This is a genomic window from Micrococcaceae bacterium Sec5.7 (assembly GCA_039636785.1).
Classification (GTDB): domain Bacteria; phylum Actinomycetota; class Actinomycetes; order Actinomycetales; family Micrococcaceae; genus Arthrobacter.
Genome location: CP144169.1, coordinates 1,897,923 through 2,359,295, shown reverse-complemented (window position 1 = coordinate 2,359,295; position 461,373 = coordinate 1,897,923). Strand labels below are relative to the sequence as shown.

The following is a 461,373-nucleotide window of genomic DNA, read 5'->3' as shown; positions in this document are numbered from 1 at the left end:
GAGGACAAGATCGTCGTGTCGCGTGCACGACGTCTCCAGCAGTTCCTTTCCCAGAACACCTACACCGCCAAGCAGTTCACCGGCGTCGAAGGCTCCACCGTTTCCATCAAGGACACGGTTGAAGGCTTCACTTCCATCTGCGATGGCGAGCTGGACCACGTTGCTGAGCAGGCGTTCTTCAACGTCGGCGGCCTGGACGATGTCGAGCGCCAGTGGGCCAAGATCCAGGAACAGACCAAGTAGTATGGCTGAGCTTGAGGTTGAGATTGTCGCAGCGGATCACTTCGTGTGGTCCGGAGCGGCCAAGATGGTCAAGGCCCGCACCAGCGATGGTGAAATCGGAATCCTGCCCGGCCACTCGCCCCTGCTGGCGATCCTGGCCGAAGGTGAACTGGCGATCATGCCGGTGACCGGGGACCGCATTGATGTAGTTGTTGACGGCGGATTCTTCTCCGTCGACAACAACCGGGTGGTTATTGTTGCTGACAACGCCCAGCTGGGCGACGCGGCTACTGCTGGGATCCGCTAGCACGATCTTGATGGACGTTCCAGGTTTTCCGTTCATCGCCATAGCAACCGTCTTCGCGTTGCTGATTTTTACACTGTGCCTTTTCGGGGTGCGCCGGTTCAATCTGCGGCGAGCCCTGGGCACAGTGGACGCCTCCATTTGCACGGCTGGAAACAGCTGGCAGATGGGGGTTTGTCGTTACCAGGACAATGACCTGGAATGGTTCAGGCTGCTCTCGCTCAGCGTGCGTCCGAAACACCGGTACAAGCGCAGTTCACTTGAGCTGCTGGACCGCCGTGAAGCGACCGAAGCGGAGCTGGTCCGGGTTCAGCCGGACGTTGTTGTGGTGGAGCTCCGTTATGAAGGCCACGAAATTTTGCTGGCCATGAACTTTGACGCCTACACAGGACTGTCCTCCTGGCTCGAAGCCGGACCGGTCATCGGAGTAGGTACCTGGCGCTGATGGGTGCTGAAGGCGTCGCCTGGAAGTCCGTTGGGCGGCCCGCATGGCAGAGGGTGCTGCGGCATTTCAGAGCCACACCATTCACCCTGACTGTTCTGGTCTTGTTTCTGTGCACCGGTGCAGCGACCGGCAGGATCCCCACCGGTCCTCCTGGATCGCTGCAGGATGTTGCGGGCGTAAGCGCCGCCGCCCTCAGGGCCGGGAACGGTTGGTCCCTCTTCACTTCACTGTTCTTTGCCACCAACCCCCTGGCCTATCTGACAGGGGCCTTAATGATCCTGCTCCTTATGGGCCTGGCTGAACGGCAGCTCGGCACCGTCAGGACAGCGGTGTTTTACGGTGCGGGCCAATTCGCGTCTGTCACATTGTTTTTGCTCCTCACCCAGCTGGCCCGCTATGCGGGGGACGGCTGGCTCGGCATGATGCCCGAGGACCGGCTCAGCGGACCCTACGCTGCCGTTCTGGCAGTTGCCCTGGCTGCCAGCGGGGGCCTGCCTGCACTCTGGCAACGCCGCCTTCGCACTGCGTTGCTGTCCGGTTCCCTGCTGCTGGTGCTGTATGTGGGGCACGCAGAAAGCGTGGTAGGTCTGCTCGGAGCCCTGGTTGGCCTGGCAGGGGGGCTGTGGATCCAAAGCGATAACGGAAGCCTCCGCCGGCACCGCTCCACAGGCCGCGAGACACGAAACCTGTTGTCCCTTACGGTCGGTATTTTTGCCGTTGGTCCCATTCTCACGGCGGCGGTAAGCAGCCCCACTGGCCCGCTGGCTCTGCTGCGCGATGTTGTCCTGAATCCTTTGCCCACGTTGAGCCAGCTGGAAGAAAACTGCGGTGGAACCGTCGAGTCCAGCTGCCTGGACGCAGGCGGACAAGGCTTTGCCGGACCGCTGGGACTGGCGCTGGCCGTGGTGCCTGTGGTCCTGCTGCTCATTTGCGCAGACGGAATGCGGCGGGGCCGGAGACTGGCGCTCCGCATCGCTGTTGCGGTCCAGCTGGCTGTAACGGCGTTGTCCGGAGTCTACCTGGCATTCTTCGCGCTCATTCCGCATTATCCATCCAGGCCGCATACCGCGGTGCTGGGCTCCGGCTTCGCCCATGTGCTGCCACTGGTAGCGGTGCCGCTGCTCCTGTCGTTGCTGCTCTTGGCCAACCGCCGGCAGTTCAGGGTTGAATCCGCGCCCGGGGTCCGCCGCGCGCTGGCTATCGTCGTTGGCGCCGTCTGGCTGGGGCTGGCGGGGAGCTACGCGGTGGCGTGGCTCGCTGCCGGGGGAATGGATCGGGACGGGGGAGTCCTGGGGCTGGTTGTCGAATTGTCGCGCCAATACCTTCCCGTGCCGATTCCCCATCTGTATTACCGTGGTTTTTCCAGCCGTGACGGCATTGAAGCCCTCCTGTTTGCATTCTCCGGCATCGTCTTCTGGGCCGTCGCCCTGGCTGCGGTATGGATCGTCCTGCTTCGGCGCGACCACAGCACTGACGCCGGCAGGGAAGGCAGAGCCCATGCCCGGGCACTGATCCGGAAAGGTGGAGACTCACTGTCGTGGATGGCGTTATGGGAACCCAACAGCTACTGGTTCACTCAGACGCGCGCGGGTGGAGTGGCCTACCAGCAACATGGAAGCGTGGCCCTCACACTGGCAGGGCCGTTCGGTGCTTCGGGCGGCCACCCGGATACCGCGGAAGGCTTCCTGGACTTCTGCACAGGACGCGCCCTGATCCCGTGTTTCTATTCGTGCAGCAGCCGGCTGTGGCCTCTCCTGCAGGACCGGGGATTCCGACGGGTGGCAGTCGCGCAGGAGACCAGGCTGGCTGTGCAGGAACTGGAATTCAAAGGCAAGGAGTGGCAGAACGTGCGGACGGCCTTGAACCGGGCGGCCAAGATGGACGTCAAGGCCGTATGGGGCAGCTACGCCGGGCTGCCGGCGGCCCTGCGGGCGCAGCTGAGTGAGGTATCAGAAGAATGGGCCGCGCAGAAGAAGGTTCCGGAAATGGGCTTTACCCTTGGCGGAATTGATGAGCTGATGGACGATGACGTGCTGTGCTGCCTGGCTGTTGATGCCGAGGGCACTGTGCACGGCGTCACCAGCTGGCTTCCGGTCTTCGAGGACGGGCAGCTGGTGAGCAGGACTCTTGATTTCATGCGGCGGCGCGGCAACGGATTTCCTGGTGTTATGGAGTTCCTGATTGCCTCGGCGGTGCTGGAGCTGCGGACGTCCGTGGAAGTGGTCTCTCTCTCCGGTTCGGCACTTGCGAAGGAGCCGGAAGACCGGGACGAGGATACGGACAGGCCGGACAGGCACGCAGAAGGACTTATTCGAATTCTCGACGTCGTGGGCGATGCGCTGGAACCTGCGTACGGGTTCCGTTCGCTCGCAGCCTTCAAATCACGATTCCAGCCGGAGTATCGCACGCTCTATTTGTACTACCAGGACCCCCTGCATCTGCCAGCGATCGGAAGGGCCCTCACCCGGGCCTATCTACCCGGGATGTCAGTACGGCAAAGTGCGCGGCTGCTGCGGAAACTCGTAAGCTAATTCCCGCCGGAGTGAATGTTTCAGTATCGGAAACATTTGTGACAATGATTTCCAAAAAAATGATCCCCGGCACAAATGCCGGGGATCATTGATTCGTGGATTTCGCCCAACGGGAGGAATCCAACGAGGGACTAGACCAGCGTTACACCGGTAGCCTGGGGACCCTTGGCACCCTGACCGATTTCGAACTGAACGCGCTGGTTCTCGTCGAGGGTCTTGAAGCCACCGGTCTGGATCTCGGAGTAGTGAACGAAGACATCGCCATCGGAGTCATCCGGGGTGATGAAGCCGAAGCCCTTTTCAGCGTTGAACCACTTGACGGTTCCCTGTGCCATTTATTTCTCCTCATTGTGGAACTCTATTTAAGGCCAGCACACTTCGTGCTGGTCTTGGTCACTCCGCGAGAAGAATCCTGGCTTGCCCGTCCGGTGGGACCGGACGTGCGCTGCAGGAGCTTCGCGCTCGCAACATGTCTTGCGAGCATGAATAACACCTACACAAAGACTCATATAAGAATTTCATGACAGCTGCGTCAGGTCAACGGGCAAATCGCTGAATCCGATAAATTTTGCGTTAAAACCGGGTAACCGGTTCCGGCCTGACAAAGCCCGAACGGCCGTGACTAGGAAACCGGAGTCAGCCATTCACCTTGCCGGAGGACACCGGACAACTCAAGGTCCCCGTTGACCACTACGGCGTCGGCGCGGAGACCCCGGCGGAGCCCGCCCACCTCGTCGGCGAGCCCCAGCACACCGGCGGGAACTGCGGTGGCGGAGTAGACAGCATCCGCCAGCGCCACACCGGCGCCCACTGTACGGCGGACGACGTCGAGAAGCGTGGCCGTCCCGCCGGCAATCGAGCCGGTTGCGTCAAGGGTGGCCACACCGTCTGTGACCGTGACGGGGGATGGCCCCAACATGTACTGGCCATCGGTCAGCCCGGCGGCAGCCATGGAATCTGTCACCAGCAGGATATTTGCAGAGCCCACGAGCTGGAATACCGTGGCGACGGTCCGCGGGTCCAGATGTGTGTTGTCCGCGATGAGTTCAACGATCGCCTTGCCGTCCTGCGCGGCCCGGAGGCACGCGGCCACAGGGCCGGGGGCCCGGTGATGCAGGGGAGGCATGCCATTAAAAAGGTGCGTCACGGTGGGAAGGGCGCTGATGCCATCGAAACCGGCCGATTCGAGGCCTTCCCTTGCGGTGGCGAGCGATGCCGCCGCTGTGGCGTCATCGCTGTCGGTGTGGCCCAGGGACGGGGTCACGCCGTGGGAGGTCATGAAATCCACCAGCGCCGCGGCTCCGGGCAATTCGGGGGCATACGTCATGGTGACGAGCTTGCCGCCTGCCGCATCTATGAGTTCACGCAAAAAATCCAGGTCCGGTTCCAGCAGGAAGGCCGGGTTCTGGGCCCCGCAGCGCGCGTGCGAGAGGAAGGGGCCCTCCAGATGGATGCCCGCTACCAGCCCTTCATCCGTGAGCCGGACGAAGAGGGCAATGCCTTTGAGGAGGTCCTCCCTGGACGCTGTGACCATGCTCGCCAGCAGCGTGGTTGTTCCTGAGCGGTGCAGAAATTCGATGGCCCGGCGGGCGGATGACTCCTCGCCGCCCGGAAAGTCCCCGCCGTTTCCGCCGTGGCAGTGCACGTCGACCAGACCGGGCAGAATGTAGGAACCTTCGGGAACCCTGGTTTCCGCAGCGCCGGCGAATTGAGCAGGATCGAAGTCAACGGCAGGGCCCGCATGGACTATGCGGTCGTTTTCAACGGCGAGCACGGCCCCTTCCACCATCAGGCCGTCGCTGACGATGGTTCCGGAGATGAGCCGGCGCCGTGCCGACGGCGCTGTGCAAGACGGTTCAGGGGCTGTCATTGAACGATTCTAGAACGAGGCCGGCACCTGGCTCTCAGAACAGCCGGGATTCACTGTCATCTACTCCGCGCATGGCGTCATAGTCAAGGGTGATGCAGTCGATGCCGCGGTCATTCGCCAGGACCTTTGCCTGCGGCTTTATCTGCTGCGCGGCGAATACCCCGCGGACGGGAGCCAGCAGGGGATCCCGGTTCAGGAGTTCCAGGTAGCGGGTCAGCTGTTCGACGCCGTCGATGTCGCCCCGCCGCTTCAGCTCGATGGCCACCGTGGCGCCGTCGGCATCCCTGGCAAGGATGTCCACCGGCCCGATTGCGGTGAAGTACTCCCGGCGGATCAGCGAGAAGCCCGAGCCCAGGGTTTCAATCTGTTCAGCCAGGAGGCGCTGCAGGTCAGCTTCCACGCCGTCCTTGATCAGGCCGGGGTCCAGGCCCAGCTCGTGCGAGGTGTCGTGCAGCTGCTCATGGATGCTGATGATGAGGCGGTCGTCCGTTTTGGCTGACTGGACGGTCCATTGCTCCGTGACGCCCAGCTCGAGGTCAACATCATCGGGAGTGGACACACGGAGCCTGGCCGGAGGGCTCATCCAGTTCAACGGTTTATAGGAACCGCCATCTGAATGAACCAGGACGGAGCCGTCAGCCTTGACCAGCAGGAGCCTGGTGGCAAGCGGAAGATGGGCTTTTAGGCGGCCAACGTAATCAACAGAACAACGGGCTATAACAAGACGCACGCCGTAAACACTACCGCTTTGCTACCCGTCCGGGCAGCGGAACGTCACGGCCGGTGCTCAAACGGGGCCCTGCCTGGGGCAGAATGGTGGTATGCCCCGTTCCAACCGTCCCCGCCGTGGATCCTCCGGAAAACCGGCATCCAACGGCGGGAAACGGAGTCCGGATCAGGTTCCTGAACTGGATCTGGAACGCGCCCGGGCAGGGATTGCGCGCCGCGAAAGTGCCCCCGACGGCGATTGGATGGTGCGGTCCATTACGGCCAAGAAGGCCGAAAAAACCTATACCTGCCCGGCGTGTGCCAGGGCGGTGCCGCCCGGCGTGGCCCACCTCGTGGTGTGGAAGGATGACCATCTTTTCGGTGCCGCCGCCGGTCTGGCTGAGCGCCGTCACTGGCACTCGAACTGCTGGACATCACGCAGCTACCGCTACCGCTGAGCGTTCGGTGCCTCTGAAACGAACCGCGCTCGATCAGTCAGGCGAACTGTCGCTAAGCTGATAGCCATGACTTTTGACCCGGCGTCGTACGTCTACAGCCAGCCTTCCGCGGCTTCCTCCATCCGCGCCTCCACCGTGCTTCCCGCCCGCCGTGAAAATGTGGAGATCCATACGGAGGACGGCCATGTCCTGTTGGGCGAGCTCGCCCTGCCGGAATCCGGCCGGATCAGCGCCACGCTGATCACGCTGCATCCGCTGCCCACGCACGGGGGATTTATGGATTCGCACGTGTACCGCAAAGCCTCTTACCGCCTGCCGGCGCTCGCGGGTGTGGCGGTGCTGCGGTTCAACACCCGTGGCACGTCCTCTCCCCGTGGCACGAGCCAGGGCGCCTTCGAAGACGGGATCGGTGAACGGTATGACGTCGAGGCCGCCGTACGCTTCGCGGTGGAGCGGGGACTGCCCAACCGGTGGCTGGTGGGCTGGTCCTTCGGCACCGAACTTGCCCTGATGTACGGCGCACTGGAGCCGGTGGCCTCCCAGGTGGAAGGCGCTGTGTTGCTGTCCCCGCCACTGCATCGGGCAACTGACGCACATCTCCGGCAGTGGGCGGTTTCCGGCAAGCCGATGACGGTCCTGGTGCCGGAACACGACGATTATCTGCAGCCGGCGGCCGCCGCCGAACGGTTCAGCCTGGTGCCGCAGGCGCGCATGGTGGGGGTCGACGGCGCCAAGCACCTTTGGGTGGGGGAGAAGTACGCCGCGCGGGTACTCAACGAAATCGTTGACGACGTCACGGAGGCGGGTTCAGGACCGGCAGGTCTTCCCCAGGAGTGGAACGGCCCGGTGGCCGCGGCAGCTGCCTAGTGCTGGTCCTGCCGCACAATGTAGATTTCCTTGAGCAGCAGCAGGATCGCCGCGGCGGTGGGGATGGCAATGAGGGCTCCCAGGACGCCCAGCAGGCTGCCGCCGGCGATCACCGAGATCACGGCCACTGCACCAGGAACGGCCACCGCCTTCTGCATGATGCGTGGCGAGATGAAGTACGCCTCGAACTGCAGGTAGGCAAAGTAGCAGATCGCGTAGATCACGGCCGTCTGCCAGCCCTGTGTCAGCGCAACCACAATCACCACCACAGCGGCGATCAGGCCACCCACCAGCGGAATGAAGGCGAGCAGGGTCACCACAAACGCCAACAGCACGGCGAACGGAATGCCCAGGATCGACATGACAATGAACGCGAACAGCGCGTTCAACACTGCGACGCAGGCCTGGCCGATGACGTAGTTGCCTACCGAGCGGGTGATCTCCTCGGAAAGCGCTTCGACCCTCTCGCGGCGGGACCGTGGAGCCAGCCGGTAGGCCCACTTCTTCATGGCGGGGAGCGCCGCGAGGAAATAGAGGCTGAGCACCAGAACGATCAGTGTGCCGAAAAGCCCGTTGGCCACTGTGGAGCCGAAACCCAGGACGCCGCCGAAGATGCCGCCCATCGCGTCAGGATTGTTGACGAACTTATCCAGTTCCTCATTAATCCGGTCGCGGACTCCGAACTGGTCATCGATACTGCGGAATAATTCGGAATCGATGAAGTCCCGCACCCAGACCGGGGCCTGGACAACGAGCTGGCTCACCTGTTCCACAATGGTGGGAATGAGCGTGGCGAAGAATCCGGCCACGCCCGATGCCAGCACCGCTACGGCAACCAGGATTCCGGCGGGCCGCGGAATTTTGCGGCCCTCCAGCCAGCGGACCACGGGATCGAGGCCCAGCGCTATGAACAGGGCTGCCACGATCCAGAGCAGGAGTTGAGTAGTGTGGGATCCGATCCAGTACACCAGCAGCGCCACGCCAACGCCGACTGTCCCCATAAAGCCCAGATAGAGGGGATGCTTTGACGACATCCGCGGTCCGGGATCGCCGAACCGGGTGGTGACCTCGTTTGGTCCGGTCACCTCCACATCGATGCTCCCTGAGCGCTCAGGCGGCATTTCGAAACGGAGCCTGGGCTGCGCTCCGGGCAGCGGCCGGCGCAGCTTGCGCAGGATCGATCCGATCGCTGCAGAAGAGGCAGCAGCCCGCCCGGATTTCAGCTTGTCCGGGCCGATCTCCGGGGAGCCTGTTCCGATCGGGTCTTCCTGTCCTGCGGAGGACGCATCCGTGTGTTCAGTCACTGCGTTCTGATGCCTTTTCCGTCCGTGGCGCCACTGCTGCGGGCCCGATGTGATGATCATCGCAAACACTATCAGCAGCCTTGCTGCTGCCCCGAAGAGGGGCTGCCGTGCCGCCGGTTCAGCCGGCGTCACGTACCCCCGAACTGACTGATTGGTAACAAAACGGTTACTATTGAAAGTAAACCCCGCTGATGATAGGTGTTCCTTTGCGTTTCAAGACTGCAGTCGCACTCGTGCTGCTCGGCCTCCTGACACTGCTGGCCGGAATTGGCCAGAAGACAATCTGGGCCCCCTCCGAGACCTTCACGGCATCGGCACCCGCCGACGCTGCTGCCGCCCCCCTGACCGTTATTGACCAGAAGCTGCGCACTCTGCACGGAGGCACAGTGGAGATCGATATCAAGGGCGAAGGTAACTTCCTGCTGGCAGCAGGCCGCCCAGACGACGTGGCCGCGTGGGTGGGCAAAACGGCCCACAACAGCGTCACCGGCGTGTCCGAGGACAACAAGTCGCTGCAGGTGGAACGGACCGACGGCGAGGCCACGGCACCGTCGCCGGCCGGATCTGATCTCTGGGTCTCCACCGAGAATGCGAGCGGAGAACTGAAATACAACTGGACGCCTCCTGCCGACGGTGACTGGTCCCTGCTGCTGGCCAGCGACGGAACCAAGCCGGCGCCGTCGTCTATTTCCATGACCTTCCCGAATGACACGGCAACCCCGTGGGCCATTCCGCTGATGGTGATCGGCGGCCTGCTTATGCTGGCCGGAATTGCGTTGCTCGTTCTGAAGAACGGCCACCGCAACGGAAAGGCCGGCGGCGGGATGGGCAGCCTGTTCGCCCGGCGTGCACGCGCAAAGGCCGCCGCCAAAGCCGGGTCATCTGCGCGCCTCAGCATGATCGTTGCCGCCGCGACTGCTGCCGTCGTGGCCGGAACAGGTGCCGCAGCCCATGCCGCCACGTCACCGGCCCCGGCTCCTTCCACGGGCACCTCCTCAACCGCTTCGCCGTCCGGCTCCTCCACGGCAACCGCGAAAACCGCCGCCGATTCGCCGGTGTTGCTGGATGCACAGTTCCGGCGGATCCTGGAACAGGTCTCCAGCGCCACGGATTCCGGAGATGCCGCGAAGGATGCCGGAAAACTGTCGGCCCGCGTGGGCGGTACCGAGCTCGAAGTCCGCACCAAGAACTACAAAATCCGATCGCAGGTGGGCTCCTACGAGGCGCGGATGCCTGTCCGGTCCACCAAGCTGCTCACCACCGTTGTCACCAGCAAGCGCGCCTTTCCCCGTTCAGTGCTCGCCGTTACCCAGGGCGAGGGCAACGTTGTTCCCCAGTTGCTTACCCTGGTGCAGGCCTCTCCCCGCGCTAACTACAAGCTGGTCGAGACCACACCGCTCCAGCCCGGCACCACGTTCCCTGCCATCGGCCGCGACGGCACGGAAACGTTGGCCGCGGACGACAAATCAGGTCTGCTCTACAGCGGCACTGAAGCACTGGCAGGGCTTGCCGACCGTCTCACCAAAGCGGACTCCAGCTTTAAGGACAAGCTCGTGGAGGGTGACTCCTCGCCCTACATCGCCGACACCCTTTCCTACCAGGCAGATGTGGTCAAGTCAGGGGTCAATGGCAACTTCGCCTTCACCCACAAGGTGGTTCCCGGGAGCTCGGTGGTGTTCCGCACTGCCGACGGCGGGGCACTGGTCCTCGGCCGGCTCACCTTCGGCTTCGACGGAACGCCGAAAGCCGACGGCGACAAACTGGCGATTGGGAACGACGCTGCCGTTCTTGCCGGCGGCAAGGAAACCACCACCGGCATGGTGCTCAGCTTTGCCGAGTCGATGGCCGTTTACATCCCTCCGGCCGGCTCCAAGGACCCGATGAAGCTGGTCGCCGCAACACGGGGACTGGTCGGAGCAAGCTTCAAGTAACGCCGGCTTGCATAACGCCGGCAGCGGCCGGAGTGGCTAGAGTGGAAAGCATGACTTCGTCAGCTTCCCGTCCAGTCCCTCCGGCCGTTGCCAGCCAGCTTAACCTGCGCGGCGCCGTCGACCTTTCAGCCCTGAAACAGAGGCCCGCGCCGCCTGCCGGTCCGGCAAACATTCCCGTAAGCGGACCCGGACCGGCGGGTCCGGACCGGACCGACGGTGCTGAAGCCGGTGCCGAGGACTATCCCGACGCCGGCGGTCGGCATTTGCGGGTGGAGGTAACCGAAGGAAACTTCCAGGAGCTGGTAGAGCTTTCTGCCCAGGTTCCGGTCGTCATCGCACTGTGGGCCGGGTATTCCCCGGAATCCGCCGGGATGCTGGACAGCCTGGAACGGATCGTCGAGAGCTATGCGGGCCGGCTGGTGCTCGGCGCCGCGGACATCGAGGCGTTCCCCCAACTGACCCAGGCTTTCCAGGTCCAGGCCGTTCCCACGGCGGTGGCCATACTGAAAGGGCAGCCCGTGCCGCTGTTCCAGGGTGGCGCAGACGAAGCGCAGGTGCGCAGCCTTCTGGACGAACTCCTGAAAGTAGCCGCTGCCAACGGAGTGACCGGGAGCGTGGGCGGATCCGCCCCGGCCGATGAGGAACCGGCTTCGCTGCCACCGCTGCACCAGGCCGCCTTCGATGCCATCGAGGCCGGCGACTACGCGTCCGCTGCGGACTCATACCGCCAGGCGCTGACGGAGATGCCGGCTGATTCGGACGCCAAGGCTGGCCTCGCCCAAGTGGAACTCATGGGCAGGCTCCAGCCGCTGTCGGCTGCGGACACAGAGGCCCTTCGCCAGCTCGCTGCCGACGAACCGGACAACCTCGATGCCCAGCTTGGCGTTGCCGATCTGGACGTCGCAGGAGGACATGTCGAGGACGCCCTCAGCCGGATTGTTGTCTTCATCGGCCGGAACTTCGGACCGGAGCGTGAAACGGCCCGTGTGCGGCTGCTGGAACTGTTCGATGTGGTGGGCACCGCTGACGACCGCGTGGCCAAAGCCCGCCAAGGACTGGCACGGGTGCTGTTCTAATGCCCGTGCCGGCCCTCTTCAGTCCCCTGAAGCTGCGCTCGCTGGAATTGCACCACCGTGGCTGGGTTTCGCCCATGTGCCAGTACAGCTGCGATCCCGACGCCGGCGCCGGAGTCCCGAACGACTGGCACCTGATGCATCTGGGCTCCTTCGCCGCAGGCGGTGCAGCGCTCATTCTCACCGAGGCCGCTGCCGTGAATGCCGAGGGGCGGATCAGTCCGCGCGATGCCGGTCTCTGGAACGATGACCAGGCCGCGGGCTGGGAACGCATCACCTCGTTTGTGCACCGGAACGGCGCAGCGGATGCCAAGATCGGCGCGCAGCTGGCTCATGCCGGCAGGAAGGCCTCCGCTTACTGGCCGTTCTCCGGCCGGCGGGGGAGCGTGCCCGAATCCGACGGCGGCTGGAACACCGTGGGTCCTTCGGCGGTGGCCTTCGACGGCTATGCCGCACCGGCCGCGATGACCGAAGACCAGATCCGCGGTGTTGTTGCCGACTTTGCCGCGGCGGCTGTGCGGGCCGTGGACGCCGGGTTTGACACTTTGGAACTCCATGGTGCGCATGGGTACCTGCTGCACCAGTTCCAAAGCCCGTTGATTAATCAGCGGACGGACGAGTGGGGCGGCGATGAAGCCGGCCGGAACCGGCTGATGCTGGCAGTGATCGATGCCGTGCGGGACGTCATCCCGGATTCGATGCCGCTGCTGTTGAGGATCTCGGCAAGTGACTGGGCCGACGGCGGGATCGACATCGAGGCTTCCGTCAGGCTCGCCGGCCTCGCTGCGGAGCACGGGGTCGACCTTGTGGACGTCTCCAGCGGCGGGGCAGTTGCGCACCAGCAGATCCAGGCCGGACCCGGGTACCAGACCGGCTTTGCCGCCCGGATCCGCCGCGAAACCGGTATCCCCACTGGAACGGTGGGGCTTCTGACCTCTTCCGGTCAGGCGGAGCATGCGGTGGCGACAGGCCAGGCCGACGGCGTCTTTATCGCCCGTGCGGCGCTCCGGGATCCTCACTGGTGGCTGAGGGCCGCGTTTGAACTCGGCCATCAGCTTCAGTGGGTACCTCAGTACGAGCGGGCGGTTCCGCGCCACGCGTTCTAGTCGAAGGCCCCCGCTGTCACTCCGGATTCCCATCCCCTACTCCTTCAGGAGGATCCGCTCCGCGATGTGCGGCGGCTAGGGTGGCTGTATGGAAAAATCGCGGTGGACGGCATCAGCCTGGACGTGCCTGCAGGTTCCTTCTTTGGAATCGTGGGGCCCAATGGTGCAGGTAAAACCACCACGCTTTCCATGGCCACAGGCCTGCTGCGGCCGGATTTCGGCACCGCAGCGGTCCACGGTGTGGATGTCTGGTCCCGGCCGCTCGAAGCGAACAAGCTCATGGGCATCCTGCCGGACGGCGTGCGGCTCTTTGACCGGCTGACCGGCTGACCGGCGAGCAGCTGGTGAGCTATGCCGGCCTGCTGCGTGGCATGGACAAGGACGTTGTGTCATCGCGGGTGGGAGAGCTCCTGGCCGCGCTGGACCTCAGCCAGGACGCCGGAACGCTGGTGGTGGACTATTCCGCCGGCATGACCAAAAAAGTCGCCCTTGCCTCCGCACTGATCCATGCGCCCCGGCTGCTGGTTCCGGATGAGCCGTTCGAATCTGTTGATCCGGTGTCCGCCGCCAATATCCGGGACATTCTGGACCGCTATGTGTTGGGTCCGGCGGAACAGTTATTGTGTCCAGCCATGTGATGGATCTGGTACAGCGGATGTGTGACCACGTGGCAGTTGTGGCCGCGGGGAGGCTGCTGGCGGCCGGCACCGTGGACGAGGTCCGCGCCGGGGAGAGCCTCGAGGACCGGTTTGTCCAGCTGGTTGGCGGACGCAGCCAAACGGAAGGCCTGGAGTGGTTGCGCACCTTCTAAGACTCAAACTGACCCTCCTCCGCAACGGTCTGCGGCGCAGCCCCTGGCAGCTGCTTGGCCTGGCCATCGGGAGCATCTACGCCCTGGGGGTGGTGGCCACCCTGGTTGTTGCGCTGTTCCTGCTGCGCCAGGAGGACGCGGGCATGGCCCAGACGGTTGTGGTCCTTGGGGGATCCGCGGCCTTCCTGGGCTGGGGCCTCATCCCCGTGGTTGCCTCAGCCGCGGACATGACCCTGGACCCCGCACGCTTTACCACCTCGGCCATCCCCAGCCCCCAATTGCTGACCGGGTTGGCTCTGGGCGGGCTGATTGGCATTCCGGGTGTTGCCACCACCATCGTGGCGCTGGCGACGGTGGGGACCTGGTCGCGTGGGGTCGTTCCCGCAGCGGCGGCCTTGATTGGCGCAGCGTTGGGGGTGCTCAGCTGCATAGTCCTGTCCAAGGTGTCCACCACGGCCACCGCAAGCCTTGCCGCCTCCCGCCGCTTCAAGGATGCCAGTGCCATCGCCTTTCTGGCCCCGCTTGTCCTGATGGGACCCATGGCGGCGGGTGTATCCCAGGGAATCGCGGGCTCCGCCGGCTTTCTGCCCGACTTCGCGCAATCGCTCTCCTGGACGCCCGTGGGGGCCGCCTGGTCCGTGGGCGGGGACTTCGCCGCCGGAAATACCGGTCCGGGGACGCTGAAGCTGCTCATCGCCGCGGCCACCCTCACCGGCCTCACCTGGTGCTGGAAAGTCCTGCTGGACCGCGCCCTTGTCACGCCTCACTATGCAGGCAGCAGCCGGAAGCGCGGCGGAAGGATGGGCCTGTTCGGTATCCTGCCGGCCACACCCACTGGGGCCATCACGGCCAGGTCGCTGACCTATTGGCTCCGTGACCCGCGCTATGCCGGGTCCTTGGTGGTCATTCCGCTGCTTGCCATTCTTTTCCTGTTCCAAGGCAGCCAGTCCGGAGACTTCCACACCTTGGCCGTCACCGGCCCCTTGACGGCCTTTCTGCTGGCATGGTCCATTTCAGCTGACGTTTCCTATGACAGCACCGCATTTGCCCTTCACCTTGCCACCGGGGTGCGGGGCATATACGACAGGACGGGACGAGCGCTGGCCTGCCTGGTATTCGCCTTGCCGATCGTCCTGCTCTTTACGATCGGGCAGTTCGTCTTTACCGGAGGGTGGCAGGGCCTGCCCGGCCAGCTGGGATTGTCCCTGGGCATCCTGTTCACGGGGCTTGGCCTGTCGTCAGTGGTCTCGGCCCGCTACACCGTGGCCGTTCCGTGCCGGGCGACAGCCCGTTTAAGAAGCCGCCGGGCAATGTCGCGCAGACTATGGCGGTCCAGTTCGGCGGCATGGGTGTGCTTGGCCTGCTGATCCTGCCGGAAGCTGCATTGCCCATCGCGCAGAGTGTTACGGCCAATGTGCTCTTCGGATGGCTCAATCTGCTGGTGGGCACGATACTTGGACTGGTGTTCTTTGTGGCCGGGGTCCGGCTGGGCTGCCGTTGGCTTGATGCCCGCGGGCCGGAGCTGCTGGCGCAACTGACCGTCAACCGGTGAGCGACGAGGCGGCCGGGAAGCCATGTCCGACGACATAGTCATCGGACATGGGATAACCTCTATTCATCAGTGACTTTGTTACCCAGCACACAGAAAGGTCGTGGACCATGGAAGTTGTCATTCTTCCGGGCAGCAAGCAGATCGGCTCGTTGGCAGCAGACACAATCGAGGCCCTGCTGCGCCGCAAGCCCAACGCAGTCCTGGGACTGGCAACAGGTTCATCTCCACTGCCCATTTATGATGAACTGGCCCTCCGCCATCAGCGCGACGGGCTCGATTTCAGCCAGGCGCACGGGTTTGCACTCGACGAATACGTGGGGCTTGCGGCCGGCCACCGGGAATCCTACCGGGAGGTCATCCGCCGCGAGTTCACCAATCGGGTGAACATCGCCCCGGAGAACGTCCACGGCCCGGACGGCGCCGCAGCAGACCTGCCTGCCGCCTGCCAGGCCTACGAAGATGCCATGAGGGAACTGGGCGGCGTTGACCTTCAGATCCTGGGCGTTGGCACTGACGGGCACATCGGGTTTAACGAGCCCGGTTCGTCGCTGGCATCCCGCACCCGGATCAAAACGCTGATTGAGCAGACACGCCGGGACAATGCCCGGTTCTTCAACAGCATTGATGAGGTGCCCCACCATGTGGTGACCCAGGGCCTGGGCACCATCATGGACGCGCGGCACGTGGTGCTCGTGGCCACCGGCGCCCAGAAGGCGCAGGCCGTCCGCGACTTCGTGGAGGGCCCCGTTTCCGCCATCTGTGCGGCCTCCATTCTGCAGCTGCATCCGCATGTGACCGTCCTCGTGGACGAAGCAGCGGCGTCATCGCTGAAGCTGGCTGACTACTACCGCCACACCTTTGACAACAAGCCGGACTGGCAGGGCCTGTAGCCCTGCGCTGTCATGCGGTTGAACGACGCCGGCCGGTTCCCTGCCAGCGCAAGGGGCCGGGCGCCGTCGTCCGTCTTCCGTCCGGAAAGGCTAAGATGGATGGCATGACTAGCATGGCGGATCCTCTCGAAAACGACCCGATGCGTGAGCTTTCCGGAGCCGGAACGTCCACGGCCACTATCGAGCGCGAGGAACTGCGCCAGGAAGTGGAGCCCGGGGACCGCGAACGCTTCTCGCACTACGTCCGCAAGGAAAAGATCATGGAGTCCGCGTTGTCGGGTGAACCCGTGATCGCGCTCTGCGGGAAAGTCTGGACCCCTGGGCGGGATCCGCAGAAGTTCCCGGTCTGCCCCATGTGCAAAGAAGTCTACGAGGGCCTGCGGCAGGGTAACGACGGCGGCAAGGGGCCCGGCGGGGACCCGGGCAATAACAAATAGTGACCGAAACGCTCTTTGGCGGCCCCACCCTGCCTCCGGCATACCCGGAACGTGCAGCCTGGGGAACCGCCCAAAAACTCCGTGCCTGGCAGCAGGAAGCACTGGACCGCTATTTCAGCTCCACGCCCAGGGATTTCCTGGCCGTGGCAACGCCGGGCGCCGGCAAGACGACGTTTGCCCTGCGGGTTGCGTCCATGCTGATCGAATCAGGTGTGGTGAACCGGGTGACCATTGTGGCGCCCACCGATCATCTCAAGCGCCAGTGGGCTGACGCGGCTGCCAGGGTGGGGATCGCCATTGATCCGAACTTCAAGAATGCCGACGGCCAGCACGGCCGCGGCTTCATCGGCGTCGCGGTGACATACGCGCAGGTGGCCAGCAAACCCATGCTGCACCGTGCCAAGACCGAGGCTGCCCGCACACTGGTGATCCTGGACGAGATCCACCATGGCGGCGAAGCGCTTTCCTGGGGTGACGGGCTCCGCGAGGCGTTCGAGCCCGCAGCCCGCCGCCTTTCGCTGACCGGAACCCCGTTCCGCTCCGATACCTCGCCGATTCCCTTTGTGGAGTATGCCCAGGACAAGGACGGCATCAGGCGCTCGAAAGCCGACTACACCTACGGCTATGGAAACGCCCTGCGCGACCATGTGGTCCGTCCCGTGATGTTTATGGCGTACTCCGGACAGATGCGCTGGCGTACCAGCGGCGGCGAGGAAATGGCAGCATCGCTGGGCGAATCCGCGGTGACGAAAGACGTCACGTCGCAGGCCTGGCGGACTGCGCTGAACCCTGCCGGGGCATGGATTCCGGCTGTCCTGGCCGGTGCCGACAAGAGGCTCAGCGAGGTACGCCGCACTGTTCCCGACGCAGGCGGCCTGGTCATTGCCACAGACCATGAGGACGCGAGGGCGTACGCCGGGCAGCTGAAAAAGATCACCGGCGAATCACCCACGGTGATCCTTTCCGATGACACCAAGGCCTCGAGCAAGATCGAGGAGTTCACTTCCAGCGGCAAGCGCTGGATGGTAGCCGTGCGCATGGTGTCCGAAGGGGTCGATGTGCCCAGGCTGTCCGTGGGGGTTTATGCCACCTCAACGTCCACGCCCCTCTTCTTTGCACAGGCCGTGGGGCGATTTGTCCGTGCGCGGAAACGCGGAGAGACGGCCTCGGTCTTCCTGCCGTCCGTACCGCAGCTGATGGCCCTTGCTAACTCGATGGAAGCCGAGCGCGACCACGCCCTTGACCGCCCTGACAGCGGCGACGGCGACGGCCTCGTCAACCCTGAAGATTCCCTGATGGACGAGGCCAACCGGGAGGAAAAGGCATCCGACAGCCTCACAAAAGGCAAGTTCGAGGCCCTGGATTCCCAGGCATCCTTTGACCGGGTGCTGTTCGACGGCGGCGAGTTCGGTACCGGTGGCGAAGTGGGCTCCGAAGAGGAACTGGATTTTCTGGGTATCCCGGGTCTGCTCGACGCCGAACAGGTGGGGGCGCTGCTTCGGCAGCGGCAGCACGAGCAGCAGAGCCGCAAGAAGCTGAGGTCACCGGAAGCTGCTGCCGTGTCACCGGCAATGCCTGACCATCGGATGCTGATGGACCTGCGGAACGAACTCGCGAAGAATGTGGCCGCCTGGTCAGCCAGGACAGGAACGCCGCATGGCGTCGTCCACACCAAGTTGAGGACAGTCTGCGGGGGCCCACCGGTGGCCCAGGCGGATGAGCAACAGCTTCAGACCAGGCTCCGGAAGCTCCAGGACTGGTTCATCGGCAGGAAATAGGCCGGAGCCGGTGGCGGAGGGACTCCTACCCGGGATCCGCCGCTACCCTAAATCCACTCCGCCGAGCTCCATTTCGGCAAAGGCGTCATCGAGGTTCTCTGCGATTCCCGCCGTCAGCCCGCGGATGACCGTGACCGAATAGCCTGCCTGCACCGCATCAAGGGAGGTGGCCATCACGCAGTAGTCCGTCGCGATCCCCACCACCACAACCTCTTCGACGTCGTGGCTCTGCAGCCAGTCGTCCAGGCCGATTGCATCCTCTTCAGCGGCGTATGCCGCGGCGGCGTCGCCCGGCATCGCGCCCTGCTTCCGGTCGCCGGCAGGCACGGCGTCCTCGGGAGCCAGCAGTCCTTCAAAGCCGGAATAGGCTGCCGTGAACTGGCCCTTGTGGAAGTAGGCCTGGATGTATTCGGTGTCCAGGTCAGGGTGCAGTTCGGCGCCGCGTGTCCCTGCCACGCAGTGCGCGGGCCAGCTTTCGGTGAAGTCCGGCGATTCCGAAAAATGTGCGCCGGGATCGATGTGCCAGTCCTGGGTGGCAATGATGTGGTCGAACTGGCCATGGTGCGCATCCACGTACTCACTGATGGCACCTGCTACCCCCGCGCCACCTGCGACGGCAAGGGATCCGCCTTCGCAGAAGTCGTTTTGTACGTCAACAATAATCAGGGCACGGGACATTCAGTCCTCCTCGTAGATGGTGGGAATGGCGGCTTCGCCTCGCTGCAGCCGGTTGACTACCGAAGGCAGTTCCGCCATGGAGTCAGCGTGCCGCTGGCGCGCACGGACAACTGCTTCATGCCCTGTCCAGCCCGGCAGCAGCTCCCCGTTCTTCATGAACTGCTGCAGCAGCTGGCGGTCGTTGCCGTCGTCGTCAGGGCGGTGGCCGATTCCGACGATCTCCTGTGTGGCGATGCCCCGTTCGTTGAGTCTCCTCAGCGCGTACTTCCGCCCGCCCATGCTGGTTTTGTTCTTCGCCGTTTTGGCCACGGAGATGAACTCACCGGAATCGTCGGCGCGGCTGACCAGCTTGTAGACCATGCTCGCAGTGGGGGCGCCGGAGCCAGTGACAAGCGAAGTGCCCACGCCATAGGAGTCAACGGGCGCGGACTGAAGGGCCGCGATGGCATATTCGTCCAGGTCCGAGGTGACCACGATCTTGGTGCTCTCACTGCCGAGCTGGTCGAGCAGCTGCCGGACCCACTGGGCCTGTGCCACCAGATCGCCCGAGTCCAGCCGGACAGCCCCGAGTTTGTGCCCCGCAAGTTCAACGGCCGTACGGACGGCTGCCTCGACGTCGTACGTGTCCACCAGGAGCGTGGTGCCCGCGCCCATGGAGGCGATCTGCGCCTCAAAGGCGTCCCGTTCGGTGTCGTGGAGCAGCGTGAAGGAGTGCGCGGCGGTTCCCACGGTCTTTATTCCGTAGCGGAGCCCGGCCTCGAGGTTCGAGGTGCTGTCGAAACCGGCGATGACAGCCGCGCGGGCTGCCGCTGACGCTGATTCCTCGTGCGTCCGCCTCGAGCCCATTTCGATGCAGGGCCGGTTGCCCGCGGCCGTGATCATGCGGGAGGCAGCGGAGGCAATGGCGCTGTCATGGTTGAGCACCGAAAGGACATAGGTCTCCAGGATGCAGGCTTCGGCGAAGGTGGACTCCACCATGAGGATAGGGGAGTCGGGGAAGTAGGCCTCGCCCTCCGGGTAGCCCCAGATGTCCCCGGAGAATCTGAAGCCGGCAAGATAGTCCAGGGTTTCCCGGTTGACCACCGCCGTGCGGGCCAGGAAATCCAGCTCTGCCTCGCCGAAACGGAAGGCGGCAATGCCTTCGAGCAGGCGCCCGGTGCCCGCCACGATGCCGTATCTGCGGCCGTCCGGCAGCCTCCGGGCGAATGCCTCGAAGACAGACTTGCGGTGGGCGGCGCCGGAATGAAGCGCCGCCTGCAGCATGGTCAGCTCATAGTGATCGGTATACAGGGACGTGCGGGGAAGATCCCAGCCGGCGGAAGTACTCACAAATTCACTCTAGTGCGCATCCCCATAGAATGGACAGATGACCCTAAGCGTTGCGCTCGGACCTGATACCCAGGAGAGCACCCAGACCGGAACAGCGACGTCCACCGACGCCCTGACCGCCCCGGACATCCCCTGGAACCTGGTGATCTGGAATGATCCCGTCAACCTCATGAGCTACGTGAGCTACGTGTTCCAGAGCTACTTCGGCTATTCGGAGACCAAAGCGGACAAACTCATGCTGGAAGTCCACAAGAAGGGCCGGTCCATTGTTGCCCACGGCAGCAAGGAACAGGTGGAGCAGCACGCCGTGGCCATGCACGGTTTCGGGCTCTGGGCCACCGTTGAAAAAGCCACCGGCGGGCACGGCGGCAACCCGGGCAAAAACGGCGGGTCCGGCAAAGGCAAGGGAAAACGTGGCTAAGGCATTCAAATACGGGCTCAAGGGCATCACCGGTTTCCTGGAACCGACCGAACGCGGGCTGCTGCGCAGCCTCATCGACGACGTCATCTCCATGCTCCAGCCGGAGGAACGCGCCAACCAGGATCCGCTGGCAGCCCTGATCGGCCTGGACATGGACGTCCGGGAACCCTCGGACCGTGCACTTCACCGGCTGCTGCCGAATGTCATGAAGAACGACGACGCCGCGTCCCTGGAGTTCCGCCAGCTCACCGAACGCTCACTGCGCGAAAGCAAGATCGGCGCACTGCGGGCGGCCGCCCTGGACCTGGACAAGGACGAACTCGTCCTGAGTCCCACTGATGCGAGGCACTGGTCCATGGCGCTCAACGACGTCCGCCTGGTCCTGGCCGAGCGCCTTGACATCCGGGATGATGCGGACGCCGAACACGTACACCTGATGCAGGACTGGTCACAGGCAGAGGACGTGGAAAGCTACCTGGCGCTGGTATACAACTTCACCACCTGGCTTCAGGAATCACTGGTCCAGGCCATGCTGCAGTCCATGGATTCGCGGTCCTGAAGAGTTGCTGCTGGGCGCGGTGCCCTTGCAGAGTACGTCCGGGGGCCGCTGCCGGTTCCGCAGTGTGACAAATCAGACATGAGGCGGACGCCACAATGTGATGGCCCCACCAACATGGAAGACCTATCCTCGAATAATCATGACTTCAGCATCGAGCATGGATCCGTCAGCGGGAGCTGCACCGGAGTCCCCAGCCAGCAGCACCGCCAGCGGCACCATGGGATCGCGGCCGATCGGCGTCTTCGATTCGGGCGTGGGCGGGCTGACTGTGGCACGGTCCATCATCGACCAGTTGCCCAATGAGTGCATTCTCTATGTCGGGGACACCGCCCACGGGCCGTACGGTCCGCTGCCTATCGCCGAGGTGCGAGCCAACGCCCTGGGCGTGATGGACGAGCTGGTGGACTCCGGCGTCAAACTGCTCACCATAGCCTGCAACTCGGCGTCGGCCGCTGTCCTCCGTGACGCGCGCGAGCGGTACACTGCCCGCTACGGGATCCCCGTCATTGAAGTGATCCAGCCTGCCGTGAGGCGGGCCGTTGCGGCAACCCGCTCCGGCCGGGTAGGGGTCATAGGGACATCGGCCACGGTGGGTTCACGCGCCTATGAGGACACCTTTGCCGCCGCGCCTGACCTGGAGATCACTTCGGTGGCCTGCCCGGAGTTCGTCAGCTATGTGGAGGCCGGCATCACCACCGGGCCCGAACTCCTGGCCCGGGCGGAGGAGTATCTGGCACCGTTGAAGGCTGCCGGAGTGGATACCCTGGTTCTCGGCTGCACGCACTACCCGCTGCTTACGGGCGTCATTTCCTTCGTGATGGGCGATGCCGTGACCCTGGTTTCCAGTGCGGAGGAGACGGCAAAGGACGTCTACCGCGCCCTGGCCACCGGCAATCTGCAACGGACCTCGGCTTCCGCACCCGAGCACCATTTCATCGCCACGGGCGATGCCGGCCAGTTCGAAGCACTTGCAAGGCGGTTCCTTGGCCCGGAAGTCCTCAGCGTCCGCCACGTGGACCACGTGGCCGCGCAGTACCCCACCGGAAGCCTCGCGCGGATTACGCCGGAGATGATCGCCGCAGCCCAGGCGGCATCGGACCGGCCGCGGATTTCCAATTTTGTGGCCGGAATCCCCGCGGGAGGTTCTGGCCTGTGAAGCTGACGATTGTAGGTTGCACCGGATCCTTCCCGGGCCCCGGATCACCGGCGTCGTGCTATCTCCTGACCGCCCATGACGGTGAACGCACCTGGAAAATTGTGATGGACCTGGGCAGCGGTGCCCTCGGCGCCATCCAGCGCTATACGGACCTGGAAGACATCGACGCCATATTCCTGACCCACCTTCACCCCGACCACTGCATGGACCTGTGCGGCCTTCATGTTGCCGTGCGCTGGAAGCCGGGCGGCTGGGGACGCGGCCGGATCCCCGTGTGGGGCCCTGCTGCCACTGCGGACCGGATGGCCACGGCGTACGGGCTGGAGCTCGACCCCGGCATGCACGAGGAATTCGACTTCACCAACTGGGCAGAGCGCCAGTCCGTCACCATGGGCCCGTTCACCCTGACGCCGTTCGCCGTGAACCATCCGGTGGAGGAGGCCTACGCCCTGCGGGTGGAGGTCACCGAGCCGGACAAGAACGGCGCAGCCGTCAGACGGATCCTGACGTACTCCGGGGACACCGATTCCTGCGCCGGCCTGGAAGAGGCAGCCAAGGACGCTGACCTGTTCCTGTGTGAAGCCGCGTTCGAGGAGGGCCGCGACGACGACATCAAGGATGTCCACCTCACCGGCAAGAGGGCGGGGGAGGCCGCTGCTGCTGCAGGTGCCCGCCGGCTCCTCCTGACCCACATCCCGGTGTGGACCTCGCAGACCAAAGTCATGGCCGAGGCCCGGCCTGTGTTTGGCGGCGACGTTGCCGTTGCCGTGGCGGGTGTGCACTACACCGTCTGACTGACCGGGGAGGCCGGGCCCGTTCCGGCAGGCGGGGCTGCGGCAACGGTGCGGCCCGCCGCCTGCATCTGACGGCGGTGTGGCCTGCCGCTTCTCGATAAGCTAAAGGCATGACTTCTGAAACAACCGCAGCCCCCGTCATCCGTGCCGACGGACGCACCCCCGATCAGCTCCGCCCCATCAGCATCACCCGCGGCTGGTCCAAGCAGGCTGAAGGTTCCGCCCTCATAGAGTTCGGAAACACCCGGGTCCTGTGCACGGCCTCTCTGACTGCCGGCGTGCCGCGCTGGCTCAAGGGCGAAGGCCGCGGCTGGGTCACCGCAGAGTACGCCATGCTGCCCCGGGCCACCAACACCCGCTCCGACCGTGAGTCCGTCAAGGGCAAGATCGGCGGCCGCACCCATGAGATCTCCCGCCTGATCGGCCGCTCACTGCGGTCCATCATCGACACCAAGGCGCTCGGCGAGAACACGATTGTGCTGGACTGCGACGTCCTCCAGGCCGACGGCGGCACCCGCACCGCTGCGATCACCGGCGCCTACGTGGCGCTCGCCGAGGCCATCCGCTTCGCTCGCGAGAACAAACTGATTTCCAAGAACGCGCAGCCGCTGATCGATACGATCGCCGCCGTTTCCGTGGGCATCATCGACGGCATTCCCATGCTCGACCTGCCCTATGTCGAGGACGTCCGGGCGGAAACCGACATGAACGTCGTGGTGACCGGCTCCGGTAAGTTTGTGGAGGTACAGGGCACCGCGGAAGGCGCCCCCTTTGATCGAGACGAGCTGAACAAGCTGCTGGACCTGGCTCTGCTGGGGACGGGCCTGCTTGCGGTCATCCAGCGCGAAACCCTGGCGGAAGCCCCGTGACAGCAGCCAGCCCGGTGCCGCGGCTGGTTCTTGCGACCCACAACCAGGGCAAGTTGCGGGAACTGCGCGAGCTCCTGCGTGGCCAGGTTCCCGGGCTCGACGTCGATACCCAGGTGGTTGACGCCGCCGCAGCAGGGGCACCGGATGTCGCCGAGACCGGAGTGACGTTCGCCGAGAACTCACTGCTTAAGGCACGCGCCGTGGCGGAAGCCACCGGTCTGGTGGCGATCGCCGATGATTCCGGCTTGTCGGTGGATGTGCTTGGCGGTGCACCGGGAATCTTTTCGGCCCGCTGGTCCGGCCGGCACGGAGACGACGCCGCCAATCTGCAGCTTCTGCTCGCTCAGCTTTCCGACGTCCCGGACGGGCACCGCGGAGCCGCGTTTGTATGCGCGGCAGCGCTCGCTGTTCCGGGCTCCACGGATGCTGCGGATTCCACGGATGCCGGGGATCCCGCGGGTGCTGCGGATTCCGCGGGGGCCATCGCGGGCCGTGAGGTGGTGGAGTACGGCCAGCTGGAAGGCACCCTGCTGCGTGAACCCCGCGGCGCCGGGGGATTCGGCTACGATCCGGTGCTGCAGCCTCTGGGCCTGAACCGAAGCTGCGCGGAACTGAGCTCCGGGGAGAAGAATGCCATCAGCCACCGCGGCAAGGCGTTTCGCGCGCTGCTGCCGGCAATTGTCGAGGCGCTTGCACAGCGCTGACTGAAAACTGCGCATACGAGTGAAGGCGCCCCACATGGTGGAGCGCCTTCACTCGTTGCGCTTTATCCGGTGGTGATCAGCGCTCGGGATTCGTTTTACGTTCGGTTTCAGCGGCGGGCTCTGCGATGAACTCGTCCACGGGATCCGTCCCGCTGGCGGCAGCCTGGCGCTTGGCCGCGAACCCGCGGATGACTTCAATGCCGATCGGAATGACGGATAGCAGCACAATGAGAATGAAAATGATGTCCAGGTTGTCCCGGACCCACGGCACTTTGTCGCCCAGCAGGTATCCGAGCAGGGTGACGCCGCCGCCCCAGAGCACGGCGCCGATCGCGTTGTAGAGGAAGAACTTCCGCTTATCCATCTGGGCCACGCCCACGATAACGGGGACAAACGTCCTGATGATGGGGACAAAGCGGGCCAGGATCAGGGCTTTGCCGCCGTGCTTTTCGAAGAACGCGTGGGCGTTATCCACATTCTCGCGCTTGAAGAGGCGGGAATTGGGCTTGTTGAAGATGGCCGGCCCGGCCTTCGATCCAATGAGGTAACCGGCCTGGTTGCCCACAATGGCGGCCACGATGATCAGGATCGCGAAGAGCCAGATATTGAACTTGATGGTGTCCGTGGCCACGAGGAGCCCGGCCGTAAACAGCATGGAATCCCCTGGCAGGAAGAAGCCCACCAGCAAGCCCGTTTCGGCAAAGATGATGCCGCAGACCAACAGGACCACCCAGGGCGCGAGTGCCGGGTCGGCGAGGAAGATCTGTGGGTTCAGCCAGTCGGGCAGGAACGAGGCCAGCTGTGGCTGCACCGGTCCGGCGCCGCCGAGCATGGTCACGGCAAGGTTGTTCATCGCAGAAAAGTTCACCTTTCAAGGGTACTTGACTGCTCACCGATGCTTGCTTGAGCATCTGGCAGGCATCCGGAGGTTCCACTCATTGACGACGGCAATCCGCTGTGCTCTGTGCCCCTCACCGGGGGCTCGTACCTGACGGTGTCACGGGGGCGGCCCTTTCGGGCGCTAAAGTTGAGGCGTGGGTTTGGACTTTACGGCTATCGACTTCGAGACAGCCAATGGCTTCCGTGGTTCACCCTGCGCTGTTGGCCTCACCAAAGTCCGTGGCGGTGCGGTGGTGGAGGAAGCATCCTGGCTCATGCGTCCGCCGGAAAACCACGACCGCTTTGACCACCACAACGTCCGGATCCATGGCATCACGCCGGAGGATGTGGCAGGACTTCCGCGCTTCGGGGAGTTGTTTCCCGAAATCGGAGCCTTTATCGGCGGCGACGTCCTGGCGGCGCACAACGCTGCCTTTGACCTGGGGGTCATCCGTTCCGGACTGGAAGTCTCCGGATTGCCCGGTCCGGCCTATGACTACGTCTGCACCGTGATGCTTTCCCGGCGCTGCTACTCCCTGGTGTCCAACTCGCTTCCGTTCGCTGCGGAGGAAGCCGGCGTTCCGCTGCTCAACCACCACGACGCCGCCGAAGATGCACGAGCGTGCGCCGGGATCCTGATCGACATCGCGGCCAGGAACGGCGCCAACAGCATTGTCGAACTGTTTTTGTCATTGGGCCTGGCCATCCCGCACCAGCACGCTTTTGATCCTTTGTATGACGCGCTCTCCAAAGCCACGCTGACGGCCGTGGCTGCTTTGACCGGGAACAGCGCCGACCTCGTCAGTCCCTTCCAGAGCGGCTGGCCGGAGGAAGGCGCCAACCCCACTTCCAATTCCGACGCCGAGCCAGGACATCCGCTGTTCGGCCAGACAGTGGTTTTCACCGGCCAACTGGCAATGCCGCGCCCCGAAGCCAAGATCCGCTCGGCAGAGCTTGGTGCAAGGCCGGAAAGCCGCGTGACTGCCCGTACCAGTGTGCTGGTGGTGGGCGACGGCTTTGTTGCTGCCGATCTCCGTTCCGGCCGGCTGACGGGCAAGGCCAGGCGTGTACTGGAACTTCATGAGCGCGGACAGCTGATCGAGGTCATTTCCGAAGGCGAGTTCCTGCAGATGGTGGGCGGTGCGTCCGGTCACGCCGCAGTTGCGCAGGGCGCCAAAATTCACATGGCGCAATAATTCTTCCCTGGAGAGAGCTGCGCTCCTAGCCTTGCACCATGAGCAAACCGCGCGGACTTCAGAGCCCCGAAGCACTGGCCAGTGCACGGCCCGACGGTGCATCGGCGAGCACAGCGCCCGGCACAGCGCCCGGCACTGCGTCGGCAAGCGCACGTCCCGGGGCCGGCGTGGATTGGCGTGCGGTTTTTGCTTTCCCCAACCCTGTTAACGAATACGCGGCCAGGATCACCGCCGGCCTCGTGGTGCTGGTGGCTCTCGCCACACTGCTGACGGGTTCCGGTTGGGGCCTTGCCGTGATCGCCGTGGGCTTCTGGCTGCGTGTGCTGTTCGGCCCCAGAATCTCGCCGCTGGCGTTGCTTTCCGTCAAGGTACTGGCGCCCCGGCTGGGACGTGCCAAGCTGGTGCCCGGCCCGCCCAAGCGCTTTGCCCAGGGAATAGGTGCCGTACTCTCCACCGCGGCCACCATGCTCCTCGCAGCCGGTATTGCGCCGGCAGCCTGGATCCTGCTTGCCGTGCTGATCGTTGCCGCCTCGCTGGAGTCCTTCGCCGGATTCTGCCTGGGCTGCAAGGTATTCGGTGTACTTCAGAGCCGCGGCCTGATTCCGGAAGGTGTCTGCGAAGCCTGCAACAACGTTACGCTCAGGCAGTCGTAACGCCCACAAGCTGGTCTGCCATTCCGCGGATTACATCCGGTGCCTCGAGGGCTTCCAGCCAGGCTGCGGGCAGGCATTCCTCGCCGTAGTAAGCCCCCAGGACGTTGCCCGCAATGGACCCGGTGGAATCGCTGTCCCCGCTGTGGTTGACTGCCAGTGCAATGGCAGCCTTGAAGTGATGCGCCGGGTCCCCGTCTCCCGAGGCGCCCTGTGCCGTGGCCAGTACTGCGTAGAGAGCGACGGCGAACGCCTCCTCTGCTACCCATCCCTCCCCCAGTTCCTGCACCAGCTCCTCGGGGCTGAGCACGCCGTTGGCCCCGGCCGCGGCTCCCGCCCCATCAGCGAGGCGAACCGCCGACTCGAGCCGTTCGATGAGCTCCGGTACAGCCTGCGGGTCCCTCTGGACGTGCGCCAGAACGGACCCGGCAGCTTCCCGGAGCGTTGCACCGGCAACCAGATGGTGGATCAGCAGGGTGAACGCACCGGCGCTTTGCCTGGCTGAAGGGTGGCCGTGAGTCAGTGACGCCGCGTCGGAGCTCAGTTTGTACAGTGTGTCGGCGCCGAGATGGGGAATGAGGCCGAATGGGGCCGAGCGCATCACTGTTCCGCAGCCCTTCGAATCCGGATTGACAGGGCGGTACACCGTCCCCATTTCACCGGTGGCGAGCCCTGTGAGGCAGGCATTTCCAGGTGCACGGCGATGCCGCAGCACCTCCTGGGCATCGATCCACCGCGGCTGGGGGACCGGGGCGGAAGACGGTACCGGAACCCCCTGCGTGCCGAGCCAGCGCAGATACGCGAGCCAGAGGCAGGCATTCGCATCCGCGCCTACACCTGAATTCGCCCACTCGAGTGCCTCCACCAGTCCGTCAACGGTGTACAGCGTCATCTGGGTGTCGTCAGAGAAGTGGCTGCCGCCGTCGAGCGCTGAAAAATCCTGAAGTCCTGCGGGGCCGAACCGTGCGCGGATCGTGGCGATGGAATCAAACTCCACGGCATAACCAAGGGAATCGCCCAGGGCACCGCCCAGCAGGCAGCCGTGGATGCGGGACTCCGGTGATGGAACGGCGGCAGGGCCGGTGTTAATGCTCATGACTGTAAATTTACCGGGCCGGACCGCCTGGCCCGAACAGACGCAGCGCCGGTCCGGACGCCAGCCAAACTGGAAGTACAGTGCTGTAGGAGAGACTCTCCATCAAGGATGGATACCAGACCGGAGGAACTTCATGCGGGAACCTGCGTGGCGAAAAACCGGCAAGACGCCGGACTACAGGTTCTCGCTGGCCAATGAGCGCACGTTCCTGGCCTGGATCCGGACGTCGCTGGCGCTGCTGGCAGGCGCTGTGGCAATCGACCAGTTCGCCCCGAACATCGCACCCGCTCCGGTCCGCATTGCGCTGTGTGTTTTCCTGGCACTGATCGGCGCCGGCCTCGCTGCGCTTACCTATCGGCGCTGGGGCCGCATGGAAGCCGCCATGCGCCAGGACCGGGAGCTGCCTTTCTCCTGGCTCATGTTGGTCATGACCATCGTCGTGGCGCTCGCCGCGTTCACGTTCGGCGTGCTCATCCTGGTGGCCCGTTGACGGAGAACGCCGCGCGGGACAGCGGACTCCAGCCGGAGCGTACGGTGCTGGCCTGGCGGCGCACAGTGCTGGCACTTCTCGCGGTGGACCTGTTCATCTGGCGGAGCTGGCTTGTCTCCGGGCCGCTGCCGGCGCCGGACTTCCGGGGCATCTGCGCGCTGACGGCGGCGGCTGCCACAGTGGTGCTCAGCGGCTGCCTGTTGGCGAGGTCCAGGCAGCTCCGGGCAGGTACCGGTGCGCCGCCGTCGTTTCTCCTGAATCTGGCGGCGGCAGCCGTTGTTACGCTTGGCCTGACTACGGTCGCAGCCAGCACCCTGGGCCGCTAAGCTCGGATCCAGCGAGTGTCCAGACTGTGCTGGCAGAATGCAAAGGCTGCACCCGAACAAGCACCGGAGTCACCGGCGCGTACCAAAGTAGAGGATTCCTTGAACATGACCACGCCTGAGTCCGCATACCACGCCAACGAGCCGCACGCCAACGAGCCGCACGCCGTTGAGCCGCACGCCGTTGAGCCGCACGCCGGCGGCGATGCCGCCTTCCGGCCCGGCCTTGTATCCAGGCTGTCGGCCGAAGCATTCGGGGCCCTGTTCCTGGTGATCGCGGGTCTGGGCGTGCCGCTGTTCACCATCCCGCAGTCCAACCCGCTTTCCGCGTCGCTTGCTGCGGGACTCGCCGTGACAGCGGCCATGCTGGCGTTTGCCTACATCTCCGGCGGTCACTTTAATCCCGCGATCACAGTGGGTAACGCCATCGCAGGACGCATCCGGCTTTCCGAGGCTGCCGCCTACATCGGCGCCCAGCTGGTGGGCGCGGCGGTCGGTGCGCTGACCCTGTTCGGCATCCTGCGGACAGTCCCCAAGATCGAGGACACCCGGGCCGCCTTTGACACCGTCACCGCCGGGTTCGGCGAACACTCCATCATCCAGGCCCCGCTGGCCGGTGTGCTGCTCGTGGAAGTCATCGGAGCCGCGCTCCTGGTTGCCGTATTCCTTGGCACCACCGCCCGCCGTAACGTCCACAAGGCCGCTGCCCCGTTCGCCGTGGGTCTCACGTTCGCCGTGCTGCTTCAGCTCGGCCAGGCCATCGGCAACACCCCGTTCAACCCGGCCCGGGCAACGGCCTCGGCGCTGTTCAGCAATATCTGGTCGCTTCAGGAGCTGTGGCTGTTCTGGGTGGCTCCGCTGGTGGGCGCCGCCATCGCAGGTCTGGTTTTCCGCGGTTTCTCCGAGAGCCCGGCCGTTGCACCTCTCGGTACTGAGCCCACCGACGACAACGACTTTGACGCGCCCGACGACGACGCCCCCGCCGCGGCAGCCTCCGACGCCGGTGATCGCGCGGATGTTGCCGATGACCATGAGTTCAGCAACGATGCCGTCAGCCATGACGGGGCCAGCCATGACGGGGCCAGCCGTGAAGGGGTCAGCGGTGGCGGGGTCACTCGCGACGAGGCACGGGACTTCTTCGACGAAAAACGCGGCCAGTAGTTTGCAAGAGGGCCGGAAACCGGCCCGCTTGCCGTCCTGGTCGCCGGCTGTCCAACAGCCGGTCCACCTGTCTTCCAACAGTGGGTCGGACGGCCGGTGCGCAGAACTGTCGGTGGCAGCGGATAGCGTATGGATATGAGGTTATTGCACACATCGGACTGGCATTTGGGACGCTCGTTCCACGGCATCGGCATGCTGGAGGCCCAGCGGTCATTTGTTGATCAGTTGGTCGCCTATGTTGGCGAAAAGAGGGTGGACGTCGTCCTCATCTCGGGAGACGTCTACGACCGCGCCCTGCCCGGGGTTGACGTTGTGGGTCTGCTGGATGATGCGTTGGTGCGCCTTGCCGGTGCGGGCGCGCAGGTGGTCCTGACCAGTGGCAACCATGATTCCGCCATCAGGCTGGGGTTTGCCTCACGGCTGCTGGAACGCGGCGGTGTCCACCTGCGCACCCGGCTCGCCGAACTCGACCAGCCGTTGGTCCTGCCACTGGGCGATGCGGGCTCAGATGATGCGCCGGTGCTGGCAATCTACGGGATTCCCTGGCTGGAACCGCGGCTGGTCGCTGAACAGCTCGGAGTGGAAACGGCAAGCCATTTCGAGGTGACCAGAGCCGCCACGGAACGGATCAGGGCGGACCTGCTGCGGCGGGGCGAAACCCGGACCGTGCATTCTGTGGTGCTTGCCCACACTTTTGCCAGCGGAGGCCTCAGCTCCGACAGCGAACGCGATCTGAGCATCGGGGGAGTCGGTGCCGTGCCCCTGGACCTTTTCGACGGCTTCAGCTATACCGCGCTGGGGCACCTCCACAGGCGGCAATCGTTGTCTCACGAAGTCCGTTACTCCGGCTCGCCGCTGGCATACTCGTTTTCGGAGGCAAAACACCACAAAGGCAGCTGGCTGATCGACGTCGATGCTTCAGGCGTCACCGCGGTGGCAGAAGTGTTGTGGAATGCACCACGGAAGCTCGCGGTGCTCCGGGGCAGGCTGCAGGAACTGCTGGAGTCCGAGGAACATGCCTGGGCGGAGTCTGCCTATTGCCAGATCACGCTGACGGACGAACAGCGCCCGGCGCAGGCCATGGAAAAGCTGCGCACACGCTTCGCGGACACGCTGGTTCTGGGCTTTGACCCGGAAGGTGCCACTGCTGCTGCCAAAACGAGCTACAGCAGCCGGCTGGCCGAGGCGGAAGATGACCTGTCCGTCTGCTGCGGGTTCCTTGAGCATGTCCGCGGACGTCTGCCGGATGAGCCCGAACGCATGGCGCTGGCCGCGGCTCTGGACAACGTCCGCCTGCAAGGGGTGTCACTGTGAGAATCCATCGCCTGGAAATTTCCGCCTTCGGACCGTTCGCGGGCACTGAGGAAGTCAACTTTGACCGCCTGAGCGCCCACGGGCTCTTCCTCCTGAACGGGGCCACCGGCGCCGGCAAAACCAGCGTCCTTGATGCCATCTGCTTTGCCCTCTATGGCTCCGTGCCGGGGGCACGCAATGATGGCAAGAGGCTCCGCAGCGACCATGCCGACCCAACTCTCGAACCCAGGGTCAGCTGTGAGTTTTCGGCCAGGGGACGGCACTTCGAAGTGTCGCGGTCCCCGGCCTGGGACAAACCAAGCGCCCGCGGGAAGAACGGATTCACCACCCAGCAGGCCAACACACTGCTGCGCGAACGCGTTGACGGCGTCTGGATTGAAAAGTCCGGCCGGAATGACGAGGCCGGAGCCGAAATCACCGCCATTCTGGGTATGGACCGGGAGCAATTCACCAGGGTGGTGATGCTGCCGCAGGGCGACTTCGCGGCCTTCCTGCGGTCCAAGGCCGCCGACCGCCTCGAACTGCTGCAGAAGCTGTTCGGCACCCAGCGCTTTGAGTCGGTGGAGCAGGAGCTGGCGCGGCAGGCACAGTCGGCCCGCGCAGACGTTTCCACCCTCAACGACCGGCTGTCGCTGACGGTCTCACGTGCCGAAGCCGAGGCCGCGCCCCTCGGACTGGACACTTCCGGGGCTCCGGCAACGGAAGACGCGGCGGCATTGCTGGCCTGGTTTGAAAGGGCAGTATCGGCACGCACGTCCGAACTCGTTTCAGGGGCGGCTGCAGCAGAATCCGTGTGGCGCGAACGCGCCGGGCAGCTCGAGGCAGAAACAGCCCGTGCCAGCCGGCGGCTGAAGCTGACGGACGCCATGCGCCGGAAGGCAGCGGCCGAGGCAGCTGCTCCGGCTGCGGAGCTCAGCGTTGCCCGTCTGGAGCGTCACCGGAAAGCGGAAGTCCTCGGCGGCCAGCTGCAGGCGGTGGACGCCGCCGGAACTGTTTTGCGCCAGGCAGCCGACGCCATGGAGCTGTCGGCCGGGGCGCTACGGGCGGCGGCGGAAACTGATGCCGAACTCGCACACCTTGAAGTGCACGCCATCAACGTTGCTCCTGAGCTGGGCAGGCTCAGATCGCTTCTGGCCGTGGTGGAAGAACGCCTGGCTGATGAAAAGAGACTTGCAGGCCTGGAGACCCGGACCGCCGAGCTGGAGAAATCACGGCAGGCGCTGATTGCGGCCAGCCGGGCCCACACCCAGGCGTTGCATTCCCTGCGGGCTGAGTCGGCCGTGTTGTCCGCCGGAATCGAGCCGCTGGAAGCTATGGCAGCCGAGGCTGTCCTGCACACCAAGGAGGCTGTGGCCGCTGACGAACTGGTGGACGTCGTGCGGCGCTACGGCGCTTCAGTTTCGGCGTGCGCTGCGTCAACTGAGCGCCGCCGTGCGGCAAGGGACGAGCACCTGGGCCTCCGGCAGAAATGGCTGGACCTGCGTGAGGAACGGCTGGCCAACGCGGCAGCCGAACTCGCAGCCCAGCTGGCAGACGGAGAACCCTGTCCGGTGTGCGGAAGCCCTGAGCATCCGGCCCCGGCACCGGCAGCTGCTTCAGCGCTGACGGTGGCCCAGGCGGAGCAATCCGCCCGGGACCGGTGCGACGCGGCGGAGCAAGCGCTGGCCGCGCTCGATCAGGAACTGTCGGCGGCCCGGCAGCGCGTGGCCGTACTGGCCAGTCAGGGCGGTGATACAGCGGCCGGGGAAGCCAAACTGGCGGCCGTCGCCGCGCACGAGGCAGCAGTGCGGGGAGAGCGGGCGGTGGCTGAGCTGGCTGTCAGCAGGCTTCGGCAAGACGAGCTGGGGGACCAGATCGCAGCCACCGGGGAGGCCAGGGCAACAACAGAATCCGCCCTTGCCCAGACTGGATCCACCCTTGCGGAAGTGAAGGAACAGTCCGCCTCGCTGGAGTCGGCGCTTTCCGCGCTTCGAGCCGGACACCCCGGCCTGGCGCAGCGGATAAATGCCATCAGGAACACCGCGGGCACCCTCGAGCGGGCGGAGGCGGCACAGATCCAGCTCGAAAGTGCCGAGGCACTTGCCGCAGAGGCGCGCCAGCAGCTGGATCATGCCCTTCCGGGTGCGGGCTTCGAGACGGCCGCCGCGGCGAAAGCAGGGCTGTTGCGTGCCAGCGAGGCAACCTCGTTGCAGGCGGAGGTCCGGGCCGGTCAGGACGAGCACGCACGCATCACAGAGCTGTTTGCCAGTGAAGACCTTAAACTGGCCGCGCAGGAACAACAGGCAGGACAGCCGATCGACCACGCTGACCTTGAGCTCTTGCGGGCAGCTGCGGCCAGTGCCGAACAGGAAACCAGAGCGGCAGAGCTGGCGTCCGTTCTCGCCTCCAGATCTTTGGAAACTGTTGGCCGGATCGGCCGTGAATTTGCAGACGCTGCCGCCGCAGCAAGCGAGCCGCGGCAACGGGCAGAGCTGCTGACAGCCCTGGCCGAATCAGCGGGCGGGCGGGGTGATAACAGCTACCGGATGAGCCTGAACAGCTACGTCCTCGCAGCCAGGCTTGAACAGGTGGCAGTTGCGGCCTCTGACCGCCTCGTAGCCATGAGCGACGGCCGCTACACCCTCCAGCACACGGATGCCAAAGCGGCCCGCGGAGCCAAGTCAGGCCTCGGACTTGAAGTAGTTGACCAGTGGACCGGCCATCGCCGGGACACCTCCACGCTTTCCGGAGGCGAGTCGTTCATGGCATCGCTGTCCCTCGCCCTCGGACTGGCCGATGTGGTGCAGCAGGAGTCCGGCGGCGTGGACATTGAAACCCTGTTTGTGGACGAAGGGTTCGGCAGCCTCGATGAGCAGGCCCTGGAACAGGTCATGGACGCACTCGAGGGCCTGCGCGATGGCGGTCGCGTGGTGGGCCTGGTGAGCCACGTGGGCGAAATGAAACAACGGATCGGCACCCAGCTCCAGGTGGTCAAGGGACGCAGCGGCTCCACCCTGCACATTTCGGACGGCGTGCCGGCGGCCTAGGAAGCCAACGGCCCGGTCGGCTATGCTTGGACAGTTACCGGGTTGCGCGCATCGGGAGGAGGGACGATGCGCACTAGTGAACGAGCCCGGATTCTTGACTACTTCAACGGCGCCCTTGCATTCCAGCGATCAGCGCCCCACGGACCCCGCCCCTTCAACCCAGCAGGCCGAAGCCGATCCTGCGGTGTCCGCTGCGACACCTTGTGCCGGCGCCCCTGCGGTTTCCAGCCAGCGCGGCCGTTTCGGCAGGCTTCCGCTCCTGGCCGGCACGGGGTTCATCCCACTCGGCCTGTTTGCCAGGCTGCCGTTGGCCATGCTCACGGTGGGCGCGCTGACGCTCATCACCTCGGCCAGCGGTTCATACGCGATCGGTGGTACCGCTGCCGGCGCCGTCGGCATCGGCTCCGCCTTAGGCGCGCCGGTGCTGGGTGCACTCGCCGACCGGCTCGGCCAGCGTTCCGTCCTGTTGGTGGCCGCGGTCCTCAACTCCATCGCGGTTCTTGCCCTTATCTTGGCGGCCTATTCGATACCCGGTGTGGTTCAGTTCGGAACTGCCGCCCCCGTGTTCGCGGCTTCCTTAATCGCCGGAGCCAGCTGCCCCCAGGTGGGTCCGCTGGCCCGCGTGCGGTGGATGGCGCTGACCTCCAAGGGCAGCCGGGCAGAGAACGCCACTGATCTCGATACCGCTTTGTCCTACGAAGGCACAGCCGACGAACTCACGTTTGTCCTTGGCCCCGCGCTGGTGGGAATCCTTGCCAGCCTCGTGGCGCCGTGGCTTCCACTGGCTCTCGCGGCGGCATTAACCATCACTCTGGTCCCGGCTTTTGCTGTCCACCGCACCCAGCTGGCCGTTCCGCGACGCGCGGCCCGCAGTTCATCCGTCAGAGCTAATCTGGGGGACGGGCCCGGTACCCGGCTGCGGCGGCGGGCAAGGTTGTCGGCAGCGGTTGCGCTGCCAGTCCTGGCGATGGTCTGCATGGGAACATTCTTCGGTTCCACGCAGACGGCCCTCAGCTCCTTCTCCGCCGGCTTTACCGGCTCCGAAATTGCGGGCCTGCTGTATGCGGTGATGGGCCTGAGCTCCGCCGGGGCCGCATTGTCCGTGGCGTATTGGCCGCAGACGTTCGCCGTGACGTCCCGCTGGCTGGTGAGTGCGGGGCTGATGACGGGGTTGTCGATCCTGTTGCTCCTGCCCTCATCGGAGTGGACCATGGTGCTGGTGCTGCTTGTCCTGGGGTTGCCGGTTGGGCCCGTAATGGTGACGGTCTTTGCGATCGGCGGCCTCGTTGCGCCTGCCGGACGGCTCGGAACGGTGATGACAGCGCTGGCCAGTGGCATCGTCGCAGGCACGGCCATCGGTTCGTCCATCGCGGGACAACTGGCCCAAAGCCAGGGCTATTCGGCCGCTTTTGTCGTTCCCGTTTGCTCAGCAGCGGCACTGTTCCTGCTCGGTGCGGCTGCCGCCGTCGTCGTCCGTCAGAAAAAGCGAATCCCTGTGGTTGAAAGCCCAACTGAGTAGCAGATAACGCTGTTTTGGGCGCTCAAAACAGCGTGTGCTGCTACCCAGTTGGGGACTGAACCTCTAGAGCACCTTCGAGAGGAATGCCCGGGTCCGTTCATGCTGCGGGTCGGTGAGCACCTGACGCGGATCGCCGGACTCCACCACCACGCCGTCGTCCATAAAGACCAGGGAATCGGCCACTTCGCGCGCGAATCCCATCTCATGCGTCACAACGATCATGGTCATGCCGCTGGCGGCCAGTTCCTTCATCACATCCAGGACCTCGCCCACCAGCTCCGGGTCCAGCGCGCTGGTGGGCTCGTCGAACAGCATCAGCTTCGGGTCCATGGCCAATGCGCGGGCAATCGCAACACGCTGTTGCTGGCCGCCGGAGAGATGGGCCGGGTAGTAGTCGCCCTTGTCGCCCAGGCCCACACGTTTCAGAAGGTCCATGGCGCGTGCCGTGGCCGCGGACTTGGAGATGCCTTTGACGTTCATCGGCGCCTGGATGATGTTTTCCACCGCTGTGAGGTGCGGAAACAGGTTAAAACGCTGGAAGACCATGCCGATCTCGCGGCGCTGGAACGCCGCCTCCTTCGGCTTGAGTTCGTAGAGCTTGTCTCCCTTCTGCCGGTACCCCACCAGCTGGCCCTCCACTGAGAGCCTGCCGGCGTCCACCCGTTCCAGGTGATTGATACAGCGCAGGAACGTTGATTTGCCGGAGCCGCTGGGACCCACGATGCACAGCACCTCGCCGGCATTGACCGTCAGGCTGATGCTGCGCAGCACCTTGTTGGTTCCGAAACTCTTTGACACACGGTCCGCGTGCACCATCGGCATGCCTGTCATCCCTTGCCTCCTGCGTCGTTGCCGGGCCGGGCGCTGCCGGGAACAGCCGCGGCGGGTGTGGCCGTCGCCGGATCGCCAGCCGCTGTCGGCCGGTCTGTCTTGCGACGCCCGGTTCCGCGGGAGAAGCGCTTTTCGATGAAGTGCTGGCCCACCATCAGCACCGAGGTAAAGAGCAGGTACCAGATGGAGGCCACTATCAGGAGCGGCACCGGGGTGAAGGTCACCGCGGAGATGCCCCGTGACACGCCGTACAAGTCGATGCTCAGGGGGATCGCGGCCACGAGGGACGTGGTTTTCAGCATCGAGATGACCTCGTTGCCGGTGGGCGGGATGATGATCTTCATGGCCTGCGGGACCACAACAACACGCATGGTCTGGCCCCAGGACATGGCCAGTGCCCGGGAGGCCTCCTCCTGGCCCTCGTCCACGGAGAGGAGCCCGGCGCGCACAATCTCTGACATGTAAGCCGCTTCATTGAGTGCCAGCCCCACCACTGCGGTGATGAAGAGGTTGGTGAAGATGCCGTTGGGTACGGTCAGCCACGGTTCCATAAAGGGAATTCCCACGGTGAACACTGGGTAAATCAGGGAGACAATCCCCCAGAACACCAGCTGCACGTAGACCGGGGTACCTCGGAAGATCCAAAGGTAGAGCCACGCGACGCTCTTTACCACGGGGTTCGGAGACAGCCGCATCAGGGCGAGCAGGAGTCCCAGGACAATGGCGATCACCATTGAATAGACTGTCAGCTGCAGGGTGACAAGCGCCGCCTCGCTGATCCGGCGGTCAAAGATGTACTTGCCCACGTCCGCCCAGCCGTAGTCCTCGCGCTGGGCGGCATCGAGAATAAAGATTGCCAGGGCGAGCACCAGAAACACGGCCGTCAGCGACCGCCAGGGGTGTCGCAGCGGGATGGCCTTGATGGCCTCCCCTTCGTGATCACCGCCGAGCTGCCCGGATCTCGTTGCTGCTGCGGTGCCGCCGTCAGAAGGGTTCATGGCCGGCTACCCTTTGGCGGCGACGTTGAGGGCGGCTGTTTTGACGCCGCCGCTCTGGACGCCCCACTTGGTGAGGATTTTGGTGTAGCTGCCGTCGTCGATCAGTGCCTGCAATGCCTGCTGAAGCACGGGCGCGAATTCGCTGTCCTTGGCCACAGGTATTCCGTATGGCGCCACTTCAAAAGCATCCCCGGCTGTCTGCAGCTTGTCCTTGGTCTGCGAGATCGCATACAGGGTCACCGGCGAGTCGGCGCTCATCGCCTCCACCTGTCCCACGGCCAGGGCGTTGGTGGCCTGGTCCTGGGCGTCGTACTTGAAGATGGTGATGGCCGGCTTTCCGGCATCGGTGCAGGCCTTTGACTTGGCCGGAACCTCATGGGTGTCCTCGTAGGTGGTGGCCTGCACCGCAACCTTGAGCCCGCAGGCGTTGTCCGGATCAACGGTCTTGCCCTTGGCGGAGGCCCATTGGATGCCTGCGGAGAAGTAGTTGATGAAGTCTGTCTGCTTCTCGCGCTCCGGGGTGTCGGTGAAGGAGGACATACCCATGTGGTCCTTGCCGGCCTTGATGGCGGGCAGGATGTTGTCGAAGGTGCCGATGTCGAAGTTGACCTTCAGCCCCAGCTTCTGCCCGAGGGCGTTGGTGAGATCCACCGACCAGCCGGCCGGCTTGCCATCGCCATCCTTGAATTCGTTGGGAGGGTAGTTGTTGGCCATGCCCACGTTGAGGACGCCGGCGGATTTCATCTTCTCCGGCAGCAGGGCAGCGATCGCTTCGTCCTTCTGCACCGTCACGGTGTCCGCCGGATTGGCGGCGCCGCTGGCGGCCGGAGGGGCGCTGTTGTCCACACACCCGGTGAGCATCAGTGCAGCGGCTGCGGTGAGGGCGGGAAGTGCGTAGCGGGCGCGCATGGTTTTCCTTCGTGTTGTCGGAGGTGCTGCTTCGTCAGTGAAACCCATGAACTGGAACCACATGGTTGGACCGGCGGCCGCGGCAGAGTGCCACGGCCGGGTCCCGGAAAATGGCGGCGGATGACCTCCGGTCCTCTGGCCTTGAGCCCGGCGCTGGTTGTGACGCCCGCCACCGCCATCGTACGCCGGGGCCGGGCGGCAAAGGCGCCACGACGCCGTCGGCCCTCCCGCGTCGTTGCTAGAGCTGCGTGCCCACCTTGAAGCCGCGTTCCTCGCCAGGGCCCTTCGTGTAGGAGAAACCGTCGGCGCCCACTGTCACAGCCATTTCGCTGCTCTCCGTGCGCGCGGTGACCGGCTGCGGGTTCCCATCCAGGTCCAGGACCAGGGACGCATCGGTGTACCAGCTCGGCACAACGGGGTTGCCCCACCAGTCGCGGCGCTGGTTGTCGTGCACGTCCCAGGTCACGGTGGGGTTGTCCGGGTCGCCTGTGTAGTAGTCCTGCGTGTAGATCTCGATCCGGTGCCCGTCGGGGTCCAGAATGTAAAGGTAGAAGGCGTTGGACACACCGTGGCGGCCGGGACCGCGTTCGATCCGGTCCGAGATGCGCAGGGCGCCCATCTTGTCGCAGATCTGGATGATGTTGTGCTTCTCGTGGGTCGAGAAGGCAATGTGGTGCATCCGCGGCCCGTCCCCACCGGTCAGCGCGGTGTCATGCACCGTCTGCTTGCGGTGCATCCATGCCGCGTACGTCACACCGTCGGAATCCTTGATGTCCTCAGAGACACGGAAGCCCAGATCCTCCAAGTACTTCCGGCCGCGTGGAACGTCGGGCGTGACCTGGTTGAAGTGGTCCAGCCGGACCAGTTCACCGGCACTGTAGAGGTCATAGCGCTGCGTGAGGCGTTCCACATGCTCCACCTCGTAGAAGAACTCGTAGGGGAAGCCCAGCGGATCCTCCACCCGGACGGAATCCCCGATGCCCCGGGCGAAACCGTCTTTGCGGCGCTCCGTGCGGCAGCCGAGTTCCTGGTAGTAGGTCTCCGCCTTGTCCACGTCCTCGGGAGTGCGGACCCGGTAGGCGAAGGCCGCAGCAGCCGCCACCGGGCCCTTTCGCAGCACCAGGTTGTGGTGGATGAACTCCTCGAAAGACCGCAAATAGATTGCGGTCCCGTCCTCATGCGTGACGTGCAGCCCCAACAGGTTAACGTAGAAGGCGCGCGACTTTGCCAGATCGGTGACCACCAGGTCCATGTATGCGCAGCGGACAATGTCCGGCGCCGGTGCGGTGGGGGTGGGTACTTCGTTGCTCATGGCTGGTTCCTCGTTAAGCGGCTGGGTTTACTTGGCGGTTGCGCCGAATTTGGGTGTATGGACTGCGCCCAGGGTGATGTGGACGGCCTGCTGGTCCGTATAGAAATCGATGGAGCGGTAACCGCCTTCGTGGCCCAGGCCCGAGGCTTTAACACCGCCGAACGGTGTGCGCAGGTCACGGACGTTGTGGCTGTTGAGCCACACCATGCCGGCCTCGATGCTCTGGGCGAAGTTGTGGGCGCCTTGGAGATCATTGGTCCACAGGTAGGCGGCCAGGCCGTATCTGGTGTTGTTGGCCAGCGCGAGGGCTTCCTGCCAGGTGTCGAACGGGGTGATGGCCACCACCGGCCCGAAGATCTCCTCCTGAAAGATCCGGGCGTCCGGCTTCACATCCGCGAAAACAGTGGGCGCGATGTAGTTTCCCGTTTCGAGGCCCGCCGGCCGCCCGCCGCCAGCCAGCAGGCGCCCCTCGCCCTTGCCGATCTCCACGTAGGAGGCCACCTTCGCGAAGTGTTCCGGGTGCACCAATGCGCCGACTTCGGTAGCCGGATCATGGGGGTCGCCCACCACAATGTTCGTGGCCCGGGCAGCATACTTTTCGCAGAATTCGTCATACACACCGCGCTGGACCAGGATGCGGGAGCCCGCGGTGCAGCGCTCGCCGTTGAGGGAAAAGACCCCGAACAGGGTGGAGTCGATCGCCGCGTCAAGATCGGCGTCATCAAAGATGATGGCCGGGCTTTTACCACCGAGTTCCATGGAGAGTCCCTTGAGGTGCTCCGCGGCGTTCCGGAAGATCGTCTTGCCGGTGGTGGTTTCACCCGTGAAGGAGATCAGCGGCACGTCCGGGTGCTTGACCAGTGCGTCGCCGGCTTCCTCGCCGAGGCCGTTGACCAGGTTGAAGACGCCGTCGGGCAGCCCGGCGTCCTTGAAGATGGTGGCCCAAAGTGATGCGGACAGGGGAGTGAATTCGGCAGGCTTGAGCACGACGCAGTTGCCGGTGGCCAGGGCCGGTGCCAGCTTCCAGGACTCGAGCATGAACGGCGTGTTCCACGGCGTGATCAGGCCGGCGACGCCGATCGGCTTGCGGTTCACATAGTTGATCTGTGCGCCCGGGACCTTCATGGCGTCGTCGAACTGGGCAACGATAAGGTCGGCGAAGAAGCGGAAGTTCTCTGCGGCACGGAGCGCCTGGCCTTTGGCCTGGGTGATGGGCAGGCCGGTGTCGAACGTCTCGAGTTCGGCGAGCCGCTCCTCCTGTGCCTCCACGGCGTCGGCAATCCGGTTAAGGATCCGGGCGCGCTCACGGGGTTTCATCCGGGGCCAGGGCCCGTTGGCGAAAGCCTCGCGGGCGGCGGCGACGGCACGGTCGATATCGGCCTTCTGGCCGGCTGCGGCAGTGGCATAGTTTTCATTCGACACCGGGTCAAGGACGTCAAATGTCTGACCGCCGACGGAGTCAACGAACTCGCCGTTGATGTAGTGCTGGATGTGGGTGGGAAGGTCCTGGGGGACGTAGTGCTCAGCCATGTGGATGGTCCTTAAAGTTCTGCGGCCTGGTTTGCGGGCTCGTCTGCGGCCTGATCGGCTTAGAGCGGCGGGGCGGTCATGTGCTGAGGCGGAAGCCGTCCACCGGCGTGAGGTACTTCCGGCCGGCGTAGCTGAGTTCCCTGATCTTCGCCAGCCCGGCGTCGGTGGGCGTGATCAGCGGCGGGCGCACGTGGTCCGAAGCAATCAGACCTGCCTGCGCCATCAGCCATTTGCCGGGTGCCGGGTTGGTCTCAACGAACAGGAGGTCCACCAGCGGGTGTACGCCGTAGTGGATTTCCCGGGCGGTTTCGAAGTCGCCGGCCATCCAGGCGTTATACATGTCCGCGGAGGCCCTCGGCGCAATATTGGCCAGCGCTGAGATGAATCCGACGCCGCCGATCGCCATCAGGGGCAGGCACAGCAGCTCGATGCCGGACCACACCAGCAGCTCCTTGCCCGACAGGTGCATCACGCGGGAGAAGTGCTCGAAGTCCTTGGTGGTCTCCTTGATGCCCACGATGTTTTCGAAATCGTGGAAGAGCCGTGCCACAGTCTCCGGGGCCATGTCCACGGCCGTGCGGGAGGGCACGTTGTAGATGACGAACGGCATGTCCGGGAATTCTCTCGCGATGGTGGCATACCACTGGTAGAGGGCTTCCTGGGTGGGCCGGGAGTAGTACGGCGTGATGATCATGGAGGCGTCCGCGCCGGCGTCGACGGCGGCCTGCGTCAGTTCCAACGTTTCGCCGAGTTTGGCGGTGCCGGTGCCCGCCATGAACGGCACGCGGTCGCCGATTGCCTCGGCCGCCACCTTGATGGCCGCGGCCCGCTCCTCCACTGACTGGGCGCTCGGTTCGCCGGTGGAGCCACCGATAGTGATGCCCGCGGAGCCGCTGGCGATCTGCCACTCCACCATGTTGCGGAGGCTGGTGTGGTCCACGTCGCCGCTATCCGTGAACGGTGTGAACATGGCGGCCAGCGAGCCCTTGAGGTGCTGCTGCGGATCGGAACGGAACTTCATTGTTTTTCCTTATCGCTCGGGGTGGTCCGGGAGTGGGCAAGATAGGCGTCAAGGGTGGCGGTACGGTGGGCCCGTGCGGCGCGTTCGACTTCCTCGGCCGGGGTCCTGCTTTCCAGCAGTAGCAGCAGCGCCTCATGTTCCGCCACTGACTCACGGGCACGGCCCGGAACGTAGCTGAAAGTTGAGGACCGCAGCGCCTGCAGCCGGTTCCAGCCGCGGTGCACCAGATCGAGGATGTGCGGGTTCGGGCAGTTTTCAAACAAGATGCTGTGGAAGTCCAGGTTCAGTCTGGTGAACGTCACGGGATCGAAGTTGTCCAGGCTCTCGCGCATCAGGGCATTGACGGCACGGGCGCGGGCGATGTCAGCCGGCGAGATCAGGGGCGCCGACAGGGCCGTGGCTGCACCCTCCACGATGCTCAGGGTCTGCATCGTATGCAGGTATTCTGTGGGCTCAATGCCGGCAACGGTGGCGCCGACATTGCGCTCAAACACCACAAACCGTTCGGCCTCCAGACGGCGGATGGCCTCGCGGACAGGGACCACGCTGACGCCCAGGTCTTCGGCAAGTTTCGCCAGCACCAGCCGGTAGCCGGGGGAGTACTCGCCGCTGAGAATGCTGCTCTTGATAGCGGCATATGCCTGTTCTGACTTGCTGGCCGCAGCCTGGATGGTCACGGGGCGTCCTGTTCCGCTGCCCACTTCTTGTACTTCGCCTGCCACTCGGCGTTCATGGGGTAGAGGCCGTCCACGCTGTGCCCGGCCCCCACCATTTCGGCGATGTAGGTTTCCTCCGCCTCCTGGCTGATGGCGCCGTCTGCTACTTCCTCCGCCAGAGCCGGCGGGATGACCAGGATGCCGTCGGCATCGGCAACAATGATGTCGCCGGGCTGGACGGTGGCGCCGCCGCAGGAAATGGTCAGATCCACGTCCCAGGGGATATGGCGGCGGCCAAGGACCGCCGGGTGGGCGTTGGCGAAGTACGTGGGCAGTTCGAGAGCCCCCACGGCCGTGACGTCGCGGACGCCGCCGTCGGTAATGATCGCCGCCGCCCCGTTGACCTGAGCCCGGAGCGCCAGGATGTCTCCGACCGTTCCGGTGCCTTTTTCACCGCGCGCTTCCATCACCAGGATTTCGCCTTCGTTGAGCGAATCGATGGCGCGCTTCTGTGCGTTGAAGCCCCCGCCGTGGGTTTTGAACAGGTCTTCACGGTTGGGCACGTACCGGAGCGTGCGGGCAGTGCCCACCACCTTGCGGTCCGGCCGGGTGGACTGAAGCCCGTCAATGCTGACGTTGTTGAGCCCGCGTTTGCGCAGCTGCGCACTGAGCGTTGCGGTGGCCACTGACTCCAGTTTGGTCCTGAGCCCGGGGGAGAGAGCCGGGTTTGGCGGCGTGGCGGGCGGTGGCGGCGCACCGTAGGCTTCGGCACGCTGGACGTCGTCGGTCCGCGGTTGCGCACCAAAGTCTGCAAGCGGCGCCGTACCTTCGGTGACGGTTGTGGCCAGTTTGCCGGAGGTGATGCCCGACGCCGGATCATCCACTTCGATCTCCATCAGGTCGCCCGGTTGGGCTACTGAAGCCCCTGCCGGAGTTCCGGTGAGGATGATGTCGCCTGGTTCCAGTGTGAGGAGCTGGGAAAGATCCGCCACAAGCCGGGCGAACGGGAACAGCAGCGTCCCTGTGGTGTCTTCCTGGACCAGTTCGCCGTTGAGCCAGGTCCGCACCCGGAGGCGAGCGGGGTCAGCGTCCTGTGCCGGAATGAGGCCGGGGCCCACGGGTGTAAAGCCGTCGCCGCCCTTGGACCGGAGGTTGGACCCCTTGTCTGCGTACCGGAGGTCATAGACGCCCAGATCGTTGGAAGCAGTCACAAAACCGACGTGGCTCCAGGCATCTTCCACACTGACGCGCCGGGCTGCCGTGCCGATGATCAGGGCAACTTCGCCCTCGAAGCCCAGGAGCTCGCATCCGAACGGGCGCTCAACGGTGCCGCCGGAGAGGCTTAGCGACGATGAGGGCTTGAGGAAATAGGACGGCTGCTCCGGTGTGCGGCCGCGTTGCGCTGCCCGGCTGGGGTAGTTGATGTGCACCGCGATAACCTTGCCTGTGGCGGCAATGGCCTCGCTTGAGAGCCCGTTCATCCGCATCCTCCTCATCGAGTATGAAATCGTATACGATACAAGCTGCCGGAGTCCCGCCGTTTTGTCAAGGCCTGCATGGCCGGGCCTGGCAGGCGAGGTCCGTCAGGCTGGTGACTGGAAGTCGGGCCGGAAAAGGCGAATCAGGTCAGGCAATGGACGCTACGCCAGCTGGCTTTCGATCCGGGCTGCGCTCGCCGCCAGCACCGCCCCCATTTCCTCCGGATCCTGCGCCGACCGGATGTAGACGACGGCGAGCGCCGCCGGCCGTCCGCCCGGCACCCGGACCGGTGCAGCCAGTGAGGACAATCCGGGGATGACTTCGTCGTGGCTGGCCGCAAAACCCCTGCGGCGCGCCTGGGCGGCTTCCGGCCGGTACGAGACGCCGGGAACCAGGGCGTTCCACTCGGATTCGCTCAGTGCCGACTGGATTGCGATCCCGGGCGCGCCGGCGTTGATGGGATGGCGCGTGCCGGGGTGCTGGGCCACCGTTGCCCCGGAGTGCCGAGGTTCCACCGTCACCAGCGTGATGCAGTCCTGGTGGTCCCAGACCGCCACAAATGCCGTCATGTTCAGGGTGTTGGCAAGCTGCGTCAGCTCGGGGAGGGCTGCCGTCTGGAGATTGCGGGACACTCCCCTGGCCAGCACGGCGAGGCCAGGCCCGGGCTGCACGCGTCCGGCGTCATCACGGACCAGCAGTGCATGGTCCTCCAGAGTGCGCAGGATCCGGTACGCCACCGAGCGATGGACACCCAGCGCATCGGCAAGCTCGGCAATGGTGAGCGGGTGTTGCGCCTCGGCAAGGATTTCCAGCGCCCGGATGCCACGGGAGAGCGTCTGCGACGGCGAGGCCTGGGCTGGTGCGGCTTCCGTGTTGCTTCCGGCGGTGGGGTTCATGGATCCATCCTAGGCGGGCGCCGCGGAGGAGTTCCCGGCGGGTCTTGTGTTGCGGCTCACGTTCGACTAGCGTTCTATATAAGAATTACGTATTCAACTATAGAACTCTGAATGCGAAAATACACTAGATTTCAGGGATCAATGATGATTGCTAAACCCCGGATCCAACCGGACCCCCAACAGTCCCGTAGGACGTCGACCCCCGGAGCCCACCATTTCCGCGGAAGCCTCGGCAAGTTCGCCACAGGTGTCGCGATCGTCACGTTCGACGGCGTCACCAAGCGTCACGGCATTACCGTGAACTCCTTCACTTCAGTCTCCATGGAGCCGCCGCTGGTGCTGGTCAGCATCGCGCGGAGTACCAAAGCGCATGACGAACTTGCCGGCCGTCCGTTTACGGTGAATATCCTGGGCGCCGAGCAGCAGCAGCTGGCCATGCACTTTGCCGGCAGGCCCGGGCCGGAGCCACTGTGGGTGGAAGGCGGCACGGCACCCAGGCTCTCCAACGTCCTTGCCTACTTCGAGTGCAGGCCCTGGGCTGCATATGACGGTGGGGATCACACCCTGTACCTCGGTGAGGTGGCGGATTTCAACTACCGAAACGGTGACGCCCTCGCCTTTGCCAACAGCCGCTTCACCACCATCCCCGAGAGTCTGCTGGGGATGGAAGACCTCCTCTAGCTTTAGGCCCTGCATCAGCCCTGCCACCGGCAGGCAGTGCCGGCAGACCGGAAATAACCACAGTTCAACGATGACTGGAGAATAACAATGGGTATCCGTACCGGACAGCAGTACCTTGACAAGCTCAATGGCATGAGGCCGCACGTCGTCATTGACGGCGAGGTTGTCAGCGACAAGATCGCGGAGCATCCCGCCTTCCGCAACGTGGCCCGTTCCTATGCCAAGCTCTTCGACATGCAGCACGACCCCAAATATCAGGACGCCCTGACGTACACCTCGCCGACCACCGGGGACTTGGTCAACGCCTCCTTTCTGGTGCCGAAAACCATCGGGGACCTTGAGCGCCGTCGTGCCGCGATTTCCACCTGGGCGGAGCAGTCCAATGGTTTCCTGGGCCGCTCCGGTGACTATATGAACTCCTCGCTCACCGCGCTCAGTACGGCGGAAAAATGGTTCTCCCAGGCCGATCCCAAATTCGGCGAGAACATCCGCAAGTACTACGAGTGGGCCCGCGAGAACGATGTGCTGGCAACTCACACGCTGATCCCGCCGCAGGTCAACCGCTCGGTATCCGGCTCCGAGCAGCTGGGCGGCCAGCTCTCCGCCCGCATCGTCGAGGAACGTGAGGACGGCATCGTCATCCACGGCGCGCGAATGCTGGCAACCATTGCTCCGATTGCCGACGAGCTGCTGGTGTTCCCCTCGACGGTGCTCCGCGGCACCCCGGAGGATGCCCCTTACTCCTACGCCTTCGCCATTCCCAACGATGCACCCGGCCTTCGCTACCTCTGCCGTACTTCCCTGTACAACGGGGGAGGAACCCACGACGAGCCGCTCGCCTCGCGCTATGAGGAAATGGACGCCGTCGCCATCTTCGACAACGTTTTTGTCCCGAGCGAGCGCATCTTCATGCTGGGCAACCCTCAGCTGTGCAACGGTTTCTACGCCGAGACCGGCGCCGGGGCACTGATGACGCACCAGGTGGTCACCCGCACCATCGCCAAGAGCGAATTCTTCCTGGGCCTGGCCTCGGAACTGGCTGCTTCGATCGGCATTGACGGCTTTCAGCACATCCAGGAGGACATCGCGGAGCTGATTGTCGACGTCGAAATCGGCAAGGCGCTCGTCCGGGCGTCGGAGGCGGATGCCGAACTCAACGAAGCCGGCGTCATGCTGCCCAAGTGGACCACCCTGAATGCGGCCCGCAACTGGTACCCGAAGATCGCCCAGCGGTTCCCGCAGATCATCCGCAAGTTCTCGGCCTCCGGGCTGATGGCCCTGCCCGGCGAGGCAGATGTGAACAGCGATGCCCGGGCGGACATCGAGCTGTACCTGCAGGGTAAAACGCTCACGGGACCCGAACGTGTGCGGCTGTTCAAGCTGGCCTTCGACGCCTCAATCTCCGGGTTCTCCGGCCGCCAGTCGCTCTACGAATACTTCTTCTTCGGCGACCCGGTGAGGATGGCGGGTGCGATGGTCAACAGCTATGACCGCGAGCCGGTCCGGGCGCGGGTCCGGGAATTCCTGGCCCGCGAGGACTGACACGCCAAGACTGATCCGGACCTGTTTCCGGTCACCGGGGGCACGTCTTTTTCGAAAGAACGTGTCCCTTGTCACGTTTTCGTAGTATTCTGCTAACTAACTGACCGTTCTGTCAGTAATTTAGAAGGCGCCCTTAGTGGCAGTTCCGCTGCCCAGAACAATGGAGTTTCAATGACCGCAGCTTCCTCCGTCGATTCAGAGGCGGGCCCCAGCAGCAAACATGAGGAACGGAAAGTCCTCGCCGGGACGCTGGTCGGCACCACCATCGAGTGGTACGACTTCTTCATCTTCGCCCAGCTCACGGCAACGCTGCTGTCGCCGCTGTTCCTCACTCCGCTGCAGGCGTCAAATCCGGGGCTTGCGCAGATTCTGTCCTTCGCCCTGATCGGTATCAGCTTCCTCTTCCGCCCGCTCGGCGCGATTGTTGCCGGACACCTCGGCGACAGGCTCGGACGCAAGGCCATGCTTGTGTTCACGCTCATCATGATGGGAGCCGCGACGGCACTGATCGGCATGCTGCCCACGTACAACGAAATCGGCGTACTGGCTCCCATCCTGCTGATCACCCTCCGCGTGATCCAGGGCTTCTCGGCCGGCGGCGAGTGGGGCGGGGCCGCGCTGATGGCAGTGGAGCATGCGCCCAAGAGCAAGCGTGGCCTCTTCGGCGCCTACCCGCAGATCGGTGTCCCGGTAGGCATGATCCTGGCCACGGGGCTGCTCTACTTCCTCAACACGGGAATGTCCAAGGAGGACTTCGCAAGCTGGGGCTGGCGTGTTCCGTTCCTGCTGTCCATCGTGCTGATCGTGGTGGGCTATCTGATCCGGCGGGCCGTGGCTGAGAGCCCGGTTTTCAAGGAGATGACCGCGCGCAAGGAAGAGAGCAAGGCGCCCCTGGGCGAGCTCCTCCGCCGCCACAAGAAGTCAGTGCTCTACTCCACCATGATCTTCATCGGAAACAATGCCGCCGGGTACTTGCTGATCGCGTTCTTCATCTCCTACGCCACCAAGTCACTGAAGATGCCCGTCCCGCAGATTCTGCTCGCCACCACCCTGGCATCCTTCGGCTGGCTGATCTTCACGCTTGTGGGCGGCTGGCTCTCCGACAAGATCGGCAGGGTCAAGACCTTCCTTATCGGTTATGGGATCGTCTTCGTCTGGATGATTCCGATGTTCGCGCTCATCGATACCAAGGACATCTGGCTTTATGGCGTCGCGCTGTTCGTCCTGACGATCGGCCTGGGACTGTCCTATGGCCCGATGTCCGCCATGTACGCCGAGATGTTCCCGGCGAACGTCCGGTACTCGGGCATCTCAATCGGTTATGCCTTTGGTGCAATCCTGGGCGGAGCCTTCGCGGCAACCATCGCGGAAGTGCTCCTCCAGAGCACCAAGTGGACCGGTTCGATCGGCATCTACATCATGATCCTGTGCGTCATTTCCGCAGTAGGCGTGCTGCTGGCCAAGGAAACCAAGGGCCGGCCGCTGGGTGTGAGCAAGCACTAGCTGCACACACTCAGCTAAAACGCGCGGGCGCGGACCCTTGGGGGTCCGTGCCCGCACCTTTGTTTTTCAGCCTGGGCTGTCCTGACCATGCAGGAGCCCGATGGTTTCTTCGTCGGTCAGCTGTTCGAAATGCCGGTAGAAGCTGCCCACGGCCCGGAACTTGCCGGGGAGGTGCAGGCACAGGATGGAGTCGCTGACCCTGGCGATGGACTTTTCGGCGTCCAGCGAGCCCACAGGCGCTGCGGCCACAACGGTAGCGGCCCCTCCCGCACGCACGGCCTCGACCGCTGCCCGCATGGTGGCTCCGGTGGCGAGGCCATCATCCACCAGCAATACGGTCTTGCCGCTCAGGTCGTGGCTGATGCCGGGGTAGCTTTGGGCCCGCCGAAGCAGTTCTTCGCGCTCTCGGATTTCCACCTGGTCAAGCCATTCCTGACGGACGCCGTGCTCCAGGACCCTGGCCATCAACGGCCTGTTGAGCATCCGCACAATCCTGCCATCGGACCAGGCCAGAGCACCGTAGGCCGTTTCATCGTGACCGGGAATGCCGAGCTTCCGCACCAGAACGGCGCCGAACGGCAGGTGCAGTGCGGCGGCGGCCGCAGCAGCCACGGGAACGCCGCCGCGGGCTAGGCCCAGCACAAGAGTGTCCGGCCGTTCGCGGAACTGCGGAAGTGCCGTGGCGAGCCGTCTGCCCGCGTCTCCGCGGTCGTCAAAACGCATGCTCATGGTTCCCTTTCGCGGTGTGTCCCCGTAATCCCAGCCTACCGCCCGGCCAGAGCCCGGGCAGCAGGGAACGGGCCACGAACAGGGACTTGCCGGGCCTGTTGCTCCCTGACACCATGGGCAATGTGAACAGGCCCATCGGATACTGGCTCAAGCGGCTGGACGGCGCATTGGAGAACCATCTCGATGCCACCCTTGCGCACCTGAAGCTGACCCGCCGGCAATGGCAGATCGTCAACACGCTAGCAGCCGGTTCCATTAGCCCGGACCACCTCAGCGAGGTGTTGCATCCGTTCTGGAGGGCCGACGGCGGCGATTCCCAGGAGCGTGAAATGGCTGCGCTGGTGGGCAGGGGCCTGATGATCCTGGTGGACGGACAGCTTGCCTTGAGCGATCTCGGCAGGGCCCGGCACGCCGAGGCTCAAAGCCTGGTGGACGAGAGCCGGCGGGACCTGACGGCGGGCATTGGCATGGATGAGTACGCCATGGCTGTCAGTGTCCTGGAACGCATGTGTGGCAACGCCGAGCGACTATAACGGGGCTGACTCAGCTGCCCAGGAATGCGATTGCGCCCTGTTTGAATGCCCGGCTGGTGACGGCGTTTGTATGGCTACGGGCGGGCAACACCAGCTGCTCCACCATGGAACCGGCTTTGGCGCCCAGTGCGGCAAGTTCCGGCATGGAAGCCGCACGGTCGTCGTTCTCGCCGGCCACGAGCAGCATGGGCATATGCGGGACGGCTTCGGCCGGATCGAAGGGCTCGCCCTTGATGGCCTCGATCAGGGACAGCAGCGCGAATATGTTGTTGCTGGGCAGCAGCTGGGCCATTTTGAGCAGCCCCGCCGTTGATTCGTCGGGAATCGGCGTGCCATCAGCCAAATGACGCTGGGCGGCCACCAGATCGAAGGCAGCCAGCGGATCGGCGGTGTTCGGGCCGCCGAGGACCAGCCGGTGCACCAGCTCCGGCTGCGTGGCGCCGAACTCCCAGGCGAGCCGTGAGCCCAGCGAATAGCCGATCACATCCAGCCCGCTGGAAGGGTCACCGTCGCGCACCGGCCGCACACCGGCGTCGAACGCTATCTGCAGGAGATCCGCACGGATCCGGCTGGGCGCGTAGGAGTCCAGGTCCTCCGGGGCGCCGCTCCGGCCGTGGCCGGGCAGATCCACGGTAATGACCCGGCGTCCGGCCTCGAGCAGGGCGGTCAGCCAGCCGGTCTCCTCCCAGTTCAGCCGGGTGGAAGAGGAAAATCCATGGATCAGCAGGATGGGCCGCAGGCCTGCATCGGCTGCTGGCTCATGCACCTCTACATACAGCTGGGGGTCTGTGCCTTCCACTGTATGGGAATGCTGCTCGCCGGTGTGCCTGCCGCTCATGGTGTCAGTCCTCATCAAGTACGGCGCTCAGGCGGACCCGGCGCTTCGGTGCCTCTTCCTTCGGGACCGTGCCCACAATGCCGGCAGTGTTGTCCGGCACCTCAAACACAATCAGGGGCTCGCCGACATTGATCTTGTCACCGGGCCCGCCGTGGATACGCACCACTTTACCTGCCTGCGGGCTGGGCAGTTCAACGGCCGATTTGGTGGTCTCAACTTCCACCAGCGGCTGGTTCCGTTCGACCTGGTCGCCGGGAGCAACCAGCCATTCAAGCACCGTTGCCTCGATCAGCCCTTCGCCGAGGTCAGGGAGCGGGAAGGATATTTCAGCCACGTCGGTACTCCAATACTCGCTGGATGCCAAAAAGGATCCGGTCAATGTTCGGGATGTATTCGTCTTCCAGATCGCCGGACGGGTAGGGGACGTCGAAGCCCGTGACCCGCTCCACCGGCGCCTTCAGCGTATCGAAACAGCTCTGCGTGATCAGCTGCGCCACTTCGGCACCCAGGCCGGAAGTCAAGGGAGCTTCATGCACGACGACGGCGCGCCTGGTTTTGGCGACGGAACTCGCCAGCGCCTCTGCATCGATCGGCTTGAGCCAGCGCAGGTCCAGGACCTCGACGTCAATCCCGTCCTCCGCGGCGAGTTCAGCCACCTGCAGGCAGCGTGCCACCATGGCCCCCCACGCCACGAGGGTGATGTGCCGGCCTTCGCGCATGACCTTGGCGCCGGTGTTCCTTTCTGCGTCAGGGGAGCCGCCGCCGTCGAGGTCGACGTCGCCCTTCTGCCAGTAGCGCGACTTCGGCTCCATGAAGATGACCGGATCCGGGCGGGTGGCCGCGTATTTGAGCAGGTGGTAGGCCTCGTTCGGGTTCGACGGCGAGACCACCTTGAGCCCGGGAACATGGGCGAAGAGCGCTTCAAGGCTTTCCCCATGGTGTTCAGGAGCACGGATGCCGCCGAAGCTGGGGACCCTCAGGGTGATCGGCATCGGCAGCGTGCCGCGGCTGCGGTAGTTCATGCGGGCCATCTGGCAGACGATCTGGTTGATGGCCGGGTAGGCGAAACCGTCGAACTGCACCTCCGGTATGGGATGGAAACCGGCCATGGCAAGGCCCACGGACATGCCCAGGATTCCGGACTCGGCAAGCGGCGTGTCAAAGACTCTGCCCTCGCCGTGTTTGGCCTGCAGCCCGTCAGTGATGCGGAAGACGCCGCCCAGCCTGCCACAGTCCTCACCGAAGATGACCGCCTTGGGGTTCTCGGCCAGGACTTCATCCAGCGCGCGGTTCAGGGCCTGCTGCATGGACATTTCCACGGTCCTGGTCTCCGGTGCTTGTCCCTCCGGTGATGGGGCCTTTCGAAATCCGGTCATGGTGCCTGCATTCTTAGACATGTTCGGACTCCTCGCGCCAGTTGGCGGCCTGTGCCTGCAGGGCAGGGGTGGTTTCCTGGAAGACCAGGTCGAACATTTCAGTGCCGGGGCGGGATCCAAGCGCCTGGATCCCGGTGCGGATCTGCTCTTCCTCTGCCTTCGCCGCGGCCAGTGCCTCTGCGAAGAACGACTCGTCCCCGACGCCGTCGGCCAGCAGCTGTTTCCTGAAGCGTTCCAGCGGATCCACGCCCGCATCCGTCCGTTCGGCATCGAGCGAGCGGTAGCGTCCGGGATCATCGGACGTGGAGTGCGGGCCGCGGCGGTACGTCATGGCCTCAATCGCCACGGGTCCGTTGCCTGCCCGGCAGTGCGCGAAGGCGCGCCTGGTCGCCTCAACCACCGCGACGACGTCGTTCCCGTCCACCTTGATGGCCGGGATGCCGTAACCGGCCGCGCGGGCGGCCACCGAGCCTCCGGCCACCTGCCGCTCGGTGGGGACGGAAATGGCCCAGCCGTTGTTCTGCGTGAAGAACACCACCGGAGCCTTCATGACGGCAGCGAAGTTCATGGCCTCGTGGACGTCGCCCTGGGAGGAGGCGCCGTCACCGAAGTAGGCCATGGCCACGCCGTCCTTGTTGTCCAGCGTCTGGCCGTGTGCCCAGCCCACCGCGTGAAGCACGGAACCTGCCACGACAGCCTGGATCGGGGCAAGCCTAGAAGTCAGTGGATCGTAGAGGCCGCCGTGCCAGGTGGCCTTGTGGGTGGCCATGTAGGCCACCATGTCCACGCCCATGGCGCGGGCAACTCCCATTTCCCGGTAGGTGGGGAAGACAAAATCGCGGGTGGTATCCACGGCGTAGCCGCTGCCCACCTGCGCCGCTTCCTGCCCCAGCTCCGGGGCATAGCCGGGAATGATTCCCTGCCGCTGCCAGGCGATGGTCGAGGTGTCGAGGTGGCGGACGGCCACCATCAGCGAATACAGCTCGCGGAGCTGAATGGGCGTGAGCGGAGCAGCTTCGTTGCTGGCGTCCGGCGGAGGCAGAGTGTCCATACCTGTGACCCTAGCCACCGCCGGCAGCTTGAGCAATCCGCCTACCGCGGGCTAGTCATACTGCCAAAGCCTGCCAGCTCCGTGCGCAGATCCCTTAGCAGTTTGTATAGACCTCTCATTTCTGATCCAGTCCCGCCCCGCCCAACTAGGTAGCAGCAGATGCTGTTTTGAGCGCTTAAAACGACGTCTGCTGCTACTCAGTCGGGGACTTGGCGGGCGCTGACGTGAGCCTGGCGCCGATCCGGCAGGCGGCAGCGATGCCGGCGATCAGCAATGTGGTGCTGAACAGCTGGAGGCGGCTGCTTTCGGCGCTGAAGCCGACGGCGAAGATCAGGCCCAGGAGCACCAGACCGAAGATGGTCAGCGCCGGGAACCCGGTCATGCGCAGCGGCAGGGGAGTGCCATCACGGTCTGCCCGGCGGCGCAGGATCAGCTGGGACACCAGGGCGGAGCCCCACACCACCAGGCATGTCGAACCGACCAGCTGGAACAGCGCCGGTAGGATCCGTTCCGGAAATAGCAGCTCCAGCACGGTGGCGATAAAGCCGAAGGCCACGGACACGCCCACGGCAACCATCGGGACGCGGGCGCCGCTCAGCTTTGAGAGGAAGCGCGGTGCCTCGCCGCGCTCGGAGAGTGAAAACACCATCCTGGAAGCGCCGTAGAGGTTTGCGTTCAGGGCAGAGAGAAGTGCGACGACGGCCACGAGGGTGATCGCCGCACTGGCTCCGGGGATACGCGCGGCATCGAGCACGCCGGCGAAGGGTGATGCCAGGGCTTCCGACGTCGAGGGGAGGACAGCGGCGATGACAAACACGGAGCCGATGTAGAACACCAGGATCCGCCACACCACAGTGCGGATGGCCTTGACCACGCTGCGTTCGGGATCTTCTGTTTCCGCGGCGGCCACACTGACGATTTCCGTACCACCGAACGCGAAGATCACTACGAACAGCGCGGTGGCTATTCCGCCGAGACCTGCGGGGGCAAAGTCTGTGGTGATGTTGGAGAGCCCGGGCGACGCGACATCCGGCAGCAGTCCCAGCAGGAGAGCCGCGCCGATGGCCAGGAACAGGACAATAGCGGTCACCTTGAGAATGGCGAACCAGAACTCGAACTCGCCGAAGTTCTTCACACCCGCCAGATTGATGCCGGTGAAGACCACCATGAAGATCAGGGCCAGAGCCCAGACGGGAACGACTGGCCAGACCGAGAACAGCAGGCCGGCTGCACCAAGAGCCTCGGCGGCGATGACCACCACCAGCTGTAGCCACCACAGCCAGCCCACAGTGGCACCGGCTGTCTTTCCCATCGCCCGCTCCGCGTAGACTGAAAACGCGCCGCTGTTGGGGTTGGCCGCAGCCATTTCGCCCAGCGCCCACATGACCAGAATGATCAGGGTGCCGGCAACCAGGTACGAAATCAGCACCGCCGGTCCGGCCGCCTGGATGCCCGCGCCTGAGCCGAGGAAGAGGCCTGCGCCGATGGCGCTGCCAAGCCCCATCATGGTCAGTTGGCGGGGTTTCATGCTGTGGACGAGTTGTGCAGCCGGGCGCTCTGCCGTGGACTTCATTGTCATGCCTGCATACCTTCTTGTGGTCGGTGTCTGGTGGGGTCCTCTTGGGACCATTCGAATTTACTGCCTCGGCACAGCCCTGACTTCTCCCAGGCGTGAGATCATGGAGGCAGTTTGTATAGTAAACATCCAGATTGATGGCGGTTTGTGATGTGATTGCCTGCCAGGAGGAGTACTCAGATGGATGTCGACGCTCTGGACGCCAAAATTGTCCGATTCTTCACTGATTTCCCCCGGGCCGCCGTCCTGGAAGCATCCCGGGTTCTCAAGGTGGCCAGAGCCACCGTGCAGTCGCGGCTTGACCGGATGTGCGAAACAGGGGTCATCGGCTCGTGGGTGCCGCAGCCGGATCCGTCGCACTTCGGGTTCCCGGTAGTGGCATTCTGCTCCCTGACCATCAACCAGGATCTGGGGCACGACGCCGTGGTTGAGGCTCTTGCTGAAATCCCGGAACTGATCGAGATCCACACCGTCTCCGGCAGCTCCGATCTCATGGCGCGCATCGCCGCCAGATCAAATCCCGACCTGCAACGTGTGCTGGACGCCATGATCGCCACCAAAACGGTGCTCCGGTCGTCGTCGGTGATTGTGCTCAACACCCACTTCCAGGGGCGGACACTGCCGCTCCTGGAAGCCGCCGCTGTCCCGTCATAACCGCCCTGTGTGACCTGAAACATTTTGACACCGGCAAAAGCCGCCGTAGGATTAGTTCTAGTCAAGTTGACTATAACTAGTCGAAGCGCCGCAGGCGCCCATCGAGCGGGGTGAATCATCGTGTACACCAACTCAGCCAACGTTGCCGAGCGGCAGGTGGCTCCGCCGTCGTTGGCCATCTCCACGGTGATCTTCGTGCTACGACCCAGCGAGCAGTCCGGCCGCCCCACACTGTGGATCCCGCTGGTCCGCCGGATCCGTGAGCCGTTCAAGGACCTGTGGGCTTTGCCGGGCGGCCCGCTGACCCACGCTGAGTCGCTCCAGGATGCGGCGTCACGGAACCTGCGCGAAACCACCGGTCTCGCACCCAGCTACCTCGAGCAGCTCTATGCCTTCGGCGGTCTGCACCGTTCGCCGAGCCAGCGCGTGGTATCCATTGCCTACTGGGCCCTGGTACAGCCCACTGAAGCCGCCCTCGCTGACGAATCCGAAAATGTCAGGTGGTTCCGGGCGGACAGGCTCGGCAGCCTGGCTTTCGACCACAACGCGATTGTTGAGTACGCGCTCTGGCGGCTGCGCAACAAGCTGGCCTACGGGGCAATCGCCTATCACCTGCTGGGCGAGTACTTCACGCTCGCCCAGGTCCGCGAAGTGTATGAGGCAGTCCTGGACCGCCAGCTGGACCCCGCCAACTTCCGCCGGCAGATCAAATCCGCACCGGAGATCGAAGAAACCGGTGAATACCTGCAGGGCGGAAAACACCGCCCGCCACGCCTTTACCGATTTACCGGCCGCCCAGGCCTTGACCCAGACAACAGGAGCACACCATGAGCAGCGTCAACACAGCAATCCAGCTGATCACGCGCGAACAGGCTGAGAACGGTGCCGCCGCAGCCGGCAGCACATGCAGCCCCGCCCTCGCCCGGGGACCCTGGGACTATGACCTGGCCGAGGCCCGCGCCGGCATCCCCGCGTACGGTCCGGGAGCTTCGAGCGCGAATGTGGCACCGCCCGCCACGCCCCGCCAGGGCCAGTTGCCCGAGGAATACAAACTTGCCGGCGACGCCGAACTGGATTCCCGCATCCGTGCGGCCAAGGCGACCCTCGGCGACCGCGCCGTGATCCTTGGCCACTTCTACCAGCGCGATGAAGTGGTTGAATACGCCGACTTTGTGGGTGATTCCTTCCAGCTGGCCAACGCGGCCCTGACCAGGCCCGACGCCGAGGCGATCATTTTCTGCGGCGTGCACTTCATGGCCGAAACCGCGGACATTCTCTCAAGGCCGGAACAGGCCGTCATCCTGCCCAACCTCGCGGCCGGCTGCTCCATGGCGGACATGGCGGACACCGATTCAGTGGAGGACTGCTGGGAACAGCTTGAAGAAATTTTCGGCACAGCGCCCGACGCCGAGGGCCGGGTTCCGGTTATTCCGGTCACCTACATGAACTCCTCGGCCGCGCTGAAGGCCTTCTGCGGCGAGCACGGCGGCATTGTCTGCACGTCCTCGAATGCCAAGACCGTTCTCGAGTGGGCTTTCGAGCGCGGCCAACGGGTGCTGTTTTTCCCGGACCAGCACCTGGGCCGCAATACAGCCAAGGCCATGGGCGTCCGCCTTGAGCAGATGCCCATGTGGAACCCCCGCAAGGAATTCGGCGGCAACGACGAACAGGCGCTGCTCGATTCCCGCGTGATCTTGTGGCACGGCTTCTGCTCGGTCCACAAGCGCTTCAACGTGGGCCAGATTGAAAAGGCCCGTGCCGAGTTCCCGGGCGTGCAGGTGGTGGTGCACCCCGAATGCCCCATGGAGGTGGTGGACGCCGCTGATTCCGCCGGCTCCACGGACTTCATCAAGAAGGCTATCGCGGCGGCAGCTGAGCCCACCACGTTCGCCATCGGCACCGAGGTCAACATGGTGAACCGGCTCGCGGCAGAGTACCCGCAGCACACCATCTTCTGCCTGGACCCGGTGATCTGCCCCTGCTCCACCATGTACCGGATCCACCCCGGCTATCTGGCCTGGGTGCTGGAGGAATTGGTGCAGGGCCGCGTGGTCAACCGCATCACGGTGGACGACGCCGTGAAAGAGAACGCCAGGACAGCGCTGGAGCGCATGCTGGCCTCGAAGCCCCAATGAGAAACGTCGATTCCCCGGCCCGCAAGCGGCTGATCGTCGTCGGCAGCGGGATTGCGGGCCTGTATGCGGCGCTGCGTGCCGCCGAGGCCGGCGCCGAAGTGGTGCTGCTGACCAAGGGCGCCCTCTCGGACAGCAACACATGCTACGCGCAGGGCGGTATCTCCGCCGTACTCGACGAGCCTGCCCCTGGCGACACCGTTGCGGCCCATATTGCCGACACGCTTAAGGCCGGAGCCGGGCATTGCAACGAGGAAGCGGTGCGGGTCCTCTGCACCGAAGCACGGCTGGATATCGCGGGACTTGGGCGCTTCGGTGTGCGTTTTGACATGGACGACGACGGCGATCCCGCCTTGGGGCTCGAAGCGGCCCACTCCGCGCCACGGATCCTGCACGCGGGAGGCGACGCCACCGGAGCCGGCGTTGTCTCGGCCCTTATCCGCGCTGTGCTGGCTGCCGAGGCCGAAGGGAAGGTGCAGATTCTCGCCAACGCCCTGGTGACATCCCTGACGCACAGCGAGGGTCGCGTGACCGGTGCCAACTTCATCCAGGCCGGACGCAATGAGGACCTTCAAGCCGACGCTGTGCTGCTGGCCACCGGCGGCGCCGGCCAGCTGTTCGCCCGGACCACGAACCCCTCCGTGGCAACAGCCGACGGACTGGCCCTTGCCTGGCGTGCCGGGGCCAGCGTTACGGACCTCGAATTCTTCCAGTTCCACCCCACCTGCATGGTGCTCCCCGCCGACGCCCCGGAAGCAGCGGGAACCGCCGAAACAAATACCGATCCGCTGCTGATTTCCGAGGCCGTCCGTGGCGAAGGTGCCATCCTGCTCGACGCAGCCGGTCACCGGTTCATGCCCGACTATCACGCCGACGCCGAGCTCGCCCCGCGTGACGTCGTCTCGCGCAGCATCGCCCTGCACCTGGCCAATCTGGGGGACGCCGACGGGCACGTATTCCTCGACGCCCGCGTCATCGAGGCTGCCAAGGGCCAGGGTTTCCTGGACAAACGGTTCCCCACCATCAGCAGCCGGACGCGCGCCGCAGGCGTCGACTGGACCACGGAACTGGTACCGGTTGCGCCCGCCGCGCACTACTGGATGGGCGGCGTGGCCACCGACCTGCACGGCCGCACCACCGTGCCCGGGCTGCTGGCTGCGGGCGAAGTGGCTTGCACAGGCGTCCAGGGTGCCAACCGGCTGGCCAGCAATTCATTGCTCGAAGGGTTGGTCTTCGGGCGGAGGGCGGTTCAGGCGTTTCTGGCTGGCGTGCCGTCGAACTGCGCCCCTCCGCGTGCCAGCTCGATGGATTCGCAAAACGGCATTCCTCCGCGTGCTAGCTCGGCCGCAAGCGGCCTCCCTTTGACGCACGCTGCCGGAACGCCGTTCCGCGATGAAGCGTTCTCCCGTGGTGCCCTTCGTCGTTTGATGACGGCCAAGGCCGGGGTGCTCCGTTCGGGTGGAATGTTGGCTGAGGCCGCCCAGGTGCTGGATCAATGGGACGCCGTCGAGCCTTCCGAATACGTGCAGGACTCTCTGGAGCCGCGCGAGCACGAGGACGCCAACCTGCTCCTTGCCGCGCAACTGCTGGTCCACGCTGCGCAGGAACGGCGCGGCTCGCTCGGGGCGCACTACCGCAGCGACGGTCAGCCGGCGGCAACCGCCGTCGACGATATACACAAGCGTTACACCATGAGCCGGAAAGCGAGCCTCGTCCATGACTGAACTGACTCTCCCCGCCGCCCCCGTGCGGGACATCCTCGAGCGCGCCTATGCCGAAGATGCACCGGCCGGCGACATCACGTCGCAGTTGCTCATCCCGGCCGAAGCGCGGGCCACCGCTGTCCTGAACGCGCGCGTTCCCGGCGTTTTCAGCGGGGCCACGGTCTTCCGCGACGCCATGCTGCTGATCGACCCGGAAACGGAAGTGGAGCTGCTGCTCGCCGATGGCGACGCGTTCGACGCCGGAACGCACCTGGCGCGGGTCAGCGGACGGGCGCGTTCGGTGCTGCTCGCCGAACGCGTGGCGTTGAACCTTGTCCAGCGGATGAGCGCCATCGCCACCAAGACAGCCGAATTTGTGCGGCTGGTGGATGGCACAAAGGCGCGCATCACCGACACCCGCAAAACCACTCCCGGCCTGCGGATTCTGGAGCGGTTCGCGGTCCGGTGCGGCGGGGGAGCGAACCACCGCTACAGCCTTTCCGACGCCGTTCTGGCCAAGGACAACCACCTGGCCGTGATGACCGGCGGCGATTCCGCCAAGCTGACTGGACTGCTGGCGGCAGCCAAGGCACACCTCGGCCACACCACGCATTTCGAAGTGGAGGTGGATCGGATGGAGCAGATCGAACCGGTGCTTGCTGCCGGGGTGGACACCATCATGCTGGACAACTTCGGGCTGGACGAGCTCGCCGCCGGAGTGGCGCTGGTGAACGGACGGGCCCGGGTGGAGGCCAGCGGCAACGTGAACCTGGAGACTGTGGCCGGCATCGCCGCCACCGGTGTGGACGTTATCTCCATCGGCGGTCTGACGCACAGCGTGGCCGCCCTGGATCTTGGCCTTGACATTGAACTGCTGGACGTCGGACTCACGGTCAATTGAGCTCCTCATGATTTTCCTGGATGCCGCCGCCACCACACCGGTCCGCCGCGAGGCACTCGAAGCCATGTGGCCCTACCTCACCGGCGAATTCGGGAATCCGTCGAGCCATCATTCCCTGGGCGAGGCTGCCGCCAATGGGCTCGCGGGGGCACGTGCCGCGGTGTCCAAGGTGCTGGGTTGCCGGCCGGGTGAGGTCACGTTTACCTCGGGCGGGACCGAAGCAGACAACCTGGCCGTTAAGGGCATTGCACTGGCCCGGCAGGCCGCGGACCCGGCGTTGAACCGGGTGGTGATCAGCGCCGTCGAGCATCCTGCGGTAGAGGAATCAGCGCGGTACCTGGAGCGGTTCCACGGCTTCACGGTGGACGTGGTTCCGGTGGATGCTTTTGGGCGCGTCACTCCGGCGGCTCTGGGCGCTGTCTTGCGGCCAGAGACCGCCGTGGTCAGTGTGATGTATGCGAACAACGAGGTGGGTACGGTCCAGCCGGTAGCTGAGCTGGCTGCGCTGGCGCATGCCCGGGGGATTCCGTTCCATACCGATGCCGTCCAGGCTGCAGGGTGGCTGCCCATTGACGTCAAGTGGCTCGGGGTGGATGCCCTGAGCTTGTCGGGACACAAACTCGGGGCGCCAAAGGGCTGCGGGGTGCTGTTTGTGCGAGGCCGGACCAGGGTGGAGCCGCTGGTTCACGGCGGCGGGCAGGAACGCGGGCGCCGCTCCGGGACGGAGAACGTGGCCGGTGCCGTGGCTCTGGCTACCGCGTTGACGCTGGCGCACACGGATCAGCATGGGCTGGCCGAACGGGTCACGGCACTCCGGCACGGGTTTATCGGCGCCGTGCTTGAAGGCGTCCCCGGCGCTCTTTTGACCGGCCATCCGAGCGAGCGGCTGCCATCGGTGGCGTCTTTCTGTTTCCCCGGGACGAGCGGCGAGTCCGTGCTTCTGGAGCTCGAGCGCCAAGGCGTGGTGTGCTCCAGCGGATCCGCATGTGCGGCCGGCTCGGATGCGCCATCACCGGTCCTGCGGGCACTGGGAATTGAAGCCGAGGTGGCGCAGACAGCCGTCCGGTTCAGCTTTGACTCGACGGTGACGGCGGCGGAACTGGAGACGACAGCGGTCGCCGTGAGGGCCGCCGTCGAAAACGTCCGGACGCTGGGCCGCGGCTGACCGCTCAGGACCCAACCGGGTAGCAGCAGACGCTGTTTTGAGCGCTCGAAACGACGTCTGCTGCTACCCAGCTGGGGGGATTCGGGGCAGCTAGCGGTGCCGGGCGCGCCGGAAGATCCAGTGCCGCAACAAAGTGAACCGCACGGCCGTGGCCAGGAACCCGGACAGGGTGGTGGTCCACAGTTCGTCGGCCACAGCGGCCCCGGGTCGGAGCCAGTGCAGCACACCCAGGCTGCCGCCAGTGATGACGAGCGCCACCAGTATGACAAACAGTCCGTTGAGGTGGTCACGGGCCATCCTGCGCTGGTCCGTGATCTTGAACGTCAGGCGTCGGTTAAGCGCGGTATTCATCACGGAGGTGACGGTCAGGGCCGCCGCATTCGCCAGCTGCGGACCCAGCCAAGGACGCAACAGCGCGTACAAAGAGAGGGACACTGCGGTGCAGATGACCCCTACACCCGTGAACCGGATGAGCTGCCGGACCACCGGAAAACGCAGGATTCCGCGGTAGTGCCGCGTTGCCGGAGCAAGGCGCGGAGGCCGCTGCGTCAGCTGGGCGGTCGGCGCAGCGGGGGAATCCATGGCTCAAGCCTCACACATCAGGCGGTGATTTCCTCCCACGAGGCGGCCGTGACGGGGTTGGTGAGTTCGCCGATTCCCTGGACGCGGCACGTGACGGTGTCGCCCGGCTGGATCCGGGCGCACTCGGCCGGGAAGCCGGTGAGCACCAGATCGCCCGGGTGCAGGGTCATGAAGGACGTCAGGTACACCAGGATCTCGTCCACCTTCCAGCCCAGATCTGCGGAATTGGCAGCCTTCAGCTCGCTGCCGTTGTGCACGATGCTGATGGACAGGTCCGCCTCATCCAGACCAGTCACCATCCAAGGTCCAACGGGTGTGAACGAATCCTGGCTCTTCACGCTGATCCACAGTTCATCGGATTTCTGCAGGTCCCGTGCGGACACATCGTTGCCGATGGTGAAACCAAGGATGGCGCTGCGTGCGTTCTCGAGCGTCAGTCCGCAAACTTTACGGCCGACGACGACGGTCAGTTCAGCTTCCGGGTCAACGTGCCCAGCGTCGGAGGCCAGCTCAATCGCCTCGCCCGGGCCGATCACGCTGGTTGACGCCTTGTGGAATGCCTGGGCGGGGAGATCACGGCCCGGCCGCCCGGTGTTGTGTGCCATGCCGAACACATTTGCCGGAACACTGGGCGCAAGGAACTCAAAGGTGTCCTCGGGGACGGTGGCACCCGGTTCTCAGCCCGGCCGCGGAGCGCTGCTGGCGTTTGCAGGTGAGCCCGGGAACGGCGTTTCAACGACTGTCCACACCTTGCCGGCATCGCTGCCGAACTCCGCGGCATCATTGGCCACGAAGAACTGCTCGGCTGCAGCGGCTGTACGTGCCGAAGCCGCCGAGTGCGGGCGGACGCGGGCGATTCGGCCGGAGGCTGGGGAAGTCATGAAGACATCCTATGTCCTGCCGGAGGTTGCGGGGGAGATGTCCCGCTATTTAGCGCGCACTCCGTGGCGCCGGGGTCAGCTGTGCCGATCCGAAGGCCACGCTGAAGCGGTCGCACCACAACACCACAGTGGTCAGGGCAGAGATATCCGTGCCCTCGGGCACAGTGTAGTTCTGGTTTCCATGGGTAGCCTTGATCGCGCCGAGGTCAACGTACTTGCCGGAGCGGTACTTGAACCAGTCACCGCCTGCTTCGAGGCTGCTCAGCCAGACCTTGACGTCGGGGCCGTCGCTGCTGGCCAGGTTTTCCAGCCTGATTACTTTTGTGCCGTCCGGCAGGTTCAGCAGGCTTGCCGTCCCGGTGGTGGCGTGTTCCTGCGACTGGAACGCTCCGGTTGCCAGGATCGCGGGTGCGGGTGCCGGCGCCTGTGTAACCGGGGGGCCGGACGGAACCCGTGTGACCGCCGTCGGACTTTCCACTTGGATCGACGACGGCGCCGCGGCGGCAGGCAGCGCCTCGTCCAGTTGGCTGCTGGTGAAAATGCGCCACGGCTGGAACAGGGCCGCACCCGCGATGACGGCCACCAACGCAACGGTGCCAAGCGCAGCTAGCAGTTTCCTGTGCCTGGTGAGGTTCATTCCTCAAGCCTAGGCCTGCTGAAGCCCCCTTGTCCGCGCGAAATTCTTACCATCCGATGACAGCCGCCGTGGCCTGCGGCTCAGTATAGCTCGCCGACCGGAATCTCCACGGCAAGCCTATTGGAAGGACCGGCGAGAGGGCAGGCCCAGGCCTCGTTGTAGGCGCAGGAGGGGTTGTAGGCGAAGTTGAAGTCCAGCACGTATTCGGCCCCGGGGCCGGAACCGTGCACGCCGTGGAAGGCGCCCTTGATGGTGTCCAGAAGGTACCGGCCCGCGCCGTAGCTGCCGCCCGGCTGGCCGGCTGTGGCGTCACGGACCGGTACAAAGATTCCGCCGCCATATCCATGGAGCTTCCAGACGGCGAGCTGGCCCATTTCCGGGAGGTCGAAGGTGCCCAGCCGGACAAACCTGACCACACCGTCGGTGCCGGTTTCAACGCTCATCTCCCGGCCGGCGCCCTCTTGGGTCAGCGGTACGTGGAAGCGGTAGATGGGATCGTAATCGGCAGTTCTTAGTCCGCCGAAGTTTGCCTTGGCGTCCGACGTCAGGGCCGAGGCCGGATGGGTGCCGAACATGCGGTCCCGCTCCTGGCGCCAATACGAATGCGCTTCCGCGGGGTTGTCTGCCGCAATTCTGCGGACGTTGTCATAGAGCGCAAAGGTCCGCAGACGCCAGTCTGCGATGTCGATTGCGGAAATATCCGCCGGGCTGCCTTCGGCCGCGTCAAAATGCTCATCCGCCATGACTCCACCCTAGTACTCTTTGGCACGCGGAAAACCCGGCTGCCGGATGCGGACCGGCGCGTGGACCCAACCGCCTTTCCAAGCCCACCGACGGCACTTACCTGTGGGGCCGCGGGACCTCAGGCCAGGGTGTGCGCTCCGACGAAACACTGATCCGGACGCTCTTAGCGGACGGGGACCCCGCTAGGCTGGCTGCATGACAGCGACAGCAACATCCCGCAGGGCCCGGATCGCGGCCGTCATGGTGGTGGCCGCAGCCGTGATGTCCGGTTGCAGCAGTGACGGCAAAGGGACGCCGGCCTTTACGGTGCAGCCGGGCAACAGCTCTGGGAGCACCGCATCCGGGACACCTTCCGGTACGGCGGGCGCAACGCCGGGCGAGACTTCCGGTTCCACAGCATCGGGTTCCGCGCCGGCCGCGCCCGGGGCTACGGCGTCGTCGTGGAAAGTCTTTGCGGATCCCGCCAAAAACGTAAGTTTTGACCTTCCGGACGAATGGATTGCGCAGACGGTGGCACCGGATCAGGGGACGCTGCCCGGCGCTCTCAAAATCGAAGTCAAAAAGGCCGACGGAACATACCTGGCCACCCTTCAGACGGGGCTGCCGGAAGCCTCCCCCGCAAAGTGCCCGGATTCAGCCCGCAAGCCGTATGTGGTGGTGAGCAGTGTTCCCGTGGACCTGCCCCACGTCGGCGGGGAAGGGACCATAGAGCCGCATGTGGTGTTCCGCGTGGTCCAGGGCTACAAGTTCTTCGGGTCATACGGCATCACCAACCTGGTGGGAGGTGCCGACGGAAAGTCCTGCGGACTCCGCAACGTCGTCCGCGGCCCGCAGGGTACGGGCAACTATTCGTTTGGTGATATCGGAATCCTGAAGGCGTTCGCAACAGACGAAAAAGTTGCGCCGGCAAAGACCTTTAACACCCTGGACCAGGCGGCCAAGTACGTCAACGAGGGATCGGAATTCGCCAATGTCCAGCGGATGCTACTGTCTCTGAAGATCAAGAATTAGCCCAGCTGCCTGCCGCGCACCCAGCCGCCTGTCGTGCACCCACCCTGCCCGCCGACGGGGACCGGCCTGCCGTAACCTCATACCCCGGAGATACATGGAACGCACTGTGGCCGCCCGCCTCATCTTCAAAACCATGGCCGACACAAAGGCGGCACTGGCAATTTCCGTCGCCAGAAACCCCGGCTACACATCCCTTGACGAGACGTTGTCGGTGTTGGCAGGCTCCGAGCGGGTGCCTGTGACAGAGCTGTCCGACCACCACGGCGGCAGGTTCCATTACATGGAGTTCGCGGAACCCACCGAGGTCACCGTGGACTACACAGCCAGAGTGGCCGGGTTGGCCGAGCCGGAGCCGGCTTCCCTGATGGAACTCATCCGCTATGTCCGCCCCAGCCGTTATGCCGAGTCGGACCGGCTCCTGCCCACGGCCTACGCGGAATTCGGCGGCCTTCAGGGCGAAGAGCTGCTTCATGCGGTGCGCAACTGGGTGTACAGCGAGCTCCGGTATGTCAGCGGATCCTCACGCGGTACCGACGGCGCGGTTGAGACACTCCTGAACCGGCGGGGAGTCTGCCGTGACTTCGCGCATCTGGCCATTGCCCTGCTGCGCTCCAAGGACATCCCGGCCCGGCTCGCGGCCGTTTACGCGCCCGGGCTCAGCCCCATGGATTTCCACGCCGTTGCCGAGGCCCACATCAACGGAATCTGGCAGATCATCGACCCCACGGGCCTGGCGCCGCGGGAATCCATGCTGCGGATCACCGCCGGCCGCGACTCCTCGGACACTGCGTTTCTTTCCACAGTGGGCGGGAGCCTGTCGCTGACCGAGCTCAGGGTTACCGCAGTTGTTGAGGGCACCTTGCCGGAAGAAGACCCCGCCAAGATGGTCGCCCTCCGGTAGCGCCGCCCTCCTGTATGGGGGCAGCTCCGGCAGCGCCGCCCTCCTGTATGGCGGCAGCTCTTTACCGCGTGGCCACCGAGCTGCGCAGCTTCTCCGTCAGCCGGGCAAGCTCGCGCTGTTCGGCTGCCGTCAGCGCAGGGGTGAGCAAGGCGGAGATGTCGCGGACATGGTCGCGGCCAATCTGTTTCTGAAGCTCCGTGCCCGTCTGCGTGAGTTTCAGCAGGACGCCGCGGCCGTCGTCCGGCGCTGGCATGCGCTCCACGAGGCCCCGCTTTTCCAGCCGCTCCACCAGCCGGCTCAGGCTCGACTGGCTGAGCAGCACATGGTCGTTGAGCTCATTGAGGCGCAACCAGCCCGAGGGGCAGGCGGACAGGGTAAACAGGACATCGTACTCGTTGAGCGGGAGGTTCTTGAACGCCGGCCCTGACTGGAGTTTCCGCATCACCGCCACTTGCGCGCGGAACAGTGACTCCCAGGTCTCGGCAGCCAGGCGGACCGGAGACTCGGCTGGTTTGGCTCTCATCAGACCTCCGTAGTTGCGGAACCGGCAGGCTGCACGGCTGCGGCGGTCTGCTTGGCCATCAGGGCGGCCACGCGGCCGGCGTGGGTGGGTGGTTCCGGAACATGGGCCGGCTTGAGCGCGGCGTATTCCTTGCGCAGCACCGGGAGAACCTCTTCGCCGAAAAGGTCCAGCTGTTCCAGTACCGTCTTCAGCGGAAGGCCGGCGTGGTCGATCAGGAAGAGCTGGCGCTGGTAATCGCCGAAGTACTCACGGAACGTGAGCGTCTTTTCAATGACTTCCTGCGGACTGCCTACTGTCAGCGGGGTCTGCGACGTGAAGTCCTCGAGGGAGGGTCCGTGGCCGTACACAGGCGCGTTGTCAAAGTACGGCCGGAATTCCTTCACCGCATCCTGAGAGTTCTTCCGCATGAAGAACTGCCCCCCCAGGCCGACGATTGCCTGGTCAGCCTTGCCGTGGCCGTAGTGCTCGTAGCGCTCGCGGTACAGGCTGATCAGCTGCTGGTAGTGCTCCTTGGGCCAGAAGATGTTGTTCGCAAAGAAACCGTCGCCGTAGTAAGCGGCCAGTTCCGCAATCTGCGGGCTGCGGATGGAGCCGTGCCACACAAAGGGGGCTACGCCGTCGAGCGGGCGGGGTGTGGACGTAAAGTTCTGCAGCGGCGTGCGGTACTTGCCGGACCAGCTGACGGTGTCTTCGTCCCAGAGCTTGCGAAGGAGGCTGTAGTTCTCCACGGCGAGCTCAATGCCGTCCTGTATGTTCTTGCCGAACCACGGGTAAACCGGAGCCGTGTTGCCGCGGCCCATGATGAGGTCCACACGGCCGTCAGCCAGGTGCTGGAGCATGGCGAAATCTTCCGCGATCTTGACAGGATCGTTGGTGGTGATCAGCGTGGTTGCCGTGGACAGCGTGATGCGCTCTGTCTGGGCGGCGATATACGCCAGTGTGGTGGTGGGGGACGACGAGAAGAAGGGGCGGTTGTGGTGCTCGCCGATGGCGTACACGTCCATGCCGATTTCTTCGACCTTCTTGGCGATTGCCACTGCCGCCTTGATGCGCTCATTCTCGGTGGGCGTCCGGCCTGTGGTGGGGTCGGTGGTGATGTCGCTGACGCTGAATACGCCGATCTGCATGATGTGCCTTCCGTTTTCTGAACTTCTGCGGGCTTGCTTCAACTATACCCGATTTACATGCATTTGCATCTATTAGTCAGTGTAACGTCCGGCACGGTCCTTTATTCCCTGCAGTAGACGCAGCCCCGGCCCAGGACGCAGTCACTAGGCTGACGGCTAGTGCCCGGCCCCCGCGAGGTCACAGTGCAGCGCGCAGCATTGCGTCTACGTCCCGACGTGGTCAGCCCAACTAGGTAGCAGCACATGCCGTTATGAGCGCTGAAAACGACGTCTGCTGCTACCTACCTGGGTGTCCAGCCACCGTTCAGAAGCGCCGCGCGCACCTTGGTGGCAGCGGATCGGGCGCCATTGGCCATATGCCGTTTGGATACCCGGACCAACGTCCAGCCGGCAGCGGCGAAATCCTCTTCCCGGGCGATGTCCCTCACGATCTGGGCGGCCTCGGAGTGGCCCTCGCCGTCATATTCAACCGCCACCCGGAATTCGGGGTAGGCAAGATCCGGTTGACGTACGACGGCGGCACTCAGCTCCGTGGCGACGTTCAGTTCCGGTTCGGGCAGGCCGGATCGATCGAGCGCCAGCCGAAGGCGGGTTTCCGGGGCTGAGTCTGCACCGGCGCGGGCCTGTTCGAGAGCTAGCCGTGCCTTTCGGATGCCCGGTGTTCCCTTGTGCCGGTCCAGCATGTCTGTCAGCTGTTCCGCCGTGGCGTATGGTTGTGTTCGCCCGTCGAGCCCCGGGTGCTGAATCCGCAGCAGATGATCAGCAGCCACGGTGAGCTCGTCCACGCTCATCCGGCGAGAAACATCCAGCCAGGTGCGCACCCTGCTGGTCACGAGCAGCCCGTCCAGATCTTCGATTTCATCGGGAAAGAACTGGCCCCGGTGGCCGATGACACCCCGGCGGCGGGCGATCGCCATGTGATCCGGGCGCGAAATATGGACTCCCGGCGCGTCGCTGCCGGGCAGGAAACCTGGCAAGTCCCAAAGCAGAAACGCCGTCGCGTGGGACACGGCGGAAAACTGCGTGATCAACGACACCGGGCGGGCGAGCTGCGCAAGCTGCAGCGCGCCGTCGTCGGCTGCCATCCGAATTCCGCGGCTCGGCGTCAAGAGTCGACGCTTCCTCAGACGCCCGGGGCTGACGCCGGCGTCGAGCGCTTCACCCAAGGTGAACGGGGCGGAGGCCAGTGGCTCCGGCAGCGGATGGGGAATCTTCATTTCCCCATGCTCGCAAATCCGGCGGGCCCCCGATGAGTTATGCACAGGCTGGTCTGTTTTAGCCCCATCTGGGTAGCAGCAGATGCCGCTACGGGCGCTGAAAACAGCGTCTGCTGCTACCCACTTGGGACGGGAAGGTCAGGGGACGGAAGGGAAGGTCAGGAAGGGAAGGCGAGGGAGGATGGGGACGGAAGGGAAGGCCAGGGAGGAAGGGCTACTCGGCCCCGCCCGGCGCAGCGCGGCGGCCGCTGACCTTGGGGCGCATCCCGGTGGTCCAGTCCTGGAGCCCGGAGTCCGCACCGTGTCCGGGAGCAACGTCCGGAAGCTGCTGGATGTCACGAAGCAGGGATTTCCTTTCCCGCCGGCCTTCCACCAGCCGGTACAGGACCGGGACCAGGACCAGCGTGAGCGCCGTCGAGGAAATCAGCCCGCCGATCACTACAACGGCCAACGGCTGCGAGATGAACCCGCCGCCCCCGGTCAAGCCAAGTGCCATGGGCGTCAGGGCAAATACAGTGGCCAGGGCAGTCATGAGGATGGGGCGGAGCCTCTGGCATGCGCCGTGGGTGATGGCTTCCGCCACGGTCATTCCCGGCCGGCCGTCGCGGGGCTGGCGGTACTGGTTGATGAGGTCGATCAGCACAATGGCGTTGGTCACCACAATTCCCACCAGCATCAGCATGCCGATCAGCGACGGCAGCCCCAGCGGAACACCGCTCACCAGCAGCAGGGCCACAGCACCGGTGGCCGCAAACGGAATGGAAACAAGCAGGATCAGCGGCTGGATGAGCGACTTGAACGCGGCAACCATGATCACATAGACAATTGCGATGGCCGCCAGCAGGGCGAGTCCCAGCTGCTTGAAGGACTGCGCCTGCTGCGTGGTGGCACCGCCGATTTCAGCGGTGACGCCTGGCGGCAGCTGGACCGGCCCGAGCCGGTTCTGCACTTCGGCGCTGACCGCTCCCAGGTTGGAGCCCGACGGCGTGACGGACACTCTGGCGGTCCGCTGGCCGTTGCTTGAGGTAATGGAGACGGGAACATCCACCTGTTCCACGGCGGCAATGCTTCCGAGGGAGACGGGGCCGGCGCCGGTGGGCAACTGGATGTTCCGGACTGCGTCGATGCTGGCAAAGCGGGTTCCTTCGCCGATCTGCACCGGGAAATCATTGGTTTCAATCCGCACGGTGCCGGCCGGAACGGGGCTGATGGTGGATGCCAGGACGCCTGCCACCTGCTGCTCGTTCAGCCCCGCGGCCACGGTCTTGGCGCGGTCCACCTTGACCTGGACCACAGGCTGGCTGGACGCAAGGTTGGTGGCCACTTCGGTGGTGCCGGGCACGCCGGTCATGGCCTGGACCATTGCATCGCTGGCCTTCAGCAGATCCGCCGAATTGGCGGCCTTGAGCGTGATGTCCACCGTGGAGGAAGTCCCGAACCCGCCCTGCTGGGAGCCCACCGAGATCTTGCCGGCGTCGCTGACTTTTGCCAGTTCCTCCCTGACGGTGTCCTGAAGCTCGGCCTGTTTGGCCTTTTCTTCCGTCACGACGGTAAAGCTTGAGTTGGATGCGCCCGACGACGTCAGGGCCGTAAAGCCAGTCTGCGCGTTGCCGGACGTCACCTGGACATCCTTGACGCCGTCGATGCCCCGCAGCACTCCTTCGAGCCTCACGGCAGCCGCACTGGTGTCGGCGAGGCTGGTGCCGGCAGGAAGCACCTGGCGAACCGTCATGCTGTTCTCTCCGGATCTGCCCAGGAGATCGGTGGCCAGCAGCGGGGTCATGGCGGCCGTGCCGCCCAGAACGAGGGCTGCAGCGATCAGGGTTACCACGGGGTGTTTCTGGGTTTTGGTCAGGATGGGAAGATACCCGCGCTGAAGGAGGCTGCGCTGTTCGGCCTCCTGCGCCTTGGCCCGGGCGGCCTTGCCGGCAGCCAATCCACCGGCAGCCGTAGCGGCGGCCAGTCCACCGGCGGAATCAGCCGGCGTCTTCAGGAACCAGTAGGCCAGCACCGGCACGATGGTCAGCGAAACCAGCAGCGATGACAGAAGTGCGATGGTCACCGTCAGCGCGAACGGACGGAACAGTTCGCCGGCCAGTTCGCCCACAAACGCGATGGGCAGAAAGACGGCCACGGTGGTCAGGGTGGAGGCCGTAATGGCACCTGCCACTTCGCGGATAGACGTGAGAATTGCGGTGATTTTCGTTTCGCCATAGCTCAGGTGCCGCTTGATGTTCTCAATCACCACGATGGAGTCATCCACCACCCGGCCGATCGCGATGGTAAGTGCGCCGAGGGTCAGGATGTTAAGGGAGTAGCCGGTAGCGGAAAGCCCGATGAAGGTGATCAGGAGCGAGAGCGGGATGGAAACGGCCGTGACCAGGGTGGACCGGACGGACATCAGGAACACCAGGATCACGGCGACGGCGAACCCGAGACCCAGCAGACCTTCCGTGGTGAGGTCCTTGATGGATTTCTCAATGAAGGGTGCCTGGTCGAACATGGGCGTGAACTTGGCGTTGGAGCCGAGCCCGGCCTCCAGCTGCGCAACGGAGTCCTTAACCGCGTGGGAGATTGCCACGGTGTCGCCCTCGGGCTTTTTAGTGACCGACAGGGCAAGAGTCTCTTTGCCGTTGGTCCGGGTGATTGACGTCCGGGGGTCATCCTTGATGCTGACATCGGCAACTGCGCCGATCGTGGCGGCACCCTTGGTCCCGGCAAGCGGCAACGCTTTCACGGCATCCAGGGAATCCACGGGGCTGCCGATCTGCAGCGAGAGCGTCTTGCCCTTGTCCTCGATGGTGCCCGCCGGGATCAGCGCGCCGTTGTTGCCCAGGGCGTTCCGGATGGACTGGATGGTGGCGCCCTTGGCCGCCATCGCGGCGGGACGGGGCAGGATCTGGATGTGCTGGGTGGCGCCGCCGGTCACGTCGGCGCCCCTGACGCCGTCGAGCTTCTGAAGACGCGGAACGCTGAGGCGCAGGAGATCGGCGTTCAGCTCGCTGAGAGGCTTGTCCGAGGATACCGCTAGGAAGACGATGGGAAAATCGCTGATGCTGCCGGCAACGGCCTGTGGCTGAACGTCGTCCGGGAGCCCGCGCTTCGCATTGGAGATGGCACGGTCGATCTGGTTCCGCGCACGGTCCAGATTGGAACCGTAGGTGAACACCATGGTGATCTGTGACACGCCGTTGCGGGACGTGGACGACGTGGATTCCAGGCCCTCGACGCCGTTCAGCGCGGTTTCCAGCGGGGCGCTGACCTGCTTGTCCACTACTTCCGGAGATGCCCCCGGCATCGCTGAGATGACGGTGATCTGCGGAAACTCAATGGAGGGGATGAGCTCCTGTTTGAGGGAGGACATGGTGATCACGCCGAACACCGACGCGAAGACGGTGATCAGTGCGATCAGGGCCCTGTTCGCCAGCGAAAGTTTTGCCAGCCGGAACATCGATGGGTCTCCTGGTGGGTTGACGGGCTGTTGCCTGAAGGTGGAACCGGCCCGAAACCCGGAGCCGTGTCAGCGTGCGGCGGCCGGAACGGCTTTCAGCTGAAGGGCCTTGGCCGTGCTTGCCTCAAGGTCAGCGGCCAGCTCCGGGTTGTTGTTGAGCTTCACACCGTAGCCGGGCATCATGTCCTTGAGCTTGGACTGCCAGCCCTTGAAGTTCTTGGGGAAGGACTTCTGGAGCAGTTCAATCATGATGGGCACGGCGGTGGAAGCACCCGGGGATGCACCGAGCAATGCACCGATGGAACCGTCGCGTGCGGCGATCACTTCGGTGCCGAACTGGAGGACGCCACCCTTCTTCGGATCCTTCTTGATGATCTGGACACGCTGGCCGGCGGTGATAAGTTCCCAGTCGCCGTCCTCGGCTTCCGGGTAGTACTCGCGGAGGGCATCCACCTTGGCGCTGTGGCGCTTGGCCACTTCCCTGATCAGATAGGCAGTGAGGTCCATGTTGTCCTTGGCCACGGCCAGCATGGGAATGATGTTGCCGGGCCGGATGGACAGCGGAAGGTCAAGGTAAGTGCTGTTCTTGAGGAAATTGGTGGAGAAGCCTGCGTAAGGCCCAAAGAGCAGTGACCGCTTGCCATCGACGTACCGGGTATCAAGGTGCGGCACGGACATGGGCGGGGCACCGACTGACGCCTGGCCATAGACCTTGGCGCTGTGCTTGGAGGCCAGCTTCTCGTCGGTGCAGCGGAAGAACTGCCCGGAGACGGGAAAGCCGCCATAACCCTTGCTTTCCGGAATCCCGGAGGCCTGGAGCAGGTGCAGGGCGCCGCCGCCGGCTCCCACAAACACGAACTTGGCGTGGATGGAGCCGTGTTCCCCGGAAGCCGGGTGCTTGAGCGAAAGGTCCCAGCCGCCGTCGGACGCCTTCCTGATGCCCGAAACGTCGTGGCCGTAGTTGATCTCGACGCCGTTGTTGTCCAGGTAGGTGGTCAGCTCTCGGGTCAGCGCGCCGAAGTCGACGTCGGTGCCCTCAGCCGCGCGGGTGGCCGCAATGCGCTGCCTGGAGTCGCGGCCCTTGACGATCAGGGGTGCCCATTTGGCGATCTGCGCGTGGTCCTCGGAGTACTCCATGCTGCGGAAGAGGGCATTGGGCTTGAGTGCCTCGTACCGGGTTTTCAGGAAGGCGGCGTTGTCCTGGCCGATCACAAAGCTCATGTGCGGGACGGTGTTGATGAATCCCTTGGGGGAACCGATCAGCGAGTTGGTCACCAGATGGGACCAGAACTGGCGTGACAGCTGGAACTGCTCGTTGATCAGGAGTGCCTTGGAAGGGTCAACCGAGCCGTCCTTGGCTGCAGGGGAGTAATTAAGCTCACACAGTGCGGCGTGCCCGGTGCCTGCGTTGTTCCACGGGCCGGAGCTCTCCAGGCCCACTTCATCCAGGCGCTCGAACAGGGAGATGGTCCAGTTCGGCTCGAGCTGCTTGATGAACGCCCCCAGCGTGGCGCTCATGATGCCGCCGCCAATCAGGACGACGTCGGCATGTTGGGTCTTGGAAATGAAGGTCACAATCAGTCTCCGATAGCAGCGGCTCTGGCTGTCACAGAATATCCCTGCGCGGCCCTCTTACTGAAATTGGGCCCTTCCGTCAAGGCCTTAGTTGGACCTTCGTGAAAACTTCGTTTAAGACAGGCGACGCCGGGTAGCTGACGACGCGGTCGGACAGCGCCAGCGCGGAGATGGGGAAGGCGATAGGCACTGCCGGGACTGAGACGGCGATCTGGGCGTTGATGGTCTGGTACTGCTCGTTGCGGTCCTTGCCTTCAGGAAGCCCCCGGGCGCGGTCGATCTTGGAGAATACCTGCGCGTCCTGATAGCCGAACTCGCCGTTCTTCTCGCCGAAGAGGGGGCCCAGGAAGTTGTCCGCATCCGAATAGGCACCGTTCCAGCCCAGCAGGTGGAGGGCGTGGTCTCCGGGAGACTGAACCTTTTGAAGATAGCCGTCGGACCAGTCCACGGGCATGGGACGGATGTTCAGTCCGATCTCCGTGAGCTGCCTGCTGATCTCGGCGTACACCTTTTCCGGCGTGGGGAGGTAGGGTCGCGTCGCGTTCAGGGGGTAGTAGAACTTCAGCTCTTCGCCGTTGTATCCGGCGTCGGCAAGCAGCGTCTTGGCCTTCGCAAGGTCATGGCCCAGCGCGGGTGCGTTGTTGTTGAACCCGCTGAGCTTGGGCGGAACAAACTGTGAGGCCTGGGCGGTGTTGTCGATGAAGAACCTCCGGATCAGGGTGTCCTTGTCGATCGCCATCTCGATTGCCTGGCGGACTTTGACATTCTGAAGGATCGGCACTTCCTGGTTCATGCCCAGATACATCACGGAGAACGGGTCACGCTGGATGATCTGCTTGCCGCGTTTGACCAGCTGATCGAAGTTTCCCACGGTGACGGCGTCGAAGCCGTCGATTTTGCCGTCCAGGAGAGCCTGAAGTCGGGTCTGGGGGTGGTCGTAGGTGACGAAGTTGATAGTGCCGATCTGCCCCTTGTCTCCCCAGTAGCTCCTGTTGCTGAGCAGCGTGACACTGTTCTTGTCCCATGAACCGAAGGTAAAGGGGCCGGTGCCAACCGGGTGCGTGGCATACGCAGAGATGGGCTGACCGGCGCGGGTCTGGTCCAGCGCATCGGCGGTCTGCGATGCGAGTGCCTTGGGGGACGAGATCCCGAAGGCCGGAAGCGTCAGCGCCTGGAGGAATCCCGTGAACCGCTCCGTCAGGTCGATCCGGACCGAATCGGCGGACAAAGCGGTGCAGCTCTTGAAGACTGAAAGGGCGGCCTGGTCTGAATGGGCCTTGAAAACTCCCTTGAAGGAGCTTCCCGGTGCCTTCTTGCGAAGGGCCTCGGAAAATCTGAACCAGCGGTTGAAGTTTTCACAGACCGCGGCCGCGTTGAAGGGCGTTCCGTCCTGAAAGGTCACACCGCCGCGAAGTTTGAAGTAGTGGGAGCGTCCGCCATTGGACTCGCTCCACTCGGTGGCCAGCAGGGGAGTTGGCTGCCCGGTGGTCTGGTCAACGCCCACGAGCCCTTCGAGGACCTGCCGGGTGACGCGGTAGGACTCCACGTCGTTGGAGAGCGCAGGGTCCAGGCCAAGCGGCTGGGAGGCTGTGCCGAAGGTGAATGTGGCATCGGGGCCGCGGTCCGTAGGAGCCGGGGACGCAGACGGCGATGACGGTGACGGTGGGGGAGCAGCGGTGCATGACGAGGCCGTCAGCGCCAGGAAAACTGCACCGGTTTTGATCACCGTTCGACGCGATGTACTGCTGGGCACTCGATTATCACCTCTGGACTGCGGGGTGGCACCTCTGGTCGGCGGGGCCTCCCCCAGTCTAGTTGACGGACCTTGCCGGTCCGCCTTGGAAGCCGCCGCGGCAGACGTCGCATTGGCAAAGCCGCGGACAGAGCTGAGGCCCGCACGGTGGGGTGCGGGCCTCAACTCCTCCTTAGAGGGCCGGGGGAGTCAATCCGGACCGGGCTCGGGAGTGCCTGTGGACACTTACTTGGGCATCAGAACCGAGTCGATCATGTAAACGGTGGCGTTCGCCGTCTGGACGCCGCCACAGATGACGCTGGCACCGTCAACCTTGAGCGCGTCCTTGGTGCCGGTTACCGTCACGGAACCGCCCTGGACGGTTTTGTGGGTGCCCACAATCTTGTCGGGGGTGATCTGGCCCGGAACAACGTGGTAGGTCAGGATCTTGCTCAGGAGAGCGTCGTCCGTCTTCAGGGTTGCAATGGTGGCGGCATCGATCTTGGCGAAGGCATCATCCACCGGTGCGAAGACCGTGAACTCGCTGCCATTGAGTGTGTCAACGAGGTCAACCTTGGGGTTGAGCTTGCCCGACACAGCCGCCGTGAGAGTGGTGAGGATCGGGTTGTTTGAGGCCGCGACAGCGACAGGGTCAAGGGCCATTCCGGCAACGGAGCCGGCGCCTGTAGGCACCTTTGCCGCGTAGCCCGCGCAGCCTGCACCTACGAGGTTGGCCGCAGGATCCATCGAGGCCGAGGCGCTTGCAGACGGCGAGGGCGCCTTGCTGGAATCGGACGGTGCTGCCGCGGGAGCAGACGAGCCGGGAGCCGTGGTGGTGGATCCGCCGCAAGCGGTAAGGCTGAGCAGAGCTGCAGCAGCAACACCTGCAACGGTGAAAGTAGTGCGCTTGATTGACTGCATTTCGATTCTCCTTGGTTGTGCCGATCATTGCCTGCTGCGGACAATTGTTCGTCCGTCGCCTCGTGGCCCTATTCCGACTGTTGGGCACCGACCCCTTGGCTGGTGTCTCAATGGGTATTCGGCCGCTGTGCGGAGACGGATGGGTGAACCTGGGAATTTTGTTGAGAAATCGTGGTTTCGGTGTAAAAATGCCGGGAATCCACGGTTTAAATGGCGGAATCCCGGGCGGTGGCCCGGGATTCCTCTGTTGTGGCCAGTCGGTTTGACCGCGGCCGTGACACTTTGTGCGCAAGGGGGGACTTGAACCCCCACGCCCGAAGGCACAGGATCCTAAATCCTGCGTGTCTACCAATTCCACCACTCGCGCGTGGTTGCCGGTCCGTTTCTGCCATGAACTCTCAAGAACAGGAAACGTACGACGGCGGATGCCAGCCTCCATTGTACCTTTCGCAAGGCGGGAGGCCGCCAGCTGGCGGACTTGCCTACTCGTCCAGTTTCAGATCCCGGCGCAGTTTGGCGACATGCCCGGTGGCCCGCACGTTGTACTGGGCGACAGCCACCTTGCCGTCGGGGTCCACCACAATCGTGGAGCGGATGAGGCCCTGGTAGGTCCGGCCATAGTTCTTCTTCTCGCCCCACGCGCCATAAGCTTCAGCCACGGCATGGTCTTCGTCTGACAGTAGAGGAAAAGTCAGGCCTTCCTCGGCGACGAAGGCGTGCAGTTTGCCGACCGGATCGGGTGAGATGCCCAGGACGTCAAAGCCGGCCGACTCCAAGGATGCCAGCGTGTCACGGAAGTCGCACGCCTGTTTGGCGCATGCCGGTGTGGACGCAGCGGGGTAAAAGTAGACGATTGTGCTCCGTCCGCGGTGGCTGCCGAGGGATACATCCGTCCCCTCGGAATCCTTCAACAGGAAGTCCGGCGCCTCGGCGCCCGGAATGAGTCTTTCAACCAAAGTTTCGCTCCTCGTTGGCATGCTGGACTCTCCAGCTTAGTAAGCGGGGGACAACAGGACGAATCGGCAATTGGATATACTTATTGGTATGCCTGATATGGATCGCTGGCCCACCGGGCGCCTATTGTCCACGGCGGCCCGCCTCGTCGAACACTCCTGGAATGAAAAACTGGGGGCTATCGGCCTGACACACGCCGGCGTCATTGCCATCGAAGTCCTGGCGGCCAACGGCCCCATGACACAAGCGCATCTGGCCCAGCTGGTGCGGGTCCAGGCGCAGACAATGGGTAAAACTCTCAGCAGGCTCGAGTCCCACGGCCACGTCGTGCGCGTCCGCAGCCAGTCCGACCGCCGCAGCCACGTTGTGTCCCTGACAGACCGGGGCAATGAGGCCGCATCGGCAGCCGTGGAAATGGAACGGTCGGTGCTGGCAGCAGCTTCGATCGATCCCGACGTGCTCCGGCAGGAGCTTCAGGCCGTTGTCCGTGAATTGGCTAGCCGGTTCGCCTCCCCGGCGACAAATGCCATAGTGGCCGGAGCCGTGCCCGCCCAGCCCGTGGAATCGCCGGACCGGGGCTGACCGGCTCACTTCTGTCGGGAGGCCGTATTGCAGGGACGGCAACCCTTTCTTTGGCGCCAAGTGTTGGGGCCTCGTGTCGGAGCGGTCTCCCGTAACCTGTTAGGGCAAAACGAAACAGCCCCTGACCGGCGTTTCCGCTGGCCAGAGGCTGTTCCTCGGGTGGTGCACCCCCCGGGACTTGAACCCGGAACCCATTGATTAAGAGTCAATTGCTCTGCCAATTGAGCTAGAGGTGCATCTATTGTTTTCGATCGATTGAGGGCTTTTTGTTTCCCTCAGTGACCTCCGCAACGACATGAAACTCTACACGAACTTCCGCCCGGTGTGAAATCGGAGTCAGCGGTGCCCTGACCGGCTAGTCCGGCAGGCCAAGAACCAGCACAAAGTCGGGGTTTCGGTTGTTGCTCAGCACCCACAATTCGCCGTTTGGCGCCAGTGTGACGTCCCTGATCCGCCCATACGTACCTGTGAAATAGCCCACAGGATTCCCTGCATTCTCACCGTCCAGGGGAATGGTCCACATGCGCTGGCCCCGGAGTGCTCCCAAGTACGCGGTGGCTCCTGCGATTTCCAGTCCGCTGGGTGATGACTCCGCGGTGGAGGGCCACACGACTTTCGCATCGATGAACCCGTCCCGGTGCGGAGCGCCGGTGACCTCGGGCCAGCCGTAGTTTCCACCTGGCCGGATGAGGTTGAGTTCATCGTTGACGTCCGGTCCGAACTCGCTGGACCACAGCCGCCCTGAACTGTCCCAGGCCAGCCCCTGGACGTTTCGGTGGCCCAGGCTGTAGACGGGGTTGTTGCCGAAGGGGTTTCCCGGCGCAGGGCGCCCTTCAGCCGTGAGTCTGAGGATTTTTCCGCCCAGGGCGTTTTGGTCCTGTGGCTGTTCCCGCCGCTGTGAATCGCCTGTTCCGACGTACAGGAACCCATCCGGTCCGAAGCGGATCCGCCCACCGTTGTGGGTTGACGCTTTGGGGATGCCGGTAAAGACAACTTCAGGTGCCGTGGGTTTCAGAGTGCCGTCGGCCGCGTTTCCTTCAAGCCGGAGCCGGGCTATCCGGTTGTCCTGCTCGGCCGTGAAATACAGGTAGAGGTAGCGGTCCGTGCTGAATTTGGGGGAGAGCGCCAGTCCGAGCAATCCGCCTTCCCCGGCCGGAGTCACCCCCGGCACTTTCCCGAGTGTTGTGGCCTGCCCGTCCCGGACTGATTTGAGCAGGGCCGAATCCCGCTCGGAAATGATGGCTGTCCCGTCCGGCAGGAAGACCGTGGCCCACGGCAATTGCAGCCCGATCTCGAGCTTCCGCAACACCTTTGGCGATTCCAGGGGGCTACCGCTGCTAGTGCTAGTGCTGCTGACAGTGCTGCTGTTGCCGGTAGGGACGCTGCCGCCTTCACCTGCGCCTGTGCAGGCGGACAACAGGAGCGAGACTGATAGTGCCGCGATTGCTGCCCCGGAAAACCGTCCGGGCCCGGTCCGGGACTTTTGTCTGGAAACCTGGCCGGATCGTGGGCGGGAAACCGGGCGGGAAACCGGGCGGGAAACCGGGCGGGAAACCGGGCGGGAAACCGGGCGGGAAACCGGGTGGGAAACCGGCCCGGAAACCGGGTGGCAAAGCACAGAACGGGACGGCGGACGCGTCCGGAGCCCCGCTCTGGCGGTTTTCATTCTCTTAGCCTGTCGGCTGGTGGACGGGTTTTCAACGTTGCCGGGTGCCGGCGTCGCCCGCTGTCAGGTCCTGGTCCGTCGGGGCGCCCGGAAACCGGCAGCTTCCGCATGGGCAATGGACTCAAACCAGACCTCGGCCCGCGTTTCCTCAAAGGAACCGCTGGTTTCGTCGTGATAGGTCATGGACCCGGCGTCGCCCTTGACCGTGTAGCCTTCCGGTCCAGTTCCGTCTGCAGCAGGGGAAGCAGAACCCTCGCCGTAGGGCTGATCCGTGGCCAGATGGCCCATGGGCTCGGCGCTGTGGCTTGCTGCCGTCTCGGAAGCCGCCGTGGACACGGTGCGCTCCTGCGTCTCAGCGGCAGCGTCGTCAGTGAGCGCCTCGTTTGATGCGGGCCCGTCCACGGCGGCTGCCGAGACGGCAGCCCCGCTCCAGGCGGACCCATCGGCGTCTGGCAGCGGGGCCGGCCATGCGGCAGGAGCAGACTCCGACGCGGCACCGGAGTCCTCCCCAACGTCCGGTTCGCCCAGCCCATTTTCAGCAGCTGCCGATTCTGCCCCCGGAAGGGTAGGGGAGTGGGCGCCGGTGTATTCCTGATGGTGAGCCGGGGCTGCCGCCGAAGGAGGTTTCGTCCCGGCCGCAGTGTCAGTCGACGGGCCAGCAGCGGCAGCGGATGCCGATCGGGGCGTGCCGCCCGCTTCGGACCACTGGGACTCCCACTCCGACCTGTCTTCCTCTGTCCGCAGGATCGACGCCGCGCGTTCCTGACTCGCGGCTTCCCGGTCTTCGGTATTGTCCCTGTCGCCTCGATCGAACGAATCGTCCGCGGTGAACGAACCGCCTGCACCCGCTGTGGAGGTGCCGAGCGTTTCTGCGTCGAGCAGTGACGCGTCTGATGATTCATCGTCCGCCGGAGATCCGTGGACGGATCCGTCGGCAACCGTTGTGTCCTCACTGGAGAGTCCGGAAAACGCCGGCGCGGCAGATGCAGTCGCTGCGCCGCTCTGACCGGCGGCAGCAGCAGTGGGAACGGCGTCCGGCGTCGAGTCGCCCTCCCAGTCGTCAACGTCGACGCCGGCGGTGGCGGCAGGTGCCCATGCGCCGTCAGCTGCGGGTTCGGGGGCCGGATCCGCAGCGGCGGGTTCGGCCGCCGGTGCTGCCCATGTGCCTGTGGCTGCAGCAGAAGCGGCGGCGCCGCCGGAGAGGGCTCCATCGGCGCGCACGCCGTCCGCCGACGCTGATGGAGTGACCTGGTCCGTTCTGCCCCCGGGGGCTGCATTGCCGGCGTTATTCCGGTTCAGCAGCCACCAGACAATGGCAATTATTAAGGCGATGACAATGACCCAGATAATCCACTCCATAGCAGAGCCCTTCTATCCATGAGGCAAAGTTGCCGTTGCTTGACGTTACGTCGGTGTCAATACGGCTGTCTAGGTTTGTCAATCGGCGCAGACCGTCCGGCAGCCCATGATTTAGCAGTGACAAATGGTTTTTGTACGATGAAGTAGCCTCACTACATGGATTTCAAGCGACTCCGCATCATCCGTGAACTGGCCGAGCGGGGGACTGTCGGCGCCACGGCGGCGGCATTGAACGTCACCCCCTCTGCGGTGTCGCAGCAGCTCAAGACGCTTCAGGACGAACTGGGTGTTGTCCTGGTTGAAAAATCAGGCAGGGGAGTGCGGCTCACCGAGGCGGGTTTCGCCATGGCAGCGGCTGCCGCTGAGGTCTCCACGGCAATGGCCCGGGCGGAGGCAACCATCGATACCTACCGTCAGGGCTGGCAGACCCACGTCAAGGCCGCCTTCTTTCCGAGTGCCGCTGAGATGTTCCTCCCGGGGCTGCTGCACCGGGTGAAGGCGATCGAGGGGCTGCACCTCGAAGCCCATTTCCAGGATCCGGGCGTGGCCGGATTTGCCGCTCTTGCAGCTGACTACGACGTCGTCCTGGCGCACAGCGTGGACGGGCCGGAAGTTTTCGCCCGGCGCGGCCTGGTGGTGGTTCCGTTGCTGGACGAGCCGCTGGACGTGGCGTTGCCAACGAACCACGTCCTGGCCGCCAAATCCAGGCTGACGGCACAGGACGTGGTGGGCTACCCCTGGATGGGAGTTCCGGACGGCTTCCCCTTTGATACTGTGCTGCGCCAGATCGAATCGCGGGCCGGCGCCACCGCAGTGCGTGCCCAGCTGTTTCCCGATCTGCGCGTCCTGGAGGCCCTTGTCAGCGCCGGCCACGGACTCTCACTCCTGCCGCGCTACACGGCGCTGGCAAACCAGGGGCGGGGCTTCGTCCTTCGCCCGCTGGAGGGTGTCACCGCCCGGCGCAGCATTGTGGCGCTGGCTCGTCCGGACGTGGCTGCGCGGACCACCATCCAGCAGGTGCTGGCCATGCTCAAAAGTGAAGCCCAGGCAGTCGCAGACGGATTGGAACCCCGTGATCCATGACACAAGAAGGCCGGATGGCGGGCAGTGGGTCTCATTATTTGAGACGAGAGTCCACTATTTGATCGAAATATTCCTGCTTTTGGGCTTAACGCACCGTTCCGGGTCGTTGGCTTCAGGGTCTGAGTCATAGACTTTGACCCATGAGTGAGGACACCCAGATCGCGACCGAAAACAAGCCTGACATCAAACCCCGGAGCCGGGTGGTCACTGACGGAATCCACGCGGCGCCCGCCCGCGGAATGTTCCGTGCAGTCGGCATGGGTGATGACGACTTCGCCAAGCCGCAGGTCGGCGTCGCGAGCTCCTGGAACGAAATCACTCCCTGCAACCTTTCGCTGAACCGCCTGGCCCAGGCCGCCAAGGAAGGCGTACACGCCGGCGGCGGGTTCCCCATGCAGTTCGGCACCATCTCCGTCTCTGACGGCATTTCCATGGGCCACGAAGGCATGCACTTCTCCCTCGTCTCCCGCGAGGTCATCGCCGACTCCGTGGAAACGGTGATGCAGGCCGAGCGGATCGATGGCTCGGTGCTGCTGGCCGGCTGTGACAAGTCCCTCCCGGGAATGCTTATGGCCGCGGCCCGGCTGGACCTGAGCAGCGTGTTCCTCTACGGCGGCTCCATCATGCCCGGCTGGGTCAAGCTGGAGGACGGCTCCGAAAAGGAAGTCACCCTCATTGACGCCTTCGAAGCGGTGGGCGCCTGCGCCGCCGGCAAGATGAGCCTCAAGGACCTTGATGCGATCGAGCGCGCCATCTGCCCCGGTGAAGGCGCCTGTGGCGGCATGTACACGGCCAACACCATGGCGTGCATCGGCGAGGCCCTCGGCATGTCGCTGCCGGGCTCCGCAGCCCCGCCGTCGGCAGACCGCCGTCGTGATGAATTTGCCCGTAAGTCCGGCGAGGCTGTGGTCAACCTGCTTCGACTGGGGATCACGGCCCGGGACATCATGACAAAAAAAGCGTTTGAGAACGCCATCGCCGTGACCATGGCGTTCGGCGGCTCCACCAACGCTGTGCTCCATCTCCTGGCCATCGCCCGGGAAGCCGAAGTGGACCTGACGCTGGAGGACTTCAACCGCATCGGCGACAAGATCCCGCACCTCGGCGATCTCAAGCCGTTCGGCCGTTACGTCATGACCGACGTCGACAGAATCGGCGGCGTCCCGGTCATCATGAAGGCACTGCTCGACGCCGGCCTGCTGCACGGTGACTGCCTCACCGTCACCGGCAAATCAGTCGCGGAAAACCTTGAAGCCATCAACCCGCCGGACGTGGACGGCAAGATCCTCCGTGCGCTGGACAACCCCATCCACAAGACCGGCGGCATCACCATCCTGCACGGCACCATGGCCCCTGAAGGCGCCGTGGTGAAGAGTGCCGGATTCGATGCCGACGTCTTCGAAGGGACTGCCCGCGTTTTCGAGCGCGAACAGGGTGCCCTCGACGCGCTGGACAAGGGTGCCATCCACAAGGGCGACGTTGTGGTCATCCGCTACGAGGGCCCCAAGGGCGGACCGGGCATGCGCGAGATGCTGGCCATCACCGGTGCCATCAAGGGTGCCGGGCTCGGCAAGGACGTCCTCCTGCTGACCGATGGCCGGTTCTCCGGCGGCACCACCGGATTGTGCATTGGCCACGTTGCGCCGGAAGCAGTCGACGGCGGCCCCATCGCCTTCGTCCGCGACGGCGACCGCATCAGGGTGGACATTGCAGCGCGAAGCTTTGACCTGCTGGTGGACGAAGCTGAACTCGAAGCCCGCAAGATCGGCTGGGAGCCCCTGCCGGCCAAGTTCACCAAGGGCGTTCTGGCCAAGTACGCCAAGCTGGTGCACAGCGCCTCCACCGGCGCATACTGCGGGTAGATCACGCTGGACAGCTGAACCCAACTGGCTCGCATTAGATGTCGTTATGAGCTCTCATAACGACACCTAATGCGAGTTAGTTGGGGGACAGCGTTCGGTAAATGGACAATGGAGTCCATATGGTGAGATAGCGGGTTGGGCCGTTGACACGTGTCTCACTAAGAGGGAAAACTGAACGCATGATCGCATTCGTTACCGTCGGCCTCGTCGTCGTCCTTACCAAGCGCGTGGCTCCATAGCCCGACTGGTAACGAACCGTCACGCGCAACCCCTCGAAGAGCCGCAAGGCTGAGGGGTTTTTTTATTTCCCCGCAGTTTCCGAGAACCACCGAAGATCCACAAAGGAAGAGTCCGATGAGCAAAGGATCGCCGATCAGCCCCTCGCTGATGGCTACAAAGTCCGCTGGAGCCCCCAAGGCTCCGGAACGCGTCGAACGAACGGCTAACACCGTCGTCGACACTGCTGCTGTCTCTCCTGTACTTGGGCCGAACAACGTTGTACCCCCAACGGTGATGACCGGCTCACAAGCTATTGTCCGATCGCTCGAAGAACTCGGCGTCGACGATATTTTCGGTTTGCCTGGTGGCGCGATCCTGCCTACCTACGACCCCTTGATGGCCTCCAAAATGAACCACGTTCTGGTCCGTCACGAACAGGGAGCCGGCCACGCCGCGCAAGGCTACGCCATGGTTACCGGGCGGGTCGGCGTCTGCATCGCCACCTCGGGCCCGGGAGCCACAAACCTCGTTACCGCCATCATGGATGCCCACATGGACTCCGTGCCGCTGGTGGCCATCACCGGCCAGGTGTCCAGCTCAGTGATCGGCACGGATGCCTTCCAGGAGGCAGACATCGTGGGGATCACCATGCCGATCACCAAGCACTCCTTCCTGGTCACCAACCCCCAGGATATTCCGCATGTTATGGCCGAGGCATTCCACCTCGCGTCCTCAGGCCGCCCCGGCCCGGTGCTGGTGGATATCGCCAAGGATGCTCAGCAGGGGCAGATGACGTTCTCCTGGCCGCCGAAAATCGATCTGCCGGGTTACCGGCCGGTGACACGCGGCCACAACAAGCAGGTCCGCGAAGCCGCCAAACTCATCGCCGCAGCCAGCAAACCCGTCCTGTACGTCGGCGGCGGTGTGGTCAAGGCGCACGCCTCAGCCGAGCTCCGCGAGCTGGCCGAACTGACAGGCGCGCCTGTGGTCACCACTCTGACGGCACGTGGCGCCTTCCCGGATTCCCATGACCAGCACGTTGGCATGCCCGGCATGCACGGCACGGTCTCCGCGGTGACGGCGCTTCAGCAGTCCGATCTCCTCATCACCTTGGGAGCGCGCTTTGACGACCGCGTGACCGGCATCCTGAAGTCCTTCGCCCCGCACGCCAAGGTCATCCACGCCGACATCGATCCGGCGGAAATCTCCAAGAACCGCACGGCCGACGTCCCCATTGTCGGCTCGGTCAAGGAAATCATTCCGGAACTCACCGAGGCGGTGCGGGCCCAGTTCGAAATCTCCGGTACACCGGATCTGGACAACTGGTGGGCTTTCCTGAAGAACCTGCGCGACACGTACCCGCTGGGCTGGACTGAGCCGGAAGACGGACTCAGCGCACCCCAGCGCGTCATCGAACGCATCGGTGCCCTCACGGGTCCGGAAGGAATCTACGTTGCGGGTGTGGGGCAGCACCAGATGTGGGCCGCCCAGTTCATCAAGTATGAGCGTCCTCATGCCTGGCTGAACTCCGGCGGGGCCGGCACCATGGGCTACGCCGTTCCGGCCGCCATGGGTGCCAAGGTGGGGGAACCGGACCGTGTTGTGTGGGCGATCGATGGCGACGGCTGCTTCCAGATGACCAACCAGGAACTGGCAACCTGCGCCATCAACAAGATCCCCATCAAGGTAGCCATCATCAACAACTCCTCGCTGGGCATGGTCCGCCAGTGGCAGACCCTCTTCTACGAGGGCCGCTACTCGAACACGGATCTGAACACCGGCCACGACACCGTCCGGATCCCGGACTTCGTCAAGCTGGCCGACGCCTACGGCTGTGCCTCCTTCCGCTGCGAACGCGACGAGGACATTGACGCCACAATCCAGAAGGCCCTGGAGATCAACGACCGCCCCGTGGTCATTGACTTCGTTGTCAGCCCCAACTCCATGGTGTGGCCGATGGTGCCCGCCGGAGTCAGCAACGACCAGATCCAGGTAGCCCGCAACATGACCCCGGAATGGGAAGAGGAGGACTGATCATGAGCCGCCATACACTGTCCGTTCTGGTAGAAGACAAACCCGGTGTGCTGACCCGCGTGGCGAGCCTTTTCGCCCGGCGTGCCTTCAACATCAATTCGTTGGCAGTCGGCCCGACGGAAGTTCCGGGCATGTCCCGGATGACCGTCGTCGTCGACGCCGAGGGCGACCTGATCGAACAGGTCACCAAGCAGCTCAACAAACTGGTCAACGTGATCAAGATCGTTGAGCTGACTTCCGAATCTTCCGTACAGCGAGACCACATCATGGTCAAGGTACGTGCGGATGCCGCAACACGGCTGCAGGTGACCCAGGCTGCAGACCTGTTCCGTGCTTCAGTGGTTGACGTTTCCACAGACTCCGTGGTCATTGAAGCAACCGGCCACCCGGAAAAGCTCTCGGCACTCTTGTCGGTGCTGGAGCCCTTTGGCATCCGCGAAATCGTGCAGTCCGGCACCTTGGCCGTTGCGCGGGGATCCCGCTCCATGAGCGACAGGGCGCTACGCTCTGCGTAAGGCGCAGCCTGGACGCCGGCCTGAACGCAGCCTGAACACCGCTCGTAACGGCAGTGCAGTACCGCAACACCACAGACAATCAACACCAAGAATCCACTCAAAAGGAGACACCCAAGTGACTGAAATGTTTTACGACGACGACGCCGACCTGTCGATCATCCAGGGCCGCACCGTTGCCGTCATCGGTTACGGCTCCCAGGGCCACGCCCACGCCCTCAGCCTGCGCGATTCCGGCGTTGACGTCCGCGTCGGCCTGAAGGAAGGCTCCAAGTCCCGCGCCAAGGCCGAGGCGGAGGGCCTGCGAGTCCTGAACGTGGCGGAAGCCGTTGCCGAAGCGGACCTCATCATGGTCCTCACCCCGGACCAGGTCCAGCGCCACGTCTACGCCGAGGACATCGCCCCGAACCTGCAGGCCGGCGACGCCCTGTTCTTCGGTCACGGCTTCAACATCCGTTACGGCTACATCCAGCCGCCGGCAGACGTTGACGTTGCCCTGGTTGCGCCGAAGGGTCCGGGGCACATTGTGCGCCGCGAATTCGAAGCCGGCCGCGGTGTACCGGACCTGATCGCCGTGGAGCAGAACCCGTCCGGCAAGGCCCGCGAACTGGCTCTGTCCTACGCCAAGGCAATCGGCGGCACCCGCGCCGGCGTCATCGAGACCACCTTCACCGAAGAGACCGAAACGGACCTCTTCGGCGAGCAGGCCGTCCTCTGCGGCGGCGCTTCACAGCTCGTCCAGTACGGCTTCGAGGTCCTGACCGAAGCCGGCTACAAGCCGGAGGTCGCGTACTTCGAGGTGCTGCACGAGCTCAAGCTGATCGTTGACCTGATGGTTGAGGGCGGCATCGCCAAGCAGCGCTGGAGCGTCTCCGATACGGCAGAGTACGGCGACTACGTCTCCGGCCCGCGCGTCATCACCCCGGACGTGAAGGAAAACATGAAGGCCGTCCTCGCGGATATCCAGAACGGTGCCTTCGCCAAGCGCTTCATCGATGACCAGGACGCCGGCGCTCCGGAGTTCGCGGCGCTGCGCAAGAAGGGTGAGGACCACCCGATCGAGGCCACCGGCCGCGAACTGCGCAAGCTGTTCTCCTGGATCAAGACCAACGATGACTACACCGAGGGCTCCGTGGCCCGCTAGTTCCGTCCGCGCAGGCAGGCCGGGCCCACAGCTTTCCGGGCCCGGCCTGCCTGCGCGAAACACGCGTTTTGCCCCAGAGCACGTTTCACCAAAATCCCCACCTGAATACAAGAGAGCTAAAGAGGTCACCGGTGACAAGCACCAAGCCTGTAGTACTCCTCGCTGAGGAACTTTCGCCCGCCACAATCGATGCCCTTGGCCCGGACTTTGAGATCCGCCAGACCGACGGCGCCGACCGCTCCCAGCTGCTCTCTGCCATCGCGGATGTGGACGCCATCCTGGTCCGTTCCGCCACCCAGGTTGACGCTGAAGCCATTGCCGCCGCCAAGAACCTGAAGATCATCGCCCGCGCCGGCGTCGGGCTGGACAATGTGGACATCAAGGCCGCCACCCAGGCCGGCGTGATGGTGGTCAACGCACCGACGTCGAACATCGTCTCGGCCGCCGAACTCACCGTGGGCCACATTCTGAGCCTGGCCCGCCACATCCCGCAGGCCAGCGCCGCCCTCAAGAACGGCGAGTGGAAGCGCTCCAAGTACACGGGCATTGAGCTGTACGAGAAGAAGATCGGCATCATCGGCCTTGGCCGCATCGGCGCGCTGGTGGCTGCCCGCCTGCAGGGCTTCGACACCGAAATCCTTGCCTATGATCCCTACATCACCTCGGCCCGCGCCGCGCAGCTGGGCGTCAGGCTGGTCACCCTGGACGAGCTGCTGGCCCAGGCCGACTTCGTGACCATCCACATGCCCAAGACGCCGGAGACGGTCGGCATGCTGGGCGCCGAGGCGTTCAAGAAGATGAAGCCGACGGCGTATGTCATCAACGTTGCCCGCGGCGGCCTGGTGGACGAGGAGGCCCTGTACACGGCCCTCCAGGAGGGCCAGATCGGTGGCGCCGCCGTGGACGTCTTCGTCAAGGAGCCCAGCGCCGATCTCCCGTTCTTCAAGCTGGACAACGTTGTGGTCACCCCGCACCTGGGCGCATCCACCGACGAGGCCCAGGAGAAGGCCGGCGTTTCCGTGGCCAAGTCTGTCCGTCTGGCCCTGGCCGGCGAGCTGGTCCCGGATGCCGTGAACGTGGCCGGCGGCATCATTGCACCCGACGTCCGCCCGGGCATCCCGCTGATCGAAAAGCTCGGCCGGATCTTCACCGCGCTGACCCACGCATCGCTGACCCAGATCGACGTCGAGGTTGCCGGTGAAATCGCCGCGCTGGACGTCAAGGTGCTGGAACTCGCTGCCCTCAAGGGCATCTTCGCCGATGTCGTGACCGAACAGGTCTCCTACGTCAACGCGCCTGTCATCGCTGAACAGCGCGGCATCAACACCCGCCTGATTACGACGCCGGACGCCGAGGACTACCGCAACGTCCTGACCATCCGGGGTGCTCTGAGCGACGGCAGCCAGATCTCCGTTGCCGGAACCCTGACAGGTCCCAAGCAGGTGCAGAAGCTCGTGGGAGTCAACGGCTACGACGTCGAGATCCCCATCAGCGAACACCTTGTGGTGGTCTCCTACGCGGACCGGCCGGGCGTGATCGGTACCATCGGACACATCCTGGGTATGAACAACATCAACATCGGCGGCATGCAGGTGGCCCGCCAGGCAGAGGGTGGGCAGGTGCTGGCTCTCCTCACTATCGACACCTCCGTGCCGCAGCAGGTGCTCGACGCCATCAAGGCAGGCATCGGCGCCGAAATGGTGCGCGAAGTGGACCTCGAAGACTGAAGCTCCAACGAGTCAGGGAGTCCCCGGTGACCGATTTGTAACTTCGGCCACGTATGATTGGCCGGTCTGCCTACAATGGCTTGGTCCGAATTCAGGATCGCGCCGGCAGGCCGGCCAATACTTTTTGCACACCCGGCAGGGGACGCCTTCACATCCGTCAGGAGTGGACAGCGGTGTGCGCACGCAATCCAGGTTTCAGGGAGCCCAATGAACGCCGTACAGAGGTTCATCAGAAGCAGAGTGCTGCTCTTGACCGCTGCCATTTTGATCGTCGCCATGTGCTTGTCCGTGCTTGTCCAGGGCCAGTCGCAGGCAGCCCTGAACCGGACCGTGGACCAGAATTCCAGGGGACTGTATGACATCCTGGTCCGGGCCAAGGCCGGCTCGGGTGCGCTCATGCAGCCGGAAATTGCCAACGGCCAGGGCGGCATCGGCTTTGACCAGCTGGACAGCATCCGGGAGCTGAGCGGAACGTCCATCGCAGCCCCCATCAGCCTGGTCTCCCGCGTCACCCAGAACCTCGAGGCGCCGCGCCTTGACGCCATGGACTACCTGGGATTCAACGCCGGACTCGTGGGAACAGCAACCGCCGACCAGCCCGGTGGCACTGACCCGAGCAAATGGCCGGCAGCCGAATCCGTGCTGTCGGATACGGCCAAGAGCTACCGCCTCACCGCCAGCGCCGTGAGCTCGGACGGCGTCTCCGAGCGCACACTGTTCAAGTCCACCGCTGAAGGCGCGTTGGGCAAGGCCAAGCTTGTTGAAGAGCAGGTTGCCGGCGGGAAAAACGTCCGCATCGCGGGACCCGCCGATGAGACCGGCATCAAGTTCCCTGCCCCGGCCGGCGGCTCCGAACACAACCTCTTCAACCTTTCCGTGGCGTTGCCGCTGGCGCCGGAGGTGACCGAGTCGGTCGTCGCCGTCGATCCCGTTTCCGAGCGCGCACTGCTCGGTACCGCCGGCGACTTCCTGGCCCCCCTTGAAAAAGCACCGCCCGCGGATGCCCGCAACGCCGGGGCAGTCGGCCGCCATTTCGAGAGTCTGTTCACCACCGGCATCAGCACCAAGGAGCTCGAGGAAGGACCTGATTTCCTCGGCGTCAAACTCAAGTACTGGGCGCCACTGATGACGCAGTACCAGCAGGCCAAGCGCGACGGGAAGCTGACTGATGATTCGCAGGCCATCCCGCTGATCGTCCGCTCAGGCACCTCCCTGGACCTGAAATACACGGTCAAGGTCGAGGAAATCGACGCTTCGGGCAAGGTTGTCAAGGACGTCGGGACGGTGTCCCGCTCGCTGGGCAAGGACTACCTGCCGTTTGTGTCCAAGTCACCGTTCGCGCTGTCCTGGCCGGGATCCACCGACTACTCCCAGCTGCTCGGCAACGCCGGCAACTTCAGCCAAGGGCTCTACAATCCCGCCACCTGGAGCACAGACTTCGCCTCCGCTCCCAAATATACCGACGGTTCCACTGCCGGCAACGGCGCCGTGGACAAGACCGCCACTCCGGGCGACTGGGTGACCGTTAACCGGCTGCCGGAGAAGACCGCCGGCGGAGCCCCGGTCGACCAGACCCAGCGTGAGCCCGTGGACGAACGCTCCTACCGGGAAAATCTCGAAACGGGCAAGAAGCTTGCCGCCCCGCTGGCCATGGTTTACGGAACCTTCGATCCCGCAGCCGTAAAGGAAGCGGCCGGTGACGTCAACAGGCTCCCGCTGGGCGGCTACGACCCCTCGCCGCTGACGATCACCAAGGATGCCGCCGGAAAGGACGTTCCGGCCGCGGAGCTCAAGCCGTCACTGAGCGCCACCGGGCTGGCCAGCCAGTCTGCCGGCGCCATCACTGACTACTACGGTCTGGCTGCTGCCCGCGGTTATGAGAAGAACGCCTCCGTGATCGACGCCGTCCGCGTGAAGGCCAAAGCGCCCGGCAGCTGGAAGCAGGTTCAGCCCGAGGTTGAAAAGCTGGCCGGCGAGATCCGGGACATGGGCCTGGAAGCCACCATCGTGGCCGGTTCCGCCCGCGAAGACGCCAACATCTTCGTGCCGGGATATTCCAAGGACGACGCCGGCAAGGAGTCCGCGCTGGGCACCGTCAAGCAGTCGTGGGTCCGCCAGAATGCCGCGGATGCCGTATCCGGTTCACTCACCGGCACCAACCTCACGCTGCTTTTCCTGACACTCTGCGGCGCCGCCCTGCTGACCGGCGCATCAACAGTGAGCTACATCCGGCAGCGGAAACGCGAGGCGGGCACCTTGCGTGCCATGGGCTGGACCCAGCGCCGGATCCGGTCCTGGGTGCTCGAGGAGTTCGCCGTCGGAGCAGGTTTGCTGGCAGTGGCCGGCACTGCGCTGAGCCTGCTTAGCTGGAACGTGGCCACGGTCATCGTCTCCGCCTCGGTCCTTACCCTGTACCTCGCGGCCGCTTACTTCGCCGCCCAGCAGCTGCGCCACCGCGAGATCGTGGACCAGGAACCGCAGCATGACGAACGGCTCGTCGCCGTGGATTCCCCGCTCACTTTTGCCAACCGGCAGCTCAGCACCAACAAGTTCAATACCATTTCCCTGGCCGTGGCAGTCGGTGTGTTCGGCGCAGCCGTGGGCGGCCTGATCGCCCTCCTCATCGACATACCCCGGGCGGCCGGCTCCAGTGCACTGAGCGGTCTGGCGGCAGCCAGCATCGCGCTGCCAAGCATCGTCCTGGCTCTCTCGGGTGTAGCAGTGGGGCTGGTCCTGACCCTGGTTACCGGGCGCTTTGAGCTCCGAGCCAAACGCCAGTACCTCGGCACTCTCGAGGCCATGGGCTGGAACCCGGACATGCTGGGCCAGGTCCGGCTCTTCGAAAACGCGCTGGTAGGCACGGTGGCCTTGCCGCTGGGTGTGCTTGGTGCCCTGGGCATCGGCCTGCTGCTTGCCCCCTATGCCGCACTGTGGGCCGGCCTGGCCGGCCTCCTGGCTGTACTTTGCTGGATTCCGATTGCAACGAAAGTGGTCCAATGACTAACGAGCTGAACCTTCGCCGGAGTCGCGGGAGTGAGGCCGGCGACGCTGAACTCCAGACCCGCGCCAACACCATCGTCAAGGCTGCAGACCACGAGACTCCCCTCGAGCTGAGCAACATCACCATCCGCTACGGCGGCGGCAAGGGCGGCTCCGAGGCCGTCAGCGTGGTGGACGGTTTCAACCTGACCCTCCACGCGGGCGAGATGCACTGCGTGGCCGGCCGAAGCGGTTCCGGCAAGACCAGCATCCTGACGGTGGGAGCAGGACTCACGCTGCCGACGTCGGGCCGGGTTTTCTGGGAAGGCCAGTCGCTGGAAAGCATGGCCGACGACGAAATCGCCGACCGCCGTCGTGCGTTGATCGGCTACGTGGACCAGGGCGGGGCGCTGATCGACGGCATGAGCGCGCTTGAGAACGTCCTTCTTCCGGCAGTCCCTGACGGTGAAGTGGACCAGCGCCGCGACATGGCCAAGGATCTCCTGGATCTTGTAGGCCTGGGTCGCCGCATGCGGCACCGTCCGGCGCAGCTGTCCGGCGGTGAGCGTCAGCGTGTGGCGATCGCCCGTGCCCTGATCCTGGGCACCCGCGTGCTGGTGGTGGATGAGCCCACCGCCAGCCTTGACCGCACCTCGGCCAACCGCATCATCAGCATCCTCAAGGACACAACGTCCGATGGAATTGCCGTGCTCGTGGCTTCACATGACCACGAACTGGTCCGCCAGAGCGATACCCTGACCGAACTGATCTAGATTTACCCTAGGGCTGCGCAGTTTTTCACCTGAGGCTGCGCGGGCCGGATCAGTCATCCCTCCGCACTAAAGGCAACGTTCCTCCAGTGACTTCTTCAGAAAAGCCCCCGTTCTACATCACCACGGCCATCAGCTACCCCAACGGCCTGCCGCATATCGGCCACGCGTACGAGGGGATCGCCGCTGATGCCATGGCGCGCTTCAAACGTCTCGATGGTTACGATGTGTTCTTCATGCGCGGCACCGATGAGCACGGGCTGAAGATGCAGCAGTCGGCTGAAAAGGAAGGCCTCACGGCCAAGGAACTGGCGGACCGCAATGCCGCCGAGTTCAAGCAGATGGATCAGGATCTGGGCATCTCCTTTGACCGTTTCATCCGCACCACGGATGCGGACCACTACGCAGCTTCCCAGGCCATCTGGAAGAGGATGGAAGCCAACGGCGACATCTACCTGTCAAAGTACGAGGGCTGGTACTCCGTCCGTGACGAGGCCTACTACGTCGAGGATGACACGGTGCTGAAGGAGGACGGCGTCCGGTACTCCCGCGAATCGGATACCGAGGTGACCTGGACGACGGAAGAAAGCTACTTCTTCAAGCTGTCGGCCTACCAGGACAAACTGCTGGCACTCTATGAGGCACAGCCGGAATTCGGTGCCCCGCAGTCCCGCTTCAACGAGGTCATCAGCTTCGTCAAACGCGGCCTGGAGGATCTGTCCATCAGCCGCACCACCTTCAAGTGGGGTGTTCCGGTCCCGGGCGACGAAAACCACGTGATGTACGTGTGGGTGGATGCCCTCACCAACTACCTCACCGGCACCGGCTTCCCTGACGTCGAGTCCGAGTCCTTTAAGAAGTACTGGCCTGCGGACGTCCATGTGATCGGCAAGGACATTTCCCGCTTCCACGCCATCTACTGGCCCGCCTTCCTGATGAGCGCCGGCCTGGAGCTGCCCAGGCGGGTCATGATCCACGGCTTCCTGACCAACAACGGCGTCAAGATGTCCAAGTCGCTCGGCAACGTGGTGGCGCCGGCGGACTTCGTGGCACAGTACGGCCTGGACCAGGTGCGCTTCTTCTTCCTGCGTGAAGTGCCGTTCGGCGCCGACGGCAGCTACAACCACGAGGCAATCGTGGGCCGGATGAACTCGGATCTCGCCAACAACTTCGGAAACCTGGCGCAGCGTTCACTCTCCATGGTGGCGAAGAACTGCGAGGGCCGTGTGCCTGCCCCTGGTGGGTTCACATCCGGGGACACCGCGCTGCTGGCCCAGGCAAACGGCCTGCTGGAGCTCTCACGCGCGGCGTTCGAGAAGCAGGAATTCAGCCGCGCCCTCGAAGCGATCTGGGGCGTGCTGGGGGACACCAACGCCTACTTCGCGGAGCAGGCCCCTTGGGTGCTGCGGAAGACCGACGTCGAGCGCATGAACACGGTGCTTTACGTGACCCTGGAGGTCGTGCGGATTGTCGCCATCCTGGCGCAGCCGGTGATGCCCACCGCGTCCGCCGCGCTGCTGGAGACACTCGGCCAGCCGGAAGGTGAAGCCCGTCAGTTTGCGGCAATCCCGACGCCGGTTGTTGCGGGAACGGTGCTGCCCGCACCCGCCCCCGTGTTCCCCAAGTATGAGGAACCCGCCGACGCCTGATCACCTCCTGTGAGATTCGGTGCCAGGTGAGATGTTTCGGGCCCTATCCGGTGGTGCGGCTTCCATGCAAGCATGGGGGCTCAGCGAAAATGCACCGTGAGGGGACTCGATGAAATCCAACGAACTGCTGCTGGATGCCTTCGGCCGGATCCGTGACACCGCGGCCGCCACTCTTGAAGGGGTCGACGACGAGGCTCTGGTCCGTCGGCCCGCGGGCAACGGAAACTCGATTGCGTGGCTGATCTGGCACCTCAGCCGGGTAGAGGACGCGCAGCTCGCCTCCGCCGCCGGCCTCGAACAGGTCTGGACCTCGCAGGGGTTTGCCGGCCGTTTCGACCTGCCGCTGCCCGAACGGGACACCGGCTACGGCCATTCGACCGGTAAGGTCGACGCGGTGCAGGCCCCGCCGGAGCTGCTGCTCGAATACTACGACGCCGTTCACCGGCAGACCGTGGAGTCTCTGAAAACCCTCGGCGACGAGGACTTCGACCGCATCGTGGACAACCGCTGGGACCCGCCGGTCACTCTCGGGGTGCGACTGGTCAGCACTATTGCCGATTGCCTCCAGCACGTGGGGCAGTCCGCGTACGCCAAGGGCTTGAACCCTGCGCACGCGCACGGTTAGTGGAGTATGCAAGCTTAGTTTTTACGGGTACAGACACTCCGACAGCCTTCGCAGCGCCCCGCACCGGCAACTAGGTCGGAATCTCACACCGCCGCTTCAAATGCTCCCTCGGCCTTCTCCCGAAAGCTGAGGGGGCATTTGTGTTAGCCTGCGGAAGGCCAGGCCAGGGTGCGTTCGGTCAGGCGGTGGCGAGGCCCTCCACCGGACTCCACCGCGCAGGCGCCGGGCGGGCATCACCGAGGCCAGAAGCCCCGCGATAACGGCTACACCGAAGACCCCCAGCAGCTGGAGCCAGGGCACGGCGGGGGCTACGTCGGCCAGACTTCCAAGCGCAGACTTCGCGCCGAGCCAGCCGTAGGTGATCCCCAGGACGGAGCCCAGAACGGCTGCCACGCCGGCCACCAGCACAGCCTCTATGGCCAGCATGCCCCGCAGCTGGCCCCGTGTCAGTCCCAACGCCCGCAACAGGGAGTTCTCGCGGGTGCGCTCAAGTACTGAGAGCGACAGCGTGTTGGCCACCCCGATCAGCGCAATCACCACGGCCACCCCGAGCAGACCGGTCACCACCAGCAGGAGAACGTCGATGATCTGGTTGAACGTGGCCCTTTCGATCGCAGCCCCGCTCACGGAAGCCTCCGGAACCGACAGCGCACCGGCCACGGCTTTCTGGATGCCGCGGACCTGATCGCCGGACAGGCCATCGTCCAGCTTGATCCAGAGGGCGCTGCCCTGCCGGCCCGCCTGCCGGCCCGCCTGCCGGCCCGCCTGCTGGGCCGCCGGATTCAGGGCCTCCGCCGAACTGCTTTCGATCAGCGGAGGCATGTTCCGGGTCTTGAGCACCACTGGGGCCAGCTCCTTGCTGCCCGCTGCGGAAGTGACGGTAGCCTCCGTCTCCGGTGAATCCTCGGGGAGGTAGATCTTCCCGGGCTCCGGCCGCAGGGTTTTGTCCCGCAGCACGGACGCCGCCTCGCCCGCAGCGAGCGAGTAAACGGGCGTATCCTGGCCGCCGAGGCTGACGGTTCCCGCTGCCGGCAGCAGGGCTGCGGCAGCAACGCCGTCGAGCGCCCGCACCGCATCCCGCTGGGCTGCGGTCAGGGGGGACGCGCCCGTCGCCCCGTCAGTCTTCCCGTCAGTTGTCCCGGCGGAGGCCCCGCGGGACGTCCCGCCGGATGCAGCGGAGACGGCCACGTCCACCGGGTAGTTCTGCGCGAGCAGCTGGTCGAAGGCGAGCCTGGAGGTGGCAGCTCCTGTCATCATCAGCGCCACCAGCGTGACGCCGATCAGCAGTGCCGCGGCTGTAACTGACGTGCGCGCCGGGTTGCGGATGGCATTGACGGCAGCGAGCCTGCCAGGCACTCCGGCCGGCGCCGCCAGTTTGCCGGCGAGCGCCACGAGGCGCGGCACAAACAGGGTGGCGCAGAGCAGCACCCCCACAAAGGACAGCGCCCCGCCGGCAAAGGCGAACGGCAGCTGGTTTGCCATGGCCCCGGGCACCAGCACCCCGGCACCCAGCCCCAGGGCCAGCAGGCCAAGGACCAGACGGACCCGCCCCCTGGAGTTGCCGACGGTTGCGTCGTCGGCAGGACGCAGCGCAGCGAGCGGCGCAACCGCTGTGGCTGCGCGTGCCGGAACCAGGGCGGCAACAACGGTCAGGAGGGTCCCCACAACCAGCCCGGCGATTATTGCCGACGGCGGTATGGCCACGGTGGCGAACGTCATGTCGGGATGGGCCCGGGCCCAGCCGATCAGCGCGGTCATCAGCCCCGTTCCGGCCAGCACCCCGAGTACAGAGGAAACCAGGCCCACAATAAGGGCCTCCGCCAGGACAGAGGCACGGATCTGGGACCGCCCGGCGCCCAGGCACCGGAGGAGGGCGAGCTCACGGGTGCGCTGGGCCACCAGGACAGAGAAGGTGTTGCTGACCACCAGGGCAGACACCACCAGGGCCACTGCCGCGAAGGCCAGCAGAATCAGCGTCAGCTCATCCTTGCCGGAGCCCATCTGGGCCACCTGGTGGGTGACCTGCTCGGTCGCTGTGCGCACCACGGCGTCGCTGGCACCTGCCGTGTGCAGTGTTCCGTCGAGTGCTGCCTTCGCCTGGCCCGCGTCTGTGCCCCGGGCCAGGGACACCTGGATGCTGTCGAACCCGGGGGAGCCCGGACCGGATGCCCCGGATACCGGCGGCCCGGCCACCAGCGCACCGGACGCCAGCGCACTGACGGCCGGCGTCTGCGCGAGCAGCTGCGGCAGTGCGGCGGCGAAGGGATCGTTGCTGGGCCGGAGCAGTCCGGAGACGGTCATCGCAACGGTTGTGGCGCCGTCGCCGGTGGTGAGTGTCAGCTTATTGCCGGCTGCCAGGCCGTAGCGCGTGGCTGTGTTCACGTCCACGGCCACCTCGCTGGCGGTGGCCGGGTATCGGCCGCTCGCAAGTTTGGACGGCTCCAGGGCCTCGGGCGCGAGGTTCCGCACCTGGCCGTGGATCTGCTCGCCGCGGACGGTGAAACCGGCGAAGGCGGACTGCTGGGCGTAGGCCTGGGCAACACCCTGCGACGACGACACGGCGGCGAATGCCGCCTGGCCCAGCGGGTCCGTGCCCGGCGTGGCGACGAGATCGGCCTTGCTGTATGCCTCGCCAACGCTCGCCCCGAGGGAAGCCTGGGTGCTGGCCCCCAACATCAGCGTGGTGGACAGGAAGGCAACGGAGAGCATGACCGCCAGGCCAACGGCGATGAACCGCCTGGCGTGGGTGTTGAGCTGGGACAATGCAACGCGCAGCATGCTCAGGCCCCCGGCTTGCCGAGGGCGCTGAGTACCGACTCGGTGGTAGGGTCCCGGATTTCGCCCACCAGGTTGCCGTCGCTCATCAGCACCACCCGGTCCGCATAGCTGGCGGCAACGGGGTCGTGGGTGACCATGATGATGGTCTGGCCCATTTCCTGGCTGCTGCGCCGGAGCAGCGCCAGGACTTCCCCGCCGGCCTTGGAATCGAGGTTGCCGGTGGGCTCGTCGCCGAAGATCACATCCGGCCGGGTCAGGAGGGCGCGCGCCACGGCCACCCGCTGCTGCTGGCCGCCGGACAGTTCGTGCGGGCGGTGGGAGAGCCGGTCCTGCAGCCCGAGTGTGGTCACCACATAGTCCAGCCAGGCGGTATCGGTTCTGGTGCCGGACAATGCCAGCGGAAGCGTGATGTTCTGTTCGGCCGTCAGTGTGGGAACCAGATTGAAGGCCTGGAACACAAAGCCGACGCGCTCGCGGCGCAGGATGGTGAGCTGTTTGTCGTTCAGCGCGGTGATGTCCGTTCCGCCCACCACAATCCGGCCGGAATCGGCGGTGTCCAGCCCGGCCAGGCAGTGCATCAGGGTGGATTTACCGGAGCCGGAAGGGCCCATGATGGCGGTGAAGCGGCCGGATTCGAAGCTCACGCTGACGTCCCGGAGGGCTGTCACCCGGGTTTCGGCACGGCCGTAGCCCTTGGAGAGTGAGAAGGCCTCGACGGCGGCGTCACCGGCGGGGCGGTCCTCGCCGGCGGGGTGGGGGAGTTGCACGGAAGTTGTCATGTTTCCACGCTATGGGGGCGGGGGTGCCGCCCGGATCCAGCCTGGGGCTGGTTCTCCCGGGGCTGCTCTCATACCGGGGGCTGAGAACGCTGCCACACCGGAGATCACCGTCAGAACCCGGGCGTCACCACTCCGGTCTCATAGGCGATGACCACAATCCGCACCCGGTCCCGGGCTCCCAGCTTCGCCAGAATGTGCCCCACATGCGTCTTGACCGTGGCTTCGGACAGGAACAGCCCGGCCGCAATCTCCGGATTCGACTGCCCCTGGGCAATCAGCTCAAACACTTCGCGCTCGCGGGCTGTGAGACGTTCGACGGCGGCGCTGTGCTCCGCCTGTTCCGGCCCCGGCGTGCGCAGCAGCGGTGCAACGTGTTCCAGCAGTCTCTTGGTGGTGGACGGAGCGATGACGGCATCGCCGCGGTGCACCGTCCGGATCGCCTCCAGCAGCTCTTCCGGCGGCGCGTCCTTGAGGAGGAACCCGCTGGCTCCGGCCTGGATGGCGGCGAGGGCATATTCGTCCAGATCAAACGTGGTCAGGACAACAATCTTGATGTCAGCTCGGCGCGAGCCGGCCGGGGCCGCGGCAGCCTGCTCCAGCAGCCGGCGGGTTGCCTCGATCCCGTCCATGCCGGGCATCCGGACATCCATCAGGACGACGTCGGCGGCGGTGGCGTTGAGGGACCGGATGGCCTCGATCCCGTTTCCGGCTTCAACCACCACCTCCAGGTCCGGCTGGGAGTTGATGAGCATCCCGAAGCCGGAACGGACCAGGCGCTGGTCATCAACCAGGGCCACTCGGATGGGTTCTCCGGACATTGCTCAGGCCTCCGTGTAGGGGATGAAGGCGGAGACGTGGAAGCCTCCGCCGGCGGCCGGGCCGGCCGCCAAGGAACCATCGTAGAGGCTGATCCGCTCGCGCATGCCGCGCAGCCCGTTGCCCCCGCCGGGTGAGGCATCAGCGGAGGCTCCCCGTCCGTCGTCGTGCACGTCCAGCCGGAGGCCGCGGAGCTCCCACGTCAGCGACGCCGTTGCCCGCGCTTTGGGGCCCGCGTGCTTGAGTACATTGGTGAGAGCCTCCTGGAACATCCGGTAGGCGGTGAGTTCGGCGCCGGCCGGAAGCGTCCGCCTGGCGGTGCCGGTCTGTTCGAAGCGGAGCTGGAGACCGGAGGCCCGGAAACCCAGAAAGAGCTCGTCCAGATCGTCGAGGCCCGGCAGGGGCCGCGTCGAGGCCTGGTCATCGCGCCGTAAAACGCCCAGCAGGCGCCGCATCTCGCTGAGCGAACTCCGCCCTGTGGCGGCAATGGTGGCGAGCGTTTCCGTCGCCACCGCCGGGTTGGCGGCGGCGGCGTACCGCGCGCCGTCGGCCTGGGTGATGATCACGGACAGGGAGTGCGCCACGATGTCGTGCATTTCGCGGGCAATGTGTGACCGTTCGTCGGCCGCGGCGAGCGATCTCTCCTGCTGATGTTCGACTTCCAGGCGCCGTGTCCGGTCCTCGAGTGCCTGAAGCTGCAGGCGCCGCACGCGGGTGAGGTCGCCCAGGGTCCAGCTGAAGAGCACCAGCATCCAGATCAGCACCGTATACAGGGCGCCGATGGTCAGGCCCAGCACCCCGGTTGCCGTGGTGCCGCTGTAGTTGCGGGTGGTGAGCATGATGCCGCCCACCAGGCCCAGGACCAGTACGGTGCGGCTCGCCCACGCCGGGCCGTAGGCCGCAACGGCGTAGATGACCAGGGGTACGGCAAGCTGTCCGGCAACAGGGTCCAGCGCAAACGCCCACTGGAGCAGGCACACGGCGGTGATCACTGCGGCCGCATATACCGGACGGGTGCGGCGCCAGGCCAGGGGGAGCAGGAGCCCGCAGGATACAAAAAACAACCCGGGCCGGCCGGCATACAGGTACACCGGTCCGAACAGGACCAGGAGTAAGCACATGGCCACGAGGTCCACTTTGAACGGGTTGTTCCTGAACCAGGTGTATAGCGCATGCCGTCTGTCCACGGTGAAACTCTAGTTCGTGCCCGGGTTGAAGGGCATCATGCCGTGGGCTGACTTCCAGGGCTCACGTGAAGTGTTCGGATAATGAGACAACTTGACCAGCATGTGGATTCCTTGGCTACGCTGAAAGCATGAGCGCATCCACGATTAACCTCGCCGTCATCCCCGGCGACGGCATTGGACCCGAGGTCATCGCCGAAGCCCTGAAGATCCTGGAAAAGGTGCTGGCTGACCGCGGCGTCACCCTGGAACAGACCCACTACAAGCTCGGCGCCCAGCACTGGCTTGAGACCGGCGAGACCCTTCCTGACGAGGTGCTGGCTGATCTGCGCACCCGGGACGCCATCCTGTTCGGCGCCGTCGGCGCTGCTCCCGGTGATACCCGGATCCCGTCCGGCATCATCGAGCGCGAGATGCTGCTCAAACTCCGCTTCAGCCTGGACCACTTCGTCAACCTGCGCCCGTCCCGCCTGTACGGCGGCGTGGGCAGCCCGCTGGCCAACCCCGGTGTCATTGATTTCATTGTGGTCCGCGAAGGGACCGAGGGCCCCTATGTGGGAAACGGCGGCACCCTGCGCGGCGGCACACGCCATGAAGTGGCCACGGAAGTCTCGCTCAACACAGCCCACGGGGTGGAGCGTGTGGTGCGCGATGCCTTCCGCCGCGCCAGCGAACGGCCCCGCAAACACCTCACGCTGGTGCACAAGCACAACGTCCTGGTGTTCGCCGGCCACCTGTGGAAGCGCACCGTTGAAGCCGTGGCGAAGGAGTTCCCCGAGGTCAGCCACGACTACCTGCACATCGATGCAGCCACCATCTTCATGGTCACCGACCCCTCGCGCTTCGACGTGATCGTCACGGACAACCTCTTCGGCGACATCCTCACAGACCTCGCCGCCGCCATCACCGGCGGCATCGGGCTTGCGGCATCGGGCAACATCAACATGGACCGCACGGCCCCGTCCATGTTCGAGCCTGTCCATGGTTCCGCACCGGATATCGCGGGCCAGCAGAAGGCGGATCCGACGGCGGCAATCCTGTCCGCAGCGCTGCTGCTGGACCACCTCGGCTACACCGAGGCGGCCCGGCGGATCGAAACCGCGGTGATCGCCGACGTCGAAAACCGCGACGGCGGCGCGCGCAGCACCAGCGCGGTGGGCGATGCCATTGCGGCCGCTCTTTAGGGACTGATCTCGAGGGACGTGCTTCGGGCGTAAGCTTGTTTTGAATCACCAAAATGCTGCCGTGGTCCGACGCTGAACCACGTTCACACACCAGGCAGCCGACCGTGGAGGAACCATGACTCAGACTGCCCATGGCGTCGAATTCACCCAGCAGCCCTCGGCAACCCCGAAGTCAGCTGAAGAGCGTGCAGCCATCCTGGAGAACCCGGGCTTTGGCAACTACTTCACCGACCACACCGCCATCGTCGACTTCAGTGTCGATGAGAGCGGCCAGGGCGGCTGGCATGATGCACGCGTTGAAGCGTACGGCCCCATTTCACTGGATCCCTCGGCCGCCGTGCTGCACTACGGCCAGGAGATCTTTGAGGGCCTGAAGGCCTACCGGCACGCGGACGGCTCCATCTGGACCTTCCGCCCGGAAGCCAACGCTGCCCGCATGAACAAGTCCGCCCGGCGCCTGGCGCTTCCGGAAATCCCCGCCGAGTACTTCCTCGGGGCCATCCGCGAACTGGTGTCCGCGGACAAGGACTGGGTTCCGGCCGGCGACGGTGAGGCCCTGTATCTCCGCCCGTTCATGATCGCCACGGAGGCGTTCCTGGGGGTCCGTGCCGCCCGTGAGGTGTCCTTCCGGGTGATCGCCTCGCCGGCCGGCAACTACTTCGGGGGCGAGCTCAAGCCCGTGTCCATCTGGATCTCCCGCCAATACGCCCGCGCCGGCCGCGGCGGCACCGGTGCCGCCAAGTGCGGCGGCAACTACGCTGCGTCCCTGATCGCCCAGATGGAGGCCGAGGCCAACGGCTGCAAGCAGGTGCTCTTCCTGGACCAGTTCAACGACAACGCCGTGGAAGAACTCGGCGGCATGAATGTGTTCTTTGTGATGAAGGACGGCTCGCTGGTCACCCCGTCGCTCTCCGGCACCATCCTGGAAGGCGTCACGCGCTCCTCCGTCATGCAGGTGGCCAGGGACATGGGCCGTGGGGTCACCGAGCGCAAGATCACCCTGGATGAATGGCGCGACGGCGTTGCCTCCGGCGAGATTGCGGAGGTCTTTGCCTGCGGTACCGCCGCCGTCATCACCCCCATCGGCGTCCTCAAGGACACCACGGAGTTCATCGGTTCCGAGGATGCGAAGGCCGGCGAAACCACCATGGCCATCCGTGAGCGGCTGCTCGGCATCCAGACCGGCACCGTTCCGGACACGCATGGCTGGCTGACCCGCCTGGCGTAATTCTGAATTCAGCCCGCGTTAAGCACGACGGCGGGTGGCCGGCAACTCTCATTGCCGGCCACCCGCCGTCGTACTTTAAGCTAAAGCAAAGTATCCGGCTGCGCGGAGGTTTTCTCTGAGTCACCGCGGCCTCTTGAAGACGGTCAGGTGCCTGAGTATGGTACTGACATCCGAGGAACCTGACCGCCATCTTCGCCCAAGGAGACGTCATGATGTTAATGCAGAAGTTAGCGGCCGTAATCGGGGCAAGTGCATTGAGTTTGACTTGGTCCGGCCTCGCACCTGCGACGGAAGTGGCATCAGCGGTGACCACGAGCACGGACGGCACCCAGGCTGCAACAGTCCATGGGTGGGGGCCTGTAATTGCCGGGGACGAGTTCTCCTACACTGGAGCCCCCGATCCCACGAAATGGAAGGTCTACAACGGACCCGGACACGCGGGCCATGGGATCCGCAGCCCACAGGCCTGGAACGTAGCCAACGGTGCCGCAACAGTCAGGGGCGACTCAGCAGGCACCACCGGCGGAATGTCAGCCAGATTCGCCCAGCGACAGTATGGCCGCTGGGAAACCCGTATGAGGACAAGCCCGCGGGATCCGAAATACCACCCTGTCGTGATCCTCTGGCCGAATAACAACACGTCGCCGAACTGCGCCGAAGTCGATTACGCGGAGGGCAGCGGGGATACCACAAAGATGAAATTCCACCTCCACTACGCGTGCACCGGCGCTAACTTCCAGACCACGGCGGCACGGACGATCGACGCCACGCAATGGCACAACTACGCGGTGCAATGGACGCCGGCCGGGATCACCGGCTACATCGACGGCACCACATGGTTCACGGACACGAACCCGGCACATCTTCCCCAGGTGGGGATGCACCAGACGCTGCAGCTGGACTGGTTCCCGAACGGGACCGCCACCGTACCGTCGCAGATGCAAATTGACTGGGTGCGTGTCTACAACTGACGCTCCGGCCACCACTCTTGGTCCTCAGCGCTTGGCGGCTTTGCGTGCAGCGTTCTTGAGCGCTTTCCGGGACACCGGCTTGAGCGCCTTGCGGGCCGCCTCTTCCTCGATGGCGCGGTTGCGCCGGGCATCGATCAGATCGTTCCACAGGGCCGTGGCGAAGTTTCCGCCGTCCTGGCCGTACACGTCGTAGGGGTAGTCCGAGAACACGGCAGCGGGAGTGCCGGACGGCAGCCCGGCGCCGGATTTGAGCGCGTAGGCGTCGCCCAGCGTCCAGGTGTCCGTCAGATGGCGGGTCAGTTTTTCCTGGACAAAAACGCTCGAATCCGGGGCTGCGGCTGCTGCTTCAAGCAATGCTGCCAGCCGCACGGACAGGAGCGCCGAAGCGGCATCCGCAACAGATTCACCGGAGCCTGCGGCTGCAATATCCAGCTGTGTACCGAGTTCCTTCACACCGGTATCCCACTCAACGGTTTCGCGGTTCTTGTGCCAGGTGGGGAACCAAACCACGGCACCCGTGGCGTGGTTGTGGACGTGCAGGAGACCGTTGCCTTGGTCTGCCGTGGCATGGTCGTGGCCGGCGGCGTCTGCCTCGTGCAGGAGTTGCTGCAGGGTGATGGTGTTCGGCGCTTCAGTCATGGGTGGGGTCCTGTCGTGTGGATCTGGTCGGTGGCCGTTATGTCCCATCAACCGCGCGAGGGCCGCTGCTTATTCCGCCTGCGGGGATCCGGCTGCGGGTGCGAAGATTGTCCGGTGAGTACTCCAGCCGGCCCCGCCATTCTCCGCAGCTCATCCCTGACCCGGTACCGGCTCGCCCCGAACCCCGGGCCCATGAGCCTGGACGGAACCAATTCGTACCTCATTGGTGTGCCGGACGCGGCTGGCCGGGGCCGCTGCGTCGTGGTGGATCCGGGGCCGCCGGACGAGCAGCATCTGCAGGAGCTTGCCGCTGCCGGAACCGTGGAGCTGATTCTCATCACCCACCGGCACGCGGACCACACGGCCGGGTCCGCCCGGCTCCACGAGATCACGGGCGCCCCCGTCCGGGCAGCAGACCCGCGGCACTGCCATGGCGGACCGGCGCTGGAGGGCGACGAGACCATCCACGCCGCCGGCGTGCAGATCCGCGTCATCGCCACCCCGGGCCACACCTCCGATTCGGTGTGTTTCCACCTGCCGGAGGACGGCGCTGACCGCTCCGGTACCCCGGCCGGCTCTGTCCTGACGGGGGACACAATTCTGGGCCGCGGCACCACCATGCTGGACTTCCCCGACGGGAAGCTGGGGGACTACCTTGCCTCGCTGGACCTGCTCGAACGGCTGGGCGGAGCCACCGTCCTTCCCGCGCACGGGGCCGTGCGCCCGCATCTGGACGCCGTGGCCCGCGCCTACCGGGCCCACCGCCGGGACCGGCTGGCCCAGATCCGTGCAGCGCTGCGTACTCTGGGCCGGGACGCCGGTGTGCAGGAGGTAGCGGACGCCGTGTATGCAGATGTCGATCCGGCCGTGCGGCGTGCAGCGGAAATTTCGGTGGCGGCGCAGCTGGAGTACCTGCGGACGGAATATGACCGCCGCTGACCTCCCACGGCTGCAGGCGCCACGGCCGGAGACTGTAGGCTTGGAACCATGCGTATCGCCCGGTTTGTAGTCGATTCTGATCCCCTCTATGGCATTGTTGAAGGCGAGCCAGGCAGCGAGGAAATCACTGTCATCAACGGTGACCCGTTCTTCCACGGCGTGGAGCGCACCGCCGTCCGGCACAAGCTGGAGGACGTGCGGCTGCTGGCCCCCATCATTCCGCGCAGCAAGGTGATCGGGGTGGGCCGCAACTTCGTGGAGCACGCCCACGAGCTCGGCAACGAGGTTCCGCCGCAGCCGCTGCTGTTCCTGAAGCCGAACACGTCAGTCATTGGCCCCAACGATCCGATCATCCTGCCGGAGTTCTCCGAGGAAGTCTCCTACGAAGCCGAACTGTGCGTCGTCATTGGCCGCATCTGCAAGGACGTCCCGGAGGAGCGCGTTGACGAGGTCATCTTCGGCTACACCTGCGGCAACGACCTCACGGCCCGCGACGTCCAGCAGACCGACCTCCAGTGGGCCCGTGCCAAGGGCTTTGACACCTCGGCGCCGCTCGGGCCGTGGATCGAGACCGAGCTGGACCCGGACGACCTGTACATCAAGGGCTGGCTGAACGGCGAGCTCCGCCAGGACGGCAGCACCAACCAGATGGTGCGCGGCGTCCGCGAACTCGTCTCCATCGTTTCCCGTGCCTTCACCCTCCTGCCCGGCGATGTCATCATGACGGGTACCCCGGCCGGCGTCGACGTCGTCCAGGCGGGGGACCGCTACGAGATCGAGGTCGAGGGCATCGGCCGTCTGTCCAACCCGGTAGTCCGCCGCTAGGCTGCGGTCCACGCCGCCTGCCGCACGCTGAAATCCATATGCCTTTGATTTTTCGGCGGGCGGCAGGCGGTAAAGTTGGAGCCACTATGACTATTGCTTCTGAGCCGCTTGCTGCCTCCAACGCTGCCATTCCTGCCGTCACTGCCGATACGCCGGTCCGGGTGCGTTTCTGCCCGTCGCCCACGGGTACGCCGCACGTCGGCTTGATCCGCACCGCCCTCTTCAACTGGGCGTACGCACGCCACACCGGCGGCAAGCTGATCTTCCGCATTGAGGACACGGACGCGGAACGTGACAGCGAGGAGAGCTACCACCAGCTGCTGGACGCGCTGAAGTGGCTCGGCATCGACTGGGACGAAGGCGTGGAGGTGGGCGGCCCGCACGAGCCGTACCGCCAGTCGCAGCGCGGCGAGCTTTACCAGGACGTCATCGCCAGGCTCAAGGCCGGCGGCCACGTCTACGAGTCCTACTCCAGGCCGGACGAGATCGAGGCGCGCCACAAGGCAGCAGGCAGGGACCCAAAGCTGGGTTACGACGGTTTTGACCGCCACCTCACGGAGGAGCAGCTTGCCCAGTTCAAGGCCGAAGGCCGCGCCGCGGTGCTGCGCCTGCGGATGCCGGACGAGGACCTGACCTTCAAGGATCTGGTCCGCGGCGAGATCACCTTCAAGGCAGGCTCTGTTCCGGACTTTGCCGTGGTCCGCGCAAACGGTGCCCCGCTCTACACGCTTGTGAACCCCGTGGACGACGCGCTGATGGGCATTACCCATGTGCTGCGCGGCGAGGACCTGCTCAGTTCCACGCCCCGCCAGATTGCGCTGTACCGTGCCCTCCATGCGGTGGGCGTTGCCGAGTACATGCCCGAGTTCGGCCACCTGCCGTACGTGATGGGCCAGGGAAACAAGAAGCTGTCCAAGCGCGATCCCGAGTCCAGCCTGTTCCTGCACCGGGAGCGCGGCTTCATCCCCGAAGGCCTGCTGAACTACCTGTCCCTGCTGGGCTGGTCACTGAGCGCCGACGAGGACATTTTCACGGTGGCGCAGCTCGTGGAGCACTTCGATATCCACGACGTCCTGGGCAATCCGGCACGCTTCGACATCAAGAAGGCCGAGGCCATCAACGGCACGCACGTCCGCCTGCTGGCCCCGGAGGACTTCCGCGAGCGGCTGGTGCCGTACCTGCGCGCCGCGGAGCTGGTGGGGGAGATCCTCACTGACCGCCAGGAGGAAATCCTCACGGAGGCCGCGCCGCTGGTACAGGAACGCATCACGCTGCTGGGCGAAGCACCCGAAATGCTCGCGTTCCTGTTCAAGAACGACGGCGCCATCGATGTTGCCGACGATGCCCGCAAGGGACTGCCGGAGAACCTCACTGAAGTGCTGGACGCCGCACTGGCTGCGCTGGAACCTGTTGGGGACTGGGCCCCGGAGAACATCCAGACAGCCCTGAAGCAGGCCCTCGTGGAGGACCTCGGCATCAAGCCGCGGCTCGCGTTCGGGCCGGTCCGCACGGCAATTTCCGGCCGCCGGATCTCCCCGCCGCTGTTCGAATCCATGGTGATCCTGGGCAAGGAATCCTCGCTGCACCGCCTCCGCGCTTTCCGCGGCTGATGGAACGGCCGGCAGAACCGAAGGACGTCCCGGGCAGTCGCACGGTCCGCGGTGTCCTGTTCGACATTGACGACACCCTGGTGGACCTCGAGTACGCCATGACCACGGCGCTCCGGGATGTGAGCGAACACCTCCTGCCCGGCCTTGACCCGGCCGGGTGGGAGAAGTTCGGCCGGATCTTCACGCACGAGACCACCCACTACTACGACCGCTATATTGCCGGTGAGCTGACGTTCAATGAGCAGCGGCTGCTCCGCGGACGTGCGGCGCTGGGGCATTTTGGTGTCGACCTCGGCGACGGGGAGGATGCACACGGCTGGCTGACCTCGTATGCCCGCCTGCAGCCCAGCTACGTCCGGGCGTTCGACGACGTCGCCCCGCTGCTGGATGCCCTCGACGCCGCGGGTCTTCCCTACGGCGCCGTCAGCAACAATGTCCATGACTACCAGCGGGTGAAGCTGGACAGCGCCGGTCTGGGGAGGATCAGCCGCCTTGTGGGCACGGATACCGTGGGCGTTCCCAAACCCGATCCCGCTATTTATCTGGAGGGCGTCCGGCTGCTCGGCACCAGCGCCGCGGACACGCTGTTTGTCGGCGACAATAGGATGCTTGACGCGGAAGGCTCGACGGCGGCGGGGCTGCTGGGAGTCTGGCTCAACCGTGCGGGGGAGACCGTCCCGGGCTTTGACGGGCCCGAGATCGGCTCCCTGACGCAGCTGCTTGCCTGGCTGCCGGCGTCGGCTTAGACGCCTTCTGCGGCCGGACGCTTCCGGCGCAGCGCCATGAAGGCGCCCACTGATCCGAGTCCAAGCACACCCACCAGCCCCATCGCGGCTCCGGCGTCGCTCTTGCCCAGCATATTCGCCGGGGACACTGCTGAGGCGCTGGAAAATAGCGTGTCCGTGCCGTCTGCTATCCGGGAGTTTCCGTCGGCCAGTTTGTCAGCGCCCGTGGCCAGCCGAGCCGACCCTGAAGCCAGTTTGGTGTTGCCCGCGGAGAGGTCCGATGCGCCGGCAGCCAACGTCTGTGTACCCGTGAGCAGCCCGGGATTGGCAGGATCGGAGGGATCGCCCTTGATTCCTGCGTTGAGGGTCAGCGTCCCCGCCGCCAGCCGGGAGCTTCCCTCGGTCATGCTTGCGGTGGCCGCCACCAGGCCCGGATGCTCAGGGTCTCCCGGAACGCCGTCCATCCCCACCCGGATCTTGGATGTACCGGCGGCCAGGAGCTGTGTGCCAAGGACCACGCCGGGGGTGTTCGGATCCTGGCTGTTGAGTTTTTCACCCAGAGTGGCGAATCCTGCAGTCAGTTTGGCGGTGCCGTCAGCAAGCCGGCCCGTGCCGTTCTGCAGCTGGGCGGCGCCGGTGTGCAGCTGTTCCGCACCCGTCTGAAGGCGCCCGGTACCCGCCTGCAGCTGGCCCGCACCCGCCTGGAGCTGGCCGGCCCCGGCATCAAGATCGTGTGCCCCCTTGTTCAGCGCATTGATCTTGTCCTTGAGCACGCCAAGGGGGATCAGCCCGCCCGCTCCGCTGGCCGCATCCGCGAGAGCCTGCAGGCCCTGCGCCAGTGCGGCTGTGCCGGTACCCGCCGCCGGGTCATTGTTGGCTCCCTGGTATCCCTTGAGCCTGTCTGTTCCGGATGCCAGGGCTGTGGCTCCCGTGTTCAATCGGGCGGCTCCGTTATCCAGCTGGGCAGCACCCGCATTCAGCTGGCCCGCTCCCGAGTTGAGCTGGGTGGCACCTGCATTGAGCTGTGTGGCGCCGTCGGCCAGGTTGTTCTCTGCGTTTCCGGATGCCGTGGGTGTCAGGGCTGCGGACAACTGCACGGCGCCGGCGGCAAGCTTCTGCGCGCCGTCGTCCACCTGGTAGACGCCCGGAGCGAGCTTGTTGTTGACGTCTGTCTCGATCTTGACCGCTCCGGTGGAGAGCTTGTCGGCGCCGGCCTGCAGCTTGTCCGCACCAGGGGCGAGCTTGTTGCTGATGCCAGCGAAGACCTTCTTGGCGCCCTCGGAGAGCTTTCCGGCGCCGGCGTCGGCTGCGACCGCCCCGGTGGCTAGCCTCCCTGCACCGTCCTTGAGCTGGTCCGCACCGGCGGACGCCTGGCCGGCGCCTTCGTTAAGACGGGCGGAGCCGTCGACGATCCGCCCGGTGACCAGGGTGTAAAACGCGAGCAGCGCTATGAGCAGCAGGGCCAGCACTGCGATGGCTATCTGCTGGGGCCTCGTTCTGTTCTTGATGGCTACGGCGGCACGACTCTGTGTCACAGATGGATCCTCTCGACGACCTCCCAGGCAGCGGTTCCGATGCCTGGCCCCTGGCATGTGATGCAGCTAACATCCGAAACCGGCCGTGCAGCTGCCCCTGAACCATTGGGGAATTGTTGTTACTGATTGGTAACTTACCGAGAGTAAACTTATCCGGACCGGATTGGCAAGGGTTTCCCAGGTTTTCGTGCCGTCGCCCCATCCGACCGAGGGGTACGCGCGCTGCCCGGAGCGTCACCGGTGCCGATTTGTGCCAGTCAGAACTCTCGGGTAAAGTAATTACTCGTGCTGAGGCGCTCGGAGAGCGGGTTTTGACCCGGGGATCCGGCCCGAAAGTTTCATTGGGATATGGTGTAATTGGCAACACTACGGTTTCTGGTACCGTCATTCTAGGTTCGAGTCCTGGTATCCCAGCTCTGAGAAATCCGCGGATTCCGCTGAATCTCAGGCGTTTCAGATTGGCTTTGCGAGTTTGAAACACTTGCTGAGTGTGTGAAATAATCACTTAGCTTGATCGGCAGTGATGTCGGTTGGAGAGTACGCGGCCCCATCGTATAGCGGCCTAGTACGCTGCCCTCTCACGGCGGTAACGCGGGTTCGAATCCCGCTGGGGTCACCAAAGTGCATGGGAAATACCCCGGTCTTCAGATCGGGGTATTTCTTTTGCCCATTTTTCAGGTGTCCCACCAGATGAACCGTGATCGACTCCTGCGACACCGCGTCCATTCGATGAGGGGCCCGGTCGACTCAAAGCTGTAGCTTTCGGTGAAAATTTTTGCCTGGAAGCTCCCGGCAATAGACTAAGCGGTGGGCTCGGCCTGACCGGATAGAGGTGTAACTAGGGGATATCTTGATTGGTTTTGAGTCCAGTCGAGCACGGTGCAAGTGCGCGCTTGGACTCGCATTGCAAGAAGTGCCGCCGCTCCTGGAAGATGACATGAGCCAGAAGGCGCCCCAGGCGATAAATGTGCCGAGAACGTCTCGGAAGCTTGAGCCTGGTTTGGCCTGTGACTGACTGTTTTGGATCTGGCGAAGAAACCGTCAGGCCGCAATATGGCACGCACAACTACGATTAGTGTCCGGCCGATTTTTCCGAAGCGACGGACTATCTTATTTTAAGCCTAGTTTCAGAAGGGCAGAGGGCGTTATTAAAATGAATCTTCACTCGCGCAAATTGTCGGACAAAGAGATGTTGGATCTCGCAATGGGAGAGCTTGACCGCGCCCATGCAGACATTTCTCGGCTTCTGCGGCTACACAAGTCCAACGTTTCTGCCATGTCGAGCCTTCTGGAAAATATCAATCGCGAGTCTGGGAGCGACAGGCCGCATTCCCTCGAAGGGCTCGTTGTCCAATTGACATCCCGTTTCGGCGGACTGAATTCGATCACGCACTACTTGGCGGAAAAGAAATACGACAACGCATTCGTTTGGGCCAGTGCAATCCGGAACAGACTTTCGAAGGATGTCGGTTTCGTGCGTGCCCTAAGGGACCTTCAGATCAAACGCGGTGAGGTTAGCGACGCCCTACTTCTTACACACGAGGTGGCTCGTCAGGACCCCAGGATCAACGCTGCAGGAATCAGGAAACTTGAGGGGCGTTTTCGGGAGATGTCAGGCTGGACACCCAAAATTCCTGGTCTGAAGGTTCCGATTGACAATCCGGTGCAGGGCCGTATCTTGCATCTGGTGAAAGAAAGCCGTCCCTACCTTTCAAACGGATTTACTTCGCGCAGTCAACGCAACTTCGTGGCTGAGGCGCAGTCAGGCTTGGATCCCGTCGTAGTCACGGAACCGGGATTCCCGCGAGGTCTTGTTGGGAAATCGTTTCCCCGGACCGAACAGGTGGACGGAATTCCCCACGTTCGGCTCGACGTCGGCGATATCGACTACGCCGGCATGCCAGTTGACGATTTCCTTCAAATGTTTGCTCAGCTGGCCTACGAAGAGGTTGTGAAGCATCGCCCGGCTGCCATACACGCCAGTTCAGGCCGGAGGGGCTACGAGACCGCCCTCGTGGGGTTGGCCTTGCAGGAGAAGACTGGGCTTCCGTTCGTATATGAGGTCCGGTCATTCTTTGAAGCGAACTGGACAAGTGACGTCGAGTGGGAATCCACTGGAGAGACCTTTTCCCGGAGGATGTGGGTCGAAGAGATGTGCATGAACCGCGCAGACCGGGTGCTCACCATCGGGCAGGCGATGAAAGATGAGCTCATCTCAAGGGGGATCCCGGCCGACAAGATCGGAATTATTCCCAATGCCGTGGACACTATTGCATTCACTCCACGGGATCGGTCCCAGGCGCTGGCGTCCAAACACGGCTTGCAGGATTTTCCGACTTTTGGGTATGTGTCGAATATGGATCACTATCGTGAGTCGCAGGAAACCCTGATCGAAGCCTGCAAAATTCTAAAGGACGCGGGATCGCAGGCCCGATGCGTCCTTGTTGGTAGTGGTCCGCGGAAGGACGCCCTTGTCGCGATGGCGGCTGGTCTCGGCATCTCCGACCGCGTGGTCTTCACCGGCTCAGTCGACCATAACGACATCCCGGACTATTACTCATTGATTGACATATTCGTAGTGCCACGGATTCCTGAACGGGCCGCAACCTATGTGACTCCGCTCAAGCCATTCGAAGCGATGGCTCTTCGGAAACCGATCGTGGTAAGTGACCTGCCTGCGCTTACCGAAATCGTAGCCCCGCCTGAGCGCGGCACGACGTTTCCCGCCGGCGACGCAGGCGCTCTGGCTTCGCTACTGATGCGGCTTTTCGATGACCCGGAGGAATGCATGCGGATGGCCTCGGCCGGACTTGATTGGGTCACCACATCCCGAACCTGGGGCAGTAACGGTGAACGGTATGTTGAAGAATTCGGAAAATTGTTCGAAGAGGATGCAACGAAGTGAAAATCGAGTACCGTTCCTTTAAGGCAAGCCCGCAGTCACCGGCCACGGAATTGCTGGCGGCCTACTCGGCCCTGGCCGGCGGTGAAAGCCGCCCCCATCTCCTCGGTTACACGCCTGTCGCCCGTATGAATCCGTACCAGTCGCTGCTATACCGGAGTTTTCCTGAGAGCGGCATAGCCGTGGCACCAATCTTGAAACCGGACCAGTTTCGTGGCCTCCTGGATTTTCAGAAAATGGCGGAGACCACGTCGCTCCACTTGCACTGGAACTCGTGGATGACGTTTGGTGAACCGGATGAAAGCCGCGCCCGTCTGCTGGGTATCGGCATGGCCGGACGATTGGAGCAACTGCGGAACAAGGGTGTAAACGTCGTATGGACAGTCCACAACGTATACCCGCATGATGCTGTGCATATTGACCTTGAACTTGAGATCCAGCAACTTGTCGCCGACGCAGCCAATGTTGTCCACGTGATGTCCAAGAGCACCATCGGTGCCATGGAGGGATACGTCAACCTGGACCCAAACAAAGTGGTTGTGGCGCCCCACCCGAGCTACAAGGGTGCCTACGTGGATGTCGTAACACGGGAAGAGGCCCGTGCAATGTTGGGATTGGGCCCGGACGAAGTGGTCTTCCTTCTCTTCGGAGCGCTCAAAACATATAAAGGGCTGGACCGCCTGCTGAACGCAGTAGATGCGCTGTCTCGGCAATCGCCGGACCTCCGTTTCCGAGTGCTGGTAGCTGGCGGGGCAGACGGGACCCGGGAAGTAGCGGAATTTGTGAACCGTGCTCTTGTTCACCCGCACGTACTAGTCGAAAGCAATAAAATCCCGAGCGATAAGGCGCAATACTTTCTTCGGGCCGCTGATATTGGACTCGTAAACTACGAGCGGACGCTCAACAGCGGGGCCGCTCTACTCTTTGGCACATTCGACTTGCCCGTCGTTGCCGCCGATACTCCAACATTCCGCGAGGGCCTCGACGAGAGATCGACCGCGTTCGTGGAAGACAGCTCGCCGGAAGCCTTTGCGCGGGCGATGGCTACGGCCGCTCATCTGGTGGGGGACTACTCGGTGAAGGAATCCCTAGCCGCACATATGGCGCGATTCAATCCAGACGACGTCAGCCGCGATTTCGCCGCACGCCTGCTGACCCGGCTGGAGTAGCGATGGCGTGGCGTTTTCATGCAACTCGCCTTGTTAAAGTGTCATCGACATCATTGTGAAAGTTTGGGGCTGGATTTGCCGCACCAGGTTGGGCTGATTGGATTCTTCGGCTGGGGTAACTTTGGCGACGAATTGTTCTTTCAACTATGGACGAACCAGTTGAGCCGTTGGACACCATTTCGAGCTAATGATCTTTTGGCAAAGCCCTACTTCTCCAGGCCCGCAACCGAAGTGGCGGCCAGCGCTGACGCCTTGATTATAGGAGGCGGAGATTTGATTCGGACCGAAGCGATATCTCCGCTCTACTGGAACAGGGCCTGGACTGACCGACCCCTGGTCATCTCAGGAATCGGAGTAGCGGAGGAGTCAGGACAACGCCGGCCTGATGTAGTGCCCAGACTCCGGCAATTTTTCCAGAATGCCAACATCTTGTCATTGAGCGCACGAGATGCCAGGAGCCAGGAGTGGATTGAATCCAAACTTCATCCGCCTCTGCCCGTTCGCCTCGTTCCGGATTTGGCATTTGGTATCGAGACTTCTGCACGTAGAAGACGTGACTCTGATGATGAGATATTGGTTCCTACTATCGGTCTCGTACTGAACAGGGATTGCTCAGAGACGGACGTAAAGTTAGCTGAAGAACTGACTGTTATGCATTTGGCGGGAAATATATACTTGCGAATTCTCGTGCTGGCAACGGGCCAGCAGTTGTCAACCGAACGGGCTCTTCTTCTTGCACTGAATTTAAGTGTTTCATTTGAGGTTATTGATTCGGTTGACCACATGATCGGCGCCATCGCAGACCTCGACCTGCTATATTCCGCTAAGTTTCACGGTCTGGTTGTGGCGGCCCGGCACGGAGTCCCGTCCTTTTCCCTCCGCAGGACCTCAAAGGCGATTTCCTTGGCTGAGTCATGTCATCTCGTTCAAATAGCTCCGGATTATTCGTGGAGTCTGCAAGACGCACTGCAGTCGATCAACGATTCAGAGGCAGGGCGAGCGCAGGTGGCGGGCTGGGTCTCGTCTGCGCAAGCTGAGCTACTACATGTCCAGGGGGTCATTGATGAGATCCAGCGCTGTCGATAGAGCCAGGCCGAAGCTGCACTGCGTCGTTACAAGCGAATGCATGCCATTCAGGGCATCAGGCCATTCACATCGTTCTGCAGAAACGGGTGTGACAGCTTGAGATCCTGTTGCTTCCCAGCCGCGCCAGCTCATGCCGGCCCGCGTCCATACGGGTCGTGGACATGTGTATGGTGTTGGGAGAGCCAATGCAGTTTGCGCACTGTGCCATAGATAGGAACGCCATGACTTATTCACCTCCGACGTCCAACAGCCAGCCTGTTTCACCGTATCGGGGAAATCCGGCAAAGACGTATTGGAAATCCGCCGTTCAAGGGTCGCAAATAACGGAAATTGAGAACTTGTACGTTAAGAAGTTCCCAATATCGCCAAAACAACGTATAGCGACGGCTGGCAGCTGCTTCGCTCAACACATCAGCCGGCACCTTCGCCGGAACGGATACTCTGTACTGGACGTTGAGCCGGCTCCTCCTCATCTGGATGGTGCCTCAGCAGCGGAATATGGTTACGGAATTTATTCTGCGCGGTTTGGAAACATTTATTACACAAGGCAATTGATGCAGCTCGCACGAGAAGTGCTCGAGCAGAAAACCCCCGGAGAGATCGTGTGGGAGCGCGGCGGACGCTATTTTGACGCACTTCGACCGTCAATTGTGCCGAATGGGCATGACTCGCCGGCGGCTGTGCTCGCTCATCGCGCCGCTCATCTGAAGAGCGTAAAGAAATTATTCGCCATGACCGACATTTTCGTTTTCACCATGGGACTCACTGAAGCGTGGGAGCTTATTGAGGATGGGACTATTTTTCCGACCGCCCCTGGAACAGTAGCGGGCAGTTTTGATCCAGAAAAGTATCAGTTCAAGAATTTTAATTATGACGAGATCGTTCGTGACTTTTTGGAGTTCAGAATCTTGTTGCGGCGCATCAATCCGAATGTAAAATTCATGATCACAGTCTCGCCCGTACCGCTGGCCGCCACCGCGACGTCCAACCATGTGCTGACGGCGACCACATACTCGAAGTCTGTACTCCGCGCGGCTGCGGGAGAAATTGAAAGAAGATGCGCGGACGTTGACTACTTCCCTTCTTACGAGATTGTCACAACTAATTTCCTGCCGAATCATGCGTTCGATGCCACCGGAAGGGGAGTTCTACCTCAGACAGTGAATCAGGTAATGTCGTATTTCTTCAATCAGCACCCGATAGAGAAACGTGTGAAAGAAGAATCGCTCGAGGCTGCTGCGGCCGAGGCTGTTTATTGTGAGGAAGCACTTCTTGAGGTGTTCGCAGTATGAGAATCTGTTTGATTGGTAATTCGCATCTCGGTCCGGTTGCGGCGGCTTCAGCTCAGAGAATGAGTGAAACGTCGGGACTTAGAATTGGTCATTATATTGACAGGACCTATGGAAAAGTGCCGCTGAAGCTGGTCGGTCGAGCCTCTGCGGGCGCAATGGCCTCTTTCCTGATTGAAGAAGGGGATAATATTTCCTCTATGGTTGCCGTCGAGGACTGGGACGCCTTCGTGGTGGTTGGTCTAGGATTTTCTCTAGTCCGACTGGTGGAAAAGTGGACAAGTTTCCAGCCTGACTGTCTCTCCGAGCCCGTCGGGGAACACTTGTTGGTGCCGGAGCTGGTCGATGGATATGACAACGCCGGCATGGATACTACGAAGGCTCTGGCTCTCATCAGGAAACTACGGACACTGACTGACAAGCCGATCAGCCTTGTCCCAGGGCCGCTACCCGCAGCGTGGGTGCTGAATCGTTCCGGCGGAAGATTTGATTCTTTTCAGCCATTCGCCGGGTATCGAAATAGGGCATTCCTGCTCGCCCAGTTTGAGAAGCAGGTCAATCGCGTTCGTGCGATGGGTGTTGACGTGGTCAACCCACCCGAAGAAACCGTGATTGACGATATGTGGACTCGAACCGAATTCTGTCTCGGTCAACCATCGGATCCTTCGCCTGATTCATTTTATGCGAAGGGAGACTTCTATCATATGAATCGTGAATATGGTGATTTGGTGTCCAGATCGATCATGCAAGAAAAAGTATTACAAGGTATCGGAAATAGCTTAGGCACAAAGGAGTAGATGTGGCCCGCATTGGCCTAGTAGGTTTCTTCGGCTGGGGGAACTATGGAGATGAACTGTTCCACAGGATATGGACGGATTCAGTCGGTAAGTTCCACGAAACGAAAGTGGTCCACGACAAACTGGAATCACCGTATTTTAGCCGCCCCGCGAGTGAAATCGTTAAAGATTTTGATGGATTTGTCATAGGGGGCGGTGATCTTGTGATTCCCAACAAGATTTCGCCGCTCTATTGGAACAAGGCATGGCTCAACCGGCCTGTATATATTTCCGGCGTGGGGGTACCCACGTGGATAAAGACTGAAGCCCCTGATGTTATGGAGCGGCTTCAAAACTTCTTCCAGCACAGGAATGTTCGCTACATTTCAGCTCGCGATATCGAAAGCGCAGAGTGGATTCGGAAGAAGCTGACGCCTAACGTCGAAGTGAGGTGCCATGCAGACCTGGCCTTCGGCGCCATGTATCCGCCCGCCCGTAAGTTTTCTCGGCCCACTGCTGGAATTTCTCTCCGGACGCACCGTGCCGACGCAGACCCGTCGGTACTGATCGGTGTGTGTCAGCAACTGCAGTCTGAGGGATTCGATATCCTGAATATCGTCATGGGCATAGGGAAGACGCGCGCAGCGGATCTGAAGGTGGCTCAGGACTTTCCTTTGCCTGGGCAAATAATCTTTGAGAGCGAAAGTATTGATGAGATCAGCTCAACGATCGGCGGACTGGACGTACTCATTTCCAATAAGTTCCATGGGACGGTAGTAGCCACGAGCTACGGCGTATCCTCCGTCGTTTTGTCATCGACGTCAAAGTCACGCAATTTGTACCGGCGACTCGGTCGGTCCCCCCTCCTATCAAGTGCCGTGGACGAGCAGCTTCTGGACAAGGTTCGTTTGGCCAAGATGCCGCTTTCAGATGACTCGCTCAAGTCAGTGCGGGTTGAAGCTTTTGAGGGAATCCATTCAGTGGTAAAGGCAATCAATAGCGATTTCCGGCCACAGTAGATGACGACGTTAGTGCCGGGCGCCCCCTGCCGCGGCACTGACGTCGGTATCAATCACGCCTGTGCCCCCATGCAGGTCCCAGTGATGTCCGAACCTCAAATCGCCAGTGTACTGGCATGATGATGCTGTGACCTCCCAAGACGAGCCTGTGCTGCCAGCCAACAATTCTCCGCAGGCAACACAGTCCTCCTCCGCGGCCGTAGCCCTGCTGGAAGCGGTGTACCGCGATCTGGCGGCAGCCTCGCTTCCGCTCGCGCTCCCGGATGCGGAGCAGGCCCGGCTGGTCATCAGAAACTCACTGGCACAGCTGGATGACTACATTCTGCCGCGGTACCGCAGCTTGGACGCTCCGCTGCTTGCCGTAGTCGGAGGTTCCACGGTGCCGGCAAATCCACACTCGTGAACGCCCTGGTGGGGCACCCCGTAAGTAGGGCCGGTGCCATCAGGCCCACAACGCGGCAGCCCGTACTGCTGCACAACCCCGCCGACATCCGCTGGTTAGAAGACCAGCGGGTGCTGCCGAGCCTCATTCGGATCAAGGGCACCGTGGTCTCCACCCCGGTTCCAGCCAACCAGGCCGGCGTAACGCCAGACCTCGCCTCCATCTCCTCGCTCGTGTTGGTGGGCGATCCCGCGGTGCCCGAGGGGATCGCGCTGGTGGATGCTCCCGATGTCGACTCCATCTCGGACGATAACCGGAAGCTCGCAGGCCAGCTGCTGGCCGCTGCCGACCTCTGGGTATTCGTGACATCAGCCAACCGCTATGCCGACGCCGTCCCCTGGAGGCTGCTGCTCGATGCGGCTTCCCGCGACATCATGGTGGCTGTGGTGCTGGACCGCGTGCAGCCCTCCGCGGAGGCGGAAGTCAGCATGGACCTGCGCGCCATGCTGGAACACGAAGGGCTCGGCGAAGCACGGCTGTTCATTGTTCGGGAAGTAGGGCTGGACCCGCTGGGCATGTTGCCGGCCGAAGCCGTGGAGCCCTTGCGGCTTTGGTTGAGGGAACTGGCAGCCGATGCTGCCGGCCGGGCAGTCATTGCGAGGCTGACCCTCAACGGCACCGTTAAGGCAGTCGGTGGCCGGGTCCGGTCAGTGGCGCAGGCCGCAGCGGAACAGCGTCCTGCCGCCCAAACACTGCGGCAGGACGCCCGGGACGCATATCAGGATGCAGTCACCCGGATCCTCGAAGCCACCAAAGACGGCGCGCTGCTCCGCGGCGAGGTGCTGGCACGATGGCAGGACTTCGTGGGCACGGGGGAGTTTTTCCGAGCGCTGGAGCAAAACATCGGCCGCCTGCGTGACCGGCTAGGCGCGTTCGTCCGGGGCGAACCCACCCCGGCTGTCAGGGTCGAGAGGGCCATCGAAACGGGACTTCAGGCCGTCATCATCGATGAAGCTGCCAACGCCGCCGAGGATACCGAACAGCGCTGGCGCTCCGATCCCGCAGGACGCCAGCTGTTGGGCACTGACGATCTCTCCGGGACAAGCACCGGCTTCGCCGAAAAAGCAGCGGCCGAGATCAGGGTGTGGCAGGGCAGCCTGATGGAACTGATCCGCACTGAGGGCCAGGGCAAACGCACCCAGGCCAGATGGCTGTCATTCGGCATCAACGGCCTGGGCTCCGCTCTGATGATTGTGGTGTTTTCCATGACGGCGGGACTGACCGGCCTGGAAATCGGCGTGGCGGGAGGGACCGCCGTCGTCGGCCAGAAACTGCTGGAAGCGGTATTCGGCGAGGATGCCGTCCGCCGCCTCGCGCAGACGGCGCGGGAGGATCTCCGCACGAGGTGCCAGAACCTGCTGCAGGCTGAGCAGCAACGGTTCCTGGCCAGGCTTGAGGCCGGGGAGGGTGCATCCGCGGATGTCCTGGCCCGCCATGCCAAGGCGTTGATGCGTCTGGCGGAGACAGCATGAGCCGCCACAGCGTTGCCCGCGAGGCGTCCCAGCTGCATCGCCGCCTCGAAGCGCTCCATGATGCCCGCGAACTCGCCGAAGGAGTCCTCCCCGATGAGGATCTGGACGCGGTGCTCCTGGTGCTGGAGCGTGCAAGCTCGCGGCGCTCACTGTCTGCAGACCACACGGTGGTTGGCTTCTTCGGTGCCACCGGCAGCGGTAAGTCGTCTCTTTTCAACGCGGTGAACGGTGCTGAAATTGCGACGGCGGCAGCCCGCCGGCCCACTACTTCGGAACCCTTGGCGAGCGTCTGGGGAACGGACGACAGCGAGCCGCTGCTGGACTGGCTGGAGGTCCGCAACCGGCACCATGCCGGTCCCGTGGCCGGATTCGCGGACGAAACCACCGGGCTGATCCTCCTCGACCTGCCGGATTTCGACTCAACACGCGCAGCGAACCGGGAGATCGTGCAGCGCATGGTGGGCCTCCTGGACGTGCTCGTGTGGGTGCTTGATCCGCAGAAGTACGCCGACGCCGCCGTCCACAATGACTTCCTGACCCCGCATTCATCGCACGGCGCCGTGACGCTGGTGGTGCTGAACCAGATCGACCGGCTGCCCGAGGGGGACGTGGAGCCGGTCCTGGAATCGCTGAAAGGGATCCTCGGCCGAGATGGTCTGGGCAAGGTACCGGTACTCGGTGCCTCCGCACTCGCGGGCACAGGGGTGGATAGAGTCCGCGCCGCAATCCGCCACGTGGTGGTCCAGCGCGAGGCATTGTCGCAACGGCTGGCGGCCGACGTGGCCAGGGCCTCGGCCCGGCTCCGGGATGCTTCGGGCGACGGCGAGGCAGCCGGCGTGAAATCCGGAACCACGTCCCGTCTCGCCGAAGAACTTGCCATTGCGGCCAACGTCCCGCTGGTAGTTGACGCAGTGGCCCGGTCCTACAAACATGAGTCGACCCGCCGCACGGGCTGGCCGGTTACCCGGTGGATGGTGAAGTTCCGGCCTGATCCGCTGCGCCGCCTCAATCTGCGCCGGGAGGATTCCACGGCCGAAGTGAACCGGACCTCCCTGCCTCCGGCCGGAGCCCCCGAACGGGCACGGACGGACTCGGCGGTGCGTGAGTTCGCCGATTCGGCAAGCCTCGGCGCCCCCGTGCCCTGGCGGGCAGCCATCCGCGGTGCCGCCCGAGAAGGCCGGGAGCAGCTTCCGGATGCCCTGGACCAGGCCATTGCGGGAACGGATCTCAAGGCAGGGCGGAAGTCCTGGTGGTGGGGTGTCTTCAACGTGGTCCAGTGGCTTGCCCTCCTGACAGCCGTGGGCGGGCTGGGATGGCTCGGTGTGCTGGCCGTTCTGGGCTACCTGCAGATGCCGGTTCCGGAGGTGCCCAGGGTGGAGGGCTGGCCCATCCCCACGCTCATGATTGCCGGGGGAGTGGTGCTTGGCATATTCCTGGCGATTACCGCGAAGTTCATCACGTCCGGGGGAGCCAGGCTGCGTGCTGCGGCGGCAAAGAAGCGGCTCAGATCAGCCGTGGCACAGGTTGCCGTTCAGCTCGTGGTGGAGCCGGTTGGGGTTGAAGTGATCCGGCTCGAATCGTTCAATGCTGCACTGAAGGCAGCCGGCGGCAAATAGTTTCCTCTCGCCGTACCTGCTTACAAGGCTGCCGCAGCGTCCCGGACCTTGACCATGGTCCGGAGGTTGCGCGTGGTGGTGGTTGCCTTGTACTTCGGCTTCGAGGAGAGTTTGCTGAACGGGCTGTCCAGAGTGCCGCCGGCGGGGGCGAGCCAGGCCATGGCCTCCGGGCCGAGCCGGGTCAGCTCCGTTCCGTCCAGTGCGCCGCCGGCATCGTACAGATCCGCAAGTGTGGCGGTGTCCGAGGCCAGGGTGATGTAGGTATGCGTGGCCTTGTCATCGGCAGGGTAGGGGCACGCTTCCACTAGTTCGGCAACGCGTGCCGACGTCAGCACTACCACCCAGGCGTCGTATCCGAATGACTCCCGGAGGCAGTCCTCGAATTCCTTCTTGACGGCCGCAGGGCCAAGTGCACTGTTCAGGACAACGTTGCCACTCGCCAGGAGGGTCTTCACATCCTGGAACGGGCGCGACGTCAGCGCCCCTTTGAGGTCCGCCATCTTGATGTTGATGCCGCCCACGTTAATTCCGCGGAGAAACACCGCATAGCTGCTCATGCGGACAGCCTACTGCGGCCGGTCGTTTCGACAGGCTTCCTGGAAGGTGTCAGTCGTTGTTCTTGCGGAGGGCTTCCGTGAGGACGCGGGCCGCATTGCAGACAACTTCGGCGTGAAGCCGGCCGGGCTGACGGGTCAGTCGCTCGATGGGGCCCGAAATCGAAACGGCGGCAATGACGCGGCCGGAGGGCCCGCGCACCGGTGCCGAAACGGAGGCGACCCCCGGCTCACGTTCGCCGAGGCTCTGGCCCCAGCCCCGCCGTCGTACTCCCGCCAGGACAGTGGGCGTGAAACGCGCTGCCTGGAGGCCTTCGAGCAGACGGTCGTGGTCTTCCCAGGCCAGAAGCACCTGGGCGGCCGAGCCGGCCTTCATGGAAAGCTGCGTGCCCACGGGGATGGTGTCCCGCAGGCCGATGGGGCGCTCCGCGGAGGCCACGCACACCCGCCAGTCGCCCTGGCGGCGGAAAATCTGCGCGCTCTCGCCCGTGGCATCGCGCAGCTGCATGAGCACCGGCCCGGCGGAGGCGATCAAGCGGTCTTCGCCAGCTGCGGACGCGAGCTCCACGAGCCGGCTGCCAAGCACGAACCTGCCCTGGATGTCGCGGCTGACCAGCCGGTGGTGGACCAGCGCCAGTGCAAGCCTGTGCACGGTCGGCCTTGCCAGTCCGGTCGCGGCCACCAGCTGCGCCAGAGTGGTGGGCCCGGCCTCGAGTGCGTCAAGCACATGGGCCGCTTTATCAATGACACCGACTCCACTAGAATTGTCCATGTAATGATATTGCCGTCTCATTATCTGAGATGCAAATGTTTCGACTGGCTTATTGCGGGGCTCTGCTGATTCAGTGGACGTAAACAGCCAACAGCAGTGAAGGGAGATGGCCATGGCAAAGACATTGGCCGAGAAGGTCTGGGACGCGCACGTGGTGCGCAAGGGCGATGGCGAAGGTGTCAATGCCCAGCCCGACCTTCTTTTCATTGACCTTCATCTGGTCCACGAAGTCACGTCCCCGCAGGCCTTCGAAGGGCTCCGCCTGGCCGGCCGCAAGCTGCGCCGCCCGGACCTGACCATCGCCACCGAGGACCACAACACTCCCACGCTGGACATCGACAAGCCGATTGCCGATCTCACCAGCCGCACGCAGATCCAGACGCTGCGCAACAACTGCCAGGAATTCGGTGTGCGCCTGCACTCTCTGGGCGACGCCGAACAGGGCATCGTCCACGTGGTGGGACCGCAGCTGGGCCTCACCCAGCCCGGCATGACCGTGGTCTGCGGCGATTCGCACACCTCCACGCACGGAGCCTTCGGCGCTCTGGCCATGGGCATCGGAACCTCCGAGGTGGAGCACGTCATGGCCACCCAGACGCTGTCGCTGAAGCCCTTCAAAACCATGGCCATCAACGTGGACGGCACGCTGCGCCCCGGCGTCACGGCCAAGGACATCATCCTGGCCGTCATCGCCAAGATCGGAACCGGCGGCGGTCAGGGCTACGTCCTGGAATACCGCGGATCAGCCATCCGGGCGCTGTCCATGGAAGCCCGCATGACCATCTGCAACATGTCCATCGAGGCGGGCGCCCGCGCGGGACTGGTGGCGCCGGACCAGACCACCTACGACTACATGAACGGCCGCCCGCATGCGCCCGAAGGTGCAGAGTGGGACGCCGCCGTCGAATACTGGAACACTCTCCGCACCGATGACGACGCCGTCTTCGACGTCAGTGTGGAACTCGACGCCGATACTTTGGAACCGTTCGTCACCTGGGGCACCAACCCCGGCCAGGGCGTTTCACTCTCGTCCAAGGTGCCCTCGCCGGAGGACTTCGGCGACGAAAACGCCAAGGCTGCCGCGGAGCGTGCCCTGCAGTACATGGACCTGGCGCCAGGAACTCCCATGAAGGATATCCGGGTGGACACGGTGTTCCTCGGCTCCTGCACCAATTCCCGGATTGAGGACCTGCGTGCCGCTGCGGACATCATCCGGGGCCGTGTAAAGGATCCGCAGATCCGGATGCTGGTGGTCCCGGGTTCGGCGAGGGTCCGGCTCGAGGCCGAGGCAGAAGGCCTGGACAAGGTCTTCAAGGATTTCGGCGCGGAATGGCGGTTCGCCGGCTGCTCCATGTGCCTGGGCATGAACCCGGACCAGCTGGAACCGGGGGAGCGATGCGCCTCCACGTCCAACCGAAACTTCGAAGGGCGCCAGGGCAAGGGTGGCCGCACCCACCTGGTTTCGCCGGTGGTGGCAGCTGCCACTGCCATCCGCGGAACGCTGAGCTCGCCGTCGGACCTTGATCCGGCCCCTGAACCGGCAGCCATCCACTCAGACGCCGCCTGACCGATTCACCGAGGAAGACTCCATGGAAAAGTTCACCACCCACACCGGTATCGGCGTCCCGCTGCGCCAGAGCAACGTTGATACGGACCAGATCATCCCGGCCGTATACCTCAAGCGCATCACCCGCACCGGCTTCGAGGACGCCCTGTTCTCGGCATGGCGCAAGGACCCCGCGTTCATCCTCAACCAGGAGCCCTTCAACGTGGGTTCCGTTCTGGTGGCCGGCCCGGACTTCGGCACCGGTTCATCACGCGAACACGCCGTCTGGGCCCTGAAGGACTACGGCTTCAAAACGGTACTTTCTTCACGTTTTGCCGATATTTTCCGCGGCAACTCGGGCAAGCAGGGACTGCTGGCTGCCGAACTTGCCCAGGATGACATCGAGCTCATCTGGAAGGTCCTGGAGAACGCTCCGGGAACCGAGGTCACCGTGGACCTGGTCTCCAAGACCGCCATCTGCGGCAACATAGTGGCGCCTTTTGAGATCGACGACTACACGCGCTGGCGCCTGCTGGAAGGCCTCGATGACATCGGCCTGACCCTGCAGCATGAGGAAGACATCACGGCATATGAGGCCACACAGCCGTCCTTCAAGCCGAAGACCCTGCCGGCGCGGCTTTCCCAGACGTAATTGCTCACCGAGGTTCTGCCGGTGGGGATAGACGGAACTGAACGTCCGACAACTCGTTTCTGTTAAGGTACTTGGATGCAAAAAAACGTCATGATCTACGGCAGCTGCGTGTCGCGGGATGCTTTTCAGGAAATCGGTGCCGGTTATGATTTGCTCGCCTACGTCGCGCGCCAGTCCATGATCAGCGCCCTGTCGCAGCCAACGGCGCTTTTGCCTGGCGATCCGCTCGGTTCGGCTTCTCAGAATCGATCGCTGACGGCCGACATTAAGTCGAGCCTCATGCAGCAATTGCGTCGGCATGCGGCAGACATCGATGTACTGGTAATCGACTTGACCGATGAACGGCCTGGTGTGGTTGCGCTTCCGGACGGAAGCTACGTGACTAATTCCCATGAGCTGGTCAGTTCGGGACGCCTCGAAATGGTGCCAGGCCGCAAACCAGTTATCAACGTTGCCACGGAGCGCCACTGGACGCTCTGGGAATCCGCGGCAAACAGATTTTTTAAGGCACTAACCTCCCTGGGGCTTATGGAGAAAACAATCGTCCTCAGTACGCCCTGGGCCGAGGTTACAGAAAACGGCGAACCAGTAGAGGAGTTCCAAGGCCGGCCCACAGCTGAGATGAATGCCTACTTTGGCGAGTGCTGTGCTCACATCAGGAGTCTTGGCTACACCGTCCTGAACATGCCGGAGGACGTCCGCTACGCTGCCTCGGACCATAAGTTCGGCGCCGCCACATATCATTTTGGAACTGAGGCAAATTCCTGGATCGCCGCCCAGATCCGGGGCGCGGCGAACGTGGCAGTCCAATCTCGGAAGTAGCGGTCGGTGGGACGCCGCCCCCAATCCCTCGATGAGCCCGGTATTTCGGTTCAGTAACGCTAGCTCCTATGCTTAGCTGGTGCCTTTGTAAGCATTCGGGGGCGAGTAGTCGTAAGGAAGCCGGTATATGAGTAGTGTTCTGACAATCCGCGGAGGCGTCCCGCTAACAGGCCGCGTCACCGTCCGCGGGGCCAAGAACCTTGTGCCCAAGGCCATGGTGGCCGCGTTGCTGGGCAACGAGCCGTCTGTTCTGCGGAACGTGCCGGAAATCAAGGACGTCGAGGTGGTCACCAGCCTCCTCCAGCTGCATGGCGTGACAGTGGATAAGGATCCCGTCACGGGTGATCTCACCCTGGACCCCAAGAACGCCAAAACCGCGCCCAGCACGGCCATTGACGCGCACGCCGGTGATTCGCGGATCCCCATACTGCTGTGCGGGCCCCTGATCCACGCCATCGGCGAGGCCTTCATCCCGGATCTGGGCGGCTGCAAGATCGGCGACCGCCCGATCGATTTCCACCTGAATGTCCTGCGGCAATTCGGTGCAGTGGTAGAGAAGCGCCCCGGCGGCATCCATATCTCGGCACCCAAGGGACTGCACGGGGCTAAGATTTCCCTGCCGTATCCCTCCGTTGGAGCCACGGAACAGGTCCTGCTGAGCGCAACCCGCGCCGACGGCATCACGGAACTTTCCGGCGCCGCCACCGAGCCTGAAATCGTAGATCTCATTGCCGTGCTGCAGAAGATGGGCGCCATCATCAGCGTCCAGACGGACCGCACCATCCGCATTGAGGGCGTCCGGGACCTGGGCGGCTACAACCACCGCGCTCTCTCGGACCGGAACGAGTCGGCGTCGTGGGCATCCGCGGCCCTGGTCACCCGTGGTGACATCTTTGTGGAAGGCGCATCGCAGCGGGACATGATGACGTTCCTGAACACCTACCGCAAGGTGGGCGGCGGCATGGACATCGGCGATGACGGCATCCGCTTCTACCACCGCGGCGGCAAACTCAATCCGCTGGTTCTGGAGACCGACGTGCACCCCGGCTTTATGACCGACTGGCAGCAGCCGCTGGTAGTTGCACTGACGCAGGCCGACGGCGTGTCCATCGTGCATGAGACCGTGTACGAGAACCGCTTCGGCTTTACCGATGCTCTCATCCGCATGGGCGCCAACATCCAGGTGCACCGCGAATGCCTGGGGAGTGTGCCCTGCCGGTTCGGCCAGCGCAACTTCCTGCACTCGGCAGTCATCTCCGGGCCGACGCAGCTCAAGGGCACCGACATCGACGTCCCTGACCTGCGGGGCGGCTTCAGCCACCTCATTGCCGCGCTGGCGGCCACCGGCACCTCACGTGTGACCGGAATCGACATCATCAACCGCGGCTACGAACGGTTTACCGAAAAGCTTGCCGGCCTCGGCGCCGATTTCGACATCACCCCAGCGAAGTAGCGGTGCGCACGTGAAGGAAACGGCCAAGAGCCGGATCACATTCGTGATCATTGCCGGAATTGCACGCACCTTGCTGAACGTGATGATGAACAGAAAATGGGAGGGCACAGAGAAGCTGCCTCCCGGAGGTTTCATCGCCGCACCCAACCACTGCACCGAGATTGACCCCCTGATCGTGGGGCACATGCTCTACAACCAGAAGCGGGCCCCGCACTTTCTGGCCAAGGCTGGTCTTTTCAAGGTGCCCGTCCTCGGCGCAATTCTGCGGGCCACCAAGCAGATACCCGTGGAACGCTCGACGGCGGGCGCGAACCGCTCGCTGCAGCTCGCCCAGGAAATCGTGGACGAGGGCGGTGCGATAGTCATCTATCCGGAAGGCACGCTGACGCGCGACCCGGACCTCTGGCCGATGAAAGGCCACACGGGGGCAGCACGGCTTGCGCTCGAGACCGGCATTCCCGTGGTTCCCATGGCGCACTGGGGCGCCCATGAGGTGTTCCCGCGCTACGCCAAACGGTTCTACCTGTTCCCTCGGAGGACATCCAGGATGGTGATCGGGGATCCTGTGGATCTCAGCGCGTTCGCAGGACGCCCCCTGGACAAGTCAACGCTTACGGCCGCAACAGAGGTCATCATGAGCGCTGTGACCGACCTGCTCGCCGGGCTGCGGGGCGAAGAGCCGCCCGCAGAGCGGTGGAATCCGTCAGCCCACAATCAGGCCAAACACGGCCGGTTCATGGAACGCGGCAATCACCCAGGCAGTCAGTCCGGAAAACCGGGTGCGCCCACAAGGCCCGCCACGCCGGAACCCGGCGACGAAGAAGGTGGCAAGTGACGGCAGACATGGCCCACATGGGTTCGGCGCTGTCTGTCGCCGTGCTGGGCGCAGGATCCTGGGGAACCACCTTCGCCAAGATTCTGGCCGATGCCGCCACTGCCTCCGGGGTGGACCGCGGAATCCGTCTCTGGGGCAGGCGCAGCGAAGTAGTGGAGCAGATCAACAGCCTCCACCGCAATACGCAGTACCTGAAGGACGTGGACCTTCCGCACAGCATCACCGCGTCCACCGACGTGGCTGAGGTGCTGTCCGGGGCCGATCTGGTGGTCCTCGCCGTGCCTGCGCAGTCCCTGAGGCTTCAGCTGCGTGAGTGGAAGCCCTTGCTTGAGCCCGATGCTTTTGTCGTGTCCCTTATGAAGGGCTTGGAGCTGGGCACAGATGCGCGGATGAGTGAAGTGATCAGCGAGGAGCTGGGAATCTCGCCTGACCGCATCGCAGTGGTGTCCGGGCCCAACCTGGCCATGGAGATCGCCCGTGAAGAACCTACTGCCTCTGTTGTGGCGTGCTCCGATGCTGAGGTGGCCGGCTGGATTGCCAGGAGCTGCACGGCCCCCTACTTCCGCCCGTACACGAGCCCCGATGTGGTGGGCGTGGAGATCGGCGGGATCGTCAAGAACGTCATCGCCCTGGCTGTAGGCATCTGCGAAGGAAAACAGATGGGGGACAATACCAAGGCCTCCGTCATCACCCGCGGGCTGGCCGAGACATCGAGGCTGGCACTGGCTCTTGGCGGTGAAGCGCACACCATGGCAGGCCTGGCCGGGCTTGGCGACCTGGTGGCCACGTGTTCGTCACCGTTGTCCCGGAACCACACAGCAGGAAGGCTGCTGGGCGAGGGCCTCACCCTTGACCAGGTTGCCGAGAAAATGACCCAGACAGCCGAAGGCATCAAGTCCGGGCAGGCAGTGCACGAATTGGCCGGCAAGCTCGGCGTAGAAATGCCCATCACTGCAGCCGTTGTGGCTGTATTGGCGGGAAAATTGTCCGTTGACCAACTGGGACCGCGTCTCCTGGCCCGGGATCTGAAATCCGAAGGCGACTACTGACAGTGTTGAACCAAAAATTGACCGCAGCGTCCCGGCCAGGGAAGTCCAAACCCCGGGTTGCCGTGTTGTTTGGCGGCCGTTCCAGCGAGCACGCGGTGAGCTGTGTGACCGCCGCCGGCGTGCTGGGCGCCATCAACAAGGACAAATACGAGGTCATTCCCATCGGGATCGCCAAGTCCGGCCAGTGGGTCCTGGTTGCGGCGGATACCGAGCAATGGTCGCTGTCGTCGTCGTCCCTCCCGGAGGTGCCGCCGTCGTCCTGCACCGTGGCACTGGCGGAAATCGGCGGTGAGCACCAGCTGATCGTTGCGTCACCCAATCAGGTTCCCAAGGAACTCGGAACCGTGGACGTCGTTTTCCCGCTGCTGCACGGACCATTCGGTGAAGACGGCACCATCCAGGGGCTCCTGGAGCTTTCCGACACCCGCTATGTGGGTGCCGGTGTGCTGGCTTCTGCCGTTGGCATGGACAAGCACTACATGAAGGTGGTGTTTGAGTCGGCCGGTCTGCAGGTGGGGCCGTACGTTGCCGTCACTGATCGGCAATGGCTCAATAACCCCGAATCTGTCCGCAAACAGGTGGACCTGCTGGGATTCCCGGTCTTCGTCAAGCCTGCCCGTGCCGGCTCCTCCATGGGCATTTCCAAGGTGGATTCCCTTGACGGACTGGACGCAGCCATTGAGGCGGCCCGCGAGCACGATCTCAAACTGGTGATCGAAGCCGGAATTGTTGGCCGTGAAATTGAATGCGCCGTGCTGGAAGGCCGTGGCACTGATGCTCCGAGGACGTCCATGCCGGGCGAGATTTCGGTGGCTGCAGGGGAGCACGAGTTTTATGACTTCAATGCCAAATACGTTGAGGACGATGCAGCCGCACTGAGCTGCCCGGCTGATATTCCGGACGAGGCAATTGCGCGGGTCCGCGAGCTGGCAGCGGTGGCCTTCGACGCCGTCGGAGCCGAGGGCCTGAGCCGCGTTGACTTCTTCTACACCCCCGACGGCGAGCTGATCATCAACGAGATCAACACCATGCCGGGATTCACGCCCAAGAGCATGTACCCGCAGATGTGGGCGGCCTCCGGGCTGGACTATGCCGAGCTGATCGACGAACTGATCCACCTGGCGCTGAACCGGAAAACCGGGCTGCGCTAGCCGGGGCTGGTCGAGCCTGTCGAAACCCGCTGCTTGAGAGACCCGCTGGTTGAGCCTGTCGAAACCCGGGGGTCGAACCCTACTTGCTTGTGGGCAGGTTCTGCAGGTCATCCTGACCCACGCAGTTCCGGTTTGCCTTGATCTTGGCTGCAGACGCTGAGAGGTCTGCCAGGACCGTTGCCGAACTGATCTTGTCCGGATCCATCAGGATCTCGATGGCGGGCTCCCGCCCGAACGTGGTCAGTGTCCAGACCGGATCGCCTTCCTTGATGACCCAGTCAACGCCGTTCACTGTGACGCAGCGGTCAGTAGTCGGACCCGGAACGATGACGCCGCACCGGAGAATCACCCGCGACGGGTCGCCCCAGGCGGCCGTGGCCTGGCTGTTGGTCTTGCGGAGGGCGGCGTCGCCGATCGCATCAGGAAGTGCAACCATCATGGGGGCACATGCCGGGTTGGCGGCATCCGTTGCAGCGGAAACGTCGACGGCCGGAGAACAGCCTGAGAGGGCGATTCCTGCAACCGCTGTGACGGCCACAATTCGAAGGTGACTGACGAAGCCGTGAGCTCGGTGACGGTGCATCCGTTAAGTTTATCCTTGTCCGGCTGTGGCCATTGCTTGCGAACCGCGCCGGACGACGGGACGTAGTCATGTAATGTTGAATGGGCTCAAGAGACGGCAAACCGGGCGATCCGGTAGAATGGCAATGTTGTGCCTCGCGCGGGGTGTTACGGACAGCGGGGTCTGTAGTACCGGTATGTGGGGGCAATATTAATCTCGCACCATGGGGGCACAGTTGAAACACATCAACAATGGCTTTAGGAAAACTGCATACTGGGCCGTGTGCGGCCTGTTTCTGACCTCGTGTCTCATGACGGTCAGCACGGCCGCCCTCGCAGATGAGCTGCCCCCCTCCGATCCCGGCACCGTCGTGACGGATCCGAGCCCTGTGCCCACAGAAACTGTGGATCCCGCACCGGTGGAGCCAATCCCGGTGGATCCCGCCCCGGTAGTTCCCGTACCCATTCCTGTGGTTCCGGCTCCAGAGCCAGTGATCCCGGCGCCCGCGCCAGTCCCCGTAGCTCCAGCTCCGGTGGCTCCGCGCCAGCCGGCTGCCTCGGTCCAGCCCGATGCCGCTCTCCGTAGCCCCGCGACGACTACTTTTGGCTCAGTTCTTGAGTCCCTGTTCACGGCGCCGGCCGAGCCGCCGGCCGCTGTTGCAGATGACGGCATCGAGCCGTCCGCGAAGGGCAGCACGACCACGGCACACTCGGCGCCTAAGTCACGTTCGGCTTCGTCTGCCGCAGCACCGGCCGCGTCCAATGTTGCCTCGAGTCGGGCTCCGGCCATAGCGAAATCGGAAATCCAGGCGGCTGTTGCCGTTGCCGCCGGCAGCCCCTTCGTTGTTCAATTGGGCACTGTTCTCGCGTTGCTGGTGGCCGTGATTGCCTACTTCCGCGCAATGGCGACCAGAGGTCCCCGCGCTCCAAGCAAGTCACGGTAGTAAGGACCGATGGAAGGCTTTACTCCGGGCCAACGGCCCATCGGCCAGCACCGTGTGGCATTACTGGTCCACAGCTATTGGCCGGACCAGAGTCCGCCCCAACGGCGCTGGAGCGGATTAGTGCGGGAGTTCCAGGCGGCAGGCTGGACTGTTGACGTCGTAACCCCGGTTTCTCATTTCCCCCACGGACGCCGTCAGGAGCGGCGTGTGGCTGCCGGCTACCCCTTCGGACTTCAGACAGGGCAGCACGGTGAACGAATCCGGCGCGTCCCCTACCTGCGTCACGCTGAAACACGTATCGGCCGGTTCATCGATCACATCTATACGGCGGTTATGAGTGTCCCCGCCGCTATGATGAATCGCCGGCCCGATGTGCTAGTCGTGACCGCGCCAAGCCTCCCCAACCTCGCGGCAGGCTACATCGTCTCCCGCCTCCACAGAGTCCCCTTAATTGTGGAAATGCGGGACGCCTGGCCGGACCTTGCCCGCGACGCCCGCCTTGTGCAGGGTCCGGTGAAGAGTGTGGCCGAACGTGTCGTGGACTTCGTCCAGCGCAAGGCAGACCTCGTGGTGACGGTCACCGAAGGATTTGCTAAGACGCTTTTGGAACGCGGCATAGCGCATGTTGCTACAGTCCCCAACGCGTTGGACCTAGCCAGCATTCCCCTTTTGGAGGCTCCTTCGGCCGGCAAAAGTTGCCTGGATGTCCTCTACCTTGGCAACCACGGCGAGAGCCAAAGGCTCGACGTGATGATTGAGGCAGCCGCCCTCGTTGGCAGCTCCATGCACCTGCACATGGTGGGCTATGGCGTGGTCAGGTCAGAGCTGGAGATACTTGCCAAGAGACTCCAGGCTCCCGTCACTTTTTATCCTCCGGTTAAGCGGGCAGACGTAGTGGAGCAATACCAACGAGCGGATTCCTGTATCGTGGCTTTGCGCGATGACTGGAAGTCTTTTGAGACAACAATTCCTTCCAAAACTTATGAGGTCTTGGCCGTTGGCCGACACGTCACCGCAGTAGTCAAGGGAGAGGCTGCACGAATCATCCAAGACTCCGGGGCAGGGGATCTGGTGGCCAGCAATGCAGAAGCAGTGGCGGCACTATGGCGGTCTCTTGCGAAAGACCGTAGCCGGCTGGATGTCGGATGCAGCGGCCGCGAGTGGGTCCAGCAGCATGCCGAGCTCACACTGTCCGCGAAGCACTATATGGAGCTCATAGACGAAGTGATGTACAGAACAGGCGGCCAATAGCCGCGATGATCCAACAATTCCGAAACCTGCGGGTGGCTGCTGCCACCGTCGTGGAGCGGCTCACTGACGACCCTGCGCTCCTGGCAGTTCAGGCGTCCCAGCGTCTTCCAAGGACGTTAAGCAGCGGACTTGCCTCCATGAGTGTCCGGGTTTTTCCATCGACTTCGTCATCACCCGTGCCGGTCATGGGGAGCCTGGTGCTCGGAGATATGGCCGATGTGGAGCGTCGCGTTCAACTGGCGTCCAGCCGTCTGACCCGTGCCGGACGTGCCAGGCTGCTGGCTGATATTGCCCTTGTTGGCAACAGGCCTGATCTGTCAGATCGCTTGGCGACCCAAGCCGAGGGATCGCCTCGTTATGCGGCCTTTGCGGCGCGGCGCAGGTGGTTCGACGGCGACATGGCCGGCGCCGTCGCCGTTCTTCAGGACGCCGCAAATGCCCAGGGCCAGCTCCGCCGACTTCAATCCGAGCTGGACGTGTTCCGAGGCCTCCGGCCCCACCTTCCCAGTATTGGCTTCACGCCTCGTCGCGATACGGTGCTCCACGTCCTGACAAACTCCCTCCCGCATACTGAAAGTGGCTACGCCCAGCGGACTCACTCCATCCTCATGGCCCAAGCCGCAGCTGGCTGGAACGTCAAAGCGGTTACGAGGCTCGGATATCCGGTTCACGTGGGCAAAGTCTTGGCACGGGGCCAGGACGTCGTGGATGGTATCTCCTATGGCAGGCTGCTTCCGGGCGTTCTCCGGGCAGGAATGGCAGGGCGACTCCAACAGCAGGCCGAACAGCTGCTGGATGTCGCGCTGAAAGTGCGTCCTTCGGTACTGCACACCACGACGCATTTTGCCAATGGCCTGGTGACTGCCGCAGTGGCCGAAGCCATCGGTATTCCGTGGGTCTATGAAGTGCGTGGCCAACTGGCTGATACCTGGGCGGCCACTCGATCCCCTGCGGCGCTGGGCAGTGACCTCTATCGGCTCTTCCAGGAGCGGGAAGGGGAGGTAATGCGTCGCGCGGACTTAGTAGTGACTCTGGGCGAGCAGATGAAGCAGAGCATTGTGCGTCATGGCGTGGAACCGTCGAAGGTGTTGGTCTGCCCCAATGCGGTGGGTGGCGAGTTCCTCGACGAACCAGTGTCCCCGGCTGCGGCCAGAGCCGAGCTCGGCCTCCCCATTGACGGCCAGTGGGTGGGCACCGTCAGTAGCCTGGTCCACTACGAGGGTCTGGAAACGCTTCTGGAGACCGCTGCGCTGCTGACATCGGACTATCCTGGCCTGCGCGTTCTATTGGTTGGAAGCGGCGTCGCGGCTGCCAGCTTGCAGAAACGCGCGAATGATCTGGGCCTTGGGGACAGGGTGGTTTTCACCGGGCGTGTTCCCCGCGAAAAGGCGCGCCTTTACCACCAAGCATTGGATGTGTTTGTGGTTCCGCGGGCTGATCAGCAAGTTACCCGCCATGTCACCCCGCTGAAGCCCGTTGAGGCCATGGCCTGCGCCCGCCCGGTCTTGGCTAGTCGTCTTCCTGCTCTGGCGGAGATCGTGGACGACGGCAGATCAGGGTTGTTGGCGGACGCAGGCGATGCCCGCGACTTCGCCATTAAACTGAAAAGGCTGCTCGACTCCGCAGAGCTCAGGTCCCGCTTGGGAAAGGCCGGGCGGGGGGACGTGCTGAAAAACCGAACCTGGATGGCGAACGTCAACGTATTGGCCTCCGCCTATGATCGACTGACAAAGGACCGCGAGTGAGCCCCAAGAGACCCGACACGGCCCAGGGGCCGCAGCCAACGTTGGTAAATACCTCCGTGAATTTGCGAGGTCTTCGCCGTGTGGGTGCGCGGCCCGCGTTCCTGGACTATCTCGTTTCTTTGTGGGACTACAGGCATTTTATCTATTACGATGCAAGATCACGGGTCCAAACCGGAAATGAGCAGGACCGTCTTGGCCGTGCGTGGCTTGTACTCGGACCGCTCTTGAACGGACTGATGTTCTATTTGATCATGGGCGTACTCCTTAGTTCCGGGCGAGGCATCGAAAATTTCGTTGCATTCCTGATAATAGGGGTATTTCTATTTCAAATGTCCGTCAGATCAATAACGGCGTCGTCGCGTATTATTTCTACGAACAAAAATGTAATACATGCTTTTCAGTTCCCACGAGCAAGTTTGGTCCTTGCTGTCAATTTGCGTGAATTATTGTCGAACATTCCCGTCTTAATTACCATGCTGATTCTTATCATTATCCTTCCCCCAGCGGAAGAAATATCGTGGCGCTGGCTCATGCTGATTCCGATCATTGGTTTACAGCTAATGTTCAACCTAGGCATCGGGCTGATCCTCGCGAGGGTCGTGTCGGTCTTTAACGATGCCAGCCAACTGATCTCCTACGCCATGCGTCTCTGGATGTATGCATCCTGCATGTTCTTCTCCATTGACCGTTTTAGTAACCTTCCCGTGGTCAAAGCCATCATGGAGTACAACCCCCTCTACAACGTCCTCCATCTCGCTCGTGAATGTCTGCTCTATGGACATGCCGGGGACTGGCGGGCCTGGGCAATTCTAGGATTATGGTCCGCATCAGCTCTTGTAATCGGAATGATTTTCTTTTGGAAGGGGGAGGAGACTTATGGCCGAGAGCTCTGATCTGAACTTCATCCAGGGAACGCCTTCCGTTGTCATCGATAAGGTGAGCATGACCTACCAGACCACGTCACGCACACGGGAAGTGGCGTCGGAGCCGGGCTCAGGCTGGACAGGACTTAGAAAGGCCGTCAGTCGAACAAAGGCCGTAAAGGTCAACGCTCTCAAAGAGTTGTCTATGGTTGTCGAGCACGGCGAGTCTGTCGGCATCATCGGCCGCAACGGATCAGGCAAAAGCACTCTTCTGAAACTGGTCGGCGGACAAATCCCTCCGACTTCGGGCGCAGTCTATGCAACCTCCACTCCTGTCATGCTGGGAGTCAATGCCGCCTTGCTACCGGGCTTGTCTGGTGATCAGAATATAGTGCTTGGCTGTCTTGCAATGGGATTGACACATAAACAGATCGATTCCAAGTACGATGCAATCGTGGAATTGTCTGGGCTGGAAGACGCCATTCACATGCCGATGAAGTCCTACTCTGCGGGCATGAGCTCGAGGCTGAGGTTCGCCATCGCAGCGAGCATCGACCCCGAAATTCTCATCATTGATGAGGCACTAAACACAGGGGACGCACAATTCAAGGACAGAAGCCGCAAACGCATGATCGAGTTATTGGACGAGGCGGGCACTGTTTTCCTTGTTAGCCACAGCATGGCGACGATTACTGATTTGTGCAACAGGGCAGTTTGGATTGATCAAGGCGAGCTGATTTCCGATGGCGATCCTGCCGATGTCGTCAAGTCATACCGCTTATTCGCCCAGAGACTGGCCAGCGGTGATCGGGTGGGAGCCTTGAAACTCCGCCGCCGCATGATTCATGACCTGGAAGTAGCAGACGTCGATGACCGCAATTCCAGACGACGGTCCAAGGGATGAAAACTGCAAGCGCAAGAAATCTGAGAAAATGCCTCTGGCACCTCAGAAAGGGCGGCATCAGGCAGGTTCGTACGTGGTTGGCTCGCGAAGCTTTGGAGGCCGGCCATAGAAAGCTCGAGACGGTAAGGGGCGCGGAAGGAGCATGGGTCGGCCGAGGGAAAACCCGCCGATTGCGTTTCCGTGCCTCTGCAGTGCCGTCTCACCGCAAGACAGGAGATGCTGCACCGCGCGTAGGCGTGATACTTGATGACTTTTCTGCGTTGGCCTTCGGGCTGGAATGGGAGTGCATACTCCTCTCGCCCCACACCTGGCAGCATCAGCTGGTCGAAAACCGGGTGGATTTCGTCTTCGTCGAATCGGCGTGGAGCGGCAACAAGAAACTGTGGGCCGGCAAAATCGCCCGACAGGACCATGCCGGCTCAGCGTTGGCAGAACTGACTGGCTGGTGCAGACAGAACGGCATACCCTCTGTTTTTTGGAACAAGGAAGATCCTCCTCACTACGGGGATTTCCTCAATGCCGCAAAACTTTTTGACCACGTCTTTACGAGCGATGGCAACCGACTTGAAGCCTACGCACAGGATCTGGGCCACGACCGAGTGGACGTATTGCCGTTCGCAGCCCAACCTAGGCTGCATAATCCAGTGCGTCCCAAGTTTGGCTGGCATGATCGTGACATCGCCTTTGGCGGAATGTATTTCGTGGAGAAGTATCCGGAGCGCCGCGAGCAACTGAACATGCTGCTGGGCGCTGCTGTGTCGGCGTCGGAAGCAATGGACGTTGGCCTCGAGATATTTTCGAGACAAATGGCTGGGGATCCGAAGTATCAGTTCCCGGAGCCCTTCGCCGACAGAGTGGTCGGGAGGCTCGATTACCCCGAGATGGTTACGGCATACAAGGCATACAAGACCTTTTTGAACGTTAACTCGGTAGTCGATTCGCCCACCATGTGTTCCCGACGTGTTTTTGAGATCATCGCGTCTGGCTCCAATCTGGTGACCACGCCCAGCGCCGCCATTCATACGCACTTCGCTGGTGACGAAGTCTTCACCGTAGCGAGCCAGCCGGAGGCGGAGCAGGTCCTGCGTGCCTTGCACCGGAACCCCGAGCTTGGTGACCGTCAGCTCCACCGTGGCCAGCGTCGGATCTGGCGTGATCACACGTACAGAATCCGAAGCAATCAGGTCATGGCCGCGGTTGCTCCGCACCTGGTGAGCAATGTAGGCCGACCCACTGTCTCGGCATTGGTGTCGACCATCCGACCCTGGCAGCTGGACCACATATTTCAAACGATCGGTAGTCAAGTCGATGTGGATGTACAGCTCATCCTTTTGTGCCACGGATTTGAGCTGGAGCGGGATTCTCTGAGACTATTGCAGGAGCGACACGGAGCGGCGAACGTGACTTTGCTTCATGCCGACAAGGCAGTTTCTCTTGGGGAGTGTCTTAACGCGTGCGTTGCTGCAGCCTCTGGGAGCGTGCTGACAAAGATGGATGACGACGATTATTATGCTCCAAATTACCTGAGCGATCAGCTGTATGCACTCGAGTACTCGAGTGCCGATGTCGTCGGAAAACAGGCGCACTACATGTACCTCGCTGAGAAGAACGCCACCATTCTTCGCTTCGCTGAGTGGGAGCATCGCTATACGCGGACGGTCATGGGACCAACGATCATGGCTTCGGCGGAAACTTTCCGCAGCCACCCATTCGCTCCGATTATGAGCGGAGAAGATACCCGCTTTCTCCGCGACGTAGCGGCAGAAGGCGGAATCGTTTATTCCTCTGACAGATTTAATTATTGCCAACAGCGATTCTCGACGGATCACACGTGGAAGGTTGACGACGTCGAGCTTCTGGCAAGCGGGACACTGAAGTTTTTTGGAAGCTACAGAGATGAAGTCTCTGTCTAAACTGGGGGTTCCCTGTGAATACCATCGAAAACGTAGCGGTCATTGGACTGGGCTACATCGGCCTGCCCACGGCAGCCATCCTGGCCGGCAACGGCATCGACGTCGTCGGGGTTGATGTGAATGCGAGCACGGTGCGATCGGTGAACCAAGGCGAGGTTCCCTTCGTGGAACCCGATCTGGCCTCATATGTTGCCGGAGCCGTGAGCCAGAACAAACTGAGCGCCACCACGGATACGCCAAAGGCACAGGCATACATCGTGGCTGTTCCCACACCCTTCAACCAGGACCGGACAGCGGACGTCAGCTACATTGAAGCGGCGGCACGTGGAATTGCCCCGCAGCTCGAGGGCGGCGAACTCATCATTCTCGAATCCACGTCGCCTCCCGGCACCACGCAGCACCTGGGCGAATACATCATTGGACTGCGGCCGGACCTGAGCCTCGATGGAGCCGACGGCAAACGGTCCATCCATGTGGCTCACTGCCCCGAGCGGGTTCTCCCCGGACGGATCATGATCGAATTGGTCACGAACGACCGAATCGTCGGGGGTCTGACGCCTCAGGCTGCCGAGCTGGCCAGCGCGCTCTACGCCGTCTTCTGCCAGGGCGAAATCCTCGTCACGGATGCAGCAACGGCCGAGATGGCTAAACTCGTGGAGAATTCATACCGGGATGTGAACATCGCGTTCGCCAATGAGCTTTCGGTCATAAGCGACAAGCTGGGCATCAATGTCTGGGAACTCATCAAACTGGCGAACCACCACCCGCGCGTGAACATCCTGCAGCCAGGGCCCGGAGTCGGAGGTCACTGCATCGCGGTTGATCCATGGTTCATAGTTGCCGCTGCCCCGGACGAGGCCAAGCTGATTCGTCAGGCGCGCGAAACCAACGATTCGAAGCCTGACTGGGTGATCGGGAAAGTGATGGACCTGGTGGGCGACAAAGTCTCTCCCACGATTGCCGTCCTGGGGCTCGCTTTCAAGGCCAACATTGACGACCTTCGGGAATCCCCCGCCGTTGCAATTGTCGAGACTCTAGGCCGGAAACTGGATGCTGCCGAGCTCCTGGTCGTAGAGCCGCACGTTGACATATTGCCGCGTCAGCTCTCCGGCATGGCTAATGTTGTTCTCAGGGCGCTGGATCCCTCGTTGGCGGCCGCCGATGTTGTGCTCCTGCTCGTGGACCACGATGTTTTCAAGGAAATCGACCCAATTGTCTTGGAAGGCAAAGGCCTCGTAGATACCCGGGGAATCTGGCAGTAGAAGAGCAGAATAGGGCAGGCAGAAACCAGCGCCGTGAAGTATTCAGACGAAGTCGCCGGATCGAGCACGGTCCAACTTGCCAAACGCAAGCGCTACCTGGAGGACCTTGATTCCCTTATCCGGAATTATGAAACTCTTCAGGCCCGTGAGGACAGTATCTTCCGCAAGACCCAGGTGTTGGAGAAAGACCTGCGGGCCATGCGGCGGGCACGGGATAATGCCAGGACTGAGCTGACAGCGGCGAACAAGAACCGCAACGAGCTCAAGGCGGCTTTGAAGGCTATCCGTTCGTCAAGAAGTGTCCGGATGGGACGGACCGTGGCCAAGACTGCCCGACTTATCCTGAGTCCTTTCACTGTGCCAGGGCGCCGGCTGAAGGGCAGTCTTGGGCTGCTTCGAACCGGGTTGTCATCCGGCGCTGGATCCGCCCGGTCGGCCGGTCCACAGAAGGCGTCTGCGACGGTGGATGTTTCTGCTCGCCCGGCGGCGGTCGAGAATTCGGCCATCGGTCGGGATCAACTGTTAGCAGAATTCACAGCTGAGCCGTCGAAAGGTGCGGCTATCCGGCTGATTTCGCACGACTACTTCGTCAGGGGTGCCCTTGTGGAACCTGCGGAGTTCATTCAGCGTCATGCCGCGCTGCTGAGTGAAGCGTCCGGGCCGGACCTGGCGTTGCTGCAGAACGTCCTCGGTCAAGAGGAACTGCTGACCAAGGAACAGTTCCTTTCGCCCCGACAGCCAAACGCCGGATATCTGGCGGAGCGCAACCGGATCATGTACTGCGCCCACAGCACCGGCTACTTCAACAGCAATGGTTACTCGACACGCACAGGCGGCATTGTTTCGGGGCTCAAGGCAAACGGTGAGGATGTGCTCGTCGTCGCGCGTCCGGGATACCCCTGGGACGCAAAGGTTGACGTGGAAGTTGCCGCGGAGGGACGGTTTGAGCGCGAGATCAACGGCGTGACCCATATTTACAATCCTGGGCCCAGCTGGACGACTGACAGGCTGGACTACTACCTCGCCGAATCTGTTGATGTCTATGTTCGCGAGGCGCAACGTAACCGCGTGTCCCTGATCCACTCGGCCTCGAACTTCGTGACGGCTTTGCCGGCCCTGATGGCAGCCCGCCGGCTCGGTATTCCGTTTGTCTACGAGGTCCGCGGACTGTGGGAAATCACACAGCTGTCAGCGAACCCCGAATGGGTCGAGACTGATCGCTACAAGCTCGCGGTTCGGCTTGAAACTCTTGTTGCCAAGGAATCGGATGCAGTCTTTGCCATTACGAGTCAGGTTCGCGACGAACTGGTGGAGCGCGGTGTAAGTGCTGCCGCGATATCGCTCATGCCCAACTCCGTGGATACTGACGAATTCACGCCCATGCCTCCTTTCGAGCCGTTGCGACGGAAGCTCGGCTTGATGGACGGAACAGTCGTCCTCGGGTATGCAGGCAGCCTCGTAGCCTACGAAGGCATTGAGGACCTGCTGGTTGCAACGAAAATGGTTCGCGATGGGGGTATAGACGTTCAGTTGGTGGTAGTAGGTGACGGGGCGCAGCTGCCCGAGCTGAAGAAAAAGGCATCGGAGCTGGGAATCCGTGAGCACGTCACCTTCACGGGCCGTGTCCCGGCCGGTGAAGTGCCTAGATACGTCAGCCTGTTCGACATCATGCCTTGTCCCAGACGGCGTCTGCCTGTCACCGAGATGGTGTCGCCGCTTAAACCACTGGAAGCCATGGCCAGCGCCAAGGCAATGATCCTCAGCGATCTGGCTCCTTCCCGCGATCTTGCCGGCCAGCAAGGAGAACGCGCATTGCTCTGCGAACCGGGAAATCCGGCATCGCTGGCGGACGCGATAGCCCATTTGGCGAGCAATGCGCACATTCGTGCCTCAATGGGAATGAAGGCGCGCTTGTGGACCATCAATGAACGCACCTGGAAGACCGCCGTTAGCAGCGCGGCCCTTGTGCACAGCCGCGCCAGACGCCAGGGAGTTTCGCCGACAGGCCGAGCGGTGCGAGAGCTGACCATCGGTGTCATTGCTGACCAGTTCACCCTCGAAGGACTGCAAGGAGAGGCCAGCCTGGTAGAAATCCGTCCGGATACTTGGCGCAAGCAGCTGGATGCGCAGCCGCTGGACGCGCTCTTCGTGGAATCTGCATGGGAAGGCGTGGACGGCCTGTGGAAGCAAAAGGTCGGTTACTACGATGACGAGCGGTTCTCGACGCTGAAGGATGTCCTGGCATATTGCAACACCAAGGGTGTGCCCACCATTTTTTGGAACAAGGAAGACCCGGTTCACTTCAATCGGTTCAGGCGCACATCCATGTACTTCGATCACGTGTTCACGACGGATTCGGACTGCATCCGCCAGTACAAGGCGAACGCTGGTCAGAGGCAACTGACCGTTGCGTCACTTCCGTTCTACGCTCAACCCCGGCTCCACAATATCGCCCCCTCCGCCCGTCTCTACGATCATTCCGTGGCCTACGCCGGCTCATACTATGGCGATAAATTCAAGAGCCGGTCCGGTGAGCTGGCCAACCTGCTCAACGTAGCCAAGAACCATGGTTTGTCCATTTACGACCGGCAGCATCTGAACCCGGAAAGTCCCTATCACTTCCCGGATCACCTCGCTCGTTTCGTGCGGGGAGGCCTTGAGTACGCCGAAATGGTGGAGGCGTATAAATCCCACCCCGTGCACATCAACGTCAACTCCGTCGACGGTTCTCCGACCATGTTTTCACGCCGGGTCATGGAGATCGCTGCATCCGGCGCTGCTGTCATAAGCGGCAAAGGCGTGGGCGTTGAACATGTACTAAATAACCTGGTTCCGGTTGTGGAGGAAGCGGGGGACGCGGAGCTGCTCCTGCAGGAATGGATGACCAATGAGCCAGCGCGAATCCGTGACGCATGGTTAGCGTATAGGCAAGTTCATCGGGGCCATACTGCGGCGCACAGGCTCTGCTACGTTCTCCGTACGGCGGGCCTGCAGGTCACGGCGCCCGACGCGCCGAAGTATGGAGTGTTCATTGACGTGCTCACTGCTGAAGCTGTGTCGATCCTAGAAATTCAGACGGTCAAGCCTGACCGCATCTACTGCCTTGACGTTGGGGTTGACTCAGAACTACCCATCACCCTTGTCTCCGATTTCGCAGAAGCCGCCCAGCGGGCCGCAACCGGCGGTCTCTCATTTATGGGAGATCCCGGCACGGGGCACTTCGACCGTACGGTGTTCGAAGATATGCTGACCGCAACCAGCTTCGGTAGCTGGAATTCCGTTTCCATATCCACGGCGGATATGGAGATTCCTGGACTGGGACTGGCGCAGCTGGGCTCCAGCCATCCCGGGCGCCCACAGCTGCGGACGCTTGATGCAGCCGCTGGGATGGGGGACCTTCGACTGAGGCGGGAACTGGCAGTACCCGCTCCTGACGCCGAGCCATCCGGGAATAGCAGCGAGTCCAAGAATATCTTGGTGGCCGGACATGATCTCAAATTCGCCACTGGAATGATTTCCGAGCTCAATGCCCTCGGACACATCGTCAGTATTGATAAGTGGGAGGACCACAACAAGCACGACGAAGCGGAGAGCCACCGCATGCTTGCGGAGGCCGACGTTATCTTCTGCGAATGGGCGCTCGGTAATGCGGTGTGGTACTCCCGTAATAAGCTGCCGCATCAGCGATTGGTTACGCGCGTGCACCTGCAGGAAATCTTTCGCCCGTACCTGAGGGACGTCTCGTTTGAGCAGGTTGATGAGGTCGTTTTCGTGGGGCAACACATCCTCGACTTAGCAGTCCGTGACCATGGTGTGCCTCGCCAGATCAGCCGAGTTGTTCCGAATGCCGTTGACATTGAGCTGCTGCGTCAAGACAAGGCCGCAGACGCCCGATTCAATCTGGGCTTTGTCGGAATCGTTCCCGCCAGAAAGCGACTGGATAAGGCCCTGGACGTCCTGAGGCTGCTAAGGACCCAGGATGATCGCTACCGGCTCTTCATCAAGGGGAAACGTCCGGAGGACTTCAGCTGGATGGCCAAACGTACTGAGGAAAACGCCTTCTATAGCGAGCAATATAAGAGAATAGAGTCCGACCCGTTGCTTGCAGGCGCCGTCACTTTCGATGCCCAGGGAAATGACATGGCCGAGTGGTACCGCAAGATTGGCATCGTGTTATCTGTAAGCGACTTTGAGTCTTTTCACCTCACCCTGGCAGATGGGGCCGCGTCGGGAGCCGTACCGGCCAGCCTCGCGTGGCCCGGGGCAGACCAGATCTACCCGACCGACTGGCTGCACCCGGATGCCAGCAGCTTGGCGGACTTTCTCCTCGGTTTGTCGGACGAGAACGCATGGTTCCGAGCCGCGGCTGTTGCCCAGGAGTACGTAGCATCACACTTTGATGCTCGAACCGTTATCCCCACGTTGGCCGCGGCGGTCTCGGGGGAAAACATCGCTTGAGAGCCTTCCCAATCCGTTGAACGGCAGCTTTAACAGACTCAGCGCTTTGGTCTCGCGGTGTAGTCGGTGTAACGGCTGATGTCCCTGCTAATGATGCGGGCAGGGACGCCGGCCACCACACAGTTGTCAGGGATCTCGTCCAATACGACGGAGTTGGCGCCTATTACGACGTTGCTGCCAATTTTTCCGCCGAAGCATTTGGCACCGGGTGCTATGAATACGTTGTTGCCGATGACTGGTGTCCCGTTCCCGCGGACGCGGCCCCCGAGCGTTACGTTTTGTGCTATTACGCAGTCGCGGCCGATGATTGAGTCCGGGTGGATGACCGTCCCGATTCCGCCTATGCCGAGCCGCGTTCCTTCACCGATTCTTGCCAGGAACGGAACTCGGCAGTTGAACTTGTTGAAGATGAAATTCTGGATGTAATACGCACCGTCGGTGAAGCCCTCCAGATAGGCTGACCGCGAGATTCGGTACAGATCCATCACACCGAAGCGATGGAGCTCCTTCGAGAGAACATCTACAGCACCGTTCGCAAGTGTGAAGGTATTCAGCTCGGCAATTTGTTCCGAGTAGGCTTCGTGCCCAACAAGAACCACATCGCTTGGCACGTCGCCTATTTCTACAACGGGTCGATCGAAGAATTGCGTGCCTACGTGCTCCCCGGTTGGGTCGACGAAGCAGCGTATTTCATTCTTTACCATGAAAACATGGGAAGCGAATCCGCTGGTTCTGGTAACCCCGACCACAGCTAAATCGGGCCGCGGCTGTCCTCGGGGAACGTCCCTAAGACCGTCGAAGCGGAATCGCTCTGAGAGCCCGGATGTAATCTCGCCCGAAGCGGATTTGGTGTACCACTTCACCCGGTAGGCCCCGGCTTTGTCGAGGGGAAACTTGTAAATGGCCTTGGTGGAGTAAGGCGTACGTACCAGGACGTCGTCGTTCAGATACAAGTAGAACGCATAGGAGCTGGCCTCGAGCTGCATGGCCACCGTCAGTTGGAAAAGGTTTTCAAGTTTAAGTTCTATGATCTGCATGGGTCTCTTTCCACTTAATCGGTGATGCGGCGCGGGGTGCCGAAGTAACTCGCCTCACCGATATGTTCCGGGTGGCTTCCGTCGCATTTGATAATACTGCGCAGAAACCCCCGTGCGTCTCAGCTGTCCGTCACACGCAATCATTTCCACGCTTCCGGACGTGTCAGCGACGACCGGCGGCCGTCTAATTTGACATCCCGTATAAACTAACGTAGGGGGCTAAGGGCGCAGAGCTTTACGGTTCTCTGCACATGTGAATATTCAGTCCGGTCTTGGACGGCAGTCTCACCCAACCATGACTTCTGAACTCGCCCGCCCAACGTGGAGTTGATCCAATGAAACCAACCATGAAGCTGTTCACTGCCCGTGCCGGCCGGAGCGCGCCGAGCCCACGACGGAAAGGCATGCCCCGGTGCGGCGCAGCGGGTCTGGTTTTGGCTTTGGCGACATCAGGCCTGGCGGCAAATCCGGCGGCAGCCGCAACCCTGAGCGAGCAACGAGCGGCATTGCGTCAGGTGTCCTACGCTGCGGCTCAGAACTACGTCAACGCGCGTCCGTTCATCTCTGAACTTGCGCGCACAAACGCGCTCATAGTGAAGGGTGCGATTGCCGCAGGGACGGCCTCGCTTACGGAGGTCGGAAGTGCCTTGACTGTCGCAGCAACGCAAGCGGCCATGGACGCAGTGGCACTGCGTATGGAGGCCGAGTCCGTCAAGGCCGCCACCGTTCGAAAGACTGCCGAGCAATTGACCGTGCTGGAAAATCTCCGGGCGTCGCAACAAAGCGTGGCAACGAAAGCCCTGAGCGACCTGACGGCGGCCCGGATCTCCATGGCCGCTTACTCCAGCACCAAGACGCGAACGAGTGCGTTTACCACCCAGGTGGCGGCGGATACGGTCACACAGCTTGGCGTGATAGGCAAGCCCCTCCCAGCGCCTGATCTGAAATCTTCTGCTTGGCTCTCCGTGTTGCAGAGCGGTTCCGGAACGATTCCGACAGTTGCAGGCTGGGTTGGGTTCCCGGGCGGGTGCGCACTGCCGTCTGCCAGCAGCGCATACACACCCTCGCTTCCCACCGACGGGCCCGGCGTGGCCACCACCAATAAGTTGATCGCCGGCGCTAAGGCCCGTGTAGGCGCCGATCCTGCGCTCGGAGCTGTCCACGAGCAAATGCTCCGGTCGGCTGCGTCAGAAGCGGCTACTGATTTGACCCTGTCACAACTTAGGCTGGCGTATGTTCCCCGCGTTGCCCGGCTGGGTTACGGTTGGCTCTCCGGTTCCGATGCAAAGTCGCGTGATGCACTGGCGTCAGAGGCGCGGGAAATTCTTTCGGCCGGCCCCGAAGGAATGGACACCCTGGATTCCTCCCACCTGCTATTGGCTGCTGCCACAGCCACGGACTGGGCGAAGTCGACGGGCATGGAAGAGACCGTGCTGGTGCGGTGGCTTGGTCCGCAAAGCTGTTTGCAGGCCGACAAGGAGAATTTCGTCGATGCCCCCACCAATATCGCCGCGATTCACAATTCAGCCAACTTCATTGCCGCCGCTGTCTTCCTCAAGAAGTCTCCTGCCCGGGCGGCCGCACTGGCCAAGGAGTCCCTCGAATCAATTCAGCCGGCGCTGCGCTTGATTACCGCCGACGGCGGCACCCAGGAAGGCCCCGGCTACTGGACGTATCAGAGCCGGGCGATCGCCGCACTGTATTCCACCTTGCCCAACGCGTATGCCCCCCCGCCGGTGACGATGCCTTCACTGTCAAAGGTCTCGGTGTATGCGCTCAACAGCACTGGTCCGGATAACCGCCCCACACCCTTCGCTGATGCCCAACCCGCAGAACTCAGTCCGCTGATGCCTGCGTGGGATGCGCATGTTCGCAGCGATTCCGCAGTCATGGCTTGGGTGGCTGAAAGATTCCGCCAAAAGCCAGATGCCTACCTCATGTGGTGGGCTTCGCAAGCCGGCGTGATTCCCGCTAAAAAGTCTTCGCTGTTTCCGCAAACCGGGCTTGCTGCACTGCATCTTCCCGGCAGTACGGCTACGCTCAAGGGCGGTAATAATGCTGCCAATCACGCCCACCTCGACCTGGGGTCCATTTCCTTCTACCGCCGCGGTGTGCAGTGGTCGGTAGACCCGGGGGGAACTACGAGTGCGGCACCGGGCTACTATTCCGATCCGACCCGGTGGACGTATTGGAAGCCCGGAACGTCCGCTCATTCCACGCTGATGGTGGAGAACACGAATCAGCCGACCAATGCCGTTGCACCTGTGACGTCAACCTCTGGATCTGCTGCCTCGGTTGACCTGCGCCTAGCCTTTCCCGGCTCATCATCGGCAAGCCGCTCGATTTCACATGGGACCAGCAGCTTGGTGATCAAAGACATTTTCCGTTCGACGCAGCCGTCGGATCTGGTGTGGCAGTGGGTTACTGATGCGGCCGTGAGCCTGGGGACGGACCGGGCCATATTGCGCCGCAGCGGCCAGACGCTGACCGTACGATTCGCAGGTGCCCCTGCAGGTTCTTCATTAGCTGCAGTGCCTGCTCCTGAAAAGGGTTCGGAGGGACAAGCGCTGACGATCATCAGGTTTTCCATGCCGCAGGTCAAGAGCCTGAACCTCACCACCACGGCATACTGACGTAGCGGGACAACCACAGATTTTCAGAGTCATGGTGCTGCAGGAGCTCCATGATGGTTGGGCGGCTACGCGACGGTGGACCAGTGGGTCGTGAACGGCCGGACTACGCTTGTGTCAGGATTCCTCAGGAAGATGCGGACTCTGTACCTGCCAGGACTTAGCCCCGCCCAGGCAACAGTGGTGCCATCCGAATAGGGTGTCCGTGCAACGAGCCTTGAGCCGCAGTACAGGCGGCACGCCGCCTCCCAGCCGGAGGGCCGATGGATCCGCACGGCGAGCTCTCCGGGTGCGGCCTTCGACGCCTGGAGCGAATAGGGCATTGCCTCTTCGCGGGATCCAAGGATTTCCTGGTGAATATTCGCGCTCAGGAAGCTTTTGTAGACCCCGCCAATTTCGGCATGGGGCAACCCAGGTAGGACTGTCAGCTCCAGAGCCTTGGAGTGCGTTGAGGCATGTGCCTTCAGAGGCAAGACATGGTTTCGATAGTGATGGTCGCTCTCGCCAACCAGGATGGAAAGCCGGGTTGCATCCGACTTGTTTTCGATGGCGGTAAACATGACCTGGTCCAGGCTGGTTACAGCCTCCTCCGAGGCGTCGCCCATGATGAAGCCGAGTATGTTCGGATGCGGCTTTCGGAGGAATGATCCGATCTTCACCTGAGGCGCGCCTGCAAGAATACGTCCGGCTCCTGCTGCAATGCCGTGGAGTATCGCAGCGCTGGCGCCCTTGGATGATCCGGCCATAATGAGGTCCGCGGATGTCAGTCCCAGGCGGGCAAGCTCCCTCGCAATGAGTGCCTGAACAGACTCGAAGATGGAGCGGTCGCCATGGTCAGCCAGATAGTACGAGCCCTGATCCCCAAAATCGTCCAGGATGTAAAGCGCATGCACGCCAGATCCGTCGACGGATTTCTTGTAGTTAAACGTGAAATCTCCTGGCTGATGGATGGCGGAGAAGACGACGGCGAGCTTGCCGGAGCCGGATTCCGTTCGGGCCGGGACGGAAAGATGATTGAGGCCCACTGTGCCCTTGGTCCTTTTCCAGGCCAACGATCCGTCGGTAAGTCCTCGGTCGAGATAGTTGAAATCGGCCAATCGGATGCGGGAATGGATGCTAGCCCCATTGCCCGAGAAGGAGATCTTCACAACAGGGGAGGGCACCACCTGGCCGAAGCTTGGGAACCGCCACCCGAGGTATTTGGGACGCTTTTCTCCCGTGTGCAGGGAGACATGAGTTGGGACGTCCGCGTCGAACTGGAGGTCCATGACCTTGCGGCCATTGTGGAACAACTCAAAACCCTGGCCGTGAACCACTGGCTCAACATCAGGGCCGAGGTTCCATAACAATTCGTAGGAGTGGTCCCCGTTGCTCGTGATGGCATCGACAATGTCGATTTCAGGAATACCAGATGCTTCATGGATATCAACAGTTCGGCAATGGACTGTTTCCTTCAACCGCTCTGTGCGTCCCGTGACGCGGTACCCATCCTCTCGTACGTGGTGCGATTCAAGGGTGGTGAGGTGGCTGAATTTGTCAGTGCGGGGGAGACTGATTCCGTCCACGACGAGGCAGTTGTGGGCATACGACGAGTATGCAAACTTCGTTAGGGGGTCCTTGTAGTCATATCCGTATGCCCCCGCTTCGCAAAGCAAATCCACCCCTGCGCTACGAAGGAAAAAACTCAGGTCATCGGAATGCTTGTGATAATTGGCATTGTATGCCGCTGAAAAGAATGCGAACGTGGCATGAGGATCGCCCCACGAACTCCGGTAAATAGCGTACCCGGAGTCAGGCAGGACCAATGTCTTGCTGCTGGGTCGCGTACCATGCTTGCCGGCGGAAGCCGCATAGACAAATTCGTCGCTGCCGAATATGTTTTGTCGCGCCGCACTAGTCTCAAACTGCTGGGTGGTGTCGCTAATAGGGGGATACATGCCGTTGGGCATGAGGGCGTGCGTTGCGTACTCTGCGGCGTCTTCCAACAACGCACGGTAAAAGTCCGCGTGCTCGTGGCTTATCTGGGACAGGATCTCCAAAACCGCATGCACATGCCTTGCGACCATAAGGTGATAAGTCGGGGTGTTTTCGACGTGGACACCATCGGGTGTGAAGGACGAGGAGAAGTAGGAATGCAGCCGTCGTGTCGACGTTTCGAAGAAACTCTGACGATCTTCATTCGGGATGGATTCACACAGCACGCTGAAGTAAAGGAGCGCCAGGTCTTGGAACATGCCGTGGTTATTTCCGGTCGAGTGAAACTTTTCCGAGTCCAGCAGTCGCGCTGTGTCGAGAGCGAGCTCGACCAGCCACCTGTAATCCTCTTCCGAAACCAGGACGTCAAGCTCAAGGAGAAGCGCCGTCAGCTGGATGAGGCGCTGCGCTGTAGTTTCGTCGTGGTGCGAGGCGGCAGGGAGCTGTTTCCCGTCAGCATAGGTAGCGGCCCACGTGCGTATGATACTGACAGCCGAATCTGCATATGAGGTTGCGACTTGTGCATCGCTCCATATAGTCCCATGCCAGTCAGAAAAGAAAATGAAGCCGTGAACGAACCGCGCACGTGCGCGTTGAGTCGAGTCGGCCCAAATATTTCCGCCGTCATACGGTAGGGGGCCAAACCTCGGACTGACAATAAGCCCTTCCTTCAGGAACTGCTCTGCACGGGACCGAGAAGCCTTCTTGTTGGAATTGGGTAGCTGCCGTGCTACTGCTTCTTTCATCAACTCAAAATTGATCGGCTGAACCACTGATTCTCCGGCCCTTAGTGCAGCTCAACTGAGCTAATTTCCGCCCCAATATTACCGCGCCCCGATCTAGTCACTGACCGAATTCCGCGAGCCTGGGGCCCAGGTTGAGCATGTGGGCGATGGCGGCGACCGTGCGCGCGGATGCTTCGCCGTCGCCGTAGGGGTTGACAGCGTTGGCCATGGAGTCGAAGTGGTCCTGATCGTGCAGGAGGCGATCAACTTCCTTGACGATTCGCTCTTCATCAGTGCCGATCAGCGTGACGGTTCCAGCGTGCAGGGCTTCCGGCCGTTCGGTGTTGTCGCGCATGACCAGCACGGGCTTGCCCAGGCTTGGCGCTTCTTCCTGAACGCCTCCGGAATCGGTCAGCACAATGTGGGCCAGCGAAAGCATGCGGGTGAATTCACCGTAGGGCAGCGGCTCGGTGACAACCACATTGGGCTTGCCTTCAAGAGCAGGCAGTACGGCTTCGCGTACCACGGGATTCTTGTGGGCAGGCAGGACGATGACCAGATCCGGTTCGGCATCGGCGATTCGTGCCAGCGCCCGGCCCACACCACGCATGGCGTCGCCTTGGTTCTCGCGCCGATGCGTAGTTACGAGCAGTACCTTGCGGCCGCTGGCGGCGAGCTCCTCAAGTTGCGGGTCTGAGAACGGGATTTGCTTGTCCACCGTGGTCAGGAGCGCGTCGATGACGCTGTTCCCGGTGATGACGATGTCTTCGGCGTTGACGCCTTCGGCGAGGAGGTTGGCCTTGCTGGTACTTGTCGGTGCCAGGTGCAGGCTTGCGATCTGGCTGGTGATCTTGCGGTTGGCCTCTTCTGGGAACGGGGAGAATAGGTTGCCGCTCCGGAGCCCGGCCTCAACGTGTACCACCGGAATCCCATGGTAGAAAGCGGCGATGGCACCGGCTGTGGACGTCGTGGTGTCGCCTTGGACAACGACGGCGTCCGGCTTGCTTTCCGAGAAGAGTTTGTCCAGTCCGTCGATCGTGCGGGTCATGATCGCGGACAGGGACTGGCGCTGTTGCAGGATATTGAGATCATGGTCCGGCACAATACCGAATAGTTCGTTCACCTGGTCCAGCATTTCCCGGTGCTGGCCTGTGACGGTCACGACGCACTCGAAAAGTTCGGACCGCTGAAGGGCGGCGACAATGGGGGCCATTTTGATGGCCTCCGGACGCGTGCCAAAGATCGGCATGATGCTGGGCACAGTGTTCCCCCGGAAGTTTGTGAAAGGTTTCGAACAATGCTAAGTCACGCCGCGGCTGATCAGGGAATCGTGCGATCGTAAATCGGACTACTTGACAAAGATCAGGACCAGCACCATGGCCGGTATGCTGAGCGACGCCAGGATCAGGAATCCTAGAGCCACAGCCCTCTTCCTGCGCCTGACGAGTTCACTGTGGGGGCGAACTGCTGCCTGGGGTTGCGGCTCCCGTTCCACACGGGACGTTGCTGCCGGAATGGCAGGGCGAACGCCGGAAACAAACAGGGTGTCAGGAATCTCATCCCGGAACGGTCTCTTGTGAAGATGCCTGGGTGCTGCGACCAGCGGAGGCGAGGGTGCAGCTTCATCCATTGGCTCCGCTCCTCCCAGTGATGTCCACTTGCCGTGGGGCCGCGTGTGCGGATCCGCCTTAATTCTTACATCACGCAAGGCAAGTTCAGCATTCGGGCCGGAATGAAACGTCCACCAGACCGCCGGTCTCAATCACAAAACGCCGCAGCCACTGTCCCGGGTCCAGATCCGGGTGGGAGGCAACCATCTGGACTTCCGCCGTCGTGCATTGCTCCATCAGGCGCTCCGCCCGGGTGACGTGATAAGTGGAGGTAACCACCGTGACGGACTTCCAGCCGTTGTCAGCCACAAGTTTGCCGACGGCCCGCGCTTCACCTCTCGTGTCGAAATCATCCGGCCGGAAGCACATCAGGGATGCGTTGGGAAATGTTGTGGAACTGCAGACCGTATCCGCCTCCGCGTTTCCCGGGGTATCCGTGTGGGACAGCACCAGGACCGGGATGTTCAATTCACGCTGCACTTCCTGCGCAACCGGCAGACGTTCCGAACCTGCACCCCCCAGCATGATCACCGCGTCAGTCCGGTGCAAGGACAGCGGATCCACATTGACGAACAGCTGGAACGAAAAAATCAACCATAGGAGGACTACTGTGAATACGGCGATGAACCAATTGCGGGCCGCCGGCAGCGTTCTTCTGGCACGTGGGTTCACGTTGCCAAGTCTGCCATGGCCTGCGCAGCGGGGTTCGCCGCGCCTTTCGATGTCGGACCGTAGCGGTAGCGTAGTGCCGTGCCTGAAACACCGTTGACTGTTGCCGATCTTTCCGAATCCGGACTCCTTGCCCGGATCTTTCCGCGTCTGGAACTGGGCGCCCAACACAATGCCGGGACATTGCTCGGGCCCGGGGACGACGCTGCCATAGTTGCCGTGCCGGACGGCCGGGTGGTGGTCAGCATCGACACCCAGGTGCAGGACCAGGACTTCCGGCTCCAGTGGAACAACGGCTACCGCACCACCGGCTATGACGTCGGCTGGAAAGCCGCCGCGCAGAACCTCAGCGACATCAACGCCATGGGCGCCACAGCCACGTCGCTGGTGATCAGCCTCACCATGCCGCCGGAAACCCCGGTCAGCTGGGTGGAGGATTTCGCGGACGGCCTCACCGCAGGGATCCGGGAGCTGGGGGCAGCTGGCTGTTCAGTGGCCGGCGGGGACCTGGGCCGGGGCCGCGAGCTTGCCGTCACCGCTGCTGTGCTCGGCACGCTCAACGGCGGACACGCCGTGCTGAGGTCCGGGGCCGGGCCGGGGGACACCGTTGCCCTCGCCGGGACGGTGGGCCGTGCCGCTGCCGGGCTGGCGCTCCTGGAGTCGGAGAACGCACTGGATTCACTCACCCCGGCCGAGCGCGCCCTGATGGACAGCCAGTGTAGGCCGGTGCCGCCCCTTGCCGCCGGCCCGCTGGCACAGGCCTCCGGAGCAACAGCCATGATGGATATTTCGGACGGGCTGGTCCGCGACGGCGCCCGGCTGGCCGCAGCCAGCAGCGTTGTCCTGAATCTGGACTGGCAGGAACTGAAGCGGCTCGCGGTACCGCTGCTTCCGGCGTCGGAACTTCTCGGCGCGGATCCGTTGGCCTGGGTCCTTGGCGGCGGGGAGGACCATGGCCTTTTGGCCACATTCCCCGCAGGCATTCAGCTGCCTCACGGATTCACTGGGATAGGCTCAGTGGAAGCCCTTGCAGTAAACGAAAGCACTGGCGTCAAGATTGCGGGCCGGCCCGCTGACACTGTGGGATGGGATCACTTTGCAGACTAAGGTTGCCGCCAACGCACAAGCGATGAAGCGGTGGTTGGGCAAGGCGGAAACAGCCCTTGGAAACCACAGCGACCGCCTCAATGCGATCAACATTTTCCCCGTGGCCGACGGCGACACCGGCACCAACCTCTACCTCACCGTCCGTTCGGCAGTGGTTGCCCTGCGCGACGTGGAGTCCACCGAGCACGACGTCGGTGCAGTGCTGGCGAAGGCCGGCCAGGCCGCGATGGAGCAGGCCCGCGGCAATTCCGGCACGTTGTTCTCCGTTTTCCTCTGTGCCGCCGCCGAGCCTCTCGCGGGGCACACCAGGCTGAGCTCGCCGCTGCTGGCCGCGGCCCTGAACCGTGCGCAGATCCGAGCCTGGTCCGCCCTGAGCGACCCCGTTCCCGGAACCATGCTCTCAGTGATGGAGGCGGCATCGCGTGCTGTTGCCGCCGTTGATGCCGGCCAGAACGGTGATGACAGCAACCACGCGCTGGGCCTCGCCCTGGACGCCGCCGTTGAGGGCGCGCTTGCGGCCGTCATCCGCACGGAGGCCCAGCTGGACGCACTGCAGGCCGCCCATGTGGTGGACGCCGGCGGCGTGGGCATGCTGCTGATCCTTGACTGCCTCCGGTCGGCCGTCCTGGGCGAGGAACTGCAAAGCGAGCTTCTGGACGGCCTTCACGGCTATGACCTGCAGGATCCGCACATCCACACCGCCATGCCCGACGACGACGGAGTTGAGGTCATGTGCACCATCAGCCTTTCGCCGCTGGACGCCGCCACCCTGCGGCAGCGGCTGGACGAAATAGGCGAATCCGTGATTATGAGCCAGCTGGGCGGCGCAGCCGACGCCGGGGGCAGCTACCGCTGGCGTGTCCACGTCCACGTTCTCCACTCGGAACCGGCAGTGGCACTCATCCGTTCCCTCGGGGAGCCCACCGACATCACCGTCAGCGAACTCGCCCTGCCCCGCGACCCCAATTCACCGGGAACCCAACTGGCATGAGCACTGAGCTTGACCTTGGCCTTGAACGCCGGATCGGGAAGCGCTCCGCGGCTGTCATCGAGAAACACCTCGGCATCACCACCGTGGGCGGTCTGCTCAACTATTTCCCGCGCCGCTACCTGAGCCGCGGCGAACTGACGCCCATCAGCGAGGTCCCGCTGGACGAGGAAGTCACGCTGATCGCCCGCGTGGTGTCGAACAGCACCCGGCCAATGCGTGCCCGCCGCGGTTCGCTTACCGACGTCGTGATTTCAGATGACGCCGGCGCCGGCGCCGCGCGGCTCCCCGGTGCAGCCATGCCCGGCACCCTCAAGGTCAGTTTCTTCAACGGCTACCGTGCCAAGGCTGAACTCCAGCCGGGCCGCCGTGCCATGTTCTCCGGCAAAGTGACCCGTTTCGGCGGCTCGCTGGGCCTGACCAACCCGGACTTTCTGCTGCTGGACGAGGATCCGGATGTTCCGGGGGTGGATCCGGAAAAGCTCGCGGCCATGCCCATTCCCGTTTATCCGGCCACTGCGAAGCTCACCAGCTGGTCCATCCAGAAGGTCATTTCCACCCTGCTGGACACCGTTGACCTGGACATTCTGGCGGATCCGCTGCCCGCTGGAATTTCGGCGCGTGAGAACTTCCTGCCGCCGGCCGAGGCCTACCGGCTGATCCACGTACCGCAGGCGCCCGCAGACTGGCAGCGCGCCCGGGACCGCTTCAGATACCAGGAGGCGCTGGTGCTGCAGTCCGCCCTGGCACGGCGCCGCGCCCAGCTGGCCGCAGAGGAAGCCACTGCCCGGCGTCCGGTGGCAGACGGTCTCCTGACGGCCTTCGACCGCCAGCTGCCGTTCACCCTCACGGCCGGCCAGTCCGCTGTCGGCAAGACACTCTCGGAGGAGCTGTCCCACCACGGTCCCATGAACCGGCTGCTCCAGGGCGAGGTTGGTTCCGGCAAGACCATCGTGGCGCTGCGGGCCATGCTGCAGGTGGTTGACGCCGGGGGGCAAGCAGCGCTCCTTGCCCCCACGGAGGTCCTTGCCGCCCAGCACTTCGACTCCATCCGGCGCACCCTGGGCCCGCTGTCCAAGGTCGGGCTGCTCGGCGGCTTCGGTGACAGCGCCGTTCAGGTCACGCTTCTCACCGGCTCCATGCCGACGGCCGCACGCAAACAGGCCATGCTGGACGCCGCATCGGGCACGGCAGGCATTGTGATCGGCACCCACGCCCTCCTGAGCGACAACGTTTCCTTCTACGATCTGGGCCTGATCGTGGTGGATGAACAGCACCGCTTCGGTGTAGAGCAGCGCGACGTCCTCCGCGCCAAAGCCAGCAGGCCGCCCCACCTTCTGGTCATGACCGCCACACCCATCCCCAGGACCGTGGCCATGACCGTCTTCGGCGACCTCGAAACCTCCATCCTGGACGAGCTGCCCGCCGGACGCGCGCCGATCACCACCCACGTGGTGGGCCTCGTTGAGAATCCCGGCTGGGCGGCCCGGATCTGGTCCCGCTCCAGGGAAGAGATCGACGCCGGCCACCAGGTCTATGTGGTGTGTCCCAAGATCGGAACGGACGACGACGGCGACTTCAGCCCCGGTGAAGCGGAACCCACCGCTGCGGATCTGGAGGGGGACGGCGCCTCGCGTGAACTGGCCTCGGTGACGGCCGTCGTCGAACAGCTCCTGCAGGAGCCCGCCCTGGCGGGTGTCCCGGTGGCGCCCCTGCACGGGCGGCAGGACCCCGCGCTCAAGTCGCAGACCATGGCATCCTTCACCGCCAACCAGACCAAGCTGCTGGTCTCCACCACGGTGATCGAGGTGGGCGTGGACGTGCACAATGCCACCCTGATGGTCATTCTGGACGCGGACCGGTTCGGCATTTCCCAGCTCCACCAGCTCCGGGGCCGCGTGGGCCGTGGCGGACTGCCCGGGACCTGCCTGCTGGTGACCACGCTGGAACCCGGCCACCCCAGCCGGCGCCGGCTCGAGGCCGTCGCCGCCACCACTGACGGATTTGAACTCTCGCAGGAAGACCTCAAGCTCCGGCGCGAAGGTGACATCCTGGGTGCCTCGCAGTCCGGCGGACGCTCCACGCTGAGGCTCCTGCGGGTGCTCGAGCACGAGGACATTATTGCCCGCGCCCGGAAGGATGCCCAGCAGATTGTGGGCAATGACCCCACTTTGGCCGGCCATCCCGCCCTGGCGGAGGCAATCGATGAATACCTGAACCCTGAGAAGGAGGCGTTCCTTGAACGCGGTTAGTGCAGCGTGGACCATGGAGTTTGTGGCAGGGGAGCCCCCCGTATGAGCCGCATCATTGCGGGAGTCGCCGGCAGCACCCCGCTGGTGAGTGTGCCCGGCTCCCTGACCCGGCCCACCACGGACCGCGTCAAGGAGGCCCTGTTCTCCCGGCTTGAAGCCTTCGATGCTATTGCCGGCGCCCGCGTGCTGGATCTCTACTCCGGCTCAGGATCACTCGGCGTCGAAAGCGCCAGCCGTGCCGCGGAATCCGTGGACCTCGTGGAGTTTGATGCCAAGGCCAGCGCCGTATGCCAGCGCAACGCGGACCTGGTGAACGGGGTGCTCGGCCGCAAGGCAGTGACGGTCCACCGCTCCAAGGTGGAGTCATTCCTGGAGCGGACCGCGGACGGCGTTCTGTGGGGCCTTGTGTTCCTGGACCCGCCCTACCCGCTGGACGAACCGGCTCTGTCCGCTGTGCTGGAAAAGCTGGCAGGGCATCTGGCCCCGGCCGCCGTTGTGGTGGTGGAACGGTCGGCGCGCACACCGGAGCCCGCCTGGCCAGCGGGCCTGGAACGCTTCGCTGAGAAGAAGTACGGCGAGACCAGGCTGTGGTTCGCGGAGCCGGCGGGCCCTGGGCTGGGAAGCAGCGGGCTGGGTGCCACCGAGCCCGCGGCGGCCGAATCCGCAGCTGAATCCCCGGCCGGCTGAAGTCAGCCGGAGAGCGCGTCCAGATCCACGCCGGCCAGCACCGTGGCCGGGTGGGGGCCGCGCGCGGTCAGCGCTTCGGTCCACGCGGCCGGCCAGGGCCACTGCGTGCCGGTCAGAATGATGTTGCCCGGGTAGCGGCCGGCGAACATCCCCGTTTCGGCGAACGCTGAAACGTCGGTCAGTACGCGGCGCATGGCGGCCAGCTGGCTGCGGACCAAAGTGAGGCCGGGCTCATCGCCCACATTGACCACCAGGACTCCATCGGCGCTCAGCCTGGCGGCAGCCTCCTGATAGAACTGCGTGCAGGCAATGTGCGGGGGCGCCTCGGGTCCGGAAAAGATGTCCAGGATCACGACGTCGAACCGCAGCCCGGCGGGCAGCTCCGCCAACGCGTCCCTGGCGTCACCGATCACGGTGTGCAGCTCCGTGCCGTCGGGCAGGGGCAGCTGCTGGAGCACAAAGTCCAGCAGCTCGCGTTCCAGCTCCACGGCATACTGCACAGACCCCGGGCGGGTGGCCTGGATGTACCGGGCTAGCGTCAGAGCGCCGGCACCCAGATGCAGGGCACTGATCGGCTCACCGGCAGGAGCGGCCAGATCCACCACATGGCCGATCCGGCGGAGATACTCGTAGAAAATCTCGCCGGGGTCGGCCAGATTCACGTGCGACTGTTCCGCCCCGCCGATGCTCAGCACATAGGCGCCGTCGGTGAACGCATCCGGTTCAACGGTGGCGTGCTGGCCGGTGGTCCGCAGGAACCGTGACGCCGCGGCCCCTTTGCCGGCCGCCATCAGAGCCTGTCGCGGAGGGTAGCAAGTCTGGCGGCGGCCTCTTCCAGGACCCCGGTCTTCTTGCAGAAGGCAAAGCGCAGCAGGCTGCGGGTGCGTTCGGCGCCTTCGGGGTGGCAGAAAACCGGCACCGGAATGGCTGCGACGCCCACCAGCGCCGGCAGCCTGCGAGCGAGGTCCACCGAGTCACTGATCCCCAGCGGCGAGGTGTCCACGTTGACAAAATACGTGCCCTCGGGAGTGAAAACATCAAGACCTGCTGCCCTGAGGCCCTCGCTGAGGATGTCCCGCTTCGTCCGCAGGGTGGCGGAAATGCCGGTGTAGAAGCCATCCGGGAGCGCCAGGCCGGCCGCAATCGCGCTCTGGAACGGTGTGCCCGAGCTGTAAGTCAGGAACTGCTTGACCGTGCGGATTGCCGCCACGAGCTCCTCCGGTCCGCTCAGCCAGCCGATCTTCCAGCCGGTGAAGGAAAACGTCTTGCCGGCCGAGGAAATAGTGATGGTCCGCTCAGCCGCGCCCGGCAGCGTGGCCACCGGAATGTGGCTGGCACCAAACGTGAGGTGCTCGTAAACCTCATCGGTGATGATCAGGGCATCGTATTTCCGGGCCAGTTCCACGACGCGCTGCAGCACTTCGCGTGGGAACACGGCACCGGTGGGGTTGTGCGGATTGTTCAGCAGCACCGCCTTGGTGTTGCTGCTGAATGCCGACTCCAGCGCTGCCAGGTCGGGAAGGAAATCCGGTGCCAGCAGCGGGGCGGTGGTGTGAGTGGCGCCGGACAGCCCGATGATGGCGCCGTAGGAATCGTAGAAGGGCTCGAATGTCAGCACCTCGTCGCCTGGCCCCACGAAGGCCAGGAGTGCCGCCGCAATGCCCTCGGTGGCGCCGGTGGTGACGATGATCTCCGTCTGCGGATCCGGCGTCAGGCCGTAGAACCGCTCCTGATGGGCCGAGATGGCTTCACGCAGTTCCAGGATGCCTTTGCCTGGAGCGTACTGGTTGGCGCCCGAGGCGATGGCGGCCTGCGCTGCAGCTTTGATTTCGGCCGGGCCGTCCTCGTCTGGGAAGCCCTGGCCGAGGTTGATGGCGCCCGTCTGGAGAGCCAGTGTGGTCATTTCTTCAAAGATGGTGACGCCCAGGACGCCGTCGGGGGCAAGGAGGTTGGCCCCTCTGGCCGCCCGCCGCCATGGTGCGGCAACTGCGGCCGTCACTTCTGTCCCGCCTTGGCGTTGAGCCCGGGCTTTTCGGTCCGTCCGGTGAATTTGTCCATACTCGAGTAAATCCTGAAGATCCGGCCGCCCACAACATCCCAGGCCCTGACAGGGAGGATGCCGCGCAGGGACTTGCCCAGATTGGCGGTCCACGGCGCAATCAGCAGCGGATCACCCGCAACGGTTGCCCGCCATGCCCGCCCGACGGCGTCGTCCGGCGTCATCAGCGGTGTCATCAGCGGCCCGCGGGCGCCGGCGAACATCCCGGTGGAGATGTAGCCGGGGCAGAACGTGGTGACCCGGAGGTGGGTGTGGCCCTGCTGCTCGAGTTCGAGCCGCAGGGAGTCGCTCCAGCCGATGACGGCCCACTTGGACGCCGCATAAACGCTCATCCGGGGGTTGGCCACCGTACCCGCCGCAGAGGCGACGTTGAGAATCCTCCGGGGCCTGCCGGCGTCGGCCATCATGCCCGGCAGGAAAGCCAGAGAAACGTACATGGGCGCCAGCGCGTTGACGTCCATGGTCAGCGCGATGTCCTGCTGCGGATCGTGGTCCCAGAAGAAAGCACCGCGGACGATTCCGGCATTGTTGATCAGGAGCGTCAGCGGGCCCTCCGCACGGCAGTCCTCGGCGGCTGAAGCAATGGCCGCGCGGTCCGCGAGGTTGACCTGCCGGACCACAGCCCTGGCACCAAAGGCACTGACTTCCGCCGCAACACTTTCCAGGCCATCCTGGTCCACGTCCCAGAGAATCACGGTTGCGGCGCCTTCGCGCGCGGCCCGGAGTGCGTAGAGCCGGCCCATTCCCATGGCGGCTCCGGTGACCAGCACAGCGCCGCCCGTGACTGTAAAAGGTTCCGTCTGAGGATTCATCCAGTCATGGTATCCCGGCCCGAAGATGGGGTAAGTTCGGAGAATGAGACGCGCAGTTTGTCCAGGCTCCTACGACCCCATCCACAACGGGCATCTGGAGGTCATCGCCCGGGCCGCGAGCCTTTTTGACGAGGTGATTGTGGCGGTGTCCACCAACTACTCGAAAAATTACCGGTTCGGCCTCGAGGAGCGGATCGAGATGGCGCGGGAAACCCTGGCATCCCTGCGCGGCATTGTGGTTGAACCGGTGGGGGAGGGACTCCTGGCGGAATACTGCCGGCAGCGCGGAGTTTCGGCGATCGTCAAGGGACTCCGGTCATCATCCGATTTTGACTACGAACTGCCGATGGCCACCATGAACCGGCAGCTCAGCGGAGTGGAGACTGTCTTCCTCCCGGCTGAAGCGCACTACCTGCATCTGTCTTCCACTCTCATCAAGGAAGTCTCGGCACTGGGCGGCAGCGTGTCGGAATACGTGCCCAGATCCGTGCTGAAACGCCTGCTGGCTGGCGCGTCCCCTGCGGATCAGGCGCCAAGAGGGTAAGCTAGACCGGTACTCGACGGCCTCCTGCCGCTTGTGCGGCCCATTCCCCAGGCTGGCCTGCAGTTTCGAACTGCGTGCCCGCCGCCCGGTTTGAGTCCGCCCGGGACTTCAGGCTAGGATAGTACGTCGGTCATATGTTCAACAGGAGTTCTCATTAAACGTGATGCTAGTTCGCCCTTGGCGTTCGACGTCAAGGACCTCGGACGCAGTCCGGGGAGCATGCGGACGCTGACGGAACATGTACCTGCACCAAGCGATCTTGGTGTGGCACTCATTGGCGTGAAGCAAGGCTCGGATATCGGGCTGGACCTGAGGCTCGAGGCCGTACACGAAGGAATTCTGGTATCAGGAGACGTAATCGCCAAAGTTACCGGCGAATGCGGCAGATGCCTGGATCCCCTTGCGTATGACCTTGAGGTCAATGTGCAAGAACTTTTCTTCTACGAAGGCGTTCTGCTTTCGGACGAAGAAGACGATGAAGAGCAACGTCGAGTCGAGCACGATCTGATCGATCTTGAACCGGTGTTGCGGGACGCAGTTGTAACCATGCTGCCGTTCCAGCCGGTGTGCCGGGAAGACTGCCAGGGCCTTTGTTCCGAATGCGGAGTTCGCCTGGAAGACGAGCCGGGGCACCACCACGAGGTCTTGGATCCTCGCTGGGCTGCCCTAGCCGACTTGGCTAAGCCTGACCGGCAAAATTGATTTGTAAGTGTTTGTCTAGAGAGAAATGAGTTAGCCGTGGCTGTTCCCAAGCGGAAAATGTCTCGCTCGAATACCCGCGCCCGCCGCTCCCAGTGGAAGGCAACTGCCCCCCACCTGGTGAAGACCGTTGAGAACGGCCAGGTTACGTACAGCCTGCCGCACCAGGCAAAGGTCGTCACCGACTCGGCTGGCACTGCGCTGTTCCTTGAGTACAAGGGCCGCAAGGTCGCTGACGTCTAATAAGCCATAAAGGCTGACTATGATGTCTTCAACTGAAGAGCTTCTGAAGCGTCTCGGTGTCAATATTGACGCCGGGACGCTTCGTCTTGCTCTGACACACCGTTCCTATGCCTACGAAAACGGCGGCATACCCACCAACGAACGCCTCGAGTTCCTGGGGGATTCCATACTGGGATTCTCCGTGACTGACGCGCTGTACCGTGACAACCCAACGCTGCCCGAAGGAGATTTGGCCAAGCGCCGTTCCGCCGTGGTCAGCACGCGGGCACTGGCTGGAATCGGCCGCAGCCTCGGCATCGGTGACTACATCTACCTGGGCCAGGGCGAGAAGCTCACCGAAGGAAAGAACAAGTCCTCCATTCTGGCGGACACCATGGAAGCGCTGATCGGCGCCACCTATGTCTCCAACGACATCGAGACTGCCCGCCGGCTGGTCATGCGGCTGGTCGGGCCGCTGCTCAAGGACGCAGCCGCCCTCGGCGCCGGGACCGACTGGAAGACCAGCATCCAGGAGCTTGCCGCCAGCCGACAGATGGGAACCATCAACTACGCCGTTGACGGCTCCGGCCCTGATCACGCACGTACCTTCGAGGCAGTGCTGATGATCGGCGGCACGGCCTACGGTAACGGCGCGGGGCACTCCAAAAAGGAAGCCGAACAGGAAGCTGCCTCGGACGCCTGGCGCAAGCTGACCGGCACTGCCGGCCCTGCTTCGCAGCCGGAATCCGAAGTCACCAATTAGGCTGCGCTGTGCCTGAACTCCCCGAAGTCGAGGTTGTCCGCCGCGGGCTGGTGAACTGGGTCCGCGGCCGGACAATCACTTCGGTGGACGTCCTGGATCCGCGCTCCATCAGGAGGCACGCCCTGGGCACCGAGGACTTCGCCGGCAACCTTGTAGGCGCCAGAGTCCTGGATGTTGTCCGCCGGGGGAAGTTCCTGTGGATGCCTTTGCGGGACGCTTCATCCGCGGCTGCCGTTGATAGCGGTGCCGCCGACGGCGATGCGGCTCATGACGGTGCCGCCGACGGCGATGCGGCGCCACCCGCCGTCGCGCTGATGGCGCATCTTGGCATGAGCGGCCAGCTGCTGATGCAGGACACCGCAGTCCCGGACGAGAAGCACCTCAAGGTCAGGCTGCGCCTGAGCCCCCGTGATGGCATGCCCGAACAGCTGCGGTTTGTGGACCAACGGATTTTTGGCGGACTGTTCGTCACCTCCATGGTCCCAACGGACGACGGCGGTCCCGGCGGTCTCGCGGAAACCCCCGTGCCGCTGATCGCGGAAGAAGCGTCGCACATTGCCCGGGACCCGCTGGATCCATACTTCTCATTTGACGGCTTCTACCGCCGGCTGCGCGCCCGGAAAACCGGCCTGAAGCGCGCCCTCCTGGACCAGGGTCTGATCTCCGGAATCGGCAACATCTATGCAGATGAGGCGTTGTGGCGGGCCCGGCTGCACTATGCGCGCCCCACAGACACCCTGCGCCGCGCGGAAGCAGAGCGGGTACTGGGCGCAGCCCGGGAGGTCATGCTTGATGCCCTTGCCGCCGGCGGCACGAGTTTTGACTCGCTGTACGTGAACGTCAACGGTGCCTCGGGGTACTTCGACCGGTCCCTGAACGCCTACGGCCGCGAGGGCCAGGAGTGCAGCCGTTGCGCCGCCGTCGGCCTTGTCAGCATCATCAAACGCGAACAATTCATGAACCGGTCCTCCTATACCTGCCCGGTCTGCCAGCCGCGGCCCCGGAGCGGACGCTGGTGAAAGCGGCGCTGGTGACAGCGGTGGTCGTGACAGGTTTAAGCGGCCCGAAACGGCTGAAATGGCAGCACCTGACGACTCGCCGGGTGTTGTTGCGCCGCAGGGTGCCACGCCCATTGGAAAGTCGGCGTCGAGTTTCGGGCGTTATGGGGGCGGCGGTTGGGTTGGTGGCTGCATGGTCCCGTCTCCGGGCAGGTGCAGCAGTCTTCTGTCTCCCAGCGGCTTGGCCAGGGTAATGATCCCGATGGGTACATGCAATACGGCGTCGCAGGGGGTTCCCTCGGGCCCGTTCCGGTAGATCGGGACGAGAGCGACGTCGGCGGAGGTCTGGGCCACGATGACCCCTTGGCCAACCGCGCAACCATCCTGGGAGTACTGGATCACCAGCTGTGCGCCGCCGTCATTGATCTCCAGCAGCCGCCAGTCCCCGATGTCATCGAGGCCTTCCTGGTAGGAGGTGGCCAGGGGCGCGGGCTTCGGCGCGCCCTGGCCCACGAGCCCGATCGGCTTCAGGGGGTCGGCCGCGCCCTGGTTCCAGAGGGTCGTCGGTATGCCGGCGGGCGGCTCAGCGGTACACGCGGCTGTGCCTAGCGAAAAGGCAACAATCACGAGAACCACAGGGATTGTTCTCATCCGCCTCCGACGTGGTCGGGCGGCGGAATCGCGAGCCCTGACACCCGCTGGCTCCGTACCGGCCAGCTCCCTACCTTCAGTCGGTGCAGACATGCCGTCTCCCATCCCCGGTAACAAACGTCCGATTGACTTGAAACTACTCTCGGCCGGCAAGGGTCACAACAGGCCGCGGGAGTCCCCGGTTTCACGAATGGACTTGCCACCATGACAGCGGGATCCGCGGCGCATTGGCTCCTGCCCTAACGGGCCCAAATCCGGGGAAATCCACCGGCAGGCAGTAGATTTAGGGCAGGGAACGCAGCCGCTTCAGCCACTCAGGAGACCAGAAACACCTTGCACCTCAAAAGTCTGACTGTCCGGGGATTCAAGTCGTTTGCGTCGGCCACCACCTTTGACTTTGAGCCCGGCGTCACGGCAGTGGTGGGCCCCAACGGTTCAGGCAAGTCCAACGTGGTGGATGCGCTCGCCTGGGTCATGGGTGAGCAGGGCGCCAAGACACTCCGCGGCGGCAAGATGGAGGATGTCATTTTCGCCGGTACCTCCGGGCGTCCGCCGCTGGGCCGTGCACATGTTTCCCTGACCATAGACAACACCGACGGCGCCCTGCCCATTGAGTACAGCGAAGTCACCATTTCGCGTACTCTCTTCCGGACGGGCGGTTCCGAGTATGCCATCAACGGTGCCGGCTGCCGGCTGCTGGATATCCAGGAGCTCCTCTCGGACTCCGGGCTGGGCCGGGAAATGCACGTCATTGTGGGGCAGGGCCAGCTGGACAAGGTCCTGCACGCCACACCGGAGGACCGGCGCGGGTTCATCGAAGAGGCCGCCGGCATTCTCAAGCACCGCCGCCGGAAGGAAAAGACGGTGCGCAAACTCGAGGCCATGCAGGCCAATCTGCAGCGGCTCAGCGATCTGACGGGTGAAATCAGACGGCAGCTCACACCGCTGGGCAAGCAGGCGGAAGTGGCCCGCCGGGCCCAGAGCGTCCAGTTTGAGGTCCGTGACGCCCGCGCCCGGCTGCTGGCAGATGACCTCGTGCAGCTCCAGGGATCCCTGGACCAGGATGTGGCCGATGAATCAGCGCTCAAGGCCCGCCGCGCCATTGTGGAACAGGAGCTGGAGAGCGGACGCCAGCGGCAGGCCACACTGGAGCAGCTGGCGGCCGAGGCCGCTCCCCGCCTCAGCGCCGCCAGGGACTCGTGGTACCAGCTTTCCGCCGGCCGTGAGCGCCTGCGCTCGCTGGGTTCACTGGCACTGGAACGCTCCCGCCTGCTCGGCTCAGCGGACGCAGCCCCGGATTCCGGCCGGGATCCGGAACAGCTCGAAAGGCAGGCAGTCCGGGTCAGGGGCGAACAGGCCGAACTTGAACGCCATATCCTGGACAAGCGCAGTGCGTTGGAGACCGCCACAGCGGCCCGGAACGACGCCGAGAACGCCGCAAGCGCCGAAGAGAAACGCCTCGCCGCGGTTCTCCGGGCTGCAGCCGACCGCCGCGAAGGACTGGCCAAACTCGCCGGCCAGGTGGGTGCGGCACGGTCCCGGGTGGAGTCCGCTCAGGCGGAACTCGGGCGATTGCGTGAATCCGTGGCCTTCGGTGCCGAACGCCGCCGGCTGGCACAGAGCGAGTTCACCGCCCTTGAAACCCAGGTGGCCGGCGTTGAAGACGGCGAGGAGACTCTGGACGCCGATTACGAAAACGCCAGCGCCGTCCTTGAATCAGTGCTGGCGGAAATCGATTCACTCAAAACCGCCGAACGGGAAGCCGTCCGTGAGCGTGACGCGCTGCTGGCCCGGCGCGATGCCCTGCAGCTTGGCCTGAACCGCAAGGACGGCTCCGAACACGTTCTGCACGCAGGCCTGGAGGGTGTCATTGGCACCCTGGCGGCGATGCTCACCGTTGAAGCCGGCTACGAGACTGCCGTTGCGGCCGCCCTGGGCAGCGCTTCGGATGCCGTGGTGGTCAGTGATTCCGCCGCGGCCATGGCTGCCGTACAGATCCTCAAGGACGACGACGCCGGCCGCGCCGCTCTGATGTTGGAATCACCCGCGGCTTCCCCCGCAGCAAAAGCGCCCGACGGCGGTGTCCCAGCACCCCGCGAAGCGCTGCCGGGCGGTGCCCGGTGGGCCCTGGATCTCGTCTCGGCGGCCGGCCGAGCAGCCGGAGCCGTGGCTCGGCTGCTGGCCGGCACCGCCATTGTGGAGGACCTGGATTCGGCTGCGAAGCTGATGGCCACGCGTCCGGAACTCACCTCAGTGACCAAAGCCGGGGACGTTTTTACGTCCTTTTCCGTCAACGGGGGTTCGGCGAAGGCACCATCGCTGCTGGAGGTGCAGGCCGCCGTCGACGACGCCGTGGCCAGGCTGGCCGCCGTCACCGGCGAGCTGGAGCGAAGCCGCTTTGCCCTGGCCGGTGCCGCGGCGCGGCGGTCTGACGCCCAGGACCGTGCGGACGCTGCCCTGGACAGACTGCATGACTCCGATGCCCGGCTGGCCGCGGTAGCTGAACGGCTGGGCCACCTCAACTCGGTGCTGCGCAGCGCTGTGGGCGAGAGTGACAGGCTGGCCGCATCCCTGGCGAAGGCCGAAGCCAACATCGTCACGGAGCAGGAGGCCCTCGCCGGGGTTGCCGCCCGCCTGGCGGCAGCGCAGGAATCTCCCGCGGAGGAAGAACCATCCACGGGGTACCGCGATTCGCTGGCCCTGGCGGCGTCCCTGGCCCGTTCCGCGGAAATGGACGCGCGGTTGGCGCTCCGCAGCGCAGAGGAACAGCTGACGGCCACCCGGAACCGGGCGGCCTCGCTGGAACGCGCCGCGGCCACTGAACGCCGGGCCCGGGAGGAAGCGACTGAACGGGCGCGCCGCCGCAGGATCCAGGCTCAGCGTGCGGCTGCCGTGTCCGCAGCGGTGGAGCAGGTTGTCGGCTTCATCGACGTCTCGGTGGAGCTGGCACGGCAGGAACGCGATCTCGCGGAGGAAATCCGTGAACGGCGGGACAGCGAACTGCTCGAGGTCCGGACCGGCAATGACGCTTTTGCCCGCGAACTGGCCGAGCTGACGGACTCGGTCCACCGCGACGAACTGGCCCGAGCCCAGCAGCGGCTCCGTATTGAGGCGCTGGAGACCAGATCGATCGAGGAACTCGGCCTCACTGCGGACCAGCTGGTGGCCGATTATGGCCCGGACAAGCCCGTGCCTTTGCCTGCCGGGGAGTCTGATGACAAATGGGCTGCGTTGCGGACCCGGGTGGACGACGACGGCAATCCGGTTCCGGAGGGCAGGCCGTTCGTCCGGGGGGAGCAGGAGAAGCGTCTCCGCAAGGCCGAACGCGATCTCTCGGCGTTGGGCAGGGTGAATCCGCTCGCGCTGGAGGAGTTTGCGGCGTTGGAAGAACGGCATCAGTTCCTCAGCACCCAGCTGGAGGATCTCAAATCCAGCCGCAAGGATCTGCTGGAGATCATCAAGGAGGTTGATGACCGGGTGCAGAAGGTCTTTGCGGAGGCTTTCGAAGATACCGCGGCACAGTTCGTGCGGGTCTTTGCCCGGCTGTTTCCCGGCGGCGAAGGCAGGCTCATTCTGACCGACCCCTCGGACATGCTCGCCACCGGCATCGAGGTGGAGGCGCGCCCCGCCGGCAAGAAGATCAAGCGGCTTTCGTTGCTGTCCGGGGGAGAGCGGTCGCTGACCGCCGTGGCGCTGCTGGTGGCCATCTTCAAAGCCCGCCCGTCGCCGTTCTACGTGATGGACGAGGTTGAGGCAGCCCTGGATGACACCAATCTGGGGCGGCTGATCACGATTTTCGAGGAACTCCGCGAGTCCAGCCAGCTGATTGTGATCACGCACCAGAAACGCACCATGGAAGTCGCCGACGCCCTCTACGGCGTGACCATGAGGGGCGACGGCGTGTCCACCGTGATCAGCCAGCGCCTGGGCGCCAACGTGTAGGTGCCGTCCATGTCCGGACAAGCCCCAAGGCGTTTGTGAGAAGCTAGGGGAGTGAATGACATCCTCCCTATTATTCTGTCCATTGTTGCTGCCCTGGTGGTTATTGGCGGGCTGATCCCGGTCCTGATGAAGACCCGGAAGAACATCACCCGGTACCCCGGCACCAGGGATGAGAACGATCCCGCTGCCCCGCAGGGCGGCGGCGGAACGCTTACCGAGGACCGCCCGGAGGCGGCGCCGGAGCGTAAGGCGCCTGCCGCCGTCGACCTTGAAGATCTTGAAGATCTTGAGGCAACTGAAGTCCCCGACGACGTCGCTGGGCTGGAAACCATCCCGGTGGAAACCCCGCTGCCAGTTGCGGGGCGCCTTACCCGGCTGCGTGAACGCCTGGTCAGGTCCAACAACATCCTGGGCAAGGGATTGCTGGCGCTGCTGTCCAGGGACACCATCGACGAGGACGTCTGGGACGAAGTCGAGGAAACGCTGTTGCTCGCGGATCTGGGAACCGAACCCACCATGCAGCTGGTCGATGCGCTGCGCGAGCGGGTGAAGGTGCTCGGCACCAGGACCCCGGAGCACGTCAAGGCGCTACTCCGCGAAGAACTCATCAAGCTCGTTGACCCGTCCATGGACCGCAGCCTGCGCATTGAACGCCACGCTGACAAGCCCGCGGTCATGATGGTGGTCGGTGTCAACGGCGTGGGCAAGACCACCACTGTTGGCAAGCTGGCCCGTGTACTGGTGGCCGAGGACAAGGATGTCCTGCTCGGCGCCGCTGACACCTTCCGTGCGGCAGCCGCTGAACAGCTGGCCACATGGGGCCAGCGTGTGGGAGTTCCCACCGTGAAGTCCGACGTCGACGGTGCAGACCCGGCGTCGGTGGCCTATGAGGCGGTGAAGGCGGGCATCGAGCAGGAAGTCGACGTGGTGATGATCGATACCGCCGGCCGCCTGCAGAACAAGGTTGGCCTCATGGACGAACTCAGCAAGGTCAAGCGTGTGATCGAGAAGCTGGCCGAAGTCGATGAGGTGCTGCTGGTGCTGGATGCCACCACCGGCCAGAACGGACTCAACCAGGCACGGGTGTTCTCCGAGGTGGTCAACATCACCGGCATTGTGCTTACCAAACTGGACGGAACCGCTAAAGGCGGAATCGTCGTCGCCATTCAGAAGTCACTCGGTGTCCCGGTCAAACTGATCGGACTCGGCGAGGGTGCGGACGATCTTGCACCGTTCGAAGCCGAAAGCTTTGTCGACGCCCTGCTGAACTGACGCCCCGCCCGCCCAGCTGGGTAGCAGATAACGCTGTCTTGAGCGCTCAAAACAGCGTCTGCTGCTACCCAGTTGGGCGTTGGCCGGCTAGTACTTGAAGTTCAGGACCGTCGCGGTGCCGGCCGTGAGTACGAAGTTCTGGGTATCGGAACCGTAGGTGAATCCCGGTACCGTAGCCCGCTTAGCAAGAGGGACGGGGGCAGATTGTGCGCCGTCAATCGCTGTGCTGTCCTGCGCCGCGAAGCCGGGTCCGGTCAGCTGTGTCATGGTTCCGGTCAGGGCTTTGCCCGGGAGTTTCAGAGACACCTTGGTCTGCGCTGCCTTCTCGGGGTTGTTCTCGTTGACAAGGACCACCGTTGTGCTGCCGTCGGCGTTCTTCAGGGCGTAGGAGTATGCCAGGCCGCCTCCGGAGCCTTCAAGCTTGAGGAACTTTCCGGCCTCCAGATCCGCCACCATGGCCATGCCGAAGTAATTCGCCCGCCCCGATACTTCGCCGTTCGGCTGGAGGTAGTTGCCGCCGCTGCAGATGACGGACATGGGCGGTCCGCCCTTGCAGGTCAGCATGGAGCTGTGGAAGCCCATCCGGGTGATCCCCAGCTTTGCGGCGTTGAGGGCGTAGTCAACGCTCCAAAGTGCCGATGCATGGGTCTTGGTGGTCTCGTTGGATCCCGGGCAGGCTGTCATTCCCGTTTCCGCCAGCCAGGTTTCGAGCCCGGAGGCTTTGGCGGCCTCAAGCGCATGGTTCTGGTAGCTGGCTGCACGGTCATGCATGGACGTGCTCATCAAATTAGCCAGGGAGGGGAAGCCCTCGGAGCTCTTATCGGTGCAGCTGAAGAGCGGGTAGTTGTGGAAAGACAGGATCTTTTTCTGCGGGATCTGGGCGTCGATAAATGGCTTCCACCATTTCTGGTCGTACACCCCGGGACCTGAGATGGCCACGCCGGGAGCGGCGGCATTAATCGCATTCGCGTAAGCCTTGAGCTCCGTGACGTAATCTTCAGAACCATAGTCTTTATTGCGCAAGCCAGTGTAGGCCAACCCGTTCGGCTCGTTGCCGATGGTGACGCTCAGGAGCCGAGGTCCGAAGACCTTCGAGGCGTTTTTGACCATGTCGGCTGCGCGGTCCGGGTCGTAGTGGCCCAGATCCACGGTCAGACTGATTTTCGCATCAGTGGCGTTCAGGAGTGTGGCTACGCGCTGCAGGTCGCTGGGACCAACCGCCCGTGCGGGATGCGCTTTGTCGCCCTTGTAGTCGGACGGCAGCGGTTCGTTCGAGGACGTCCAGAAGAAACGGCGATCCACGGCGTTGCCGCCGAAACGCAGAACAGGGTTGTCGGCATCTTTAAGCAATTTGACCATGGAGGCGTTGTCGACGCTGAGATTGGGGTCGGCCAGATCAGTGGCTTCCAGCGAGATTCCCACCATGCCCTTATTGAGGGAAGTACCCACCTCGTCCCCTGAAACCTTTACTTCCAACGGGTCGACGGCCTCGAGCGGTGAACCTGCGGGGGGACCGGCCTGGTTGTAGTACGTCACCGCCGGTGCCGGAGGCAGGGACTTGCTCGGCGTCGGCTTGGCCGCCGCGGTGGTGCTGGACGGCGCAGTGGCAGCCTGGGGCGTGACAAATTGTGAAACGGTCAGGAACAGAGCCACCAGCGCAATCACGGCTACAGCGGAAATTGCCGCGATGATTCGCAGCTTCTTCCGCTTCGTGCTGGCTTGGGTTTCAGCGTACGTTTCAGGGTGGTCGTCAGGTAACGGGTCAGGGTGGGTCATAGACGTGTTTCTCCAGCGCGATTGGGACGTTTCCGTCAAGCGTAGCCAATTCCGCGGCCGGAACAGACACAGTGGCGCCCACGAACGTACGCCGACACCCAAGTAGGTCGCAGGTAACGCTGTTCTGGGCGCTGAAAACGGCGTCTGCTGCCACCTAGTTGGGTGGGGCACCCGTGTCTGATGTCCGGTGCATGGGCTCCCGCACCAGCGACCAGGCCGCGGCGGATGCCAGGAGAACACCACCGGTGACGGCGAACGCCCAGCCATAGCCAAGCCGGTCCGCCAAAAGGCCGGCGAGCACCGGACCGATGATGGCACCGATGTCTGCCGTCATCTGGTAGACCGCCAGTACTCGGCCCCCGGACCTGTCACGCCCGATCACGTCGGCGATGGCGGCCTGCTGGGCAGGACTGAGCAGCCCGGAGCCGATGCCGGCGATCGCCGAAGCCACCAGGAACCAGCCGAGGTTGTGCGTCAGACCGATCGCGGCCGTGGAGATCCCGGTGACGAACAGCCCCGAAATCATCATGGGTCTGCGGCCGAGCGAATCCGCGAGCCGGCCGGAGAATGTCAGGGCCAGGGCGTTGCCGGCAGCAAAAACGGCGAGCGCCAGGCCTGCGGCTCCAGGGCCGGAGCCCAGCGCGGCGACGGCAAAGAGCGGGACCGTGGCCATCCGCACACCGAATGTTGCCCAGCCGTTGGCGAAACTCGAGAACAGCGCCGCGCGGTAGGCGCCGTCGCCCAGGGCTTCGCCGAGCTTCATATCGGGCGACGAGGAACCGGCCAGCCGCGAGGAACCCGGAACGTGGCTGAGCTGGGTCTGCACCACGATCGCCGCCAGTACAAGGGCGGCCGCATACGCCAGAAACGGTATACGCAGCCCGAATCCTGCCAGCATGCCGCCAACGATCGGCCCGCAGACATTGCCGATCAGAAACGCGGATGCATACGCCCCCGAGACCCGTCCGCGGCTTTCCGGTGGAGCAAGCCTGATGACCAGGGCCATCGAAGCCACCGTAAACATCACCGAACCGGCACCACCGAGCCCGCGGAACACCAGCAGCTGCCAGTAGTCCTGGGCGAAGGCACAAGCCGCCGTCGACGCCGCGACAATCAGCAGCCCCGCCACATACACCGGGCGCTCGCCGAGCCTCCCGATCAGCGCACCGCCAGCAGGGGCAAAGACGAGCCGCATCAGCGCAAAAATACTGACGATCACTGCCGCTGCCGTGGCACCGACATCAAAGGTGGTGGCGAACTGCGGCAAAACGGGTGCCACCAGGCCAAATCCCAGTGCGATGAGGAAGGCTGCCGCGAGCATCACCTTGATGTCACGGGGGAGCTTGGCACGGCCGGGCCCGCCGGCGGCGAAAAACCGGGCTCTGGCGGTGGCAGGGCGGGGAGGTGCCGTCATGGTGAAGGTGTCCTTGCGGATTTGGTGGGCCGGGTGGCTACTTATGCCGTGAAACATAACCGTAACAAGCCGGAGATGCACCATTTACTTCCAAGAGGTTGTTGTAACAAGCCGGCAATGTAAATCCTCCGTAGGCGAAACACAGCGAGACCAGACTCTTCTTAGAACGCAAAAGGCGTTGGGACAGGCGGACAACTCCGCACAAAAGCAAGAGAGGACGTAGACCATGGAACTCACCGCAGGTCTCGTTTGGCTCCTGGTCGCTTCAGCACTAGTGCTGTTCATGACCCCGGGCCTGGCATTCTTCTACGGCGGCATGACCCGCGCCAAGTCGGCTTTGAACATGATGATGATGAGCTTCGTCGCCATTGGAACCGTCGGCATCATGTGGGTCCTGTGGGGCGCTTCGATGGCTACGAGCAACGAAGACAACTTCTTCCAGATCTTCGCTAACCCGTTCAGCCACTTCGGGCTGCACAACTTCACCGACCCCGCGGATCTGCTCAAGGTAGGCTACGCAGCCACCTTCGCCATCATCACCGTGGCCCTGATCTCCGGAGCTGTCGCCGATCGCGCGAAATTCTCGGCATGGGTCATCTTCACTCCCATCTGGGCCACCCTCGTTTACGCGCCGCTGGCCTTCATGGTCTGGGGTGGCGGGCTCTTCTCCAAGGACGGCTGGTTCGGCCAGACGTTCGCTCCCGTGATTGACTTCGCCGGCGGCACCGTTGTCCACATCAACGCCGGCGTGGCCGGCCTGATCCTGGTTCTGATCATCGGTAACCGCAAGGGCTTCGGCAAGGACCCGAACCACCGCCCGCACAACGTCCCGTTCGTTATGCTCGGTGCCGCGATCCTCTGGTTCGGCTGGTTCGGCTTCAACGCCGGTGCCGCTGCCACGGTTGAGCAGGCTGGCCTGATCTGGATCAACACCCTCGCTGCCCCGGCGGCCGCAATGCTCGGCTGGCTCGCCGTCGAACGCTTCCGCGACGGTCACCCGACCTCCCTCGGCGCCGCATCGGGCGTCGTAGCCGGGCTCGTGGCCATCACCCCGGCCTGCGCCAACGTCTCCCCCCTCGGTGCGATTGCGCTCGGCGTCGTCGCCGGTGTCGCCTCCGCCCTGGCCGTCGGCCTGAAGTTCAAGTTCGGCTACGACGACTCGCTCGACGTCGTCGGTGTCCACCTTGTCTCGGGTGTTGTCGGCACCGTGGCGATCGGCTTCCTCGCCACCCCGACCCAGGGCACGGCAGGTCTCTTCTACGGCGGAGGCACCTCCCAGCTCGTCGCCCAGGCTCTCGCGGCGCTCCTGTCCATCATCTTCACCGCGGTGATGACCTTCATCATCGCCTTCCCGATCCACAAGACCATGGGCTTCCGGGTCTCCCAGGAGCAGGAAGTGGTTGGCGTGGACCTGAGCCTGCACGCAGAGACCGCCTACGAATTCGGTGTCGGCGGCCACGGCGGAAGCTTCCAGCCGCTGCATGAACTGATTACCGGCAAGCCGCAGGGCGAAGACGCCGGGGCCGCAGCTGGGGCCCCAGCCAACACAGCAGCCACAGCGGACGTCACCTCAAACGGCAAGAAGACCGCAGCAGCAGGTAAGGAAAGCGTGGGGGCATGAAACTGATCACAGCAATCGTCCGTCCGGAGAAACTCGATGCCATTCGGGAAGGGCTGGAGGCCTACGGTGTGCAGGGCCTGACGGTCAGTGCAGCCAGCGGCTACGGCCGGCAGCGCGGCTACACCGAGGTGTACCGCGGGGCCGAGTACAACGTGGACCTCCTGCCCAAGATCCGGGTAGAGGTACTGGCCACCGACGAACAGGCGGACGACATCCTGGATGTCATCATCGCCAGTTCAAACACCGGCAGGGCCGGCGACGGCAAGGTCTGGACGATGGATGTGTTCGAGGCTGTGAGGGTGAGGACAGGCGAACGCGGCGTAGCCGCCATCTAGCCGCAGTCCCTGGACTCCCTCCAGGGTAATAAGAAGAGCGGGCCGGGCATCTGGAAAAGGTGTCTTGCCCGCTCTTCTTATCTTTAGCCTTTAGCTACCGGCAACTACCGGTCAATACCGGCAACTACCCCCGGTTCAGCCACCCGGCGCAATGGAAGCCCGTACAGCGGAAGATGACCAGCCGCCGGGGCCTGAAGCGCCGGCGTCGTACTCTTCCAACGGAACGGTGCCCCGGGACCAGGCCTTGAGGACCGGCTCAACAATCCGCCAGCAGTCCTCGGCTGTGTCGCCTCGCACGGAAAGCAACGGGTCGCCGGTGAGTACGCCTTCCAGGACCTCGCCGTAGGGGAGCAGCTCGGAGGCGTTGAGTTCGGCATTCAGCGTGGTGCGGTCCAGCCTGAAGATGTTGCCGGGGCCGTTCACATCGACGTCGAGCTGCAGGGTGTCCGGTCCGAAACCGATCCGTAGCTGGTTGGGGGAGTCCACGCCGGAGAAGCCCCTGGGCAGGTGCGGGACCCGCCGGAAGGTGACCACGGCTTCCTTCCGCGTGGTGCCCAGCGCCTTGCCGGAACGCAGGATGAAGGGGACCCCCTTCCACCGCCAGTTGTCGATCTCCACCCGGACCTCGGCGAGGGTTTCAGTGTTCTTTGCGGCGTCCACGCCGTCTTCCCCGGCATAGTCCGGAACTTCCCTGCCGGCAATGCTTCCGGCCGCGTAGCGTGCCCGGCGGGTGGACTTCGCGTATGGCGCATTGATGCTGCTGGCGCGGAGTACGGCGGACACGGCGTCGCGGAGATCGCGCTCGCCGATGCTCGCCGGTGCTTCGATGGCCATCAGGGCCATGATCTGCAGCAGGTGGCTTTGGATCATGTCGCGGAGGGCACCGGCGCCGTCGTAGTAGCGTGCGCGTCCTTCCAGGGCCAGATCCTCATCGAAGATGATTTCCACCTTCTCGATGTGTTCGCGGTTCCACACCGGCTCCAGGAAATTGTTGGCGAAGCGCAGCCCCAGTATGTTCAGCACGGTGGCCTTGCCCAGGAAGTGGTCCACCCGGTGGATGTGGTCTTCGGGAACCAGCGATGCCAGCGTCCGGTTGAGCTCACGCGCGGATTCCTCGCTGGAACCGAAAGGCTTCTCCATCACCAGACGCGTTCCCGCCGGGACCTGGGCCGGGGTGAGCACCCCGCAGGCCAGCTGGCTGACATGCGGAGGCAGCGCAAAGTAGACCGCCACGGGGCCGTCGAGTTCCGCCAGCAAAGACGCCAGGGGGCCGTCCGCCGTGACATCGAGCCGGTGGTAGGCCGTGGTTTTTTCGATGGCTTTCAGGGCCCTTTTTCCGGCGGCATCCGAGGAACCGGCGGCATCGGCGAACGCGGTGTGTACACGGTCCTGCCACTGTTCAGGCGCCCAGGCGTCGGAGCCGGCGCCCACCAGTTTCAGCCCTGCGGCGCGTCCCTTGGCCACGAGCCTGGCCAGTCCTGGCAGCAGCAATCGGCCGGTGAGATCGCCTGAAGCTCCGAGGATGAGCAGTGTTTTCACAGTTGTTTGGCTCGTCACCATGCCAGCATGCCATCTTGAAGGCCCGTCTTGGTACCCTAGATAGTCGAGTCCCGTTGTAGAGGCAGTTGGTTCAGACGAACAACAGCCACGACACTGGCGCGCCGCACCGGCCGCCATGAGTAGATCCACTGAAAGAAGTGCACGGCGCGTGTTCAATTCACTCTCTGACCGGTTGACAGCAACCTTCAAGAATCTCCGTGGCAAGGGCCGCCTCACCGAGGCGGACGTTGATGCCACAGTCCGCGAGATCCGGCGGGCCCTCCTGGACGCTGACGTTGCCGTATCCGTGGTTCGGGAATTCACCGGCCGCGTCCGTGAGCGCGCGCTCGGCGCCGAAGTCTCCGGCGCGCTGAACCCGAGCCAGCAGATTGTCAAGATCGTCAACGAGGAACTCGTTGAAATCCTCGGCGGCGAAACACGCCGGATCCGTCTGGCCAAAACCGGGCCCACCATCATCATGCTGGCCGGCCTCCAGGGCGCCGGCAAGACCACCCTCGCCGGCAAGCTCGCCAAGTGGCTCAAGGCCCAGGGCCACAGCCCCATCCTGGTAGCGTGCGACCTCCAGCGCCCCAACGCTGTTACGCAGCTCCAGATTGTGGGCCAGCGCGCCGGTGTCCCCGTGTTCGCGCCGCACCCCGGTGCCACCTCCGAACTGGACGTCACAACCGGCGATCCGGTCGCCGTCGCCCGTTCCGGTGTGGAGGAAGCGCGCCAGAAGCTGCACGACGTCGTGATCGTGGACACCGCCGGCCGCCTCGGTGTTGACACCGAAATGATGGAACAGGCCCGCCAGATCCGTAAGGCCATTGTGCCGAACGAAGTGCTGTTCGTCATCGACGCCATGATCGGCCAGGACGCCGTGAATACGGCGGTGGCCTTCGATGAGGGCGTCAACTTCACCGGTGTTGTGCTGTCAAAGCTCGACGGCGACGCCCGCGGCGGTGCCGCGCTTTCGGTGGCGTCGGTGACCGGCAAGCCCGTGATGTTTGCGTCAACCGGCGAAGGCGTGGATGATTTTGAACTGTTCCACCCGGACAGGATGGCGTCACGCATCCTGGACATGGGCGACGTTCTTTCCCTGATCGAGCAGGCCGAGAAGTCCTGGGACAAAGACGAAGCCGCACGGATGGCGAAGAAATTCGCCGACCAGGAAGATTTCACCCTGGACGACTTCCTGTCCCAGATGCAGCAGATCCGCAACATGGGTTCCATGAAGAAGATGCTCATGATGATGCCGGGTGCGGCAAGCATGAGGCAGCAGCTGGAGCAGTTCGACGAACGCGAGATCGACCGCGTTGAGGCAATTGTCCGCTCCATGACCCCGCATGAGCGTGTTGCCCCGAAGATCATGAACGGTTCACGCCGTGCACGGATTGCGCGTGGCTCCGGTGTGCACGTCTCCGAGGTCAACGGCCTGCTGGAGCGCTTTGCCCAGGCCCAGAAGATGATGAAGAAGATGGCCCAGGGCGGCGGCATGCCGGGGATGCCAGGCATGGGCGGGCCAGGCGGCGGCCGTAAGGCGGTCAAGAGCGCGCCCAAGAAGAAGGCCCGTTCCGGAAACCCGGCCAAGGCAGCACAGGAACTCCGCGACGCGGAGGCGAAGCGTGCCAGCGGGCCGAAGCCAGTCCCCACGGGTGCCTCTTTCGGGCAGCAGTCCGCCGACTTCGATCCGTCCCAGCTCAGCCTGCCCAAGGGCTTCGACAAATTCCTCGGCGGCAAGTAGCGCCCGGCTATGTCGGCCACGCCTGTTGTCATACCGTTGCCATAGGGTTAGCAGATGCTCAAACAGCGCGTAGTTTTCGTCCACGGGACGGGTGCTGTCGGTGCCGCCGCGTGGCCCCGACAGCACGGGCTGGCATTGGACTTTGACGCGCTCTTCCTGCGCCGTGCGGGATACTCCGGGGGCGAGACGTCGGGAGCCACGGAGTTCCTCGCTGACAAGGAAATCGTGCTGGAGGCTCTCGGCTCAGGCGGACATGTAGTGGCTCATGACGGAGGTGCTCCCGCGGCCATGCTTGCCGCAGTCGAACATCCGGAACTGGTCCGGTCCCTGGTCCTGTGCGAACCAGCGTGTCTTTCGCTGACGGTGGGGCTTCCGGTGACGGACTCATATATCGCCCAGCACGGACATGACGCCGAACGTCCCTGGGAAGCCCCGCTGTCCATCGTTCCCGGGGTGCCTACGCTTGTGCTGACTGGCGGCTGGGAGCCCATGTACGAAGAGGTTGCACACTATCTGGCTGCCACGGGCGCCATCCACCGGACGGCGCCCGGAGCCCACCGCCCGCAGGATTCGGCAGAAGGAGCCGCGCTGGTGAAGCAGTTCCTTCGGCGGCGCAGCAACCCTTAGCAGTGCCACGCAACATCCGGGTGCAGATCAGGGGGACGCCGGCTCCGGCAGCCGCCCCGATCTGCACCCGGCGGGCTACTCGGGGACGCCGACGCCGATTGTTTCCGGCAGGTAGACCTTGCCGCCGGCGGCAAGGAATTCCTGGCTCTTCTCCCGCATCCCCGCCGCCATCTCGGCCAGCGCAGCCTGCGCCTCAGCTGAGCCGTACTCATCCCGGATGTCCTGGCTGATGCGCATCGAGCAGAACTTCGGCCCGCACATGGAACAGAAGTGGGCGGTCTTGGCCGGTTCCGCCGGCAGGGTTTCATCGTGGAACGCCTCGGCCGTGACCGGGTCCAGTGAAAGCGCGAACTGGTCGCGCCAGCGGAATTCGAACCGGGCCTTGGACAGGGCATCGTCGCGTTCGTGGGCACCCGGGTGGCCCTTGGCGAGATCCGCCGCGTGGGCCGCGATCTTGTAGGTGATCACACCCGTCTTCACATCGTCCTTGTTCGGCAGCCCGAGGTGTTCCTTGGGCGTTACGTAACAGAGCATCGCCGTGCCGTAGCGGGCAATTTCGGTGGCGCCGATGGCCGAGGTGATGTGGTCATAGCCCGGAGCAATATCGGTGACCAGCGGGCCCAGCGTGTAGAACGGGGCCCCCTTGCAGAGTTCCTGCTGGCGCTCCACGTTTTCCCGCACCAGGTGGAACGGGATATGGCCCGGGCCCTCCACCATGACCTGGACGTCGAATTCCCAGGCGCGCTGCGTCAGCTCGGCCAGGGTGTCCAGTTCGGCGAACTGCGCGGCGTCGTTGGCATCCGCCGTTGCGCCCGGCCGCAGTCCGTCTCCCAACGAAAAGGCGACGTCGTACTGTGCGAAGATCTCGCACAGCTCGTCAAAGTGCGTGTACAGGAAGTTCTCCTGGTGATGCGCCAGGCACCAGCCGGCCATGATGGCGCCACCGCGGGACACGATTCCGGTCACCCGGTTGGCCGTGAGCGGAACGTAGCGAAGGAGCACGCCGGCGTGGACGGTCATGTAGTCCACGCCCTGTTCGCACTGCTCGATCACCGTGTCCCGGTAGATTTCCCAGGTCAGGTCATTGGCCTCGCCGTTCACCTTCTCCAGTGCCTGGTAGATCGGCACGGTGCCGATCGGGACGGGGGCGTTGCGGATGAGCCACTCCCGTGTGGTGTGGATGTCGTCACCGGTGGACAGGTCCATCACCGTGTCAGCGCCCCACTGCGTGGCCCACTGCAGCTTGTCCACCTCTTCCGCGATGGAACTCGTCACTGCCGAATTGCCGATGTTGGCGTTGATCTTCACCAGGAATGCCTTGCCGATGATCATCGGCTCGGACTCGGGGTGGTTAATGTTGTTGGGGATGATGGCCCGGCCCGCGGCCACTTCGCTGCGGACCAGCTCCACGTCGCAGTTTTCCCGCAATGCCACGAACTGCATTTCCGGAGTGATGACGCCCTGCTTCGCGTAGCGCATCTGGGTGACCGTCTGACCTTCGACGGCGCGGCGGGGCACCGGCTGCGCGCCGCGCCACTCTGCGGAAGCTGCGCCGCGGCGGACGGCTGACTTGCCGTCGTCGAGCAGGTTCCGTTCCCGGCCGCTGTAGGGTTCCGTGTCGCCCCTTGCCGTAATCCATTCCGAACGGAAGGCCTCCAGTCCCACTACGGGATCACTTCCGGGGCCGGCCGTCCGGTAGATCCGGAACGGTGCATTCGCCTCCCCGTTGGGAGACTTTTCCAAAGCGATTTCTGTGACCGGGACGCGGATTCCTGTTGCTTCGCCTTCGATGAAGGCCAGGGAATGCGACTTCAGGGACTGGGTTTCTTCCCGGACAGTTGCACTCCGGGCTTCACTTTGGGCGGGGATCAGCTGTGTTTCTTGTGTATTCAATGAATACTCACTTCCTTCGCCGGCATTACCCGGACAGGTTCAACGGTCGCAGGCCGCGTCAGCCTGATCTCAGCCCCTGCAAGGGCACCCGTGTGGTCGTAGACGAAGCTACCACAGGCCGGCGGATGGATGGCGATAGGACTCAGTGTTACTGTGGCGGCGTGCATCAGATCAAGGGCGGGCATCAGGTTCGAATTGCAACGCCGGAAGATATTCAGTGCCTGCCGCAGCTTGAAACTGCGGCCGACCAGTTGCTTGAGAGGGAGCTGGGATCCGCGTCACTGCCGCCCGCGGCGACGGCCCCGGCCGGTGAATCACTGTTCGTGCTGGTTGCCGGAAAACCTCCGTTGGGCTTTGCCCGCGTCGACGAAGTGGACGGCCAGGCCCATCTTGAGCAGCTGTCGGTGCATCCCGGGGCGGCCCGGCGCGGGATTGGCCGCTCGTTGCTCGAAGCAGCCATACGTGAGGCCCGGCGCCTTGGATTCGGGGCGATGACGCTATGTACCTACGCCGACATCCCGTTCAACGCATCGTTCTATTCCACCTGTGGTTTCGAGGTGTTTCAGGATCCGGGTCCGGAACTCGCCGCACTCCGGATACACGAGAACAAAATGGGGCCGGACCGGTTTGGCCGCCGGGTGTCCATGCGGATTAGGCTTTAAACCATGGCCGGAATCATTGAATTCAGCGGAACGATCCTCACAGGGCCGGACCACGAACAGCGCGGTCTGTGGTCCGTGGACGGCAAACTGACCTTCAACCGGCCGGCGGCGCGTCCGGATGTACTTTTGGACGGCTGGGTAATCCCCGGGTTTGTTGATGCCCACTGTCATATCGGCCTGGGACCGGGCGGCGCAGTTGAGGACGAAGTGGCCCAGGAGCAGGCCGCAACAGACCGCAACGCCGGCACACTGCTGGTCCGCGACGCCGGAGCAGCCACCGACACCCGCTGGCTGCAACAGCGGAAGGACATGCCGCGGATCATCAGGTCCGGGCGGCACATCGCAAGATCGCGGCGCTATCTGCGGAACTTCGCGGTGGAAGTGGAACCGGACGGGCTCGTGGAGGCCGTCCGCAAGCAGGCACGTGCCGGCGATGGCTGGGTCAAACTGGTCGGGGACTGGATTGACCGGAACGCCGGTGACCTGTCAGCGTCCTTTCCGGCCAACGTCCTCAAGGACGCGGTCAGTGCCGCCCACGATGAAGGCGTCCGGGTGACCGCACATTGTTTCGCTGAAGACACGCTGGACGACATGCTCGACGCCGGCATCGACTGTATCGAACATGCCACGGGACTCCTGCCGCGCCACCTGCCGAGATTCGTGGAACAGCAGGTGCCCATCGTGCCCACTCTGATCAACATCGCCACGTTCCCGGGCATCGCGGTACAGGCTGAATCCAGGTTCCCCCGCTATGCCGCCCACATGCTGGCGCTGTGGGAGCGGCGCGGCGAACGGGTCCTGGAGGCCTTCGAAGCAGGAGTTTCGATTTTTGCTGGGACCGACGCCGGCAGCGTGATCAGCCACGGCAGGATCGCAGACGAGGTCCTGGCGCTTCACGCTGCAGGCCTGCCCGCAGCGGCGGCGCTCGACTCGGCCACGTGGAGGGCGCGGGAATGGCTGGGCGCGGAAGGCATTTCTGAGGGCGCCAACGCGGACGTGCTGCTGTGCGCTGAGGATCCAAGAAGACTCCTCGCCACCATCCGCAAACTCAAGCATGTGGTGCTGCGTGGCGAAATCATCCGTTGGAATAAATTGAAGCTTCAAGTAATTTAGGTAGGTAAGAGGTCAACGAAAGCCGGTGACCTGTGAACTCGGGAGCGTCCAATGTCTACAGAAGCCAGCAGCCAGGATCTTCTTCCTGCCGATCTCACAATGGGCACCGTGATGCTCAAGGTGGGCGACATGAAGCTGATGGCCGATTACTACCAGCGCGCGCTCGGGCTGGACATCGTGGCGGAACAGGACGGCGGCCTTTATCTGGGGCGGCGCCGGAAGCCTCTGGTCCACCTTGCTCCCGCGCCCGGCCTGAATCCCCCTGGACGCGGCGAGGCCGGACTCTTCCACACGGCGCTGCTTTTCGACGACCAGTCATCGCTGGCGGCCACCGTGGCCACCACCGCCCAGTTTGAACCGCAGTCCTTCACCGGCAGCGCCGATCACCTTGTCAGCGAGGCCTTCTACTTCAACGACCCCGAGGGCAACGGCGTCGAGCTGTACTGGGATCGGCCCCGCGAGGCGTGGTCCTGGGAAGGCAAGAACGTCGTCATGGACAGCCTTGCCCTGCCCCCGCAGCGGTACCTGCGGGAGCACCTGACCCAGAGCTCGGTGGACGGCCAGCGGGAGGCGGCCGCCGGCGTCGGGCATGTCCACCTTCAGGTGGGCGACGTCCAGTCTGCCCAGGATTTCTATGTGGATACCCTGGGCTTCGAGAAGACCGCAGGGTGGCACGGCCAGGCGCTGTTCGTCTCCGCCGGCGGCTACCACCACCACATGGCCATGAACGTCTGGAACAGCCGCGGCGCCGGCCCCCGGCGCGACACCCTGGGCCTGGGCGAGGTGCTTATCGAAGTACCTTCAGGCGACGACGTCGGCTCACTTGCCGACCGCCTGAAGGCCGCCGGAGTGGAATCGCACCACACCGGAGCCGAACTGCGCTTCGAGGATCCGTGGCGCAACAGGATCCGCGTTGCGGAGCGCTGACCTGCCAGCCCTTGTGGGTTAGGCTGATTCCGAACGGCCACAGGCAGGATTGGCGTCTGTCTGCACGGGCTGTCGCACCGTCTACGGAATGAGGATGTCTTCCATGGGATTCACCGAAATCTTTGTTTCCACGCACAATGAAGCGCTCAAGCGCGCCGGAGTTCTGGACGGCGGGGGAGCGGCATCCGGCGGTGGGCTGCGCATCCCGGGAATCAGCGACTTTGAAATCGAGCAGCTGGGCGATCTTGCCGGTGCGGCCGTCCATGCCGCAGGGGCAGACTACGAGCTGGCCATGGTGGACGTGGCCAGCGACTCCCTCCTGGGAGTGCCCGCTGCCATGGTGCGGGCCCTCGCAGAGCTGCTCAGCTACGAATCCGAAGGTGAAGGCAATGTCCTCGAGGAGGTCGCTGAAAAGTGGGCCGCGGAGGACGACATGCCCTTCGGTGCCGAGGACGCAAGAACCTACGTCCAGCAACTCGCCGAGCTGGCCAGCGGGATCGACGCAAACGACCGGACCGGGCTCTACGTCTGGTCGTCCTGATCCACAAACCGGCTCCGGGTGCGGCTAAATCCGCAAAAAGAGGGTCTCGGCGTGTGTCAAGTCGAAATCACGCCGCTGATCTGGCACAATAAACAGGTACTCGATCTGCGTGGCCCCTCTCTCCGCGTCCGGATCCTGTCCTTAGAACCCCCAAGTATGGCCCGCCCCACGGGTGCAGAACGTCGGGTTCAACCCCGTTTCAGAAACAGGAGTGACCACAAAAGTGGCCGTAAAGATTCGCCTTAAGCGCTTTGGCAAGATGCGCGCACCGTACTACCGAATTGTTGTTGCGGACTCACGCACCAAGCGTGATGGCCGTTCAATTGAAGAGATCGGCAAGTACCACCCCACCGAAGAGCCCTCATACATCGAGGTCGACTCCGAGCGTGCACAGTACTGGCTGTCCGTCGGCGCCCAGCCGTCCGAGCAGGTTGCCGCGATCCTCAAGATCACCGGTGACTGGCAGAAGTACAAGGGTCTCCCGGGCCAGGAAGGCACCTTGAAGACGAAAGCCCCCAAGGTTCCCTTCGTTGCCCCGGAAAAGGGTTCCGTGATCATTCCGGAAGCCATCACCAAGAAGGCTAAGGCAGCCGAGGCTCCCGCTGACGCTGAAGCAGAGACCACCGAGGCTGAGTAAGTTGCTGGCAGAAGCGCTCGAACACCTGGTCCGCGGGATCGTTGACAGCCCTGAGGATGTCAAGGTCAGCGCCAAGAACAACCGCCGCGGGGATACCCTCGAGGTGCGCGTTCATCAGGAAGACCTCGGTCGGGTAATCGGCCGCCAGGGCCGCACCGCACGTGCATTGCGCACCGTGGTTGCTGCACTGGCGGATGGCGAGGCGGTCAGGGTCGACGTCGTCGACACCGACCGCCGCCGCTGACGCAACTGCAACACTTGTCTTAAGTCCGGCCCCTTCACCAGCTAATGGTGGAGGGGCCGGACTGTTTTCAGCAACAGAATCCCCAGAACAACACGACACGAATCCCGGAACAGAGGAACACATGCAGCTTCAGGTGGCACGAATCGGCAAGCCCCACGGCATCCGCGGCGAAGTGACGGTCCAGGTGTTGACCGATGCACCCGCAGACCGCTTTGTTGAAGGCACCGAATTCGTGGTGGAACCGGCGTCCGCCGGGCCGCTGACTGTCATCAGTGCACGCTGGAACAAGGACATCCTGCTCCTTGCCTTTGACGGGTTCGAAACCCGCAACCAAGCCGAAACTCTGCGCGGAGCCAAGCTCTTTGTTGAAACCGAAGAACTCGAAGACAACGACGACGAAGGCTGGTACGAGCACGAGCTCCTGGGCTTCGAGGCGCGTGTGGGAACCCAGGTGGTGGGAAAGATCTCCGGGCTGAACACCCTGCCGGTCCAGGATCTCCTGGTTGTTGAAACCCCGGACGGCAAGGAGATCCTCATCCCGTTCGTGGAGCAGATTGTTCCTGAAGTCAACGTGGCCGAAGGCTACATTCTGATCACCCCGCCGCCGGGGCTTTTCGAGATCAACACCGATGACGCCGGTCCGCCCGCCGCAGCCGGGGAAGCCAATGCCGGAGAGGCCGGGCACGGCACCCCCGGGGCCGGAGACACGGCGTAAATGAGAATCGACGTCGTCAGTATTTTTCCGGAGTATCTGGCGCCCCTGAAACTCTCACTGATCGGAAAAGCACGCCAGGATGGCCTGTTGGACCTCAATGTCCACGACCTCCGTGATTTCACCACCGACAAGCACCGCTCGGTGGATGACACGCCCTACGGCGGCGGCGCCGGCATGGTGATGAAACCGGAGCCGTGGGCGCAGGCGCTGGCTTCGGTGGCGGCTGCACGCCCCGCGCGTGCCGGCAAGCCGGTACTTATCGTCCCGTCGCCGGCGGGGGAGCGCTTCACCCAGGCCTTGGCCCATGAGCTGGCCGAAGAGGACCAGCTGGTCTTCGCCTGCGGCCGCTACGAGGGCATCGACGAACGCGTCATCGAATGGGCGGAAGATCACTTCACGGTGCGGCCCGTGAGCCTGGGCGACTACGTTCTCAACGGCGGCGAGGTTGCTGTCCTGGCAATGGTGGAAGCCATCGGCCGGCTCCTGCCAGGGGTTGTGGGCAACCCCGAGTCACTCGTGGAGGAATCACACTCCGACGGTCTCCTTGAATATCCTGTCTACACCAAACCCTCCAGCTGGCGTGACCGTGAGGTTCCGCCGGTCCTCCTGAGCGGTAACCACGGCAAGATCGCCCAGTGGCGCCGGCATGAACAGTACCGCCGGACGGCGGAGCGCCGCCCCGACCTGCTTGAGACGTTCGACGCCGGAAAGCTGCCCCGCGCGGACCGCACCGCTTTCGCGGATCTGGGGTACGACGTCGTCGACGGTCGCCTTAGTGCCCGGCCCGACGCGCACGGCGATTCCTGACAGCTCCTTCCCTGGCTAGGGAAAGCTGATCAAAGTTATCTAGGAATGTTGGAGAAACCCAGGTGATGTTGGGGAAAGTTAGGGAATGTGGCAGAATTAGTCCTTGTGTCTACTGGGTCCGCACCTGCCACAGGGGGAGCGCAATCAACAGCTGGACACCCCGGTACCGTCAAGCAGTGACGGAGCCGGACCAAAAAACTTTCGACGGTAATTTCCGGCCGGTAAAACGAGTCCGGGCCTGACCGCCGTGACCCAAAGTGAATGACCCGTGGCGTTCACCAGGAGTGGATTTATGCATATCCTCGATTCCGTAGACGCAGCCTCGCTGCGCACCGATGTTCCCGTCTTCCGCGCGGGTGACACCCTCAAGGTTCACGTGAACATCATTGAAGGCAAGAACTCCCGCGTCCAGGTATTCCAGGGCTTCGTCCTGGGCCGCCACGGCGACGGCCTCCGCGAGACCTTCACGGTCCGCAAGGTCTCGTTCGGCGTCGGTGTAGAGCGTACCTTCCCGGTACACTCCCCGATCATCGACAAGATCGAGGTCGTCTCCAAGGGTGACGTCCGCCGCGCCAAGCTTTACTACATGCGCGATCTGCGCGGCAAGGCTGCCAAGATCAAGGAAAAGCGCGACTTCCTCACCACGAAGTCCGCGAAGGCTGCCAAGTAAGCCTCCCTGGTTTACACCGCGGGTCCCCGCTCCGTACCCGGCCAGCGCCGGAGTTATTCGCCGCAGTGCCACAGGATACGGATCATGGACCAGACAGAACGCCAGCCCAGGAAACTGGGCTGGCGTTTTGCGTTTCCGGCCCTTGCCTTGGCCGTGGCCATCAGCGGGCTGGTCCGGTCACTGTGGCTGGACGTCTATTACATTCCCTCCGAATCGATGGAACCGCTGTTTTGGTCCGGCGACAGGATCCTGGTATCCCGGACCGATTTCCACGCGGAGCCCATCCGGCGCGGCGACGTCGTGGTGTTTGACGGGCGGGGCACTTTTGCGCCGCTCAACAGCGGCAGGGGACCAGTCCAGGATGGGGTCGCTGCCGCGGGTCATTGGCTGGGCCTCACCGGAAGCGATACCACCTACGTCAAGCGCGTCATCGGGCTCCCGGGGGATCACGTCATCTGCTGCGACGCCGGGCGGCGGCTCACAGTGAACGGCCAGCCGCTTGCGGAACACTATCTTTACCAAGGAGATGCGCCGAGCAAGCAGAAGTTCAGCGTGATCGTGCCTGAAGGAAGACTATGGCTGCTCGGCGACCACCGTTCCAAATCCGCGGATTCCCGCAGTCTGCTCGGGGCGCCGGGTGGCGGCATGGTTCCCGTGGAACGCGTCATCGGCCGGCCGGTCCGGATCCTTTGGCCTCTTGATAGATTTACGGAAGTGCCACGGCCGCCCGCGGCCGGAACAACTACAAAGGACGGACAGTAGATGCCCGAGAACCAACCCCGGACACCTGATCCGCAGCGCGGCGAGGCTCGAGGACTCCCGGGCATTCCGGAAGACCAGGATGCCGCCGGTCACCTGAAGGCTGAGCCTTGGAAGCCTGAGCCGGCGACGGCCGGAACTCCGCGTTCTGGGCCTGCGCATTCCGTGTCGTCGGGTGCCAGGCGCAGCCCGCTGCTTCTCTGGCTGAAGGAAGTCGCCACCGTGGTGGTGATCGCCGTTGTGCTTTCCTTCCTGATCAAGACTTTCCTCTTCCGCGCTTTTTACATCCCTTCTGAATCCATGGTCAGCACACTGGACGTGAACGACCGCATCTTCGTCAATCTGCTGGTTCCGGAACCGTTCGCCTTGTCCCGCGGCGACGTGGTTGTGTTCAAGGACACCAAGGGCTGGCTGACCCCAACCCCCGAGAAGAGCGACGGCCCGTTCACCTGGGTCCAGGACAGCCTGACGTTTGTTGGCCTGCTCCCGGACAATTCCGAACAGCACCTGGTCAAGCGCGTGATCGGGCTCCCGGGAGACCATGTGATCTGTTGCGACGCGGACGGACGACTCACCATCAACGGATCGACACTCGACGAGACCTATGTAAACCCCGCCGAAACACCGGAAATCCGTAACTTCGACGTTGTCGTCCCGGCTGGCAAGGTATGGGTCATGGGTGACAACCGGAACCACTCCGCGGACTCGCGCTCCCATGCGGAATCCAACGGAGGCTTCGTCGATATGGCCGATATCGAGGGTAAGGCCGCCGTCATTGCGTGGCCGCTGAACCGGCTTTCGTCCCTCGACAACTATCCGGACGTATTCCGGAACGTACCCTCCGCGGCCGGATAGCAGTGTCCGCCGCACCCACCCTCGAGCATGAGCGTGCCTTCCTCGCCCACGGCGTGCGGTTCCTCGCGGGCGTCGACGAAGTAGGCCGCGGAGCGCTGGCCGGTCCCGTGAGCGTGGGGATCGCCGTCGTTGATCTTCAGCAGCAGGAACTGCTGGCCGACGTACGTGACAGCAAACTCCTCAAACCCGCCGACCGCGAACGTCTGGAACCCCTGGTCCGGGACTGGAGCGTGGCCTCAGCCGTGGGGCACGCCTCCGCGCAGGAGATCGATTCGCTTGGAATTGTGGGCGCTCTGAGGCTGGCAGGTACCCGGGCATGGTTCGAGGTCCTGAGCACGGGCATCACTCCGGACGTGGTGTTGCTGGACGGCAGCCACAATTGGCTGTCACCGGTCTCACAGCCCTCGCTCTTTGAAGAGCCCGCCGCGGATCCCGGCTGCGACGCCCCAGTCCACACCCGGATCAAAGCCGATATGCAGTGCCTGAGCGTGGCCGCCGCAAGCGTCCTGGCCAAAGTGGAACGGGACCACCGGATGCAGGAACTCCACGGAGAATTCCCGGACTTCGGCTGGAACGTCAACAAGGGCTACGGCACGGCATCCCACCGTGACGCCATCCGGGCGGCCGGCCCCACGCCCTACCACCGGGTCAGCTGGCGGCTCCTCTGACAGTTTAGACGGGGGCTGCTTACGCGGCTGCTTGGCGGCGGCTTTGGCGCCGCAGTGTCCGTCAGTGCGCTTCCTGCCCGCTCCATGGTGCAAGATGGAACCATGAGTGCCGAGGACCTTGAAAACTACGAGACAGACATGGAGCTGCAGCTCTACCGTGAGTACCGCGACGTTGTCAGCCTGTTCAGCTACGTTGTCGAGACCGAGCGTCGTTTCTATCTGGCCAACCACGTTGACCTGCAGGCACGCAGCGCGGACGGCGAGGTCTACTTCGATCTGACGCTCCAGGACGCGTGGGTGTGGGACGTTTACCGCTCGGCGCGGTTCGTCAAAAGCGTCCGGGTCATCACGTTCAAGGACGTTAACGTCGAAGAACTTCCGCGCAACGAAGAACTTGCGCTGCCCAAGGACGTTGACCTCGGCAACTGACCCCGTCCGCCAGGCCGCGGCACTCTTCCTCCACACGCCGCTGTATCGCAGGGTTTCCCACATAGCGAAATAACAGTCTGTCCACCGTGATCATGCCCCCTCAGGCTGGTTGCGGAGGTAGAAATGAAAGCCAAAGACTTGCTGGGCCGGCGCGGGGAAGAGCTCGCCGCCGGATATCTGGAATCGCTGGGCATGCTGATCGTGGAGCGCAACTGGCGCTGCCCCGAAGGCGAAATCGACATCGTCGCGCTCGACGGTGATGCCCTGGTAATCGCGGAAGTAAAGACCCGCAGATCGCTGGCCTATGGCCACCCGTTCGAGGCCGTGGGCCCGGACAAGCTTGCCCGACTGCACAGGCTGGGATCCGCATGGTGCCGCGACCGTGAACTCAGAATGCCGCTGCGCCGCGTGGACGTCATCGCCGTGGTGGACGACGGCGGCGGCGAACCTGTCCTGGAGCACCTCAAGGGGGTGGGGTAGTTGGCTCTCGGCCGGAGCTACTCCGTGGCTCTCGTGGGGCTCAACGGGTACATCGTCGAAGTTGAGGCGGACATCGGGCAGACGCTTCCGGCTTTTGTCATCCTCGGGCTGCCGGACGCTTCGCTGAATGAGGCCAAGGAGCGGATCCGTTCCGCCGCGCAGAACTCCGGCATCCCGCTCAGCCGCCGGAAGATCACCGCCAACCTGATTCCCGCGTCGTTGCCCAAGCGCGGTTCGGGCTTCGATCTCGCCATCGCGATGGCGGTGCTGCTGGCGGCAGAGGACATCAGGTCCACCAACCGGACTGTCTTTATTGCCGAGCTGGGCCTGGATGGCAGGCTGCGGCCTGTGCGGGGTGTCCTTCCGGCCGTTATGGCTGCGGTGCAGGCAGGCTACCCGGACGTGGTGGTTGCCCAGGCCAACGCCGCAGAAGCTGCCCTGGTGCCCGGCGCGCGGGTCACCGGATACAAGACCCTTGCCCGGCTTGCTTTCGATTTCGGAGCAGACCCGCTGGAGCTGGCCCTGGACTTTGAGCCGGAGGACCAGCCGGGCATGCCGGCAGGTGACGGCCCTCCGGGGCTGGTTCCGGACATGTGTGACGTCTCCGGCCAGGGCGATGCCCGCCGTGCCCTGGAGGTGGCCGCGGCCGGCGCCCACCACCTCTTGCTGACCGGACCTCCCGGGGCGGGAAAGACCATGCTGGCTGAGCGGCTTCCGGGACTCCTGCCTGATCTGGGCGATACGGCGGCCATGGAAGTGACGGCCATCCACTCGCTGTGCGAACTGCCATCCTCCGCTGTACAGCTGATGCGCCGGCCGCCCTTCGAGAACCCGCACCACACGGCGACTTCCGCCGCGATCATTGGGGGCGGGTCCGGGCTGCCCCGCCCCGGAGCGGCCTCGCGGGCGCATCGGGGCGTCCTGTTCCTTGACGAGGCTCCGGAGTATGAGCGCCGTGTCCTGGACGCCCTGCGCCAACCGTTGGAGAGCGGCGAGCTGGTGATCCACCGCTCAGCCGGCACCGCAGCCTATCCGGCGCGGTTCCAGCTGGTCCTTGCCGCCAATCCGTGCCCTTGCGGCAAGGCCTCCGGTAAGGGACTCGACTGCACGTGCACACCCATGATGCGGCGCCGGTACCTGGCGCGGATGTCAGGACCGCTGCTGGACCGTGTGGACATCCAGCTGCAGGTGGAGCGTGTATCCCTTGCCGATTTCGGTCAGTCCGGGGCCGAGGAGAATACGGCCGCGGTCGCGGGACGTGTGATCGCTGCCCGCGAGCTTCAGCTGCAACGGCTCCGGCCCCTTGGCATGGAAACCAACTCACAGGTGCCGGGCCGAGTCCTACGCGGCGAATTAAGGCTTGCCGCACCCACCACCCGAATTCTGGACCACTCCCTTGAACGGGGAGTTCTCACAGCCCGCGGCTACGACCGCGTATTGCGCCTGGCCTGGACGCTGGCAGATCTGGCCCGCCGTGACAAACCGGACCTCAATGACATTGGACAGGCACTCAGCCTCCGGCAGGCTGGGTCAGCCGCCGCGTGAAAGGAACAACCTGATGGAAAACGAAAGATACGCGCGCGCAGCACTGTCCCGGCTCATGGAGCCACAGGATGCCGCAGGCCTGGCACTGGTGCACGTGGCGGGGGCAGAGGACGCCCTGAGGATAGCGACCGGTCAGCTACTGGCCGGACCACGGCTGGAGCAGGACATCACCGGAGTGCTGGCCGAAAACGGCGCAGGCAGCACCTGGGCCGGTATCAGCGCTGCCCTCAAGCGGTGGGCTCCGCGGATCCCGGACCTGGCGCCTGGGAGGGACTTGGCCACCATGCAAAGACTCGGCGGCCGCATGATTATGCCGGCGGATGACCTCTGGCCCGGCCAGCTGGCCGATCTGGGGATCCATGAACCCATCTGTCTCTGGTGGCGTGGCGTTGAACAGGAGCTGCCCGCCGCCGCGCAGTCCGTGGCACTTGTGGGATCCCGCGACAGCACCAGTTACGGGGCATCGGTGACCGGGGATCTCGCGTATTCCCTGGCGCAGCGGGGATTCACTGTCATTTCGGGTGGGGCGTACGGTATCGACGCTCACGCGCACAGGGCGGCACTGGCCGGGGGATCCGGACCGTTGCCCACCATTGCCGTAATGGCTGGCGGTGTGGACCGGTTCTACCCGTCAGGCAATGACGACCTGCTCCGCGCCGTGTCCAACCAGGGGGCCGTGATCGCTGAAGTGCCGCCCGGATCGGCGCCCACCCGTTACAGATTCCTGCAACGCAACAGGCTGATTGCGGCGCTGGCGGCCGTCACAGTGGTGGTGGAGGCCAGATGGCGTTCGGGGGCGCTCAACACGGCCCATCATGCGGAAACCCTTGGCCGGGCGGTCGGAGCCGTTCCCGGGTCAGTGCACAGCGCCAATTCGGCGGGCTGCCACCGGCTGCTGCGGGAAGGCGGCGCCGTCTGCGTTACGGATGCCGGGGAAATTGCGGAACTGGCGTCTCCCAGCGGTGAATCCCTAACGGAACCCAGGGAAGGCACGCGGGCCGACCACGACGGCCTGACGCTCGAGGACCTGATCCTGCTGGACGCGCTGCCGCTGAGGTCCACGAGCTCCGTGGAGAAACTCTGCACCGTTGCCGGGCTCAGCGTTGACTCCGTCAGGGCTGGACTCGGCCGGCTTGGACTGCTGGGACTGGCCACATCGGAAAGGGGCGGCTGGAAACGGTCCAAGGAAACCGTGTAACGAAGTTGTCTGCCTGGCCGTGCCATTCCGTGAATGACCGCCGGATGCTGGGAGAGTTGGTGTGTGGATACACAGGAACTGCCTCCGGAGCTGGCCCGCGCCGTCCGCCGCTTCGGGCGCTATGTGGAGGCGGAGCGGGCAATGTCTCCCCACACGCTGCGCGCCTACCTCTCGGACATCAACAGCCTGCTGACCCATGCAGCCTCAGAAGGTATCCACGATCTGGCCGGCATTGAACTGGGCACCCTCAGACGCTGGCTCGGTGCTCAGAGCGAATTGGGGATGGCCCGGTCAACGCTGGCGCGCAGATCAGCCACGGCCCGCGCTTTCACGGCCTGGGCCGTGCGCGAGGAACTGATCGAAACTGATCCTGCGCTGAGGCTCAAGGCCCCCAGGAAGGACAAATCACTGCCGGGCGTGCTGCAGCAGCAACAGCTGGTGCGCCTGCTCCGTGAACTGGAAGAGGCAGCCGCCGACGGCGCACCACTGGCGCTGCGGAACCGCGCCATGGTGGAGCTGCTCTATGCAACCGGGGTGCGCGTAGGCGAACTGGCAGGCATGGACGTGGACGATCTCGATCCGGACCGCAGGACATTGCGCGTCATCGGCAAGGGCGATAAGGAGCGGACGGTTCCGTACGGTGTTCCGGCCGCGGTCGCCGTCGACGACTGGCTCCGCCGCGGCCGTCCGCTTGTTGCCGCGGCGGACAGCGGACCCGCCCTTTTTCTGGGGGCCAGAGGCAGGAGAGTTGACCAGCGTCAGGTCCGAAGCGTGGTCAGGGATGTCTTCGAGGCCCTCGGGGACACCGCCGCCACCGGCCCCCACGCGCTGCGGCATTCCGCGGCAACCCACCTGTTGGACGGCGGGGCGGATCTCAGGGCCGTTCAGGAAATCCTGGGACACAGCAGTCTGGCCACCACCCAGATCTACACGCATGTTTCCGTCGACCGGCTCCGGCAGAGCTACCAGCAGGCACACCCGCGGGCGTAGCTCCGGTGAATGACCTCTGCCACGGGGGACGCCATGGCCGTCACTTGGCCGGCGGCACGGCGAATTGCACTGGCGTAATTAGCCAACGTACGGCACAATAAGATTCAAGTCGGGCAACTTTCAAGTTGTGCTTGAAGCTCTATCGCTTCGAGCGCAGAGCGGAAACCGGCAGTAATTTCATAGTCTGGCAGGGACCACCGGCACCATGCGGAACCCGGCACAGCACATGTACATCCAGGCAGAGGTCGTTGGGGAAGACGTACCTACAGCTATGGAGGATGGAATGTCTGTTGCAATGACCCGCGGTGTGTTGTTCGTTCACTCGGCCCCTACCGCATTGTGCCCTCACGTTGAGTGGGCCATCGGATCAGTCGTGGATAAGCGCACGGATCTTGAGTGGACCCCGCAGCCTGCGGCGCCCGGAATGTTCCGTGCCGAGCTGTCGTGGACCGGCCCGCAGGGAACCGGCGCTCAGCTTGCCTCTTCCTTGCGCGGTTGGGCCCACCTCCGCTACGAAGTTACCGAGGAACCGAGCCAGGGCGTCGACGGCGGACGCTGGTCCCACACCCCGGAGCTGGGCATCTTCCACGCAGCGACCGACGTTCACGGCAACATCATGGTGTCCGAGGACCGCATACGTTATGCCTACGAATCCGGCGCCGGAGACCCCTCCGCCGTCTACCACGAGCTCTCCCTTGCTTTGGGAGAAGCATGGGACGAGGAACTCGAACCCTTCCGGCATGCCGCCGAAGGTGCACCGGTCCGCTGGCTGCACCAGGTGGGCTGATATCGGCCGTCGGCCAGCGCCGCGGCTGATCAGGTAATTCCGCAGCAAACACGTTTCCATAGCAAAAAAGAGGAGGCCCAGCCGCCCGGCGGAGCCTCCTCTTGCCATGCGCCCGTTGTTCGGACTAGACGCTTCGAACAGCGATAACGGCGTTGTGCCCGCCGAAACCGAAGGAGTTGCTCAGCGCCACAATGTCACCGGCGGGCAGATCGCGGACCGAGGTGACGACGTCCAGCGGGATCTCCGGATCCTGGTTTTCCAGGTTGATGGTGACGGGCGCTTTCCGCGCATACACCGCCAGAACTGTCAGGACGGCCTCCACCGCGCCGGAAGCGCCCAGCAGGTGGCCCATCTGGGACTTCGTGGCGGAGACAGCCACGCTGTCAATGTGGGACCCCAGCGCTGCACGGAGCGCCGTGTACTCGGGTTTGTCACCTACCGGAGTGGAAGTGGCGTGGGCGTTGACGTGAACAACGTCCTCTGCCTGGATGCGGCCGTCGAACATTGCAGCCTTAAGTGCGCGGGTGGCGCCCAGACCCTGCGGATCCGGTGCGGTGATGTGGTATGCGTCGGCTGTTACCGAGGTACCCGCCAGCTCAGCGTAGATGCGGGCACCACGCGCCAACGCGTGCTCCTCGGCTTCGAGGACCAGCGCACCGGCGCCTTCGCCCATCACGAAGCCGTCGCGGTCGCGGTCGTACGGCCGTGACGCGCGCTCGGGCTCGTCGTTACGGCGGGAGAGCGCCTTCATGGATGAGAATGCTGCCAAGGGCATGGGGTGAATCGCTGCTTCAGCGCCACCGCACATCACGACGTCGGCCTTGCCCGAGCGAATCAGCTCCAGACCGAGATGCAGTGCCTCGGTTCCGGAAGCGCAGGCGGAAACCGGTGTATGGGCCCCGGCGCGGGCGCCGAGGTCAAGGCTTACAGCCGCTGCGACGCCGTTGGGCATCAGCATGGGGACTGTCATGGGCAGGACACGGCGGGGACCCTTCTCCTTCAGGGTGTCCCACGCATCAAGCAGCGTCCAGACGCCGCCGATGCCGGTGGCAAATGCCACGGCCAGGCGGTCGTGGTCAACTTCGGTGATGCCGGAATCGGCCCATGCCTCGCGGGCGGCGATAACACCGAACTGCGTGGACGGGTCCATCCTCTTTGCCTCTACTCGGCTCAGGACATCCAGGGCCGGAACCGTGCAGCGGGCCGCGAAGTGGACGGGGAGCTCATACTTGGCCACCCAGTCGTCCTCAAGTGTGTGGGCACCCGAGACCCCCTTCAAAGCGTTCTTCCACATTGTGGGTACATCGCCGCCAATGGGCGTGGTAGCGCCCAGGCCGGTAATGACTACTTTGCGTGTCATGGGATCACTCTCTGTCGGTGCGCGCGCCCGGTCCGGTGATGAATGCCCAGGATCCGCGTGGGGTAAATGCGTGAAATGTCAGCAGGGGGAAACGTGTAGAACCGGACGGCCGGCCCGGTGGAGTATGGAACTCCGGGCCGGCCGTCCGTGTGAAGCCAGGTGCGGCTGGTGCCGTACTCAGGCCTGTGCGTTGGCGATGAAGCTGACGGCGTCGCCCACGGTCTTGAGGTTCTTGACCTCTTCGTCCGGAATACGTACACCGAACTTCTCTTCGGCGTTGACCACGATGGTCATCATTGAGATGGAGTCGATGTCCAGGTCCTCGGTGAAGGACTTGTCCGGCTCGACTGCTTCCGTGGCCAGGCCGGTTTCTTCGTTGACGATTTCAGCCAGGCCGGCCAGGATCTCTTCGTTGCTAGCCATTGATGGCTCCTTTTCTTGTTAGTGCCGGCAGGGCTGCCGGAAATGATGCAAACCGTGGATACGGCTTGGTTTGGGAATCCGTACTGTTCAGAACGATTCAGTTTTGGATAGGCGAGCGGCTGCCTGCGTCTGTATTGCCTATGGGAGGACGATCACCTGAGCGCCGAAAACGAGCCCGGCTCCGAAGCCTATCTGGAGCGAGAGACCTCCGCTGAGTTCAGGGTTCTCCTGGAGCAGGCGGTGCGTGGCCAACGGGATCGAGGCCGCCGAAGTGTTTCCGGCGTCGGCGATGTCCCTGGCCACAACGACCGTTTCGGGGAGTTTAAGCTTCTTGACCATTTCATCGATGATCCGCATGTTGGCCTGGTGGGGAACGAACGCCACCAGGTCTTCTGCCTGGACACCTGCAGCGTCCATGGCCTGCTGGGCCATCTTCGCCATCTCCCAGACAGCCCAGCGGAAGACCGTCTGGCCGTCCTGCCGGAGTGTGGGCCAGAGACTCTGGGCAGCCTCAAGGATCGCCTGGTCGTCCGATGCGTCGGCACTGCGCGCGGATTCGCTGAGCTTGCGCACGTCCTCGAGCGAACGGGTCATTCCGATCGCATCCCACTTGCTGCCATCGGAGCCCCAGACCGACGGACCGATACCCGGTGTTTCCGAGGGGCCGATCACCACGGCGCCGGCGCCATCGCCGAGCAGGAACGAGATGGTCCGTTCATGGTTGTCGATCACATCCGAGAGTTTCTCGGCCCCGACCACGAGCACGTACTTTGCTGCGCCGGAGCGGACCAGGGCGTCCGCCTGAGCTATGCCGTAGCAGTACCCGGCACAGGCGGCCGAAATATCAAAGGCGGGAGCCGGCGTCGCCCCTAGGCGGTGGGCCAGGCTGGCCGCGGCGGAGGGCGTTGCATATGGGTGCGTGACAGTGGAGATGATCACCGCTCCAAGCTCAGAAGCCTCGATGCCGGCCTTGGCGATGGCCTCCCGTGCTGCGCCTTCAGCCATATCGATCACGCTGACGTCCGCCGCTGCCCGGTGCCGGGTCACAATACCGGTGCGCTGTCGGATCCATTCGTCAGAGGAATCGATCCACTGGCAGACGTCATCGTTGGTGACGATCACATCCGGGCGGTATGCACCAAGGCCCAGGATCCGGGTGAATTCGTTTACGGGTGACTGCTTAAGTGTGGGGACGCTCATGCCTGTCCCTCCATTTCTGCAAATAGGGCAAGCGCTGCGGTCAGATCATCGGGGGTCTTCACAGCGACGGTCTTTACGCCGGGCATGCCACGCTTGGCTAGCCCGGCCAGGGTACCGGCCGGGGCGAGTTCAATCACGCCGGTGACCCCGCGCTGGACGAGCGTCGCCATGCACAGGTCCCAGCGGACGGGCCGGGAGACCTGGGCAATGAGGCTTTCGACGGCCACGGATCCATCGGTGACTTCCGCGCCGTCGAAGTTGGAGAGCAACGGCACCTGCGGGTTCTTCGGACGGAGCGTCGGACGCAGCGACTTCAGGGCGCTGACCGCGGGGGACATATGCGAGGTGTGAAAAGCGCCGGCCACCTTGAGCGGGATGACGCGGGCCTTTGCCGGCGGGTTCTCGGCGAGAGACTTGAGCTGTTCGAAAGTGCCTGCAGCTACGGTCTGGCCGGCGCCGTTGACGTTTGCCGGGGTGGCACCGGAGGCCTCGATGGCGGCCAGCACCTCGGCCGGATCACCACCCACCACAGCGCTCATGCCGGTGGGGGTGACTGCGGCGGCGGCGGCCATGCTGTTGGCGCGCTCCCGGACAAAGGTCATCGCCTCGTCCTCGGTGAGCACAGCTGCCAGCGCCGACGCCGTGATCTCGCCGACCGAGTGACCTGCCAGTATCACCGGCAGCGCGTTGAGTTCGACGTCGAAGAGCGACTTTGCGGCAACCAGGCCGGCGGCCACGATCAGTGGCTGCGCAATGGCCGTGTCCTTGATGGTGTCCTCATCGGAGGTGGTGCCGTGGGCAGTGAGGTCAATGCCTGCAATCTCACTGAGGGAGGCCAAATGGCCTGCTACGGAAGGCAGTTCCAGCCAAGGGGCCAGAAAACCGGGGGTCTGTGAGCCCTGTCCAGGGCAGACGATTGCAAGCACGTATCCAGCTTTCCAAAGTACCGCGTGAATTGACGGTGTATTCATACACCAAGCTCACTGGGTCAGTTTGTAGGAAGTCTACAACGGTTCAGATCTGGTTCCGCGACGGATGACGCTCCGCAGCGGCCTTTGGCGGGGTTGAAAGCCGGCCCACAACCAGCGCAGCCTGCAGCACAAACGCCTCGCGGGGGAGCAGCGGATCCCAGCCCGTGACGTCGCAGACGCGCTTGAGCCGGTAGCGGACGGTGTTGGCATGGACAAACAGTTCGCGGGCCGTCGCTTCGAGCGAATGACCCAGCTCCAGGTACGTTCCGAGGGTCTCCACCAGGCCGTTCGACGCCGCCAGCAGGGGGCGGTAGATGTTCTTGATGAGTGAGCGCCGGGCTGCGTCGTCGCCGGAAATGACGCGTTCGGGGAGCAGATCGTCAGCTGCCACAGGACGCGGGGCAGAAGGCCATGCGCGGGCTGCCGTGAGCCCGGCAAAGGCAGACTGGGCCGAGCTGCTGGCCTCAAGCAGCGAGCTGGCTTCAGCACCATAGACAACCGGCCCGGGGGCGAACATTTCGGCGAGTTTCTGATAGGCGGTTTCGCGGTCCTGGACTCCGCCCAGAATCAGGATCAGCCGGTCGCCCTGGATTCCGACCAGAGCGTCCTCCGCGTAACGGCCGGCCATCCGGCGCAGCTCGCTGACATAGCTGGCACTGGGTTCGGAGGGCGAATTGCCAACCATGACGGTGAACCGTTCCTGCGCTTTCCAGCCGAGAGCGGCGATTCTGGACCGCAGGGCGTCGGTGTTCTCGCCGCGGAGAATGGCATCGACGATGAGTGCCTCGAGCCGAGTGTCCCAGGAGCCGCGCGATTCGGCCGCACGTGCGTAGACGTCCGCGGCAGCGAATGCCACCTCACGCGAATACCGAAGGACGGCTTCACGAAGTGACGGCTGGTCGGCCTCCGGGGCAATCACGGGCACCTGGTCCTCCACCACCTCAACCACGATCCGGATGAGCTGGAGCGCCTTCTGCAGGCTGATGGACCGTGTCAGTTCGGTGGGCGCGGTGCCGAAGACGTCGGAGAGAATCCATGACGGCGAACTGGGACGCTCATACCAGGACACAAAGGCGGCGATGCCGTTCTGTGCCACGAGACCCAGCGCGGATCGTTCATCGGAACTGAGCCGGCTGTACCAGGGCAGTGATTTTTCGAGCTGCCGCATGGTGGTGGTGGACAGCTGGCCCACGCTCGCCCGGAGCTTCTTCAGGGTTTCTGACTTTTCCGGCGTTACGCTGCGCGTCGACGGTTTGCGCTTTGCGGGGGTGGTGGTTGGCTCTGCCATCCTTTGAGCATACGGTGCCCGCAGGGCAAGCTCCATTTGTGCAAAGGCTACAACTGGCTTTGTGCCGGATCACAACAGATGCACAGGGGATGGAACGACGACGGCGGCCCCACCTTTTCGGTGAGAGCCGCCGTCGTTCGTTGTTGATTTTGTGCGGAAGCCGCCTCTTGGCCGATACGGGCTAGGAGTCGCCGCCCGCGTTGCCGGTGGAGCCTGCGTTCACATTGTGCAGCCGGTACTTCTCGATGGCCTGGGCCGGAGCCTGGGCATCCACCTCGCCGCGGCGTGCCAGCATCTCAAGGGAACGCACCACGATCGAGTGGATGTCGTTCTTGAAGAAGCGGCGGGCCGCGGCGCGGGTGTCGGAGAAGCCAAAGCCGTCCGCACCGAGCGACGCGAACTCGTTCGGCAGGAACTGGCGGATCTGGTCCGGGACGGCCTTCATGTAGTCCGAGACGGCAACGATCGGCCCGGTGGCGCCGGCGAGCTGCCGGGCCACAAACGGGACCCTGGCGGGCTGCCCGGGGTTCAGGAATGCTTCCTCTTCCGCGGCCATGCCGTCCCGGCGGAGTTCGTTCCAGGACGTGACGGACCAGACATCGCCGGAGACACCCCAGTCCTCGGCCAGGATCCGCTGGGCTTCCAGGGCCCAGGGCACCGAGACACCGGACGCCAGGATCTGCGTGCGGGGGCCGTCGATCTTCGCTGGTGCCAGAAGATAGATGCCCTTGAGGACGCCCTCGACGTCGAGCTCCTCAGGTTCGGCGGGCTGGCTGATGGGCTCGTTGTACACGGTGATGTAGTACATCAGGTTCCGGTCCGCGGAGTCCGGGCCGTACATGCGTTCGATGCCGTCGCGCATGATGTGGCCCATTTCGTACCCGTAGGCGGGGTCGTAGGTGACCACTGCCGGGTTCGTGGAGGCGAGCAGGGGGGAGTGGCCGTCGGCGTGCTGGAGTCCTTCGCCGGTGAGGGTGGTCCGTCCTGCGGTGGCGCCGATGATGAAGCCGCGCGTCATCTGGTCCCCGGCGGCCCAGAAGGCGTCGCCGGTGCGCTGGAAGCCGAACATGGAGTAGAACACGTAGACCGGGATGAGCGGTACGCCGTGGGTGGCGTAGGCGGTGCCGGCGGCCGTGAAGGCTGCCACGGCGCCGGCTTCGTTGATGCCCGGGTGGATGAGCTGGCCCTGCGCGGATTCCTTGTAGGCCAGGACCAGGTCCCGGTCCACGGAGAGGTAGTTCTGGCCCTTGGGGTTGTAGATCTTCGCCGTGGGGAAGAACGCGTCCATCCCGAAGGTGCGGGCCTCATCCGGGATGATCGGCACGATCCGGTGGCCGAACTCCTTGTCCCGCATCAGGTCCTTGAGGAGCCGGACGAACGCCATGGTGGTGGCTGCCTGCTGCTTGCCGGTCCCGCGTTTGGCGACGTCGTAGGTTTTGGCCTCGGGCAAGGTGATGGGGGCGTGGTTGGAGCGGCGTTCCGGCACAGCCCCGCCCAGTGCGGCGCGGCGTTCCATCATGTACTGGATTTCCGGAGCATCCGTGCCCGGGTGGAAGTACGGCGGCTGGTACGGATCTGCCTCGAGCTGTTCATCCGTGACAGGGATGCGCAGGTGGTCCCTGAAGTCCTTGAGGTCCTCCAGGGTGAGTTTTTTCATCTGGTGGGTGGCGTTGCGGCCTTCGAAGTGGGGTCCGAGTCCGTAGCCCTTGACGGTTTTGGTGAGAATGACGGTGGGTTTGCCGGTGAATTCGGTGGCGGCCTTGTACGCGGCGTAGACCTTGCGGTAGTCGTGGCCGCCGCGTTTGAGCTGCCAGATCTCGTCATCGGAGAGGTCCGCGACCATCTCTTTGGTCTGCGGGGTCTTGCCGAAGAAGTGTTCGCGGACGAACCCGCCGGATTCGGCCTTGTACGTCTGGTAGTCGCCGTCGAGGGTTTCGTTCATGATCTGCACCAGGGACCCGTCGGGGTCTTTGGCGAGGAGCTCATCCCATTCCCGGCCCCAGACGACCTTGATGACGTTCCAGCCCGCACCGCGGAAGAACGCCTCGAGTTCCTGCATGATCTTGCCGTTGCCGCGGACGGGTCCGTCCAGGCGCTGGAGGTTGCAGTTGATGACGAAATTCAGGTTGTCCAGGTTCTCGTTCGCGGCGAGCTGGAGCAGGCCGCGGGACTCGGGCTCGTCCATTTCGCCGTCGCCCAGGAACGCCCAGACCTGCTGGTCCGCGGTGTCCTTGAGGCCGCGGTTGTGCAGGTAGCGGTTGGACTGCGCCTGGTAGATCGCGTTCATCGGGCCGATGCCCATGGAGACGGTGGGGAACTCCCAGAACTCCGGCATCAGCCGCGGGTGCGGGTACGAGGACAGCGCATGGCCCTCACGGGATTTCTCCTGCCGGAACCCGTCCAGGTCCTCCTCGCTGAGGCGCCCTTCCATGAACGCGCGGGCGTACATGCCGGGGGAAGCGTGGCCCTGGAAGAAGACCTGGTCCCCGCCGCCGGCATGGTCCTTGCCGCGGAAGAAGTGGTTGAAACCGACCTCATACAGGGTCGCGGCACCGGCATACGTGGAAATATGCCCGCCCACCCCGATGTTCGGGCGCTGGGAACGGTGCACCATCACGGCCGCGTTCCAGCGCATATACGCCCGGTAACGGCGCTCGAACTCCTCGTTGCCGGGGAATTCGGCTTCCTGGTCCGCCGGGATGGTGTTCACATAGTCCGTGGTGGTGACCATCGGGACTCCGACGCTCTGGGCGCCGGCACGCTGCAGGAGACTGCGCATGATGTATTGGGCACGCTCGGTGCCCTGTTCCTTGATCAGCGTGTCCAGGGACTCAACCCACTCGGCGGTCTCTTCCGGATCACGATCAGGCAGCTGGTTAGTCAACCCGCTGAGGATATGGGAGGTATCTTCTCCTGCAGCCACGTCCAACCTCTCTTTGCGCGCATGCATCGGCGCCCTCAGGTCGGGCAGGGTGACTGCCTGGCATGAACACGACGTGTGCGACATATCGGTTACAACAGCCCGGTCATGTGCGCCGGGCAGGGTCCTATCACGCCTATGTCTGCATGTAGAGCCAGGGCGGTCGCCCCGCAGGCATAGTTGTCACCAGCCACTCTAGCTGTGACGGCTACCCGATGCGTAGCCGCCCCCTTGGTGCCCCGGTTGTATTTCGCAGTCATACTGGTTGTGTGACAAGAAGCCGCTGTGCGGAAAGTCGCCGGTGCCCGGATGTGACGCAGAATATGGCGGATCGCGGTGCCAGCAGCTTGAAGCGCAGGCCCAAAGGGTGTTGGCTTTAGTAATGGAAATCACTATGCATAGGAGGAACACGTGAGCGAGGCCGACGCCGCCACTTCGGTAAATGTGGCGGAAAAATTGGGTTTCAAAAACGGGGATCTGATTCAGGAGTTCGGCTACGACGACGACGTCGATTTCGACTTACGTGATGATATTGAAGAACTCACGGGTTCTGAACTCCTCGATGAAGACGATCACGACGTTGCTGACGCCGTCATATTCTGGTGGCGGGAGGGCGACGGGGACCTCGTTGACACTCTTGTCGATTCGCTCACCACGCTGGCCGAAGGCGGCGTGGTGTGGGTTCTGACGCCTAAGTCGGGGAGGGACGGCTATGTTTCTCCATCCGACATTCAGGACGCCGCCCCTACCGCAGGGCTGCACTGCACCACTTCAGTAGGTGTCTCCAAGGACTGGAGCGCTACCCGGCTGGTGACCAGGAAGAACAAATGACGGGGCCGGGCTCCTTGGCCTTGGCTGACAGCGTCCACCTACCTGCGGTTGGGCAGACAGCTCCGGACTTCGAGCTGGTCAACCAGTTCGGTGAGCCGGTCAGGCTGTCTTCCTTTCGGGGCCGGAACGTGGTTGTGGTGTTCTACCCGTTCGCCTTCTCCGGCATCTGCACGGGAGAGCTGTGCGAGATCCGGGACAACCTTGCGCTGTTCGAGGACTCCAACGCGACTGTTCTGGCCGTATCCGCAGACAGCAAGTTCACGCTGCGCGCTTATGCGGAGAAGGAAGGTTACGGGTTCGACCTCCTGGCCGACTTTTGGCCGCATGGTGCCGTGGCTGCGCTATATGGCGTCTTTGATGATGAGAGCGGCATGGCCCGGCGAGGCACTTTTATTATCGATGGTGCCGGCATCATCCGCCACGTTGTGGTTAATCCGCGCGGGCAGGCACGGGATCTGGCTGAATACCGCAGTGTTCTGGCGGACTTGGGTCGGGCCTGAACCAATGGATCAGCGGCGGGACGGCACTGGCCTTACCGGCTTTGCCAGCTTGCCCGTTGTTCCCCGCGCGGAACCGTCGGCTCAGGAGCTCGCGGTGCTGCAGGAAATCCGGGATGTCCTTTCCGGTAAGCGCATTGCACTCCTGACCGGGGCCGGGCTGAGCACGGATTCGGGGATCCCGGACTACCGCGGGCCGGACGCCGCACCGCGTTCGCCAATGACGTACCAGGAGTTCGTCCTCGACGAATCAAACCGCCGGCGGTACTGGGCCCGCAACCACATTGGCTGGTCGCACCTGCGGCGTGCGGATCCCAACGGGGGTCACGCTGCGGCGGTGCTGATGGAGCGCCGCGGACTCCTGGCAGGGCTGATAACCCAGAACGTGGACCGTTTGCACGAGGATGCCGGCAGCATCAATGTGGTTGATCTGCACGGTCGTTACGACCAAGTGGTGTGCCTCAGTTGCCGCCGGACGTTCACCAGGCAACTACTCGCGGGTGTACTGGAGGAACTGAACCCCGGCTTCCTGCAGAAGGCCTTGGACTCGGGAGTTGTTGAAATGGCGCCCGACGCCGATGCCACGGTTGAGGACCCGGCGCTGATTGAGAGCTTCGTCGTGGCGAAGTGTCCGGCCTGCGGAGGCGTGCTGAAACCGGACTTCGTCTACTTCGGTGAAAACGTCCCCAAAGAGCGCGTGGAGAGGTCATACGCCATGGTGGACGACGCCGGAGCGTTGCTGGTGGCCGGGTCTTCACTGACGGTAATGAGCGGACTCAGGTTTGTCCGGCACGCGGCAAAAGCAGGCAAGCCCGTTGCTATTATCAACCGCGGTGAAACCCGCGGAGACGACCTCGCCACCATCAAACTTGCCGCCGGGGTCAGCGAATCATTGTCCTGGCTCGCAGCAGAGCTGCCGGCGCTCTGACGGGTTACCGTCAATTGGCGTTCCGGTGCTTTGATCCGGTACAGTTGCTGTTCGTTGGTTGAAGCGCTGAGACGCGGAAATCAGCAGTTTGGGTCTTTAGCTCAGCTGGTAGAGCGCCACGTTTACACCGTGGATGTCATCGGTTCGATCCCGGTAGGACCCACCAAGGAAACCCCGCAGTTGCTGGCCATACAGGCCGGGAACGGCGGGGTTTTTTCTGTGGCGTCCCATTCGGAGGCCGTCAGCTACCACACGTTGCCGGCCGGGGAGCGTGCGGTGCGGATGGTCCTGGATCACCTCAGGGAGTACGACTCTGTCTATGCCGCATTTTCTGCCATTGGCCCGAAGCTGAATATCGGCCGCGAGTCCCTGCGCCGCTGGGTTCTTCAGGCCGTGGACTCCTCTTCGCCTCGTAGGCTGCGGGACCGGGCCATCATCCTGTGCGTGGCCCGTCTGGGACTGCGGGCAGGTGAGGTCGTACAACTGCAGCTGGAGGATCTCAATTGGTCCAACGCCACTTTGCGGATCCGTGCCCGCAAGACCGGTCATGGCGCATTGCTGCCGCTGACCAACGAGGTCGGCACGGCGCTGGCCGGATACCTGCAGCACGGTCGCCCTGAGACCGGCGGCCGCGAGGTGGTTATGGCAGTTTGAGTGGGTACCACTTTGGCAGTCTGACTTGAGCCCACCTCGCGACTCGCCGGAGCATTAATCGCAGTTTCACTTGAGCCCACCCCACCGTTGATTCCGTCAGAGTGTTTTTCCGATGGTGGAAGGCAGTGATGGAGTCGAGGGTGGATGTTTTTGCTCAGATCCGGCGGGACGCACGAATGGATGGCTTGTCCATTCGGCGATCGGCAAAGAAGTATCGTGTTGCGCGACGAACGGTTCGTCAGGCGCTGACATCAGCGGAACCGCCGAGCCGAAAGACCCCGGTCCGGGTCGCCCCTAAGTTGGATCAGTTCAAGCCTGCCATTGACGAGATGCTGAAGCAGGATCTGGTTGCGCCGCGGAAGCAGCGGCATGCCGCTCAGCGGATCTTTGACCGCCTCATCGATGAACACCGGGCAGAGGTTTCGTATTCGACGGTGCGCCAGTATGTGAAGGCCCGCCGGGTCCGGATCGAGTATGAGGCAGGCAAAACATCTCTGGAGGTGTTCATTCCTCAGGAACACGCCCCGGGTGCTGAGGCTGAAGTCGATTTTGGTGAAGTGTGGGTTGATCTGGCCGGGGTCCGCACGAAGTGTTACATGTTCGCGTTCCGGCTCTCCTTCTCCGGAAAGGCTGTCCATCGGGTCTACCCGACGCAGGGCCAGGAAGCGTTTCTGGAGGGTCACCTTGACGCCTTCGCGACCATTGGCGGCATCCCCACCGGGCATATCCGCTACGACAATCTCACGGCCGCGGTGAAGACTGTCCTGGGAACCGGTCGCGGAAGGGTGGAGAACGACAGGTGGGTGCCTTTTCGTTCGCATTGCGGCTTTGACCCGTTATATTGCCAGCCAGGTCTGGCTGGGGCTCATGAGAAGGGCGGGGTTGAAGGAGAGGTTGGCAGGTTCCGCCGCAACCACCTTTCCCCGGTGCCGGCGGTCGCGTCGCTGGCTGAGTTGAATGAGCAGATCATGGTCTGGGACGAGGCTGATGACCGGCGCCGGATCAGCGGGAAACTCCGCCCGGTAGCCGATGACTACGCTGCCGAGCGGCCACTGCTCAATCCCTTGCCTGCTGAGGCCTTTGATCCCGGGCTGGTGCTGACGCCCAGGGTTGACCGGTCGTCGCTGATCCGGGTGCGGATGGTGAAGTACTCTGTGCCGGTCCGGTTCGAGCGCACCGCGTCGAACCCGACCCCGGGCAACGCCAGGGACGCGGCCATATCTTGGGCGAACAGCTCGCCCAAGGCCAGTCCCTTGCGGTAGTGCGTGGTCCCAGCCAGGGCATCGCACCTGGCCATGAGCACCTCGTTCAATGCCAGCAGGCTGGAGGCCTCAGGTTCGGGGACCATGAGGTTGCGGCGCAGGAACCCGACCGCGTTTTCCACGTTTCCCTTCTCATGACCGGAGTACGGGTTGCAGTAGCGCGATTCGGAGCGGTAATGCAGCTTGAACGCCCCGAACAGTTTCGTTTCCACGACCTTGGTGCCGACGCGTCGCCCGATGCCGGTGGCGTTGTCAAAGACCAGGTGCCTCGGTGCTGCCCCGATATGCTCGAACACCCTGCGTAGGCCGTGGCAAACGCACTCTGCGGTCTCGCCCCGGTAGGCCTGGACGAAGCGCATGTTCGAGAACGGGAAGGTAACCACCAGAATGTGCAGGATCTGGCGAATCCCGGCGATGATGGCCTCGGCCTGCCCGAAGTCGACCTGCGCCGTGCCGGCCGGCCAGACCAGCTCGGTGAAGCCCTCTCCGGTCTGGCGGTTCCGGGCAGTCCACTTCTTCACGTGCCGTTGCACCGGGGAATAGGTGCCGGTGAACCCGTGCTCGTCAACGAGCCGGTCGAACACGCGCTTGGCCGTATGCCGCTGTTTCCGCGGGCGGCGTTGGTCCTCGCCCAGCCATGCTTCGATGAAGTGCTCGAATCCGGTCAGCACCGAGGCTCCGGGCCTGGCCCGTGGTTCCGCGGGCGCCGGTGAGAAGTCCTCCTGATCGGCGTACTTGGCCACCGAGGCCCGGCTGCACTCAACCGGCGGGCGATCTCACGGCTGGGGACTCCTTGGGAGTCGAGTCTTCTGATATTTTCTTGAACGGACATGGGTACCGTCATCTGCTTTCCAGCCCTTCCGGCGCATACGCTTCGCAATGGCAGCGCCGTAAGGAACCTATCTGGGGGTGGCGGGCCCATGTCCCCAACTCATTGGACATCGGACCGGGCCACCGGGTGATCTCAATCTCTGCGCAATCCCCTAATCCATGATCTGGAGGGGCATTGCCTGGCCTGATTCTTAACGCTCTTTTGGCCTGAAACGAGCCACCACCATGGCTCAAATTCTTGGCTGAAACGGCCTACAGATAGTCGATCACACACAACGTGACGGAGTTGTCCGCGCCCACCGCCACCGCCGTCTCGGTAGTGCCCTCCGAGAGGGTGGGCCGGTCGTCGTTGATGCTGTTGTACCGCAGCGACAGGTCGATGTCCCGGTCCGTGCCTTCGAAGTGAAGGAGCTTACCGGTGACCAGGATGTTGCCGGTGGTCGGGTTCCAGGCAAGGTTCATGCTGTCCGTCAGGCTGCGGTTGACCATTCCGGCCGGGGACCGGGAACCGGACAGGTGGCCGTTCGGTCCGGCCGCCGGCGGCAGGGTGTCATTGAGCGGGATGCTCTGCGCCACCGCCAGGTTCATCGGCGCCGAGACGGCCGGCGCAAGCGTCGTGGGCGCCACGCTCCGCGGCTGCACCACGGCGGGCGTTGAAGCGGTTCCTGCCGGGGCGCTCAGGCCCGTGAGAACAACCGCGGATAGGACAAGACCTGACACAAGAGACCGTAAAGCAGCCATGCTGCGCCCCCAATATGATGTGCTCCCCAGCGAGCCGCTTTGCGCCCCCATGAGCACAGGATGATCATCAGTGATTGCCGCCGCACATTGCAATACATGTGAATGCATTTTCTCCAGATCATGGCGTAACCCTTGGGCGGCCCCGAGTCACCGCTCCATGGTCGTGTGACATCCGCAACGACCACGCTGCCACCCGCCGAGTCTCGAAGGGATAAATCCAGGAATCGGCAGGAATCCGCGCCTTTGAGCTGGACTGGAGGCATCTCTGTCGTCGAGTCGACACGTGATCCACGTTGCGGATGGCGTTGCTGGGTGCCCGCCCCGGGCGTCCTGTGACAGCAGGATTACAGGCCCGTCAGAAACTTGACTCTTATTGCAAACTCCGGACTGATCGGCTGAAGCCACATCCAGTCCTTGACCCGCCGTCTCGCACAAACCAAGAAACAGCATAACTAGCACCACAAGGTGGGCTCAAGTCAGGCTGCCAAAGTGGTACCAATTCAGATTGACATTCTCAGCTGGAAATCTAAAGTTATCGGGCGTACTTCTGGAAATCTAAAGTTATCGGGCGTACTTCTGGAAATCTAAAGTTATCGGGCGTACTTTGTGAGCATCACAAGTGAATAGATCTTGTAGAACCTCTGGGAGAAACATGAAACGAATACTAGTTGCATTTATGGGGGCGCTTACGCTTGTGGCTGCGGGGCCTCTCGCCTCCGCCCAAGCCACCGACCCTAGCGTCACGCTCACGCAGGTTCAGACCGGGTTCTCGGTCTCGGCCTATGGGTCGTACATTGTCAATGCCGACAGATCCCTCGTCTCGGGTCCGACGGCCCTCTCGGTCATCTCATGCACCTCGGCCACCGGCAAAACGTCCACCAACAACGTTGCGGCTGTGAATGTCCCAGCAGTCGGTACGGTCGGTGCCGCCGTGACAAGCGTCAAGACGCTCCTGACGACCACGGGCAAGCGGGCCGAAGCGAGTTCGACGGTAGCAGGGGCCAACCTGTTGGGTGGACGGATCACGGCCGGCGCCATTACGTCCACGAGCTCGGCCGACAAGAGCACCACGGGCGGGTTCTCGGGCGCCAACCAGACGACGATTGCCAACCTCAAGGTGTTGGGTCTGCCGATTGGCGTTAGCCCGGCCCCCAACACCATCATCGACCTCAAGGACCCGCTGCTTGGCTCGCTCGGCACGATCACGCTCAACGGTCAGGAGAAAAGACTGGTCAACGGCACGTATCAGGTGTCCACCACCGCTGTGCGGGTCCAGATCCTCAAGTCCGGCCTGCCCGGTCTCAAGATCGGCACGGATATCCGACTTGGCGTCAGCACTGCCCGGCTCATTCCACCGCAAGCCGGCTACCTCACGGGTAGTGGCTTCAGCACCAAGGCGTCGCTGCTGAACGGCCTGGTGGGATCCGGCGCAACGGCCTATGCGCCCGTAAAGTGCGCAGGCGGAACCAGTACGGCGAACGTCGCCGGGGCCACCATCCCTGGTGTCCTGACCGCGGGTGCGGCCACGACCAACACCGCAGGAACATTGACACCCACGCTCAAGGCCTCCGTGACCAACACGCTCGCGGCATTGAACGTCCTCGGTGGTCTGGTCACGGTCGACGCCATCAAGGCGGAAACCTCGGCCAGCCGGGCTCCCTCGGGCGGCACAGTGACCCTGACCGATACGTCGACCTTCACTAACCTGAAGATCACGGGGTTTGCCGCGATCAACGCCTCCGTTGCCCCCAATACGGTGGTTCAGGTGCCGGGACTCGGCCAGGTCACGCTGCACAAGGTGGTCAAGACGTCCTCGAGCGTCACGGTCACCATGATCGAGATCGTCCTGAACCAGGCTCGCGGCTCCCTGCCGACGGGCTCGAAGATTCAGATCGGTTACTCCAGATCGGGAGTGCGCGACTAGCACTTAGGCCGAAGTTACGTGGGGCCACGGCCCGGGGATCGTTGAGTTTCCGGGCCGTGGCCCTTCTTTTGCACCAGCATTTGTAGCCACTAAATTCTGGCATGTCCTTCGATGTTCCCCCTTCATGCCCTTTTAAAAGGGTGGTGTTATCTCGCAGGATATCGGTGACAGTTCTGCCTCAGGACATCGGTGACACTTCCGCCTGTTTTGGTGGTGACACTTCCCAGCGGACGTTAACGGGTTTTTGGCCGGCCCCTGATGGTGGCAAAGAATGACGGGTCAACAAGAATGAGCCTGTCAATGCCCGTATCCGCCTCGCAATCGCCCAGTGGCCCGATGACGCGCCACGCGGTTCAGTCACCACATTCTGCGACGAGCACGAGATCACCCGCAAGACGTTCTATGCGATCCGGGCCAGGGCACGTGACGAGGGCCAGGCCGTGGCCCTGGAACCACGCTCACGCCGCCCGAAAACCTCACCCACGAAACTCACCGAGGACCTCAAGCAGGAAGCGCTGAAGGTGCGTGCCGCCTTGGAGTCCTCCGGGCTGGACCACGGGCCGATTAGTGTGCACGACAAAATGGTGTCTCTGGGCCTCCAGGCCCCGTCCCCAGCATCGCTGGCGCGGATCTTTCGGGAGAAGAACGTGGCCCGGGCGGAGCCGAAGAAGAAGCCTCGGGCCGCGTACCGCAGGTTCGTCTACCCGGCCCCGAACGCGTGCTGGCAACTGGACGCGACCGAGTACGTGCTCACCGGTGGGCGCAAGTGCGTGATCTTCCAGCTCCAGGATGACCATTCACGCCGCGCGGTCGCCTCCCTCGTAGCGGCCGGCGAAACCAGCGAAGCGGCCCTGGCGGTCGTGAAGAAGGGCATCGGCGCCCACGGAGTACCACAAAGACTTTTGACCGACAACGGCATGGCGCTGAATCCCTCACGCCGCGGGTGGGAAGGCCGGCTGGTCGCCCATCTGTCCTCGCTCGGGGTCGAGGCGATCACCGGCAAACCGTACAAACCGACTACTCAGGGTAAGAATGAGCGGTTTCATCAGACCCTCTTCCGGTGGCTGGACAAGCAGCCCCTGGCCCAATCCCATGCAGAGCTCCAAGCCCAGGTGGACCGGTTCGACCTGATCTATAACACCGAGCGTCCGCACCAGGGATTGCCGGGGCGTATCACTCCGCAGCAGTCGTGGGACGCCGCGGCTGCTGCCGAAGCGCCCCGGCCGAAACCACTGCCGGTTCTTCCCGAACCGCAGGAGTCGGCGCCGGTGGCCAAGCCACCGAGCCCTGCCGAACCAGTCGCGGACGCCGATACGGAAGCGGTGGAGCAGACCACCACGGACCCTGGAACAGAAGCTTCTTTCGAGACCACTGCATCACAGAAGATCAGCGGCAGCATCGCCCACCCGGCAGCCACCGGGAGCCAGAAGCTGAAGGTCTATCCCAACGGCGTGATCAACATCGGGCGGACCCTGTACTCGGTGACCAAGCGGATGGGCGGACGAATTATCACTGCCGTCTGGGACCTTGACGGCGTGGTGTTCGCGAATACGGACGGCGAGGTCATCGCAGAATACTTCTGGCCGCCCGAAGGAACCCCATACGTCGGGATCAGCAAGGCTCGCGCCCGCTTCCGAAGGTAGGCCGCGAGGGATGGAACTGCTACCGATGTCCGGATACATCAAGTGTCACCATTGTCCTGAGGCAGAACTGTCACCGAACTCCTGAGAGATCACACTTTTAAAAGGGTGGCATGCTGGGAACACAGCAGGCGGTGCCCGTAGCCCGGACAAGCTCGCGGCGGGTGAACAAGGCCGGCGAAACAGTCGAGTACGAGTCGGGACTGCTCACGGTTTGGTTGACTCGGGGGGTTGATGGTTTCTCAGGCGGCTAGCGCCATCTTGTTGATTGTCTCAAACTCGATCGGGGTTAGTTTACCCAGGGCCCTTTGCCGTCGCCGGCGATGGTAGGTCCGTTCGATCCAGGTGATGATGGCCAGGCGCAATTCCTGCCGGGTTTCCCACCCTTTCCGGTTCAGCACGTTCTTCTGCAGCAGCGAGAAGAAGGATTCCATGGCGGCATTATCGCCGCATGCGCCGACTCTCCCCATCGAGCCTTTCAAGCCGTTGCTGCGCAGCGCGGAGACGAACTTCCGGCTGCGGAACTGGCTGCCCCGGTCCGAATGCACCACCGTCCCGGACGGGCTTCTCAGAGCGACGGCATGGGCCAGTGCGGCCACTGCCAGGGAGGCTTTCATCCGCCCGTCGATGGAATAGCCCACGATGCGGTTGGAGTGCAGGTCTTTGATGGCGCACAGGTAGAGCTTGCCCTCACCGGTGGGGTGCTCGGTAATGTCGGTGACCCATTTCTCGTTCGCGGCCTGTGCGGTGAAGTCCCGCTCAAGCAGGAAATCGTGCACAGGCGGGCCGGCCTGGCGCCCTCCGACCCGTTTGCGGTGGATGACCGAGAGGATGCCGTTCCGGGAGCACAGACGCCAGACACGCCGTTCACTGGCCACCGGGGCGTCAACGGCGTTGAGCTCGTCTGAGATGAGCCGGTACCCGAACGCCGGATCATCGGTATGGACATCGACGGCGGCATTGATCAGATGCGCTTCTTCCCAGTCCCGGGCGCAGACAGGGTTGGCCTTCCACTTGTAGAAGGTCTGTTTGGAGAAGCTCAACACCGAAGCAGGTCACCGTGACGGGAACGCCGTCAGCGGCCAGTTCAAGGACCAGCGGGTACATCATTTTGGGTTGACGTCCCGCGAGAGGTAAGCGACGGCCCGGCGCATCACTTCGGCTTCCTGTTCGAGGAGCCTGATGCGTTTTTTGGCTTCCCTCAGTTCGGCTGACTCATCCTTCGCCGCTTTGGCCTGGGGGTCGTCCTCTTCGTCGGCTTTCTTCAGCCACCGGTGCAGGGCGGCCGGGGACACCCCGAAGTCCTGCGCTATCCGGGTCAGCGGTGCTTCGCCCTTGCGGGCAACCGCGACCACATCGCGGCGGAACTCTTCAGGAAAGGCTTTGGGCATGATGAACATCCTTCCACCCGCGAGGCCAATCCTCACAGGCTAGGAGTCAACCAAACCTTCAGCAGTCCCGTTCATCTACCTGGCCACCGTCATCGACTGCTACTCGAAGAAAGTCGTGGGCTGGTCCATCGCCGATCACATGCGCACCGGACTCGTCGCCGACGCCCTCAACAACGCCGCCGCAACGACCCTGATCGAGCCTGACGCGATCTGCCACTCGGACCGTGGCGGCGTGTATACCTCGGCCGGGTTCGGGCCTTGGTGACCAGTCTGGGGATGCGCTCATCGATGGGCCGCACGGGCGTGTGCTGGGATAACAGGCCCTTCGCATTTAGGCATGGTTCGGTGATTTTCGGCGGTACGGCCGATGGCCTCCGGCGGCGAGTAAACATCTGAGCCGGTAGTTGTCGAAATTACGGAAGCCGCGGGCGATCCGGCGGGTTGTTTCGATTACTCCGTTGATTGCTTCGGTGGGGCCGTTGGAGGCCCCGTTCGTTTCGAAGTAGGCAAGGATCGCGGCCTTCCAGTTCCGCAGGGTCCGGCCGAGTCTGGCGATCTCCGGGATCGGGCAGGAAGGGAAGGACGAGAGGACCTGGGTGACCAGTTCCCGTCCCTTCTCGGCCCGGGCGTGGTAGATGGCGCGGACCTGCTGGTAGCACTGCCAGGCGAGGGTGACTTCGTGGTTCGGGTCTCCGGCCTCAAGCTTCGTATCCAGCCGCGCTACCTGTTTATCGCTCAGGTGTTCGGCGCGGATCTGCAGGGTCCTGCGGATCCGTCAAGAGCGGATCGCCGGTGCGGCCGCGGTGGCCCAGGGTGTCCTGCTGGACGCGGCGGCGGACCTCATCGACCACGGTCCCGGCGAGCTTGACGACATGGAAGGCATCCAGGACGGTAATGGCTTCCGGTAGTTCGTCACGGATGGCGTTCGCGTAGCCGCGGAACGGATCCAGGGTGGCGGTCTTGATCCCGGCGGCGAAGTCCTTGCCGCGTTCTTTGAGCCAGTCTGCGTAGGCCTTCCCTGTCCGGCCCGGGACAAGGTCCAGCAGTCTGGCGTGGACGACGCCCTTGACATCGCGGGTGTGGTCCACGATTCCGGTTACCATCCCGGTGCCGGGCCAGCCGGTATGGGCCCAGACAGGCTCATCCACACCGAGCGCGTCAACCCCGGACAGCCGCCCCGGCTCCGCGATGCGCCGTGTTGCTTCAATCTTGACGGCGTCCCAGACGGTATGCCAGGACACGCCCAGCTGGTGTGCCAGGGCCGAGACCGAGGTGTCGAAGCGCTCCAGCGCGTCGGTAGCCCAGTTCACCGCACGGCCCGTCAGTTTCGCTTTCGGCCCGGCCAGCACTGGGTCTCGGTGAACGTTGATCTCGGGCAGTCCGCGTCCGGGCACCGCCATGTCCGCTTGGCCCGGACCAGCCGAACGGGCCGGCCGAAACAGGGAATGTCATGGAGCTGAACCCGCCGGCGGCCGTGACCGATGGCAACGACCCCGCAGTCGGGGCAACCGGTGATGGTCGCATCGGACTCGACGTCCAGGAGGAGAGTATCGCCGGAGCCGGCTACGGCGGCGCTGATGTGGATGCCGTCGATATTGAACATTGCATCGGCGAGGTCGCACCGGTGCCCCTCAGGGCAGGAAGTAGAGTTAGACACGTCAGGGTTTCTTTTGGATTTGGTCGCTTGGTCGCTACCAATTCAAAGAGACCCTGACTTCTTTCCAGCACCCGCCACGCCGCAGCTTGCACGGAAACCCTGCAGCCCCGATTCCTAGGCCACCCTAACCATGCTCAAATGCGAAGGGCCGGATAACAGTATGGCGGAATCTTTCTTCTCGATGCTCAAGAACGAGCGTTTTTACCGGACCGTTTACGCGACGAAATCACAAGCACGCAGCGACGTTATCCGCTATATCGAGGGGTTTTACAATAGTCGGCGCCGGCACTCCGCGCGCGGTTACCGACGGCCTAACGAAATCCACTATGGTTATCAACAGCCAGCCCTGGCAGCGTAGAAGAATCCATTAATTCCGCTGTCCGAAATCCCCGCGGCAGCTCAAAGAAGGGCACCCACGTATTCCGCACCGTCCACCAGGTCACGCGGGACGAAGCGGGCGCCAACAGTTCCAAGCGACGCGACTTCGTTGAAGCAGCAGCACGGGTGAACCTGGGAAAAGGTGTGAGAGTCCCGGCGATTGGCGGGTGTGCGACCTCCGGCATACCGTTGCGTTCTGGGCCGTGCGGCACCCTCGTGAAGTCGGTCCGGCGGTGCTCGGACATACGACCGTGGCTATCACGCGCGACGTCCTTTCGACATTGCTGGCTTGCACCCCAGCCCGCCGTGAAGGCGTATGCCTGTGGACAGATTACCGTTGCATGACGCCCCTTACTATTGGAGAACTCCGTTGCAGCCCGCACCAATTGTCTACAGCTCCTTTGTCGCATGCCCGATGCTTCAGGACATGCATCTCTTTAGCAGCGTGTACGTACAGGGCGCAGCGGTGGTCGAGGGCGTGGATCGCGCAGTGATGGCCTCCCATGGGGTGGGCGTTGTGCGGGAAAGGTTGGTGACGCGTGCGGGAGAAGCCCAACGAGTGCTCGATACACACGCGCAAACACCCCTCTGGAGCATCGGTCAGGATATCAAAGGGTCGTTGACTCTATATGTATCGGAAAAGCGCACCAAGCGCGTGACAGTCCTTCCTGACCCGCTCGGCGGCGGCATCATTTACATGCACCGTGACGCTGACGGAACCGCTATCTCGTCCGATCTCGGCGGCCTCGTACGATTCCTTACGATGCTTGGTAAACCGCCTCGCAAATCTCTCGCATACGTGGCGAGCTACGTCGCCACAGGCAGCGGCGGGCTTATCCAGTCCAGCTACGAAGGCATCACGGCACTTGAGCAGTTCGCCTACTTAGAAGTCTCGTCGGCCGGCGTGCGGACTCGAACGTACCCAGTCGAGGCCGAAGTCTTTCAACGGCCCAGTACGTACAAGGCCGGACTCGAAGCAGTACGTGCCGATGTCGAGGAAAACATCCGGGCCATCGCTTCGGCGGGACGCCCTGTCAATATCGCGCATCTGACCGGCGGCGTAGACTCACGTGCAGTCCTCGCCGCCATATTGGCCACTGGGGTTAAGGAACAGTTCTCGTTTTATTGTTCAGGGGGCCCCCGGGAGCCGGACAGGATCGTCGCGGAGTGTTTGGCCGTCCACTATGGGCTGACTATGTCCAACTACTCAGGCTACTCTGAAACTTCGCTCGCGGAATCGTTCGATGAAACACTGCTCTCGCGCTTCCAACACACGTCAGGCATTATCAGCGGCGTCGCGTCGGCGAGGGGCAGGCCGGGCACATCTACGGTAAGCAGCGGGGGTTATGGTGAGCTCTTCCGGTCCTCCTACAACCACGGCAGACCTCACGGTAAGTCGCTGGCAGAGACCGCGGAGCGGATGTTCGGTCGCGTCGGCATGTCCGTTGATCCGGCACGGCGTCTGCTCGCAGACCCTTTGGTCCGAGAGCTTCGGTCACGTCTGGGTGCGGTTCTCGGTGCGGCAGCAGGGCATGATGTTCGAAGTGACGCCCGTCTGGACTATGTGTACCTGAACAAACGCAACAGGTACTTCATGGGGGAGATTTCTCGTTCCCTTTCGCCCTTTGCGGCTCGGATGGATCCCCTCTATTCCATTAACGGTGCCAAGCTGGCCTTGTCTATTTCAGGAGTCGAGAGGGAAGCCAATATAGTGGGTATGGATTTGATCGAGCAGCTCAGCCCTGGGCTGTCATTGTTGCCGTTCGATCGCGACCGTTTCGGTGGCGCGTTTGGGCAGCTGCGTGGCCGGCCGATGACCAAGGACTTCGAAGGCTACGGGCCGCCAGAATACGTTTCTCGGGGGGACATGAACGCCGATCGTGTTGGCTATAAGGTTGAGCGACCCACTGAGGAGCAGATAACGCGGGCCGTCGCCCTGAAAATGACGCCTCGTCTCGTGGCACAGTTTCCACACGTTCAGGCAGGGCTAGGTGAACTCATTGCGGCGATACCGAACGGCGAGTTTGGCGCTACATTCAACCATCGATCCGTAAGGCTGTTGATGCAGCGGGAACCTGGCCATCGGGTCCACTTCAGGACGGCTCGTAATCTGTATGCCGCGCTGCTCTGGTATGTCCACGGCTAGAGTACAGTCCCATGTGGACAGCTGGAAACACGTCCAGTGGAGGCAAGCCGGGGAAGAACGCGACCCTCGAAGACGAGTTTGAAGCCCACGGCCCGCCGGAGTCGAGGTAGTCCTGGACATGGCCGAGGACGTTGCTCATCGCTGCTCGCCCCCGGGCCAGGGCTGGGCCAGGGCCCGGATCCCGTCGATGTCCGCCCTGGCATAGATGGCCGGTGCTTGTGAGGCACCTGTGACGGAGCACCTGGGCGATCTCCGGGAGGGACACACCCGACTTGACCATCTCACAGGCCAGGGTGTGCCGCAGGCGGTGGGCACCGACAGGCGCAAGCCCGACCCATCGACAGGCGCGGCGCACGATCAACGAGACCCCGCCCCGGCCCAAGGCCTCCAGAGGTGCGAGGGATCTCAAGAAAACTTCCCAGGTGAGACGTCGGCGGCCGGCCCCGCTGTAGAAAGCCCGTGATCGCTTGACCCACATCAACGGGAAGCGGAAGCCGGTCATCATGGCGGCCCTTGCCGTGCACCACGATCAGCCCCGCCCGCCAATCGATGTCATCGAGGCTCAGCGCGGCGACCTCACCGGCCCGCAAGCCCAGACGGAGGAGGACGAGCAAGATGGCATAGTCCCGACGGCCATCACCCCGTCGCCGGTCACAGGAGTCCAGAAACTTGCGCGCATCAGCGGCTGTGATTCCTGCCGGTAATGTCGAGCGGCGGCGGCCGGTGATTGACAGCGCCGCCCCCGAGAGGTCGGCCGGGATCAATCTTTCGATGAAACAAAAACGCAGGAACGAGCGCACGGGCACCACGAAGAACTGGGCGGAACCGACCGAGACCATCGCCGCCTCGGCGAGCAAGGCATCAGTCACGTCCTTGGTGTTCAGATCGGACAGGGCACCCCGGGGGTGCCTGTCGGGCCAGGAAACGGCGGGCCCGCAGCACGTAAGCGGCCGCCGTGCACAGGGTCAATCCCGCTCTGCGAGCAGGAACTTCTCGAATGAGCCAAGCAGTGCATCGATCGATGATCCTGGCACCGGTGCCTTGCTCTCGACCTGCATCACACCTCGTTCGATGAGGATCTCGATCATCGTGTTGAAGGCACGGGCCGGATACGGGGAAAGGCGACCGGCGGAACGTCTGCTCGCAACGAATTGTCCGATCCGCTCGCTCGTCACATCCGCTGCTCTCGGTCCCTGTTTCTGGAGCCAGCGGCTCAAGTCGGCCACGACCTCAGCTCGCTGGCTGTCGTCAACGGCGTATAGCCCAGGTCCTTCAATTTCGATCTGAATGCCGGGGCAAACGGTGCCAGCGGCCCCGTCACGCGGACCTTGCTTACCTTGGTTGCGGGGATGCCCACTTCTTCCTCCTTCATGCGGATACTGATACATGAAGGTGGATGACGCCCTGTGACTATGCCGACAAATCCTGGCCGCCTCACCCCGCTGAGCAGGAGCTATGCAAAAGGTCGGCATAGCGCGAAGATCGGCACAGTCGGTATCGATCCCGATGCTGGGGAACGGGAACACCGCGGTGACGTGCTCCAGGGCTTCAAAGACCCATTTGGCAGCCTTGTTCCGCACGGACCGGTTCACCGTCCCTCCGGTTGAAATGTCGGGCACTGTCAGGGTGAAACAGAACTCGCAGAAGCTGTTGCCTCCCTCATGGCCGACCAGGTCGATCTCCACAACCCCGGGACGGCGTCATCCCATTCGGTCCGGGTCCGGGTCCGGGTCCGGATCCGGATCCGGATTTAAGCAGCGTGCCCGGCTTGGTATGGGACCGTCCCCGCGGGATCAGTTTCGCCCGTTCACCGGCCAGCTTGCGGTCGATGGTCGCTGCGCTCATGCGCATCAGCGGCGCGGCCTGGTCATCGGTGATCGCAAGCTCCTGATCGCGGCGCAGCAGCGGCACCAGAACGGGCAGCATCGGGGCCAGCAGCCTGCCGGCAGGGGCCCGCAGTACCGCCCAGCACCTGATCAGCGCAGGCAGCGGGTCAGGTCCGTAGACCGGCGTCCTGACGGGCCTGGGTTTGAGGATCTTCAGGACCAGGGCGTCCCGCAGGGCCGTCCGGGCATAGTCGCTGTGCCAACCGGTCAGTTCGACCAGTATCCGGGACTTCCCTGCACGATCGGCGCTCTTATAGGCGAGGGCTTTCTTCTTCGTCACAGCTTGGCGCTGGGCCATCGTGAGCTCCATGAAAACGGGCATAACCCGCATCCGCCGCCACAACCGCGAACCACGCCGCTACGCAGAGGTTTTCAAATGAGGCAACGTGTCCGGCTACGCGGAGGTTTTCTCTGAGTCACCGCGGGCGCTGTGCGGATGACACCTCGGAGATATAAACTACGGTCCTGATGTATGGGGGACAAAAAATGACTTCGACCACACATGGCATCAGCCGCCGTGAGTTCTTCCACGCCGGCGCCCTTGGCGGAGCCTTCGCGCTCGTTGCAGGGGCGGGCCTGGCCGCTCCGGCTCAGGCCTCACCGTTGGCGTCTGCTGCGTTCCCCTTCACACCCAACCAGCAGCTACTCGACGCTTTCATGGCAAGGCGCGGCGGCCCCATCGGGACAGGCGGGAAGCCAGCCATTGCCTTCCGCTGCGACCATCACTTGAACAAGTTCCAATCATTGGTCCTGCCCTTACACCAGAAGTACAGTATCCCGGTCACGATCGCAGCCATGTCGCAGATGTTCAAAATTGATATCGGGTCCAACGGCAGCAACAACCTCTCCTTCCCTGCTTTGCAGAAACTGGCCTTGGAAAACGGGCTGGAGATCGCCAATCACGGCGGCAACCATCAGGACGCGCCAACAGATCAGCGGCTCCGTGAGGAGATCGTCTACTCGCGAGCGGCCCTCTCCAAATCCCTGCCGCTCCTGCCCATCGAACTTTTCACACCCCCTGGCGTAGCAGGTACCGGCTACGGAGGCTTCGACGGCGGAAGATCGCAATACTCGTTCCAGCGATACAGTGCTGGCCGGCTGATAACGCAGCAGCACGCTATGTCCACCGGCTACGCGCCGGGGTATTGGCCCATGACTGGGAACCCGTTGCACAGCATGGGGAACGTGCACATCGGGCTCCACACTGCGGAGTACATCCGTCGTGGACCATCGTTCGTTCAGGCTGCAAAAGCCCAGGGCCGTGGGGTGTGCTTCATGTACCACCCAAGCCTCGTCGACTCCATCGACCTCGCAGCGCTCGATGATTTCTTCGCGTGGTGTGCGAACGAACGCGACGCGGGCCGGCTGGAAATCCTCACCACAACGGGCTTGATGATGTCCAGCTTCAACAGTTCGTCCCGCCACAACTTGCTTTCCCGTAATGCGAGCTTCAAGACCGGCTGGAACGGATGGAACGGTGCCGCCGCAAAGTGGGCCATCCGCAACGAATTCGGATTCAGCTATGCCCGCCGAGGCTCATCGTCAACGTCCCTGTCCAAGGACGTTCCCCTTGGTGTCCATGCCGGTTCTGTACGCCAGCTGCGGATCCCGCTACGGTCCACGACGGGGGTTCGCGTGCAAATCGAAGTCCTCAACGCTGCCTCGGGCGCTCCATTAAGAGCCGCGAAGGACCTGGTTCTTCCCAAATCAACGGTGTTCAAACCGTTGCAGCAATACCTCATCCTCCCGTTGACGGGCACGCCCACGGTACGGTTGCGCATCACGCCTCGCACTGGCGGAGAACTTCACGTTCAGGAACCACAGATGCTGGCAGCCTGATGCACAAAACCGCCGCACCACCAGAATTCGCCCCATGGGGTGAGGTGGGGCTTCTCTGTATGCGCGTAGTTTAACTGAACTGCTGGGCACCGTAGACGGCCAATATGGTCTGTGCCGACCCAGCCGGACTGACCAGGTCATGATCAGGTAGGCGTCTGCGATCGCCACGGAAACCGCGATCGGGACGGCGACCCTGGCGACCTTCGTCCAGAACTCAGACATGACCCAGGCGATGCCGAGCGAGGAAACGGAGGCCAGGACCGCCGTGGTAACTGCCACCGGGACTTCCCCGGACCAGATGACGGCGCTGGCTGACACGATCGGTAGCCGGTATCAGGGTCGCATCTCGGTATTGGCCGCTATGGGGATCCGGATGAGGAGGCCACGGAGCTGTGCGCCAAGGATCTGGATGATGTGGCGGTGCGGATGGATGCCTGGATTGGCGCCTCTGTGGCGGGCGAACCGACCCCAGACCGCACCAGCCTGACAGGGAAATCTGCCTGACGTGGGGAAACTCTTGATTCTGTCCACGTCTACACCGTGGATGTCCGGTGGGTGGGACCCATCACGGAAAACCCCGCAGTCCCAAGCCATGCAGGCCGGGAGCTGCGGGGTTTTTTGTATTCGTCACCGGCTGTTAATGTCATTGCCTGACCCTACTCTTGCGGGTATGGAACATGTACTGCTGATGACAACGGAGGACGGCAGGCCGATGGCTGTACTCCGCGGCGGCCGCGAATGGACGGTAGGCGCCGATCCCGTCAGATGGTTCGAGCGGGTGAGCTGGTGGGACGCCGAACGCCGGATGCCCAAGGGCCTCGGACGTGTGGATGTTGAGGTGTGGCAGATCCAGGCAAGGCTGGGCCGGAACCGGAACTCGGCACTGACCACAATGGAGCTGGTACGGGACGGAACCGGCGGCGGCTGGCGGCTGCGGGACGCGGTGGCGGACGCTGCGTAAGCACAGCCCGCGGGTCCGGCGCCCGGCAAAGGAAACAGCCATTGGAAAAGCCTTCCACCGCGACTATTGGGGGATGCCGCGGTGGAAGGCTTGGTATTAACATACCGTGAATATTCGGAAACACGAAAAAGCTGCTGTCTCCTGTCCGGGAAGTCATTGCCCGGCGTCAGCGGCGCTCCGCCCATCGAGGCCGGAACCATTATGATGGTTAGTGTTCAGCTGAATGAACAGAGCTATTTGGGATGCACCGGGTTACTGATTGAAGGCACCGGCATCGTACGCACACTGACTGAAGGAGAATCATGGCCGATTCCCGAAACCCCCGATCTTCCGACGTATCGGGGAGCGCATCACCTGCGCCTGCCGTCACGCGTGCAGCTGCCGTGCTTGAAGCCCTCGCAGCGTCCGCGACGGGCCGGCTCACTCTGAGCGACCTGTCCCGCGAACTGGAAATCCCGAAATCCTCGACGTCAAACCTGTTGCTCGCACTGGAAGAGGCACGCCTTATTAACCGGCAGGGCGCCGAATTCACGCTCGGCCGGAAACTGGTGGAACTCGGGGCGGCTTATCTCAGCCGGCTGGACGAGGTGCAGGAGTTCTACCGGTTCTGCGAGCAGGCCACCACCCTCTCAGGAGAAACCGTTCGCATCGCCATGCTTGACGGTGCCAATGTCATTTATCTGGCCCGCTATGAAGGCCATCCGGCCGTCCGGCTGACTTCCAACATCGGCGACAAGATGCCCGTTTCCCTCTGCGCCGTGGGCAAGGCCCTGATCGCCCGTCTCCACGACCACGACATAAACGCAATGTTTTCGGATGACCAGGTACTGCCGGTACTGACGCCCAAATCCCTCCGGACAGGCGCCGAGTTCAAGGCGCAGCTGGCAGTGATCCGGGAGCGGGGCTATGCGTTCGAGGACGAGGAATCCACCACCGGGGTGGTCTGCCTTGCGGTCTCGGTGCCCACCCGGGGCGCGCATGGACCGAGCCTTGGGCTGTCGGTTACGGCACTCAAGGCCACATATACGGATGAGCAGGGCGCCCTGATGGTCAAGGAACTCAAGGAACTGGCCAGGTCGCTGGGCAACCCCATGGGATAGCAGCACTGCTGAGGTCCGCGTCACATTTCCGCCCGGAATCTAAAATCTGCTTACTTCGTTGGCTTGTCGTTCAACTTGTTGTACGCTGTTCACCATAGTGATCGACGCCATAGGTGCCGTCGCTATCCCACCAGGCCAACGGGGGTCTGGAGTGTTCTTGAGGGAGTGCTTGTGATAACTCGTACTGATACACCGCAGGCTGAAGCGGACGGCGCCGTCGTCGATCCGGATCAGCTGCGAAGGGCAACTCTTGCCAGCTCCGTGGGCTCGGCCCTGGAGTACTACGATTTCTATATTTATGGCCTGGCTTCGGCCCTCATCTTCGGACCGCTGTTCTTCTCACCGCTGGGCGAGAGTGGCGCGGTCATCGCCTCGTTCGCAACATACGGTGTCGGGTTTGCCGCCCGACCGTTCGGTGGCATCGTCTTCGGCTACATAGGCGACCGCTTCGGCCGCAGGATGGTCCTCATCCTCACCATCGGCATGATGGGAACGGCCAGCTTTGCCATCGGGCTGCTGCCCACGTTTGAACAGGCGGGCATGCTTGGTGCAGTCCTCCTGGTGGTGCTGCGCATCGTTCAGGGCCTTGGGGCCGGTGCCGAGCAGGCCGGCGCCACCACACTGATCTCCGAAGTGGCCCCGCGGCGCCGTCGTGGTTTCTTCGCCTCGCTTCCATTTGTGGGCATCCAGCTGGGAACCCTGCTCGGTGCGGGAACCTTCGCGCTGATGGCCCTCGCCGATAAAGAAGTCCTTCAGGGCTGGCTTTGGCGCGCGCCGTTCCTGGCCAGCATCATTCTGATTGTCATTGCCGTCTTCATCCGTCTCCGCCTCAAGGAGACGCCGGTCTTCCAGGAGCTGGAGAAGCACAAGGCTGTGGTAAAGAACCCGGTGGGCCAGATCTGGAAGCACTCCAAGAATAATGTCCTGATCGGCATTGGCCTGCGCATGGGCGAGAACGGAAACTCGTCCATCTACTCGGCGCTGCTGGTTTCGTTCATCAGCCTGCCGGCCGGAGTTTTTCCGGGAGACAAATTCATCGGTCCCGCCGGTCTGCTGATCGCCGCAGGTTTCGCGGCTGTCATGGTGGTGACGTTCGGGGCCCTGTCTGACAAGTTCGGCCGTGTACCGGTTTACCGCTACGGTGCGCTATTCCAGGCAGCCATTGCCCTGCCGGCGTTCTATCTGGTCACGTTGGGCAACGTCACCCTGGTGTGGGTTGTTATGGCCGTTGGCATCGCACTGGGTGTGCAGTCAATGCTCGGCCCGCAGTGCGCAATGCTTCCAGAGCTCTTTGGCTCCCAGCACCGCTTTACCGGCGTTGCCTTGAGCCGTGAGCTCTCGGCCGTCCTGGCCGGAGGTTTCGCTCCCATGATCGGTGTTGCACTGCTGGCTGTGACGGGGCACTCCTGGCTTGTTCCCGCGATCTACTCGCTGGTCCTGGCACTGATCTCATTCATCACCACATTCTTCACGCCGGAGACCAATGGCCGTGACCTGCTGCTGACTGAGGATGCCAGCTAGGCAGTCCGCACAACACACAGGAAGGGCGGCCCCTCCGCTGGAACCCAAGGCGGAGGGGCCGCCCTTCCTGTGGGTGCCAGGGGATTTAGTAGAACTGCACCGTGTCCACGAGGTGCGGCAGTTCGCCGCCGTCGAGGAACGTGCGCAGGTTGCTGCAGAATCGCTCCGAGATGAGGCGGTTCTCCGCGGCGCTGAGCGCTGAGGTATGCGGGGACACCATAACCTTCGGGTGGTTCCACAGCGGGCTGTCCTGGGGGAGCGGCTCAACGGCGAAGACGTCCAGGCAGGCGAACGAGACCTGCCCGTTCTCAAGCGCCTCGAGCAGCGCGTCTTCGTCCACGACGGTGCCGCGGCCCACGTTGACAAATACGGTGCCAGGGTTCATCGCCGCAAAGATTTCGCGGTTGAACAGCTTCTCGGTGTAGGGCGTGCCGGGCAGCGTGTTCACCACGGCATCGGCCGAGGCCAGCAGCCCGGCGAGCCCGTCATTGCCGGCCACCTCAGCAATGCCGTGAATCGGCTCCACGGTCCGTTTGGTGCCGCTGACGTTCATGCCCAGGGCCCGCGCAATCCGGGCAGTTTCGAGGCCGATTTCGCCCAGCCCAGTGATGACCAGCGAGGAGCCGTTCACCAGCCGGGTGGGGGTGCGCAGCTCTGGCCAGACTTTCCCGGCCTGGTCCTGGGCCAGTTCGGCGCTGCGCTTAAAGCCGTTGAGAATTCCCAGGGCAGCGAATTCGGCGAGCGGCAGCGCATGCACGCCGGCGGAGGTGGTCACTTTGAACTTCTGCAGCGTTTCGGAATCCAGGCCGGACGCCTTGACGGCCCCGCCGGCACCGGCAGCCATGGCATGGATCCACTGCAGGTGGGGGTTGTCCCGGGCAATCCTGGCCAGACCGGCCGGGCTTTCGTTGGGAAAGCCGTACAGGACCTGCGCCTTGTTGAGCATGGCCCAGTAGCGTTCTTCCTGCTCCGGAGTGCGTTTGAAGTCCGGATCGCCGGAATGGTCTGCCGGGAACCGTTCCGGCGGCAGGAGCCCGGGTTCGTAGAGGACGGTAACGGAGGGTTCTACGGCGCGGATGCGCTCCACAAACTCTGATTCGAGCGGGACAGCGATCGCGACGGTGGTTTGAGACGTCATAGTGTTCATCATACTGAATGGAGGCTAGGATATTGAACAGATTTTCCTAGATGAACCACACCGATGTGAGGCGAGGCAGCGCATGAATGTACAGAGAGCCGGATTCGTCGGCCTGGGTCTTATGGGGGCGCCCATGGCGGCGAACCTCGTGAAAAAGGGCTGGGCGGTCACTGGCTGGAACCGGTCGGCCGGTGCAGTGGATGACTTTGTGCAGCTCGGCGGCGCCCCCGCTGCCGATGTGGCAGAGCTCCGCGGACTGCCCGTGATTGTCTTCATGCTCCCTGATCTGTCCTTCGTCGAGGACGCTGCGGCCGGACTTCTGGACAGCTGGGCGGCTGAGCCTCCGGCCCCCGGGACCACCGTGGTGGTCATGAGCAGCGTTTCGCCCGCCGCGGTCCAGGAATTCGGACGCAGGGTCGGCGAGGCGAGCGGCGGAAACGCGGCGGTAGTGGATGCACCCGTCAGCGGAGGAACCAATGGCGCCGTCGACGGAAGCCTGGCCATCATGGTGGGTTCAACTGACGAGGAATTCCAGCGCCTCGCCCCGCTCTTTGGAGCGATGGGGGCCACCGTCCGGCGGATGGGTCCGCTGGGCGCCGGCTCGCTGGCCAAAGCCTGCAACCAGCTGGTTGTGGGAACCACGACGGCGGCACTCGCCGAGGCGGCAGAGCTCGCCGAACGCTCCGGAATGGATGTTGCCGCACTCTATGAGGTGCTGGCGGGTGGCCTGGCAGGGAGCCGGGTGCTCGACGTCGTAGGTCCGCGGCTGGCACAGAAGGATTACACGCCCACAGGTCCGGCCAAGTTCATGCACAAGGACCTCTCCTTTGTGGTGGAGTCCGCAGGGGCAATAGGTGCCGCCGTCCCGATGGCGAGCGCCGGCGTCGAACTCTATGCGGAACTCAAGCGGCAGGGACTGGGGGATCAGGACCTCGCCGTGGTCAGACTGGCCATTTCCAATCTCAGCGATAAGGCGGCGGACACCGCGACGAAAGGGACAGCATCAGCATGAGTGCGCTATTTGACCTCACCGGGCGCATCGCTCTGGTGACAGGTTCCAGCCGGGGAATCGGGAACGCCCTGGCGCGGGCCCTGGCCGACGCCGGAGCCACCGTGGTGCTGAACGGCATCAATCCGCAGCGCCTCCTGGCGGCGGAAACGGCAATGGAAGCCGACTATCCGGACGGCCGGATCCGCAGCTGCGCCTTCGACGTCACGAGCGACACCGCCGCGGCGGAGGGGATTTCCTGGATTGAACAAAATGTGGGGCCGCTGGACATCCTGGTGAACAACGCCGGCATCCAGCACCGCGTGCCGATGCTTGAGCTTGACGTGGGCGACTGGGAACGTGTCCTCAAAACGGATCTCACGAGCGCCTTCCTGGTGGGTCGCGAGGCCGCCCGGGACATGATCCCGCGCGGCCGCGGCAAGATCATCAACATCTGCTCGGTCCAGACTGACCTGGCCCGTCCCACCATCGCGCCCTATATTGCGGCCAAGGGCGGCCTGCGCAACCTCACCCGGGCCATGACCGCCGAGTGGGCAGCCTCCGGGCTGCAGATCAACGGCATTGCGCCCGGCTACATCCGCACGGAAATGACCCAGAACCTGGTTGATGATCCCGGTTTCAACTCATGGATCCTGGGGCGCACACCGGCAAACCGGTGGGGGACAGTGCAGGACCTCGCCGGGCCCGCGGTCTGGCTTGCCTCTGACGGATCCAATTTTGTGAACGGCCAGACCATCTTCATCGACGGCGGAATGACGGTGGTGGTCTGATGCCGCCTGTAACCGAATTGCCGGCTTCCACGCCGGCAGTGGTGGCGCACGCCGCCGGTGACCTGCGGATCGAAGACGTTCCGCTGGCCGCCCCTGCCACGGATGAAGCCGTCGTTGAGGTGGCTTACGGCGGAATCTGCGGCTCGGACCTGCACTACTGGATCCACGGTGCCGTCGGCGAATCGGTCCTGAAGGCCCCCATGGTGCTTGGCCACGAGATTGTGGGTGTGGTTACACGCTCTGCAGCGGACGGCAGCGGCCCGGCCGCCGGCACCGCCGTCGCGGTCCACCCGGCCACCCCGGCCCCGGGGGCAGCGAAGCATCCCGAGGACCGGCCCAACCTGTCCCCCGGCTGCACGTATCTGGGAAGCGCCGCCCGCTTTCCGCACACAGACGGTGCGTTCAGCCGCTTCGTGAATCTGCCGTCGCGAATGCTCCGTCCCTTGCCTGGAAACCTGGACCTGCGGACAGCGGCCCTGATTGAACCGGCGAGTGTGGCATGGCATGCGGTGGGGCGCGCAGGCGGCGTGGCCGGAAAGACCGCCCTGGCCATCACCCGGGAACTTGAGCTGCTGGGATCGTTCCGGTTCAATGACGAGATCGACGACGTGATCCGGGCCCTGGCGGACGGCACCCTGCACATCGCGCCGGTCATCACCCATGAATTCACCCTGGACCGTGGCCTGGAGGCCTTCGAGGTGGCCCGGAACTCGGCGGAATCGGGGAAAGTGCTGCTGGACTTCCGGAGCGTCGATGGCTGACTGTGCTGAGCTAGCCGCGCTGAACCGGAATGAAGACCCGGGGCTGTTCGCTCCAGGACGGCTCCAGCTCCGAGATCGTCTGGCGCATGATGCTGTTGGACGCTTCGCGTGCGGCCGAGGCATCACCCGTCGAAATCGCCTCGGCAAGGTCAACATGCCATTGCAGGGCGGCGTCGCGGGGGCGGTCCGGCATCAGCCCGTGAACAGTCCGGCCCGTCAGGGTTTCGGCCACCTGGCCCACGAGATTAGCGAACATTTCGTTGCCGGATCCCGTCAGGAGCAGCGAGTGGAAGTGGATGTCCAGCTCCAGGAACCGGGGAACATCACCGGCCATGCCGGCGTCGCGCATTGCCACGGACACCTCAAGCAGTTCACGGCGGAGCTCTTCCGGCGCATTCGCGGCTGCCAGTTCCGCGGCAACGGGCTCGACGGCGGAGCGCAGCTCGGCGAGCGAGCGCAGCTGGGCGCCACGGCCGCCGCCGGCGAGCCGCCAGCGGATCACGAGGGGATCAAAAGGGTTCCAACGGCTGGCCGGCAGCACGCGGATGCCAACTCGTTTGATGGTCTCCACGAGACCCAGCGACTGAAGAACGCGCACCGCTTCACGGATTACGGAGCGGGATACCTTCAGTTCGGCTTCAAGCTGCTCGGCCAACATAACGTGTCCGGTGGGAAGGTTTCCTTCGACAATTCGGGTTCCCAGATGCTCAATGGCACGATGGTGAAGGCTGGTTGACATGTTAGTAAGCATAATCGGGCTGGCCCGGTCCCTCTTCAGCGTCGTTGCTGGTGGCTCGGAAGCCATATCGTCACACATCCTAGACTGTTTGTGACGCGCCATTTTCCACTAGGTGGGCGCTACTTTCCCGTTGCCACGGGTAATACATATGGTTTATTCACAGCCACTGGTCCTAAAAGCGTGTCCCGCAGGAAGTGCGGGACTGATTGCACACGTTGCACATGAATGAATTGGAGTTTTGATGTCAGCACACATCGGTGTCACCGGCCTTGCGGTGATGGGCGCCAACCTGGCCCGCAACCTGGCCCGGAACGGCTTCACTGTCGCCCTGCACAACAGGTCTGTGGAGAAGACTGACGCACTCCTGGAAAAGCACGGTGGAGACGGTGACTTTGTCCGCACTGAAACACTTCAGGAACTCGTTGACTCCCTGGAAAAGCCCCGCCGCGTGCTGATCATGGTGAAGGCCGGCAAGCCGGTGGACTCCGTTATCGAACAGCTGGAGCCGCTGCTGGAGGCTGGCGACATCATCATCGACGCCGGCAACTCGCACTACGAGGACACCCGCCGCCGCGAAGCAGCCCTCGCGGCAAAGGACCTGCACTTCGTGGGAATCGGCGTCTCGGGCGGCGAGGAAGGCGCACTCAACGGCCCGTCCATCATGCCCGGCGGCTCCAAGGAATCCTACGAGGCCCTGGGACCGCTGCTTGAAAAGATTGCAGCGCACGTTGACGGCAAGCCCTGCTGCGCCTGGATCGGCACCGACGGCGCCGGCCACTTCGTCAAAATGGTCCACAACGGCATCGAATACGCCGACATGCAGGTCATCGGCGAAGCCTTTGACCTCCTCCGCTCCGGCGCGGGGATCGAACCGGCGGAGCAGGCGAAGATCTTCGAAGAGTGGAACAAGGGCGACCTCGCCTCCTTCCTGATCGAAATCTCTGCAGAGGTCCTGGGCCACGTTGATACCAGGACCGGCAAGCCGTTCGTTGATGTCGTGGTGGATGCGGCCGGCCAGAAAGGCACCGGCCGCTGGACGGTCATCTCCGCGCTCGAGCTGGGATCCCCGACGTCGGGCATCGCCGAATCGGTCTTCGCACGTGCGCTGTCGTCCCAGACGGAACAGCGCAAGCTGGCCCAGGAGCTGCTCGCCGGCGAAGAACTCGACGTTCAGGTTCCCGAAACGTTCGTCGAGGACGTCCGCCAGGCCCTCTACGCCTCCAAGCTGGTCTCCTACGCCCAGGGTCTGGACATGCTGACTTCGGCAGCCAAGGAATACGGCTGGGATCTGAAGCTGGACGAGATCGCCTCGCTGTGGCGCGGCGGCTGCATCATCCGTGCGGAGCTGCTCAAGGAAATCACCAAGGCCTACGCCGCGGACCAGAAGCCGGCCAACCTGCTGTTCGCCCCGGCATTTACCAAGGCCATTGCCGAGGTCCTGCCGGCATGGCGCCGCGTGGTGTCCACCGCCGTGCAGCTGGGAATCCCGGTACCGGTCTTCTCATCCTCTCTGGCTTACTACGACGGACTGCGTCGCAAGCGCCTTCCGGCCGCCGTGATCCAGGGGCAGCGTGACCTCTTCGGCGCCCACACCTACGGCCGTGTGGATACCGAAGGAACCTTCCACACCCTCTGGGGCGAAGATAAGTCCGAGATCGAAGCCGTAGACGCGCACTAGCACTCCAGCGCGGCCCTTTTCAGTACCGGCCGGTGCCTCCCGGATATTCTGGGTGGCACCGGCCGTTGTTGCATCTGATGACCGGTTGAATGAGCAGAGTCGGTCGTACCCGCAGAACCGGTTGCATCCCGAGACCCGGTTGTAACCCCAAGAACCAGGAGTCCAGAGTGCCCCAGCCAATAGCGTTTGTCACCGGAGCGTCCACCGGAATCGGCTTCGAGGCCGCGAAGAAGCTGAGAGGGAAGGGCTTCACCGTTTACGCGGGGGCCAGGCGGGTGGACAAGATGGAGCCCCTCAAGGTGCACGGGATCCAGGTTCTGTCCCTTGACGTGACAGATGAAGCCTCGATGAGCACCGCCGTCGGCGAAATCCTTGCAGCGCACGGCAGGATAGATGTGCTGGTGAACAACGCCGGCTACGGCTCCTTCGGCTCGCTGGAAGAAGTGGAACTGGCTGAAGGCCGGCGGCAGTTCGACGTCAACGTCTTCGGGCTCGCCCGAATGACGCAGCTGGTGCTGCCCGCCATGCGTCAGGCAGGCCGCGGACGGATAATCAACGTGTCATCCATCGGGGGAAAATTCTACGAGCCCCTCGGCGCCTGGTACCACGCCACAAAGTTCGCCGTCGAGGGGCTCAGTGATTCACTGCGCCTGGAACTGAAACCGCATGGCATTAGCGTTTCGATTATCGAACCGGCCGGCACGCAGACGGAATGGGGCCGTATCTCGGGCGAAGGGCTTCTGGCCAGCTCCGGGAACGGCCCATACTCGCAGCAGGCCAAGGAGATGGCGGCGGTCCTGGCGTCGACCGAGACATCCTCCATGTCCACGCCACCGGACATCATTGCGGATGCGGTTGTGCACGCCGCTACGTCCGCGCGTCCCAAGACGCGGTATCCGGTCGGCAAAGGGGCTGCGGCCATCCTGACGCTACGGCGCATCTTGCCGGACCGGATGTTCGACGTGGTGGTTTCTGCAGTCCTCAGGCGGTTTTCACGCTAGAGACGCGCCCCGGGCCGGCGTGGTGCAGCTCTTGCCGGACGTCAGATCCGGTACTCGATGTCGTATTCGGCCGGGTCAACAGCGGGCTTTGTTTCCCGCTGGGCGTCGCGGTGGCGCCATTTGCCAGGGATCCCGGTAACGATTGATTCCGGCGGTGCGTCCTTGACCACCACTGCGTTGGCGCCCACAGCGCTGTCCCGGCCGATAGTGATGGGGCCCAGGATCTTAGCTCCCGCGCCGATGGTGACCCGGTCTCCGATGGTGGGGTGCCTCTTGACCCTGGCCAGCGAGCGGCCGCCCAGGGTCACGCCATGGTAAATCATCACGTCTTCACCGATTTCGGCCGTTTCACCGATCACCACGCCCATTCCGTGGTCAATGAAAAACCGCCGGCCGATCGTGGCGCCGGGATGGATCTCAATGCCGGTCAGGAACCGGGCCAGCTGGGAGATGAGCCGGGCCGGGAAACGCAGCGCGGGGTTCTGCCACATCCTGTGTGTCAGGCGGTGCGCCCAGATGGCGTGCAGGCCGGAATAGGCGAAAAAGTTCTCAAAAGATCCTCGAGCCGCCGGGTCGTGCGACCGGGCGGCGTCGAGGTCTTCCTTCAGTCTTGCGAAAAAGCTCACAAAGTTCTTTCTACAGGAAACAGGAGATCAGAGGCTACGGCTTAGCCCCTGATGTCGTCATAGAGAACGGTGGAGATGTAACGCTCGCCGAAGTCGGGAACGATCGCAACGATCAGCTTGCCCTTGTTGTCCGGACGCTTTGCGAGCTCCAGTGCGCCCCAGACAGCCGCGCCGGCGGAGATGCCGCCGAGAATGCCTTCCTTGGTGCCGAGTGCCCGGGCCGTGGCAACCGAATCCTCGAGCGTTGCGTCCAGGACCTCGTCGTAGACGTTCGTGTCCAGGATCTCCGGGATGAAGTTTGCGCCGAGTCCCTGGATCTTGTGCGGGCCGGGTGCCCCGCCGTTAAGGATGGCGGAGTCTTTGGGCTCAACAGCCACAATCTGGATCTCCGGCTTGCGCTCCTTCAGGACCTGCCCGACGCCGGTGATGGTGCCGCCCGTGCCGACGCCGCCGACAAAGATGTCCACCTTGCCGTCGGTGTCCGACCAGATTTCCTCGGCCGTTGTGGTGCGGTGGATTTCCGGGTTGGCCTCGTTGGCGAACTGCTGGGCCCAGATGGAATTCTCCGTGTTGGCCACGAGTTCCTGGGCCTTTTCCACGGCGCCGCGCATGCCTTCGGAGCCGGGAGTCAGGACGATCTCCGCGCCGAATGCGCGGAGCATCACACGGCGTTCCGTGGACATGGTCTCGGGCATGGTCAGGATGACCTTGTAGCCGCGGGCTGCGCCAACCATCGCCAGGGCGATTCCGGTGTTGCCGGAGGTTCCTTCCACAATCGTTCCGCCGGGCTTCAGGGCGCCGGACTTCTCGGCTGCATCAACAATGGAGACGCCGATCCGGTCCTTGACGCTGTTCGCCGGGTTGTAGAACTCGAGCTTGACGGCCACGGTGGCGTCCAGGCCCTCGGCCAGCCGGTTCAGACGGACAAGCGGGGTGCCGCCGACCAGCTGCGTTACATCGTCATAGATCCGTGCCATGTACATATGCCTATCTCTGAAGAGTGAATACTGAGGTCAGCCTAACGAGGGCGAACGGGCCCTGCTAAGCATTAAGCCATGAAGAGTAATATTTCCTCGCCTTGGCCAGCTTCGGATTGATGATCACCCGGCAGTAGCCCTGTTCGGGGTACTTGGCGTAGTAGTTCTGGTGCACTTCTTCAGCGGCATGGAACACCGGAAGCCGGCTGACCTCCGTCACCATCGGGTGCGCCCACAGCGCCTGGTTCCTTTCGATCGCCTCTTCGAAGAGGATCTTCTGCTCAGTGGTCTCGTAGAACATGGACGAGCGGTACTGCGTCCCGACGTCGTATCCCTGCCGGTTGAGCGTGGTGGGATCGTGCAGGGCAAAAAACATGTCAAGGATGACCTCGGCGGGGATGATGCTCTCATCAAACGTGACGGCCACCACCTCCGCGTGGCCCGTTGTCCCGCCGCAGACGGAGTAGTAGTCAGGGTGGGACTCGTGGCCTCCGGTGTAGCCGGACACCACCGAGCTGACGCCCTTGGTTCGCTGGTAGACGGCGTCGAGGCACCAGAAGCAGCCTCCGCCAAGCACAAAAGTTTCCATGTCCTCTTCAATGGTTGAAGCGTCCCGATGATTCCCTGTCCACCTTACGAGACTGTGACGCGTGCAGGCGAGCACCGCGCATAGGGTAAAAATAGGGGTATGGAACCTGTGAACACCGACGTTGCAGAAGCGGCCCCAGACAGTCCCGGTGCCGCGGAAGGGCCCGATGTACCCACCCTCGGACAGCTGCTGCTCGCTGTGGAGGAACTCTGGCCTGAATCCCTCGCAGAGGACTGGGACGAGGTAGGCCTCGTGGCGGGCCACCCTTCAGCGGCCGTCAGCCGGGTAATGTTCGCCGTTGATCCCACTCTCGAGGTCATCGAAGAAGCTGTGGAGTGGGGCGCGGATCTACTCATCACGCATCACCCGCTGCTGCTTAAGGGCGTCACTTCAGTGGCGGCGAATACTGCCAAGGGCAAGGCGGTCCACCGTCTGATCGAATCCGGCACCGCACTGCTGACTGTCCATACGAATGGTGATTCCGCCGTCGGGGGCGTTTCGGATGTCCTGGCCGATGCGCTGGGACTGGAGAATGTTGCTCCGCTGACGGCGGCCTCCAACGGCCTGCCGGAGGAGGGGATCGGCCGCGTAGGCGATCTGGCCGATGTGATGAGCCTGGGCGATTTCGCGGCCCGGGTGTTCAGTATTTTGCCCTCCGTGGCCGGCGGCGTCCGGGTCTCCGGGGACAAGGACGGGCTGATCCGCAGGGTTGCCGTGTGCGGCGGCGCGGGTGATTCGCTGTTCGGCGAAGTCCGGGCCAGCAGTGCGGACGTTTTTGTCACGGCGGATCTGCGCCACCACCCGGCGTCGGAAGCCCGCGAGGCAGCCGTGAACGGAAGGCCGTACCTCATTGATGTTTCGCACTTTGCCAGCGAATGGCTATGGCTGCCCGCTGCGGCCGAGGCATTGGGCAATGTGCTCACAGACCAGGGTTACAACGTGGAGATTCGCGTCAGCACCACCAACAGCGATCCCTGGGACTTCATTCTGACTCCGGGCGGGGACTAGAGTCTATACAGCGCCGGAACGGGTGCCCGGCCCAGGCCGGATGGGATCAAGCGGAGGTAATTGTGGCTAAGGCAGCACCGGCGGAACAGTTGAAGTTGCTCGAACTGCAGGGACTTGATGCCAAGCTCAAGTCCCTGACCAACCGCCGCCGCAGCATTGAGACCGATCCCCGGATCGAGGACCTTCAGGCAGCACTTGACGTGGCAAACGGCGAACTCGGCGGAGCCAAGGTGGCTGTCCACGATGCGGAGGCAGAACTGAAACGCTCCGAGGCGGACGTTGAACAGGTTGCCTCCAGGATCGAACGGGACGAAGCCCGACTCAACAGCGGAAGCGGCCTGTCGAAAGACCTCGTGGCACTGCAGAGAGACATCGCGTCCCTCAACAAGAGACGCTCGGACCTCGAAGATGTTGAACTCGAGGTGATGGAGCGGCTCGAGGGACTCCGTACGCGGCAGGCAACCCAGCAGCAGATCGTGGACGATATCCAGGCTTCCTTCGGTGTCATCCGCGCGGAACTGGACTCGGCCCTGGCCGAGATCGCCACCGGGGCGGCCGATGTGGCGGGCCGCCGTTCCGATTTTGCGGCAGGTCTGGACACAGGAATGCTTGCCGTCTACGAAAAAACCCTTGCCAAGCGCAGTATTGGCGCTGCCCGGCTGTTCCACGGAACCTCGGAGGGCTCCGGAATGCAGCTCAGCCCCGGAGACCTCGCGGAGATCAAGGCCGCAGCCGAGGACGACATCGTTTTCTGCCCGGATTCCGGCTGCATCCTGGTCCGGTCCGCAGACTGGGCATAGACCTTGGCCGCCGGAGATCGCACCGGCGCGCCGGCCGGGGCCCGCGGCCGGCTGCACCACGTCGAGCTTTGGGTGGCCGATCTCGCATCCGCCGAGGCAACGCTGGGGTGGCTGCTGGGGAAGCTCGGCTATGTGCCGGCCGACCGCTGGCCCCACGGCGTGAGCTACCAAGGCATGGGGGAGTACATTGTGCTGGAGGCCGGCACAGACATGCTGCCGGGCGGTCACGAGCGGTGCCGTCCCGGGCTCAACCACCTGGCCTTCCATGCAGGCTCCGCGTCGGATGTTGACGCGCTGGTGAGGGAAGCGGCAGACCACGGCTGGTCCGCCATGTTCGCCGATCAGTATCCGCACGCCGGAGGCAAGGGGCACTACGCGGCCTATCTGGAGAATGCCGACGGCTTCGAAGCGGAGCTCGTGGCGGACAGCGCCGCCCGGCCCAACTGAGCAGCAGCAGACGTCGTATTGCGCGCTCAAAACAGCGTGTGCTGCTACTCAGCTGGGCAGAATGATGTTCAGGGTGTGCGCCTTGCGGGTGGTGCCCTCGACCAGTTCCGCATCCCATTTCTCGCAGGCGGCTTTGAGGAGCTGCTCCGGGCTTTGAGGCGCTTTTCCGCGCCTCGTCAGCAGGTGCCGTGCGAGCTTGCCGCGCGTGTGCTTGGCAAAATGGCTCACCACCTTACGAACTCCGTTGACTTCAGCAAACACACTCACGGCGACCGTCCGGAGCGGCGGCGGTGCCCACGCCGCCGCATACGTGCTGGACCTGCAGTCAACCAGCAGCTCACAGTCCGTGGCAGCAGCGAGTGCATCCGCCAGGTGCGGTTTCCAGAATGACGCGAGGCGTCCGACGTCGGGCAGTGAAGTTGCCATCGACAGGCGGTAGGCGGGCACGCGGTCGGCGAAGCGGATGGCTCCCCAGAGGGCGGAAATGACCAGCACCGACTCATCGGCCTTGCGCCGCTGCGCCGGTGTCAGGGACCTGTAGCCCAGGGCGTCATACAGGACGCCGGAATAGAGCTGATGCGCAGGGGCAGCCGGTTCTGCGTGCAGGCGCGTATTGCGTTTGACGTCGTCTTTCAGAGACGCACCCACTCCCAGTAACGCAAGGGCGTCCACGTGTGCGCTGACGGTACCCAGCGCCTCCAGAACCTTGGCCCGGTAACTGTTCAACTCCGGAAATCCCAGTGAAGTCCAGTCGACGGCGTCTCCGGTGACTGCGGGGGTCTTGCCTTCGGAAGGGGGGAGCAGAATCAGCACCGTACGATCCTACCGGGGAGGTGACGGGCCTTTTCAACCAAGGTGCTTGCCGAGGAAAGAGATCACGTCCGGCAGGATCCCGCGCCAATACCGCTCATCGTGGCCGCCTTGCCCGAAACCGCCGCTGTGTTCTCCCGGAAGGTCCTTGGCATAGTCCCTGACGCTGTACAGCAGATTGTCGCCCGTGCCGCAGTCGATCCGCTTCGGCAGCAGCTCCAACTCCGGCCGCAAAGCGAATACGTCATTGGCCGCAAAGTCTGCGGCACTGTCGAAATTGTCCTGACGGCCGGCGTCGTACTGGCTCCAGACGGCGGGGCTCATCGCCGCTACCGCGCGGATGCCGGCAACACGGTGCTGCGACGCCAGCAGCAGGGCGCCGAAACCGCCAATGGAGAGACCGAACACTGCGGTCCGCCCGGTATCAAAGCCCATTCCGGCCAGCAGCGGAACGAATTCCTGCAGCAGCATGGATTGGGCGTCGGAGCCGTCGGCGCGGGAGTGCCACCAGGAATTTCCACCATCTACGGCTGCGATGGCGAAAGGAGCCGCCCTGGCCGACGTAGCGGGAGAGCTCCTCGTGGGCGTGCAGACCATCAAAGACCATCCCGTTGTGCCGCCCACACCGTGGAGGAACAGTGCCACGGGAAGTTCGCAAGCGCACCCGCGCCGAGCACCAGAAAGCGACGTCGGCCAGGGTCAGGTTTTTCCATAGCCCGATCATAGGCCGGTGCAGCGGCGCGCGGCCGGAACCCTCCGAGACCGTAGAATGGATGGCGGATGGGTTGACCAGGCGGCCGCGCGTCACGCAAGTGGCTCGAGGAACGTCCGGGCTCCGCAGAGCAGGGTGGTGGGTAACGCCCACTCGGGGTAACCCGCAGGCCAGTGCCACAGAGAACAGACCGCCTGCCAGCCGGCTGTGTCCGCACAGCATGCTGAGCAGGTAAGGGTGAAACGGTGGTGTAAGAGACCACCAGCTTCCCGGGCGACCGGGAAGGCTAGGTAAACCCCACCCGGAGCAAGGCCATACAGGGCATGTTTGAGGGCTGCTCGCCCGAGTGCCCGGGTAGGCCGCTGGAGGGCGTCGGCAACGGCGTCCGTAGATGGATGGCCGCTACTCCTTCGCCGGCAACGGCGTGGGATGACAGAACCCGGCGTATCGGTCAACCCATCCATCCACCGCCCCGGCCCGAACGGACTGCGTGTGAGTGAATTCACGCACGACGCGGCCATTTGAGGCCCGGGGCCGTCCTAGAATGGATAGCGAACGTAGAAGTTCTTCCGCCGGATCTGCGTTTGCAGCCGGCGGCTTTTTCTTTGAATACGTTTCAGGCATCCGGGGCGGACCGAAACCCTGCCGGTGCCGGCGCCCCTGGACAACATCCGGTGGCCAAGAGCTGCGTACGAGGACGTATGCCGCTGACCCGAGGAAGGTAGTTCTGTGAGCCAGACGTCAGATTCTTGTCTTGATACGTGGATGGGCCGGGAGGCTCTCGCCGAGGCCATGATTCCGGTGATCGGCCGGCTGTACCGCGAAAACAACGTGGTGACCAGCATTCACGGCCGCAGCCTGATCAATAAATCCACCATGAACATCCTCAAGGCACACCGGTTCGCCCGCCGGATGAGCAAGGACGAACTCCTCCTTGAGGAAACGGCGCCGCTGCTGGATGCGCTCGCCAACCTTGAGCTGGGTGCGGCCGCCATTGACATTGCCCGCCTGAACCAGAGATTCAAGGCCGAAGCCGGCGGCGCCAGCCTCGAGGATTTCCTCCGCGCCGAGCTGGCTGAGGTTGTGGGCAAGCGGGGCGGCGACGACCGCACCAGCACCGACGTCGTACTGTACGGTTTTGGCCGGATCGGCCGGCTGCTTGCCCGCCTCCTGATCGAAAAGGCCGGTGGTGGCCACGGGCTGCGGCTGCGCGCCATCGTGGTCCGCCGGGGCGCGGAAAATGACCTGGCCAAGCGTGCCAGCCTGCTCCGCCGTGACTCCGTCCATGGCTCCTTCGAGGGCACCATCAAGGTGGACCAGGAAGCCAACACCATCACCGCCAACGGCGTTCAGGTTCAGATCATCTACTCTGACAACCCCGCAGCGGTGGACTACGCGGCCTACGGCATCAAGGACGCCCTGGTGGTGGACAATACGGGACGCTGGCGCGATGCTGACGGACTGTCACAGCACCTGCAGAGCAAGGGCGTGGCCCGCGTGCTGCTGACCGCCCCGGGCAAGGGCGATCTGAAGAACATCGTCCACGGCATCAACCACGGGTCCATCTCCGACTCGGACAAGATCGTCACGGCGGCCTCCTGCACCACCAACGCCATCACGCCGGTCCTGAAGGCCATCAACGACAAATACGGCGTCATCCACGGACACGTCGAGACCGTTCACTCGTTTACGAACGACCAGAACCTGATCGACAACTTCCACAAGGGCGACCGCCGTGGCCGTTCCGCCGCGCTGAACATGGTGATCACCGAAACGGGCGCCGCCAAGGCCGTGGCCAAGGCCCTGCCGGAGCTGCTGGGCAAGCTGACCGGCAGTTCCATCCGCGTCCCCACGCCGGATGTCTCCCTGGCCATCCTGAACCTGAGCCTGGAGAACGGCACCACCAAGGACGAGGTCAACAACTACCTGCGGGAGATGTCGCTGCACTCGGACCTGCGCAAGCAGATCGACTACATCGATTCACCCGAGGTTGTCTCCACCGACTTCGTGGGTTCCAGACGCGCCGGCATTGTTGACGGTCTTGCCACGATCTCCAACGAAAAAAACCTGGTACTTTACGTCTGGTACGACAACGAGTTCGGCTACAGCTGCCAGGTTGTCCGCGTGATGGAGGAAATGGCGGGCGTCAACCCGCCGTCGTTCCCCGCCAAGGAACAGGCTTCCGTGCTGGCAGCGATCTCCGCCGTTTAGCGGGCACTGGCGGACTGCGGTCCGCAAGTTCCCGGCTGATGCTCTGGAATCAGCCGGGAAAGGGGACCAAGATGGAGTCATGGACAAAGAATCAACTCTCCAGCACGACACCTCCCTGGAACACGCCCTGGACGTGGCAAAGGCCAACCACAAGGAAGCCATCCGGCTGCTTGACGGAGCCCGCGCGGCCCACAACGCGGGAGATGTCAGCCAGGACCGGGTCAGCCAGCTCGAAGGGCTGCTGGATGTGGCCGCCGAGGACCTGAAACGGGTCACGCGGGAGCAATAGCGCAGCGGCAGGCGTCCGGGCTGGTCCCCATCGGCCCGACAGGGCACTTGCCCTCCACACTGTGGATATCGACGTGAGCGTCGGGGGTCTGACCTAAGCTCATCTGGTGCGGCATAAATCCAGTAGAGCGGGAAAACCATGACCATCAGTTGGACGGCATATCGGCGTGCCAGACGCCGGTCCCGGCAGGCCTGGGCCGTGTTGCTGGCGCTGGTACTCTCAGCCATCGCCGGCGTTACGTGGTTCTTCACGGCCGGCCAGTTTGCGGCAGCAGAACCGCCGATCACCGGGCCCAGCGAGATGCGGGTGCTTGACCGCACCTGGATGAAGGCAGTCGCGTCCGTACAGCCTGTGCCGGAGGGCGCCGCCGCAGCAGCCCTGGAGGCGCTTCCGGTCAAGGGCAGGGCGCCAAAGGACAATTACCAGCGAACGGCCTTCGGCCAGGCCTGGCTGGACGTGGACCGCAACGGCTGCGACACACGCAACGACATTCTCCGCCGCGATCTCTCCACTCCGGTCTTCACCGAGGGATCAAAATGCCGCGTGGCCTCCGGGACGTTCCACGAGCCCTACACGGGCAAGGTTGTTTCGTTCGAGCGGGGTGCCGAGAGCAGCAGGGCAGTCCAGATTGACCATGTAGTTGCCCTCGGCGATGCCTGGCAGAAAGGGGCCCAGCTGCTCTCGCCGCAGCAGCGTCAGAGCCTGGCCAACGATCCTCTCAACCTGATCGCCGCAGACGGCCCGGCCAATCAGCAGAAAAGCGCTTCGGACGCCGCGACCTGGCTGCCGAAAAACAAGGCGTTCCGCTGTCATTACGTGGCCCGCCAGATTTCGGTGAAGGCGGCCTACCGGCTCTGGGTCACCCAGGCCGAGAAGGATGCCATGAAGCGGATCCTGGATTCCTGCCCGGGGCAGCAGACCCTTATTCCGCGCTGAGCGTCAGGTGGCCGTGCCCCAGCTGCCAGGTGCCGCCGTCGTCAATCCGCTCCAGCACCACGCGCTGCAGTGACGTTTCGCGGGGGAGCGCCGACAGGCGGTCCAGGCCCCGCTGACGGAAGGTGAAGTACACGGCGTCTTCGGGTGCATCGGTGCACTTGTCCAGTTCAAACCGCCGGGCAAAAGCCGCGAGGTTGCTTTCCGGCAATGCGGACGCCAGATACGGGTCCAGCATCCAGGACGAGCACACTGCGGTGGTGACGGGCTTGTCCGGGAAATAGGCGGCGAAGAAGTCCCGGGCCATCAAGAAGCTCTCGTCCACCTGGGCAGGTGCGAGGCTTGCCTGCGGACCAGTGAGCTCCGGAATGTGCAAGCCCAACAGCCATTCCCCGGCCCGGGCCCACGGTGTTTCCGTATTCTTCCGGATCAGATGGAACTGCAGCCGGCCCAGCTGGAAGATGTTGCCGGCCATGTGCAGTGTCAGCCAGGACCAGGTGTCCAGTCCGAACGCGCCGTGAACCCGGCGGTGAATGGCCAGCTGGCGGCCAACGTCCGCGAGGATCGCTTTAGACAACTCACCGGGAATGCCCAGAGCGGCATGCCATTCGGGGACGCGCGGCGCGAAACGCAGATGGGCCTCCAGCCACGACTCCGCTGAAATGCCTTCATCCGAAGCAGGGGACGTGGCAAAACTGCCCAGGCGCAGCTCGAGGGCCGCGAGAGCACGCCGCACTTCAGCTCCGGCGGGGGAATCAAGCAGCCCGGCGCAGCCAGGTCGGTCCGCGGGCCGGATGTCCAGCAGCTCAAACAGCGCGCTGTGGTCAGGCGTTGCTTCATGGCGAGTCATGGAATCAGTGTCCGAACGGATCGGGATCGACGCCGGGCATCCAGGTCAGCCCAGGGACGCCCCAGCCGCTCTTTTTCGCCTGCTTCATGGCTTTGCGCGCGTAGCGGTCCATCAGGCGGTTTACGTACAGCTTGCCGTCCAGGTGGTCGAATTCGTGCTGGATAATGCGCGCGAACCAGTCTGTTGCTTCGAAGTCCACAGGCTGGCCCAAGCCATCAAAACCCTGCACCCTTACCCACTCGGCGCGTTTGAGCGGGTACTGGCCACCGGGGAAGGACAGGCACCCTTCCTCTTCCTCGTCCGGATCCGGCAGCGCCCCGGAGACTTTGGAGAGCGTCAGGACAGGGTTCACCAGGACGCCGATGGGCGGGGCGCCGTCTTCGTTGACAAACTTGTAGATGAAGATCCGTTTGCCCACGCCGACCTGCGGTGCGGCGAGGCCTACGCCGTTGGCTGCCGCATTGGTCTCGAACATGTCGGAAATCAGAATGCGGAGCTCGTCATCGAATTCTTCGACTTCAGCAGCCCGGCGGTGCAGCACCGGTTCGCCCCAGATGGTGATCGGCAGAACGGTCATGTCAGGTGGTTCCTTTGGTGCTTGCGGGTAAGAGCCGGCAATAGTGCGAAAACAAACAAAGGCCGCACCGGATATCCGGTGCGGCCTTTGTTTCGGAGCGGCAGCTAATGCCGTCCTGCAAGGGTGAGCGACGGGGGTTGAACCCGCGACCTCCTGGACCACAACCAGGCGCTCTGCCAACTGAGCTACGCCCACCATGTGCCTGCCAGGGCCTCCGGCGAACCGGCTGTCTGAAAAGGCAACGACAAATAGTTTACCTGCTGTTCGGGGGTACTTTTGCCACTTTTGCGGTTTTTGCCGAAATTTCCCTCAAACGTGGCGCAAATTACTGGTTTGTCTGGACGGCTGCCGGATCCACCGCCGCTTCAGCGGGGGCGGAGATCCGCTTGGAGATCCGCTGCGCTGTGGCGCTGTCCGGGCCGGGGGCGGGCACAAAAACGGCCTCCCGGTAGTAGCGGAGCTCATCAATGGAATCCTTGATGTCGCCGAGGGCCCTGTGTCCGCCGTGCTTCGCCGGTGCCTGGAAGTAGGCCCGGGCGAACCAGCGGCGCGAGAGCTCCTTGATGGTGCTGACGTCGATGATCCGGTAATGCAGGTGCTCCACCACCGCGGGCATGTCCCGGACCAGGAACACGCGGTCGGTCCCCACGGAATTGCCGCCGAGAGGCGCCTTGCGGGGATCCGGAACCCACTTCTCGATGTATTCAAGAACGGCTGCTTCGGCCTCCGCCATGGTCTTGCCGTGGGGAAGCTCTTCGAGCAGGCCGGAGCGTGTATGCATGTCCCGGACAAAATCGTTCATCTGGGCCAGCGCGGCATCATCGGGCTTGATGACGACGTCCACACCGTCACCGAGAATATTGAGCTCTGAATCCGTCACGAGGACAGCCACCTCAATGAGGGCGTCATTCTTGGAGTCCAGGCCGGTCATTTCGCAGTCGATCCAGACGATGCGTTCGTTAGATATAGGCACCCGCCCAGCCTACCGTTTGGCTGTGGCGGAACGGTCCGGTGTTAGGATTTCGGGTACGCGGCGGCGCGTTTTCCGTCGTCGCGCCCCACTCCGGCCGGTTCGCCCGGCCATCCCGGGTGGACGCACGCCACACAACAGATTGGACGATCCTGAGATGACGGCGCCTGTGCCAGCAACGGGGGATATGGCCGCCGCTACTTCCTTGGATCCGGCTCCGGCCGAGGTGGACAACGCGCGGTCCCCGCTCATCGCCGGATTCATCGGCTCGGTGTTTATGATGATCGGATCCTTGGGGGTCGGCTGGCTGGCGCCCGCGTCCGAACTACGGCGGATGCCGCTCTTTATCTGGATGCGTACCGAGGCTGTGGGCGTGGCCCTGTCCATCGTGCTGCTGGCGATCGGCGGAATGTTGCTGGTCCGGGCGTGGCTCCGGCTGGGGCAGCGCGTGCGGGTCTGGGGTCCGGAAGCACGCAAGGCCATGCTGCAGGCCGTGGTGGCGTGGGGATTGCCCATGATGTTCACCGTGCCGCTCTTCAGCCGCGACGTGTACGCCTACATAGGCCAGGGCCGGTTGATGGTGGAGGGCTTCAACCCCTACGAAAACGGGATTTCGGCGCTGTCCAACTACTTCCAGCTCGGTGCGGACAAGATGTGGACCGAGGCCCCGGTGCCCTACGGCCAGCTTTTCTTATGGATCGAGCAGTTTGTGGTCTGGACCACCCATGTGCACCCCGAGGCCAGCATCATGCTGTTCCGGCTGGCGGCGCTGATTGGTGTGGTGTTGTGCATCATCTATGTACCCAAACTGGCAGAACTCCACGGCGTTAATCCGCACCGGGCACTCTGGCTGACGGCCGCCAACCCGCTCTTCCTCACCAACTTCATTGCCAGCGTGCACAACGATGCACTGATGATCGGCCTGGCACTCGCAGGGCTGTACTACTGCGCCACCAAGCGCGTTGTGTTGGGTATTGTGCTGGTGACACTCTCCATCTCGGTCAAGCCCATCACTATTGTTTTTCTGCCGTTCATCGGCCTCCTCTGGGCAGGTAAGAATGCCAGCTGGCCGCGGAAATTCGTGTTCTGGGGACTCACCGCAGGCATCACCCTCGCTCTCCTGTATGCCATGAGCCTCGTCAACGGTTTTGGCTTCGGCTGGATCAACGGGCTTTCCGCCCCCGGCAGCATCTGGATCTGGTACGCCCCGGTTGGACTCGTGGGCCTGATCGTCGCTTCCATCGCCAACGCGTTCGGCCTGGACGGCTGGGGCCTCGCCAAATGGGTCTACGACGCCGGCAAGCTACTTGCCGTGGGTATTGTCGCCTGGCAGATTTTCAAGGGTGGGCACGACCGCCTCATGCGGCGGCTCACGCTGGCGTTCGCCGCCGTCGTATTCCTGGCCCCGATGATCCAGTCCTGGTACGTGGTCTGGCTCATCCCGCTGTTTGCCGTCACGGGAATCCGCGACGACTGGCAGGTCAAGGCGCTGTACTTCCTGGTGTCGTTTTTTATGGTCTACGCCATCTCCGACCAGCTGGAGGTCTTCCCCTACCTGCAGACGGAGGACCTGGGCCTGGCGCTGGCCCTAGCACGCAACGGGGCCGCGATCATCGCGCTGCTGTTTGCCCTGTACCTGATTTTCCTGGACCCCCGGACCAAACTGCTCTTCAATAAGTCGGACCAGCCGGTCACTTCCCGTCCGGTCATCTGACAGGCAGGTTTTTCAGCGCTTCCCGGCGGGAGAGCGGGCTGAGGGATTCGTGGGCAGAGACGAATGCAGCCACCCAGCCGGCGTCTGTTTTGGCATACTCGCGCAGGGCCCAACCGATGGCCTTGCGGATGAAAAACTCACTGTCCGCCTGATTCGCCTCAATCACGTGGGCCAGCAGAACCGTGTCCGTTTCGGACTTCGCGGCCAACTGCGAGGTGATGGAAGCCCGCCTGATCCAGAAATCCCGGTCTGTGCTCCACGCCTGCAGAACCGGCGTCAGCCCGGTCCGGTGGGCCTGCAGCAGCCCGCAGATCCTGTGTGCCACGCCGTCCACGAAGTCCCACCACGCCCCGGTGCGGATGATCTCCTCGTAGACCGGAAGCATGTCCAGATCGTGTGAGGCCAGACGCAGGCCGGTGAGATCGATTGCCGCATAGCGCTCTTCACGAAACGCTGCCCCTCGCCAGAGTTCAAGCACAACGGCCCGCAGTTCCTCCGGTGACGCCAATTGCTGGGCCACGGCTTCAGCCTTGGCGATCTTCCGTACCTCGGGAACGCGGACGCCCAGGGATAGCATGGAGGATTTCATGTAGGCCTGCCCGGCCGCAGCCCGGCCCGGATCGGCAACTGCCCTGAGGCGCGTGCGGATCGCGGCGACAAGTTCGTTGTTGGCCATGCGTCAACTGTATCCAGCCGTGCGGCCGCGCCGGCCCCGTTCTAGAGTGGGAAGCAGAACGCTGCTCCGCCCGTAGCTTGCGCGCAGGCGGAACCATCAACTGCTTCCGGAGGTACCAAAATGTCCATGATCAAAAGCCCTGACCAGATCGCGTTGATGCGCGAAGCCGGGCGCGTGGTGGCGAACACCCTGGCCGCTGTCCGCGAGGCGGCCGCCGTCGGGGTGTCCCTGAGGGAGCTGGATACCGTTGCTGCGGACTCTATTTCCGGCGCCGGCGCCACACCCGCGTTCCTTGGCTACCACCCGAGCTGGGCATCGGTGCCGTTTTCCGGCGTTATCTGCACCAGCGTGAACGATGCCGTGGTGCACGGTGTCCCAGACGGATACCGCCTTCAGGACGGGGACCTGCTCAGCGTTGACTGCGGTGCGTTCCTTGAAGGCTGGTGCGGAGACGCCGCAGTGAGTTTCATCGTGGGCACGGCGGATCCCGTGGACCAGGCGCTCATTGACGCCACTGATGCAGCCTTGGCCCGGGGAATCGATGCAGCCAGGATCGGCAACAAGATGGGCGACCTCGCATACGCGATCGGCGGTGCTGCGCGTCGCGCTGGCTATGGCCTGCTGGCCGACCACGGCGGCCACGGGATCGGCCGCACCATGCACGCCGAACCCCCGGTACCCAATGACGGCAGGCCGGGGCGCGGCATCAAGCTGGCTGAAGGCCTGGTGATCGCCATTGAGCCGATGTTGATCCTGGGCGGCAAGGACGACTACTACCACGACGTCGACGAATGGACCCTCCGCTCCGGCAGCGGCCGGCGGGCTGCGCACAGCGAGCACACGGTGGCCATCACGGTTGACGGTCCGGTGGTACTGACGCTGCCGTAGAAAACCCGGATCATCCGGGGCGGGCAGTGCTGGCGCGCTGCTGACCGATTGAACGCACCGGGGGTTCCTGTGCGTTGAGCCGGACGACGGCGCGCCCCGGAACCGAGCTGCTGACCACTTCGAAGCCGGCGGCCAGAAACAGTTTCAGCGTTCCGTGGTAGAGGTCTGCCGCCCCGGCCTTTGGCCGCTGCGCGGCGTCAAGTCCGTGGAGCGAAGAATGGTGGCGGCTCCCGGGTGCATTTGATGGCCGCCGTGGACCACGCCACCGGCACTGTTCTGGGGCAAGTTGACGTGGGCGTCAAGACGAATGAGATCACCATGTTTACCACCCTCCTGGAGACGTTCAACGACCTGGACGGTGTTGTGGTTACGGCAGATGCGATGCATACCCAACGCGCCCATGCGCAGTATCTCCATACCCGTGGCGCGCACTATGTCCTTTGCGTCAAGGGCAACCAGAGGAGTCTGCAGCGGCAATTGAAGTCGCTGCCGTGGGAGCAGGTGCCGGTAGGGAACCGGCACCAATATCGTAGCCATGGCCGCACTGGCAGCAGGGCCATCAAAGTCGTCACGATCGAGGCCGGGATACTGTTCCCGCATGCGGCCCAGGCCGCCCGGATCACCCGCGGATCCCGCACACTCGGCGGCAGGAAGTGGCGTGTTGAGACCGTCTATGTGATCACATCCCTGCCGGCCGACAAAGCCAGCGCCGCCGACCTCAACACCTGGATCCGCGGGCACTGGACGATAGAGAACCAGCTCCACTGGACCCGAGACGTCACGTATCTGGAAGACAAATCCCAGATCCGTACAGGCAACGCCCCGAGACTCATGGCATCCCTGCGAAACCTCGCCATCAGTCTCTACCGAATAGCCAAAACCAGCAACATCGCCAAAGCCACCAGACACACCGCCAGAAACGCCAACCGAGCCCTCAAACTCGCCAGAATCAACCCGCTACCCACGACTTTGCATTAGCCCTGGTAGTTGGCCGGGCATCCGGGCCCACGTTGTCGGTGGTGCGCTCTCGATGATCCGGCACCCTACCGCTTCCTCGCCGCGCAGTTGGCTTTCCCGGGCGACCGAGAGGGCTCCGCCATTAACTACGCCACCGTCGCCAAGGCAGCAGGTGTCTCCCGGGCACTGCTCTACCGCGACACTGAACTGCGCGAAGAGATCAACCGGCTCCGCGATCCCGCCCGCACCATCGCCCGTCGACAGCCGGCCACTGAGCGGATGTCTCAGGGCTCCCGCGACGAGCTTCTCGCCACCCTCCGCAGCGAAGTCCGAACGCTCCGCAACGAGAACCAAGCACTTCGGGCCCGACTCGCCGTGGTCTTGGGGAAAGAACGCGCCGCTGCCCAACAACCCCAGACCTGATCACGAATACGACCGTGTCAGCGACATGTCACCGACACAGAACCCCAACAACTACACCGCATCCACCGGCGACGGCTCCAGATATCCATCAACGGCGTCATCGAAACCACACGCCGCATCGCACGCGGATTCCGGAACTTCGAAAACTACAGAATCAGGAATCTACTCGCCGCCGGTGGCCACCGCCCGTACCGGAAGAAATCACCTAACCACGCTTAGAGACGAAGGGCCAGATTTACACAGACACCTCAACCGGCACCAAAGCCGACCGCCCCCAATGGAACCTTTGCCTGAAGGACCTCCGGCCAGACGACACCCCTGTCATCTGGAAAATTGACCGTCTCGGACGAAACCTCCGCGATCTGATTGACATTGTCACCACCCTCGATGAACGCGGCGTCGGAGTTCAGTCGCTGACCATGTCAGCAGAGCGACAGTCGGCGCTCCTCCACGACACGCGAGTGGCATAATGAAATAACGGGGTTGTAGCGATCGCGGTGGTGGATTCCGCGGTGCAAGGCGTGGTGGGGATGTTTGGCTGTGGAAACTCAACCGAGTCCGAGTCGCCGTCAGGTGCTCAAGGGCCTCGCCGTGCTCGGCGGGGTCGCCGCCGTGGGTGGTGGGGCAGCCGTGGTCTGGCAGATCTTGTCGTCTCCGGATCGGAAGACCGCGCCTTCCGACCCAACGTCATTGGAGGGGCTGGCGGGCGCCGTGGTGTCGGGTGGTCCGGGCAAGGATGGGATCCCGGCCATTGATCGGCCGCGGTTCGTCTCCGCTGCCGGCGCGGACTTCCTGACCGGGGATCAACCGGTGTTCGGCCTGGACTATGGCGGTGAAATCCGGGCGTACCCCCAGTTGGTTCTGGTCTGGCACGAGATCGTCAACGACGCCGTGGGAGATCAGCTCCTGTCGATCACGTACTGCCCGCTGACCGGCACGGCGGTCGGTTACCACAGCCCGCCCGGGCAGAAGTTGACATTCGGCACGACCGGCAATCTCGTCAACTCGAACTTGCTCATGTACGACCGACAGACCGATTCGCAGTGGCTGCAGATCCTGGGAACCGCGATCACGGGCCCGCTGAAGGGCAACCGGTTGTCCACGGAGCCGCTCGTGTGGACGACGTGGAATGCCTGGCGCAACGCTCACCCAAACACCAAGGTGCTCTCAGCCGACACCGGGTTCCTGCGGAGCTACGGCACCGACCCCTACGGCTCCTACCCCCGACGGAGCGGCTATTACGCCAGCGGCGAACCGATCTTTCCCGTGCAAGCGCGGGATCACCGCTTCGCCGCCAAGGACGTCGTGGTCGGCGTGCGCGCAGGCGACGGCAGGCTGGCCATCCACAAAGACCACCTCCGGCGCGTCCAGGCCATCGAAACCCAGTCCGGAGGCACCCGGGTGCGCGCGCACTGGGACAACCAGCTCGATACCGCCCTCGTCGAACAGCAGGTAGAGGGCCGGTGGGAGGCGGCGGATTACCTCGACGCGATGTGGTTCGCCTGGTATGCCTTCTACCCGCACACCGAGGTGCTGCCGTGAACCCGCTGCTGCACGCCGTCGCCCGGGTCGGCACCAGTTGGGACAGCGTGATCGCCGCGGGCGTGTCCACGCCGCGCAAGGTCCTCGCCGCTCTCGCGGTGCGGCGCGATCGGCGCGTCGGTCTGGTGGCGGCCACGGTGACCTTGGTGCTCTACCTCATCGCGATCGGTGACCTGGCGGTGTCGTTGTCTGGAGACTGGGACCACGCTCCAGTCATCCAGACCGCGCCGGCGTCGCTGTGGCGAATCCGCGCGCCGTACCTGTTCGAGCCGGTGCTCGTCGTGCACCCGATTCCACAGCTCGCGGTGTTTGTCAGCCCGGTCAACATCGTCCTCGGTGCTGTCCTTGCCGCTCTGGTCGGTTGCAACATTGCTGTTGCGGCCAACTCAGCGCGTACCGCAGTCTCTTGTCGGCGACCCGGTTACAGCAGGGCTCTCGCCGTGCTGCCCGCGTTCCTCATGGGCTTGGCCTGCTGTGTGCCGACCTTCCTGCTCGTGCTGGGCAGCGGTGTGGCGGCGACGTTGCTGCCTCTCGTGCTGCCGTTGCGGCCGATCTTCTACCCGTTGGCTATCCTCCTGCTGCTCGCTGTCCTCGTCTCCGGCACCCGGGAACGGATCCCGCCGCCAAGCACGTCACCCCGAACGGTTGCCGACCATGGTTCGAGGTGACCGGTGAGTACCGGCAGCGGGAAGGAAACCCGCTCGCGGATTCGCACGGACCGGCTGCCGATGTGGCGGATCGGCCTCACCGGCGGCGTGGTCGGCATCCTGTGCTGCGTCGGCCCAACCGTGCTCGCCCTGCTCGGCATCGTCAGCGCCGGCACCGCGTTCGCGTGGGCCACCGACCTATACGGCAATTACGCCTGGTGGTTCCGCCTCGGCGGGCTCGCCGTCATAGTCCTGCTCGTGTGGCTGGCGTTGCGACGGCGCGATCAGTGCAGCATCGCCGGGGTGCGGCGCTGGCAGTGGCGCCTGCTCGGAGTCCTCACGGTGGCGGTAGGGACCTACGTCGCGTTGTATGCGGTGACGACCTGGCTCGGCACGCTGGCATAGCGCCGCGTGACGACCCGCGCTTGGCACGGCCCGCCACCGCCGCCTGACGTTGAGGTGCACCATCCTGATGGGTCAGCGGATGTTCTAATCGCTGTCGGTTGACGCAGCCTCGGCCGGACCCACTTGGGGTTGGGGTCTGAGTGGTAATGGACCGAAAGCGTGCGCTAAGGCCCTGGCTAGTCGGCGGTGTTGGGGTTTCTGAGGGGTCGGAGGCGACCTTTTGGGACGTCTTGGGTGCTGAAGCGGTAGCGGCCAAGAATGTTGATGTGGTCGTGGCCGAGGGGTGAAAGCCGTTTGAGGTCCTCGTCGTTGATGGGGAAGTTCTCGGTGCGGAGTTGTTGGAAGGCGGCGTCGATGTATCGGGTGTTCCAGAGCACGATGGCCTTAACGACGAGTCCGAGGGCGCCCAGCTGGTCTTCCTGGCCCTCTCGATGGCGTTGGCGAAGTTGTCCTCGTTGGCCGTGGAAGACGTCGCGGGCGAGTGCGTGGCGGCCTTCGGTGCGGTTGAGTTGAGTGAGAATACGGCGTCGGTAACTGTCGTCGTCTAGGTACGCGAGAAGGTAGATGGTTTTCGCGATGCGTCCGTATTCGGCGAGGGCCCGGCCAAGCGGTGTGGGGCGGCCACCACCTTGGAGGACACGAAGGAGTTCTGCGGTCGTCAAGCTTTTGAGACAGTTTCGTAGTTGATTTGGTTTACGCGGCCAGGGGTTCCTGGCCGCGGGTCAGGTGAGCCGCAAGGGCTGTGGCCGGTGGTTGGCCGCCGGCCCGTCGATTGGGTCGGCGGCGCTTGTACCAGCCCGTCGATGTATTTCATGACAGCGGTCCTCGCGGCCTCAAAGCCAAGTCCGCCGACACCGGGGTCAAGGCCCTGCACAACGGGAAGTTGCTTGGGGCCATAATGCGTGGTGGTCAAGGGAACTGCCAGGTATTCTCGTTCACGGCGGGAACCTGCTGTTAAGCATCAACGGGATGCCTCCAGCGTTTGTCCCTATTGAAAAACGGTGTGCGTCAAGGAGAGGTGGAATCCGTTTTGCTTGTTGCCGTGTAGTTTCTGTTGGTTCCGGATCCGAATCCCGGACAGGCTGCCGAGCACCGGCCCCGAATGATCATCAAAGGCGTCCGGTAACGATGGTTTTCGTTCCAATGTTCCTCGTGGGCCTGGACGGCGCCCTCAGTGCCAGTCGGAGATCTTGAGGTCGTACGGCTCGGGTGCGCCGGTACCCGTCTCTACGAGCTGCTTGAGGCTCACCAGGAACGTCGCCCACTTGGTGCTGCAGTGGTACATGAACTCGACGGGCTCCTTCCAACCCTCGTGGGCGAACAGTACGATCGTGTAGTCGCCCTCCTGCTTGAGGTCCCACCGCACCGTCGTACCGATCCACTCGGCCGGCCCGTCGGTGACTTCCCAGAGCACGCTCTGTCCGGGATTCAACTCGAGCACCTTCATGTCGAAGCCGCCGGGCTCGAACCGGAACTCCAGGATCCCACCGACATCGGTCTGGCCCTTCGTGTCCGTCGCCCACCAGCCCGACAGGCCTTCGAGCGTGGTCAGGGCCGCATACACGTCGTCCAGTGACGCCGACTTCATCCCGACTCTATGGAGTATGTCCACCATTTCGATTCCCCGTCTCGCATATTGTTTGCTATTGGATTGGATTACTTTTCTTGGCCGCGCTCGATCGCCTCGGCGATCCGCTTGATCCGCCGCAGGCGGGCGTCCCAGGTCGCCCCGACGTCCGCGAGCTGGGCCACCGCGCGGGCGAGCTGAGCCTCGTCCACCTGGTAGCGCCGCTCGCGTCCGGCGGGCGTGACGTGAACCAGGCCCACGCGGTCCAGGACCACCAAATGCTTCGAGACGGCCTGACGTGTCACCGGCAACCGCTCACTGAGCGTGGTGGCCGTGCCGGCACCCTCGGCGAGCAGGAGGTCGAGCATCCGGCGTCGGGTCGGGTCCCCGATCGCGGACCACAGGTCGTCGTCGACGGCGACGCTCATGGCGTCGACACCAGCCGGGTGACGTAGTCGCCGAGGCTGGGCACGAAGATGTCCCAGCCCTTCACGTGCTCGGCGTACGCCGCCTCGAGCACCGCGATCTCCCACCCCTTCTCCCGGAAGCCGGTCTCTGTGAGCCGGACCACCGTGCCCGCTCCAGACGGGACGAGCTCGAAGGTCACCAGCAGCGAGTTCGTGGGGGTCGCCACGGCTGCGCCCTCGTAGACCCACCGGAACGAGAACAAGCGAGGCGGTTCCGCGTCGACGACCGTGAGCGGCTGGATGTGCGGCTCCGCCGTGTCCCTCCCCCACGCGATCTCGGCGACCGCGCCCGGGGTCGGCGACAGGTCGGTCTCCGCACCGTTCCACCACTCCCGGATGTGCTCGGGACTGCTTATCACCTCGAAGACGATCTCAGGAGCCGCGTCGACGTAGATCTCGCGCTCAATGCTTCCGAACTCCATGGGTTTCCCGCTTTCTGCAACGTTTGGTTGCACATCACCATAGCCCAGGATCCCTTCTTGCGCAACCATAGGTTGCTTATATGGCTTGAGGAGTCGAAACAGCGGCCACGCCAGCAGCGCGCCGAGCAGTCAGTCCCCTGGGGTCGGGACTGGTAATGACCGTTGATTGAGTAGTCGGTATTCTTCGGATTTTCTAAGGAGTCTGTCGATGGGAGTGGCTGACTTTGTCGCGGCTGGGAATGGCTCGGTGTTGCGGGAGTTGTTATCGGCTGTGGTCGCCGGGAGCGTATCCGCTCCAGGGTGATCCGGCTTCTGCTGCGATCCTGGTGGTGCTGTTGTGGTGTAACCGAGGGCCTGGGCCACCACCGGCGGCGGCATCTGGAGGACGAGTTGTCGGATCGCTGCGGTTCTGCCGGACTGGGCCGGGATACCGATTTTCTGCAGCAGATCGCGGAGGGTTCCCGGGTCCATGGCTTGCCCGGCCCGGCGGCCGGGGAAGAGCCATCGGGAGGCCGGGTTGGCGGCGGTGGTCATGTTGGGCCTGTCTTCGAGGTATGCCCGCAGTAGCCCGGCCAGCGGTTCTGGAACCGGAGTCGGCGGTTCACCGAGGCGCAGCAGGGTGTGGTCCCCGTCGTGGAGGATGTCGTCTATGGTGAGCCGGACGATCCGGCTTACCGGTTGGGCGTAGAGCAGAATCAATGAGCCGGCGATGGGGGAGCGTAGGGGCACGGTCTCGTCGGTGACCAGGTGCCGGAGAGCGGCGATCCGGTGATGCTGCCCCATCGGGGCCGGGTTTCCCGTGGACCGGACAGGAACGGTCAGGGCGGGCATCCGTCCGGTCTTCATACACCAGTTCAGGAAGGTCTTGCCGGGTCGGGGGGCGGCGTATTTCCCGCTGTGCCAGGCGTCGAGGTCGGGTTGCCGGCAGTGTTCGAGGAGAGCGCCACGGACGGTGAGCCAGGTCAGGAAGGAACCGGCTTGGATAAGCTGCTGCCGGGCCGCGTATGCCGGAGAGTTGCCCAGCAGTCCTTTGCCGGCTTTGGCCCGTAGTTTGCGGAGTTGGTGCCAGGTGGCGAAGCGGTGGAGCACCCGGGTGTGTCCGGGGTCGGCGGCGGCGGCCAGGTGCCCGGTGAGCCATCTCTCGAAGAGCAGGAGTTGCCGGTCGACGGCGGGCAGGACCCAGCACTGCATGAATATGTCGCGCAGGTGGGCGGCGGTCCGCCAGTTCGGTAGTTGCTGGAACGCTTCGTGGGTCAGGGCGAGCCGGCCTTTGGCGAGGTCCTGCAGCAGGGCCAGTGGCTGAGCGCGGGTCAGCCAGGCAAGCCCGCTTTTGGTCCGTTGCATCGTCAGCATTGGGTCGAACAGTGTTGCCAGGGGTGGGTGGATGCGGCCGGTGCCGTCATCCAGGAGCGCGCTGAGCCGGTCGGTGAGGGTGCATCTGTGGCAGAGCCGTCCGGCGAGCAGGGGTCCTTCAACGCGGCAGCGGTCGCAGGAGAAGTCGCGGGTGATCCCTGCGCAGTCCCGGCAGACCGGCATCCCTGAGGCGTCGCGGCCCGGCAGCAGCCGTTCGCTCCGGCAGCCGGGGCAGGATCCATGTGTGCGTGTGGCCTTGTCGAAGCAGGTCCGGCAGATCGGGCCGTCCGACCAGTTCGCCGCTTTCGCGGCCTGTCGGCCGCAGCGGGCACAGATGCGTATATGCCAGCGCTCATACTTCTCGCGGGTGTCGTAGGCGGGGCTCACCGCTCGGGGGTGATCTTGGCCCGCTTGGGCCGGATGGTGGCGGCAAGGTCCACGACCTCGGCACCCGCGCCGGCCGTGCGGCGCGGTGTCACGGCCTCCGCTCCGGTGGCGATAAGCTCCGCGGGGGTCACCTCCAGGATGTCGCAGAGCGCGGCGAGGACCGGCAGCGAGAGCCGCTCGGGGATCTGGGTGACCAGCCGCCAGACCTGCATCGAGGACAGCTCGATGCCGCGCTGGGCCAGCAGGGGGGACAGATCCGAGGCAGTGAAGATCCCGCGGGTGGCCATCACCTCGCGCAGCCGCCACTGGTAACTGACATGACGTTTCATCAGGGTTTCCTTACTGGCCGCAGGGCGGCCTCCATCGTGGCGTCCAGGGTCCTGCGGAGAGTTCGGGTGCGGAAGTCAGAGGAGACGCAGGTGTAGATCGAGGTGGTGGACGCGTGCTCGTGGCCGACCTGTTCCTGGACGAACCGGGCGTCCTAGCCGTCCTCGATCAGGTGCGTGACGTAGGAGCGCCGAAACGAATGAAAATCCAGACCCTGATCCAGGCCAAGGCTGTCCCGGTAGGTGCAGAAGCGGGTGTTCATCTGGGTGAAGCCCACCCGTGAGGAGCGTTCCGCGGGCCATAAGGCTCCGGGACCGGCGGTGGGGAACAGCGGACGGGCCTCCTCGGCCCATTGCTGCAGGATCTTCGCCGACCAGTCGAAGACCGTCAGCACGCTGCGGCGCTTGGGCGGGGAGCCCTTCTTCGCCTTGCCGTGGCGGACGTAGAGGACGCCATACTCCCCGAACTCCGGGCCCCGGGGGTCGCGGCCGAAGTCCACCACATCGAGCATCCGCGCCTCGTTGCGGCGCAGACCGAAGGCGTGCGCGGTCTTGAAGAGCATCGCGTCACGAAAGGCCGGCAGTCAGCCCTTTCGTCCTCGCCCGCGCACCCGGCCGACCTGTTCGTCCGCGTGGTCGAAGTCGGATATTTCACTTTTTCACAAGCCACCCCGGGACCACTAGGAAGCGGGTTCCGTGCTTCGCCGCAGCGTGACCTGACCGGCCACCGTTGCGGGGGGGACGCCGTCGTCGTCCGTCCCTGGGCTGGCGGAGCTGCGCGTGGCAAGCCTGCCGATCTCCTCCAGCGGAAGGCGCACCGTTGACAGCGCGGGGCGGAAGTCCCGGAGGGTTTCGATGTCATCGAATCCGGCGATCAAGGCGTCGCGGGGGATGCGCAGGCCTTCCGAGCGGAGTGCAGCAGCTGCGCCGATGGCCATCACGTCGTTGGCCGCGAATATGCACAGGCGTGCGGCGTTGCGGGCTTCGGCGCCGCCGGTATCCGGGCCACCGGCGTCCGAGCCTGCGGCGGGCCGCCCGGAGCCGGTTTTTTCAGCGTTGATGCGCCCCGCCAGTGCCAGTCCGGCTTCGTATCCGCCGGCGCGGTTGAACCCACTGCGCAGGACTTCCGCGGCTGTCCGCCCTGACTCGGCCAGACCACGTTGGAAGCCGCGGATACGGTCATCCGAGGTAAAGAGCCCTTCCGGCCCGCCGATGATCGCAAATCTCCCGGTATGAAGTGCGGCAAGTTCACGGGCGAGCCCGGACGCCAGCTCTTCGTTCGGGACCGCCACCACGTGGTAACCCGCAGTAACCCCAGCCCCCACGATCGCATGTCCCACAACGCCCACCTGGCCGCCATTGCGGCAGTACCGGTCAAGTTCCGCCGCGAGCTCAACGTTGCTTTCCTGGTCTTCGCTCCGGGACGAGCGCGATCCTGCGATAACGATGGAGTCTGCCCGGCGTGCGGCAAAGGCAGCCACAGCCTGTTGCTCATCGGCCGGTCCGCCGGCGGTGGTGGCCAGGAGCACCATCTTGTTCTGTTCCCGCGCTGCATCCTGCACGCCGCGGGCAATGGCGGAAAAATAGGGATCGGCAATGTCATGGACGATCAGCCCAATCAGTCCCGAGCTGGATTTCGCCAGCCCCTGTGCCTGGGCATTCGGAATGTATCCCAGTGATTCGGCGGCCTCCCGTACACGGTCAGCGATGTCCTGCCCCGGCTTGCGCGCGGAACCATTGAGGACACGGGAGGCAGTGGCTGGCGAAACTCCGGCCAGCCGGGCCACCTCGGTGAGGGTACTTGCAGCCACGGACATCTCCTGTTCAGGGAACTCAGCGATGCCCACAGTATGGCAGTTTTCCCGGATTTTCGGAAAGCGCTTGCCATGACGCGCCGGAACATGCATGATAAATGCAGGTGGGAACGCGCTTTCCCAATCCAGTACGAGCATTGCTCACCAACCGTGGAGGACACATGGGCTTCGAAACAAAGACGATCCGCATCGCCATGAACGGCATTACCGGCCGCATGGGGTACCGCCAGCATCTGCTGCGCTCCATCCTTCCCATCCGCGATGCCGGCGGCTTTACGCTCGAAGACGGCACCAAGGTCCAGGTTGAACCCATCCTGGTGGGCCGCAACGAAGCCAGGATCCGCTAGCTGGCAGAACTGCACAAGGTATCCGAATGGACCACGGACCTTGATTCCGTCATCAATGACCCCACCGTCGACGTCGTCTTCGACGCGTCCATGACGAGCCTGCGCGCCGCCACGCTGAAGAAGGCCATGATGGCCGGCAAACACATCTTCACCGAGAAGCCCACAGCGGAAACCCTTGAGGAAGCCATCGAGCTGGCCCGGATCGGCACCCGGGCGGGAGTGACCGCCGGCGTTGTGCACGACAAGCTGTACCTGCCGGGTCTGGTCAAGCTGCGACGCCTAGTGGACGAAGGATTCTTCGGGCATCCTTTCCATCCGCGGCGAGTTCGGCTACTGGGTCTTCGAAGGCGACGTCCAGGCTGCGCAGCGCCCGTCCTGGAACTACCGCAAGGAAGACGGCGGCGGCATGACCACGGACATGTTCTGCCACTGGAACTGCGTCCTGGAAGGCATCATCGGCAAGGTCAAGAGCGTCAACGCCAAGACCGCCACCCACATCCCTGTGCGCTGGGACGAAGCCGGCAAGGAATACAACGCCACTGCGGACGACGCCTCGTATGGAATCTTCGAACTCGAAACCCCCGGGTGGCGACGACGTCATCGGACAGATCAACTCTTCCTGGGCCGTCCGCGTCTACCGCGACGAACTCGTTGAGTTCCAGATCGACGGAACCCTTGGCTCCGCCGTCGCCGGGCTGAACAAGCGCGTTGCGCAGCAGCGTGCCCACACGCCCAAGCCCGTCTGGAACCCTGACCTGCCCGTCACCGAGTCCTTCCGCAGCCAGTGGCAGGAAGTTCCGGCGAATGCCGAACTGGACAACGGTTTCAAGCTCCAGTGGGAGGAATTCCTGCGCGACGTCGTCGCCGGCCGGGAACACCGCTTCGGTCTGCTCTCCGCAGCCCGCTGTGTCCAGCTCGCAGAACTTGGACTCCAGTCCTCGGCCGAGCGCCGCACCATCGATATCCCGGAGATCACGCTCTGATGACTTCCCTGATCCTTCCCACGAACGACGGCGGCACCCGGGAATACCGCCTCCGGGGCGGCACATCCTGGGCCAGGCCCAGTGCCCCGATCACCCACCGCCACGCGTATGCCGCGGCGCATGTGATCCCGGAAGTCACGGCCGACAACACGCCGTGGGCGCCTGCACGCCTCGACTGGGCGGCCACGCTGGCCTACCGCCACGAGCTGTGGTCCTACGGGCTGGGCGTTGCCGATGCCATGGACACCGCGCAGCGCGGCATGGGGCTGGACTGGGCCGCGACCCAGCAGCTCATCAAACGCACGGGCGTTGAAGCTGCATCGGTGGTTGCCGGCGGAAATTCTGCGACGGCCGGCAAGTCTGTCCGCGACCTGGTGTCCTGCGGTGCGGGCACGGACCAGCTGGACATCGATTCGCTGCCGTCCGGCGAAGCAGGACTGACGGCGGTGCTGGACTCCTACCGCGAGCAGATAGCCGTCGTCAGCGACTCTGGAGCGAAGATCATCCTGATGGATTCCCGTGCACTGGCCAGGGTAGCCAGCGGGCCGGACGACTACCTGCGGGTCCACTCCGCACTGCTGCAGGAAGTGGACCGGCCGGTGATCCTGCACTGGCTCGGCACCATGTTTGATCCCGCGCCTGCCGGATACTGGGGCTCGGACGATGTTTCCGAGGCCACCGAAACGTTCCTGTCTCTGATCCGGGAAAATGCGGGCAAGGTGGATGGAGTCAAGGTCTCGCTGCTGGATGCCAGCCACGAAGTGGCGCTCCGGGCCGTACTGCCGGACGGCGTCCGCCTATACACGGGTGACGATTTCAATTACCCCGAACTGATCGACGGCGACGGCGCCCACCACTCGGATGCCCTGCTGGGCATCTTCGCGGCGATCTACCCGGCCGCGTCAGCAGCCCTGCAGAGCTACGACGCCGGCGACTCCGCCAAGGGACGGGCCATCCTGGACTCCACCCGGGAACTGGGCAAGCACATCTTCAGCGCCCCCACGTTCTACTACAAGACCGGCATCGCCTTCATGTCCTGGCTGAACGGTAAGCAGCCGGGCTTCCAGATGGTGGGCGGGCTGCACTCCGGCCGGTCCGTGGTGCATCTGGCAAGGACTTTCGAACTGGCGGACCAGGCAGGACTGCTCAAGGATCCTGCGCTCGCCGCTTTCCGGATGTCGGACTACCTGCGAATCAACGGAGTGGGAGTATGAGCGACTTTTCACGGCTGTCCCTGAACAGCGCCACCACCAAAAAGTGGACCCTGGCCGAGGCCGTGGACGGCTGCGCACGGGCCGGTATCCCGGCCATCGGGCCCTGGTGCGACCGCGTGGCCGAGACAGGACTGGACAAGGCGGCAAAGCTGATCAGGGACGCCGGACTTCGAGTCTCCTCGCTGTGCCGTGGCGGCTTCCTCACTGCAGCCGACGCCGACGGCCAGGCAGCAGCGCTCGCGGACAACCGTGCCGCCATCCTTGAAGCCGTGGCGCTTGGCACCCAGGAACTGTTCCTGGTGGTCGGCGGCCTGGCTCCGGGGGAGAAGGACGTGGTGGCTGCCCGCCAGCGCATGGCGGACAGGCTCGGGGATCTGGTGCCGTTTGCCGTCGAAAACGGCATCAGGCTTGTCCTGGAACCTCTGCATCCCATGTATGCGGCGGACCGCGCACTGATCTCCACCCTAGGGCAGGCGCTCGATCTCGCGGCGCCGTACAGCGACCGGGCAGTAGGCGTCGCCGTCGATACCTTCCACGTCTGGGGGACTCGGAACTGAGGGCGCAGATCGAACGCGCCGGCCGGGAAAACCGGATCGCCTCCTACCAGGTATGCGATTTCAACCTGCCGATTGCTGCCGATGCACTGCTCTCCCGGGGAATGATGGGCGACGGCGATATTGACTTCGCGACGATCGGGACCTGGGTGCGGGATGCCGGCTACACCGGCGACATCGAAGTGGAAATTTTCAATCAGGAGATCTGGGACGCCGACGGGGACGGCGTACTGGCCACCATCAAGGAGCGCTACGCGGAACTGGTTCTGCCGCACGCCTGACCGATGAAGCCCGGCAGCAGGGCCTCCTGATTCAGACCGCGGGCCCCCGCTACGTCACGGCCGGGGCCTGCGCCCCAAGTAATCGGGCCTGCACCACATCAGCGGTGCGGGCCCCGACCGCTTTAAGCGAGCTACCCCAGGCGACTCGCTGTTAGGCGACGCGCACGTCGATTTCGCCGGGCCGGGCGGCATCGGCTCCGAAGACCAGATGCCGGTTCGCGATTTTGTCGCTGAAGAAGCGGTCGTGGCTAACCACAACAACAGCCCCGGGGAAGTGCAGCAGCGCCCGCTCCATCACCTGTGTGCTGGACATGTCAAGGTGGTTGGTGGGTTCGTCCAGAAGAAGTACCGAGGCACCCGAGAGCAGACACTGGGCCATTGCCACCCGCGCGCGCTGCCCGCCGGACAGGTTGCCGATCCTCTGCTTGAGGTCTGCCTCGGAGAACTGGAACATCGCCAGGAACCTGTTCACTGACTTGCGTGTCGCGGTGAAAGCGAGGCTGCCGGGCATGGCGTTAACGGCATGGGTGACGGTGTCGTTCTCGTCGAGCTCGTCCAGGACCTGGTTGTACGAGACCACGGCCGTGCCCTTGGCCCAGATCACCTCACCGGAATCGGCCTGCTCTTCTCCCGCCAGTACCCGCAGCAGGGTTGTTTTTCCGCTGCCGTTGGAGCCAAGGACCACCATCCGGTTGCCCCGCCTGATCTCGAAGCTCAGATCTGTGAACAGCGTTTTATCACCGTACGACTTGCCGAGCATCTCGACCCGGCACAGCGCGTCCTTGACGTGAAGGCCGCCGTAGATCTCGGTGATGATCTTGTCCACGGGCCGCGGCGTACGGGCCTTTTTGATTTTCGCCAGCTGGTTCCCGAGGCTCCGGCTGGCATCCTTCGCAGCCTCCCGGCGGTCGGCGATCCCTTCCGCCTCAAAGGCCAGCAGCTCGGACTCATGCACAAACTGCTGCTCAAGGGTCTTGAGACGGAACTGCTTCTGAATCACGTACTCGCCGAAGTTGCCCGGATACTCATTGAGGTGGAAGTTTTCCACCTCAATGATCCGCGTGACCACGCTGTCCAGGAACCTCCGGTCATGCGAGACGATGATTGCGGCGCCGCGGAAGTCCCGGAACCACCCTTCGAGCCACTCGACACCGGCCACGTCCAGATAGTTGGTGGGTTCGTCCAGCAGCAGCACATCCGGGGCCTCGAGCAGGATCTTCGCCAGAGCCGCGCGGTTTCGCCAGCCGCCGGACAGTTCATCGATCGCGCAGAAGCGGTGAGCCTCGCTGAAGCCCAGCGTGGTCAGCACCTTGTCGATGCGGCGCCCGTAGTCCCAGCCATCGAGCCGCTCCATGTCCTCGAACAGCTCTGACTGCCTTCGGACCAGCCGGTCGAGTTCACCGCTGTCGGCGGGATCCGTGGCGATGGCCGCGTCAATCGACGCAAGTTCGGCTTCGATGGCCTGGATCTCAATGAACAGGGCGTTCAGTACCTCGGTGATGGTGGTTTCGCCGTCGAGTTCGGAGAACTGTGAAAAGTAGCCAACCTTGGTCCCGAGCTCCACGGTGACGGTTCCGGTGTCCGCTGACTCCTGGCCGAGCACCAGTTTGAGAATTGTGGTCTTTCCCGAACCGTTCTTCCCGATCAGGCCAACACGGTCGCCGGGTTCCAGCCGGAAAAACGCCTCGCGTAGGATCTGCGAGTTCTCGAAACGAACACTTACGTCCTGCAGCCGGATCAGGCTCATTGCTGCTGTCCTCTCGAGGGGTGGTCCGGCCGGGACACGAGCCCCTTGAAGGGGTCGCAGTCCCGACCATTCCACTTGAGTGCCCCAGGAGGGAATCGAACCCCCGACCGGCGGATTAGAAGGCCGCTGCTCTATCCCCTGAGCTACTGGGGCACGTGGCGTCCGCAGGCAGATGCCGGGCGCCTCAAAAAGTCTACATTGCCTTGCGCCCGGGCGCTGTCTTGGTGGCCGCACCGGCTTCACCCGTCCTCCACAGGCCAGTCGGCGCAGGGTTTTCCACATAGGGAAATTCGCTTCTACCGGCCGGCCTCTGACGGCGCGAAGCTGGACGTGCCTGCTAGGGCATGACAATTCGAGACAGGACACCAAGATGAGTGACAACATTACGGTCCGCGGCTTCGTGGCCTCGGAGATCAAGAGCTCGACGACACCGGGCGGGGTTGCTACCGCGTCCTTCCGGCTCGGCTCCACCGACCGGCGCTTCGACCGGGCGTCCAGCACCTGGGTGGACGGCAACACCAACTGGTTTACCGTCCAGGGTTACCGCCAGCTGGCCGGAAACATTGGCTGCAGCATCAAAAAGGGCCAGCGGGTCATCATCGTGGGCCGGCTGAAGATGCGGAGCTGGGAAAAGGAAGGCCGGATCTACCATGTGGCCGAGATCGACGCCGAATCAGTCGGCCACGACCTTATGTGGGGTTCGGCCAACTTCACCCGGATGGCCTCGAACTCGTCCCAGCCAGTGGCAGGGCAGGCCGGTTCCGCCGACGGGGCAGAGGGCCTGACCCGGGAAAATGCGGACGGCGGACCGGATTCCGCAGATGACCACGGAGCCGAGGACCGGGACGAGTCACCGGGGATTTTCGTGGACGATAAGACCGGAGACCGCCTTGAGGTCGATTCGGAGACCGGCGAACTGACCGGAGCCGCGGCCTGACGGGGGTCCAGGCTGCCGCATCCGCGGCACCGTCCCGCCGGCGGTGCCGCATGGCAGAATGGCAAGGTGAAACAGGCGAAGACACCGCAGCGGCAGAGCACCAACAGGTTCCCTGCCCGAATCGCTTCGCATCTCACGGCGGCGATTCTGCTTCTTGGTGCAGTGGCTGCCTGCACCGGCGGAAACGGCGAGCCGTCACCGGAGTCTCGCTCTGCGGCGGCGGGTGAAGGCCAGACTTCCGCGTCGCCACAGGCATCCACAGCGGATGAGGCATCCCCGCCTGCGTCCAGCCAGAGTGTGGCGGCGCCTTCGGCTTCGACATCTGCCCCCGCTCCCTCGGAAAACCCGGCCACAGCCAAACTCAAACAAACCGTCACCGACGCGCTCCGCAAAGTGGCCGCCGGCAACCCGAAACCCAGCCAGATCCTGGTGACGGATGCCCTGACAGGTGCGGGCTTACCGGCCGCCTCACTTGAGGTTTCGGTCAGCCGCACCCCCACAGGCCTGGAGGTGGATGCCATCGAAGCCGCAGCACTTCACGGCAAGGACTGTGTGGTCGGCCAGATTCGCGACGGCGGCGTTATGGTGACGGTTCTGCCCGTATTGGCCAGCGGCAAGTGTTTTGTGGGGTCTCCGCTCTGACACCCCGAATGTGAGTTATCTGCGCTGACCCCGTAGATTTGGAGGCATGGCGGAATTTATTTACACAATGACCAATGCCCGAAAGGCCGTTGGCGAAAAACTCATCCTCGACGATGTAAGCATGTCGTTCTTCCCTGGGGCGAAGATCGGCGTAGTCGGTCCCAACGGTTCCGGCAAGTCCACCATCCTCAAGATCATGGCAGGCCTGGACATTCCGTCCAACGGCGAGGCCCGGCTCAGCCCCGGCTATTCTGTGGGCATCCTGCTCCAGGAGCCGCCCCTTAACGAGGAAAAGACAGTTCTCGGCAACGTCCAGGAAGGCGTTGGTGAAATCATCGGCAAGATCCAGCGCTTTAATGAGATCTCCGAGGAAATGGCCAACCCGGATGCGGACTACGACACGCTCCTGGAAGAAATGGGCCAACTGCAGGAAGCCATTGACGCTGCCGATGCCTGGGACCTTGACTCCCAGCTCGAGCAGGCCATGGACGCACTTCGCTGCCCGCCGCCTGAAGCCGACGTCACCTTGCTTTCCGGTGGTGAGCGCCGCCGTGTAGCACTGTGCAAGCTCCTGCTGCAGAAGCCTGACCTGCTGCTGCTTGACGAGCCCACCAACCACCTCGACGCTGAGAGCGTGCTGTGGCTGGAACAGCACCTCTCCAGCTACGCCGGCGCCGTCCTCGCCGTCACTCACGACCGCTACTTCCTGGACCATGTCGCCGAATGGATCGCCGAGGTGGACCGCGGCCACCTCTACCCGTACGAAGGCAACTACTCCACCTACCTGGAGAAGAAGCGCGCCCGCCTGGAAGTCCAGGGCAAAAAGGACGCCAAGCAGGCCAAGCGCCTTACCGAGGAACTGGACTGGGTCCGCTCCAATGCAAAGGGCCGCCAGACCAAGTCCAAGGCGCGCCTTGCCCGTTACGAGGAAATGGCTGCCGAGGCTGACCGCACCCGCAAGCTCGACTTCGAGGAAATCCAGATCCCGCCGGGCCCGCGCCTGGGCGGGCTGGTCCTGGAAGCGAAGAACCTGCAGAAGGGCTTCGAGGACCGCACGCTGATTGACGGACTGTCCTTCACCCTGCCCCGCAACGGCATTGTGGGCGTCATCGGCCCCAACGGTGTGGGTAAGACCACTCTGTTCAAGACCATCGTGGGGCTTGAGCCCCTCGACGGCGGCGAGCTGAAGATCGGCGATTCCGTCAAGATCTCCTATGCGGACCAGAGCCGCGGCGGCATCGACCCCAACAAGACGCTGTGGGAAGTTGTTTCCGACGGAAATGACTACATCCAGGTGGGCCACGTTGAAATGCCGTCCCGCGCCTACGTTGCCGCCTTCGGCTTCAAGGGCCCGGACCAGCAGAAGAAGGCCGGGGTGCTCTCCGGTGGTGAGCGGAACCGCCTGAACCTTGCGCTCACGTTGAAGCAGGGCGGAAACCTGCTCCTCCTTGACGAACCCACGAATGACCTCGACGTCGAAACCCTCAGCAGCCTGGAGAACGCGCTGCTCGAATTCCCCGGCTGTGCCGTGGTGGTTTCGCACGACCGCTGGTTCCTGGACCGGGTGGCTACCCACATCCTGTCCTACGAAGGTGACGAGGAAAACCCGTCCAAGTGGTACTGGTTTGAAGGTAACTTCGAATCCTACGAGGAGAACAAGGTGGAGCGTCTGGGCCCGGACGCGGCCAAGCCGCACCGTGTCACGCACCGCCGCCTCACCCGCGGCTAAGTCCCTGCCCGGTTAAGCCCTTCCGGGGCTCCCCGTGAACGGACCAAAAAGGCCGGCCCCCGCAACGGGGGCCGGCCTTTCGTATGCCTGGTTGTTGTATGTCCGGGAAACAGTCAGTCCCGTTCCGCCTTGCGGATCTGGTGCTGCATGACGGCGGACTGCACCGCGCCCACCACCTTGTTTTTGAGGTCCGTGGGAACCCGGACCATCCCTTCCTGGGCCACGGAAGCCACATGCTGGCCTGCGCGGTTGAAGATCTTGCCGGAAGCCAGCCCGCGGGCACCCTGCGCGCTGGGGGATTCCTGGACGTACAGCAGCCATTCATCCACCCGTACCGGGCGGTGCCACCACATGGCATGGTCCAGGCTGGCAACACTCATGCCCGGCGTAATCCAGCTCAGGCCGTGTTTGCGCAGAATCGACTCCAGCAGCGTGTAGTCACTCGCGTAGGCAAGTGCGGCGCGGTGCATGTTGGGGTCATCGGGCATGGGGCCGAAGGTCTTCATCCACACCGCATTGCGTGCTTCCTTTTTCCCCTTGGCGGAAACATAGAGCGCGGGGTCGATGTGCCGGATATCGAACGGCCGCTCGTAGGCCCAGTGCCTGGCTACGGGGTGGTCGAACTTTCCCAGCAGATCCGCGGTGCTGGGCAGCGACTCGGGATCCGGGATTCCCGTCGGCATGACCGACTGGTGTTCGATTCCTTCGTCTTCGTCCTGGAACGAGGCAATCATGGACAGGATGGGCATGCCGTCCTGATAGGCGTGGACCCGGCGCGCGGAAAACGACCGGCCGTCACGTAGCCGCTGCACGCCGAACGTAATGGGTTTGTTGGCGTCGCCGGGACGCAGGAAATAGCCGTGCATTGAATGCACCGGGCGCCCGGCGTCAACAGTCCTGATTCCGGCAATCAGCGACTGGGCCAGCACCTGCCCGCCAAACACCCGCTGGTGGGGTTGCTTCTGGGAAGGGCCCATGAAGATGTCTTCGTCAGTACGGGCACCGTCCAGCTCGCCAAGATCAAGAAGATCAATGAGGGAGGAGGTGGGGTCCTGGGAGGGCAACGCCTGCAAACCGGCTTCCGCTTCTGTCATGGTTTGACTCTAGACGCAGCCCCGGCACGGCTCAACCGGAGCCAAACCGGTAGAGTCCTTAATGTGTCTGACCTCCTCTCCCGGTTCTTCCGGTTCGCCGATCCCCGCGATCTTGCCGATCTCCGCAACTACGCCACGCGCGCAAAGGCCATAGACGACGGCGCCATCCGGCTTCAGGCCTCGGGTTCCGTGTTGGCCGCTTACGTCTGCATTCTCCGGCCAAGGCTCCTCGGGGAATCCACGCCCACGATTCTCGGTCTGCGCACCATGGCGCTGGCAGAGCCGTCCAGCGCGGATGTCACCGTACCGCTTTCGGCGGTCCTTGACCGGCTGGCCCGGGCCGGCGAGAACGACGCCGAACTTCCGGTGCCGCCGTCGACCGTCACGGAGCCGTGGGCGGGAGTCAGCGCGCCGAGGGGCGGCTGGGAGCTGATCGGCTCAGTCACGGACGCAATACTGCGGCAGGCAGCAGAGGCCGGAATTGCCGAAGTGGCCGGCATTGTGCCGGACAAGCCCGGCGCCCTGATTGTCAACAATGCCCGGGCCGCTGTCTGGGGCCGTGAAGTGGACGGCCTCAGCGGACTGCCTTCCGGTGCGGCCTTCGCCGCCCTCACGCTGGGGTTCCTCGGAAACGATGAACAGCAGCTCTACCGTTCAGGCCGCTGGTTCCGTCTCAGCGGAAGCCGGGGGCATGTGCTCGCGCGGGCGGGTGCAGGGTTGGGCCTCTGAGCGATTCCGCTCAGGTGTCGGAAGCGCTGTTCACCATGGACAGCGCGGCACGCTCCATGTAATCCCACAGCGTGCCCTCCTGCAGCGGCGGCAGCTCCAGCGCGTCCACAGCGGTGCGCATGTGGAGCAGCCACCGGTCTTTCGCCTCAGGCGTGACACGGAACGGCATGTGGCGCATCCGGAGCCGCGGATGCCCGCGTTCCTCGCCGTACGTGGTCGGGCCGCCCCAATACTGTTCCAGGAACATCAGGAAGCGCCGCTTCGCCGGGCCCAGATCCTCTTCCGGGTACATCGCGCGCAGCAGGGGGTCGCCCGCCACACCGTCGTAGAACACATCGATGAGCTTCACGAACGTCTCGTGGCCGCCCACGGCGTTGTAGAAATTATCGGTGTAGCCGGGCTGGCTGAAGGGATCGTTCTGCATCAGCTGCCTTGGCGGCTGGGGATCGGGAGTCATGGCTAATCTCCTGCCTTCTGGTCTGTCGAGGTCTGCTCGGGGTCAATATCAGCCGTCTCCACCACGGGCACGTAGTTGCCCTGGGAGCGGTTGCCTACACGCAGGATCTCACCGTTGCGCAGGTACCAGACGGCGCCGTCTTCGGAACGCACCCGGGTGATCCGCAGGCCGATGGATTCTACAGTTCCCACCACCTCGCTCGTCTCGATGGTGTCGCCGATCCCGTACTGGTCCTCGATGGTGATGAAGATGCCGGCCAAGAAGTCGCGGATCAGCTGCTGGGCGCCGAAACCGATGGCAATGCCCAGGATGCCGACGCTGGTCAGCAACGGCGCCACGTCCACGTCAAGGTTCTTGAGTACGTAGATGGCGGTGATCACCACGATGACCACACCCACCACGCTGTTGAGCAACGAACCGATGGAGTTCGCCCGCTGGACACGGCGCTCGTGGTCGAGGACCCGCAGGGCCGGTGCTACCCACTTAAAATGGGGTTTCTTGAAAAAGGTTGTTCCGGCGGCTACGCGCTTCGTAATCCGGGATATCACCAGGCTCGCCAGCAGCCACAGGGCAACTCCCACCCCGATGCTGATCAGGATTCCCGGGACGCTCAGTCCCTGGGGAGCTGAGTTGATGGGCGGGGCGATTGAAAACGTGCTGTACATCTGCAGGGTTGCTCCTTGCTGCTCTCCGGCGTCAGCCGGCGTGGTCTGCCGGCGTTCGCCGGGCGCATAACACTCTGTTCTCCTTCAACCCTAGCGCCGTAGCGTGGCCACATGCGCATTCTGATTCTGGGCGGAACCGCCTTCCTGTCCGCTGAAATTGCCCGCCAGGCCATCGCCGCGGGCCACCACGTTACGTGCCTTGCCCGCGGCACGGCCACCGAACCACCGGGGGGAGCGGCCTGGCTGCGGGCCGACCGTTCGCTGGGCGCGGACGCCTACACGGCAGCCACCGGGGAGTGGGATGCAGTGATCGATGTGGCCCGGGACCCGGAGCAGGCCGGAGACGCACTCCGGGCTCTGGCAGCCCGTGCGGGGCATTGGACGTTTGTGTCGAGTTGTTCGGTCTACGCCGATCACTCAACGCCGGGCGCCACGGAGGGTGCCGGGCTCTTGCCTCCCCTTGAGAAAGGGACGGAGTTCACGCCGGAAAACTACGGGGAAGCGAAATCGGCGATCGAACAGGCCACCACCGACCTCGCCGGAGACAAAGCCCATCTCTGCCGTGCAGGGCTGATCGGCGGCCCCCATGATGCTACGGACCGCTATGGCTACTGGCCGGCCCGGTTCGCGCGGGACGAGGATCCCGCGCTGATTCCGGACATCCCCGACCACGCAACGCAGATCATCGACGTCCGGGATCTGGCGGCCTGGATCCTCAAGGCGGCAGAACAAAAGACCAGGGGCCCGCTAAATGCCCTGGGTGATGTTGTGCCGTTCGGCGAGTACATCGACGAGTCGCGCCGCCTCGCCGGGAACCTGACCCATGCTGTGCCTGCGTCCGAGGAATGGCTCGTTGACCACGGCGCCGGCTACTGGGCAGGCCCCGATTCCCTGCCGCTGTGGCTTCCGCCGGGCCATGAAGGATTCTCGGCACGCTCGAACAGCGCAGCCAAAGCCGCCGGCCTCGTCCTTAGGCCCTGGCAGGAAACTCTCAGGGACACGCTCGACGACGAACGTCGCACGGGACTGTGGCGGGACCGGAAGGCCGGGCTCTCGCCGGAAGCCGAGATCCGGCTGATCCGCGAGCTTGAGGACAGCTGACAGGCTGCTCAGCTGAGGGCCTGTCAGGCGGCGGCCGTGGTGGTGGGTGTGTGCATCACCGGGAAGTTCACGCTCCGGGCGATGAAGCAGACCCTGTTGGCCTCATGGTGCATCCCCTCCACCAGATCCACGTGCGCAGGATCGGCAACCGTCACGTGCGGGTTCAGCGTGACGCTTTCGAACTGACCGCTGCCGTCGCGGTTTAGCCGCATCATGCCGGTCGCCTTGTCCTCATAGGCTGTGACCACCACACCGGTTTTGACCGCGATGTGCAGGAACGACAGCAGGTGGCACTGTGCCAGCGCGGCCAATAGCAGCTGCTCCGGGTTGTACCTGGTCCCATCCCCGTGGAACGAGGGATCAGCGGAGCCCTTGAGTACCGGCAGTCCTGGGATCTCGACGTCGTGGTCCCGGGAGTATTCCCTATAAGACGACGTGCCGTTGCCCAGATTGCCGGTCCAGCGGACCGTCAGGGAATAGTTGTGCTCGTCCAGGCTCATGGCTTTAGGCATCAGCCTGGCGTGCCCGCAATGCCCTGGCAACGCCGTCGCGGTTTTCCAGCATCATGCGCCGGAGAGCGGCACTTTCTTCCGGCAATGTGGCCAGGAATTTATCGGTCCGGTCCACGGTGGCCTGGGTGGTCAGCTGGGACGGGTAAAGCCCGACGACGATCTGTTGGGCCAGTGCGTGGGTCCGGTCTGCAACAACCCCGGTAACGGCGTCGAAGTACTTGTTCGTGTAGGGCTCCAGCAGCGATGGGTCCAGCACTCGGGCGAAGCCGGCCACGGCCGATCCCTGGAGCGCGTTGGACAACTCGCCCTTGACCACAATGGATTCCCAGGCTGCCGCCTTGGCTTCCGGAGTGGGGATGGCAGCCTTGGCAAGTGCAGCTGCGTTTTGCCCGCTGGAAGTGTTGTCCCGTTCCAGTTCGGCGTCGATCTGCCCCTGGCCGAACCGGCCGCCGGCCACCAGCGAAGCCAGGAGTTCCCAGCGCAGGTCCTGATCCACTGTGAGTCCATCGAGGGCAACGGATCCGTCCATCAGGCCGGCTGCGGTATCCAACTGCCCGGCGCTGCGGGCGAGCAGCGCGTAGGACTTGACGAACTGCAGCTGCGAATCGGATCCGGCCGGGACCGTGGACGCGAGCTCCCACAGCCGGTCAGTGGCGGCTACGGCGGTTGCCTCGCGGTGCTCCGCCGAAACGTAGAAATTCAGGGTGGTGGCAAGCTGGCGGAGCTGGACAAGGATCACGGAGGAATCGGATTCCTCAGCGATGTTGGCCAGAATCAGTTCAACGTAGCCGCGGGCCGGGGTCTCGCCATCACGGGCGGCATCCCAGGCTGAGTTCCACACGAGAGTGCGTGGCAGGCTCTCGCTGAAATCCTTCAGGTGTGCCTTTGCCGTTGTGAGTGATTTTTCATCGAGGCGGACCTTGGCGTAGGCGAGGTCGTCGTCGTTGATGAGGATCAGGTCAGGCTGTGCGTGCCCTGCAAGTTTGGGAACGTCCGTGCGCTCGCCGTCCACGTCCAGCTCTTCCCGGTGGACGCGCTCCAGCTTCCCGGCGTCCGTGACGTTGTAGAAGCCCACCGCCAGCCGGTGCGGGCGGATGGTGGGCTGCTCCGCAATGGCTGACTGCAGAATGGCGAACGAGGAGATGTTGCCGTCCGCATCCACTGTGAGCTCGGGCTTGAGGGTATTCACGCCTGCCGTCTCCAGCCACAGCTTCCCCCACTGATCGAGGTCGCGGCCGCTGGCTGCCTCCAGCTCCACCATCAGATCGCTGAGTTCGGTGTTCTTCCACGCGTGCTTCCGGAAGTACTCCCGGACGCCGGACATGAACTCCTCCGGGCCCACCCAGGCAACAAGCTGGCGCAGCACGGAAGCGCCCTTGGCATACGTGATGCCATCGAAGTTGACCTCCACGTCCTGAAGGTCATTGATCTCGGCGAAGATGGGGTGCGTGGTGGGCAGCTGGTCCTGGCGGTAGGCCCAGGACTTCTCCACCGAGGCGAAAGTGGTCCAGGCATGGTCAAACCCGGTGTTTTCCACCGCGGCCAGGTGCGACATGTACTCGGCGAAGGATTCGTTGAGCCAGAGGTCGTTCCACCAGCGCATGGTGACCAGGTCGCCGAACCACATGTGGGCGAGCTCGTGGAGCACCGTGATGGCGCGGCGTTCAACCTGGGCGCCGGTGACGTTCCCGCGGAACACATAGCCTTCCAGAATGGTCACGGCACCGGCGTTTTCCATGGCGCCGGCGTTGAACTCCGGCACGAACAGCTGGTCGTACTTCTCGAACGGGTACGGGCAGCCGAACTGCGCCTCGTAGAACTCGAATCCCTGCCGGGTGAGTTCAAAGATGTTGTCCGCGTCCAGGTACTGCATGAGGGACTTCCGGGCAAAGATGCCCAGCGGGGTGATGCGGCCATCAGCACCGGCCACCTCGCTGCGGACCGACTGGTACGGGCCGGCGATCAGCGCTGTGACGTAAGAGGAGAGCCTGGGCGTGGAAGGAAACTTCCAGACGGAGCGTGCGCCGCCGTCGCCGCCGGGCGTTGCCTCGGACGGGGCAGGGGTGGGGGAGTTGGAGATGAGGTCCCAATGCGACGGCGCCGTCACCGTGAAAGCGAACGTCGCCTTCAGATCCGGCTGCTCGAAGACGGCGAACATCCGCCGGGAGTCGGGAACCTCGAACTGCGTGTAGAGGTAGACCTCGTTGTCCACCGGATCCACAAAACGGTGCAGGCCCTCGCCGGTGTTCATGTATGGCGCGTCGGCCACCACTGTGAGCTCGTTGGCGACAGCCAGGCCGGACAGCTGGATCCGGACACCGTCGGCCACCACTGACGGATCCAGTTCGCGGCCGTTGAGCGTGACGCTGTGTACTTCGTGCGTAATGGCATCGATAAAAGTCGAGGACCCGGCCGCTGCGGTGAATTTCACGGTGGTTGTCGAGCCAAAGACTTTCTCGCCTTTGGTCAGGTCAAGGCTGACATCGTAGGAATCAACTGCGATCAGATCGGCGCGCTCGCGAGCTTCGGTGCGCGTCAGGTTCAAACCTGGCAAGGTGGTGCCTCCAGAGGGGTTGCGGTTGCCGGTGGGCCACGGCCTGCACCGGCACTGTCAGTTCATCACTGTGAAATTATTCTTTCACTTCTTTGGCCGTTGGCAAGTCGCGTGGATCACTTTCGCCGCTTTCAACGGCGACGGGCGGGGTAGCGTTAATGCATGGGTAACTTCCTGGACGCTGTGGATGTCAAGGCTCTGCGCTTCGCCGTGGGATTCCCCGTGGTGCTGGCGGCGGCGTTTGTGTTCTGTTCCTTGCTGTTACGCCCCGAACTGCCTGAACCTCTGGCGGTCCGCTGGACGGACGACGGCGGCGCAAGCTTTGCGCCGTTTGCGGCTTACGTCGGTGTGGGCGCAGCAATGATCGTCGGGGCCGGCTGGCTGGTGCTGTTGCAGGCGGTGCCCGTCTCCCGCCCAACCATCATGCGGCGGATCATGATGGGTGCAGGCCTGACCCTGTGTCTTTTTGTCACCAGCGTCCTGGCAGCAGGCCTGGTGGGCCAGGCAGGCATTGGTGACGCACGTGAGTCCCGGGTGGACCTGGCTGTTCTGGCCCTCGGCAGCGGAGCCGCACTGTCGCTCGGGGTTGTGATGGGCTTCGTTTTCAAGGCCGACCAGCGGTGGTCACCGGAGGATGAGCGTGCCCTGCAGCTCGTACTGGCCAGGGAGCTCGACCCCGAACTGGCAGGTGATTCCATCGGGTTCTGGGTCCATGCCCGGAGTTCCGTTTTTGTCATGATCGTCATCGCGACGGTGTTTCCTGCCGCCCTGATCGCCATTGCCATCCCCTGGCTGGGCGCGCTGCTTGTGGCCATCGCGGCCGTGGCCGCTGCCTTCCTCTTCGCCCGCATCAAGGCGGACCGCACCGGGCTCCATGTCTTCGTGGCAGGCCTGGTCCGCGTCATGGACGTCCCCGCTGCCACCATTTCGGCCGCCAGTGCGGCGGATGTCCGCGCCGCCGACTACGGCGGCTGGGGCTACCGCAACCACGGCGGCACCGTCGCAATGCTCGTAAGCAGCGGTCCCGCCGTCGTGGTACGAAGAACCGACGGACGCCAGCTGGCGGTGAGCGGCGGAAGTCCGGCGTCCGCCGCCCGGCTCGCCGAGGTCCTGACCCGGGTGGCAGCGCGGGCGCACCGGGAAAACCGGCCGCCAGCCGCCGGCGCGGCCGAGTCCTAGTAGGCTTGGTTCCGTTGATCTGACGCTCAAGACTGAACGGATACCGCCGTGACCACATCCCCTGCCTTCCCGCGGGTTCACATCGCCACCGACCACGCCGGCATGGAGCTGAGCGCCCACCTGGTCAGCCATCTGGGCGCCAAGGGCTACGACGTTGTTGACCACGGTCCCGCGGCCTACGACGCCCTGGATGACTACCCGTCCTTCTGCATCAATGCCGCGCTCGCCGTGGTAGCTGACCAGGAAGCGGGAGTGCATGCGCTGGGCATTGTGCTGGGCGGCTCCGGCAACGGCGAACAGATCGCCGCCAACAAGGTCAAGGGTGTCCGTGCCGCGCTGGCCTGGAACCACTCCACGGCAACGCTTGCCCGCGAGCACAACGACGCCAACGTGGTGGCCGTGGGCGGCCGCCAGCACACCGTTGAAGAGGCCACCGCCCTTATTGAAGCCTTCCTGGCCGAACCGTTCAGCAACGACGAACGCCACATCCGCAGGATCGGCAAGATCGCCGCCTACGAGACCACCGGCGAGGTCATCGACTAGTGCCGGAAGGGCACTCGGTCCACCGGCTGGCGCGGCAGTTCGGTGACGTATTTTCGGGCGGTTCGCTTGCCGTTTCCAGCCCGCAGGGGCGGTTTGCTGCTGGGGCGGCGCTGCTGGACGGCCACGCTCTTGTGGCGGGCCACGCGCACGGAAAGCACCTGCTCCTGCGCTTTGAGCATGGGCTGGTGCTGCACGTCCACCTGGGCCTTTACGGAGCCTGGAACTTCGGCGGCGACGAGTCGTTCCGCGGTGCGTCCAGCATCGGCGCGCCCCGGAAGGTGGGGGAGCGCGAGGTGTTCGACGACGATTCGTCCGCCGCCTACAGCGGTCCACCGGAGCCCGTTGGCGCCGTCCGGGTGCGCCTGGTCAGCGCCCATGGCTGGGCTGACCTCCGGGGCGCCACCACATGTGCCACCCTCACGGAAGCGGAGGCGGCTGCCGTCCTGGCAAGGCTGGGGCCGGATCCGCTGCGGAACGGGCCGGGGGACCGTCAGCGCTTTGTGGACACTGTGCTGTCCCGGCGCACGCCGCTTGCTGCCGTACTGATGGACCAGAAGGTGATTGCCGGCGTCGGCAATGTCTACCGTGCGGAAGTGCTTTTCAGGCAGAGGACAGACCCATGGCTGCCTGGCCGCTCGCTTTCCGCCCGTGCAGCGGCGCTCCTCTGGGATGACGCAGCCGCCGTGATGTCCGACGGCGTCCGTGACGGCAGGATTATCACCACCCCTCCCAGCTACTGGACGGGGAACCAGCCGCTTCCGGCAACTGATGAGGCGCATTTCGTCTACAAGCGCAACGGGCTGCCGTGCAGGGTCTGCGGGAATGCTGTGGCCCTGACAGAACTCGGTGCCCGGAAACTCTACTGGTGCCCGTCCTGCCAACAGGCCGCCTGAGAACGCGAGAAGCAAAACCTCAGAAAACCAAAAAAGGGCCCCTCTCGGAGGGGCCCTTTCTGTTGCTCTTACTGTGTTCCCATGGAGGGGACGACGGGAATCGAACCCGCATCATCAGTTTGGAAGACTGAGGCTTTACCACTAAGCTACGTCCCCGAGGCGTGCCGAGGCGATACAAGTGTACCGTTCCTGGACATCTTCCGGGCGGCTGTTGAAGCCGGATACAACTAAACCTAATTCAGGGCCCCAGTGTCAAATGTGCAAAGACGCGCCGTATGAACGTAGACTTACCTGTGCACTTACGGGGTGTAGCTCAGCTTGGCTAGAGCACCTGCTTTGGGAGCAGGAAGTCGCAGGTTCAAATCCTGTCACCCCGACTCTGCAGCCCGGGCCTTATGGTCCGGACAGAACATTGCGTTTGCAGAAACCCATCCCACAAAACCAGGAGTACTTAGACTGTGAAGAGCGCTGTCGAGAACCTCACCCCCACGCGGGTCAAGCTCAATGTTGAGGTCCCTTTTGAGGAATTGAAGCCCAGCATCGAAGAGGCATACAAGACTGTTGCTTCCCAGATCCAGGTCCCTGGCTTCCGCAAGGGCAAGGTCCCCTCCAAGCTGATTGACCAGCGCGTTGGCCGTGGCTACGTCCTGGAAACCGCCATCAACGATGGCCTCAACGGCTGGTACCAGGCTGCCGTCCAAGAGTCGGGCATCCGCCCCCTGAGCCGTCCCGAGGTTGAAATCACCGAGGTTCCGGATCCCACGTCGACCGACGGCGAGCTCAAGTTCCACGCCGAAGTTGACATCCGTCCCGAGGTGGAACTGCCCGACTACGCCGGCATCAAGGTTGAGGTCGCTGCTGCGGAGTCCTCGGACGAAGATGTTGACAAGGCACTGGACGAACTGCGCGGCCGCTTTGGCACGCTCAAGTCCGTGGACCGTCCGGCTGCAGATGGCGACTTCCTCACCATCGACATCACCGCGACTGTGGACGGCAACGAGGTTGACTCTGCTTCGGGCCTTTCCTACCAGGTCGGCGCCGGCACCATGCTTGAGGGTCTGGACGAGGCCGTAACCGGCCTCAGTGCCGATGAAGACTCCATCTTCGACACCACACTGGTGGGCGGCGAGCACGCTGGCTCGGCTTCGCAGGTCAAAGTAGTGGTCAAGTCCGTCAAGGAGCGCGAGCTCCCCGAAGCCAACGACGACTTCGCCCAGCTCGCTTCGGAGTTCGACACCCTTGCCGAGCTCCGCGGTGACCTCGCCAAGCAGGCCGCCGATTCCAAGGTCGTGGAGCAGGGCGTTGAGGCCCGCGACCTGGTCCTGGACAAGCTCGTTGAGCTGGTTGAGGTTCCTGTTCCGGATTCCGTTGTCGAAGAGCAGCTTGAGGCCCACTTCAAGGCTGAGAACGCCCACGGCGACGGCGAGCACGACACCGAGGAGCACCGCGCCGAGGTCAAGGCCAACACCGCACGTGCCTTCCAGAACGAGGTCATCCTTGACGCCATTGCGGACAAGGAAGAGGTCAATGTCAGCCAGAACGAGCTGATCGACTACATCGTCACCACTGCCGGCCAGTACGGCATGGAACCGAACCAGTTCGCCCAGATCATCGATCAGAGCGGCCAGGTCCCCATGATGGTTTCCGAGGTGCGCCGCCGCAAGGCACTGGCCGTTGTGCTGGGCCAGGCCGACGTCACGGACTCTGCGGGCAACAAGGTCGACCTCAGCGACTTCGTCCGGCCCGGCGGCGACGACGAGGCTTCTGCTGTCGAATCAGAAGCCGGCGAGGACGTCACCGCCGAGGTTGTCCCCAGCGACGATCCCGCAGCTGTGAAGTTCTAGCAGGACCCGCAGACTCATCTGCACAAGCGGCCCCTGGATCTGAGGATCCGGGGGCCGCTTGTTTTAAGCGGCGGTTTTGCACACGGCGGAGTGCTCCTGCGGCAATCGTGCGCCGTCAGCGAACAGCGCGATTCGGGAGAACAAATCCGCTGCGAAAACGGTTAGTGTCCAAGTAGTGAAGTTCAGTGATGTCACGTCACCAGTGAGAGGTAAGTACACATGTCAGAGCAAGCAGGGGCCCCCCGGATGGCGACTGTCGATCCCGCAGCCCAGGACAACTACATCTACAACCGCCTGCTGAAAGAGCGCATCATCTGGCTCGGTTCCGAGGTACGGGATGAAAACGCCAACGCGATCTGCTCCCAGCTGTTGCTCCTTTCCGCGGAAAACCCGGATAAGGACATCTACCTCTACATCAACTCTCCCGGTGGCTCCGTCACCGCGGGCATGGCCATCTACGACACCATGCAGTTCATCCCCAATGACGTAGTCACAGTGGCTACCGGCCTTGCGGCGTCCATGGGACAGTTCCTGCTCTCCTCGGGCACCAAGGGCAAGCGTTACGCTACCCCGAACGCCCGCATCCTGATGCACCAGCCGTCCGGCGGCATCGGCGGAACGGCTTCGGACATTAAGATCCAGGCCGAACTGATCCTGCACATGAAGAAGGTCATGGCTGAACTGACGGCCGATCAGACCGGCCAGACCGTCGAGACCATCCTCAAGGACAACGACCGCGACAAATGGTTCACGGCCGTGGACGCACTTGAATACGGTTTCTTCGACAAGATTGCCGCTCACGCGGGTTCGGTTGCCGGCGGTGGCGGAACGCAGAACTCCGCAAGCGGCGACAAGTAACCGGCACGTAGACAGAACTGGATTCAGGAGCAATGGACATGAACTACAATTTCGGCTCGTCTGCCGGTAATCTTCCCACCAGCCGCTACGTGCTGCCGCAGTTCGAGGAGCGTACCCCGTACGGTTTCAAGCGCCAGGACCCGTACACCAAGCTGTTTGAGGACCGCATCATCTTCCTCGGTGTCCAGGTGGATGACGCCTCGGCTGATGACGTTATGGCGCAGCTGCTGGTGCTCGAGTCCACGGACCCGGACCGTGACATCACCCTTTACATCAACTCGCCCGGCGGTTCGTTTACGGCCATGACGGCCATCTACGACACCATGCAGTACATCCGCCCGGAAATCCAGACGGTCTGCCTGGGCCAGGCAGCCAGTGCAGCAGCTGTGCTGCTGGCAGCAGGAACGCCCGGCAAGCGGCTGGCCCTGCCGAACGCCCGCGTGCTGATCCACCAGCCGGCATTGTCGGGCGGCCAGGGCGGCCAGGCCTCGGACCTCGAAATCCAGGCTGCCGAAGTCATGCGGATGCGCTCCTGGCTAGAGGACACGCTGGCACACCACTCAGGCAGGACGTCCGAGCAGGTCAACAATGACATCGAACGGGACAAGATCCTCACCGCGGCGGAGGCCATGGACTACGGACTCATCGACCAGGTGCTTGATTCACGCAAGATGAAGCCGCAGGCAATCACCAAGTAACAGTGCGGCCAGGGCGCCGGTGCGGTTCAGGATTTTTGGGCCGCACCGGCGTTCGCTTTCCACCCATCAGGCCGAATGTGACCTAGAGTGGAACTTGTCACGGCTGGGACATCCCAGGCTACGTCCGTGATTCCAGCGATCGGTGCAGAGCTGCAGTAGCAGCAAGATACTAAGGGGTTCACATATGGCTCGGATTGGCGAGAGCACGGATCTGCTGAAGTGCTCTTTCTGTGGAAAGAGCCAGAAGCAGGTGCGCAAGCTCATTGCCGGGCCCGGCGTCTACATCTGCGACGAATGCATTGAACTCTGCAACGAGATCATTGAAGAAGAGCTCGCGGAAGTCGCTGATCTGGGCAGTTTCGAGCTGCCCAAGCCCCGCGAAATCTTTGATTTCCTGCAGGAATATGTCATTGGCCAGGAACCTGCCAAGCGATCCCTCGCCGTCGCGGTCTACAACCATTACAAGCGTATCCAGGCCGGCCACGCGCCGAAGAGCGGCAGCCTTGCCGAGGGCCTCCATCACGACGACGTCGAGATCTCCAAGTCAAACATCCTCCTGATCGGGCCCACCGGTTGCGGAAAGACCTACCTTGCCCAGACGCTGGCGCGGCGGCTGAATGTCCCGTTCGCCGTCGCTGACGCCACTGCATTGACTGAGGCCGGATATGTGGGTGAAGACGTCGAAAACATTCTTCTCAAGCTCATTCAGGCCGCTGACTATGACGTCAAAAAAGCCGAGCAGGGCATCATCTATATTGACGAAATCGATAAAATCTCGCGCAAGAGCGAAAACCCCTCGATCACCCGCGATGTCTCCGGCGAGGGTGTTCAGCAGGCCCTGCTGAAGATCCTCGAGGGCACCGTGGCTTCGGTTCCGCCGCAGGGCGGGCGCAAGCACCCGCACCAGGAATTCATCCAGATCGACACCACCAATGTCCTCTTCATCGTGGCCGGGGCCTTCGCCGGGCTGGAAGAGATCATCGGTTCACGCTCCGGGCGCAAGGGCATCGGTTTCGGCGCCCCGCTCAACGAGGCCAAGAACAATGCTGATTCCTACGGCGAGGTCATGCCGGAGGATCTGCTCAAGTTCGGGCTGATTCCCGAATTCATCGGCAGGCTCCCGGTCATCACCACGGTGTCCAGCCTGGACCGTGAGTCGCTCATTCAAATCCTCTCAACGCCCAAAAACGCGCTCGTGAAGCAGTACCAGAAAATGTTCCAGCTTGACGGCGTTGAGCTCCTGTTTGACGACGATGCCCTGGACGCGATTGCCGATCAGGCGCTCGAGCGCGGCACCGGTGCCCGCGGACTGCGCGCCATCATGGAGGAAGTCCTGCTTCCGGTGATGTTCGACCTGCCGAGCCGCGATGACATTGCCAGCGTGGTCATTACGGCGGATGTGGTGTTGAGCAAGGGCCAGCCCACCATGATTGCTCACGACGTCGTGGCCAAGCGCCGGAATAAATCCGCTTAGTCCATCGCTGTAATACGTTGGTGTGCCCGGTGTGCCCGGTGTGCACCGTGCCCCGATGTCTTTCTCTGAGGAGACCACGTATGTCTGAAACTGCCCGGAACAAGGCCGACTTCTGGTTTGATCCGCTGTGCCCCTTTGCCTGGATCACGTCCCGCTGGATCGATGAAGTGGAGCAGGTCCGCGATATCAGGACCGAGTGGCATGTGATGAGCCTCGCGGTCCTGAATGAAGGCCGTGAGCTGGATCCGAAATACCGGGAACTCATGGACAAGGCGTGGGGGCCCGTTCGGGTCATCATCGCCGCCCGGGAACAGCACGGCGATCAGGTCATCAAGCCGCTGTACGACGCCATGGGGTCCGAAATCCACGCCGGTGGCCAGAAGGATTATGGCCTCGTGATCAGCAAGGCTCTGGCTGAGTGCGGACTGCCGGCCGAGCTTGCCTCCGCTGCCGCCTCGGATGCCTTCGACGCCCAGTTGCGCGCCAGCCACGAAGAGGGGATCTCCCTGGTGGGACAGGACGTAGGTACCCCGGTGGTTGCCTTCAACGGCACCGCATTTTTCGGCCCGGTGCTGACCCGTATCCCCCGCGGCGAAGAGGCGGGCCGGCTCTGGGATGCCACCGTCACGCTGGCGTCGTTCCCGCACTTCTTCGAGATCAAGCGCAGCCGCACTGAAAGCCCCGAGTTCGGCTAGTATCTGGGTAAGGTAAAGAGCCCCGGTGAAACTACTCGGATGTAGTTCAACCGGGGCTCTTGCGCATCCCAATACGGGGGAGAATACTGGGTCTTACCCACTTCGAAAGAAGAGGGACGCAGGAACCAAAGATTCAGTGATATGCATCCGACGCAGCCATCGGCAAAGTCAGATGCAAGCTACCAGTGACGAGGTAGGAAGACCTGGACATCCAAGGATCCCGCCAGACTGTCAAAGACGTCACCAGACAGCCGAAAGTCGAAGCCCCACCAACGGCAAAACGCTGATGGGGCTTCCCCTTTGCCCAAAAATTTGCCCAAAAACGAGGCCAAGTACCAATCGGCGCCTGTCAGGCTTGCGGAGTCTCCTCCGCGGGAGCCAGCACAACATCGCTGACCGTCAGCTCGCCGTCGCCGGCCACAAGGGTGAGCTCGCGGGCGTTGGATGCAGCCTTGAGATCCCCAAGCCCCGCTTTGAGCTGCGTCGTGAGGGATTCCGTGGCCGTAATGGTCGCGGAAAGAACCTCGGTGCGCTGCTTGACCTTGGCCTCGGACTTGGCCTTCCGGACCCCGCTCAATGCCACGCCCACGGTGGAGAGCATGGTGGTGTCGCCATCGGCGATTTCCAGGGCGGCCGGCCAATCGGCGCGGTGTACCGAGCCGTTGCGCCACCAGCCCCATACCTCTTCGGTAGCGAAGGGCAGGAACGGCGCGAAGAGCCTCAACAGCGTGTCCAGGCTGGTGGCAAGTGCGGCCAGGACGGAGGCCTTCTCGCCCTCGCCAGCGGCGCCGTACGCACGGTCCTTGATGAGCTCCACGTAGTCGTCGGTGAACTGCCAGAAGAAGCTTTCGGTGATCTGGAGCGCCCGGGCGTAGTCGTAGTTCTCGAACGCCTTGGTGGACTGCAGCACCACGTCGGAGAGCTGGGCCAGCACGGCGCGGTCCAGCGGGTTGGTGAGTACGGACAGATCCGATGAGACTACGGAGTCCTCGGTGGCGCCGAGGTTCAGGACGAACTTCGAGGCATTGAGAAGCTTGATCGCCAGGCGCCGGCCGATTTTCATCTGCGCGATCTCATACGCGGTGTCCGCGCCAAGTTTGGCGGAGGTGGCCCAGTAACGCACGGCGTCTGAACCGAACTCGTTCAGGACGTCGGTGGGCACCACCACGTTGCCCTTGGACTTGGACATCTTCTTGCGGTCCGGGTCCAGGATCCAGCCGGAGATGGCCGCATGCTTCCACGGAGCTGAGTCCTGGAGGGCATCTGCGCGGACGGCTGAAGAGAACAGCCAGGTGCGGATGATGTCGTGGCCCTGGGGGCGCAGGTCGAACGGGTAGACCTTCGCGAAGAGTTCCTCGTCCCGGCTCCAGCCGCCAACAATCTGCGGCGTCAGCGAAGACGTGGCCCAGGTGTCCAGCACATCAGCGTCGCCCGTGAAGCCACCGGGGACGTCGCGCTGCGCTTCGCTGTAGCCCGGTGCCGCGTCAGCGGCAGGGTCCACGGGAAGCGATTCATCCGAGGGGAGAACCGGGGCGTCGTAATTCGGGTTGCCGTCCGCATCCAGCGGGTACCAGACAGGGATCGGCACGCCGAAGAAACGCTGGCGGGACACCAGCCAGTCGCCGTTGAGCCCGGAAATCCAGTTCTCGTAGCGCGAGCGCATGAACGCCGGGTGGAAGTCGATCTCGTGCCCGCGGGCGATCAGCCGTTCGCGTCGGTCTGCGTCCCGGCCGCCGTTGCGGATGTACCACTGGCGGGAGGTGACCACTTCGAGTGGCTTGTCACCCTTCTCGAAGAAGTTGACAGGGTGCATGATCTTTTTGGGCTCGCCGTCCAGCAGATCTGCGGCAGCGAGGAGTTCCACCACGGTTTCCTTGGCACTGAAGACTGTCTTGCCGCAGATTGCCGCAAAGGCGTCGCGGCCTTCAGCGGTGGTGATCCATTCGGGGGTATCACCGATGATGCGGCCGTCGCGGCCAACAATGGCGCGGGTAGGCAGCTGCAGCTCGCGCCACCAGGTGACGTCCGTGAGGTCGCCGAAGGTACACACCATGGCGACGCCGGAGCCCTTGTCCGCCTTGGCCAGCGGGTGGGGCATGACCTCAAGCTCTACACCGAAGAGGGGAGATGTGACCTTCTTGCCGAACAACGGCTGGTACCTCTCGTCGTCGGGGTTTGCCACCAGTGCGGCACAGGCGGCCAGCAGCTCGGGGCGGGTGGTCTCGATGTAGATCTTCTCGCCATCGGCGGTGAAGAACGGGTAGCGGTAGTACGCGCCGGCCACCTCGCGGTCTTCGAGTTCAGCCTGGGCCACGGCCGTGCGGAACGTGACGTCCCAGAGCGTGGGTGCCTCGGCCATGTACGCGTCGCCGGCGGTCAGGTTGGCGAGGAAGGCGCGCTGGGACACTTCGCGGGAAACGTCGTCAATGGTGCGGTACGTCAGTTCCCAGTCAACAGAGAGGCCGAGCGTCTGGAAGAGGCTTTCGAAAACCTTCTCGTCCTCAACGGCGAGCTCTTCACACAGTTCGATGAAGTTCCGGCGGGAGACGACGTCGAAATCGCGCTGGTTCTTCGCAGGCTCGGCGGGCGGCCGGTAGCCGGCGTTGTAGGGGATGGCCGGATCGCAGCGCACACCGTAGTAGTTCTGCACGCGGCGCTCGGTGGGCAGGCCGTTGTCATCCCAGCCCATCGGGTAGAAAACGTTCTTCCCGATCATGCGCTGGTAGCGCGCCAGGACGTCTGTCTGGGTGAAGGAGAACATATGGCCCACGTGCAGCGACCCCGATGCCGTGGGCGGGGGAGTGTCGATCGAGTAGACCTGCTCCCGGGTGGTGTCCGGATTGAACTTGTAGGTCCCTTCGGCAAGCCAGCGCTGTGTAAGAGCCGCCTCGAGCCCCTCAAGGGCGGGCTTGTCCGGAACGTTGATAGGGGCAGTGGAGGGCGTGTCTGTACCCTGATGTGTTTCAGCCATGGAGCAATTGTTTCATGGCCAGCGACGTCAACCTGCAGTAGCATGCGGCATATGGACGAGTCTGCCGGCGGTTATGTGATTAAGCGCATCTATGAAGACGCCGCGAACGACGACGGCTGCCGGGTTCTGGTGGACAGACTGTGGCCGCGCGGCGTCAGCAAAGAACGGGCACGCCTGGACCTCTGGCTGAAGGAGATTGCCCCGTCTCCGCCCCTCCGCAAGCAGTTCGGGCACATGCAGGAGCGGTTTGCCGACTTCAAGCAGCATTACGAGGCCGAACTCGAAACCAACCCGGCGGTGGACACCATGAGGGAACTCACGGCGGGCCACAGCCAGGTGACACTGCTGTACGGTGCCAAGGATCCGGAGATCAACCACGCCCGCGTGCTGCTGGAGTTCCTCCAGCGCGACGACGCGGCACGGTAAGTCCGGTGCCAGGTTCCCCAGAGGTAGCAGGCGCCGGACCGGTGCCCGGCCAGGGTGCGGCAGGGTTGCAGCATCCCCGTTTCGCACGGGCCTTCGCCCGCGCGGTGGGCGGGATGAACCGCCGAGGGGCCGACGCACACCGCCGCAGCATGCTGGCCGGCCTCCACGGCCGCATCGTTGAAATCGGCGCGGGCGAGGGTTCGACGTTCGGCCTGTATCCCGCGACCGTGACAGGTGTTTTGGCGCTGGAACCCGATGACTACCTCCGAAGCCTTGCCCTTGCAAAGATCGCTGCTGCTTCCGTCCCCGTGACGGTCCACCCGGGCTCCGCCGAAAGCATTCCGTCCCCCGATGGGAGCGCCGATGGTGTGGTTGTCAGCCTCGTCCTGTGCAGCGTGGCCCACCCGGCCGCCGCACTGGCAGAAATCCGCCGGGTCCTGCGCCCCGGAGGAACCCTCGCGTTCTATGAGCATGTACGCTCCGGCCATGGTGCGTTCGCCGCCGCGGAAGACCTGCTGAGTCCCGCCTGGCAGCGGATAGCCGGGGGCTGCCATCCCAACCGGGACACCCTGCAGGCAATCTCCGACGCGGGCTTTGAGATAGAAGAGTGCCAACGTTTCGGCTTCTCCGTGCACCCCCTCGTCCCGCCGGTTGCCCACATCCTGGGACGTGCCGTTTCGCCCGGCAGAAAACGCTAGGGTTGGATCATGAAGGACGCGGCGCAGGGAAAATCGGCAGTAGTGACAGGGGCGAGCACAGGAATCGGCGAGGCCACGGTGCGGCTGCTCGCCGCCGACGGCTGGCGGGTATTCGCCGTCGCCCGGCGCGGGGACCGGCTGTCGGCACTGGGGGCGCAGACGGGTGCTGTGCCGTTCGCCGCGGACATCAGCAACGACGACGACGTCGCCGCCTTGCTCGCGGAAGTCACCGCTGGGGGCGGCGTCGACACACTTATCAACATTGCGGGCGGTGCACGCGGCGCGGAGCGGCTGGCCGAAGCCCGAACGGAAGACTGGGAGTGGATGCTCCAGGTGAACGTCCTGGGCACCATGAAACTGACCCGTGCGTTTCTTCCCATGCTGCGGGCCAGCGGTGAAGGCACCGTGCTCAACCTGACGTCCACAGCCGGCCTGGCCGCCTATGAAGGCGGCGGGGGCTACAACGCGGCAAAGTTCGCCCAGCACGCCCTGACGGGTGCGCTGCGGCTGGAGGAAGCCGAACACAACGTCAGGGTGATCGAGGTGGCGCCGGGGCTGGTCCATACGGAAGAGTTCGCACTCAACAGGCTGGGCGGCGACCATGAGGCCGCTGAAAAGGTCTACCAGGGTGTGGAAAAGCCGCTCACTGCGGCCGACGTGGCGGACGTGGTCCGGTACGCCGTCAGCGCCCCGCACCACGTCAACCTGGACCAGATCGTGGTGCGTCCGGTGGCTCAGGCCTCCAACTACAAGCTCATCCGCAAGGGCTAGAAGCCGCGCCGCACCGCAGCAGCTCCGGCACCGTGACCAGTGCGGCAGCTTGTGAACCGCAGCAGCTTTTTGAACCGCATTACCGCGTTTCTGGGACGCCCAGCGTTGCCAGAATGGCGCCGTGGTCGGTCCCGGCAACCCGGTGCACCGCATATCCGGTGCCCTGGATGTGCGGGCTCGTGACCATGTGATCGAGGGCAATCCCAGGCAGCAACGGGCCCTTCATGGGCCAGGTGGGCAGCAGTCGGGAACCTGTTGAGGTTCCCACATCCACCATTTCCCGGCCATCGGCCCCCGCGTCCAGCAGCTGCCGGAACTCGGAATGGTCGTACGTGGCGTTGAAATCCCCGATCAGCAGCTGGTTCCCGGGCCGGGCAGCCAGACGCCCAACCGCAGCGAGGTCACTGCGCCACTGGGCAATGCGCCCGTCCACGGGCGGAAGCGCATGGACGTTCGTTACGTCCAGGATCGCGCTGCCAGCACTGTCCTCAAGCGTCAGCCGCACGGTAGGAATCTGGAACGCGGTGTTCGGCAAAACACCCGCCTGCTGCAAGGGATGCACGGAGTAGACGGCGCTGCCGGCGCCGTCGTCGGTGGGGTCGCTGACTCGGTTCGGAAGCAGCCTGGCCAGCCCCTCTGCCGCCAGTCGGTCTTCAAGAGACTGCGAGTGCTCCTGGATGGTGAGCAGCCCAATGCCGTTGTCACTCACCAGCCGGACGATTTCGGCCGCATCAGCCTCACCGAACTCCGAATTGATGTTCATGGCCTTCAGCTCAAGCAGTCTTCCGGCACGGGCACTTACACCGGCCCCGGCTGAGGCGAGCGGCGCGTAGCGGCCGTAATCCAGAGGGAAGAGCCAGAATACCTGTGCGGCGAGCAGAACCGAGGTCAGCAGAATCACCCACCCACGGCGGCCCAGCAAAGCCAACAACAAGGCCAGAGCGGCGGGGAGCACCAGCCAGGGGGTGAAGGACAAGAGCTGGACAAGCTGAGTGGGCCATTCAGCAGTCACGGCACGGAAGACTGACAGGGTTGCCACAGGAAGCGCCGCCAATAGGGCCAGCATCCGACCGACGAAGGCCAGGCCGCGTTTCGGGGAGGCAGCGGGCTGGACCGGAGCAGAGGCGGTCATGTGCTCGAGTCTAGGCACCGCACTGCGTAACATCCTCATTTCCCGGGTGCATTCCGGGCACGGATTCAGCCACCGGCTCCGGAAGCGGCGGTTGCTGAGTACGGCGGCGCAGCCGTTAGACTTGTGGCAGCGGCTTTGACCCGGCAATCACCGGTGAGCTTCCGGAAGAACACTTTGCACGCGGTTTCCATGAGGCAGGGTCAGTAGAACCGGACGGGTAAGCCCGTCACAGCAGTAATGAGCGGCCGACGCCGGAACAGCTCCTTTTATTCGGGGGCGTGCCATGGCACCGGTTAGTGAGGTGGTACCGCGGCGCCGGTGCTGGTCCGGGAGCGGAGTTCCAGGACAGCGCAAGAGCCGTCCTCGCATCCTGAACGGAACGTCGTGTTCACCAGCTCAACCCAGGATGTAGAGATGACCTATTACCCCAAGGCCTCAGCGGCACCTTCCGGTGCGGCCTCCAACAACTCCGGTTCCAACACCTCCGGTGCGGCTGCCTCCGTGAAGTTCCCGGAGATCGAAGAGCGCATCCTCAAGTACTGGGACGAGGACGGTACCTTCCAGGCCAGCATCGACCAGCGCGATTCGGATCTTCCCGGGGGCACCCCCGGCAGCAACGAATTCGTTTTCTACGACGGACCTCCCTTCGCCAATGGTCTTCCGCACTACGGTCACCTCCTGACGGGTTACGCCAAAGACCTGGTGGGCCGCTACCAGACCCAGCGCGGAAAGCGTGTGGAGCGCCGCTTCGGCTGGGACACCCACGGGCTCCCGGCCGAGCTGGAAGCCATGAAACAGCTGGGCATGACGGACAAGACCCAAATCGAAGCCATGGGCATCGACAAGTTCAATGACGCCTGCCGCGCCTCGGTGATGAAGTACGCCGACGAGTGGAAGAGCTACGTCAGCCGGCAGGCCCGCTGGGTGGACTTCGAGAACGACTATAAAACCCTCAACGTTGAATACATGGAGTCCGTGCTCTGGGCCTTCAAGCAACTGCACAGCAAGGGCCTCACCTACAACGGCTACCGCGTCCTGCCGTACTGCTGGAAAGACGAAACACCGCTGTCCAACCATGAGCTGCGCATGGATGACGACGTCTACAAGAACCGTCAGGACCAGACAGTCACGGTGACCTTCCCCATCACGGCAGGGGAGTCCGCCCTCTCCCGGGAGCTCGCCGGCGTGCAGGCGCTCGCCTGGACCACCACCCCCTGGACGCTGCCCACCAACCTGGCGCTCGCCGTCGGGCCTTCCATCACGTATGCCGTGCTGCCCGCCGGCCCCAACGGTGTGAAGGCGGCTTCGCCGGATGCTCCGGTGACTGGCACTTTCCTGCTCGCGGCCGATCTGCTGGGTACCTACGCCAGGGACCTGGGCTACGACGACGACGCTGCCGCAGAGGCCGCTGTCACGGCCACGCACACCGGCGCCGAGCTGGAAGGCCTGCAGTACGAGCCGCTCTGGCATGATTTCAGCGACACCGAAAAGTTCGGTACCGAGAATGCCTGGCGCTTCCTCGTGGCGGACTACGTCACCACCACCGACGGCACGGGCATCGTCCACCAGGCCCCCGCCTATGGTGAAGACGACCAGAAGGTTTGTGAAGAGGCCGGCATCCCCGTGGTGCTGTCCGTCGACGAAGGCGCAAAGTTCCTGCCCTTGTTCGGCCACGGGGACCTCGCCGGGATCGTCGGGCTTCAGGTGTTCGAGGCCAACAAGCCCATCACGCAGGTGCTGCGCGCCCAGGGCCGCCTGGTTCGGCAGGCCAGCTACGAGCACAGCTACCCGCACTGCTGGCGCTGTCGCAACCCGCTGATCTACCGCGCGGTGTCCTCCTGGTACGTGGAGGTCACCAAGTTCAAGGACCGTATGTCCGAGCTGAACCAGGAGATCAACTGGATCCCGGGCAACGTCAAGGACGGCCAGTTCGGCAAGTGGCTGGCCAATGCCCGCGACTGGTCGATCAGCCGCAACCGCTACTGGGGCAGCCCCATCCCGGTGTGGCAGTCCACTGATCCGGAATACCCGCGCACCGACGTCTACGGCTCCCTGGCCGAGATCGAAGCCGATTTCGGCCGCCTGCCGCTGAACAAGGCGGGGCAGGTGGACCTGCACCGGCCGTTCATTGACGAGCTTACCCGGCCCAACCCGGACGATCCCCGCACGCCCGAGGACGGCCAGTCGGTCATGCGCCGCGTGGAGGATGTGCTGGACGTCTGGTTCGACTCCGGCTCCATGCCCTACGGCCAGGTCCACTACCCGTTCCAGAACGAGGAATGGTTCGACACCCACAACCCGGCCGACTTCATCGTGGAGTACATCGGGCAGACCCGTGGCTGGTTCTACATGCTGCACATCCTGTCCACGGCACTATTTGACCGCCCGGCCTTCCGGAATGTCATCAGCCACGGCATCGTGCTGGGCTCGGACGGCCAGAAGATGTCCAAGAGCCTGCGCAACTACCCGGACGTTTCCGAGGTCCTGGACCGCGACGGCTCCGACGCCATGCGCTGGTTCCTCATGTCCAGCCCCATCCTGCGCGGCGGCAACCTCGTGGTCACCGAGCAGGGAATCCGCGACGGCGTCCGCCAGGTCATCCTGCCGCTGTGGAATGTGTACAGCTTCTTCACGCTGTACACGAACGCATCCAACGCAGTTGGCGGGACAGCCTCCGGCTACGACGCCCGGCTGCGTTACGACGGCTACGCCGACACCCTGGACCAGTACCTCATGGCCAACACCGGTGACCTGGTCCGGAACATGACCGCGCAGCTGGACAGCTATGACATCTCCGGCGCCTGCGACGAGCTGCGCGGTTACCTGGACATGCTCACCAACTGGTATGTGCGCCGCAGCCGCCAGCGCTTCTTTGACGAGAACGTTGATGCCTTCGACGCCCTGCACACGGCTCTGGAGGCAGTGTGCCGGGTGTCGGCATCATTGCTTCCCCTGGTGTCCGAGGAAATCTGGCGCGGACTGACGGGCGGCCGCTCCGTGCACCTGGCCGACTGGCCCGATGCCACACTGTTCCCGGCGAACGCCGAACTCGTTGCGGCTATGGACCGGGTCCAGCAGATCTGCTCCACCGGTTCGTCCCTGCGCAAAGCCGCGAACTTGCGGGTCCGGCTGCCGCTGCAGGAACTCACCGTTGTGGCACCCGGCGCAGACGCGCTGGAAGGTTTTGCGGGCGTCGTCGCTGATGAACTGAACCTTCGCTCGGTACGCCTGCTGGATGCCGCAAGCGCCTCGCCGGAGGAATTCGGCATCGAGCAGAAACTTGTGGTCAACGCCCGGGCCGCGGGACCGCGCCTCGGCAAGAACGTCCAACAGGCCATCAAGGGTTCCAAGTCCGGCGACTGGTCCCTTGACGACGCCGGTACGGTCATCGCGGGTGGCCTCGCCCTTGAGCAACAGGAATACACGCTGGAGACCGTGGTGGCGGAAACGGCCGACGGCGGTTCTGCCTCTGTTGCGGTGCTGCCCGGCGGCGGCTTTGTGGTGCTGAACACCGAGGTCACTGCCGAGCTCGAAGCCGAGGGATTGGCCCGAGACATGGTCCGCGCCATCCAGCAGGCACGCAAGGACGCCGGGCTCAACGTCAGCGACCGCATCCGCACTGCTGTCGCTGCGGCGCAAAACGTGGTTGACGCATTGCTCGCCAATGCCGAGCTGGTGAAGACCGAAACCCTCACCGTTGAACTGACTGCCGTACCGGGCGACTCACCGGAACCGCAGATCACCGTCGAAAAAGTAGAGGCCTGAGACATGACTGACGAATTCTCCGTGGAGAGCGTCTACGCCGAGCTGCTGGGGCGTGCGCCGGAAAACAAGATGGAACCGCGGCTTGCCCCACTGTTCCGGGCCATGGACGTGCTGGGGGAGCCCAACAAGGCCTACCCGATCATCCACATCACCGGGACCAACGGCAAGACGTCCACTGCCCGCATGATCGAGGCCGGTCTGCGCGCCCACGGCCTGAGCACCGGACGATACACCAGCCCGCACCTGTCCAAGGTGACGGAACGGATAAGCATCGACGGATCGCCTGTTTCGGATGAGACATTTGTGCGCATCTGGGACGAGATCCGCCCGTACCTGGACATCGTGGACAAGGAGCTGCTGGCTGAGGGCCAGCCCCGGCTGACCTACTTCGAGTGCCTCACCATCCTGGCGTTTGCGGTGTTCGCCGACCAGCCGGTCAATGTGGCCGTCATCGAGGTGGGCCTGGGCGGCATCACCGATGCCACCAACGTGGGCGACGGCCAGGTGGCAGTGGTTACCCCGATTTCACTGGACCACACGGATCTGCTGGGTGACACCACGGAGGACATCGCGTATGAAAAGTCCGGCATCATCAAGCCGGGCGGTTTCCTGATCAGCGCCGCACAGCCGGTGGATGCAGCGCAGGTGCTGCTGGAGAAAGCCAAGGAAGTCCGGGTGCCTTTCCGCTTCGAAGGTGTGGAATTCGGCGTCGAATCCCGTCAGGTTGCCGTTGGCGGGCAGGTAGTCAGCATCCAGGGCATCGCCGGACGCTACCCGGAGCTGTTGCTGCCGCTGCATGGCAAGCACCAGGCCGAGAACGCAGCGGTGGCTGTTGCTGCGCTGGAGGCGTTCCTCGGCGGCGGCGAAAAGGAACTCGACACCGAGATCCTGCAGGAAGCCTTTGCCACCGTGACATCGCCCGGCCGCCTTGAGGTGGTCCGCACCGCGCCCACCATCATCGTGGACGCCGCCCACAACCCGGACGGCATCCGGGTATCGGCCGAGGCCATCCACGAAGCGTTCAGCTTCAGCAAAGTAGTGGTGGTGGTGGGGGTTCTGAAGGAGAAGGACGCCGAACAGATCCTCCGCCAGCTCAAGGAGTCCTTGGGTGATCTCGCCGAGGAATACTGTTTCACGCAGTCCAACTCCCCACGGGCAGTGCCGGCGGCGGAACTTGCGGAACTTGCGGTGGAAATGGGCTTCGGCGAAGACAACATCCACATCGCCGAGAAGCTGGACAACGCCTTGGAGTGGGCCGTTGAGCGTGCTGAAGCCAATGAGGATCTCGCCGGCGGTGTGCTGGTGACCGGCTCCATCACCCTGGTGGCGGAAGCGCGGATCCTGCTCGGGAAAACGGAGGCCTAAGCCATGGCCAAGCTGACCAGAGCCCAGCGTGAATGGCGCCCGGGCATGCCCAAAAAACGCCGTTCCACCAAGGTGATGTTTGCCTCCACCGTGCTTCTGCTGGAGTCCTTCGTGGCGTTCTTCGCAACACTGGCGGTGTTCGGACTCCGGCGGGACGACTTCCCTCCTGCGCTTATCCTTTCGGTGGGTATCGGGCTGAGCGTGGTGCTGATTCTCGCCTGCGCTGTGCTGTCCAGGCCATGGGGTGTGGCGCTCGGATGGATCCTCCAACTGGTGTTGATCCTCACGGGCTTCGTTGAACCCATGATGTTCCTGGTGGGCGCACTCTTTGCCCTGGCCTGGTGGTACGGCATCCGCACCGGCATCAGAATCGATTCCGAAGCCGCAAGGCGTGAGCGCGAACAGGCCGAATGGGATGCCGCGCACCCGGACGGCCAGCGTTAGCCCGACGGCCCTGTCCCTCCATCCAGACCCCGTAGACTTAACCGGACCCCCCACTACCGCATTGGAGCAGCTGTGAGCATTGAGCGCACCCTAGTTTTGATCAAGCCCGACGGCGTGGCCCGTAACCTGGGCGGCACCATCATCAGCCGCATCGAGGCGAAGGGTTACACCCTGGCCGAACTCAAGAAGGTCAACGCGAGCCGCGAGCTGCTCGAACAGCACTACGAAGAGCACGTGGGCAAACCCTTCTACGAGCCGCTGGTCGAGTTTATGCTCAGCGGACCGGTTGTTGCTGCGATCTTCGAGGGCCACCGCGTTATTGAGGGCTTCCGCCTGCTCGCCGGAACCACGGATCCCACCACGGCGGCACCCGGAACCATCCGTGGTGACTTCGGCCGCGACTGGGGCCTGGCAGTTCAGCAGAACCTCGTCCACGGCTCGGACTCTGTTGAGTCTGCCAAGCGCGAGATCAGCATCTGGTTCTAACCCTGAGCTGAATCGCCGAGGTGAGACTTGGGGCCCATGTTTGATCAAAACATGGGCCCCAAGTCTCACCTCGGCGTTGTTTAACCTGCCGGAGCCGGGTCAGAAGCCGGACGTGCCGACGAACACCTGGATGAACGCGAAGAAAATGGTGGCGATCACAGCCACGTAGAGCAGCGCAGTGATGATCCAGCCGGAATCACCCAGGATCCGCGCTGCGGGGGCCGGGACGGGGAGGACCCCCTGCGTGACGTTGCGGACAGTGACCCAGACGAAGAGAGGAATCATGGCAGCCCAGACAATCATGCAGAAAGGGCACAGAATGTGGATCTCATACAGGGCCTGGGACCACAGCCACACCACGAAGGCGAAGCCGAGTGTCACTCCCGCCTGAAGCCCCAGCCAGTACCAGCGGGCAAAGGTTGCTCCTGCCAAGAGACCCATGCCGGTGGTGATAATCACGGCAAAAGCCACGATGCCGATGAACATGTTGGGGAAACCAAAGACGGAACTCTGCCACGTCTGCATTACCTGGCCACAGGATATCCACGGATTGACGTCGCAGATGGTGGCGTGGTTCGGATCCTTGAGGACTTCAAGCTTCTCGAGCACCAGGGATCCGGAGGCCAGCCAGCCAATTACTCCGGCGACGACCAGAAGCCAGCCGAAGGGCCGGTTGCGTGCCATGGCTGGCCCGGCGGATCCGGAAACGGCCTGCAGAGGTCCGGACTCATTCACAGCTGCTTTGGCTGATTCCGCGCCGGTGGCGGGGGAGATGCTGGGCATGGTTCTGGCGTCCTTTGTCTCGGGTACTCCTGGCCCCGATTGTAGCGCCGGACGCTGGGAGAAGGGGACCGGCTTTGGCGGCGCAGCGCTTTTGCACGCCGCTGGCCCCTGCCTACCGCTTCTTTGGGCGGTCGTGTGAGAGAATGGAGGTGGCTGGAGGACGATCCACATTCGCTCTTCGGTCCGGTGGCTAGTTCCCAAGACCGCCAATGATGAGCAGGGCACGCTCCGGATCAATCGATCCCGGCTATCCCGCAATGCCATTGGACGGCACCTGGTTGTGGCGTGTAGAACAACGGGTTTCAGGACACAGTTGCCGGCTCTCACGGGCTGCCGCACCCCACTGCCGGTGCGAACCTGAGGGTATTCAATTGACTTCTGTCAACGCCTGCGGGTTTTGACAATATATGCCCCAATGGGTGCCGGATGTGGCGGTACGTCGGGGGCAGGAGTGTTGCCACATATGGATAATGACCAGATTGTAACCGTTAACGAAGAAGCAACGGCTGCGGAAACTCCCGAAGCTCCGAAAAAGACCACCCGGACCCGGCGCAAGGCGGTGCCCAAGGCCAAAGCGGCAGAGGCCGACGCCAGCGAGGCAGCTGCCCCCGCCATGACGGAGGCTCCCGGTTCAGTCGAAGCCGTTCCGGCATCTGACGAAACAGCACCGGAAGCCAAAGCCCCGGTCCGCCGTAGCCGGTCGCGGAAAAGGACCGACACCGCTGAGCCGCTGCCGGTTTTTGCTGAAGACACTGCTGCTGGTGCCGAGCCCGCAGCTTCCGAAGCTGCTGCCTCCAAGCCCGCTGCTGAGGCTGCCGCCGACGAAGCACCGGCAGCTGCCGGTGCACCCGCTGATGCAGAAGCCGATGCCCCTGAGGCACCCACCAAGCCCGTCCGCCGTCGTCGCGTTGCCAAGGCGAAGGCTGTCGAGGTGGCTCCCGAGGAAACTCCGGAGGGAGTTGCCGACGCTCCGGCAGTTGAGGCTGCAGTGGCTGAGTCCGCAGCAGGGGGAGCCGGCACCGAAGCGCCTGAATCAGCCGGGGAGACTCCCGCCGAAACGTTGAGCCCGTTCGGATCGCTTTTTATGGAACCGGCTTCGGCCGCCTCAGTACTGTTCCAGGCACCGGATTTGAGCACAGTGGCCCGACCCGTGGCCGCCATCCCCGCCACTCCCGCTGTTGTGGAGGAAACCGAGAACGCCGAAAACACCGACGACGGCGAGCCCGACGACGCCGATGGCACCCGCCGGCGCCGCGGCCGTGGACGCCGCGGCCGCAGCCGCACTACTGACCGCGGGCTCGACGCCGATACCAATACCGAAGCCTCTGATGAAAGTGCCGCGGACGACGCCGAGGATTCCCCCGGTGAGGCAGGGGACGGCGTAACTTCCCGGCGTCGCCGTCGCCGCCGCCGTGGCGACCAGGATCTTGAACTTACCGGAGGCGGGGATGACGATCCGCCCAACACCGTGACCCGCGTCCGGGCCCCCCGCGCGGTCAGCGAGCCGGCCGTCAACGACCGCGTCACAAGCGTCAAGGGCTCCACCCGCCTTGAGGCCAAGAAGCAGCGCCGCCGCGAATCCCGCGACACCGGACGCCGCCGCACGGTAATCACTGAAGCCGAGTTCCTTGCCCGGCGCGAGTCCGTGGACCGGCAGATGATCGTCCGTCAGCGCGATGACAGAATTCAGATCGGCGTTATGGAGGACGGCGTTCTGGCGGAGCACTTTGTCTCCAAGACCCAGCAGGACTCCCTGATCGGCAACGTGTACCTGGGCAAGGTCCAGAACGTGCTGCCGTCCATGGAAGCCGCTTTTGTTGACATCGGACGTGGCCGCAACGCTGTCCTGTACGCGGGCGAAGTCAACTGGGACGCGGCAACGCTGGAAGGCAAGCAGCGGCGGATCGAGAACGCGCTGAAGTCCGGGGACACGGTCCTGGTGCAGGTCACCAAGGATCCGGTGGGCCACAAGGGCGCGCGCCTGACCAGCCAGATTTCGCTGCCCGGCCGCTACCTGGTGTACGTGCCCGGCGGGTCCATGACCGGCATCTCACGCAAGCTTCCCGACGTCGAACGCAACCGTCTCAAGCGGATCCTCAAGGACCGTTTGCCGGAGCATGCGGGAGTTATTGTCCGCACGGCCGCCGAGGGTGCCTCCGAGGAAGAGCTGACACATGACATCAACCGTCTCCGCGCACAGTGGGAAGGCATCGAGAGCCAGTCCACTTCCACCAAAGTCCTCTCCCCGGAGCTCCTGTACGGCGAACCGGACCTCACCATCAAGGTGGTCCGCGACGTCTTCAACGAGGACTTTTCCAAACTGATCGTCTCCGGCGAGGAGGCCTGGGACACCATCGAGGCCTACGTCACCTATGTGGCCCCGGACCTGGTTGGCCGGCTGGAAAAGTGGACCAAGGACCAGGATATTTTCTCGGCCTGGCGCATTGATGAGCAGATCCACAAGGCCTTGGACCGGAAGGTGTTCCTGCCCTCCGGCGGTTCACTGGTCATTGACCGCACGGAGGCCATGACAGTGGTTGACGTCAACACCGGCAAGTTCACCGGCAGCGGCGGCAACCTCGAAGAAACCGTGACCAAGAACAACCTCGAAGCCGCCGAGGAAGTCGTGCGCCAGCTGAGGCTGCGCGATATCGGCGGAATCATCGTCATCGACTTCATCGACATGGTGCTGGAGTCCAACCGCGACCTGGTGCTGCGCCGCATGGTGGAGTGCCTGGGCCGGGACCGGACCAAGCACCAGGTTGCCGAAGTCACTTCGCTTGGTCTCGTCCAGATGACCCGCAAGCGCATGGGCACCGGACTGCTCGAGGTCTTCGGCGAGCAGTGTGAGACCTGTGCCGGTCGCGGAATCGTAACCCACGACGAGCCCGTGGAGCACCGCCGCGCCAACACTGTGGCGGCCGAACACCACGTCCAGCGGGCCGACAGCTACCGGAGCGACAGCAACCGGGCCGACAGCAACCGGAGCGACAGTAACCGGAGCGACAGCAACCGGGCCGACAGCCAGCCAGCTGGCCGTACGGACCGGAAGCGCCGTCGGGGCAAGGGCGGGCAGGCTTCTGCCGATGTTGCCCAGGCAGCGCCTATCCAGGAGCACCCGGCCCACCCGGAGCCCACAGACGCAGAACGCCATGCCAAGGCAGAGGCCACACGCGCGGCGCTGGCCAACATTGCAGCCGCGGCACACGCTGCGCATCTGCATGACGACGACGCCCACGCAGCGGCAGCCGCCACCGAGCGGGTGGCGGTGGAACCTCTGGAATCTGCTTCCGCCGGCCGTCCTGCTGCCGTGCTGACGTTTGGTGGCGAGCAGGTGGTGCTTCCGTTCGTCGAATATGCAGGGGACAACCCGCAGGCGGCGGCACTCACGCTGGACCGCCTGGCCGAAGCATTCGCTCACTTGGGCGAGCCTGCGGCCGCAACTGAGCGTCCTGCAACTGCTGGCCGTCCCGCAACTGCCGTGGAGCGTCCTCTGGCAGCCGGCCGCGCGGACGCCGACCGTTACGAGGACCACACAGCGGTCCAGTCCACAACCCGCCGGCCGCGCCGCAACCGGAGCGCCAGCCGCGCCCAGGGTGCGGCCAATGAAACGTCCGTGGAACAGCATGAGACGGTCCATGCGACGGCCGCAGGTCACTCGCACGAGTCCAAGGCACCTGCGGCGGCCGCCAGGCGAACTGCCAAGGGAACTGCTCCGTCCAAGAAGGTTGCGGCCAATGAGCCCATCATTCTTGGCGTAGGTGTTCCTGCATCCGAACTCTGACACTGAGGTGTGGCTGATGCCCGGACCGGCGCTGATTGCAGCGCCGGTGCGGGCATCAGCTGTTTAAGCTGGCGAACAACGGCTAGGCTGGATGACTGACACGGGGTGCCGCGCACAGGGCCGGCTGAGATCCACACCCGTTGAACCTGTCCGGTTAGCGCCGGGGAAGGGATGTCTCCTTTGTCCTCCACAACGTTTCTGCCAGCCGCCGAGCTGGCTCCTGAGCTAAATCCTGAGGCAACTCCGGCAACCAGCCCTGCCGGAGTCCGGGTACTCCGCGATGTGCCGCGGGTCCTGACCATTGCGGGCTCGGACCCGTCCGGCGGAGCAGGGATCCAGGCGGACCTCAAAAGCATTGCGGCCAACGGCGGCTACGGAATGGCAGCCATCACGGCGCTCACGGCGCAGAATACCCAGGGGGTCCGCGCCGTCCATGTGCCGCCGGCCGCATTTCTGACCCAGCAGCTGGACGCCATCAGCGACGACATCAGCGTGGACGCCGTCAAAATCGGCATGCTCGGGGATGCCCAGGTGATTGCCGCCGTCCGGAGCTGGCTGGAGAAAGTGCGTCCCGCCGTCGTGGTTCTGGATCCTGTAATGGTGGCCACGAGCGGTGACCGGCTCCTGCATGAGACCGCTGAAGCTGCCCTGCGGGCGCTGCTGCCGCTGGCTGATCTGATCACCCCCAACCTTGCTGAACTCGCCATGCTGCTTGGAGTGGGCCAGGCGGTCAGCTGGCCGGAGGCGCTCGAACAAGGCACGCGGCTGGCAGCCGAAACCGGTGCCACGGTGCTGGTCAAAGGGGGACATCTCGACGCCGGCGACTGCCCGGACGCGCTCGTCAACACCGCGGGGCTGCTGTCGCAGGAAGTGGTGGTGGTGCCAGGCGAGCGGGTTCCCACCCGCAACAGCCACGGAACCGGATGCTCGCTGTCGTCAGCCATGGCCACCGCCCAGGCCAGGCTGGGGGACTGGGAGGCGTCACTGCGTGCGGTGAAGCCCTGGCTGGAAGGGGCCCTGAGAACATCAGGGGAGCTGGAGGTGGGCGCCGGCAACGGACCGATCCATCACTTCCATATGACTCCCCTCGCCCGGACCGGAGTGCCACGCCTCCTGAGGGAAGGCGGTTTCGCGGAACTCCTCCGCGCAGCGGCCTCTGCGGACCTGGAGGCCATCTACCGTCTTGAATTCATCCGCCACCTTGCTGCCGGCACGTTGGCCGAAAAGCATTTCGCCTATTACCTTGCCCAGGATGCCATCTACCTCAACGGCTACTCGCGGGTGCTGGCACGGGCGAGCGCCCTGGCACCTAGTGAAGCCGAGCAGCTTTTCTGGGCCCGCTCCGCCCAGCAGTGCCTTGAGGTGGAATCCGAGCTCCACCGCAGCTGGCTCAGCACGCGCACGGTGGAATCCACACTGGGGCCTGTGACCAAGTCCTATGTGGACCATTTGCTGGCGGCTTCGGCATCCGGCAGCTACGCAGTGCTTGTGGCGGCCGTCCTCCCGTGCTTCTGGCTGTATGCGGAAGTGGGTGAAACCCTGCATGCGGAGTTCCTTGCGTCGGGGGCACCGGCAGGCCACCCGTACTCAGAGTGGCTGCGCACCTACGCGGACGAGGGCTTTGCCGAGGCGACCCGGCAGGCCATCAGCATCGCCGATGCGGCGGGGCGGGCGGGATCGGAGGCCGAGCGTGCCGCAATGACTCTGGCGTTCCGGCAGTCATGCGGCTTCGAAGTGGACTTCTTCGACGCGCCGCGCCATTACGCCTGAACCCAAGCAGCGCCCGGAGCCGGTAGGATAGACAGGCACGGTTCCGGAAGTCAGTGCAGTAAACCCTTGTGGTGCATATCACGGACAACCCGCCGGAACCAGCCTCATTTGCGGCCGAAGGTAAAATTAGCGTATTCTAGATCTTCGGTGCTTACGCCAACACTTGGGTTATACCTCTTTGAAATTGTTCATGGGATAGCTCACGGGTTCCCCCGGGTAATCCACGGCGTTGAGGCACAGCGTGAGCCAGGCCAAACAATTGGACCCAGGTTCCGCACGCAAATCTAGTAATAAACGTCGAGAGAAGTGAGTTCCCAAGTGGTGTACGCGATTGTCCGCGCAGGCGGCCGCCAAGAGAAGGTTTCCGTTGGAGACTTCGTTACCCTTAACCGCGTCCCCGGTGGAGCCGGCAGCACCTTTGAGCTGCCCGCCCTGCTCCTGGTAGACGGTGACAAAGTCATCTCCGCCGCTGCGGACCTGGCCAAGGTAACTGTTACGGCTGAGATCCTTCAGGACCTTCGTGGTCCGAAGATCGTCATCCAGAAGTTCAAGAACAAGACCGGTTACAAGAAGCGCCAGGGTCACCGTCAGGAACTGACCAAGGTCAAGATCACCGGTATCAAGTAACCACTGGTTACTGTTCGGTTTTCAGCTGATTCCCCAGAATTTAAAGGCAGGCATTTCAAATGGCACATAAAAAAGGCGCGAGTTCCACTCGCAACGGTCGTGACTCCAACGCCCAGTACCTCGGCGTCAAGCGTTTCGGTGGGCAGGTGGTTTCCGCAGGCGAGATCATCGTCCGCCAGCGTGGCACCCACTTCCACCCGGGCGCCGGCGTTGGACGTGGCGGAGACGACACCCTGTTCGCACTTGCAGCAGGCGCGGTCCAGTTCGGCACCCGCCGTGGCCGCCGCGTGGTCAACATCGTTACTGCTGCAGCTGCAGAGTAATAACCAGATTTAAAGCGGTGGAGCGGGCCATTTGGTCCGCTCCACTGTTCTTTTAACCGCATTACAATCAACTGGAGCGGACCCCAGGGTCCAGTTACAGCACAGAGGAGATCCACGTGGCGAGCTTTGTAGACCGGGTAGTACTGCACGTATCCGGCGGTACCGGCGGCCACGGCTGTGTCTCTGTCCACCGTGAAAAGTTCAAGCCTCTGGGCGGCCCGGATGGCGGCAACGGCGGCGACGGCGGCGACGTCATCCTGCGCGTTGATGCACAGACAACCACGCTGCTCGACTACCACCACGCCCCGCACCGTCATGCCACCAACGGTGGATCCGGCATGGGTGACTGGCGCGGCGGCAAGGCCGGCGAAACCCTCATTTTGCCTGTACCGGACGGAACTGTGGTCAAGAGCAAGGACGGCAAGGTCCTTGCAGACCTCGTGGGCGTAGGCGCCGAGTACATCGCGGCAGCCGGCGGTCTGGGCGGTCTGGGTAACGCGTCCCTCTCATCACAGAAGCGGCGTGCGCCCGGATTCGCGCTTCTGGGCATTGAAGGCGATGCCCGCGACATCGTCCTGGAACTGAAGTCCATCGCAGACATCGCCCTTGTGGGCTTCCCGTCAGCCGGCAAGTCCAGCCTGATCGCTGCCATGTCTGCTGCGCGGCCCAAGATAGCTGACTACCCGTTCACCACGCTCATCCCCAACCTCGGCGTTGTCCAGGCCGGTGAGGTCCGCTACACCATCGCCGACGTCCCCGGCCTGATCGAGGGCGCCAGCGAGGGCAAGGGCCTTGGCCACAACTTCCTGCGCCATGTGGAGCGTTGCGCCGCGCTGGTTCACGTACTTGACTGCGGCACTCTGGAATCGGACCGCGATCCGCTCGCTGACCTGGCCATCATCGAAGCTGAGCTTGAGAAGTACGCCGTGGACATGAGCTACGCGGGAGCCGATGGAGAGGTTGTCCCGCTCAACCACCGTCCCCGGCTCGTCGCCCTGAACAAGGTGGACCTGCCTGACGGCAAGGACATGGCCGAATTCGTGCGCCCGGAGCTGGAATCACGCGGATACCGTGTCTTTGAAATCTCCGCCACGAGCCACGAAGGGCTGCGCCAGCTGGGCTTCGCCATGGCCGAAATTGTGCAGGCTGCCCGCGACGCCCTTGCTGCAGCGCCGCCCAAGGTGCACCCGCCGGTGCTGCGCCCCCGCGCGGTCAACGAGTCAGGATTCAAGATCCGCCGGGAAGAAAAGAACCTCGAGCCGCTGTTCCGGGTTCTGGGCGACAAGCCGGTCCGCTGGGTCAAGCAGACCGACTTCACCAACGAGGAAGCTATCGGCTACCTTGCGGACCGTCTTGCCAAGCTGGGCATCGAGAACGAACTGTTCAAGCAGGGTGCCACACCGGGCGACACCGTGGTGATCGGTGAGGACGACGGCGTGGTCTTCGACTGGGAGCCCACCATGATGGCGGGCGCCGAACTGCTTGCGGCGCCGCGTGGGACCGACGTCCGGTTTGCCGACATTGGTGACCGTCCCACCCGCGGGCAGAAGCGCGACGAGCAGGTGGAGCGCCGCGAGGCCAAGGCTGCCGCGCGTGCCGAGCTGGAAGCGGAGCGCAAGGCCGGCATCTGGACCGAATCCGTCAGCGGACGCCGGGCCGCTGCGCCGGTCAAGGAGAGTGGACTGGACGCAGAAGATGACGAGTAACTCCGTCACGGCTGCACCGGTTCCCGGCGCCGCAGACAAAGCCGCAGACAAGGCCGCGGACAGAAGCGTGCTGTCCGGCGCCCGGCGCATTGTGGTGAAGGTGGGCTCGTCCTCCCTGACCAGCATCAAGGGCGGCATTTCCGAAGAGTCGCTCATTGCGCTGGCTGACGCATTGGCCGCCAAGCGCAATGCCGGCACGGAGATCATCCTGGTCTCCTCCGGCGCAATCGCAGCCGGCCTGGCGCCCCTTGGGCTGGCCAAACGTCCGCGGGATCTGGCCACCCAACAGGCTGCGGCCAGCGTGGGGCAGGGCCTGCTGATGGCGCGGTACACCCAGGCCTTCGGTGCCCACGGCGTGACGGTCAGCCAGGTGCTGTTGACGGCCGATGACCTCATGCGGCGCAGCCAGCACACGAACGCTTTCCGCGCCCTCAACCGGCTGCTCAACCTCGGCGTGGTGCCGGTGGTCAACGAAAACGACACCGTCGCCACCCACGAGATCCGCTTCGGCGACAACGACCGCCTGGCAGCACTCGTGGCGCACCTCGTCCGCGCTGACGCGCTGGTTCTGCTCTCCGACGTCGACTCCCTCTACGATGGCCCGCCGTCGCACGGTGCCAAGCGGATTCCGCTGGTGGCGGGCCCGCAGGATCTCCATGGAGTGTCTGTCGGCAAGACCGGCAGGGCAGGCATTGGAACGGGCGGAATGCTCACCAAGGTGGAGGCGGCTACCATTGCGGCCGGTTCCGGGATCCATGCCCTCGTCACATCAACCGCGAATGCCGCTGCGGCACTGGCCGGCGAAGATGTTGGAACCTGGTTCAGCGTGAACGGCGCCCGCAAGCCTGTCCGGCTGCTGTGGCTGGCCCACCTTGCGCCGGTACATGGCAGGCTCATGCTCGACGACGGCGCCGTCAAGGCTGTGCGTGACCGCCACACCTCGCTGCTCCCCGCGGGCATTTCAGCTGTTGAGGGTGATTTCGAAGCCGGCGACGCCGTGGAAATGGTCAGCGCCGACGGCACCGTCATTGCACGGGGCCTGGTCAACTATTCTGCGGCGGAGCTGCCACAGATGCTGGGCCGGTCCACGAAGGAACTCGGAAAGGCGCTGGGCCGCGGATATGACCGTGAAGTTGTTCATGTTGACGATCTGGTGCTGGTCTAAAGTCAGTGCTCGCCTAAACTTGAACCATGACTGAGGCACTGATTCCGCAAACCACCCTGATTTCCGAAGACACCCTTGCGGTGCCCTCGGCTCCTGAGGCCGGTAGCGTGCCGGTATCACCGGTTCCGGAATCACCGTCAGTTATTGAGCCGGCGGCGGATGTCGAGGCTGCCGTCCACGCCATAGCCGACCGCTCGCGCCAGGCCGCCCGGCGTATGGCGAGGGCCAACCGCGCTTGGAAAGACCGCGGGCTCCGCGCCATCGGTGCTGCCCTGCTGGAACGCAAGAGCCTGATCCTTAATGCCAATGCCAAGGACGTGGAGGCCGGGCGTGCCAACGGGACCACGGCTGCGCTGCTTGACCGGCTCACCCTGAACGCCAGCCGGATCGAGGCGCTGGCCGGCGCACTCGAGAGCCTCGCGAACCTGCCCGATCCGGTAGGGAATGTGGTCCGCGGACAGACTCTCCCCAATGGCCTGCGACTGCGCCAGATCAACGTGCCCATGGGCGTGGTGGCTGCCATCTACGAGGCCCGCCCCAACGTCACTGTAGATATTGCCGGACTTGCCCTCAAGAGCGGCAATGCGGTGATCCTGCGTGGCGGCAGCGCCGCTGCGGCCACCAACGAGGCCCTGGTGCATGTCCTGCGCGGGGCCCTTGAATCGGTCGGTCTGCCTGCCGACGCCGTCCAGACAGTGGACCAGTTCGGACGCGAAGGCGCCAACGCCCTGATGCGGGCGCGGGGCCGGGTGGACGTCCTGATTCCCCGCGGCGGCCGGGAACTGATCCAGACTGTGGTCAACAACTCCTTGGTGCCCGTGATTGAAACGGGGGAGGGCAACGTGCATATCTTCATCGATGAATCGGCCAGCGAGGAAATGGCGGTGGAGATCCTCCTCAACGCCAAGACCCAGCGGCCCAGCGTCTGCAACGCCGTGGAAACGCTGTTGGTGCACTCGCGCGCAACAGTGCTGCCGGCCGTCGCGGCGGCTCTGCGTGAGGCCGGTGTGACGCTGCACGCAGATGACAGGATCCGCGCTGCACTGCCCGCCTCCATCCAGACAGAAGCTGCCACGGAGGAGGACTGGGCCACCGAATACATGGACCTGGACCTCGCCGTGGCCATGGTGGACAGCCTGGATGACGCCGTCAACCACATCCGCACGTGGTCCACCGGGCATACCGAAGCCATCCTCACCAATGACCTCACGAATGCGGAACGGTTCATCGCGGAGGTGGATTCGGCTGCCGTGATCGTCAATGCCTCCACGAGGTTCACCGACGGCGGAGAGCTGGGCCTGGGCGCGGAAGTCGGCATCTCCACGCAGAAGCTGCACGCGCGTGGCCCGATGGGTCTCACTGAACTGACCACCACCAAGTGGATCGTGCAGGGCGAGGGCCAGATCCGCGGCTAGCGACGCGGTAACATAGAACAGAAGTCCGGAACGGCGGGAACGTCCGCCGTCGTTATCCTTTGAGCTCTAGGGGAGAAAATGCTGCTCCAGCAGATCGCCACGTCAATTGCCGCCGTCGGCGAATCAGAACACGAGGAACTGGCTCCGATTTGGGCCGCACCATGGGTCTTCGGTGTGGTGATCTTCTCCATCCTGCTGGTTCTGATGTTCATTACGTGGTCCTACTCGAACCTGGGTAACCGCCACTCGGCTGTCGAGGAACATTCGGATCCGCACCGTCAGCACCCCAACAAGCACGATCATCCCCAGGGCCACTGACATTTCCGCCATCCTTCAACAGAGCCGTACAGCGGGCCGGTACCGTTTGGGCGTAATGGGTGGAACGTTTGACCCCATTCATCACGGCCACCTGGTCGCGGCCAGCGAAGTGGCCGCCAAGTTCGGACTGGACGAAGTGGTCTTTGTTCCCACCGGCCAGCCCTGGCAGAAATCGGCCAAGACAGTCAGCGAACCCGAGCACCGTTACCTGATGACGGTAATTGCGACTGCGTCGAATCCGCGTTTTACGGTCAGCCGGGTTGACGTGGACCGCCCCGGTCCCACGTACACCATTGATACCCTGCGCGATCTTCGGACCCAGCGTCCCGATGCCGATCTGTTCTTTATCACCGGCGCCGACGCCCTGTCGCAGATTCTGTCCTGGAAGGACATTGACGAACTGTGGTCGCTGGCCCATTTTGTCGGGGTCACCAGGCCGGGTCATGTGCTGGACGGCATGGGCAGAAAAGACGTCAGCCTGCTCGAGGTGCCGGCCATGGCCATCTCCTCCACGGATTGCCGCGCAAGAGTGGCCGCCAGCAACCCCGTCTGGTACCTCGTGCCGGACGGCGTGGTTCAGTACATTGCCAAATACGGACTGTATGCCGGGAACTCCAGCCCGGGGGACAGCACCGCACCTACCGAAACAGACAAACCAGCCAGTACTGAATGAGTTTTAAATGAGTCAGGAACAGCCCCCCGTCCGCAGCCGTCGTGAATTACGACAGGCCAGAGATGAGACCCTGGAACAGACCCAGGATGCCGGGACCACAGGTCCAGGCCAGGTACCCCCTACCTCAAAACAGACTGACGAAGCGCCCGGCCCCGTAGAGAGCACCGGGCGCATCCGGCATGTTGCTGCGGGTCCCGTTGACTCGGTGCCGGCCATATCGGCCGCAGAGCGCTCCTCCCAGATCAGGGCCCGGGACAGGGCAGCCCTCCGTGCCATTAAGGAACTTGCGGAAAAGGAGGAGCAGCTCTCCGCGGGTGGTCCGCCCACCCGCCGGCAGCTGCGCCTCCAGCAACTGCAGGAGCAGGCCGTCACCTCGGCGATTCCCGTCGTTTCACCGGCAAAAGTTCGGCCGGCCGCAGTTCTGCCGGCCGCAGGCTCCGCTTCGGCGGCCCAACCAGCGCCCAGACCGCGTGAACTGGAGACCCCGAATCCGCCCATGCAGCCGTCCGGCGGGGCCGATTGCCGAGGCCTGCCGTCTGACTCTGTGGAAGAGCTGCCTCACGGGATGACGGTGGACCAGGCGCTGGCTGCGCGCTCCCTCATTGCGGAACAGGCCAGGAACCAGCTGGCCAAAATGGAGCACATCGCGTCCCACGACCCCGAGGCCGTGGATCCCGAAATCCTGGCTCAGCAGATTGCCCTGGCTGAACGCGCGGCGGTCCTGAACCGGCGCGCCATGGCCAAACAGAAACTGGCCGAGCAGAACAGCCAGCCTCCGCTTCAGCGCCAAGATCCGTCTGCGGCCAGCAACCTTGCCATGGTCACGCCGCTGGAGTTCGTGCAGGTCCCGGGTGTGGACCGTCCGGTTATGAAGCCGCCCGCCACGTCTTATCTTCCGCTTGTAACGAGTCCCGGTCCGAGGTTGAAGCCCCACCGGGCCGCCGGGCCCCGTCCGTCGTCGGCGTCCCGCCTGGCGGGTGCTGGACCGTTAACCGGGCGTTCCCGGGTCCTGGCCCGTGCTGAAGCTGCGGCAAAGGCCGCTACCCTTGCTGAAAGTTCCGCAGCCGGCGAAAGAGCCCCGGGATCGGGCGAAGACCTTACTGAGCTGCGTGTGGCTGCCAAGGCCGCGTATGGGCTGGAACCGTTGGATGCTGTCACCGCAGGCCTTGGCCGGGCGCAGCGAATCCGGTTGCTCCAGCTCGGCGTGCTGGCTCTCGGAATAGTAGCCCTCATCGCCGGCATCACCATGATCATCAGTGGCCTGTCCCGCTGATCACCACAGCATTTTCAACAACAAGCTTTTACACCACAACAAGGAGTCCCGTGACTGCATCTGATTCATCCATCGAGCTAGCCCGCCATGCAGCAAAAGCTGCCGCGGAAAAGATCGCCCAGGACATCGTCGCTTTGGACGTCAGTGAGCGACTGGCCCTGGCCGACGTCTTCCTGATTGCCTCAGCACCGAGCGAGCGCCAGGTCAACGCAATCGTTGACGGTATTGAAGAGGAGCTCGCCAAGGAGGACCGCCGTCCGGTGCGCCGTGAGGGCCGTTCTGCCGGCCGCTGGGTGCTGCTTGACTACTCGGACGTTGTTGTCCATGTCCAGCACGAAGAAGACCGCGTTTTCTACGCCCTCGAGCGCCTTTGGAAGGACTGCCCTGTGGTGGATCTGCAGCTTGGTGACGACACCTCAGCCAAGGCTGCCGTTTCCACCGACGCAGAGTAGGCAAACCCGGAACAGCCCGAATATGCCCGATTTGGAATTTTCGGAACGGCTGTTCTAAGATATTTGAGTTGCTTCGGAGAAATCCGGACAGTGAACCGGGCCCGGATGCGCAAGCTGACGGTGCCGGAGCAGCGAAAATTCGGGGCTGTGGCGCAGCTGGTAGCGCACCTGCATGGCATGCAGGGGGTCAGGGGTTCGAGTCCCCTCAGCTCCACCGGATGATCCGCCGGAATCGAAAGATTCCGGCGGATTTTTCTTTGACCGGACGATGCCGGATCCATGCCGGGGGCGTTGTCTGTTTTCCGGCCCGGGGTGAGCCCTACGTGTTCAGCTGCACGATTCGCATCAGACCGGATTCTGGATTAAGATAAACAGGTTGCTTCCGGGAAATGCGAGACGGCCGGGAAGCTAACGCTTGGGGCTGTGGCGCAGCTGGTAGCGCACCTGCATGGCATGCAGGGGGTCAGGGGTTCGAGTCCCCTCAGCTCCACCATATTGACCTTATTCGAACCATCGACAGAGTCGATGCCATTGAGTAAGTCATCAACGGATACCAAAAGGGAACCACCGGATCTGGTGGTTCCCTTTTTCGTGTCGCTGTGGCCACGTAGTGCGCCTGTGCGCGGTCAAGGGCCTCGACTCGGCTGGTGCCCGCCATGCGTGCTTGGCCTGCTGGTCTGGGAGCGGATGGCGACTATCGCCCACCTGTATCCTGAGTACGTAGGTTGAATGGCATTAGCGGTCACCAACCCTGCCCGGTTCGCGGCCGGAACCCGGTCCTGAATCTTGGGCCGTATCCCAGGACTTCGCGGAATCTCCACCGCAAACGTCAGCCGCCAATCGGCCTCGGAGTCTAGGAATGGAACTCTCATCAATACCGACGCACCGGCGCCCCTGGGAATCCCTGCGGCTGTCCTCGAGCCCTCGCACACAGCCAAGGCAGATGAGCCCGCCGTCGTGACCTGGACCGAGGCCGGCGACGGCAGGACGGCTCGATGGCGTTCGGCGAACGGCCGGCCGGCGCCGACACGCGTTGAAGCGGTTGACGACCGCCTCACGGCCGATGAGGCGAACCGGATGGCGTCCCAAGGCATCGCCATGCTCTGGCACGGTGACTTCCACAATGCGCGGCAGATCCTCAACGCCATGGATCGTCGGGTGAGTGCTGGAAAGAAGAAAATCGCCAGAACGTACGCCGATGAGTTCTACCGGCACCGCCAGGCCCGCTCGCATCGTGCACGCATTCTCGGACTTCTGCTGATTCCTCTTGACCCGGGTCCTGCGGTGCCGCTGCGGCGCGCACCGGATATCAAGGAGGCCGCCGCGGAGGCCTACGGGGCAATCGAGGAATCTTCGGTTGTGTCGCTACATGAGCTTGTGGGGGCAATCGGCGCACACCAGTGGCGAAAGAACGGAGTCTACGTCGATGCCCTACACGACCGCGTTCACCCGCACTATGGCACTTTCTTCCCGACCCGCAGCGAGTATGTGGATCTCGTGGCTTCCGCTCCGCTACCATCTGACACATTGGCGTTCGACATCGGCACCGGCACCGGGGTGCTGGCTGCCGTCCTGGCCCGCCGTGGCGTCCACCGCGTCGTCGCGACGGATAATGAACCGCGTGCCATCGCCTGCGCCGCAGAGAATTTCCGGAACCTCGGCGTCCAAGACCGTGCCGAGCCAGTCCTGACCGACATGTTCCCGTCCGGACGCGCACCGCTCATCGTGTGCAACCCGCCCTGGATTCCGGCCACACCGCATTCTTCCCTGGACAGCGCCGTCTACGACCCCGGCAGCCGGATGCTGTTCCGCTTCCTGAACGAGCTCTCCGACCATCTGGAGCCGGGCGGAGAGGGCTGGCTCGTCCTCTCGGATCTGGCCGAGCACCTCGGGCTGCGGTCCCGTGACGATCTGCTGGGCGCCATCCGGTCGGCCGGTCTGAAGGTGATGGAGCGGCTCGACACCAAGCCGACGCATCCGAAGGCATCCGACCGCAACGATCCTCTGTTCGAGGCCCGCGCGGCCGAGGTCACGTCGCTGTGGCGGCTCGTTGCCCGCTGAGCCCAGACATCGTCGCAGCCCGCAATGTGGGCCGCGCACCGGCTCCCATCAGCATGCCCACCAAGGCAAATGAGCCGAGTCCGCCGAGCTGCAGCGGGGTCAAGTCCCATGCCTTGTGTTCGGCCAACGGAGGGCCCAAGGCAAAAGGCAAGCCGTGGACAATGAACCTGGGACGGCCACTGCCGGGCATCCGTCAGGGACGGCGGCGTTACTCCGGCACCCTGTCAGGCCGCCGGGACTATCATGGGGACGTGAATGAGACATTGCCCCCGTGCCCGGAATGCTCCAGCGAATACACCTATGAGATGGGGGCGCTGCTGGTCTGCCCCGAATGCGCCCACGAATGGTCCGCCGAGTCAGCAGACGAGCCGGAAGAGGCCGGCGAAAATGTCATCAAGGATGCCGTGGGCAACGTCCTCGCCGACGGAGACACCGTGACTGTGATCAAGGACCTCAAGATCAAGGGAAGTTCCGCCGTGATCAAGGTGGGCACCAAGGTGCGCGGCATCCGCCTGACGGACGGAGTGGGCGATCACGACATCGACTGCAAAGTTGATGGCGTGGGACCCATGCAGCTCAAGTCCAATTTGGTGAAGAAGGTATAGCCGGAGTCCACGCCGCCATGACGCACAAGGTGAGAAACGCCGACGTCGTGGTGATCGGCGCCGGCCAGGCAGGGCTGTCTGCGGCCTACCATTTGGGCCGCCGTGGCTTTGTGCCATTTGCGCCGGGCGCCGCTGCGCCGGGCGCCGGCGCGCCGGATGCCGCCAGGCCGGAATCGCCGGGAACCTACATGGTGCTCGACGCCGAAGACGGTCCAGGCGGCGCATGGCGCCACCGCTGGAAGAGCCTGCGGATGGCCACCGTCAACGGCATCAGTGAGTTGCCCGGCATCGCCAAGCCTGAGGGGGACCCGGACGAGCCCAGCTCCGCGTTCCTGACCCGCTATTTTGACGGCTATGAGCAGGAATTCGCGCTGGCAATCGAGCGGCCCGTCAAAGTCAACGCAATCACGCGGGAGGGCAGCAACCCCGCCGGCCGGCTGAGGATCAGCACATCAAACGGCGACTGGTCAGCCCGGGCCGTTATCAATGCAACCGGAACCTGGACCAGGCCGTTCTGGCCCATCTATCCGGGTCAGTTCACTTTTCTTGGCCGGCAGCTGCATGTGGCGGACTACGTCTCCGCCGATGAGTTCAGGGGCCAGCACGTGATTGTGGTGGGCGGCGGAATCTCCGCGGTGGGACTGCTGGATGAGATTTCCAGGGTCACCTCCACCACCTGGTTCACCCGCCGCGAGCCCGTGTGGAGGGACATCGAGTTTGACCGGCGGGCGGCCCACGACGCCGTGGCGCTCGTTGAGGAGCGTGTGCGGCAGGGGCTTCCGCCACAGAGCGTGGTGGCGGTGACCGGGCTCATCTGGACGCCGGCACTGCGCGCCGCTGCTTCCCGTGGCGTGCTGGACCGGCATCCGATGTTCACCAGCATTGAACCGGACGGCGTGCGGATGCCGGATGGCAGCCTGGTGCCGGCCGATGTGATTCTCTGGGCCACCGGTTTCCGGGCTGAGCTGGAACATCTTTCCCCGCTTCACCTGCGAGGCCCGGGCGGTGGGATCGCGATGGACGGCACCATGGTGGTGTCCGAGCCGCGGGTGCACCTGGTTGGCTACGGGCCGTCGTCGTCAACCATCGGCGCAAACCGGGCGGGCCGGGCAGCAGTGACAGGCATCCTCAAGTTCTTCGGCAGGTAGACGCCCCGGCACACGGTAAGTTTGCACAGTAGGTCGGTACGGAACGGGCGGCAGGAAACACATGGCAGAAAACAGTCTTGAGGAACTCTTCGGCCGGCTGGGGAGGTACCCGGATGTCGAGGCACCGAATCTCCAGGCCTGGGATGCCACGGATAAACTCCTGATCGACACTGCCGCCGGCATCCTCACTGAGGAAAACGACGTGGCCGTGATCGGCGACCGTTACGGTGCGCTGTCGCTGGGCCTGCTGGCCGGCCCGCGACTCAGTAGAGTCCGGGTCCATCAGGATCTCATCACGGGGGAACGGGCTCTCCGGAACAATGCCGACAAGCTGGGCATCACCGGCGGATATCAGCAGCTGCCCCTCGGCCCGGAACTGCTGGCGGGAGCTGACGCCGTGCTGCTTCAGCTGCCCAAAACTCTGGCTGAACTGGAGGAAACCGTCGACGCCGTTGCGCGCTATGCTGCGCCGGAAGCACGGTTGCTGGCCGGTGGCCGGGTCAAGCACATGTCCCTTGGTATGAACGCCGTGCTGGAACGGTATTTTGGCAGCGTCCAACCGCAGCTGGCCCGGCAGAAATCCCGGCTCATCCTGGCCGGCCAACCCAAGTCCCCGGGCAACACACCGCCTTTTCCGGTGACTGAGTTCAATGCCGGGCTTGACCTCCACGTGGCCGCACACGGCGCCGTCTTTGCCGGCACCAAACTGGATATCGGGACCAGATTTCTGCTGGCGTTCCTGCCGGACATGCCCCGTGCCAGGCACGCCGTGGATCTGGGCTGCGGCACGGGCATTCTTGCCGCAATGTATGCGCGACGTAACCCGGAGGCCATGGTGACGGCCACAGACCAGTCAGCTGCCGCCGTCGAATCCGCCCGTGGCACGGCAACAGCGAACGGCCTCGCGGACCGGGTCACCGTGGTCCAGGACGACGCCATGGGCTCCTTCCCGGAGGGAAGCGCGGACCTCATCCTGCTGAACCCGCCGTTCCACCTCGGTGCCAGTGTGCACGCCGGCGCCGGGATCAAGATGTTCGAGGCCGCCGCCAGGGTGCTGGCACCGGGGGGTGAACTGTGGACGGTGTTCAACAGCCACCTGCACTACGGTGCGGCGCTGGAACGGCTGGTTGGACCCACCCGGATCAAGGGTAAAAACCCCAAATTCACCGTTGCCGTCAGCGTCAGGCGCGCCTGACGGGTGAGTGCCGGAGTCGCTATGTACATCGACTCGCGGTCAACTGCGTGTGTGGGTGTACCCCGCAGCCAAGGGGTAACGTACGATGCAGACATCATTAGTGCTTAGCCAAAGACGTTTAGGGGAATCCGTGACCGCGATCCGCCAGCCCTCACCGAGGCGCGGAACAAATCTGCCACGCATGGGCGACTTTAATCTCACGGTAATTCTTGATGCCATCAGGCGGTCATCCGGAGGCCTCAGCAGGGTGGAGCTGGCTCAGATTGTGGGGTTGTCGCCACAGACGATTTCCAACATCTCCCGCCGGCTGCTGGACCAGCATCTCATTGTCGAAGCAGGGAAAGAGGGGAGCGGTCCCGGAAAGCCACGGACTATCCTCAGGCTGAACCCCGCCGGAATGTACGCCGTCGGCGTCCATCTGGACCCGGCCGTCACCACGTTTGTGGTGCTGGACCTTGTGGGCGCGGTGGTCCGTCATTCCCGGATCAATACTCCGGGTGGGAACGATCCCCAGGCCGTCATCTCCACCATCGCAGAGGAAATCAAACAGCTGGTGGACGATTCCGGCGTCGACAAGGAGAAGATTGCGGGCCTGGGTGTCGCGGCACCCGGTCCGATCGACCTTGATCAGGGCACGGTATTGGACCCGCCGCTGCTCCTCGGCTGGGACCGTGTGCCGCTCCGCGATGCGCTGGCCGAAGCAACCGGGATGTCCACGCTCGTGGACAAGGACGTCACCAGTGCGGCCGTGGCCGAAACCTGGGCCGGCGGCCCCAGCGGGTCCGGCAGTTTTGTGTTTATGTACATGGGCACCGGTATCGGCTGCGGGATAGTCCTCAACGACGAAGTGGTGCGCGGAACATCAGGGAATGCCGGGGAGATCGGACACATCGTGGTTGACCCTGATGGGCCGCCGTGCGACTGCGGCCTGCGCGGCTGCGTGAAGTCTTCGTGCATTCCCCAGGTTCTGGTGGCCGAAGCCCAGGAAGCCGGAGTCTTGGACGGGAACGGAAAACTTACCGGGGGCCCGGCCGTCCAGCAGGGTTTCGCACTTCTCTGCGCGGCGGCTGACGCCGGCGACAAGAAGGCGGCCGAGATCATCGACAAGTCTGCAGTGCTGGTGGCGCGTGCGGTTTCCGTGGTCACCAACACGCTGGATGTGGAACGTGTGGTGTTCGGCGGACCATTCTGGACGGGCCTCGCAGAGCGCTACCTGAACCGGATCCCCGGGCTACTCGCGGAGAACAGCGCCGCACGGAAGATCCACTCCATTGAGGTTGTGGGTACCGGCGTCGGAGAAGATGTGGGCGCCATCGGGGCTGCGTGTCTGGTTCTTGAGCACACGCTTGCGCCGCGCGCCCAAAGGCTCCTGCTGGAGGGCTGACGGTCAGGCCTCAGTCGATGTCTTCCACCACGGTGCCGAAAGGAATACCGTCATCGAGATGTGCCTGATGCCCGTGCGGGAGGAGCAGGACCCGGACACCGTGGGTCTGGTCCGCCGCCGACTGCAGCAGGATCGGCCGGACAGTGTTGATGAAACTCTCGCTCTTGCCGGCGAGGTACTCCTGGTAACTGGCTGGAAGCTGACTCATGCCATCAGGATAGACCCGTGCGGACCGGATGGGGAGGGCTCGCCATTGCGGAGTTCCCCGGCGCGGGCACAACACGTCATGGCCAACATCACCCGCAGCTTCGACGCCAAGGTGGTGGGACTGGTGACTCCACCGGCGAACAATATTCTGTGCGCATGCGAAATACTGCGTAAAGCTGCGTCTTAATTCGGCGGCCGACTTGAACGCTCCCGCGGCGGCTTCTAGAGTTCTATACAAGTTACCGAGGTAACGTGTCAGCGATCCTCCGCTGTGGATCTGCCGTAATGGCAGCCAGGAGGGTGTGGGTGCCCCCATGTGGGTCTGACATTTGCTCACGGACAACTTCATTTCAGGCGTACCAGTCGCGGCTGCGTCCTGCTGGAGTTCTATCCGTGATCCCCAAACTCAATTCATTGACGGCACAACTGTCACTGGTCCTTCCGGGCAGGTGCAGGCGCCGCCAATGGCTCAAAGCCAAGGACGCAAATGTCACCGCCAAGTCTTATCGAGACACATCCGAATCTTTCCGGCACAGCTCCCGTTGCTCTGTCCTACGAGCTGTTTCCGCCCCGTTCGCCGAAGGCTGCCGAGTCACTCTGGACCACCATCGGCGAGCTCGAATCCACGGACCCGGACTATGTCTCCGTCACATACGGAGCCAGCGGCTCCAACCGGGACACCGCCGTCGAACTTATCAACCGGCTTCTGCTGGAGACCACCCTCCGGCCGCTGGCGCACCTGACGTGCGTCGGCAACACCCCCCAGGAGCTCGCCGAGATCATCGGTGAACTCCTGGACCACGGGGTCCGCGGGATCCTGGCCCTCCGGGGAGACCAGCCCAAGGACGGCGGCGAACCCGTCAGCGGATCGCTGCGCTACGCCCAGGACCTGATCGAGCTGATCAGGCGGGTTGAACTGCGGCGTTCGGCACTGCTTGGCGCCGGCAAGGTTGCCGTGGGTGTGGCTGCCTACCCCACCAAGCATCCCGAATCGCCCAGCGAAGCCCACGACATCGAGGTGCTGCTGGCAAAACAGCGCTCCGGTGCCGACTTCGCCATCACGCAGGTCTTCTTCCGCACGGGGCAGTACGCGGACCTCATCACCAGGGCGCGCCGGGCCGGCGTCACCATTCCCATCGTTCCGGGCGTGATGCCGCTGACCAGCGTCCGGCGCCTCAAGCGTCTTGGCGAGCTGACCGGCGTCGAACCTGTGCCGGAGCTCCTGGAGCAGCTGGCAGCTGCCGATACTGAGGCCGAGCGGCTGCGGATCGGCGTCCGCGCCACGGTGGATCTGGCCAACGCCGCCCTTGACGCCGGAGCCCCTGGCATTCACCTGTACACCTTCAACGAACACGCCCACGCGCTGGAAGTACTGGACAAACTGGCGCTGCCTCGGCCGGCGCGCTCCGTCAGCCGGCTCAACGCCATCGCGCGCCGCCAGGTCCTTGCCAGCTGAGAATCCTCGCAAGCTGACCGCACCCCAAGACATCCGCCCCAGCTTTTCACCAACCATTTCAAGGAACTCCAATGACTGAACAGAACATCACAACGCCGTTCCCGTCCGCCTCGATCCTGGGCTACCCCCGCATCGGCCGCCGCCGCGAACTGAAGAAGGCCATCGAGGCCTACTGGGCCGGCAAGATCGACGCCGCCGCCCTGGACGCCGCCGCCAAGGAAATCCAGCTGGGCACGGCCAAGCGGCTGCAGACCCTGGGCCTCACCGAAGCTGCTGCCGTTCCGGGCACGTTTTCCTTCTACGACCAGGTGCTCGACGCCGCCGCCCACCTCGGCGCTGTTCCAGCCCGTTTCGGCCCGCTTCTCAATGCCGAGGGCCAGCTGGACATCGACGGCTACTTCACCCTTGCCCGCGGCAACACGGAACAGCAGCCGCTGGAAATGACCAAGTGGTTCGACACCAACTACCACTACCTGGTGCCGGAAATCGGCCCGGAGACCAGCTTCTCGCTCACCTCCAACCGCATTGTTGAAGAGTTCGAGTTCGCGCTGGCCAACGGAGTGGAAACCCGCCCGTACATGGTTGGCCCGGTGACGTTCCTGCTGCTGAGCAAGGCTTCCGACGACGCACCGGCCGGCTTCAGCCCGCTGTCCCGCCTCGAAGACGTGCTCCCGGTGTACACCGCTCTGCTGGAGAAGCTGGCCGCCGCCGGTGCCAGCTGGGTCCAGCTGGACGAGCCTGCCCTGGTGGTTGACCAGGACACCTCTGCTGAGGAGATCCAGGCAGCCGTTGCCCGCTCCTACGAGGTTCTGTCTTCCACGGCCGCCCGCCCGCAGCTGTTCGTTTCCACCCCTTACGGCGCACTGGACGGCCAGCTCGGCACCCTTGCCGCCACCGGCATCGACGCGCTTCACCTCGACGTCTTCAAGGGCGCGGTTCCGTCGGCCGCCGCCCTTGCTGCACTCGGCAACAAGACTCTCGTTGCCGGCGTCGTTGACGGCCACAACATCTGGCTCAACGATCTCCAGGCCTCCGCGCACAAGATCGCCGAGCTGAAGAAGAGCGTGGCCAAGCTGGCCATCAGCACCTCCACCTCCACGCAGCACGTCCCGCACGACGTCGACGAGGAAGTCCAGCTTTCCGAGCAGCTGCGCAGCTGGCTGGCATTTGCTGACCAGAAGACCGTTGAAGTCGTCACCCTTGCGGGCCTGCTGACCGATGCAGCCTCCGTCCAGCCGGCCATCGACGAGGCCACCCGCATCATCGCTTCCCGTGCAGCGGCCGAAGGTGTGCAGCGGGCCGAAGTCCGTGCCCGCATAGCAGCCCTGGCTCCCGCCGACTTCAACCGCTCCGAATACACGGTGCGCGCCGCAGCCCAGGAAAAGGCGCTGGTACTCCCGCCGCTTCCCACCACCACCATCGGTTCCTTCCCGCAGACCGGTGAAATCCGCACCGCCCGTGCCCGCGCCAACAAGGGCGATCTCACCATCGAGCAGTACGAGCAGCTCATGAAGGACGAGATCAAGCGCGTTGTTGAGCTGCAGGAAGAGCTCGGCTTCGACGTCCTGGTGCACGGCGAGCCCGAGCGCAACGACATGGTCCAGTACTTCGCCGAGAACCTCGAAGGCTTCGACGTCACGGTCCACGGCTGGGTCCAGTCCTACGGCTCGCGCTGCACCCGGCCCTCGATCCTGTGGGGCGATGTCACCCGCAGCGCCCCCATCACCGTGGCCTGGGCAGAGTACGCGCAGTCCCTGACCGCCAAGCCGATGAAGGGCATGCTGACCGGTCCGGTCACCATCCTGGCCTGGTCCTTCGTCCGCGATGACCAGCCGCTGGGCGAGACCGCCAACCAGGTTGCCCTGGCCCTGCGCGACGAGATCGCTGACCTCGAAGCCGCCGGGATCAAGGTCATCCAGGTGGACGAGCCCGCACTCCGCGAGCTCCTTCCGCTGCGCAAGGCAGACCAGGCCGCGTACCTGGACTGGTCCGTGAACTCGTTCCGCCTCTCCACCGCCGGCGCGGCTGACGCAACCCAGATCCACACCCACCTGTGCTACTCCGAGTTTGGCGCCATCATCGACGCGATCGACGGACTCGATGCCGACGTCACCTCGATCGAAGCCGCACGTTCACGCATGGAGGTTGTCCATGACCTCGAGTCGCACGGCTTCGGCCGCGGCGTGGGCCCGGGCGTCTACGACATCCACTCTCCCCGCGTACCGGGCGAGCAGGAAGTCACCGAGCTGCTCAGCACCGCCGTGAAGCATGTGCCGTCCCGCCAGCTCTGGGTCAACCCGGACTGCGGCCTGAAGACCCGGGGCTACGCCGAGACCGAAGAGTCGCTGCGCAACCTGGTTGCGGCCACCAAGACAGTACGCGCGGAGCTGCTGGAAGCTGCCAAGTAACTAACTAAGCAATTACGACGGCGGGCGGTCACCCCAGAGGTGACCCCCCGCCGTCGGACGTTAAGCAGGGAGTTCAGGACTCCCAGACGATTTCGTCGTCCACCACGCCGTCTTCATCGGCGGAGGCCACGAGAACTTCGTCGGTGAAATGCGCGCCGAGTGTGAAGTCCAGGACGAAATAGCGCTCCGGCTGGCCGGGATAGATACCCACATGGCCGAGTTTGAGTGCCTTGAGGAAGACCGCGTTGGTGAGCTGGCTCTTATCCGAGACACCGAACACCTTTTGCAGATGCTCCTCTTTGAGCGCGTTGCAGTGGAAGCGGAGGTATTCCTGGGGGCTCGTGCCCTCCTGCTCCAGTTCTTCGGCGATCATGTCGCGGACCTGGTCAACCAGCTCGGGCAGGTAGCGCAACCGGTAATCAACCTTGTGCATGGCCGCTTCATCGAAATGATCATGCGCGTTGATATTCAGGTCAAGCTCAAGGCTGTGGCCCGCCAGCTCGTGCGAAGTGGCGAAGTTGTGGTCCCGGCCGTGGTTGAGCTGGATCTCTCCAAAGTGCTGACTCGCTACCTTGTTCATATCTTCAACATAGTCCTCAAATGCGGTCCATTCCAGCATCACGGATTAATTGGCGGGCCGGATTTGTTTACCTGGTACGGCGCCCGGCCCGCGGCAGTGCGCCGGTACATTGGGGGAATGCTTACAGTCAGTGCCTCCGTAGCCCGGGCCCGCGAAGTCTTTAACAGCGGCAGCACCCGTCCGCTGGCGTGGCGGCTGGAGCGGCTTGGGAGTCTGCGCCGGATGCTGATTGAACGGCGCGCCGAGTTCGCCGGGGCCCTGCACAGTGATCTCGGCAAGCACCGGAGTGAATCGCAACTGATGGAAATTGGGTTTGTCACCTCGGAGGCCGCGCATCTGGAGCGGCATCTGGAGTCCTGGCTGCGCCCACGTCCGGCCGCCGTGCCTCTGGCCGTCCAGCCTGCCAGGGCCTGGACTGAGCTGACTCCGCTGGGCGTTGTCCTGGTGGTGGGGCCCTGGAACTATCCGGTTCAGCTTTTATTGGCACCTCTGGCCGGTGCACTCGCGGCGGGCAACACCGTGGTGCTCAAACCCAGCGAACATGCTCCGGCCACGTCCGCCGCGCTGGCGCGCTGGGTGCCCGAATATCTGGGCGGCGCGGCCGCGGTGGTGCAAGGCGGCATCCCGGAATCCACGGCACTGCTGGCTGAGCACTTCGATCATATCTTCTTCACAGGAGGGCACGCGGCGGCCAAGGCGATCATGCGGGCCGCAGCGGAAACACTGACGCCGGTGACGCTGGAGCTCGGCGGTAAATGCCCGGTTTACGTGGACGGCGCAGCGGACCTCGCCAAGACCGCCAAGCGAATTGCGTGGGGCCGCTTTATGAATGCCGGCCAGACATGTGTGGCGCCGGACCACGTCCTGGCGACCCCCGAGGTGCTTGCGGCACTGGAGCCTGAACTGGTCCGCGCCGTCGGGGAACTGTTCGGCGATGACCCGGCAGCCAGCGAATCGTACGGCCGCATTGTCAACCGGGCCCATTTCGATCGGCTGGCCGGGCTCGCTGACAGCAGCGAAATTGTCCATGGCGGCCAGCGTGACGCGGCCACCCGGTATTTCGCGCCCACCATCGTGCGCGCCGGCCGCGGTGACGCCGTGATGCAGGAGGAGATCTTCGGCCCGTTGCTCCCGCTCGTGGAAATCAGCGGGCGCGACGACGCCATCCGGTTCATCAATGCCGGGCCCAACCCGCTGGCCCTCTACGTGTTCAGCCCGGACGATGAAACCCGGCGGGCGTTCGCAGCCAGGACCTCATCCGGGGCACTCAACTACGGGGTGCCGGCCGCGCATCTTCTGGTGCCGGGACTTCCCTTCGGCGGTGTGGGCGGCAGCGGCATGGGCGCCTACCACGGCGAGCATTCACTCCGGACGTTCTCCCACGAGCGCGCCACGCTGGATAAACCGCTGCGGCCGGACACCCTGGAACTGATCTACCCGCCCTACAACAAAGCCAAAGACCTGTTGATCCGGACGGTCGTGGCACCCGCCGGGAAGCAGCCGCTCGAGCGATGACCTGAACGGGCCGGCGGTCAGTCCTTGCCGGACGAGCCGAGGCCACCCAGGGTGTCGGCCAGCAGCTCCACAAACAACTGCACCCGGGCCGTCTTTTTTTCATTGATCAGCAGCGCAAACACGTTGCGGGCAAGCCGGATTTCCGGAACATCCAGGACCACCACTCCGGCGGGCCGGTTCAGCAGGGCAAGTTCGGGAACCAGCGCTGCACCAAGGCCAGCGGCTGCCATTCCCAGGCTGGCGTGGAAATCGTCGCTGTGGGCCACTACGCGCGGGTGAAGGTTGCAGCTGGCGAAGAGCCGCTCAATCACCGTGGCATCGCTGGTCCCGGGGTGGTGCATGATCCACGGCATGTCGGAGAGATGATCCGCCGCAACCTTGGCATCGGTGCGGATGCCCCATGACGCGGGGAGCACTACCCGGAAATCGTCGTCACCGATCCACTGCCGGTTAATTGTGTGGGGCCATGCCAGGCCGGACTGGCCAACCTGGTAAACCAGCGCAACATCCAGTTCCCCGCCGGTCCGCAAACCCTGAATGGTCTGCGCCGGCTCCGCCACGGATACCCTCAGGTCAATGCCGAGGTTCTTCCAGGCAGCGTTCTGCAGCATCCGTGGAAGTACGTATGTGGCAAGGCTCGGAAAAATACCCAGCCGGAGTTCCTGGCTGGTGGTGTCGTGGGTTTTGGACGCGGCCGCCATCAGCGCTTCGATGTCTGTCAGCACCTTGGCGGCGTGCCGGGTCATGACCATTGCGGCCGCGGTGGGGAGGACGCTCCGGGCCGAGCGCTGGAAGAGGTCCACTCCGGTATCGCGTTCCAGGGCAGACATCTGCTGCGAGACTGCGGACGCCGTATACCCCAGTCTGTTGGCTGCGGCAGCGAAGGAGCCCAGACGTGTGACCTCAAGAAGTGTCCGCAGGTGAACAGGGTTGACCAATAGCTTTCCTTTGCCTCAAGGTGCCGGAACCGCAAGGCACATCAGGGGGAATCCACGGGCAACCCGCGAATCAGCCCACAGTACTCCGGCTGCCGCGGCCAGGAAACTTTTCCAGGTTGCGTTCATCACAAAGAGGGCCCCGAGGATGGCTTCGGGACCCTCTTTATGTGCCGGGGAACACCTCTGCGACACGCCGTCTACAAGGCGACACGCGGAGGATTAATTGTGGCTAAGTAGTCCACAGGCTGTGGATTTCGTCCTTGAAAACGGCGGAAATACGGACATTTTGAAGCACTCTGCCTGTGGATTAAAAGTGTGTTAAATGACATACTTGTAATACATCATCTTGGGGTCCCGCCGAGGCGCTTGCACTACATGTAGTATCAACTTACAGATTGAGCGAGACACCAGCGCAGAACATCAAACTGTATATCGGCTGCGGAAGCAGCCCGCAGGCAGGGCCCGTATCGGACATGGAATCCGGTCCGGAACAGCCCACCTAAGAAGATCGAAGACTTCAACAAAGGGGACAGGGACCATGACCGTTACGGTTTACACGAAGCCGGCCTGTGTTCAGTGCAACGCGACATACCGCGCGCTGGATAAGAAGGGCATTACCTACCAGAGCGTGGACATCTCGCAGGATGCGGATGCACTCGAGCGCCTGAAGGCCCTTGGCTACATGCAGGCTCCCGTAGTGGTTACGGACCAGGACCACTGGTCAGGCTTCCGCCCGGACAAGATCGAGGAACTGGCTCTTTCCGCCGTTTCCTCCGTGGCCTAAGGCCCTCCCTTTTTTCGTCGTCAGGCAAGCAATCAATGCAGGTGAGGTGACTCCCGTGGCAGCACTGGCATTGGCCGATGCTCCCTTTGAGGCGCAGCCCGTCCATACGACGGAAAGCCAGCTCATCTATTTTTCCTCGGCATCCGAGAACACCGGCCGCTTCGTTGAGAAGCTCGGCCGGGACTTGGCCCGGATACCTCTCCATCCTAAGGACGCACCGCTTCTGGCCACCAGGCCGTACGTGTTGGTGGTACCCACCTACGGAGGCACCGGTGGAGAAGGATCGGTTCCGAAGCAGGTCATCAAATTTCTCAACAACCCGCAGAACAGGAAACTGATCCGCGGCGTGATTGGCGCAGGCAACACGAATTTCGGGGACAACTACTGCATGGCGGGCGATATCATCGCCTTCAAATGCCAGGTCCCGCATCTATATCGTTTCGAACTCATGGGGACGCCAGAAGACGTTCTCCTGGTAAATCAAGGATTGGACAAGTTTTGGACACGACTGTCGCAGACACAGAAGTAACCAGGGCCGAGGGCAAGGGCTCCAGCGTGGGCACCGCCGTCGAGAAGCCCGAGATGCCGGCTGCCTACAAGGGGCTGGGGTATCACGAGCTCAACGCGATGCTGAACCTCTACGGTCCCAACGGCGAAATCCAGTTCGACGCCGACCGCGAGGCGGCCCACCAGTACTTCCTGCAGCACGTGAACAACAACACGGTGTTCTTCCACGATCTGGAAGAGAAGCTCGATTACCTCGTCAAGAACGAGTACTACGAGCGCGAAACCCTCGACCAGTACACGATGAACTTCATCCGCGAGCTTTACAACCGCGCGTACAAAAAGAAGTTCCGCTTCGAGACCTTCCTGGGCGCCTTCAAGTTCTACACCTCGTACACGCTGAAGACGTTCGACGGCAAGCGCTTCCTGGAGCGCTACGAGGACCGCGTCTGCATGGTGGCCCTGCACCTGGCGCGCGGCGACGAGCAGCTTGCGCTGCAGATGGTGGACGAGATCATCGAGGGCCGTTTCCAGCCGGCCACCCCCACGTTCCTGAACGCCGGCAAGCGCCAGCGCGGCGAGCTGGTCTCTTGCTTCCTGCTCCGCATCGAAGACAACATGGAGTCGATCGGCCGTTCCATCAACTCCGCCCTGCAGCTGTCCAAGCGCGGCGGCGGCGTGGCCTTTGCGCTGACCAACATCCGCGAGGTCGGTGCGCCGATCAAGCAGATCGAAAACCAGTCCTCCGGCGTCATCCCCGTGATGAAACTGCTCGAGGACAGCTTCTCCTACGCCAACCAGCTCGGTGCCCGCCAGGGTGCCGGTGCGGTCTACCTGCACGCGCACCACCCGGACATCTACCGCTTCCTCGATACCAAGCGGGAGAACGCGGACGAGAAGGTACGCATCAAGACCCTTTCGCTCGGCGTCGTGATTCCGGACATCACCTTTGAGCTGGCCAAGCGGGATGAGGACATGTACCTGTTCTCGCCGTACGACGTCGAACGCGTCTACGGGATGCCGTTCTCCGACGTCTCGGTCACCGAGAAGTACTACGAGATGGTGGACGATTCCCGGATCAAGAAGACCAAGATCAAGGCGCGCGAGTTCTTCCAGACCCTCGCCGAGATCCAGTTCGAATCCGGCTACCCGTACATCATGTTCGAGGACACCGTGAACCGGGAAAACCCGATCGACGGCAAGATCATCATGTCCAACCTGTGCTCCGAGATCCTCCAGGTCAGCCAGCCCACGACGTACCACGATGACCTGTCCTACGACCAGACCGGCAAGGACATCTCCTGCAACCTGGGCTCGCTGAACATCGCCAAGACCATGGATTCGCCGGACTTCGGGCTGACCATCGAGACGGCCATCCGGGCGCTCTCGGCGGTCTCGGACATGTCCAACATCACCTCGGTGCCCTCCATTGCGCGCGGCAATGACCAGTCGCACGCCATCGGCCTGGGCCAGATGAACCTGCACGGCTACCTGGCCCGCGAGCGGGTCCACTACGGCTCCGAAGAGGGCCTGGACTTCACCAACATCTACTTCTACTCGGTGGTTTACCACGCAGTCCGCGCCTCCAACCAGCTGGCCATCAAGACAGGCCAGACCTTCGGCGGCTTCGAGAAGTCCAAGTATGCAACCGGTGAGTTCTTCGAGAAGTACATCGCGGAGGAATGGGTTCCCCAGACCGAGAAGGTTGCGGAGCTGTTCAAGAACATCCACATCCCCACGCAGGCTGACTGGCAGGAGCTGAAGGCTTCCGTCATGGAGCACGGCATCTACAACCAGAACCTGCAGGCCGTTCCGCCCACGGGTTCCATCAGCTACATCAACAACTCCACCTCCTCGATCCACCCGGTGGCGTCCAAGATCGAGATCCGCAAGGAAGGCAAGCTGGGCCGCGTCTATTACCCGGCGCCGTACCTGACCAACGACAACCTGGAGTATTACCAGGACGCGTACGAGCTGGGCTACGAGAAGGTCATCGACACGTACGCCGCTGCCACCCAGCACGTGGACCAGGGCCTGTCCCTGACGCTGTTCTTCAAGGACACCGCCACCACCCGCGATATCAACAAGGCCCAGATCTACGCCTGGCGCAAGGGTATCAAGACCATCTACTACATCCGTCTCCGCCAGCTCGCGCTGGAAGGGACTGAGGTGGACAATTGTGTTTCTTGTATGCTATGAAACCGAAATCGGTTGATTTTAGGAAATGACTGAAATGATGGAAACGACGACGGCGACGGGCGGGTTGGTCTACGGCATCCGGCTTAGGCAGGAAGTCGAGTACCGCTACGTCGGTATAACGACCAAGACGGCCAGCCGTCGTTTCCATCAGCACCTCCGCGTGGCTGCGGAAGGGCGGAAGACGCCCTTCTACGATTGGGTCCGAAAGCAGAACCCGGATGATCTCATTCCGGATGAATTGGACTGGATCGAAGGGTTGCCCGAGCTGGGACAGGCCGAGGTCGAGTGGATCAGTTATTTGCGACGCGAAGGGGACCGTCTGCTGAACCTTGCGGATGGTGGCTTGGGGCCGACCGGCGTCGTCTGGACGGAAGAACAGCGTGAAGCTGCCTGCATCAGGAACACCGGTCGTAAGGGACTGAGCCGGCCCGGTGCAGCTAACCCGTTCTACGGCGGGAAACACAGTTCTGAGCAGCGAACGAAATGGGCAACGGAACGCAAAGGCATGTACTCCGGTACGGACAACCCGAACTTCGGTAGGTTCGGCGCAGACCACCCGAGCTTTGGACACACTATGAGCGAGGAATCCCGCAGGGCGTTATCCGAAGCACGGAAGGGCGCTGGCAATCCGAACTTCGGGAAGAAGGTGAGCGCCGAAACACGTGCGAAATTGTCAGCTGCTCAAAAAGGCCGGCCCAACCGAGGCGCACACACTAGATATCACACCAAACAGGGCATTGAGTTTGCCGGGTGCAGCTTCTGCATCGAAGACTCAGCCAAACCAAGTCTCTCTTCAGAAAGCGAGTCGGAGTCATGACCGAGAAAGTAAAGCTTCTTAGCCACGTTGAAGCCATCAACTGGAACCGTATCCACGACGACAAGGACGTGGATGTCTGGAACCGTCTGGTCAATAACTTCTGGCTGCCGGAGAAGGTGCCGCTGTCCAACGACATCCAGTCGTGGGCTACGCTGACCCCGGACGAGCAGCAGCTCACCATGCGCGTTTTCACCGGCCTGACCCTGCTGGACACCATCCAGGGCACCGTCGGAGCGGTGTCTTTGATTCCGGACGCCATCACCCCGCATGAAGAGGCTGTCTACACGAACATCGCATTCATGGAGTCCGTGCATGCCAAGAGCTACTCCTCGATCTTCTCCACCCTGTGCTCCACCAAGGAGATCGACGAGGCATTCCGCTGGTCCACCGAGAACGAGAACCTTCAGAAGAAGGCTCAGATCGTCATGGACTACTACCAGGGCGACGACCCCCTGAAGCGCAAGGTGGCTTCGACGCTGCTGGAGAGCTTCCTGTTCTATTCGGGCTTCTACCTGCCCATGTACTGGTCCTCACGGGCCAAGCTGACGAACACCGCCGACCTGATCCGCCTGATCATCCGCGATGAGGCCGTTCACGGATACTACATCGGCTACAAGTTCCAGAAGGGCCTCGAGAAGCTTTCCGAGGAGCGCAAGCAGGAGATCAAGGACTACACCTTCGAGCTGCTGTTCGAGCTGTACGAAAACGAAGTCCAGTACACGCACGATCTTTACGATGCCGTGGGCCTGGCCGAGGACGTCAAAAAGTTCCTGCACTACAACGCCAACAAGGCGCTGATGAACCTGGGCTACGAGGCCATGTTCCCGGCTTCCGTCACCGATGTGAACCCGGCTATCCTCTCGGCGCTGTCACCGAACGCTGACGAGAACCACGACTTCTTCTCGGGGTCCGGTTCCTCTTACGTGATTGGCAAGGCTGTCAATACTGAGGATGACGACTGGGACTTCTAGACTTTTGTGAGATCGGAAGCTAGTTGGCGGTTTGACCGTTAGTTGGCGAAACGGGACGGAAAAGTTGGCGAAGACTGGCCTAGTTGGCGGCTCGGTGTGAGTTGACGACCTAGTTGGCACAACTGACAAGTTAGTTGGCACCGTGACATACAGCGTGGTGACAATGTCAACTTGGTTCAGAACCACTGAGACGGCTTGAACCAAGCCCACCCGCGACCCTGCTCCAGCGGCAGGATCGCACCGCCGTTTGGCGCCGGCGTCCTTCACGGGAAAGGAGCAGGACTTGGTAGAGAGGCCGCTCACCCCCAATAGTGACCGGCCGTCTCGGCCTGTAAGCTGCGGACGGTGACCTGATTTTCGGGGTGCGGCCGTGTCCCGAGGTCTGGAATGTCGGATACGCCTGGGCGGCCATCTTGGACGTCAAAGCTTAGGGCGCGGAGTTCACCACGGACGTCCGCACTGACGTCCACGACACGACCGTTCCGGCGGGGGAACCAGGGAAATCTTTCTGCAGCAGCGCAGTACCACCGGCAATCAATCGGAACGTGTCTAACGGCGTCCTGTCACCCCCGATGCTGACAGGACGCCGCCGGCTTTCCGCCATACCCCACTATTTCGATGCAGTGGCCTCGGCCTCCAAGGTTGCTGCGTTGGCGTCAGCGGTGCGGCGGATCTCTTTGACCTTCGCGATTTGCGGGGCCAGTTCCTGCATGCGGGTTGTCAGGTATTTGTCCAGGACTTTGTCCAGCGTGGGGTGGAACCCGGTCTTGTCCCGGCAGACTGCGTCGGTCACGGCGATTCTGAACTCTTCCTGACCCCCCGCCGCCTTTCCCGCATCGGCGGCCTGCTGCGGGTTCGCGAGGGAGGAGTAGGGGGTTTCTTTCATGCAGGCCGCCCAGTCACTGATGGCTTTGGCAATTCCCGCGTCACCGGAAGCGGACAGGCTCGCGGGGAAGAACGAGTTGTAGGCGATTCCGGTGGCGAGCATGTAATTTTCAGCGCTGCCGTAAATCTGAGTCATAGCCTCGCCGCGGCACCCGCCGGAGGAGGTTCCCATACCGCCCACCGTGGTCGTTGACGAGGTGTCGCCAGGCCCGGTGAGTGCCGTGGTGAAGGCCGGATCGGCGAAGAGTTTGCCGTCCGCGGACTCGGGAGCCGGCTCGCGGGGTCCTTGCGGCCCGGTGCTGGCGTAGCCGCTGGCTTTGGCGGCCTCGACCGAGAGCCGTTTGAATCCAATGGCTCCGCTGAGGTCCAGTGTCATGACGGAGCTGGGCGGCGTGTAGTCGAAGCCGGCCTTGGCCATGCAGAGCCGGACGGCCTCCTGCATGCCCTTTTCGGCGATCGGATCGGCTGATGCGTAGGCCTCTGCCTGGCGCATGATCCCTGGGACGGGCTCGGGGGACGCGGTAACTGACGCGGCCGGGATCGCGGCCGCGGCCAGCGCGGCGCCGGTGCCGACGATCAGGACGGCGGCGCCGAAAATCTTCTTCTTCATGGTGGCTCCTTAGCTTGTTTTGGACAATGCGGTGGCTGGCCTTCGCTGTTCGTGAAGGCCTCTGCGTGTGGGACGGATTTGTTGGGGGCTAGTTGAGGACGTTGTTTTCGTAGGCGAAGGCGACGAGCTGTATGCGGTTCTTCAGTTTGAGTTTCGCCAGGATGCTGCCGACGTGGGATTTCACGGTGGCTTCGCTGAGCACCAGTGACGCGGCGATTTCGGCGTTTCCCAGTCCTTTGGCAGTCAGGAGAAACACGTCGCGTTCCCTCCCGGACAGGTCTGCCAGTGCGGCATCGTTCCCGGAAGAGGGCGTGGTGTAGTCGCGCAGGAGTTCGTTGGTGATGGCCGGGGCGATGACCGAATGGCCCGAGTGCACCGTTCGGATGGCGGCCAGCAGGAAGTCGGGCGTGGTGTCTTTGGTCAGGAAACCTGCCGCGCCGGCCTGGATGGCCCGGACAACGGCTTCGTCATGCTGGATGGTGGTCAGAACGATAATCTTCGTCGCTGCCCCGGAGTGCCCTTCCAGGATCGTTCTTGTGGCCGTGATTCCATCCATGACAGGCATCCGGATGTCCATCAGGAGTACATCGGGGCGTGTCTCCTGGACGAGTTCGACGGCGGCCTCTCCGTTGGCGGCTTCGCCGACCAGATCCATATCCGTCTGGCTGCGCAGGATCATTTTGAGTCCTGCACTGAACAACGGCTGGTCGTCGGCCAGAGCAATGCGGATGGGCGCTGCGGTCATGGCTTTGCTCCTTCCAACGCGGGGAAGCGCTGCTTGGAAGGAGTCGCCGCTGTGTGCTGGTCGGGAGCTGTCCATGGGAGGAAAGCCAGCAGCTCGAAGGATTCTTCAGCCTGGATCGTTTCGACCCAGCCGCCGGCCGCTGCGGCGCGGGCCTTCATCCCTGCTATTCCGCGACCCGACGGGGTTGTGCCCGGTGTCGCGGCCGGGTTAGTGACGACCGATGAGCGGACGCGGAGCTCCAAGGATGTCCCGGTCCAGACCAGGTGCAGATGCGCGCCTCGGCTCCGGTCACCGTGTTTGAAGGCGTTTGTCAGGCTTTCCTGCGCGAGCCGGTAGACCGTTAGCTGCTGGACTGCGGTCATGTCCCACACCTCGCCCGTCGTCTCGATCGTGACCGGCATGCCGCTGGAGCTCAGCCGTTCGGCAAGAACCACGAGATCTTCAATCTTGTGGGTCGGGTGGTTGCTGATCTCCGTCGAGAAGCCTTCGATCAGCCGGCGCGTTTCGACCAAGGCTGTCCTTGCTGATTCGGCGATGACCTTGGAAGCCTCCTCGACGGATTCCGGTTCTGTGCGGTGAATGAAGCGTATTCCGTCGGCCTGGGCCACGATGACTGTCAGTGAATGAGCCAAGACATCGTGCAGTTCCCTGGCGATTCTGTTGCGTTCCTGTTCGACGGCAAGTTCGGTCGCGGTTTCCCGGAGCCGGGTTTCCGCCGCCAGCTGCGCCCTTCGGCTCCTTGAGACGTTGTTTACCGCCACACCGACGGCCCAGGCGGCGAGGTTCAGGGCGGCGAACGCCCCGAAGATCAGAAAAGCGTAGGTGAGGGTTCGCAATAGTCCCCGACCATACAGCTGGTTGCCGAAGATGAAGTTGATCCAGGTCTGGTCTGTGAACCAGTTGACGGCCGTGATGCCGGCAAAGACGACAGCAGCAACGGGTGCAACCCACCGGTTGCGGGTTTTCCAACCGATGACGGCGAAGAAGATGACCGCAGGAACCGCAGCGTAGCTCAGCACGCCCGACAGAAGGACCAGCGGGAAGACCTTACAGCTCTGCAGGACCAGGGCGACGAAGACCAACCCCAGGGCAGCGGCCGGCAATAGCTCGGCCACAGCGATACCCGTGAGGAGCGCCAACAGCAGTGCGCTGTTCTGGTCGAAATGGCGCTCCTCCAGGACAAGGAGTGTCCCCATGAGCAGCACGGCCATGGCCGGTGCCGCGAGGAGCCTCAGAGACTGGATCGTTTTGAACATGCCTTCACCCTAAGCGGGCTCTCACAACACAGAGACCCATTTCGAGTGAGTTCCAACCCGATGATGAGGAAGTTCCCCCTGAGGGATGACAGGCAGGGGCAGGCGGGTTGATGAAGAGCAGTCCGGGATTGCGTGCTCTCTTGAGCGGCGGCAATCGGATCTTGAGGCAGGCTCACCAGTACCGATGGACCTCAGGGCTCTGCTCGAAGCCGCTTAGGCTCCTACTAGGCTGTTTGCAGGGAAGGCTCGAGGGCGGCGCCCGCCTGAGTGCCCACGCCTGTTTCGGTTTCCGGCTGGCTTGCGGCCAGTTGCGCGGCCAGGCTGCGTGCGCGGTCGCGGGATGGAAGGAGCCAGGCCACCAAGGTGGCAAGGACCAGCACGGACGCACCAACGTAGATGGCAGGAATGGCCGCGTCCACATAGCCCGTGGGAGTAAGTTTGCCCCCGGCTCCGGTGAAGACCGCTGTCAGAACGGCCACACCGAGGGTTACACCGATCTCCCGGAGCGTGGAGTTGGCGCCGCTGGCCTTCGCGTGGTCCTCGGCGCGCATGTTGGCGAGCACCGAGGTAGACATCGGGGCGAAAACCAGGCCCATACCGATTCCCGCCGCTACGAAGCCGGGCACCAAGGTTTCGTACGGGACGGTCGCGGAAAGGACTCCGGCGAGCCAGAACATGCCCGCTGTGAGCAAGGCGAGGCCTGTGATCATGAGGGTCCTGGTGCCGAGCCGCGGTGCCAGCAGGCCTGCCAGCGGTGCCACAAACATGGGAGCCAGCGTCCACGGCATGGTCATGGCACCAGCCGCGAGAGGTCCGTGGCCCTGCACCACCTGCAGGAACTGGATGAGGATGAAGACGGATCCGAAGATCCCGAAGCTGAAGCTCAGGCCGATCAGGTTGGCCACGGTGAAGCTCCGGTCGCGGAAAAGCCGGAGAGGAAGCAGCGGCGCGGCAACTCGGGATTCCCACAGAACGAAGGCGAGCAGCAGGACGCCACCACCGATCAAGGCGCCGAGGACCTCGGCACTGGACCAGCCGGCGTCGTTCCCGCGGACGATGCCGAACACGAGCGCCAGGAGTCCCAGTCCGGAGAGAAGCAGTCCTACGACGTCGGCGCGGACGCGGGCGCCGAAGCTGTTCGGCAGCGCGAAGAGCGCCAGCGGAATGGACAGGATTCCGATGGGCACATTGAGCCAGAAGATCGCTTCCCAGCTCCAGCCCTCCACTACGGCGCCGCCGATCAGGGGTCCAAGGGCCACACCCAGGCCGGAGACACCGCCCCAGATGCCGATGGCGAGCGGACGTAGCTTGTCACTGACCGAACCCACCAGCAGGGTGAGCGAGAGTGGCATGAGTGCCGCTGAGCCGATGCCCTGCACGGCGCGGGCGGCGATGAGCTGCCACGGTTCAGTGCTGAGCGCGGCCGCTCCGGAAGCCAGGGTGAAGATGGTCAGGCCGGCGATGAAGACGTGACGGCGGCCGAAGCGGTCCCCCAGGCCGACAGCCAGCAGCATGAACGCCGCAAAGCTCAGGGAGTAGGCGTTAATGATCCACTGAAGTTCCTCGACGCTCGCGCCGAGGGCCTTGTGCATCACGGGCAGTGCGTTGGTGACCACAAGGTTGTCCAAGGTGGCCATAAAGACAGGCAGGGAGGCCGCCACAATGGCCAACCAGAGAGGAATGGTGCGTTTCATGATGACTCCACGGGTCGCTGAAGGTGCCGCTTTGCGGGGTTGTTGTAATCGAATGATTACCTAAAAAGCAAAGTTAGTTATCGGCTGATAACATGTCAAGTGTGGCGAAGAAAACAGCGGGCACCGGCGCCCCGGAGACGACCTCAACCAGACAGGTAACTGCCGAACGGATTCCCGCGGCGCAGCGGCGCGAACTGATCCTGGAAGCTGCCACTGGCGTCTTCGCCGAGCGCGGCTACGCCGGCTCCACCACGGACCAGGTGGCCAAGGCCGCCGGCATCAGCCAGCCATACGTGGTACGCATGTTCGGAACCAAGGAAACCCTGTTCCTGGAGGCCTTGGACCGTGCGCAAGGCAAGTTACTGCGCGCGTTCCGCGGAGTCATCGCAGCCTACGACGCCGGGGATTCCGCCGAACAACTACAGCATCTTGATCCGGCCCAAGGCAGCGGCCGGCCGGAACAGCTCAAACAGCTCATGGCCATCGCCTACGCGGACCTGGTGGAAGACCGCGGGATCCTGATGATGCTGATGCAGGCCTTCGTGGCAGGTCACGAGCCCGCCATCGGGGCCCGGGCCAGGGAAGGATTCCTGGACATCTACCGCCTCATCCGCGATGAAGCCGGCCTGCTTCCGGAAACCGCCCGCGATTTCCTCGCGCAGGGCATGCTCATGAACACCCTGATCGGCATCCGACTGCCGGAGATCTACGACCAGGACGAGACAGCCGAAGAGTTGCTCGAATGCACGCTTCGGTCCAAGCTGCCCATCGTGCTCAAGGCAAGCAGAGCGCAGCGCCAGGCGGGGTAGGGCCGGGGCTGCGCGTCCGCTGAGACGAATTCTGTGGGGCGGGGAAGGTGCGCTGGCTGCACTTCGGGTCGCGACAGAATTAGCCCGAAATCCTACGCTAAGCGGCAGGCTGGGAAAGCGTGCACGAGCCCGGAACGTAGTGGCGGTTTCCCTGCTGTAACCCGGCAGCGAAGCAATTGGGTCAGCGGTCGGGGCTCGTGCCGTTGTCGTTAGCGGGGATTCGCTGGATGCTCAGCGGTTGCGCGGTAGCGGGTGGGTGGCCGAGGTCGGTGAGTGGGAGATCCTGTGCTGTTTCGGTTGTGAGGGTGGCGTTGACGATTCGGTCGATGCGGAACCAGCGGACGGCGTGGCGGAGCTGGCAGTGGGCGACGAGGTGCCAGTGGTCGTCGGTGCGGGCGAGCAATTGCGGGTCGATGCGTCGAGATGTGACCGTGCCGTTTTTGTCGCGGTAGGAGAGTGTGATAATGCGTCGGTCCTGTATGGCACGTTCGATTGTGGGAAGAACGCGGCCGGTCTGTGTCCGGGTGTCGTCGTCGTTGATCCAGATTCGTGCGGCGAGACGGGCCGATCGGACACGGGCGCTGTCATCCATGACGGCGAGGATCTTGACGAGCGCTGCCTGTCCTTCGGCGTAGAAGGGCTGCCCGCGGTGTGAGGCCAGCGCTGCCGTCAGCGCGGTGGCCTCCGCAGCGGTGATGTTCACCGGCGGCAGTGTTGCGGCGGCGTCGACCACATAGCCGCCGATGCGTCCGAGTCGTGCCCAGACCGGGAAGCCACTGTGCTGGAGCGCGGAGATGTCGCGCTTGACCGTCCGGACGCTGATCTCGAACGCTTCGGCCAACTGCTCTGCGGTTCTTCCCATTCCCCCGGACCTGCGCAATTCCTCCCGAATCGCGTAAAGACGATCGGTTCGATTCATTCTTTAATAGTGCCATAAGGGTGTCATCTTGCTGCTGGACACTGGGACCATGATCACTACTGCAAATACTGAATCGCCCGTCGTCCTCGTCCCCGGCTACTGGTTGGGCTCCTGGGCGTGGGAAACCGTCTCCGAACACCTCCGCCACAAGGGGCACCAAACGTATCCGATAACACTTCCGGGATTGGAGTCCCCCGCGACAGAGCGGGCCGGGATGCGGTTCGCCGACCACGTGAGCGCGGTGAGTGCGTGCGTGCGTGCGGTCGGGGATGCTGTCGTTCTCGTCGCGCACAGCGGAGCCGGGGCGGTCGTGACCGCTGTGCTCGATGCGGTTCCTCACCTCGTTTCGCGCGTGATCTATCTGGACAGCGGTCCGGCGTCGCAGGGTGCTGTTCCGCGGCCCGATGTCGGACCGGATGTGGTCGAGTTGCCACTACCGCCGTTCGCCGAGCTGGAAGCCAGCGGGGCCAGCCTCGATGGGCTGGACGGTGCAACCCTCCAGCGGTTCCGGGACAACGCTGTTCCACATCCTGCCGGAGCAGTTCGCGAGCCCATCCAGCTGGTGAATCCGGCGCGTCATGCCGTGCCAGCGACGATTATCTGCTGCTCGTTTCCCAGCACCACGGTGAAAGAACTCGTCGCCTCCGGCGACCCCATGTTCGCCGCGATAGCAGAACTGCGCGATGTGACCTACCTCGACCTGCCGACCGGGCATTGGCCGATGTGGTCACACCCCGCGGAAACCGCGGACGTTCTCTCTCGTGCCGCCCGCGACCGCACGCGTCTCATATGATCCTTTCCGATAAGTTCGCGTAGCCCGAAGTCCTGCGGGTAAGGGTCTCGTCTGTTTGGGGTATACCCCAGACTGACGTCAGGATATGGACGGCTCCCATGTCAGGCTAGGGTGGGTAACATAATTTCTTGACACATGGATTCCAAAGTCTTAGGGTTCAACCTGACACTCTTCGTTAGGAATGCATCATGGCCGGACAGCGCATCGGATACATCAGGGTCAGCAGCCTGGACCAGAACACTCAGCGCCAGCTCGAGGGTGCTCAGCTGGAGAGGATCTTCACGGACAAGGCCTCGGGCAAGGACACCAAACGCCCCCAGCTCGATGAGCTCCTGCGCTTCATCCGTGACGGCGACACCCTCGTCGTGCACAGCATGGACCGGCTCGCCCGGAACCTGGACGATCTCCGGTCCCTGGTACAGGAGCTCACCAAGAAAGGTGTTCGGATCGAGTTCCTCAAGGAAAACCTGACCTTCACCGGCGAGGACTCACCCTTGGCCAACCTGATGCTCTCCGTCATGGGAGCCTTCGCCGAATTTGAACGGGCACTGATCGGTGAACGCCAGCGCGAAGGCATCACCCTGGCGCAGGCACGCGGAGCATACCGCGGACGCAGGAAAGCACTCTCGCCCGAGAAGGCAAGCGAGCTGCGGAAGCGAGCTGGCGCCGGTGAACAGAAGACGGGCTTGGCCCGCGAATTCGGGATTAGCCGCGAAACCCTCTACCAGTACCTCAAGACAGAGAGCTGAAGGCGGGCGCGATTGGTGCAGGCGGCTTCGGACCAAAATACGCCTGGAGCAGAGGACTTAGGACAAAACAATGTCAACAGTCGTCTGCACCGGAGTATCCATCGCGCATCAGCGGCTGCAGGCGACTTCGGAAACTGACGGTTCACCAGATGGGGGAGCGGCGGCGGCCGGACCGTGCCAGTTCCTAGGTACTGGGACACACCGGGTAGTGGTTCTCTACCTCCGCCAGACGAACGGCAGCTCCTGCGGCACAACACCCTCTGGAGGATGGATGTCCCACGGCACCAGAGGCGGACACTTCCAAGCTGACGGAAGACGGAAATCCACGTTGCTGCCGGTGAACTCGGCCGAGCCGAAGTCTAGCTCACCGCCGGTGAACTCCGCCTGGAAGAAATTCACCTTGCCGCTGGTGAACTTCGCCAGCCGGAAATCCAGGGTGCTGCCGGTGAACTCGGCCAAGCCGAAGTCCAGCTCACCGCCGGTGAACTCGGCCGAGCCGAAGTCCAGCTCACCGCCGGTGAACTCCGCCTGGAAGAAGTGCATCTTGCCGCCGGAGAACTTCGCCTGGCCAAACCGCATCTTGCCGCCGGCGAACTTCGCCTGGCCAAACCGCAGATCTCCACCAGAGAACTCGGCTTGGGCGAAGTTGACGTTGCCGCCGGTGAACTCCGTCTTGATGAAGATCATCGTGCCGCCGGTGAACTCAGTCCGGGCGAAGTTCACCGTGCCGTGGGAGAAGGACGCAAAGCTGAAGTCCGCCTCGCCGCCACTGAACATTGCCTCGTTAAAATCCACCTCTCCTCCGGAGAACTTAGTATGGAGGAAATCAATGTTGCTGCCCGTGAACATCGCACGGGCGAAGCTCACACTGCCGCCGGCGAATCTCGCGAAGCTGAACTGAACGGTGCCGCCGCTGAACCGCGCACGTCTAAAGTCAACGGTGCCGCCGGTGAACAATGCGTCTAGGAAGTTCACGGTGCCGCCCGAGAACCATGCATCGCTGAAGTCAACGCGGCCGGAGAACGTGGCCAACCCGAAATTTACCTTGCCGGAGAAGGTCGCGAAGCTGAAGCTCATGGTTCGCCTGATGAACGTCGCCCCGGTGAAGTCCACGGCACCCTGGAACAGTGCGCCGGCGAGGCTGCCTCCATCAAAGACTGACTCCCGGAAGTTGAAGTCGTTCTTTGACCAGGACTGCATGGCTTCGGGCTGCAGATGCTGACGGATAACGTCGATGATCGTGAGCCTGACCTCGCCATCCGACGGGCGGTGGTTGATGGTCGTCTGAACTTCGGTGGTTCTGTCAGAGAATGTGTAGGTCCGTCGGGTCGTTGTCGTCGCGGGATGGAGATTGTTGGCAACTGTTGGAGAATATGGAAGTCGCATGTAGCTGCAGAGAACGTCGATGCATTGTTGCCGTTGCGTGCCGTGTGTCTCGTCGGCCAGTGCGGCAAGTGCGTAGATGCCGGAAACCTGCATGGTTGGGTTGGCGCCTCCCAGAAGGTCTGCCGCGATGGAGAGCCTTTCCAGAAAAGAGCCATCCTCAGCCCGGCGTTGCTTGCGGAAGGTGACGACCAAGGCAACTGCACCGCCCAGACCGGCCACAATCGTCAGCGCAATCCGGGTGGCATCTCCACGGGTTTCCGCCCCCTTCGGGAGTGAGTACGTTGGGTTACCTGTGAGCGCAAAGCCGATCAGCCACCATGCACAGGCTCCGAAGGCGAGCAGCCCGAGCGCGGTCAGAAGCACGGCAATGACGAGGTTGACGCGAACGGAACGCAGTTTCCGTATGGCCTCGACGATCCAAGCAGTAGCGGCGTGGAAGCCTCGACCTATCGCATGCCATGAAGTTCCCGCCAACGAGGTCGCGCGCTGCTTGAAGTCCATGTGCACAGTCAATATGACCCCCAATGGCAGACCCAGCGTTTCGCGCGGGAAGGTGCCGTGTCGCGGCGGCGAGTTCTCATAGGGGTCTGACCTGCCGAGGAACAGTGGCTGGCGCTAAGGATTCCGTGCGGGTTGCACGGTTCAGAGGTTGCTGGTTGGAAGGCGGCCGTAGATGGATGCGTGGGAGACCCCGAGTGCTTTGGCGATGGGGGGGTCGCTTCGCCCGACCAGCTGAAGCCAAAAGCCCCGCGGATGCAGCCGTCGCGGCCTGCAGGTATGCCCGAAAACCTCCAGACCGGACTGTGAAAGACCCGCCATTCATGGCCAACAGCGCTACCAGGTAGTCCGGTTGGCGCCTACCGCCGGCCGAGGGCTTCCAGGGCACGAAGCAAGGGTGAGGACCCGCTGTCCAAGAGGTCAACGGGGCGGGATCCCGCGAGTTCCCGGGACGGAGTTACCATCCAGACCGTGAAGTAGTTGTGGGGAATTTTTAGTTCCATCGCTCGCTGAAAAAGCCTGACGACGGTCGGGTGGAGCTGGCCGCCGGGGAGGAACTGGAATCCCGGGCAGAAGGTGCCCTCGTCAATGAAGACGCGGACGAGCTGCTGCATCACCGGTTCCGGATCTTCCATGAGCTCAGAGAGGCGACGGCGAACCTGCCCCAGAGCAGGCAGCGTGAATTCCGCCCTGACCCCTTCCCATGTCTGATCACTGATCGGTTCGCGGTCCAGTTTCACCGTTGCCTAGTAGCCATCAGCGATGTTCTCCAGGAGCCACTGGCTGGCTAGGGGATCACGGCGCAACGTGAACGTACGCAAGGCAGAGTTCGACGCCAGGCCAACCTGGACGCGCCAGTATTCGATGCTCACCAGGTCGCCGCTGCCCACGGCGGCCGTGCTTCTGGTGTCCCACCAGGCGTCCCGTGCAAACCAGTGCACCGGATCGGCCATGACGGCCCATATGCGTCCGTTATGCCGGACGGCCAACGGGTTGCCGGCCGGGGTAAACCGGACGTCCACAGCAGCGTCGAGGGCTGTTCTATTGGCTGTTGCTGTCATGGTCTGCACGCTCTCCTAGGGTCCTTCTTTTCAAATCTTTGCGGCGGGTGACCGCCGAACTCCACACCCACGTCCGGTAGGTCACCGGCCCGTCCTTCCAGGTCACTTCCGCGGCTTTGGCCGTCCAGGCGTACACCTCGCCGTCCACCAGCTCCGCGCAGTTCGGGAACCGGATCCACGCCTTCACCGGGATCCCAGGGAACCCGTTCTTGGCGGGGAAGTGCTCGAAGTCGAGTTCTTCCACCGTCAGCCCTATCGGGCCGGCGCGCCGCGCATACTGCGCCTGCAGCCGGCTCGCTTGTTCTGGTCCCATACCACGATCTTAGGATATATGTTCGAATAACCACGCCGTAAAAAAGGCGGCCTCTCAGCCGCTGGTTTCAGTATGGGGGAGGGGTCTGACAGGAACGGGTTGTACGCCAGTGGGGACAGCCTGAGCTGTGCGGAGGGCTCCACCTGCCCGCAGTGGGCACAACCCGTTCAAGACCTGGTTTCCGCTGCGCTTCAACCAGTGTTGGGCGTCCGCTGGCGCGGCCGGCTGTTGGGTCCAGTGCGCACCGTCGCAGAGCTCCGGACACCCTGGCCCTGTTCTGTCTACGACGATGCTCCTATAGGCGTCAAATTGAACATGGCTGTTTTGATTCAGGACTTGCGCGACGCTTTGGACTAGGACCACCCGTCACAAGAGGGTCGTCTGCAGAGCCGGAAAAGTGGAGATGTTGCAGGATCGATTGCTCAGCGGCTCCGAGGCAGAGGGCGCCGCGTTGCGTGAGGCCACAAGGAAGCGCGAACTGCGAGACATTGTCACAGACCTCGTGCAAGCGGGGAACCGCTGGGCAGACACGATGCAGATTCTGGTCATATCGAGCGCTGGCAACGAATGGAAGCAACGCGATTGGATCGAATGGGTGGACACCGATAGCGGCCGAGAGATGACTCAAAATGCTCAGTCGGTAGATCGCAATATCCGGAAGCTTCGGCTCCACACCGGCGAAGATGCGCTTATCCTGCCCGCGATGGAGGCACAGCGGAGGATTCAAGGCGGCAAGGCATTCGCTGTCCTTCATTCCAATAGCAGGGGCAGTGAGGACGATCGGGTTTCCGCCTACCAAGAGATAAATGCGATCAAGTCAGACTTGGCGAAGTTGGAGCTTGCCGCCATCAGGCTGCTCACTGCTTCCCGCAGCTAGCTGTTGGGAGATGACCACCCGAGTCCGGTAAGGGATCATTCAGCGGGCGGTCCGGCGGGGGCAGTCGCGGAAGTCGAGGAAAGGACGTCCTTGCGGACCGACCAACGGCCGATCGCCGCCGCTGCGCCAACGGTGGCCCATGCGATCAGCAGCAAGGGCTGCCAGCCGAGACCGAGGACGCTTCCCAGCAGCCAGAACGCTAGGGTGGGCACCGCGAAAAAGGCCCCGATGTGGATCCTTTGATTCCGGACTGGGCGCAGAAGGTAGGCCAACACCCAGGCCAGTGGCGCCGCGAACACCAGGGAAACTCCGAAGCCATAAAAAACCACCATGCCCAAAAGGCCCCATACGTGGCCGGCGTCGGTGCCGTCTCGCGCGGCGGGCACGCCGTAGCTTGCCGCAACCAAGAACAGCAGTAGGCCTACCCAGAGCGAAGTGGCGATCAACCAGCCCTTGATGAACGCGTACGCGTCCAGGATCACCCTGTGTGATCGAACTGCCTGCGGCTGCGCCGCTTCCCCCAACGCCATGGACCTAGCCTACCGATGCGCAAAACGTTCACGTATGTCCGCCCCATAGGGATGGCGAGTTCAATCGGTCGTTGCAACACCCCTTTTTATTGTGAGGTGTTGCCCATGTTGTCGAAGAAGGAACGGATCGAAAAGGAGGCCCGGTTCTGGGTGTTGATGGCCCAGGGCTCGACGCTGATCGCGGCGTGCGAGGCTGTTGGAGTGGATCGACGAACTGGCCGTCATTGGCGTCAAGCAACCGGCGGGCGGATCCCGCGCAAGAAACCCGAACCTTCGGGCCGGTACCTGTGCCTGGAAGACCGACTGCAGATCGCGGACCTGCACCTGGCCGGAATAAGTGTGCGGGCGATCGCAGCGCAGCTCAAGCGGTCTGCATCGACGGTCAGCCGTGAACTGCGCCGTAACGGCCCCGGGACGGGCGCGCGGGGGCGGGGAAAGTATGCGCCGTATGCGGCGCAGAAACGGGCCGAGCTGCGCGGTCACCGACCCAAGGCCAGCAAGTTCGATGACCTGGAACTGGCATCCCTGGTACAGGCCAAGTTGTGCGTGAAGTGGAGTCCCGAGCAGATCAGTGACCACCTCGCCACGACGTTCCCGGACCGAGCGGAGATGCAAGTGTGTCCCGAGACGATCTACCAGGCGCTGTATGTGCAGGGCCGCGGTCACCTGCGCGCTGACCTGCACCAACACCTGCGCACAGGCCGCGCCGTGAGGCGGCCAAGACGCCCCACCGGCAAGCGGGCGGGGAAGATCCCGGACATGATCCTGATCAGCGAACGACCCGCCGAGGTCGCCGACCGCGCCGTCCCTGGCCACTGGGAAGGGGATCTGGTCCTGGGGTCGAACTGCCGCTCGGCCATCGCCACCCTGGTGGAGCGCCAGACCCGGTTTACGATGCTGGTCCACCTGCCCGATGACCACGGCGCCGTCGCTGTCCGTGACGGCCTGCTGGCGAGGATCAAGACCCTGCCGGAGCACCTGTGCAAGTCGCTGACCTGGGACCAGGGCACCGAGCTTGCCCAACACCGCCAGATCACCATGGCGACCAACATGGACATCTACTTCTGCGACCCGCACTCACCCTGGCAGCGCGGCACCAACGAGAACACCAACGGACTCCTGCGCCAGTACTTCCCCAAGGGCACCGACCTGTCCGTGCACTCACCCGAGCGGCTGCTCGAAGTCGCAGCCGAACTCAACGCCCGACCCCGCAAGACCCTGGGCGGCATCACCCCCGCCCAAGCCATGGAACGGCTACTATTTGAACCAGAAAAACCCGCCGTTGCAACGACCGCCTGAATTCGCCGATCCTTCACCGGGCGTTTGCTTTCGCCAAGACTTCAGGCGAGAGCAGGGCACCGGCCGTGAGAATCTGCATGCCTCCTAGGATCCATTCGTCCCGGTTACCACGCCTTACGCATGGGCGCTCGACTCGATGGCTGCGGCGAATCTCCTTAGTCTTCTTCGGTCTCTTCGTCTTCGTTCGACTCCGTCTCTTCGTCCGAGGACGGCTCGGTTGCTCTCGCCACGTACGGCAACCCACTGACGTCGTACTTGGGCATAGACGCAGCGAGCTGCTGAGCCAAGTTCACGCTGGGCAAGAGCCCTGCAATGTCGAGCTTGGGCATGGCGGCGGCCATCTGCTGAGCCAGGTTCGCGGTGCCCATGAGGCCAGCGATGTCGTACTTGGGCATGGCGGCGGCCATCTGCTGAGCCAGGTTCGCGGTGCCCATGAGGCCAGCGATGTCGTACTTGGGCATGGCGGCGGCCATCTGCTGAGCCAGGTTCGCGGTGCCCATGAGGCCAGCGATGTCGAGCTTGGCCATAGCGGCGGCCATCTGCTGAGCCAGGTAACTTCCAGCTGCAGAAGACTGCGCAGACAAATTGGCGAGGCTTTGCCGAGCCACGTCGGCCGCCTTTCCTTTGAGTCTCTTTAGAGCCTCCGCGCACCGCTCGTCAGCCATGTCAGGCAGCGAGGGCTCTCCAGGCGTGAGGAGAGTTGGCGTCTGGTCCTCTTCGCTTGCCGAGAAGAGGACTTTCACCTCCCATACACAGGCGATGCTCTGTGTGTCGTTGCCGTCGGTCACAACCCCGTACAGCAGCCACCGCGCCTTGGCCGTATACCAGATGTCCCCCTCGATCTCATGGCCGACGACGTCCGTGACGCTAAGGAGTTCTGCTTCGGGCGGGGTCATCCATGAACGCCACTGCACCACACCATCAGTGACGCCCATGCCTACGAAACCCGTGGGCGAGGTGAGAATCTCGACAGCTGTCTGAGCCAGCCGAGACTGTATCGGAACTGATCGGAGCAGGTCTCCTGCAGCAGTTTCCGCCTCCTTACCAGAGACTTCCTTGGTGAACTGGGAGACCACCTGGTCGAAATCCGCAAGATGCGTGAGCCTGTCCTCAAGGCCGCGGACGTCCTCATCCATCGGATAGGGATAGGCGGTCCCATCTCCGAAGTCGTTGGTATTGCTTGTAACGAAGCAGACGTGCTCTTCGGGGTTTTCCTTGAGAAATTCCAGGATGGAGAACCAGATGGCCACATCCCGTGCACCCTCAGAATGGTCCTTATTACGCTTCGCAGGCGGAAGCGACATTGCTTCGCGAGCCAAGGCCCTGCGTGCGGTGTCACCACTCATGTCGATCACTTCGAAGATCTCGCGGTAAGCATCTCGCCAGTGGTTCAGGAGGCGTTCCAAATCAAGTGGTTCCAGGGAACTCTCCAGCTCCCACGGAAGCATTTCCCTTAGCTTCTGCAGGACGGTTACTGCTGACTTATGCCTGTCTGGGTAGAACGCCGCCTTATGCGCAGCCATCTCTTCCAAAACCATCCACGGCACGGCAATCCTATGGTGCCCGGACTCCCGCAGCTTCCGGATGATGTCGGCACGGGGGCCGTTGGGCGGCAGAAGATTCACGGCATTCGTATCGAAGAGGATCAAATCCAAGTCTCCGTCTCACTCAAGCGCCCTGGGTCTGATGGAGACTCGCGCTGTTTGATTACCACCAGCTGATTGCGGTCGGCTTGGCCCAGCATAGAACGCCTATTTGAACTCAGCGGACGGGAATCGCCGATTTAGCAGTGGAGGCGCTAGGTGATGTGCCATTGAACCATCCGAGGGTCGCGAGCTCGAGGTCCTCGACCGTCTTCCACAGACCAGGCGAACTGAGCGGTCGGAACGTTTGATGGGAAAGAACTTCTAGCGCTCCGTGGACCCTCCGTGATCACTGAGGATCGCATTCCCCAAGCTTGGCGATGCTGCCCGTAAGCCGGTCGATCACCGTGCTGCGGGAGCCTGCTGACTTGTTTGTCAGTTTCAGAAGTCGTCTGCACTGGATCCCGCGGAAGTACGGGACCGGTGCATGCGACTTCTGACACGGCAGTGTGCGAAGTCGTCTGCACCAACCGTCGTTTTGTTCGAAGTCGCGTGCACTAACCGTCATTTTTGCTTGAAGTTGCGTGCACCAACCGCCGCTGACGCTGGGCTCTTAGGCGTTCTGCTGGCTCTCGGCTGTCAGCGTCTCCGGGGGCCGGGGCGGCAGGTGACGGTAGAGGCTGGAGCGGGTGATGCCCGTGGCCGTCACGATTTCGGAGATGGACTGATCCTCGTGGTCGCGAAGGTGCGCGGCATAGGCAAGCTTCGCTGGATGGACCACGCTGGGCCGACCGATCCTTTTGCCCTTGGCAGCAGCAACGGCACGGGCATGGGCTGCGCGTTCGATCGCGAAGGTCCGTTCCATTTGACCGAAGAGCGCGAGCATCACCACTGCCAACTGCGACATGGGATCCTCCGGATTGGCGGAATCAACCCGGATCGGGTCGGCCAGGTTCCGGACTCCGACGCCGCGGCCGGCCAAGTCGTAGATGAGGTTCAGGGTGTCCCGGACTGTCCGGCCCAACCTGTCCAGGGTGTGTACCACGATCACGTCCCCCTCGCGGGCTTGATCGAGTGCTTCATGAAGTCCTGGCCGGTTTGTGGTGGACCCGGATTTCTTGTCCACGTAGATGTGGCGAGCAGGGATGCCCTCGCCGCGCAATGCGTCAATCTGCCGGTCGAGGTCCTGTTTAGCGGTCGAAACGCGGGCATACCCAATATCCATGAGACAACTGTACCGATACTTATCCTGCACGCTCGGCGCGGGACGCCGAAGAGAACATAGTTGTGGAACGAAATCGGATGGCGTGTCGCCATTTTTGTCATTTTCCGAAGTCGTCTGCACGAAATGTCCAAAGTCGTCTGCGCGGCCGACAACATGTCCGCATGGGGATCGGCTAACGGGCACTGTGAGGGGCCGATGAGCCACCGGCTTACGGGCACCACCACACCAAAATTTCAGGGGACCGGCGACCCCGACATCAGGTGATGCCATGTGGCGGGTTCTTTCGGAAGCTTGCCGTGTTTCCGCCACGGTCCAGGACAGGCAGTCCCGCCAAGCGGGCCACATGGCTGGTAGCTTCAAGAAAATCCTTGACGCTATGGAAGGAGCGGAATTGTTCGGTCTATTTAAGAAAAGAAGACCCAGCGTTGTCGTTGTCACGCTGAATGCCCGCCTGCAACCCCTGGACCGGGCCGCACTTGAAGATGCCTTCGAGGCCGCAATGAAACAATGCGGACACGAAATCCGCATAGTTGGCGGGGGAACCCAAATGGCGGCCAACGGTGAGATCACTGAGTGCGACATCGAAATTGAGATTGACGGACCGTTCGAGGTGACGGTCAATGCCGTATCCGAAACCCTGGCCACAATGCTCGCCCCCAAGGGCTCCACTCTGTACGTGTCAGACCAAGATCGTCGGATCGATTTCGGCGCACACGAAGGATTAGCCCTCTACCTCAACGGCGCCGACCTTCCGGACGATGTGTACCGGGACTACGACTCCAATCACGTCTACGCAGAATGCGGCCGGTTGCTGGAGGGGCTGGGGATCGTGAGCAGTCACTGGCAAGGACCGCATGAAACAGCGCTGTATATGTATGGATGGGACTTCACAGCTATGCAGGAGAGGTTGACTCCGTTCCTGCAGGAGTATCCGCTATGTCAGCAATGTCGCGTAATCCAAATCGCGTGATCCCACGATGAGGATGCTCCCGTGACTACATGTTCCTTGCGCCCGTTGAGGGATCCTTTACCGGGGCACCGGTCGGTATTGGTTCGGCGGCTCTCCCCCTCTTGTTGCGCCTCCTTTGCGGGGCCCACGGGCCTGACCCACCCTGATCCTTCGCAACAGTGCCAGAATCTGAACATGCCGCTTATCCAGGTTCTCAATGCATCCCCTTCCTCCACTGAAAAAAAGCGTCGACTGCTCGCTGCGCTGACGGCCGCATACGCGGAAGTCATGGAAATCCGCCCCGACACCATCCGGGTGGTTTTGCACGAACTCCCTCGTGAGAACTGGTCCGTCGCCGGCGTCACCCTGGCGGATTCAGGACAGAACGAATCTGTCTGAGCGGGAACGGCCCAATATGGAGGACCGAGCACGTTCTCGCTCCGTTCGAGACGCCAACCTTTCAGCTCGACCCTCAGCCGGTCGTGGACCGCGCCGCCGAAACAAGGCGTGCTGGCGTTGAGACTTCGCAGCGTGGCCGTCCCGTAGGGAAACGTGCGACAGACAGTCCTGCCCGCTCCGGCTACCGGGCGGTGGCGGGTTGCTGTACCTGTTCGAGCAAGCCGGCGGTGGTCACGACCGTGGCGAACTCTTCGTGTAAATTCACCCCGGTCATCCGGGACAGCACAGCTGCGACAACGTTCTCACCGTCCGGAGCGGTGCGGTCAAAGGTGTGGGTGGCATCCAGGGGGAAGTACACCCGGTAGCCGAGGTTGCCCCCGACTCGGGCAGTAGTCTCGCAGCAGTGATTGGTGGTGATTCCGCAGACGACCAATTCCTTGATGCCGTTCTCCTGCAGCCAGGCATGCAGGTCAGGGGTGCCGTGAAAGCTGGAGTTGACGTTCTTGCGCACCAGGAGATCCGGGGCGCCGGTGATGATGTCCTTGAACGCGTTGCCGGGGTTGTTCGGATGCAGGGGCGAGGAGGGTGCGGTGGAGTCGTGGCGAACGAAAACGATGGGGCGGCCGGTTTCCCGCCAGCGCGTCAGCAGGGCGCCGATGTTCACCTCGCAGGAGGGGTTATCGCGCGGACCCCAGTAGGCGGCGTCATCGAAGGCCTGTTGGACGTCGACGATCACCAGTGCGGCGCGGGGATCAAGGGTGAGGGGCGGGGAAGAAGTCTTCACTTCTGCGACGATAGCAAACCCCATTGTTCCCCGCGGGCAGAACCTACTGGCCATTGACGCCCGCGCACTCATCGATAAGTTTCAGAGTCCTAAAGGCCGGCGGCAACCCGTCCGCGGCGCCGACCCGCTGAGGACAATTTTGGGGCAGGCAGAGTCGCCCTGACCGCAAGCGGATCCCCCAACGGGCGTGGCTGTGCAGACGGCTTTGGACATTCCGTGCAATCGACTTCGGAAACTGACACTAATGCCGTCAACGCCGGATTGAACGTAGGCCGTTTGTGCCGAAGCGAAAGGTTGCCGGTGGCGCCAGACGAAAGTGCCCTCCTGGTCAGCGGCCATCGAAACTCTGCCCTAACTTCGAGTGGCGGACTTCAGTATGGCGCTGATGACCCCAGGAAATCGCGACTGGACTTCCGCGGTCCTGGGCCAATTAAGGCGGCTGTTGCCTGGGCCGAGTTCCTGACGGATGAGGCCCGATTCCCGGAGGACTTTGAAGTGCGCGGAGAGCGTTGATTTGGAAAGTTCGGTTTCGAAGGTTCCGCAGGTCTTGCCAGGGTCGGTGTTGATGTCGGCAAGGAGCCGAAGCCGGGTGGGATCGGCGCAGGCGTGCAGGATAGTGGACAAGTCGAGGTCATCGATCCGGGGGTGAAATAGGGGTTTCACGCGGGCCTTTCCTTTGTCACACCATCATGTACAGTGTTCGTGTATTCGTCAACTAACGAACACCTGGAGTCTCCATGCACCGAACCACTTCACTCGCCGCCGTCGGCGGCCTGGCAACAGCCCTGGCCTGGGGAGGAATGTTCACCATCGCCAAAACCGCATTTTCCCATCTGGGGCCGTTCCAGCTGACGGCCGCCAGGTTTATCGTGGCTACGGTCGTCTTCATGGTCGTCCTCGCCCTTAAGGAGGGGCCCCGGGCCCTCGTCCCCGGTAGGAGGGTCGGCGCTCTGTGGCTGGTGGGAACCATCGGCTTCGCAGGATTCAACATGCTCATGTACGCCGGCCTGGCCTACTCGGCGCCACAGACCATCTCCTTGGTCATGGCAACCCTGCCGATGGTCACACTGTTCGTCATGTGGGCCCGCACAAGGAAGCGGCCTGCCGGCCTGGTGTTCCTCTTCTCTGCCATCGCGCTCGTAGGTGTCGCCATGGTTCTGGGGAACGGGAACCCGGCCGCGGTCCTTCAGGGTGGTCTCGGGCTGGGCGTCCCGTTGACGTTCGCCGGCGTGATCGCGTGGGTCCTCTACACGACCAGCCGCAGCGCTTTCGCAGAGTTGAGCCTGCTTCGGTTCACTACGCACACATGTCTGCTGGGAACGGTTTCCATCATCGTCCTCACCACCGTACTGACGTGGAACGAGCCGCCCATATCTGTCGGGGACGTCGGTTCCGTCATCTGGCAGATCCTCTACATGGCGCTTCCCGCCACGGTACTGGCAGTGCTTACCTGGAATCAGGCCGTCGCCATTTTGGGGGCATCCAATGGGGTGTTGTTCATCAACCTTGTCCCCATCACGGCCTTCACCATCGAAGCCATCCGCGGGCAGCAGCCCACGGGCGGCGAAATCGCCGGAGTAGTCCTCACGCTCGCTGCGCTTCTGGCCGTAAACCTGGTCGCGCGCCGCACGGCAAAAGGCACCCCACAGGCCGAGGCCGCCCAGGCCCGAAGTGATGCACCCCGGGAACAGAAGGCCACCGCCAGCTAACCGCAGCACCTCTGCAGCGAACCCATGCATCATCGATAGCTCACGGCAACGCCAAAGAGCGATCAAGTCTTTGTGGGAGCCTGGTTGGGTGTCGCAGTTCCCTGAAACTGCGACGGGGAGTCGCTGAGTTCGTAGGAAGCGGTAACTGCTAGGCGGAGGCTTGGGTGCTCGCTAAGGCGCTGGCAGACCTTCGGACCGCGGCTTTGCGGAGATTCTCGGTAGCGGTGATGATGCTCTTTACTTCTTCAGGGTCCGCCTTGCCCGGCGAGCCGTGATCGAAGGGGGGTTTCGGATCATATTCGATGGCCAGCTGAATGCTTCGAGCTTCGTCCTCACCAAAAAGTTCCGCCGCCAACGTGAATGCAAAATCGATCCCCGAGGTCACGCCGGCACCGGTAATCCGGTTTCTGTCACGGACTACTCTTTCCGAAATCGGGTGGACGCCGAATTCTTCGAGCATCTGCAGGGACGCCCAGTGACTGGTGGCACGGTAGCCAGTGAGGAGTCCCGCTGCTGCCAGGGTGAATGATCCTGTGCAAACGGAAGTGATCCAGCGGGCTTCTTGGGCTTGGTCTCGGAGAAATGCCAGGGCCTTGGGATCGTCGAACATGTCAAACGCCCCTGCACCTCCGGGCACAAAGATGATGTCTGCCTGGGGGCACTCGTCAAGGGTCGTAGTGGGCACGATGCACCAGCCGGCATCGGTAGGGATCGGATCCAGGCTATGCCAGGCCAAGTGAAGTTCGGTGTCCGGAAACTTGGAGAAAACCTGAGCGGGCCCCGTGAAATCTAACTGGGTGACCCGTGGGAAAAGAAGGACAACGATTCTCAGCGGACGGGAAGGCATGGTCTCAGACTATATGAGCGCGTGCGGCATCCAACGCCTCCCGCACGAATCCGGTACTCGAGGACAACCCACGTGCCAGGGCTTTTCACCTCAAGTCAGGATTCGCTCCGAATGGCGCGCGGAAGCTCTTGCTGCCCGACGCGGGCTGCCAGAAATAAGATTGGTTCGTTCCTGGGCTGCGACGAGTGAAAGTGTCCGGTAAAGGATCGGCGAATTCAGGCGGTCGTTGCAACGGCGGGTTTTTCTGGTTCAAATAGTAGCCGTTCCATGGCTTGGGCGGGGGTGATGCCGCCCAGGGTCTTGCGGGGTCGGGCGTTGAGTTCGGCTGCGACTTCGAGCAGCCGCTCGGGTGAGTGCACGGACAGGTCGGTGCCCTTGGGGAAGTACTGGCGCAGGAGTCCGTTGGTGTTCTCGTTGGTGCCGCGCTGCCAGGGTGAGTGCGGGTCGCAGAAGTAGATGTCCATGTTGGTCGCCATGGTGATCTGGCGGTGTTGGGCAAGCTCGGTGCCCTGGTCCCAGGTCAGCGACTTGCACAGGTGCTCCGGCAGGGTCTTGATCCTCGCCAGCAGGCCGTCACGGACAGCGACGGCGCCGTGGTCATCGGGCAGGTGGACCAGCATCGTAAACCGGGTCTGGCGCTCCACCAGGGTGGCGATGGCCGAGCGGCAGTTCGACCCCAGGACCAGATCCCCTTCCCAGTGGCCAGGGACGGCGCGGTCGGCGACCTCGGCGGGTCGTTCGCTGATCAGGATCATGTCCGGGATCTTCCCCGCCCGCTTGCCGGTGGGGCGTCTTGGCCGCCTCACGGCGCGGCCTGTGCGCAGGTGTTGGTGCAGGTCAGCGCGCAGGTGACCGCGGCCCTGCACATACAGCGCCTGGTAGATCGTCTCGGGACACACTTGCATCTCCGCTCGGTCCGGGAACGTCGTGGCGAGGTGGTCACTGATCTGCTCGGGACTCCACTTCACGCACAACTTGGCCTGTACCAGGGATGCCAGTTCCAGGTCATCGAACTTGCTGGCCTTGGGTCGGTGACCGCGCAGCTCGGCCCGTTTCTGCGCCGCATACGGCGCATACTTTCCCCGCCCCCGCGCGCCCGTCCCGGGGCCGTTACGGCGCAGTTCACGGCTGACCGTCGATGCAGACCGCTTGAGCTGCGCTGCGATCGCCCGCACACTTATTCCGGCCAGGTGCAGGTCCGCGATCTGCAGTCGGTCTTCCAGGCACAGGTACCGGCCCGAAGGTTCGGGTTTCTTGCGCGGGATCCGCCCGCCGGTTGCTTGACGCCAATGACGGCCAGTTCGTCGATCCACTCCAACAGCCTCGCACGCCGCGATCAGCGTCGAGCCCTGGGCCATCAACACCCAGAACCGGGCCTCCTTTTCGATCCGTTCCTTCTTCGACAACATGGGCAACACCTCACAATAAAAAGGGGTGTTGCAACGACCGATTGAACTCGCCATCCTTTACCGGACACATTCTCACGCCTGCAATATTCTGCGGCGCGGTGTTTTCAAGACAATTCTTCAACGCGAGTGACTTAAGCCGCCGTCTATCAGCTTCTTTCTAAGCGTGCTCAAAGTGTCATCAGTCAGCCCCGCCCGGGCCAACAGCGCCAGAGTTGCAGGCCTGTTCAGAATGGAAAACGCAGCTTCGAGGTTCGTCCCTGCTGACTCGAGCGCGTCGTTCACGTTCTTGTGGGCATCGGGAGCTTTCGATGCGAACCTGACACTGTCGTGCATGTAGTCCTCAATAACTGCCTCTGGTCTCACACCCACGAGGCTCAGAAGCAGTGCAACGACAATGCCAGTTCGGTCATGTCCCCGAACGCAATGAAGTAGAACGCCGCCATTCGCAGAAGCGATCCTATTCAAAATGTCCACGTAGTAAGAGGGCCACTTAACCAAGGCGTCTCGGAAAAAGAGTGGTGTCCCCCATAGCCCGGTATCGGCCCATGCTCGCATGTAGTCAACGTCAGCCGCATCTTGAACAGGCAACCGGAGCGCCTTTATCCTCAGATGATCCGGCATGCCAAGATCCGGGTTTTCCTGGGCATGACGATCGGGCTTCAAACCAGCGGTCTGGAAGGAGATTACCGTACGGATTCCGTAATGCCAGATTCCTTCCCACGTCTCAGGTGTGGCTTTAGAAGGGTGATCGGAACGCACAACACACCCGAACTTCGTCTGCGCCCCATCGGTGAGCGGCAGTCCGCCAAGGTCACGAACGTTGAACAAACCATCCCAATCCAGCTCCCGGTTCAACCCCATTCCAGGAGTAAAGCATGGGGGCACCCTCCTTCCAAACAAAACGTCGCGTTAGCCGATCCTTAGTGGGCACCCCGCCGGCTACCCAAGCTCCTTGGCCCTGGGCCCGGCCCTAAGTTGTCAGTCGCACCGATAAGCGGCATTTTCGCGGATCCAACTGAATGGCGCATCTATCCCTCTCGTAGAAGTACGCTTCGGTAGGGATCCGTTGAGGCGAAGAAGGGAATGCTCCGTGAACCCTTTTGCGGCCAACGGGCAATACATAGTGTGAGCATAGACAACGACATCATCAGGCGGTCCCGGGACAGCCCCGAAGTTTTCGGGGAGTTGTACGACAGACACGCTTCAGTCATCTATAGATACGCGGCCAGACGGGCCGGTGACTTCGCCGCCGACGATGTCACCTCCGAAACCTTTCTGGTCGCTTGGGAGCAGCTAGAAACCTATGACCTCGACCGGGACGACGCCCGGCCCTGGCTTTTCGGTATCGCCACCAATCTGCTCCGGCGGCACCACCGGGCTGAAGCCAAGATCCTGAAATCCGCCGCTAAAGCGGCTTCGCGGGAAGCCGTCGCCGATGCCTCGGACAGGATTGCCGCCCAGGTGGACGCCGCTGTGGCGACCGGCCGCATTGCCCGGACTCTGAAACTAATGGCCGCCATCGACCGCGAAACATTGCTGCTCTATGCCTGGGCAGACCTGACCTATGAAGGCATCGCCCAGGCTATGGACGTTCCTGTGGGCACCGTACGGTCCCGCTTGAACCGCGCCCGCCGGACACTGCGGACCGAGCTCAAACTCGAAATACTTGATGAAACGGAGAACGACCATGGACGACTTGCAGCTGCTCCGAGAAATGCGTAGCGACATCGGCTCCGCGCCGCAGGCAACGTTGGCCCGCGGCCGCACCAAACTCATGACCAGAATCAATTCGGCTTCCACCTCCGGGGCATCGACCGATACGCAAGGCAACGGCGCTGTCAGTCCGATCCGGTTCCGGCGCCGGATCCTGCTCGCGTCGGCAGCTGCAGCACTGCTCGTGGGTGGAATCGTCGTGGCAGACGTTGTCAGGCCCATGGGTCCAGGAGCGACCGCCGAAGCTGCCGAGGTCCTGAACAACGCAGCGGCAGCAACCATCCAGACAGCTGACCCGGTAGTGAATGCGGGACAGTACCTAAAGATTCAAAGCACGAACCTATGGGGCTCGGCTGCGGTGGACGAAAACGGTAAAGAGTATCAGTGGCTGGATACGGAAAAGCAGACAATGTATGTCCCGGCCAACCGGGACGACGAATGGGTCTGGGAACGATCAGGCCGAATCCCAACGACATTCTTTGATGAAGCATCCAAGCAATATGTAGACCGCATCCAAGCCGGTGGTCCGGAAGCATACGTACTGCGGGGGGCAAACGGGGCCTTCTACGGACCGGGGAGCGAATCAACTTTCCCTTCCTCCAGTTATCTGGACTCCCTGTCCCGGGACCCCCGAGTGCTTCTGGATGACATCTATCAAAAGACCTCCGGAAAGGGGCAGTCGGTTGACGGTGAGGCATTGGTCTTCATCGCCGATCTCCTGCGTACCGGGGTCGTTCCCGGTGACCTCCGTGCCCCTCTGTATAAGGCCGCGGCACTGATACCGGGAGTCACAGTGACCGATGAACAAGCCACTCTCGATGGGCGCAAGGGTATAGCCATCGGCCGGGTCGAAAACTTCTCGCACTTCCGTCAAGACATCATCATCGACCCCCACAACGGGCTTCCCATCGGGGAACGGCAAGTACTCACCGAACCCCGAGGCACCATGCCAGTTGGAACCGCGACTTCCTGGACAACGGTAGAAACCACAGTCGCAGACACTGCTCCATAAGCCGCTGAAGATGACCGCCACCGTGGACATTCACGGCGGCGGTCATCAACGGCTGCGCTGCCGTGTCTCGAAAAACTACAGGTTTTCAAGACACGCACGCCGTGTCTTTGGGTGTCGAAAAGAATCGCCGACGTGCCGGGCTATGACTTTCGACGATAAATGGCGGGCGTTTTCACAGCGCTGTTTGGCGCATGGCGCCGCCCGCAAGAGGATGGCCGATCCCTCAGCGGGACATGTCTGTGAAATTGCGCGAGCCGACAAAGCTGCTCATACAAGTCTGTTCCGTAAGGGCTCCAGAGGGCACACGGACATTGCTCTTCCTGCGATCTGGGTGTTTCCGAACGAGCATGCGATTGTTCCTATATGACAGTTCAGGAAGCGCTCAAGATTGCGCTGCGAGACGTGCTCGGTCCCTGCGCCCGGAGCTATGGCTTTAAAGGCACAGATCCGACCTGGCGAAAGTCGACGGCTTCAGGCGATTGGGCCGTCGTGAACGTGCAGTCGTCATCTTTTAGTTCCGCGGAACATCTAAAGTGCGTAATCAACCTGGCAGTCGCCCCCGAGCCTTGGCTTCGCTGGAGTCGAGTGAAGTTGGGCCCTGGAATGCCCAAGTCGGTCACCGAATCCCTTGGCCTCTATCGCGAGCGGCTACATCCGCACGGGGCGGCCCGGGCATGGATGCTTGGTGGGAGATCACTGATGCTGCTTCCGCTACGTCCGCAGTCGCGGACATGGTTGCCCAGCTGGATGTCGCGGGCTGGCCAGTTCTCGACCGGTTGCTGAGACGGGAGAGCAGGACAACTGGATAGAAGACGGCGAAGCCATCTCGACCCCCAGCTTGGAGTTCGCGCGGGATCTCCTTCAGAAGGACGCGCTTTGGACAGAGGGGGTCCCCAGCATCTTCCCGACCCCCCAGGGCGGCGTTCAGTTGGAGTGGGTTTCGAGCGGCAAGCGCTTTGTCACTTCGATCGGCCCTAACGCTGAACTGGAATTCCGTTGGTCGAGTAGGGAAAACAGGCGGGACCGAGGCAGTAGTACGGCAGTTGGCATGGAACAGCTGATTCGGCTTTTTGAGGAGTATGTATCTTGACCATCAGCCCCAGCTCTCTCACGCCGATGGCTGCGATCCCCCCGATTTTGGAGCCGGGAGAAATATTGGTTTCGGACGGCACCAATGATGCGGAGTTCCTTTGGCGGCAGGTACACCCGATCTATGTCGACGGTAATGGCCGGGTGACCGAGCAAGCATTCCAGCCAAATTCCTCCGACAAAAGGCGGCTTTCCTGTAGTCGTGGTAACGGTCAAACCCCGGAAGGTGCCCACGACTTTCACACTCAGGTACTCGGCCTAGCGTCCGCGGGTACATGGGGTGTCCTGATTGGGGAAGTCCGCCAGGAACAGGTTCACGCGGTTGATGACTCCCAAGTGCAAAAGCAGGACCCACCAACTCCGGGGCACACCTACGTCGACTACCGGGGCCTGGACAAGAACGGTCGTGCATTCGTGCGCGACGCTTTGGCCGACTACGCCAACGAGCATAAGGTTCAGTACGCTCCCTGACACTTGGAGTAGGGTGCGGCGCCAGCTTCGCCGAAGGACCGTCTATTATTCCTGTCCGAACCTAGAAGCCCTCGAGAGCTTCGACTTCCGCGGCGTCGAGAAGTTCTGCAGCGTCAGCTCCGGTGGTCCGGGCCAGGTCGTCGAGGGTCTTGTGATGGACCCGGGCGAGGGTGATGGCCACCAGTTCGAGGTAGGCGGTGCCGTTGCGTTGTTCGAGATCGTAAAGGTAGTCACGCATGCGCCCTTCCAGGGCGCCGGGGCCTTCGGATTCTTCGGCAGCGAGCCGCGTCAGTGTCAGGGCCGCGAGGTCCGGGTTGTCGTAGATGAGTCCCATGGGCCAACGCTACGCACGCCGCCGGTTCCGTCAAGGGCCGGCGCTAGCGCCAGCGGAAGGATTCGAGCGTACGGATCAGGGGAGCGGGGTCCGTCTTCAGGTGGTCGACGGGGCGGGTCCTGGCAAGGTCCCGGGACGGGGTGACCATCCAGAGGGTGAAGTAGTTGTGCGGGATGTCCAGCTCCATTGCTCGCCGGAAGAGCGCTGTGACGGTTGGCTGGAGCTGCCCGCCGGGGAGGAACTGGAATCCTGGGCAGAAGGTGCCGTCGTCGATGAAGACGCGGACGAGCTGCTGCATCACGGGCTCGGGGTCTTCCATCAGTTCCGAGAGCCGGCGGTGCACCTGCGCGAGGGTCGGCAGCGTGAACTCGGTCCGGATCCCGGCCCAGGTTTGATCGCTGATGGTTTGAGGGGTCACTGTGGCCTAGTCACTGATGCTATCCAGGACCCACTGGGTCGAGAGCGGGTCGCGGCGCAGCGTGAACGTCCGGAGGGCCGAGTTTGAGCCGAGGCCAACCTGAACCCGCCAATATTCGACGCTCACAAGGTCACCGCTGCCCACGGCAGCCGTGCGCCGGGTGTCCCACCAGGCGTCCCGGGCGAACCAGTGCACCGGCTCGGCCATGACGGCCCATATCCGGCCGTTATGCCGAACGGCCAGCGGGTTGCCGGCCGGGGTGAACCGAACGTCCACCACGGGAGCGTCGAGGGCGGTTTCATTGGCTGTTGCTGTCATGGTCTGCACGCTCTCCTAGGGTCCTTCTCTTCAAATCTTCGCGGCGGGTGACCGCCGAACTCCACACCCAGGTCCGGTAGGTGACCGGACCGTCCTTCCATGTCACTTCCGCGGCCTTGGCCGTCCAGGCGTACACCTCGCCGTCCACCAGCTCCGCGCAGTTCAGGAATCGGATCCACGCCTTCACCGGGATCCCGGGGAAGCCGTTCTTGCCGGGGAAGTGCTCGAAGTCGAGTTCTTCCACCGTCAGCCCTATCGGGCCCGCCCGCCGCGCATACTGCGCCTGCTACTGGTGGACCACCGAATAGCTTTTGAACGAATAGCTCTCCGAAATTTGCAGGGTCAGCCCGGTCCTCGGCACTCCATGAAGGTTCACCAAGCGATGGAACGGCAATCCAGTCGTTTTCTCACAGCTGAGGAGCGCGCCGTTTAGCGCCCGCGGGACAGTTCACCGGACGGGTCTTACGGGACACCGCTTTTACCGAAGCAGCAACGCCGCTGTCAGTTTCCGAAGTCGACTGCACAGAATGTCCAAAGCCGTCTGCACAGCTTGCCCGTTGGAGGATCCCTAACCGGACGCGTGCCGTTGATGACGTCTGCGTCAGTCCGGTCAGCCGAGGCAGAGGCACAACGGATGACCGGCCGGGTCAAGGAACACCCGGAATGTGGTTCCCGGCTGGTGTTGGTGCTTGGTTGCGCCGAGCTCGAGCACTGCTGCTTCGGCGTCGTCGAGGTCGTCGACCACGAAGTCGAGGTGCATCTGCTGCGGTACATCCTGGCCGGGCCATTGCGGCGGCGTGAAAGAGTCGACTTTCTGGAAGGCCAGCGAATCGCCGTACTCGGCGCGGATGGACCACCAGTCGTTGTCTTGCTTCTCGACCTTCCATTCGAGCAGAGCGGCGTAGAACTCAGCCAAGGTCTTTGGGTCAGGACAGTCGAGTACGACGACCGGGAACCGTGCGATAGCCATGGCCAACACTCTAGGATCATTTCCGGCGGATCGCATCCGGTTCGTTGGCCGGAGTTGGCGGGCAGGATATGCCCGTGTGGGCAGTTCAGAGCCCTTCGGGAATCTGGGCCGCGAACCACCCTCACGGCAGGTAGATTGCAACCCCTGAGGCGATCGTGCAACACAAACTCACAAAGAGCGAAGTCCACAGGAGTTTGTGTTCTCTGCCATATGGCTCGCCCTTCGACGGCGGGTGTCTCACCACGTAGACGACGGCCACCAAGAAGGCAAGATCGGAGCCCGTCATCAATAGCACCGACAACTGCTGCCGCATGCGACACCTCCATTGAAGATCGTCCATTGCACGGCGACCGCCGCCCCGTCCGTGGCATCAGGCCCACTTGAACCGGAATCCGCGGATCGCCGCTGCCCATCCACAAGATCAGGATAGTTGGTTGCCTTTGCAGCCTCTCCTGGTCCAGTCGTGATCAATAACGTTTCCGCTACAAAACAGCCAGCTCGTTGAAGAGAATGGCGATTCGCAGCGATAAGTGGCGGACTTCTCGCAGCGCTAAATGTCACCCTTAGTGCCCGTTGCCGATCCTTACCGCGACGTTAAAGACATCGCCGAGGATCTTCGGTGGGTAAACGACGACGCCCTCGGACGCCGATTCGAGGCGATTAGTGTTTCTGGTGAGGGTGTAGGTCGATGCGCTGGGATGGGGTGATGCTGAAATCCCTGAACCGGGCGCGGAGTCCACCGCGTTTTGGTGAGCACATCATCATTCCGACCTGGCAGGAGTCTTCGAGTGGCAGGTGCCCAAGGCGCAGCATGCGCCACTGTCCTATCATCCCTTGGGGCTGAAGGTACTGGGTCCGAAGGGCATTGCCTTGGCGGGTTACCTGCATCGTTATCTCGTCCGGGGTTCTCGGCAGCGACATGACGGACCAGTCCGATGCGCCATGGGTGATCACGGTGCTGAGGTGGAGTGCCTCATCGGTGTACTCGACACCGGTTTTCATCCAGGTTCGCTTGTTGGCTCGAACCATGAGTCCGGCTTGGTCGTAGAGCGTCGTGAAGTCGCCGGATAACGTCACCGTAGCCGTGAAGTCGCCCACCACCTCACGGTGGAGGAAGTGCCCTGTGTCGTGAGTGAAGCCGTAGAAAGTTTCCCGCCAGAAATCTGTGTCGTGATCAGAGACCACGGTGAGTTCGTTCGGGGTGTTCGTCCATTGGGCCGGTTCATTCAGCCAGATCATGTTCTCGAGCATCATCATCCTGTTTCGGGTGGTGGGCGGAATTCGCGACGGGCGGGGTGGGAGAGGGATCGATCAGCTTTCGCCGGATTCGCAGGAGGACCGGTGTGAGGGCGAGTAGGACCGCACACAGGGCCGCTACGGCGGCCATCGCTGCGCGCAGTCCGGCGGCTTCGGACCACAAGCCTACATAGACGGGACCCAAAAGGAATCCAAGGTAGGAAATCGTGGTGAGTAGGGAAGTTGCCCGTCCGCGGGTGGCCTCTTCGGTGGAGCGGGAGACGATACCCAGCAACGTTGGGTACAGCACTGCTGTGCCGGCGGCGGCTACTGCCAATCCGATCACGGCCACGATAACGTTCGGCGCGGCCGCGAGTATCGTCGCACCGACACTGGCTGCGGCGGCACCGAGGACCAGTGTTCTCGTTGCGTAGGCCGGTTGTAGTCCTCCGGTGCTGAAGCGTGTGATGGCGACGACGGCAGCGAATACAGCAGGAGCGGTAGAACCCAGGGCCGCCCCGGTGCCTAGTTCGTCTTCGAAGAACACGGCCGCCCAACTCTGATGGGCATTCTCACTAGCAAAGGCCATCGCCCCAAGAATTCCCACCAGCAAGATCGCCAGAACAGGAACACCTGAAGCGGGGTCGGCGCGGCGATGACGCAGGTCGCCCGTTTCCGCCTTAATGCGCTGTCGATCGCTGGGCATTTCAGCAGAAGAAGCATGGAGCAGATACCCGCTGACGATCGTTGACGCGGCAACGACCAGGACGAAGGAGAAGGTGGTGCCGGTGCCCAGCGCAGTCAACAGTCCAACAACAAGGCTGGAGACCACCACGAATGCGGAGAACATGCCATGGGAGCGGGTGATCACTGGTGTGGCAGCAAGCTTTTCCGCGGACCCTGCCGCCGAATTGATCGCCACGTCGGCCGCCCCACTGGCCGCACCGACCAGGAGCAACCCGAAGCACAGGCTGGCGAATCCCGTTGCGGCAAGGGCCACGATCAGTCCGGAGGCCCCCAGCAGAATGAGTGTGACGGCCGCGGTGATCCGCACTCCGAAGCGGTCAATGATCCTGCCGGTCAGAAGCATCGCCGGCAGCGCCCCGGCTCCGATGAACAACAGTGCCGTGCCGAGCTGCCCGTCCGAAATGCCGGCTTGGGACCTGATTCTTGGAATACTCGCACCCCAGGTGCCCCAGAAAACACCGAACGCCGCAAAGGACGCATAGGACGCCCACGCCAACCTATGAGCGGACTGCGATGAGGAACGAATCATATGTGTAACGATACACAAGTAGGCTGGTCCTATGTCACCTGCAGCACCGGAATCCAAAATCACCCTCAGCGAGGTAGCCCGCGAGGCTGGAGTCTCGGTGATGACCGCTTCCTACACCTACAGCATGCCCTCCCGCGTCTCGGCAGCGTCCCGGGAGAAAGTCCTTACCGCCGCCGAGGTGCTCGGATATCCAGGGCCCGACCCCAGCGCCCGATCGCTGCGCACGGGAACCAGCGGCGCTCTCGGGGTCGTTCTGGGAGAGACCCTGACTTACGCCTTCGATGACCCCCAGGCGACACGCTTCCTTGCCGGGATCGCAGATGTCTGTGCGGAACATGGTTTGGCCATGACCATTCTCCCGACCAACGGATCTGCTGACGATGATCAGCGCATCCGCGCAGCAGCGGTAGATGCCTTCGTTGTGTGGACCACAACGGACGATGACCCGGTGCTTGAGGCCCTTGCCCTGACTGGGAGGCCAGCCATCATCCATGCCGGACCAAAGAAAAAGGCATTCGGTCTGGTGGGCATCGACGATCGCGCCGCTGCACAAGCGGTCGCAGCATTAGGCCTACACCAGAGCCAACGCCCTGCCATCATCACCTTTCCCTTCACCAAGGAAAGAGTCGAGATGATCAGCATGGGTCCTGACCCGGCGACAGCGACGTTCCCCGTCACGCGTAACCGGCTCCTGGGATACCAGGACGCGCTCACCGCGGCAGGATTCCAATGGGAGAATGTTGAAGTGGCTTCTTGCTCCATCAACAGTTCTGGTGAAGGAGAACGAGCCGCCGGCCGATTGCTGGCTCGCCCGAATCCTCCAGACACCATTCTCGCGATGAGTGATGAATTAGCCCTGGGAACTTTAGAGGCCGCATCGAAAGCCGGCATTCACGTTCCGAGGAGCCTCGCCGTCACGGGCTGGGATGCCTCCGAGGCCGCGTCAGTGAAACAGGTGACCACCGTTCAACAGAACCTTCGCCAACAAGGCGCCGCATGCGCCCTAGCCGCCATCACCGGCGCTTCGACACCCACACCACACCCATGGCAACTCATCACCGGAAAAACAACACGATAAACACCGGAACTTGTCCTGGGGTAACCCGCATCTAACAGTGTCCGGTAGAGGATCGCCCTTCCGGGGCGACGGCCGCCGGCCAGCCTACGGGCTCTCTACCGAGGAGCAGAGTTCACGAGCTCGTAGTGTTCGACCAGGGGAAACGGCTCGTAGAACCTGTGCAGTAGCTCCCGCCACTGCTGATACTGCGGGGATCCCCTGAAACCAACGGTGTGGTCCTCCAAACTCTCCCACTGCACGAGCAGCAAGTACTGGCTGGGAGTTTCGATCGCACGAGAGAGCGACAACGAGACAAAGCCAGGCATCGACGCAATAATCAAACGAGCCAGATCGAACGCTGCCTCAAAGTCTTCTTCCTGTCCGGAAACGACGGGAAGCAGCGCGTGTTCGGTAATCATTGGGTAAGTCTCGCAGATTCCCGCAGAGGGTTCGGCGAATTCAGGCGGTCGTTGCAACGGCGGGTTTTTCTGGTTCAAATAGTAGCCGTTCCATGGCTTGGGCGGGGGTGATGCCGCCCAGGGTCTTGCGGGGTCGGGCGTTGAGTTCGGCTGCGACTTCGAGCAGCCGCTCGGGTGAGTGCACGGACAGGTCGGTGCCCTTGGGGAAGTACTGGCGCAGGAGTCCGTTGGTGTTCTCGTTGGTGCCGCGCTGCCAGGGTGAGTGCGGGTCGCAGAAGTAGATGTCCATGTTGGTCGCCATGGTGATCTGGCGGTGTTGGGCAAGCTCGGTGCCCTGGTCCCAGGTCAGCGACTTGCACAGGTGCTCCGGCAGGGTCTTGATCCTCGCCAGCAGGCCGTCACGGACAGCGACGGCGCCGTGGTCATCGGGCAGGTGGACCAGCATCGTAAACCGGGTCTGGCGCTCCACCAGGGTGGCGATGGCCGAGCGGCAGTTCGACCCCAGGACCAGATCCCCTTCCCAGTGGCCAGGGACGGCGCGGTCGGCGACCTCGGCGGGTCGTTCGCTGATCAGGATCATGTCCGGGATCTTCCCCGCCCGCTTGCCGGTGGGGCGTCTTGGCCGCCTCACGGCGCGGCCTGTGCGCAGGTGTTGGTGCAGGTCAGCGCGCAGGTGACCGCGGCCCTGCACATACAGCGCCTGGTAGATCGTCTCGGGACACACTTGCATCTCCGCTCGGTCCGGGAACGTCGTGGCGAGGTGGTCACTGATCTGCTCGGGACTCCACTTCACGCACAACTTGGCCTGTACCAGGGATGCCAGTTCCAGGTCATCGAACTTGCTGGCCTTGGGTCGGTGACCGCGCAGCTCGGCCCGTTTCTGCGCCGCATACGGCGCATACTTTCCCCGCCCCCGCGCGCCCGTCCCGGGGCCGTTACGGCGCAGTTCACGGCTGACCGTCGATGCAGACCGCTTGAGCTGCGCTGCGATCGCCCGCACACTTATTCCGGCCAGGTGCAGGTCCGCGATCTGCAGTCGGTCTTCCAGGCACAGGTACCGGCCCGAAGGTTCGGGTTTCTTGCGCGGGATCCGCCCGCCGGTTGCTTGACGCCAATGACGGCCAGTTCGTCGATCCACTCCAACAGCCTCGCACGCCGCGATCAGCGTCGAGCCCTGGGCCATCAACACCCAGAACCGGGCCTCCTTTTCGATCCGTTCCTTCTTCGACAACATGGGCAACACCTCACAATAAAAAGGGGTGTTGCAACGACCGATTGAACTCGCCTTCCGCTTACGCGACGGTGCCAGGTTTTTCGGGCATCTCACCAGCCACGGTCAACTTTGCTCCGGAAGCCGGCCATCCGCAATTGGGTAGTTGCAAGTGGGGAAGTACGAGAAGGATGTTGGCAAGATGGAAGCTTTGCTTGAAGAAGCCTGGCTGGAGGATATCTTGCATGCGTTCGAGGCGAACTTCGATCTCTTCGGTCAAATCGAGTGACTGTTCCCCGACGCGTTCGCATCCGAGCGCAACAAAGTAATGGATGAGGTTGTCCTGGTTTCCCCAATTCGCGTAGGCACTTCCGACCGCCAACAGCAGTGAGGGGCGATATCCAGTTTCCTCGAGAAGTTCTCGCTCAGCTGCGGTCGCTGGATCCTCGCCGTCTTCGATCCCTCCACCAGGAAGACCGGGAGCGACCAGACCGCCACCATGGTGATACTCCTCAATTACCAATACCTTCCCGTCGTCAGTTACCGGAACGATCGACACCCAGTCGCTCGCACAAATGACGTAATAGGGGTCGATCACCTGACCGTCAGATCCAGTGCAGCGGTCAGCTCGCACCTGGATCCAGCGATCCTCGAGCACAAAACTGCTCGCTTCGGTCGTCCATTTACTGACCATGCATACCCCCGTGATTCATTGACATGCTGGCTGCAACTCGCCCCACGGCAAATCCGCTCGACACGGTGTTTGCAGTGGGAGCCTCGCAATATATTCTGCCTTGTCCCGCAGCGCGTTCCCCATGCGGACCGGCTATCGGACACCGTCAAACTGTGTTTGGTGTGCTGAGACGTCGTCGCGGTGAGTCTCGGACCAGAGTTTGAGCTGTCGGACCGTTTGGTGCAGGGAGAGCCCGAGGTTGGTGAGTTCGTAGGTCACAGTCACGGGGACGGTCGCGATCGCGGTCCGCGCGATCAGCCCGTCGCGTTCGAGGGACTTTAGTGTCTGCGACAGCATCTTCGGGCTCACCCCTGCCAGGACTCGAGCCAGCTCGGAATACCGCATCGGTCGCGGCTCACCATCACAGTCCGGCCCGCTCCCTAGCGCGGACAACACCAGGGTCACCCACTTGCCAGACACCTGAGCGAGCAACTGCTGGCTCGGGCACGCGGCGAGGAACGCGTTGTACTGCGTCTTCGCCTCCGCCTTCTTCTCCGCTGCTGTCATCGTCGGCATGGGCCCTCCCTTGGGTATCAACGCACTTCCAGGTAACTACTTCCCAGCGGGTAGCAGCTCATTCAGGATGGAGGGCAGCACGTTATTCCGCAAGCACCGAAAGGCACATACATGAGCACCAACACCACCGACCTGCCCGGCGGCACCTGGAACCTCGGCGACACCACCGTTTCCCGCTTCGGGTACGGCGGCATGCAGCTCGCCGGCCCGTGGGTCGTCGGCCCGCCAAAAGACCACGACGCAGCCCTCGCCGTCCTGGGTCACGCCGTCGAAAGCGGCATCACCCACATCGACACCGCAGAAACCTACGGACCCCGCGTCGTCAACGAACTCATCCGCGAAGCCCTGCACCCCTACGCCGAAGACCTCTTCATCGCGACGAAGGCCGGCGGACGCCGCGACGCCCAGGGCAGCTGGCCGTCCGCGCGGAAGCCCGACGAACTCCGCGCACAAATCGACGACAACCTCGAAACCCTCGGCGTCGACGTCCTCGACCTGGTACACCTTCGCCTCGGGGACGCCAACGGGCCGGTCCCCGAGCAGATCAGCGAGGCGTTCGAGACGCTCGTAGACCTGCAGCAGCAGGGCATCATTCGGCACCTTGGCGTCAGCAACGCCACCGCGGAGCAGGTGAAGGAAGCGCAGTCGATCGCGCCGATCGTGTCCGTGCAGAACATGTACAACCTCGCTAACCGGTGGGACGACACCCTCATCGACCGCCTCGCCGTAGAAGGAATCGCGTACATTCCCTTCTTCCCCCTGGGAGGCTTCACCCCGCTTCAGTCCGACGCGCTGTCATCCGTCGCTACGCGGCTTGGCGCGACCCAGATGTCGGTCGCCCTGGCCTGGCTGCTGCACCGTTCCCCGAACATCCTGTTGATCCCGGGAACGTCGTCCGTGTCGCACCTCAGGGAGAATATCGCTGGCGCCGCACTCACACTGTCCAACGACGACCTCACCGAACTCGACCAGATCGCCAGCTAGCCACAGCACGGCGCATGGCGGGGCGCAACGGCAGCGCCCTCAATGCGCCTACACAGGCGCCCGTTAGGGGATGGCGAGTTCAATCGGTCGTTGCAACACCCCTTTTTATTGTGAGGTGTTGCCCATGTTGTCGAAGAAGGAACGGATCGAAAAGGAGGCCCGGTTCTGGGTGTTGATGGCCCAGGGCTCGACGCTGATCGCGGCGTGCGAGGCTGTTGGAGTGGATCGACGAACTGGCCGTCATTGGCGTCAAGCAACCGGCGGGCGGATCCCGCGCAAGAAACCCGAACCTTCGGGCCGGTACCTGTGCCTGGAAGACCGACTGCAGATCGCGGACCTGCACCTGGCCGGAATAAGTGTGCGGGCGATCGCAGCGCAGCTCAAGCGGTCTGCATCGACGGTCAGCCGTGAACTGCGCCGTAACGGCCCCGGGACGGGCGCGCGGGGGCGGGGAAAGTATGCGCCGTATGCGGCGCAGAAACGGGCCGAGCTGCGCGGTCACCGACCCAAGGCCAGCAAGTTCGATGACCTGGAACTGGCATCCCTGGTACAGGCCAAGTTGTGCGTGAAGTGGAGTCCCGAGCAGATCAGTGACCACCTCGCCACGACGTTCCCGGACCGAGCGGAGATGCAAGTGTGTCCCGAGACGATCTACCAGGCGCTGTATGTGCAGGGCCGCGGTCACCTGCGCGCTGACCTGCACCAACACCTGCGCACAGGCCGCGCCGTGAGGCGGCCAAGACGCCCCACCGGCAAGCGGGCGGGGAAGATCCCGGACATGATCCTGATCAGCGAACGACCCGCCGAGGTCGCCGACCGCGCCGTCCCTGGCCACTGGGAAGGGGATCTGGTCCTGGGGTCGAACTGCCGCTCGGCCATCGCCACCCTGGTGGAGCGCCAGACCCGGTTTACGATGCTGGTCCACCTGCCCGATGACCACGGCGCCGTCGCTGTCCGTGACGGCCTGCTGGCGAGGATCAAGACCCTGCCGGAGCACCTGTGCAAGTCGCTGACCTGGGACCAGGGCACCGAGCTTGCCCAACACCGCCAGATCACCATGGCGACCAACATGGACATCTACTTCTGCGACCCGCACTCACCCTGGCAGCGCGGCACCAACGAGAACACCAACGGACTCCTGCGCCAGTACTTCCCCAAGGGCACCGACCTGTCCGTGCACTCACCCGAGCGGCTGCTCGAAGTCGCAGCCGAACTCAACGCCCGACCCCGCAAGACCCTGGGCGGCATCACCCCCGCCCAAGCCATGGAACGGCTACTATTTGAACCAGAAAAACCCGCCGTTGCAACGACCGCCTGAATTCGCCGATCCCCCAACGGGCGGGGCTGTGCAGACGGCTTTGGACATTCCGTGCAGTCGACTTCGGAAACTGACACTGGACGTGCCCGGCCTCTACCAGGGATATCTCGACAGCCTGGGCCGTGACGACAATGAGAATTGATGAGCAGTCGTCGCATTACGATTCAGTCTTCGCCGCCCACATGGCCGGTTTCATTCGCTACAAGCGCGCACAAGGCCTGAGCTACGCCGACGTTCCTCAGTCGTTACGGGCGCTGTCCAGGTTCATCGCGTCCACGGGCCACACCGACCTGACGATAAGTCAGGAGCTGGTCGACCAGTGGTGCAGCAGACGGCCCAACGAGCGTCGCAGCAACCAACACAAACGGGTCGTGCACACGAACCAGTTCCTCAGCTATCTGGCCGCAGAGGGCCTGCCGGTGGCGTTCCCGCAGACCCTAAAGCATCGGGGCGACCGAGAATCGTTCGCTCCATACATATTCACCCGACACGAGCTCGACCAACTCTTCGCCGCCTGCGACCGGCTCGAGGCCAAAGCGCCCTCGGTCATGCCAGTCCTGCTGCCAGTCTTGATCAGGCTCCTGTATGGGTGCGGCCTGCGGGTGTCCGAGGCGCTGAACCTGACCCGCGGTGACGTCGATCTCGACAACTGCTGCCTGACCGTCCGCCACGCGAAGTTCGATCAGGACCGCCTCGTCCCCATCTCGCCGACGATGGCCGACATCATGCGCCGCTATGACGCCACCGGACCGCGGCTATTCACCGCCGACCACGACACACGGTTCTTCACCCACAGAGACGGCCGGCCCATCGCCCCCGACACCATCTACAGATGGTTCAGGAAGACCCTGTGGGCGGCGGGCATCTCGCACGGCGGCCGTGGTCATGGCCCCCGTGTACACGATCTTCGGCACTCCTTCGCCGTCTACTCGCTCAAAGCCATGGTCGACCAGGGCGCCGATGTCTACTGGGCGCTCCCGACCCTGGCCACCTATCTCGGCCACGCCTCGGTGACGGCAACCGGCCAATACGTCCGCCTGATCCCGGACATGTTCCCCGAAGTCACCGCCGCTATGAGCGCCATCGCCTCGCGCGTCATCCCAGGAGGCGAGCCCGAATGACCACTCACGACTTCCAGCACTACCTCAGCGAGTTCCTCGCCCGGTTCCTGCCCGGCGAGGTCGGCTCAGCAACGAACACAATCAGGTCCTACCGAGACACCTTCGCTTTGTTCCTCAGGTACTGCAAGGCCCACGAGGACATTACCCCCGAGCACATGACGTGCGACCTGTTGACCAAAGACCTTGTGGAACGATTCCTGACCTGGCTCGAGGCCGAGCGGGGCTGCGTCCCAGCGACCCGCAACCAGCGACTGGCAGCGATCCGGTCGTTCTGCCGCTACCTGCAAGCCCGAGATGTCGAACGGATCGGGCAGTACCAGCGTGTCCTGGCGATACCAAAGAAGAAGACCACCACCGCCCCACCCCGCCACCTCTCGGTCGACGGGATCCGGCTGATCCTCGACCAGCCCGACACCAGCAGACCTTCTGGGAGACGCGATCTCGCACTGCTGGCGCTGATGTATGACACCGGCGCCAGGGTCCAAGAGATCGCCGACCTGACCTTCGGCGACCTGCGGGCCGATCCTCCCGCAACCGTAAAACTCACTGGCAAAGGCAACAAAACCAGGATCGTGCCGCTGATGATCCCGACAGTCGCCCTGGTCCAGCGTTACGCCGACGGTGCCGGCCTCACCGGCCCCGCCAGCAGGACCCGGTCGCTTTTCCCCAACCAAGGTGGCAAGAAATTGACCCGTACCGGCATCGCCTACATCCTCGATAAGCACGTAACGGCCGCGAGGGAAGCCGACCCGGCGGCATTGCCGGACACGATCTCGCCACACACCCTCAGGCACAGCAAGGCCATGCACTTGCTTCAAGCCGGAGTCAACCTCGTCTACATCCGAGACATCCTCGGCCACGCCGATCTGAAGACCACCGAGATCTACGCCCGCATCGACGGAGAGATGAAGAGAAGAGCACTCCAGAGCGCTTTCACCAACGTCACGCCACCCGACGCCATGCCGCTCTGGCACCAGGACAAGGACATGCTCACCTGGCTGACCAACCTCGGACGCTGACCCGAGTACCGCGGGGCGTTATGCCAAGAACCCTTCAGCGACTGGCCGTCAAAACGCCAGCGCGAACGAATACTTCGGCATAACGTCCCGCTGCGCATAACCGAGGAAGCCCGGATCGAACTTCACCGCCTTGAGTTCAATCACCACGTAGCAGCGGAGCTTGAGGTGGTAGAAGAGTAGGTCGGCGAAGAATTCGTCACCGTTGATCTCCAGCCGCACTTGCCGTCCCACGAAGGCAAACCCAAGACCCAGTTCCAGCAGGAACTTCGTGTAGCTTCGTTTCGATGTGGTGACCCAGGACGGCGTGGGACCAGCCGTTGGCGACAGTTTGGGCCATGTACCACAGCTTTGTTTCGCTGTCTGGGACCTTTTCAATGAGCAGGACGTGATGGCTCCACGGCAATGTTGCAGACACCGTCTGCAACATTCGAAAATCAGGCCACGCCTCAGCAAACGGCTTCATGTAGCGGAGATTTCGCGGTGAGAAACCACGCGCCCCTGGGATTCGTTCTTTGAGACCTGTGAACGGCGCCTCTCCTTCAACCCAGGCGTCATGTCCTGGCGGGATGGTGTTTGAATCGCCAGGGGCTAAGTTGAATCGGCTTCCGTCGGAAGTCTCGACGACCAGACGGCAGGAAACACAGCGCCAGCCCGGTTCAAATTTGAAGCGACCGACGGCGTAGTCGCCGACGGACACGATGTCCACCTCCATCTTTCCGTAGGGGAAATGGGCACGGCCTGTTTGGATCCGCATGTGCGAACCGGACAGTGGAAGCGGCTGGGGCCCGCGCTGAGCACGTCACCGGCAAGGCCAACGCATGAATCGCTTAGGCTGCCTGCCTCCTCAGATCCATGCGGGTTGTCGATACCCGGCGGGCTGTTCCGCTTACGGGAAGAGCGACGTACCCTAGGGCTGGGAGGTGGTTGCCATGGAGGCATCCCAGGGAGACCGCATTATCATCCGGGGAAAGACGGTCGAGTCGTCAGACCGGCACGGTGAGATCATCGAAGTCAAGGGTGCAAATGGTGCGCCGCCGTATCACGTCCGATTCGACGACGGCCACGAGACAATCCTGTACCCGGGTGGAGATTTCGCCGTCGACCGGAGTCAGGCACCTACTACCTGAAACGCTCCGACCTGGTGCTGGCAAATGGTCGGACTTTTACCTCTGGGCATTGTCTCCACCCTCTCCATCCGAGGAGTCGCTTGGCCGATCCCTGGCGCACCGTAGCTTTGCCCCGGACCAACTTCGTGGTGCGGCAGCTACTTCAGTTGTCGAGAAGTGCTCCGAAGCCGTTGCTTGGACGAGTCTCCAGGTTCCGGAACTGACCGACCTTCAGACTCGCGTCGCGGCGCCGGCAACTCTGGCCTCTGCCGCCGACGCCGAAGCAGCCAAACGCTTTGAGCTGCTGATGTACCAGGCCCCCCTCGCCGCACTTAACGCGGCGGCCGCCGTCGAGCCCTATCGCAAAAGGATAAAGGACACCGCGTCCGCCCTGCGGGAACGCCGCAAGGTGGTGTCCACCAGCTTCGAGGACACACTGTGGGAAATTCTCGGGGGACTGAAAGGCCCGGTGACCGGGTCTGTTGATCTCGCCCGATACCGTGAGAAGGCTCGGCCGTACTTGCAGGGGTTCCTGGGCAACATGGCGATCCATCGCCGGCGCCGTGGCCTGCCACTGACGGAGACGGACCTTTCTGAGCTCCAGCGCTTGTTGATTGAGAGTGGCGCAGGTTCGCCCGAATCGCCCTACAGCGACGCGGCGCCGACGGGGCCGGAGAGTTGCTTCAGGATGCTGACGCGGGCTTCCTTGCCGAAGCACTGGAGCGGGTACGCGTTTCGGCGATGGCGGGACGATCCTGTTCACTGCCAATCTTGCAACGCCCCGTTGCAAGATTGGGCGGAGGCGGGAAGCGCGCAGCGCGTTGCACAATTGGAGCCCGCGGGGTTCGACTGCCTGCTTTCGAGGGGAAAGAATGGAGGGGGCCCGCGCTCCACTACTCTCCAGAAGACGTGTGATGCAGGGACCTGACAGTAGCGAGCCATCTGGCAGCGGACGGCGACGTCCCCTCCCGGTGCTCGCGGAGGGGACGTCCGCCGGACTGTCCAAGCCGTGACGGATCAGGTGTCGGGGCCGGCAGTGAAGTAGTTGTGGAGGTCGTAGTATGTGACCTTCGGAGCCTCAGGGAACCCTACCTCCATGCTGAACGGGCCGATCTGCTCCTTCGCGAAAGCATCGTAGAGCTCGCGGGATTTCCAGATATCCGTGATGAGCATTCCGTTCTCTGTAGCCGTCACCCAGTGGGACAGGGCTCCGGCCGGACCGGGTCCGCCCGGGGTGAGGCCCATCTTTTTGACCACCTCGTCGTATTGCGCCAAGGTGGCGCCGTTGAACTCCATACTGACTGCGACTGGCATGTTCTTCTCCTCACAACCTGCAGGCCGTCACGTTGCGGACTGCGAACGAATCGGTATGTCTCGTAGTACGCCCGGCAGGACATTTCGTCAACACCCGAACGCTGAGAAGCCGGCCGCAACACACGGTCTTCTCCAAGCGGGCGGCCTGAACGACCATGTCGGCCGGCGCACTGGAGGTCATCAATAGTCGGCCTCCTGAGTGCTAGTTTTCCGAACCGGGGGCCCTTACTCCCTTGAACATCACCCACCCAAGGCGTAGAAGTGGACTGCCGGGATCGGCGACTACGTCCACGAGGAGAACTTGATGGCTGATACAGTCCAGTCCGCTGATGGAACGACTATTGCTTACGGGCAGACAGGGAGCGGCACCCCTCTCATTGTGATTGGCGGGGCGCTGAACTCGCGCCATTCCGCCGGTTCCCTGGTGCCATTGCTCTCGAAAAACTTCACTGTGGTCACCTACGATCGCCGCGGGCGAGGCGAGAGTACGGACACGCTGCCGTACGCCGTCGAGCGTGAAGTAGAAGACGTTGCCGCGCTGGTCTCAGCTCTGGGAACGTCAGCCCTCGTGTACGGGCATTCCTCCGGCGCCATAATTGCTCTGGAGTCCGCGGCGGCGGGCGTCCCCATCGGCAGGCTCGCGGCCTACGAACCGCCTTACCTTACCGGGCAGGGGGGTGAAGAACCATGGGAGGTCTTCGCGGAAAAGGTGCAGCGGCTCGTGGATGAGGGCCACACGGATGCGGCGGTGGAGGAATTCATCCGGCACACGGGGTCGGACTTTGACGATGGCATCAAGCAGACTCCGTGGTGGCCAGCCCTCACGGCGCTGGCGCACACTCTGCCCTACGACCTGGCACTCACCGGCGACGGGGCTGTCCCGGCGGAGCGGTTTTCGCGGATTACCGCACCAACCCTGGCACTCTACGGCGGTGCAAGTCCGGCCTGGGCGGAAGCATCCACCGCTGCGGTGGCCGGCGCCGTCCAGAACGGCCGGCAGGACGCCGTCGAAGGCCAGGACCACGCGGTGGCCCCCGAAGCCGTGGCACCGGTTCTGCGGGACTTCTTCCGCGACGGAAACGCCGGCGTCTGATGCCCAGACTCCGGGTCCACAACCTGTCAGTCTCACTGGACGGCTATGTCGCCGGTCCGCACCAGGACGCCAGCCACCCGCTGGGCGTGGGCGGCGAGCGCCTGCACGAGTGGGCATTCGCCACTGCCACCGGGCGGCGCATGTTGGGTCACGACGACGGCGGCAGCACCGGTGTGGACGACACCTACCTTGAGCGAGGCGATGAGGGGATCGGCGCCACCATCATGGGCCGCAACATGTTCGGGCCCATCCGAGGACAGTGGGCAAACGAAGACTGGACCGGCTGGTGGGGGGATAACCCGCCGTACCACCACCCCGTATTCATCCTGACCCACCATGCCCGGCCACCGGTGACCATGCAGGGAGGAACGACGTTCCACTTCGTGACGGACGGCATCGAAGCGGCCCTGGAACAGGCGTTTGATGCGGCAGCCGGGTCCGACGTCCGGTTGGGCGGCGGGGCGGCAACCGTGCAGGAGTACCTGCGGGCCGGGCTGGTCGACGAGCTGCACGTGGCAGTGGTGCCCGTGCTGCTGGGCGGCGGGGAGAGGCTCTTCGACAACCTCGACGGCGGTCCGGACGGTCTGGAGCTGGTGGAGTTTGCCGCCTCTGAGGGGGTGGCGCACATGCGGTTCCTGCGGTGAGGCACGTAGAAGCCGCCACATCCAGGGAGCCTCCCCGGTTCCACGGCCCCCGGGATCCCGGCGATGCGTGGGTTGAAGGGGAACAGGGGCGCTTTTGGGGCAGGTTCGGCGCGGCAGGAGTCCTGGTCTACGATTCCGACCAAGGCATTCTGCTCCAGCACCGCGCCGTCTGGAGCCACAACGGCAGCACCTGGGGCCTGCCCGGCGGGGCGCTCCACGAAGGCGAGAATGCCGTGACCGGCGCGCTGCGCGAAGCGTATGAAGAAGCCGCCGTTCCGCCCGAGTGCGTCCGCGTATTGTTCACTTCTGTGTTCGACGTGGGCTATTGGTCCTACACCACCGTCGCGGTACAGGTCATCGAACATTTCGAACCGGCTATCACTGACCCCGAGAGCATTGAGCTCCGATGGGTACCGGTGGCCGACGTCGACCGTAGGGAGCTGCATCCCGGCTTTGCCACGGCCTGGCCGGTGCTGCGACGCGCCCTGACACATGTCAGGTGAGTGATGCCGGCGAGTTCATCGATGCCGCCCTTCAGCGCGAAGGGGATTGGTACCGTGCGCAGGACGCGCGGGGGCGCCTGGGCAGCGAGCTGCGGTTCTTCGGCGCTTCGGTCGGTGCAGTCCGGGGAACCGTGCGGGATGCCGGCCGCCGCCACCCAGGCCTGACGCATGACCAGATCACCGCGCTGAGCTCCGAGCTGTGGGCCGTGCCCGTATTCGAGCGTCGCCTCGCCGCGATTGTCCTGCTGCAATCAAACGTCCGTCTGCTGACGAACTCCGATCTGACGCGCATGGAAAGCTTCGTGCGGGATGCGCGGCTGCGCGCCCTGGTCGATCCGCTCGCCGTCGACGTCATCGGGCCCATGATCGAAGAGCTGGAAGAGCCGGGCAGGACCAGGGCTGAAGGAGTCCTCGATCGATGGGCAGCCGACGCGGACATCTGGTTGCGACGCGCGGCCGTGCTGTCCCCGCTCCGAGCGCTTCGGGCAGGAGCAGACGGCTGGGCCGGGTTCACCCGCCGTGCCGCGATGGTGCTGGCGGGGGCCCCTGGCGCAGGTGAAGACGGAATCATTGTCCGTGAGGCGGTCGCCCTGGTCCTTGATGAGATGCCCGCGACACACTGAACCGGTGGAGACGGCGCCCTGCATCCTCCCGGCCGTCAGAAGTCTTTCCCGTACTCCGCCGTCACCAGAATGGGCAGATGGTCGGACTTGCCCCTGGGTAGAGTCTCCACGCTCTCAATGTCCAGGCCCAGGGACGTGGCGAAGTCGAAATGCCCCTTGAAGACCTTGTAGCGCGTGTAGGTCCGGCGGTCGCTGAGCGACAGGGCGTAACCGGAATTCTTCATGTGGGTATCGAGGTTCTTGGTGAAGAACGGGTAGTTGAAGTCGCCTACCATCAGCGTCATGAGTCCACTGCCCATGCTCAGCAGCTCCGCGTGGGCTGCATGGATCTGCTTCCTGCGCAGCGAGTTGGAGGCCGTCAGAGGTGCCGCGTGGAAAGACCCGATCACCAGCTCGTGCTGGGTCTCGTTGTCGATGACGCGGGTGCCGATCAGCCGTTCGTGCGCCGGGGCCAGAACCCTGTCGTGCAATGATTTCTTCAACGCAAAGGAGTTGGTCTCCAGCGCGGTGAAACGGTCCGCACGGTAGTAAATGGCCAGCCCCAGCCTGTTTCCCTTGGTGACGTCAGCGAGGTGCAGCGGTCCAAGCGTGGCCGGGAGGTCACCGGAGTCGCACTCCTGGAGACACAGGGCATCGATCCCGAAGTTCGCGGCCAGATGGGCCAGTTCGCCACTCGCTTTGTGCTTGCGGAGGTTGTAGCTAATAACTCGCATCAGTGGAACACCTCTTCCGAGGGTTGCTAAAAGGAACCAGTCACTGAGTCTACCCAGACCATCCGGCGCACCACGGAAACATGACGGCGCGTCCGTGCTACGGCATTTGTGAACCCGGCCGGATTCCGCGGATAGAGTTGGTTGAGATTCAATCGGAACGAGCGAAAGGGTCAACGTTGACCACTGCACTGCCGGAACTTGCCGGGGGCGACTTCTACTATCAGACGTTGGGCGGCGGACGATTCCGTTCAACTATCCATGCGCAGGGCGCCTGGAACGAACACGAACAGCACATGGCACCGGCGTCCGGGCTGATGGCGGACTGCCTGGAACGGCATAACCCACGGGCAGACATGCGCATGGCCCGGCTGAGCTATGAGATTCTTGGCCTGATTCCGGGCGGCGAATTCGACGTCGTCACGTCAACGCTCCGGCCGGGCAAAACCATTGAGCTGCTGCAGGCTGAACTGGTGGCCAACGGGCGCGTGGCCATCCGTGCAACCGCCTGGCGCATGATCACCAGCGATACCTCCGCCGTCGCCGCCGTCGAGGATGTCACCATCCCGTCGCCCGACGAATGCAAGCCGTACGACGGCGCCAGCATCTGGCCGGGCGGGTACATCCGCTCCCTGGAGATGCGCGTGGCTGCCGGCCACCGTCCCGGGGCCGGGAAAGTCTGGCTCCGCACGGATCACCCGCTCACGGACGTGTCCGACAGCGGTGACATGGCGCGCCTTATGGGCTTGGTGGACACCGCCAACGGAATTGCCGCACGCGTTGCGCCGGGCAAAGGCAGCTACGCCTTCCCGAACCTTGACCTGCAGATCCACATGCACCGCAGGCCCGACGGCGAATGGCTGGGACTGGATAACGCGGTCTCTTTCGGGACCGACGGCATCGGCCTCACATCAACGGTGCTGCACGACCTGGCCGGCCCCTTTGGCCGTGCTGAACAGATCCTCACACTGCGCAAGAGCTAGCAGGCGCCGGGTGAAAAGGCATCGACTTCAGCCGGAAAGCATCGATGACGGCGAACACGGCAGCGACGACCAGGAATTCCAGAATGACCGTAAGGGAGCTTAGCAACATGCATCAGTCGTGGGACGGATCGCGTGACCTGACAATTGTCAGGCAGGAGCACTCGCTCGGTGCGGCCCGGGATCTCGAGTTCGGCCTGGAGCTGTTGGGCCAGGCCAAGACCGGCAGGATCGGCCCAACTCTCCGGCTCTACCGGCCCCTACCCACGGTGGCCTTTGGGCAGCGTGACACCCATCTGCCGGGATTCGAGGCAGCCGCCCGGGCCTGCCGTGACCATGGGTTTGAGCCTCTCGTCCGCAAGGCAGGCGGCCGCGCTGCCGCTTACCACCAGGGCACGCTGGTGATCGATCACGTAGAGCCCCGCACCGATGCAATCGCCGGCGCCAAGGGACGGTTTGCGTTCTTCGGCGAGCTACTGGCGCAGGCGCTCCGGAGCACCGGAGTACACGCCGCCGTCGGCGAAATTCCCGGGGAGTACTGCCCGGGCGAGTTCAGCGTCCACGGCGTCGATCCCGAATTCCCCGCCCACCTGTTCAAGTTGATCGGTACGGCCCAGCGGGTGGTGTCCGGCGGGTGGCTGTTCAGCTCGGTGATTGTGGTGGAAAACTCCGCACCCATCCGCAGTGTGCTGACGGACAGCTATGCGGCACTCGGCCTCGACTGGGACCCCGCTACCGCAGGGTCTGTAGCCGACCTCATGCCGCACCTCGACGTCCGGGCAATCGAGGACGCCGTCATCGCCACGTACGCCACCTACGCACCGCTTGTGCGCGGTGATTTCAGCAGCCTGCGGGCCTAGCTTCCACTCCTGGCGCTACAAGCTGACACTCCTAGTGGCCCCGGGCAATCCAGTCGTCCAGATCCGGGGCTTCGGTGCCGATCGTGGTGCTATCGCCGTGGCCGGTACGGACCACCGTTTCCGGCGGCAGCGTCAGCAGCCGGGTCCGGATGGATTCGATGATGGTGGGGAAATCGCTGAAGGACCGGCCGGTGGCGCCCGGCCCGCCCTGGAAGAGCGTGTCGCCGCTGAAGAGGGTTCCTTCGCTTTCCAGGTAGAAGGACGTTGACCCGGGGGAGTGGCCCGGCGTGTGGATGGCCTGCAGTTTGGCGCCGGCCACGTCAAAAACGTCACCGTCGCTGATGGCATGATCCGGCTGCACGGCGGGGTACACAGTGCCCCACAGCGCCCAGTCCTCCTGGTGAAGGTGGATCGGGGCCTGGACCAGATCCCAGAAATCGCCGACGGAACCGATGTGGTCATCGTGGCCGTGGGTGAGCAGGATGGCTTTGAGCGCCCGGCCTTTGACAGCAGCCGCGACAGCCGCGGCATCGTGCGCGGGGTCGATGACGATGCATTCATCGTCATTACCCACGATCCACACGTTGTTGTCCACGTCCCAGGTGCCGCCGTCGAGCGAAAACGTGCCCGAGGTGACCAGGTGTTCAATCCGCAGCTTGCCCGGCGAAGCCGTCACAGTTCCACTACCGAGCGCAGCACGGAACCGGCATGCATCTTCTTGAAGGCTTCCTCGACGTCGGTGATGCCGATGCGCTCGGTGACGAAGGCGTCGAGGTCTAGCTTGCCCTGCTTGTAAAGGTCCACGAGCATCGGGAAGTCGCGGGACGGAAGGCAGTCGCCGTACCAGGAGGACTTGAGGGATCCGCCGCGGCCGAAGACGTCCAGGAGCGGCAGCTCAAGGGTCATCTCCGGCGTCGGGACACCCACCAGCACCACCGTGCCGGCGAGGTCGCGGGCGTAGAAGGCCTGCTTGTACGTTTCGGGACGGCCGACGGCGTCGATCACCACATCCGCGCCGAAGCCGCCGGTGAGTTCGCGGATCTGCTCCACGGGATCGCCCTTGGAGGAATCAACCGTGTGGGTGGCACCGAGTTCCTTGGCCCGCTCGAGTTTCTTGGCATCGATGTCTACGGCGATGATGGTGGTGGCCCCGGCGAGGGCGGACCCGGCAATTGCTGCGACACCAACGCCGCCGCAGCCGATGACTGCAACTGAGTCGCCACGCTTGACACCGCCGGTGTTGATGGCGGCGCCGAGGCCGGCCATCACGCCGCAGCCGAGCAGGCCGACGGCGGCAGCGTCGGCGTCGGGGTCCACCTTGGTGCACTGGCCCGCGGCCACCAGGGTCTTCTCGACGAAGGCGCCGATGCCCAGGGCAGCGGAGAGCTCGGTGCCGTCCTCCAGTGTCATCTTCTGGGTGGCGTTGTGGGTATTGAAGCAGTATTGTGCCTGGCCGCGGTTGCATGCACGGCAGTTGCCGCAGACGGCGCGCCAGTTCAGGACGACGCGGTCGCCGGGGACGACGTCGGTGACGTCCGGGCCGACCGCGCTGACCACGCCGGTGGCCTCATGGCCCAGCAAGAAGGGGAAGTCGTCGCTGATGCCGCCGAGCTTGTAGTGCAGGTCCGTGTGGCAGACGCCGCTGGTGAGGATGTCCACGAGGGCTTCGCCCGGACCCGGCTCCGGAACCAGGATGGTTTCGAGTGTGGCCGCGGCGCCCTTGGAACGGACTACGACGCCTTTGACTGCATGGACCATGTATATCTCCCCTTGAGCATCTTGGAATGCGGACGGATGTCCGATATCGACATCCCACTGTCTATCACAGCGGGCAGACAGGATTCTAGAGTCTGTTGCGCTATCCGCTACATGTTGCGCATTGATATACACATGCGAGAGGCCGGGTAATCCGGCTTCGGGGACCATCTGCGGCCGTATGGTTTTGTGAGACATCTTGTTATGAGCCTTTTCTCGCATGACCGACCGAAGGAAATATACGCAGCGGTTCAGGGATGAAGCCGTTGAGCTGGTGATTTCCTCTGGCCGTCCGATCGCGCAGGTGTGCGTTGATATCGAAGCGGAGAAGGCGAACCATCCGATCGCGTGGTTGTGCCGCGCCTTGAAGGTCTCCCGGGCCTTGTTCTACCGGTGGCGTAACCCGGCCGGCCCGTCGCCGCGGGCTGTGCGGCACGAACAGTTGGCCGCTGAGGTTACCGGGTTGTTCGAGAAGGAAAAGGGCCGTGACGGCAGTGACCAGCTGACCCTGATGCTCAATGCCAAGGGCGTGGAGGTCTCCGCCCCGACGGTGGGCGCGATCATGCGCTAGAAGGGCCTGCGGGCCGTGCGCGCCAGGGCGTGGAGGTCTCCGAGAAGGTCACCGAGCACCGGCACGACCGGACCCTGCTGAGCATGCCCGGCTTCGGCCCGGTCCTCGGCGCGGAGTTCCTCGGCGCCACCGGCGGAGACCTGAGCGTCTTTGAAACCGCGGACCGGTTCGCCGGCGTCGCCGGACTCGCCCCCGCACCCAGGGACTCCGGCAGGATCACCGGCAACCACCACCGCCCCCGCCGCTACGACCGCCGGCTGCTCCGGGTGTTCTACCTCTCCGGGCTTTCGGCGCTGAAAAGCTGTCCCGCCTCCCGGACCTACTACGACCGCAAACGCACCGAAGGTAAAACCCACATCCAGGCCATGCTCTCCCTGGCCCGGCGCCGCCTCAACGTCCTCCGGGCCATGCTCCGCGACGGCACCACCTACACCCCGGTCCCGGCGCCGGCAGCCCGGCTGGCTGCCTGACCCGTTAATCTCTGGGCACCCCAGTGAACTGCAGCCGCCACGGGGGCACGACTGTCCTACAGTTGGGTGCCGTAGATGAATGCCTTCGCGTGGTCTACGGCCTTTCTGAAGGCATCGTTGCGGAGGGTGATCTGTTCTTCGGTGTTCGTCTTGCCTGCCTCGGTATAGGGGGTGTGCCCGGGGCGCAGTACCCAGATGTCCCCGGCGGGCGGAAGGTAGAAGACGCCGAAGGAGCGGTGCCGGGGGTCTTCGGCCCAGATGGGGACCACAGCTACCGCAGCACCGGTGTCCGCGTTGATCCATTGGGCCCGGGGCAGGGGTTGTTCGTGCACTGGCGAGCCGCTGGCCTGCTGTCTGTGGGCCGGTGCGGAGGGGCTTTCCCATCGCACCGGGCCGATGATCAGGGCGGCGTCGGACGAGTTGTGGGGTCGGTGCGGCGGTCCAGGCTCCGGCAATGGAGGCCTCTGCCGCTGCCGGTCGAGGGCGGCCCGCTTACCGGGGTCCCCCAGGACGGCATAGGCGTCCATGATGTCGTGCAGTTCCTGTGCTCTGGACTCCCGTTCTGCGGGCACGGCTTCGGCCGGGGTGGTGTCGGGATGATGGGTGCGCATCAGGGCCCGGTAGGCGCGTGTTACGTCACCGGCGGTCGCTGCTGGACCCAAGTGGAGAACGTCGTATGGATCCGGGCTGTGTTCTTTCATGGTCCGGGTTTTTCGTCAGCTGTTCGTTTCCTGTTCGCGCCAGGGGCCCCCGGGAGGGCTGGGTGCTGACGTGTGGGGATGGTCCCCGGCCCGTGGGGCCGGGGACCATCGGTGCGGGAGGCATCGTCGGGGGCCGCTTTTTTCGGTGCGCAACTGGCGCGGTGGCGTGGCTACTGTGTGCATCGCCCTTTTACTCTTACGGCGGTCGGTCCAATGCTCCCGGTCCTGCGGGCCTGACCCTGGGGATCAGGCGTTGATTTCCTGGCGCTGGTTCTTCTCGGATGCGATCTCGATGCGGCGCGGTTTGGCCTTTTCGGCCACGGGGATCCGCAGCGTCAGCACCCCGGCGTCGTAGCTGGCCTTGACGGCGTCGGTATCCAGGGCATCGCCGAGGATAAGTTGGCGGCTGAAGACACCGCGGGGCCGTTCGGCGGCGATCAGTTCCGTCTTTTCACCCGCCGGGTCCTTGCGCTCGGCCTTCACCGTCAGGACGTTGCGTTCGATATCGATGTCCACCGAATCGACGGCAACGCCGGGCAGGTCGAACGCGACGACGAATTCTTCCCCCTCCTGCCAGGCGTCCATAGCCATGGCGGCCGGCCGGGCTGTGGTGCCGAGGACCTGCTGGGCGAGCCTGTCGAGCTCGCGGAACGGGTCGGTACGCATCAGCATGGTCTCCTCACTCCTTACAAATCGTTCCTTAATCATTCAGTTCCAGCCGCTTATCTGTTGTGGCTGGTATATATTTTTATAGCACTGGAGTGAAACTGGCGCAACGGGTTTTTCCAGGGTTTTGAGGAGGATCTGATGGAGCCAGAAACCGGGAGAAGGACGGCGGTATATGCCATCTCGGTCGCCGCCGAGATGGTGGGGACAGGTCAGCAGAACCTTCGACTTTATGAGCGCAAAGGCCTGCTGGAACCCGGGCGGACAGTCGGGGGAACACGCCGCTACAGTGAACAGGATCTGGTGACCCTGCGCCGGATCAGCGCACTGCTCCAGGATGGTCTGAACCTGGCCGGCATCCGCGTCGTCCTTGAACTTGAAGCGGCCAACAGGTGCCTGCAAATGCAATTGGCTGCCGCCCGGCACCGGCGGGGCTAAGTGTTTTACCCACGGAGGTTAGTGACATGCGGCGTGGCTAAGCCTTGATCCACCGAGCGGCCTGAGCGGATGGTCTGAATCCGGTATCGGCGGTTTTGCGGGCTGGGGGCATGCCGGGATGGTCGGCCTTGCTGCCGTTAGTGTTCCACTGGTGGTCCTGGTTGCGCCGTGTGGCTGGTTGGTGTGGGTTCACACCGATTGCGGCGGCGGGTAGAGGTGGTCGAAGAGGGTCTGCCATGGTGTTTGCCAGGGCCAGGCTTCTGGGAGATGAAGGCGGATTTTCCCGGCGCTGGTGGCGATGCGGGCCGGGACGTGGATGAGTTTGCGGCGGATCGTGCCGGTCCGGGCCTTGCCGAACGGACCTGCGGCGAGGAGCCCGGCGGCGCCGGTGAGGTTATAGGCCATGACCGCGGTGACCAGCCAGGCCGAGTTCGCCGCGAAAACACCTGAGGGCATGTGGGCCAGGGCCGCCGTCGCGCGCGGCGCGGGTGAGCCTACTGGTCGACCTGCACGGCGTCGCGGCCGTTCAGCGGCTGGACCGGCCGGCTGTTGCCTGAATGGGCCGTCCGCAGCGTGGCGATCTGCTCCGCTCCGAGCTCGATGGGCGTCTCCAGCAGCAGCCAGCGCACGCTTTCCGAGCAGGGGGGAGTGGTGAGGCTGCCGTCGTACGCGAAGTGGTCCAGGGACGCCGGGAACAGTGCCGCGAGGTCGACGATGCCGGCCGCCACCTTCTGCCCGCCGGCTGCGGTGGGTGCCGCGTCAATGAACGGCGCCCACGCCGCATTGACGGCCCCCGCTGTGGCGAGGACCCCGACGACGGCGAGCCCGGCGTCGTCGGCCTGGTGGACAAAGTGGAACTCGGCCTCGTGCCGGACGCCGTTCAGCGTGTGCTCGGACGGGGCATGGAAGTGCATCTGCTTGAAGGCGTACTGCTTGCCGCCGACGGTGATGCTCTGGGGCTTGAGGGCGCGCAGCTCGGTGGTGTGGCCGTTGTCCGTAACCTCGACTTCCGACGCCGAGTAGGCCCGGGTGAGCGGCGGCCAGGAGAGCACGGAGCCGCTCCGCACATCGATGGGGGACTGGGCTGTCCCGGACGAGCAGGAGCCGAAGTCGGAGCTCAGGGTGCCCCAGTTTTCGGTCCCTTCGGCCCCTTCGTAGGACCAGGAATGGGGCGCCTGGGAGGATGCCGCGGTGCCGGTGCCGGTGCCGGTGCCGGGGGCGGACTTGGTGCAGCCTGTGACAAGTGCCAGCAATCCCAGGCCGGATCCAACAATCAAAGACTTCCTGGTCATCATCGTGGCGCTGCGCATTTCCATCCTTCGGTTTGTCGTGGGCCAGCGGGGAGGGTCCGGGCTGGACTTAAGACAAGTACCACGGGAAGTGGCGGCGGGTCTTGTCATGGGGCCTCGCTGCGGGATGTGACCGGCCGCTCAGCTCAGCTTGCCCCGCACCACGAGATCGAACACGGGGCGCGGTTCCGTCCATAGCGGGCACTGTCGGATCCCCTCGGCGGCACATCTGCTCCCAATCCTGGGCCGGCGCCGAACCAGCGGACGAGGGCCGCACTGACGTGACGCCGTCGTCGTTCCCGTGAAGGCGGCGGTCAGCAATCGGCCACTGCGAATTCCGGCGCGGGGTGATCTCCAAGCCTTGGTCCACCGATGACGATCGGGGCGCTGACGGCGGCCTAAACCGAGAATGCCTGTCTTTTCAAGGAAAATGAAGCGCCCCAAGCCCCGATCCACGCATCCAAACAAAAACGCGGGCCGGCCAATCAGACCGTCGGTGGATCAAGGCTAAGTGACATGAAGACGTGACCTGGCTGAACATGATCTCCGATCAGTCCGTCGGGCTGGCGGCCGAGGTGGTGTCGGGCACGCCGAAGGACACCCTTCACTTCGTGGACCTGCTCTACAACCCCGACGGCGGCCAGCGGCCCGAGGAGCTGATCACCGACCAGGGTTCCTACTCCGACATCGTGTTCGGACTGGTCACCATGCTGGGGTTCGACTACCGGCCGGTCCTCGCGGACCTGCCCGACGCCAAGCTCTGGCGGATCAACCGGTCAGCCGACTACGGCCGGCTCGACAGGACCGCCCGGGGGAAGATCGACGTCGAGAAGGTCCGCCGGCATTGGCCGCACATCTGCCGCATCGCCGCTTCGATCCACACCCGCGAGGTCTCCGCCCACGATGTGATCCGCATCCTGCAACGCGACGGCCGTCCGACCGATCTGGGCGAGGCGGTGGCTCACTACGGCCGGATCTTCAAGACCCTGCACGTCCTCACCTTCGTCGATGACCCGGCCCACCGCCGGGAGATGAAAGCGATGCGCAACCTCCAGGAGGGCCGCCACGCCCTGGCCAGGCACATCTTCCACGGCCGCGAGGGCAAGCTCCACCAGGCGTACCGTGACGGGCAGGAAGACCAACTCGGCGCCCTGGGCCTTGTGTTGAATTGTGTGACGTTGTGGAACACGGTCTACCTCGACCACGCCCTGACCGCGCTGCGGGAACAGGGCTACCCGGTGCTCGATGCCGATGTCGTCCGCCTGTCGGCGTACGTGCGCCGGCACATCAACGTCCACGGTCACTACTCCTTCCAACTTCCGGACCTCGCCGGCGGCCGGCGCACTCTGCGCGATCCCGACCGCGACAGCGACGGGGAGTAAGAAGAGCCTGAGAGGGGTCGCTGCAGAAAACGGATCGCATCGTACGTTTGTAAGTTGGGTAACAATGTCAACTGAACTCGGACCCAGGATGGCAATCTAAGGCGAGACCATCTGAGTGGGGTGTTGCGTGATCGCAAACTAGGCTGGGACCACTGTGGGGAGGTGACTTTCCCCCAGAGTCGTGCTGATCGGAGTTGTTGTGGTGTCTGTTGTTCTTCATCCGGATGTGGCTGTTGCGATTGAGGTGTGTGGTCGACTCGGTGCGGGGCGTCTGGCGGTGGCGCCGGAGCCCGACAACGCCGAGTACGGCGCTGTGGTCTCAGTCACCGGCGAGACGCGGTTTCGGGCGGGCAAGCTGACACCGACGAAAGCGGGATTGTTCGTCACGGTGTGGCGGCGCGCCAGTGACGGGTCAACCGAACCATTGTCGGCCGAAGACGGTTCGCAGTCGCTGGTGATCGCCGTTCGAGAGGGCGACAACTTCGGGCTCTTTGTTTTGCCGAAGAGCGCGCTCGTTGAGCGCGGGATCGTTGCTATTGGTGGCGTTGGCGGGAAGCGCGGATTTCGGGTGTATCCGCCGTGGTCAGCGACGGAAAACCCCCAGGCGAAGCGGTCTCAGAAGTGGCAATGCAGATTCTTCCTCGACCTGGGCGATTGGGACGTCGACCTGCAACGGGCACGCCGTCTCTTTGATGCGACCTAGGCATCGCTACAGAAATCGGGCAATAAGGGGTGTCGGAAAACGACCATCTACCGACGCCCCGACCCTGCCGGCGACACGCCGCGAAATCCATGTCGAAAACCCGCGCCGGAAATCAACGTCGGCAAACCCTGTGCTACGGGTATTAGCGACACATGTTGATCGGATATGCGCGCGTCTCCACCGCCGACCAAAACCCCGACCACCAAACGGACGCCCTCGCCCGCGCCGGCGTCGACCTCGCCAAACATTTACCTCGACCACGCCAGCGGTGCCAAAGCCAGCAGGCCCGAGCTCGACAAGGCCCTCACCTCCGCCAACCGGGTCGGTGACCAGCTCGTCATCACCCGCCTCGACAGACTCGGCCGGTCGGTACTACACCTCGTCACCCTCGGCGCAGATTGGACTGCTATGGGGATTTCGGACAGTGGGCCCTCCTAAAATGGGGGTTCCATTGAAAGTGAGAACAGCAGCATGTCTGCGTCACGTCGTACATTTACCCAGGACTTCAAGGACGATTTGTGCCGTGAGGTCATCAGCACTTCCAAGCCTGTCGTAGAGGTCGCCAAGGCCTATGGCGTCGGGGCCGAGACCCTGCGTCGCTGGTTGATCAAATACCGTGAAAGCAATGGCGGTACCGAGACCCCGGCGACCGTTGCCGATGTGGCCAGGTTGAAGGAACTGGAGAAGGAAATCCAGGACTTGCGGGCTGAGAATCTATTCTTGAAAAAAGCCAGCGCTTACTTCGCGAGGGAGCAGCGGTAGTGAGCAAGTATGAATACATTGATTCCCAGAAGAATGACCCGTCCGAGACGAATCCGGTGACGAAGATGTGCCTCTGGCTGGCCGTCTCGACCTCGGGGTTCTACCACTGGCTCAAGCGCCCGCAATCGGCCACCGCGGCCCGCAGGGACGCCCTGGCAGCCCGTATCCACCGCTTCTTTGACGATTCCGACGGCACCTACGGGTACCGGCGGATCCACGCGGACCTGGCCGCCGCCGGGACCGAGTGTTCAGCTGAACTGGTGCGCCGGATCATGCGTGATGAAAATCTCATTGCCTGCCAGCCGCCGAGGCGCCGGGGGGCAAGTTCGTCGGGGACATCACCTACATCCACACCTGGCAGGGATTCATTTATCTGGCCACTGTCATTGACTGCTATTCCAAGCGCGTCGTGGGTTGGGCGGTCGCCGACCACATGCGCGCCGAACTCGTCGAGACCGCGCTGCGCAACGCCGCGGCAACGACCCTGATAGCCCCTGAGGCGATCTGGCACTCGGATTATGCCGAGAAATCGTTAAGCCGGGGACTGGCCCTGTGGGCCCGTGTTTCCGCGGGTTTGTGGCTTGTTTATCGGCTTAGTGTTTCGTGCTATTTCAGTGAGTAGAGCAGCCGAAGTTTGTCTTCGCTGAGCAGTTCGGTGTTTGCTTCGCTGATCGCCGGCGTGGCGGCATTCATGGCTTCCCTCATCATGTCGAGGGTGGCAAAGGCGTAGAAGGCCGAGGTGGTGTTCATGCTTTCGTGCCCGAGCAGCTGCATGATGATCGGTAGGGGTATGCCTTGCTTGTAGAGGTCCATGGCCTTGGTCTTTCGCAGCATGTGGCAGTGGAGGTTGTTCGGGATTGATGGGCATTGTTCACGCCCGATGGTTCCTGCTTTTCTTGAGTACCGCGGCAACGGTGTCGCTGGAGAGCATGATTGGCTGCCCTTGGCGCCAGCTATAGAACAGGGGCCGCATCGCTGGCTGGGTTGCGCGTTGAGGGTGGAACTCGGCGAGGTAGACCTTGAGATGTTCAACGGTTTTCTCTCTCAGGGGAACGACGCGGCTCTTGTCCCTTTTCCCGGTGAGGGTCAGGTGTGCTGGTTTCGCCAGGCTCAGGTCGTCTAGGGTGAGTGCCGTGATCTCGCTGACGCGCGCGCCGCTGTCGTAGAGCAGGATGAGTAACGTTCGGTTCCGGCGTGATTTCAAGTCCTTGCCGTCGTACGCGGCCAGGATTGCTGTTGTCTCGTTCTCTTCCAGGTATTCGGTGGGTTTGCGTGGTTGGGATGGTGCTTTGATGTTCTTGGCAGCTTGGAATACCGCGACCAGGGTGAGTTCTTCCGAGGAAGCGAAATGCAGGAAGGCTTTGACTGCGCTCAGGCGCAGGCCGATGGTCGCGGGCTGGTATTTCTTGGCTTGGCGCATCCATACCAGCCATTCCTTGAGGAAGGCCCTGGCGAAGTGATCGAAGCTGATGTCTTGGCGGGGAACCTGTTTCTCTGCGACCAGGTAGTGGACGTAGTTCTCCAAACTGATCCGGTATGCCTCGATGCTGCGCGGGGCCATGGCTCTGACGTTGGGCAGGTAGTCGTGCAAATAGTTACGGGCATAACCCCAGAAGTCAGGCGTCGGCTCTTGCTTTGCATGTTTCATTGAAATCCCACCTCGGGAAGCACTCGTTGGCCTGCTTGGGTGAGTCCTGCGTAGTCATCCATGAAGTCCGGCGATGTGTGGATGTAGTAGAAGGTGCTATCCAACGTTGCATGTCCCATATAGCGGGCGAGGTAAGGCAGCATCGCATTGACGTCCCGGCCCTCGAGCATCCACCGTTCGATGTTGGCGTACGCAAAATGGTGGCGGAAATCGTAGGGCCGCGGTTGTTTTCCTGCGACGGCCCGAGGCAGTCCGGCTTAGCGGCTCTTCAAGGTTCCCGGGGAATGGTCTGCTGAGATGATTGCAAAGATGGCTGGCCGTCCATCTGGCCGCAGTGGCTGATCCCGAACACGGCCGGCTCCTACGCCGCTTTGCCACCTGGCAGCAGCTCCGCAAACTACGGGCCAAAGCAAACAAAGCCCCGTTGGGCGGTTCACCGGCCCAGGAAGCCCGCGAGCAACAGACCCAGGCCCTGGCGTTCCTGGCCTGGCTCACCCGCCGCGGCACGGTCCTCGACCGCACCCGGCAAGCCGATCTGGATGCCTGGCAAAGCGAGAAATACTCCACGCGCCGGTCATCCCACGCATTCCTGAATTGGTGCATGAAGAACGGCAACATGCCCGCCCTAACCATCCATTCCCGCCAGACAACGCCCAGGCTCCGATGGGCCAACACCACAGAATCAGCGCCATCCAGCGACTCCTCACCGAGGAGACCATCCCGCTGCACTCCAGAATCGCCGGCCTGTTGATCCTGCTCTACGCCCAACCGGCAACACGCATCGTCAGACTCACGATCAGCGACGTCATCAACGACGGGACCACCATCACAATCCTCTTGGGCGATCCGCCAACACCAGTACCCGCCCCACTGGCCCGGCTCCTGCAGAACTACATGGCAAACCGCCTCAACCTGGACAAGGCAACCAACCCCGAATCCCAGTGGCTATTCCCAGGACAACGCGCCGGAGAACCCATTCACCCGGCCACTCTCCGGGCCTTCCTGCAAAAACTCGGCATCCCGCCCCAACGCGGACGAACCTCAGCAATACGACACCTGGTACTCCAGACCCCGGCACCCGTTCTCGCCCAGGCACTCGGCTACCACCACACCAGCACCACCAGGATCGCCGCCGAAGCCGGATCGCCCTGGGCCGGCTACGCACCAGGCAACCACGACTAATCAACCGCTGTCCACCTCGCGACGGTGCCGGAAGGCCAGCGGCAACTTCCACGGTGCCCCGGGAGAAGGGCCGTGATAGGACACCATTTTCAAACCGGCCTGAGATCACTCTCATGACCCTGCCATACCCGTTCCGCTGTTCGTGTGGCTAGCAGAATTTGACCGGCTGCCCTCCCTGCCCTCGCGCTGAGGGGTCTACAACGCAATATGGATTCAATGTAAAGGTGCCTTCTGGGCGACAGTTCGAATCCTGTGTTTTCGGATGATCACCTCAAAGGGCAGGCGATGTTGGGCATTCTTCAGCTTCCGCCGTCACCCTTGACGCGGGCTGTTGCCTGTGTCACAGTTCATTTCAGGGAATATGCAAGTCACTTATGTTGTATTGAGCGTCGTCGATGATCCGGAAGAGGTAAAAGAGTTGGCTGCTGGGCAGAGGGATTCGCTTGATGCGGCGAAGGCCGGATCCATCACTGATGCGCGGTGCGTGGTAGCCCTGCGAGACGGTGGCCAATCGACCATTTCGGGTATCGCGGCGCAAACCGGTTTTTCTCGACCGACGGTTGAATCGGCTCTTGCCTCAATGTTGGCCCGGGGTCTCGTGACCGAGGCGACGGGAACTACGCCGGGGGGGCGAGGGGCAGGCAGACCTGCACGCCTCTACAGATTCAATGCCGCCGCGGGGTACGTCGTAGGCATCGATGTTGGCATCCACAGCGTGCGGGCCCTGCTGGCAAATATGGCCGGGGACATAATTGCCCGGGTTGAGGAAACCGTGGTGCCTGGGACCGTCGGCCAGGACCGGATGAAGAGCGTCAAAAGGGTCATCGGCCAATGTCTTTCCAAGGCCCGAGTACCCAAAGGAGACCTCCTGGCCCTTGGCGTTGCCGTGTCCGGGCTTGTTGGAGCCAATGGACGATTGGTGGTTTCCAGAAACTTCCCGGACTGGGAGGGGGCCGATATCGCCGGGCATTTGCGCGCTGAGTTCCAGTGCATCGTGGTCGTTGATAATGACATTCGTCTGGCAGCCTTTGCCGAGCACAAATTGGGGGCCGCTCAATTAGTCGATGATGTGGCGTACTTCTTTGTCGGACACAGGATGTCCGTGGGACTCATTATCGGAGGAAAGATTCGGCATGGACGCCACAACGCTGCGGGGGAAATTGGAGACATTGCTTTCTCCGGTTGGGCGAATGAAGCCGGCGAGCTGGCCTGGACTTCAGCCGCCACCGGTGAACAGGTCTTCAAACAGGCTTCAGAAGGCGATTCAGCGTCCCAGGCCGAAATTGCCCGCTTTGTGGAGGCGATTGCCCCGGGGGTTGCGACAGTGGTGATGGCCGTTGATCCCGACGTCGTCGTTATTGGCGGCGGTCTGTCCAGGGCCGGGGAGCTCCTGCTTCAGCCGCTGCGGAAGGCTGTTCAGAATCAGATCGTGGTTCCGGTCGTGCCCACCATTATTGGCTCGGATCTTGGCGCTGAGTCAGTGGTTCTTGGCGCCGCGGCGCAGGCCTTTGAACAAATATCAGCTGTCCTGTTTGGGGTAGAGGATATACCTGCTCCGGCTCTAAACCACCGGAGTCTGCCGCCCTGGCAGACCGTAGATGCGGCGCGCAAACCGGTGATGACCGCGATCGCGGCTACTGAATCGCCCAGAAACGATTCCTCCCCGCGCGGGGTGGCTCCGGTCTCCTAGGAGGCAGCGAACTCCTTCTCTAACAACCAGAGCCCGGCTCTTTTCACCGGCACAGTCCACCCGTAATGTACCACGCCGCTTCCAAGCAGGAACCGGCCACTCAAGGAGCAAACAAATGAGAAAACTGAAATATGGACTCGGTGCGGCTGCGGCTGCGTCCGTCTTGATGCTAACCGCCTGCGGCGGAGGGAGCACGGCCCCGGCACAATCGGGGCCGGCACCAACCGATCTGAAAGCCGACATCAGCTATGCATACTGGGACGTCAACCAGAAGCCGGCGATGGACAAGATCATCTCGCAGTTCAACCAGAAATACCCCAACATCAAGGTAACCGGCGAAATCACTCCCTGGGCTCAGTACTGGACAAAACTTCAGACCCAAGGCACCTCCAACACCCTCCCGGATGTTTTCTGGATGAACGGTCCGAACTTCCAGCTTTATGCCTCCAACGGACAACTCGCACCGGCTTCTTCCCTGACTGATTCGAAGCAGGTGGACCCGGCAAATTACCCGGACCCCTTGAACAAGCTTTACACCCTGGACGGCAAGCAGTACGGGGTCCCCAAGGACTTTGACACCATTGGGCTCTGGTACAACAAGGCCATATTCGCCGAAGCCGGCGTGGCAACACCGACTTCGAACTGGACCTGGGACGACTTCCACAAGGCGGCCAAATCCATCAGCGACAAGCTTAAGAGCAAGGGCGTTTACGGAGTTGCCACCAGCCTGTCCGGCGGGCAGGAAGGATATTACGATTCCATTCTCCAGGCCGGCGGCAATGTCATCTCCGCGGACGGCAAGAAGTCCGGCTACGACGACCCCAAGACGGTCAAGGGCCTTCAACTGTGGGCGGATCTGATCGCCGACGGCTCCTCTCCCACGTTGCAGCAGATGTCCGATACGCCGGCCAACAAATGGTTCGACAACGGTAAATCCGCGATGCAATGGACCGGCACCTGGCAGGTCTCGGAAATCAAGGCATCACCGGTGAGCGCTGACGTTTCAGTGGCACCGTTGCCCAGCGACTCACGGAAGGCCACCGTCATCCACGGGTTGGGTAATGTGGTCAGCGCAAAATCCAAGAACCTGCAGGCAGCTCAGGCTTTCCAGGCCTTCCTCGGAACCAAAGACGCCGCGCTGACTCAGGCCGCCATGGGAGCCGCGAACCCGGCTTTCAACGGAACGCAGCAGGCATTCGTGGATTCCGTTCCGGGCTTCAATATTCAGGTCTTCGAGGACGCCGCGACCCAGTACGCGTTCCCGTTCCCCGTGTCGAAAAACACGGCGGCGTGGAACCAGTTGGAAACTGAACTTTTGCCGGATGCGTTCTCGGGGAAGAAACCGGTCGCTGACGTAGCCAAGCAGCTGGCGGACCATATGAACGCGCTGCTGGCGAAGGAATAGTTCAGGCCATGTCAGTTAACAACGCAGCGAAGGTGGGTGCCCCGGGGCGGGCGCCCACCGGAGGGGCACGTCAGAAGTCGCGCGCCATCCGCGCCACTGATGGCTGGTGGCCTGTTCTCTTCGTCCTCCCGATCTTCGCGGGTGTAGCCGTTTTTTACCTCTACCCCATCGTGGAAACGGCATACCTGAGTTTCACGACCTCCGGGGCCTTTGGCGGCTCGACATTTACCGGGATGGAAAATTACGGGACGCTGGCTTCCGACCCCCAGATAGGCCGTTCGCTTCTCAACACCTTGCTCTATACGGCGATCGTCCTATGCGGGGTGCCAATCGCCGTCGGTCTGGCGAGTCTGATCAACCGTCCAGGACTGCGCTTCGCCAAGATTTACCGGATGACGTTTTTCCTGCCGTATGTGGCGATGCCGGTTGCCATCTCGATGGTATGGCGCATCATTTACAACGGTGATTTCGGTGTCCTGAACTTTGCGTTATCACTTTTCGGGGTGCAGGGGCCCCACTGGATATCTACCGACTGGCTGGCCTTAATCTCGGTCGCGGTACTGGGGCTGTGGATATCGCTCGGATTTAACATGATCATCTTGTCGGCTGGGTTGAAGGGGATCCCCGTCGAACTTTACGAGGCAGCATCCATCGATGGAGCCAGCCGCTTCCGCCAATTCCGCCAGATCACTGTTCCCTTGCTGACGCCGTCCATATTCTTCGTCACTGTCATCACTGTCATTGGCGGCTTCCAGCTCTTCGACCTTCTGTACGTCCTCCTGGGGACCGGGAACCCGGCCCTGGTCAACTCCCAATCACTCGTCTACTTCTTTTTCAACGAGACCTTTGTTAAAAACGACAAGGGCTACGGGGCGGCTGTCGCCATAGTCATACTGGTTCTCGTCTCCATCGCTACTGCCATCCAGTTCCGCTTTCAACGACGTTGGGTCAACTATGTCTAGTCCTCGTACGCAACAGATCGGAATGTCCGGGACGACTGCCAGAGCTTCGCACCGGCGGAAATACGGCTCCAACGTCGTTGCCCACATCATTCTGACAGCGGGAAGCATCATCATGATCTTCCCCTTCCTGTGGCAGATCATCATGTCGCTTTCAACAAATTCGCAGGTCATATCGGTGCCGCCGACATTTTGGCCCGGCCAGCTCCAGTGGCACAATTTTGCGGACGTCTTTACCGCAATGCCGTTCATGAGCCAGTTCTGGGTATCGGTGACCATAACCATCATCCGCACCGTCGGCCAGCTGGCGCTGTGCTCGCTGGCAGGGTATGCGTTCGCACGCATGAGATTTCCCCTTAAAGGGCTGATTTTCGGGATCATCCTGGCAATCCTGATGGTGCCGTCCCAGGTCTATCTGATTCCCCAATACCAGATCATCCAGGGCCTCGGTTGGCTCAACACCACAGCCGGAATTGTGGCACCGGGAATATTCAGCGCCTTCGGGACATTCATGATGCGGCAGTTCTTCCTGGGCCTACCCGATGAACTGGAGGAAGCGGCCCGCCTCGATGGATGCAACCCCCTCCAGACCTTTTGGAAGATCATGCTCCCGCTGGCGAAGCCGGGCCTGTCAGCCTTGGCGATCATTACCGTGCTGTGGTCCTGGAATGACCTCCTGTGGCCGCTTGTCGTGTCAACGTATGCCGAGAGCATGCCGCTTTCAGTAGGACTTGCAACCCTGCAAGGCCAGAACTCGACGAACTACCCCGTGCTGATGGCAGCCAGCCTCTTGGCCAGCGCACCGATCTTGATCCTGTTTCTCGTGATGCAGCGCCGAGTCATCGACGGCATCGCCTTTTCCGGCATGAAATAAAGGAAATACCAATGAAGTCACTCAAAGTCGGTCTCCTGGGAGCCGGCGGCATCTCTCCCGTGCACGTCAACGGCTGGAAAGCCCTTGGCGCCCAAATCAGCGTCTATGCCGTCGCCGGCGCCCCCGCGCTGGCCGAAGAGCACGGGCTCCAGCCCTGTGAAACACCCGAGGAACTGATCCACAACGCCGAGATCGTCTGTATCCTGACACCGAGCAAATACCACCGCGAATTGGCCCTAGCCGCCATCGAGGCAGGCAAGCACGTCGTTTGTGAAAAACCACTCGGCGTCACCACCGAAGACTCGCTGGCAATAGCAGCCGCAGCCGCGGCTGCCAACATACAGGTCTATCCTGCGCACGTCGTTCGATTCTTCCCCGACTATGCACGGCTCAAATCGGAAGTGGAATCCGGACGCATCGGTACACCGGCAATCCTGCGGTTCAGCCGGTCCGGAGCAGCCCCATCGCCTGGTTCCTGGTTCTTCTCGGAACCGGACGGCGGGGGCATCATTCTGGACCAGATGATCCATGACCTGGACCAGGCACGATGGATTGCAGGAGACGTCGTACAGGTTTATGCCGTCCAGAACCCCCCGACCATAGAAGGCCAGGTGCCGGAAGCCGTTGCCGCTCAGGTTGTGCTCACCCATGCCAGTGGAGCCATCAGCTACATTCAGGGGGCATGGGGCCCGCGCACCATGCCCTTTCTGACCAGTTTTGAGGTCGCAGGAAGCACCGGAGTGCTCCGCTATGACTCGCGTAACGATTCCACGCTGGTGATGGATCAGGGTGCGGCACCCGAGGGGGCTTCGTATCTTCCCCCCGAGAGCCAGGCTGAAAGCCCGTATACAACGCAGATCCGCGAGTTTGCCACCGCGTTCAGCGGCGGCCCTCCCCCCAGAGTCTCAGCCGCGGACGGGGTCCTCGCCGTTGCCCTTGCCGAGGCCGCCCAGGAATCAGTCCGATCAGGCACCGCCGTCGATTTCGATTCCGCCGCCATCCTTGCACCCCTGATGAGGAGCCATGCCGTATGAATAATGCCCCAATCCCCGGGATCAACCGAAAGATTCGCGTGGCGCTGTTGTCCTTTGCGCACACACATGCAGAAACCTACGCCAAACTGCTTTCAGAACGGCGCGATGTCGAGGTGATTGCTGCCGATCCTGAAGGCAGCGAGGCAAACGATAAGGGGCCCCGCGGCGCTGAGCTGGCAGCCAGGCTCGGTCTCAGGTATGTGCACAGCTACGAGGAAGCCCTCGCCTGGTATCCCGACGTCGTCATTGTCACCGCCGAGAACTCCAGACATCGGGAACTGGTCGAAGCCGCAGCCATGGCGGGTGCACACATTCTGTGCGAAAAACCGTTGGCCACCACCCCGGAAGATGCGCGCGCCATGGTACGGGCTGCCCAGGAAGCGAACGTTTTCCTGATGGCTGCCTATCCGGTGCGGTTCTCACCGGCATTTCTGAGCCTTCGGGACCGGATCCGGGCAGGCAAGCTCGGAAGAATCCTGGCCATCAGGGGGACCAACAACGGCAAGATCCCTCTGGACGATAGGGCCTGGTTCACCGACCCGAAGCTATCGGGGGGCGGCGCACTGGTGGACCATGTCGTGCACTGTGCGGATCTGATCGATGAACTGCTAGGGGACCGCGCAGTCCAGGTTCGCGCGGTGACCAACCGGATTCTTCACGAGGATGCAGGGGTTGGGGTGGAAACGGGCGGATTGGTCACGGTGATTTATCCGGATGGGGTGATTGCCAGCATCGACTGTTCCTGGAGCTGCCCGGCATCATCACCGACCTGGGGCGGGTTGACGCTGCAGGTTGTCGGTACCCTCGGGACCGCAACCATCGATCCGTTCTCCGGGCACGTGAGCGGACATGACAGGTCCGGTGCCGTGTGGGCACCCATCGGCGACGATCCTAATGCAGCAATGCTCGATGAACTGCTGAGCGCCGCACGGGAAGCACGCATCCCACAACCCGACGGTGGCGTAGGCCTACGCACACTTGAAATTGTCAGTGCCGCCCAGGAATCAGCGCTAACCGGCCAACCTGTGAAACTCGCGTCGCACGAACGTCCCGGCCAGCCGATCGCCCATTGAGGTCAGGCATGTTCAACCAGGGAGTTCTCAGACATTCAAGTTGACACTGGGGGCCAGAAGGCTTGCGGCGGGGTCATAGAGACGTGGCCGCTGTTCTTGCACGTAGCGAAGGAAGAGAGTTATGGACCTCAGGATTGGCATCGTCGGTTTCGGTCAGCGGGCAAGCATATGGGAGCAGGCGCACAGGCCGGGCCGGGGATCGGAAGTGACGATTATCTACGACACCAGCGACCGGGGCCGGGCGGACGCGGCGGAAAAGATCCCGACGGCCCACATTGCCGGTGACCTGCAGGAGCTTCTGGATAGCGGGATCGATGCGGTCCTGGTACTCACCCCGGACAGCAAGCATGCCCTGGTAGCGGTGGAAACCCTGAAGGCGGGCATCCCCACCTTCTGTGAGAAGCCCCTCGAGGTGACGCTGCCCGCCGCAGACCTGATCCTGCAGACCGCCTACGAGACCGGGACCCGGCTCTACGTCGGCCATAACATGCGCCACATGCCCGTGGTCGTGCAGATGCGCCAGCTGATTGAGGAGGGCACCATCGGGGAGGTCAAGGCTATCTGGTGCCGCCACTTCGTGGGCAACGGGGGTGACTACTACTTCAAGGACTGGCACTCCGAACGCAAAAACGTCACGTCCCTCCTGCTCCAGAAGGGTGCGCACGACATCGACGTCATCCACTGGCTGGCCAATGGCTACACCAAGCGGGTCTCCGCAGTCGGCGATCTGGCCGTCTACGGGGATGTCGCCAGCCGACGCGACAACACCGGGCGCCGGATGGAGGACTGGTTCAGCCTGGACAACTGGCCGCCTGCAGCGCAGACGGACCTGAGCCCGGTGATCGATGTGGAGGACATCTCGATGATGCAGATGGTCCTGGATAACGGGGTGCTGGCCTCATACCAGCAATGCCACTTCACCCCGGACTACTGGCGCAATTTCACGGTGATTGGCACTAAGGGCCGGATCGAAAACTTCGGCGACGGCCCGGGGGACTCCATCTACGTCTGGACCACCCGCACCGGCGGCGGTTTCCCGGCACCGGACCAGAAGATCGAAATCCTGGACGGCGACGGCGGCCACGGCGGTGCCGATTCCAAACTCATCGCTGAATTCCTGGACTTCGCCAAAAACGGCGGCATGACGCAAACCAACCCAGTCGCGGCGCGCCAGGCCGTCGCCGCAGGCCTCCTCGCCGCCGAATCGCTGCGCAGCGACGGCTCGGCCAGGGAGGTCCCCGCCCTGCCGGCCCAGTGGGTGGAGTACTTCAACACCGGTCAGCCGGCAGGCATCCACGGCGGGCCATGACGCTCCGGCCAGCCGAACTTACCGGGCGCGAGGGCAGCGCCGTAGGGGCATTGGAACTTTCCGATGGCCGCGTTCTTCTGCTCGGCGCCCGGGTGGGCAGCCCGAGAGTCAGCGCCGATGCCGCCACATTCAGGGACGGACCGACGGCGACGGCAATGGCTGGTTCATCGGCATCGGGGAGGAAGCAGAAGTCTCCGCACACTATGCATCGCTGCCTGCCGCCAGACTCGGCCGGCCGGCCAACACCGCCGGCGCGGTTTGGTGCAGCTGGTATTCGTTGATCGAAGACATTGGCGAACAGCGCATGACCCGGACCGTGGACGAACTCCGAGGTTTCCCGTTCGTGGTCCAGATGGATGACGGATGGGAGCAGATCGTCGGAGACTGGGTGGAGAATGAGGGGTTCCCCTCCGGGCTGCATGCCTTCGCCCGGACGATCCGCGGGGCAGGCTTCACGCCCGGGCTGTGGCTCGCACCCCTGATTTGTCTGCCCGGCTCGACTCTGGTGCGTGATCACCCCGACTGGCTGGTCCGCGGCACCGGTAGTTCCCCTCTGATTGCCGGCTACAACTGGGATTCCCACTACTACGTTCTGGACACCACACAGCATGGCGTGCGTGAGCACCTGCGCGGAGTATTCACAAACGTTGTCAGCGACGGATTCCGATATCTCAAACTTGACTTCATGTACGCAGGGGCACTCCCGGGCATGCGCTCAACGGCGACACCGCGCGAACGGGTATACCGCGAAGCCATCGAGTTCATTCGTGAGGTCATCGGGCCGGAGGTGTATCTGCTTGGCTGCGGTGTGCCCATGGTTCCGTCCGTCGGAATTTTCGGCGTCCGCGTAGGCCCGGATACCGCCTCCATATTGGTGCGGGACGGTTCCATCGCCTATCCAAGCTGCGCCGGTGCGGCAAAACACCCGACGAATACAGACCACTTGAACAACGGCCATTACCAGTATCAAGCCCCCAACCCCGTTGAGGTGGCAGCTCGCGCCCATGTTTTCGAAAGACATGGGCGCGAGCTGCCACCTCAACCTGTTGGCTGGGTACCGGCCGGGGCCACATCGAAGTGCGCCACCACCGTGCGCCGGGACTGCCCGCCGTCGTCGTAATCAACCGTGGAGACCCGGACGCCGTACAGTGCGGACAGCTCCCGGGCCGTGAGCAGCTGGGCCGCCGTGCCCGCCTGGACGCGGTCCCGGCCAATCAGCACCACCGAATCTGCCAGATACAGGGCGTGGTCCGGGTGATGCGTGCTGAGCAGCATGGACAAGCCATCCGCCAGCAGCTCACGCAACAGTGTCAGTACCCGGGCCTGGTTCTTCAGGTCCAACCCGGTGGCGGGCTCGTCCAGGACCAGGATGGGGCAGCCCGCGGCGATGGCCCGGGCAATCAGCACCAGTTGCTGCTCGCCGCCGCTGAGTGTGGGGAAGAGCCGGTCGGCCAGCGCGCCGATGCCAACCCGTTCCATCGCCCGGGCCGCCGTCGCGGTGTCCGAGGGACCCGGCGAGCGGAAAACTCCTACCTTCCGGGCACGCCCCATCAGGACCATGTCCAACGCCCGGTACGCGAATGCGCTGCCGTGCGCCTGCGGCACGTATCCCACGGTGTCCAGCCGGTGCACCTGGCCCTCCTGCGGCTTGAGCAGGCCGGCGGCACAGCGGACCAGCGTCGTCTTTCCGGCGCCGTTGGGTCCAAGCACCGCAGTGGCGGTCCCGGCCGGAACCGTGAAACTCAGTCCGCGGAACACCCAGCTCTGGCGGGAGTAACCGAAGCCGGCGCCGGCCAGCTCAAGCACTGTCCCAGATCCTGTCCCGGTTGCGCCGCAGCAGCAGGAAGAAAACCGGGGCGCCGATCAGTGCGGTGAGGACTCCCAGCGGGATCTCCCCGGCCGTCGCTGTCCGGGCGATGGTGTCCACCGCAATGATGTACGCCCCGCCCATCAGGAAGGAGACCGGCAGCAGCACACGGTGGTCCGGTCCCACCCACATCCGGGCCAGGTGCGGAATCACCAGCCCCACCCAGCTGATCGCACCGCTGACCGCCACCGCACCGGCCACAATCAGGGCCACCGAGACCAGCACCACCCAGCGCAGCGTCCGTGGCCGCAGCCCCAACGCGGCCGCATCCTCGTCCCCGAGCGAGAGCACATTGATGCGCCAGCGCAGCGCCAGCAGTACAACCGTGCCCACCAGCACCGGTCCCGCAGCCACCAGCACCTGCGCGTAGGTCGCCGATGCCACACTGCCCAGCAGCCAGAAGACAATGGCGGGCAGTGTGGTGAAGGGGTCCGCAATGTAGGTCACCAGGGCAACCAGGGCCGAGAAAAAGGACCCGGTAACCACACCGCCCAGCACTATCATCAGCATGGGTGTGCCGCCCTTGCCCGAGGTGATCAGAACCAGCAGTCCCAGCGCGCCCAGGCCAAACAGGAACGAAGAACCGACCAGCAGCGCGGAGCCCACACCAAGCAGCAGGGCCAGCGCGCCTCCGAATGACGCTCCCGCGGAGACGCCGATGATGTCCGGGCTGACCAGCGGATTGCGGAAAATGGCCTGCAGCGCCGCCCCGCCGATCGCCAGCCCGCCGCCCACCAGCAGGGCCAGCAGCACCCGGGGGAGACGGACCAGCAGCACCACATTCTGTTCCGCACCGCTCACCGGCGACCTGCCGGGCACCAGGCGCGAGGCCAAGGTCTGCACCACATCCCAGAACGGAACGTTGTAGCGTCCCATCGCCAGCGCCAGTAAACCCACAACGACAAGGACGACGGCGGTCCCCGCCACCGCGCCCGCGGCGCGCCGGGCCGGCCTCCGGCCGGAGGGCTGACGCGGGCCGGAGGGCTGACGCCGGTTCAGGCGGCCAGAGGGTTCGCCCGATGCGGGCCTGCCGGGCGGATCCCCGCCGCTCGGCCACCCGGTGCGCGGCTCATGAAGCATCGAATTGCCCGTAGGCGGCCGACCGGCCGTTCACATCGGTCCAAAGGATCTTGTCAATCTGCGCCGGGCTGGGCTGGCGCGCGTAGAGGAAATCGTAGTAGCCGGCCACTTTGCTCCGCAGCTGGGATTTCTGCGGCTGGGGGAAGCTGATGTCCGAAAGCCAATGCCACATCAGCGGGGATTCCTGCCCGGGCGGATCCCACCGGTAGCCTCCCAGCGGCACCTTGTAGACCCGCCGCGCACGCACCGCGGCGATGGTCTGCCAGATGGGGTTGGAATAGATGTCATTGGGCATCGCGCCGTCGAAGTTGCCCAGCAGGATGACCTCCGGATCCCAGGCCAGCACCTGCTCCACGTCCACACCCACCATCCCGGAGCCCTTGACGCCCTGCTGGCCGGAGGCGGGATTGGTACCGCCCACCAGCTTGATGTAAAAGTCGTTATAGCTGTTGGTTCCCGCCACTTTCAAGCCGCCGGTGAAGCGGTTGAAATACAGGATGCGCGGGCCGGCCTGGGTGCGTCCGATGGCCGCCGACTGTACTTCCTTGAGCTCGGCATCGCTGCGGGCCTTGATCTGCGCGGCCCGGTCCGGTTTGCCGAGCATCGCGGCGAACAGCGCAATCCAGGCGTCAACATCCTGCTGCTTCCCGGTATTGTTCAGGCCAACAACCTTCAGCCCGGCGTTCTCCAGGGGAGCGGTGAGCTGGGAATCGCTCCACTGCACGACGACGTCCGGGTCCAGGGCCCGGACGCTTTCCACATTGGGGGTGAAATCCTGGGTCGCGATGTCATGCGGGATCTTCAGTGCCGCCGGATAGAGCTGGCCCATGATGCCGTCCCGCATCGCGATCCAGGACGCATTGTGCATTGCTGCGAGGTGGTCCGCGCCCTGGTCGACGGCCACCAGCAGGGATGCCGCGGGCATCGGTATGGTCACCACGCGGGTGACGGGCCCGCTGAACGTGATGGTTTTGCCTCGCTGGTCCTTCACACTGATCGGATCCGCGGCCGCCACCGTTGGCGGCTGGGTGCCGGCGGATGAACCGGGCTGGCCGCATCCGGACAGCAGGACCGCGCCACCGCCAAGAATGATGCCGCGCAACACCGAGCGCCGGACAATCTCACTGGGATCCAATGCCCACCTCCTGTACGAAGGAAACGATCGTCTTGCACGCCGGGCGTGCAGGCCTTCAGCATGCACCCGGGTATCAACGCTGTCAACGAAGCGGATGCTGGCCGGCTGGCGGTGGAACCGTACCGCGGGTCCGCCGGTGGATTCCTTGTGGGCCGCCGGGGGAGATGCTAGCGTCAGGTAACACCCTTAGGGAACGAGGCCAGAACATGGTTATCGATGGCGCCCAACTGTTTGTCCGTTATGCCTACCCGCCCAACTCCCGGGGCAGTTGCGGGCCGCCGGACAGTGACGCCTTGCTTCACTACGGACAATCCGGCGTGACCGACCCGGGCCTGCGCGAGCTGGCAAAAGGCTTCGCCGGTGCGTGGCCCTACCTGGAACTCATCGCCGCGGCCACGGGCATCCGCGATCCGCTGGACCACCGCGTCGTCGAGGCCTACTGGGTGGGCAATGCGCTGTTGGATACCATCGGCGTCACCAATGTTGGCAACTCCATGGAGGAGCGGTTCCGCGCCCGCACCGGACGGCAGTTTCCGCACCTGGTCGAGGGCGTGCTGGCCGGTGGCGTCCCGCACCACAGTTTCCACGTTTTTGAGGTCTACCCGTGGCTGGGACTGCTGCGGGATGACCGCCGCTACGCCACCGCACTGAACGTGCTGGACAAATGCCGCATCAGATGGGGCGACGTCCTGGCCATCACCGGAGACGAGGCGGTAGTGCGTTCCCGTCCGCTGTCGTGGGACGGCAGGGTACTCTCGCTCGGCGAGGCCCAGCTGGAAACGGCCAAATATGCAGTGGCAGGCTCCGGCTTCGTGGCCGGCCTGGCGGTGGGGGACGTGGTGTCCCTGCACTGGGACTGGGTGTGCGACCGCCTTACCCCGGGACAGCTGCACCAGCTCCAGCTCTTCACCAGCCGGCACCTGAGGATCGCCAACAGCGGGGTCGAACACCGCGGCACGGCAATCGCTCTGGAACGCTACATCTAGGAAGCGAATTTCAGGCGCATGACACTAGCTCGGCGGGTTTCTATCGGCCTTTTCGTGGTCGATTGCGGTGGCGTCCCGTCCCCCGGATTCACCGACTGGCTGTCGGCCGGGGGAGTTAGTGCTTCCGGTGTCCTGGCGCCCCGCTTCTTGCCCTCCTGCTTGATCACATCCTCTCCTCGCCTCGTGGTGCTCTCACCAACGCCTGGCGGAGGAGTGCCAGCGTCGTCGGGTGTGACATCCGAGCCTGGACTGACGGGTTCTGCGGCCGGCTTTTCGGTGTCGAAGGCACGGGCCGTTCCAGGCCGATCTTCTGCCCCCGTGCTGCGTTCATCGTAGGGCGGAACAGCACTGTTTCCAGTGTCGATCTCTCCACCTGGTTTCGGGTTGGGGCCGCGCTGATAATCGCCGCCTGCCCGGTCTACTTTGGGTTCGTCCGTTTCAGCCATGGCGTCCTCCTCATGCTGCGTCTTCATTGACCAGCCGGCGAAGTCCGCCGGACAGAGGTGTCGTCCTTCATGGATGGAGGACTGTTTCTGCCAATCGAAGTCCGGTCGCATCAGCCCGAACAGGGACGGGACGGGCCCGCTTTACCGGCGTTCACAATCCTTGAATCCCTCGTACGGCTTCTGAACCGAATTTCAGGTGCAGGACGTTAGGCGCCGTCGGCATCCATCGGCCGGCCCATCAGTTCCAGCCCCCTCATGGCCTTTTCCGCGCCGGCAGCATCTACGCGCTCCAGCGCGAATCCCATATGGATAATGACCCACATTCCCGGTTCGAGCGGTCCCTCGTCCAGCAATCCGATGTTGATGTTCCGCCGCACACCGGCCACATCCACCAAGGCCAGCTGATCGCCGTAGCCCTCAACCAGCTCCACCACCTGACCCGGAATTCCTAGGCACATCTTGAGTATCTCCTTAGCATCGTTCGTAGGCCGCTGGGATGTGCTCGTTCACCAGGGCAAGGACCTCGGCCATCGCGGCCGGTACGGCTGCCTCCACCGCGGCGGAGAGACCGATGCCCTCCTCGGTGTCCGCCGCAACGCAGCCGACCAGATACGTCAGCGGAAGCTCACCGCCCAACGCCTGCAACCGTCCCAGCACCACCACCGGGTCCATCCCGTGCGGATCCAGCGCACCGGCCGCCTCCGTCCGGCCCAGCGAACCGTGTACATCGTCCGCACCGATCCCCAGCACGCGGATGCTTCCGGGCTGACTGCCGGCGCCGGAGTCCGACGGCGGGACCGCGTCCACCAGCACCAGCACGGCGACCCCGTCCAGCAGGTCGTAGGCCAGATGCATTCCCCGGATGCCGTAGTCCGTCACGCGGATACCGGGCCGTTGGCTGCTCGGGTCAGCCGCCAGACGCCGGGCCACCTCCGGCCCGAATCCGTCGTCGCGCAGGAAAATATTGCCCACACCGGCCACTAGGACGCGCGGCGGCAGGGCCGGGGGTGCGCCGCCCGAGGATTCCTGCGGACCGGGATGGTTGCTCACATCCGGCTAATCTTCAGGTACCGCTGGATGTCCGGTATTGACCGCACCCCGATGATGACCGCCGCGACGGCCACGCTCAGCAGTATGACGGTGGTGAGCATTCCAAGAGCTCTCATGACTGGGTTTCCTTCCGGTCGTCCGGGCCGGCCGCTGACGCGATCGGCTCCAGTTCCTCGGGCGCGAAGTACAAAAAGCGCCCGTACCATTCCTGCAGGTCCGCCGCCGGATCCACGTCAAGGACGACTGCGACATGGGTGCTTCCGTCGACGTCGAAATGCACGCCGGTGACGCGTCCCGCCTGTCCTGCGGAAAAGAGATCCTGCGCATCGGCCCGCCGCCGGGGATGCACGATCACGCGGCTTCCCCGGGCCACCGGGACGCCGTCGATCATCACGGCATCCGCGTCCGGTTGGACGCTGGAATCCGAGGCCGGGTCCCACCACGGCAGGTCCGAGGTGTCCGCGTCGGGTGGCACCGGTGTGCTTCCGCTGCCGCCGGCAACTCCGTCCATGGCATGCGGGCTGCGCAGCACCCCATGCAGTTGCTGGAGCTCCTCGGCGGACATCGCCTCGCAACGATCGATGACGGCAGCGGCGCGCGGGTCCGTGGCGCGGGCTTCTGCCTTTTCCTCTTCGGTGAGTGTGAGCACCCGCAGGGTGAGGATCTCGTCGATCTCCGTGGAATCGTAGAGTGCCACCGAGCTTTCCGGCGCCACAGCGGGGTGGTCGTAGAGAATGATGGGGGAGAGCAGCAGAATGTCTCGCTGCCCCTCGGGACCGGCCAGCACCGGCCAGCACCGGTGGTGCGCACAGCCGGCAGCGGCGGCCTGCGCCTCGGCCGGCGGCTCCAGCAGCGAGACGAAGTCCGCATCCTGCACGCTGAGCAGCAGATGGGTGCCAATAAAGGAGGATGCGATGGACTCCTGCTTGCCAAACCCGCCCCCCGCGGCAACGTTTTCCGCGGCCACGTGCAGGCGGAGCAGCGGATCCGCCGACGGTCCGTCCGCCGCATGTCCGTCCGCCGCATGTCCGTCCGCCGGCGTGGTAGCCAGCCGGACCACACCCCGCAGCGCCCGGCGGCGGCGCACCAGCCGTCCGGCCACGATGCCTGACTCATCCGTCAGCAGCTCGACGTCCTCGCCGGAGGGAATCTGCACGGGAAGGCTCAGCCCCTCCGCCAGCTCCGCCAGCGCGAACGGGCCCAGCAGCACCTCGTGCTCGGTCGCCTCGTCCCACGTCAGCCAGCGCGAGTTGCCGACCCTGAGCTCTTCCACCGGAGTGAAGCTCCCGCCGTCGGCCAGTTCCGCGGTCCGTGTCAGCAGCTGGAGGAACCGCAGATGCACCTGCAGGTGCGCCTGCGGTCCCGCGCGGAGCAGGCAGTCCGTGGACATCACCGGGTCCTCTCCCACACCGGTCTCGGCGGAGCCCTGCGGGCCCAGGATGCCGAACTGCCAGCGGGCCTGGTTTTTCTGCGAGGAGGCGCGATAGGGATAGAGCAGGTAGCCCTCGTACAGCACGACGTCCGCGATGGCCCGCGCCAGGCTGAGGCTCGTGTTCATGGGACCGGCTCACCCGCCTTGGCCAGCAGGCCCTCGATCGCTTCCTCCCACGAGGTCAGGCCGAGCACCGATTTGTAGTGCGCAAGCGCGTTCAGTACATCGCGGTCGAGCCTGATCCAGCCGGCATTGGGGAAGAACGCATCCATCAGCTCCCGCCAGACCGCCACCGGCAACTGGTAGGTTGCCTCCCGGTCCCAGGGCACCTGTTCCACCCCGAACCCGGTGCTTCCCCTGGTGAAGACCGTGCCGGAAAAGAGCAGCTCAATCGGGATGGTCTTCTCGCGCAACGCATGCAGGTATTTGGCGCCGGCAACGTCGAAGTCAAACGTGCACGGCAGCGGCAGGTCCACCTCGGTCTGCCCGGTAAATCCCTGCACCATCGTGCTGCACTGCATCCAAAGGAAGGGTTTCAGAGTCACCGGCCAGCGCTCGCGGGCTCCAAAGAGGTCCAGCAGCCCCTCCGCCTCCTCGGCGCCGTAGCCGCGGCGCTGCGGCTGGATCCGCACCTGGCAGCGCAGCGCAATGGCGTGGATGACGGCCCCGGTGGATTCGGTGATCCGGAGCCGGGCGGTCAGTTGCGGGGCCGCGGCGAAGGGCTCCGGAAGAATGTCGACGACGGTGAACGTCAGGTCAGTCATGGGGACCAGCTCCCTCAGCCGCGGCCGGCGCGGGGTCCGGGGCCGCGGGATCCGCCGAGACCGCAGCTGCTGCTCCCGCCGGGGCCGGCGAGGCAGGGGCGGGCTTGCTCCGGCTGGCCACCTTGTCGAAGAACACCACCAGCTGCTCGCGTGCCTGCTGGCCGCCGTCGAACCCCCGCCACACCCGGCGCAGCTGCCCCACCAGCTCGTAGCAGGCGTCGATCGGCACCAGATGGCAGTCCGCCTGGGCCCTCTCCGGCCCGGGAGCCCGGATCAGCAGCGCCTCGGTGTCCGGCGCCGCGATGGCCAACGCCGGATTTCCCGCCTGCACCGCATCCCATGCCCCGAGCGGGAGTTCCGACTCGGTGGCGCCGGCCGGCCCGGGGTAGAACGCAAAGGTCCGCGCCTGCTTGGAATTATGGAAGAAAAAGGCCAGGCCGACCGGGATTTCCAGTTCATCCCATTGCCCCGGGCCGAGCTGGAATGCCGGGAACGAGTGGTAGCGTTCCGGCACGGAGCGGTAGCGCAAATGAGCGGTACTTTCGGTGAAGAGCAGGTAGCACGGCCGGCAGGTGCACATCAGGGCGCGGCTCTCCACATCCACGACGTGCTGGTGCGCCTCGGAGATCGGTTCGGCACACATCTCGCAGCGCTCGCCGTCCGCGGGTGCCGGCCGGCTGCTGGCGATCCGGCGCAGGACGGAGAGGGCTGAGCCGCCGCCGGGCAACGCCGTCGTCATGGTGCCCCCATCCCCGCACACGCCCGCATCAGGCCTGCCCCGTTCCCGCCGGCACGGCCACGGACATCACGCCGGAGCGGACCAGCAGCGGCAGCGGGTCAAGATGCAGGCCCTTGTCCTCCAGGCAGGCACCGGCCTGCCGGACGTCAAAGTGGCTTCGGCAGAGCGGGCAGCGCAGCAGTCCTCCGCCGACAGGCGCGGCGAGGGCACGCTGCAGGGTGGCGCCGGCCATGGACCCCGTGCAGCGCGGGCAGTAGTCGCGGAACGCGTACACATCCTGCCCCGTCCGGCAGGCCAGCAGCGCGTGGCCCCCCACCAGGAAACCCGCCACTTCCCCGGGCTGGAGATCGGCAATCCCGGGAACTGCCTCCCACGAGCCCTCGGACTGTTCCGGGACCTGGTCCAGGCGCAGGCGCAGGGATGCCACCGGGATAAGGGCCGGCGAGCCGGCGGCCTTCTCCTCCTCCTCCACCAGGATCGAGGTGACCTCCGGCGCCGCGGCCTGGATAGCGTCTTCGACGGCGAACTTGAGCGTAACGGACGACGACGGGCAGCCTTGACAGCTGCCCAGCAGCCGCAGGCGCACCACCCCTTCCTCGCTGATCCCCAGCAGTTCGACGTCGCCGCCGTGGGATCCCAGGTACGGCCGCACGCTGTCCAGCGCCCCGGCGATCCGTGTGGCCACATCCCGGGGGTGGATCCCGTGCACCAGCAGCAGGCTGGCCACCAGGTCGTCGGCCAGCAGCTCATCCAGGGTGCCGTCCAGGTCCGGCCCGCGGCTGGTCAGGATCGCAAGGATCCTCTCCATCCCCGCGCCGTACAGGTCCGTTACCTGGCGCACCAGTTCCTCGGCGCGCTCGCGGGCGACGGCTCCGCCGGAGCCGAGGGCATCCAGCAGCGTGCCGATCCGCTCGCCCGCGGCCCGCAGCTGGGCCTCCCCGTCCACGGCCGGCAGCGTTGCCCCCCCGCTCATGGCCGGCTACTCTCCTGTCAGTGACTGCGTCGGGGAGTGCAGCTTCTCCAGGGTCTTGCCATCGCCGAGGTACATGTGAACGCCGCACGGCAGGCAGGGGTCGAAGCTGCGCACGGTGCGCATGATGTCGATGCCCTTGAAATGTTCGCGGTCATTCTCCTCGAAAATCGGCTGGCCCTGCACCGCATCCTCGTACGGTCCCGGGGTTCCGGAGGCATCGCGAGGGCTGGCATTCCACGGCGTCGGGGGATAGGGATGGTAGTTGGCGATCTTGCCGTCGCGGATGACCATGTGGTGGGAGAGCACTCCGCGGACCGCCTCGGTGAAGCCGCAGCTGACCGCCTCATCGGGAACCTCGAAGCTTTCCCACGTCTTCGTGTGCCCGGCGCGGATCTCCTCCAGCGCCTTCTCCGCAAAATGCAGAGCCGCGGCGGCGGCGTATGCCTGGAAGTAGGTCCGCGCGCGGTTGCGTTCAATCGTGTTGCTCCATTGCGGAATCTTCCACTCCAGCGAGACCGGTCCCTTCAGCGCGGTTTTGGGCAGGTTGATCTGGACGCTGTGACCGGTGGACTGGATGTAGCCGACATCGACCAACCCTGCCAGCGCCGTAGACCACAGCCGTGCCAGCGGCCCGCCTCCGGTGTCCAGCGCCAAATTGTCCGTACCGTCAAACCAGCGCGGCGACATCACCCAGCTGTACTTGTTGTCCAGGTCGCGCTTCTGCGGCTGCGGATTGGTGTGCTGGTTCCACGGGTGCCGCCGGTCCACCGGGTTGCCCAGCGGGTCATTGGTGACGAACATTTCCTGGTCATTCCAGTCCTCATAGTAGGAGGAACCGAGCATGATCCGGATGCCCAGGTTGATCCGAACCAGGTCCGTGGTCACCAGTTTCCCGTCCACCACGACGCCGGGAGTGACGAACATCTTCCGGCCCCACTCCGTCATGTCCTTGTAGGCGAAGTTGCAGTAGTCCGGGTCCTGGAAGGAACCCCAGCAGCCCAGCAGCGTGCGCCGCAGCCCCACCTGCTCGTAGCCGGGCAGGGCGTCGTAGAAGAAGTCGAAGAGGTCGTCGTGCATGGGCACGACCTTCTTCATGAATTCGACGTAGCGCATCAGCCGGGTGATGTAGTCCGTCATCAGCTGGATGGTGGCCACGGTGCCGACGCCGCCGGGATACAACGTGGAAGGGTGCACATGGCGTCCCTCCATCAGGCAGAACATCTCGCGCGTCAGCCGGCTGACCTGCAGGGCCTCCCGGTAGAACTCACCCGTGAACGGGTTCAGCGAGCGCATGATGTCCGCAATGGTGCGGTATCCGTGCTCGGCCTCGTGCGGGCAACGGGTGTTTTCCGCCTTGGCCAGCACCCCGGGGTTGGTCTCGGAGACCATCTTCTCGCAGTAGTCAACGCCCACCAGGTTCTCCTGGAAGATGTTGTGGTCGAACATGTACTCGGCCGCCTCGCCCAGATTCACAATCCATTCACCCAGCGCCGGGGGCTTCACCCCGTACGCCATGTTCTGCGCATAGCAGGAGCAGACGGCATGGTTGTCGCCGCAGATCCCGCAGATGCGGCTGGTGATGAAGTGCGCGTCGCGCGGATCCTTGCCGCGCATGAAGATGGAGTAACCGCGGAAGATCGAGGACGTGCTGTGGCATTCCACCACCTGCTTGTTGTTGAAGTCGATCTTGGTATAGATGCCCAGGCTGCCAACAATGCGGGTGATGGGGTCCCACGCCATCTCCACAAGGCCCTCCTTACCGGCTGCGCCCTGGGCGGGCATTGGAATCGTCGAAGTCATTGCTTCACCTCTTTCAAAGTTGGCGTTGCTACCACGTGCGGGTTGCACCGGTGAGCAATTGTCGGCCCGGCTTGCGCCAACTCGGTTCCTTGTCCAGCGTGTTCATGGTTATTTTGCGCAGCGCGCGGATGGTGGCCCCATAAGGCCCGACGGCGTTCGTGCTCAGTTTTCCTCCAGGCGGTTCATCCATGAACGGCATGAACTTGTCCGGGAATCCCGGCATGGTGCAGCCGATGCAGATCCCGCCCACGTTGGGGCAGCCGCCGATGCCGTTCATCCAGCCGCGCTTGGGCACGTTGCACTTGACCACCGGACCCCAGCAGCCCAGCTTCACGATGCACTTGGGCGAGCCGTATTCGGTGGCGAAATCGCCCTGCTCGTAGTAGCCGGCACGGTCGCAGCCCTCATGGACCGTCTTTCCGAACAACCACGTCGGCCGCAGGGCCTCATCCAGCGGAATCATCGGTGCCTGCCCGGTGGCCTGGTAGAGCAGGTAGGTCATGGTCTCCGAAAGGTTGTCCGGCTGGATCGGGCACCCGGGCACACAGACAATCGGGATGCCCGCCTTGGACTTCCAGTCATAGCCAAGGTAGTCCGGCACCCCCATGGCCCCGGTCGGGTTCCCTGCCATCGCGTGGATGCCGCCGTAGGTGGCGCAGGTACCGGCCGCAATGATGGCCGTGGCCTTCGGCGCCAGCCGGTCCAGCCACTCGCTGGTGGTGATCGGCTGTCCGGTCTCCAGATTGTTGCCGAATCCGCACCAGTAGCCGCCCTCCGCGTGCAGCTTCTCGTTCGGGATGGACCCCTCGACCACCAGCACAAACGGTTCCAGCTCGCCTCGGTCGGCCTTGCGGAACCACTCGAGGAAATCGTCCGCACCCTCCTGCGGCCCGCACTCAAAGTCGATCAGCGGCCAGTGCATGGCGATCCTCGGCAGACCGGGCAGGGCTCCGAGGGCGATTTCTTCGACGCTGGGCTGCGTTGCCGCCGTCAGGGCGACAGAGTCTCCATCACAACTGAGTCCCGCATTGATCCAAAGGACGTGGATGAGAGTATCTTCGGCCTGCATCGCTGCAGCAGTAGGCATCGTTGCCTCCTTCGCGAGCCGTACCCCGGGAAGCGGGCTCAGTATGTGAACATCAGGGCATCAGAGACGAAATCCGATGCTCTCGCGGTGCGGCGCCGAGCGCCGCAGGAGTGCCGGCCTGGTTCCTGATCCAGTCGAACCAGCCGTCCAAACCCTCGCCAGTGGTGGCTGAAACAATCAGCATTTCGACGCCGGGATTGAGCTGCCGTGCCTGGCGGAGGCACCCGTCGACGTCGAAGTCAACATAGGGGAGCAGATCCGATTTATTGATAATCACCAGATCGGCTGCCATGAACATGTTCGGATATTTCAGAGGTTTATCATCGCCTTCCGTGACAGAAATGATTACTACTTTGGCGCTCTCGCCGAGGTCGAATAGCGCGGGGCAGACCAGATTCCCCACGTTTTCGATGAAGACCGTGGAGCCGGCCTCCGGATTGAGGGCATCCAGACCGTGCTGCAGCATCTCGGCATCAAGGTGGCAGCCGGCCCCGGTGTTGATCTGGATGACCGGACGGCCGGTGGCGCGGATCCGCTCGGCATCCACCGAGGTCTCCTGGTCGCCTTCGATCACGCCGATGTTCAGCGCGCTGCCTTGCTCCTGGATGGTGCGCACCAGCAGGGTCGTCTTGCCGGATCCGGGGGAGCTCATCACATTGAACGCCCGGATCCCGCGGCCCTCCAGCCAGCCCCGGTTCCGTGCGGCCAGCAGGTCATTCTTGGCCAGCAGGTTCTGCTCCAGGGTTATCGTCGTACGCTCGCCGGCGCCGTCATGTGTGTGGGGCAGGGCGCCGTCGTGCGTGTGCTGGTGCGTGTGGCCGACGTCGTCGTGCGTGTGGGTGTGATCGTGCGGATGTTCGTGATCGTGTACGTGTGATTGTGGCTGGCCGGCCTGGGATCCTTCGAGATTCGAGATCCGGACTCCGGCGTCGTCGCTGCAACCACACGTTGTACACATTTGTCAGGCCACTTCCACGGACGTGAGCATAAGTTCCCGGCCACTGATGATTTCGACGTCGGCGCTGCCGCACGGGCACAGCGGGATCAGGTCCTCCATGGTGGCATCCTGGCCGCAGCTGCGGCAGCGGGTTACTCCCTGGGGTTCATCGATCAGCAACTGTGCCCCGGCCAGCGGCGTGCCGTCGGAAATGACTTCGAAGCAGAACCGCATGGCATCCGGCAGAACCCCGGACAGCCGCCCGACCCGCACGTGTACACCCAGGACCGCCAGCGTGCCGGTACGGTCCAGGACCGCATCGACAAGGCTTTGAGTAATGGAGAGTTCGTGCATGGGCTTTGCCACCTCGTGAGTCTAATGTAGGCGCACTAATAGCAAACTTCAAGGGCCGACGACGGCCCTGGGGATGACCTCGGAGATGCCCTGGTCTGCGTCACGGCCGCCGCCTCTCCTAGTCCGCGGCGGCGGTGCCGGCCGGGGATTCCTGTGGCTGGGGCGAACCATTCCACTTGTCTTCGATGCGCCCGAATTTCCAGATGGCCACGGCAACCAGCCACGCGAGGATGAAGACCGCGACGATTGCGTAGCCCACCGAGTTCAGATCCAGTTGACCGATGGCGGCCAGCGGGCCCGTCCGTATTCCGGCGCCCTGCACCGCGATCGAGATGAGCTCGATCGAGCCGATGACCAGGGCGACGGCGACCGAGAGAGCCGTAATGACCAGGTTGTAGTAGATCTTCCGGACAGGCCGGGAAAACGCCCAGCCGTAGGCGAAATTCATGAAGCAGCCGTCGATCGAATCCAGCAGGCTCATCCCGGCGGCGAACAGCACGGGCAGTGTCAGGATGGCATACCAAGGCAGCGAAAAGGCCGCGGCGCCGCCGGCGAGGATCAGCAGGCTGACCTCGGTCGCCGTATCGAAGCCGAGGCCGAAGAGGAGCCCGACGGCGTACATCTGCCAGGGCCGCGTGACAATCCGCGTGGCGCCGCCAAAAAACCGGTTGATCAGGCCGCGGTTGTTCAGCTGCTCCTCGAGGGCGGCCTCGTCGTAGTCGCCGTGGCGCATCCGGCGGAACACCTTGACGATTCCCACCAGCAGCACCAGGTTCAAGATGCCGATGATGTACAGGAAAACGCCGGAAATCCCGGCCCCCACCAGATCTACGATCGCGTGCAGCGTCGAGGATGAGGCATCCAGCTGGTCGGCCAGCGTGCTCACTCCGCCGGCCAACAGCACACACAGGCCGAAGACAATGCTGGAGTGTCCCAGGGAGAACCAGAATCCTACGGACAAGGGTCTTTTGCCGTCGTTCATCAGCTTCCGCGTGGTGTTGTCGATCGCGGCTATATGGTCCGCGTCGAACGCGTGCCGCAGACCCAGTGTGTACGCAGTCACCCCGAGTCCCACACCAAATACCCCCGCCGAGCTTCCCGGGAGGACACCCGGCGCTGCCACCGCCGCCAGGACGCCCCAACCCACGGCATGAAGGAGCAGGACGAAGCCCGCCATACCTCCAATCGAGGCCCATTCGCGTGCTGTCAGCGCTTTCCTGGCCCTGCCAAGCCGGGACAATGTCACCGTGGTCGCTGAGTTCATAAGCTTGCCCTGGGTTCCGCCGCTGGTGCCGAATAACCGGTGATGCCTGAAGTAGCTGCAGTCTACGCCGGAGGCTGCAACCGGTACAGGGCACGACCACACTCATCAATATTGCCCGCGAGATGGGGTGCTTGCCTCATTTGGGAAACGCTCGCGTAAAACAATAGCCGCCCCGGGCACGGCGGCGACGATGAGGGATGGGTCTATCGATGGGAACGCGTCGGGAAATCACGAAGAAGTACGCACGGGATTACGGGAAGGAGTCGAAGAACGGCAAAGGAGTGATTCTCGATGAGCTGGTCGCTGTCACGGGCTGGTCCCGGGCCAACGCCCGCCGGGCACTGTCCACGGCCCGTGAACGGAAGGGGCCGGCCAAGGCAGTCCCGCGCCGGCCGAGGTGTGCACGCACCGGGTCCGGGCAATCACCACCTCCGGGGCCCTGGTGACGCGCAGGGACATCAACGGGGCCAACGACCGCTGGACACTGCACCAGGTGGATCTCATCGGGCGGGCGGTTGCGGTCCTGCCCGGACTCGGCTGGCTGGTGCGTGCCGCCCCCTGCTGCTGCTCGGGACCATCGGCCTGTCTCCACGCTGGAATGGCCCAAAAGGTCTCGCAGGACCAGCAGCGGATCAGCTTGGTCAAATACAGAGACATCGCATCATCGCCGCCGGTATCAATCAGGAGCCGGGCAGCCTGCTGGTAATGCCCCCCGGACAAGCCGTTCCAAGGTGTGCATAGCGAACGTATGCCTGAGCATATGAGGGTGGACATGCGGAAACCCGGGCTCGGAAAACTTCCGGATCCTCGCCGACGTCCGCCGCAGTACTGATGCCCAATCCGTGAACGGGGCGCCGTCCCGCTGCACCGCCACCAGGGCGCTGCCACTATCGGGGCAGACCAGCCGGCGCCGCTCCTGAACGGTCAAATGACTCCAACGCCGCTAAACCCCATTGATCCTGGCCCCATCATGCGTTGGTTCCTCGATCTCCAGGGCGTCCGCCGGATTCCAGGATGAGCCCGTTACTGCGGCCACCCGTTCCATCGCCATGTAGGTGTGCACCCCGGACAGAGCATCAAAGTCAACCCACGTGCTGCGGCCCTTACCTCCCTTCGTTGTCGATGGGGCCAGCGGCAGCGAAATGGGGATACTGCTGCGCCGGGCCGGCAACGGCAGGACCTCGTAAACCGTCAGGTATGCGAATTCCTGGGCTCGAAGACCGCTGGACAAGGTAAAACCAACGAGAGCTACGTTTCGTCCGGTCTCATATCCGCGAAACCGAGGAGTAGCGGACCCGTCAGGGGCCTTGCCTGCCAACCCGTCCATCAGCAGATCCACGAATGGCTGTTCCAAGTACTTCCTGCCGGTGTGCGCATTGGCCGTTCTCAGCGTTGCCAGGTTGCGCTGGACCTCAACCCTGGACCCATCAGGACGCCACAGTGTTTTGAGAGGCATAGGAAAACGGCTCAGCATTGACACGTCCCTCGGCCGCCGCCCACCGGTAGAACGCCGCAATGATCTTCACCGCCATATTCCAGCTCGAAGAGGACAGGCGGTCACCAATATCTCCGGATAATCGGTGCTGCGCGTAGAGCGACAGGCCGTCCTTGAGGTCCTTTCGTGACGCAAGGACGCGGACCTTGTGGGATGCGAGGAACTCGATCCAGCTCTTCATCGCAAATGCGTAAGCCTGCCACGTACGGGTACCGTGTGCGCCGTTGATCGGCAGCTCCCGGAGCCATTGACTGATCAAGGCCGCGTCACTGGGGCCATGATCGTCTTCCAGCAGCAGATCATCATCGATCAACACCGGCATTCCCTCGCGAATCGATGGGCTCGACGAAACATCCCAGCCAGCCCAACCGAGCGAAGAAAAATAGAATAGGACCATGACGGCCACTCTAGGAAGGACCGCCGACATTTCCCGGAAAACATCAATTCCATGGCCACAGCAACCCCGCCCATGAGACACGGCCAAAGAGTCTACATAATGCCCGCGTATCCACCAACGACCAGGACCTCACCGCTTAGAAAAACGCCCTGGTCACTCTTGGGGTGACGCCGGACAAGACATTCACAGACCAGGCCTGACCGGCATCAACCGGGCACGACCGGGGCTCAGAGAAGCGCTAGCAGCCTGCCGAGCCGGGGACACTCTGGTCGTGACAAAACTCGATCGTCTCGCCCGGTCACTACGCGATGCAAAAGGATATTGTTGACGAATTCACCCGCCGCGAAGTCAAGCTAAGCATCGGGGGCTCCGTCCACGATCCAACCGATCCCGTAGGCCGGCTTCTCTTCAACGTCCTGGCAATGGTCGCCGAATTCGAAGCCGACCTGATCCGAGCGCGGACTCGTGAGGGCATGGCGGTCGCAAAAGCAAAAGGGCCGCCTACGAGGGAAACAGCCAAAGCTTTCCAAAACACAGGAAGCTCACCCAGTCTCCGCTCACCGAGCAGGGACCCACACGACGGTGGAACTGGCCGAACTCTTCGCGGTAGCAAGCTCAACCGTCTACCGCGCCATCAAACGCGCTGGCGACACCACCGTTTAGATCCCAAAGCGTCCAACGCCGGAATCCGCACCGATGAGCCCTAAACGTGAATTTCCGTACCGATCCTCCTCAGAACCCTGACCAGGGCGTCATGCACCCGGTGAACGCCTCCAACCGCGAGAAACCCGGCAAGTTACCGTCAGTTACTTGTCGGGTAGGGACAACGACAGGAGTACCGGGCCGTGATCAAGTGCTTAGGGCCAACGGCTGTACCGATGGTCCCCGAGGCCAGGTAATCGGTGTCTTTAGCTGCGGACACCGGCCACCCGGCCTCTTCAGACTCAGGCGGCGAGACGGCTCTTGACCTCGGCGACCGAGGGATTAGTGGCCGCGGTGCCGTCCGGGAACAGCACCGTGGGAACGGTCTGGTTTCCACCATTGAGCTTTTCCACCAGAGCGGCGGTGCCCTCAACCTCTTCGATATTGATCTCCGTGTAGCCGATGCCCTGGGAATCCAGCTGCTTCTTCAGACGGTTGCAGTAACCGCACCAGGTGGTGGAAAACATGGTGATGGTGCCGGTTTCGGGGGTAAAGTCCACGGAGCTCTCCTGAAATGTTTGCGGGTTCGTTCTGGTCAACGGTAACCCGGCCGCCCCAATTCCCCGCCAGTCTCCGCGGGGATGTGACCTGAGAGCCGCCGGCAGCCGCTGGCAGTCCGCCGTTGGGCCCGGCGGGCAGTGATGACACAGCGCGGCCACGGTGACATGCTGGTGCCATGTGTGGACGCTATGTGATGGCGCGGGCCGTCGGGGATCTGCTCGCGGAATTCGATGCCGGGCTTGAAGAGGAATTCGAGATCCCGCCGTCGTGGAATGTTGCGCCCACCGATGATGTTCCCATTGTCCTGGAGCGGCTGATTGACGGCGGCCCGGTCCGGCAACTGCACGTGGCCCGGTGGGGCCTGGTGCCTTCGTGGGCGAAGGATCTCGGCATCGGCTCGAAAATGATCAATGCGCGCAGCGAGTCTGTGCTGGAGAAGCCGGCATTCCGCAAGGCCGTCAAGACCAGGCGCTGCGCGGTGCCCGCGGACGGCTACTTTGAGTGGAAACAGGGCGAAGGCCGCACCAAGCAGCCCTACTATGTGCACCCGGCGGAGGGCAGCGGCATGGTTTTCGCGGGACTGTATGAGTGGTGGAAGGATCCTTCTAAGGCCGACGGCGATCCTGCACGCTGGATGCTGTCAACGTCAATCCTGACGGCCGACACGCCTCCGCCGGGCGCCGAGTCCACCGTGTTCGGGAAGCTGACTGCCCTGCACGACCGTGTGCCGCTGCCCATGAGCAAAGAAACCATGGAGACGTGGCTTGACCCGCAGGCGGATGACGCCGCCGCCCTGGTGGATCTGGTCCGTGACGGGGTGAAGGATGTCGCCGCCGGCTGGCACGTGGATTCCGTCGGCCAGGCTGTCGGGAACGTCCGGAACAACTCCGCTGACCTCATCACACCGGTGGCAAGTCTCTTTTAGTCCGGCAGGAATCAGACCGTGACGTGGCCGCCGTCGTCCACTGTCCAGATGGGGTTGAAAGACCCGGTCCACCTCATGGAAACGGCGGGAGGCGTCGACATTGCGCACTCCCAGTGAGATGAAATCGACTCGAGGCTGCATACTTCGATATTGTCATGGCATGCCGACAAATCACGGAAACGACAAAGACGCCAAGGCCGACAGAGAACAGCTTGCCGCCGTTCGTATCGCCGTTGATGAAGTCGATGAGCAGATCGTCACGCTCATTGCGCGGCGTGAACGGCTGATCCGGATTTCCGGAACCCTGAAGGGCGATGACGCGGAAGTCCGGGCACCGGGCCGGGTGGAGCGCGTTGTTGAGCACGTCCGGGCAGCTGCGGTGAAGAAGGACATTGATCCTGACATCGTGGAATCGACCTACCGGGCCATGATTTCAGCGTTCATCGAACTTGAGCTGAAAGTCCACAAGGACAACAGCTGAGCGTGCCTAGAGCGCCTCTTCCACTGCCACGCCGGACTGGAATTCCCGGCCGTCGGCTTCACTGAACGCTGTCATGAGATGTCCCTTGCCTAAACCGTGGATAGCGGCCAGCGGGAAGTTTCCGGTGATGGTGTTGCCTGAGTGCGAGACGCCGCTGAGCGAGTAGTTCTCTTCTGTGCCCTGCTCATGGCTGAACGAGTAGAAGGCGATCGCCTCCCCGTTCATGAACTCGATGCCGAGCCTGCGCTGGGAAGAGTAGTCAGGGGTGGCTGCCACCAGGCCAACAACGTATGCCCCTGCCCCCGGGATGTTGCCGTCGATGTCGAACCTGGCCACCAGGCTGGCATCCTGGGCCGCGATGCTTACGTGCTTGAGGAGTGCGTCATTGGTACTCATGGCTCCATCCTGCTCTCTGCGCCCCCTGTCCGTCCACCCCTGATCTGCTGCCGGACGGGCGAACGGAGTCCAACCCCATGGTCTTGAATCGCGGCTCGGCAAGGCCTGGAAGGCATTGGAGTCAGCCGAGGTGCACACCCCGTCCGGTGAGGGTGGCCACGTCGATGCGGATGAATAGATTCCGTGCTCCGCCACCCCAAGGCTCGGGCATGATCTGCCCCCACAAGTCCGTCAGGAGCTCCGGTTCCATCACCCGGGATGACGGGCCGCTGGCCAGCACGGACCAACCCTCGCTGCGCGCTGGACGGGCGTCATCAACCTGAAACGACGACTGCTGGTGCGGGACGGCATCGCTGATTATCCCGTCCGGAGAAGTGCGGAAGTAGATGGCCTTGTTGTGCACAAGGTAGTTGACGGGCAGGATCATGACCCGGCCGTCGCGCACGAATCCGAAGCGTCCGGTGGTGTGCGAGCGGAGCAGGTCCCAGCACTGATCCTCGCTGTATTCTGTCGTGACGTGCCGGGCGCCGTCGATGCGGCCTGGTGCCATGTTCGGTATGGACATGTCCGTTCCTTTTCTATCGGTTGCGTCGTAGGCGGCAGGTTCGGCCGGCCGCTTCCGGCACGGGGTTTAGTGAAATGAGGAAGTCCGGGCATCGGAATCAGGCGTGTTCCAGATGTCCGGCCGGGTGGTCTTGAACCGGCGCCCCGTGAGCGACTCGGGGGTCAGCCGCAGGTAGTGGTTCTTGTCGCCAGGCTGCCAGGGGTCCAGATGCAGTGCTCCCGCGGCGGCCTGCTGCCCCGGGTCCAGCACCAGCTCTGCGCGGCCCCGGGCCATTACACTCCAGGCGCTCGCCGCGACGGCGTCGTATCCGTCGATTTCCAGGGCACACTGATCCCGCACCGTGCTCCAAAGCTTCGTTCCGAACCCGGTGCGGAAGATGATGGTGTTCTGGTCCACGACATAATTGACGGGGAAGATCTCGGGGTGCTCGCCGACAATCACGGCCAGCCTTCCGACGACGGTACGGTCCAGCAGCTCCCAGCACTCGTCAGGGGCAAGCCGTTCGGTGAGGTCTCGCTGTTTGGGGCGCATGCCTTTGACCGTACGGTGCGGCGAGCGGCACCGTTAGGGCCTTTAGACCCCGCCTCACGCTGAAGTCTGGTTGATCACGCCATGGCGCGGTAGTCTGTCCTCGGATATGCGCGCGGCTGAAGTTCCGGGCCCACAGATCCACGTGATTCGCATCCGGCGGAAGGTGGCACATGGAAGGTCCCGTTCCGGGCTCTGACCCTGGCGAACGTCCGCTCACGGCCGGCATCCGGATCGAGGACCTGCTCAAGGATTTCGTGGCCCGGGCCGGGGAGCTGGTCCACGCCCAGGAACGCATGCGTGGGCTTCTTGAAGCCGTGGTTGCGGTCGCTGAAGACCTCAGCCTGGAAGCCGTGCTGGACAGAGTGGTCAGATCGGCATGCCAGCTGCTGAACGCCCGGTACGGGGCCCTTGGCGTCCTGGGCGAAGACAGGTCGCTCAGCCATTTCATCACCGTCGGAATCGACGCGGAAACGGCCGGACGCATCGGCCCGCTGCCAACGGGACACGGAGTGCTGGGACTTCTGATCAGCGACCCTGCGCCTCTGCGGCTGCACCACCTGCGCCGCCACCCGAAATCGTACGGGTTCCCCGAGCACCACCCGCCCATGGATTCTTTCATCGGCGTGCCGGTCCGGGTGCGGGACGTGGTGTTCGGCAACCTTTATCTGACCGAAAAAGAAGGCGGAGGCGACTTCACCGCCGAAGACGAGGACCTCGCGGTTGCATTAGCGGCCGCCGCCGGCGTCGCAATTGAGAACGCGCGCCTGTACGAGGACGCCCGCCGCCGGACACAGTGGCTGGAGGCCTGCATGGATGTCACGGGCCGGATGAGGGGCGAGGAGCAGGAAGGTCAGCGCCAGGACGGGGGCCAGGACCTCATCGCAGCCCGGGCGCTCCAGGAATCCGACTCGGATCTTGCGCTCATCCTGGTACCCGACGGCGGAATGGGGTCCTTCCGCGTCATCGGCTCAGCCGGAGAACACGGCGCCCACTACGCCGGACGGGTGTTGGCTATGGATGTTCCTGAGATCAGGGCGATCCTGGCCACCGGAAAACCCGCGCTTCTGGACGATGCCACCGAATGCCTGGCTTCGGCCGCGGGCCTCCCCTGGGGCAGGCTCCTCGCAATAGACCTGAGTGCGCTGGGGACACATCACGGGCTGCTGATGCTGGCAAGGAATCCCGGGGCCGCAGCATTCTCCCGGACCGATGTGGACATGGGGTCCGTCTTCGGATCCCATGTTGCGCTGTCCCTGGAACTTGCCCGCGGCCACCGGATGCGGGAGCAGCTCGTAGTGTTCACAGACCGTGACAGGATCGCCCGGGACCTGCACGACGTCGTGATTCAACGGCTGTTCGCCGCAGGGCTGAGCATCCAGAGCCTTCGCCGGTTCACCACGGATGAATCCGCCACGGACAGAATCGAGGCGGTGACCGGAGAGCTGGACGAGACAATCAGGGATCTCCGGGACACGATCTATTCGCTGCGGGCCACCTCCGGTGAGACGGAGCTGCTCAGTAGCCGCGTGCTCCAGACAGTCCGCAGCGCCTCCATGACCCTCCCGTTCGCACCACGCCTGACCATGACAGGGCACATCGACTCGGTGTCGGATGCCGGCATGGTTTCGAATCTGCTGGCCGTCGTCTCAGAAGGCCTCAGCAACGCGATCCGGCACTCAGGTGCAGACTCCATTGCCGTGTCCGTGGCTGCGGCGGATGGCAGGGTGACTCTCCTGATTCAGGACAATGGCGTGGGGTTCAGCGACCCCGTGCCCGGCAACGGCCTGGCGAACATGAAGCACCGGGCCCGGGATCTGGAAGGGTCATTCACGGTGGAGAGCTCGCCGGCTGCCGGGACCACGCTGGTGTGGTCGGTTCCGTTGAACTGAGACTTCAGCGAATCCGTGGGGCCTGCGCGTCAGATTCATGAGCCATGTACACAGCGGCCTGGGTGCGCCGCTCAAACCCCAGCTTCGCCAGCAGCGAGGAGACATAGTTCTTCACCGTCTTCTCGGCCAGGAGCATGTTCTCACCGATCTGCCTGTTGGTCAGGCCTTGGCCCACGAGCTCCAGCACCCGGCGCTCCTGCGGGGTCAGCGACGCGACCCGCGGATCAACGTGCTCGGGCTCCACCAGCCCCTGAATGATCCGTGCCTTCAACTCGGCATCAAACAAGGACTCGCCCCGGGCCGTCCTGCGCAGGGCCCCCAGGAGATCAGTGCCGCCGATTTCCTTGAGCACGTACCCCGCGGCGCCCGCCAGAACGGCGCCCCGCAGCGCCTGTTCGTCGTCGTAGCTCGTCAATATCAGACAGTTTAGCGATGGGTCCACTGAGCGCACTTCCCGGCAGACCTCAATGCCCGTCCCGTCCGGCAGCCGGGCATCGAGAACAGAGACGTCCGGGCGGAGGGCCGGAATCCGCCGGGCTGCTTCTTCTGCCGACCCGGACATTCCGACAACAACAAAGCCCTCGCCCTCCAGGAGTTCCTGCAGGCCACGTCGGACCAGTTCGTGATCGTCCAGGACGAAGACACGGATGGGTCCGGCTGCCGATGCCTCGGAGGTCCGGAGCGAATCTTGTGGGCGATCCATTTTCCTCCTGCCTGCAGCCGGTACGGCTACAAATAACGCCGGCATGTCGTGGTTGCCGGCCCTGCAATTGTTGCCGAGCACCCGGAGGGTCGCAAGGGTCCAATGGCCCGGGTCGGTCCCGCGACTTTCGGCCCTATCGTCGGGGCCGGATCCCGGTCAGTCCAGACGGGCAGGCCGCTTGCGAGCGAACGGAGGGGACATGGCCGGCGCTGCCCGGCCCGCCCGTCCTTGTAATCCGCTCCCCTTCGAACGACCGCCAGGGCGCCGAGGCCGTTCTCACTGGCGGAAACCTCGGTGTAGGTTTTGTCCGGGCCCCGGCGTAGACTGAAGTTATTAGAATATGTATTCGAATAACTTTATTTTCAGTTTGTTCCGGGAGGCACCCATGGGCATGTTCAGCGAGTCTGTAGACGTCGTCTGCACTCCTGCCGGCCAGCCCTTGAAGCTTCAGTGGGCAGGCCGCCAGTACACTGTCTGCGCCGAGCCGGTGCGGTGGTATGAACGGCGTCAATGGTGGGCTGAGGAAAGCCGCGCGCCGCTGGGAAGCGGCCCAGGACTGGTGGACCACGAGATCTGGCGGATCCAGGTCCGGGCCGCTGATGCTAAGGCCACTGGCATGCCGCCAGGAAAACGCGCTGTGCCGCCGCGGTTCCCGGAGGACCCGCTCACCCTCGACCTGGTCCGGCAGACAGGCAGCGGACGCTGGAGACTGCTGCGGATCCATGATGCGCTCCGTCCCAGAAGCGCATGACCTTCACACATCTGCACGTTTCCACAGCCTTCAGCGCCCACTATGGTGTGTCCTGGCCTGATGAGCTGGCGCAGGCCGCAGCCGCGGACGGCGCCACGGCGCTCGCCTGCACCGACCGCGACGGCCTGTACGGAACCGTCAAACACCTCAAAGCCTGCATGGTTGCCGGGCTGGATCCTGTAGTGGGGGTTGACCTTGCGGTCTTTGACGACGACGGCGACCTCCGCACCCAGCTCGCGGGCCGCGTCGTCGTACTTGCCCATGGACAGAACAACGGCGCCGGCTACCGGGCCCTCTGCCGGCTGATTTCGGACGCCCATGCCCGCACCTCCGGGAAAGCCGGGGGAGCGGTGCCGGTGGCGGTCACCCGGGCAGAACTTGCCTCAAGAACCCTGCACCCGGAAACCCTGAAGCCGGTGCTCACCGTGCTGATCGGGCCGGATTCCGACGTCGGACGTGCCATGGGCGGGCGCCGCTACCTGCGGCCGCGCACCCTGTTCAAACGCTGGCTGGACGCCATGCCACCGGGAACCGTGGTGACGGAAGTGGTGTCCCAGCTCAGCGCACCCGGTCAACCGCTGAGCACGGCCCACGCAGTGCGCATGCTTAAACTGGCTGAGGAATTCGGAGTGCCGGCAGTGCTGAGCAATGCCGTGCGTTACTGCGCCGAGGACGGCGCCGCCACGGCGGACGTACTGGATTCCGCCCGCGCCCTGAAATCCCTGCCCGAACTGTCCGCTGAACCGCTGCTCCAGCCCAACGGGCAAGGCTGGCTGAAACCCCCGGCGCAGATGCTTCAGCTGGGCAAGGAAATCATCCATGCCGCCGCATATGGTGCCGCGGACCTCAAACAGCTGATGGCGCAGACGGAGGCGCTCGCGGACCGCTGCCGGATGGACCCGGTCACGGACATGGGCTGGAAACAGCCGGTGGTCCCGGAGGCCTCGGTGATCGGTATTACAGGGGATCCGCTGCTGGAGCTGACGCAGCGCTGCGAGGCGGGGATCAGCCGGCGGTTCCCGGGGATCTCCGGCAAGCCGGCGGCTCAGATGCGCACCCGGCTGGAGCATGAGCTGCGGATCATCGCGAACCTGGGCTTCGCGTCCTACTTCCTTACCGTGGCCGAGGTATCCCGGATGATCCTGGACATGGGGGTCCGGGCTGCTGCCCGCGGGTCCGGGGCCTCCAGCCTGGTCAACTACCTGATCGATGTCAGCCAAGTGAATCCGCTGCAGCATGACCTGATCTTCGAACGGTTTCTCTCCCGGGACCGGGCAACGCTGCCGGACATCGATATCGACGTCGAAAGCGCGGAACGGCACAACGTCTACCGGAAGATCTTTGACCGCTTCGGTGCTGAGCGCGTCACCCTGATGAGCATGCAGAACGGCTACCGCGCCCGCGGCGCTGTCCGGGATGCCGGCATGGCGCTGGGCATGGATGACGGCGATGTGGGCGAGATCGCCAAACAGCTGTGGCGTTTTTCGGCGCGAAAGTTTCGCGAAGCCCTCGTGGAGAAGCCGGAGCTGAGGGAATTCGCAGGGCGGGTGGAGCAAAGGGACTTCACGGAAAACCAGCAGCTGGATCTGCTCGTGGACCTGACCGAACGGCTGGACCGGCTGCCGCGCCATATTTCCATGCATCCCTGCGGGGTGATCCTTGGGGACGCAACCCTGCTGGACCGGACTCCCGTCCAGCCCAGCGGGCTTGGCCTGCCCATGAGCCAGTTCGACAAACACGACATGGATCCCATGGGTATGCTCAAACTCGATGTGCTGGGCGTCCGGATGCAGAGCGCCATGGCCTTCGCTGTCCGCGAAGTGATCCGGCTTCATCCGTCCAAGGCCGAGGTGGTGGCGGCAGGCGCGCATCCTTCCGGGCCGGACGGCACGGGGCCGGACTACATCACCGACGACGGCCGGATCGATCTCAACGCGGTGCCGCTGGACGATGAACCCACCTACGAACTGATCCGCAGCACCCACACGCTGGGCTGCTTCCAGATCGAATCCCCGGGCCAGCGCGAGCTCGTGGGCAAAATGGCGCCGCGTGATTTCAACGACCTCATCATCGATATTTCGCTGTTCCGCCCGGGGCCGATGAAATCGGACATGGTGCGGCCCTTCCTTGAACACCGCCATGGTTTTGCGCCGGAGGTCTACCCGCATCCGGCCCTGAAACCGGTGCTGCAGGAAACGCACGGGGTGACGGTTTTCCATGAGCAGATCCTGCGGACCTTCAATGTGATGACAGGCTGCGACCTGGCACGTGCGGATGAGTTCCGCCGCGCGCTGGGCAACGAGGCTCTTGAACCCAAGGTGGAGGAGTTCTTCCGGAAGGAGGCCCGGGCCAGGAACTACACGCCGGAAGTGGTGGACAAAGTCTGGGGAACACTAAAAGCCTTCGGCAGCTTTGGTTTCTGCAAGGCACACGGCGCGGCCTTCGCCGTGCCCACCTACCAGTCGGCCTGGCTGAAAGCCCACCACCCGGAGGCTTTCCTGGCCGGGCTGTGGGAACACGATCCCGGCATGTACCCCAAACGGCTGCTGGTGGCAGAGGCCCGCAGGCTGGGCATCCCCATCCTGCCGCTGGACATCAACCGCAGCCACGCGGAGTACCGGGTGGAACGGGTCGATGCGGGGCCGGACCGGGGCAAGCTGGGAATCCGGCTGAGCCTGAACGGGATCTTCGGCCTGTCGGCAGCCGAACTTAAGCGGATGGTGGCCGGGCAGCCCTATGATTCGCTGGCGGATCTGCGCGCACGGTCCAGGCTGAGCAAGCCGAGCATCAAGCGGCTTGCCCAGCTGGGTGCGTTTGATTCCATGCACCGCGAATCCGGGGGAACCGCAAACCGGGCTGATCTGGTCCACCACCTGCAGAACCTGCAGACCCGTCCGGGCAGAAAAGGCATCGACGTTATGGAGGGCCAGCTGACCCTGCCACTGGGCGATGTTGAGTTGCGGAATGTGAAGGCCGGGCTCCCGGAACCAACTTTGGTGGAAAACGTCCGGGCAGAGCTGGACCTTATGGCCATTGACGTCAGCGGGCACCTGATGGACAGCCACCGGCCCATGCTGGACAGGCTCGGCGTCACCACGGCAGACAAGCTGCTGGGGCTGCGCAACGGCACGGAGGTGCTGGTTGCCGGCGTCCGGATCGCCACCCAGACTCCGCCCATGCGCGGCGGCCGCAGGGTGGTGTTCATCAGCATCGACGACGGCACAGGCTGCGTTGACTCAGTCTTCTTCCATGAAGCGCAGGAGCAGGCCGGACCTCTGCTGTTCGGTACCCGGCTGCTGCTGATCCGCGGCACCACCCGCAGGACCGGGCCCAAGGGCATGAGCCTGAGTGCCAGCATGGCGTGGGACCTCAGCCGGGTGGAGACCCTGCCGTTCCCCGAGCATGGACCGGCGGCCGTTGATTCCACCGATCCGGAGGAGTTCAGGCAGCCCGGCCCGTTGGACGGCATTACCAGGACGCTGGCCATCACCGGGCTCGGCAGCTGACGGTTTCGGTTGGCAGGCAGTTCCCCTGCGCCCGTTGGTCGGCCTCTCCGGAAACCGATAGCATGGACGAGGCTGGCTGTGGTCCCCGTACGCCACAAGCTACGAAGCCTAAACATTGAATAGGAGACACCCGTGTCAGATGCCCAGCAGATCACCCTCATCGTCAATGGCGAAGAGACCAAGGTGACTACCGGGACCACCGGCGCGGAACTCTTTTTTGAGCGCCGCGACGTCGTTGTTGCCCGCGTGAACGGCGAGCTGAAGGACCTGGACCAGCCGCTGCCCGAAGATGCGGAAATCGAAGGTATCACCATCGATTCCCCGGAGGGACTCGACGTGCTGCGGCACTCAACCGCCCACGTTATGGCCCAGGCTGTCCAGCAGCTGCGCCCCGACGCCAAGCTCGGGATCGGCCCGTACATCACCGACGGCTTCTACTTCGACTTCGATGTCGAAGAACCGTTCACCCCCGAGGATCTCAAGACCCTCGAAAAGATGATGCTCAAGATCGTCAACCAGAACCAGAAATTCATTCGTCGCGTTGTCACTGAAGACGAAGCCCGTGAAGCCATGAAAGACGAGCCCTACAAGCTCGAGCTCATCGGCCTCAAAGGCGCCGGTTCCGAGGCTGACGGTTCAAACGTTGAGGTGGGCGGCGGCGAGCTGAGCATCTACGACAACGTGGAGCGCAAGGAAGGAACCACGGTCTGGTGCGACCTCTGCCGTGGCCCGCACCTGCCCAACACCAAACTGATCTCCAACGCCTTCGCCCTGACCCGGTCCTCCGCCGCATACTGGCGCGGCAGCGAAAAAAACAAGCAGCTGCAGCGCATCTACGGCACGGCCTGGCCCACCAAGGACGCCCTCAAGGCCTACCAGGAACGCATTGCCGAGGCTGAGCGCCGCGACCACCGCAAGCTCGGCGCGGAACTTGACCTGTTCTCCTTTCCGGATGAGCTGGGCTCCGGCCTGCCGGTGTTCCACCCCAAGGGCGGCATCATCCGCAAGGCCATGGAGGACTACTCGCGCCAGCGCCACATCGACGCCGGCTATGACTTCGTCTACACCCCGCACATCACCAAGGGGCATCTCTACGAGGTCTCTGGCCACCTGGACTGGTACAAGGACGGCATGTTCCCGCCGATGCACATCGACGCTGAACTGAACGAGGACGGCACGGTCCGCAAGCCCGGCCAGGATTACTACCTGAAGCCGATGAACTGCCCCATGCACAACCTCATCTTCCGGTCCCGGGGACGCTCTTACCGCGAGCTGCCGCTGCGGCTCTTCGAGTTCGGCTCCGTATACCGCTACGAGAAGTCCGGTGTGGTGCACGGCCTGACCCGAGTGCGCGGCATGACCCAGGACGACGCCCACATCTACTGCACCCGCGAGCAGATGAAGGATGAACTCACCAAAACGCTCAACTTCGTGCTCGGGTTGCTGAAGGACTACGGCCTGGAGGACTTCTACCTCGAGCTGTCCACCAAGGACCCCGAAAAGAACGTGGGTTCGGACGAAATCTGGGAAGAGGCCACACAGACCCTGGCGGAAGTGGCCCAGGAATCGGGGCTGGAGCTTGTTCCGGATCCGGGTGGAGCCGCGTTCTACGGCCCCAAGATTTCGGTGCAGGCCCGCGACGCAATCGGCCGAACATGGCAGATGTCCACCATCCAGCTGGACTTCAACCTGCCCGAGCGCTTTGAACTGGAATACCAGGCCGCGGACGGAACCCGCCAGCGCCCGGTCATGATCCACCGCGCCCTTTTCGGCTCGATCGAACGGTTCATGGGTGTCCTGACCGAGCACTACGCAGGTGCCTTCCCGGCGTGGCTGGCCCCGGTCCAGGTGGTGGGCATCCCGGTGGCTGAAACGTTCAACGACTACATGTTCGACGTCGTTGGTCAGCTCAAGGCCGCAGGCATCCGTGCCGAAGTGGACATCTCCTCGGACCGGTTCCCGAAGAAAATCCGCACAGCCAGCAAAGACAAGATTCCGTTTGTGCTGATCGCCGGAGGAGACGACGCCGACGCCGGTGCAGTGTCCTTCCGCTTCCGCGACGGCAGCCAGGACAATGGTGTGCCGGTAACAGAGGCTGTCCGGCGGATTGTCGAAGCCGTCCGTAACCGGGCCAGCTAGCGGAAACGGAACAGCGGGTGCAGGAGAACACAGGCGCGGACTATCCGGGCGACGCCGGCGTGACCGATGACTTCGGCCTTGCCGGAGTTCCGGATGCTTTTCAGCGCCTGTGGACTCCGCACCGGATGGCTTACATCAAGGGCGGGCAGAACCAGTTCAAGAACCAGGACGACTGCCCGTTCTGCGTCGCTCCGTCACGCAGCGACGAGGATTCGCTGATCGTTTTCCGCGGGAAGACCAGCTACGTGGTGCTGAACCTGTTCCCGTACAACCCGGGGCACCTCCTGGTGTGCCCGTACCGCCATGTTCCGGACTACACGGATTTGAGCGTAGAGGAGACCGCGGACTTCGCAGAGCTGACCCAGACGGCGATGCGCGTCCTCCGCAAAGTGGCAAACCCCGGCGGGTTCAACCTCGGGATGAACCAGGGTGTTGTGGGCGGCGCCGGTATCGCCGGCCACCTGCACCAGCACATTGTTCCCCGGTGGGGTGGGGACGGTAATTTCTTCCCGATCATTGCCCAGACCAAGGCCATCACGCAAACGCTTGATGAGGTACGTCAGCAGGTCGCCCAGGCCTGGCCCGGGGAGTCGCATGCTTAACAGGCATGCCCGCGGTTTTTTCACCGCGCTGTTCTCCCCGCTTGCCCGCTGGCTGCTCAAAATAGGGGTGTCGCCAGACGCGATCACCATCGTCGGCACTGCCGGCGTGGTGGCTGGCGCCCTGGTCTTCTACCCTCTCGGCCAGCTCTGGTGGGGAACGCTCTTCATCACCGCGTTCATTTTTTCGGATGTCATCGACGGCATCATGGCGCGCATGCAGAACGGCGGGGGGCGCTGGGGCAACTTCCTTGATTCCACCCTCGATCGTGTTGCCGACGGCGCACTGTTTGCCGGCCTCGCCATCTGGTTCTTCACCGGTGGAACGGATGACGCGATAGCGATTGCCGCCGTCGTCTGCCTTGTTCTTGGCATGGTGGTTTCCTATGCCCGGGCCAAGGCGGAGGCGCTCGGATTTGAGGCTAATGTGGGCATCGCCGAGCGCGCAGAACGGCTGGTCTCCGTCCTCGTGGTCACGGGCTTCACCGGCCTGGGACTGCCGAGCATCGTGCTGCTGGTGACGCTCGGGCTGCTCGCCCTGGCGAGCCTGATCACGATAGTTCAACGGGTACTCACGGTTCACCGTCAGTCGCTTGAAGTCCCCGAGTAACCCGAATTAAGCCGCGTCGCCGCGGGGTACTAGTATTAGGACTGCCTGGTCAATGGTTCCGGCAATCCGGTGTGTGCATGCTGCGGCATTTCGGTGCCGTCTGCACCCCGGCGAAGGTCATCTATCTACCCATAGGGGTTTTTGTGTCTACACCTGATGTAAGCAGCGAAGCCGGCAAGTCCGCGAACAGCGTGACGGGCAGCAACCGCGTCAAGCGCGGCATGGCAGAGATGCTCAAGGGCGGCGTCATCATGGACGTCGTCAACGTCGAGCAGGCCCGCATCGCCGAGGATGCCGGCGCCGTTGCCGTTATGGCGCTCGAGCGCGTTCCTGCCGATATCCGTGCCCAGGGCGGCGTATCCCGCATGTCCGATCCGGACATGATCGATGCGATCATCGACGCCGTGTCCGTGCCTGTCATGGCGAAGGCCCGGATCGGCCACTTTGTTGAAGCCCAGATCCTGCAGTCCCTCGGCGTCGACTACATCGACGAGTCCGAGGTCCTGACCCCGGCCGACTACACCAACCACATCGACAAGTGGAACTTCACGGTTCCCTTCGTCTGCGGTGCAACCAACCTTGGTGAGGCCCTGCGCCGCATCAACGAGGGCGCGGCGATGATCCGCTCCAAGGGTGAAGCGGGTACCGGCGACGTCTCCAATGCCACCACCCACATGCGCCAGATCCGCGCCGAGATCAAGAAGCTTGCGGGACTGGCGGAAGACGAGCTCTACGTCGCGGCCAAGGAACTGCAGGCCCCGTACGAACTCGTCAAGGAAATCGCCTCCACCGGCAAGCTTCCCGTTGTCCTGTTCACGGCGGGCGGCATTGCCACCCCGGCTGACGCAGCCATGATGATGCAGCTAGGCGCTGACGGCGTGTTCGTCGGCTCCGGTATCTTCAAGTCCGGCAACCCCGCCCAGCGCGCCGCTGCCGTTGTGAAGGCAACCACCTTCTTCGATGATCCCGACGTCATCGCCAAGGCCTCCCGCGGCCTGGGCGAAGCCATGGTCGGCATCAACGTGGATGAGATCCCGCAGCCGCACCGCCTCTCCGAGCGCGGCTGGTAACCAGCAGCAGCAAAACATTTGCGACGACGGCGGCCGGTCACCTGCGAAGGTGACCGGCCGCCGTCGTGCTTCCTTCCTCCAATCGATTGCTCCCCAACTGCCCTTTTGGCCACCCATAAGGGCACATACGGAGCAATGGATGATCGCGGGAGCTGATTTGCGCCGAATGGCCTCCGTGCTCTGAGGGCTACCCGAGGCCGCGGCGTTTCAGCAGCGGCCCGAGCTCGGCGTCACGCCCGCGGAAGGTCCGGAACGACTCGAGCGGATCGCGGCTGTTCCCGCGGGACAGCAGTTCCGTACGGAAGTGGCTGCCGTTGGCGCGGCCCAGCCCGCCGTTCTCCTTGAACCAGTCCACGGTCTCGGCGTCCAAGACTTCACTCCAGATGTAGGAATAGTAGCCGGCGGCATAGCCTGCACCGGCGAAGATGTGCTGGAAGTAACCCGTGCGGTACCGCGGCGGTATGAGGGTGTGCGCCACACCGGCGGCGGCGAGTGACTTGGCCTCGAACGCGAGTGCGTCGTCCGGGATGTCACTGCCATCCAGAAGGTGCCACGCGAGGTCCAGCAGGGCTGCACCCAGATACTCGGTGGTGCCGAATCCCTCGCCCCACAGCCGGGATTCGTTGAGCCTGTCCACCACATCCCGGGGGAGCGGATCGCCGGTGGCATGGTGGCGGGCGTAGTTGGCCAGTACCTCGGGCCACATGATCCACATTTCGTTGACCTGGGACGGGTATTCCACAAAGTCGCGGGGGACGGCGGTGCCGGAGAACCGTGGATAGGTGACGTCGGAGAACAGCCCGTGGAGAGCGTGGCCGAATTCATGGAACGCGGTGCGGAGCTCGTCCAGAGTGAGGAGCGTGGGCTCTCCGGCCGGCGGCTTGGAAATGTTCAGGTTGTTGATCACCACGGGCTTAGTGCCAAGGAGGGCGGACTGCTCCACGAGGGAATTCATCCAGGCACCGCCCCGCTTTGAATCCCTGGTGTAGTAGTCGCCCAGGAACAGTCCAAGCTCGGTGCCGTCCTCGTTGCGGACTTCCCAGATCCGTACGTCGGGGTGGTAACCGGCCAGGTCCGTGCGCTCGTGGAAGGTGATGCCGTACAGCGAGGTAGCTGCGAAAAACACACCGTCCACCAGCACTCGGTCCAGTTCGAAATAGGGGCGGATGGCCTGCTCATCCACGGCGTAGCGTTCACGCCGGACCTTGGCGGAGTAGTACGCCCAGTCCCAGGCTTCGAGGGCGTGGCCGGCCGCCTCTGCCAAAGCGGCAGCCTCAGTGTCTGCATTGCGCACGGCGGCCGGTGCCAGCCGGCTGAGCATGGTCTGCACGGCCCCGAAATCCGGCGCGGTCTGCCGGTCAACCACCAGCTCCGCGTAGTTGGCGAAGCCCAGGAGCGTGGCTTTCTCGGCCCGGAGCTTCACCGTGGATTTCACGAGGTCCAGCACGTCCAGCCTGTCGCCGTTGCTTCCGCGGGCTATCGACGCCTCATACAGGCGGCGGCGGACGTCCCGGTTCTCGAGGGCGGCCATGGCCGGCTGGTTGCTGGGCTGGATGAGGGTGAGGAGGAACTTTTCTTCGTGTCCGGCGGTCCGGGCCGCCTCGGCAGCGCTGGCAATATCGTCGGCAGGCAACCCGGCCAGTTCCGCCACGTCAGTGAGAAGCAGCGCGCCTGACTTCATTGCTTCCTTGACCCGCTGGCCGAATTCGGTGCCCAGCCGTGAAAGTTCGGCGTTGACGGCCTTGAGCCGTTCCTGTCCGGCGTCGTCGAGCTGGATGCCGGTCTGGCGGAACTCCCTGAGGTATTCCTCCACAAGCCGGACAGACTCGTCATCCAGTCCGGCGGTGCCAACGGCATCGAAGCGGTCAAAAAGTCCGCGGTTCAGGTACACAGCGTCCTGGTGTGCGGAGAAGCGGGGGGAAAGTTCCGTCTCAAGTTCACGGATGGCCTCCGAGGCGTCGGCTGACACAAGCGTAAAAAAGGACGCCGCGGCACGCTCGAGCAGACGTCCGGAACGTTCCATGGCAAGTGCGGTGTTCTCGAAGGTTGCCGGCTCGGGGTTGTCCACAATGGCCTGGATTTCTGCGAGTTGCTCAGCGAGGCCGGCGTCCACCGCTTCGGCGTACTGGGCATCGTTGATCTCGGCGAATGGCGGGAGTCCGAACGGCAGCGGGCTGGGACGCAGCAGGGGGTTAGTCATGAAATAACACTTTCACATAGTCGCCATGTTCTCAATGCTGTCCGAAGTGTTTTGTGAACGCGGTCACCGTAGGATTGCGGCTATGGGGAACAGACTCAAAACGTCTTCCGTCCGCACAGCCTCGGTCATGGCGGCCGTGGCACTAATGGTGTCGCTGGCGTCCTGCGGACTGATAGCCGAGCAGGAGAGTCCCGACGGCAACCCGCCGCGGGCCTCATCAACACCCACGGCCTCAACACCCACAGCCACGCCTGCTCCCACCCCCACGCCTACTCCCGGCGCAGGCCCAGCGTGTAAATCGATCCGCTGTACCTCCGTGCTGGTCACCGGGGACATGCTCGTGCACGCCCAGCTGTGGCAGCAGGCCCAAGAGGACGCAGCGGCCGCCGGCAAGGCCGGACTGGACTTCGTGCCGTTGCTGGAAGGCCAGCGCCGCTACATCAAGGCCAGCGACCTCGCCATTTGCCACCAGGAGACTCCGGTTGCCGGGCCCGGGGGTCCCTTCTCGGCATACCCGTCCTTTAACGTCCCGCCGCAGATTGTCGCAGCCTCGAAGAATCTGGGCTATCGCGCCTGCACCACCGCCAGCAACCACACCATCGACCGTGGCACCGACGGACTGCTCCGCACCCTGGACGCCCTGGATGCCGCGGGCCTGAAGCATACCGGCTCCTACCGGACCGAGGCGGACTCCAAAGGCATTCTGATGCTGCAGACCGCAGCGGCCAAAATCGCGATCGTGCAGGGCACCTACGGCCTCAACGGGCAGTTCCCGGAACAGGATTGGCAGGTGGACATGCTGGACGCTCCCACCATGATTGCCAAGGCGAAAAGAGCGAAGGCGCTCGGGGCTGACATCGTCCTCGGCGCGATGCATGCTGGCGACGAATATGTGAGCGTAGCGAATGCCCAGCAGAAGGAGGTGGCTCATGCACTCGTGGACAGCGGCCAGTTCACCATGATCTACGGCCACCACACGCACTCCGTGCTTCCCATCGAGAAGTACAAGGGCACATGGATCGTCTACGGTCTCGGCAACGGGATTACCGAACTCTCGCCCACGTACGTGGCGAACAACGAAGGCCTGCTGGTCCGCGCCCAGTTCAGCCAGGACACGGCCGGGAAGTGGACGGCATCCGACCTCGGCTGGGCGCCGTCGGTGATTGTCCGCGGGCCCTACCGCTGGTGTTCAGTAGCAGCAGATGCACCGCAGGGGGTCTGCGCCACCGCCGAGGCGGATGCGGCCACCAGACTCCGGACGAAGACGGTAGTGGAATCCATGGGCGCGGCCGCGGCCGGTGCCCACGAGCTGCTTATCACCAAGCAACCCTGAGCCGGGGAGCTGTCGGCCGTGAGGCCCCGGGTCTGACTCGGAAACCCGGAAGGTCAGCGCGGCCGGCGGGCCGCGTGGTCCCGGGCCAGCACCGCGTAGTGATCATCCGGCGCACCGGCGGTGAAGCTGCCGTACTTACGTTCGACGGCGGTGCGGATCAGGAAATCGGCAATGGCCGGGTTTTTGGGGAGCAGGGATCCGTGCAGATAGCTGGCCACCACGTTGCGGTAGCGTGCCCCTTCCTGCCCGTCGGTGCTGTTGTTGCCGGTGCCTTTGGCCACGGTGCCAAGGGGTTCCACGCCAGGCCCAAGGGTTGTCTGTCCGCTGTGGTTCTCATACCCCAGCACCTCGCCGAATTCCTTGGTGGCCACCTTCACGTTCCCGATGAGCCTCTCATCGGTTCCGTGGGTCTCGACGTCAAGAATCCCGATGCCCGGAATCACCGAGCCGGTATGGGTTTTGAAGAAGCGGCCGAACAGCTGATAAAGGCCGCAGATGACCAGAATGGGGGTGCCGTCCTCGGCCAGTTCCTTTAGCACATCAGCCCGCGCCAGCAGATCATCCTGGATCACCAGCTGCCCGCTGTCCTGGCCGCCGCCGCCAACAATCAAATCGATGTCCTGCGGAAACTCGTCACCGACGTTGTACTCCAGGAGCTCCGGTGTGTAGCCGTGCCAGTACAGCCGCTGCCGCAGGACCAGGGCGTTGCCCCAGTCGCCGTAGATGTTCATGTCGCGCGGGTAGAGCTGAAGCACACGGATGGTGCCTTTGCTGCCCGGTTCTGACACGTTCGACTCTGACAAGGGGTTCATGAGACCACTTCCACTGTGGTGATTTTGGACAGCTCGCGGCGGATGGCCAACATGGCCGTGTAGGTGCAGAAGACGCGTTTGGGTTTGCCCTTTGCATCACGGATGAAGGCGGCCAGTGCCGGTGCGATGTCCGGCTGGACGGCGTCGATGCGGACCCCGTCATACTGGAGCCTCAGTGCCATGTCATAGGCGCGGGACCCCGTCAGCTGGTCCACACCGCCGTCGCGCAGTGATTCGAACTCAACGTCCCACAGCCACGACATGTCGCGTCCGTCGGCATAGTTGTCGTTGATGGCGATCATGGTGGCATAGCCGGCGGACGGGAAGGATTTCAGGCCGAGCCGGAACCCGCTGGGGTTTTTGACCAGGATGAGATCCAGCGAGAGTCCGTCAACAGTCAGGCTTTCACCGCGGCCAAAGGCGGGGGCCACCCGGGACAGTGCCTCCAGCAGGGTGTCGTGGTCCGTGGCGGCGCCGTCGCTGCCGGAAATACTGCGCGCCAGCGTCAGCGCCGCCGCCGCGTTGAAGATGTTGTATACACCACGGAGCTTCATCGCAGTGGTGACCGTGACGCCGTCGTACTCAAAGTCAGCGCTGTCCGCACCCACCCGGCGGAGGACGACGTCGGCATGCGGCTTTTCAGGGACAGCCGCCGGTCCAGGGGCACCGGGGACGGTCCGCATGTCGTCGTCGTTGGGGAAAGTGCTGAGCAGCGAGTCGTCAAGGCCAAAGTAAAGGACCTCGGGCCCATCAAGGGTGGCGGCGATTCCCGCCACACGCGGATCCTCACGGTTGAGGACCACAGTGCCGGTGGTCTTGGAGGCAATGCGCTGCAGCAGCTGGGCTGTTTTGTCGATCTCGCCGAAACGGTCCAGCTGGTCGCGCAGCACGTTGAGCAGGAGGCTGTAGCGCGGCGGAACCCTGTTGACGAAGTGAACAGCGTGGGCCTCGTCCAGTTCAAGCACGGCGACGTCCGCGTGCAGGCGCCCGCGCCAATCAACTTCGCCCAGGAGCGCGGCTGCAACGCCTCGGGTGAAATTGCTGCCCGTGCGGTTGGTAAAGACCTTCAGGCCCTGGCTCTCCAGCAGTTCAACCACCATTTTGGTGGTTGTTGTCTTGCCGTTCGTGCCGCTGACCACCGCCACACCGCGGGGGAGCGTGGACAGTGTCCGTTGCATAAAGCCGGGGTCGATTTTCTCGACCACGAGCCCGGGGAGGGCAGAGCCTCCGCCCCTGAGCCGCGAGACCCGGCGAACCAGCTTGCCGAGCGGAATACTGAAGTAAAGCATGCTCTGTAATATATCCCAGCAGCGGCATGGAATCGGGCCGGCCACCGGCCGCACGGGGAATCGGTGGCGCCCGGCCCACTATGATATCTGGATGACCAATCCCCTTTCAGCGGCTGCTTCCCGCGTGGGCTCGGGCCTGCGAATCGGTGTCCTGGCGCTCCAGGGCGACTTCCGCGAACACCTCCATGCCGTAGAAGCGTCCGGCGCCACCGGCGTCGGAATCAGGCGTCCGGCGGAACTTGACGGACTCGACGGACTGATCATCCCGGGCGGCGAATCCACCACCATTGACAAGCTGGCCCGCATTTTTGAACTGGCGGATCCGCTGCGTGAGCGGATAGCCACCGGGCTGCCGGTGTACGGTTCATGCGCCGGAATGATCCTGCTTGCCAATGAGATCGCGGATCCGGCAACCGACCTGGCAGGCAACGCCCAGCAGACTTTCGGCGGGCTTGACATCACGGTCCGCCGCAACGCTTTTGGCCGGCAGCGCGAATCGTTCGAGACCGACCTTGACTTCAAGGGGCTCGACTTCAGCGCCACGGATTCCGGAGTACCCCCGGTGCACGCTGTGTTCATCCGCGGGCCGTGGGTGGAACGTGTAGGTGAAGGGGTTGAGGTGCTGGCCCAGGTGGAACCCGCGGATGCCGCCCACGCCTCACACGCAGCTGCATTGCAAGGGACGGCTAGAATTGTGGCAGTACGTTCCGGCCACCTGCTGGCCACCTCCTTCCACCCGGAAGTGACTGGGGAAAAACGTGTGCACGAACTTTTTATCCGAATGATCAGAGGAGAAGCGTAAAGCATGTCAGGCCACTCCAAATGGGCGACGACCAAGCACAAGAAGGCCATCCTCGACAGCCGCCGGGCGAAGTCGTTCGCCAAGCTGATCAAGAACATCGAAGTCGCGGCGCGCATGGGCGGACCGGACCTTGCCGGCAACCCCGGCCTGGAATTGGCTGTCACCAAGGCCAAGAAGACCTCCGTCCCCGCCGACAACATTGAGCGCGCCGTCAAGCGTGGCGCAGGCCTCACCGGCGAAGTGGTGGACTACACCGAGATCATGTACGAGGCCCGTGGCCCGCAGGGCTCGGCACTGCTGATCGAATGCCTGACCGACAACAAGAACCGTGCGGCCTCGGAAGTCAGGCTGGCCATCTCCCGCAACGGCGGCACCATGGCCGACCAGGGCTCGGTCAACTACCTGTTTACCCGCAAGGGTGTTGTGTCGCTGCCCAAGAACGAACTCACCGAAGACGATGTCCTGATGGCCGTCCTCGAAGCCGGGGCCGAGGAAGTCAAGGACAACGGCGACTCCTTCGAAATCCACTCTGAACCCACCGACCTTCAGGCCGTCCGCGATGCCCTGAAGGAAGCCGGAATGGAGTACGAAACCGACGAAGCCGAATTTGTGCCGACCATGCAGGTTCCGCTTGACCTGGAAAGCGCCAAGAAATTCATGAAGCTCGTGGACGCGCTCGAAGAGCTCGACGACGTCCAGAACGTCTACAGCAACGCTGACCTCAGCGACGAAGTGCAGGCCGCACTGGAAGCTGAGTGATCAGCCGCCTTGCGATTTAAGCCGAAGGCCCGGAAATGACTCTGCGTGTATTGGGAGTTGATCCGGGCCTCACCCGTTGCGGCATCGGCGTTGTCGATGTTGAAAAGAACCGCAGGGCCACCATGGTGGCGGTCGGGGTAGTGGGTTCCTCGCCGCACGAGACGCTTGACCAGCGGCTGCTGGTCATAGCCCTGGCCATCGACGAATGGCTGGACCGCTACGAACCCGACGTTCTGGCCGTGGAGCGTGTCTTCTCGCAGCTCAACGTCAGCACCGTTATGGGCGTGGCGCAGGCGTCCGGCGTGGTGATCGCAGCGGCAGCACGGCGCGGCATACCGGTAGCCCTCCACACGCCGTCGGAAGTCAAAGCGGCCGTCACCGGCAGTGGAACCGCCAATAAGGACGCCGTGACCAAACTGGTGACCAAGATCCTCAGGCTTGAGGCACCGCCGAGGCCTGCCGATGCCGCAGATGCATTGGCGCTTGCCATCACCCACGCATGGCGTGCCGGGAGCGGCGCCGCTGTGGCCACCACCGGCCCCGGAAGCGAGTCGCTCACGCCGGCCCAGCGTGCCTGGGCGGAGGCCGAGGCAAAGGCGCGCCGTGCACGCTGAATGTCAGTCCGGCTTGCTAGTGTATTCGTAGATATGTTCGGATAGCCGGTTTCCCCGGCGGTACTTCAGGAGCCCGGCCTTGATCAGTTTTCTCCGCGGAACCGTAGCGCACGTCGGGTTGTCCTCCGCCGTGATCGATCTCAACGGTGCCGGCATGAGCGTCAACGCGACGCCGCAGACCCTGAGCCGGCTGCGCACCGGCGAGGAGGGCAAGCTGTTCACGTCCCTGATTGTGCGGGAGGATTCCCTGACTCTGTTTGGCTTCGCCAGCGACGACGAACGCGAGGTTTTCGACGTCCTTCTCAGTGTCAGCGGCGTGGGCCCGAGGCTGGCTCTGGCTGTCCTGGCCGTCCACGAACCGGAGGCAATCCGGGTTGCGGCGCACACCGGAGACAGCAAGACCTTTACCAAGGTTCCGGGAATCGGACCGAAGGTCGGCGGCCGGATTGTGCTTGAACTGGCAGGCAAGCTGGTGCCTCATGGGACCGCCGGCGGCACAGCCCGGGCCCCGTCCGCTGCCTCCGTCTGGAAGCCGCAGGTTGTGGCTGCCATGACCAGCCTCGGCTGGTCGGAAAAGGACGCCACGTCCAGCATTGACAGCGCGCTGGCGGATTCGCCGGAGCTGGCGGACAAGGGCAACGTGGCCGAAATCCTCCGTACTACTTTGCGCTGGCTTGGCCAGGACGGCGCCCGTGCCGGCAACAGGGTAGGCACCCGTGGGTGAACCGTCGATGGGGGCCGGGGGAGAGGAGCCGGAAGAGCGGGCCATTGAAGCCGCCCTCAGGCCCAAGAACCTTCAGGACTTTGTCGGCCAGCACCGCGTCCGCAAACAGCTGTCCCTGGTGTTGCAGGCCTCCAGGATGCGTGGCCGCAGCGCGGACCACGTGCTGTTCTCAGGACCGCCCGGCCTTGGTAAAACCACACTCGCCATGATTGTTGCGGCTGAAATGAATGCCCCGCTGCGGATAAGCAGCGGTCCGGCCATCCAGCACGCCGGAGACCTTGCAGCCATCCTTTCTTCGCTGTCAGAGGGCGAAGTCCTGTTCCTGGACGAAATCCACCGGATGTCCCGGCCTGCAGAGGAAATGCTCTACATGGCCATGGAGGACTTCCGCGTCGACATTGTGGTGGGTAAAGGAGCGGGTGCCACCGCCATTCCGCTGGAGCTGCCTCCCTTCACCCTCGTGGGGGCCACCACCCGCGCCGGGCTCCTGCCCGGGCCGCTCCGCGACCGGTTCGGCTTCACCGGGCATCTGGAGTTTTACTCCGTGGCCGAACTTGAGCTGGTTTTGCGGCGATCGGCTGGTCTGCTGGACCTGAAGGTGAATTCTGCGGGGTTCAGCGAAATCGCGGGGCGCTCCCGGGGAACGCCCCGAATCGCCAACCGGCTTCTGCGCCGCGTCAGGGACTGGGCGCTTGTCCACGGCATCGAACAGATTGATGCCCGGGCTGCGTCCGCTGCGCTGGACATGTATGAAGTGGACAAACGCGGGCTGGACCGGCTGGACCGTGCCGTCCTGGAAGCCTTGATCACCAAATTCGGCGGCGGTCCGGTGGGGCTGTCCACTCTGGCAATTGCGGTAGGCGAGGAACCGGAAACAGTGGAAACCGTAGCCGAGCCGTTCCTGGTCCGGGAGGGGCTGCTGGGCCGAACGCCCCGCGGCCGGATTGCCATGGCACCGGCGTGGACACATCTGGGGTTTGCCGTTCCCGCCGGAGTCTTCGGACAGGAGCCTCCGGACCTGTTTGACGCCGGCGAAACAATTGATGAAACGGTCCCTGAGTGGATTCACAACGGTCAATAGCACCGTGCTGTCAGCTTTTCCCTTTAGACTGGAATGACGCTCGGCACGTTCGGGCATTGTTCCGCCAGGTGGCTCCAACGGGCCGCCGGTGACTAAGGGCAGTTTTCTGCCAGTCAACCCGGAGCGAATCGGACGTTGTTGTCAATCAGTTACGCAAGTACAGAATGGAACTTCCCTGTGTTCGGACATATTTCTGCCCAGGCCCAGCCGCAGGCCGGCGGCGGCATCGACATCATGACCATCCTGCTGTTCGTTATGCTTGGTCTCTTTATCTTCATGATGTTCCGCCGCAACAAAAAGACCAAACAGCAGCAGGCCACTCTGCAGTCGCAGTTCGAACCCGGCGTTGAGGTCATGACCAGCTTTGGGCTTTTCGGCCGGATCCTCTCCATCGATGATGAGAACAACAAGGTTGTTCTGGAACTTTCCCCCGGAAACGTTGCCACCGTTCACCGCCAGGCTGTCACCAAAATTGTGGAGCCTGTGGCTGAGACTTCGGCCGTCCCGGACGACGCCTCGTCGCTCACAGCCGAAGACGGCGAAAACACCGCCGCCGTCAGCGAGACCCCGGACGAAACGCTTAAGCGTCTCAACGATGAAGGCAAAAAGGACATCTAGTCCGCGCCGACGCGCCACATCCCGCTAAGCAACAACCTCTACGGATGCGGGCAGCCGCCGGTGTGAGCGACACAGCTCATGCCGGTGGCTCCTCCGTAAATAATAGAAAGATCCACAATGGCACGAACTGGCCCCAAAAACTCAGCCCTCAGGGTGCTGGTCTGGCTTGGCGTAATCATCGCCGTCCTGACCGCTGTCCTTGCCGGCGGCAACATGGCAGGGCAGGCCAGCTGGACTCCCAAGCTTGCTCTGGACCTCGAGGGCGGCACCCAGATGATCCTGGCGCCCAAGGTTGAGGGCGGTTCGGACATCAACGAAGATCAGCTCAACCAGGCCGTGGCAATCATCCGCCAACGTGTGGACGGCTCCGGTGTTGCGGAAGCTGAAATCAGCACGCAGTCGGGCCGCAACGTTGTGGTGAGCCTCCCGGGTACTCCGTCCAAGGAAACCCGGGCATTGATCCAGGCGTCGGCGGACATGAATTTCCGCCCTGTTCTGGCCGCCGGTGCAGGCGCAGCCGTTCCCAAGGAGTCACTGACTCCTGCGGACAAGCTGCCCAAGCCCACTGCTGCGCCCGCCAACAGCAGCGACTCCAACTGGATCACGGCCGCGGTCTACAAGAAGTACGAGGCCCTCGACTGCGACAACCAGTCCCAGGACAAGCAGGAACGCTCGGACCCGGCCAAACCACTGGTTACGTGTGAACCTGCCGCGGACAAGAGCCCGGCGATCAAGTACATCCTTGGACCCGTTGAGGTCAAGGGCACCAACATTGTCACTTCGTCATTCCAGCTGCAGCAGGGCGCACAGGGTGCTGTCACCAACGAGTGGGCTGTCAACATCCAGTTTGATAGCGAAGGCACGGCAAAGTTCAAGGAAGTCACCCAGCGGCTGAACCAGTTCTACGTCGCCGCTGGCGGTGAAGCGGGTTCGGATCCCAAGGCCCAGTTCGCAATCGTCCTCGATGACCAGGTTATTTCCGCGCCTCGTTCACTTGCTGTCATCACCGATGGCCGTCCACAGATTACGGGTAGTTTCAACGAGCAGACTGCCAAGGCACTCTCTGACCAGCTGCGTTTCGGCGCTCTGCCCATCAGCTTCGAGATCCAGAGCGACCAGCAGATTTCCGCAACCCTGGGCGGTGAGCAACTCCGTATGGGCATGCTCGCAGGTCTGATGGGGCTCTTGCTGGTGGTGGTCTACTCGCTCTTCCAATACCGGGCGCTGGGATTCGTGACCATCGCTTCGCTCGTTGTGGCCGGTGCACTGACATACCTTGCCATTGGCATCCTGGGCTGGACGGAAAATTACCGTCTCTCCCTTGCCGGGGTGGCTGGCATCATTGTGTCCATCGGGCAGACAGCGGACTCGTTCATCGTGTACTTCGAACGTATCCGCGATGAACTCCGCGAAGGCCGCGGCCTCGTTTCCGCCGTGGAAAACGGTTGGAAGCGCGCCAAGCGCACGGTCCTGGCCTCCAAGGCCGTCAACCTGCTTGCCGCCCTGGTGCTGTACTTTGTGGCAGTGGGCAACGTGCGCGGGTTCGCGTTCACCCTTGGCCTGACAGCCATTGCCGACCTCATTGTGGTGTTCATGTTCACGCATCCCACATTGCGGCTGCTGGCTCGCACCAAGTTCTTCGGTGAGGGCCACACCTTCTCCGGCCTTGATCCAAAGAGCCTCGGCGCCGTGCCCCTCTACCGCGGTGCCGGAAGGCTCCGCACGCCTGAGGACAGGCCTGCCGTGGTTCGTGCCAAGAACACCGGTGCGGCTGCTGAAGCCGAACGCCGGATGACCATTGCGGAACGCCGCCTCGCGGAAAAGCAGGAACAGCTCGCCGGTTCATCCAAGAGCGCAGCCAAGGAGGGCAAGTAATGTCCAGGTTTGCCAATTTCGGTAACGAGCTTTACACGGGCAAGCGCTCGTACAATTTCGTGGGTTCCAAGAAGATCTGGTTCCTGATCGCGGCCGTGGCCGTTGCCCTGTCCATCCTGATTCCTGTCGCCAAGGGCGGTTTCAACCTGGGCATCGAGTTCCGGGGCGGTTCCGAGTTCACTGTTTCAAACGTCAAGACCACTGATGCGGCTGCGGGCGAGAAGGCGGTGCAGGACGTTGTGGCCGGGAGCATTCCCCGCGTCGCGAATGTTGCCGGCACCACCATGCGCATCCAGACGGATAAGCTCACCGAGGACGAGACCGTCAAGGTCAAGCAGGGGCTGACCACTGCCTATGGTGTTACGGACAATGAGGTGACTTCCACATTTGTGGGGCCCACCTGGGGTGCGGATGTCACCAGGCAGGCCCTGCTGGGTCTGGTCATCTTCGTGGGAATTGCGGCAATCCTCATGGCCCTCTACTTCCGCACCTGGAAGATGTCGCTGTCGGCGCTTGCCGGCATGCTGGTGACAATGTTCATCACAGCGGGGGTTTATGCGCTGAGTGACTTTGAGGTGACTCCATCGGCCATCATCGGCTTCCTCACGGTGCTCAGTTATTCGCTGTACGACACCGTGGTGGTCTTCGACAAGATCCGCGAAAATACAGCGGATCTCGACGCCTCCACACGCCGCACATTCGCCGAAGAGGTCAACCTGGCTGTCAACCAGACATTGGTCCGTTCCATCAACACCATGATGGTAGCCATCCTGCCGGTCGGTGCCATTCTGTTCATCGGCGCCGGGCTCCTAGGTGCGGGCACGCTCCGCGACCTTTCGCTCGCACTGTTCGTGGGCATTCTGATCGGAACGGCCGCAACGATCTTTGTGGCTGCGCCCATGTACGCATGGCTGCGTCAGAATGAACCCGAACTGACGAAACAGGCCAAGCGTGTTGAACACCGCCGCGCAGAAACATCAAGTAAGACGCCGGTAGCTTCGGAAGCAGCGCCGGCCTAAGCTAATCGGACGAACGGGCCGGACGGCGTCACATACGTGACGCCGTCCGGCCCGTTCGCATTTGTGGCCGGTTATCGAAGTATCCTGCTGCGGGAATAGACTGGGATAATCAGACGGGTCGTGAGGGGTGCTTCATTGGAAGAACGTTCGGCGTCGGCGCCAGCGGCAAGCGGGGATGACACCCCCGGTCAGGGACCGCAGACTGGTCTCGTTGCTGCCGGACGCCCCGGTCCTGGTGTTCCGGTAGATAATTCCGGGGTGCGCCCTACCTTTCCCGGCCGCCGTGAACGCACCCGTTCCAGGTTGGCGCGCCTGACCGGCCGCGGGGCCCCCACCTACTCACCCATCCTTGAACCACTGCTCCGGACCGTGCGGGTCAACAACCCCAAAGAAGACTTCGAGCTCATCCAGCGGGCTTTTGTGGTGGCGGAGGAAAGCCACCGCGGGCAGAAGCGCAAGAGCGGGGATCCGTACATCACCCACCCCGTGGCCGTTGCCACGATTCTGGCGGAACTGGGTCTGTCCGGCACCACGCTGGCGGCGGCGCTGCTGCATGACACGGTGGAGGACACGCCTTATACGCTGGCGAGTCTGAAAGCTGAATTCGGGCCGGAAGTGGCCATGCTGGTTGACGGGGTCACCAAGCTGGACAAGGTCAGCTTCGGCGAAGCCGCCCAGTCTGAGACAGTGCGCAAGATGGTTGTGGCCATGGCCAAGGACATCCGCGTTCTGATGATCAAGCTCGCTGACAGGCTGCACAACGCGCGCACCTGGCGATTCGTCTCGGCCGAATCGTCCGCCCGGAAGGCCCGCGAAACCCTTGAGATTTTTGCCCCGTTGGCCCACCGGCTGGGCATGAACACCATCAAATGGGAACTTGAGGATCTTTCCTTCGCGGCACTTTACCCGAAGGTGTATGAGGAGATCGTCCGCATGGTGGGGGACAGGACCCCCGAGCGGGAAAAGAGCCTGAGCGTCATCCGCAACCAGATCGCCGACGATCTGCGCATGGCAAAGATCAAGGCCACCATCACGGGACGTCCGAAGCACTACTACTCGATCTACCAGAAGATGATCGTCCGGGACAAAGACTTCGATGACATCAATGACCTCATGGGAGTACGCGTCCTGGTCGATTCTGTCCGGGACTGCTATGCGGCACTGGGCACCATGCATTCGCGCTGGAATCCCCTTCCGGGGCGGTTCAAGGACTACATCGCAATGCCCAAATTCAACATGTACCAGTCGTTGCACACCACAGTGATCGGCCCGGGCGGCAAACCTGTTGAAATCCAGATCCGCACCCATGAGATGCACCGGCGGGCCGAATACGGTGTTGCCGCGCACTGGAAATACAAGGACCAGCCCAACCGCACGGCGGCCGGCCCCGGCAGCCCCCGTGACGGGGACATGGGCTGGCTTCGTTCGCTGGTTGACTGGCAGCAGGAGACATCGGACCCGGGCGAGTTTCTCGATTCCCTGCGGTTCGAAATCAATGCCCGGGAGGTTTTCGTTTTCACCCCCAAGGGCGAGGTCATGGCCCTGCCGGCCGGATCAACCCCAGTGGACTTCGCCTATGCCGTGCACACCGAGGTGGGCCACCGCACCATTGGCGCCAGGGTTAACGGAAAGCTTGTTCCGCTAAACAGCGAACTGAACCACGGCGACTGGGTGGAAATCTTCACCTCCAAGGCAGAAGGCGCCGGTCCCAGCCAGGATTGGCAACATTTCGTCAAGAGCGCCCGTGCGCGGAACAAGATCCGCCAATGGTTCAGTAAGGAACGGCGCGAAGAAGCCATTGACCGCGGCAAGGAGCTGCTGACCCGGGCCATGCGGAAGCAGAACATGCCACTGCAGCGGCTGATGACCCATGACGCACTGGCCGCCGTTGCCGAAGACTTCAAGTATGTGGACATTTCCGGTCTGTATGCCGGTGTCGGCGATGGCCACACCTCGGCGCAGTCAGTGATGGAAAAGCTCGTTGAAAGTCTGGGCGGCAAGGAAAGCCCCGATGACGACCTCACCGAAGTCAGCATCCCCACCCAGGTCAGCAAGACCAGGTTCTCCGATTCCGGTGTGGTGGTCCGGGGCGTGGGCGACGTCTGGGTCAAACTGGCACGTTGTTGCACCCCGGTACCGCCGGATCCGATCCTTGGTTTCGTCACCCGCGGTTCCGGGGTTTCTGTGCACCGGACCGACTGTACAAACGTCTCAGACCTTAAGGATCAGCCCGACCGGATTGTTGACGTCGACTGGGCGCCAACCCAGTCCAGCGTGTTCCTTGTGGAGATCCAGGTGGAAGCACTGGACCGCAAGTCCCTGCTCTCGGATGTAACGAGGATCCTGTCCGAGAACCACGTGAATATCCTGGCCGCCAGCGTCCACACCTCAAATGACCGGGTGGCCATTTCCAAGTTCGCATTCGAGATGGGCGACCCCAAGTACCTGAGCCACGTTCTGAGCGCTGTCCGGCGGATCGACGGTGTGTTCGACGTCTACAGGACGACCGGCAACCGGCGCCGAAGCTAGCAGCGCGAGTTTTTCGAGGGCTGCCCTTTTGTGCGGCACCCTCGGTGTTGATTCCACCGCCAGGGTCAGCAGGCGCAGCCGGACGTCCAGTTCCGGCCGTGCCAGCAGCTCGCGCAAGGCCGGTATGGCGCGCTCGGCCTCCACATGGAGCGCGATGTCCAGAGCAGTCCGCAGAGGGCTTGAGACCATCAGCCCACCCAGGCTGACAACGTCAAACGGACCCAGCCGGACTTCATGGAGAGTGCAGCCCCGCGTGGAGCGGAGACTGGATATCCGGCGCTTGGAATCGACCAGAAGCGCCAGCCGGTCAGGCTCCCGCGCGCATCCGTAGATCCATGCCGCCGTCATCCTTCCTGCCACCACACGCTGGCGGATGGCCGGGGGAACTGCGAAGGCGGCTGCACGCGCCCGCAGCTGCGGGGTGGCAGCCGTACCGGGAATGGTGTAACCGCGCTGGTACAGCTGCGTCAGCACGCCGTCGGACGCCATTGACTGGAGCTCCGGCCACGAGAACAGGGCCCCGGGGGAGTAAAGATCAAGATGCTGTGCCGGGAGGACCGGACTGCGGAGAAGCGCCTCAGCCGGATCTGCTGCCGGGGGATGCCGGGACGTTGTTGCCATTGTGCAATCTTGCCGTGGCGGCGCCAAACGAGTACAGGCCCTGCCCCGGCTATGTGGATAACCGGAACAAGGCCTGAAACGTCGGCAGGAAATCACCGGGGAAGCCGGAGATTGCCGCTTGTGCCGGAGTCTAGGAGAGCTCGCTGGCAGAGCGCTGGATCTGGTCCAGCCAGGCCTGCCGCGCATCGAGTGCTTCCTGCGCGGCCTTGATCTTGCGCTGGTCACCGGCCTTCTCAGCCTTGGCGAGATCGTCCTTGAGCCCGGCGATCGCGGACTCGAGCTGGGACAAGGCACTGTTGGTGCGGGCCTTGGTCTCGGGATTGGAGCGCTGCCAGTTTTCGTCCTCGGCGTGACGGACTGCATCCTCCACCTTGCGAAGCCCAGCCTCAATACGGCCCATGTCGCCACGCGGAACCTTGCCGGCTTCCTCCCAGCGGTCGCGGATGGACTGCAGGGACTTCTTGACGCTGGCCAGATCCTTGATGGGCAGGAGCGCGTTCGCTTCCACGAGAAGGGCTTCCTTCACGGTCAGATTAGCCACGTACTCCTGCTCAATCTCGTCATTGGCAGCCTGGCGAGAGGTGAAGAAGACATCCTGGGCGGCGCGGAAACGCGCCCAGAGAGAGTCGTCGTCCTTGCGGCTGGCACGAGGTGACGCCTTCCATTCATCCATCAGACGGCGATACTCGCCTGCTGCGAAGCCCCAGTCAGTCGAGGAAGACAGCGCCTCAGCCTCGGTGATGAGTTTTTCCTTGGCGGACTTGGCGGCTGAGTTGTTGCTGTCCAGCTGGGAGAAGTAGGCCCGGCGGTGACGGTCAAAAACGGTGCGCGCGGCCCGGAAGCGCTTCCACAATGCATCCTCGTTACTGCGGCCAAGCCTGACGCCGCTCTTCTGGGCTGTTTTCCAGCTTTCGAAGAGTTCGTTCATCCGTGCGCTGGAAGTCTTCCACTGGACCTGCGAGGGGTCGTGGCCGGAGATTTCCTCCGCCTCGGCCACGATCGCCTCACGCGCCGCCAGCTCTGCGGTGCGGATGGCGTCATGCTCGGCCTTTTCCGACTTTTCAAGGTCAGTGATCTGCGCGGACAGTGTGTCGAGCCGGGTTTCGGCTGAGCGGATATCGCCCACCATGTTCCGTTCGGCAAGCTGCTCACGCAGATGAGTGACCGTTTTCTGCATGTCCGTGCTGGGAGCCTTGGACCCTACGCGCTGTTCCAGCAACACAACCTGCGCCACGATGTCATCGTATTTCCGGGCGAAGTATCCCAGTGCCTCGTCATTGCTGACATCGGGGTACTGGCCTACCGGGTGCTCTTTACCATCGATGGTGAGGAACACATGGCCGTCCCCCTCCACCCGGCCCCACCGGGCTGCCTCAGCCAGGGACGTGGCGGAAGGAACCGGCGCGGGTGCTGCAACAGGTGCGGCTGCACCTGTCTTGGGCCGGGCAGCGAAAGCCGACGGCGAAGGTGCCGCAGGGCGCGGAGCCGGAACCGGCTTCGGCGCATCCGAAACAGACGGCACTTCAGGGGACGGCGCCGAAGGGTACGCAACAGCCGTAGGAGACGGCGCAGTAGGAGCGGCTGGAGCAGGCGTGGATGGTTCAGCAGCTGGTGCCTCAGCGGCTTCCGTTGCCGGCGCCGCCGTTTCTGCGGCCGACGTTTCAGGCTCTGCCGTTTCCAGCTCTGCCGGGGTGTCCGATTCAGGCACGGCCTCGGCTTCCACGGGAGGTTCGGCCACGGGAGCTTCAACTCCCGTTTCGGGTTCAGCCTGAACCGCGGCTTCCGCGGGAGCTTCGGCCACAGCTACCTCGACGACGGCTTCAGGTTCCGCCGGCGTTACCGTCGCGGGGGATTCCTCGGTGCCTGCTTCTGTTTCGGTTTCTGCGCTTTCAGACGCTGCCTCTGCACCGTCGGCCACGGGGGCCTCACTCTCGGTCAGGTTGGCTGCTGCTGATGTTTCGTCGGATTTCTGACTGTCTGTCACCGCTAAAAGTCTTTCGCTTGGAGGGAAATACTCACGTAATGCACCCGCGGCCACAAGGGCCGGGGCTGGCTACTTCAGAGAGAACGAGTCTATCGTGACTGGTTCCACAGGTGCGCCGTCGGTGGCGTTTTCGCCTGTCTTTATGCCAGCCGCAGCGATCTTGGTCACTACGTCCAGGCCTGATGTCACCTTGCCCACCACCGTATATCCCCCGGCAGCATCGGCGGGAATCACGGTGTCCTTGTAGACAATGAAGAACTGGGTCCCGTTACCATAGGCGTTTCCGCCGGTCCGGGCCACGGCAATGGTCCCGGCCGGGTACTTGTTGTCTTGGGGCGTGTTTTCCAGTGGCCCCCAGTTGTAGTCCGGATCGCCCTGGCCGTCACCGGTCTTGGAGCCGCATTGCAGGACGCCGAAGGTCTCGCCGGTGGTGAGCCGGTGGCAGTCGATGCCTTTGTAGTAGCCATCGTCGGCCAGCGACTTAAACACCGCCGCGGCCTGTGGGGCTTTGGTGCCGTCCATTTGGACGGCGAGGGTGCCGCTGTTCAGCTTGAGTTCGCCCTTGAACACCCTCCCGGCTGCTGTTTCCGGCTTGGGGATGTTGGCGCCGTTGGTAGCGGCTGCCGACGGCGTTGCTGACGGGGACGGGCTGGTCAACCCGGCTTCCGCCGCGACGAATTCGTCTTCGGTGGGGTTCCCGGCAAACGAGGTCAGCTGGAGGACGACGGCGAGAATCACCGCTGCTGTGCCGGCGCCTACGGCGATGAGGTTGTCCCTCTTCCGGCGCTTTTCCTGGTCCCGGCGCAAATCGCGCTTTGCTTCCATCTGCTGGATGCGTCGCTTGGCTTCGCGCGCACCTCGTGAACTGGCCGCCAAAAGTCCTCCTGGTTGTAAGGCTGGGTACCGGAAAGCGCCTGCGGCGGTGGCCGGTGTGCAGCAGCAAAAGCGGCAGGTGCCCATGCGGCCGCCTCCCGTATTAGAGATGCAGGCGGCTAAAGCATAAACTGACTGCCGCACATAGTTTATGCATGACTGGCTGGACTCCCGCCGTTGCCGCCCCGTTTCGGCGCGGAATAGCAGCGAAGCCTCCGGCCACCGCTTACTTGAGGAGAAACTCCACCATGGCACGCACAGCCTCTCTGTCCGGATTCCCCGAGTGGCTTCCCGAGGAGCGGCAGGTGGAGCTGCACGTGCTGGACACCCTGCGCCGGATTTTCGAGCTGCACGGCTTTGGCTCCATTGAGACTCGAGCCGTTGAAACCGTGGGACAGCTGCTCCGCAAGGGCGAGATCGACAAAGAGGTGTACGGCCTCCGCCGGCTCCAGGACGACGACGGCGGCTCAGCGGAGAAAGCCGGCAAATCGGATCCGAACGCCCTGGCCCTGCACTTCGACCTGACAGTACCGTTTGCGCGTTACGTGGTGGAAAACGCCGGATACCTGGCATTTCCATTCCGCCGGTACCAGATCCAGAAGGTGTGGAGGGGCGAGCGTCCGCAGGAGGGGCGCGCCCGCGAATTCACCCAGGCTGATATCGATGTGGTGGGCGACGGCGAACTGCCGTTCCGCTACGACGTCGAGATCGTGCTGGTCATTGCCGAGGCCCTGAATGCCCTGCCCATTCCCGATTTCAGGCTGCGGATCAACAACCGCAAACTCGCCGAAGGTTTCTACCGGGGAATCGGGCTAACGGACACTGCCGGTGTTCTTCGCAGCATCGACAAGCTGGAGAAGATCGGCGCCGCAAGGGTGGCGGAGCTCCTGAAGACCGAACTCGGCGCCACCGAGGAGCAGGCGCAGGCCGCCCTGAAGCTGGCGGGTATCCGTACCGAGGACACCTCGTTTGTGGCCCAGGTCCGTGCGCTGGGTATCACCAACGAACTGCTCGAGGAAGGATTGGACGAGCTCGAACAGGTGATAGAGGCTGCTGTTCAGCGTGCGCCCGGCAAAGTGATTGCGGATCTGAGCATCGCCCGCGGCCTGGACTATTACACCGGAACTGTTGTGGAGACAGTGCTCGTGGGCCACGAACAGCTGGGCTCCATCTGCTCGGGCGGGCGCTACGACGCGCTGGCGAGCAAGGGGAACCGCAAGTTCCCCGGCGTCGGTCTGTCCATCGGGGTGACCCGGCTGGTTTCGCGGATCCTCAGCCAGGAGTTTGCCCGCGCCTCACGCTCGGTGCCTGCTGCTGTGCTCGTCGCACTCAGCACGGACGACAGCTGGGGTGCAGCGCAGGACGTCGCTGCCCAGCTGCGGAGCCGGGGCATTTCCACCGAGGTTGCGGCCAAGGCGGAGAAGTTCGGCAAGCAGATCAAATTCGCCGACCGCCGTGGAATCCCGTTCGTCTGGTTCACGGACGACGACGGCAAGCACCAGGTCAAGGACATCCGTTCCGGCGAGCAGACCGATGCGGATCCGGCGCTCTGGTCACCGCCGGCGGAGGACCTGTCCGTCCAGGTGAAGACTGTTCAGGTGGAAACGGTTTAGGAACTTACCTGCTCCGCAACCGCAGGATCAGGAAGCGCCCGGCGATTCCCGCAGCAAGCACAGCCGCCATGCCCAGGACTGACACCGGCGGCAACGTGACGGCCAGAAGGAGGCAGCCAGCCAGGCCGAGGGCGTTCAGCCACTTCGGCGCGTAGCCCGGGCGTTCGGCAAGGGTGAAGGCGGCGGCGTTTGTCACGGCGTAATACAACAGCACACCAAAGCTGGAGAACCCCACCACCGTCATGACGTCGGTGGTCAGCAACAGTACAATCACCACAGCGGCAACCGAGATTTCAGCAATGAAAGGCACCGTGTGCCGGCCCCCGACTCGGGCAAGCTGACCCGGCAAGTCCCGCTCCCGCGCCATGGCCATGGTTGTCCGGCCCACTCCTGTGATCAGGGCGAGCAGAGCGCCCAGGCACGCAGCAGCAGCCCCGGCCTGAACCAGCGGCGCACCGGCGCTGAACTGCGAGTGCGTCACGGCATCAAGCAGGGGTGATGCTGACTCGGCCAGCCGGCGGGTGGTCAGGTGGGTCATCAGGAGCAGCGCCAGCACAACATAGATTCCAAAGGCAGCCGCGAGTGCGGTCATGATGGCGCGTGGGATGGTCCTGGCAGGATCCCTGACCTCTTCCCCCAGAGTGGCTATGCGCGCGTAGCCGGCGAAGGCAAAGAACATCAGGCCGGCCGCGGGGAGGATGCCCCAGGCGCTGACCGCCGGGCCGTCACCTTGCCCGGTGCCCACGGGATGCGGTCCGATGATGCTGGCCACGGCCACAAATACGAGTGTGGCCAGCACCAGCCCCAGCAGGATCCGGGTCAGCAAGGCCGTACGGGTGATTCCCAGCAGATTGACGCCTGTCAGCACCACAACGCCTGCAATCGCCACAGGGGTGGCGTAGTCCGGGGCGATGTAATGCCCGAACGTCAGCGCCATGGCGGCGCAGGAGGCCGTCTTCCCGGTGATGAAGCCCCAGCCGGCAACAAAACCCGGCCATTCTCCGAGCTGCTCCCGGCCGTAGACATAGCTGCCTCCGCTCGCCGGGTATTTGGCCGCGAGCTGGGCCGAAGCCACCGCGTTGCAGTAGGCAACGGCGCCGGCCAACAGCACGGAAACCATCAGCAGGTTTCCGGCCAAGGCAGCGGCCGGGCTGAAGACCACGAATACGCCGGCTCCGAGCATCGAGCCGAGTCCAATGGATGATGCGTCCACCACGCCGAGTCTTCGCCGAAGCTGCTGGTGCTGGTTCATGGCGGGGGAGGGACCTTTCCAACGGGTAAACTCAAACGGGATCGTTCCCGCAACGATTCTATTTCAACTTCATCCTGTCTTCTTTCTGAAAGGTATGCTGTGCTGCGCACACATGACCTCGGATCCCTCCGCTCCGAGCACATTGGACAAACCGTAACCCTGGCCGGCTGGGTTGGCCGTCGTCGTGATCACGGTGGTGTCGCATTCGTCGATCTGCGTGACGCCTCGGGCGTCGCCCAGGTTGTGGTCCGCGAAGAAGAGGTCTTCCACGGCCTGCGCAACGAGTACGTCCTGCAGATCACCGGCACGGTTTCCCAGCGGCCCGAAGGCAACGAAAACCCGGCCCTGGCCACGGGTGAGATCGAGGTGATCGCGGAGACGGTAACTGTCCTGAACACCTCGGACCCGCTGCCGTTCCAGATTGACGAGCACGTGGAGGTCGGCGAGGAAGCACGCCTGAAGCACCGCTACCTGGACCTTCGCCGCCCGGGCCCCAACCGCAACCTGCGCCTGCGCTCAGAAGCCAACCGCATTGCCCGCGAACTGCTCCACCAGGACGGCTACGTGGAAATCGAAACCCCCACGCTGACGCGTTCGACGCCGGAAGGCGCCCGTGACTTCGTGGTCCCCGCCCGCCTGGCGCCGGGTTCCTGGTACGCACTGCCGCAGTCCCCGCAGCTTTTCAAGCAGCTACTGCAGGTGGGCGGCTTCGAGAAGTACTACCAGATCGCCCGCTGCTACCGCGACGAGGACTTCCGGGCGGACCGCCAGCCGGAGTTCACCCAGCTGGACATCGAAGCCAGCTTCGTGGAGCAGGATGACATCATCAGTCTCGGTGAGAGCATCGTCAAGGCCTTGTGGAAGCTGATCGACGTGGAAATCCCGACTCCGATCCAGCGGATCACCTACGCAGACGCCATGGCGCGCTACGGCTCGGACAAGCCGGACCTGCGCTTCGACCTGGAGCTGACCGAACTTACTGAATTCTTCAAGGACACCAACTTCGGCGTCTTCAAGGCACCGTATGTAGGCGCCGTTGTCATGCCCGGTGGCGCCTCGCAGGCACGCCGTGCCCTTGATGCCTGGCAGGAATGGGCCAAGCAGCGCGGCGCCAAGGGTCTTGCCTATGTGCTCTTCAAGGAAGACGGCGAGCTCACCGGCCCCGTTGCCAAGAACCTGACCGACACCGAGCGTGCAGGCCTCGCGGATGCAGTGGGCGCCAAGCCCGGTGACTGCATCTTCTTCGCGGCCGGCGAAAAGTCACCGTCCCGTGCACTGCTGGGCGCAGCCCGTGTGGAGATCGGACACCGCACCGGCCTGATCGATCCCAAGGACTGGGCTTTCGTGTGGGTGGTGGATGCCCCCATGTTCGAGCCGGCTGCCGCTGCTGTGGCTTCCGGTGACGTGGCTGTGGGCGCAGGCAAGTGGACCGCTGTCCACCATGCTTTCACCTCTCCGAAGCCGGAGTTCATGGACACCTTTGACAAGGATCCCGAATCGGCGCTGTCCTATGCTTACGACATTGTCTGCAACGGCAATGAAATCGGTGGCGGCTCCATCCGTATCCATGAGCGCGAGGTCCAGGAGCGCGTCTTTGAGCTGATGGGCCTGGACAAGGTGGACGCCGAGACCAAGTTTGGCTTCCTGCTTGAGGGTTTCAAGTTCGGCGCACCTCCGCATGGCGGCATCGCGTTCGGCTGGGACCGTGTAGTGGCTTTGCTGGCGGGTGTGGAGTCCATCCGCGACGTCATCGCCTTCCCCAAGTCCGGCGGCGGCTACGATCCTCTGACGGCTGCACCGGCACCCATCACGGCGCAGCAGCGCAAGGAAGCCGGCGTTGACTTCAAGCCCGAGGCCAAAAAGCCAGAGATTCTGAAAGTGGAAGCCAACTAGTCTGGGCCAACAAGCCAGCGTAGTACCGACTGACCTGTTGGCTCCCCGGGTGACTCCGGGGAGCCTTCAGCATTTCGAGACATCTTCAGTATTTTTTGGCATGGAGCGGACGATGACGAATCCCCTGGGGCTGGACGATCTGCTGGGGCTGGACCAGCTGGAGGTCCTGATGGACGCTGCCTGGCCGGCCGACGAACGCCACGATACGGCCGAGTGGGTGCTCCGGTCAGCGTCCGGGGTCACCCAGCGGGCGAATTCGGTGTGGCCGCGGCACGAGGCTGCGGATCGGGTGGCAGCTGCCCGTGAGGCTGCGCTCTGGTACCGCAAACGCCGCCTTCCGGTCATTTATCAGGTCCTCGATGATGCCCGTCACGGCTCCCTCAACGCGATGCTGGACGGACTGGGTTTCACCAGACAGTCAGAGACACTGATCATGACCAGAGCCATCGCGGCAGTGTACGACGAGGTGACCGCCGCGCAGGCGGATGTTCCCGCCGTCGAAATTCTTGATCAGCCTTCGGCCGAATGGCTGAGTCTGTGGTGGAGCGTAGACGGGCGGGGAGGGGACCCGGAGCTCAAGATCGCCCGCCGCATACTGACGGGCTGCCCGTCGTTGTATGCACTGGTGAGATACGACGACGGCGCTGTTGCCGCCGTCGGACGGCTCGCCCTGGTGGACGGTCACGGCGGGATCTACTGCATGGCCACTCGGCCCGAAAACCGGCGGAACGGTTATGCGCGCCAGGTTCTGGAGGCACTTCTGGATCAGGGGCGCTCCGCTGGAGTCAACAGTTTCTGGTTGCTGGTGATGGATTCCAACCCGGGCGCCCGGATGCTCTACAGCCAGGCGGGCTTCGTGGAGGCGGGCAGGTACTCCTACCGTCAGGAACGCCCCAAGAGATCCTTGAACGGCTGCTGACTGCCTGCCCGCCGATCACTTCGTCCGAGCTCCTTTCAGTGAACTCCTTGGACAACTACGGCTGGGCGTCCGTTACCTGGATCCTGACCGCGCAGAAATCCGCCGCCGCTTTTTTCATAACAGCCGCCTTGGGGTCGGGGACGTCCAGGAAAGCCAGCCTCGCCAGGGCCGAATAGTCCTTCAGCACGGGCTCGTCGAGGACAAGCTCGGCCAGGGTGCGGTCCCCGCCGGGAGCCACGTATTCGATCCCGTGCCCGGCAAAAATCCTGCCGGCATGGTCTGCCACGGCTTCGACCATCGCGTCTGCCTGATTCGCCCGACGCCGGGCGAAACGATGCTGGGACCAACCTCCGGCAGCCGTGCGCGATTGCACATGACGGGTTCCGGTCTTGGACGCGAGCACCAATCCTTCGCGGACCACCGCCACCGAATACCCGCCCCGCCGGATCAGTATCATGCCCGACGTGCGGGGTTGCGAAGCGAGGGACGCGAGCCTCGCCACGGAGTCTCCTCCCCGTCCCGGACGCCCGTCCACAGGCCAGGGCGGCTGCAGCAGCGCCACGGTCCCGTCCTCGGCACTCAGCTGCAGGCCGTCGTCGTGCTCATCCGTCTGAAGCGCTCCGTGGCTGGCACTGAAGCGCTCCACCCAGCCGTCCAGACGCGCGCCGGAAATGAAGGCCGTGCGCGTTGCCGCCGCCGGGGACCTGCCCGGGGCATGGCTATCGGTCATCAGGGCTTCCCTTGGTTGCTGCGGCGGACCGGCAGTGGTTGAAACTATGAGTAGCCTATCTATGTGGATGATCTCTTTGCCCAAGGGCCCGGAAATGACGACGACGGCGACGCTGGGCCGTCGACGGATGCCCGGTCCGGAGCAGCGGGGGTGCCGTCGCCGCGCAGTCCGCTTGCTGTCCGGATGAGACCGCGCACGCTGGACGACGTGGTGGGGCAGCAGCACCTGCTCGGCCAGGGGTCGCCGTTGAGGCAGCTGGCCGCCGGGGCGGACGCCGCCGGTCCGGCCGGGCCGAGTTCCCTGATTCTCTGGGGGCCGCCGGGAACAGGCAAAACGACGCTGGCCCATGTCATTGCCAGGGGGCCGGGCAGGAAGTTCGTTGAACTTTCGGCTATCACTGCCGGCGTCAAGGATGTCCGCCGGGTCATGGATGAGGCACTGACCGCGCGGGATCTCTACAAAACCACCACTGTTCTCTTCCTGGATGAGATCCACCGCTTCAATAAGGCGCAGCAGGACGCGCTGCTTCCGGGGGTGGAGAACCGCTGGGTGGTCCTCGTGGCAGCAACCACCGAGAATCCATCATTCTCCGTGGTGTCGCCGCTGCTTTCGCGGTCCCTCCTGCTGACACTCCGGCCGCTGACGGACGCCGACGTCGAAGGGCTGCTGCAGCGTGCCCTCACCGATGTCCGCGGGCTGAACGGGAAAATCGAGCTCAGCCCCGGGGCGCTTGCGCACCTGGTCAGGCTGTCCGGCGGCGACGCCCGGCGCGCGCTGACGGCCCTGGAGGCGGCGGCGGGGGTGGCCTTCGGGGACAGCGACGATGCAGCGGACGGCCCCGTCACTGTTGAGCTGCGGCACACCGAACGGGCACTCGATGTGGCAGCCGTCCGCTACGACCGCGCCGGCGACCAGCACTACGACGTCGCAAGCGCCTTCATCAAATCGATCCGCGGCTCTGACGTGGACGCAGCCCTGCACTATCTGGCACGCATGCTCGAAGCAGGGGAGGACCCGCGCTTCGTGGCCCGGCGGATAGTCATCTCCGCCGCAGAGGATGTTGGTATGGCAGACCCCACGGCACTGCAGGCCGCGGTGGCAGCGGCCCAGGCCGTGCAGCTGATCGGCATGCCCGAAGGCCGCATTGTGCTGGCCGAAGCCGTGGTGCACCTGGCCACGGCCCCTAAATCCAATGCAGCGTACCTCGGCATCAACAAAGCCGTCGCAGACGTCCGGGCCGGCCTGGGTAACGGCATCCCTGCGCATCTTCGGGATGCGCACTATCCGGGATCCAAGCAGCTGGGCCACGGCCAGGGCTACAAGTACGCCCATGATGCCCCGCACTCGGTGGCATCCCAGCAGTACCCGCCGGATGATCTGGTGGGCCGCGACTACTACGAACCCACGGCCAACGGTGCCGAGCGGGACATTTCGGTCAGGCTGGAGCGGCTAAGGAGGATCATCCGCGGAACCTGACCAGAGGCCCACCGTGGTAGGATTATTCGTTGTCTGGCAAGGCACGGACGCACAATCCACTCAATCCAGCACTTGATGCTGTTTTCTTGGGTTATGCCCTGCGCCCAGTAGCAAAAGGCAGCGGTTGGCCGATGCTCTCCATCGTGGAGGCCAGTAACACTGACACACCGCAGATATTGGAAGGACACCAGTGGCTAACAACACTCGTGCTCGCCGTACAGCACGCCTCTCGCGTGCACTCGGCATCGCTCTGACCCCCAAGGCCGCCAAGTACATGGAGCGCCGTCCGTACGGCCCCGGTGAGCATGGCCGTGCCCGCAAGAAGCAGGACTCCGACTACGCCGTACGTCTGCGCGAAAAGCAGCGCCTGCGCGCCCAGTACGGCATCCGCGAAGCCCAGATGACCCGTGCATTCGAAGAAGCACGCCGCACCAAGGGCCTGACCGGCGAGAACCTGATCGAACTGCTCGAGATGCGTCTTGACGCCCTTGTGCTGCGTGCAGGCTTCGCCCGCACCATCGCCCAGGCCCGCCAGCTGGTTGTGCACCGCCACATCCTGGTTGATGGCATCCGCGTTGACCGGCCGTCCTTCCGCGTCGCCGAAGGCCAGTTGGTCCACGTCCACAGCCGCAGCGAAACCATGGTTCCGCTTCAGGTTGCAGCAGCCGGCGCACACCGCGACGTCCTGCCGATGGTTCCGGCCTACCTGGACGTCAAGCTTGACGCCCTGCAGGCCCGCCTGGTCCGTCGCCCGAAGCGCTCTGAGGTTCCCGTAACCTGCGAAGAGCAGCTCGTCGTCGAATTCTACGCACGCTAAATTTTCAGCAGCGTATCCGAAGAAGCCCGTGGCAAGCGCCACGGGCTTCTTTGTATGTAAGGTACTTGGGGGAGAACCGCAGGCGGCAGGAACATTGTGGCCACGGGAAGATACTGTTCCACTGAGTTTCAAGGAGATGAACGTCTATGTCTGGTGGCGATATTGCCGGCCTGATCGCAGCCGGAGTGTTTGCCCTCCTGGTGATGCTGATGGCTGTGCCGATTCTGAAACTCGGACGCGTCTTTGATGAAGTCCGGACCTCTATCCGTTCAATCAGCGACGGCGCCGCCCCGCTGATGGACGAAGTCACAGCTACGGTTTCCACCACCAACCAGCAGCTGAAAAAAGTGGATGGAATCGCCTCCAACGTCTCGGACGCTTCCGCCAATATTTCGGCGCTGTCCTCACTCGTGGCCGCCACCGTAGGCTCGCCCCTGATCAAGGTGGCAGCATTCAGCTATGGCGTCCGCTCCGCTTTCGCCGCCCGCAAAAAGCCCGCCGCCGGCCGCCGCAGCCGCTGAACCCCGCCGGAGAACTGATATGAAACGAATTGTCTGGATGGGAATCGGCGTCGCCATCGGCGTCATCGCCTTCCGCAAGATCACCGAGGCGAAGTCGAATCTGGGCCCGGAAGGCCTGAACCGTGCAGTGGGCCGGCTGGCCGACGGCATCTACGACTTCGCCGGTGCCGTACGCGATGGCATGCAGGAGCGGGAAACCGATCTGCGTGCCGCCCTCGGAATCGACTCCCAGGACGTTGCCCGGCGCTAGCCGGGAGAGAATTAACCTGCGGAGTATCTGCACCTGCCGGTACTCCCGCCGGGATCGGCCACACAGGAATCAATCCCGCAGGAATTAAACTGTCACGCGCATTGAACGCCGTGAACCAAGAAGGGTATGTAATCAGGTTATGAAGTCGCAGGAGATCACAAAGCGCTGGGTGGACTTTTTTGTCAGCAAGGGCCATACGGCGGTTCCCTCCGCCTCCCTGGTCTCCAGTGACCCGTCCCTCCTGTTCACGGTGGCCGGCATGGTTCCTTTCATTCCGTACCTGACCGCCCGCGAAGAGGCCCCTTACAAGCGCGCAACGAGTGTGCAGAAGTGCATCCGCACCGGGGACATCGAGGAGGTGGGCAGGACCGCCCGCCACGGAACGTTCTTCCAGATGTGCGGCAACTTCTCCTTTGGTGACTACTTCAAGGAAGATGCCATCAAGTTTGCCTGGGAGCTGCTGACCAGCAGCGTTGACGACGGCGGCTACGGGCTCCCGCCGGAGCGCCTCTGGGTGACGGTGTACGAAGACGACGACGAAGCCAAGGAACTGTGGCTGAAAAACACCGGCGTCCCGGCTGAGCGGATCCAGAGGATGGGCAAGGCGGACAACTACTGGTCCACCGGCCAGCCCGGCCCCGCCGGCCCCTGCTCGGAGATCTACTACGACCGCGGTCCTGCCTACGGCATCGAGGGTGGACCGCTGGCCGATGAGGCCCGCTACATCGAGATCTGGAACCTCGTTTTCATGCAGTACCAGATCGACAACGTCCGTTCAAAGGACGACTTCGACATTGTGGGCGAACTGCCCCAGAAGAACATTGACACCGGTCTGGGCATGGAACGCCTTGCCATGATCCTGCAGGGTGTCGAGAACATGTACGAGACCGATCAGGTCCGTCCCGTGATCGACAAGGCTGCCGAGCTCTCCGGCAAGGAGTACACCTCCGCAGAGTCCGCCGAGGATCCCCACCACACGGACGATGTCCGGATGCGCGTTGTGGGCGACCACGTCCGCTCGGCACTGATGTTGATTGCGGACGGCGTCACGCCGTCGAATGAGGGCCGTGGCTACGTGCTGCGGCGCCTGATCCGCCGTGCTGTGCGCTCCATGCGCCTGCTGGGTGTGGAGCGGGCCTGCCTGCAGGAGCTGCTGCCCGAGTCGCGCGACGCCATGAAGGGCGTCTACCCGATCGTGGAGACGGACTTCGATCGCATCAGCCGGATCGCCTACGCCGAAGAGAAGGCCTTCCTGCGGACCATCGCTTCGGGAACAGCCCGGCTCGAGGACGCCGTCACTGAGTCCAAGGCTGCCGGCCGGCCGCTCTCCGGAGCGGATGCATTTGCCCTGCACGACACCTACGGCTTCCCGATCGACCTCACCCTGGAAATGGCCGAGGAAGCCGGACTTAAGGTGGACGAGCCGGAGTTCCGCAAGCTGATGCTCGAACAGCGGCGGCGCGCCCAGGCTGACGCCAAGGGCAAAAAGGGCGGTCACGCTGACGTCAGCGCCTTCCAGGAGCTGTTGGCGGACGGCGAGACCGTCTTCACCGGCTACACAGAGCTCGCAGGTGAGTCGCGCGTCCGCGGGATCCTCAGCGGTGGCCGCAAGGTGTCCCGGGCATCTACCGGTGACGAGATCGAACTCGTCCTTGCGGAGACCCCCTTCTACGCTGAGGCCGGTGGGCAGTCTGCAGACACAGGCCTCATCACAGGCGACGGCTTCGTCGTCGAGGTCCTGGACGTCCAGCGACCCATCAAGGGCCTGAGCGTCCACAAGGCGATTGTCCGCGAAGGCGAAATCGGCTCCGACGCCATGGTGCAGGCAGCAGTGGACCGTGAACGCCGTCATGCAGCCGAACAAGCCCACACCGGAACGCACATTGTGCACGCTGCCCTGCACCAGATCCTGGGACCGGATGCACTGCAGCGTGGTTCCTACAACAAGGCCGGCTACCTCCGCTTTGACTTCTCCTGGGGCGAAGGCCTCAGCACCGCCACGCGGTCTGAAATCGAAGAGGTCTCCAACATCGCCATCCGCAACAACTTCCGGGTGGACACCAAAGTGATGGGCCTCGCCGAGGCGAAGGCGCTGGGCGCCATGGCCCTCTTTGGCGAGAACTATGGGAGCGAAGTCCGCGTTGTTGAGATCGACGGCGCCTGGTCACGCGAGCTGTGCGGCGGGACCCATGTCGCCAACACCTCGCTGATCGGCAGCCTGTCGCTGCTCGGCGATCAGTCTGTCGGGTCAGGCAACCGCCGTGTCGAAGCTTTTGTGGGCATGGATGCCTTCCGTCACCTGGCGGCTGAACGCGCCCTGGTCACAGAGCTGACGGAAATGCTGAAGGTTCCCTCCG

The 461,373-nt window shown here is 63.6% G+C and carries 423 protein-coding genes, 11 tRNA genes, 1 other RNA gene, 16 pseudogenes and 2 riboswitches (2 of these 453 running past the window's edge); of the genes and pseudogenes, 271 read left to right on the top strand and 180 right to left on the bottom strand.

Annotation, left to right across the window (positions count from 1 at the left end):
- The 4 genes in view from atpD to V3C33_11255 are tightly spaced (at most 10 nt apart) and all read left to right on the top strand, a layout consistent with a single transcriptional unit that may run on beyond the window.
- Positions 1-243, top strand: partial view of a F0F1 ATP synthase subunit beta gene (gene atpD / locus V3C33_11270; protein ID XAS66088.1) — the 3' portion only. 1,212 nt of this gene lie to the left of the window's left edge; only the last 243 of its 1,455 coding nucleotides appear in the window; its start codon lies off the left edge, out of view; it ends in the stop codon at positions 241-243.
- A 1-nt stretch (position 244) separates the two neighbouring features.
- Positions 245-529 (top strand): F0F1 ATP synthase subunit epsilon, encoded by a 285-nt coding sequence (locus V3C33_11265; protein XAS66087.1) that lies wholly within the window; start codon positions 245-247, stop codon positions 527-529.
- Positions 530-539: 10 nt separating this feature from the next.
- Entirely contained in the window at positions 540-971 is a 432-nt protein-coding gene (locus V3C33_11260; GenBank protein XAS66086.1) for a DUF2550 domain-containing protein, read from the top strand.
- Positions 971-3,502 (top strand): DUF2156 domain-containing protein, encoded by a 2,532-nt coding sequence (locus tag V3C33_11255; GenBank protein ID XAS66085.1) that lies wholly within the window; start codon positions 971-973, stop codon positions 3,500-3,502. Before V3C33_11260 ends, V3C33_11255 begins: the two co-directional genes overlap by 1 nt.
- Before the next feature lie 131 nt (positions 3,503-3,633).
- On the opposite strand, the gene V3C33_11250 is transcribed toward V3C33_11255, so the two are convergent.
- From V3C33_11250 to nucS, 3 genes are all read right to left on the bottom strand, one after another.
- A complete protein-coding gene (locus tag V3C33_11250; protein ID XAS66084.1) occupies positions 3,634-3,837 on the bottom strand; it encodes a cold-shock protein in 204 nt (67 codons plus the stop codon).
- Positions 3,838-4,124: 287 nt separating this feature from the next.
- A complete protein-coding gene (locus tag V3C33_11245; GenBank protein XAS66083.1) occupies positions 4,125-5,372 on the bottom strand; it encodes an amidohydrolase family protein in 1,248 nt (415 codons plus the stop codon).
- A 34-nt stretch (positions 5,373-5,406) separates the two neighbouring features.
- Positions 5,407-6,102, bottom strand: a complete 696-nt coding sequence (nucS, locus tag V3C33_11240) for an endonuclease NucS (protein XAS66082.1) — start codon at positions 6,100-6,102, stop codon at positions 5,407-5,409.
- Positions 6,103-6,193: 91 nt separating this feature from the next.
- Between nucS and V3C33_11235 the strand changes: the two genes are divergently transcribed.
- Together V3C33_11235 and V3C33_11230 are read left to right on the top strand one after the other, a co-directional pair.
- Positions 6,194-6,538, top strand: coding sequence for an ATP/GTP-binding protein (locus V3C33_11235; protein ID XAS66081.1), 345 nt, complete (start codon positions 6,194-6,196; stop codon positions 6,536-6,538).
- A 66-nt stretch (positions 6,539-6,604) separates the two neighbouring features.
- Positions 6,605-7,405 carry an alpha/beta fold hydrolase gene (locus V3C33_11230; GenBank protein XAS66080.1) on the top strand — a complete coding sequence of 267 codons (801 nt, stop codon included), beginning with the start codon at positions 6,605-6,607 and terminating at the stop codon, positions 7,403-7,405.
- Here the strand turns inward: V3C33_11230 and V3C33_11225 are convergent.
- Entirely contained in the window at positions 7,402-8,709 is a 1,308-nt protein-coding gene (locus tag V3C33_11225; protein ID XAS66079.1) for an AI-2E family transporter, read from the bottom strand. The two genes, V3C33_11230 and V3C33_11225, sit on opposite strands and share 4 nt — an antisense overlap.
- Positions 8,710-8,900: 191 nt before the next feature.
- On the opposite strand from V3C33_11225, the gene V3C33_11220 reads away from it, so the two are divergent.
- The 8 genes and pseudogenes from V3C33_11220 (at position 8,901) to V3C33_11185 (ending at position 18,287) form a co-directional block, all read left to right on the top strand.
- On the top strand, positions 8,901-10,640 hold the full coding sequence (locus V3C33_11220; GenBank protein XAS66078.1) for a hypothetical protein: 1,740 nt from the start codon (positions 8,901-8,903) through the stop codon (positions 10,638-10,640).
- A 50-nt stretch (positions 10,641-10,690) separates the two neighbouring features.
- Positions 10,691-11,716, top strand: a complete 1,026-nt coding sequence (locus V3C33_11215) for a tetratricopeptide repeat protein (protein ID XAS66077.1) — start codon at positions 10,691-10,693, stop codon at positions 11,714-11,716.
- Positions 11,716-12,819, top strand: coding sequence for an NADH:flavin oxidoreductase/NADH oxidase (locus tag V3C33_11210; protein XAS66076.1), 1,104 nt, complete (start codon positions 11,716-11,718; stop codon positions 12,817-12,819). The genes V3C33_11215 and V3C33_11210 overlap by 1 nt, the downstream gene beginning before the upstream one ends.
- Positions 12,820-12,885: 66 nt before the next feature.
- Positions 12,886-13,630 (top strand): annotated as a pseudogene (locus V3C33_11205) (ABC transporter ATP-binding protein).
- A pseudogene (locus V3C33_11200) lies at positions 13,612-15,182 on the top strand (transporter). The pseudogenes V3C33_11205 and V3C33_11200 overlap by 19 nt, the downstream one beginning before the upstream one ends.
- A 107-nt stretch (positions 15,183-15,289) precedes the next feature.
- Positions 15,290-16,072: a glucosamine-6-phosphate deaminase gene (gene nagB, locus V3C33_11195; GenBank protein ID XAS66075.1), complete on the top strand. Its 783-nt coding sequence runs from the start codon at positions 15,290-15,292 to the stop codon at positions 16,070-16,072.
- Between the two features lie 95 nt (positions 16,073-16,167).
- The gene (locus tag V3C33_11190; protein ID XAS66074.1) at positions 16,168-16,509 is read left to right on the top strand and encodes a DUF3039 domain-containing protein; all 342 of its coding nucleotides are present in this window, start codon (positions 16,168-16,170) and stop codon (positions 16,507-16,509) included.
- Complete coding sequence (locus V3C33_11185) at positions 16,509-18,287, top strand: DEAD/DEAH box helicase (GenBank protein XAS66073.1); 1,779 nt, start codon at positions 16,509-16,511, stop codon at positions 18,285-18,287. Before V3C33_11190 ends, V3C33_11185 begins: the two co-directional genes overlap by 1 nt.
- Positions 18,288-18,329: 42 nt before the next feature.
- On the opposite strand, the gene V3C33_11180 is transcribed toward V3C33_11185, so the two are convergent.
- Together V3C33_11180 and V3C33_11175 are read right to left on the bottom strand one after the other, a co-directional pair.
- Positions 18,330-18,965, bottom strand: coding sequence for an isochorismatase family protein (locus V3C33_11180; GenBank protein XAS66072.1), 636 nt, complete (start codon positions 18,963-18,965; stop codon positions 18,330-18,332).
- Complete coding sequence (locus V3C33_11175; protein ID XAS66071.1) at positions 18,966-20,294, bottom strand: nicotinate phosphoribosyltransferase; 1,329 nt, start codon at positions 20,292-20,294, stop codon at positions 18,966-18,968.
- Between the two features lie 37 nt (positions 20,295-20,331).
- Between V3C33_11175 and clpS the strand changes: the two genes are divergently transcribed.
- The 6 genes from clpS (at position 20,332) to V3C33_11145 (ending at position 24,797) form a co-directional block, all read left to right on the top strand.
- Positions 20,332-20,715 (top strand): ATP-dependent Clp protease adapter ClpS, encoded by a 384-nt coding sequence (gene clpS / locus V3C33_11170; GenBank protein XAS66070.1) that lies wholly within the window; start codon positions 20,332-20,334, stop codon positions 20,713-20,715.
- Complete coding sequence (locus V3C33_11165; GenBank protein XAS66069.1) at positions 20,708-21,274, top strand: DUF2017 domain-containing protein; 567 nt, start codon at positions 20,708-20,710, stop codon at positions 21,272-21,274. The genes clpS and V3C33_11165 overlap by 8 nt, the downstream gene beginning before the upstream one ends.
- Positions 21,275-21,374: 100 nt before the next feature.
- Positions 21,375-22,430, top strand: a complete 1,056-nt coding sequence (gene murI, locus V3C33_11160) for a glutamate racemase (protein XAS66068.1) — start codon at positions 21,375-21,377, stop codon at positions 22,428-22,430.
- Complete coding sequence (locus tag V3C33_11155; protein ID XAS66067.1) at positions 22,427-23,224, top strand: MBL fold metallo-hydrolase; 798 nt, start codon at positions 22,427-22,429, stop codon at positions 23,222-23,224. Before murI ends, V3C33_11155 begins: the two co-directional genes overlap by 4 nt.
- Before the next feature lie 110 nt (positions 23,225-23,334).
- Positions 23,335-24,093 (top strand): ribonuclease PH, encoded by a 759-nt coding sequence (rph, locus tag V3C33_11150; GenBank protein XAS66066.1) that lies wholly within the window; start codon positions 23,335-23,337, stop codon positions 24,091-24,093.
- Complete coding sequence (locus V3C33_11145; GenBank protein XAS66065.1) at positions 24,090-24,797, top strand: non-canonical purine NTP pyrophosphatase; 708 nt, start codon at positions 24,090-24,092, stop codon at positions 24,795-24,797. The genes rph and V3C33_11145 overlap by 4 nt, the downstream gene beginning before the upstream one ends.
- A gap of 76 nt (positions 24,798-24,873) precedes the next feature.
- Here V3C33_11145 and V3C33_11140 read toward each other — a convergent pair whose 3' ends face one another.
- A complete protein-coding gene (locus V3C33_11140) occupies positions 24,874-25,650 on the bottom strand; it encodes a VTT domain-containing protein (protein XAS69724.1) in 777 nt (258 codons plus the stop codon).
- Positions 25,651-25,831: 181 nt separating this feature from the next.
- Between V3C33_11140 and V3C33_11135 the strand changes: the two genes are divergently transcribed.
- A complete protein-coding gene (locus tag V3C33_11135) occupies positions 25,832-26,872 on the top strand; it encodes an exonuclease domain-containing protein (protein XAS66064.1) in 1,041 nt (346 codons plus the stop codon).
- A gap of 38 nt (positions 26,873-26,910) precedes the next feature.
- Positions 26,911-27,525 carry a DUF4395 domain-containing protein gene (locus V3C33_11130; protein XAS66063.1) on the top strand — a complete coding sequence of 205 codons (615 nt, stop codon included), beginning with the start codon at positions 26,911-26,913 and terminating at the stop codon, positions 27,523-27,525.
- On the opposite strand, the gene V3C33_11125 is transcribed toward V3C33_11130, so the two are convergent.
- On the bottom strand, positions 27,512-28,618 hold the full coding sequence (locus V3C33_11125; protein ID XAS66062.1) for an ADP-ribosylglycohydrolase family protein: 1,107 nt from the start codon (positions 28,616-28,618) through the stop codon (positions 27,512-27,514). The genes V3C33_11130 and V3C33_11125 overlap by 14 nt on opposite strands.
- Positions 28,619-28,751: 133 nt before the next feature.
- Here V3C33_11125 and V3C33_11120 point away from each other — a divergent pair, with 133 nt between their 5' ends.
- The 6 genes from V3C33_11120 (at position 28,752) to V3C33_11095 (ending at position 36,451) form a co-directional block, all read left to right on the top strand.
- Positions 28,752-29,108 carry a DUF202 domain-containing protein gene (locus tag V3C33_11120; GenBank protein ID XAS66061.1) on the top strand — a complete coding sequence of 119 codons (357 nt, stop codon included), beginning with the start codon at positions 28,752-28,754 and terminating at the stop codon, positions 29,106-29,108.
- Positions 29,105-29,434, top strand: coding sequence for a DUF202 domain-containing protein (locus tag V3C33_11115; protein XAS66060.1), 330 nt, complete (start codon positions 29,105-29,107; stop codon positions 29,432-29,434). Before V3C33_11120 ends, V3C33_11115 begins: the two co-directional genes overlap by 4 nt.
- Before the next feature lie 105 nt (positions 29,435-29,539).
- Positions 29,540-30,592: an aquaporin gene (locus V3C33_11110; protein XAS66059.1), complete on the top strand. Its 1,053-nt coding sequence runs from the start codon at positions 29,540-29,542 to the stop codon at positions 30,590-30,592.
- 135 nt (positions 30,593-30,727) lie between these two features.
- Positions 30,728-31,906: an exonuclease SbcCD subunit D gene (locus V3C33_11105; GenBank protein XAS66058.1), complete on the top strand. Its 1,179-nt coding sequence runs from the start codon at positions 30,728-30,730 to the stop codon at positions 31,904-31,906.
- On the top strand, positions 31,903-34,932 hold the full coding sequence (locus V3C33_11100; protein ID XAS66057.1) for an SMC family ATPase: 3,030 nt from the start codon (positions 31,903-31,905) through the stop codon (positions 34,930-34,932). The genes V3C33_11105 and V3C33_11100 overlap by 4 nt, the downstream gene beginning before the upstream one ends.
- Positions 34,933-35,116: 184 nt before the next feature.
- Positions 35,117-36,451, top strand: a complete 1,335-nt coding sequence (locus V3C33_11095) for an MFS transporter (protein XAS69723.1) — start codon at positions 35,117-35,119, stop codon at positions 36,449-36,451.
- A gap of 63 nt (positions 36,452-36,514) precedes the next feature.
- Here V3C33_11095 and V3C33_11090 read toward each other — a convergent pair whose 3' ends face one another.
- From V3C33_11090 to V3C33_11050, 9 genes are all read right to left on the bottom strand, one after another.
- On the bottom strand, positions 36,515-37,282 hold the full coding sequence (locus V3C33_11090) for an amino acid ABC transporter ATP-binding protein (GenBank protein ID XAS66056.1): 768 nt from the start codon (positions 37,280-37,282) through the stop codon (positions 36,515-36,517).
- Positions 37,279-38,280 (bottom strand): amino acid ABC transporter permease, encoded by a 1,002-nt coding sequence (locus V3C33_11085; protein XAS66055.1) that lies wholly within the window; start codon positions 38,278-38,280, stop codon positions 37,279-37,281. The genes V3C33_11090 and V3C33_11085 overlap by 4 nt, the downstream gene beginning before the upstream one ends.
- 6 nt (positions 38,281-38,286) lie before the next feature.
- The gene (locus tag V3C33_11080) at positions 38,287-39,189 is read right to left on the bottom strand and encodes an ABC transporter substrate-binding protein (GenBank protein XAS66054.1); all 903 of its coding nucleotides are present in this window, start codon (positions 39,187-39,189) and stop codon (positions 38,287-38,289) included.
- Positions 39,190-39,427: 238 nt separating this feature from the next.
- Positions 39,428-40,501, bottom strand: coding sequence for a 3,4-dihydroxyphenylacetate 2,3-dioxygenase (gene hpaD, locus V3C33_11075; protein ID XAS66053.1), 1,074 nt, complete (start codon positions 40,499-40,501; stop codon positions 39,428-39,430).
- A gap of 27 nt (positions 40,502-40,528) precedes the next feature.
- Entirely contained in the window at positions 40,529-42,031 is a 1,503-nt protein-coding gene (gene hpaE, locus V3C33_11070; GenBank protein ID XAS66052.1) for a 5-carboxymethyl-2-hydroxymuconate semialdehyde dehydrogenase, read from the bottom strand.
- Positions 42,032-42,107: 76 nt separating this feature from the next.
- A complete protein-coding gene (dapA, locus tag V3C33_11065; protein XAS66051.1) occupies positions 42,108-43,052 on the bottom strand; it encodes a 4-hydroxy-tetrahydrodipicolinate synthase in 945 nt (314 codons plus the stop codon).
- Positions 43,049-43,729, bottom strand: coding sequence for a GntR family transcriptional regulator (locus tag V3C33_11060; protein XAS66050.1), 681 nt, complete (start codon positions 43,727-43,729; stop codon positions 43,049-43,051). Before V3C33_11060 ends, dapA begins: the two co-directional genes overlap by 4 nt.
- Complete coding sequence (locus V3C33_11055; protein ID XAS66049.1) at positions 43,726-45,189, bottom strand: fumarylacetoacetate hydrolase family protein; 1,464 nt, start codon at positions 45,187-45,189, stop codon at positions 43,726-43,728. The genes V3C33_11060 and V3C33_11055 overlap by 4 nt, the downstream gene beginning before the upstream one ends.
- A 159-nt stretch (positions 45,190-45,348) precedes the next feature.
- On the bottom strand, positions 45,349-46,083 hold the full coding sequence (locus V3C33_11050) for an IclR family transcriptional regulator (GenBank protein ID XAS66048.1): 735 nt from the start codon (positions 46,081-46,083) through the stop codon (positions 45,349-45,351).
- A 144-nt stretch (positions 46,084-46,227) separates the two neighbouring features.
- Between V3C33_11050 and V3C33_11045 the strand changes: the two genes are divergently transcribed.
- The 3 genes from V3C33_11045 to V3C33_11035 all read left to right on the top strand — a co-directional run bounded on the left by V3C33_11045 (position 46,228) and on the right by V3C33_11035 (position 49,809).
- Positions 46,228-46,764: a flavin reductase family protein gene (locus tag V3C33_11045; GenBank protein ID XAS69722.1), complete on the top strand. Its 537-nt coding sequence runs from the start codon at positions 46,228-46,230 to the stop codon at positions 46,762-46,764.
- Positions 46,765-46,851: 87 nt separating this feature from the next.
- Complete coding sequence (gene hpaB, locus V3C33_11040) at positions 46,852-48,306, top strand: 4-hydroxyphenylacetate 3-monooxygenase, oxygenase component (protein ID XAS66047.1); 1,455 nt, start codon at positions 46,852-46,854, stop codon at positions 48,304-48,306.
- A 171-nt stretch (positions 48,307-48,477) separates the two neighbouring features.
- Complete coding sequence (locus V3C33_11035) at positions 48,478-49,809, top strand: MFS transporter (GenBank protein ID XAS66046.1); 1,332 nt, start codon at positions 48,478-48,480, stop codon at positions 49,807-49,809.
- 66 nt (positions 49,810-49,875) lie between these two features.
- On the opposite strand, the gene V3C33_11030 is transcribed toward V3C33_11035, so the two are convergent.
- Positions 49,876-50,538 (bottom strand): phosphoribosyltransferase family protein, encoded by a 663-nt coding sequence (locus V3C33_11030; protein ID XAS66045.1) that lies wholly within the window; start codon positions 50,536-50,538, stop codon positions 49,876-49,878.
- A 113-nt stretch (positions 50,539-50,651) separates the two neighbouring features.
- Between V3C33_11030 and V3C33_11025 the strand changes: the two genes are divergently transcribed.
- Positions 50,652-51,071, top strand: a complete 420-nt coding sequence (locus V3C33_11025) for a MarR family transcriptional regulator (GenBank protein XAS66044.1) — start codon at positions 50,652-50,654, stop codon at positions 51,069-51,071.
- Between the two features lie 10 nt (positions 51,072-51,081).
- On the opposite strand, the gene V3C33_11020 is transcribed toward V3C33_11025, so the two are convergent.
- From V3C33_11020 to V3C33_11000, 5 genes are all read right to left on the bottom strand, one after another.
- The gene (locus V3C33_11020; GenBank protein ID XAS66043.1) at positions 51,082-51,909 is read right to left on the bottom strand and encodes an alpha/beta fold hydrolase; all 828 of its coding nucleotides are present in this window, start codon (positions 51,907-51,909) and stop codon (positions 51,082-51,084) included.
- Between the two features lie 4 nt (positions 51,910-51,913).
- Positions 51,914-52,243 carry a biotin/lipoyl-containing protein gene (locus V3C33_11015; protein XAS66042.1) on the bottom strand — a complete coding sequence of 110 codons (330 nt, stop codon included), beginning with the start codon at positions 52,241-52,243 and terminating at the stop codon, positions 51,914-51,916.
- Complete coding sequence (locus tag V3C33_11010; GenBank protein XAS69721.1) at positions 52,236-53,285, bottom strand: alpha-ketoacid dehydrogenase subunit beta; 1,050 nt, start codon at positions 53,283-53,285, stop codon at positions 52,236-52,238. Before V3C33_11010 ends, V3C33_11015 begins: the two co-directional genes overlap by 8 nt.
- A 13-nt stretch (positions 53,286-53,298) precedes the next feature.
- Positions 53,299-54,336, bottom strand: a complete 1,038-nt coding sequence (locus tag V3C33_11005; GenBank protein XAS66041.1) for a thiamine pyrophosphate-dependent enzyme — start codon at positions 54,334-54,336, stop codon at positions 53,299-53,301.
- A gap of 193 nt (positions 54,337-54,529) precedes the next feature.
- On the bottom strand, positions 54,530-55,915 hold the full coding sequence (locus V3C33_11000; protein ID XAS66040.1) for an amino acid permease: 1,386 nt from the start codon (positions 55,913-55,915) through the stop codon (positions 54,530-54,532).
- A gap of 177 nt (positions 55,916-56,092) precedes the next feature.
- Between V3C33_11000 and V3C33_10995 the strand changes: the two genes are divergently transcribed.
- From V3C33_10995 to V3C33_10970, 6 genes are all read left to right on the top strand, one after another.
- Positions 56,093-56,566, top strand: a complete 474-nt coding sequence (locus tag V3C33_10995) for an Lrp/AsnC family transcriptional regulator (GenBank protein ID XAS66039.1) — start codon at positions 56,093-56,095, stop codon at positions 56,564-56,566.
- A 120-nt stretch (positions 56,567-56,686) separates the two neighbouring features.
- The gene (locus tag V3C33_10990; GenBank protein ID XAS66038.1) at positions 56,687-57,397 is read left to right on the top strand and encodes an NUDIX domain-containing protein; all 711 of its coding nucleotides are present in this window, start codon (positions 56,687-56,689) and stop codon (positions 57,395-57,397) included.
- Positions 57,394-58,701, top strand: a complete 1,308-nt coding sequence (gene nadA, locus V3C33_10985; GenBank protein XAS66037.1) for a quinolinate synthase NadA — start codon at positions 57,394-57,396, stop codon at positions 58,699-58,701. Before V3C33_10990 ends, nadA begins: the two co-directional genes overlap by 4 nt.
- A complete protein-coding gene (nadB, locus tag V3C33_10980; protein ID XAS66036.1) occupies positions 58,698-60,422 on the top strand; it encodes an L-aspartate oxidase in 1,725 nt (574 codons plus the stop codon). The genes nadA and nadB overlap by 4 nt, the downstream gene beginning before the upstream one ends.
- A complete protein-coding gene (nadC, locus tag V3C33_10975) occupies positions 60,415-61,302 on the top strand; it encodes a carboxylating nicotinate-nucleotide diphosphorylase (protein ID XAS66035.1) in 888 nt (295 codons plus the stop codon). The genes nadB and nadC overlap by 8 nt, the downstream gene beginning before the upstream one ends.
- 7 nt (positions 61,303-61,309) lie before the next feature.
- Entirely contained in the window at positions 61,310-62,467 is a 1,158-nt protein-coding gene (locus V3C33_10970; GenBank protein XAS66034.1) for a cysteine desulfurase family protein, read from the top strand.
- A 90-nt stretch (positions 62,468-62,557) separates the two neighbouring features.
- Here the strand turns inward: V3C33_10970 and V3C33_10965 are convergent, their stop codons facing one another.
- From V3C33_10965 to V3C33_10945, 5 genes are all read right to left on the bottom strand, one after another.
- A complete protein-coding gene (locus V3C33_10965; protein ID XAS66033.1) occupies positions 62,558-63,049 on the bottom strand; it encodes a GtrA family protein in 492 nt (163 codons plus the stop codon).
- A gap of 17 nt (positions 63,050-63,066) precedes the next feature.
- Positions 63,067-63,654, bottom strand: coding sequence for a fumarylacetoacetate hydrolase family protein (locus V3C33_10960; GenBank protein ID XAS66032.1), 588 nt, complete (start codon positions 63,652-63,654; stop codon positions 63,067-63,069).
- 72 nt (positions 63,655-63,726) lie between these two features.
- Positions 63,727-63,930 carry a hypothetical protein gene (locus V3C33_10955; GenBank protein XAS66031.1) on the bottom strand — a complete coding sequence of 68 codons (204 nt, stop codon included), beginning with the start codon at positions 63,928-63,930 and terminating at the stop codon, positions 63,727-63,729.
- Positions 63,931-63,979: 49 nt separating this feature from the next.
- A complete protein-coding gene (locus V3C33_10950; protein XAS66030.1) occupies positions 63,980-64,567 on the bottom strand; it encodes a DM13 domain-containing protein in 588 nt (195 codons plus the stop codon).
- 80 nt (positions 64,568-64,647) lie between these two features.
- Entirely contained in the window at positions 64,648-65,310 is a 663-nt protein-coding gene (locus V3C33_10945) for a DUF1684 domain-containing protein (protein ID XAS66029.1), read from the bottom strand.
- A gap of 196 nt (positions 65,311-65,506) precedes the next feature.
- On the opposite strand from V3C33_10945, the gene V3C33_10940 reads away from it, so the two are divergent.
- Together V3C33_10940 and V3C33_10935 are read left to right on the top strand one after the other, a co-directional pair.
- Positions 65,507-66,322, top strand: a complete 816-nt coding sequence (locus V3C33_10940; GenBank protein ID XAS66028.1) for a hypothetical protein — start codon at positions 65,507-65,509, stop codon at positions 66,320-66,322.
- A gap of 94 nt (positions 66,323-66,416) precedes the next feature.
- The gene (locus V3C33_10935; GenBank protein ID XAS66027.1) at positions 66,417-67,223 is read left to right on the top strand and encodes a transglutaminase family protein; all 807 of its coding nucleotides are present in this window, start codon (positions 66,417-66,419) and stop codon (positions 67,221-67,223) included.
- 61 nt (positions 67,224-67,284) lie between these two features.
- Here V3C33_10935 and V3C33_10930 read toward each other — a convergent pair whose 3' ends face one another.
- The 9 genes from V3C33_10930 to bcp form a co-directional block, all read right to left on the bottom strand.
- Positions 67,285-67,746, bottom strand: a complete 462-nt coding sequence (locus V3C33_10930) for a MarR family winged helix-turn-helix transcriptional regulator (protein ID XAS66026.1) — start codon at positions 67,744-67,746, stop codon at positions 67,285-67,287.
- Positions 67,746-68,873 carry an LLM class flavin-dependent oxidoreductase gene (locus tag V3C33_10925; GenBank protein ID XAS66025.1) on the bottom strand — a complete coding sequence of 376 codons (1,128 nt, stop codon included), beginning with the start codon at positions 68,871-68,873 and terminating at the stop codon, positions 67,746-67,748. Before V3C33_10925 ends, V3C33_10930 begins: the two co-directional genes overlap by 1 nt.
- 281 nt (positions 68,874-69,154) lie before the next feature.
- On the bottom strand, positions 69,155-70,090 hold the full coding sequence (locus V3C33_10920) for a hypothetical protein (protein XAS66024.1): 936 nt from the start codon (positions 70,088-70,090) through the stop codon (positions 69,155-69,157).
- A gap of 214 nt (positions 70,091-70,304) precedes the next feature.
- Positions 70,305-73,541 (bottom strand): efflux RND transporter permease subunit, encoded by a 3,237-nt coding sequence (locus V3C33_10915; GenBank protein XAS66023.1) that lies wholly within the window; start codon positions 73,539-73,541, stop codon positions 70,305-70,307.
- Between the two features lie 69 nt (positions 73,542-73,610).
- Positions 73,611-75,116 (bottom strand): malate:quinone oxidoreductase, encoded by a 1,506-nt coding sequence (locus tag V3C33_10910; protein ID XAS66022.1) that lies wholly within the window; start codon positions 75,114-75,116, stop codon positions 73,611-73,613.
- Between the two features lie 79 nt (positions 75,117-75,195).
- Positions 75,196-76,869: an ABC transporter substrate-binding protein gene (locus tag V3C33_10905; GenBank protein ID XAS66021.1), complete on the bottom strand. Its 1,674-nt coding sequence runs from the start codon at positions 76,867-76,869 to the stop codon at positions 75,196-75,198.
- Positions 76,870-77,094: 225 nt separating this feature from the next.
- Positions 77,095-77,769 carry a fasciclin domain-containing protein gene (locus V3C33_10900; GenBank protein XAS66020.1) on the bottom strand — a complete coding sequence of 225 codons (675 nt, stop codon included), beginning with the start codon at positions 77,767-77,769 and terminating at the stop codon, positions 77,095-77,097.
- A 285-nt stretch (positions 77,770-78,054) separates the two neighbouring features.
- Positions 78,055-78,136, bottom strand: a tRNA-Leu gene (locus V3C33_10895).
- Between the two features lie 115 nt (positions 78,137-78,251).
- Positions 78,252-78,725, bottom strand: a complete 474-nt coding sequence (gene bcp, locus V3C33_10890; protein XAS66019.1) for a thioredoxin-dependent thiol peroxidase — start codon at positions 78,723-78,725, stop codon at positions 78,252-78,254.
- 97 nt (positions 78,726-78,822) lie between these two features.
- On the opposite strand from bcp, the gene V3C33_10885 reads away from it, so the two are divergent.
- Entirely contained in the window at positions 78,823-79,305 is a 483-nt protein-coding gene (locus V3C33_10885) for a MarR family winged helix-turn-helix transcriptional regulator (GenBank protein XAS69720.1), read from the top strand.
- A gap of 160 nt (positions 79,306-79,465) precedes the next feature.
- Here V3C33_10885 and V3C33_10880 read toward each other — a convergent pair.
- The 3 genes from V3C33_10880 to V3C33_10870 all read right to left on the bottom strand — a co-directional run bounded on the left by V3C33_10880 (position 79,466) and on the right by V3C33_10870 (position 82,330).
- Positions 79,466-79,541, bottom strand: a tRNA-Lys gene (locus V3C33_10880).
- 119 nt (positions 79,542-79,660) lie between these two features.
- The gene (locus V3C33_10875; protein XAS69719.1) at positions 79,661-80,749 is read right to left on the bottom strand and encodes a PQQ-dependent sugar dehydrogenase; all 1,089 of its coding nucleotides are present in this window, start codon (positions 80,747-80,749) and stop codon (positions 79,661-79,663) included.
- Positions 80,750-81,034: 285 nt separating this feature from the next.
- Positions 81,035-82,330, bottom strand: a complete 1,296-nt coding sequence (locus V3C33_10870; protein XAS66018.1) for a hypothetical protein — start codon at positions 82,328-82,330, stop codon at positions 81,035-81,037.
- A gap of 156 nt (positions 82,331-82,486) precedes the next feature.
- Here V3C33_10870 and V3C33_10865 point away from each other — a divergent pair, with 156 nt between their 5' ends.
- The 10 genes from V3C33_10865 (at position 82,487) to V3C33_10820 (ending at position 96,934) form a co-directional block, all read left to right on the top strand.
- Positions 82,487-83,413 carry a LysR family transcriptional regulator gene (locus tag V3C33_10865; GenBank protein ID XAS66017.1) on the top strand — a complete coding sequence of 309 codons (927 nt, stop codon included), beginning with the start codon at positions 82,487-82,489 and terminating at the stop codon, positions 83,411-83,413.
- A 140-nt stretch (positions 83,414-83,553) separates the two neighbouring features.
- Positions 83,554-85,275 carry a dihydroxy-acid dehydratase gene (ilvD, locus tag V3C33_10860; GenBank protein XAS66016.1) on the top strand — a complete coding sequence of 574 codons (1,722 nt, stop codon included), beginning with the start codon at positions 83,554-83,556 and terminating at the stop codon, positions 85,273-85,275.
- A gap of 354 nt (positions 85,276-85,629) precedes the next feature.
- Positions 85,630-87,528 (top strand): acetolactate synthase large subunit, encoded by a 1,899-nt coding sequence (locus V3C33_10855; GenBank protein ID XAS66015.1) that lies wholly within the window; start codon positions 85,630-85,632, stop codon positions 87,526-87,528.
- 2 nt (positions 87,529-87,530) lie between these two features.
- Positions 87,531-88,043, top strand: coding sequence for an acetolactate synthase small subunit (gene ilvN / locus V3C33_10850; protein ID XAS66014.1), 513 nt, complete (start codon positions 87,531-87,533; stop codon positions 88,041-88,043).
- 115 nt (positions 88,044-88,158) lie between these two features.
- The gene (gene ilvC / locus V3C33_10845; protein XAS66013.1) at positions 88,159-89,184 is read left to right on the top strand and encodes a ketol-acid reductoisomerase; all 1,026 of its coding nucleotides are present in this window, start codon (positions 88,159-88,161) and stop codon (positions 89,182-89,184) included.
- 131 nt (positions 89,185-89,315) lie between these two features.
- On the top strand, positions 89,316-90,911 hold the full coding sequence (gene serA / locus V3C33_10840) for a phosphoglycerate dehydrogenase (GenBank protein XAS66012.1): 1,596 nt from the start codon (positions 89,316-89,318) through the stop codon (positions 90,909-90,911).
- A 207-nt stretch (positions 90,912-91,118) separates the two neighbouring features.
- Positions 91,119-93,911, top strand: a complete 2,793-nt coding sequence (locus tag V3C33_10835; GenBank protein XAS66011.1) for an FtsX-like permease family protein — start codon at positions 91,119-91,121, stop codon at positions 93,909-93,911.
- The gene (locus V3C33_10830) at positions 93,908-94,663 is read left to right on the top strand and encodes an ATP-binding cassette domain-containing protein (protein XAS66010.1); all 756 of its coding nucleotides are present in this window, start codon (positions 93,908-93,910) and stop codon (positions 94,661-94,663) included. Before V3C33_10835 ends, V3C33_10830 begins: the two co-directional genes overlap by 4 nt.
- An 86-nt stretch (positions 94,664-94,749) precedes the next feature.
- A complete protein-coding gene (gene metG / locus V3C33_10825; GenBank protein ID XAS66009.1) occupies positions 94,750-96,309 on the top strand; it encodes a methionine--tRNA ligase in 1,560 nt (519 codons plus the stop codon).
- A gap of 109 nt (positions 96,310-96,418) precedes the next feature.
- Positions 96,419-96,934: a DinB family protein gene (locus tag V3C33_10820; protein ID XAS66008.1), complete on the top strand. Its 516-nt coding sequence runs from the start codon at positions 96,419-96,421 to the stop codon at positions 96,932-96,934.
- Between the two features lie 96 nt (positions 96,935-97,030).
- Here the strand turns inward: V3C33_10820 and V3C33_10815 are convergent, their stop codons facing one another.
- The 4 genes from V3C33_10815 to V3C33_10800 form a co-directional block, all read right to left on the bottom strand.
- Positions 97,031-99,712, bottom strand: a complete 2,682-nt coding sequence (locus V3C33_10815; protein XAS66007.1) for an ABC transporter permease — start codon at positions 99,710-99,712, stop codon at positions 97,031-97,033.
- Between the two features lie 2 nt (positions 99,713-99,714).
- Positions 99,715-100,491, bottom strand: coding sequence for an ABC transporter ATP-binding protein (locus V3C33_10810; protein ID XAS66006.1), 777 nt, complete (start codon positions 100,489-100,491; stop codon positions 99,715-99,717).
- Positions 100,492-100,601: 110 nt separating this feature from the next.
- Positions 100,602-101,309 carry a response regulator transcription factor gene (locus V3C33_10805; protein XAS66005.1) on the bottom strand — a complete coding sequence of 236 codons (708 nt, stop codon included), beginning with the start codon at positions 101,307-101,309 and terminating at the stop codon, positions 100,602-100,604.
- A 3-nt stretch (positions 101,310-101,312) separates the two neighbouring features.
- Positions 101,313-102,494 carry a histidine kinase gene (locus V3C33_10800; protein ID XAS66004.1) on the bottom strand — a complete coding sequence of 394 codons (1,182 nt, stop codon included), beginning with the start codon at positions 102,492-102,494 and terminating at the stop codon, positions 101,313-101,315.
- Between the two features lie 128 nt (positions 102,495-102,622).
- Here V3C33_10800 and V3C33_10795 point away from each other — a divergent pair, with 128 nt between their 5' ends.
- From V3C33_10795 to V3C33_10785, 3 genes are all read left to right on the top strand, one after another.
- Positions 102,623-103,675 carry a 3-isopropylmalate dehydrogenase gene (locus V3C33_10795; GenBank protein ID XAS66003.1) on the top strand — a complete coding sequence of 351 codons (1,053 nt, stop codon included), beginning with the start codon at positions 102,623-102,625 and terminating at the stop codon, positions 103,673-103,675.
- Between the two features lie 115 nt (positions 103,676-103,790).
- Positions 103,791-104,903: a branched-chain amino acid aminotransferase gene (locus V3C33_10790; GenBank protein XAS66002.1), complete on the top strand. Its 1,113-nt coding sequence runs from the start codon at positions 103,791-103,793 to the stop codon at positions 104,901-104,903.
- 305 nt (positions 104,904-105,208) lie between these two features.
- Positions 105,209-105,874 carry a glycoside hydrolase family 16 protein gene (locus V3C33_10785; GenBank protein ID XAS66001.1) on the top strand — a complete coding sequence of 222 codons (666 nt, stop codon included), beginning with the start codon at positions 105,209-105,211 and terminating at the stop codon, positions 105,872-105,874.
- 24 nt (positions 105,875-105,898) lie between these two features.
- Here V3C33_10785 and V3C33_10780 read toward each other — a convergent pair whose 3' ends face one another.
- On the bottom strand, positions 105,899-106,513 hold the full coding sequence (locus V3C33_10780) for a hypothetical protein (GenBank protein ID XAS66000.1): 615 nt from the start codon (positions 106,511-106,513) through the stop codon (positions 105,899-105,901).
- 114 nt (positions 106,514-106,627) lie between these two features.
- Between V3C33_10780 and V3C33_10775 the strand changes: the two genes are divergently transcribed.
- From V3C33_10775 to V3C33_10760, 4 genes are all read left to right on the top strand, one after another.
- Entirely contained in the window at positions 106,628-107,452 is an 825-nt protein-coding gene (locus V3C33_10775) for an MBL fold metallo-hydrolase (GenBank protein ID XAS65999.1), read from the top strand.
- Between the two features lie 48 nt (positions 107,453-107,500).
- Positions 107,501-108,277, top strand: a complete 777-nt coding sequence (locus V3C33_10770) for a fumarylacetoacetate hydrolase family protein (protein XAS65998.1) — start codon at positions 107,501-107,503, stop codon at positions 108,275-108,277.
- Positions 108,278-108,363: 86 nt separating this feature from the next.
- Positions 108,364-109,887, top strand: a complete 1,524-nt coding sequence (gene gltX, locus V3C33_10765) for a glutamate--tRNA ligase (protein ID XAS65997.1) — start codon at positions 108,364-108,366, stop codon at positions 109,885-109,887.
- A complete protein-coding gene (locus V3C33_10760; GenBank protein ID XAS65996.1) occupies positions 109,887-110,633 on the top strand; it encodes an HAD family hydrolase in 747 nt (248 codons plus the stop codon). Before gltX ends, V3C33_10760 begins: the two co-directional genes overlap by 1 nt.
- On the opposite strand, the gene V3C33_10755 is transcribed toward V3C33_10760, so the two are convergent.
- On the bottom strand, positions 110,630-112,147 hold the full coding sequence (locus tag V3C33_10755) for a hypothetical protein (GenBank protein XAS65995.1): 1,518 nt from the start codon (positions 112,145-112,147) through the stop codon (positions 110,630-110,632). The genes V3C33_10760 and V3C33_10755 overlap by 4 nt on opposite strands.
- Before the next feature lie 342 nt (positions 112,148-112,489).
- Here V3C33_10755 and V3C33_10750 point away from each other — a divergent pair.
- The 10 genes and pseudogenes from V3C33_10750 (at position 112,490) to V3C33_10705 (ending at position 123,918) form a co-directional block, all read left to right on the top strand.
- Positions 112,490-112,561, top strand: a tRNA-Gln gene (locus V3C33_10750).
- A 129-nt stretch (positions 112,562-112,690) separates the two neighbouring features.
- Positions 112,691-112,766, top strand: a tRNA-Glu gene (locus V3C33_10745).
- Between the two features lie 534 nt (positions 112,767-113,300).
- Complete coding sequence (locus V3C33_10740; protein XAS65994.1) at positions 113,301-115,052, top strand: glycosyltransferase family 4 protein; 1,752 nt, start codon at positions 113,301-113,303, stop codon at positions 115,050-115,052.
- Positions 115,049-116,218 (top strand): glycosyltransferase, encoded by a 1,170-nt coding sequence (locus V3C33_10735; GenBank protein XAS65993.1) that lies wholly within the window; start codon positions 115,049-115,051, stop codon positions 116,216-116,218. Before V3C33_10740 ends, V3C33_10735 begins: the two co-directional genes overlap by 4 nt.
- Positions 116,219-116,281: 63 nt before the next feature.
- Positions 116,282-117,304, top strand: a complete 1,023-nt coding sequence (locus tag V3C33_10730; GenBank protein ID XAS65992.1) for a polysaccharide pyruvyl transferase family protein — start codon at positions 116,282-116,284, stop codon at positions 117,302-117,304.
- 221 nt (positions 117,305-117,525) lie between these two features.
- On the top strand, positions 117,526-118,596 hold the full coding sequence (locus V3C33_10725; GenBank protein XAS65991.1) for a GSCFA domain-containing protein: 1,071 nt from the start codon (positions 117,526-117,528) through the stop codon (positions 118,594-118,596).
- A 59-nt stretch (positions 118,597-118,655) separates the two neighbouring features.
- The gene (locus tag V3C33_10720) at positions 118,656-119,390 is read left to right on the top strand and encodes a hypothetical protein (GenBank protein XAS65990.1); all 735 of its coding nucleotides are present in this window, start codon (positions 118,656-118,658) and stop codon (positions 119,388-119,390) included.
- A 2-nt stretch (positions 119,391-119,392) separates the two neighbouring features.
- The gene (locus V3C33_10715) at positions 119,393-120,388 is read left to right on the top strand and encodes a polysaccharide pyruvyl transferase family protein (protein ID XAS65989.1); all 996 of its coding nucleotides are present in this window, start codon (positions 119,393-119,395) and stop codon (positions 120,386-120,388) included.
- Positions 120,389-120,536: 148 nt separating this feature from the next.
- Positions 120,537-122,302, top strand: a pseudogene (locus V3C33_10710) (dynamin family protein).
- Positions 122,299-123,918 carry a GTPase gene (locus tag V3C33_10705; GenBank protein ID XAS65988.1) on the top strand — a complete coding sequence of 540 codons (1,620 nt, stop codon included), beginning with the start codon at positions 122,299-122,301 and terminating at the stop codon, positions 123,916-123,918. Before V3C33_10710 ends, V3C33_10705 begins: the two are co-directional and overlap by 4 nt.
- A 20-nt stretch (positions 123,919-123,938) precedes the next feature.
- Here the strand turns inward: V3C33_10705 and V3C33_10700 are convergent, their stop codons facing one another.
- The gene (locus V3C33_10700) at positions 123,939-124,475 is read right to left on the bottom strand and encodes a DUF1697 domain-containing protein (GenBank protein ID XAS65987.1); all 537 of its coding nucleotides are present in this window, start codon (positions 124,473-124,475) and stop codon (positions 123,939-123,941) included.
- A gap of 49 nt (positions 124,476-124,524) precedes the next feature.
- A complete protein-coding gene (locus tag V3C33_10695) occupies positions 124,525-125,244 on the bottom strand; it encodes an IclR family transcriptional regulator (protein ID XAS65986.1) in 720 nt (239 codons plus the stop codon).
- 112 nt (positions 125,245-125,356) lie between these two features.
- Between V3C33_10695 and leuC the strand changes: the two genes are divergently transcribed.
- The 7 genes from leuC to V3C33_10660 all read left to right on the top strand — a co-directional run bounded on the left by leuC (position 125,357) and on the right by V3C33_10660 (position 132,752).
- Entirely contained in the window at positions 125,357-126,811 is a 1,455-nt protein-coding gene (leuC, locus tag V3C33_10690) for a 3-isopropylmalate dehydratase large subunit (GenBank protein ID XAS65985.1), read from the top strand.
- A 22-nt stretch (positions 126,812-126,833) separates the two neighbouring features.
- On the top strand, positions 126,834-127,442 hold the full coding sequence (gene leuD / locus V3C33_10685; protein ID XAS65984.1) for a 3-isopropylmalate dehydratase small subunit: 609 nt from the start codon (positions 126,834-126,836) through the stop codon (positions 127,440-127,442).
- 75 nt (positions 127,443-127,517) lie between these two features.
- On the top strand, positions 127,518-128,264 hold the full coding sequence (locus tag V3C33_10680) for a DUF6270 domain-containing protein (protein XAS65983.1): 747 nt from the start codon (positions 127,518-127,520) through the stop codon (positions 128,262-128,264).
- A 127-nt stretch (positions 128,265-128,391) separates the two neighbouring features.
- Positions 128,392-129,717, top strand: coding sequence for a UDP-N-acetylglucosamine 1-carboxyvinyltransferase (gene murA / locus V3C33_10675; protein ID XAS65982.1), 1,326 nt, complete (start codon positions 128,392-128,394; stop codon positions 129,715-129,717).
- 10 nt (positions 129,718-129,727) lie between these two features.
- Complete coding sequence (locus tag V3C33_10670) at positions 129,728-130,552, top strand: lysophospholipid acyltransferase family protein (protein ID XAS65981.1); 825 nt, start codon at positions 129,728-129,730, stop codon at positions 130,550-130,552.
- A gap of 8 nt (positions 130,553-130,560) precedes the next feature.
- Positions 130,561-131,601 (top strand): NAD(P)H-dependent glycerol-3-phosphate dehydrogenase, encoded by a 1,041-nt coding sequence (locus V3C33_10665; protein XAS69718.1) that lies wholly within the window; start codon positions 130,561-130,563, stop codon positions 131,599-131,601.
- Between the two features lie 2 nt (positions 131,602-131,603).
- Positions 131,604-132,752, top strand: a complete 1,149-nt coding sequence (locus V3C33_10660) for a D-alanine--D-alanine ligase family protein (protein ID XAS65980.1) — start codon at positions 131,604-131,606, stop codon at positions 132,750-132,752.
- 79 nt (positions 132,753-132,831) lie between these two features.
- Here V3C33_10660 and V3C33_10655 read toward each other — a convergent pair whose 3' ends face one another.
- On the bottom strand, positions 132,832-133,335 hold the full coding sequence (locus V3C33_10655) for a DUF3515 domain-containing protein (GenBank protein XAS65979.1): 504 nt from the start codon (positions 133,333-133,335) through the stop codon (positions 132,832-132,834).
- Positions 133,336-133,624: 289 nt separating this feature from the next.
- Here V3C33_10655 and V3C33_10650 point away from each other — a divergent pair, with 289 nt between their 5' ends.
- From V3C33_10650 to V3C33_10615, 8 genes are all read left to right on the top strand, one after another.
- Positions 133,625-134,257, top strand: coding sequence for a hypothetical protein (locus tag V3C33_10650; GenBank protein XAS65978.1), 633 nt, complete (start codon positions 133,625-133,627; stop codon positions 134,255-134,257).
- A 9-nt stretch (positions 134,258-134,266) separates the two neighbouring features.
- Positions 134,267-135,508: a glycosyltransferase family 4 protein gene (locus V3C33_10645; protein ID XAS65977.1), complete on the top strand. Its 1,242-nt coding sequence runs from the start codon at positions 134,267-134,269 to the stop codon at positions 135,506-135,508.
- Positions 135,509-135,513: 5 nt separating this feature from the next.
- Positions 135,514-137,253 (top strand): glycosyltransferase family 4 protein, encoded by a 1,740-nt coding sequence (locus V3C33_10640; protein ID XAS65976.1) that lies wholly within the window; start codon positions 135,514-135,516, stop codon positions 137,251-137,253.
- Positions 137,250-138,146: an ABC transporter permease gene (locus V3C33_10635; protein XAS65975.1), complete on the top strand. Its 897-nt coding sequence runs from the start codon at positions 137,250-137,252 to the stop codon at positions 138,144-138,146. Before V3C33_10640 ends, V3C33_10635 begins: the two co-directional genes overlap by 4 nt.
- Positions 138,130-139,020 carry an ATP-binding cassette domain-containing protein gene (locus V3C33_10630; GenBank protein ID XAS65974.1) on the top strand — a complete coding sequence of 297 codons (891 nt, stop codon included), beginning with the start codon at positions 138,130-138,132 and terminating at the stop codon, positions 139,018-139,020. Before V3C33_10635 ends, V3C33_10630 begins: the two co-directional genes overlap by 17 nt.
- Positions 139,017-140,933 (top strand): glycosyltransferase, encoded by a 1,917-nt coding sequence (locus V3C33_10625; GenBank protein ID XAS65973.1) that lies wholly within the window; start codon positions 139,017-139,019, stop codon positions 140,931-140,933. The genes V3C33_10630 and V3C33_10625 overlap by 4 nt, the downstream gene beginning before the upstream one ends.
- Positions 140,934-140,947: 14 nt before the next feature.
- A complete protein-coding gene (gene wecC, locus V3C33_10620) occupies positions 140,948-142,195 on the top strand; it encodes a UDP-N-acetyl-D-mannosamine dehydrogenase (GenBank protein ID XAS65972.1) in 1,248 nt (415 codons plus the stop codon).
- A 177-nt stretch (positions 142,196-142,372) separates the two neighbouring features.
- On the top strand, positions 142,373-146,653 hold the full coding sequence (locus tag V3C33_10615) for a glycosyltransferase (protein ID XAS65971.1): 4,281 nt from the start codon (positions 142,373-142,375) through the stop codon (positions 146,651-146,653).
- A 38-nt stretch (positions 146,654-146,691) separates the two neighbouring features.
- Here V3C33_10615 and V3C33_10610 read toward each other — a convergent pair whose 3' ends face one another.
- Positions 146,692-147,690, bottom strand: a complete 999-nt coding sequence (locus tag V3C33_10610; protein XAS65970.1) for a hypothetical protein — start codon at positions 147,688-147,690, stop codon at positions 146,692-146,694.
- A 1,418-nt stretch (positions 147,691-149,108) separates the two neighbouring features.
- On the opposite strand from V3C33_10610, the gene V3C33_10605 reads away from it, so the two are divergent.
- Complete coding sequence (locus tag V3C33_10605; protein ID XAS65969.1) at positions 149,109-150,323, top strand: heparinase II/III family protein; 1,215 nt, start codon at positions 149,109-149,111, stop codon at positions 150,321-150,323.
- Between the two features lie 65 nt (positions 150,324-150,388).
- Here V3C33_10605 and V3C33_10600 read toward each other — a convergent pair whose 3' ends face one another.
- The 4 genes from V3C33_10600 to V3C33_10585 form a co-directional block, all read right to left on the bottom strand.
- Entirely contained in the window at positions 150,389-153,040 is a 2,652-nt protein-coding gene (locus V3C33_10600) for a heparinase II/III family protein (GenBank protein ID XAS65968.1), read from the bottom strand.
- Positions 153,041-153,137: 97 nt separating this feature from the next.
- Positions 153,138-154,280 carry a UDP-N-acetylglucosamine 2-epimerase (non-hydrolyzing) gene (gene wecB, locus V3C33_10595; protein XAS65967.1) on the bottom strand — a complete coding sequence of 381 codons (1,143 nt, stop codon included), beginning with the start codon at positions 154,278-154,280 and terminating at the stop codon, positions 153,138-153,140.
- Positions 154,281-154,367: 87 nt separating this feature from the next.
- Positions 154,368-154,649 carry a hypothetical protein gene (locus V3C33_10590; protein XAS65966.1) on the bottom strand — a complete coding sequence of 94 codons (282 nt, stop codon included), beginning with the start codon at positions 154,647-154,649 and terminating at the stop codon, positions 154,368-154,370.
- An 85-nt stretch (positions 154,650-154,734) separates the two neighbouring features.
- A complete protein-coding gene (locus tag V3C33_10585; GenBank protein XAS65965.1) occupies positions 154,735-155,301 on the bottom strand; it encodes a YdcF family protein in 567 nt (188 codons plus the stop codon).
- Between the two features lie 78 nt (positions 155,302-155,379).
- Here V3C33_10585 and thiL point away from each other — a divergent pair, with 78 nt between their 5' ends.
- The 4 genes from thiL to rsmD are packed head-to-tail and all read left to right on the top strand — an operon-like array spanning position 155,380 to position 160,332.
- Positions 155,380-156,405, top strand: coding sequence for a thiamine-phosphate kinase (thiL, locus tag V3C33_10580; GenBank protein ID XAS65964.1), 1,026 nt, complete (start codon positions 155,380-155,382; stop codon positions 156,403-156,405).
- A 22-nt stretch (positions 156,406-156,427) separates the two neighbouring features.
- Entirely contained in the window at positions 156,428-157,396 is a 969-nt protein-coding gene (locus tag V3C33_10575; GenBank protein XAS65963.1) for a DAK2 domain-containing protein, read from the top strand.
- Positions 157,393-159,645, top strand: a complete 2,253-nt coding sequence (locus V3C33_10570) for an ATP-dependent DNA helicase RecG (GenBank protein ID XAS65962.1) — start codon at positions 157,393-157,395, stop codon at positions 159,643-159,645. The genes V3C33_10575 and V3C33_10570 overlap by 4 nt, the downstream gene beginning before the upstream one ends.
- A gap of 42 nt (positions 159,646-159,687) precedes the next feature.
- Positions 159,688-160,332: a 16S rRNA (guanine(966)-N(2))-methyltransferase RsmD gene (rsmD, locus tag V3C33_10565; GenBank protein ID XAS65961.1), complete on the top strand. Its 645-nt coding sequence runs from the start codon at positions 159,688-159,690 to the stop codon at positions 160,330-160,332.
- Between the two features lie 2 nt (positions 160,333-160,334).
- On the opposite strand, the gene V3C33_10560 is transcribed toward rsmD, so the two are convergent.
- From V3C33_10560 to V3C33_10550, 3 genes are read right to left on the bottom strand one after another with little or no spacing between them, the layout of a single operon-like run.
- Positions 160,335-161,123 carry a fused MFS/spermidine synthase gene (locus V3C33_10560; protein XAS65960.1) on the bottom strand — a complete coding sequence of 263 codons (789 nt, stop codon included), beginning with the start codon at positions 161,121-161,123 and terminating at the stop codon, positions 160,335-160,337.
- Entirely contained in the window at positions 161,123-162,331 is a 1,209-nt protein-coding gene (locus V3C33_10555; GenBank protein ID XAS65959.1) for an aminotransferase class I/II-fold pyridoxal phosphate-dependent enzyme, read from the bottom strand. Before V3C33_10555 ends, V3C33_10560 begins: the two co-directional genes overlap by 1 nt.
- Positions 162,328-163,203 (bottom strand): SDR family NAD(P)-dependent oxidoreductase, encoded by an 876-nt coding sequence (locus tag V3C33_10550; GenBank protein ID XAS65958.1) that lies wholly within the window; start codon positions 163,201-163,203, stop codon positions 162,328-162,330. Before V3C33_10550 ends, V3C33_10555 begins: the two co-directional genes overlap by 4 nt.
- 43 nt (positions 163,204-163,246) lie before the next feature.
- Between V3C33_10550 and coaD the strand changes: the two genes are divergently transcribed.
- From coaD to mutM, 5 genes are all read left to right on the top strand, one after another.
- Complete coding sequence (gene coaD / locus V3C33_10545) at positions 163,247-163,747, top strand: pantetheine-phosphate adenylyltransferase (protein XAS65957.1); 501 nt, start codon at positions 163,247-163,249, stop codon at positions 163,745-163,747.
- Positions 163,748-163,924: 177 nt separating this feature from the next.
- Positions 163,925-164,449, top strand: coding sequence for a YceD family protein (locus V3C33_10540; protein XAS65956.1), 525 nt, complete (start codon positions 163,925-163,927; stop codon positions 164,447-164,449).
- Between the two features lie 36 nt (positions 164,450-164,485).
- Positions 164,486-164,689: a 50S ribosomal protein L32 gene (gene rpmF, locus V3C33_10535; protein XAS65955.1), complete on the top strand. Its 204-nt coding sequence runs from the start codon at positions 164,486-164,488 to the stop codon at positions 164,687-164,689.
- 22 nt (positions 164,690-164,711) lie between these two features.
- The gene (gene rnc, locus V3C33_10530; protein XAS69717.1) at positions 164,712-165,431 is read left to right on the top strand and encodes a ribonuclease III; all 720 of its coding nucleotides are present in this window, start codon (positions 164,712-164,714) and stop codon (positions 165,429-165,431) included.
- An 8-nt stretch (positions 165,432-165,439) separates the two neighbouring features.
- The gene (mutM, locus tag V3C33_10525; protein XAS65954.1) at positions 165,440-166,450 is read left to right on the top strand and encodes a bifunctional DNA-formamidopyrimidine glycosylase/DNA-(apurinic or apyrimidinic site) lyase; all 1,011 of its coding nucleotides are present in this window, start codon (positions 165,440-165,442) and stop codon (positions 166,448-166,450) included.
- A gap of 141 nt (positions 166,451-166,591) precedes the next feature.
- Here mutM and V3C33_10520 read toward each other — a convergent pair whose 3' ends face one another.
- Positions 166,592-167,080 (bottom strand): hypothetical protein, encoded by a 489-nt coding sequence (locus tag V3C33_10520; GenBank protein XAS65953.1) that lies wholly within the window; start codon positions 167,078-167,080, stop codon positions 166,592-166,594.
- 333 nt (positions 167,081-167,413) lie between these two features.
- Here V3C33_10520 and smc point away from each other — a divergent pair, with 333 nt between their 5' ends.
- Positions 167,414-171,022 (top strand): chromosome segregation protein SMC, encoded by a 3,609-nt coding sequence (smc, locus tag V3C33_10515; protein XAS65952.1) that lies wholly within the window; start codon positions 167,414-167,416, stop codon positions 171,020-171,022.
- Between the two features lie 51 nt (positions 171,023-171,073).
- Positions 171,074-172,294: a signal recognition particle-docking protein FtsY gene (gene ftsY, locus V3C33_10510; protein ID XAS65951.1), complete on the top strand. Its 1,221-nt coding sequence runs from the start codon at positions 171,074-171,076 to the stop codon at positions 172,292-172,294.
- 87 nt (positions 172,295-172,381) lie between these two features.
- Here ftsY and V3C33_10505 read toward each other — a convergent pair whose 3' ends face one another.
- Positions 172,382-174,070 carry a hypothetical protein gene (locus tag V3C33_10505; protein XAS65950.1) on the bottom strand — a complete coding sequence of 563 codons (1,689 nt, stop codon included), beginning with the start codon at positions 174,068-174,070 and terminating at the stop codon, positions 172,382-172,384.
- 154 nt (positions 174,071-174,224) lie between these two features.
- Positions 174,225-175,484 (bottom strand): MFS transporter, encoded by a 1,260-nt coding sequence (locus V3C33_10500; GenBank protein ID XAS65949.1) that lies wholly within the window; start codon positions 175,482-175,484, stop codon positions 174,225-174,227.
- 226 nt (positions 175,485-175,710) lie between these two features.
- On the opposite strand from V3C33_10500, the gene V3C33_10495 reads away from it, so the two are divergent.
- Positions 175,711-177,105 (top strand): ammonium transporter, encoded by a 1,395-nt coding sequence (locus V3C33_10495; GenBank protein XAS65948.1) that lies wholly within the window; start codon positions 175,711-175,713, stop codon positions 177,103-177,105.
- Positions 177,102-177,440 (top strand): P-II family nitrogen regulator, encoded by a 339-nt coding sequence (locus V3C33_10490; protein XAS65947.1) that lies wholly within the window; start codon positions 177,102-177,104, stop codon positions 177,438-177,440. The genes V3C33_10495 and V3C33_10490 overlap by 4 nt, the downstream gene beginning before the upstream one ends.
- A 135-nt stretch (positions 177,441-177,575) precedes the next feature.
- Here V3C33_10490 and V3C33_10485 read toward each other — a convergent pair whose 3' ends face one another.
- Positions 177,576-179,000: a glucose-6-phosphate dehydrogenase gene (locus V3C33_10485; protein ID XAS65946.1), complete on the bottom strand. Its 1,425-nt coding sequence runs from the start codon at positions 178,998-179,000 to the stop codon at positions 177,576-177,578.
- Between the two features lie 148 nt (positions 179,001-179,148).
- On the opposite strand from V3C33_10485, the gene ffh reads away from it, so the two are divergent.
- A complete protein-coding gene (gene ffh, locus V3C33_10480) occupies positions 179,149-180,723 on the top strand; it encodes a signal recognition particle protein (GenBank protein ID XAS65945.1) in 1,575 nt (524 codons plus the stop codon).
- A gap of 54 nt (positions 180,724-180,777) precedes the next feature.
- Complete coding sequence (locus V3C33_10475; GenBank protein ID XAS65944.1) at positions 180,778-181,350, top strand: alpha/beta hydrolase; 573 nt, start codon at positions 180,778-180,780, stop codon at positions 181,348-181,350.
- 75 nt (positions 181,351-181,425) lie between these two features.
- Here the strand turns inward: V3C33_10475 and thiC are convergent, their stop codons facing one another.
- Positions 181,426-183,222: a phosphomethylpyrimidine synthase ThiC gene (gene thiC, locus V3C33_10470; GenBank protein XAS69716.1), complete on the bottom strand. Its 1,797-nt coding sequence runs from the start codon at positions 183,220-183,222 to the stop codon at positions 181,426-181,428.
- A 15-nt stretch (positions 183,223-183,237) separates the two neighbouring features.
- Positions 183,238-183,345, bottom strand: a riboswitch (TPP riboswitch).
- A 59-nt stretch (positions 183,346-183,404) separates the two neighbouring features.
- Between thiC and V3C33_10465 the strand changes: the two genes are divergently transcribed.
- The 18 genes from V3C33_10465 (at position 183,405) to V3C33_10380 (ending at position 197,270) form a co-directional block, all read left to right on the top strand.
- Complete coding sequence (locus V3C33_10465; protein ID XAS65943.1) at positions 183,405-183,905, top strand: GNAT family N-acetyltransferase; 501 nt, start codon at positions 183,405-183,407, stop codon at positions 183,903-183,905.
- Between the two features lie 3 nt (positions 183,906-183,908).
- Positions 183,909-185,018 (top strand): amidohydrolase family protein, encoded by a 1,110-nt coding sequence (locus tag V3C33_10460; protein ID XAS65942.1) that lies wholly within the window; start codon positions 183,909-183,911, stop codon positions 185,016-185,018.
- A gap of 51 nt (positions 185,019-185,069) precedes the next feature.
- Complete coding sequence (locus V3C33_10455; GenBank protein ID XAS65941.1) at positions 185,070-185,945, top strand: VOC family protein; 876 nt, start codon at positions 185,070-185,072, stop codon at positions 185,943-185,945.
- Between the two features lie 103 nt (positions 185,946-186,048).
- Positions 186,049-186,486, top strand: a complete 438-nt coding sequence (locus V3C33_10450) for a hypothetical protein (protein ID XAS65940.1) — start codon at positions 186,049-186,051, stop codon at positions 186,484-186,486.
- A gap of 223 nt (positions 186,487-186,709) precedes the next feature.
- Complete coding sequence (rpsP, locus tag V3C33_10445) at positions 186,710-187,123, top strand: 30S ribosomal protein S16 (GenBank protein XAS65939.1); 414 nt, start codon at positions 186,710-186,712, stop codon at positions 187,121-187,123.
- Position 187,124: 1 nt separating this feature from the next.
- Positions 187,125-187,367, top strand: a complete 243-nt coding sequence (locus V3C33_10440) for an RNA-binding protein (GenBank protein ID XAS65938.1) — start codon at positions 187,125-187,127, stop codon at positions 187,365-187,367.
- Positions 187,368-187,488: 121 nt separating this feature from the next.
- On the top strand, positions 187,489-188,082 hold the full coding sequence (rimM, locus tag V3C33_10435; GenBank protein ID XAS65937.1) for a ribosome maturation factor RimM: 594 nt from the start codon (positions 187,489-187,491) through the stop codon (positions 188,080-188,082).
- Positions 188,083-188,889, top strand: a complete 807-nt coding sequence (gene trmD / locus V3C33_10430; GenBank protein XAS65936.1) for a tRNA (guanosine(37)-N1)-methyltransferase TrmD — start codon at positions 188,083-188,085, stop codon at positions 188,887-188,889.
- 292 nt (positions 188,890-189,181) lie between these two features.
- Positions 189,182-189,559, top strand: a complete 378-nt coding sequence (gene rplS, locus V3C33_10425) for a 50S ribosomal protein L19 (protein ID XAS65935.1) — start codon at positions 189,182-189,184, stop codon at positions 189,557-189,559.
- Between the two features lie 84 nt (positions 189,560-189,643).
- Positions 189,644-190,321: a signal peptidase I gene (gene lepB, locus V3C33_10420; protein ID XAS65934.1), complete on the top strand. Its 678-nt coding sequence runs from the start codon at positions 189,644-189,646 to the stop codon at positions 190,319-190,321.
- Complete coding sequence (gene lepB / locus V3C33_10415) at positions 190,322-191,173, top strand: signal peptidase I (GenBank protein ID XAS65933.1); 852 nt, start codon at positions 190,322-190,324, stop codon at positions 191,171-191,173.
- A gap of 2 nt (positions 191,174-191,175) precedes the next feature.
- Positions 191,176-191,841 (top strand): ribonuclease HII, encoded by a 666-nt coding sequence (locus tag V3C33_10410; protein XAS65932.1) that lies wholly within the window; start codon positions 191,176-191,178, stop codon positions 191,839-191,841.
- Between the two features lie 102 nt (positions 191,842-191,943).
- A complete protein-coding gene (locus tag V3C33_10405) occupies positions 191,944-192,270 on the top strand; it encodes a DUF2469 domain-containing protein (protein XAS65931.1) in 327 nt (108 codons plus the stop codon).
- Positions 192,271-192,393: 123 nt separating this feature from the next.
- Positions 192,394-192,750 (top strand): YraN family protein, encoded by a 357-nt coding sequence (locus tag V3C33_10400; protein XAS65930.1) that lies wholly within the window; start codon positions 192,394-192,396, stop codon positions 192,748-192,750.
- Complete coding sequence (locus tag V3C33_10395) at positions 192,751-194,295, top strand: YifB family Mg chelatase-like AAA ATPase (GenBank protein XAS65929.1); 1,545 nt, start codon at positions 192,751-192,753, stop codon at positions 194,293-194,295.
- A gap of 13 nt (positions 194,296-194,308) precedes the next feature.
- Positions 194,309-195,493 (top strand): DNA-processing protein DprA, encoded by a 1,185-nt coding sequence (gene dprA, locus V3C33_10390; GenBank protein XAS65928.1) that lies wholly within the window; start codon positions 194,309-194,311, stop codon positions 195,491-195,493.
- Positions 195,494-195,556: 63 nt separating this feature from the next.
- Positions 195,557-196,483 carry a tyrosine recombinase XerC gene (locus tag V3C33_10385; GenBank protein ID XAS65927.1) on the top strand — a complete coding sequence of 309 codons (927 nt, stop codon included), beginning with the start codon at positions 195,557-195,559 and terminating at the stop codon, positions 196,481-196,483.
- A gap of 283 nt (positions 196,484-196,766) precedes the next feature.
- Positions 196,767-197,270 carry a DUF3145 domain-containing protein gene (locus V3C33_10380; protein XAS65926.1) on the top strand — a complete coding sequence of 168 codons (504 nt, stop codon included), beginning with the start codon at positions 196,767-196,769 and terminating at the stop codon, positions 197,268-197,270.
- A gap of 124 nt (positions 197,271-197,394) precedes the next feature.
- Here V3C33_10380 and fabF read toward each other — a convergent pair whose 3' ends face one another.
- The 6 genes from fabF to aceE form a co-directional block, all read right to left on the bottom strand.
- Positions 197,395-198,630, bottom strand: a complete 1,236-nt coding sequence (gene fabF / locus V3C33_10375) for a beta-ketoacyl-ACP synthase II (protein ID XAS65925.1) — start codon at positions 198,628-198,630, stop codon at positions 197,395-197,397.
- A gap of 177 nt (positions 198,631-198,807) precedes the next feature.
- Positions 198,808-199,053 carry an acyl carrier protein gene (locus V3C33_10370; protein ID XAS65924.1) on the bottom strand — a complete coding sequence of 82 codons (246 nt, stop codon included), beginning with the start codon at positions 199,051-199,053 and terminating at the stop codon, positions 198,808-198,810.
- A 138-nt stretch (positions 199,054-199,191) separates the two neighbouring features.
- The gene (locus V3C33_10365; protein XAS65923.1) at positions 199,192-200,253 is read right to left on the bottom strand and encodes a beta-ketoacyl-ACP synthase III; all 1,062 of its coding nucleotides are present in this window, start codon (positions 200,251-200,253) and stop codon (positions 199,192-199,194) included.
- The gene (locus V3C33_10360) at positions 200,250-201,179 is read right to left on the bottom strand and encodes an ACP S-malonyltransferase (GenBank protein XAS65922.1); all 930 of its coding nucleotides are present in this window, start codon (positions 201,177-201,179) and stop codon (positions 200,250-200,252) included. The genes V3C33_10365 and V3C33_10360 overlap by 4 nt, the downstream gene beginning before the upstream one ends.
- A gap of 88 nt (positions 201,180-201,267) precedes the next feature.
- Entirely contained in the window at positions 201,268-202,512 is a 1,245-nt protein-coding gene (locus V3C33_10355) for a helix-turn-helix domain-containing protein (GenBank protein ID XAS65921.1), read from the bottom strand.
- 181 nt (positions 202,513-202,693) lie between these two features.
- Positions 202,694-205,462, bottom strand: a complete 2,769-nt coding sequence (gene aceE, locus V3C33_10350) for a pyruvate dehydrogenase (acetyl-transferring), homodimeric type (GenBank protein ID XAS65920.1) — start codon at positions 205,460-205,462, stop codon at positions 202,694-202,696.
- Between the two features lie 381 nt (positions 205,463-205,843).
- On the opposite strand from aceE, the gene V3C33_10345 reads away from it, so the two are divergent.
- The 6 genes and pseudogenes from V3C33_10345 (at position 205,844) to istA (V3C33_10320) (ending at position 209,508) form a co-directional block, all read left to right on the top strand.
- Entirely contained in the window at positions 205,844-206,263 is a 420-nt protein-coding gene (locus tag V3C33_10345; protein ID XAS69598.1) for a DUF3052 domain-containing protein, read from the top strand.
- Entirely contained in the window at positions 206,260-206,763 is a 504-nt protein-coding gene (locus tag V3C33_10340; GenBank protein XAS69597.1) for a peroxiredoxin, read from the top strand. Before V3C33_10345 ends, V3C33_10340 begins: the two co-directional genes overlap by 4 nt.
- A 4-nt stretch (positions 206,764-206,767) precedes the next feature.
- Entirely contained in the window at positions 206,768-207,688 is a 921-nt protein-coding gene (locus V3C33_10335) for an NAD-dependent protein deacetylase (protein XAS69596.1), read from the top strand.
- 90 nt (positions 207,689-207,778) lie between these two features.
- A tRNA-Val gene (locus tag V3C33_10330) sits at positions 207,779-207,854 on the top strand.
- Entirely contained in the window at positions 207,818-208,342 is a 525-nt protein-coding gene (locus V3C33_10325; GenBank protein ID XAS69595.1) for a tyrosine-type recombinase/integrase, read from the top strand. The genes V3C33_10330 and V3C33_10325 overlap by 37 nt, the downstream gene beginning before the upstream one ends.
- Positions 208,343-208,470: 128 nt before the next feature.
- Positions 208,471-209,508: pseudogene (gene istA, locus V3C33_10320) on the top strand (IS21 family transposase).
- Between the two features lie 5 nt (positions 209,509-209,513).
- Here the strand turns inward: istA (V3C33_10320) and istA (V3C33_10315) are convergent.
- Positions 209,514-210,436, bottom strand: a pseudogene (istA, locus tag V3C33_10315) (IS21 family transposase).
- Positions 210,437-210,687: 251 nt separating this feature from the next.
- Complete coding sequence (locus tag V3C33_10310) at positions 210,688-211,155, bottom strand: hypothetical protein (GenBank protein XAS69594.1); 468 nt, start codon at positions 211,153-211,155, stop codon at positions 210,688-210,690.
- 673 nt (positions 211,156-211,828) lie between these two features.
- On the opposite strand from V3C33_10310, the gene V3C33_10305 reads away from it, so the two are divergent.
- Positions 211,829-213,100, top strand: coding sequence for a choice-of-anchor P family protein (locus tag V3C33_10305; GenBank protein XAS69593.1), 1,272 nt, complete (start codon positions 211,829-211,831; stop codon positions 213,098-213,100).
- 320 nt (positions 213,101-213,420) lie between these two features.
- Positions 213,421-214,743: an integrase core domain-containing protein gene (locus tag V3C33_10300; protein ID XAS69715.1), complete on the top strand. Its 1,323-nt coding sequence runs from the start codon at positions 213,421-213,423 to the stop codon at positions 214,741-214,743.
- A 239-nt stretch (positions 214,744-214,982) separates the two neighbouring features.
- Here the strand turns inward: V3C33_10300 and V3C33_10295 are convergent.
- Positions 214,983-216,131 (bottom strand): annotated as a pseudogene (locus V3C33_10295) (IS3 family transposase).
- Positions 216,132-216,204: 73 nt separating this feature from the next.
- On the opposite strand from V3C33_10295, the pseudogene V3C33_10290 reads away from it, so the two are divergent.
- Positions 216,205-216,449 (top strand): annotated as a pseudogene (locus V3C33_10290) (DDE-type integrase/transposase/recombinase).
- 13 nt (positions 216,450-216,462) lie between these two features.
- Here V3C33_10290 and V3C33_10285 read toward each other — a convergent pair.
- Genes V3C33_10285 through V3C33_10275 form a run of 3 tightly spaced genes read right to left on the bottom strand, consistent with a single transcriptional unit; the run spans position 216,463 to position 217,788 of the window.
- The gene (locus V3C33_10285) at positions 216,463-216,846 is read right to left on the bottom strand and encodes a transposase (protein XAS69714.1); all 384 of its coding nucleotides are present in this window, start codon (positions 216,844-216,846) and stop codon (positions 216,463-216,465) included.
- Positions 216,847-216,859: 13 nt separating this feature from the next.
- On the bottom strand, positions 216,860-217,441 hold the full coding sequence (locus tag V3C33_10280; protein ID XAS69592.1) for a transposase: 582 nt from the start codon (positions 217,439-217,441) through the stop codon (positions 216,860-216,862).
- Positions 217,442-217,452: 11 nt separating this feature from the next.
- Entirely contained in the window at positions 217,453-217,788 is a 336-nt protein-coding gene (locus tag V3C33_10275; protein XAS69591.1) for a transposase family protein, read from the bottom strand.
- Between the two features lie 151 nt (positions 217,789-217,939).
- Here V3C33_10275 and V3C33_10270 point away from each other — a divergent pair.
- The 3 genes and pseudogenes from V3C33_10270 to V3C33_10260 all read left to right on the top strand — a co-directional run bounded on the left by V3C33_10270 (position 217,940) and on the right by V3C33_10260 (position 221,016).
- Positions 217,940-218,146, top strand: a pseudogene (locus V3C33_10270) (IS3 family transposase).
- A gap of 447 nt (positions 218,147-218,593) precedes the next feature.
- Positions 218,594-220,312: a hypothetical protein gene (locus V3C33_10265; protein XAS69590.1), complete on the top strand. Its 1,719-nt coding sequence runs from the start codon at positions 218,594-218,596 to the stop codon at positions 220,310-220,312.
- Between the two features lie 467 nt (positions 220,313-220,779).
- Positions 220,780-221,016, top strand: coding sequence for a hypothetical protein (locus tag V3C33_10260; protein ID XAS69589.1), 237 nt, complete (start codon positions 220,780-220,782; stop codon positions 221,014-221,016).
- A gap of 261 nt (positions 221,017-221,277) precedes the next feature.
- Here the strand turns inward: V3C33_10260 and V3C33_10255 are convergent, their stop codons facing one another.
- Together V3C33_10255 and V3C33_10250 are read right to left on the bottom strand one after the other, a co-directional pair.
- A complete protein-coding gene (locus V3C33_10255) occupies positions 221,278-221,997 on the bottom strand; it encodes a hypothetical protein (GenBank protein ID XAS69588.1) in 720 nt (239 codons plus the stop codon).
- Positions 221,972-222,496, bottom strand: coding sequence for a hypothetical protein (locus V3C33_10250; protein XAS69587.1), 525 nt, complete (start codon positions 222,494-222,496; stop codon positions 221,972-221,974). Before V3C33_10250 ends, V3C33_10255 begins: the two co-directional genes overlap by 26 nt.
- 188 nt (positions 222,497-222,684) lie before the next feature.
- On the opposite strand from V3C33_10250, the gene V3C33_10245 reads away from it, so the two are divergent.
- From V3C33_10245 to V3C33_10230, 4 genes are all read left to right on the top strand, one after another.
- Positions 222,685-224,037 carry a polysaccharide deacetylase family protein gene (locus V3C33_10245; GenBank protein XAS69586.1) on the top strand — a complete coding sequence of 451 codons (1,353 nt, stop codon included), beginning with the start codon at positions 222,685-222,687 and terminating at the stop codon, positions 224,035-224,037.
- A 670-nt stretch (positions 224,038-224,707) separates the two neighbouring features.
- The gene (locus V3C33_10240) at positions 224,708-224,998 is read left to right on the top strand and encodes a hypothetical protein (GenBank protein ID XAS69585.1); all 291 of its coding nucleotides are present in this window, start codon (positions 224,708-224,710) and stop codon (positions 224,996-224,998) included.
- Positions 224,999-225,300: 302 nt separating this feature from the next.
- Positions 225,301-226,098, top strand: a complete 798-nt coding sequence (locus tag V3C33_10235) for an IclR family transcriptional regulator C-terminal domain-containing protein (GenBank protein ID XAS69584.1) — start codon at positions 225,301-225,303, stop codon at positions 226,096-226,098.
- A 171-nt stretch (positions 226,099-226,269) separates the two neighbouring features.
- The gene (locus tag V3C33_10230) at positions 226,270-227,619 is read left to right on the top strand and encodes an MFS transporter (protein ID XAS69583.1); all 1,350 of its coding nucleotides are present in this window, start codon (positions 226,270-226,272) and stop codon (positions 227,617-227,619) included.
- A gap of 85 nt (positions 227,620-227,704) precedes the next feature.
- On the opposite strand, the gene V3C33_10225 is transcribed toward V3C33_10230, so the two are convergent.
- Complete coding sequence (locus tag V3C33_10225; protein XAS69582.1) at positions 227,705-228,769, bottom strand: D-2-hydroxyacid dehydrogenase; 1,065 nt, start codon at positions 228,767-228,769, stop codon at positions 227,705-227,707.
- Between the two features lie 70 nt (positions 228,770-228,839).
- Between V3C33_10225 and V3C33_10220 the strand changes: the two genes are divergently transcribed.
- The 3 genes from V3C33_10220 to V3C33_10210 are packed head-to-tail and all read left to right on the top strand — an operon-like array spanning position 228,840 to position 231,297.
- Positions 228,840-229,769, top strand: a complete 930-nt coding sequence (locus V3C33_10220) for an NAD(P)-dependent oxidoreductase (protein ID XAS69581.1) — start codon at positions 228,840-228,842, stop codon at positions 229,767-229,769.
- Positions 229,766-230,536: an SDR family oxidoreductase gene (locus V3C33_10215; GenBank protein XAS69580.1), complete on the top strand. Its 771-nt coding sequence runs from the start codon at positions 229,766-229,768 to the stop codon at positions 230,534-230,536. Before V3C33_10220 ends, V3C33_10215 begins: the two co-directional genes overlap by 4 nt.
- On the top strand, positions 230,536-231,297 hold the full coding sequence (locus V3C33_10210; GenBank protein XAS69579.1) for an alcohol dehydrogenase catalytic domain-containing protein: 762 nt from the start codon (positions 230,536-230,538) through the stop codon (positions 231,295-231,297). The genes V3C33_10215 and V3C33_10210 overlap by 1 nt, the downstream gene beginning before the upstream one ends.
- Before the next feature lie 10 nt (positions 231,298-231,307).
- Here V3C33_10210 and V3C33_10205 read toward each other — a convergent pair whose 3' ends face one another.
- Entirely contained in the window at positions 231,308-232,036 is a 729-nt protein-coding gene (locus V3C33_10205; protein XAS69578.1) for an FCD domain-containing protein, read from the bottom strand.
- A 241-nt stretch (positions 232,037-232,277) separates the two neighbouring features.
- Between V3C33_10205 and gndA the strand changes: the two genes are divergently transcribed.
- Together gndA and V3C33_10195 are read left to right on the top strand one after the other, a co-directional pair.
- Positions 232,278-233,714: an NADP-dependent phosphogluconate dehydrogenase gene (gndA, locus tag V3C33_10200; protein ID XAS69577.1), complete on the top strand. Its 1,437-nt coding sequence runs from the start codon at positions 232,278-232,280 to the stop codon at positions 233,712-233,714.
- Positions 233,715-233,881: 167 nt separating this feature from the next.
- On the top strand, positions 233,882-234,715 hold the full coding sequence (locus V3C33_10195) for an oxidoreductase (protein ID XAS69576.1): 834 nt from the start codon (positions 233,882-233,884) through the stop codon (positions 234,713-234,715).
- Positions 234,716-234,756: 41 nt separating this feature from the next.
- On the opposite strand, the gene epsC is transcribed toward V3C33_10195, so the two are convergent.
- From epsC to msrA, 3 genes are all read right to left on the bottom strand, one after another.
- Positions 234,757-235,341, bottom strand: a complete 585-nt coding sequence (gene epsC, locus V3C33_10190) for a serine O-acetyltransferase EpsC (protein ID XAS69575.1) — start codon at positions 235,339-235,341, stop codon at positions 234,757-234,759.
- 41 nt (positions 235,342-235,382) lie between these two features.
- Positions 235,383-236,318, bottom strand: a complete 936-nt coding sequence (cysK, locus tag V3C33_10185; GenBank protein ID XAS69574.1) for a cysteine synthase A — start codon at positions 236,316-236,318, stop codon at positions 235,383-235,385.
- A 64-nt stretch (positions 236,319-236,382) separates the two neighbouring features.
- Positions 236,383-236,907, bottom strand: a complete 525-nt coding sequence (gene msrA / locus V3C33_10180) for a peptide-methionine (S)-S-oxide reductase MsrA (GenBank protein XAS69573.1) — start codon at positions 236,905-236,907, stop codon at positions 236,383-236,385.
- 99 nt (positions 236,908-237,006) lie between these two features.
- On the opposite strand from msrA, the gene V3C33_10175 reads away from it, so the two are divergent.
- From V3C33_10175 to V3C33_10165, 3 genes are all read left to right on the top strand, one after another.
- Positions 237,007-237,915: a Nif3-like dinuclear metal center hexameric protein gene (locus V3C33_10175; protein ID XAS69572.1), complete on the top strand. Its 909-nt coding sequence runs from the start codon at positions 237,007-237,009 to the stop codon at positions 237,913-237,915.
- Positions 237,916-237,977: 62 nt separating this feature from the next.
- Positions 237,978-238,715, top strand: coding sequence for a C4-type zinc ribbon domain-containing protein (locus V3C33_10170; protein ID XAS69571.1), 738 nt, complete (start codon positions 237,978-237,980; stop codon positions 238,713-238,715).
- A gap of 3 nt (positions 238,716-238,718) precedes the next feature.
- Positions 238,719-239,162: a VOC family protein gene (locus V3C33_10165; protein ID XAS69570.1), complete on the top strand. Its 444-nt coding sequence runs from the start codon at positions 238,719-238,721 to the stop codon at positions 239,160-239,162.
- 48 nt (positions 239,163-239,210) lie between these two features.
- On the opposite strand, the gene V3C33_10160 is transcribed toward V3C33_10165, so the two are convergent.
- Together V3C33_10160 and V3C33_10155 are read right to left on the bottom strand one after the other, a co-directional pair.
- Positions 239,211-239,975 (bottom strand): peroxide stress protein YaaA, encoded by a 765-nt coding sequence (locus tag V3C33_10160; GenBank protein XAS69569.1) that lies wholly within the window; start codon positions 239,973-239,975, stop codon positions 239,211-239,213.
- 33 nt (positions 239,976-240,008) lie between these two features.
- The gene (locus tag V3C33_10155) at positions 240,009-240,617 is read right to left on the bottom strand and encodes an alpha/beta hydrolase-fold protein (GenBank protein XAS69568.1); all 609 of its coding nucleotides are present in this window, start codon (positions 240,615-240,617) and stop codon (positions 240,009-240,011) included.
- Between the two features lie 136 nt (positions 240,618-240,753).
- Between V3C33_10155 and rnpB the strand changes: the two genes are divergently transcribed.
- The 4 genes from rnpB (at position 240,754) to V3C33_10135 (ending at position 244,120) form a co-directional block, all read left to right on the top strand.
- Positions 240,754-241,147, top strand: an RNA gene (rnpB, locus tag V3C33_10150) — RNase P RNA component class A.
- Positions 241,148-241,413: 266 nt separating this feature from the next.
- Entirely contained in the window at positions 241,414-242,895 is a 1,482-nt protein-coding gene (locus V3C33_10145; GenBank protein ID XAS69567.1) for a glyceraldehyde-3-phosphate dehydrogenase, read from the top strand.
- 79 nt (positions 242,896-242,974) lie between these two features.
- The gene (locus tag V3C33_10140) at positions 242,975-243,184 is read left to right on the top strand and encodes a hypothetical protein (GenBank protein XAS69566.1); all 210 of its coding nucleotides are present in this window, start codon (positions 242,975-242,977) and stop codon (positions 243,182-243,184) included.
- Between the two features lie 138 nt (positions 243,185-243,322).
- Positions 243,323-244,120: an HNH endonuclease family protein gene (locus V3C33_10135; GenBank protein ID XAS69565.1), complete on the top strand. Its 798-nt coding sequence runs from the start codon at positions 243,323-243,325 to the stop codon at positions 244,118-244,120.
- Here V3C33_10135 and V3C33_10130 read toward each other — a convergent pair.
- The 4 genes from V3C33_10130 to orn form a co-directional block, all read right to left on the bottom strand.
- Positions 244,107-244,967, bottom strand: a complete 861-nt coding sequence (locus V3C33_10130; GenBank protein ID XAS69564.1) for an acyltransferase domain-containing protein — start codon at positions 244,965-244,967, stop codon at positions 244,107-244,109. The two genes, V3C33_10135 and V3C33_10130, sit on opposite strands and share 14 nt — an antisense overlap.
- Positions 244,968-244,971: 4 nt before the next feature.
- Complete coding sequence (def, locus tag V3C33_10125) at positions 244,972-245,544, bottom strand: peptide deformylase (GenBank protein XAS69563.1); 573 nt, start codon at positions 245,542-245,544, stop codon at positions 244,972-244,974.
- A gap of 122 nt (positions 245,545-245,666) precedes the next feature.
- Positions 245,667-245,739, bottom strand: a tRNA-His gene (locus V3C33_10120).
- A 130-nt stretch (positions 245,740-245,869) separates the two neighbouring features.
- Positions 245,870-246,517: an oligoribonuclease gene (gene orn / locus V3C33_10115; protein XAS69562.1), complete on the bottom strand. Its 648-nt coding sequence runs from the start codon at positions 246,515-246,517 to the stop codon at positions 245,870-245,872.
- A 184-nt stretch (positions 246,518-246,701) separates the two neighbouring features.
- On the opposite strand from orn, the gene mptB reads away from it, so the two are divergent.
- Complete coding sequence (gene mptB / locus V3C33_10110; GenBank protein ID XAS69713.1) at positions 246,702-248,228, top strand: polyprenol phosphomannose-dependent alpha 1,6 mannosyltransferase MptB; 1,527 nt, start codon at positions 246,702-246,704, stop codon at positions 248,226-248,228.
- Here mptB and V3C33_10105 read toward each other — a convergent pair.
- Complete coding sequence (locus tag V3C33_10105) at positions 248,221-248,904, bottom strand: DNA alkylation repair protein (protein ID XAS69561.1); 684 nt, start codon at positions 248,902-248,904, stop codon at positions 248,221-248,223. The two genes, mptB and V3C33_10105, sit on opposite strands and share 8 nt — an antisense overlap.
- A gap of 120 nt (positions 248,905-249,024) precedes the next feature.
- Between V3C33_10105 and map the strand changes: the two genes are divergently transcribed.
- From map to V3C33_10075, 6 genes are all read left to right on the top strand, one after another.
- Complete coding sequence (gene map / locus V3C33_10100; protein XAS69560.1) at positions 249,025-249,792, top strand: type I methionyl aminopeptidase; 768 nt, start codon at positions 249,025-249,027, stop codon at positions 249,790-249,792.
- 243 nt (positions 249,793-250,035) lie between these two features.
- Positions 250,036-250,770, top strand: coding sequence for an ISAs1 family transposase (locus tag V3C33_10095; protein XAS69559.1), 735 nt, complete (start codon positions 250,036-250,038; stop codon positions 250,768-250,770).
- Between the two features lie 9 nt (positions 250,771-250,779).
- On the top strand, positions 250,780-251,172 hold the full coding sequence (locus V3C33_10090; GenBank protein XAS69558.1) for a DUF6262 family protein: 393 nt from the start codon (positions 250,780-250,782) through the stop codon (positions 251,170-251,172).
- 540 nt (positions 251,173-251,712) lie between these two features.
- A complete protein-coding gene (locus tag V3C33_10085) occupies positions 251,713-252,714 on the top strand; it encodes a DUF3179 domain-containing protein (GenBank protein ID XAS69712.1) in 1,002 nt (333 codons plus the stop codon).
- Complete coding sequence (locus V3C33_10080; protein ID XAS69557.1) at positions 252,711-253,382, top strand: hypothetical protein; 672 nt, start codon at positions 252,711-252,713, stop codon at positions 253,380-253,382. The genes V3C33_10085 and V3C33_10080 overlap by 4 nt, the downstream gene beginning before the upstream one ends.
- A gap of 3 nt (positions 253,383-253,385) precedes the next feature.
- Entirely contained in the window at positions 253,386-253,766 is a 381-nt protein-coding gene (locus V3C33_10075; protein XAS69556.1) for a hypothetical protein, read from the top strand.
- A 176-nt stretch (positions 253,767-253,942) separates the two neighbouring features.
- On the opposite strand, the gene V3C33_10070 is transcribed toward V3C33_10075, so the two are convergent.
- The 8 genes from V3C33_10070 to V3C33_10035 all read right to left on the bottom strand — a co-directional run bounded on the left by V3C33_10070 (position 253,943) and on the right by V3C33_10035 (position 260,099).
- Positions 253,943-254,428, bottom strand: coding sequence for a Tn3 family transposase (locus V3C33_10070; protein ID XAS69555.1), 486 nt, complete (start codon positions 254,426-254,428; stop codon positions 253,943-253,945).
- A gap of 509 nt (positions 254,429-254,937) precedes the next feature.
- Entirely contained in the window at positions 254,938-255,354 is a 417-nt protein-coding gene (locus tag V3C33_10065; GenBank protein XAS69554.1) for an SRPBCC domain-containing protein, read from the bottom strand.
- 68 nt (positions 255,355-255,422) lie between these two features.
- The gene (locus V3C33_10060) at positions 255,423-255,761 is read right to left on the bottom strand and encodes a metalloregulator ArsR/SmtB family transcription factor (protein ID XAS69553.1); all 339 of its coding nucleotides are present in this window, start codon (positions 255,759-255,761) and stop codon (positions 255,423-255,425) included.
- On the bottom strand, positions 255,758-256,291 hold the full coding sequence (locus tag V3C33_10055; protein ID XAS69552.1) for an SRPBCC domain-containing protein: 534 nt from the start codon (positions 256,289-256,291) through the stop codon (positions 255,758-255,760). The genes V3C33_10060 and V3C33_10055 overlap by 4 nt, the downstream gene beginning before the upstream one ends.
- Positions 256,292-256,351: 60 nt before the next feature.
- The gene (locus tag V3C33_10050; protein XAS69551.1) at positions 256,352-257,962 is read right to left on the bottom strand and encodes a hypothetical protein; all 1,611 of its coding nucleotides are present in this window, start codon (positions 257,960-257,962) and stop codon (positions 256,352-256,354) included.
- Positions 257,959-258,291, bottom strand: a complete 333-nt coding sequence (locus tag V3C33_10045) for a helix-turn-helix transcriptional regulator (GenBank protein XAS69550.1) — start codon at positions 258,289-258,291, stop codon at positions 257,959-257,961. The genes V3C33_10050 and V3C33_10045 overlap by 4 nt, the downstream gene beginning before the upstream one ends.
- A gap of 152 nt (positions 258,292-258,443) precedes the next feature.
- Entirely contained in the window at positions 258,444-258,851 is a 408-nt protein-coding gene (locus tag V3C33_10040) for a site-specific integrase (GenBank protein XAS69549.1), read from the bottom strand.
- A 117-nt stretch (positions 258,852-258,968) separates the two neighbouring features.
- Positions 258,969-260,099, bottom strand: coding sequence for a LacI family DNA-binding transcriptional regulator (locus V3C33_10035; GenBank protein XAS69548.1), 1,131 nt, complete (start codon positions 260,097-260,099; stop codon positions 258,969-258,971).
- A 164-nt stretch (positions 260,100-260,263) separates the two neighbouring features.
- Between V3C33_10035 and V3C33_10030 the strand changes: the two are divergent.
- The 3 genes and pseudogenes from V3C33_10030 to V3C33_10020 all read left to right on the top strand — a co-directional run bounded on the left by V3C33_10030 (position 260,264) and on the right by V3C33_10020 (position 263,481).
- Positions 260,264-261,432: pseudogene (locus V3C33_10030) on the top strand (Gfo/Idh/MocA family oxidoreductase).
- Positions 261,432-262,646, top strand: a complete 1,215-nt coding sequence (locus V3C33_10025; GenBank protein ID XAS69547.1) for a dihydrodipicolinate synthase family protein — start codon at positions 261,432-261,434, stop codon at positions 262,644-262,646. Before V3C33_10030 ends, V3C33_10025 begins: the two are co-directional and overlap by 1 nt.
- Positions 262,643-263,481: pseudogene (locus V3C33_10020) on the top strand (sugar phosphate isomerase/epimerase). Before V3C33_10025 ends, V3C33_10020 begins: the two are co-directional and overlap by 4 nt.
- Before the next feature lie 151 nt (positions 263,482-263,632).
- On the opposite strand, the gene V3C33_10015 reads toward V3C33_10020, so the two are convergent.
- Together V3C33_10015 and V3C33_10010 are read right to left on the bottom strand one after the other, a co-directional pair.
- The gene (locus V3C33_10015; GenBank protein XAS69546.1) at positions 263,633-265,228 is read right to left on the bottom strand and encodes an ABC-F family ATP-binding cassette domain-containing protein; all 1,596 of its coding nucleotides are present in this window, start codon (positions 265,226-265,228) and stop codon (positions 263,633-263,635) included.
- Positions 265,229-265,308: 80 nt separating this feature from the next.
- A tRNA-Arg gene (locus tag V3C33_10010) sits at positions 265,309-265,381 on the bottom strand.
- Between the two features lie 217 nt (positions 265,382-265,598).
- On the opposite strand from V3C33_10010, the gene V3C33_10005 reads away from it, so the two are divergent.
- The 3 genes from V3C33_10005 (at position 265,599) to ettA (ending at position 268,536) form a co-directional block, all read left to right on the top strand.
- Positions 265,599-266,165 (top strand): single-stranded DNA-binding protein, encoded by a 567-nt coding sequence (locus V3C33_10005; protein ID XAS69545.1) that lies wholly within the window; start codon positions 265,599-265,601, stop codon positions 266,163-266,165.
- A 66-nt stretch (positions 266,166-266,231) separates the two neighbouring features.
- Complete coding sequence (locus V3C33_10000) at positions 266,232-266,807, top strand: hypothetical protein (protein ID XAS69544.1); 576 nt, start codon at positions 266,232-266,234, stop codon at positions 266,805-266,807.
- Between the two features lie 46 nt (positions 266,808-266,853).
- On the top strand, positions 266,854-268,536 hold the full coding sequence (gene ettA, locus V3C33_09995; GenBank protein XAS69543.1) for an energy-dependent translational throttle protein EttA: 1,683 nt from the start codon (positions 266,854-266,856) through the stop codon (positions 268,534-268,536).
- 113 nt (positions 268,537-268,649) lie between these two features.
- On the opposite strand, the gene V3C33_09990 is transcribed toward ettA, so the two are convergent.
- Positions 268,650-269,630, bottom strand: a complete 981-nt coding sequence (locus tag V3C33_09990) for an acyl-CoA thioesterase II (GenBank protein XAS69542.1) — start codon at positions 269,628-269,630, stop codon at positions 268,650-268,652.
- A 63-nt stretch (positions 269,631-269,693) separates the two neighbouring features.
- On the opposite strand from V3C33_09990, the gene V3C33_09985 reads away from it, so the two are divergent.
- The gene (locus V3C33_09985) at positions 269,694-270,359 is read left to right on the top strand and encodes a hypothetical protein (protein ID XAS69541.1); all 666 of its coding nucleotides are present in this window, start codon (positions 269,694-269,696) and stop codon (positions 270,357-270,359) included.
- Positions 270,360-270,369: 10 nt separating this feature from the next.
- On the opposite strand, the gene V3C33_09980 is transcribed toward V3C33_09985, so the two are convergent.
- Positions 270,370-270,816 carry a globin gene (locus V3C33_09980; GenBank protein ID XAS69540.1) on the bottom strand — a complete coding sequence of 149 codons (447 nt, stop codon included), beginning with the start codon at positions 270,814-270,816 and terminating at the stop codon, positions 270,370-270,372.
- Positions 270,817-270,818: 2 nt separating this feature from the next.
- Positions 270,819-271,481: a mechanosensitive ion channel domain-containing protein gene (locus V3C33_09975; protein ID XAS69539.1), complete on the bottom strand. Its 663-nt coding sequence runs from the start codon at positions 271,479-271,481 to the stop codon at positions 270,819-270,821.
- Positions 271,482-271,592: 111 nt separating this feature from the next.
- Between V3C33_09975 and V3C33_09970 the strand changes: the two genes are divergently transcribed.
- On the top strand, positions 271,593-272,582 hold the full coding sequence (locus tag V3C33_09970; GenBank protein ID XAS69538.1) for an NAD-dependent epimerase/dehydratase family protein: 990 nt from the start codon (positions 271,593-271,595) through the stop codon (positions 272,580-272,582).
- A gap of 23 nt (positions 272,583-272,605) precedes the next feature.
- Here the strand turns inward: V3C33_09970 and V3C33_09965 are convergent, their stop codons facing one another.
- Entirely contained in the window at positions 272,606-273,082 is a 477-nt protein-coding gene (locus V3C33_09965) for an OsmC family protein (GenBank protein ID XAS69711.1), read from the bottom strand.
- 4 nt (positions 273,083-273,086) lie between these two features.
- Positions 273,087-275,648: an aminopeptidase N gene (pepN, locus tag V3C33_09960; protein XAS69537.1), complete on the bottom strand. Its 2,562-nt coding sequence runs from the start codon at positions 275,646-275,648 to the stop codon at positions 273,087-273,089.
- Positions 275,649-275,810: 162 nt separating this feature from the next.
- Here pepN and V3C33_09955 point away from each other — a divergent pair, with 162 nt between their 5' ends.
- Genes V3C33_09955 through V3C33_09945 form a run of 3 tightly spaced genes read left to right on the top strand, consistent with a single transcriptional unit; the run spans position 275,811 to position 278,263 of the window.
- The gene (locus V3C33_09955) at positions 275,811-276,827 is read left to right on the top strand and encodes a hypothetical protein (GenBank protein XAS69536.1); all 1,017 of its coding nucleotides are present in this window, start codon (positions 275,811-275,813) and stop codon (positions 276,825-276,827) included.
- Positions 276,828-276,875: 48 nt separating this feature from the next.
- Positions 276,876-277,370, top strand: coding sequence for a ribose-5-phosphate isomerase (locus V3C33_09950; protein XAS69535.1), 495 nt, complete (start codon positions 276,876-276,878; stop codon positions 277,368-277,370).
- Positions 277,370-278,263: a DNA-formamidopyrimidine glycosylase family protein gene (locus V3C33_09945; protein ID XAS69534.1), complete on the top strand. Its 894-nt coding sequence runs from the start codon at positions 277,370-277,372 to the stop codon at positions 278,261-278,263. The genes V3C33_09950 and V3C33_09945 overlap by 1 nt, the downstream gene beginning before the upstream one ends.
- A gap of 82 nt (positions 278,264-278,345) precedes the next feature.
- On the opposite strand, the gene V3C33_09940 is transcribed toward V3C33_09945, so the two are convergent.
- Positions 278,346-278,419: transfer RNA gene (locus V3C33_09940), tRNA-Gly, on the bottom strand.
- Between the two features lie 146 nt (positions 278,420-278,565).
- Here V3C33_09940 and V3C33_09935 point away from each other — a divergent pair.
- The 6 genes from V3C33_09935 to V3C33_09910 all read left to right on the top strand — a co-directional run bounded on the left by V3C33_09935 (position 278,566) and on the right by V3C33_09910 (position 283,832).
- Positions 278,566-278,640, top strand: a tRNA-Pro gene (locus tag V3C33_09935).
- An 81-nt stretch (positions 278,641-278,721) separates the two neighbouring features.
- Entirely contained in the window at positions 278,722-280,107 is a 1,386-nt protein-coding gene (tig, locus tag V3C33_09930) for a trigger factor (GenBank protein ID XAS69533.1), read from the top strand.
- 246 nt (positions 280,108-280,353) lie between these two features.
- Positions 280,354-280,965 carry an ATP-dependent Clp protease proteolytic subunit gene (locus V3C33_09925; protein XAS69710.1) on the top strand — a complete coding sequence of 204 codons (612 nt, stop codon included), beginning with the start codon at positions 280,354-280,356 and terminating at the stop codon, positions 280,963-280,965.
- A 38-nt stretch (positions 280,966-281,003) separates the two neighbouring features.
- The gene (locus tag V3C33_09920) at positions 281,004-281,663 is read left to right on the top strand and encodes an ATP-dependent Clp protease proteolytic subunit (GenBank protein XAS69532.1); all 660 of its coding nucleotides are present in this window, start codon (positions 281,004-281,006) and stop codon (positions 281,661-281,663) included.
- Positions 281,664-281,847: 184 nt separating this feature from the next.
- Complete coding sequence (gene clpX, locus V3C33_09915; GenBank protein ID XAS69531.1) at positions 281,848-283,137, top strand: ATP-dependent Clp protease ATP-binding subunit ClpX; 1,290 nt, start codon at positions 281,848-281,850, stop codon at positions 283,135-283,137.
- An 80-nt stretch (positions 283,138-283,217) separates the two neighbouring features.
- A complete protein-coding gene (locus V3C33_09910) occupies positions 283,218-283,832 on the top strand; it encodes a DsbA family protein (GenBank protein ID XAS69530.1) in 615 nt (204 codons plus the stop codon).
- A 349-nt stretch (positions 283,833-284,181) separates the two neighbouring features.
- On the opposite strand, the gene valS is transcribed toward V3C33_09910, so the two are convergent.
- Positions 284,182-286,803, bottom strand: a complete 2,622-nt coding sequence (valS, locus tag V3C33_09905; protein ID XAS69529.1) for a valine--tRNA ligase — start codon at positions 286,801-286,803, stop codon at positions 284,182-284,184.
- A gap of 51 nt (positions 286,804-286,854) precedes the next feature.
- Here valS and V3C33_09900 point away from each other — a divergent pair, with 51 nt between their 5' ends.
- Genes V3C33_09900 through V3C33_09890 form a run of 3 tightly spaced genes read left to right on the top strand, consistent with a single transcriptional unit; the run spans position 286,855 to position 288,698 of the window.
- Positions 286,855-287,229: a DUF488 domain-containing protein gene (locus V3C33_09900; protein ID XAS69528.1), complete on the top strand. Its 375-nt coding sequence runs from the start codon at positions 286,855-286,857 to the stop codon at positions 287,227-287,229.
- Between the two features lie 5 nt (positions 287,230-287,234).
- Positions 287,235-287,927: a class I SAM-dependent methyltransferase gene (locus tag V3C33_09895; GenBank protein XAS69527.1), complete on the top strand. Its 693-nt coding sequence runs from the start codon at positions 287,235-287,237 to the stop codon at positions 287,925-287,927.
- A gap of 9 nt (positions 287,928-287,936) precedes the next feature.
- Complete coding sequence (locus V3C33_09890; protein ID XAS69526.1) at positions 287,937-288,698, top strand: SDR family oxidoreductase; 762 nt, start codon at positions 287,937-287,939, stop codon at positions 288,696-288,698.
- Positions 288,699-288,777: 79 nt separating this feature from the next.
- On the opposite strand, the gene V3C33_09885 is transcribed toward V3C33_09890, so the two are convergent.
- Complete coding sequence (locus V3C33_09885; GenBank protein XAS69525.1) at positions 288,778-289,830, bottom strand: endonuclease/exonuclease/phosphatase family protein; 1,053 nt, start codon at positions 289,828-289,830, stop codon at positions 288,778-288,780.
- Positions 289,831-290,244: 414 nt separating this feature from the next.
- Between V3C33_09885 and ileS the strand changes: the two genes are divergently transcribed.
- From ileS to ndk, 4 genes are all read left to right on the top strand, one after another.
- Positions 290,245-293,595 (top strand): isoleucine--tRNA ligase, encoded by a 3,351-nt coding sequence (gene ileS / locus V3C33_09880; protein XAS69524.1) that lies wholly within the window; start codon positions 290,245-290,247, stop codon positions 293,593-293,595.
- A gap of 3 nt (positions 293,596-293,598) precedes the next feature.
- Complete coding sequence (locus tag V3C33_09875; GenBank protein XAS69523.1) at positions 293,599-294,960, top strand: folylpolyglutamate synthase/dihydrofolate synthase family protein; 1,362 nt, start codon at positions 293,599-293,601, stop codon at positions 294,958-294,960.
- Between the two features lie 3 nt (positions 294,961-294,963).
- Positions 294,964-295,404 carry a DUF4233 domain-containing protein gene (locus tag V3C33_09870; GenBank protein ID XAS69522.1) on the top strand — a complete coding sequence of 147 codons (441 nt, stop codon included), beginning with the start codon at positions 294,964-294,966 and terminating at the stop codon, positions 295,402-295,404.
- Positions 295,405-295,476: 72 nt separating this feature from the next.
- A complete protein-coding gene (gene ndk, locus V3C33_09865; GenBank protein ID XAS69521.1) occupies positions 295,477-295,890 on the top strand; it encodes a nucleoside-diphosphate kinase in 414 nt (137 codons plus the stop codon).
- A gap of 99 nt (positions 295,891-295,989) precedes the next feature.
- On the opposite strand, the gene V3C33_09860 is transcribed toward ndk, so the two are convergent.
- Positions 295,990-296,673, bottom strand: coding sequence for a vitamin K epoxide reductase family protein (locus tag V3C33_09860; GenBank protein ID XAS69520.1), 684 nt, complete (start codon positions 296,671-296,673; stop codon positions 295,990-295,992).
- A gap of 463 nt (positions 296,674-297,136) precedes the next feature.
- Between V3C33_09860 and V3C33_09855 the strand changes: the two genes are divergently transcribed.
- The 18 genes from V3C33_09855 to V3C33_09770 all read left to right on the top strand — a co-directional run bounded on the left by V3C33_09855 (position 297,137) and on the right by V3C33_09770 (position 316,572).
- Positions 297,137-300,457, top strand: a complete 3,321-nt coding sequence (locus V3C33_09855) for an Rne/Rng family ribonuclease (GenBank protein XAS69519.1) — start codon at positions 297,137-297,139, stop codon at positions 300,455-300,457.
- A gap of 91 nt (positions 300,458-300,548) precedes the next feature.
- Positions 300,549-300,646, top strand: a riboswitch (TPP riboswitch).
- On the top strand, positions 300,629-302,227 hold the full coding sequence (locus V3C33_09850; GenBank protein ID XAS69518.1) for a bifunctional hydroxymethylpyrimidine kinase/phosphomethylpyrimidine kinase: 1,599 nt from the start codon (positions 300,629-300,631) through the stop codon (positions 302,225-302,227). (Overlaps the previous riboswitch by 18 nt.)
- A gap of 318 nt (positions 302,228-302,545) precedes the next feature.
- A complete protein-coding gene (gene rplU / locus V3C33_09845) occupies positions 302,546-302,854 on the top strand; it encodes a 50S ribosomal protein L21 (GenBank protein XAS69709.1) in 309 nt (102 codons plus the stop codon).
- Positions 302,855-302,913: 59 nt separating this feature from the next.
- The gene (gene rpmA, locus V3C33_09840) at positions 302,914-303,177 is read left to right on the top strand and encodes a 50S ribosomal protein L27 (protein XAS69517.1); all 264 of its coding nucleotides are present in this window, start codon (positions 302,914-302,916) and stop codon (positions 303,175-303,177) included.
- 116 nt (positions 303,178-303,293) lie between these two features.
- Positions 303,294-304,883 (top strand): GTPase ObgE, encoded by a 1,590-nt coding sequence (obgE, locus tag V3C33_09835; protein ID XAS69516.1) that lies wholly within the window; start codon positions 303,294-303,296, stop codon positions 304,881-304,883.
- Positions 304,873-306,048, top strand: coding sequence for a glutamate 5-kinase (gene proB / locus V3C33_09830; GenBank protein ID XAS69515.1), 1,176 nt, complete (start codon positions 304,873-304,875; stop codon positions 306,046-306,048). Before obgE ends, proB begins: the two co-directional genes overlap by 11 nt.
- Positions 306,049-306,074: 26 nt before the next feature.
- Complete coding sequence (locus tag V3C33_09825) at positions 306,075-307,463, top strand: glutamate-5-semialdehyde dehydrogenase (GenBank protein ID XAS69514.1); 1,389 nt, start codon at positions 306,075-306,077, stop codon at positions 307,461-307,463.
- A gap of 78 nt (positions 307,464-307,541) precedes the next feature.
- Complete coding sequence (locus V3C33_09820; protein XAS69513.1) at positions 307,542-307,781, top strand: hypothetical protein; 240 nt, start codon at positions 307,542-307,544, stop codon at positions 307,779-307,781.
- Between the two features lie 46 nt (positions 307,782-307,827).
- Complete coding sequence (gene nadD, locus V3C33_09815) at positions 307,828-308,454, top strand: nicotinate-nucleotide adenylyltransferase (GenBank protein XAS69512.1); 627 nt, start codon at positions 307,828-307,830, stop codon at positions 308,452-308,454.
- Between the two features lie 7 nt (positions 308,455-308,461).
- Complete coding sequence (locus V3C33_09810; GenBank protein ID XAS69511.1) at positions 308,462-309,727, top strand: hypothetical protein; 1,266 nt, start codon at positions 308,462-308,464, stop codon at positions 309,725-309,727.
- 50 nt (positions 309,728-309,777) lie between these two features.
- Positions 309,778-310,179 (top strand): ribosome silencing factor, encoded by a 402-nt coding sequence (gene rsfS, locus V3C33_09805; GenBank protein ID XAS69510.1) that lies wholly within the window; start codon positions 309,778-309,780, stop codon positions 310,177-310,179.
- Positions 310,180-310,320: 141 nt separating this feature from the next.
- Positions 310,321-310,393 (top strand) — tRNA-Ala (locus tag V3C33_09800).
- Between the two features lie 203 nt (positions 310,394-310,596).
- A tRNA-Ala gene (locus V3C33_09795) sits at positions 310,597-310,672 on the top strand.
- Between the two features lie 464 nt (positions 310,673-311,136).
- Entirely contained in the window at positions 311,137-312,240 is a 1,104-nt protein-coding gene (locus tag V3C33_09790; protein XAS69509.1) for a class I SAM-dependent methyltransferase, read from the top strand.
- 251 nt (positions 312,241-312,491) lie between these two features.
- Complete coding sequence (locus V3C33_09785) at positions 312,492-312,845, top strand: zinc ribbon domain-containing protein YjdM (protein XAS69508.1); 354 nt, start codon at positions 312,492-312,494, stop codon at positions 312,843-312,845.
- Positions 312,846-312,862: 17 nt separating this feature from the next.
- Positions 312,863-313,993 carry an NAD(P)-binding domain-containing protein gene (locus tag V3C33_09780; protein XAS69507.1) on the top strand — a complete coding sequence of 377 codons (1,131 nt, stop codon included), beginning with the start codon at positions 312,863-312,865 and terminating at the stop codon, positions 313,991-313,993.
- Between the two features lie 61 nt (positions 313,994-314,054).
- Positions 314,055-315,188, top strand: coding sequence for a methyltransferase (locus V3C33_09775; GenBank protein ID XAS69506.1), 1,134 nt, complete (start codon positions 314,055-314,057; stop codon positions 315,186-315,188).
- A 181-nt stretch (positions 315,189-315,369) separates the two neighbouring features.
- Positions 315,370-316,572 (top strand): ROK family transcriptional regulator, encoded by a 1,203-nt coding sequence (locus tag V3C33_09770; GenBank protein ID XAS69505.1) that lies wholly within the window; start codon positions 315,370-315,372, stop codon positions 316,570-316,572.
- Positions 316,573-316,582: 10 nt separating this feature from the next.
- Here V3C33_09770 and V3C33_09765 read toward each other — a convergent pair whose 3' ends face one another.
- Complete coding sequence (locus V3C33_09765; protein XAS69504.1) at positions 316,583-316,780, bottom strand: hypothetical protein; 198 nt, start codon at positions 316,778-316,780, stop codon at positions 316,583-316,585.
- A 486-nt stretch (positions 316,781-317,266) separates the two neighbouring features.
- Between V3C33_09765 and V3C33_09760 the strand changes: the two genes are divergently transcribed.
- Positions 317,267-318,235: a methylenetetrahydrofolate reductase gene (locus V3C33_09760; protein XAS69503.1), complete on the top strand. Its 969-nt coding sequence runs from the start codon at positions 317,267-317,269 to the stop codon at positions 318,233-318,235.
- 71 nt (positions 318,236-318,306) lie between these two features.
- Positions 318,307-320,643 (top strand): 5-methyltetrahydropteroyltriglutamate--homocysteine S-methyltransferase, encoded by a 2,337-nt coding sequence (gene metE, locus V3C33_09755; GenBank protein ID XAS69502.1) that lies wholly within the window; start codon positions 318,307-318,309, stop codon positions 320,641-320,643.
- Between the two features lie 73 nt (positions 320,644-320,716).
- On the opposite strand, the gene V3C33_09750 is transcribed toward metE, so the two are convergent.
- Positions 320,717-321,223, bottom strand: coding sequence for a DUF2004 domain-containing protein (locus tag V3C33_09750; protein XAS69501.1), 507 nt, complete (start codon positions 321,221-321,223; stop codon positions 320,717-320,719).
- 117 nt (positions 321,224-321,340) lie between these two features.
- Here V3C33_09750 and V3C33_09745 point away from each other — a divergent pair, with 117 nt between their 5' ends.
- On the top strand, positions 321,341-322,738 hold the full coding sequence (locus V3C33_09745) for an aldehyde dehydrogenase family protein (GenBank protein ID XAS69500.1): 1,398 nt from the start codon (positions 321,341-321,343) through the stop codon (positions 322,736-322,738).
- Between the two features lie 17 nt (positions 322,739-322,755).
- On the opposite strand, the gene V3C33_09740 is transcribed toward V3C33_09745, so the two are convergent.
- Positions 322,756-323,676, bottom strand: coding sequence for a LysR family transcriptional regulator (locus V3C33_09740; GenBank protein XAS69499.1), 921 nt, complete (start codon positions 323,674-323,676; stop codon positions 322,756-322,758).
- A 538-nt stretch (positions 323,677-324,214) separates the two neighbouring features.
- Here V3C33_09740 and nrdH point away from each other — a divergent pair.
- From nrdH to nrdF, 5 genes are read left to right on the top strand one after another with little or no spacing between them, the layout of a single operon-like run.
- Positions 324,215-324,460, top strand: a complete 246-nt coding sequence (nrdH, locus tag V3C33_09735; GenBank protein ID XAS69498.1) for a glutaredoxin-like protein NrdH — start codon at positions 324,215-324,217, stop codon at positions 324,458-324,460.
- A 55-nt stretch (positions 324,461-324,515) separates the two neighbouring features.
- On the top strand, positions 324,516-324,989 hold the full coding sequence (gene nrdI / locus V3C33_09730; GenBank protein ID XAS69497.1) for a class Ib ribonucleoside-diphosphate reductase assembly flavoprotein NrdI: 474 nt from the start codon (positions 324,516-324,518) through the stop codon (positions 324,987-324,989).
- Positions 324,990-325,042: 53 nt separating this feature from the next.
- Entirely contained in the window at positions 325,043-327,163 is a 2,121-nt protein-coding gene (gene nrdE / locus V3C33_09725; GenBank protein ID XAS69708.1) for a class 1b ribonucleoside-diphosphate reductase subunit alpha, read from the top strand.
- Between the two features lie 25 nt (positions 327,164-327,188).
- Positions 327,189-327,980, top strand: a complete 792-nt coding sequence (locus V3C33_09720; GenBank protein ID XAS69496.1) for an NUMOD3 domain-containing DNA-binding protein — start codon at positions 327,189-327,191, stop codon at positions 327,978-327,980.
- Positions 327,977-328,951 (top strand): class 1b ribonucleoside-diphosphate reductase subunit beta, encoded by a 975-nt coding sequence (nrdF, locus tag V3C33_09715; protein ID XAS69495.1) that lies wholly within the window; start codon positions 327,977-327,979, stop codon positions 328,949-328,951. Before V3C33_09720 ends, nrdF begins: the two co-directional genes overlap by 4 nt.
- Before the next feature lie 610 nt (positions 328,952-329,561).
- Here nrdF and V3C33_09710 read toward each other — a convergent pair.
- From V3C33_09710 to V3C33_09695, 4 genes are all read right to left on the bottom strand, one after another.
- A complete protein-coding gene (locus tag V3C33_09710) occupies positions 329,562-330,446 on the bottom strand; it encodes a hypothetical protein (GenBank protein ID XAS69494.1) in 885 nt (294 codons plus the stop codon).
- Between the two features lie 88 nt (positions 330,447-330,534).
- Entirely contained in the window at positions 330,535-331,191 is a 657-nt protein-coding gene (locus V3C33_09705) for a response regulator transcription factor (protein ID XAS69493.1), read from the bottom strand.
- Positions 331,188-332,447, bottom strand: coding sequence for a histidine kinase (locus tag V3C33_09700; GenBank protein XAS69492.1), 1,260 nt, complete (start codon positions 332,445-332,447; stop codon positions 331,188-331,190). The genes V3C33_09705 and V3C33_09700 overlap by 4 nt, the downstream gene beginning before the upstream one ends.
- Before the next feature lie 224 nt (positions 332,448-332,671).
- Positions 332,672-334,141: an MFS transporter gene (locus tag V3C33_09695; GenBank protein XAS69491.1), complete on the bottom strand. Its 1,470-nt coding sequence runs from the start codon at positions 334,139-334,141 to the stop codon at positions 332,672-332,674.
- 101 nt (positions 334,142-334,242) lie between these two features.
- Between V3C33_09695 and V3C33_09690 the strand changes: the two genes are divergently transcribed.
- Positions 334,243-334,950 (top strand): helix-turn-helix domain-containing protein, encoded by a 708-nt coding sequence (locus V3C33_09690; GenBank protein ID XAS69490.1) that lies wholly within the window; start codon positions 334,243-334,245, stop codon positions 334,948-334,950.
- Between the two features lie 181 nt (positions 334,951-335,131).
- Here the strand turns inward: V3C33_09690 and V3C33_09685 are convergent, their stop codons facing one another.
- A complete protein-coding gene (locus V3C33_09685) occupies positions 335,132-335,869 on the bottom strand; it encodes a WYL domain-containing protein (protein ID XAS69489.1) in 738 nt (245 codons plus the stop codon).
- Between the two features lie 49 nt (positions 335,870-335,918).
- Between V3C33_09685 and V3C33_09680 the strand changes: the two genes are divergently transcribed.
- On the top strand, positions 335,919-336,662 hold the full coding sequence (locus V3C33_09680) for an alpha/beta hydrolase (GenBank protein XAS69488.1): 744 nt from the start codon (positions 335,919-335,921) through the stop codon (positions 336,660-336,662).
- 188 nt (positions 336,663-336,850) lie between these two features.
- Positions 336,851-337,411 (top strand): recombinase family protein, encoded by a 561-nt coding sequence (locus V3C33_09675; GenBank protein ID XAS69487.1) that lies wholly within the window; start codon positions 336,851-336,853, stop codon positions 337,409-337,411.
- Positions 337,412-337,627: 216 nt separating this feature from the next.
- Here V3C33_09675 and V3C33_09670 read toward each other — a convergent pair whose 3' ends face one another.
- The 4 genes from V3C33_09670 to V3C33_09655 all read right to left on the bottom strand — a co-directional run bounded on the left by V3C33_09670 (position 337,628) and on the right by V3C33_09655 (position 340,669).
- On the bottom strand, positions 337,628-339,298 hold the full coding sequence (locus tag V3C33_09670; protein ID XAS69486.1) for a pentapeptide repeat-containing protein: 1,671 nt from the start codon (positions 339,296-339,298) through the stop codon (positions 337,628-337,630).
- Between the two features lie 356 nt (positions 339,299-339,654).
- Positions 339,655-339,930 carry a hypothetical protein gene (locus tag V3C33_09665; protein ID XAS69485.1) on the bottom strand — a complete coding sequence of 92 codons (276 nt, stop codon included), beginning with the start codon at positions 339,928-339,930 and terminating at the stop codon, positions 339,655-339,657.
- Positions 339,931-340,041: 111 nt separating this feature from the next.
- Positions 340,042-340,356, bottom strand: a complete 315-nt coding sequence (locus V3C33_09660; protein ID XAS69484.1) for a hypothetical protein — start codon at positions 340,354-340,356, stop codon at positions 340,042-340,044.
- On the bottom strand, positions 340,337-340,669 hold the full coding sequence (locus V3C33_09655; GenBank protein XAS69483.1) for a hypothetical protein: 333 nt from the start codon (positions 340,667-340,669) through the stop codon (positions 340,337-340,339). The genes V3C33_09660 and V3C33_09655 overlap by 20 nt, the downstream gene beginning before the upstream one ends.
- Before the next feature lie 397 nt (positions 340,670-341,066).
- Between V3C33_09655 and V3C33_09650 the strand changes: the two genes are divergently transcribed.
- Entirely contained in the window at positions 341,067-341,546 is a 480-nt protein-coding gene (locus V3C33_09650) for a hypothetical protein (GenBank protein ID XAS69482.1), read from the top strand.
- Between the two features lie 35 nt (positions 341,547-341,581).
- On the opposite strand, the gene V3C33_09645 is transcribed toward V3C33_09650, so the two are convergent.
- Positions 341,582-342,076: a hypothetical protein gene (locus V3C33_09645; protein ID XAS69481.1), complete on the bottom strand. Its 495-nt coding sequence runs from the start codon at positions 342,074-342,076 to the stop codon at positions 341,582-341,584.
- A gap of 105 nt (positions 342,077-342,181) precedes the next feature.
- Here V3C33_09645 and V3C33_09640 point away from each other — a divergent pair, with 105 nt between their 5' ends.
- Entirely contained in the window at positions 342,182-343,375 is a 1,194-nt protein-coding gene (locus V3C33_09640; GenBank protein ID XAS69480.1) for an IS30 family transposase, read from the top strand.
- 155 nt (positions 343,376-343,530) lie between these two features.
- Here V3C33_09640 and V3C33_09635 read toward each other — a convergent pair whose 3' ends face one another.
- Positions 343,531-345,024 carry a PIN domain-containing protein gene (locus V3C33_09635; protein XAS69707.1) on the bottom strand — a complete coding sequence of 498 codons (1,494 nt, stop codon included), beginning with the start codon at positions 345,022-345,024 and terminating at the stop codon, positions 343,531-343,533.
- Positions 345,025-345,571: 547 nt separating this feature from the next.
- Positions 345,572-346,183, bottom strand: a complete 612-nt coding sequence (locus V3C33_09630) for a recombinase family protein (GenBank protein ID XAS69479.1) — start codon at positions 346,181-346,183, stop codon at positions 345,572-345,574.
- A 268-nt stretch (positions 346,184-346,451) separates the two neighbouring features.
- Between V3C33_09630 and V3C33_09625 the strand changes: the two genes are divergently transcribed.
- Both V3C33_09625 and V3C33_09620 read left to right on the top strand, forming a co-directional pair.
- The gene (locus V3C33_09625) at positions 346,452-347,153 is read left to right on the top strand and encodes a hypothetical protein (GenBank protein XAS69478.1); all 702 of its coding nucleotides are present in this window, start codon (positions 346,452-346,454) and stop codon (positions 347,151-347,153) included.
- 174 nt (positions 347,154-347,327) lie between these two features.
- Complete coding sequence (locus V3C33_09620) at positions 347,328-347,531, top strand: tautomerase family protein (protein ID XAS69477.1); 204 nt, start codon at positions 347,328-347,330, stop codon at positions 347,529-347,531.
- A gap of 181 nt (positions 347,532-347,712) precedes the next feature.
- Here the strand turns inward: V3C33_09620 and V3C33_09615 are convergent, their stop codons facing one another.
- Together V3C33_09615 and V3C33_09610 are read right to left on the bottom strand one after the other, a co-directional pair.
- Positions 347,713-348,315 carry a cysteine hydrolase family protein gene (locus V3C33_09615; GenBank protein XAS69476.1) on the bottom strand — a complete coding sequence of 201 codons (603 nt, stop codon included), beginning with the start codon at positions 348,313-348,315 and terminating at the stop codon, positions 347,713-347,715.
- A gap of 351 nt (positions 348,316-348,666) precedes the next feature.
- On the bottom strand, positions 348,667-348,978 hold the full coding sequence (locus tag V3C33_09610) for a helix-turn-helix domain-containing protein (protein ID XAS69475.1): 312 nt from the start codon (positions 348,976-348,978) through the stop codon (positions 348,667-348,669).
- A gap of 74 nt (positions 348,979-349,052) precedes the next feature.
- Here V3C33_09610 and V3C33_09605 point away from each other — a divergent pair, with 74 nt between their 5' ends.
- Positions 349,053-350,024: a DMT family transporter gene (locus tag V3C33_09605; GenBank protein ID XAS69474.1), complete on the top strand. Its 972-nt coding sequence runs from the start codon at positions 349,053-349,055 to the stop codon at positions 350,022-350,024.
- A 148-nt stretch (positions 350,025-350,172) separates the two neighbouring features.
- Here V3C33_09605 and V3C33_09600 read toward each other — a convergent pair whose 3' ends face one another.
- The 3 genes from V3C33_09600 to V3C33_09590 form a co-directional block, all read right to left on the bottom strand.
- Positions 350,173-350,871 (bottom strand): DJ-1/PfpI family protein, encoded by a 699-nt coding sequence (locus tag V3C33_09600; protein XAS69473.1) that lies wholly within the window; start codon positions 350,869-350,871, stop codon positions 350,173-350,175.
- Between the two features lie 215 nt (positions 350,872-351,086).
- Entirely contained in the window at positions 351,087-352,280 is a 1,194-nt protein-coding gene (locus tag V3C33_09595; protein XAS69472.1) for an IS30 family transposase, read from the bottom strand.
- Between the two features lie 117 nt (positions 352,281-352,397).
- The gene (locus V3C33_09590) at positions 352,398-353,135 is read right to left on the bottom strand and encodes a tyrosine-protein phosphatase (protein ID XAS69471.1); all 738 of its coding nucleotides are present in this window, start codon (positions 353,133-353,135) and stop codon (positions 352,398-352,400) included.
- 270 nt (positions 353,136-353,405) lie between these two features.
- Between V3C33_09590 and V3C33_09585 the strand changes: the two genes are divergently transcribed.
- The 3 genes from V3C33_09585 to V3C33_09575 all read left to right on the top strand — a co-directional run bounded on the left by V3C33_09585 (position 353,406) and on the right by V3C33_09575 (position 356,565).
- On the top strand, positions 353,406-354,002 hold the full coding sequence (locus V3C33_09585) for an RNA polymerase sigma factor (protein XAS69470.1): 597 nt from the start codon (positions 353,406-353,408) through the stop codon (positions 354,000-354,002).
- Positions 353,968-355,005, top strand: coding sequence for a CU044_5270 family protein (locus V3C33_09580; protein XAS69469.1), 1,038 nt, complete (start codon positions 353,968-353,970; stop codon positions 355,003-355,005). Before V3C33_09585 ends, V3C33_09580 begins: the two co-directional genes overlap by 35 nt.
- A gap of 1,086 nt (positions 355,006-356,091) precedes the next feature.
- A complete protein-coding gene (locus V3C33_09575) occupies positions 356,092-356,565 on the top strand; it encodes a hypothetical protein (GenBank protein ID XAS69468.1) in 474 nt (157 codons plus the stop codon).
- A gap of 61 nt (positions 356,566-356,626) precedes the next feature.
- On the opposite strand, the gene V3C33_09570 is transcribed toward V3C33_09575, so the two are convergent.
- The 7 genes from V3C33_09570 to V3C33_09540 all read right to left on the bottom strand — a co-directional run bounded on the left by V3C33_09570 (position 356,627) and on the right by V3C33_09540 (position 361,084).
- The gene (locus V3C33_09570; protein XAS69467.1) at positions 356,627-356,899 is read right to left on the bottom strand and encodes a hypothetical protein; all 273 of its coding nucleotides are present in this window, start codon (positions 356,897-356,899) and stop codon (positions 356,627-356,629) included.
- 43 nt (positions 356,900-356,942) lie between these two features.
- Positions 356,943-357,317 (bottom strand): hypothetical protein, encoded by a 375-nt coding sequence (locus V3C33_09565; GenBank protein XAS69466.1) that lies wholly within the window; start codon positions 357,315-357,317, stop codon positions 356,943-356,945.
- A 6-nt stretch (positions 357,318-357,323) separates the two neighbouring features.
- Positions 357,324-357,635 carry a hypothetical protein gene (locus V3C33_09560; GenBank protein ID XAS69465.1) on the bottom strand — a complete coding sequence of 104 codons (312 nt, stop codon included), beginning with the start codon at positions 357,633-357,635 and terminating at the stop codon, positions 357,324-357,326.
- Positions 357,616-357,891 carry a hypothetical protein gene (locus V3C33_09555; protein ID XAS69706.1) on the bottom strand — a complete coding sequence of 92 codons (276 nt, stop codon included), beginning with the start codon at positions 357,889-357,891 and terminating at the stop codon, positions 357,616-357,618. Before V3C33_09555 ends, V3C33_09560 begins: the two co-directional genes overlap by 20 nt.
- A gap of 354 nt (positions 357,892-358,245) precedes the next feature.
- Positions 358,246-358,605 carry a VOC family protein gene (locus tag V3C33_09550; protein ID XAS69464.1) on the bottom strand — a complete coding sequence of 120 codons (360 nt, stop codon included), beginning with the start codon at positions 358,603-358,605 and terminating at the stop codon, positions 358,246-358,248.
- A gap of 660 nt (positions 358,606-359,265) precedes the next feature.
- The gene (locus V3C33_09545) at positions 359,266-359,856 is read right to left on the bottom strand and encodes a DUF1349 domain-containing protein (GenBank protein XAS69463.1); all 591 of its coding nucleotides are present in this window, start codon (positions 359,854-359,856) and stop codon (positions 359,266-359,268) included.
- Positions 359,828-361,084 carry an MFS transporter gene (locus tag V3C33_09540; GenBank protein XAS69462.1) on the bottom strand — a complete coding sequence of 419 codons (1,257 nt, stop codon included), beginning with the start codon at positions 361,082-361,084 and terminating at the stop codon, positions 359,828-359,830. Before V3C33_09540 ends, V3C33_09545 begins: the two co-directional genes overlap by 29 nt.
- A gap of 64 nt (positions 361,085-361,148) precedes the next feature.
- On the opposite strand from V3C33_09540, the gene V3C33_09535 reads away from it, so the two are divergent.
- The gene (locus V3C33_09535; GenBank protein XAS69461.1) at positions 361,149-362,195 is read left to right on the top strand and encodes a LacI family DNA-binding transcriptional regulator; all 1,047 of its coding nucleotides are present in this window, start codon (positions 361,149-361,151) and stop codon (positions 362,193-362,195) included.
- Between the two features lie 95 nt (positions 362,196-362,290).
- Here V3C33_09535 and V3C33_09530 read toward each other — a convergent pair whose 3' ends face one another.
- The 4 genes from V3C33_09530 to V3C33_09515 all read right to left on the bottom strand — a co-directional run bounded on the left by V3C33_09530 (position 362,291) and on the right by V3C33_09515 (position 365,052).
- Positions 362,291-362,593 carry an antibiotic biosynthesis monooxygenase gene (locus tag V3C33_09530; protein ID XAS69460.1) on the bottom strand — a complete coding sequence of 101 codons (303 nt, stop codon included), beginning with the start codon at positions 362,591-362,593 and terminating at the stop codon, positions 362,291-362,293.
- Between the two features lie 40 nt (positions 362,594-362,633).
- A complete protein-coding gene (locus V3C33_09525; protein ID XAS69459.1) occupies positions 362,634-363,827 on the bottom strand; it encodes an IS30 family transposase in 1,194 nt (397 codons plus the stop codon).
- A gap of 58 nt (positions 363,828-363,885) precedes the next feature.
- Positions 363,886-364,497, bottom strand: a complete 612-nt coding sequence (locus tag V3C33_09520) for an NUDIX hydrolase (GenBank protein ID XAS69458.1) — start codon at positions 364,495-364,497, stop codon at positions 363,886-363,888.
- A 132-nt stretch (positions 364,498-364,629) separates the two neighbouring features.
- Complete coding sequence (locus V3C33_09515; protein XAS69457.1) at positions 364,630-365,052, bottom strand: helix-turn-helix domain-containing protein; 423 nt, start codon at positions 365,050-365,052, stop codon at positions 364,630-364,632.
- Positions 365,053-365,163: 111 nt separating this feature from the next.
- On the opposite strand from V3C33_09515, the gene V3C33_09510 reads away from it, so the two are divergent.
- From V3C33_09510 to V3C33_09495, 4 genes are all read left to right on the top strand, one after another.
- Positions 365,164-366,036 (top strand): oxidoreductase, encoded by an 873-nt coding sequence (locus tag V3C33_09510; protein XAS69456.1) that lies wholly within the window; start codon positions 365,164-365,166, stop codon positions 366,034-366,036.
- Between the two features lie 124 nt (positions 366,037-366,160).
- Positions 366,161-367,354: an IS30 family transposase gene (locus tag V3C33_09505; GenBank protein ID XAS69455.1), complete on the top strand. Its 1,194-nt coding sequence runs from the start codon at positions 366,161-366,163 to the stop codon at positions 367,352-367,354.
- A gap of 131 nt (positions 367,355-367,485) precedes the next feature.
- A complete protein-coding gene (locus V3C33_09500; protein ID XAS69705.1) occupies positions 367,486-368,475 on the top strand; it encodes a tyrosine-type recombinase/integrase in 990 nt (329 codons plus the stop codon).
- Entirely contained in the window at positions 368,472-369,494 is a 1,023-nt protein-coding gene (locus V3C33_09495; GenBank protein XAS69454.1) for a site-specific integrase, read from the top strand. The genes V3C33_09500 and V3C33_09495 overlap by 4 nt, the downstream gene beginning before the upstream one ends.
- 48 nt (positions 369,495-369,542) lie before the next feature.
- Here the strand turns inward: V3C33_09495 and V3C33_09490 are convergent, their stop codons facing one another.
- The gene (locus tag V3C33_09490) at positions 369,543-369,725 is read right to left on the bottom strand and encodes a PDDEXK nuclease domain-containing protein (GenBank protein XAS69453.1); all 183 of its coding nucleotides are present in this window, start codon (positions 369,723-369,725) and stop codon (positions 369,543-369,545) included.
- Positions 369,691-369,957, bottom strand: a complete 267-nt coding sequence (locus V3C33_09485) for a DUF1016 N-terminal domain-containing protein (GenBank protein XAS69704.1) — start codon at positions 369,955-369,957, stop codon at positions 369,691-369,693. Before V3C33_09485 ends, V3C33_09490 begins: the two co-directional genes overlap by 35 nt.
- A gap of 466 nt (positions 369,958-370,423) precedes the next feature.
- On the opposite strand from V3C33_09485, the gene V3C33_09480 reads away from it, so the two are divergent.
- A complete protein-coding gene (locus V3C33_09480; GenBank protein ID XAS69452.1) occupies positions 370,424-370,621 on the top strand; it encodes a DUF1918 domain-containing protein in 198 nt (65 codons plus the stop codon).
- Positions 370,622-371,617: 996 nt separating this feature from the next.
- Here V3C33_09480 and V3C33_09475 read toward each other — a convergent pair.
- Positions 371,618-371,914, bottom strand: coding sequence for a hypothetical protein (locus tag V3C33_09475; protein XAS69451.1), 297 nt, complete (start codon positions 371,912-371,914; stop codon positions 371,618-371,620).
- 304 nt (positions 371,915-372,218) lie between these two features.
- Between V3C33_09475 and V3C33_09470 the strand changes: the two genes are divergently transcribed.
- Genes V3C33_09470 through V3C33_09455 form a run of 4 tightly spaced genes read left to right on the top strand, consistent with a single transcriptional unit; the run spans position 372,219 to position 374,777 of the window.
- Positions 372,219-373,007 carry an alpha/beta hydrolase gene (locus tag V3C33_09470; GenBank protein ID XAS69450.1) on the top strand — a complete coding sequence of 263 codons (789 nt, stop codon included), beginning with the start codon at positions 372,219-372,221 and terminating at the stop codon, positions 373,005-373,007.
- Positions 373,007-373,651, top strand: coding sequence for a dihydrofolate reductase family protein (locus tag V3C33_09465; GenBank protein XAS69449.1), 645 nt, complete (start codon positions 373,007-373,009; stop codon positions 373,649-373,651). Before V3C33_09470 ends, V3C33_09465 begins: the two co-directional genes overlap by 1 nt.
- Entirely contained in the window at positions 373,648-374,154 is a 507-nt protein-coding gene (locus V3C33_09460; protein XAS69448.1) for an NUDIX hydrolase, read from the top strand. The genes V3C33_09465 and V3C33_09460 overlap by 4 nt, the downstream gene beginning before the upstream one ends.
- Entirely contained in the window at positions 374,151-374,777 is a 627-nt protein-coding gene (locus V3C33_09455) for a DNA alkylation repair protein (protein ID XAS69447.1), read from the top strand. The genes V3C33_09460 and V3C33_09455 overlap by 4 nt, the downstream gene beginning before the upstream one ends.
- A 35-nt stretch (positions 374,778-374,812) precedes the next feature.
- On the opposite strand, the gene V3C33_09450 is transcribed toward V3C33_09455, so the two are convergent.
- Positions 374,813-375,490, bottom strand: coding sequence for an endonuclease/exonuclease/phosphatase family protein (locus tag V3C33_09450; GenBank protein XAS69446.1), 678 nt, complete (start codon positions 375,488-375,490; stop codon positions 374,813-374,815).
- Positions 375,491-375,666: 176 nt separating this feature from the next.
- Here V3C33_09450 and V3C33_09445 point away from each other — a divergent pair, with 176 nt between their 5' ends.
- Together V3C33_09445 and V3C33_09440 are read left to right on the top strand one after the other, a co-directional pair.
- Positions 375,667-376,470 carry a thioesterase family protein gene (locus V3C33_09445; protein ID XAS69445.1) on the top strand — a complete coding sequence of 268 codons (804 nt, stop codon included), beginning with the start codon at positions 375,667-375,669 and terminating at the stop codon, positions 376,468-376,470.
- A 107-nt stretch (positions 376,471-376,577) separates the two neighbouring features.
- The gene (locus V3C33_09440; protein ID XAS69444.1) at positions 376,578-377,327 is read left to right on the top strand and encodes a lipoate--protein ligase family protein; all 750 of its coding nucleotides are present in this window, start codon (positions 376,578-376,580) and stop codon (positions 377,325-377,327) included.
- Between the two features lie 31 nt (positions 377,328-377,358).
- Here V3C33_09440 and V3C33_09435 read toward each other — a convergent pair whose 3' ends face one another.
- Together V3C33_09435 and V3C33_09430 are read right to left on the bottom strand one after the other, a co-directional pair.
- Positions 377,359-378,003, bottom strand: coding sequence for an MBL fold metallo-hydrolase (locus tag V3C33_09435; GenBank protein ID XAS69443.1), 645 nt, complete (start codon positions 378,001-378,003; stop codon positions 377,359-377,361).
- Entirely contained in the window at positions 378,000-379,085 is a 1,086-nt protein-coding gene (locus tag V3C33_09430) for an S-(hydroxymethyl)mycothiol dehydrogenase (protein ID XAS69442.1), read from the bottom strand. Before V3C33_09430 ends, V3C33_09435 begins: the two co-directional genes overlap by 4 nt.
- Positions 379,086-379,302: 217 nt before the next feature.
- Between V3C33_09430 and V3C33_09425 the strand changes: the two genes are divergently transcribed.
- On the top strand, positions 379,303-379,653 hold the full coding sequence (locus tag V3C33_09425; GenBank protein XAS69441.1) for a hypothetical protein: 351 nt from the start codon (positions 379,303-379,305) through the stop codon (positions 379,651-379,653).
- A gap of 74 nt (positions 379,654-379,727) precedes the next feature.
- Positions 379,728-380,123 (top strand): annotated as a pseudogene (locus tag V3C33_09420) (transposase).
- Between the two features lie 56 nt (positions 380,124-380,179).
- Here the strand turns inward: V3C33_09420 and V3C33_09415 are convergent.
- The 3 genes and pseudogenes from V3C33_09415 to V3C33_09405 form a co-directional block, all read right to left on the bottom strand.
- A pseudogene (locus V3C33_09415) lies at positions 380,180-380,455 on the bottom strand (hypothetical protein).
- Positions 380,456-380,659: 204 nt separating this feature from the next.
- Positions 380,660-380,824, bottom strand: a pseudogene (locus tag V3C33_09410) (J domain-containing protein).
- A gap of 246 nt (positions 380,825-381,070) precedes the next feature.
- Positions 381,071-381,496, bottom strand: coding sequence for an Hsp20 family protein (locus tag V3C33_09405; protein XAS69440.1), 426 nt, complete (start codon positions 381,494-381,496; stop codon positions 381,071-381,073).
- A 135-nt stretch (positions 381,497-381,631) separates the two neighbouring features.
- On the opposite strand from V3C33_09405, the gene V3C33_09400 reads away from it, so the two are divergent.
- Entirely contained in the window at positions 381,632-381,928 is a 297-nt protein-coding gene (locus V3C33_09400) for a MerR family transcriptional regulator (protein ID XAS69439.1), read from the top strand.
- A gap of 189 nt (positions 381,929-382,117) precedes the next feature.
- Here V3C33_09400 and V3C33_09395 read toward each other — a convergent pair.
- Both V3C33_09395 and V3C33_09390 read right to left on the bottom strand, forming a co-directional pair.
- A pseudogene (locus V3C33_09395) lies at positions 382,118-382,399 on the bottom strand (transposase).
- Between the two features lie 23 nt (positions 382,400-382,422).
- On the bottom strand, positions 382,423-383,238 hold the full coding sequence (locus tag V3C33_09390) for a carbonic anhydrase family protein (GenBank protein ID XAS69438.1): 816 nt from the start codon (positions 383,236-383,238) through the stop codon (positions 382,423-382,425).
- A gap of 503 nt (positions 383,239-383,741) precedes the next feature.
- Here V3C33_09390 and V3C33_09385 point away from each other — a divergent pair.
- The 5 genes and pseudogenes from V3C33_09385 (at position 383,742) to V3C33_09365 (ending at position 386,581) form a co-directional block, all read left to right on the top strand.
- The gene (locus V3C33_09385) at positions 383,742-384,599 is read left to right on the top strand and encodes a Tn3 family transposase (GenBank protein ID XAS69437.1); all 858 of its coding nucleotides are present in this window, start codon (positions 383,742-383,744) and stop codon (positions 384,597-384,599) included.
- Between the two features lie 181 nt (positions 384,600-384,780).
- Positions 384,781-385,302: a MepB family protein gene (locus tag V3C33_09380; GenBank protein ID XAS69436.1), complete on the top strand. Its 522-nt coding sequence runs from the start codon at positions 384,781-384,783 to the stop codon at positions 385,300-385,302.
- A gap of 152 nt (positions 385,303-385,454) precedes the next feature.
- A complete protein-coding gene (locus V3C33_09375) occupies positions 385,455-385,631 on the top strand; it encodes a recombinase family protein (protein ID XAS69435.1) in 177 nt (58 codons plus the stop codon).
- The gene (locus V3C33_09370; GenBank protein ID XAS69703.1) at positions 385,549-385,740 is read left to right on the top strand and encodes a recombinase family protein; all 192 of its coding nucleotides are present in this window, start codon (positions 385,549-385,551) and stop codon (positions 385,738-385,740) included. The genes V3C33_09375 and V3C33_09370 overlap by 83 nt, the downstream gene beginning before the upstream one ends.
- A 33-nt stretch (positions 385,741-385,773) precedes the next feature.
- A pseudogene (locus tag V3C33_09365) lies at positions 385,774-386,581 on the top strand (IS3 family transposase).
- Positions 386,582-386,670: 89 nt separating this feature from the next.
- Here the strand turns inward: V3C33_09365 and V3C33_09360 are convergent.
- Both V3C33_09360 and V3C33_09355 read right to left on the bottom strand, forming a co-directional pair.
- Positions 386,671-386,976, bottom strand: coding sequence for a tyrosine-type recombinase/integrase (locus V3C33_09360; protein ID XAS69434.1), 306 nt, complete (start codon positions 386,974-386,976; stop codon positions 386,671-386,673).
- Entirely contained in the window at positions 386,936-387,712 is a 777-nt protein-coding gene (locus V3C33_09355) for a tyrosine-type recombinase/integrase (protein XAS69433.1), read from the bottom strand. Before V3C33_09355 ends, V3C33_09360 begins: the two co-directional genes overlap by 41 nt.
- A gap of 663 nt (positions 387,713-388,375) precedes the next feature.
- Here V3C33_09355 and V3C33_09350 point away from each other — a divergent pair.
- The 9 genes from V3C33_09350 (at position 388,376) to V3C33_09310 (ending at position 398,358) form a co-directional block, all read left to right on the top strand.
- Positions 388,376-388,894 carry a hypothetical protein gene (locus V3C33_09350; GenBank protein ID XAS69432.1) on the top strand — a complete coding sequence of 173 codons (519 nt, stop codon included), beginning with the start codon at positions 388,376-388,378 and terminating at the stop codon, positions 388,892-388,894.
- A gap of 598 nt (positions 388,895-389,492) precedes the next feature.
- Positions 389,493-390,584 carry an ROK family protein gene (locus tag V3C33_09345; GenBank protein XAS69431.1) on the top strand — a complete coding sequence of 364 codons (1,092 nt, stop codon included), beginning with the start codon at positions 389,493-389,495 and terminating at the stop codon, positions 390,582-390,584.
- Positions 390,585-390,699: 115 nt separating this feature from the next.
- A complete protein-coding gene (locus tag V3C33_09340) occupies positions 390,700-391,989 on the top strand; it encodes a sugar ABC transporter substrate-binding protein (protein XAS69430.1) in 1,290 nt (429 codons plus the stop codon).
- A gap of 8 nt (positions 391,990-391,997) precedes the next feature.
- A complete protein-coding gene (locus V3C33_09335; GenBank protein XAS69429.1) occupies positions 391,998-392,951 on the top strand; it encodes a sugar ABC transporter permease in 954 nt (317 codons plus the stop codon).
- Positions 392,952-393,063: 112 nt separating this feature from the next.
- On the top strand, positions 393,064-393,822 hold the full coding sequence (locus V3C33_09330) for a carbohydrate ABC transporter permease (GenBank protein ID XAS69428.1): 759 nt from the start codon (positions 393,064-393,066) through the stop codon (positions 393,820-393,822).
- 11 nt (positions 393,823-393,833) lie between these two features.
- On the top strand, positions 393,834-394,856 hold the full coding sequence (locus tag V3C33_09325; protein ID XAS69427.1) for a Gfo/Idh/MocA family oxidoreductase: 1,023 nt from the start codon (positions 393,834-393,836) through the stop codon (positions 394,854-394,856).
- Positions 394,853-395,929: a Gfo/Idh/MocA family oxidoreductase gene (locus V3C33_09320; GenBank protein ID XAS69426.1), complete on the top strand. Its 1,077-nt coding sequence runs from the start codon at positions 394,853-394,855 to the stop codon at positions 395,927-395,929. Before V3C33_09325 ends, V3C33_09320 begins: the two co-directional genes overlap by 4 nt.
- Positions 395,930-396,050: 121 nt before the next feature.
- On the top strand, positions 396,051-397,238 hold the full coding sequence (locus tag V3C33_09315; protein ID XAS69425.1) for a Gfo/Idh/MocA family oxidoreductase: 1,188 nt from the start codon (positions 396,051-396,053) through the stop codon (positions 397,236-397,238).
- 277 nt (positions 397,239-397,515) lie between these two features.
- On the top strand, positions 397,516-398,358 hold the full coding sequence (locus V3C33_09310) for a glycoside hydrolase family 36 protein (GenBank protein ID XAS69424.1): 843 nt from the start codon (positions 397,516-397,518) through the stop codon (positions 398,356-398,358).
- On the opposite strand, the gene V3C33_09305 is transcribed toward V3C33_09310, so the two are convergent.
- From V3C33_09305 to V3C33_09295, 3 genes are all read right to left on the bottom strand, one after another.
- Complete coding sequence (locus V3C33_09305) at positions 398,277-399,044, bottom strand: ABC transporter ATP-binding protein (GenBank protein ID XAS69423.1); 768 nt, start codon at positions 399,042-399,044, stop codon at positions 398,277-398,279. The two genes, V3C33_09310 and V3C33_09305, sit on opposite strands and share 82 nt — an antisense overlap.
- Positions 399,037-400,002 (bottom strand): iron ABC transporter permease, encoded by a 966-nt coding sequence (locus V3C33_09300; protein XAS69702.1) that lies wholly within the window; start codon positions 400,000-400,002, stop codon positions 399,037-399,039. The genes V3C33_09305 and V3C33_09300 overlap by 8 nt, the downstream gene beginning before the upstream one ends.
- A 172-nt stretch (positions 400,003-400,174) precedes the next feature.
- The gene (locus V3C33_09295; GenBank protein XAS69422.1) at positions 400,175-401,320 is read right to left on the bottom strand and encodes an ABC transporter substrate-binding protein; all 1,146 of its coding nucleotides are present in this window, start codon (positions 401,318-401,320) and stop codon (positions 400,175-400,177) included.
- A 206-nt stretch (positions 401,321-401,526) separates the two neighbouring features.
- Between V3C33_09295 and V3C33_09290 the strand changes: the two genes are divergently transcribed.
- Complete coding sequence (locus V3C33_09290) at positions 401,527-402,306, top strand: DUF6390 family protein (protein XAS69421.1); 780 nt, start codon at positions 401,527-401,529, stop codon at positions 402,304-402,306.
- On the opposite strand, the gene V3C33_09285 is transcribed toward V3C33_09290, so the two are convergent.
- The 14 genes from V3C33_09285 to V3C33_09220 form a co-directional block, all read right to left on the bottom strand.
- Positions 402,303-402,752, bottom strand: coding sequence for a hypothetical protein (locus V3C33_09285; protein ID XAS69420.1), 450 nt, complete (start codon positions 402,750-402,752; stop codon positions 402,303-402,305). The two genes, V3C33_09290 and V3C33_09285, sit on opposite strands and share 4 nt — an antisense overlap.
- Before the next feature lie 206 nt (positions 402,753-402,958).
- Positions 402,959-403,210 carry a HypC/HybG/HupF family hydrogenase formation chaperone gene (locus V3C33_09280; protein ID XAS69419.1) on the bottom strand — a complete coding sequence of 84 codons (252 nt, stop codon included), beginning with the start codon at positions 403,208-403,210 and terminating at the stop codon, positions 402,959-402,961.
- 13 nt (positions 403,211-403,223) lie between these two features.
- Positions 403,224-403,802, bottom strand: coding sequence for a hydrogenase maturation protease (locus tag V3C33_09275; protein ID XAS69418.1), 579 nt, complete (start codon positions 403,800-403,802; stop codon positions 403,224-403,226).
- Between the two features lie 112 nt (positions 403,803-403,914).
- Positions 403,915-405,360, bottom strand: a complete 1,446-nt coding sequence (locus V3C33_09270; GenBank protein ID XAS69417.1) for a hypothetical protein — start codon at positions 405,358-405,360, stop codon at positions 403,915-403,917.
- Entirely contained in the window at positions 405,357-405,998 is a 642-nt protein-coding gene (locus tag V3C33_09265; GenBank protein XAS69416.1) for a DUF6084 family protein, read from the bottom strand. Before V3C33_09265 ends, V3C33_09270 begins: the two co-directional genes overlap by 4 nt.
- The gene (locus V3C33_09260) at positions 405,991-406,737 is read right to left on the bottom strand and encodes a DUF5947 family protein (GenBank protein ID XAS69415.1); all 747 of its coding nucleotides are present in this window, start codon (positions 406,735-406,737) and stop codon (positions 405,991-405,993) included. The genes V3C33_09265 and V3C33_09260 overlap by 8 nt, the downstream gene beginning before the upstream one ends.
- A gap of 28 nt (positions 406,738-406,765) precedes the next feature.
- Entirely contained in the window at positions 406,766-407,710 is a 945-nt protein-coding gene (locus tag V3C33_09255; GenBank protein ID XAS69414.1) for a NifU family protein, read from the bottom strand.
- Positions 407,711-407,716: 6 nt separating this feature from the next.
- Positions 407,717-409,510, bottom strand: coding sequence for a nickel-dependent hydrogenase large subunit (locus tag V3C33_09250; GenBank protein XAS69413.1), 1,794 nt, complete (start codon positions 409,508-409,510; stop codon positions 407,717-407,719).
- A gap of 28 nt (positions 409,511-409,538) precedes the next feature.
- Positions 409,539-410,597, bottom strand: coding sequence for a hydrogenase expression protein HypE (locus V3C33_09245; protein ID XAS69412.1), 1,059 nt, complete (start codon positions 410,595-410,597; stop codon positions 409,539-409,541).
- 52 nt (positions 410,598-410,649) lie between these two features.
- Entirely contained in the window at positions 410,650-411,555 is a 906-nt protein-coding gene (gene hypB / locus V3C33_09240) for a hydrogenase nickel incorporation protein HypB (protein ID XAS69411.1), read from the bottom strand.
- A gap of 3 nt (positions 411,556-411,558) precedes the next feature.
- On the bottom strand, positions 411,559-411,900 hold the full coding sequence (locus tag V3C33_09235) for a hydrogenase maturation nickel metallochaperone HypA (protein ID XAS69410.1): 342 nt from the start codon (positions 411,898-411,900) through the stop codon (positions 411,559-411,561).
- Positions 411,901-412,006: 106 nt separating this feature from the next.
- The gene (locus V3C33_09230; protein XAS69409.1) at positions 412,007-413,152 is read right to left on the bottom strand and encodes a HoxN/HupN/NixA family nickel/cobalt transporter; all 1,146 of its coding nucleotides are present in this window, start codon (positions 413,150-413,152) and stop codon (positions 412,007-412,009) included.
- Between the two features lie 943 nt (positions 413,153-414,095).
- Positions 414,096-414,608, bottom strand: coding sequence for a hypothetical protein (locus tag V3C33_09225; GenBank protein ID XAS69408.1), 513 nt, complete (start codon positions 414,606-414,608; stop codon positions 414,096-414,098).
- Positions 414,580-415,044, bottom strand: a complete 465-nt coding sequence (locus V3C33_09220) for a site-specific integrase (GenBank protein XAS69407.1) — start codon at positions 415,042-415,044, stop codon at positions 414,580-414,582. The genes V3C33_09225 and V3C33_09220 overlap by 29 nt, the downstream gene beginning before the upstream one ends.
- 149 nt (positions 415,045-415,193) lie before the next feature.
- On the opposite strand from V3C33_09220, the pseudogene V3C33_09215 reads away from it, so the two are divergent.
- Positions 415,194-415,707: pseudogene (locus V3C33_09215) on the top strand (recombinase family protein).
- A gap of 281 nt (positions 415,708-415,988) precedes the next feature.
- On the opposite strand, the gene V3C33_09210 reads toward V3C33_09215, so the two are convergent.
- Positions 415,989-416,246, bottom strand: coding sequence for a mycoredoxin (locus tag V3C33_09210; protein ID XAS69406.1), 258 nt, complete (start codon positions 416,244-416,246; stop codon positions 415,989-415,991).
- Positions 416,247-416,422: 176 nt separating this feature from the next.
- Here V3C33_09210 and V3C33_09205 point away from each other — a divergent pair, with 176 nt between their 5' ends.
- On the top strand, positions 416,423-417,172 hold the full coding sequence (locus V3C33_09205) for an SOS response-associated peptidase (GenBank protein XAS69405.1): 750 nt from the start codon (positions 416,423-416,425) through the stop codon (positions 417,170-417,172).
- Positions 417,173-417,332: 160 nt separating this feature from the next.
- Positions 417,333-417,653, top strand: coding sequence for a chorismate mutase (locus V3C33_09200; protein XAS69404.1), 321 nt, complete (start codon positions 417,333-417,335; stop codon positions 417,651-417,653).
- Positions 417,654-417,659: 6 nt separating this feature from the next.
- Here V3C33_09200 and V3C33_09195 read toward each other — a convergent pair whose 3' ends face one another.
- From V3C33_09195 to V3C33_09185, 3 genes are all read right to left on the bottom strand, one after another.
- On the bottom strand, positions 417,660-418,049 hold the full coding sequence (locus tag V3C33_09195) for a hypothetical protein (GenBank protein ID XAS69403.1): 390 nt from the start codon (positions 418,047-418,049) through the stop codon (positions 417,660-417,662).
- A 121-nt stretch (positions 418,050-418,170) separates the two neighbouring features.
- Positions 418,171-418,614, bottom strand: coding sequence for a pyridoxamine 5'-phosphate oxidase family protein (locus V3C33_09190; protein ID XAS69402.1), 444 nt, complete (start codon positions 418,612-418,614; stop codon positions 418,171-418,173).
- A 66-nt stretch (positions 418,615-418,680) separates the two neighbouring features.
- Positions 418,681-419,145, bottom strand: a complete 465-nt coding sequence (locus V3C33_09185; protein XAS69401.1) for a pyridoxamine 5'-phosphate oxidase family protein — start codon at positions 419,143-419,145, stop codon at positions 418,681-418,683.
- 170 nt (positions 419,146-419,315) lie between these two features.
- Between V3C33_09185 and V3C33_09180 the strand changes: the two genes are divergently transcribed.
- Positions 419,316-421,034, top strand: a complete 1,719-nt coding sequence (locus V3C33_09180) for a GAF domain-containing sensor histidine kinase (protein XAS69400.1) — start codon at positions 419,316-419,318, stop codon at positions 421,032-421,034.
- Between the two features lie 4 nt (positions 421,035-421,038).
- Here V3C33_09180 and V3C33_09175 read toward each other — a convergent pair whose 3' ends face one another.
- Positions 421,039-421,737 (bottom strand): response regulator transcription factor, encoded by a 699-nt coding sequence (locus V3C33_09175; protein XAS69399.1) that lies wholly within the window; start codon positions 421,735-421,737, stop codon positions 421,039-421,041.
- 385 nt (positions 421,738-422,122) lie between these two features.
- Here V3C33_09175 and V3C33_09170 point away from each other — a divergent pair, with 385 nt between their 5' ends.
- From V3C33_09170 to pdxS, 6 genes are all read left to right on the top strand, one after another.
- Entirely contained in the window at positions 422,123-422,488 is a 366-nt protein-coding gene (locus tag V3C33_09170; protein XAS69398.1) for a hypothetical protein, read from the top strand.
- Positions 422,485-425,994 carry a DNA polymerase III subunit alpha gene (gene dnaE / locus V3C33_09165; protein ID XAS69397.1) on the top strand — a complete coding sequence of 1,170 codons (3,510 nt, stop codon included), beginning with the start codon at positions 422,485-422,487 and terminating at the stop codon, positions 425,992-425,994. The genes V3C33_09170 and dnaE overlap by 4 nt, the downstream gene beginning before the upstream one ends.
- 132 nt (positions 425,995-426,126) lie before the next feature.
- Positions 426,127-428,133: a threonine--tRNA ligase gene (thrS, locus tag V3C33_09160; protein XAS69396.1), complete on the top strand. Its 2,007-nt coding sequence runs from the start codon at positions 426,127-426,129 to the stop codon at positions 428,131-428,133.
- Positions 428,134-428,150: 17 nt separating this feature from the next.
- The gene (locus V3C33_09155; protein XAS69395.1) at positions 428,151-428,735 is read left to right on the top strand and encodes an HIT domain-containing protein; all 585 of its coding nucleotides are present in this window, start codon (positions 428,151-428,153) and stop codon (positions 428,733-428,735) included.
- Positions 428,728-429,342: a CDP-alcohol phosphatidyltransferase family protein gene (locus tag V3C33_09150; protein XAS69394.1), complete on the top strand. Its 615-nt coding sequence runs from the start codon at positions 428,728-428,730 to the stop codon at positions 429,340-429,342. The genes V3C33_09155 and V3C33_09150 overlap by 8 nt, the downstream gene beginning before the upstream one ends.
- A 143-nt stretch (positions 429,343-429,485) precedes the next feature.
- A complete protein-coding gene (gene pdxS, locus V3C33_09145; protein ID XAS69393.1) occupies positions 429,486-430,412 on the top strand; it encodes a pyridoxal 5'-phosphate synthase lyase subunit PdxS in 927 nt (308 codons plus the stop codon).
- Positions 430,413-430,599: 187 nt separating this feature from the next.
- Here the strand turns inward: pdxS and V3C33_09140 are convergent, their stop codons facing one another.
- Complete coding sequence (locus V3C33_09140; protein XAS69392.1) at positions 430,600-432,612, bottom strand: M3 family metallopeptidase; 2,013 nt, start codon at positions 432,610-432,612, stop codon at positions 430,600-430,602.
- A gap of 82 nt (positions 432,613-432,694) precedes the next feature.
- Between V3C33_09140 and V3C33_09135 the strand changes: the two genes are divergently transcribed.
- The gene (locus V3C33_09135) at positions 432,695-433,945 is read left to right on the top strand and encodes a CapA family protein (GenBank protein ID XAS69391.1); all 1,251 of its coding nucleotides are present in this window, start codon (positions 432,695-432,697) and stop codon (positions 433,943-433,945) included.
- A 53-nt stretch (positions 433,946-433,998) separates the two neighbouring features.
- On the opposite strand, the gene V3C33_09130 is transcribed toward V3C33_09135, so the two are convergent.
- Together V3C33_09130 and V3C33_09125 are read right to left on the bottom strand one after the other, a co-directional pair.
- Entirely contained in the window at positions 433,999-434,757 is a 759-nt protein-coding gene (locus tag V3C33_09130) for a glutamine amidotransferase (protein XAS69390.1), read from the bottom strand.
- The gene (locus V3C33_09125; GenBank protein ID XAS69389.1) at positions 434,754-436,046 is read right to left on the bottom strand and encodes a MurT ligase domain-containing protein; all 1,293 of its coding nucleotides are present in this window, start codon (positions 436,044-436,046) and stop codon (positions 434,754-434,756) included. The genes V3C33_09130 and V3C33_09125 overlap by 4 nt, the downstream gene beginning before the upstream one ends.
- A 91-nt stretch (positions 436,047-436,137) precedes the next feature.
- Between V3C33_09125 and pdxT the strand changes: the two genes are divergently transcribed.
- From pdxT to V3C33_09080, 9 genes are all read left to right on the top strand, one after another.
- Positions 436,138-436,848 carry a pyridoxal 5'-phosphate synthase glutaminase subunit PdxT gene (gene pdxT, locus V3C33_09120; protein ID XAS69388.1) on the top strand — a complete coding sequence of 237 codons (711 nt, stop codon included), beginning with the start codon at positions 436,138-436,140 and terminating at the stop codon, positions 436,846-436,848.
- Positions 436,849-436,851: 3 nt separating this feature from the next.
- The gene (locus V3C33_09115; GenBank protein ID XAS69387.1) at positions 436,852-437,607 is read left to right on the top strand and encodes a YebC/PmpR family DNA-binding transcriptional regulator; all 756 of its coding nucleotides are present in this window, start codon (positions 436,852-436,854) and stop codon (positions 437,605-437,607) included.
- 35 nt (positions 437,608-437,642) lie between these two features.
- The gene (ruvC, locus tag V3C33_09110; protein XAS69386.1) at positions 437,643-438,221 is read left to right on the top strand and encodes a crossover junction endodeoxyribonuclease RuvC; all 579 of its coding nucleotides are present in this window, start codon (positions 437,643-437,645) and stop codon (positions 438,219-438,221) included.
- Positions 438,222-438,300: 79 nt separating this feature from the next.
- The gene (gene ruvA, locus V3C33_09105) at positions 438,301-438,945 is read left to right on the top strand and encodes a Holliday junction branch migration protein RuvA (GenBank protein ID XAS69385.1); all 645 of its coding nucleotides are present in this window, start codon (positions 438,301-438,303) and stop codon (positions 438,943-438,945) included.
- Entirely contained in the window at positions 438,938-440,026 is a 1,089-nt protein-coding gene (ruvB, locus tag V3C33_09100; protein XAS69384.1) for a Holliday junction branch migration DNA helicase RuvB, read from the top strand. Before ruvA ends, ruvB begins: the two co-directional genes overlap by 8 nt.
- Before the next feature lie 234 nt (positions 440,027-440,260).
- Positions 440,261-440,644 (top strand): preprotein translocase subunit YajC, encoded by a 384-nt coding sequence (yajC, locus tag V3C33_09095; protein ID XAS69701.1) that lies wholly within the window; start codon positions 440,261-440,263, stop codon positions 440,642-440,644.
- A gap of 117 nt (positions 440,645-440,761) precedes the next feature.
- Positions 440,762-442,519 (top strand): protein translocase subunit SecD, encoded by a 1,758-nt coding sequence (gene secD / locus V3C33_09090; protein ID XAS69383.1) that lies wholly within the window; start codon positions 440,762-440,764, stop codon positions 442,517-442,519.
- A complete protein-coding gene (secF, locus tag V3C33_09085) occupies positions 442,519-443,538 on the top strand; it encodes a protein translocase subunit SecF (GenBank protein XAS69382.1) in 1,020 nt (339 codons plus the stop codon). Before secD ends, secF begins: the two co-directional genes overlap by 1 nt.
- A 135-nt stretch (positions 443,539-443,673) precedes the next feature.
- Positions 443,674-446,067, top strand: a complete 2,394-nt coding sequence (locus V3C33_09080) for a bifunctional (p)ppGpp synthetase/guanosine-3',5'-bis(diphosphate) 3'-pyrophosphohydrolase (GenBank protein ID XAS69381.1) — start codon at positions 443,674-443,676, stop codon at positions 446,065-446,067.
- Between the two features lie 751 nt (positions 446,068-446,818).
- Here the strand turns inward: V3C33_09080 and V3C33_09075 are convergent.
- Together V3C33_09075 and V3C33_09070 are read right to left on the bottom strand one after the other, a co-directional pair.
- Entirely contained in the window at positions 446,819-448,396 is a 1,578-nt protein-coding gene (locus V3C33_09075) for a DUF349 domain-containing protein (GenBank protein XAS69700.1), read from the bottom strand.
- A gap of 345 nt (positions 448,397-448,741) precedes the next feature.
- Positions 448,742-449,548: a peptidylprolyl isomerase gene (locus V3C33_09070; GenBank protein ID XAS69380.1), complete on the bottom strand. Its 807-nt coding sequence runs from the start codon at positions 449,546-449,548 to the stop codon at positions 448,742-448,744.
- Between the two features lie 245 nt (positions 449,549-449,793).
- On the opposite strand from V3C33_09070, the gene hisS reads away from it, so the two are divergent.
- On the top strand, positions 449,794-451,158 hold the full coding sequence (gene hisS / locus V3C33_09065; protein XAS69379.1) for a histidine--tRNA ligase: 1,365 nt from the start codon (positions 449,794-449,796) through the stop codon (positions 451,156-451,158).
- A 4-nt stretch (positions 451,159-451,162) separates the two neighbouring features.
- Here the strand turns inward: hisS and V3C33_09060 are convergent, their stop codons facing one another.
- Positions 451,163-452,410 (bottom strand): APC family permease, encoded by a 1,248-nt coding sequence (locus V3C33_09060; GenBank protein ID XAS69378.1) that lies wholly within the window; start codon positions 452,408-452,410, stop codon positions 451,163-451,165.
- 99 nt (positions 452,411-452,509) lie between these two features.
- Between V3C33_09060 and aspS the strand changes: the two genes are divergently transcribed.
- Positions 452,510-454,303, top strand: a complete 1,794-nt coding sequence (gene aspS / locus V3C33_09055; protein ID XAS69377.1) for an aspartate--tRNA ligase — start codon at positions 452,510-452,512, stop codon at positions 454,301-454,303.
- A 112-nt stretch (positions 454,304-454,415) separates the two neighbouring features.
- Positions 454,416-455,222 carry a GNAT family N-acetyltransferase gene (locus V3C33_09050; protein ID XAS69376.1) on the top strand — a complete coding sequence of 269 codons (807 nt, stop codon included), beginning with the start codon at positions 454,416-454,418 and terminating at the stop codon, positions 455,220-455,222.
- Between the two features lie 55 nt (positions 455,223-455,277).
- Here V3C33_09050 and V3C33_09045 read toward each other — a convergent pair whose 3' ends face one another.
- The gene (locus V3C33_09045) at positions 455,278-455,952 is read right to left on the bottom strand and encodes an acVLRF1 family peptidyl-tRNA hydrolase (protein XAS69375.1); all 675 of its coding nucleotides are present in this window, start codon (positions 455,950-455,952) and stop codon (positions 455,278-455,280) included.
- A gap of 63 nt (positions 455,953-456,015) precedes the next feature.
- Here V3C33_09045 and V3C33_09040 point away from each other — a divergent pair, with 63 nt between their 5' ends.
- From V3C33_09040 to alaS, 5 genes are all read left to right on the top strand, one after another.
- Positions 456,016-457,428, top strand: coding sequence for a replication-associated recombination protein A (locus V3C33_09040; GenBank protein ID XAS69374.1), 1,413 nt, complete (start codon positions 456,016-456,018; stop codon positions 457,426-457,428).
- A 190-nt stretch (positions 457,429-457,618) separates the two neighbouring features.
- Positions 457,619-458,245: a 30S ribosomal protein S4 gene (rpsD, locus tag V3C33_09035; protein ID XAS69373.1), complete on the top strand. Its 627-nt coding sequence runs from the start codon at positions 457,619-457,621 to the stop codon at positions 458,243-458,245.
- Positions 458,246-458,391: 146 nt separating this feature from the next.
- Positions 458,392-458,766 (top strand): DUF948 domain-containing protein, encoded by a 375-nt coding sequence (locus V3C33_09030; GenBank protein XAS69372.1) that lies wholly within the window; start codon positions 458,392-458,394, stop codon positions 458,764-458,766.
- A 19-nt stretch (positions 458,767-458,785) separates the two neighbouring features.
- Complete coding sequence (locus tag V3C33_09025; protein ID XAS69371.1) at positions 458,786-459,016, top strand: hypothetical protein; 231 nt, start codon at positions 458,786-458,788, stop codon at positions 459,014-459,016.
- Positions 459,017-459,155: 139 nt separating this feature from the next.
- A protein-coding gene (gene alaS / locus V3C33_09020) for an alanine--tRNA ligase (protein XAS69370.1) crosses the window boundary here: on the top strand, positions 459,156-461,373 show its 5' portion. Its footprint extends 461 nt past the window's final position; 2,218 of the gene's 2,679 nt are visible here — the first part of the coding sequence; the start codon lies at positions 459,156-459,158; its stop codon lies beyond the right edge, outside the window.

Coding starts and splice junctions, on each gene's coding strand:
- murA (XAS65982.1), top strand. CDS start 128,392: ATGAGTAGTGTTCTGACAATCCGCGGAGGCGTCCCGCTAACAGGCCGC.
- V3C33_09335 (XAS69429.1), top strand. CDS start 391,998: ATGTCAGTTAACAACGCAGCGAAGGTGGGTGCCCCGGGGCGGGCGCCC.
- V3C33_09860 (XAS69520.1), bottom strand. CDS start 296,673: ATGCCCAGCATCTCCCCCGCCACCGGCGCGGAATCAGCCAAAGCAGCT.
- V3C33_10965 (XAS66033.1), bottom strand. CDS start 63,049: ATGGATTCCCCCGCTGCGCCGACCGCCCAGCTGACGCAGCGGCCTCCG.
- V3C33_11105 (XAS66058.1), top strand. CDS start 30,728: ATGAGGTTATTGCACACATCGGACTGGCATTTGGGACGCTCGTTCCAC.
- V3C33_11245 (XAS66083.1), bottom strand. CDS start 5,372: ATGACAGCCCCTGAACCGTCTTGCACAGCGCCGTCGGCACGGCGCCGG.
- V3C33_09595 (XAS69472.1), bottom strand. CDS start 352,280: ATGTTGTCGAAGAAGGAACGGATCGAAAAGGAGGCCCGGTTCTGGGTG.
- V3C33_09720 (XAS69496.1), top strand. CDS start 327,189: ATGACTGAAATGATGGAAACGACGACGGCGACGGGCGGGTTGGTCTAC.
- V3C33_09850 (XAS69518.1), top strand. CDS start 300,629: ATGTCTCCTTTGTCCTCCACAACGTTTCTGCCAGCCGCCGAGCTGGCT.
- V3C33_11140 (XAS69724.1), bottom strand. CDS start 25,650: ATGAACAACCTTGCCGTGACCATGCTCGGCGGCGCCGGACCGGTGCAG.
- map (XAS69560.1), top strand. CDS start 249,025: ATGTCCATGATCAAAAGCCCTGACCAGATCGCGTTGATGCGCGAAGCC.
- V3C33_09975 (XAS69539.1), bottom strand. CDS start 271,481: ATGTACAGCACGTTTTCAATCGCCCCGCCCATCAACTCAGCTCCCCAG.
- V3C33_10935 (XAS66027.1), top strand. CDS start 66,417: ATGGAACGCACTGTGGCCGCCCGCCTCATCTTCAAAACCATGGCCGAC.
- nadC (XAS66035.1), top strand. CDS start 60,415: ATGACTGAACTGACTCTCCCCGCCGCCCCCGTGCGGGACATCCTCGAG.
- V3C33_09340 (XAS69430.1), top strand. CDS start 390,700: ATGAGAAAACTGAAATATGGACTCGGTGCGGCTGCGGCTGCGTCCGTC.
- V3C33_09290 (XAS69421.1), top strand. CDS start 401,527: ATGGTTATCGATGGCGCCCAACTGTTTGTCCGTTATGCCTACCCGCCC.
- V3C33_10025 (XAS69547.1), top strand. CDS start 261,432: ATGACTTCCCTGATCCTTCCCACGAACGACGGCGGCACCCGGGAATAC.
- V3C33_11180 (XAS66072.1), bottom strand. CDS start 18,965: ATGTCCCGTGCCCTGATTATTGTTGACGTACAAAACGACTTCTGCGAA.
- V3C33_11250 (XAS66084.1), bottom strand. CDS start 3,837: ATGGCACAGGGAACCGTCAAGTGGTTCAACGCTGAAAAGGGCTTCGGC.
- ileS (XAS69524.1), top strand. CDS start 290,245: ATGACCTATTACCCCAAGGCCTCAGCGGCACCTTCCGGTGCGGCCTCC.
- V3C33_09825 (XAS69514.1), top strand. CDS start 306,075: ATGACTGAGGCACTGATTCCGCAAACCACCCTGATTTCCGAAGACACC.
- V3C33_09475 (XAS69451.1), bottom strand. CDS start 371,914: ATGCCAGTCGCAGTCAGTATGGAGTTCAACGGCGCCACCTTGGCGCAA.
- V3C33_10140 (XAS69566.1), top strand. CDS start 242,975: ATGGACAAAGAATCAACTCTCCAGCACGACACCTCCCTGGAACACGCC.
- V3C33_09450 (XAS69446.1), bottom strand. CDS start 375,490: ATGCGAGTTATTAGCTACAACCTCCGCAAGCACAAAGCGAGTGGCGAA.
- rimM (XAS65937.1), top strand. CDS start 187,489: ATGCAGCTTCAGGTGGCACGAATCGGCAAGCCCCACGGCATCCGCGGC.
- V3C33_10865 (XAS66017.1), top strand. CDS start 82,487: ATGGATTTCAAGCGACTCCGCATCATCCGTGAACTGGCCGAGCGGGGG.
- V3C33_10550 (XAS65958.1), bottom strand. CDS start 163,203: ATGAATCCTCAGACGGAACCTTTTACAGTCACGGGCGGCGCTGTGCTG.
- V3C33_11055 (XAS66049.1), bottom strand. CDS start 45,189: ATGAACGGGCTCTCAAGCGAGGCCATTGCCGCCACAGGCAAGGTTATC.
- pdxT (XAS69388.1), top strand. CDS start 436,138: ATGACCAATCCCCTTTCAGCGGCTGCTTCCCGCGTGGGCTCGGGCCTG.
- fabF (XAS65925.1), bottom strand. CDS start 198,630: ATGACACGCAAAGTAGTCATTACCGGCCTGGGCGCTACCACGCCCATT.
- V3C33_09780 (XAS69507.1), top strand. CDS start 312,863: ATGACGCACAAGGTGAGAAACGCCGACGTCGTGGTGATCGGCGCCGGC.
- nadA (XAS66037.1), top strand. CDS start 57,394: ATGAGCAGCGTCAACACAGCAATCCAGCTGATCACGCGCGAACAGGCT.
- V3C33_10015 (XAS69546.1), bottom strand. CDS start 265,228: ATGAGCCTGATCCGGCTGCAGGACGTAAGTGTTCGTTTCGAGAACTCG.
- V3C33_09580 (XAS69469.1), top strand. CDS start 353,968: ATGGACGACTTGCAGCTGCTCCGAGAAATGCGTAGCGACATCGGCTCC.
- V3C33_10450 (XAS65940.1), top strand. CDS start 186,049: ATGGGATTCACCGAAATCTTTGTTTCCACGCACAATGAAGCGCTCAAG.
- V3C33_09965 (XAS69711.1), bottom strand. CDS start 273,082: ATGAGCCTGGACGAGCACAACTATTCCCTGACGGTCCGCTGGACCGGC.
- V3C33_10790 (XAS66002.1), top strand. CDS start 103,791: ATGACTCAGACTGCCCATGGCGTCGAATTCACCCAGCAGCCCTCGGCA.
- V3C33_09875 (XAS69523.1), top strand. CDS start 293,599: ATGACTGACGAATTCTCCGTGGAGAGCGTCTACGCCGAGCTGCTGGGG.
- V3C33_10060 (XAS69553.1), bottom strand. CDS start 255,761: ATGAGCGTCGCCGTCGACGACGACCTGTGGTCCGCGATCGGGGACCCG.
- V3C33_10265 (XAS69590.1), top strand. CDS start 218,594: ATGCATCTCTTTAGCAGCGTGTACGTACAGGGCGCAGCGGTGGTCGAG.
- V3C33_09660 (XAS69484.1), bottom strand. CDS start 340,356: ATGACAGCAACAGCCAATAGAACAGCCCTCGACGCTGCTGTGGACGTC.
- V3C33_10630 (XAS65974.1), top strand. CDS start 138,130: ATGGCCGAGAGCTCTGATCTGAACTTCATCCAGGGAACGCCTTCCGTT.
- V3C33_10245 (XAS69586.1), top strand. CDS start 222,685: ATGACTTCGACCACACATGGCATCAGCCGCCGTGAGTTCTTCCACGCC.
- dapA (XAS66051.1), bottom strand. CDS start 43,052: ATGAAGTTCCGTTCCGATCCGCAGCAGCACCTCAAGGGCTCGCTGGCC.
- V3C33_10500 (XAS65949.1), bottom strand. CDS start 175,484: ATGACGGCACCTCCCCGCCCTGCCACCGCCAGAGCCCGGTTTTTCGCC.
- V3C33_09970 (XAS69538.1), top strand. CDS start 271,593: ATGCGCATTCTGATTCTGGGCGGAACCGCCTTCCTGTCCGCTGAAATT.
- V3C33_09605 (XAS69474.1), top strand. CDS start 349,053: ATGCACCGAACCACTTCACTCGCCGCCGTCGGCGGCCTGGCAACAGCC.
- V3C33_10740 (XAS65994.1), top strand. CDS start 113,301: ATGAATCTTCACTCGCGCAAATTGTCGGACAAAGAGATGTTGGATCTC.
- V3C33_10460 (XAS65942.1), top strand. CDS start 183,909: ATGGCCGGAATCATTGAATTCAGCGGAACGATCCTCACAGGGCCGGAC.
- V3C33_10055 (XAS69552.1), bottom strand. CDS start 256,291: ATGGTTGCGCAAGAAGGGATCCTGGGCTATGGTGATGTGCAACCAAAC.
- V3C33_09890 (XAS69526.1), top strand. CDS start 287,937: ATGAAGGACGCGGCGCAGGGAAAATCGGCAGTAGTGACAGGGGCGAGC.
- hisS (XAS69379.1), top strand. CDS start 449,794: ATGGCACGCACAGCCTCTCTGTCCGGATTCCCCGAGTGGCTTCCCGAG.
- V3C33_10610 (XAS65970.1), bottom strand. CDS start 147,690: ATGCAGATCATAGAACTTAAACTTGAAAACCTTTTCCAACTGACGGTG.
- V3C33_09655 (XAS69483.1), bottom strand. CDS start 340,669: ATGGGACCAGAACAAGCGAGCCGGCTGCAGGCGCAGTATGCGCGGCGC.
- V3C33_10335 (XAS69596.1), top strand. CDS start 206,768: ATGGATCAGCGGCGGGACGGCACTGGCCTTACCGGCTTTGCCAGCTTG.
- V3C33_11030 (XAS66045.1), bottom strand. CDS start 50,538: ATGAGCATGCGTTTTGACGACCGCGGAGACGCGGGCAGACGGCTCGCC.
- rnc (XAS69717.1), top strand. CDS start 164,712: ATGTCTTCAACTGAAGAGCTTCTGAAGCGTCTCGGTGTCAATATTGAC.
- V3C33_10135 (XAS69565.1), top strand. CDS start 243,323: ATGACCATCAGTTGGACGGCATATCGGCGTGCCAGACGCCGGTCCCGG.
- secD (XAS69383.1), top strand. CDS start 440,762: ATGGCACGAACTGGCCCCAAAAACTCAGCCCTCAGGGTGCTGGTCTGG.
- hpaB (XAS66047.1), top strand. CDS start 46,852: ATGGGTATCCGTACCGGACAGCAGTACCTTGACAAGCTCAATGGCATG.
- V3C33_09050 (XAS69376.1), top strand. CDS start 454,416: ATGACGAATCCCCTGGGGCTGGACGATCTGCTGGGGCTGGACCAGCTG.
- V3C33_11010 (XAS69721.1), bottom strand. CDS start 53,285: ATGACCGGATTTCGAAAGGCCCCATCACCGGAGGGACAAGCACCGGAG.
- V3C33_11230 (XAS66080.1), top strand. CDS start 6,605: ATGACTTTTGACCCGGCGTCGTACGTCTACAGCCAGCCTTCCGCGGCT.
- msrA (XAS69573.1), bottom strand. CDS start 236,907: ATGGAAACTTTTGTGCTTGGCGGAGGCTGCTTCTGGTGCCTCGACGCC.
- clpX (XAS69531.1), top strand. CDS start 281,848: ATGGCTCGGATTGGCGAGAGCACGGATCTGCTGAAGTGCTCTTTCTGT.
- V3C33_09870 (XAS69522.1), top strand. CDS start 294,964: ATGGCCAAGCTGACCAGAGCCCAGCGTGAATGGCGCCCGGGCATGCCC.
- V3C33_09640 (XAS69480.1), top strand. CDS start 342,182: ATGTTGTCGAAGAAGGAACGGATCGAAAAGGAGGCCCGGTTCTGGGTG.
- lepB (XAS65933.1), top strand. CDS start 190,322: ATGCCCGAGAACCAACCCCGGACACCTGATCCGCAGCGCGGCGAGGCT.
- nadB (XAS66036.1), top strand. CDS start 58,698: ATGAGAAACGTCGATTCCCCGGCCCGCAAGCGGCTGATCGTCGTCGGC.
- V3C33_10175 (XAS69572.1), top strand. CDS start 237,007: ATGGAACCTGTGAACACCGACGTTGCAGAAGCGGCCCCAGACAGTCCC.
- V3C33_11110 (XAS66059.1), top strand. CDS start 29,540: ATGACCACGCCTGAGTCCGCATACCACGCCAACGAGCCGCACGCCAAC.
- V3C33_10780 (XAS66000.1), bottom strand. CDS start 106,513: ATGACTGAAGCGCCGAACACCATCACCCTGCAGCAACTCCTGCACGAG.
- V3C33_10810 (XAS66006.1), bottom strand. CDS start 100,491: ATGACAACTTCCGTGCAACTCCCCCACCCCGCCGGCGAGGACCGCCCC.
- V3C33_09185 (XAS69401.1), bottom strand. CDS start 419,145: ATGCGCCCCAAACAGCGAGACCTCACCGAACGGCTTGCCCCTGACGAG.
- V3C33_10235 (XAS69584.1), top strand. CDS start 225,301: ATGGCCGATTCCCGAAACCCCCGATCTTCCGACGTATCGGGGAGCGCA.
- V3C33_11215 (XAS66077.1), top strand. CDS start 10,691: ATGACTTCGTCAGCTTCCCGTCCAGTCCCTCCGGCCGTTGCCAGCCAG.
- V3C33_10600 (XAS65968.1), bottom strand. CDS start 153,040: ATGAAAGAAGCAGTAGCACGGCAGCTACCCAATTCCAACAAGAAGGCT.
- V3C33_09770 (XAS69505.1), top strand. CDS start 315,370: ATGGGCGACTTTAATCTCACGGTAATTCTTGATGCCATCAGGCGGTCA.
- gndA (XAS69577.1), top strand. CDS start 232,278: ATGTCAGCACACATCGGTGTCACCGGCCTTGCGGTGATGGGCGCCAAC.
- V3C33_09885 (XAS69525.1), bottom strand. CDS start 289,830: ATGACCGCCTCTGCTCCGGTCCAGCCCGCTGCCTCCCCGAAACGCGGC.
- V3C33_09675 (XAS69487.1), top strand. CDS start 336,851: ATGGCCGGACAGCGCATCGGATACATCAGGGTCAGCAGCCTGGACCAG.
- V3C33_09520 (XAS69458.1), bottom strand. CDS start 364,497: ATGGTCAGTAAATGGACGACCGAAGCGAGCAGTTTTGTGCTCGAGGAT.
- V3C33_11050 (XAS66048.1), bottom strand. CDS start 46,083: ATGAACCCCACCGCCGGAAGCAACACGGAAGCCGCACCAGCCCAGGCC.
- V3C33_09495 (XAS69454.1), top strand. CDS start 368,472: ATGACCACTCACGACTTCCAGCACTACCTCAGCGAGTTCCTCGCCCGG.
- aceE (XAS65920.1), bottom strand. CDS start 205,462: ATGCATGCGCGCAAAGAGAGGTTGGACGTGGCTGCAGGAGAAGATACC.
- V3C33_10970 (XAS66034.1), top strand. CDS start 61,310: ATGATTTTCCTGGATGCCGCCGCCACCACACCGGTCCGCCGCGAGGCA.
- V3C33_09620 (XAS69477.1), top strand. CDS start 347,328: ATGCCGCTTATCCAGGTTCTCAATGCATCCCCTTCCTCCACTGAAAAA.
- V3C33_09670 (XAS69486.1), bottom strand. CDS start 339,298: ATGGACTTCAAGCAGCGCGCGACCTCGTTGGCGGGAACTTCATGGCAT.
- V3C33_09200 (XAS69404.1), top strand. CDS start 417,333: ATGCCGACAAATCACGGAAACGACAAAGACGCCAAGGCCGACAGAGAA.
- V3C33_09255 (XAS69414.1), bottom strand. CDS start 407,710: ATGAGCGGGGGGGCAACGCTGCCGGCCGTGGACGGGGAGGCCCAGCTG.
- V3C33_10370 (XAS65924.1), bottom strand. CDS start 199,053: ATGGCTAGCAACGAAGAGATCCTGGCCGGCCTGGCTGAAATCGTCAAC.
- V3C33_10920 (XAS66024.1), bottom strand. CDS start 70,090: ATGAAGATTCCCCATCCGCTGCCGGAGCCACTGGCCTCCGCCCCGTTC.
- secF (XAS69382.1), top strand. CDS start 442,519: ATGTCCAGGTTTGCCAATTTCGGTAACGAGCTTTACACGGGCAAGCGC.
- cysK (XAS69574.1), bottom strand. CDS start 236,318: ATGGCACGGATCTATGACGATGTAACGCAGCTGGTCGGCGGCACCCCG.
- V3C33_09220 (XAS69407.1), bottom strand. CDS start 415,044: ATGGTCCTATTCTATTTTTCTTCGCTCGGTTGGGCTGGCTGGGATGTT.
- V3C33_11090 (XAS66056.1), bottom strand. CDS start 37,282: ATGACAGGCATGCCGATGGTGCACGCGGACCGTGTGTCAAAGAGTTTC.
- V3C33_10305 (XAS69593.1), top strand. CDS start 211,829: ATGAAACGAATACTAGTTGCATTTATGGGGGCGCTTACGCTTGTGGCT.
- V3C33_09060 (XAS69378.1), bottom strand. CDS start 452,410: ATGAACCAGCACCAGCAGCTTCGGCGAAGACTCGGCGTGGTGGACGCA.
- hpaE (XAS66052.1), bottom strand. CDS start 42,031: ATGGCTGAGCACTACGTCCCCCAGGACCTTCCCACCCACATCCAGCAC.
- V3C33_10575 (XAS65963.1), top strand. CDS start 156,428: ATGAAGCGGTGGTTGGGCAAGGCGGAAACAGCCCTTGGAAACCACAGC.
- trmD (XAS65936.1), top strand. CDS start 188,083: ATGAGAATCGACGTCGTCAGTATTTTTCCGGAGTATCTGGCGCCCCTG.
- valS (XAS69529.1), bottom strand. CDS start 286,803: ATGGCTGAAACACATCAGGGTACAGACACGCCCTCCACTGCCCCTATC.
- V3C33_09530 (XAS69460.1), bottom strand. CDS start 362,593: ATGATTACCGAACACGCGCTGCTTCCCGTCGTTTCCGGACAGGAAGAA.
- V3C33_09765 (XAS69504.1), bottom strand. CDS start 316,780: ATGAGTCAGCTTCCAGCCAGTTACCAGGAGTACCTCGCCGGCAAGAGC.
- V3C33_09465 (XAS69449.1), top strand. CDS start 373,007: ATGCCCAGACTCCGGGTCCACAACCTGTCAGTCTCACTGGACGGCTAT.
- hpaD (XAS66053.1), bottom strand. CDS start 40,501: ATGAGCAACGAAGTACCCACCCCCACCGCACCGGCGCCGGACATTGTC.
- V3C33_09140 (XAS69392.1), bottom strand. CDS start 432,612: ATGACTAACCCCCTGCTGCGTCCCAGCCCGCTGCCGTTCGGACTCCCG.
- V3C33_09260 (XAS69415.1), bottom strand. CDS start 406,737: ATGACGACGGCGTTGCCCGGCGGCGGCTCAGCCCTCTCCGTCCTGCGC.
- V3C33_09170 (XAS69398.1), top strand. CDS start 422,123: ATGGGCATGTTCAGCGAGTCTGTAGACGTCGTCTGCACTCCTGCCGGC.
- V3C33_09760 (XAS69503.1), top strand. CDS start 317,267: ATGTCACCGCCAAGTCTTATCGAGACACATCCGAATCTTTCCGGCACA.
- V3C33_09955 (XAS69536.1), top strand. CDS start 275,811: ATGGGTAACTTCCTGGACGCTGTGGATGTCAAGGCTCTGCGCTTCGCC.
- V3C33_09680 (XAS69488.1), top strand. CDS start 335,919: ATGATCACTACTGCAAATACTGAATCGCCCGTCGTCCTCGTCCCCGGC.
- V3C33_11210 (XAS66076.1), top strand. CDS start 11,716: ATGCCCGTGCCGGCCCTCTTCAGTCCCCTGAAGCTGCGCTCGCTGGAA.
- V3C33_10870 (XAS66018.1), bottom strand. CDS start 82,330: ATGGAGTGGATTATCTGGGTCATTGTCATCGCCTTAATAATTGCCATT.
- V3C33_11080 (XAS66054.1), bottom strand. CDS start 39,189: ATGCGCGCCCGCTACGCACTTCCCGCCCTCACCGCAGCCGCTGCACTG.
- coaD (XAS65957.1), top strand. CDS start 163,247: ATGAGACGCGCAGTTTGTCCAGGCTCCTACGACCCCATCCACAACGGG.
- V3C33_10815 (XAS66007.1), bottom strand. CDS start 99,712: ATGCTGCGCGTTGCATTGTCCCAGCTCAACACCCACGCCAGGCGGTTC.
- V3C33_10720 (XAS65990.1), top strand. CDS start 118,656: ATGAGTGAAACGTCGGGACTTAGAATTGGTCATTATATTGACAGGACC.
- V3C33_09480 (XAS69452.1), top strand. CDS start 370,424: ATGGAGGCATCCCAGGGAGACCGCATTATCATCCGGGGAAAGACGGTC.
- V3C33_10680 (XAS65983.1), top strand. CDS start 127,518: ATGCAAAAAAACGTCATGATCTACGGCAGCTGCGTGTCGCGGGATGCT.
- V3C33_10405 (XAS65931.1), top strand. CDS start 191,944: ATGAGTGCCGAGGACCTTGAAAACTACGAGACAGACATGGAGCTGCAG.
- V3C33_11035 (XAS66046.1), top strand. CDS start 48,478: ATGACCGCAGCTTCCTCCGTCGATTCAGAGGCGGGCCCCAGCAGCAAA.
- rsmD (XAS65961.1), top strand. CDS start 159,688: ATGAGCCGCATCATTGCGGGAGTCGCCGGCAGCACCCCGCTGGTGAGT.
- V3C33_09560 (XAS69465.1), bottom strand. CDS start 357,635: ATGACAGCAACAGCCAATGAAACCGCCCTCGACGCTCCCGTGGTGGAC.
- V3C33_11265 (XAS66087.1), top strand. CDS start 245: ATGGCTGAGCTTGAGGTTGAGATTGTCGCAGCGGATCACTTCGTGTGG.
- V3C33_09545 (XAS69463.1), bottom strand. CDS start 359,856: ATGCTCGAGAACATGATCTGGCTGAATGAACCGGCCCAATGGACGAAC.
- V3C33_09625 (XAS69478.1), top strand. CDS start 346,452: ATGTGGCGGGTTCTTTCGGAAGCTTGCCGTGTTTCCGCCACGGTCCAG.
- V3C33_09175 (XAS69399.1), bottom strand. CDS start 421,737: ATGGATCGCCCACAAGATTCGCTCCGGACCTCCGAGGCATCGGCAGCC.
- V3C33_09250 (XAS69413.1), bottom strand. CDS start 409,510: ATGACTTCGACGATTCCAATGCCCGCCCAGGGCGCAGCCGGTAAGGAG.
- lepB (XAS65934.1), top strand. CDS start 189,644: ATGGACCAGACAGAACGCCAGCCCAGGAAACTGGGCTGGCGTTTTGCG.
- V3C33_10795 (XAS66003.1), top strand. CDS start 102,623: ATGAGCGCATCCACGATTAACCTCGCCGTCATCCCCGGCGACGGCATT.
- V3C33_11125 (XAS66062.1), bottom strand. CDS start 28,618: ATGAGCATTAACACCGGCCCTGCCGCCGTTCCATCACCGGAGTCCCGC.
- V3C33_09045 (XAS69375.1), bottom strand. CDS start 455,952: ATGACCGATAGCCATGCCCCGGGCAGGTCCCCGGCGGCGGCAACGCGC.
- V3C33_10380 (XAS65926.1), top strand. CDS start 196,767: ATGTCTGTTGCAATGACCCGCGGTGTGTTGTTCGTTCACTCGGCCCCT.
- V3C33_10820 (XAS66008.1), top strand. CDS start 96,419: ATGAAATCCAACGAACTGCTGCTGGATGCCTTCGGCCGGATCCGTGAC.
- V3C33_09125 (XAS69389.1), bottom strand. CDS start 436,046: ATGCTTTACTTCAGTATTCCGCTCGGCAAGCTGGTTCGCCGGGTCTCG.
- nagB (XAS66075.1), top strand. CDS start 15,290: ATGGAAGTTGTCATTCTTCCGGGCAGCAAGCAGATCGGCTCGTTGGCA.
- V3C33_10400 (XAS65930.1), top strand. CDS start 192,394: ATGAAAGCCAAAGACTTGCTGGGCCGGCGCGGGGAAGAGCTCGCCGCC.
- V3C33_09230 (XAS69409.1), bottom strand. CDS start 413,152: ATGAACTCAGCGACCACGGTGACATTGTCCCGGCTTGGCAGGGCCAGG.
- V3C33_09535 (XAS69461.1), top strand. CDS start 361,149: ATGTCACCTGCAGCACCGGAATCCAAAATCACCCTCAGCGAGGTAGCC.
- V3C33_09180 (XAS69400.1), top strand. CDS start 419,316: ATGGAAGGTCCCGTTCCGGGCTCTGACCCTGGCGAACGTCCGCTCACG.
- V3C33_10605 (XAS65969.1), top strand. CDS start 149,109: ATGGAAGAGACCGTGCTGGTGCGGTGGCTTGGTCCGCAAAGCTGTTTG.
- V3C33_10590 (XAS65966.1), bottom strand. CDS start 154,649: ATGGATGAAGCTGCACCCTCGCCTCCGCTGGTCGCAGCACCCAGGCAT.
- V3C33_10940 (XAS66028.1), top strand. CDS start 65,507: ATGACAGCGACAGCAACATCCCGCAGGGCCCGGATCGCGGCCGTCATG.
- metE (XAS69502.1), top strand. CDS start 318,307: ATGACTGAACAGAACATCACAACGCCGTTCCCGTCCGCCTCGATCCTG.
- yajC (XAS69701.1), top strand. CDS start 440,261: ATGACCATCCTGCTGTTCGTTATGCTTGGTCTCTTTATCTTCATGATG.
- nrdH (XAS69498.1), top strand. CDS start 324,215: ATGACCGTTACGGTTTACACGAAGCCGGCCTGTGTTCAGTGCAACGCG.
- nrdE (XAS69708.1), top strand. CDS start 325,043: ATGCCGGCTGCCTACAAGGGGCTGGGGTATCACGAGCTCAACGCGATG.
- def (XAS69563.1), bottom strand. CDS start 245,544: ATGACCGTTCTGCCGATCACCATCTGGGGCGAACCGGTGCTGCACCGC.
- V3C33_10490 (XAS65947.1), top strand. CDS start 177,102: ATGAAACTGATCACAGCAATCGTCCGTCCGGAGAAACTCGATGCCATT.
- V3C33_09855 (XAS69519.1), top strand. CDS start 297,137: ATGGATAATGACCAGATTGTAACCGTTAACGAAGAAGCAACGGCTGCG.
- V3C33_10520 (XAS65953.1), bottom strand. CDS start 167,080: ATGAGAACAATCCCTGTGGTTCTCGTGATTGTTGCCTTTTCGCTAGGC.
- V3C33_10655 (XAS65979.1), bottom strand. CDS start 133,335: ATGCACCGTCACCGAGCTCACGGCTTCGTCAGTCACCTTCGAATTGTG.
- rplS (XAS65935.1), top strand. CDS start 189,182: ATGCATATCCTCGATTCCGTAGACGCAGCCTCGCTGCGCACCGATGTT.
- V3C33_09375 (XAS69435.1), top strand. CDS start 385,455: ATGTTGATCGGATATGCGCGCGTCTCCACCGCCGACCAAAACCCCGAC.
- V3C33_09505 (XAS69455.1), top strand. CDS start 366,161: ATGTTGTCGAAGAAGGAACGGATCGAAAAGGAGGCCCGGTTCTGGGTG.
- V3C33_09330 (XAS69428.1), top strand. CDS start 393,064: ATGATCTTCCCCTTCCTGTGGCAGATCATCATGTCGCTTTCAACAAAT.
- V3C33_10725 (XAS65991.1), top strand. CDS start 117,526: ATGACTTATTCACCTCCGACGTCCAACAGCCAGCCTGTTTCACCGTAT.
- gltX (XAS65997.1), top strand. CDS start 108,364: ATGACTATTGCTTCTGAGCCGCTTGCTGCCTCCAACGCTGCCATTCCT.
- dnaE (XAS69397.1), top strand. CDS start 422,485: ATGACCTTCACACATCTGCACGTTTCCACAGCCTTCAGCGCCCACTAT.
- ilvN (XAS66014.1), top strand. CDS start 87,531: ATGAGCCGCCATACACTGTCCGTTCTGGTAGAAGACAAACCCGGTGTG.
- V3C33_09705 (XAS69493.1), bottom strand. CDS start 331,191: ATGACCGCAGCGCCCATCCGCATTGCTCTGGCCGACGACCAGCCGTTG.
- V3C33_09130 (XAS69390.1), bottom strand. CDS start 434,757: ATGAACCCCTTGTCAGAGTCGAACGTGTCAGAACCGGGCAGCAAAGGC.
- V3C33_09430 (XAS69442.1), bottom strand. CDS start 379,085: ATGGTCCATGCAGTCAAAGGCGTCGTAGTCCGTTCCAAGGGCGCCGCG.
- V3C33_09515 (XAS69457.1), bottom strand. CDS start 365,052: ATGCCGACGATGACAGCAGCGGAGAAGAAGGCGGAGGCGAAGACGCAG.
- V3C33_09270 (XAS69417.1), bottom strand. CDS start 405,360: ATGAACACGAGCCTCAGCCTGGCGCGGGCCATCGCGGACGTCGTGCTG.
- V3C33_10770 (XAS65998.1), top strand. CDS start 107,501: ATGCGTATCGCCCGGTTTGTAGTCGATTCTGATCCCCTCTATGGCATT.
- V3C33_10835 (XAS66011.1), top strand. CDS start 91,119: ATGAACGCCGTACAGAGGTTCATCAGAAGCAGAGTGCTGCTCTTGACC.
- rph (XAS66066.1), top strand. CDS start 23,335: ATGACTTCTGAAACAACCGCAGCCCCCGTCATCCGTGCCGACGGACGC.
- V3C33_09745 (XAS69500.1), top strand. CDS start 321,341: ATGCTTACAGTCAGTGCCTCCGTAGCCCGGGCCCGCGAAGTCTTTAAC.
- murI (XAS66068.1), top strand. CDS start 21,375: ATGGCCCCACCAACATGGAAGACCTATCCTCGAATAATCATGACTTCA.
- V3C33_10960 (XAS66032.1), bottom strand. CDS start 63,654: ATGGCACACAACACCGGGCGGCCGGGCCGTGATCTCCCCGCCCAGGCA.
- V3C33_10475 (XAS65944.1), top strand. CDS start 180,778: ATGCTCAAACAGCGCGTAGTTTTCGTCCACGGGACGGGTGCTGTCGGT.
- V3C33_09910 (XAS69530.1), top strand. CDS start 283,218: ATGTCTGAAACTGCCCGGAACAAGGCCGACTTCTGGTTTGATCCGCTG.
- V3C33_10640 (XAS65976.1), top strand. CDS start 135,514: ATGATCCAACAATTCCGAAACCTGCGGGTGGCTGCTGCCACCGTCGTG.
- V3C33_11120 (XAS66061.1), top strand. CDS start 28,752: ATGCGGGAACCTGCGTGGCGAAAAACCGGCAAGACGCCGGACTACAGG.
- V3C33_11020 (XAS66043.1), bottom strand. CDS start 51,909: ATGAGCGGCAGGCACACCGGCGAGCAGCATTCCCATACAGTGGAAGGC.
- V3C33_11260 (XAS66086.1), top strand. CDS start 540: ATGGACGTTCCAGGTTTTCCGTTCATCGCCATAGCAACCGTCTTCGCG.
- V3C33_09285 (XAS69420.1), bottom strand. CDS start 402,752: ATGGCTGAAACGGACGAACCCAAAGTAGACCGGGCAGGCGGCGATTAT.
- V3C33_09700 (XAS69492.1), bottom strand. CDS start 332,447: ATGTTCAAAACGATCCAGTCTCTGAGGCTCCTCGCGGCACCGGCCATG.
- V3C33_10065 (XAS69554.1), bottom strand. CDS start 255,354: ATGAAGTCGGCGTCACTGGACGACGTGTATGCGGCCCTGACCACGCTC.
- V3C33_10485 (XAS65946.1), bottom strand. CDS start 179,000: ATGGTGACGAGCCAAACAACTGTGAAAACACTGCTCATCCTCGGAGCT.
- V3C33_10105 (XAS69561.1), bottom strand. CDS start 248,904: ATGGCCAACAACGAACTTGTCGCCGCGATCCGCACGCGCCTCAGGGCA.
- V3C33_10560 (XAS65960.1), bottom strand. CDS start 161,123: ATGGCGGCCGGCAAAGGGGCCGCGGCGTCACGGTTCCTGCGGACCACC.
- V3C33_10950 (XAS66030.1), bottom strand. CDS start 64,567: ATGAACCTCACCAGGCACAGGAAACTGCTAGCTGCGCTTGGCACCGTT.
- V3C33_09115 (XAS69387.1), top strand. CDS start 436,852: ATGTCAGGCCACTCCAAATGGGCGACGACCAAGCACAAGAAGGCCATC.
- proB (XAS69515.1), top strand. CDS start 304,873: ATGACGAGTAACTCCGTCACGGCTGCACCGGTTCCCGGCGCCGCAGAC.
- V3C33_09685 (XAS69489.1), bottom strand. CDS start 335,869: ATGAATCGAACCGATCGTCTTTACGCGATTCGGGAGGAATTGCGCAGG.
- V3C33_09440 (XAS69444.1), top strand. CDS start 376,578: ATGCATCAGTCGTGGGACGGATCGCGTGACCTGACAATTGTCAGGCAG.
- V3C33_09405 (XAS69440.1), bottom strand. CDS start 381,496: ATGCTGATGCGTACCGACCCGTTCCGCGAGCTCGACAGGCTCGCCCAG.
- V3C33_09810 (XAS69511.1), top strand. CDS start 308,462: ATGAGTCAGGAACAGCCCCCCGTCCGCAGCCGTCGTGAATTACGACAG.
- V3C33_09470 (XAS69450.1), top strand. CDS start 372,219: ATGGCTGATACAGTCCAGTCCGCTGATGGAACGACTATTGCTTACGGG.
- V3C33_11025 (XAS66044.1), top strand. CDS start 50,652: ATGGGCAATGTGAACAGGCCCATCGGATACTGGCTCAAGCGGCTGGAC.
- V3C33_09280 (XAS69419.1), bottom strand. CDS start 403,210: ATGTGCCTAGGAATTCCGGGTCAGGTGGTGGAGCTGGTTGAGGGCTAC.
- V3C33_09525 (XAS69459.1), bottom strand. CDS start 363,827: ATGTTGTCGAAGAAGGAACGGATCGAAAAGGAGGCCCGGTTCTGGGTG.
- V3C33_10925 (XAS66025.1), bottom strand. CDS start 68,873: ATGCAGATCGGCGTATTCAGCGTCAGCGACATCACCACCGACCCCACC.
- V3C33_09550 (XAS69464.1), bottom strand. CDS start 358,605: ATGGCTATCGCACGGTTCCCGGTCGTCGTACTCGACTGTCCTGACCCA.
- ilvD (XAS66016.1), top strand. CDS start 83,554: ATGAGTGAGGACACCCAGATCGCGACCGAAAACAAGCCTGACATCAAA.
- V3C33_10830 (XAS66010.1), top strand. CDS start 93,908: ATGACTAACGAGCTGAACCTTCGCCGGAGTCGCGGGAGTGAGGCCGGC.
- V3C33_10045 (XAS69550.1), bottom strand. CDS start 258,291: ATGAAACGTCATGTCAGTTACCAGTGGCGGCTGCGCGAGGTGATGGCC.
- V3C33_11220 (XAS66078.1), top strand. CDS start 8,901: ATGATAGGTGTTCCTTTGCGTTTCAAGACTGCAGTCGCACTCGTGCTG.
- V3C33_10650 (XAS65978.1), top strand. CDS start 133,625: ATGACGGTCAGCACGGCCGCCCTCGCAGATGAGCTGCCCCCCTCCGAT.
- V3C33_09195 (XAS69403.1), bottom strand. CDS start 418,049: ATGAGTACCAATGACGCACTCCTCAAGCACGTAAGCATCGCGGCCCAG.
- V3C33_10760 (XAS65996.1), top strand. CDS start 109,887: ATGGAACGGCCGGCAGAACCGAAGGACGTCCCGGGCAGTCGCACGGTC.
- V3C33_10665 (XAS69718.1), top strand. CDS start 130,561: ATGGCCCACATGGGTTCGGCGCTGTCTGTCGCCGTGCTGGGCGCAGGA.
- V3C33_10215 (XAS69580.1), top strand. CDS start 229,766: ATGAGTGCGCTATTTGACCTCACCGGGCGCATCGCTCTGGTGACAGGT.
- clpS (XAS66070.1), top strand. CDS start 20,332: ATGACCCTAAGCGTTGCGCTCGGACCTGATACCCAGGAGAGCACCCAG.
- V3C33_09350 (XAS69432.1), top strand. CDS start 388,376: ATGGGCCAACACCACAGAATCAGCGCCATCCAGCGACTCCTCACCGAG.
- V3C33_09485 (XAS69704.1), bottom strand. CDS start 369,957: ATGAAGCCGTTTGCTGAGGCGTGGCCTGATTTTCGAATGTTGCAGACG.
- hypB (XAS69411.1), bottom strand. CDS start 411,555: ATGTGTACAACGTGTGGTTGCAGCGACGACGCCGGAGTCCGGATCTCG.
- V3C33_09600 (XAS69473.1), bottom strand. CDS start 350,871: ATGCCTTCCCGTCCGCTGAGAATCGTTGTCCTTCTTTTCCCACGGGTC.
- V3C33_10005 (XAS69545.1), top strand. CDS start 265,599: ATGAGTGACAACATTACGGTCCGCGGCTTCGTGGCCTCGGAGATCAAG.
- leuC (XAS65985.1), top strand. CDS start 125,357: ATGGCAAAGACATTGGCCGAGAAGGTCTGGGACGCGCACGTGGTGCGC.
- V3C33_09135 (XAS69391.1), top strand. CDS start 432,695: ATGGGGAACAGACTCAAAACGTCTTCCGTCCGCACAGCCTCGGTCATG.
- V3C33_10705 (XAS65988.1), top strand. CDS start 122,299: ATGAGCCGCCACAGCGTTGCCCGCGAGGCGTCCCAGCTGCATCGCCGC.
- V3C33_10040 (XAS69549.1), bottom strand. CDS start 258,851: ATGCTCTTCAAGACCGCGCACGCCTTCGGTCTGCGCCGCAACGAGGCG.
- V3C33_09190 (XAS69402.1), bottom strand. CDS start 418,614: ATGTCCATACCGAACATGGCACCAGGCCGCATCGACGGCGCCCGGCAC.
- V3C33_09390 (XAS69438.1), bottom strand. CDS start 383,238: ATGCGCAGCGCCACGATGATGACCAGGAAGTCTTTGATTGTTGGATCC.
- V3C33_09710 (XAS69494.1), bottom strand. CDS start 330,446: ATGAAGAAGAAGATTTTCGGCGCCGCCGTCCTGATCGTCGGCACCGGC.
- V3C33_10205 (XAS69578.1), bottom strand. CDS start 232,036: ATGTCAACCAGCCTTCACCATCGTGCCATTGAGCATCTGGGAACCCGA.
- V3C33_10240 (XAS69585.1), top strand. CDS start 224,708: ATGGAACATGTACTGCTGATGACAACGGAGGACGGCAGGCCGATGGCT.
- V3C33_09425 (XAS69441.1), top strand. CDS start 379,303: ATGACCGACCGAAGGAAATATACGCAGCGGTTCAGGGATGAAGCCGTT.
- V3C33_09665 (XAS69485.1), bottom strand. CDS start 339,930: ATGGAAGATCCGGAACCGGTGATGCAGCAGCTCGTCCGCGTCTTCATT.
- V3C33_10915 (XAS66023.1), bottom strand. CDS start 73,541: ATGTTCCGGCTGGCAAAACTTTCGCTGGCGAACAGGGCCCTGATCGCA.
- V3C33_10930 (XAS66026.1), bottom strand. CDS start 67,746: ATGAGAGCCAAACCAGCCGAGTCTCCGGTCCGCCTGGCTGCCGAGACC.
- V3C33_11130 (XAS66063.1), top strand. CDS start 26,911: ATGAGCAAACCGCGCGGACTTCAGAGCCCCGAAGCACTGGCCAGTGCA.
- V3C33_11045 (XAS69722.1), top strand. CDS start 46,228: ATGATTGCTAAACCCCGGATCCAACCGGACCCCCAACAGTCCCGTAGG.
- V3C33_11000 (XAS66040.1), bottom strand. CDS start 55,915: ATGACAATGAAGTCCACGGCAGAGCGCCCGGCTGCACAACTCGTCCAC.
- V3C33_09510 (XAS69456.1), top strand. CDS start 365,164: ATGAGCACCAACACCACCGACCTGCCCGGCGGCACCTGGAACCTCGGC.
- rpmA (XAS69517.1), top strand. CDS start 302,914: ATGGCACATAAAAAAGGCGCGAGTTCCACTCGCAACGGTCGTGACTCC.
- V3C33_10945 (XAS66029.1), bottom strand. CDS start 65,310: ATGGCGGATGAGCATTTTGACGCGGCCGAAGGCAGCCCGGCGGATATT.
- V3C33_10855 (XAS66015.1), top strand. CDS start 85,630: ATGAGCAAAGGATCGCCGATCAGCCCCTCGCTGATGGCTACAAAGTCC.
- V3C33_11190 (XAS66074.1), top strand. CDS start 16,168: ATGGATGGCATGACTAGCATGGCGGATCCTCTCGAAAACGACCCGATG.
- V3C33_10625 (XAS65973.1), top strand. CDS start 139,017: ATGAAAACTGCAAGCGCAAGAAATCTGAGAAAATGCCTCTGGCACCTC.
- mptB (XAS69713.1), top strand. CDS start 246,702: ATGGCCGCCGCTACTTCCTTGGATCCGGCTCCGGCCGAGGTGGACAAC.
- V3C33_09750 (XAS69501.1), bottom strand. CDS start 321,223: ATGAACAAGGTAGCGAGTCAGCACTTTGGAGAGATCCAGCTCAACCAC.
- V3C33_10645 (XAS65977.1), top strand. CDS start 134,267: ATGGAAGGCTTTACTCCGGGCCAACGGCCCATCGGCCAGCACCGTGTG.
- V3C33_09355 (XAS69433.1), bottom strand. CDS start 387,712: ATGAAACATGCAAAGCAAGAGCCGACGCCTGACTTCTGGGGTTATGCC.
- V3C33_10700 (XAS65987.1), bottom strand. CDS start 124,475: ATGAGCAGCTATGCGGTGTTTCTCCGCGGAATTAACGTGGGCGGCATC.
- V3C33_09030 (XAS69372.1), top strand. CDS start 458,392: ATGTCTGGTGGCGATATTGCCGGCCTGATCGCAGCCGGAGTGTTTGCC.
- V3C33_09775 (XAS69506.1), top strand. CDS start 314,055: ATGGCAGAAAACAGTCTTGAGGAACTCTTCGGCCGGCTGGGGAGGTAC.
- V3C33_09925 (XAS69710.1), top strand. CDS start 280,354: ATGGCGACTGTCGATCCCGCAGCCCAGGACAACTACATCTACAACCGC.
- V3C33_09205 (XAS69405.1), top strand. CDS start 416,423: ATGTGTGGACGCTATGTGATGGCGCGGGCCGTCGGGGATCTGCTCGCG.
- V3C33_09980 (XAS69540.1), bottom strand. CDS start 270,816: ATGACTCCCGATCCCCAGCCGCCAAGGCAGCTGATGCAGAACGATCCC.
- leuD (XAS65984.1), top strand. CDS start 126,834: ATGGAAAAGTTCACCACCCACACCGGTATCGGCGTCCCGCTGCGCCAG.
- V3C33_11235 (XAS66081.1), top strand. CDS start 6,194: ATGCCCCGTTCCAACCGTCCCCGCCGTGGATCCTCCGGAAAACCGGCA.
- V3C33_09225 (XAS69408.1), bottom strand. CDS start 414,608: ATGCCTCTCAAAACACTGTGGCGTCCTGATGGGTCCAGGGTTGAGGTC.
- V3C33_10130 (XAS69564.1), bottom strand. CDS start 244,967: ATGACTCGCCATGAAGCAACGCCTGACCACAGCGCGCTGTTTGAGCTG.
- V3C33_10340 (XAS69597.1), top strand. CDS start 206,260: ATGACGGGGCCGGGCTCCTTGGCCTTGGCTGACAGCGTCCACCTACCT.
- V3C33_09315 (XAS69425.1), top strand. CDS start 396,051: ATGGACCTCAGGATTGGCATCGTCGGTTTCGGTCAGCGGGCAAGCATA.
- dprA (XAS65928.1), top strand. CDS start 194,309: ATGGAAAACGAAAGATACGCGCGCGCAGCACTGTCCCGGCTCATGGAG.
- V3C33_10955 (XAS66031.1), bottom strand. CDS start 63,930: ATGACTTCCCCAGCCTCCGGCCGAATCGCCCGCGTCCGCCCGCACTCG.
- V3C33_09320 (XAS69426.1), top strand. CDS start 394,853: ATGAATAATGCCCCAATCCCCGGGATCAACCGAAAGATTCGCGTGGCG.
- V3C33_09630 (XAS69479.1), bottom strand. CDS start 346,183: ATGGATATTGGGTATGCCCGCGTTTCGACCGCTAAACAGGACCTCGAC.
- V3C33_09820 (XAS69513.1), top strand. CDS start 307,542: ATGCTGCTCCAGCAGATCGCCACGTCAATTGCCGCCGTCGGCGAATCA.
- ettA (XAS69543.1), top strand. CDS start 266,854: ATGGCGGAATTTATTTACACAATGACCAATGCCCGAAAGGCCGTTGGC.
- V3C33_10220 (XAS69581.1), top strand. CDS start 228,840: ATGAATGTACAGAGAGCCGGATTCGTCGGCCTGGGTCTTATGGGGGCG.
- V3C33_10210 (XAS69579.1), top strand. CDS start 230,536: ATGCCGCCTGTAACCGAATTGCCGGCTTCCACGCCGGCAGTGGTGGCG.
- V3C33_10225 (XAS69582.1), bottom strand. CDS start 228,769: ATGATGAACACTATGACGTCTCAAACCACCGTCGCGATCGCTGTCCCG.
- ruvC (XAS69386.1), top strand. CDS start 437,643: ATGACTCTGCGTGTATTGGGAGTTGATCCGGGCCTCACCCGTTGCGGC.
- V3C33_10365 (XAS65923.1), bottom strand. CDS start 200,253: ATGAGCGTCCCCACACTTAAGCAGTCACCCGTAAACGAATTCACCCGG.
- nrdF (XAS69495.1), top strand. CDS start 327,977: ATGACCGAGAAAGTAAAGCTTCTTAGCCACGTTGAAGCCATCAACTGG.
- V3C33_09990 (XAS69542.1), bottom strand. CDS start 269,630: ATGACAGAAGCGGAAGCCGGTTTGCAGGCGTTGCCCTCCCAGGACCCC.
- V3C33_09900 (XAS69528.1), top strand. CDS start 286,855: ATGGACGAGTCTGCCGGCGGTTATGTGATTAAGCGCATCTATGAAGAC.
- V3C33_10570 (XAS65962.1), top strand. CDS start 157,393: ATGAGCACTGAGCTTGACCTTGGCCTTGAACGCCGGATCGGGAAGCGC.
- V3C33_10455 (XAS65941.1), top strand. CDS start 185,070: ATGTCTACAGAAGCCAGCAGCCAGGATCTTCTTCCTGCCGATCTCACA.
- V3C33_10250 (XAS69587.1), bottom strand. CDS start 222,496: ATGGCCCAGCGCCAAGCTGTGACGAAGAAGAAAGCCCTCGCCTATAAG.
- V3C33_09245 (XAS69412.1), bottom strand. CDS start 410,597: ATGCCTACTGCTGCAGCGATGCAGGCCGAAGATACTCTCATCCACGTC.
- V3C33_09645 (XAS69481.1), bottom strand. CDS start 342,076: ATGGCGTTGGGGGAAGCGGCGCAGCCGCAGGCAGTTCGATCACACAGG.
- V3C33_10695 (XAS65986.1), bottom strand. CDS start 125,244: ATGGACAATTCTAGTGGAGTCGGTGTCATTGATAAAGCGGCCCATGTG.
- V3C33_10995 (XAS66039.1), top strand. CDS start 56,093: ATGGATGTCGACGCTCTGGACGCCAAAATTGTCCGATTCTTCACTGAT.
- V3C33_10900 (XAS66020.1), bottom strand. CDS start 77,769: ATGCAGTCAATCAAGCGCACTACTTTCACCGTTGCAGGTGTTGCTGCT.
- V3C33_09325 (XAS69427.1), top strand. CDS start 393,834: ATGAAGTCACTCAAAGTCGGTCTCCTGGGAGCCGGCGGCATCTCTCCC.
- V3C33_09695 (XAS69491.1), bottom strand. CDS start 334,141: ATGAAACGCACCATTCCTCTCTGGTTGGCCATTGTGGCGGCCTCCCTG.
- V3C33_09920 (XAS69532.1), top strand. CDS start 281,004: ATGAACTACAATTTCGGCTCGTCTGCCGGTAATCTTCCCACCAGCCGC.
- V3C33_10505 (XAS65950.1), bottom strand. CDS start 174,070: ATGACCCACCCTGACCCGTTACCTGACGACCACCCTGAAACGTACGCT.
- V3C33_09500 (XAS69705.1), top strand. CDS start 367,486: ATGAGAATTGATGAGCAGTCGTCGCATTACGATTCAGTCTTCGCCGCC.
- V3C33_10805 (XAS66005.1), bottom strand. CDS start 101,309: ATGTCCGGAGAACCCATCCGAGTGGCCCTGGTTGATGACCAGCGCCTG.
- V3C33_11005 (XAS66041.1), bottom strand. CDS start 54,336: ATGGACACTCTGCCTCCGCCGGACGCCAGCAACGAAGCTGCTCCGCTC.
- V3C33_09570 (XAS69467.1), bottom strand. CDS start 356,899: ATGGGACTCATCTACGACAACCCGGACCTCGCGGCCCTGACACTGACG.
- V3C33_10355 (XAS65921.1), bottom strand. CDS start 202,512: ATGGCAGAGCCAACCACCACCCCCGCAAAGCGCAAACCGTCGACGCGC.
- V3C33_11255 (XAS66085.1), top strand. CDS start 971: ATGGGTGCTGAAGGCGTCGCCTGGAAGTCCGTTGGGCGGCCCGCATGG.
- V3C33_10095 (XAS69559.1), top strand. CDS start 250,036: ATGGCCGCCGTGGACCACGCCACCGGCACTGTTCTGGGGCAAGTTGAC.
- V3C33_09400 (XAS69439.1), top strand. CDS start 381,632: ATGGAGCCAGAAACCGGGAGAAGGACGGCGGTATATGCCATCTCGGTC.
- V3C33_10885 (XAS69720.1), top strand. CDS start 78,823: ATGGATCGCTGGCCCACCGGGCGCCTATTGTCCACGGCGGCCCGCCTC.
- V3C33_09025 (XAS69371.1), top strand. CDS start 458,786: ATGAAACGAATTGTCTGGATGGGAATCGGCGTCGCCATCGGCGTCATC.
- V3C33_11085 (XAS66055.1), bottom strand. CDS start 38,280: ATGAACCCTTCTGACGGCGGCACCGCAGCAGCAACGAGATCCGGGCAG.
- V3C33_09265 (XAS69416.1), bottom strand. CDS start 405,998: ATGACTGACCTGACGTTCACCGTCGTCGACATTCTTCCGGAGCCCTTC.
- V3C33_10495 (XAS65948.1), top strand. CDS start 175,711: ATGGAACTCACCGCAGGTCTCGTTTGGCTCCTGGTCGCTTCAGCACTA.
- V3C33_09150 (XAS69394.1), top strand. CDS start 428,728: ATGCTTAACAGGCATGCCCGCGGTTTTTTCACCGCGCTGTTCTCCCCG.